Origin of the sequence: Stenotrophomonas sp. SAU14A_NAIMI4_5 (assembly GCF_003086795.1) — a bacterium.
In the GTDB taxonomy this organism is placed as follows: Bacteria; Pseudomonadota; Gammaproteobacteria; order Xanthomonadales; family Xanthomonadaceae; genus Stenotrophomonas.
In genome coordinates this window covers 3,716,874-4,174,130 of record NZ_CP026003.1, presented here as the reverse complement: position 1 = coordinate 4,174,130, position 457,257 = coordinate 3,716,874, and the positions used below count along the sequence as shown (strand labels likewise).

The 457,257-nt window shown below is 67.8% G+C and carries 393 protein-coding genes, 3 tRNA genes, 1 pseudogene and 2 riboswitches (2 of these 399 running past the window's edge); of the genes and pseudogenes, 233 read left to right on the top strand and 164 right to left on the bottom strand.

Features of this window, described 5'->3' with window-relative positions; translation table 11 throughout:
• Positions 1-154, top strand: partial view of a 4-hydroxyphenylpyruvate dioxygenase gene (hppD, locus tag C1925_RS19080; RefSeq protein WP_174213521.1) — the 3' end only. 959 nt of this gene lie to the left of the window's left edge; only the last 154 of its 1,113 coding nucleotides appear in the window; the start codon falls outside the window, past its left edge; it ends in the stop codon at positions 152-154.
• A gap of 101 nt (positions 155-255) precedes the next feature.
• Positions 256-1,554: a homogentisate 1,2-dioxygenase gene (gene hmgA / locus C1925_RS19075; RefSeq protein ID WP_108770262.1), complete on the top strand. Its 1,299-nt coding sequence runs from the start codon at positions 256-258 to the stop codon at positions 1,552-1,554.
• 164 nt (positions 1,555-1,718) lie between these two features.
• Here the strand turns inward: hmgA and C1925_RS19070 are convergent, their stop codons facing one another.
• Positions 1,719-2,285 (bottom strand): hypothetical protein, encoded by a 567-nt coding sequence (locus tag C1925_RS19070; protein ID WP_108770261.1) that lies wholly within the window; start codon positions 2,283-2,285, stop codon positions 1,719-1,721.
• A 123-nt stretch (positions 2,286-2,408) separates the two neighbouring features.
• Between C1925_RS19070 and C1925_RS19065 the strand changes: the two genes are divergently transcribed.
• Together C1925_RS19065 and C1925_RS19060 are read left to right on the top strand one after the other, a co-directional pair.
• Positions 2,409-3,047 carry a hypothetical protein gene (locus tag C1925_RS19065; protein ID WP_108770260.1) on the top strand — a complete coding sequence of 213 codons (639 nt, stop codon included), beginning with the start codon at positions 2,409-2,411 and terminating at the stop codon, positions 3,045-3,047.
• A 74-nt stretch (positions 3,048-3,121) separates the two neighbouring features.
• The gene (locus C1925_RS19060; protein ID WP_108770259.1) at positions 3,122-4,075 is read left to right on the top strand and encodes a sodium:calcium antiporter; all 954 of its coding nucleotides are present in this window, start codon (positions 3,122-3,124) and stop codon (positions 4,073-4,075) included.
• Positions 4,076-4,203: 128 nt separating this feature from the next.
• Here C1925_RS19060 and C1925_RS19055 read toward each other — a convergent pair whose 3' ends face one another.
• From C1925_RS19055 to C1925_RS19020, 8 genes are all read right to left on the bottom strand, one after another.
• A complete protein-coding gene (locus C1925_RS19055; RefSeq protein ID WP_108770258.1) occupies positions 4,204-4,590 on the bottom strand; it encodes a Na+/H+ antiporter subunit G in 387 nt (128 codons plus the stop codon).
• Complete coding sequence (locus tag C1925_RS19050) at positions 4,587-4,871, bottom strand: K+/H+ antiporter subunit F (RefSeq protein WP_079223917.1); 285 nt, start codon at positions 4,869-4,871, stop codon at positions 4,587-4,589. Before C1925_RS19050 ends, C1925_RS19055 begins: the two co-directional genes overlap by 4 nt.
• A complete protein-coding gene (locus C1925_RS19045; protein WP_108770257.1) occupies positions 4,868-5,374 on the bottom strand; it encodes a Na+/H+ antiporter subunit E in 507 nt (168 codons plus the stop codon). Before C1925_RS19045 ends, C1925_RS19050 begins: the two co-directional genes overlap by 4 nt.
• On the bottom strand, positions 5,371-6,906 hold the full coding sequence (locus tag C1925_RS19040; RefSeq protein ID WP_108770256.1) for a monovalent cation/H+ antiporter subunit D: 1,536 nt from the start codon (positions 6,904-6,906) through the stop codon (positions 5,371-5,373). The genes C1925_RS19045 and C1925_RS19040 overlap by 4 nt, the downstream gene beginning before the upstream one ends.
• Complete coding sequence (locus tag C1925_RS19035) at positions 6,903-7,280, bottom strand: Na+/H+ antiporter subunit C (RefSeq protein WP_108770255.1); 378 nt, start codon at positions 7,278-7,280, stop codon at positions 6,903-6,905. The genes C1925_RS19040 and C1925_RS19035 overlap by 4 nt, the downstream gene beginning before the upstream one ends.
• Positions 7,280-10,108, bottom strand: a complete 2,829-nt coding sequence (locus tag C1925_RS19030) for a monovalent cation/H+ antiporter subunit A (protein ID WP_108770254.1) — start codon at positions 10,106-10,108, stop codon at positions 7,280-7,282. The genes C1925_RS19035 and C1925_RS19030 overlap by 1 nt, the downstream gene beginning before the upstream one ends.
• A gap of 353 nt (positions 10,109-10,461) precedes the next feature.
• Positions 10,462-10,947: an Mpo1-like protein gene (locus C1925_RS19025; RefSeq protein WP_108770253.1), complete on the bottom strand. Its 486-nt coding sequence runs from the start codon at positions 10,945-10,947 to the stop codon at positions 10,462-10,464.
• A gap of 166 nt (positions 10,948-11,113) precedes the next feature.
• Positions 11,114-12,040, bottom strand: a complete 927-nt coding sequence (locus C1925_RS19020) for a phosphoribosylaminoimidazolesuccinocarboxamide synthase (protein WP_049448436.1) — start codon at positions 12,038-12,040, stop codon at positions 11,114-11,116.
• 141 nt (positions 12,041-12,181) lie between these two features.
• On the opposite strand from C1925_RS19020, the gene C1925_RS19015 reads away from it, so the two are divergent.
• The 12 genes from C1925_RS19015 (at position 12,182) to C1925_RS18960 (ending at position 22,134) form a co-directional block, all read left to right on the top strand.
• A complete protein-coding gene (locus tag C1925_RS19015; RefSeq protein ID WP_079223907.1) occupies positions 12,182-12,511 on the top strand; it encodes a DnaJ domain-containing protein in 330 nt (109 codons plus the stop codon).
• Between the two features lie 30 nt (positions 12,512-12,541).
• Positions 12,542-13,219 carry a ribulose-phosphate 3-epimerase gene (gene rpe, locus C1925_RS19010; protein WP_108770252.1) on the top strand — a complete coding sequence of 226 codons (678 nt, stop codon included), beginning with the start codon at positions 12,542-12,544 and terminating at the stop codon, positions 13,217-13,219.
• A gap of 12 nt (positions 13,220-13,231) precedes the next feature.
• Complete coding sequence (locus tag C1925_RS19005) at positions 13,232-13,711, top strand: GNAT family N-acetyltransferase (protein ID WP_108770768.1); 480 nt, start codon at positions 13,232-13,234, stop codon at positions 13,709-13,711.
• 115 nt (positions 13,712-13,826) lie between these two features.
• Positions 13,827-14,318 (top strand): hypothetical protein, encoded by a 492-nt coding sequence (locus tag C1925_RS19000; protein WP_216821981.1) that lies wholly within the window; start codon positions 13,827-13,829, stop codon positions 14,316-14,318.
• A 194-nt stretch (positions 14,319-14,512) separates the two neighbouring features.
• Positions 14,513-14,998, top strand: a complete 486-nt coding sequence (locus tag C1925_RS18995; protein ID WP_108770250.1) for a hypothetical protein — start codon at positions 14,513-14,515, stop codon at positions 14,996-14,998.
• Positions 14,999-15,072: 74 nt separating this feature from the next.
• On the top strand, positions 15,073-16,008 hold the full coding sequence (gene yegS / locus C1925_RS18990; RefSeq protein ID WP_108770249.1) for a lipid kinase YegS: 936 nt from the start codon (positions 15,073-15,075) through the stop codon (positions 16,006-16,008).
• A gap of 577 nt (positions 16,009-16,585) precedes the next feature.
• Positions 16,586-18,076: an anthranilate synthase component I gene (trpE, locus tag C1925_RS18985; protein ID WP_108770248.1), complete on the top strand. Its 1,491-nt coding sequence runs from the start codon at positions 16,586-16,588 to the stop codon at positions 18,074-18,076.
• A 67-nt stretch (positions 18,077-18,143) separates the two neighbouring features.
• Entirely contained in the window at positions 18,144-18,914 is a 771-nt protein-coding gene (locus tag C1925_RS18980) for an SIMPL domain-containing protein (RefSeq protein WP_108770247.1), read from the top strand.
• Between the two features lie 2 nt (positions 18,915-18,916).
• Positions 18,917-19,504, top strand: a complete 588-nt coding sequence (locus tag C1925_RS18975; protein WP_108754392.1) for an aminodeoxychorismate/anthranilate synthase component II — start codon at positions 18,917-18,919, stop codon at positions 19,502-19,504.
• Between the two features lie 16 nt (positions 19,505-19,520).
• A complete protein-coding gene (gene trpD / locus C1925_RS18970) occupies positions 19,521-20,552 on the top strand; it encodes an anthranilate phosphoribosyltransferase (RefSeq protein WP_108770246.1) in 1,032 nt (343 codons plus the stop codon).
• A gap of 74 nt (positions 20,553-20,626) precedes the next feature.
• Positions 20,627-21,421 (top strand): indole-3-glycerol phosphate synthase TrpC, encoded by a 795-nt coding sequence (trpC, locus tag C1925_RS18965; protein ID WP_108754390.1) that lies wholly within the window; start codon positions 20,627-20,629, stop codon positions 21,419-21,421.
• A complete protein-coding gene (locus C1925_RS18960) occupies positions 21,418-22,134 on the top strand; it encodes a haloacid dehalogenase-like hydrolase (protein ID WP_108770245.1) in 717 nt (238 codons plus the stop codon). The genes trpC and C1925_RS18960 overlap by 4 nt, the downstream gene beginning before the upstream one ends.
• Positions 22,135-22,253: 119 nt before the next feature.
• Here the strand turns inward: C1925_RS18960 and C1925_RS18955 are convergent, their stop codons facing one another.
• Together C1925_RS18955 and crp are read right to left on the bottom strand one after the other, a co-directional pair.
• A complete protein-coding gene (locus C1925_RS18955; RefSeq protein WP_108770244.1) occupies positions 22,254-23,015 on the bottom strand; it encodes a sulfite exporter TauE/SafE family protein in 762 nt (253 codons plus the stop codon).
• Positions 23,016-23,109: 94 nt separating this feature from the next.
• Positions 23,110-23,799, bottom strand: a complete 690-nt coding sequence (crp, locus tag C1925_RS18950; protein WP_079225401.1) for a cAMP-activated global transcriptional regulator CRP — start codon at positions 23,797-23,799, stop codon at positions 23,110-23,112.
• A 149-nt stretch (positions 23,800-23,948) separates the two neighbouring features.
• Here crp and speD point away from each other — a divergent pair, with 149 nt between their 5' ends.
• Positions 23,949-24,743, top strand: a complete 795-nt coding sequence (gene speD, locus C1925_RS18945; RefSeq protein WP_006473908.1) for an adenosylmethionine decarboxylase — start codon at positions 23,949-23,951, stop codon at positions 24,741-24,743.
• Between the two features lie 167 nt (positions 24,744-24,910).
• Complete coding sequence (gene sugE / locus C1925_RS18940; RefSeq protein WP_108770243.1) at positions 24,911-25,231, top strand: quaternary ammonium compound efflux SMR transporter SugE; 321 nt, start codon at positions 24,911-24,913, stop codon at positions 25,229-25,231.
• A gap of 119 nt (positions 25,232-25,350) precedes the next feature.
• On the opposite strand, the gene coq7 is transcribed toward sugE, so the two are convergent.
• Entirely contained in the window at positions 25,351-25,995 is a 645-nt protein-coding gene (gene coq7 / locus C1925_RS18935; RefSeq protein WP_108770242.1) for a 2-polyprenyl-3-methyl-6-methoxy-1,4-benzoquinone monooxygenase, read from the bottom strand.
• 196 nt (positions 25,996-26,191) lie between these two features.
• On the opposite strand from coq7, the gene rplM reads away from it, so the two are divergent.
• Both rplM and rpsI read left to right on the top strand, forming a co-directional pair.
• A complete protein-coding gene (gene rplM / locus C1925_RS18930; protein WP_005414692.1) occupies positions 26,192-26,620 on the top strand; it encodes a 50S ribosomal protein L13 in 429 nt (142 codons plus the stop codon).
• Positions 26,621-26,622: 2 nt separating this feature from the next.
• Entirely contained in the window at positions 26,623-27,015 is a 393-nt protein-coding gene (gene rpsI, locus C1925_RS18925; RefSeq protein ID WP_005411311.1) for a 30S ribosomal protein S9, read from the top strand.
• 483 nt (positions 27,016-27,498) lie between these two features.
• Here the strand turns inward: rpsI and C1925_RS18920 are convergent.
• Together C1925_RS18920 and C1925_RS18915 are read right to left on the bottom strand one after the other, a co-directional pair.
• Positions 27,499-27,572 (bottom strand) — tRNA-Gln (locus C1925_RS18920).
• Positions 27,573-27,630: 58 nt separating this feature from the next.
• Positions 27,631-27,707: transfer RNA gene (locus tag C1925_RS18915), tRNA-Met, on the bottom strand.
• A gap of 121 nt (positions 27,708-27,828) precedes the next feature.
• On the opposite strand from C1925_RS18915, the gene C1925_RS18910 reads away from it, so the two are divergent.
• The 3 genes from C1925_RS18910 to bfr all read left to right on the top strand — a co-directional run bounded on the left by C1925_RS18910 (position 27,829) and on the right by bfr (position 29,376).
• Positions 27,829-28,449 carry an RNA pyrophosphohydrolase gene (locus C1925_RS18910; protein WP_108770241.1) on the top strand — a complete coding sequence of 207 codons (621 nt, stop codon included), beginning with the start codon at positions 27,829-27,831 and terminating at the stop codon, positions 28,447-28,449.
• Positions 28,450-28,557: 108 nt separating this feature from the next.
• Positions 28,558-28,764 carry a bacterioferritin-associated ferredoxin gene (locus tag C1925_RS18905; protein ID WP_079223871.1) on the top strand — a complete coding sequence of 69 codons (207 nt, stop codon included), beginning with the start codon at positions 28,558-28,560 and terminating at the stop codon, positions 28,762-28,764.
• Positions 28,765-28,905: 141 nt separating this feature from the next.
• The gene (gene bfr / locus C1925_RS18900) at positions 28,906-29,376 is read left to right on the top strand and encodes a bacterioferritin (protein ID WP_108770240.1); all 471 of its coding nucleotides are present in this window, start codon (positions 28,906-28,908) and stop codon (positions 29,374-29,376) included.
• Between the two features lie 102 nt (positions 29,377-29,478).
• Here bfr and C1925_RS18895 read toward each other — a convergent pair whose 3' ends face one another.
• From C1925_RS18895 to C1925_RS18885, 3 genes are read right to left on the bottom strand one after another with little or no spacing between them, the layout of a single operon-like run.
• On the bottom strand, positions 29,479-31,722 hold the full coding sequence (locus tag C1925_RS18895) for a hybrid sensor histidine kinase/response regulator (protein WP_108770239.1): 2,244 nt from the start codon (positions 31,720-31,722) through the stop codon (positions 29,479-29,481).
• Positions 31,723-33,594 (bottom strand): EAL domain-containing protein, encoded by a 1,872-nt coding sequence (locus tag C1925_RS18890; RefSeq protein ID WP_108770238.1) that lies wholly within the window; start codon positions 33,592-33,594, stop codon positions 31,723-31,725.
• A 44-nt stretch (positions 33,595-33,638) separates the two neighbouring features.
• Positions 33,639-34,256 carry a DUF4126 domain-containing protein gene (locus C1925_RS18885; protein WP_108770237.1) on the bottom strand — a complete coding sequence of 206 codons (618 nt, stop codon included), beginning with the start codon at positions 34,254-34,256 and terminating at the stop codon, positions 33,639-33,641.
• Positions 34,257-34,437: 181 nt separating this feature from the next.
• Here C1925_RS18885 and C1925_RS18880 point away from each other — a divergent pair, with 181 nt between their 5' ends.
• The 5 genes from C1925_RS18880 (at position 34,438) to ampE (ending at position 38,121) form a co-directional block, all read left to right on the top strand.
• Positions 34,438-35,181, top strand: coding sequence for a DUF6776 family protein (locus C1925_RS18880; RefSeq protein WP_108770236.1), 744 nt, complete (start codon positions 34,438-34,440; stop codon positions 35,179-35,181).
• A 4-nt stretch (positions 35,182-35,185) separates the two neighbouring features.
• Positions 35,186-35,653: a polymer-forming cytoskeletal protein gene (locus C1925_RS18875; RefSeq protein WP_108770235.1), complete on the top strand. Its 468-nt coding sequence runs from the start codon at positions 35,186-35,188 to the stop codon at positions 35,651-35,653.
• Positions 35,654-35,684: 31 nt separating this feature from the next.
• Entirely contained in the window at positions 35,685-36,077 is a 393-nt protein-coding gene (gene erpA / locus C1925_RS18870) for an iron-sulfur cluster insertion protein ErpA (protein ID WP_079223859.1), read from the top strand.
• A gap of 106 nt (positions 36,078-36,183) precedes the next feature.
• Positions 36,184-37,089, top strand: coding sequence for an NAD(+) diphosphatase (gene nudC, locus C1925_RS18865; RefSeq protein ID WP_108770234.1), 906 nt, complete (start codon positions 36,184-36,186; stop codon positions 37,087-37,089).
• Between the two features lie 144 nt (positions 37,090-37,233).
• On the top strand, positions 37,234-38,121 hold the full coding sequence (gene ampE / locus C1925_RS18860) for a regulatory signaling modulator protein AmpE (RefSeq protein WP_108770233.1): 888 nt from the start codon (positions 37,234-37,236) through the stop codon (positions 38,119-38,121).
• 88 nt (positions 38,122-38,209) lie between these two features.
• Here the strand turns inward: ampE and C1925_RS18855 are convergent, their stop codons facing one another.
• The 9 genes from C1925_RS18855 to C1925_RS18815 all read right to left on the bottom strand — a co-directional run bounded on the left by C1925_RS18855 (position 38,210) and on the right by C1925_RS18815 (position 54,618).
• Positions 38,210-38,635 (bottom strand): DUF2752 domain-containing protein, encoded by a 426-nt coding sequence (locus C1925_RS18855; protein WP_108770232.1) that lies wholly within the window; start codon positions 38,633-38,635, stop codon positions 38,210-38,212.
• On the bottom strand, positions 38,635-39,003 hold the full coding sequence (locus tag C1925_RS18850) for a CD225/dispanin family protein (protein WP_108770231.1): 369 nt from the start codon (positions 39,001-39,003) through the stop codon (positions 38,635-38,637). The genes C1925_RS18855 and C1925_RS18850 overlap by 1 nt, the downstream gene beginning before the upstream one ends.
• A gap of 118 nt (positions 39,004-39,121) precedes the next feature.
• A complete protein-coding gene (locus C1925_RS18845; protein ID WP_108770230.1) occupies positions 39,122-41,011 on the bottom strand; it encodes an MFS transporter in 1,890 nt (629 codons plus the stop codon).
• Between the two features lie 101 nt (positions 41,012-41,112).
• Positions 41,113-41,907, bottom strand: coding sequence for an SDR family oxidoreductase (locus C1925_RS18840; protein ID WP_108770229.1), 795 nt, complete (start codon positions 41,905-41,907; stop codon positions 41,113-41,115).
• 195 nt (positions 41,908-42,102) lie between these two features.
• Positions 42,103-44,283: a YccS family putative transporter gene (gene yccS, locus C1925_RS18835; protein WP_108770228.1), complete on the bottom strand. Its 2,181-nt coding sequence runs from the start codon at positions 44,281-44,283 to the stop codon at positions 42,103-42,105.
• 254 nt (positions 44,284-44,537) lie between these two features.
• Positions 44,538-46,595, bottom strand: a complete 2,058-nt coding sequence (locus C1925_RS18830; protein ID WP_108770227.1) for a TonB-dependent receptor — start codon at positions 46,593-46,595, stop codon at positions 44,538-44,540.
• A gap of 319 nt (positions 46,596-46,914) precedes the next feature.
• Positions 46,915-50,037 carry an efflux RND transporter permease subunit gene (locus tag C1925_RS18825; protein WP_108770226.1) on the bottom strand — a complete coding sequence of 1,041 codons (3,123 nt, stop codon included), beginning with the start codon at positions 50,035-50,037 and terminating at the stop codon, positions 46,915-46,917.
• Between the two features lie 31 nt (positions 50,038-50,068).
• Positions 50,069-53,302: an efflux RND transporter permease subunit gene (locus tag C1925_RS18820; protein WP_108770225.1), complete on the bottom strand. Its 3,234-nt coding sequence runs from the start codon at positions 53,300-53,302 to the stop codon at positions 50,069-50,071.
• Between the two features lie 74 nt (positions 53,303-53,376).
• A complete protein-coding gene (locus C1925_RS18815; protein ID WP_108770224.1) occupies positions 53,377-54,618 on the bottom strand; it encodes an efflux RND transporter periplasmic adaptor subunit in 1,242 nt (413 codons plus the stop codon).
• 187 nt (positions 54,619-54,805) lie between these two features.
• On the opposite strand from C1925_RS18815, the gene C1925_RS18810 reads away from it, so the two are divergent.
• From C1925_RS18810 to C1925_RS18795, 4 genes are all read left to right on the top strand, one after another.
• On the top strand, positions 54,806-56,125 hold the full coding sequence (locus C1925_RS18810) for a M20 family metallopeptidase (protein ID WP_108770223.1): 1,320 nt from the start codon (positions 54,806-54,808) through the stop codon (positions 56,123-56,125).
• 616 nt (positions 56,126-56,741) lie between these two features.
• A complete protein-coding gene (gene queF, locus C1925_RS18805) occupies positions 56,742-57,560 on the top strand; it encodes an NADPH-dependent 7-cyano-7-deazaguanine reductase QueF (RefSeq protein WP_108770222.1) in 819 nt (272 codons plus the stop codon).
• 344 nt (positions 57,561-57,904) lie between these two features.
• A complete protein-coding gene (locus C1925_RS18800) occupies positions 57,905-58,195 on the top strand; it encodes a LysM peptidoglycan-binding domain-containing protein (RefSeq protein ID WP_108770221.1) in 291 nt (96 codons plus the stop codon).
• A 60-nt stretch (positions 58,196-58,255) separates the two neighbouring features.
• The gene (locus C1925_RS18795; protein ID WP_108770220.1) at positions 58,256-58,768 is read left to right on the top strand and encodes a hypothetical protein; all 513 of its coding nucleotides are present in this window, start codon (positions 58,256-58,258) and stop codon (positions 58,766-58,768) included.
• Positions 58,769-58,834: 66 nt separating this feature from the next.
• Here C1925_RS18795 and C1925_RS18790 read toward each other — a convergent pair whose 3' ends face one another.
• Together C1925_RS18790 and C1925_RS21060 are read right to left on the bottom strand one after the other, a co-directional pair.
• The gene (locus C1925_RS18790; RefSeq protein ID WP_200753009.1) at positions 58,835-59,608 is read right to left on the bottom strand and encodes a hypothetical protein; all 774 of its coding nucleotides are present in this window, start codon (positions 59,606-59,608) and stop codon (positions 58,835-58,837) included.
• A 66-nt stretch (positions 59,609-59,674) separates the two neighbouring features.
• Entirely contained in the window at positions 59,675-60,031 is a 357-nt protein-coding gene (locus tag C1925_RS21060) for a hypothetical protein (RefSeq protein ID WP_159097571.1), read from the bottom strand.
• A 22-nt stretch (positions 60,032-60,053) separates the two neighbouring features.
• On the opposite strand from C1925_RS21060, the gene C1925_RS21490 reads away from it, so the two are divergent.
• The 8 genes from C1925_RS21490 (at position 60,054) to C1925_RS18750 (ending at position 68,127) form a co-directional block, all read left to right on the top strand.
• Complete coding sequence (locus tag C1925_RS21490) at positions 60,054-60,179, top strand: hypothetical protein (protein ID WP_267912602.1); 126 nt, start codon at positions 60,054-60,056, stop codon at positions 60,177-60,179.
• Between the two features lie 196 nt (positions 60,180-60,375).
• Positions 60,376-62,598: an NADP-dependent isocitrate dehydrogenase gene (locus C1925_RS18780; RefSeq protein ID WP_108770219.1), complete on the top strand. Its 2,223-nt coding sequence runs from the start codon at positions 60,376-60,378 to the stop codon at positions 62,596-62,598.
• Between the two features lie 333 nt (positions 62,599-62,931).
• Complete coding sequence (locus C1925_RS18775; protein ID WP_108770218.1) at positions 62,932-63,876, top strand: hypothetical protein; 945 nt, start codon at positions 62,932-62,934, stop codon at positions 63,874-63,876.
• Entirely contained in the window at positions 63,869-64,417 is a 549-nt protein-coding gene (locus tag C1925_RS18770) for an ATP/GTP-binding protein (protein ID WP_108770217.1), read from the top strand. The genes C1925_RS18775 and C1925_RS18770 overlap by 8 nt, the downstream gene beginning before the upstream one ends.
• Positions 64,410-64,826, top strand: coding sequence for a roadblock/LC7 domain-containing protein (locus tag C1925_RS18765; RefSeq protein WP_108770216.1), 417 nt, complete (start codon positions 64,410-64,412; stop codon positions 64,824-64,826). Before C1925_RS18770 ends, C1925_RS18765 begins: the two co-directional genes overlap by 8 nt.
• A gap of 54 nt (positions 64,827-64,880) precedes the next feature.
• The gene (locus C1925_RS18760; protein ID WP_108770215.1) at positions 64,881-65,240 is read left to right on the top strand and encodes a hypothetical protein; all 360 of its coding nucleotides are present in this window, start codon (positions 64,881-64,883) and stop codon (positions 65,238-65,240) included.
• Positions 65,241-65,446: 206 nt separating this feature from the next.
• Positions 65,447-67,177, top strand: a complete 1,731-nt coding sequence (gene aceK, locus C1925_RS18755; protein WP_108770214.1) for a bifunctional isocitrate dehydrogenase kinase/phosphatase — start codon at positions 65,447-65,449, stop codon at positions 67,175-67,177.
• A 71-nt stretch (positions 67,178-67,248) separates the two neighbouring features.
• On the top strand, positions 67,249-68,127 hold the full coding sequence (locus tag C1925_RS18750; RefSeq protein WP_108770213.1) for an energy transducer TonB: 879 nt from the start codon (positions 67,249-67,251) through the stop codon (positions 68,125-68,127).
• A gap of 48 nt (positions 68,128-68,175) precedes the next feature.
• On the opposite strand, the gene C1925_RS18745 is transcribed toward C1925_RS18750, so the two are convergent.
• From C1925_RS18745 to C1925_RS18730, 5 genes are all read right to left on the bottom strand, one after another.
• Positions 68,176-69,750 (bottom strand): sensor domain-containing diguanylate cyclase, encoded by a 1,575-nt coding sequence (locus C1925_RS18745; protein ID WP_108770212.1) that lies wholly within the window; start codon positions 69,748-69,750, stop codon positions 68,176-68,178.
• Positions 69,751-69,857: 107 nt separating this feature from the next.
• Complete coding sequence (locus tag C1925_RS18740) at positions 69,858-70,874, bottom strand: cupin-like domain-containing protein (protein WP_108770211.1); 1,017 nt, start codon at positions 70,872-70,874, stop codon at positions 69,858-69,860.
• Positions 70,875-70,936: 62 nt separating this feature from the next.
• Complete coding sequence (locus tag C1925_RS18735; RefSeq protein WP_108770210.1) at positions 70,937-73,924, bottom strand: TonB-dependent receptor; 2,988 nt, start codon at positions 73,922-73,924, stop codon at positions 70,937-70,939.
• A 100-nt stretch (positions 73,925-74,024) separates the two neighbouring features.
• Positions 74,025-74,294 (bottom strand): hypothetical protein, encoded by a 270-nt coding sequence (locus tag C1925_RS21055; protein WP_159097570.1) that lies wholly within the window; start codon positions 74,292-74,294, stop codon positions 74,025-74,027.
• Positions 74,295-74,488: 194 nt separating this feature from the next.
• On the bottom strand, positions 74,489-75,496 hold the full coding sequence (locus C1925_RS18730; protein ID WP_108770209.1) for a LacI family DNA-binding transcriptional regulator: 1,008 nt from the start codon (positions 75,494-75,496) through the stop codon (positions 74,489-74,491).
• A 341-nt stretch (positions 75,497-75,837) separates the two neighbouring features.
• On the opposite strand from C1925_RS18730, the gene C1925_RS18725 reads away from it, so the two are divergent.
• Together C1925_RS18725 and C1925_RS18720 are read left to right on the top strand one after the other, a co-directional pair.
• Complete coding sequence (locus C1925_RS18725; protein ID WP_108770208.1) at positions 75,838-78,369, top strand: glycoside hydrolase family 3 protein; 2,532 nt, start codon at positions 75,838-75,840, stop codon at positions 78,367-78,369.
• 139 nt (positions 78,370-78,508) lie between these two features.
• Positions 78,509-79,576: a hypothetical protein gene (locus C1925_RS18720; RefSeq protein ID WP_159097569.1), complete on the top strand. Its 1,068-nt coding sequence runs from the start codon at positions 78,509-78,511 to the stop codon at positions 79,574-79,576.
• 131 nt (positions 79,577-79,707) lie between these two features.
• On the opposite strand, the gene rho is transcribed toward C1925_RS18720, so the two are convergent.
• Together rho and trxA are read right to left on the bottom strand one after the other, a co-directional pair.
• Positions 79,708-81,462, bottom strand: a complete 1,755-nt coding sequence (gene rho, locus C1925_RS18715) for a transcription termination factor Rho (RefSeq protein ID WP_108770206.1) — start codon at positions 81,460-81,462, stop codon at positions 79,708-79,710.
• 227 nt (positions 81,463-81,689) lie between these two features.
• On the bottom strand, positions 81,690-82,019 hold the full coding sequence (gene trxA / locus C1925_RS18710; protein ID WP_025878607.1) for a thioredoxin: 330 nt from the start codon (positions 82,017-82,019) through the stop codon (positions 81,690-81,692).
• A gap of 523 nt (positions 82,020-82,542) precedes the next feature.
• Between trxA and rhlB the strand changes: the two genes are divergently transcribed.
• From rhlB to ung, 5 genes are all read left to right on the top strand, one after another.
• Entirely contained in the window at positions 82,543-84,270 is a 1,728-nt protein-coding gene (gene rhlB / locus C1925_RS18705) for an ATP-dependent RNA helicase RhlB (RefSeq protein ID WP_108770205.1), read from the top strand.
• A 237-nt stretch (positions 84,271-84,507) separates the two neighbouring features.
• Complete coding sequence (gene ftsE / locus C1925_RS18700; RefSeq protein WP_079223801.1) at positions 84,508-85,194, top strand: cell division ATP-binding protein FtsE; 687 nt, start codon at positions 84,508-84,510, stop codon at positions 85,192-85,194.
• A gap of 3 nt (positions 85,195-85,197) precedes the next feature.
• Positions 85,198-86,145, top strand: a complete 948-nt coding sequence (gene ftsX, locus C1925_RS18695; protein WP_108770204.1) for a permease-like cell division protein FtsX — start codon at positions 85,198-85,200, stop codon at positions 86,143-86,145.
• A 7-nt stretch (positions 86,146-86,152) separates the two neighbouring features.
• A complete protein-coding gene (locus C1925_RS18690; RefSeq protein WP_108770203.1) occupies positions 86,153-86,995 on the top strand; it encodes a response regulator in 843 nt (280 codons plus the stop codon).
• A gap of 10 nt (positions 86,996-87,005) precedes the next feature.
• Positions 87,006-87,719 carry a uracil-DNA glycosylase gene (ung, locus tag C1925_RS18685; protein ID WP_108770202.1) on the top strand — a complete coding sequence of 238 codons (714 nt, stop codon included), beginning with the start codon at positions 87,006-87,008 and terminating at the stop codon, positions 87,717-87,719.
• Positions 87,720-87,737: 18 nt separating this feature from the next.
• On the opposite strand, the gene C1925_RS21485 is transcribed toward ung, so the two are convergent.
• Positions 87,738-88,094: a helix-turn-helix transcriptional regulator gene (locus C1925_RS21485; RefSeq protein ID WP_301553967.1), complete on the bottom strand. Its 357-nt coding sequence runs from the start codon at positions 88,092-88,094 to the stop codon at positions 87,738-87,740.
• 323 nt (positions 88,095-88,417) lie between these two features.
• On the opposite strand from C1925_RS21485, the gene C1925_RS18675 reads away from it, so the two are divergent.
• From C1925_RS18675 to rpoH, 4 genes are all read left to right on the top strand, one after another.
• Complete coding sequence (locus tag C1925_RS18675) at positions 88,418-90,574, top strand: DUF11 domain-containing protein (protein WP_159097568.1); 2,157 nt, start codon at positions 88,418-88,420, stop codon at positions 90,572-90,574.
• A 109-nt stretch (positions 90,575-90,683) separates the two neighbouring features.
• Positions 90,684-105,740, top strand: coding sequence for an Ig-like domain-containing protein (locus C1925_RS18670; RefSeq protein WP_159097567.1), 15,057 nt, complete (start codon positions 90,684-90,686; stop codon positions 105,738-105,740).
• A 1-nt stretch (position 105,741) separates the two neighbouring features.
• Positions 105,742-109,440 carry a TonB-dependent receptor gene (locus tag C1925_RS18665; RefSeq protein WP_234455868.1) on the top strand — a complete coding sequence of 1,233 codons (3,699 nt, stop codon included), beginning with the start codon at positions 105,742-105,744 and terminating at the stop codon, positions 109,438-109,440.
• Positions 109,441-109,725: 285 nt separating this feature from the next.
• Positions 109,726-110,601 carry an RNA polymerase sigma factor RpoH gene (gene rpoH / locus C1925_RS18660; RefSeq protein ID WP_079223786.1) on the top strand — a complete coding sequence of 292 codons (876 nt, stop codon included), beginning with the start codon at positions 109,726-109,728 and terminating at the stop codon, positions 110,599-110,601.
• Between the two features lie 629 nt (positions 110,602-111,230).
• On the opposite strand, the gene purD is transcribed toward rpoH, so the two are convergent.
• From purD to purH, 3 genes are read right to left on the bottom strand one after another with little or no spacing between them, the layout of a single operon-like run.
• On the bottom strand, positions 111,231-112,514 hold the full coding sequence (gene purD / locus C1925_RS18655; RefSeq protein WP_108770198.1) for a phosphoribosylamine--glycine ligase: 1,284 nt from the start codon (positions 112,512-112,514) through the stop codon (positions 111,231-111,233).
• A 58-nt stretch (positions 112,515-112,572) separates the two neighbouring features.
• A complete protein-coding gene (locus tag C1925_RS18650) occupies positions 112,573-113,439 on the bottom strand; it encodes a hypothetical protein (protein ID WP_108770197.1) in 867 nt (288 codons plus the stop codon).
• 16 nt (positions 113,440-113,455) lie between these two features.
• Positions 113,456-115,039, bottom strand: coding sequence for a bifunctional phosphoribosylaminoimidazolecarboxamide formyltransferase/IMP cyclohydrolase (gene purH / locus C1925_RS18645; RefSeq protein ID WP_108770196.1), 1,584 nt, complete (start codon positions 115,037-115,039; stop codon positions 113,456-113,458).
• A gap of 189 nt (positions 115,040-115,228) precedes the next feature.
• Between purH and C1925_RS18640 the strand changes: the two genes are divergently transcribed.
• The 8 genes from C1925_RS18640 to C1925_RS18605 all read left to right on the top strand — a co-directional run bounded on the left by C1925_RS18640 (position 115,229) and on the right by C1925_RS18605 (position 121,704).
• The gene (locus C1925_RS18640; RefSeq protein ID WP_108770195.1) at positions 115,229-115,441 is read left to right on the top strand and encodes a hypothetical protein; all 213 of its coding nucleotides are present in this window, start codon (positions 115,229-115,231) and stop codon (positions 115,439-115,441) included.
• Positions 115,442-115,546: 105 nt separating this feature from the next.
• Positions 115,547-115,852, top strand: coding sequence for a hypothetical protein (locus C1925_RS18635; RefSeq protein WP_159097566.1), 306 nt, complete (start codon positions 115,547-115,549; stop codon positions 115,850-115,852).
• A gap of 46 nt (positions 115,853-115,898) precedes the next feature.
• Positions 115,899-116,516 carry a CDP-alcohol phosphatidyltransferase family protein gene (locus tag C1925_RS18630; protein WP_108770193.1) on the top strand — a complete coding sequence of 206 codons (618 nt, stop codon included), beginning with the start codon at positions 115,899-115,901 and terminating at the stop codon, positions 116,514-116,516.
• Between the two features lie 34 nt (positions 116,517-116,550).
• The gene (locus tag C1925_RS18625; protein WP_108770192.1) at positions 116,551-118,302 is read left to right on the top strand and encodes a bifunctional alpha/beta hydrolase/class I SAM-dependent methyltransferase; all 1,752 of its coding nucleotides are present in this window, start codon (positions 116,551-116,553) and stop codon (positions 118,300-118,302) included.
• A complete protein-coding gene (locus C1925_RS18620; RefSeq protein WP_108770191.1) occupies positions 118,302-119,636 on the top strand; it encodes a phosphatase PAP2/dual specificity phosphatase family protein in 1,335 nt (444 codons plus the stop codon). Before C1925_RS18625 ends, C1925_RS18620 begins: the two co-directional genes overlap by 1 nt.
• A complete protein-coding gene (locus C1925_RS18615; RefSeq protein ID WP_108770190.1) occupies positions 119,633-120,070 on the top strand; it encodes a hypothetical protein in 438 nt (145 codons plus the stop codon). The genes C1925_RS18620 and C1925_RS18615 overlap by 4 nt, the downstream gene beginning before the upstream one ends.
• Positions 120,071-120,082: 12 nt before the next feature.
• On the top strand, positions 120,083-120,712 hold the full coding sequence (locus C1925_RS18610; RefSeq protein ID WP_079223777.1) for a lysophospholipid acyltransferase family protein: 630 nt from the start codon (positions 120,083-120,085) through the stop codon (positions 120,710-120,712).
• A complete protein-coding gene (locus C1925_RS18605; protein WP_108770189.1) occupies positions 120,709-121,704 on the top strand; it encodes a phosphatidate cytidylyltransferase in 996 nt (331 codons plus the stop codon). The genes C1925_RS18610 and C1925_RS18605 overlap by 4 nt, the downstream gene beginning before the upstream one ends.
• Before the next feature lie 405 nt (positions 121,705-122,109).
• On the opposite strand, the gene fis is transcribed toward C1925_RS18605, so the two are convergent.
• The 3 genes from fis to prmA all read right to left on the bottom strand — a co-directional run bounded on the left by fis (position 122,110) and on the right by prmA (position 124,230).
• Complete coding sequence (gene fis, locus C1925_RS18600) at positions 122,110-122,385, bottom strand: DNA-binding transcriptional regulator Fis (RefSeq protein ID WP_006397198.1); 276 nt, start codon at positions 122,383-122,385, stop codon at positions 122,110-122,112.
• 114 nt (positions 122,386-122,499) lie between these two features.
• The gene (locus C1925_RS18595; RefSeq protein ID WP_108770188.1) at positions 122,500-123,267 is read right to left on the bottom strand and encodes a DUF3426 domain-containing protein; all 768 of its coding nucleotides are present in this window, start codon (positions 123,265-123,267) and stop codon (positions 122,500-122,502) included.
• A 42-nt stretch (positions 123,268-123,309) separates the two neighbouring features.
• Positions 123,310-124,230: a 50S ribosomal protein L11 methyltransferase gene (gene prmA, locus C1925_RS18590; RefSeq protein ID WP_108770187.1), complete on the bottom strand. Its 921-nt coding sequence runs from the start codon at positions 124,228-124,230 to the stop codon at positions 123,310-123,312.
• Between the two features lie 163 nt (positions 124,231-124,393).
• Here prmA and C1925_RS18585 point away from each other — a divergent pair, with 163 nt between their 5' ends.
• Both C1925_RS18585 and C1925_RS18580 read left to right on the top strand, forming a co-directional pair.
• On the top strand, positions 124,394-125,359 hold the full coding sequence (locus C1925_RS18585) for a hypothetical protein (RefSeq protein ID WP_108770186.1): 966 nt from the start codon (positions 124,394-124,396) through the stop codon (positions 125,357-125,359).
• Positions 125,356-125,730 carry a hypothetical protein gene (locus C1925_RS18580; RefSeq protein ID WP_108770185.1) on the top strand — a complete coding sequence of 125 codons (375 nt, stop codon included), beginning with the start codon at positions 125,356-125,358 and terminating at the stop codon, positions 125,728-125,730. The genes C1925_RS18585 and C1925_RS18580 overlap by 4 nt, the downstream gene beginning before the upstream one ends.
• 150 nt (positions 125,731-125,880) lie before the next feature.
• Here the strand turns inward: C1925_RS18580 and accC are convergent, their stop codons facing one another.
• The 4 genes from accC to C1925_RS18560 all read right to left on the bottom strand — a co-directional run bounded on the left by accC (position 125,881) and on the right by C1925_RS18560 (position 129,247).
• On the bottom strand, positions 125,881-127,248 hold the full coding sequence (accC, locus tag C1925_RS18575; protein WP_108770184.1) for an acetyl-CoA carboxylase biotin carboxylase subunit: 1,368 nt from the start codon (positions 127,246-127,248) through the stop codon (positions 125,881-125,883).
• 10 nt (positions 127,249-127,258) lie between these two features.
• Positions 127,259-127,738 (bottom strand): acetyl-CoA carboxylase biotin carboxyl carrier protein, encoded by a 480-nt coding sequence (accB, locus tag C1925_RS18570; RefSeq protein WP_108770183.1) that lies wholly within the window; start codon positions 127,736-127,738, stop codon positions 127,259-127,261.
• Between the two features lie 61 nt (positions 127,739-127,799).
• Positions 127,800-128,243, bottom strand: a complete 444-nt coding sequence (aroQ, locus tag C1925_RS18565; RefSeq protein WP_108770182.1) for a type II 3-dehydroquinate dehydratase — start codon at positions 128,241-128,243, stop codon at positions 127,800-127,802.
• Positions 128,244-128,536: 293 nt separating this feature from the next.
• The gene (locus C1925_RS18560) at positions 128,537-129,247 is read right to left on the bottom strand and encodes a DOPA 4,5-dioxygenase family protein (RefSeq protein WP_108770766.1); all 711 of its coding nucleotides are present in this window, start codon (positions 129,245-129,247) and stop codon (positions 128,537-128,539) included.
• Between C1925_RS18560 and C1925_RS18555 the strand changes: the two genes are divergently transcribed.
• The 3 genes from C1925_RS18555 to C1925_RS18545 are packed head-to-tail and all read left to right on the top strand — an operon-like array spanning position 129,246 to position 131,023.
• Positions 129,246-129,872: a hypothetical protein gene (locus C1925_RS18555; protein WP_159097565.1), complete on the top strand. Its 627-nt coding sequence runs from the start codon at positions 129,246-129,248 to the stop codon at positions 129,870-129,872. The two genes, C1925_RS18560 and C1925_RS18555, sit on opposite strands and share 2 nt — an antisense overlap.
• 52 nt (positions 129,873-129,924) lie before the next feature.
• Positions 129,925-130,752: an isocitrate lyase/phosphoenolpyruvate mutase family protein gene (locus tag C1925_RS18550; RefSeq protein ID WP_108770765.1), complete on the top strand. Its 828-nt coding sequence runs from the start codon at positions 129,925-129,927 to the stop codon at positions 130,750-130,752.
• 4 nt (positions 130,753-130,756) lie between these two features.
• Entirely contained in the window at positions 130,757-131,023 is a 267-nt protein-coding gene (locus C1925_RS18545) for a hypothetical protein (protein WP_108770180.1), read from the top strand.
• 67 nt (positions 131,024-131,090) lie between these two features.
• Here the strand turns inward: C1925_RS18545 and C1925_RS18540 are convergent, their stop codons facing one another.
• On the bottom strand, positions 131,091-133,142 hold the full coding sequence (locus C1925_RS18540) for a TonB-dependent receptor (protein WP_108770179.1): 2,052 nt from the start codon (positions 133,140-133,142) through the stop codon (positions 131,091-131,093).
• Between the two features lie 243 nt (positions 133,143-133,385).
• On the opposite strand from C1925_RS18540, the gene C1925_RS18535 reads away from it, so the two are divergent.
• Together C1925_RS18535 and C1925_RS18530 are read left to right on the top strand one after the other, a co-directional pair.
• Positions 133,386-133,979, top strand: coding sequence for an NAD(P)H-dependent oxidoreductase (locus C1925_RS18535; protein ID WP_108770178.1), 594 nt, complete (start codon positions 133,386-133,388; stop codon positions 133,977-133,979).
• Between the two features lie 50 nt (positions 133,980-134,029).
• Entirely contained in the window at positions 134,030-134,593 is a 564-nt protein-coding gene (locus tag C1925_RS18530) for a TetR/AcrR family transcriptional regulator (protein ID WP_108770764.1), read from the top strand.
• Here the strand turns inward: C1925_RS18530 and C1925_RS18525 are convergent.
• Positions 134,577-135,374, bottom strand: coding sequence for a D-alanyl-D-alanine carboxypeptidase family protein (locus C1925_RS18525; RefSeq protein WP_108770763.1), 798 nt, complete (start codon positions 135,372-135,374; stop codon positions 134,577-134,579). The two genes, C1925_RS18530 and C1925_RS18525, sit on opposite strands and share 17 nt — an antisense overlap.
• Before the next feature lie 117 nt (positions 135,375-135,491).
• Here C1925_RS18525 and C1925_RS18520 point away from each other — a divergent pair, with 117 nt between their 5' ends.
• Positions 135,492-137,051 (top strand): alkaline phosphatase, encoded by a 1,560-nt coding sequence (locus C1925_RS18520; RefSeq protein WP_108770177.1) that lies wholly within the window; start codon positions 135,492-135,494, stop codon positions 137,049-137,051.
• Positions 137,052-137,208: 157 nt separating this feature from the next.
• Here C1925_RS18520 and C1925_RS18515 read toward each other — a convergent pair whose 3' ends face one another.
• A complete protein-coding gene (locus tag C1925_RS18515) occupies positions 137,209-138,084 on the bottom strand; it encodes a LysR substrate-binding domain-containing protein (RefSeq protein WP_108770176.1) in 876 nt (291 codons plus the stop codon).
• Positions 138,085-138,177: 93 nt separating this feature from the next.
• On the opposite strand from C1925_RS18515, the gene C1925_RS18510 reads away from it, so the two are divergent.
• Complete coding sequence (locus tag C1925_RS18510; RefSeq protein ID WP_108770175.1) at positions 138,178-139,116, top strand: AEC family transporter; 939 nt, start codon at positions 138,178-138,180, stop codon at positions 139,114-139,116.
• Positions 139,117-139,251: 135 nt separating this feature from the next.
• Here C1925_RS18510 and C1925_RS18505 read toward each other — a convergent pair whose 3' ends face one another.
• From C1925_RS18505 to C1925_RS18495, 3 genes are all read right to left on the bottom strand, one after another.
• The gene (locus C1925_RS18505) at positions 139,252-139,968 is read right to left on the bottom strand and encodes a transporter substrate-binding domain-containing protein (RefSeq protein WP_108770174.1); all 717 of its coding nucleotides are present in this window, start codon (positions 139,966-139,968) and stop codon (positions 139,252-139,254) included.
• A 70-nt stretch (positions 139,969-140,038) separates the two neighbouring features.
• A complete protein-coding gene (locus C1925_RS18500; protein WP_108770173.1) occupies positions 140,039-141,562 on the bottom strand; it encodes a carotenoid oxygenase family protein in 1,524 nt (507 codons plus the stop codon).
• A 26-nt stretch (positions 141,563-141,588) separates the two neighbouring features.
• Positions 141,589-142,011, bottom strand: a complete 423-nt coding sequence (locus tag C1925_RS18495) for a DUF2141 domain-containing protein (RefSeq protein WP_108770172.1) — start codon at positions 142,009-142,011, stop codon at positions 141,589-141,591.
• Positions 142,012-142,160: 149 nt separating this feature from the next.
• Here C1925_RS18495 and C1925_RS18490 point away from each other — a divergent pair, with 149 nt between their 5' ends.
• From C1925_RS18490 to C1925_RS18480, 3 genes are read left to right on the top strand one after another with little or no spacing between them, the layout of a single operon-like run.
• Entirely contained in the window at positions 142,161-143,261 is a 1,101-nt protein-coding gene (locus C1925_RS18490; RefSeq protein WP_108770171.1) for a histidine kinase, read from the top strand.
• A complete protein-coding gene (locus C1925_RS18485; protein ID WP_108770170.1) occupies positions 143,258-143,896 on the top strand; it encodes a response regulator transcription factor in 639 nt (212 codons plus the stop codon). The genes C1925_RS18490 and C1925_RS18485 overlap by 4 nt, the downstream gene beginning before the upstream one ends.
• 17 nt (positions 143,897-143,913) lie before the next feature.
• Positions 143,914-144,285, top strand: a complete 372-nt coding sequence (locus C1925_RS18480) for a VOC family protein (protein WP_108770169.1) — start codon at positions 143,914-143,916, stop codon at positions 144,283-144,285.
• Between the two features lie 97 nt (positions 144,286-144,382).
• On the opposite strand, the gene C1925_RS18475 is transcribed toward C1925_RS18480, so the two are convergent.
• The gene (locus C1925_RS18475) at positions 144,383-145,219 is read right to left on the bottom strand and encodes an arylamine N-acetyltransferase (RefSeq protein WP_108770168.1); all 837 of its coding nucleotides are present in this window, start codon (positions 145,217-145,219) and stop codon (positions 144,383-144,385) included.
• 203 nt (positions 145,220-145,422) lie between these two features.
• Here C1925_RS18475 and C1925_RS18470 point away from each other — a divergent pair, with 203 nt between their 5' ends.
• Positions 145,423-147,960 carry a methyl-accepting chemotaxis protein gene (locus C1925_RS18470; protein ID WP_108770167.1) on the top strand — a complete coding sequence of 846 codons (2,538 nt, stop codon included), beginning with the start codon at positions 145,423-145,425 and terminating at the stop codon, positions 147,958-147,960.
• Between the two features lie 47 nt (positions 147,961-148,007).
• On the opposite strand, the gene C1925_RS18465 is transcribed toward C1925_RS18470, so the two are convergent.
• The 5 genes from C1925_RS18465 to C1925_RS18445 form a co-directional block, all read right to left on the bottom strand.
• Positions 148,008-150,536 (bottom strand): sulfite reductase flavoprotein subunit alpha, encoded by a 2,529-nt coding sequence (locus tag C1925_RS18465; RefSeq protein WP_108770166.1) that lies wholly within the window; start codon positions 150,534-150,536, stop codon positions 148,008-148,010.
• A 675-nt stretch (positions 150,537-151,211) separates the two neighbouring features.
• A complete protein-coding gene (locus C1925_RS18460; RefSeq protein ID WP_108770165.1) occupies positions 151,212-151,772 on the bottom strand; it encodes a TlpA disulfide reductase family protein in 561 nt (186 codons plus the stop codon).
• Complete coding sequence (locus C1925_RS18455; RefSeq protein ID WP_108770164.1) at positions 151,769-154,123, bottom strand: protein-disulfide reductase DsbD; 2,355 nt, start codon at positions 154,121-154,123, stop codon at positions 151,769-151,771. The genes C1925_RS18460 and C1925_RS18455 overlap by 4 nt, the downstream gene beginning before the upstream one ends.
• A complete protein-coding gene (gene cutA, locus C1925_RS18450) occupies positions 154,120-154,458 on the bottom strand; it encodes a divalent-cation tolerance protein CutA (RefSeq protein ID WP_108770163.1) in 339 nt (112 codons plus the stop codon). The genes C1925_RS18455 and cutA overlap by 4 nt, the downstream gene beginning before the upstream one ends.
• Before the next feature lie 67 nt (positions 154,459-154,525).
• Complete coding sequence (locus tag C1925_RS18445) at positions 154,526-156,346, bottom strand: endonuclease (RefSeq protein ID WP_108770162.1); 1,821 nt, start codon at positions 156,344-156,346, stop codon at positions 154,526-154,528.
• A 321-nt stretch (positions 156,347-156,667) separates the two neighbouring features.
• On the opposite strand from C1925_RS18445, the gene C1925_RS18440 reads away from it, so the two are divergent.
• Complete coding sequence (locus C1925_RS18440) at positions 156,668-156,955, top strand: co-chaperone GroES (protein ID WP_108770161.1); 288 nt, start codon at positions 156,668-156,670, stop codon at positions 156,953-156,955.
• An 81-nt stretch (positions 156,956-157,036) separates the two neighbouring features.
• The gene (groL, locus tag C1925_RS18435) at positions 157,037-158,686 is read left to right on the top strand and encodes a chaperonin GroEL (RefSeq protein WP_006473018.1); all 1,650 of its coding nucleotides are present in this window, start codon (positions 157,037-157,039) and stop codon (positions 158,684-158,686) included.
• Between the two features lie 115 nt (positions 158,687-158,801).
• Here groL and C1925_RS18430 read toward each other — a convergent pair whose 3' ends face one another.
• The gene (locus tag C1925_RS18430) at positions 158,802-159,068 is read right to left on the bottom strand and encodes a hypothetical protein (protein ID WP_108770160.1); all 267 of its coding nucleotides are present in this window, start codon (positions 159,066-159,068) and stop codon (positions 158,802-158,804) included.
• A gap of 127 nt (positions 159,069-159,195) precedes the next feature.
• Between C1925_RS18430 and C1925_RS21410 the strand changes: the two genes are divergently transcribed.
• On the top strand, positions 159,196-159,570 hold the full coding sequence (locus C1925_RS21410; protein ID WP_254051343.1) for a hypothetical protein: 375 nt from the start codon (positions 159,196-159,198) through the stop codon (positions 159,568-159,570).
• On the top strand, positions 159,474-159,806 hold the full coding sequence (locus tag C1925_RS21405) for a DUF6445 family protein (RefSeq protein ID WP_343125664.1): 333 nt from the start codon (positions 159,474-159,476) through the stop codon (positions 159,804-159,806). Before C1925_RS21410 ends, C1925_RS21405 begins: the two co-directional genes overlap by 97 nt.
• A gap of 19 nt (positions 159,807-159,825) precedes the next feature.
• On the opposite strand, the gene C1925_RS18420 is transcribed toward C1925_RS21405, so the two are convergent.
• Entirely contained in the window at positions 159,826-160,743 is a 918-nt protein-coding gene (locus tag C1925_RS18420) for a pepsin/retropepsin-like aspartic protease family protein (RefSeq protein WP_108770159.1), read from the bottom strand.
• A 103-nt stretch (positions 160,744-160,846) separates the two neighbouring features.
• Here C1925_RS18420 and C1925_RS18415 point away from each other — a divergent pair, with 103 nt between their 5' ends.
• From C1925_RS18415 to C1925_RS18395, 5 genes are all read left to right on the top strand, one after another.
• Entirely contained in the window at positions 160,847-161,554 is a 708-nt protein-coding gene (locus tag C1925_RS18415) for a response regulator transcription factor (RefSeq protein WP_108770158.1), read from the top strand.
• Positions 161,555-161,601: 47 nt separating this feature from the next.
• Positions 161,602-162,900, top strand: coding sequence for a HAMP domain-containing sensor histidine kinase (locus C1925_RS18410; protein ID WP_108770157.1), 1,299 nt, complete (start codon positions 161,602-161,604; stop codon positions 162,898-162,900).
• Between the two features lie 93 nt (positions 162,901-162,993).
• A complete protein-coding gene (locus C1925_RS18405; protein ID WP_108770156.1) occupies positions 162,994-163,494 on the top strand; it encodes a MarR family transcriptional regulator in 501 nt (166 codons plus the stop codon).
• Entirely contained in the window at positions 163,491-164,228 is a 738-nt protein-coding gene (locus tag C1925_RS18400; RefSeq protein WP_108770155.1) for a DNA alkylation repair protein, read from the top strand. The genes C1925_RS18405 and C1925_RS18400 overlap by 4 nt, the downstream gene beginning before the upstream one ends.
• A gap of 91 nt (positions 164,229-164,319) precedes the next feature.
• Positions 164,320-164,661, top strand: coding sequence for a DUF6616 family protein (locus tag C1925_RS18395; RefSeq protein WP_108770154.1), 342 nt, complete (start codon positions 164,320-164,322; stop codon positions 164,659-164,661).
• A gap of 86 nt (positions 164,662-164,747) precedes the next feature.
• Here the strand turns inward: C1925_RS18395 and C1925_RS18390 are convergent, their stop codons facing one another.
• Positions 164,748-165,107 (bottom strand): hypothetical protein, encoded by a 360-nt coding sequence (locus tag C1925_RS18390; RefSeq protein ID WP_108770153.1) that lies wholly within the window; start codon positions 165,105-165,107, stop codon positions 164,748-164,750.
• Between the two features lie 860 nt (positions 165,108-165,967).
• On the opposite strand from C1925_RS18390, the gene C1925_RS18385 reads away from it, so the two are divergent.
• The 3 genes from C1925_RS18385 to C1925_RS18375 all read left to right on the top strand — a co-directional run bounded on the left by C1925_RS18385 (position 165,968) and on the right by C1925_RS18375 (position 168,097).
• Entirely contained in the window at positions 165,968-166,228 is a 261-nt protein-coding gene (locus tag C1925_RS18385) for a hypothetical protein (RefSeq protein WP_108770152.1), read from the top strand.
• A 258-nt stretch (positions 166,229-166,486) separates the two neighbouring features.
• Positions 166,487-167,560, top strand: coding sequence for a 3-deoxy-7-phosphoheptulonate synthase (locus C1925_RS18380; RefSeq protein ID WP_108770151.1), 1,074 nt, complete (start codon positions 166,487-166,489; stop codon positions 167,558-167,560).
• A 225-nt stretch (positions 167,561-167,785) separates the two neighbouring features.
• Complete coding sequence (locus C1925_RS18375; protein WP_108770150.1) at positions 167,786-168,097, top strand: DUF5076 domain-containing protein; 312 nt, start codon at positions 167,786-167,788, stop codon at positions 168,095-168,097.
• Positions 168,098-168,135: 38 nt separating this feature from the next.
• Here the strand turns inward: C1925_RS18375 and C1925_RS18370 are convergent, their stop codons facing one another.
• The 4 genes from C1925_RS18370 to C1925_RS18355 form a co-directional block, all read right to left on the bottom strand.
• Entirely contained in the window at positions 168,136-171,195 is a 3,060-nt protein-coding gene (locus C1925_RS18370; protein WP_108770149.1) for an efflux RND transporter permease subunit, read from the bottom strand.
• On the bottom strand, positions 171,192-174,290 hold the full coding sequence (locus tag C1925_RS18365) for a multidrug efflux RND transporter permease subunit (RefSeq protein WP_108770148.1): 3,099 nt from the start codon (positions 174,288-174,290) through the stop codon (positions 171,192-171,194). Before C1925_RS18365 ends, C1925_RS18370 begins: the two co-directional genes overlap by 4 nt.
• On the bottom strand, positions 174,287-175,474 hold the full coding sequence (locus C1925_RS18360) for an MdtA/MuxA family multidrug efflux RND transporter periplasmic adaptor subunit (protein WP_108770147.1): 1,188 nt from the start codon (positions 175,472-175,474) through the stop codon (positions 174,287-174,289). The genes C1925_RS18365 and C1925_RS18360 overlap by 4 nt, the downstream gene beginning before the upstream one ends.
• 270 nt (positions 175,475-175,744) lie before the next feature.
• Complete coding sequence (locus C1925_RS18355) at positions 175,745-176,362, bottom strand: trimeric intracellular cation channel family protein (RefSeq protein ID WP_079223669.1); 618 nt, start codon at positions 176,360-176,362, stop codon at positions 175,745-175,747.
• Positions 176,363-176,444: 82 nt separating this feature from the next.
• A riboswitch (glycine riboswitch) is annotated at positions 176,445-176,550 on the bottom strand.
• Positions 176,551-176,563: 13 nt separating this feature from the next.
• A riboswitch (glycine riboswitch) is annotated at positions 176,564-176,653 on the bottom strand.
• 40 nt (positions 176,654-176,693) lie between these two features.
• Between C1925_RS18355 and C1925_RS18350 the strand changes: the two genes are divergently transcribed.
• From C1925_RS18350 to C1925_RS18340, 3 genes are all read left to right on the top strand, one after another.
• Positions 176,694-176,969, top strand: coding sequence for a GIY-YIG nuclease family protein (locus C1925_RS18350; RefSeq protein ID WP_108770146.1), 276 nt, complete (start codon positions 176,694-176,696; stop codon positions 176,967-176,969).
• A gap of 72 nt (positions 176,970-177,041) precedes the next feature.
• Entirely contained in the window at positions 177,042-177,473 is a 432-nt protein-coding gene (locus C1925_RS18345; protein WP_108770145.1) for a nuclear transport factor 2 family protein, read from the top strand.
• Between the two features lie 4 nt (positions 177,474-177,477).
• Positions 177,478-177,933 carry a hypothetical protein gene (locus C1925_RS18340; RefSeq protein ID WP_108770144.1) on the top strand — a complete coding sequence of 152 codons (456 nt, stop codon included), beginning with the start codon at positions 177,478-177,480 and terminating at the stop codon, positions 177,931-177,933.
• 135 nt (positions 177,934-178,068) lie between these two features.
• Here C1925_RS18340 and C1925_RS18335 read toward each other — a convergent pair whose 3' ends face one another.
• Entirely contained in the window at positions 178,069-179,346 is a 1,278-nt protein-coding gene (locus C1925_RS18335) for an NAD(P)/FAD-dependent oxidoreductase (protein ID WP_108770143.1), read from the bottom strand.
• Between the two features lie 108 nt (positions 179,347-179,454).
• On the opposite strand from C1925_RS18335, the gene C1925_RS18330 reads away from it, so the two are divergent.
• Positions 179,455-180,231: an NYN domain-containing protein gene (locus tag C1925_RS18330; RefSeq protein ID WP_108770762.1), complete on the top strand. Its 777-nt coding sequence runs from the start codon at positions 179,455-179,457 to the stop codon at positions 180,229-180,231.
• Between the two features lie 34 nt (positions 180,232-180,265).
• Here the strand turns inward: C1925_RS18330 and C1925_RS21050 are convergent, their stop codons facing one another.
• The gene (locus C1925_RS21050) at positions 180,266-180,457 is read right to left on the bottom strand and encodes a hypothetical protein (protein WP_159097564.1); all 192 of its coding nucleotides are present in this window, start codon (positions 180,455-180,457) and stop codon (positions 180,266-180,268) included.
• A gap of 79 nt (positions 180,458-180,536) precedes the next feature.
• Between C1925_RS21050 and C1925_RS18325 the strand changes: the two genes are divergently transcribed.
• Positions 180,537-181,157 (top strand): glutathione S-transferase, encoded by a 621-nt coding sequence (locus C1925_RS18325; RefSeq protein ID WP_108770142.1) that lies wholly within the window; start codon positions 180,537-180,539, stop codon positions 181,155-181,157.
• A gap of 105 nt (positions 181,158-181,262) precedes the next feature.
• Here C1925_RS18325 and C1925_RS18320 read toward each other — a convergent pair whose 3' ends face one another.
• Entirely contained in the window at positions 181,263-183,440 is a 2,178-nt protein-coding gene (locus C1925_RS18320; protein WP_108770761.1) for a primosomal protein N', read from the bottom strand.
• Between the two features lie 414 nt (positions 183,441-183,854).
• On the opposite strand from C1925_RS18320, the gene C1925_RS18315 reads away from it, so the two are divergent.
• The 4 genes from C1925_RS18315 (at position 183,855) to sppA (ending at position 189,003) form a co-directional block, all read left to right on the top strand.
• Positions 183,855-184,853 carry a hypothetical protein gene (locus C1925_RS18315; RefSeq protein WP_108770141.1) on the top strand — a complete coding sequence of 333 codons (999 nt, stop codon included), beginning with the start codon at positions 183,855-183,857 and terminating at the stop codon, positions 184,851-184,853.
• Positions 184,846-185,421 (top strand): DUF3106 domain-containing protein, encoded by a 576-nt coding sequence (locus tag C1925_RS18310; protein ID WP_108770760.1) that lies wholly within the window; start codon positions 184,846-184,848, stop codon positions 185,419-185,421. Before C1925_RS18315 ends, C1925_RS18310 begins: the two co-directional genes overlap by 8 nt.
• Before the next feature lie 179 nt (positions 185,422-185,600).
• On the top strand, positions 185,601-186,965 hold the full coding sequence (locus C1925_RS18305; RefSeq protein WP_108770140.1) for an MATE family efflux transporter: 1,365 nt from the start codon (positions 185,601-185,603) through the stop codon (positions 186,963-186,965).
• A gap of 115 nt (positions 186,966-187,080) precedes the next feature.
• The gene (gene sppA / locus C1925_RS18300) at positions 187,081-189,003 is read left to right on the top strand and encodes a signal peptide peptidase SppA (RefSeq protein ID WP_108770139.1); all 1,923 of its coding nucleotides are present in this window, start codon (positions 187,081-187,083) and stop codon (positions 189,001-189,003) included.
• A 136-nt stretch (positions 189,004-189,139) separates the two neighbouring features.
• On the opposite strand, the gene C1925_RS18295 is transcribed toward sppA, so the two are convergent.
• The gene (locus C1925_RS18295; protein ID WP_108770138.1) at positions 189,140-189,346 is read right to left on the bottom strand and encodes a hypothetical protein; all 207 of its coding nucleotides are present in this window, start codon (positions 189,344-189,346) and stop codon (positions 189,140-189,142) included.
• A gap of 110 nt (positions 189,347-189,456) precedes the next feature.
• On the opposite strand from C1925_RS18295, the gene C1925_RS18290 reads away from it, so the two are divergent.
• Complete coding sequence (locus C1925_RS18290) at positions 189,457-190,233, top strand: SDR family oxidoreductase (protein ID WP_108770137.1); 777 nt, start codon at positions 189,457-189,459, stop codon at positions 190,231-190,233.
• A gap of 69 nt (positions 190,234-190,302) precedes the next feature.
• Here the strand turns inward: C1925_RS18290 and C1925_RS18285 are convergent, their stop codons facing one another.
• The 9 genes from C1925_RS18285 to C1925_RS18245 form a co-directional block, all read right to left on the bottom strand.
• Positions 190,303-191,019 carry a hypothetical protein gene (locus tag C1925_RS18285; RefSeq protein ID WP_108770136.1) on the bottom strand — a complete coding sequence of 239 codons (717 nt, stop codon included), beginning with the start codon at positions 191,017-191,019 and terminating at the stop codon, positions 190,303-190,305.
• Between the two features lie 143 nt (positions 191,020-191,162).
• Positions 191,163-191,870 (bottom strand): DUF4124 domain-containing protein, encoded by a 708-nt coding sequence (locus C1925_RS18280; protein WP_108770135.1) that lies wholly within the window; start codon positions 191,868-191,870, stop codon positions 191,163-191,165.
• Positions 191,871-191,913: 43 nt separating this feature from the next.
• Entirely contained in the window at positions 191,914-192,504 is a 591-nt protein-coding gene (locus C1925_RS18275; protein ID WP_108770134.1) for a Sua5/YciO/YrdC/YwlC family protein, read from the bottom strand.
• A gap of 147 nt (positions 192,505-192,651) precedes the next feature.
• Positions 192,652-195,117 carry a DNA topoisomerase I gene (locus C1925_RS18270; protein ID WP_108770133.1) on the bottom strand — a complete coding sequence of 822 codons (2,466 nt, stop codon included), beginning with the start codon at positions 195,115-195,117 and terminating at the stop codon, positions 192,652-192,654.
• Between the two features lie 212 nt (positions 195,118-195,329).
• Positions 195,330-196,259, bottom strand: coding sequence for an RDD family protein (locus tag C1925_RS18265; RefSeq protein ID WP_108770132.1), 930 nt, complete (start codon positions 196,257-196,259; stop codon positions 195,330-195,332).
• Between the two features lie 55 nt (positions 196,260-196,314).
• Complete coding sequence (locus C1925_RS18260) at positions 196,315-197,046, bottom strand: GYF domain-containing protein (protein ID WP_108770131.1); 732 nt, start codon at positions 197,044-197,046, stop codon at positions 196,315-196,317.
• Between the two features lie 39 nt (positions 197,047-197,085).
• On the bottom strand, positions 197,086-197,559 hold the full coding sequence (locus tag C1925_RS18255) for a DUF494 family protein (protein WP_108770130.1): 474 nt from the start codon (positions 197,557-197,559) through the stop codon (positions 197,086-197,088).
• A gap of 43 nt (positions 197,560-197,602) precedes the next feature.
• Positions 197,603-198,736 carry a DNA-processing protein DprA gene (dprA, locus tag C1925_RS18250; RefSeq protein WP_108770129.1) on the bottom strand — a complete coding sequence of 378 codons (1,134 nt, stop codon included), beginning with the start codon at positions 198,734-198,736 and terminating at the stop codon, positions 197,603-197,605.
• Between the two features lie 183 nt (positions 198,737-198,919).
• Positions 198,920-200,047, bottom strand: a complete 1,128-nt coding sequence (locus C1925_RS18245) for a LysM peptidoglycan-binding domain-containing protein (RefSeq protein WP_108770128.1) — start codon at positions 200,045-200,047, stop codon at positions 198,920-198,922.
• A gap of 128 nt (positions 200,048-200,175) precedes the next feature.
• Here C1925_RS18245 and def point away from each other — a divergent pair, with 128 nt between their 5' ends.
• The 5 genes from def (at position 200,176) to C1925_RS18220 (ending at position 206,206) form a co-directional block, all read left to right on the top strand.
• Positions 200,176-200,688: a peptide deformylase gene (gene def / locus C1925_RS18240; RefSeq protein ID WP_108770127.1), complete on the top strand. Its 513-nt coding sequence runs from the start codon at positions 200,176-200,178 to the stop codon at positions 200,686-200,688.
• Between the two features lie 121 nt (positions 200,689-200,809).
• The gene (fmt, locus tag C1925_RS18235; protein ID WP_108770126.1) at positions 200,810-201,733 is read left to right on the top strand and encodes a methionyl-tRNA formyltransferase; all 924 of its coding nucleotides are present in this window, start codon (positions 200,810-200,812) and stop codon (positions 201,731-201,733) included.
• A gap of 4 nt (positions 201,734-201,737) precedes the next feature.
• A complete protein-coding gene (rsmB, locus tag C1925_RS18230; RefSeq protein WP_108770125.1) occupies positions 201,738-203,069 on the top strand; it encodes a 16S rRNA (cytosine(967)-C(5))-methyltransferase RsmB in 1,332 nt (443 codons plus the stop codon).
• Positions 203,070-203,091: 22 nt separating this feature from the next.
• The gene (locus C1925_RS18225; protein ID WP_108770124.1) at positions 203,092-204,807 is read left to right on the top strand and encodes a glycosyltransferase family 39 protein; all 1,716 of its coding nucleotides are present in this window, start codon (positions 203,092-203,094) and stop codon (positions 204,805-204,807) included.
• Positions 204,808-205,036: 229 nt separating this feature from the next.
• The gene (locus C1925_RS18220) at positions 205,037-206,206 is read left to right on the top strand and encodes an O-antigen ligase (RefSeq protein ID WP_254051444.1); all 1,170 of its coding nucleotides are present in this window, start codon (positions 205,037-205,039) and stop codon (positions 206,204-206,206) included.
• A 93-nt stretch (positions 206,207-206,299) separates the two neighbouring features.
• Here C1925_RS18220 and C1925_RS18215 read toward each other — a convergent pair whose 3' ends face one another.
• Positions 206,300-207,106, bottom strand: a complete 807-nt coding sequence (locus C1925_RS18215; RefSeq protein WP_108770123.1) for a glycosyltransferase family 2 protein — start codon at positions 207,104-207,106, stop codon at positions 206,300-206,302.
• Here C1925_RS18215 and C1925_RS18210 point away from each other — a divergent pair.
• Positions 207,105-208,163, top strand: a complete 1,059-nt coding sequence (locus tag C1925_RS18210) for a CDP-glycerol glycerophosphotransferase family protein (protein WP_108770122.1) — start codon at positions 207,105-207,107, stop codon at positions 208,161-208,163. The genes C1925_RS18215 and C1925_RS18210 overlap by 2 nt on opposite strands.
• Before the next feature lie 115 nt (positions 208,164-208,278).
• Here C1925_RS18210 and C1925_RS18205 read toward each other — a convergent pair whose 3' ends face one another.
• From C1925_RS18205 to C1925_RS18190, 4 genes are all read right to left on the bottom strand, one after another.
• Positions 208,279-209,817, bottom strand: coding sequence for a PH domain-containing protein (locus C1925_RS18205; RefSeq protein WP_108770121.1), 1,539 nt, complete (start codon positions 209,815-209,817; stop codon positions 208,279-208,281).
• Complete coding sequence (locus C1925_RS18200; protein ID WP_108770758.1) at positions 209,814-210,245, bottom strand: PH domain-containing protein; 432 nt, start codon at positions 210,243-210,245, stop codon at positions 209,814-209,816. The genes C1925_RS18205 and C1925_RS18200 overlap by 4 nt, the downstream gene beginning before the upstream one ends.
• Positions 210,246-210,403: 158 nt before the next feature.
• The gene (ribA, locus tag C1925_RS18195; RefSeq protein ID WP_108770120.1) at positions 210,404-211,537 is read right to left on the bottom strand and encodes a GTP cyclohydrolase II RibA; all 1,134 of its coding nucleotides are present in this window, start codon (positions 211,535-211,537) and stop codon (positions 210,404-210,406) included.
• Between the two features lie 75 nt (positions 211,538-211,612).
• On the bottom strand, positions 211,613-212,533 hold the full coding sequence (locus tag C1925_RS18190) for a lauroyl acyltransferase (RefSeq protein WP_108770119.1): 921 nt from the start codon (positions 212,531-212,533) through the stop codon (positions 211,613-211,615).
• Between the two features lie 60 nt (positions 212,534-212,593).
• On the opposite strand from C1925_RS18190, the gene dtd reads away from it, so the two are divergent.
• From dtd to C1925_RS18165, 5 genes are all read left to right on the top strand, one after another.
• Positions 212,594-213,034 carry a D-aminoacyl-tRNA deacylase gene (gene dtd, locus C1925_RS18185; protein WP_108770118.1) on the top strand — a complete coding sequence of 147 codons (441 nt, stop codon included), beginning with the start codon at positions 212,594-212,596 and terminating at the stop codon, positions 213,032-213,034.
• A gap of 90 nt (positions 213,035-213,124) precedes the next feature.
• A complete protein-coding gene (rpoD, locus tag C1925_RS18180) occupies positions 213,125-214,978 on the top strand; it encodes an RNA polymerase sigma factor RpoD (protein WP_108770117.1) in 1,854 nt (617 codons plus the stop codon).
• A gap of 246 nt (positions 214,979-215,224) precedes the next feature.
• Positions 215,225-216,625, top strand: coding sequence for a type II toxin-antitoxin system HipA family toxin YjjJ (gene yjjJ / locus C1925_RS18175; RefSeq protein ID WP_108770116.1), 1,401 nt, complete (start codon positions 215,225-215,227; stop codon positions 216,623-216,625).
• A 485-nt stretch (positions 216,626-217,110) separates the two neighbouring features.
• Positions 217,111-217,440 carry a hypothetical protein gene (locus tag C1925_RS18170; RefSeq protein ID WP_108770115.1) on the top strand — a complete coding sequence of 110 codons (330 nt, stop codon included), beginning with the start codon at positions 217,111-217,113 and terminating at the stop codon, positions 217,438-217,440.
• A gap of 44 nt (positions 217,441-217,484) precedes the next feature.
• Positions 217,485-217,560: transfer RNA gene (locus C1925_RS18165), tRNA-Ile, on the top strand.
• Between the two features lie 69 nt (positions 217,561-217,629).
• Here C1925_RS18165 and C1925_RS18160 read toward each other — a convergent pair.
• The 4 genes from C1925_RS18160 to C1925_RS18150 form a co-directional block, all read right to left on the bottom strand.
• Positions 217,630-218,448: an integrase gene (locus C1925_RS18160; protein WP_159097563.1), complete on the bottom strand. Its 819-nt coding sequence runs from the start codon at positions 218,446-218,448 to the stop codon at positions 217,630-217,632.
• A 322-nt stretch (positions 218,449-218,770) separates the two neighbouring features.
• A complete protein-coding gene (locus tag C1925_RS21520; protein WP_159097562.1) occupies positions 218,771-219,220 on the bottom strand; it encodes a hypothetical protein in 450 nt (149 codons plus the stop codon).
• A 634-nt stretch (positions 219,221-219,854) separates the two neighbouring features.
• Complete coding sequence (locus C1925_RS21040; RefSeq protein ID WP_159097561.1) at positions 219,855-220,322, bottom strand: hypothetical protein; 468 nt, start codon at positions 220,320-220,322, stop codon at positions 219,855-219,857.
• A gap of 946 nt (positions 220,323-221,268) precedes the next feature.
• Positions 221,269-221,580 carry a hypothetical protein gene (locus tag C1925_RS18150; RefSeq protein ID WP_108770112.1) on the bottom strand — a complete coding sequence of 104 codons (312 nt, stop codon included), beginning with the start codon at positions 221,578-221,580 and terminating at the stop codon, positions 221,269-221,271.
• Positions 221,581-222,310: 730 nt separating this feature from the next.
• Here C1925_RS18150 and C1925_RS18145 point away from each other — a divergent pair.
• Both C1925_RS18145 and C1925_RS18140 read left to right on the top strand, forming a co-directional pair.
• A complete protein-coding gene (locus tag C1925_RS18145; protein WP_108770111.1) occupies positions 222,311-222,730 on the top strand; it encodes an H-NS histone family protein in 420 nt (139 codons plus the stop codon).
• Between the two features lie 101 nt (positions 222,731-222,831).
• A complete protein-coding gene (locus C1925_RS18140; RefSeq protein ID WP_108770110.1) occupies positions 222,832-223,818 on the top strand; it encodes a glycoside hydrolase family 43 protein in 987 nt (328 codons plus the stop codon).
• Between the two features lie 21 nt (positions 223,819-223,839).
• Here C1925_RS18140 and C1925_RS18135 read toward each other — a convergent pair whose 3' ends face one another.
• Complete coding sequence (locus C1925_RS18135) at positions 223,840-224,481, bottom strand: glutathione S-transferase family protein (RefSeq protein ID WP_108770109.1); 642 nt, start codon at positions 224,479-224,481, stop codon at positions 223,840-223,842.
• Between the two features lie 151 nt (positions 224,482-224,632).
• Here C1925_RS18135 and C1925_RS18130 point away from each other — a divergent pair, with 151 nt between their 5' ends.
• Both C1925_RS18130 and C1925_RS18125 read left to right on the top strand, forming a co-directional pair.
• On the top strand, positions 224,633-224,959 hold the full coding sequence (locus C1925_RS18130) for a hypothetical protein (RefSeq protein WP_108770108.1): 327 nt from the start codon (positions 224,633-224,635) through the stop codon (positions 224,957-224,959).
• Between the two features lie 191 nt (positions 224,960-225,150).
• Positions 225,151-225,603, top strand: coding sequence for a PA2169 family four-helix-bundle protein (locus tag C1925_RS18125; RefSeq protein ID WP_108770107.1), 453 nt, complete (start codon positions 225,151-225,153; stop codon positions 225,601-225,603).
• Positions 225,604-225,693: 90 nt separating this feature from the next.
• On the opposite strand, the gene C1925_RS18120 is transcribed toward C1925_RS18125, so the two are convergent.
• Positions 225,694-226,008: a KGG domain-containing protein gene (locus C1925_RS18120; RefSeq protein ID WP_108770106.1), complete on the bottom strand. Its 315-nt coding sequence runs from the start codon at positions 226,006-226,008 to the stop codon at positions 225,694-225,696.
• 233 nt (positions 226,009-226,241) lie between these two features.
• Between C1925_RS18120 and C1925_RS18115 the strand changes: the two genes are divergently transcribed.
• The gene (locus tag C1925_RS18115) at positions 226,242-227,120 is read left to right on the top strand and encodes an NAD(P)-dependent oxidoreductase (protein WP_108770105.1); all 879 of its coding nucleotides are present in this window, start codon (positions 226,242-226,244) and stop codon (positions 227,118-227,120) included.
• Positions 227,121-227,420: 300 nt separating this feature from the next.
• Positions 227,421-229,955: a methyl-accepting chemotaxis protein gene (locus C1925_RS21480; RefSeq protein WP_108770104.1), complete on the top strand. Its 2,535-nt coding sequence runs from the start codon at positions 227,421-227,423 to the stop codon at positions 229,953-229,955.
• A gap of 80 nt (positions 229,956-230,035) precedes the next feature.
• On the opposite strand, the gene C1925_RS18105 is transcribed toward C1925_RS21480, so the two are convergent.
• Entirely contained in the window at positions 230,036-230,422 is a 387-nt protein-coding gene (locus tag C1925_RS18105; RefSeq protein WP_108770103.1) for a DUF2628 domain-containing protein, read from the bottom strand.
• 218 nt (positions 230,423-230,640) lie between these two features.
• Between C1925_RS18105 and C1925_RS21160 the strand changes: the two genes are divergently transcribed.
• From C1925_RS21160 to hemC, 6 genes are all read left to right on the top strand, one after another.
• Positions 230,641-230,805, top strand: a complete 165-nt coding sequence (locus tag C1925_RS21160; protein WP_174213520.1) for a hypothetical protein — start codon at positions 230,641-230,643, stop codon at positions 230,803-230,805.
• Between the two features lie 439 nt (positions 230,806-231,244).
• Positions 231,245-233,173 carry a glucans biosynthesis glucosyltransferase MdoH gene (mdoH, locus tag C1925_RS18095; protein ID WP_108770102.1) on the top strand — a complete coding sequence of 643 codons (1,929 nt, stop codon included), beginning with the start codon at positions 231,245-231,247 and terminating at the stop codon, positions 233,171-233,173.
• 50 nt (positions 233,174-233,223) lie between these two features.
• Positions 233,224-233,883, top strand: a complete 660-nt coding sequence (locus tag C1925_RS18090) for an alpha/beta hydrolase (protein WP_108770101.1) — start codon at positions 233,224-233,226, stop codon at positions 233,881-233,883.
• A 3-nt stretch (positions 233,884-233,886) separates the two neighbouring features.
• Positions 233,887-234,930, top strand: coding sequence for a sensor histidine kinase (locus C1925_RS18085; protein ID WP_174213519.1), 1,044 nt, complete (start codon positions 233,887-233,889; stop codon positions 234,928-234,930).
• A 4-nt stretch (positions 234,931-234,934) separates the two neighbouring features.
• On the top strand, positions 234,935-235,669 hold the full coding sequence (locus C1925_RS18080; RefSeq protein WP_174213518.1) for a LytTR family DNA-binding domain-containing protein: 735 nt from the start codon (positions 234,935-234,937) through the stop codon (positions 235,667-235,669).
• Between the two features lie 658 nt (positions 235,670-236,327).
• Positions 236,328-237,239: a hydroxymethylbilane synthase gene (hemC, locus tag C1925_RS18075; protein WP_108770100.1), complete on the top strand. Its 912-nt coding sequence runs from the start codon at positions 236,328-236,330 to the stop codon at positions 237,237-237,239.
• A gap of 97 nt (positions 237,240-237,336) precedes the next feature.
• On the opposite strand, the gene C1925_RS18070 is transcribed toward hemC, so the two are convergent.
• Both C1925_RS18070 and C1925_RS18065 read right to left on the bottom strand, forming a co-directional pair.
• Positions 237,337-238,113, bottom strand: coding sequence for a DUF481 domain-containing protein (locus C1925_RS18070; RefSeq protein WP_108770099.1), 777 nt, complete (start codon positions 238,111-238,113; stop codon positions 237,337-237,339).
• A gap of 107 nt (positions 238,114-238,220) precedes the next feature.
• Positions 238,221-238,820: a hypothetical protein gene (locus C1925_RS18065; protein ID WP_108770098.1), complete on the bottom strand. Its 600-nt coding sequence runs from the start codon at positions 238,818-238,820 to the stop codon at positions 238,221-238,223.
• An 82-nt stretch (positions 238,821-238,902) separates the two neighbouring features.
• On the opposite strand from C1925_RS18065, the gene C1925_RS18060 reads away from it, so the two are divergent.
• Positions 238,903-239,874, top strand: coding sequence for a YafY family protein (locus C1925_RS18060; protein WP_108770097.1), 972 nt, complete (start codon positions 238,903-238,905; stop codon positions 239,872-239,874).
• 28 nt (positions 239,875-239,902) lie between these two features.
• Complete coding sequence (locus C1925_RS18055) at positions 239,903-240,697, top strand: MetQ/NlpA family ABC transporter substrate-binding protein (RefSeq protein WP_079223577.1); 795 nt, start codon at positions 239,903-239,905, stop codon at positions 240,695-240,697.
• Positions 240,698-240,766: 69 nt separating this feature from the next.
• On the opposite strand, the gene glpK is transcribed toward C1925_RS18055, so the two are convergent.
• The 3 genes from glpK to C1925_RS18040 all read right to left on the bottom strand — a co-directional run bounded on the left by glpK (position 240,767) and on the right by C1925_RS18040 (position 244,825).
• A complete protein-coding gene (gene glpK / locus C1925_RS18050) occupies positions 240,767-242,266 on the bottom strand; it encodes a glycerol kinase GlpK (protein WP_108770096.1) in 1,500 nt (499 codons plus the stop codon).
• A gap of 251 nt (positions 242,267-242,517) precedes the next feature.
• Complete coding sequence (glpD, locus tag C1925_RS18045) at positions 242,518-244,023, bottom strand: glycerol-3-phosphate dehydrogenase (RefSeq protein WP_108770095.1); 1,506 nt, start codon at positions 244,021-244,023, stop codon at positions 242,518-242,520.
• A 172-nt stretch (positions 244,024-244,195) separates the two neighbouring features.
• Positions 244,196-244,825 (bottom strand): OmpW family outer membrane protein, encoded by a 630-nt coding sequence (locus C1925_RS18040; RefSeq protein WP_108770094.1) that lies wholly within the window; start codon positions 244,823-244,825, stop codon positions 244,196-244,198.
• Between the two features lie 186 nt (positions 244,826-245,011).
• On the opposite strand from C1925_RS18040, the gene C1925_RS18035 reads away from it, so the two are divergent.
• The 3 genes from C1925_RS18035 to lpdA all read left to right on the top strand — a co-directional run bounded on the left by C1925_RS18035 (position 245,012) and on the right by lpdA (position 249,338).
• A complete protein-coding gene (locus tag C1925_RS18035; RefSeq protein ID WP_108770093.1) occupies positions 245,012-245,527 on the top strand; it encodes a DNA-deoxyinosine glycosylase in 516 nt (171 codons plus the stop codon).
• A gap of 167 nt (positions 245,528-245,694) precedes the next feature.
• Complete coding sequence (gene aceF / locus C1925_RS18030) at positions 245,695-247,422, top strand: dihydrolipoyllysine-residue acetyltransferase (protein WP_108770092.1); 1,728 nt, start codon at positions 245,695-245,697, stop codon at positions 247,420-247,422.
• A 107-nt stretch (positions 247,423-247,529) separates the two neighbouring features.
• A complete protein-coding gene (gene lpdA, locus C1925_RS18025; RefSeq protein ID WP_108770091.1) occupies positions 247,530-249,338 on the top strand; it encodes a dihydrolipoyl dehydrogenase in 1,809 nt (602 codons plus the stop codon).
• Between the two features lie 361 nt (positions 249,339-249,699).
• Here the strand turns inward: lpdA and C1925_RS18020 are convergent, their stop codons facing one another.
• Positions 249,700-250,518, bottom strand: coding sequence for a hypothetical protein (locus tag C1925_RS18020; RefSeq protein ID WP_108770090.1), 819 nt, complete (start codon positions 250,516-250,518; stop codon positions 249,700-249,702).
• 492 nt (positions 250,519-251,010) lie between these two features.
• On the opposite strand from C1925_RS18020, the gene C1925_RS18015 reads away from it, so the two are divergent.
• From C1925_RS18015 to C1925_RS17975, 9 genes are all read left to right on the top strand, one after another.
• On the top strand, positions 251,011-251,346 hold the full coding sequence (locus tag C1925_RS18015; protein ID WP_079223564.1) for a hypothetical protein: 336 nt from the start codon (positions 251,011-251,013) through the stop codon (positions 251,344-251,346).
• A 30-nt stretch (positions 251,347-251,376) separates the two neighbouring features.
• Positions 251,377-252,177, top strand: a complete 801-nt coding sequence (gene atpB / locus C1925_RS18010; protein WP_079223562.1) for a F0F1 ATP synthase subunit A — start codon at positions 251,377-251,379, stop codon at positions 252,175-252,177.
• Positions 252,178-252,249: 72 nt separating this feature from the next.
• The gene (gene atpE, locus C1925_RS18005; protein ID WP_005411133.1) at positions 252,250-252,555 is read left to right on the top strand and encodes a F0F1 ATP synthase subunit C; all 306 of its coding nucleotides are present in this window, start codon (positions 252,250-252,252) and stop codon (positions 252,553-252,555) included.
• A gap of 106 nt (positions 252,556-252,661) precedes the next feature.
• Positions 252,662-253,132, top strand: coding sequence for a F0F1 ATP synthase subunit B (locus C1925_RS18000; RefSeq protein ID WP_005419512.1), 471 nt, complete (start codon positions 252,662-252,664; stop codon positions 253,130-253,132).
• A 2-nt stretch (positions 253,133-253,134) separates the two neighbouring features.
• Complete coding sequence (locus tag C1925_RS17995) at positions 253,135-253,662, top strand: F0F1 ATP synthase subunit delta (protein ID WP_079223560.1); 528 nt, start codon at positions 253,135-253,137, stop codon at positions 253,660-253,662.
• A 44-nt stretch (positions 253,663-253,706) separates the two neighbouring features.
• Positions 253,707-255,254, top strand: coding sequence for a F0F1 ATP synthase subunit alpha (gene atpA / locus C1925_RS17990; RefSeq protein ID WP_108747433.1), 1,548 nt, complete (start codon positions 253,707-253,709; stop codon positions 255,252-255,254).
• Between the two features lie 83 nt (positions 255,255-255,337).
• Entirely contained in the window at positions 255,338-256,201 is an 864-nt protein-coding gene (gene atpG, locus C1925_RS17985) for a F0F1 ATP synthase subunit gamma (protein WP_108770089.1), read from the top strand.
• 38 nt (positions 256,202-256,239) lie between these two features.
• Positions 256,240-257,646: a F0F1 ATP synthase subunit beta gene (gene atpD / locus C1925_RS17980; protein ID WP_079223556.1), complete on the top strand. Its 1,407-nt coding sequence runs from the start codon at positions 256,240-256,242 to the stop codon at positions 257,644-257,646.
• Positions 257,647-257,648: 2 nt separating this feature from the next.
• A complete protein-coding gene (locus tag C1925_RS17975) occupies positions 257,649-258,071 on the top strand; it encodes a F0F1 ATP synthase subunit epsilon (protein WP_005411127.1) in 423 nt (140 codons plus the stop codon).
• 194 nt (positions 258,072-258,265) lie between these two features.
• Here C1925_RS17975 and C1925_RS17970 read toward each other — a convergent pair whose 3' ends face one another.
• The gene (locus C1925_RS17970) at positions 258,266-258,652 is read right to left on the bottom strand and encodes a GtrA family protein (RefSeq protein WP_108770088.1); all 387 of its coding nucleotides are present in this window, start codon (positions 258,650-258,652) and stop codon (positions 258,266-258,268) included.
• Between the two features lie 82 nt (positions 258,653-258,734).
• Here C1925_RS17970 and glmU point away from each other — a divergent pair, with 82 nt between their 5' ends.
• Complete coding sequence (gene glmU, locus C1925_RS17965; protein ID WP_108770087.1) at positions 258,735-260,102, top strand: bifunctional UDP-N-acetylglucosamine diphosphorylase/glucosamine-1-phosphate N-acetyltransferase GlmU; 1,368 nt, start codon at positions 258,735-258,737, stop codon at positions 260,100-260,102.
• Positions 260,103-260,394: 292 nt separating this feature from the next.
• On the opposite strand, the gene C1925_RS17960 is transcribed toward glmU, so the two are convergent.
• From C1925_RS17960 to C1925_RS17930, 7 genes are all read right to left on the bottom strand, one after another.
• The gene (locus C1925_RS17960; RefSeq protein ID WP_108770086.1) at positions 260,395-261,756 is read right to left on the bottom strand and encodes an ATP-binding protein; all 1,362 of its coding nucleotides are present in this window, start codon (positions 261,754-261,756) and stop codon (positions 260,395-260,397) included.
• A complete protein-coding gene (locus tag C1925_RS17955) occupies positions 261,753-263,099 on the bottom strand; it encodes a sigma-54 dependent transcriptional regulator (RefSeq protein WP_108770085.1) in 1,347 nt (448 codons plus the stop codon). The genes C1925_RS17960 and C1925_RS17955 overlap by 4 nt, the downstream gene beginning before the upstream one ends.
• 139 nt (positions 263,100-263,238) lie before the next feature.
• Positions 263,239-263,634 carry a PDZ domain-containing protein gene (locus C1925_RS17950; RefSeq protein WP_108770084.1) on the bottom strand — a complete coding sequence of 132 codons (396 nt, stop codon included), beginning with the start codon at positions 263,632-263,634 and terminating at the stop codon, positions 263,239-263,241.
• A 1-nt stretch (position 263,635) separates the two neighbouring features.
• Positions 263,636-264,853: an FtsX-like permease family protein gene (locus C1925_RS17945; RefSeq protein ID WP_108770083.1), complete on the bottom strand. Its 1,218-nt coding sequence runs from the start codon at positions 264,851-264,853 to the stop codon at positions 263,636-263,638.
• Between the two features lie 20 nt (positions 264,854-264,873).
• A complete protein-coding gene (locus tag C1925_RS17940; protein ID WP_108770082.1) occupies positions 264,874-266,175 on the bottom strand; it encodes an ABC transporter permease in 1,302 nt (433 codons plus the stop codon).
• Positions 266,176-266,185: 10 nt separating this feature from the next.
• Positions 266,186-266,908, bottom strand: a complete 723-nt coding sequence (locus tag C1925_RS17935; protein WP_108770081.1) for an ABC transporter ATP-binding protein — start codon at positions 266,906-266,908, stop codon at positions 266,186-266,188.
• A gap of 24 nt (positions 266,909-266,932) precedes the next feature.
• A complete protein-coding gene (locus C1925_RS17930; RefSeq protein WP_079223537.1) occupies positions 266,933-268,210 on the bottom strand; it encodes an efflux RND transporter periplasmic adaptor subunit in 1,278 nt (425 codons plus the stop codon).
• 203 nt (positions 268,211-268,413) lie between these two features.
• Here C1925_RS17930 and glmS point away from each other — a divergent pair, with 203 nt between their 5' ends.
• Entirely contained in the window at positions 268,414-270,252 is a 1,839-nt protein-coding gene (gene glmS, locus C1925_RS17925; RefSeq protein WP_108770080.1) for a glutamine--fructose-6-phosphate transaminase (isomerizing), read from the top strand.
• Between the two features lie 118 nt (positions 270,253-270,370).
• On the opposite strand, the gene C1925_RS17920 is transcribed toward glmS, so the two are convergent.
• On the bottom strand, positions 270,371-270,772 hold the full coding sequence (locus C1925_RS17920; protein WP_108770079.1) for a hypothetical protein: 402 nt from the start codon (positions 270,770-270,772) through the stop codon (positions 270,371-270,373).
• Between the two features lie 572 nt (positions 270,773-271,344).
• Between C1925_RS17920 and C1925_RS17915 the strand changes: the two genes are divergently transcribed.
• Positions 271,345-271,806 (top strand): DUF2846 domain-containing protein, encoded by a 462-nt coding sequence (locus C1925_RS17915; RefSeq protein ID WP_204324091.1) that lies wholly within the window; start codon positions 271,345-271,347, stop codon positions 271,804-271,806.
• A gap of 97 nt (positions 271,807-271,903) precedes the next feature.
• Positions 271,904-273,853, top strand: coding sequence for a PEP/pyruvate-binding domain-containing protein (locus C1925_RS17910; RefSeq protein ID WP_108770078.1), 1,950 nt, complete (start codon positions 271,904-271,906; stop codon positions 273,851-273,853).
• 39 nt (positions 273,854-273,892) lie between these two features.
• On the opposite strand, the gene C1925_RS17905 is transcribed toward C1925_RS17910, so the two are convergent.
• The gene (locus C1925_RS17905) at positions 273,893-274,366 is read right to left on the bottom strand and encodes a hypothetical protein (protein WP_159097560.1); all 474 of its coding nucleotides are present in this window, start codon (positions 274,364-274,366) and stop codon (positions 273,893-273,895) included.
• A gap of 298 nt (positions 274,367-274,664) precedes the next feature.
• Here C1925_RS17905 and yddG point away from each other — a divergent pair, with 298 nt between their 5' ends.
• From yddG to C1925_RS17885, 4 genes are all read left to right on the top strand, one after another.
• On the top strand, positions 274,665-275,615 hold the full coding sequence (yddG, locus tag C1925_RS17900; RefSeq protein ID WP_108770076.1) for an aromatic amino acid DMT transporter YddG: 951 nt from the start codon (positions 274,665-274,667) through the stop codon (positions 275,613-275,615).
• A 191-nt stretch (positions 275,616-275,806) separates the two neighbouring features.
• Positions 275,807-278,551: a TonB-dependent receptor gene (locus tag C1925_RS17895; RefSeq protein WP_108770075.1), complete on the top strand. Its 2,745-nt coding sequence runs from the start codon at positions 275,807-275,809 to the stop codon at positions 278,549-278,551.
• 71 nt (positions 278,552-278,622) lie between these two features.
• The gene (locus C1925_RS17890; RefSeq protein WP_159097559.1) at positions 278,623-279,582 is read left to right on the top strand and encodes a pectinesterase family protein; all 960 of its coding nucleotides are present in this window, start codon (positions 278,623-278,625) and stop codon (positions 279,580-279,582) included.
• 364 nt (positions 279,583-279,946) lie between these two features.
• Complete coding sequence (locus C1925_RS17885) at positions 279,947-280,378, top strand: CBS domain-containing protein (RefSeq protein ID WP_053461435.1); 432 nt, start codon at positions 279,947-279,949, stop codon at positions 280,376-280,378.
• 90 nt (positions 280,379-280,468) lie between these two features.
• Here C1925_RS17885 and C1925_RS17880 read toward each other — a convergent pair whose 3' ends face one another.
• Both C1925_RS17880 and gloA read right to left on the bottom strand, forming a co-directional pair.
• Complete coding sequence (locus tag C1925_RS17880) at positions 280,469-280,897, bottom strand: VOC family protein (RefSeq protein ID WP_108770073.1); 429 nt, start codon at positions 280,895-280,897, stop codon at positions 280,469-280,471.
• A gap of 70 nt (positions 280,898-280,967) precedes the next feature.
• Positions 280,968-281,486 carry a lactoylglutathione lyase gene (gene gloA / locus C1925_RS17875; protein ID WP_108770072.1) on the bottom strand — a complete coding sequence of 173 codons (519 nt, stop codon included), beginning with the start codon at positions 281,484-281,486 and terminating at the stop codon, positions 280,968-280,970.
• 125 nt (positions 281,487-281,611) lie between these two features.
• Here gloA and C1925_RS17870 point away from each other — a divergent pair, with 125 nt between their 5' ends.
• The gene (locus tag C1925_RS17870; RefSeq protein ID WP_108770071.1) at positions 281,612-282,724 is read left to right on the top strand and encodes a PLP-dependent cysteine synthase family protein; all 1,113 of its coding nucleotides are present in this window, start codon (positions 281,612-281,614) and stop codon (positions 282,722-282,724) included.
• A 109-nt stretch (positions 282,725-282,833) separates the two neighbouring features.
• Here the strand turns inward: C1925_RS17870 and C1925_RS17865 are convergent, their stop codons facing one another.
• On the bottom strand, positions 282,834-283,238 hold the full coding sequence (locus C1925_RS17865) for a hypothetical protein (protein ID WP_108770070.1): 405 nt from the start codon (positions 283,236-283,238) through the stop codon (positions 282,834-282,836).
• A 211-nt stretch (positions 283,239-283,449) separates the two neighbouring features.
• On the opposite strand from C1925_RS17865, the gene C1925_RS17860 reads away from it, so the two are divergent.
• Positions 283,450-285,480 carry a M3 family metallopeptidase gene (locus C1925_RS17860; RefSeq protein ID WP_108770069.1) on the top strand — a complete coding sequence of 677 codons (2,031 nt, stop codon included), beginning with the start codon at positions 283,450-283,452 and terminating at the stop codon, positions 285,478-285,480.
• Between the two features lie 108 nt (positions 285,481-285,588).
• Here the strand turns inward: C1925_RS17860 and C1925_RS17855 are convergent, their stop codons facing one another.
• Together C1925_RS17855 and C1925_RS17850 are read right to left on the bottom strand one after the other, a co-directional pair.
• Complete coding sequence (locus C1925_RS17855) at positions 285,589-286,392, bottom strand: SDR family oxidoreductase (RefSeq protein ID WP_108770068.1); 804 nt, start codon at positions 286,390-286,392, stop codon at positions 285,589-285,591.
• Positions 286,389-286,955, bottom strand: coding sequence for a DUF1415 domain-containing protein (locus C1925_RS17850; RefSeq protein WP_108770067.1), 567 nt, complete (start codon positions 286,953-286,955; stop codon positions 286,389-286,391). The genes C1925_RS17855 and C1925_RS17850 overlap by 4 nt, the downstream gene beginning before the upstream one ends.
• Positions 286,956-287,209: 254 nt before the next feature.
• Between C1925_RS17850 and C1925_RS21035 the strand changes: the two genes are divergently transcribed.
• Together C1925_RS21035 and C1925_RS21030 are read left to right on the top strand one after the other, a co-directional pair.
• A complete protein-coding gene (locus tag C1925_RS21035) occupies positions 287,210-287,746 on the top strand; it encodes a hypothetical protein (protein WP_159097558.1) in 537 nt (178 codons plus the stop codon).
• Position 287,747: 1 nt separating this feature from the next.
• The gene (locus C1925_RS21030) at positions 287,748-288,617 is read left to right on the top strand and encodes a hypothetical protein (protein WP_159097557.1); all 870 of its coding nucleotides are present in this window, start codon (positions 287,748-287,750) and stop codon (positions 288,615-288,617) included.
• A 489-nt stretch (positions 288,618-289,106) separates the two neighbouring features.
• Here the strand turns inward: C1925_RS21030 and C1925_RS21025 are convergent, their stop codons facing one another.
• Positions 289,107-289,256 carry a hypothetical protein gene (locus C1925_RS21025; RefSeq protein ID WP_159097556.1) on the bottom strand — a complete coding sequence of 50 codons (150 nt, stop codon included), beginning with the start codon at positions 289,254-289,256 and terminating at the stop codon, positions 289,107-289,109.
• Between the two features lie 275 nt (positions 289,257-289,531).
• Between C1925_RS21025 and C1925_RS17845 the strand changes: the two genes are divergently transcribed.
• The 3 genes from C1925_RS17845 (at position 289,532) to C1925_RS17835 (ending at position 293,758) form a co-directional block, all read left to right on the top strand.
• Entirely contained in the window at positions 289,532-290,998 is a 1,467-nt protein-coding gene (locus C1925_RS17845; protein WP_108770066.1) for a benzaldehyde dehydrogenase, read from the top strand.
• A 17-nt stretch (positions 290,999-291,015) separates the two neighbouring features.
• Complete coding sequence (locus C1925_RS17840; protein WP_108770065.1) at positions 291,016-292,143, top strand: NAD(P)-dependent alcohol dehydrogenase; 1,128 nt, start codon at positions 291,016-291,018, stop codon at positions 292,141-292,143.
• Between the two features lie 523 nt (positions 292,144-292,666).
• Complete coding sequence (locus tag C1925_RS17835) at positions 292,667-293,758, top strand: helix-turn-helix domain-containing protein (RefSeq protein WP_108770064.1); 1,092 nt, start codon at positions 292,667-292,669, stop codon at positions 293,756-293,758.
• A gap of 88 nt (positions 293,759-293,846) precedes the next feature.
• Here the strand turns inward: C1925_RS17835 and C1925_RS17830 are convergent, their stop codons facing one another.
• On the bottom strand, positions 293,847-294,329 hold the full coding sequence (locus tag C1925_RS17830) for a YajQ family cyclic di-GMP-binding protein (RefSeq protein ID WP_079223459.1): 483 nt from the start codon (positions 294,327-294,329) through the stop codon (positions 293,847-293,849).
• A gap of 91 nt (positions 294,330-294,420) precedes the next feature.
• On the opposite strand from C1925_RS17830, the gene C1925_RS17825 reads away from it, so the two are divergent.
• The 3 genes from C1925_RS17825 to C1925_RS17815 all read left to right on the top strand — a co-directional run bounded on the left by C1925_RS17825 (position 294,421) and on the right by C1925_RS17815 (position 297,230).
• Entirely contained in the window at positions 294,421-295,317 is an 897-nt protein-coding gene (locus tag C1925_RS17825; protein ID WP_108770063.1) for a DMT family transporter, read from the top strand.
• A 219-nt stretch (positions 295,318-295,536) separates the two neighbouring features.
• On the top strand, positions 295,537-296,544 hold the full coding sequence (locus tag C1925_RS17820) for a methionine ABC transporter ATP-binding protein (protein ID WP_108770062.1): 1,008 nt from the start codon (positions 295,537-295,539) through the stop codon (positions 296,542-296,544).
• Complete coding sequence (locus C1925_RS17815) at positions 296,541-297,230, top strand: methionine ABC transporter permease (protein ID WP_108770061.1); 690 nt, start codon at positions 296,541-296,543, stop codon at positions 297,228-297,230. Before C1925_RS17820 ends, C1925_RS17815 begins: the two co-directional genes overlap by 4 nt.
• A 106-nt stretch (positions 297,231-297,336) precedes the next feature.
• Here the strand turns inward: C1925_RS17815 and C1925_RS17810 are convergent, their stop codons facing one another.
• Complete coding sequence (locus C1925_RS17810) at positions 297,337-297,939, bottom strand: lipocalin family protein (protein WP_108770060.1); 603 nt, start codon at positions 297,937-297,939, stop codon at positions 297,337-297,339.
• A gap of 125 nt (positions 297,940-298,064) precedes the next feature.
• Here C1925_RS17810 and C1925_RS17805 point away from each other — a divergent pair, with 125 nt between their 5' ends.
• Together C1925_RS17805 and C1925_RS17800 are read left to right on the top strand one after the other, a co-directional pair.
• Complete coding sequence (locus C1925_RS17805) at positions 298,065-298,379, top strand: hypothetical protein (protein WP_108770059.1); 315 nt, start codon at positions 298,065-298,067, stop codon at positions 298,377-298,379.
• A 69-nt stretch (positions 298,380-298,448) separates the two neighbouring features.
• Positions 298,449-300,545, top strand: coding sequence for a prolyl oligopeptidase family serine peptidase (locus C1925_RS17800; RefSeq protein ID WP_108770058.1), 2,097 nt, complete (start codon positions 298,449-298,451; stop codon positions 300,543-300,545).
• Between the two features lie 113 nt (positions 300,546-300,658).
• On the opposite strand, the gene C1925_RS17795 is transcribed toward C1925_RS17800, so the two are convergent.
• Positions 300,659-301,846 (bottom strand): pyridoxal phosphate-dependent aminotransferase, encoded by a 1,188-nt coding sequence (locus tag C1925_RS17795; RefSeq protein WP_108770057.1) that lies wholly within the window; start codon positions 301,844-301,846, stop codon positions 300,659-300,661.
• A 145-nt stretch (positions 301,847-301,991) separates the two neighbouring features.
• On the opposite strand from C1925_RS17795, the gene C1925_RS17790 reads away from it, so the two are divergent.
• From C1925_RS17790 to hslU, 9 genes are all read left to right on the top strand, one after another.
• A complete protein-coding gene (locus tag C1925_RS17790; protein ID WP_108770056.1) occupies positions 301,992-304,103 on the top strand; it encodes a S9 family peptidase in 2,112 nt (703 codons plus the stop codon).
• Between the two features lie 54 nt (positions 304,104-304,157).
• Positions 304,158-304,580 (top strand): YbaN family protein, encoded by a 423-nt coding sequence (locus C1925_RS17785; RefSeq protein WP_108770055.1) that lies wholly within the window; start codon positions 304,158-304,160, stop codon positions 304,578-304,580.
• A 118-nt stretch (positions 304,581-304,698) separates the two neighbouring features.
• On the top strand, positions 304,699-304,950 hold the full coding sequence (locus tag C1925_RS17780; protein WP_108770054.1) for a lipoprotein: 252 nt from the start codon (positions 304,699-304,701) through the stop codon (positions 304,948-304,950).
• Positions 304,943-305,794 carry a diaminopimelate epimerase gene (dapF, locus tag C1925_RS17775; protein WP_108770053.1) on the top strand — a complete coding sequence of 284 codons (852 nt, stop codon included), beginning with the start codon at positions 304,943-304,945 and terminating at the stop codon, positions 305,792-305,794. The genes C1925_RS17780 and dapF overlap by 8 nt, the downstream gene beginning before the upstream one ends.
• A complete protein-coding gene (locus C1925_RS17770; protein WP_108770052.1) occupies positions 305,791-306,465 on the top strand; it encodes a DUF484 family protein in 675 nt (224 codons plus the stop codon). The genes dapF and C1925_RS17770 overlap by 4 nt, the downstream gene beginning before the upstream one ends.
• 16 nt (positions 306,466-306,481) lie before the next feature.
• Positions 306,482-307,375, top strand: coding sequence for a tyrosine recombinase XerC (gene xerC, locus C1925_RS17765; RefSeq protein WP_108770051.1), 894 nt, complete (start codon positions 306,482-306,484; stop codon positions 307,373-307,375).
• A gap of 77 nt (positions 307,376-307,452) precedes the next feature.
• Positions 307,453-307,653, top strand: coding sequence for a DUF3079 domain-containing protein (locus C1925_RS17760; RefSeq protein ID WP_108770050.1), 201 nt, complete (start codon positions 307,453-307,455; stop codon positions 307,651-307,653).
• Positions 307,654-307,727: 74 nt separating this feature from the next.
• Complete coding sequence (gene hslV, locus C1925_RS17755) at positions 307,728-308,279, top strand: ATP-dependent protease subunit HslV (RefSeq protein WP_079223431.1); 552 nt, start codon at positions 307,728-307,730, stop codon at positions 308,277-308,279.
• A 106-nt stretch (positions 308,280-308,385) separates the two neighbouring features.
• The gene (hslU, locus tag C1925_RS17750; RefSeq protein ID WP_100473959.1) at positions 308,386-309,759 is read left to right on the top strand and encodes an ATP-dependent protease ATPase subunit HslU; all 1,374 of its coding nucleotides are present in this window, start codon (positions 308,386-308,388) and stop codon (positions 309,757-309,759) included.
• Positions 309,760-309,945: 186 nt separating this feature from the next.
• Here the strand turns inward: hslU and C1925_RS17745 are convergent, their stop codons facing one another.
• Positions 309,946-310,599, bottom strand: coding sequence for a TetR family transcriptional regulator (locus C1925_RS17745; RefSeq protein ID WP_108770049.1), 654 nt, complete (start codon positions 310,597-310,599; stop codon positions 309,946-309,948).
• Positions 310,600-310,836: 237 nt separating this feature from the next.
• Between C1925_RS17745 and smeD the strand changes: the two genes are divergently transcribed.
• From smeD to smeF, 3 genes are read left to right on the top strand one after another with little or no spacing between them, the layout of a single operon-like run.
• The gene (smeD, locus tag C1925_RS17740) at positions 310,837-312,024 is read left to right on the top strand and encodes a multidrug efflux RND transporter periplasmic adaptor subunit SmeD (RefSeq protein WP_108770048.1); all 1,188 of its coding nucleotides are present in this window, start codon (positions 310,837-310,839) and stop codon (positions 312,022-312,024) included.
• Between the two features lie 12 nt (positions 312,025-312,036).
• On the top strand, positions 312,037-315,216 hold the full coding sequence (gene smeE, locus C1925_RS17735) for a multidrug efflux RND transporter permease subunit SmeE (protein ID WP_254051342.1): 3,180 nt from the start codon (positions 312,037-312,039) through the stop codon (positions 315,214-315,216).
• Positions 315,197-316,594, top strand: a complete 1,398-nt coding sequence (smeF, locus tag C1925_RS17730; RefSeq protein ID WP_159097555.1) for a multidrug efflux RND transporter outer membrane subunit SmeF — start codon at positions 315,197-315,199, stop codon at positions 316,592-316,594. Before smeE ends, smeF begins: the two co-directional genes overlap by 20 nt.
• A 135-nt stretch (positions 316,595-316,729) precedes the next feature.
• On the opposite strand, the gene C1925_RS17725 is transcribed toward smeF, so the two are convergent.
• The 5 genes from C1925_RS17725 to C1925_RS17705 all read right to left on the bottom strand — a co-directional run bounded on the left by C1925_RS17725 (position 316,730) and on the right by C1925_RS17705 (position 319,337).
• Positions 316,730-317,182, bottom strand: coding sequence for a transposase (locus tag C1925_RS17725; RefSeq protein ID WP_108770046.1), 453 nt, complete (start codon positions 317,180-317,182; stop codon positions 316,730-316,732).
• A gap of 330 nt (positions 317,183-317,512) precedes the next feature.
• Complete coding sequence (locus C1925_RS17720) at positions 317,513-317,935, bottom strand: low affinity iron permease family protein (RefSeq protein WP_108770045.1); 423 nt, start codon at positions 317,933-317,935, stop codon at positions 317,513-317,515.
• Positions 317,936-318,026: 91 nt separating this feature from the next.
• Positions 318,027-318,353 (bottom strand): hypothetical protein, encoded by a 327-nt coding sequence (locus C1925_RS17715; RefSeq protein ID WP_108770044.1) that lies wholly within the window; start codon positions 318,351-318,353, stop codon positions 318,027-318,029.
• Between the two features lie 74 nt (positions 318,354-318,427).
• Entirely contained in the window at positions 318,428-318,685 is a 258-nt protein-coding gene (locus C1925_RS17710) for a hypothetical protein (protein WP_108770043.1), read from the bottom strand.
• A 199-nt stretch (positions 318,686-318,884) separates the two neighbouring features.
• A complete protein-coding gene (locus C1925_RS17705) occupies positions 318,885-319,337 on the bottom strand; it encodes a nucleoside deaminase (protein ID WP_108770042.1) in 453 nt (150 codons plus the stop codon).
• 81 nt (positions 319,338-319,418) lie between these two features.
• On the opposite strand from C1925_RS17705, the gene ubiE reads away from it, so the two are divergent.
• From ubiE to C1925_RS17685, 4 genes are all read left to right on the top strand, one after another.
• Positions 319,419-320,180: a bifunctional demethylmenaquinone methyltransferase/2-methoxy-6-polyprenyl-1,4-benzoquinol methylase UbiE gene (gene ubiE, locus C1925_RS17700; RefSeq protein WP_079223406.1), complete on the top strand. Its 762-nt coding sequence runs from the start codon at positions 319,419-319,421 to the stop codon at positions 320,178-320,180.
• A 177-nt stretch (positions 320,181-320,357) separates the two neighbouring features.
• Positions 320,358-322,286 (top strand): M1 family metallopeptidase, encoded by a 1,929-nt coding sequence (locus C1925_RS17695; RefSeq protein WP_108770041.1) that lies wholly within the window; start codon positions 320,358-320,360, stop codon positions 322,284-322,286.
• 126 nt (positions 322,287-322,412) lie between these two features.
• Positions 322,413-323,144 (top strand): hypothetical protein, encoded by a 732-nt coding sequence (locus C1925_RS17690; protein ID WP_108770040.1) that lies wholly within the window; start codon positions 322,413-322,415, stop codon positions 323,142-323,144.
• On the top strand, positions 323,141-323,764 hold the full coding sequence (locus C1925_RS17685; protein WP_301553962.1) for an HAD family hydrolase: 624 nt from the start codon (positions 323,141-323,143) through the stop codon (positions 323,762-323,764). Before C1925_RS17690 ends, C1925_RS17685 begins: the two co-directional genes overlap by 4 nt.
• 167 nt (positions 323,765-323,931) lie before the next feature.
• Here C1925_RS17685 and C1925_RS17680 read toward each other — a convergent pair whose 3' ends face one another.
• Positions 323,932-324,870, bottom strand: coding sequence for a carbohydrate kinase family protein (locus tag C1925_RS17680; RefSeq protein ID WP_079223403.1), 939 nt, complete (start codon positions 324,868-324,870; stop codon positions 323,932-323,934).
• Positions 324,871-325,153: 283 nt separating this feature from the next.
• Here C1925_RS17680 and C1925_RS17675 point away from each other — a divergent pair, with 283 nt between their 5' ends.
• The 9 genes from C1925_RS17675 (at position 325,154) to C1925_RS17635 (ending at position 336,563) form a co-directional block, all read left to right on the top strand.
• The gene (locus C1925_RS17675; RefSeq protein WP_079223402.1) at positions 325,154-326,200 is read left to right on the top strand and encodes a rod shape-determining protein; all 1,047 of its coding nucleotides are present in this window, start codon (positions 325,154-325,156) and stop codon (positions 326,198-326,200) included.
• Positions 326,201-326,318: 118 nt separating this feature from the next.
• Positions 326,319-327,368 carry a rod shape-determining protein MreC gene (mreC, locus tag C1925_RS17670; RefSeq protein ID WP_108770039.1) on the top strand — a complete coding sequence of 350 codons (1,050 nt, stop codon included), beginning with the start codon at positions 326,319-326,321 and terminating at the stop codon, positions 327,366-327,368.
• Positions 327,365-327,850, top strand: a complete 486-nt coding sequence (gene mreD, locus C1925_RS17665; RefSeq protein ID WP_108770038.1) for a rod shape-determining protein MreD — start codon at positions 327,365-327,367, stop codon at positions 327,848-327,850. The genes mreC and mreD overlap by 4 nt, the downstream gene beginning before the upstream one ends.
• 3 nt (positions 327,851-327,853) lie before the next feature.
• Positions 327,854-329,935, top strand: coding sequence for a penicillin-binding protein 2 (gene mrdA, locus C1925_RS17660; protein WP_108770037.1), 2,082 nt, complete (start codon positions 327,854-327,856; stop codon positions 329,933-329,935).
• On the top strand, positions 329,932-331,044 hold the full coding sequence (rodA, locus tag C1925_RS17655; protein ID WP_108770036.1) for a rod shape-determining protein RodA: 1,113 nt from the start codon (positions 329,932-329,934) through the stop codon (positions 331,042-331,044). Before mrdA ends, rodA (C1925_RS17655) begins: the two co-directional genes overlap by 4 nt.
• A gap of 148 nt (positions 331,045-331,192) precedes the next feature.
• The gene (gene rodA / locus C1925_RS17650; protein WP_108770035.1) at positions 331,193-332,293 is read left to right on the top strand and encodes a rod shape-determining protein RodA; all 1,101 of its coding nucleotides are present in this window, start codon (positions 331,193-331,195) and stop codon (positions 332,291-332,293) included.
• Positions 332,294-332,827: 534 nt separating this feature from the next.
• The gene (gene mltB, locus C1925_RS17645) at positions 332,828-333,976 is read left to right on the top strand and encodes a lytic murein transglycosylase B (protein ID WP_108770034.1); all 1,149 of its coding nucleotides are present in this window, start codon (positions 332,828-332,830) and stop codon (positions 333,974-333,976) included.
• Complete coding sequence (locus tag C1925_RS17640) at positions 333,973-335,247, top strand: septal ring lytic transglycosylase RlpA family protein (RefSeq protein WP_108770033.1); 1,275 nt, start codon at positions 333,973-333,975, stop codon at positions 335,245-335,247. Before mltB ends, C1925_RS17640 begins: the two co-directional genes overlap by 4 nt.
• Before the next feature lie 98 nt (positions 335,248-335,345).
• Positions 335,346-336,563 carry a D-alanyl-D-alanine carboxypeptidase family protein gene (locus C1925_RS17635; protein ID WP_108770032.1) on the top strand — a complete coding sequence of 406 codons (1,218 nt, stop codon included), beginning with the start codon at positions 335,346-335,348 and terminating at the stop codon, positions 336,561-336,563.
• A 125-nt stretch (positions 336,564-336,688) separates the two neighbouring features.
• Here the strand turns inward: C1925_RS17635 and C1925_RS17630 are convergent, their stop codons facing one another.
• A complete protein-coding gene (locus C1925_RS17630; RefSeq protein WP_108770031.1) occupies positions 336,689-337,750 on the bottom strand; it encodes a lipid A deacylase LpxR family protein in 1,062 nt (353 codons plus the stop codon).
• Positions 337,751-338,009: 259 nt separating this feature from the next.
• Between C1925_RS17630 and C1925_RS17625 the strand changes: the two genes are divergently transcribed.
• The 7 genes from C1925_RS17625 (at position 338,010) to gnd (ending at position 345,513) form a co-directional block, all read left to right on the top strand.
• The gene (locus C1925_RS17625; protein ID WP_108770030.1) at positions 338,010-338,288 is read left to right on the top strand and encodes a YbeD family protein; all 279 of its coding nucleotides are present in this window, start codon (positions 338,010-338,012) and stop codon (positions 338,286-338,288) included.
• Positions 338,276-338,986 (top strand): lipoyl(octanoyl) transferase LipB, encoded by a 711-nt coding sequence (lipB, locus tag C1925_RS17620; RefSeq protein WP_079223387.1) that lies wholly within the window; start codon positions 338,276-338,278, stop codon positions 338,984-338,986. The genes C1925_RS17625 and lipB overlap by 13 nt, the downstream gene beginning before the upstream one ends.
• 18 nt (positions 338,987-339,004) lie before the next feature.
• Positions 339,005-340,015: a lipoyl synthase gene (gene lipA / locus C1925_RS17615; protein ID WP_108770029.1), complete on the top strand. Its 1,011-nt coding sequence runs from the start codon at positions 339,005-339,007 to the stop codon at positions 340,013-340,015.
• Positions 340,016-340,314: 299 nt separating this feature from the next.
• Positions 340,315-342,492, top strand: coding sequence for a carboxy terminal-processing peptidase (locus tag C1925_RS17610; protein WP_108770028.1), 2,178 nt, complete (start codon positions 340,315-340,317; stop codon positions 342,490-342,492).
• A gap of 180 nt (positions 342,493-342,672) precedes the next feature.
• Positions 342,673-343,341, top strand: a complete 669-nt coding sequence (locus C1925_RS17605) for a DUF2242 domain-containing protein (RefSeq protein WP_108770027.1) — start codon at positions 342,673-342,675, stop codon at positions 343,339-343,341.
• 2 nt (positions 343,342-343,343) lie between these two features.
• Entirely contained in the window at positions 343,344-344,597 is a 1,254-nt protein-coding gene (locus C1925_RS17600) for a hypothetical protein (RefSeq protein ID WP_108770026.1), read from the top strand.
• Positions 344,598-344,607: 10 nt separating this feature from the next.
• Positions 344,608-345,513: a phosphogluconate dehydrogenase (NAD(+)-dependent, decarboxylating) gene (gene gnd / locus C1925_RS17595; protein WP_108770025.1), complete on the top strand. Its 906-nt coding sequence runs from the start codon at positions 344,608-344,610 to the stop codon at positions 345,511-345,513.
• Between the two features lie 570 nt (positions 345,514-346,083).
• On the opposite strand, the gene C1925_RS17585 is transcribed toward gnd, so the two are convergent.
• Positions 346,084-347,127, bottom strand: a complete 1,044-nt coding sequence (locus C1925_RS17585) for an oxidoreductase (RefSeq protein ID WP_108770023.1) — start codon at positions 347,125-347,127, stop codon at positions 346,084-346,086.
• A 171-nt stretch (positions 347,128-347,298) separates the two neighbouring features.
• Here C1925_RS17585 and C1925_RS17580 point away from each other — a divergent pair, with 171 nt between their 5' ends.
• From C1925_RS17580 to C1925_RS17565, 4 genes are all read left to right on the top strand, one after another.
• Positions 347,299-347,670: a BON domain-containing protein gene (locus C1925_RS17580; protein ID WP_108770022.1), complete on the top strand. Its 372-nt coding sequence runs from the start codon at positions 347,299-347,301 to the stop codon at positions 347,668-347,670.
• Positions 347,671-347,798: 128 nt separating this feature from the next.
• Positions 347,799-349,613, top strand: coding sequence for an ATP-binding protein (locus tag C1925_RS17575; protein ID WP_108770021.1), 1,815 nt, complete (start codon positions 347,799-347,801; stop codon positions 349,611-349,613).
• On the top strand, positions 349,610-350,050 hold the full coding sequence (locus C1925_RS17570; RefSeq protein WP_108770020.1) for a response regulator: 441 nt from the start codon (positions 349,610-349,612) through the stop codon (positions 350,048-350,050). Before C1925_RS17575 ends, C1925_RS17570 begins: the two co-directional genes overlap by 4 nt.
• A gap of 4 nt (positions 350,051-350,054) precedes the next feature.
• Positions 350,055-351,566, top strand: a complete 1,512-nt coding sequence (locus tag C1925_RS17565) for an ATP-binding protein (protein WP_108770019.1) — start codon at positions 350,055-350,057, stop codon at positions 351,564-351,566.
• A gap of 71 nt (positions 351,567-351,637) precedes the next feature.
• Here C1925_RS17565 and C1925_RS17560 read toward each other — a convergent pair whose 3' ends face one another.
• Positions 351,638-352,387 (bottom strand): 20S proteasome subunit A/B, encoded by a 750-nt coding sequence (locus C1925_RS17560; protein ID WP_108770018.1) that lies wholly within the window; start codon positions 352,385-352,387, stop codon positions 351,638-351,640.
• A 94-nt stretch (positions 352,388-352,481) separates the two neighbouring features.
• On the opposite strand from C1925_RS17560, the gene folK reads away from it, so the two are divergent.
• Entirely contained in the window at positions 352,482-352,967 is a 486-nt protein-coding gene (gene folK, locus C1925_RS17555) for a 2-amino-4-hydroxy-6-hydroxymethyldihydropteridine diphosphokinase (RefSeq protein ID WP_108770017.1), read from the top strand.
• A 58-nt stretch (positions 352,968-353,025) separates the two neighbouring features.
• Here folK and C1925_RS17550 read toward each other — a convergent pair whose 3' ends face one another.
• Positions 353,026-353,763 carry a pteridine reductase gene (locus C1925_RS17550; RefSeq protein WP_108770016.1) on the bottom strand — a complete coding sequence of 246 codons (738 nt, stop codon included), beginning with the start codon at positions 353,761-353,763 and terminating at the stop codon, positions 353,026-353,028.
• Between the two features lie 58 nt (positions 353,764-353,821).
• On the opposite strand from C1925_RS17550, the gene C1925_RS17545 reads away from it, so the two are divergent.
• Both C1925_RS17545 and C1925_RS17540 read left to right on the top strand, forming a co-directional pair.
• The gene (locus C1925_RS17545; RefSeq protein WP_108770015.1) at positions 353,822-355,006 is read left to right on the top strand and encodes an SAM-dependent methyltransferase; all 1,185 of its coding nucleotides are present in this window, start codon (positions 353,822-353,824) and stop codon (positions 355,004-355,006) included.
• A complete protein-coding gene (locus C1925_RS17540) occupies positions 355,003-355,395 on the top strand; it encodes a hypothetical protein (protein WP_108770014.1) in 393 nt (130 codons plus the stop codon). The genes C1925_RS17545 and C1925_RS17540 overlap by 4 nt, the downstream gene beginning before the upstream one ends.
• Positions 355,396-355,462: 67 nt before the next feature.
• Here the strand turns inward: C1925_RS17540 and C1925_RS17535 are convergent, their stop codons facing one another.
• From C1925_RS17535 to C1925_RS17525, 3 genes are all read right to left on the bottom strand, one after another.
• Complete coding sequence (locus C1925_RS17535) at positions 355,463-357,802, bottom strand: family 20 glycosylhydrolase (RefSeq protein WP_108770013.1); 2,340 nt, start codon at positions 357,800-357,802, stop codon at positions 355,463-355,465.
• 125 nt (positions 357,803-357,927) lie between these two features.
• Positions 357,928-360,552, bottom strand: coding sequence for a TonB-dependent receptor (locus tag C1925_RS17530; RefSeq protein ID WP_108770012.1), 2,625 nt, complete (start codon positions 360,550-360,552; stop codon positions 357,928-357,930).
• A gap of 150 nt (positions 360,553-360,702) precedes the next feature.
• A complete protein-coding gene (locus C1925_RS17525; RefSeq protein ID WP_108770011.1) occupies positions 360,703-361,719 on the bottom strand; it encodes a glucokinase family protein in 1,017 nt (338 codons plus the stop codon).
• Between the two features lie 375 nt (positions 361,720-362,094).
• Between C1925_RS17525 and C1925_RS17520 the strand changes: the two genes are divergently transcribed.
• The 10 genes from C1925_RS17520 (at position 362,095) to C1925_RS17475 (ending at position 374,150) form a co-directional block, all read left to right on the top strand.
• Positions 362,095-363,384, top strand: a complete 1,290-nt coding sequence (locus tag C1925_RS17520; RefSeq protein WP_108770010.1) for a sugar MFS transporter — start codon at positions 362,095-362,097, stop codon at positions 363,382-363,384.
• Positions 363,385-363,423: 39 nt separating this feature from the next.
• The gene (locus C1925_RS17515) at positions 363,424-364,491 is read left to right on the top strand and encodes a LacI family DNA-binding transcriptional regulator (protein ID WP_108770754.1); all 1,068 of its coding nucleotides are present in this window, start codon (positions 363,424-363,426) and stop codon (positions 364,489-364,491) included.
• Positions 364,492-364,498: 7 nt separating this feature from the next.
• Complete coding sequence (locus C1925_RS17510) at positions 364,499-365,527, top strand: SIS domain-containing protein (RefSeq protein ID WP_108770009.1); 1,029 nt, start codon at positions 364,499-364,501, stop codon at positions 365,525-365,527.
• A complete protein-coding gene (gene nagA, locus C1925_RS17505; protein ID WP_108770008.1) occupies positions 365,527-366,675 on the top strand; it encodes an N-acetylglucosamine-6-phosphate deacetylase in 1,149 nt (382 codons plus the stop codon). The genes C1925_RS17510 and nagA overlap by 1 nt, the downstream gene beginning before the upstream one ends.
• The gene (locus tag C1925_RS17500; protein ID WP_108770007.1) at positions 366,675-367,742 is read left to right on the top strand and encodes a DUF5009 domain-containing protein; all 1,068 of its coding nucleotides are present in this window, start codon (positions 366,675-366,677) and stop codon (positions 367,740-367,742) included. Before nagA ends, C1925_RS17500 begins: the two co-directional genes overlap by 1 nt.
• Before the next feature lie 300 nt (positions 367,743-368,042).
• Positions 368,043-371,072, top strand: a complete 3,030-nt coding sequence (locus C1925_RS17495) for an autotransporter outer membrane beta-barrel domain-containing protein (protein ID WP_108770006.1) — start codon at positions 368,043-368,045, stop codon at positions 371,070-371,072.
• A gap of 123 nt (positions 371,073-371,195) precedes the next feature.
• A complete protein-coding gene (locus C1925_RS17490) occupies positions 371,196-372,227 on the top strand; it encodes a S41 family peptidase (RefSeq protein WP_108770005.1) in 1,032 nt (343 codons plus the stop codon).
• A 22-nt stretch (positions 372,228-372,249) separates the two neighbouring features.
• Entirely contained in the window at positions 372,250-373,320 is a 1,071-nt protein-coding gene (locus C1925_RS17485) for a S41 family peptidase (protein WP_159097554.1), read from the top strand.
• A gap of 9 nt (positions 373,321-373,329) precedes the next feature.
• Positions 373,330-373,665 carry a hypothetical protein gene (locus tag C1925_RS17480; protein ID WP_108770753.1) on the top strand — a complete coding sequence of 112 codons (336 nt, stop codon included), beginning with the start codon at positions 373,330-373,332 and terminating at the stop codon, positions 373,663-373,665.
• 50 nt (positions 373,666-373,715) lie between these two features.
• The gene (locus C1925_RS17475) at positions 373,716-374,150 is read left to right on the top strand and encodes an SseB family protein (protein WP_108770003.1); all 435 of its coding nucleotides are present in this window, start codon (positions 373,716-373,718) and stop codon (positions 374,148-374,150) included.
• 80 nt (positions 374,151-374,230) lie between these two features.
• On the opposite strand, the gene C1925_RS17470 is transcribed toward C1925_RS17475, so the two are convergent.
• Both C1925_RS17470 and C1925_RS17465 read right to left on the bottom strand, forming a co-directional pair.
• Positions 374,231-375,451: a multifunctional CCA addition/repair protein gene (locus C1925_RS17470; RefSeq protein WP_108770002.1), complete on the bottom strand. Its 1,221-nt coding sequence runs from the start codon at positions 375,449-375,451 to the stop codon at positions 374,231-374,233.
• 126 nt (positions 375,452-375,577) lie between these two features.
• The gene (locus tag C1925_RS17465) at positions 375,578-377,551 is read right to left on the bottom strand and encodes a transglycosylase SLT domain-containing protein (RefSeq protein WP_108770001.1); all 1,974 of its coding nucleotides are present in this window, start codon (positions 377,549-377,551) and stop codon (positions 375,578-375,580) included.
• Between the two features lie 162 nt (positions 377,552-377,713).
• Between C1925_RS17465 and C1925_RS17460 the strand changes: the two genes are divergently transcribed.
• A complete protein-coding gene (locus C1925_RS17460) occupies positions 377,714-378,121 on the top strand; it encodes a biopolymer transporter ExbD (protein WP_108770000.1) in 408 nt (135 codons plus the stop codon).
• Between the two features lie 44 nt (positions 378,122-378,165).
• On the opposite strand, the gene C1925_RS21020 is transcribed toward C1925_RS17460, so the two are convergent.
• Complete coding sequence (locus C1925_RS21020; protein ID WP_159097553.1) at positions 378,166-378,660, bottom strand: hypothetical protein; 495 nt, start codon at positions 378,658-378,660, stop codon at positions 378,166-378,168.
• A 208-nt stretch (positions 378,661-378,868) separates the two neighbouring features.
• Here C1925_RS21020 and C1925_RS17450 point away from each other — a divergent pair, with 208 nt between their 5' ends.
• Positions 378,869-381,655 (top strand): TonB-dependent receptor, encoded by a 2,787-nt coding sequence (locus C1925_RS17450; protein WP_254051443.1) that lies wholly within the window; start codon positions 378,869-378,871, stop codon positions 381,653-381,655.
• A 219-nt stretch (positions 381,656-381,874) separates the two neighbouring features.
• Here the strand turns inward: C1925_RS17450 and fhuE are convergent, their stop codons facing one another.
• The 4 genes from fhuE to C1925_RS17430 form a co-directional block, all read right to left on the bottom strand.
• Positions 381,875-384,037, bottom strand: a complete 2,163-nt coding sequence (gene fhuE, locus C1925_RS17445) for a ferric-rhodotorulic acid/ferric-coprogen receptor FhuE (RefSeq protein ID WP_108769997.1) — start codon at positions 384,035-384,037, stop codon at positions 381,875-381,877.
• Between the two features lie 226 nt (positions 384,038-384,263).
• The gene (locus C1925_RS17440) at positions 384,264-384,740 is read right to left on the bottom strand and encodes a hypothetical protein (RefSeq protein ID WP_108769996.1); all 477 of its coding nucleotides are present in this window, start codon (positions 384,738-384,740) and stop codon (positions 384,264-384,266) included.
• 75 nt (positions 384,741-384,815) lie between these two features.
• Complete coding sequence (locus C1925_RS17435; RefSeq protein WP_108769995.1) at positions 384,816-385,367, bottom strand: M23 family metallopeptidase; 552 nt, start codon at positions 385,365-385,367, stop codon at positions 384,816-384,818.
• A complete protein-coding gene (locus C1925_RS17430) occupies positions 385,364-385,837 on the bottom strand; it encodes an Lrp/AsnC family transcriptional regulator (protein ID WP_108769994.1) in 474 nt (157 codons plus the stop codon). The genes C1925_RS17435 and C1925_RS17430 overlap by 4 nt, the downstream gene beginning before the upstream one ends.
• Positions 385,838-385,909: 72 nt before the next feature.
• Here C1925_RS17430 and C1925_RS17425 point away from each other — a divergent pair, with 72 nt between their 5' ends.
• Entirely contained in the window at positions 385,910-386,785 is an 876-nt protein-coding gene (locus C1925_RS17425; protein WP_108770752.1) for an EamA family transporter, read from the top strand.
• Between the two features lie 247 nt (positions 386,786-387,032).
• On the opposite strand, the gene C1925_RS17420 is transcribed toward C1925_RS17425, so the two are convergent.
• From C1925_RS17420 to C1925_RS17405, 4 genes are all read right to left on the bottom strand, one after another.
• A complete protein-coding gene (locus C1925_RS17420) occupies positions 387,033-387,770 on the bottom strand; it encodes an endonuclease/exonuclease/phosphatase family protein (protein ID WP_174213557.1) in 738 nt (245 codons plus the stop codon).
• Between the two features lie 53 nt (positions 387,771-387,823).
• On the bottom strand, positions 387,824-388,648 hold the full coding sequence (locus tag C1925_RS17415; protein WP_108769992.1) for a thiol:disulfide interchange protein DsbA/DsbL: 825 nt from the start codon (positions 388,646-388,648) through the stop codon (positions 387,824-387,826).
• 106 nt (positions 388,649-388,754) lie between these two features.
• Positions 388,755-389,402 carry a thiol:disulfide interchange protein DsbA/DsbL gene (locus C1925_RS17410; protein WP_108769991.1) on the bottom strand — a complete coding sequence of 216 codons (648 nt, stop codon included), beginning with the start codon at positions 389,400-389,402 and terminating at the stop codon, positions 388,755-388,757.
• 106 nt (positions 389,403-389,508) lie between these two features.
• A complete protein-coding gene (locus tag C1925_RS17405; RefSeq protein ID WP_108769990.1) occupies positions 389,509-390,309 on the bottom strand; it encodes a c-type cytochrome in 801 nt (266 codons plus the stop codon).
• 157 nt (positions 390,310-390,466) lie between these two features.
• Between C1925_RS17405 and yihA the strand changes: the two genes are divergently transcribed.
• Positions 390,467-391,069: a ribosome biogenesis GTP-binding protein YihA/YsxC gene (gene yihA / locus C1925_RS17400; protein WP_079223317.1), complete on the top strand. Its 603-nt coding sequence runs from the start codon at positions 390,467-390,469 to the stop codon at positions 391,067-391,069.
• Between the two features lie 93 nt (positions 391,070-391,162).
• Here yihA and C1925_RS17395 read toward each other — a convergent pair whose 3' ends face one another.
• The 3 genes from C1925_RS17395 to C1925_RS17385 all read right to left on the bottom strand — a co-directional run bounded on the left by C1925_RS17395 (position 391,163) and on the right by C1925_RS17385 (position 394,562).
• Complete coding sequence (locus C1925_RS17395; RefSeq protein WP_108769989.1) at positions 391,163-392,137, bottom strand: MBL fold metallo-hydrolase; 975 nt, start codon at positions 392,135-392,137, stop codon at positions 391,163-391,165.
• Positions 392,138-393,036: 899 nt separating this feature from the next.
• Complete coding sequence (locus C1925_RS17390; protein WP_108769988.1) at positions 393,037-393,861, bottom strand: AraC family transcriptional regulator; 825 nt, start codon at positions 393,859-393,861, stop codon at positions 393,037-393,039.
• On the bottom strand, positions 393,858-394,562 hold the full coding sequence (locus tag C1925_RS17385) for a VIT family protein (protein WP_108769987.1): 705 nt from the start codon (positions 394,560-394,562) through the stop codon (positions 393,858-393,860). Before C1925_RS17385 ends, C1925_RS17390 begins: the two co-directional genes overlap by 4 nt.
• Positions 394,563-394,713: 151 nt before the next feature.
• On the opposite strand from C1925_RS17385, the gene C1925_RS17380 reads away from it, so the two are divergent.
• Positions 394,714-396,078 (top strand): glutamate--cysteine ligase, encoded by a 1,365-nt coding sequence (locus C1925_RS17380; protein ID WP_108769986.1) that lies wholly within the window; start codon positions 394,714-394,716, stop codon positions 396,076-396,078.
• A 122-nt stretch (positions 396,079-396,200) separates the two neighbouring features.
• Here the strand turns inward: C1925_RS17380 and C1925_RS17375 are convergent, their stop codons facing one another.
• Positions 396,201-397,253 carry an NAD(P)-dependent alcohol dehydrogenase gene (locus tag C1925_RS17375; RefSeq protein ID WP_108769985.1) on the bottom strand — a complete coding sequence of 351 codons (1,053 nt, stop codon included), beginning with the start codon at positions 397,251-397,253 and terminating at the stop codon, positions 396,201-396,203.
• Positions 397,254-397,357: 104 nt separating this feature from the next.
• Here C1925_RS17375 and C1925_RS17370 point away from each other — a divergent pair, with 104 nt between their 5' ends.
• Positions 397,358-398,242 (top strand): LysR family transcriptional regulator, encoded by an 885-nt coding sequence (locus C1925_RS17370; RefSeq protein ID WP_108769984.1) that lies wholly within the window; start codon positions 397,358-397,360, stop codon positions 398,240-398,242.
• Between the two features lie 108 nt (positions 398,243-398,350).
• On the opposite strand, the gene C1925_RS17365 is transcribed toward C1925_RS17370, so the two are convergent.
• Positions 398,351-398,767, bottom strand: coding sequence for a VOC family protein (locus C1925_RS17365; RefSeq protein WP_108769983.1), 417 nt, complete (start codon positions 398,765-398,767; stop codon positions 398,351-398,353).
• Between the two features lie 115 nt (positions 398,768-398,882).
• On the opposite strand from C1925_RS17365, the gene C1925_RS17360 reads away from it, so the two are divergent.
• The gene (locus tag C1925_RS17360; RefSeq protein WP_108769982.1) at positions 398,883-399,560 is read left to right on the top strand and encodes an SMI1/KNR4 family protein; all 678 of its coding nucleotides are present in this window, start codon (positions 398,883-398,885) and stop codon (positions 399,558-399,560) included.
• 49 nt (positions 399,561-399,609) lie between these two features.
• On the opposite strand, the gene C1925_RS17355 is transcribed toward C1925_RS17360, so the two are convergent.
• Positions 399,610-400,713: an alkene reductase gene (locus tag C1925_RS17355; protein WP_108770751.1), complete on the bottom strand. Its 1,104-nt coding sequence runs from the start codon at positions 400,711-400,713 to the stop codon at positions 399,610-399,612.
• Positions 400,714-400,841: 128 nt separating this feature from the next.
• Here C1925_RS17355 and C1925_RS17350 point away from each other — a divergent pair, with 128 nt between their 5' ends.
• From C1925_RS17350 to fghA, 4 genes are all read left to right on the top strand, one after another.
• Positions 400,842-401,750: a LysR family transcriptional regulator gene (locus C1925_RS17350; RefSeq protein WP_108769981.1), complete on the top strand. Its 909-nt coding sequence runs from the start codon at positions 400,842-400,844 to the stop codon at positions 401,748-401,750.
• Positions 401,751-401,832: 82 nt separating this feature from the next.
• Entirely contained in the window at positions 401,833-402,108 is a 276-nt protein-coding gene (locus C1925_RS17345) for a metal/formaldehyde-sensitive transcriptional repressor (protein ID WP_079223297.1), read from the top strand.
• A gap of 59 nt (positions 402,109-402,167) precedes the next feature.
• Entirely contained in the window at positions 402,168-403,277 is a 1,110-nt protein-coding gene (locus C1925_RS17340) for an S-(hydroxymethyl)glutathione dehydrogenase/class III alcohol dehydrogenase (RefSeq protein WP_108769980.1), read from the top strand.
• A gap of 48 nt (positions 403,278-403,325) precedes the next feature.
• Positions 403,326-404,156 (top strand): S-formylglutathione hydrolase, encoded by an 831-nt coding sequence (fghA, locus tag C1925_RS17335; RefSeq protein ID WP_108769979.1) that lies wholly within the window; start codon positions 403,326-403,328, stop codon positions 404,154-404,156.
• Between the two features lie 62 nt (positions 404,157-404,218).
• Here fghA and C1925_RS17330 read toward each other — a convergent pair whose 3' ends face one another.
• Entirely contained in the window at positions 404,219-405,082 is an 864-nt protein-coding gene (locus C1925_RS17330; protein ID WP_108769978.1) for a PA4780 family RIO1-like protein kinase, read from the bottom strand.
• Positions 405,083-405,280: 198 nt separating this feature from the next.
• Here C1925_RS17330 and C1925_RS17325 point away from each other — a divergent pair, with 198 nt between their 5' ends.
• A complete protein-coding gene (locus tag C1925_RS17325; RefSeq protein ID WP_108769977.1) occupies positions 405,281-406,726 on the top strand; it encodes a GGDEF domain-containing protein in 1,446 nt (481 codons plus the stop codon).
• Positions 406,727-406,779: 53 nt separating this feature from the next.
• Here C1925_RS17325 and C1925_RS17320 read toward each other — a convergent pair whose 3' ends face one another.
• Positions 406,780-407,220: a universal stress protein gene (locus tag C1925_RS17320; protein ID WP_108769976.1), complete on the bottom strand. Its 441-nt coding sequence runs from the start codon at positions 407,218-407,220 to the stop codon at positions 406,780-406,782.
• Between the two features lie 140 nt (positions 407,221-407,360).
• Between C1925_RS17320 and C1925_RS17315 the strand changes: the two genes are divergently transcribed.
• From C1925_RS17315 to C1925_RS17300, 4 genes are all read left to right on the top strand, one after another.
• Positions 407,361-408,269 (top strand): LysR family transcriptional regulator, encoded by a 909-nt coding sequence (locus C1925_RS17315; RefSeq protein WP_108769975.1) that lies wholly within the window; start codon positions 407,361-407,363, stop codon positions 408,267-408,269.
• A gap of 265 nt (positions 408,270-408,534) precedes the next feature.
• Complete coding sequence (locus tag C1925_RS17310) at positions 408,535-410,049, top strand: MFS transporter (RefSeq protein ID WP_108769974.1); 1,515 nt, start codon at positions 408,535-408,537, stop codon at positions 410,047-410,049.
• 22 nt (positions 410,050-410,071) lie between these two features.
• Positions 410,072-411,109 (top strand): HlyD family secretion protein, encoded by a 1,038-nt coding sequence (locus C1925_RS17305; RefSeq protein ID WP_108769973.1) that lies wholly within the window; start codon positions 410,072-410,074, stop codon positions 411,107-411,109.
• A complete protein-coding gene (locus C1925_RS17300) occupies positions 411,106-412,518 on the top strand; it encodes an efflux transporter outer membrane subunit (RefSeq protein WP_108769972.1) in 1,413 nt (470 codons plus the stop codon). The genes C1925_RS17305 and C1925_RS17300 overlap by 4 nt, the downstream gene beginning before the upstream one ends.
• A gap of 80 nt (positions 412,519-412,598) precedes the next feature.
• Here the strand turns inward: C1925_RS17300 and C1925_RS17295 are convergent, their stop codons facing one another.
• From C1925_RS17295 to C1925_RS17275, 5 genes are all read right to left on the bottom strand, one after another.
• Positions 412,599-412,937 (bottom strand): hypothetical protein, encoded by a 339-nt coding sequence (locus tag C1925_RS17295; RefSeq protein ID WP_108769971.1) that lies wholly within the window; start codon positions 412,935-412,937, stop codon positions 412,599-412,601.
• Between the two features lie 69 nt (positions 412,938-413,006).
• Positions 413,007-413,948: a DegV family protein gene (locus C1925_RS17290; RefSeq protein WP_108769970.1), complete on the bottom strand. Its 942-nt coding sequence runs from the start codon at positions 413,946-413,948 to the stop codon at positions 413,007-413,009.
• A gap of 92 nt (positions 413,949-414,040) precedes the next feature.
• Positions 414,041-414,673: a DsbA family protein gene (locus C1925_RS17285; RefSeq protein WP_108769969.1), complete on the bottom strand. Its 633-nt coding sequence runs from the start codon at positions 414,671-414,673 to the stop codon at positions 414,041-414,043.
• Positions 414,674-414,691: 18 nt separating this feature from the next.
• Entirely contained in the window at positions 414,692-415,957 is a 1,266-nt protein-coding gene (locus tag C1925_RS17280; protein ID WP_108770750.1) for an amidohydrolase family protein, read from the bottom strand.
• 17 nt (positions 415,958-415,974) lie between these two features.
• Positions 415,975-417,381, bottom strand: coding sequence for an amidohydrolase (locus C1925_RS17275; protein ID WP_108769968.1), 1,407 nt, complete (start codon positions 417,379-417,381; stop codon positions 415,975-415,977).
• A gap of 248 nt (positions 417,382-417,629) precedes the next feature.
• On the opposite strand from C1925_RS17275, the gene C1925_RS17270 reads away from it, so the two are divergent.
• The 3 genes from C1925_RS17270 to C1925_RS17260 all read left to right on the top strand — a co-directional run bounded on the left by C1925_RS17270 (position 417,630) and on the right by C1925_RS17260 (position 422,528).
• On the top strand, positions 417,630-421,019 hold the full coding sequence (locus C1925_RS17270) for an autotransporter serine protease (RefSeq protein ID WP_108769967.1): 3,390 nt from the start codon (positions 417,630-417,632) through the stop codon (positions 421,017-421,019).
• Between the two features lie 149 nt (positions 421,020-421,168).
• Entirely contained in the window at positions 421,169-421,945 is a 777-nt protein-coding gene (locus C1925_RS17265; RefSeq protein ID WP_079223275.1) for an AMP nucleosidase, read from the top strand.
• Between the two features lie 43 nt (positions 421,946-421,988).
• Entirely contained in the window at positions 421,989-422,528 is a 540-nt protein-coding gene (locus C1925_RS17260) for a DUF924 family protein (RefSeq protein WP_108769966.1), read from the top strand.
• A gap of 106 nt (positions 422,529-422,634) precedes the next feature.
• Here the strand turns inward: C1925_RS17260 and grxD are convergent, their stop codons facing one another.
• On the bottom strand, positions 422,635-423,561 hold the full coding sequence (gene grxD / locus C1925_RS17255; protein WP_108769965.1) for a Grx4 family monothiol glutaredoxin: 927 nt from the start codon (positions 423,559-423,561) through the stop codon (positions 422,635-422,637).
• 60 nt (positions 423,562-423,621) lie between these two features.
• Here grxD and C1925_RS17250 point away from each other — a divergent pair, with 60 nt between their 5' ends.
• Complete coding sequence (locus tag C1925_RS17250; protein ID WP_108769964.1) at positions 423,622-424,401, top strand: polysaccharide deacetylase family protein; 780 nt, start codon at positions 423,622-423,624, stop codon at positions 424,399-424,401.
• A gap of 62 nt (positions 424,402-424,463) precedes the next feature.
• Here C1925_RS17250 and C1925_RS17245 read toward each other — a convergent pair whose 3' ends face one another.
• Genes C1925_RS17245 through C1925_RS17235 form a run of 3 tightly spaced genes read right to left on the bottom strand, consistent with a single transcriptional unit; the run spans position 424,464 to position 427,078 of the window.
• Entirely contained in the window at positions 424,464-425,180 is a 717-nt protein-coding gene (locus C1925_RS17245; RefSeq protein ID WP_108769963.1) for a class I SAM-dependent methyltransferase, read from the bottom strand.
• A gap of 3 nt (positions 425,181-425,183) precedes the next feature.
• Entirely contained in the window at positions 425,184-425,801 is a 618-nt protein-coding gene (locus tag C1925_RS17240; RefSeq protein WP_108769962.1) for an SGNH/GDSL hydrolase family protein, read from the bottom strand.
• Between the two features lie 2 nt (positions 425,802-425,803).
• Complete coding sequence (locus C1925_RS17235) at positions 425,804-427,078, bottom strand: pyridoxal phosphate-dependent aminotransferase (protein WP_108769961.1); 1,275 nt, start codon at positions 427,076-427,078, stop codon at positions 425,804-425,806.
• A gap of 122 nt (positions 427,079-427,200) precedes the next feature.
• On the opposite strand from C1925_RS17235, the gene rsgA reads away from it, so the two are divergent.
• From rsgA to C1925_RS17220, 3 genes are all read left to right on the top strand, one after another.
• The gene (rsgA, locus tag C1925_RS17230; RefSeq protein ID WP_234455844.1) at positions 427,201-428,301 is read left to right on the top strand and encodes a ribosome small subunit-dependent GTPase A; all 1,101 of its coding nucleotides are present in this window, start codon (positions 427,201-427,203) and stop codon (positions 428,299-428,301) included.
• 206 nt (positions 428,302-428,507) lie between these two features.
• A complete protein-coding gene (locus C1925_RS17225) occupies positions 428,508-429,761 on the top strand; it encodes a flavohemoglobin expression-modulating QEGLA motif protein (RefSeq protein ID WP_108769959.1) in 1,254 nt (417 codons plus the stop codon).
• Between the two features lie 571 nt (positions 429,762-430,332).
• Positions 430,333-432,621 (top strand): TonB-dependent receptor, encoded by a 2,289-nt coding sequence (locus tag C1925_RS17220; RefSeq protein ID WP_108769958.1) that lies wholly within the window; start codon positions 430,333-430,335, stop codon positions 432,619-432,621.
• Between the two features lie 75 nt (positions 432,622-432,696).
• On the opposite strand, the gene phbB is transcribed toward C1925_RS17220, so the two are convergent.
• The 3 genes from phbB to C1925_RS17205 form a co-directional block, all read right to left on the bottom strand.
• Positions 432,697-433,437, bottom strand: coding sequence for an acetoacetyl-CoA reductase (phbB, locus tag C1925_RS17215; protein WP_108769957.1), 741 nt, complete (start codon positions 433,435-433,437; stop codon positions 432,697-432,699).
• 25 nt (positions 433,438-433,462) lie between these two features.
• Entirely contained in the window at positions 433,463-434,791 is a 1,329-nt protein-coding gene (locus C1925_RS17210) for a CitMHS family transporter (RefSeq protein WP_108770749.1), read from the bottom strand.
• Between the two features lie 61 nt (positions 434,792-434,852).
• Positions 434,853-435,989, bottom strand: a complete 1,137-nt coding sequence (locus C1925_RS17205; protein ID WP_108770748.1) for a porin — start codon at positions 435,987-435,989, stop codon at positions 434,853-434,855.
• Positions 435,990-436,369: 380 nt separating this feature from the next.
• On the opposite strand from C1925_RS17205, the gene C1925_RS17200 reads away from it, so the two are divergent.
• The 5 genes from C1925_RS17200 to C1925_RS17180 are packed head-to-tail and all read left to right on the top strand — an operon-like array spanning position 436,370 to position 440,630.
• Positions 436,370-437,062, top strand: coding sequence for a response regulator transcription factor (locus C1925_RS17200; RefSeq protein ID WP_108769956.1), 693 nt, complete (start codon positions 436,370-436,372; stop codon positions 437,060-437,062).
• The gene (locus C1925_RS17195) at positions 437,055-438,446 is read left to right on the top strand and encodes a sensor histidine kinase (RefSeq protein WP_108770747.1); all 1,392 of its coding nucleotides are present in this window, start codon (positions 437,055-437,057) and stop codon (positions 438,444-438,446) included. Before C1925_RS17200 ends, C1925_RS17195 begins: the two co-directional genes overlap by 8 nt.
• Positions 438,443-439,498 (top strand): ABC transporter substrate-binding protein, encoded by a 1,056-nt coding sequence (locus C1925_RS17190; RefSeq protein ID WP_108769955.1) that lies wholly within the window; start codon positions 438,443-438,445, stop codon positions 439,496-439,498. The genes C1925_RS17195 and C1925_RS17190 overlap by 4 nt, the downstream gene beginning before the upstream one ends.
• A gap of 28 nt (positions 439,499-439,526) precedes the next feature.
• The gene (locus tag C1925_RS17185) at positions 439,527-440,174 is read left to right on the top strand and encodes a response regulator transcription factor (RefSeq protein WP_079223223.1); all 648 of its coding nucleotides are present in this window, start codon (positions 439,527-439,529) and stop codon (positions 440,172-440,174) included.
• Between the two features lie 3 nt (positions 440,175-440,177).
• Positions 440,178-440,630 (top strand): DUF695 domain-containing protein, encoded by a 453-nt coding sequence (locus tag C1925_RS17180; RefSeq protein ID WP_108769954.1) that lies wholly within the window; start codon positions 440,178-440,180, stop codon positions 440,628-440,630.
• A gap of 133 nt (positions 440,631-440,763) precedes the next feature.
• Here the strand turns inward: C1925_RS17180 and C1925_RS17175 are convergent.
• Together C1925_RS17175 and C1925_RS17170 are read right to left on the bottom strand one after the other, a co-directional pair.
• Positions 440,764-443,411, bottom strand: a pseudogene (locus C1925_RS17175) (PAS-domain containing protein).
• A 68-nt stretch (positions 443,412-443,479) separates the two neighbouring features.
• Positions 443,480-444,646: a porin gene (locus tag C1925_RS17170; protein WP_108769953.1), complete on the bottom strand. Its 1,167-nt coding sequence runs from the start codon at positions 444,644-444,646 to the stop codon at positions 443,480-443,482.
• 335 nt (positions 444,647-444,981) lie between these two features.
• On the opposite strand from C1925_RS17170, the gene C1925_RS17165 reads away from it, so the two are divergent.
• Complete coding sequence (locus C1925_RS17165; RefSeq protein ID WP_108769952.1) at positions 444,982-446,325, top strand: dicarboxylate/amino acid:cation symporter; 1,344 nt, start codon at positions 444,982-444,984, stop codon at positions 446,323-446,325.
• A 228-nt stretch (positions 446,326-446,553) separates the two neighbouring features.
• Positions 446,554-448,845 carry an NADP-dependent malic enzyme gene (locus tag C1925_RS17160; protein ID WP_108769951.1) on the top strand — a complete coding sequence of 764 codons (2,292 nt, stop codon included), beginning with the start codon at positions 446,554-446,556 and terminating at the stop codon, positions 448,843-448,845.
• A gap of 376 nt (positions 448,846-449,221) precedes the next feature.
• Here the strand turns inward: C1925_RS17160 and C1925_RS17155 are convergent, their stop codons facing one another.
• Positions 449,222-449,968 (bottom strand): basic secretory protein-like protein, encoded by a 747-nt coding sequence (locus tag C1925_RS17155; protein ID WP_108769950.1) that lies wholly within the window; start codon positions 449,966-449,968, stop codon positions 449,222-449,224.
• 4 nt (positions 449,969-449,972) lie between these two features.
• Positions 449,973-453,317, bottom strand: coding sequence for a GH92 family glycosyl hydrolase (locus C1925_RS17150; RefSeq protein ID WP_108769949.1), 3,345 nt, complete (start codon positions 453,315-453,317; stop codon positions 449,973-449,975).
• Between the two features lie 414 nt (positions 453,318-453,731).
• On the opposite strand from C1925_RS17150, the gene C1925_RS17145 reads away from it, so the two are divergent.
• The 3 genes from C1925_RS17145 to C1925_RS17135 form a co-directional block, all read left to right on the top strand.
• Entirely contained in the window at positions 453,732-456,473 is a 2,742-nt protein-coding gene (locus C1925_RS17145; RefSeq protein WP_108769948.1) for a TonB-dependent receptor, read from the top strand.
• 110 nt (positions 456,474-456,583) lie between these two features.
• The gene (locus C1925_RS17140; protein WP_108769947.1) at positions 456,584-456,781 is read left to right on the top strand and encodes a zinc-finger domain-containing protein; all 198 of its coding nucleotides are present in this window, start codon (positions 456,584-456,586) and stop codon (positions 456,779-456,781) included.
• Between the two features lie 12 nt (positions 456,782-456,793).
• Positions 456,794-457,257: the beginning of a glycosyltransferase gene (locus tag C1925_RS17135; RefSeq protein WP_108769946.1), read on the top strand. The gene runs 652 nt beyond the window's last position; 464 of the gene's 1,116 nt are visible here — the first part of the coding sequence; it begins with the start codon at positions 456,794-456,796; its stop codon lies off the right edge, out of view.

Genomic DNA, 457,257 nt, shown 5'->3' with positions numbered 1-457,257 from the left:
GCGCAAGCTGCTGCAGATCTTCACCCAGAACTGCATCGGCCCGATCTTCTTCGAGATCATCCAGCGCAAGGGCAACGAAGGCTTCGGCGAAGGCAACTTCACCGCGCTGTTCGAAAGCATCGAGCGCGACCAGATCCGCCGCGGCGTGCTGTAACGTTCATCGGCAGCGCCGGGCCACGCCCGGCGGCTGCTCACCAGTAGAGCCGAGCCATGCTCGGCTGCTTTCCGTTCCGGCATCGCGTTCCAGGAGCCACCATGTCCACCACCCTCACCGCCCGCGGCTACCAGTCCGGTTTCGGCAACGAATTCGCCACCGAGGCCGTCGCCGGCGCGCTGCCGGTCGGGCAGAACTCACCGCAGAAGGTGGCCCACGGCCTGTACGCCGAGCAGCTGTCCGGCACCGCGTTCACCGCGCCGCGCGGCAGCAACCGCCGCAGCTGGCTGTACCGCATCCGCCCGGCGGTGACCCACGGCGAATTCACCCCGTTCGCGCAGTCGCAGCTGCAGTGTGATTTCGGCGCGCAGCCGGCCTCGCCGAACCAGCTGCGCTGGAGCCCGCTGCCGCTGCCGGAACTGCCGACCGATTTCGTCGAAGGCCTGTACACCATGGGCGGCAACGGCGCGCCCGATGCGCATGCCGGCGTCGGCATCCATCTGTACGCCGCCAACCGGGACATGGTCGGCCGCTACTTCTACAACGCCGACGGCGAACTGCTGATCGTGCCGCAGCTGGGCGCGCTGCGCCTGCTGACCGAACTGGGCGTGATCGAGATCGAACCGCAGCAGATCGCGGTCATTCCGCGCGGCGTGCGCTTCCGCGTCGAGCTGCCCGACGGCCCCAGCCGCGGCTACATCTGCGAAAACTACGGCGCGCTGCTGAAGCTGCCGGACCTGGGCCCGATCGGTGCCAACGGCCTGGCCAACCCGCGCGACTTCGAAACCCCGCACGCCGCATTCGAGGATGTGGACGGTGATTTCGAACTGATCGCCAAGTTCGAGGGCCGCCTGTGGCGCGCGCCCATCGACCATTCGCCGCTGGACGTGGTGGCCTGGCACGGCAACTACGCGCCGTACCGCTACGACCTGCGCCGCTTCAACACGATCGGCTCGATCAGCTACGACCATCCGGACCCGTCGATCTTCCTGGTGCTGCATTCGCCCAGCGACACGCCGGGCACCAGCAACATGGATTTCGCCATCTTCCCGCCGCGCTGGCTGGTGGCGCAGAACACGTTCCGCCCGCCGTGGTTCCACCGCAACATCGCCAGCGAGTTCATGGGCCTGGTGCACGGTGCCTACGACGCCAAGGCCGAGGGCTTCGTGCCCGGTGGCGCGTCGCTGCACAACTGCATGAGCGGCCATGGCCCGGATGCGCCGACCTTCGACAAGGCGTCCAATGCCGACCTGTCCAAGGCCGATGTCATCAAGGACACGATGGCCTTCATGTTCGAGACCCGCGCAGTGATCCGCCCGAGCGCGCAGGCCGTGGCCGCCAGCCATCGCCAGGGCGATTACCAGCAGTGCTGGAACGGCCTGCGCAACAATTTCCGTTGATTCATCGCATCCACGCATGGCGTGGATCTACTGGGGGCTGCGGGATCCATGCATGGCGTGGATCTACTGGCGGGCTGCGGGATCCATGCATGGCGTGGATCTTCGCGGTCAATGCGACCGGGTGATGTTGTAGATCCACGCCATGCGTGGGTGTTTTCGCAACCCTACGCCGTTGCCGCAAACGCGTCGCAGTGCTCCATCGGCAGCGCCTCCAGCAGGCGCTGCCGAACGCGCTCGCAGTAGCCTTCTGAGGTCATGCCGGGCAGTACCTGCAGCGCCGCCTGCAGCACCTTCACCACGTCGTTCTCGGCGCGGGCCTGCTGCAGGTCGCGGAACAGGGCGGCCGCCATCGGGTTGCGCTGCATCTCGAGGATGCCCAGCAGGTAGATGCGTGCGGCCACCAGCGAGCGGCGGCGCTCGACCGGTGCGGCCGGGGCGGGGGCTGGCACGGGGGCGGGCACGGGTGCGGCTGCCGCCGCCGCCGCAGGGCGGGGCGCGGCAGGCGCTGGCGCTGCAGATGGACTCGCCGCTGCGGGCGCGCCGGTTTCCAGATAGCCGCCCTGGATCAGCTGGATCACCATGGCAGGCGCTTCCTGGCCCATCAAGCCGGTCAGGTCGGCGATGCTGCGCTGGCCATCGCACAGGATCAGCAGGCGGCGCTGGCGCATGTCCAGCGGCGCGCGGTGGGCCTGCAGCGCGGTTCGGGCGAGGTCGGTCTTGCGCGGTTGCATGGGAGGGACAGCCAAGTCGGTGCACGCCGAGCCTGAACGCGGGGCATGAAACGGCGATGACAATGCAGCGCCTGCACGCGCGCTGCGCTAGCGTGCAGCCATCTCGTGCCAAGGATCCGCGCCATGAAACACCTCCCGATTGCCGGTCTGTTGCTGCTGTCGCTGGCCGCCTGTTCGCGCAGCCCCGACAGCCCCGAGGCTGCCCCCGCCCCGGCCAAGGACACGGCGACCGCCACCGCCCCGGCCGATGCCGACCTGGCCACCACCTCGCCGGCCGACCCGCGCAGCGACAGCCCGGCGCGGCTGGATGGCTTCGGCGGCGCCCGCCTGGGCGCGTCCATCGCCGACGTGCGCAGTGGCTTCGGCGCGCCCCTCCAGGTCATGAACCTGGATGCGACCGGCAAGCCGTTGCCGGACAATGACAACGACGACGAATGCTATTACCTGCACCCGCAGGGGGCCGATGATCCGCGCCTGATGATCGAAGGCCGCAAGCTGGTGCGCTACGAGGTGTTCAGCACCGGCATCGTCGCACCGGGCGGCGGCAAGGTCGGCATGACCCTGGGCGAGCTGCAGCTGCTGTACCCCGAACGCGCCGACGTCGGCCCGGACAAGTACGACGAGAAGGCCCAGCACCTGCGCGTGCGCCCGGCCCAGGAGGGCGCGGGCATCATCGATTTCGAGGTGGCACCCGACGGTAAGGTCAGCGGCTGGCGGGTCGGCCAGACCCCGCAGGTGGATTACGTGGAAGGCTGCCTCTGACCACCACGACCGTGGCCCACCCGCAGCGGGTGGGCCACGCGTAGAATCGCGCCACGACCGCTGGGGAGTGCTCGATGATCGCCATCTCGATTGCCTGGTTCCTGCTTGGCCTGCTGCTGCTGGCGCTGGGCGGGGATTCCATCGTCAAGGCCGTGTCCGGCCTCGCCCAGCGCTTCGGCGCCAGCGCTTTCACTGCGGGCCTGCTGCTGCTCGGCGTCGCCACCTCGCTGCCGGAACTGGCGGTCAATGCGCGCGCGCTGCTCGTCGGCCAGCCCGAGCTGGCCCTGGGCAACGCCATCGGCAGCAGCATCGCCAATCTCGGCCTGACCCTGGCCGTGGCTGCCATCGCCGCGCCGCTGGTGCTGCGCGCTCGCCTGCAGGGCGTGCTGTGGTGGTCGCTGCTGGCCGCCGGCCTGCTGCTGATCGTGTTCGGCCTGGATGGTCGCCTGCAGCGCTGGGAAGCCGGCGTGCTGGTGGCGGGCTTCGTGCTGGTGCAGATCGTGCTGCTGCGTCGCGGGCGCCTGGAAGCGCCGGACGTGCAGGCGGTCATCGCCGAATCCGCGTTGAGCCGCACCAGCCTGCCGCTGAACGTGCTGCGCGTGCTGATCGCCGCGCTGACGCTCTACTGGGGGGCGCGCCTGGTGGTGGGCGCTGCGGCGGATTTCGGTGCGGCGCTGGGCTGGACGCCGCTGCTGGTCGGCCTGCTGCCGGTGGCCATCGGCACCACGCTGCCGGAAGTAGCCGCGGCCATCGCAGCCGCGCGCCGTGGCCACGGTGACATGGTGCTGGGCCACGTGCTGGGCTCCAGCGTGGTCAACCTGCTGCTGGTGATCGGCGCGATGGGGCTGCTGCAGCCGCTGGCGCTGCCGGCCTCGTTCGTGCGCCTGGAACTGCCGGCGCTGCTGGCCTTCGCCCTGGTGCTGTACCCGATGCTGCGCGGTGACCTGAAGATCAGCCGTGGCGAAGGCGGGATCCTGCTCGGCGCATTCGTCGCGTGGCTGGGCCTGGAGATCGCCCTGGTCCTGTAGATCCACGCCATGCGTGGATGACGGGCCGTGCCGACCAACGGTCGGCACCCACCAAGAGCGGGCCGTGCCGACCAACGGTCGGCACCCACCAAGAGCGGGCAATGCCGACCAACGGTCGGCACCTACCGTCAGCTTGCGGGGGTTTCCTCTTCCCGCGCCGGTTCCGGCGGCGGCAGCTGCTCTTCCTTCGCGCGCTCGTTGCCCGGCAGGCTGGGGCGGGTTTCCATCAGCAGCGACAGCGCGGCCTTGGCCATCATGTGCGCGCTGATCGGCGCGGTGATGAACAGGAACACGGTGATCAGCAGCTCGCGCGGCTGCGGGTCCTGGCCCAGGAAGATGTGGTAGCAGACCGAGCACGCCAGCACGCAGCCCACGCCCAGCGTGCTGGCCTTGGTCGGCGCGTGCAGACGCTTGAAGAACGTCGACAGCTTCACCAGCCCCAGTGCACCGACCAGGATGAAGAAGCACCCAAACAGCAGCAGCACCGACAGGGCGATCTGGATGAAGGTGATCATTCGACGATGTCCCGGCGCAGCACGAACTTGCTCAGCACCACCGTGCTGCCGAAGCCGAGCATGGCAATGACCAGCGCCGCTTCGAAGTAGATCGCCGAGTTGAGGTACATGCCGAACAGCATCAGCTCGGCGATGGCGGTCACCGACAGCGTGTCCAGCGCGAGGATGCGGTCTGGCACGGTGGGGCCGCGCAGCAGGCGCCAGGTGCCCAGCAGCATGGCCAGGCCGACCACGTGCATGCACACCACCAGGGTGGTCTGGATGATCTGGAATCCAGTCATGGGAAGATCTCCATCAGCGGGGCTTCGTAACGTCGCTTGATCGTGTCGATCAGTTCCTGCGGGTCTTCCAGGTGCAGCACGTGCACCAGCAGGTACTTGCGGTCATCGCTCAGCGCGGCCGACACGGTGCCCGGGGTCAGGGTGATCATGCTGGTCAGCGCGGCGATGCCATGGATGTTGGCGATATCCAGCGGCAGCCAGATGAAACCGGGGTGGATGTTGCGCTCCGGGCCGAGCACCTGGATGGCCACGCGGATGTTGGACATCAGGATGTCCCACAGGGTGACGACCAGCAGCTTGGGCACCGGCCGCAGCGTGCCGATGCTGGCGAACTCGCGGTCCAGGCGCGCGGCGAACAGCGGCACCACCACGCCCAGCACCAGGCCCAGCACGATCTGGCCGAGGGTGAAGCTGTCGGACATCAGCAGCCAGAACGCCACCACCATCATGCTCAGGGCGGGCGAGGGGAACACGCGGCGGCGGAAGGAACGCTTGGCGGTCATGGCTGGCGGATCTCCGGCGTGGTCGCGCGCAACTGCTGCACGTAGTCACCCGGCTGCAGCAGCTGGGCGGCGATGGCGTCGGTGTGGCGCATCAGCGGCGCGGCGGCCACGGCCATGCCGACGCCGTAGGCCAGCAGCAGGCACGCGGCATACAGCTCGATGCGGCGCAGCGGTGCCTTGCGCGGCGGCGGCGCGTCCGGGTCGGGCGTCGGCACGCGCCAGAACAGGCGGATGCCGCCGCGGGTCAGGCCCATGATGACCAGCAGGCTGCTGACCAGCACCGCCGTCCACACCGCGGCGGTGTACTGCGCCGGCATGCCGGCCAGCAGCGCGGCCTTGGCCAGGAAGCCGGACAGCGGCGGCAGGCCGGCCACCGACACCGCGCCGATCAGGAACAGCACGGCCGGCGTTTCCTTGCCCGGCATCGGTGCCACCACTTCCTTGCGGTCGCTGGCACCGCCACGGCGGCGGCGGATCAGGTCGGCGATGAGGAACAGGGCCGCCGCCACGAAGCTGCTGTGCGGCAGGTAGTAGAGGCCGGCCGACAGCACCTTCGGCGTGCCCACCGCGAAGGCGATGAACAGCGTCGCCGCCGAAACGACGACCAGATAGGAGATCAGCACACGCAGGCGGGCCGCGGCCAGCGCGCCGAGGCCGCCCAGCACCAGGGTGGCCACGCCGGCCCACAGCAGCCAGTCGCGGCCGTAGCCGGCCAGCGCGCCTGCGTCCTCGCCGAACCACAGCATCTGCACGCGCAGCACCGCGTACAGGCCGACCTTGGTCATGATCGCGAACAGCGCCGCCACCGCCGCCGGCGCACGCGCATAGGATTCGGGCAGCCACAGGTACAGCGGCATCAGCGCGGCCTTGGCGCAGAACACCAGCAGCAACAGGCCGATGGTCGCTTTCACCAGGGTCAGCTGCGAGGCCGGTACCTCGGCGATGCGCTGCGACAGCTCGGCCATGTTCAGCGACCCCAGCGAGGCATACAGCAGGCCCAGCGCGATCAGGAACAGGGTCGAGGCGGTGACGTTGAACACCACGTAGTGCAGGCCGATGCGCATGCGCAGGCCACGGCCGCCGCTCAGCAGCAGGCCGTAGGAGGCGATCAGCATCACCTCGAAGAACACGAACAGGTTGAAGATGTCGCCGGTCAGGAACGCACCGTTCAGGCCCACCAGCTGGAACTGGAACAGCGCGTGGAAGTGCGGCGCGCGCCGGTCCCAGCCCGAGCACGCATGCATCAGGCAGGGGATGGCCAGCAGCAACGTGGTCAGCAGCATCCACGCCGACAGGCGGTCGGCCACCAGCGCGATGCCCAGCCGCGAGGGCCAGTCACCCAGCAGGTAGACGTTGATGTCACCGCCGGCGGTCTGCGCGAACAGCAGGCCCACCACCACGGCCAGCGCCGCCATCGCGGTCCAGGCCACGCTGCGCTGCACCTTCGGGCCATAGCGGCGGTGTTCGACGAACAGGGACAGCGCGGCGCCGAGCAGCGGAACCAGGATCGGCAGGATCACCAGATGATTCATGCCTGGTCCTCGCCCCGACGCGGCGGTGCGTCCTCATCCGGTTCGTGCGCATCCACGTGGTCGCTGTGGTTGTCGCTGCGGCTGCGCATCGCCAGCACGATGGTCACCGCGGTCATCGCAAAGGCGATGACGATGGCGGTCAGCACCAGCGCCTGCGGCAGCGGATCGGTGTAGTTGCCCAGGTTGCTGTCCACGCCTTCCTTCAGTACCGGCGCCTTGCCCAGCACCACGCGGCCACCGGCGAAGATCAGCAGGTTGGTGGCGTAGGACAGGAAGGTCATGCCGAGGATCACATCGAAGCTGCGCGCGCGCAGCAGCAGGTAGACGCCGATGGCGGTCAGCACGCCGATCGCGGTGGCCAGGGCCAGTTCCATCAGTGCATCTCCCCGGTGCGGGCCGAACGGCGTTGCAGGTCGATCTCGCCCCGGCGCGCGGTGCGCGTGCGCGACGGCTTGACCGTGCCCATCATCGACAGCATCAGCATGGCGCCGCCGAACACCACCAGGTACACGCCGATGTCGAACCCGATCGCGCTGGCCAGCGGTACTTCACCGATCAGCGGCAGGTGCAGGTCGAGGTGGCCGCTGGTCAGGAACGGCACGCCGAACAGCATCGAGGCGCTGCCGCTGAGCAGGGCGATCAGCAGGCCCATGCCGATGCAGCGGATGTAGTCGAAGCCGAAGCGCGATTCGACCGAGGCGGTGCCCTGGATCACGTACTGGATCAGCAGCGGCACCGCCAGCACCAGGCCGGCGATGAAGCCGCCGCCGGGCGCGTTGTGGCCGCGCAGGAACAGGAAGATCGACACCGTCAGGGTGAGCGGGAACATGATCTGGGCCAGATCGGCCGGCACCGGCAGCTTGATCGGCGGGCCCGGCATGATCTGTTCCGGCGCCATGCGCGTGCGCCGCAGCAGGGCATGCACCACCAGCGCGGCGATGCCGAACACGGTGATCTCGCCGAAGGTATCGAAGCCGCGGAAGTCGACCAGGATCACGTTGACCACGTTCTGCCCATAGGCCTCGGGCAGGGCGCGGGCGAGCATCTCGCCGGCCATGGTGTTCGGCGGCAGGGTCATCGCGCTGTAGGCCAGCGCGCCGAGGCCGGCGCCGGCGATGATCGCGATGACCGCATCGCGCTGCTTGCGCCAGCGCGGCCGCTCCGGCCCGGACTGGGCGGGCAGGTAGTTCATGCCCAGCAGCATCAGCACCAGGGTCACCATCTCCACCAGCAGCTGGGTCAGGGCCAGGTCGGGGGCGGACAGGAACACGAAGGTGAGCGACACCATCAGGCCGACGCCACCGACCAGCAGCACCGCCAGCAGGCGCTGCTTGTAGACGCGGAGGGTAGCCACGGCGCAGGCCATCATCACCAGCCACAGCGCCCAGCCCAGCAGCGGCATCGACTGCGGCCTGGTCCAGTTGGGCGAGGCCGGGTTGGCGATGTAGGGCGCGGCGGCCACGGTGATGGCCACCAGCACCAGGCCCAGCAGCATGCGCTGCAGGCTGCCGTTGGCGATGCCGTTGGTCAGGCGCATGGCCAGCGCGGACACCGTGTCCAGCTGGGCGTGGAAGACGTTGCGGCCGGTGGCGGTGTTCTGCACGCCGTGCAGGTTGATCAGCTTGCGCAGGCCGAAGTACAGGGCCACGCCGCCGACCACGCCGATCGCGCTCATCGCCAGCGGCAGGTTGAAGCCGTGCCAGACCGACAGGCTGTACTCGGGCATGGCGTTGCCGAGGATGGAGCCGGCCGCGGCATGCAGCACCGGGGCCACGGTCAGCGCCGGGGCGATGCCCACCGCCACGCAGATCACCACCAGGATCTCCACCGGCACCTTCATCCAGCGCGGCGGCTCGTGCGGCACGCGGTCCAGGTCGTGCGGGCCGGGGCCGAAGAAGGTGTCGTGCACGAAGCGCAGGCTGTAGGCCACGCCGAACACGCCGGCCAGCAGCGCGGCGATCGACACCGCGGTGCGCATGGTGCCCGGGCCGCCGGCGGTCAGCGCCTCGGCAAACAGCATTTCCTTGGACAGGAAGCCGTTGAGCAGCGGGATGCCGGCCATCGCCAGCGAGGCGATGATCGCCAGCGCGCTGGTGAAGGGCATCAGCCTGCGCAGGCCACCCAGCTTGCGCATATCACGGGTGCCGGTTTCGTGGTCGATGATGCCGGCGGCCATGAACAGCGAGGCCTTGAACGTGGCGTGGTTGAGGATGTGGAACACGCCGGCCACCACCGCCATCGGCGTGGACAGGCCGAACAGCAGGGTGATCAGGCCGAGGTGGGAAATGGTCGAGTAGGCCAGCAGGCCCTTCAGGTCGTGCTGGAAGATCGCGTTCCAGGCGCCGATCAGCAGGGTCAGCGCGCCGATGCCGCTGACCGTATAGAAGAACAGGTCGGTGCCGGCCAGGGCCGGGTGCAGGCGGGCCAGCAGGAACACGCCGGCCTTCACCATGGTGGCCGAATGCAGGTAGGCCGACACCGGGGTGGGCGCGGCCATCGCGTGCGGCAGCCAGAAGTGGAACGGGAACTGCGCGCTCTTGGTGAAGATGCCGGCCAGCACCAGGAACAGGGCATAGGGGTAGAGCGCGCTGGCGCGGATCTGGTCGCCGGCGGCCAGCACCACGTCCAGGTCGAAGCTGCCGACGATGCGGCCGATCAGCAGCACGCCACCGAGCAGGGCCAGGCCGCCGCCGCCGGTGATCACCAGCGCCATCCGCGCGCCCTCGCGGGCGTCCTTGCGGTGCGACCAGAAGCCGATCAGCAGGAACGAGCTGATGCTGGTCATTTCCCAGAACACCATCAGCAGCAGCAGGTTGCCGGAGATCACCATGCCCAGCATGGCGCCCATGAACAGCAGCAGGTAGCAGTAGAAGCGGTGCGCGTTGTCCTGGCTGCTGAGGTAGTAGCGCGCGTAAAGCACCACCAGCGCGCCGATGCCCAGCACCATGCCGGCGAACATCCAGGCCAGGCCGTCCAGGCGCAGGGCGAAGTCCAGCCCTATCTGCGGCAGCCAAGGCATCACGCTGCGGACCACCTGCCCCTCCATGATGGCCGGGGTCAGCCAGCCGAGGATGGCCAATCCGCCCAACGGCGCCAGCGCCGCCAGCCAGGCGGCTGTCGAGCGGGAACTACGGGGGAAGGCCGCAACAGCCACTGCCATCAGGAACGGCAGGGCCAGCAGCAGGGGCAGGCTGGGGAGCATGCAGGGAATCCATGATTCACGAGCAGGTCATTGAGTCTAACAGTCAGCCAAATGCCGCCGAAACCCATGTAACGGCCACAAACGGCATGTAACGTGCGCTATTCATCTTTTTTGCGGTGCGGCATGCCCATTCCAGGGCCTTGCGGCGTGTGGTCGCCGGCTTTGCAGGATCGGCTCCCTACGCCCGCGCATGGCGGCCTGCGCCCCCGCGTGGCAACGGCTGTGGCTTTCACGGCGGATGCGCAGGCAGCCGTGTGCCGCCCGTGCATCGCAGGCTGGCAGGTCGTTCGTGCAGCAGGGGTGACGGGACGCGCCCGTTCAGGAAACGACGGACAGTGACGCGGCAGGAGAGGTCAGTAGCGCCAGTCGAGCTTGCGGTAGGCCTTGGCCATCACCCAGGCCGGGCCGATCAGCAGGTAGGTCAGGTCGGTCAGGAAGCTGGGCTTGCGGCCCTCGAACTTGTGGCCGATGAACTGCGCCACCCAGGCCACCACGAACACGCCCACCGCCAGCCAGCGCAGGCTGTTCAGGCCGATCTCGGCTTCCAGCAGGCGGCACAGGCAGCCGAACACGAAGAACTGGATGAGCATGCCGATGCCCAGCGGGCGCGACAGCTTGTTGTAGAAGCACCAGGCGCTGAACATCGCGAAGGCCGACCAGATGCCGTACTGGAACCAGGTGATCAGCGGCGGCACGCACCACAGCAGGGCCACCACCGACCACAGGATCGCCGGCACCGCCACCACGTGGATGCGTTGGTTGATGACGTTGCGGTGGTCGTCTGAATAGCTGGCGAAGTAGCGGTCGATCGGCCGCGCAAGCTGGGTGGTGGTCTGCATGCCGCCAGCATACTCCGGCCGGGCCGGACGGTGCGGGGGCGTCCGCAGGGTAGGGTCGACCGTTGGTCGACCATCGCGCGCAGCGCGGGGTTCAGCGGATCATCCGGGCGAATGGGTCGTCCCAAGCAGAACGCCCCCGACCTTCCGGCCGGGGGCGCTGGGGCAATCAGTCGACGCTGATCCCGGCCAGGCGCTGCAGCGCCTCGGCGTACTTGGCGCGGGTGCGCTCGATGATTTCCGCCGGGATGTTCGGGCCCGGGGCGGTCTTGCCCCAGTCCAGCGTCTCCAGGTAGTCACGCACGAACTGCTTGTCGTAGCTCGGGGGGCTGGTGCCCACTTCGTACTCGTCGGCCGGCCAGTAACGCGAGGAGTCCGGCGTCAGCATCTCGTCCATGATGTACAGGCGGCCATCGGCATCGGTACCGAACTCGAACTTGGTATCGGCCAGGATGATGCCGCGCTCACGGGCGTAGTCCGCCGCGAACTTGTAGATGCGCAGGGTGGCATCGCGCACGCGCTCGGCCAGGTCCGCGCCCACCTGCTTGACCATCGCATCGAAATCGATGTTCTCGTCGTGGTCGCCGACGGCGGCCTTGGTGGACGGGGTGAAGATCGGCTCGGGCAGCTGCTCGGCCTGGCGCAGGCCGTCGGGCAGGTCGATGCCGCTGACCTTGCCGGTGCGCTGGTAGTCCTTCCAGCCGCTGCCGATCAGGTAACCGCGGGCGATCGCCTCCACCGGCACCGGCTTCAGCTTGCGGGTGACCACCGCGCGCTTGGCGTACAGGGCCGGGTCCACGCCCTCGGGCAGCACGCTGGCCACGTCGATGCCGGTCAGGTGGTTGGGCATCAGGTGGGCGGTCTTGGCGAACCAGAAGTTGGACACCTGGCAGAGCATCTCGCCCTTGCCCGGGATCGGGTCGGGCAGGACCACGTCGAACGCCGACAGGCGATCGGTGGCCACCATGAGCAGGTAGTCGCCCGGCGGGGTCCCTGCAGGCAGCCGCTCGCGCGGGATATCGAACACATCACGCACCTTGCCGCGATGGCGCAAGGGCAGGCCGGGGAGATCGGATTGCAACAGCGTGGTTGGCACGGGCACTCCTGGGGCGTTGTCGATACGGCTGCCCAACGGACCCGGCGGGCCCGCTGACCAGCGGGCGGCCTAGTGTAAAGCGGTCCGGGCCCGCTGTGACGTAAAATGAGCATCCATTTCGCCGGTCGACCCTGGGGCGCCATGCGCTGGTACGGAAAACTGCTCGGTTTCATCGCCGGGGCCCTGCTGTTCCGGCCCAATCCGCTGTTCGGGGCGGTCATCGGCCTGCTGCTCGGCCATGCCTTCGACTCGGACTGGTTCCGCCTGAACAAGGAAAACCCGTACCGGGAGCTGGGGCTGACCTCCGAGGCCACCGACGCCGAGGTCGAGCGGGCCTACCGCAAGCTCATTTCCCAGTACCACCCCGACAAGCTCGGCGGCGCGGCCCCCGAGCTGCAGCAGCAGGCCGAGCAGAAGTCGCGGCGGATCAACGCCGCCTACGACCGCATCAAGACGCTGCGCAAGCGCTGACCCCTTTCCCTCGTCTCCAAGGCCCCGGCCATGTCCAACTGCCTCATCGCCCCGTCCATCCTGTCCGCCGATTTCGCCCGCCTGGGCGAGGAAGTGGACAACGTCCTGGCCGCCGGTGCGGACTGGGTCCACTTCGACGTGATGGACAACCATTACGTGCCCAACCTGACCATCGGCCCGATGGTCTGCCAGGCCCTGCGCAAGCACGGCGTCACCGCGCCGATCGACGTGCACCTGATGGTCGAGCCGGTGGACCGCATCATCCCGGACTTCGCCGAGGCCGGTGCCACCTACATCAGCTTCCACCCGGAGGCCAGCCGCCACCCGCACCGCACCATCCAGCTGATCCGCTCGCTGGGCTGCAAGCCGGGCCTGGTGCTGAACCCGGCCACCCCGGTGGACATCCTGGACTGGGTGCTGGATGACCTGGACCTGGTGCTGCTGATGTCGGTCAACCCGGGCTTCGGCGGCCAGGCCTTCATTCCCTCGGCGCTGGACAAGCTGCGCGTGGTCCGCCAGAAGATCGATGCCAGCGGCAAGGACATCCGCCTGGAGATCGACGGTGGCGTGAAGGCCGACAACATCGGCGCGATCGCCGCCGCCGGCGCCGACACCTTCGTGGCCGGCTCGGCCATCTTCAACGCCAAGACCAGCTACCAGGACGTGATCGCGCAGATGCGCGCGAACGTCGCTGCAGCCAGGGGCTGAGCCATGGCGACGGTGGCCGTGTTGGACATCCGCCCGGCCACCGTGGCCGACGCTGGGCTGATCCTGCATTTCATCCGCGAACTGGCCATCTACGAGAAGGCCGAACATTCGGTGCAGACCGATGAGATCGGCATCGCCGAGAGCCTGTTCGGCGCCGATGCCACCGCCCGCGCGCTGATCTGCGAAGCCGACGGCGAGGCCATCGGCTATGCGGTGTATTTCTACAACTATTCCACCTGGCTGGGCCGCAAGGGCATCTACCTGGAAGACCTGTACGTCAGCCAGGAAAAGCGCGGTGTCGGCGCCGGCAAGGCGCTGCTGAAGTACATCGCCCGCCAGGCGGTGGCTGAAGGCTGCGGCCGCTTCGAATGGTCGGTGCTGGACTGGAATACCCCGGCCATCGAGTTCTACACCGCCGCCGGTGCCAAGCCGCAGGACGAGTGGACCGTGTACCGGCTGGAAGGCGCGGCGCTGAAGGCATTTGCCGGGTAGCCGCCACGTGGATGCGCTGACCCTGCCGCAACGCATCACCCTGCTTCGCCAGCAGCTGCCCGCGTCCATCAGTACCTGCCGGCAGGCACTGATGGAATCGGGTGGGGATCTTGCCATGGCGCATGCCTGGATCGTGCGCCGGCTGGTTGCCGAGTACAGGCAACGCACGGGCGCCCCGGTGGATGAGGCTGCCGCCGACCTGCAGCGGTGCGGCCATGATGTCGAGCGCGCGCTGGTGCTGTGGCAGCGCCGCCATCCAGAACCGCCGCTGCCTCCCCTGGAGCGGATCGTGCAGGGACACCCCCTGGCAGCAGAGCTTGCAACACAGGACGACCTGCGCCGGTTCGTGCATGTCCTGCCGGGTGCGCACGGTGCCTTCGAGGTGCGTCTTGTCACCCACGCCGCACGCTTCACCGAAACGGCCTATGGCTTCGACTACGACCTCGCCATGCATGATCCACTGACGCGGGTCGAGCGCCGGTTTGCCGATGGCATGGGTGCACTCGCCATCCTCCTGCAGCAGCACGGCATCGATCACGCAGGGCTGCGCGACGTGGATGATTTCGACAGCTGCCTGCTGCACAGCCCGATCGACGCCTATCTCTGAGCCGTCGCGGCATGGCAAAAAAAAGGCCGCGCCAAACGCTGGCGCGGCCCTGCTGCATTCGTGGGAGGCTGATCCTGCCTCCATCCGTCTTCCCTGCTATGGCCTTCCATTATCCGGCTGCTCGGTGACAGCTGGATGACATGATGTCGCAAACGGCTGTTTGGGTGCCGTCGCACGGGCACTAGACTGTGGGGATGGAGAATGATGCCGTTACGCTGCTTGAGTCGTGGTTTCAGTTTGCAGCAGAAGATACGCTGGTCATTGATCTGGACTGCATAAACGCCGAGGCGAACGGCAATCTCTGCGCATTCTCACCGCCGCCGGAAGTGACCCTGGATGTCGGTCAGGTAGTAGCATTCATCCGCAGGCTTGCCAGCCACCGTGCCGCGCAGATCCCGGGCCACGCAATGACGCTCTACTGCTGGCACGACATGTTGGTGCGCCAACTGCGCCTGAGTCTGGTGTCATCCGAGCACGGCCATCTGCCATTTGGCTGCCACCACGTTGAAACGACCGATATCCGCAGTGTTGTGCAGGCCATTGTGGCCGCGGATTGGAACAACCCTCGATACATGTGCTTTGAAGAGGGCCAGGCCGATGACGAAATCGATGCCGACACAGACGAGCCGATGTACACGGAAGAACGTCCCTTGAAAGTTGGGGTTATTGCGCTCGGCTGAACGATTTCGCCGGCTTCACCGGGCCCGCCGTCGGGCGCTGCTAGTGTTGGTGGCCCCATCCTTGGAAGCTCTGCATGACTACCCCGCGCTGGCGCCTGATACTCAACGGTAAATCCGCTGGCAATGACGACCTGCGCAGTGCGGTTGGCCGCTGGCGCGGGCAGGGCGTGCAGCTGGAAGTGCGGGTGACCTGGGAAGAGGGCGACGCCGAGCGCTACGTGGCCGAAGCCATCGACCATGGCGTGGACGTGATCGTGGCGGCGGGCGGTGATGGCACGCTCAGTGCGGTGGCCGAAACTCTGGCCCATCGCGAAGAGCCGGCCGACACGCTGCCGTCGCTGGCACTGGTGCCGATGGGCACGGCCAACGATTTCGCCACGTCGGTCGGCATTCCCACTGATCCTGAAGACGCGTTCGCGCTGATCGCGCAGGCGCCGGCGCGGCCCATCGATCTGCTGCGCGTGGACGCCGATGGCAAACGCTGGTGGTGCGCCAACCTGGCCAGCGGTGGCTTCGGCACCCAGGTGACCGTGGAAACCGATGCGGGCCTGAAGAAGATGCTGGGCGGGCTGGCCTATGTCATCACCGGCATCGCCAAGCTGGGCCGCATCGAGCCGATCACCGCGCGCCTCACCGGCCCGGATTTCGAGTGGGAAGGCGGCTTCATCGCCCTGGGCATCGGCAACGGCCGCCAGGCTGGTGGTGGCCAGCAGTTGTGCCCGCAGGCACTGATCGATGACGGCCTGCTGGACGTCACCGTGGTGCCCGAACTGGACGGCGAGGTCGCCGCAACCCTGGGCCAGATGCTGACCGGCGGCAAGGACGCGGCACTCGAGCGCGTGGCGACCCGTGCGCAGCTGCCGTGGCTGCAGATCGAGGCGCCGCAGGCACTGACGTTGAACCTGGATGGCGAGCCGGTGCAGGCGCAGCGCTTCCGCATCGACTGCGTGGCAGGCCGAGTGCGCATGCACCTGCCGGTCGGCTGCCCGCTGCTGGCCGGGCAGGGGTAGCGCTAACGGGGTAGCGTCGAGTGGGTAGAGTCGACTGTCAGTCGACTTGCGCGCGCAGCGCGGGGTTTTCAGCGGTCCCGCCAAGAGCAGTCGACTGACCGTCGACTCTACCGATGAGCCCCAGGCCCCCGAGCTGGCAGCCGAAGCCAAGGGGTAGAGTCGACTGTCACTCGACTTGCGCGCGCAGCGCGGGGTTTTCAGTGGTCCCGCCAAGAGCAGTCGACTGACAGTCGACTCTACTGATGAGCCCCAGGCCCCCGAGCTGGCAGCCCGAAGCCAAGGGGTAGAGTCGTTTGTCAGTCGACTTGCGCGCGCAGCGCGGGGTTTTCAGCGGTCCCGCCATGAGCAGTCGACTGACAGTCGACTCTACCGGCGCCCCCCGCCCGAACTCCCCAGCCATCCCCCCGACGGCCGGTTCAGTTTCACAGGGTTTCCCTCCCGCCCCGGCTGCGTTACAGTCAAGGGGTGTCCAGCCTGACGACCCCGCATACCCTTTCTTCCGCACGCCGTTGGTGGCGATGGTGGCCCGTTGCCGTCGTCCGCCCCCATAACGCTGTGTCCCGGAAGGAAAGTCGTCTTGAATTCGCTCGCTCAGTTTCAGCAGCAGGCCGCTGAAGGCCACACCCATATCCCCGTCGTCCGTGAAGTGCTGTCCGACCTGGACACGCCGCTTTCGGTCTATCTGAAGCTCGCCGACGGCCCCAATACCTACCTGTTTGAATCCGTCGAAGGCGGCGAGCGCTTTGGTCGTTACTCGATCATCGGCCTGCCGGCACGTCGCGTGTATGCCTTCCACGGCCACACCCTGACCGTGCGTGAAGACGGCCAGGTGGTGGAAACCCGCGAAGTGGCCGATCCTTTCGCCGAGGTCGAGGCGCTGCGCAGCGCCCACTCGGTGCCGAAGCTGGACGGCCTGCCAGGCTTCACCGGTGGCCTGGTCGGCTGGTTCGGCTTCGAGTGCATCGGCTACATCGAACCGCGCCTGGCCCCGCCGGCCGGCCGCGACGAGCTGGGCACGCCGGACATCCTGCTGCTGGATTCCAACGAGCTGGCGGTGTTCGACAACCTCAAGGGCCGCCTGTACCTGATCGTGCATGCCGACCCGCGGGTCGAGGGTGCGTTCGACCAGGCCCAGGCCCGCCTGGATGCCCTGACCGCCAAGCTGCGTGCGCCGGGTGCGGGCTATCCCGCGCCGCTGACCAGCGACGTGCTGGACGAATCCGATTTCATCTCCGGCTTCACCCGCGAAGGCTTCGTCGATGCGGTCCAGCGCAGCAAGGAATACATCCGCGCCGGCGACATCTTCCAGGTGGTGCTGAGCCAGCGCCTGAGCGTGCCGTTCAAGGCGCGCCCGGTGGATGTGTACCGCGCGCTGCGTGCGCTGAACCCGTCGCCGTACATGTATTTCCTCGATGTCGGCGACCTGCAGGTGGTCGGCTCGTCGCCGGAAATCCTGGTGCGCCTGCAACATACTGATGACGGCGTGGGCGAAGTCACCGTGCGCCCGATCGCCGGTACCCGTCCGCGTGGCGCCACGCCCGAGCTGGACCAGGCGCTGGAAGCCGAGCTGCTGGCCGATCCGAAGGAACGCGCCGAGCACCTGATGCTGATCGACCTCGGCCGCAACGATGCCGGCCGCGTGTCCAAGGCCGGCACCGTGGAAGTGGGCGAGCAGTTCGTGATCGAGCGCTACAGCCACGTCATGCACATCGTCAGCGAAGTGACCGGGCAGCTGCAGCCGGGCCTGAGCTACGCCGACGTCCTGCGCGCCACGTTCCCGGCCGGTACGGTCAGCGGCGCGCCGAAGATCCGCGCGCTGGAAGTGATCCGCGAGCTGGAGCCGATCAAGCGGAATGTCTACGCCGGCAGCATCGGCTACATCGGCTGGCACGGCGATGCCGATACCGCCATCGCCATCCGCACCGCCGTCATCAAGGATGGCCGCTTGTACGTGCAGGCCGGCGCCGGCATCGTCTACGACTCGGACCCGGACAAGGAATGGGACGAGACGATGAACAAGGGCCGCGCACTGTTCCGCGCCGTCGCCCAGGCTGCCAAGGGCCTGTAAGCCTTCCCGTGCCGTGGCCCGCGCCGCGGCACCTTACGCTGTTCCCGTTCAAGACAAGGAGTACCGCATGAAGCTGCTGAGCGCATTGCTGTGGTCGTCGCTGCTGGCCACGATGGCCCCGTCTGCATGGGCGCAGGCCAACACCCTTCCCTCGCAGCCGCATCTGCTGGTGAAGGGGCAGGGCACCCGCACGGTGATGCCGGACCGGTTCGGCCTGCAGTTGAACATTGAAGAGACCGACATGGATGCCGATGCGGCGCGCCGCCGCGTGCAGGACAACGTTGCCCGCGTGCTGGCGCTGTTCAAGCAGAACAAGGCGGTGGAGGGCAGCGTGCGTGCGGACAACCTGCGGATCGGCCCAGCGACGCGTTATGAGCAGAGCCGGCAGGTCTTCATCGGCACCCGCGTGTCGCGCCAGCTGCGTGCCAGCTTCGCCAGCGTGAAGGCGATGCAGGACGTGCTGGGCGCGCTGAAGGCCAACGAGAACGTACAGGTCAGCAGCATGGCCCCGACCTACTCGGGTGAAGTGGCGCTGCGCCGCGAACTCAAGGGTGAGGCGGCGGCCAGTACCCGCGAGTCCGCGCAGGGCCTGGCCAAGGCCTATGGAACGAGCGTGCGCGGCCTGTACAGCATTTCCGATGTGGCGCCGAGCTTTGCCTACGGCGTGCAGGCTGGCAATTGGCCTCGCGCCGACGACATGATCACTCCGCCCGCGCCGCCCGCGCCGCAGGACAGCATCGAGGCCACGGGCTCCCGCCTGCGCGAGTCGGTCGAAGCCGGCCCCATCACCTACACCGAAAACGTGTACGCCATTTTCCTGATAAGCGACGGAACCTGACCATGTTGTGGATGATCGACAACTACGACAGCTTCACCTACAACCTCGTGCAGTACCTGCAGACGCTGGGCGCCGAGGTCAAGGTGGTGCGCAACGATGCGATGAGCGTGGACGAGATCGCCGCGCAGAAACCCGAGCGCATCGTCATTTCGCCCGGCCCATGCACGCCCAATGAAGCAGGCGTGTCGCTGGAGCTGATCCAGCGGCTGGGCCCGACCACGCCGATCCTCGGCGTGTGCCTGGGCCACCAGAGCATCGGCCAGGTCTACGGCGGCACGGTCATCCGCGCCGGCAACATCATGCACGGCAAGACCTCGCCCATCCGCCATGAAGGCAAGGGCGTGTTCGCCGGCCTGCCGGACCGCTACCAGGCCACCCGCTACCACTCGCTGGTGGTGGACAAGACCAGCTTGCCCGACGCGCTGGAAGTAACCGCCTGGACCGAGAACGAGGACGGCTCGATCGAAGAGATCATGGGCCTGCGCCATCGCCAGTTCCCGGTGGAAGGCGTGCAGTTCCACCCCGAATCCATCCTCACCGAACACGGCCACGCCCTGCTGCGCAATTTCCTGCAGCGCCCGGCGGCCTGATCCAAGGAGCATTCCGATGAGCTTCTCCCCCCAGGAAGCCCTGCAACGCACCATCGAACACCGCGAAATCTTCTTCGACGAAATGGTCGACCTGATGCGGCAGATCATGCGCGGCGATGTTTCGCCGATGATGACCGCCGCCATCCTCACCGGCCTGCGGGTGAAGAAGGAAACCATCGACGAGATCGCTGCGGCCGCCACGGTCATGCGCGAATTCGCGCTGGCGGTGCCGGTGGCCGATACCACCCACCTGGTCGACATCGTCGGCACCGGTGGCGACGGCTCGCACACCTTCAACATTTCCACCTGCGCGATGTTCGTCGCCGCCGCCGCCGGTGCGCGCGTGGCCAAGCACGGCAACCGCAGCGTGTCGTCCAAGTCCGGCAGCGCCGATGCGGTGGAAGCGCTGGGCGCGGCCATCGAGCTGCAGCCGGCACAGGTCGCTGCGGCCATCGAACAGACCGGCATCGGCTTCATGTTCGCGCCGATCCACCATCCGTCGATGAAGGTCGTCGCACCGGTCCGCCGCGAGATGGGCGTGCGCACCATCTTCAACATCCTCGGCCCGCTGACCAACCCGGCCAGCGCACCGTCGGTGCTGATGGGCGTGTTCCATCCCGATCTGGTGGGCATCCAGGCGCGCGTGCTGCGCGAGCTGGGCACCGAGCGCGCGATGGTGGTCTGGGGCCGCGACAACATGGACGAGATCTCGCTGGGCGCCGGCACCCTGGTGGGCGAGCTGCGCGACGGCAAGGTGCGCGAATACGAGATCCACCCCGAAGACTTCGGCATTGCCATGTCGGCCAGCCGCAACCTGCGCGTGGACAGCCCGGAGCAGTCGATCCAGATGCTGCGCGCGGTGCTGGACAACCAGGCCGGCCCGGCGCTGGACATCGTCGCGCTCAATGCCGGCGCGGCGCTGTACGTGGCCGGCGTGGCCAGCGACATCGGCGACGGCCTGGCCCGTGCCCGTGCCGCCATTGCCAACGGCAGCGCCCGCCAGCGCCTGCAGCAGTACGTTGATACCACCCGCGCGCTGGTTGCCTGAGCGCGCGGTTCAGCCTGACCCACCCGATGGCCGATAATGGCCGTCCTCACCGCCCCAGTACCGAAGCGACGACGATGAGCGACATCCTGCAGACGATCCTGGCCCGCAAGGCCGAAGAAGTGGCCCAGCGCCGCGCCCAGCGCCCGCTGGAGGCGCTGCAGGCGGCCGTGGCCAGTGCCCCCCCGGTGCGCGGCTTCGTGCGCGCGCTGCAGGCGGCGGTGGCCAACGGCGACCCGGCGGTGATTGCCGAGGTGAAGAAGGCCAGCCCGTCCAAGGGCGTGATCCGCCCCGACTTCCGCCCGGCCGACATCGCCGTCAGCTACGAGTTCGGCGGCGCCAGCTGCCTGTCGGTGCTGACCGACGTGGACTTCTTCCAGGGCGCCGATGCCTACCTGCAGCAGGCCCGCGAGGCCTGCACGCTGCCGGTGCTGCGCAAGGACTTCGTGATCGACGCCTATCAGGTGTACGAGGCCCGCGTGCTGGGCGCCGACTGCATCCTGCTGATCGTGGCCGCACTGGACGACACCCAGCTGGCCACCCTGTCCGAACTGGCGCTGTCGCTGGGCATGGACGTGCTGGTGGAAGTGCATGACATCGACGAACTGGAGCGCGCCCTGCAGGTGCCGGCGCCGATGATCGGCATCAACAACCGCAACCTGCGCACCTTCGAGGTCTCGCTGCAGACCACCCTGGACATGCAGAAGGCGGTGCCGCGCGACCGCCTGCTGGTGACCGAGAGCGGCATCCTGGGCCCGCAGGACGTGGCGCTGATGCGCGACGCCGGCATCCATGCGTTCCTGGTGGGTGAGGCCTTCATGCGCGTGGAAGAACCGGGCGAGGGCCTGCGTCAGCTATTCTTCGGGGCATGACAACGCACTATCCAATGCCGCGCGAGGATGCGCCGCTGGTCGTTTTCGACTTCGACCACACTCTCTACGACGGTGATTCGGGCACCCACCTGTTCGCCTCGCTGATCAAGCGCAATCCGCTGCGCATGCTGGCCGCGCTGCTGGTCACGCCGATCGCCGGGCCGCTGGTGGCGATGCTGCCGACCCGCCGTACCGGCATTTCGGTCTACGTGTGGATCGGCAGCTTCGGCCTGCACCGGGCGCGTGACTTCAACAAGGTCATCGATGCCTACGTGCTGCGCAACGAGGCGCAGATGCGCGCCAAGCTGCTGCCGCAGGCGCTGGAGGTGTTCGCCGCGCACCGGGCCCAGGGCGACCGCGTGGTGGTCGCCACCGGCGCACCGCCGGAGCTGGCCCGCGCCATCCTCGGCTTCGTGGCCCACCAGGACGTGCCGGTGATCGGCACCGAGGTCGGCCCGCGCCTGGGCGGTGTGGGCCCGACCCGCCACTGCCACAACGAAGAAAAGATGCGCATGCTGCGCGAGCGCGGCTATGGGCAGATCGACATCGCCTATTCGGACAGCACCGCCGACCTGCCGCTGCTGCTGGCGGCCAAGGCCCCGGTGGTGGTGAACCCGAAGCCGGGCAAGGTGGAGTTCTTCCGCCGAGTGCTGCCGGCCGGCACCCGCATCCTCAACTGGGGCTGCGTGGACCGCGGCGGCGAGAAGGCCTAGTCCGGGCGGGGTCAGAGCCCCTTCGGGGATCTGACCCCACCGCACGATGACGGATCTGCCGGCCAGCGGCCGGCACTACCCGGTAGTGCCGGCCGCTGGCCGGCAAACAGGGCGCACGCTCAGCGCCCCAGGTACCCGGTCAACGCATGGCCGATCTGGAACAGGCTGATGGCCAGCACCAGCACGCCCACCGCCACCAGCACCCAGCGCTCCTTCAGCCGCTTCACCAGCAGCGCCGCCACCGGTGCGGCCATCATGCCGCCGATCAGCAGGCCGGCCACGATCTGCAGGTGATGCAGGCCCATCGACATCAGGAAGGTGGCCGACACCGTCAGGGTCACCACGAACTCGGACGCGTTCACCGTGCCGATGGTGGTGCGTGCCTGGCCGCCCCGGGCGAGCAGGGTGGAGGTCGCCACCGGGCCCCAGCCACCGCCGCCGCTGGCATCGAGGAAGCCGGCCACGAAGCCCAGCACGGGCACCCGCTTGACCTCGCCCTTGGGCATCAGCCGCCCGGCCGCACGCGCAAGGATGATGATGGCCAGTACCAGCAGGTAGAGGTAGATGAGCGGGCGTATGACTTCGCCCGGCAGTTGGGTCAGCCCGTAGGCGCCCACCGCACCGCCCACCGCGCCGGGAATGGCGAGGCGGAAGAACAGGCGTTTATCGACATTGCCGGCGACCAGATGCGACACGCCCGAGGCGCCGGTGGTGAACACTTCGGCGGTGTGGATGGCCGCACTGGCCTGCGCCGGCGGGATGCCCATCGCCAGCATCACCGACGATGACACCAGGCCGAAGGCCATGCCCAGCGCGCCGTCGACCAGCTGTGCGCCGAGGCCGATGAGGATGAACCACCAGAACTCGCTGCTCAGTTCCATGCACCGAGCCTAGCGGATGCGCGTGTGCGGGGCGTGCGATGGCAGGTCGCACGTCCGCGGAGCCGCCGGGCGATGCCCGGCAGACACGCATCGATCAACGGGTGCCGTACAGCACCACGGTCTTGCCGCGGGCATGCAGCAGGCCGTCGGTCTGCAGCTTCTTCAGCACGCGGCCGGCCATTTCACGCGAGCAGCCGACCAGGCGCGCCAGTTCCTGGCGCGAGACGCGCAGCTGGCTGCCCTGCGGGTGGCTCATCGATTCCGGCTCCTGGGCCAGATCGTGCAGGGTGCGCACGATGCGGTCGGTCACGTCCAGGAACGCCAGGCGGCTGGCCTTGCGGCTGGTATCGAGCAGGCGCTTGGAGATCTGCTGGCCCAGCGCGTACAGCAGGCGCGGGGCATCGGCCGAGAGCGGGCCCAGGAACAGCTGGTGCAGGCGCTCGTAGCTGATCTCAGCCAGTTCACAGGCGGTGCGCGTGCGCAGGATCACCTCGCGGCGGTCCGACTCCACGAACAGGCCCATCTCACCGACGAACTCGCCTGCGCCGAAATAGCCCAGCACCAGCTCGCGGTCGTCATCTTCCTCGGCCATGATCGAAACCGAGCCGCTGATGACGTAATACAGGGTCCCCGCCGGGTCTCCAGGGCGGAAGACGTCAGTCCGGGTGGGGTACCGCCGCCTGTGGCTGTGAGCCAGAAAGCGGTCGATTGTGGCGATGTCCAAGGCCAATGGGCTGCTAGCTAGGCGCACGGTTGACACGATAGGGGCGCTCCCTCTGCGCATGAACGGATTCACAGGATCGATGGCGGAGCTTAACCAGCGCTCCTGTTAAGGGCAAATAGTGTGCCAGAGTCGTGAGCTCTTCACGTTCCCCCCGGGGACACTTTGCCCCATAATTCACTCTTTCCCTTCTTACACAGGAATCGACCGCCGTGGTCAAGCCGTTGCCTCGCCTGAGGCTGCAGGGTTTCAACAACCTCACCAAGGCGCTGAGCTTCAACATCTATGACGTGTGTTACGCGCGCACCGAAGAGGAGCGTCAGCGTTACATTGAATACATCGATGAAGAGTACAACGCCGACAGGCTGACTCAAATCTTGACCGATGTCGCCGAGATCATCGGCGCGAACATCCTGAACGTGGCCCGCCAGGACTACGATCCGCAGGGTGCCTCGGTGACGATCCTGATCTCCGAAGAGCCGGTGATCGACAAGAAGCAGGCCGGCAAGGAGCTGATCTCCGATGCCGTGGTCGCGCACATGGACAAGAGCCACATCACTGTCCACACCTACCCGGAGACCCATCCGCAGGAAGGTATCGCGACGTTCCGCGCTGACATCGACGTGGCCACCTGTGGCGTCATTTCGCCGCTGAAGGCCCTGAACTACCTGATCGAGAGCCTGGAATCGGACATCGTGATCATGGACTACCGCGTCCGTGGCTTCACCCGCGATGTGAAGGGCAAGAAGCACTACATCGATCACAAGATCAACTCGATCCAGAACTTCCTGGCCAAGAACATCAAGTCGCGTTACGAGATGTTCGACGTCAATGTCTACCAGGAAAACATCTTCCACACGAAGATGCACCTGAAGGACTTCGACCTGGACCAGTACCTGTTCGAGGAAAAGGCCAAGAACCTGTCGTTCAAGGAACGCATGAAGATCGAAGCGCTGCTCAAGCGCGAGATCGAAGAGCTGTTCCACGGCCGCAACCTGTCCGAGTAAGACCCGTGCGCGATGCCCCTGGCATCGCCACCCAGGCGGGACGACCCGCCCCGTGGAACGCGGTTTTTGCGCAGTTTCCAGTTCCACGGTGATGTACCGACCCACGGCCCGGTGTGAAAACACCGGGCCGTTTTGTTTTTCTTCAACAAGGTGAGGAGCCCCCACTCATGCCCTGGATCTACCTGCTGCTGGCCGGCCTGTTCGAAATCGGCTTCGCGCTCGGAATGAAGTACTCCGAAGGCTTCAGCAAGCCGCTGCCCACCGTCGCCACCGTGGTGGCGGCGCTGATCAGCCTGTTCCTGATGAGCCAGGCGATGAAGTCCATTCCGGTCGGCACGGCCTACGCCATCTGGACCGGTATCGGCGCCATGGGCGTGGCGGTGCTGGGCATCTTCCTGTTCAACGACAGCGCCTCGCCGGCGCGCCTGGCCTGCGTGGGCCTGATCGTGGCCGGCGTGATCGGCCTGAAGCTGGTCTCGCCGAACTAAGGCGGCCCGACCAACGGTCGGGCCCTACCGTCGGGCACCGCCGCACCTTGGGCGGGCCCCGCCGTCGGGGTCTCGGCGCACCTCTTTGGTAGGCCCCCACCGTTGGTGGGGGCGGCCGTTCAAATGCGGTAAGCGATGTGCTTCATCACCTTCGATGCCAGCGCCATCGCGCCCGGGATCGGGAACGGCAGGCGGCGGGCGCCGGCCTGTTCGGCGTGCTCAGCGTGGCGGGCTTCGTCTTCCTTCATCACCCGGATGACCGCGCGGCTGCGCAGGTCGCCCGCGGGCAGGTCGACAAGGTGCTCGTCCAGGTGCGCTTCCACCTGGCGTTCGGTTTCGACCACGAAGCCCAGGTTCCAGCCGTCGCCGCGCAGCCCGGCCAGGGTGCCGATGGTGTAGCTGCCGGCATACCAGAGCGGGTTGAACAGGCTGGGGCGGCTGTCCAGCTCGCCCAGCCGGGTGGCGCACCAGGCCAGGTGGTCGGTCTCTTCCTGGGCCGCTTCCAGCAGGTGCTCGCGGGTGGACGGGTCGCGGGCGACCGCGGCCTGGCCGAAGTACAGGCCCTGCGCGCAGACCTCGCCGACGTGGTTGATCCGCATCAGGCCCGCCGCGTGGCGGCGCTGTGCCGTGTCCATGCCCGGCTCATCGGTATCGGCGGCCGGGTAGGGGCGCGATGCCGGCGGGTTGCCGAACACCGTGTCCAGGGCGCGCTGCGCCTCGGTCAGCAGGTGGTCCAGCGGGGTGGTCTGGCGGAGCACGGTCATGGCGGCATGGGTGGGGCGGGGGACCCCCGATTCTCGCCCGGCCCCGGCCCCCTGCCAACCCGGCACAGGGTCTGGCTTGCACCGGGCCGCCAGGGTGAGTACAATCCCGCCTCTTACGCTTCACCTTTTCACAACGCGTGGCAGAGTTCCGGCGAGCCTTTCGCCGCAATGAGCCCGACCTAACCTAGAGTTCTTCATGAGCACTTTCACTGCCAAGAACGAGACCGTCCAGCGCGACTGGTACCTCGTCGACGCCGAGGGCAAGACCCTGGGCCGTCTCGCCACCGAGCTGGCCCGCCGTCTGCGCGGCAAGCACAAGCCGGTCTACACCCCCCACGTTGATACCGGCGACTACCTGGTCGTCATCAATGCAGAAAAGATTGCCGTCACCGGCAAGAAGCTGCAGGACAAGATGTATCACCGTTTCACCGGTTACATCGGCAACCTGAAGACCGAATCCCTGGCACAGGCGCTGGAGCGCCACCCGGAGCGCGTGATCGAGATCGCCGTGAAGGGCATGCTGCCGAAGGGCCCGCTGGGTCGCCAGATGTACCGCAAGCTCAAGGTCTACGCCGGCACTGAGCATCCGCACGCCGCACAGCAGCCGCAGGTTCTGGATATCTAATCATGGCTATCACTCAAAACTACGGCACTGGCCGCCGCAAGTCCTCCACCGCTCGCGTTTTCCTGCGCAAGGGTTCGGGCAACATCACCGTCAATGGCCGTCCGCTGGACGAGTTCTTCGGTCGTGAGACCGCGCGCATGATCGTGCGCCAGCCGCTCGAGCTGACCAAGAACACCGAAAGCTTCGACATCCTGGTCACCGCCGCTGGCGGCGGCACCACCGGCCAGGCCGGTGCGATCCGTCTGGGCATCGCCCGTGCTCTGGTCGAGTACGACGAGACCCTGAAGTCCGAGCTGCGCAAGGCTGGCTTCATGACCCGTGACGCCCGTGAAGTCGAGCGTAAGAAGGTCGGTCTGCACAAGGCCCGCCGCGCCACCCAGTTCTCCAAGCGCTGATCCATCGCGCCTGGTTGGGCTCCCTCGGGGGCCCGCTGGCTGGAAAAGCAAAAGCCCGGCTTCGGCCGGGCTTTTGTCGTTTTGGGATCGGGTATTTCGTGGTTGCCGGCCAGCGGCCGGCACTACCCGTGGATCCGGATGTCGGGCGGGTGGGGTCAGAACCTTTTCCTGCGGAAAAGGATCCGACCCCGGACGCTGATCCATCGCGCCGGGTTGGGCTTCTTCGGGAGCCCGCTGGTTGGAAAAGCAAAAGCCCGGCTTCGGCCGGGCTTTTGTCGTTTTGCGAACATGCACTTCCACATTGCCGGCCAGCGGCCGGCACTACCCGTCTTTTTGCATGTCCGACCCCGGGGTTCTCTCTGGAGGGGAGCCACCTTGATGTTCAAGGGGGCGCGCCGACAGGCGCGGGGATAAGGTGGAATGCGCGACCAAATAAAAAAGCAAAAAGCCAGATCTTTCGATCTGGCTTTTTGCTTTTTTATTTGGCTGCCCCTGATGGATTCGAACCACCGATGCCTGAGTCAGAGTCAGGTGCCTTACCGCTTGGCTAAGGGGCAATGTAACGTGAAACTATTTTCTCACTTTTCACACTGAAAAACAACTTGATTTTCAGTGTGGTGGCTATGGGTGGACTCGAACCACCGACCCCAGCATTATGAGTGCTGTGCTCTAACCGGCTGAGCTACATAGCCTTGGTGAGCCCGCTATTCTGCTCATGTGTATCGGGCCTGTCAACACTTTTGTGCCGAGCTTGTGGGCCGACAGACGGCATGGGATAGTCCCGACCAGTAGATTTTCTTAGGAGTCCGCATCGTGATCGATCCGGACGGCTATCGACCGAACGTCGGCATCGTGCTGATGCGGCAGGACGGGCAGGTGTTCTGGGCACGACGTGTGCGCCGGGATGGCTGGCAGTTCCCGCAGGGTGGCATGAACACCGACGAGACCCCGGTCGAGGCCATGTATCGTGAATTGCAGGAAGAGACCGGCCTGCTGCCCGAGCACGTAGAAGTGCTGGGGGCGACACCGGGTTGGCTGCGCTACAAGCTGCCGGCCCGGGCCATCCGCCGTAACGAGCGGCAGGTCTGCATCGGCCAGAAGCAGGTCTGGTTCCTGCTGCGCCTCACCGGCGATGAATCGCATGTGCGGCTGGACCATACCGACTCGCCCGAGTTCGACAACTGGCGCTGGGTCGATTTCTGGTACCCGGTCGAGCACGTGGTGATGTTCAAGCGTGGGGTCTATGCGCGTGCCTTGCGCCACCTGGCGCCTCTGGCGCGCGGCGTGGCCGGGCAGGGCGTGACCGCCATGCCCAAGACCGCCGCCGAGGCCTGGATGCCGGGCAATACCGCAGGCCACGACCGCCCGCGCAAGCGCCCGCGCAGCAAGGGCTACTGGCCCCGCAAGGTGCAGGGCGACGGGCCTTCCGGCTGAGTGGATGAACGGTAGCGAGAATGGTTCAGGTCTCTGATTGACAACCATTCTCGTTTCCATTGGAATGGGCACCAGGCCGCTTCTGGCCTGTCAGCCCGGTTCCCGCCTGTGTACGTCTGCATCTGCAACGGAGTCACCGACCACCAGATCCGCGAGGCCGCCAGCCATGGCGTCACCACGGTGGGCGAGCTGACCATGCGTACCGGTTGCGGCGCGACCTGCGGTTCCTGCCTGGACATGGCCGGCGATCTGCTGGCCAAGGCACTGGCCACCCACGACCTGCCGCTGCCCGTTCTCGGCCTGCAGGCTGCCTGAGCCGTACCCCGCGGCGCTATGACGCCGCGTCTCTGACGTTCCGCCGCTGGCCGCACAGGCCAATGCGCACGATTCGCGTTCCTTCACGCGCGCCCTCAAAGCGATACAGTGCCTGCGTTTTCAGCGTGCAGGAGCATTCCCATGAAGGGCGACACCAAGGTCATCGAATTCCTCAACAAGGTCCTCTTCAACGAGCTGACCGCGATCAACCAGTACTTCCTGCACGCCAAGATGTTCAAGAACTGGGGCATCAAGGAACTGGCCGAGTACGAATACAAGGAATCGATCCATGCGATGAAGCGCGCCGACGCGCTGTCCGATCGCATCCTGTTCCTCGAAGGCCTGCCGAACTTCCAGGCGCTGGGCAAGCTGCGCATCGGCGAGAACCCGCCGGAGATGCTGCAGTGTGATCTCTCGCTGGAGCAGGACGCCGTGGCGGTGCTGCGCAACGCCGTGGCGCATGCCGACTCGGTGGGCGACTACGTGAGCCGTTCGTTGTTCACCAGCATCCTCGATGCAGAGGAAGAGCACATCGATTGGCTGGAAACCCAGCTGGACCTGGTCGAGCGCATCGGCGAGCCGAAGTACCTGCTGAGCAAGCTGGAAGACTGATCCAGCGGCGCTGCGGGTAGCGTCGAGCTTGCTCGACTGCGTCTTCCAACAGCAGTCGAGCATGGCTCGACTCTACAAAGCGGTAGTCGCGCAAGTTCGACGCTACCGCTCCTGGGCCAAGTAGCCGGTCAACGCCACGCGTGCGCGGGCGAACTCGGCCACCAGCAGCGCCACCGCCACCGCGGGGCGCTGCAGGCTGCCCGCGCGGGCTTCGTGCTCGATGCGCCGGGCCACCGCCGACAGTGACAGTGCGCCGACATTGGCGCTGGATGATTTGAGGGTGTGCGACAGCGCCTGCAGGCGCTCGATGTCGTTGGCCTGTGCTGCCTGCTGCAGGGCCTGCACGAGTGCCGGAGCATCCTCGAGGAACACGGCGACGATCTGCAGTGCGGCCGGGCCGATCACATCCTGCAGTTCCTCAAGCACGCTGCGGTCCAGCACCGGCTGCGGCGGAGTGTCCGCGTCGGGCGCGGGAGGTGTCCCGCCTGGCCGACCTTCGTTGTCCAGTAGAGTCGAGCTTGCTCGACTGTTTTCGGCATGACGACAGTCGAGCAAGCTCGACTCTACGGCTTCGGAAGCATCGTGGCAGTCGACAACAACAGGCGCTTCGCCCCAGCGCTGCAGCAGCGCATGCAGGGTTTCGCGGTTGATCGGTTTGGACAGGTAATCATCCATGCCGGCCTGCAGGCAGCGCTCGCGGTCGCCGGCCATGGCATTGGCGGTCATGGCGATGATCGGCAGACGCGCGCGGCCATGTGCCGCTTCCTCGCTGCGCCACTGGCGGGTGGCGGCATAGCCATCCAGTACCGGCATCTGGCAATCCATCAGCACCACATCGATGCCGCCCTCGCCCAGCGCCAGCAGGGCCTGCTCGCCGTCGGCGGCGTTGCGCACGTCGCACTGGAAGACCCGCAGCAGCTGTTCGGCCACCATGCGGTTGACCGCGTTGTCCTCCACCAGCAGCACGCGCAGATCCAGCGGCGGCAGCGTGGCCGGTGCCTGGCCGCGTTCGGCGGTGGCCAGCAGGGCTGCCGGTCGCACGCTGGCGGTGGGCGCGGCCAGCACGGCATGCAGGTGGGCGTCGTTGAAACTGGCCGGCAGCTGTTGCTGGCGGGCCTGTGCGGGGGCGGGCTCGTCCTGCAGCCACAGCACCTGCAGCGTGTCGTCCGCGCCGCGCTCGGCCAGCGTACGCAGCAGCGTCGCTTCGCCGCCACGGCGCGAGCGGGCATCCACCAGCAGCCACGCCGGGCTCGGCTGGCCCGGGCGTGGGGCAGCGCGCAGGCGCTCCAGCAGCACATCGCGCTCGGCCAGCACCTGCACCGGCAGCCCGTGGTGGGCAGCGATGCGCTCCACGCGCGCCTGCAGCGCCACATCGGCACTGTGCAGCAGCAGCGGCGACGGCGCGCGCGCCAGTGCCGGCAGGTCGCCGGGGATCTTCAGCAGTGGAATCTCGAACCAGAACGTGGCGCCCTGGCCGGGCCTGGACTGCACGCCGATCTGGCCGTGCATCAGGTCGATGATGCGCTTGCAGATGGCCAGGCCCAAGCCGGTGCCGCCGTACAGGCGGGTGGTCGATGCATCGGCCTGGCTGAAGGACTGGAACAGCCGTGACTGCAGGGTGGCGTCGATGCCGATGCCGGTGTCGACCACTTCAAACCGCAGCTGGTGCTGGGCCGGGCCTTCGCCCAGGCGCTGCACGCGCAGCTGCACCTGGCCGCGCGCGGTGAACTTGATCGCATTGGCCAGCAGGTTGGTCAGTACCTGGCGCAGGCGCACCGGGTCGCCACGCACCGGCAGGCGCACGGCCGGGTCCAGCTGCAGGGCGAGCACCAGGCCCTTCGATTCGGCAGCGCGCTGCAGCAGCTGCACCACGCCGTCCAACAGCTCGCGCAGGTTGAAGCTGGTGATCTCCAGTTCCAGGGCCTGCGCTTCCAGGCGCGAGTAATCGAGGATGTCATCGACGATGCGCAGCAGCTGCTGCGAGCTGACCGATGCGGTGGCCAGCATCTGCCGCTGATCCTCGCCCAGGGGCCCGCGTGCGATCAGCTCGAGCATTGGCAGGATGCCGTTGAGCGGCGTGCGGATCTCGTGGCTCATGGTGGCCAGGAACTCGCCCTTGGCCAGCGCGGCCGCCTCGGCGGCCTGCTTGGCCTGCAGCAGCTGCTGTTCCAGCTGGCCCTGGCGCTCGGTGGTACGGCGCAGCTGGTCGCGCTCGCTGGTCAGCACGGTGCGTTCGCGCTGCAGGGCCGCCAGCGCCTGGCCGCGTTGGCGCAGGCGCAGGCCAAGTGCCAGCGCCACGCTGGCGGCCAGCACCAGAGCTGCCAGCAGCGCGACCGTCAGCGGCACTCAGAGCACCGCGTTGTGGAAGTCGAAGTTCAGGTCGCTGCCCGCCGACTGCACCATGTTGCCCTGGATGTAGTCCACGCCGCCGACCCACATCGCCGCCGCTGCCTGCGGATCCTCGATCTGCTGGCCGATGATCTGCAGGCCTGCGGCATGCGCGCGATCGATCGCCCGACGCAGTTCCTCGCGGGTGCCCGGGTTGGAGTGGCTGCTGGAGAAGCGCGCGGCCATGCGCACGAACGACAGCGGCAGCTGGGTGAGCAGGGCATCGGCTTCGCTGCCCGGCTCGAACTGGCTCAGGCAGAAACGCACGCCGGCACTGGCCATGCGCTGGCAGAACTGCTGCAGCGGCACGGTGTGGATGAGCGCGTCGGGCAGGCGCACGTCGATCACCAGTGCGGTGCCGGGCAGGTCGCGCTGCTGCAGCGATTCCAGCAGCCAGTCGGCGAACGCATCGCGCTGCAGCGTGCGCAGCGACTGCGAGACGAACAGGTTCAGCGGCTGGGTCGCGTGGCGGTACAGGTCGAGCAGGCCCATCGCATGTTCCAGCACCTGCTGGTCCAGATCGGCGATGCGGCCCGCGGCTTCGGCAGCCGGAATGACCTGGCCGGCGGTGAGTACGGTGCCATCGGCCTGGCGCAGGCGCAGCAGCAGCTGGTACTGCGCGGTATCGCCGCCTGCCACGGCTACGATCGGCTGGTAGGCCAGTTCCAACTGGCCTTCCAGCAGGGCCAGGTGTTCCTGCTCGGTCACCGCCTGGCGATGCACGTGGCCGGCCACGCCGGCGGTCAGCAGGCGGGCCTGCAGGGTGGTGCGCTCGATGGCTTCCAGCGCGCTGTTGGCATCGTCGAAGCCCGGCGACAGCGGCGCATAGCCGACCACGCCACGCAGGTGCACCGATTCATCGTCGCGGATGACGAAGGCGCGCGCGGACAGCTGCTCGCGCAGTGCGGCGGCGATGCCTTCCAGGCTTTCCTCGTCGGCGCCGCGGGCCAGCAGCAGGAAGCTGTTGTCGTTCAGGCGTGCCAGCAGGTGCGGGTGGCCGGCTTCGGCCAGGCGCTGGCCGGCCTGCACCATCAGCCGCTCGAAGGCGGCATAGCCATAGCGCTCGCGCAGGCCCAGCGCGCTGGAGATCTCCACGAAGAACACGCCACCTCGGTCGCGCTGCTCCAGCGCCGTGCTGAGCTGCTGCAGCACGTGGTGGCGGGTCGGCAGGCCGGTTTCCGGGTTGCTGGTGGCCGGTGCACCGCTGGCGCCGGGCAGGGTGGCGGCCTGCGCGCGGGCGCGGCGGATGCGGTTGGCCACGGCCGCGATCAGGTGGCGCGGGCGGATCGGTTTGCTCAGGTAATCATCGGCGCCGCTGTCGAGCACTTCGAACTGGCGCTCCGGGTCCGGGTCGCCGCTGAGGAAGACGATCGGCAGCAGCTGCATGCCCGGCTGCTGGCGGATCATCGCGGTCAGGCGCATGCCATCCAGGCCCGGCAGGTGCAGGTCCATCAGGATCAGGTCGGGGCGCAGTTCGCGGATCGCCTGCTGCACGCCATCGGCATCGGACAGCACCTCGGCCTGCATGCCGGCACCGTGCAGCACGCTCTGCGCGAACAGGGCCTGGGCACGGTCGTCTTCGACGATCAGCACGCGGTACGGCGAGTCCGAGGCGGCGGGTGCATCGTTGCCGTTGCCTGCGTCCATCGGTGCGGATGGCAGCGGCGGCGGCGTGCCCAGGCTGCCGCCCGCATCGGCCGGTGCGGAGGAGACCGCGACAAGCGTGGGCGCAGCGGCGGGCGAGGTGTTTGCCCAGCGCTGCCAATGATCGGCCGGTGGGGTTTCAGCGCGTCCGGGGCGTGCGCCCGCGGGGGATTCATTTGCGGACATCACAGCTCCTGGTGTTCGCCGCCATTATGCGCCAAGCCCGACGTTCAACCGGTGCGCGGCTGGCCTGATGCGGCCGTACCGCCAGCGCGTGCAAGCCATCGCACGCCCTTCCACAACGTGCGCCAGACCAGCCACACCAGCAGGGCGCCGGCCAGGCTGCAGGCCAGCACCACGACCAGGGCGATCCAGGGATGGGCCAGTGCCAGCGCCAGGCCGCCGACCACCACGGTGTCCTCGGCGACAGAGGCGACCCAGTTGCTGGCCGGTTCCGGCGAGGTGTTGAGCAGGGCACGGGTGCCGGCCTTCAGGCCGTGGCTGGCCAAGGCGACGCCGGCGCCGGCCAGCAGGGTGCCGGTGCCGAGCTGACCATCGGGCGAGAGCGTGGCGGCAGCCAGGAAGGCGCCCGCCGGTACCCGCGCCAGGGTGTGGATGAGATCCCAGATGGAATCGACCCCGGGGATCTTGTCGGCGAAGAATTCGGCAATGGCCAGCGCCGCCGAGGTGCCCAGCACCCACCACGATTCGGTGGCCTGCAGGGCCGGGGGCAGGTCGACCCAGCCGAGCAGGCCGGCCAGGCCGACGCCGAACACGGTGAGGTAGACGCGGATGCCGGCCAGCCAGGCCAGCAGGATGCCGATCACGAACAGGTGGGCTTCGGTCATGGCGGGGGGCTCCGGCGACGGAACTGTGCGGGGTGCCACACTATCGACGATGACGTGGCTGAACACCACCGGCCCCTGGCGGCCGGCACCGGGGAAAGCCCCCGTTCCTGTCATACACTAGCCCGTCGTTTGCTACAGGGGCCGTGCTGGTGTCGCCATTGCGAGTCCACGGAGACTACCCATGAACAACCGCCCATCCATGCGCGTACAGGTCCGACTGCCCGGTTCCAAGCCGCAGCCGCTCGACCGTCGCCGCCTGCTGGTCATCGGTGGCATCTGGCTGCTCAGCCTGGTGCTGGCGGTGCTGGGCGGCTGCTGGCTGGGCGCGCCGCGCGATGCCCAGGGGCAGCGCCTGCAGGCCGCCGAGAAGCGCGCCGACACGGTGCAGTCGCAGCTGACCGAGCTGCGCCAGAAGCAGGCCACGCTGGAAGCCTCCGACCGCATCAGCCGCGCCGCCAACACCGAGGTGCAGTCCTCGCTGGCCGAGCGCGATGAAGAGATCGCCGGCCTGCGCGCCGACGTGGCCTTCTATGAGCGCCTGGTCGGCTCGACCAGCCAGCGCAAGGGCCTGAACACCCATTCGATCGAGTTCAGCGCCGAATCGGCTGGCACCTGGCAGTACGCCGTGGTGCTGACCCAGAACCTCAACCGCGGGGCCATCAGCCAGGGGCAGATGCGCTTCACCGTGGAAGGCGTGAAGAACGGCAAGCTGGCCACGATCAGCTGGGATGAGCTGCACCAGCGCAGCAAGGTGCCGGGACAGGATTACTCCTTCCGGTACTTCCAGCAGCTTACCGGCAGTGTGATGCTGCCGACGGACTTCACCCCGCAACGGGTGAGGGTGACACTGGGGAGTGGTGCAGGGGGCACCACGCAGGTATTCGACTGGAAACAGGCCGGCGCACCGGCCAGCAAAGGGGAGTAGGCAGATGTTCGGAAACAGCAAATCCAGCCGTGATGGCCAGTTGGTGGTGGATGCCCTGATCGGCAACCAGGTGGTGATCCGCGGTGATGTGGAATTCAGTGGTGGCCTGTATGTGGAAGGCCGCATCCATGGCAAGGTGATCGCCCAGGAAGGCGCCAGCGGCGCGACGTTGACCCTGGCCGAGCATGGCGTCATCGAGGGCGAGATCCGCGCCCAGGTGGTGGTCATCAGCGGCCGCCTGGACGGTGACGTGCACGCCACCGAAAAGGTGGAACTGACCCCGAGCGCGCGGGTGAACGGCAACGTCCACTACCAGGTGGTGGAAATGAACGCGGGCGCCCAGCTGAATGGCCGCCTGATCCACGCCAGCAGCCCGGTTGCGGCCCTGCCGGCGCCGGAAGGCGAGGGCGAAGCGGCCGAAGGCAAGGGCGGCACCGCCGCGCGCCGCAAGCTGGCCGAGGCGATGGCTTGAAAGCCATCCCCGGCACCCCCATGCTGAGGCCATGAGCACGCTAGTTTCCCTGCCCGGCGCCACGCCGGCCGCCGCTCCCGACTACCAGTCGCTGGAGCGGCCGCTGAACTTCACCGAATCGGCCGCGGCCAAGGTGAAGGAACTGATCCAGGACGAGGGCAACCCCGACCTGTCTTTGCGCGTGTACATCGAGGGCGGTGGCTGTTCCGGGTTCCAGTACGGGTTCGAGTTCGACGAGAACCGCGCCGAGGACGACCTGGCGGTGCAGACCAGCGGGGTCACCCTGCTGGTCGACCCACTCAGCCTGCAGTACCTGATGGGCGCCGAGGTGGATTACACCGAGAGCCTGACCGGTGCGCAGTTCGTGATCCGCAACCCGAACGCGAAGACCACCTGCGGCTGCGGCAGCAGCTTCAGCATGTAATGCCGGGCGCGGGGCCGATGCCCTGCGCCACCGTTGTGCGCAACGCCGACTGATTGCGCACATCCCCGACCTTGCCACCTGCGGCAATTGGCGGCAGGCTTGTCGGATGCCCAATACTCCTTCGCCGCTTTCCGGTTTCGCCTTCGTGGCGGAGCCGCTCGAGCGCGCCGATGCCCTGCGCGATGATGCCGATGCCCTGGCACGCCTGTGGCCGGATGCGCGCATTCTTGTCCTGGACCAGGACGGCACCGCCTTCACCGGTGATGACGACCAGCCGGTCGCGCTGACCGGCGCCGACATCGGCGGTGGCCCCGGTTCGGCCATCTTCCTCGGCCTGCGCGCGGGCCAGGCCTGGTTCTCCGTCGAAGCTGCCAACGTCACCCAGAGCGCACCGCGCCGACTCGACCTGCGCCAGGCCGCGCTGCTGTGGAGCGTGGCCGAAGCCACCGCCTTCAGCTATGCCCGCGGCATGTCCTACTGGCATTCGCGCACGCGCTTCTGCGGCGTGTGCGGTGGTGCGGTGGCCTTCGCCCGCGGCGGCTTCGTCGGCCGCTGCGCGCAGTGCGCCACCGAGCATTACCCGCGCGTCGACCCGGCGGTGATCGTGGCCGTGGAAAACCAGGGCCGCCTGCTGCTGGGCCGCCAGTCCAACTGGGCGCCGCGCCGCTATTCGGTGTTGGCCGGCTTCGTCGAACCTGGCGAGACCTTCGAGCAGACCGTCGCGCGCGAGGTGCATGAGGAGAGCAAGGTGCGGGTGACGTCCTGCCAGTACCTGGGCTCGCAGCCGTGGCCGTTCCCCGGCGCGTTGATGGTGGGTTTCCGCGCGCAGGCGCAGGACGACGTGCCGACCGTCGATGGCGAGCTGGAAGACGCACGCTGGTTCACCGCCGAAGAGGTGGGGGCGGCGCTGGCGCGTGATGTCGAGGACGATGGTGAAGGCATCCGCCTGTCGCCGCCGATCTCGATCTCGCGCGGCCTGATCGAACACTGGTACCGGCAGCAGCAGGGCTGATCCCTGCGGCTGTGCCGGCGTGCGCGGGCGGCAGCATTGCCGCCACCTGAACACGCGTCGGGTTACAGTCCGGTTCACCGCTGAACGCGCCGCTGCGACAGGTAAGGTAGCGGCGCAGAACGCTTGTTCGTAGGGAGACCTGCCATGTTCACCACCCTGGTCGCCGTGTTGGTGGCGCTGGCCCTGGGCCACGTTGCCCCGGCCGCTGCCGCCTCGCTGCGCCGTTTCGACGGCTTCCGGCGCTGGCTGGGCTGGTTGGACGGGCATGGCGGACGGGCATGGCAGGGAGCGGCCGGCGTGGCGCTGGCGATCGTGCCGCCGCTGTTGCTGATGGCCCTGCTGGCCTGGCTGCTGCGCGGGGTGCTGTTCGGCCTGCCCGGCCTGCTGCTGGGCGTGGCGGTGCTGGCCTGGTGCTGGGGCCCGCGCGATCTGGACCGCGATATCGAAGCGATCATCGACGCCGACGACGCGGCGAGCCGGCAGGCGGCGGTGCGGCACCTGCAGGCCGCCGGTGGCAGCCTGCGCGAGGACGTGCCCTCGCTGGTCGAGGCGACCGTTCTCAACGCACTGCGGCGCTGGTTCGCGGTGCTGTTCTGGTTCCTGCTGCTGGGCCCGGTCGGTGCCCTGGGCTATCGCCTGCTGGCGCTGACGGCCGAGAGCCCGATGCGCGCGCGGGTACCGGTGGAGCCGCTGGCGCTGGCGCAGCGCCTGCTGGCCTGGATCGAATGGCCGGTGGCCCAGCTGATGGCATTCTCGATGGCGCTGGTCGGCAACTTCGACACGGCGTGGAAGGCATGGCGTCAGGCCCATGGCGAGCGACTGGCCGGTGACATCGGCTTCCTCGGTGCGGTGGCGCGGGCCAGCGTGAATGCCGAGCTGCGCGAAGAAGCGCATGACTACACCGATGCGGGCCTGTTGCCGGTGTGGCAGCGGCTGCCGGACCTGCGCGATGCGATGAGCCTGGTGTGGCGGATGCTGCTGCTGTGGCTGGCAGTGCTGGCGCTGCTGGTGATTGCTGGCTGGGTGACGTAGATCCACGCCATGCGTGGATGCCTTCTGCGTGGATGGGGTCAGAGCCCTTTGCTGCGCAAAGGGATCCGACCCCTTCATCCGACCCCTGCTATCCCGCCAGCGGCGCCAGTGACGTGAAAGGTGGCCAGGGAAGATTGCGCGCGATCCAGAACGCGGGCAGCAGGATCAACCAGAACGTGGGTCTGCCCAGCAGCTGCATCAGCGGCTGCAGCCAGCGCGGGCGATAGCCCATCCACCAGGCCATGGCCAGCGGCAGCAGGGCCACCAGCATCACCAGCAGCGGGTTCATCGACCACGCCGTGGCCAGGTCGCCATGCAGCAGTGCATGCGCGCAGCGGGTGCCGCCGCAGCCGACGCAGTAGAAGCCGGTGACGGCACGGAAGGCGCAGGCGGGGAACGGGCTGTCGACGCCGCTGGGGTCAATCCGGTACAGCAACCACGCGCCTCCGCCGGCGAGTGCGACCGCCGGCGGAAGTGCGAGCCAGCTCCAGCGCGGGAGCTGGAGGCGATGCATCAGCGGCTGCTTTCCAGCTGGCGCTGGAACTGCTGCATCTGTTCCATGTAGCCGCCGACACCCATCGTCGCCAGCGAGATGATCCAGACCAGGAAGCCCAGGGCGAGCAGGCCGGCGGTCACCCACATCCAGATCTTGGCGTTGCGCGAAGCGGCCTGTGCAGCGGTGATGTCACCTGCCGCCAGCGCCTTGCTGGTCTTGCTGCCGAAGACGATGGCCACGATGCCGGTGCCGATGCCCACGATGCTGACGCACGACAGGCAGCAGACGATGAACGATGCGACCGTCAGGATGATCGACGGCGTCATGTAGGTGGGGATCGGGGCTGCCGGCGTCTGCGGCGCGATGGGCGGCTGCGGAGTGCTCATGGATCTTTCCTTGAAGAGGGTGGGCGCGCAATCTTGGCACTACCTGACACCGGTCGTCCATCGCGGGCCGGTGCCGAAACCGTCGTCCGGGCCCGGCAATACGGGCCCGGATGGCGGCTCACGCGTGGTCGCCGCGCAGGGCGCGGACCTGCGTTTCCAGCGTCGGCGCATCGGTGCTGTGGCCATCCACGGGCGCGGCGGCCACCACCTGCACCGTCGCGCGGAAACGCCGCGGCACGCGCATGCGGCCCAGGCGCGTGTCGCGCCGGCTCCACATGCTTGACCACATGCCACGCAGCGCCATCGGCACCACCGGCACCGGACGGCGCTCCAGGATCTTCTCCACGCCGGATTTGAACGGCGCCATCGTGCCGTCCTTGGTCAGCGCACCTTCGGGGAAGATGCAGACCAGTTCGCCTTCGGCCAACGCTGCATCGATCTCGTCGAACGCGCGCTGCATCAGCGCCGGATCTTCGCGTGCACCGGCAATGGGAATGGCCTTGGCGGTGCGGAAGATCCAGCTCAGTACCGGGATGTTGAAGATCCTGTAGTACATGACGAAGCGCACCGGGCGCGGGATCGTCGCCGACAGGATCAGCGCGTCCATGTAGCTGACATGGTTGCAGACCAGCAGCGCGGCGCCTTCGTCGGGCACGTTGGCTTCGATGCCGTGCGGGCGCAGCCGGTACAGCGTGCGCACCATCACCCAGCTGAGGAAGCGCATCAGGAATTCGGGGACGATGGTGAAGATGTAGATCGCCACGATGGCATTGGCGATGGCCAGGGCCAGGAACTGCTGCGGAATGGACCAGTGCAGCAGCTGGTGCGCGGCCAGCGACAGCAGTGCAGCAGCGACGATGAAGCCGGAGTTCTGGATGTTCAGCGCAGCGAACACGCGCGACATCTGTGCCTTCGGCGTGCGGCTCTGGATCAGCGCGAACAGCGGCACCACGAACACGCCGGTGAACAGGCCGATGCCGATCAGGTCGATGACGATGCGCACGCTGCCCGGCTGCTGCAGGAAGGCCAGTACGCCCAGGTTCTGCACGGTCGCCTCGCCGGTGCGGGCGAAGTACAGGTCCAGCAGGAAGGCGGTCATGCCGAACGCGCCCAGCGGCACCAGGCCGATTTCCACCGTGCGCGCCGACAGCTTCTCGCACAGCAGCGAGCCGATGCCGGTGCCGACCGAGAACAGCGCCAGCGCGAACAGGTACAGCTTGGGCTCGCCGCCGAGGTTGACCAATGCGTAGTTGGGCAGCTGCGAGGTCAGCACGGTGCCGACGAACCAGAACCAGGACACGCCGAGGATGGCGTTGCGCACCGCCTTCTGCTGCCGCGCCATGCGCAGCACCACCAGCGACTCGGGCAGCGGGTTCCAGTTGATCTTCAGGTCCGGATCGCCGGCATCGACGCGCGGAATCATCCGTGCGGCGAGGTTGCCGCAGATCGCCAGCGCGATGACCGCCGTTGCCGCCACGACCGGGCCGTGGCTGCCGGCCAGCAGGAACACCGAGCCGCCGATGATCATGCCGGACAGGATCGAGATCGAGGTGCCCATTTCGACCAGGCCGTTGCCGCCGGTCAGTTCCTCCGGCTTCAGCACCGAGGGCAGCACCGAATATTTGACCGGCCCGAACAGGGTCGACTGCATGCCGGTGCAGAACAGCGCCACCAGCAGGAAGGGCAGGTTCTCGGTGATGAAGCCGATGGCCGCCAGCGACATGATCACGATCTCCATGGTGGTGGTGATCACGATCAGCCGCGATTTTTCCAGTTTGTCGGCGATCTGCCCGGCCAGGGCGGAGAACAGGAAGTAGGGCAGGATGAAGATGGCCGGTGCCAGCGTGGTGTACAGCGAGCGCTGCTCGTCCGATACGCCCAGGTAGAACAACAGGCCGATGATGGCTTGCCGGTACACGTTGTCGTTGAAGGCGCCCAGCGCCTGCACGATGAAGAACGGCAGGAAGCGGCGCTGGCGCAGCAGGGCAAACTGGTTGTGACCGGACATGTAACCTCCTTGACCGGCGCAGCCTAGCATCCCTGCCTGTCAGGCAGGGATGCGGTAGGTGCGGACCGTTGGTCCGCACACCTCAGCCACCCCACCAACGCTCACACGATATCGTCGACCACGCCACCATCCACGCGCAGGGCGGCGCCGGACGTGGCCGAGGCCTGCGCCGACGCCAGGTAGACCACCATGTTGGCCACTTCCTCGACGGTGGCCGCGCGCTGGATCACCGAGGCGGGGCGGTGGGCCATGACGAATTCACGGCCGATCTGCTCCAGCGGCTTGCCGCTGCGTGCGCGTTCTTCCTCGAACATTGCCGCGAAGCCGTCGGACAGGGTTGGGCCGGGCAGCACCGCATTGACGGTGACGCCGCTGCCGGCCACGCGCTTGGCCAAGCCGCGCGACAGCGACAGCTGGGCGGTCTTGCTGACCCCGTAATGGATCATGTCGGCCGGAATGTTGCGCGCCGATTCGGAGGAAATGAACAGTACCCGGCCCCAACCGGCATCGACCATGGCCGGCAGCAGGGCGCGGGCCAGGCGCACGCCGGACATCACGTTGGTCTGCCAGTAGCGCTCCCAGGTGGCGTCGTCGGTGTCGAAGAAGTCCTGCGGGCCGAAGATGCCGGCGTTGTTGACCAGGATGTCGATCTTCGGCAGGCCGGCCAGCAGGGTCTCCACGCCGGCCGCGTCGGAGAGGTCGGCGGCCACGCCGATCACCTCGGCGCCGGGCACGGCGGCCAGCAGGCGCTGGCGTGCGCGCTCGGTGCTGTCGACGCTGCGGCCGTTGATGACCACCGTGGCACCGGCGGTGGCCAGGCCCTCGGCGATGGCCAGGCCGATGCCGGCGGTGGAAGCGGTGACCAGCGCAGTGCGGCCGCCCAGTTCGATCTTCATGGGGAACATCCAGCAACGGAGGGATGAACCAGTATCAACCCGGCGCTGTGATCGGGATGCAGCGCCAGCTGCAACACAATGGTGCGGCATTGGTAGGTGCGGACCGTTGGTCCGCACGAACAGCCCCGGTAGGTGCGGACCGTTGGTCCGCACGAACAGCCCCGGTAGGTGCGGACCGTTGGTCCGCACGGCTCCTCAGGTCAACGTCGCCACCGCCTGGTTCGCCGCCGCGCGCACCTTCGGCAGCAGCCGCAGCACCAGCGCCATCTGCGTGCGGATCAGCTGCAGCTTCGGCGGCATCGCTTCTTCAATCTGTTCCAGCTCGGCGGCCACCGCGCGGTCGGCATCGTTGTCCTCCTCGCTCACCGGCTGCCGCGCAGTCAGGGCGGTGGCCAGCTGCTGCAGGGCCTTGCGCACGCGTTCACCGGCGGCCAGGGCCAGCGGGTCGCCCGCGTAGCTGTCCACCTGGTCGCGGTGCGCGCCCAGCGCCGACAGATGGCCGAGCAACGTGTTGGACAGGGCCAGGAAGTGGAAGCCGGCATCGAGGTTGCGGCGCACGTGGCCGGGCTCGCGCAGCATGTTCGACAGCGCCGTGGACAGCGCTGCGTCGGCGTTGTGCATGTCGCGGCGGGCGATGCGGTAGGCGAGGTCGTCGCGCATGCCGCTGCGGTACTGGCCCAGCACCGAATCGAGGTAGCGCGAGGCCGTGTCCAGCACGCGGGCCAGCACCAGGTGCAGCTGCCGGCCCTGCCAGTCGGGCAGGATCAGGAACGCAGCCGCCGCGGCGATGGCACAGCCCAGTACCGTGTCGACCATGCGCGGCACGATCAGCACGAAGCCATCGCCGATCAGGTTGAAGCAGGTCAGCGCCATCACCGTGATCGCCGCCGAGGCCACCAGGTAGCGGTCGGTGCGGTTGTAGAAGAACAACAGCGCCGACAGCAGGGCGATCAGCAGCTGCACGTGCAGCTGCGGGAACAGCTGCAGCAGCGCCCAGGTCAGCACCAGGCCGGCGAGGGTGCCGACCACGCGCTGGGCCAGGCGCTGGCGGGTGGCGCCGAAGTTGGGCCGGCACACGAAGACGATGGTCAGCAGCACCCACGAGCCGTGCTGCGCGTCGAACAGGCGGATGGCGAGGAAGCCGGCGACCAGCGCCACCGCCATGCGCAGGCCGTGGCGGAACAGCACCGAGCCCGGCGTGAGCTGCTGGCGGATGCGCACGCCCATTTCGCGCAGGGTATGCGGGTTGCTGTCGCGCAGGCGCGTATCGACGTTGTCCAGGCTGGCCTCGGAACGCTCGGCATCGAGCAGGCGACGCTCGATGCTGCGCAGGTTGTGCACCAGCAGGTCGAGCGAGCCGAGCAGGCGCTGCCACTGCGGGCGCTGCTGGTCACGCAGGTAGGCCAGCGCATCGGCCAGGTCACGGCCGGCCTGCTGGTTGCTTTCGCCGTACACGAACGGGCGGCGCAGGCGGATCGCCTCGCCCAGGCGCGCGCAGGCCTGGCCCTGCAGGTCGAGCAGGCGCTGGCAGCGGTACAGCACATCGCTGTGGAAGAACGCATCGACCAGCGCGCTGTAGGGATAGTGCGAGGAGCTGGCGCGTTCGTGGAAATCCTGCGCCATGTAGTACAGGCGCAGGTACAGGCCGGAATTGACGCCCGGCCGGCCGGAGCGGCCGAAGCGGGCGAGGATCGCGGCCTTGGCTTCGTTCAGTGCCCCGACCACGCGGCGGTTCTGTTCGGCCAGGTCCAGCTGGCGGCGCTGCAGGTCGGCTTCGCGCACCGGCTCGAACAGGGTGGCCTTCAGCTGCAGGTAGCGGCCCAGTTCCACGTACAGGCGGGCTACGCGCTCGCGCACCGGGCGGTTGGCGAACAGCGCGGTCCACAGGATCGACAGCAGGCCGTACCAGACCGCGCCGATCAGCAGGTGGCTGGCCGCTTCCACGGCGCGGGTCAGGTCGCCGGCGCCGCCGTGCTGCTCCAGGCCGATCATGGTGTAGATGGCCAGGGTCACCGTGGCCTGGGCGATGGATGCGTAGCGTTCGCCCAGCGCACCCAGCAGGGTCAGGCAGAACGTGGACAGCGCCAATGCGCCGATGAACACCCACGGCAGCGGGAACAGCCAGATGACCGAGGCGGCCGCGATGCAGAAGCACAGCAGCGACAGCAGCACGGCCTTGGTCCGGCCCCACCAGTTGTCATCGGTCTCGGCGATGGCGCTGGCGATGATGCCGAGGAACACGCCGGGCAGCGCCGGCAGCGCGTCCAGGTGCCAGCACACGCCCAGCGCGGTGGTCAGGGCGATGAAGACGCGCAGGCCATAGCTGGCCTTTTCGTGGGCCCACAGGCGGCTGAAGCGGGATTCGCGGGTGGACATGCAGGCTCGGGGGGCGGGATGCCCCCCATTATTGCGGTGTGGGCGTGAAATGGGGGGGCGATGTGCGGACCAACGGTCCGCACCCACCCATCTTCAGCAGCCGATGTGCGGACCAACGGTCCGCACCCACCCATCTTCAGCAGCCGATGTGCGGACCAACGGTCCGCACCCACCCATCTTCAGCAGCCTATGTGCGGACCAACGGTCCGCACCCACCGAGGTGGTCCGCACCCACCGGGTTGGGTAGCGCCGGGTTACATCTCCCAGCGCACGCTCACCGCGAAGGTGCGCGGCAGGCCGACGCCCGCGTTCGACCAGTACTTGCGGTTGCCCAGGTTCTCCACGCTGGCGCGCAGGATGACCGGATGGCCCGAGGCGACCAGGTGGTAGCCCACGCCGGCGTTGACCAGGGTGTAGTCGGGCAGCTTCAGGGTGTTGTCGGCGTCGTACCAGACATCGCCGTAGTAGCGCACGGCGGCATAGGCTTCCAGCCCGTCCACCCACGGCAGCTGGTAGTTGGCATGCAGCACGCCGCTCCAGCGGGCCGCGCCGGCGGTGCGGTTGCCTTCCTGCGAGGCGCTGGCCGGGGACAGCTTGTCGTAGGTCGGGTCCAGCCAGGTCACGCCGCCGCCGACGGTCAGCGCATCGCTCAGGTGCACATCGGCGCTGGCTTCCACGCCTTCATACAGGGTGATGCCATCCTGCACGAGGAACTTGCCGGCATCGGTCAGCAGGTCGATGTTGGCGCCGCGTTCCAGCCGGAACGCCGCCACGTTTGCATTCCAGCGCGCTGCTTCGACCTTGGCGCCGATCTCGTACTGCTTGCTGATGGTCGGGTCGAGCACATCGCCGGCATTGATGTAGGTGTTGCCGACGCGGCTGCCGGCTTCCAGCGATTCGATGTAGCTGGCGTACAGGGTCACGGCGTCGCTGGGCTTGTACATCACCGCGTAGGTCGGGGTGACCGGGTAGGTGTGGTAGCTGCCCTTGGTCTCGAAGTCGTTGTAGCGCCAGCCGGCCAGCACCGACCAGCCGCCGCCGAAATCGATGGTGTCGCTGGCGAAGACCGCCTGCTGTACGGTCTCATCGCCACGGCTGAGTACGCGCGAGCCCACCGCGTCGTGGCGGATGTCCGAACGCTGGTAGAGGTTGGCGCGGCCGATGGTGTTCCACTCGTAGGGGCGGTCCCAGCCCAGCCCGGTCTGGTGGCTGACGCCGGCCACCAGCTGGTGCTGCAGCGGGCCGGTGCGGAAGCTGCCCTGCACCAGTGCCTGGGCCAGCTTCCACTCGCTCTTGCCACCCAGCTCGTACACGTTCACGTCGTAGTCGCCGTTCACATCGTCGATGTAGGCGAAGATCTTGTTGACGTCGTTCCACGAGGTGGTGACGCCGTAGCTCAGGCTGGCCTTCCAGTCACTGTTGATCTGCCAGTTCAGCGCGGTCGACAGCAGGCTGGAGCGGGTGTCGTAGTAGGTGCCCGGCACGCTGTTGTCGACGTCACCGGCGATCGGGCGCGGCAGCGAGGTCAGGCCGATGAAGTAGTACTGCGGCGATTCCTCGCTGAGGTCACGCGACTGGAACACGCCATCGAAGGTCCAGGTGAGTGCATCGCTCAGGCGTGCGTCCAGCGACAGCGCACCGACCTTGCGGTCGACGTGGCCGCCGTTGAAGGTCTCGCCCTTTTCCTGGTACGCGTTGAAGCGGTAGCCGAACATCTGCTCGTTGCCGAAGCGGCCGCCGACATCCACGCCGCCGTTGACGATGCCTTGCTCGCGCCAGCCCAGCTGGGCGCTGAAGGTGGGCACGTCGGTCGGCTTCTTGGTGATGTAGTTGACGATGCCGCCCGGTGCGCCGAAGCCGTACAGGAAGCCGCCGGGGCCCTTCAGCAGGTCGACCTGCTCCATCACTTCCAGCGGCCATTCGGTACCCCACGAGGAGACCTGCAGGCCGTTGACGCGGTAGCTGTCGTAGTTCAGGTCGATGCCGCGGTTGCGGATCGGCGAGCTCCAGCCGCTGGCGTAGGCGCTGACCTGGGTGGTGACCGACGGGTCGAACAGGAAGACTTCGCCCAGCGAAACGACCTGGCGCTGCTCGATCTGCTCGCGGCCGACGGCGGTGATGGCGAACGGGGTATCGCGCAGGGCGCGGTCGCCGAGGGCGCCGGCTTCGGTATGGGTGCGTTCGGCGGTGACCTTGATCGCATCCAGGTCGGTGGCACTGCGGGTGTCGGCCGGGGCTTCGGCGTGGGCGCCACAGGCGGCGGACAGGGCCATGGCCAGCACGGCCAGGCGGGGGGAACGGGTGGGCAGCATCAGTGGGGGATCCTTCGCGGACAGCACACGACCGTCCGCGGTGGCGGAAGGGAAGGGGTCGATGGCTGGGATCACGCAGGCGTGCCGGCAAGCGGCAGCGGGGCGTCGCTGGGGGAGGCGGCGCAGGACCGTAGCTGGATGAGAATTGTTCTCTTTTCGTTACGGCCCGTCAAATGGCGTGCGGACCAACGGTCCGCACCCACCAGGGGCATGAGGCGTGCGGACCAACGGTCCGCACCCACCAGGGGCATGAGGCGTGCGGACCAACGGTCCGCACCCACCAGAACCGGTAGTGCCGGCCGCTGGCCGGCACCTCCCGTCACGCGCGCTGCGCGCGCTTCAGCAGCTTTGCTTCGCGCCTGCGCGCGCGGCGTGCCCGCCAGCGTTCTGCCAGGCACGAGAAGATCACGTACAGCGCCGGGGTGCTCAGCAGGGTCAGGCTCTGCGAGAACAGCAGGCCGCCGATCATCGCGATACCCAGCGGACGGCGCAGCTCCGAGCCCTCGCCGAGGCCGATCGCCAGCGGCACCGCCGCCAGGATCGCCACCATGGTGGTCATCATGATCGGGCGGAAGCGCACGATGCTGGCCTCGCGTGCCGCCTCGCGCGGCGCCAGGCCGTGCTCGCGCTGCGCCACCAGGGCGAAGTCGATCATCATGATCGCGTTCTTCTTGACGATGCCGATCAGCAGCACCAGCGCGATCATCGAGATGACCGACAGTTCGGTGTTGGTGCCGAACAGCGCCAGCAGTGCGCCCACGCCGGCCGCCGGCAGGGTCGACAGGATCGTCACCGGGTGGATCAGGCTTTCGTACAGCATGCCCAGCACCAGGTACACGGTCAGGATCGCCGCCATCACCAGGATCAGCATGTCGCTGGGGTCGGAACTGAAGCCGAAGCCCGCATCGTCGGCCAGGCGGATGTCGCCCGGCATGCGCATGCCCGCCACCGTTGAATCGATGATGGCCTTGGCCTCGCCGGCGCTGACGCCGGGTGCGAGGTTGTAGCTCAGGTCCATCGTCGTGTACTGGTTTTCATGGGTGATCTGCGACGGCGCCAGCCCCGGGGCCTGGCGGGCCACCGCGGTGATCGGCACCATTTCGCCGCTGCGTGCCTTCACGTACACCTCGTCCAGCGCCGCCGGCGTGGCGGTCTGCGACGGCAGCGCGTTGACCACCACGCTGTACTGGTTGATGTCCGAGTAGATCGTGGAGATCTGGCGCTGGCCGAAGGCACCGTACAGCGCACCATCGATGGCACCCACGCTGATGCCCAGGCGCGCGGCCTTGGCGCGGTCGATCTCGATGTTCTGGCGCAGCCCGGCGTTGTCGACGTCGGTGCCGACGTCACGCAGCTTCGGGTTCTTCTTCAGCGCCGCCTGCAGCTTGGGCAGCCACTCCTGCAGCGCGGCCAGGTCGTTGCCCTGCAGCGAGATGCGGTACTGCGCGCCCTGGCTGTTGCCGCCGCCGTCGTTGCTGGGCAGGTCCTGGATCGCGCGCAGGCGCAGCTGCAGGTCGGGGTAGCGGTCGGCCTTGGCACTCAGGCGGGCCAGCGCATGCGCGGTGGTCTCGCGGCGGCCGTCCTTGCGCGATTTCAGCTCGACGTTGAACTGCGCGCTGGAGCCCTGGCGGCCGCTGCCCAGGCGCACGCCCACGGTCTTCACCGCCGGGTCGGCCATCAGCATGTCGGTGATGCGGCGCTGGCGGGCCACCATGTCCTCGAAGGACACCGTGGCGCTGGAGTTGGCGCGGCCCCAGATCAGGCCGGTATCCTGCGGCGGGAACGCGCCCTTCTTCACCGCACCGAACAGGAAGATGGTGACGCCGATCAGGATCAGCGGGGTGAGCGAGAGCAGCAGCGCATGGCGCAGCGAGAAGTCCAGGAACACCGTGTAGATGCGCAGCATGCGGTCATGCCCGGCATCGAGCCAGCGGCCGAAGCGCGACGGTGCGGCGGTGTGGTCGTGCGCGCTGAGGAAGCGGCTGCACAGCGCCGGGGTCAGCGTCAGCGAGACGATCATCGAGACCACGATGGCCGCCACCAGGGTGACGGTGAACTCGCGGAAGAACGCGCCCATCATGCCGCTGGCGAACAGCAGCGGGATGAATACCGCCACCAGCGAGGCGGTGATCGAGACGATGGTGAAGCCGATCTCGCGCGCACCGGTGAAGGCCGCCTGCATGCGCGGCATGCCTTCGTCGAGGTGGCGCATGATGTTCTCGATCACCACGATCGCATCGTCCACCACGAAGCCGATCGCGATCACCAGCGCCAGCAGGCTCAGGTTGTTGAGGGTGAAGCCCAGCGCGTACATCACCAGCGCGGCGCCGGCCAGCGACAGTGGCACGGTCACGGCGGCGATCAGGGTAGGTGCCAGCCGGCGCAGGAACAGCGCCATGGTCAGCACCACCATCGCCAGGCTGATCAGCAGGGTGATCTGCACTTCATGCAGCGACGAGCGGATGGTCGGCGTACGGTCGAAGTACGGCGTCATCGTGGTGCCGGGCTGCAGGTAGTCGCGCAGGCCGGGAATCTGCGCCTTCACCCGGTCCACGGTTTCGACGATGTTGGCGCCGGCGCGGGTGAACACGTACATCACCACGGCCGGTTTGTGGTTGAACCACGCGGCCTGGTAGGCATCCTGCTGGCCGTCGTAGACGTTGGCGATGTCCTTCAGGCGGATCACCCGGCCATCGCCCTGGGTCTTGACCACCAGTTCGGCGAAATCGGCGGCACGGGCCACCGAATCGTTGGCGATGATCGCCGTGGTGGAATTGCCGTCGCTGAGGAAGCCGGTGGGCGAGGTCACGTTGGCCGCACGCACGGCGTTGCGCAGGTCATCGGCGGTCAGGCCGAGGGCGTTCATCAGGCGCAGGTTGACGTCCACGCGCACGGCCGGCGTCGACGCACCGGCGATGTCCACCGAGGCCACGCCGCTGATCTGGCGGATGCGCTGGGCCAGCAGCGAATCGGCGACGTTGTACAGCTCGTCGGCCGACTGCGTCTGCGAGGTCAGGGCGATGGCGATGACCGGGTCGTCGTTCGGGTTCGCCTTCTGGTACATCGGCGAACCCAGCCCCGAGGGCAGGTCGGCCTGTGCCGAATTGATCGCGGTCTGCACGTCCAGCGCGGCCGAATCGATGTTGCGGTCGGACTGGAAGATCATGAACACCAGCGAGCTGCCTTCCGAGCTCGACGAGCGCATGCGGTCGATGCCCGGCAGCTGGCCGAGATGGCGCTCCAGCGGCGCGGTCACCGTGGACGCCATGGTCGCCGCATCCGCGCCGGCCTGGTTGGCATGCACGAAGATCACCGGGATCTCGATGTTCGGCAGTGCCGACACGCCCAGCCGCAGATAGCAGATCACGCCGATCATGAACAGGCCGACGGCCAGCAGCGCGGTGCCGATCGGGCGGCGGATGAAGGGGCCGGACAGGTTCATCGTGCGGCCCCCCGCAGCAGCGGGGCGTGGATCATGCCTGCGGCTCCTGCAGCGTGCCGTCGCGCAGGGCGCGCTGCTCGCGGCGGCGTGCCATCCACTCCGAGAAGCGCTCCATGTACAGGTAGATCACCGGCGTGGTGTACAGCGTGACCAGCTGCGAGAGCAGCAGGCCGCCGACGATGGCGATGCCCAGCGGACGTCGCAGCTCCGAACCGATGCCGGTGCCCAGTGCCAGCGGCAGCGCGCCGAGCATGGCCGCGGCGGTGGTCATCATGATCGGGCGGAAGCGCAGCAGGCAGGCGCGGCGGATCGCTTCATGCGCGTTGGCACCGGCACGGCGCGCCTCGATGGCGAAGTCCACCATCATGATGCCGTTCTTCTTGACGATGCCGATGAGCAGCACGATGCCGACGATGCCGTCCACCGACAGGCTCAGGCCGCACACCATCAGCGCCAGCAGCGCGCCGACGCCGGCCGGCGGCAGGGTCGAGATGATCGTGATCGGGTGGATGTAGCTCTCGTACAGCACGCCCAGCACGATGTAGATGACCACCAGCGAAGCGAGCAGCAGCCACACCACGTCGGTCTGGCTGCCGGTGAACTCGGCCGCCTTGCCGATGAACTCGGCATGCAGGTGGGCCGGCATGTCCAGGCTGTCCTTGGTCTCTTCGATGGCCTTGACCGCATCGGACAGCGAGTAGCCCGGGGCGATGTTGAAGGACACCGTCACCGCCGGCAGCTGCTGCTGGTGGCTGACCACCAGCGGCGCGCTGGTGACCTTGCTGTCGGCCAGCGCCGACAGCGGGATGATGTTGCCCGCACCGACGGTGATGCCGGTGTTCTGCGCGCCGATGCCGGTGGCGGTGGACGAGTTGGACGAGGTGACCTGGCCGAAGCTGGTGGCGTTGGTGCCGGTCAGTGCGCCGGCACCGTTGGAGGCCACGGCCAGCTGTTCCATCAGCGCGGTGCTGGTGCGGAACTCCGGTGCGACTTCCAGCACGACGCGGTACTGGTTGAGCTCGGTGAAGATGGTCGAGATCTGGCGCTGGCCGAACGCATCGTAGAGCGTGTCATCGATGGTCTGCATCGGCACGCCCAGCACGCTGGCCTTGTCGCGGTCGATGTTCAGTTCCAGGGCGCGGCCCTGGTTGGACAGGTTGTTGTCGACGTCGGCCAGTTCCGGGCGCTTGCGCAGCGCCTCGGTCAGGCGCGTGGCCTGGGTGGCCACGGTGGCCGAATCCACGTCGGACAGCGAGTACTGGTACTCGGTGGCGGCCACGCGGGTATCCAGGGTCACGTCCTGCACCGGCTTCAGGTACAGGGCCACGCCGGGAATGCCGGCCACGGCCTTCTGCAGGCGCGGCAGGATCTCATCCAGGCCGTCACGCTCGCCACGTTCCTTCAGCACGATCGACAGCTGGCCCTGGTTGAGCGTGGGGTTCATGCTGCCGGCGCCGATGAAGGCCGACACACCGGTCACGTCCGGGTCCTGGCGCAGGGCTTCGGCCACCTGCTTGGTGCGCTGCTCCATCTGCGGGAAGGCGATGTTCTGGTCGGCCTGGACCACGCCGGTGATCAGGCCGGTGTCCTGTTCGGGCAGCAGGCCCTTGGGAATCAGCACGTACAGCAGCACGGTCAGCACCAGAGCGCCGCCGGCCACGGCCAGGGTCAGGCGCTGGTGGCCCAGCACCCAGTCCAGGCTGTGCTCGTACAGGCCCACGGTGCGCGTCCACAGGTTCTGCTTGCCTGCCGCCGCTGCCCGCTCATGCGCGTCCTCGCCCTCGGGCAGGGCGTCGGGCTTGAGCAGGTAGGCGCACATCATCGGGGTCAGCGTCAGCGAGATCAGCATCGACAGCACGACCGCGATGCTCAGCACCCAGGCGAACTCATGGAACAGGCGGCCGGTGACGCCGGGCATCAGCAGCAGCGGCAGGAACACCGCCACCAGCGACACGGTCAGCGACAGCACGGTGAAGCCGATCTGGCGCGCACCGATCTCGGCCGCTTCCTTGCCACTCTTGCCCTGCTCGATGTAGCGGACGATGTTCTCGATCATCACGATCGCATCGTCGACCACGAAGCCGGTGGCCACCACCAGCGCCATCAGCGAAAGGTTGTCCAGCGACATGCCGGCGAAGGCCATCACCGCGAAGGTGCCGGCCAGTGACAGCGGCACCGCCACCGACGGAATGATGGTGGCCCAGAAACGCCGCAGGAACACGAAGATGACCGCCACCACCAGGCCGATGGTGAGGATCAGGGTGAACTGCACTTCATGCACCGAGGCGCGGATGGTCTCGGTACGGTCGTTGAAGACTTCCAGATGCACGTCGGCCGGCAGCACGCCCTGCAGCTGCGGCAGGATCGCGCGGATGCGCTCGACGGTCTGCACGATGTTGGCGCCCGGCTGGCGGCGCACTTCCAGCAGCACGGCCGGCTTGCCGTTGGCCCAGGCGGCCAGCTGGTCGTTCTCCACGCCATCGACCACGTCGGCCACGTCGGACAACCGCACCGGGCGGCCGTTCTTGTAGCTGATGATGGTGTCGCGGTATTCGGCGGCGCTGGCCAGCTGGTCGTTGGTGCCGATGCTGTAGGACTGGGTCTTGCCGTTCAACGAACCCTTGGGCGCATTGACGTTGGCCTGGGTGAGCGCGCTGCGCAGCTCCTCCATGGTCAGGCCCATGTTCGACAGCTGCGCCGGGTTGACCTGGATGCGCACGGCCGGGCGCACGTTGCCGGCGATCGAAACCAGGCCCACGCCCTGCACCTGCGACAGGCGCTGGGCGAGGATCGAGTCGGCGTAGTTGTTGACGTCACGCAGCGGGCGCGTGTCCGAGGTCAGCTTCAGGGTGACGATGGCCGCGTCGGCCGGGTTCACCCGGTTGTAGACCGGCTGGTACGGCAGCGAGGAGGGCAGGGTGGCCTGGCGGATCGCCGCCTGCACGTCCTGCGCGGCGATGTCGATGTCGCGGTCCATCGAGAACTGCAGGATGATCGTCGACAACCCCGCCGAGGAATCGGAGGTCATCAGTTCCAGCCCGGAGATCTGCCCGAACTGGCGCTCCAGCGGCGTGGTCACCAGCGAAGCCATGGTGGTCGCGTTGGCACCCGGGTACTGGGTGGTGACCACCAGGCTGGGCGCATCGATTTCCGGCAGCGCCGACACCGGCAGCTTGCGGTAACCGAGGATGCCCAGCAGCAACAGACCCGCCATCAACAGCGAGGTAGCGATGGGACGGCGGATGAAGATCGTCGAAAAGCCCACGGACTGATCCTTGCTGGCGCTTCAATGGCAGCGCCGGCTGCGAGGCCGGCGCGAAAGGAAAGGGTGGCCTGCGCTCAGCGCGGGCCGCCACCACGACGGCCACCGCCGCCACTCTTCTGTTCGGCGGCCTTCAGTTCGGCCTCGGTCGGCGCGGCCGGGGTCTCGCCCGGCTTCAGCGCGGTCACCTTGCTGCCCGGCTTCAGGCGGAACTGGCCTTCGCTGACCACGCGCTCGCCGCCCTTCAGGCCTTCGGCGATCTGCACCTGGCTGTCGCCCACTTCCACGCCGCTGCGCACGGTCTGCATCTTCACCGTGTTGTCGCCCTGCACGACATAGACGTACTCGCCGTCCGGGCCGCGCAGCACCGCCTGGGTGGGGATGACCACGCCGCCGCCGATCGTGCGCAGCTGCATGCGCACGTTGACGAACTGGCCCGGCCACAGGCCGTTGTCGGTGTTGTCGAAGATCGCGCGGGCCTTGAAGGTGCCGCTATCGGCGCTGATCAGGTTGTCGACCACGTCCAGCTTGCCGTCACCGGACAGCACGTGCGAATCGGCGCGGTCCAGCGCGGCCACCGGCACGGCGCCGGCGTTCTGCGCCTGGCGCACGTCGCCGAGCTGGCGCTCGGGCAGGTTGAACAGCACGTGGATCGGGTGGATCTGGGTGAGGGTGACCAGCGCGGTACCGGCGCTGACCACGTTGCCGGCGTCGACCGCGCGGATGCCGGCGATGCCCGAGATCGGCGCGGTGATGCGGGTGTACTGCAGCTGCACCTGCGCGGCACGCGCGCTGGCTTCGTTGGCGGCCACTGCGCTTTCGTACTGTGCCACTTGATTTCGCTGTGTATCCAGATCGGTCTTGGCGACGAACTGGCGGTACTCCGGCGCGTTGGAGCGCTGGTAGTTGGAACGCGCGGTGGCCAGCAGCGCTTCGTTCTGGCGCTTGGCGGCCACGGCCTGGTCGTAGCTGGCCTGGGCGCTGCGCGGGTCGATCTGTGCCAGCAGGTCACCCTGCTTCACTTCCTGGCCCTCGCGGAAATTGATGCTCATCAGCTGGCCGCCGACCTGCGGGCTGACCGTGACGGTGTTCATCGCGGTGACCGTGCCCAGCGCGCTGGCATACACCGGCACGTCCTGGCGCGTCGCATCGACCACGGTCACCGGCACCGGGCCGGCATCGGGATCCTCGCCGCCCTGGCGCGCGCCTGCGGCCTGGCCACCGGCCTTGTCCTTGCCGCCACCGAGGACGCGTACGCCCACCACCGCCAGCACCAGCACTGCCACGACCAGCAGCACGATCTTCCAAACACGTGACATTCAAGGACTCCAAGAGGGCTGGACGGGGCGGACCCCGGGTGGCAATGCGCAAAGCATACCTGCGGCCCGCTACGTTTCCTGCATGACGTATGGGACGGGCGCTAAGACCGGGCGCGGCGAAGGAGGTTCCCGTGGGGGGCGGTGTTGGCCTACATTCAGGTGCAGACCCCTTCCGTGGAGACCCCCGATGCGCCGTTCCCTGCTGCTGTCCGCCCTGCTGCTGGCCCTGCCGGCCCTTGCCCACGCCCAGCAGGCCGAGCGCCCGGAGGTGACAGCCGCCGCGCAGCGCCTGCAGGCTCAGGTGGTGGAGTGGCGGCGTGACTTCCACGCGCATCCGGAGCTGTCCAACCGCGAGGAGCGCACCTCGGCCGAAGTCGCCAAGCGCCTGCGCGCGATGGGCCTGAAGCCGAAGACCGGCATCGCCCACCACGGCGTGGTGGCGATCATCGAAGGCGGCAAGCCCGGCCCGAAGATCGCCCTGCGCGCGGACATGGATGCGTTGCCGGTGACCGAACAGACCGGCCTGCCGTTCGCCTCCAAGGCCACCGCGCAGTACCGCGGGCAGACCGTGGGCGTGATGCATGCCTGCGGCCACGATGCGCACACCGCCACCTTGCTGGGCGTGGCGCAGGCGCTGGTGGCGATGAAGAAGGACCTGCCGGGCCAGGTGATGCTGATCTTCCAGCCCTCCGAAGAAGGCGCGCCGCCGCCGGAAGAGGGCGGTGCCGCGCTGATGCTGAAGGAAGGGCTGTTTGCCGACTTCAAGCCGGAAGCGGTGTTCGGCCTGCATGTGTTCTCCAGCGTGCAGGCGGGCCAGATCGCGGTGCGCGGCGGCCCGCTGATGGCGGCGTCGGATCGCTTCGGCATCAAGGTGATCGGCCGCCAGACCCATGGCTCGGCGCCGTGGAACGGGGTGGACCCGATCGTGGCCACCGCCGACCTGATCGGCACCGCGCAGACCATCGTCAGCCGCCGTACCAACCTGTCCAAGCAGCCGGCGGTGGTGACCTTCGGCGCGATCAACGGTGGCATCCGCTACAACATCATTCCCGATGAAGTGGAGATGGTCGGCACCATCCGCACTTTCGACGAGGGCATGCGCCAGCAGATCTTCGCCGACCTGCGCAACGTGGCCGAGCACACCGCGGCCGCGCACGGTGCGAAGGCGGTGACCGACATCTACGAGTCGGAAGGCAACCCGGCGACGGTGAACGACCCGGCGCTGACCGCGAAGATGCTGCCGAGCCTGCAGGCGGTGGTGGGCAAGGACAATGTGTACGAGCCGCCGCTGCAGATGGGTGCGGAGGATTTTTCGCTGTACGCGAAGGAAGTGCCGGGCATGTTCTTCTTCGTCGGTTCGACCAGCGTGGGCATCGATCCGGCGACGGCGCCGGCGAATCATTCGCCGAAGTTCCTGCTGGATGAGAAGGCGCTGGATGTCGGGTTCCGGGCGTTGATGCAGGTGAGCCTGGATTACTTGAACGGTGCTGGCACTCCTGCGGGGTGAGGGTTTACCGGCAGGGCTTGCAGCCCTGCACCCGCTTCAAGCCACGGCAACGTCAAAGGCAGAAGCGGGCTTTCCGTGGGATGGCGGGGTGGGTCCGGTTGAGGGGGACGCCGTAAACCCCCCTCCGGGGTCCGGCCCAGCCGCTGGCGGCTGTGCGTTCGGGCGCTTGCGAAGCAGTGCTTCGCAAGCAAAGCGCCCTCACCCATGGGGGCTTGGTCGCCGCATCCATGCGGCTCACACCCCCTCAACCGGACCCACCCCGCCTTCGACAGACTTCCGCGATCTGTCGGAACGGCCTTCTGCTTTGGTGGGTGCCGACCGTTGGTCGGCACGGCAGGCGTCATGAACGTCTGATGGATCGGCTTTTGTTTTTGATTTTCCTGATCTTTCCCGTGGTGGCGCGGGGAACTGTCCGTGGCCGGGAGGGTGGGTTGGCTGGGGGCGTGAGCCGCATGGATGCGGCGACCGAGCTTACATGGACGTACTTGCAGCGTCCCCCAGCCAACCCACCCTCCCGGCCAACCCCGAGATCCAGCACGCCCACACCCACCACGGAGGGGCTCCGCCGTTGGCCGACCCGGCCGAAGGCCCACCCCCGCGCGATACAATGCGCCCCATGAACACCCCCCAGGACTCCAGCCTCGGTCGCGAGGTCAGTTATCCGTCGCAGTACGATCCCGGCCTGCTGTTTCCCATCCCCCGCATCGGCGCCCGCGCCGAGATCGGCCTCGATGACGCCGCGCTGCCGTTCGTCGGCCACGACCGCTGGCACGCCTTCGAACTGAGCTGGCTCGACCCGCGCGGCAAGCCGCAGGTGGCCGTGGCCACCGTGCAGGTGCCGTGCACCTCGCCGCGGTTGATCGAATCGAAGTCGTTCAAGCTGTACCTCAATTCCCTCAACAGCACCCGCGTCGACAACGCCGAGGCACTGCGCGAGCGCCTGGTGGCTGACCTGTCGGCCTGCGCGGGTGCGCCGGTACAGGTGCAGTTCGGCCTGCCGCCGCTGGTCGAGGCGCCGCTGGGCGAATCGATCGACAGCCTGGACGTGGAGATCGACTGCTACGGCCCGCCGCAGGCGGACTACCTCGCCGCCGATGCCGGCCAGGTGGTGGAGGAGACCCTGGTCTCGTCCCTGCTGAAATCCAATTGCCCGGTCACCGGCCAGCCGGACTGGGCCACGGTCAGCGTTCGCTACCGCGGCCCGAAGATCGACCACGCCGGCCTGCTGCGTTATCTGGTCAGCTACCGCGAGCACGCCGAGTTCCACGAGCAGTGCGTGGAGCGCATCTTCAGCGAGGTGTCCGCACGCTGCCAGCCGCAGTGGCTGGAAGTGGAAGCGCGCTACACCCGCCGCGGCGGCCTGGACATCAACCCCTGGCGTGCCAGCCATGGCATTGCCGGCCCGGCCGCGACCTTCCGCGAGCTGCGCCAGTAACCGCCGCAGGCGGTTACGGGTAGCGCCGGGCCACGCCCGGCGAGCGAAGCGGCCAGCGCCAAAAGCCGCCGGGCACGGCCCGGCGCTACCGGAGTTCGCCGGCGGTTACGGGTAGCGCCGGGCCACGCCCGGCGAGCGAAGCGGCCAGAGCCAAAGCCGCCGGGCACGGCCCGGCGCTACCACGGTTCTCCGGCGGTCACAGGTAGTGCCGGCCGCTGGCCGGCAACCGCAGCGGCCCGATTGTTCAGCTGCCCACCCGCCCGGCTTCACATCCGCACCATCCCCATTTAACAACCTCCATGTCACCGTGCCATCCACGTAGTCATGCAGACGGGAGTGTGTGGATGAGCACCGAGAAGAAAGCCGATTTCTCCGGCGTCACCGCCAGCGTCGACAGTACCGCCGAGAAGGTTCCCAAGGCGGACTTCTCCGGCGTTACGGCCTCGGTGGACAGCACGGCCGAGCGCGTCGGCGGTACCTACACCGTGCAGAAGGGCGATTCGCTGTCGAAGATCGCCAAGCAGCACCTGGGCGATGCCAATGCCTGGAAAAAGATCTTCGAGGCCAACCGCGATGTCCTCGACGACCCGGACAAGATCTTTCCGGGCCAGACCCTGAAGCTGCCGCCGAAGTAAGCCGGCCCGCGCCGTCTGGCGCACCCAGGCCGACCGACAATCCCTGCGAGGAACACCCGAATGATCAAGACCAGCCCGCTCCAGACCGCCCTGATCGCCGCCCTGCTGGGCAGCGTTGCCTTGGTCGGTTGCAAGAAGAAAGAAGAGTCCACTGACAACAATGCGGCCCCGGCGGCGACCACCCCGGCCGAGCCTGCACCGGCGCCGATGACCGGCGCGCCGCCGCCGATGGCCGAGGCCGCCGCTGCGGTCAACGTTTCTTCGGTGACCGTGGGCAAGACTGCAGCTGCCGACAAGTCGGTGGCACCGGCAGCGCTGTTCGCGCCGAAGGACGATGTGATCGTCTCGGTCCGCAGTGACGGCGCGGCCAGCAACGTGAGCATCGGTGCCAAGCTGACCTTCCAGGATGGCCAGGTGGCGGGCGAGCAGAGCGACACGCTGAACGCCAGCGGTGCCGAAACGACCAACATCACGTTCAAGAACGCCAATGGCTGGCCGGCGGGCAAGTACCGCGCAGAGGTCATGGTTGATGGCAAGGCGGCAGGAACGCCGCAGGAGTTCGAGGTCAAGTAAGTCCCGCCGACTCTCTCCCGGTTGGACTCACGATCGACGCAGCCGCGAGGCTGCGTCTTTTTTACATCAGGCGCGGGCCGGCGCGTCCTGCGCCGTCGCTTGGCGGGCGTTGTCGGCAACCTGTTGCTGCTGGGCCGACTCCTGCGCGCGCGCCGCGAACGCCTGGCCCTCTGGCGATGCCTGCACATCACGCATCGCGGTGGCCAGGCTTTCACCGCCTTCACGTGCACCGGCCAGCAGAGCGTCGGCGTTGCCCCGGGCCGGCGGCTGATCGCCCTGGGTCGAGGTCAACGGCGGGTACTTCGGATCCTGCAGCTTCTCGATCTCGGCCGGGGTGGCCATTCGGTTGTCCAGGCCCGGCTCGATCACACCGCCGAAATCGTGCACCTTCACCCCCATGATCTCGCCCAGGGTGCGGTAGGCGGAGTTGCTGTTGACCGTATCCCCGAACACCTTGAAGCCGTAGTTCGGGTAGTTCAGGTCCTTTTCGTTCAAGGTGTCCTTGGCCGCCACGGCCGCGTTCCAGCGGCCCATCACTTCTTCCTTGCTGCCGGTCAGCGCGGTGTGATGCTGCTGGCCTTCCTTGATGTAGCTTTCCGACGTGGGCTTGGCACCGTGTTCGGCGGCGATATCCTTGTCGTGGGCGAAGTGCCACACGCGCAGGGAATGCTTCTTCTCGTCCGTGCCGATCGGAATCGCGCGCTGGGTTTCGCGGTCGGTGGCCAGGCCATGCAGTTCGGCCAGGGCTTTGCCCTGCGGGTCGCGCAGGACCCAGAAATCGTGGCTGGCGATACCGGCGACCCGTAGCGATCGGGCTTCAATGGAATATCCGTCTGGCATTGCATCATCTCCTTGATGGGGTCCATGCAGGCATCCCACGTGCCTGCTTCGTGTTCAGCGCTGCCCTCAGGGGGCAGCCAGGCAATGGGTGAAACCTTCCTCGAAGGTCTTCAGGCCCGCCTGGACACCCTGGTCGACGTAGTAGGCCCCGGCGCCACGCAGGCGCAGCGCCACCTTGCCGGCCGCCGCGTCGTGCTGCAGGTGCAGGCGGAACCCGGAAATGTTGTCTTCGGGGAAGTTGCCGGTTTCAAGCACCCCGTCCGGCACGTCTTCGCGGGTGACCTTGTGGTCCCACAGGGCATCGTCCTCGCCCAGTTGCGCCAAACGCTGCCGGGCGCATTCGAAAACCTTCGGGGTGGGCGTCTGCGGGGCAATGTGCAGCGTTGCAGACGCTTCGGGAACCGCATGAGCGGGTTCAGACATCGCGCATCCTCCTGATGCAAGCATGATCAACAACAACGTGGTGGCCGTTGGCAGCCGTGGTTTGAACATGACGACAATCCTGTTTCGTCCAATCATTGCGACTATAAGGCCCTGGCAGGTTAAGGAAACATCAGCAACGGCCCGCTGACCGGCCGCTGCACCCTGCGGCCGCAGTACCCGGGCGTATGGCATGGCTTTGCCCCGCGCGGCTGAAAACGCGACAATGCAGGGGTTTCCCCATCGCGCGCCCACCCTGACGGCGGCGGGGAAAGTGACACGGTTGCACGTGGCACGGCGCCTGCGCCGGCCTTCCCCTGAGAACTGCTACAGAGTCCAAGTCCCCCATGTCCAAGATCCTCTACACGCTGACCGACGAAGCACCGTTCCTGGCTACCCAGTCGCTGCTGCCGATCGTCGACGCCTACACCGCCACCGCCGGTATTGTGGTGGAAACCCGTGACATCTCGCTGTCCGGCCGCATCCTGTCGCAGTTCCCGGAACTGCTCAGCGACGCGCAGAAGGTCAGCGACGACCTGGCCGAGCTGGGCCAGCTGGCGACCACCCCGGACGCCAACATCATCAAGCTGCCGAACATCTCCGCTTCGGTGCCGCAGCTGAAGGCGGCCATCAAGGAACTGCAGGACCAGGGCTACCCGCTGCCGGCTTACCCGGAAACCCCGGCCGACGACCAGCAGCGCGACTACAAGGCGCGCTATGACAAGGTCAAGGGCAGCGCGGTGAACCCGGTGCTGCGCGAAGGCAACTCCGACCGCCGTGCACCGCTGTCGGTGAAGAACTACGCACGCAAGCACCCGCATCGCATGGGCGCCTGGGCGTCGGATTCGAAGTCGCACGTCGCGCACATGGCCGCCGGTGATTTCTACGGCAGCGAGAAGTCGGCCACCCTGGCCAACGCCGGTTCGCTGAAGATCACCTTCCACGGCAAGGACGGCAGCGCCGTCGTGCTGAAGGAAAAGACCGCGGTCAAGGCCGGCGAGATCGTCGATGCCGCGGTGATGAGCCGCAAGGCGCTGGCCGCCTTCATCGGTGAGCAGATCGCCGATGCCAAGGCCCAGGGCGTGCTGTTCTCGCTGCACCTGAAGGCGACCATGATGAAGGTCTCCGACCCGATCATGTTCGGCGTGGCCGTCAACGAGTTCTACAAGGACGTGCTGGCCAAGCACGCCGACGTGCTGAAGCAGGCCGGTTTCGATGCCAACAACGGCATCGGTGATCTGGCCGCGCGCCTGCCGTCGCTGCCGGAAGCCACCCGCGCCGCGATCGAAGCCGACCTGGCCGCCGAGTACGCACAGCGTCCGGGCGTGGCCATGGTCAACTCGGACAAGGGCATCACCAACCTGCACGTGCCGAGCGACGTCATCGTCGACGCCTCGATGCCGGCGATGATCCGCGACTCCGGCAAGATGTGGAATGCCGAAGGCAAGCTGCAGGACACCAAGGCCGTCATCCCCGACCGTTGCTACGCCGGCGTGTACCAAGCCGTCATCGACGACTGCAAGGCCAACGGTGCCTTCAACCCGGCCACCATGGGCTCGGTGCCGAACGTCGGCCTGATGGCGCAGAAGGCCGAAGAGTACGGCTCGCACGACAAGACCTTCCAGATCACCGCCGACGGCGTGGTCAAGGTCACCGACGAGGCCGGCACCGTGGTGTTCGAGCACGCCGTGGAAGCCGGTGACATCTGGCGCATGTGCCAGACCAAGGACGCGCCGATCCAGGACTGGGTGAAGCTGGCCGTCGAACGTGCCCGCCTGAGCAGCACCCCGGCCGTGTTCTGGCTGGATGCCGGCCGCGCCCACGACGCTCAGGTCATCGCCAAGGTCGAGCAGTATCTGAAGGACCACGACACCAACGGCCTGGACATCCGCATCCTGCCGCCGGTGGAAGCGACCGCCTTCTCGCTGGACCGCATCCGTAAGGGTGAGGACACCATCTCGGTGACCGGCAACGTGCTGCGCGACTACCTGACCGACCTGTTCCCGATCATGGAGCTGGGCACCAGCGCCAAGATGCTGTCGATCGTGCCGCTGATGGCCGGTGGTGGCCTGTTCGAGACCGGTGCCGGTGGTTCGGCCCCGAAGCACGTGCAGCAGTTCGTCGAAGAGGACTACCTGCGCTGGGATTCGCTGGGTGAATTCCTGGCCCTGGCCGCGTCGCTGGAGCACCTGGGCAACCGCTACGACAACGCTGCCGCCCGCGTGCTGGCCAAGGCGCTGGACGAAGCCAACGGCCAGTTCCTGGACAACGACAAGTCGCCGTCGCGCAAGTTGGGTGGCATCGACAACCGCGGCAGCCACTTCTACATCGCGCTGTACTGGGCCCAGGCCCTGGCCGCGCAGGATGAAGACGCCGCACTGAAGGCCCGCTTCGCCCCGCTGGCCAAGGCACTGACCGACAATGAGCAGACCATCGTCGATGAGCTGGCCGCGGTGCAGGGCAAGGCCGTGGACATCGGTGGCTACTACCGTCCGGATGTGGCCAAGGCCAGCAAGGCCATGCGCCCGAGCGCGACCTTCAACACCGCGCTGGAGCAGCTGCGCGGCTGATCCATCGCCCGCAGGACGTGAAATCGAAACCCGCGCTTCGGCGCGGGTTTCTTTTTGTCCGGAGCGAGGGGTCAGAGCCCTTCTGCACGCAGAAGGGATCTGACCCCTTGCTGCCCCGGGGTCGGATCCCTCTGCCCTGCAGAGGGCTCTGACCCCAATCCCCGGAACCGTCAAAACGGCATGAAACTTGCCCGCGATGGCCGTCGCAGAACCCATAAACACGTGCCTGCAGCCGCCATCGATCTGAGCAGTCGATCACGACGGACGCGCGCGGCGATGCCCTAGCCTTGGCGACGCGAGACCGCCGGGGAGGCGGTCGCCCGGGGAACACGGATGGCACGCGTGCTGGTGGTGGGAACCGATCTCCAGGGCGAACAGGCCCTGCTGCAGCGGCTGCGCGTGGCCTCGGCCCTGCCCGATGGACAGGTGTGCCGCAGCCAGGACCTCGACGACTGCGACCTGCTGGTGGTCCGCGATACGCCCGCGCTGCGCAACGCCGCGCTGCGCATGCGCGAGCAGCGGCCGCGGCTGCAGTGCTGGATCGAGGGCAGCGGTGGCCAGCTGCGCGAAGGCCATGGCCGCCAGGACGTCCTCGACGATGGGGCCATCGGCCGCGCGCTGCGGGGCATGCAGGGCAGCGCCGAACCCGCACCCATCCGCCTGGCCGACGGCGCCCACGCCATCACCCGCCTGCTGCGCGAGCGCCTGCCGCTGCGCCAGGGCCACGCGCTGCTGGGCGAACGCGGTCAGCCGCTGCTGCTGCTGGATCTGGAGCAGGACCAGGCGGTGCTGCTGCAGGAGCCGGCCGCCGTGCTGGTGGAGCGCCTGGCCCAGGGCTTCGAACATCTGTACCTGGACGCACTGACGGCGCCGCAGTTCCAGCTGCTGGCCGGCAACCGCGCGCGCCAGCCGCTGCGCCCGCTGCTGTGGCAATGGGCGCAGCGCAGCCGCCACTGGCAGGCGCTGGACGAGCGCCTGCGCAGTGCGGCGGTGAAGCTGCTGCGCTGGCCCGACTTCCGCGTGCTCGGCCACGACCATGATGGGTTCCGCCTGTGCTCGCTGCTGCTCAAGCGCGCGTGCACGGTGGACGAGTGCGCGATGCTGCTGGAACTGCCGCCGGCCGCCGTGCGCGACTTCATCCATGCCGCCTACCTGTGCGGCTACGCGCAGCTGCAGAATGCCGCGCCGGTGCCCGTGGCCGCGCGCGGCAGCGGCGCCGACCATGGCCTGCTCGCCCGCCTCTGGCGCAGCCTGCGCGGGAGCGAGCGCGATGCGTGAGCACAAGGTGGTGGTGCTGGGCGGCATGGGCAGCGGCAAGTCGACCCTGGTGCGCAGCATCGCGGCCGGTGCGGTCATCGATACCGACGTCGCCAACAGCGACCGCGCGGGAGCGGACAAGGCCTCGACCACGGTCGCCCTGGATTACGCCGACATCGACCTGCCCAACGGCGAGCGCCTGCGCCTTTACGGCACGCCGGGCCAGCAGCGCTTCGACTTCCTGTGGCCGATCCTGCTGCAGGGCGCGCGTGGCGCGGTGCTGCTGCTGGACGCGCGCCGCGCCGGCCTCGCCGCCGAACTCGATGCCTACCTGCAGGCGCTGCGGCCGTTCGCCGGCACGCTGGCGCTGGTGGTGGCGGTGACCCACCTGGACCAGATTCCCGACGCACAGCTGGACGACTGGGCCAACCGCGCCTGCCTGGACGACCAGCCGTTGCCGCTGCTGCCGATCGATGCGCGTGACCGCGCGCAGGGCCTGCTGCTGATGGATGTGCTGATGAGTGAAATGGAAGCGCACGCACTGGTGGCCCTGCATGGCTGACGGACAGGTGGCGACGCTGCCCGACGCCGGCCAGCGCGAGCGCCTGCAGCCGCTGCTGCAGGACCTGCAGCGGCGCGTGGAGGGGGTCCGCACGGTGGTGCTGGCCAGTGTCGATGGTTTCGCCCTGGTCAGCGCCGGTGCTGATGGCCGCAGCGAGCGGCTGGCGGCGATGACCAGCGCGATGCTGGCCTTGGCCGCAGCGGTGGGCCGCGAACTGGCGCTGGGCGACCTGCAGACGCTGATGCTGGAAGCACTGGGCGGCAAGGTGCTGATGCTGGCGATCCAGAGCGAAGGCCGCGCACCGCTGCTGCTGATGGCCGCCTGCGACCAGCGCAGCGTGATCGGCCAGGTGCTGTGGCAGAGCAGGGAATGTGGCCAGGCGATCCTGGCCGAACTCAGCGGATCGTGAGCCCGGCCGCAGGGGAACGAGGGGCTCGAACCAACACCGACAAGGGGATACGACGTGGCTGGACTGACTGAATCGCTGAATGCACTGATGGGCATCGATGGCGCGCAGGCCGTGGCGCTGGTCGACTACGAGAGCGGCATGCTGCTGGGCGAGGCGGGCGCCGGCATGGACATGGAAGTAGCGGCCGCGGGCAACACCGAAGTGATCCGCGCGAAGATGAAGACGGCCGCGTCGCTCAATCTCAACGACAGCATCGAGGACATCCTCATCTCGCTGGGCAAGGCGTACCACATCATGCGGCCGGTGGCGAAGAAGAAGGGGCTGTTCTTCTACATCGTGCTGGACCGCGCGAAGAGCAACCTCGCCCTGGCCCGGCGCAAGGTGCAGGACGTGGAGTCCGAGCTGGCGATCTGAGCCACCGGCTGTTGTAGAGCCGAGCCCATGCTCGGCTGCTTGTGCTCCCGCCCTTTCGTAGAGTCGAGCTTGCTCGACTTCTGCCAGAAGCAGTCGAGCAAGCTCGACTCTACCGACGCGCCAAGGCAGCCGAGCATGGGCTCGGCTCTACACAAGCTACCCCACGCCGGCGTATGGTGGATGCCCGTCTCCCTGCCGAGCCGTGCATGTCCCAGCCTGACATCGCCGTCGACCTGGCACCGCGCATCGCCGTGGCCATCCGCGATGGCTTCGAGGACTACCACGGCCGCTTCGCGGCGATCACCGCGCGGGCGCGGCTGCGCTTCGAGCAGCGCGACTGGGCGGCTGCACGGCAGGATGCGGTCGAGCGCATCGCCCTGTACGACCTGTGCATCGCCGAACGGATGGACGCGCTGCGGCGCATGGCCGGCGACGCGATTGGCGTGCGCGCGCTGTGGCTGCAGGTGCACGCGCACTACAGCGCGCTGCTGCAGGGGCTGATCGACGCCGAACTGTACAAGACTTTCTACAACACCCTGGCGCGGCGCCTGTTCGCCACCCGCGGGGTCGATCCGGCGCTGGAATTCATCGCCTTCGACATCGAACCGTCCGATGCGATCACCCACCCGGTGGCCCGCCACACCTATGCGGTGTCGCCCACGCGCCCGGTGGAGGCCCTGCAGCGGGTGCTGGCCGATTACCGCTTCGACGTGCCTTACGCACACCAGCTGCGCTGCGCGGCCGCCATCGCCATCCGCCTGCAGGATGACCTCGCCCACTGGGGCGATACGCCGGTGCGCAGCATCGAGCTGCTCGACACCGTGTTCTATCGCGAGCGTCGCGCCTACCTGGTCGGCCGCGTGTTCGGCGAACACCGTTTCTCGCCCTGCATCATCGCCCTGGTCAACGACGAGCACGGCCTGCGCGCCGATGCGGTACTGACCCGGCGCCGCGATGTCGCCCACCTGTTCGGTGTCTCGCGCAGCTATTTCCAGGCCAACCTGGCCACCGTCGGCGATGCCGTGGTGTTCCTGCGCAGCCTGCTGCCGGGCAAGCCGATCGACGAGATCTACACCGTGCTCGGCCGCGCCAAGCAGGGCAAGACGGAGCGCTACCGCACCTTCTTCCGCCATTTCAACGAACACCCGCACGAACAACTGGTGCATGCTGAGGGCACGCCGGGCATGGTCATGGCGGTGTTCACCCTGCCCAGCTACCCGCTGGTGTTCAAGCTGATCCGCGACCGCTTCGCGTGGCCCAAGGCGATGTCGCGCCAGCAGGTGGAAGAGAAGTACGCGCTGGTGTTCAACCTGGACCGCGTCGGCCGCCTGCTCGATGCCCAGCCCTACCGCCACCTGCGCTTCCCGCGCGCGCGCTTCGCCCCGGCGCTGCTGGACGAGCTGCTGCAGCAGTGCGCGCAGAGCGTGCGCGTGCAGGGCGACGAGATCGAGATCGCCCTGTGCTACGTGCAGCGCCGCTTCCGCCCGTTGAACCTGTACCTGCGCGAGCAGGGTGCGCCGGCCGTGCGCGCGGCCGTGCTGGACTACGCGCAGGCGATCACCGACATGGCCCGCAACAACATCTTCCCCGGCGACATGCTGCCGAAGAATTTCGGCGTGTCGCGCCATGGTCGCGCCGTGTTCTACGACTACGACGAGCTGTGCCTGGTCAGCGACTGCGTGTTCCGCGCCTGGCCTCAGCCGCGTACGCCGGAAGAGGCACTCGCCGACGAGCCATGGTTCCATGTGGGGCCGCGTGACGTTTTTCCCGAGCGCTTCGGTCCATTCATGGGCCTGCCGGCGCAGGAGCTGGCGGCGGTGCGTGAACACTACCGCCACCTGTTCGATCCCGCATGGTGGCAGGGCCTGCAGGCCCGTTTCGCCAGTGCTGACTACCCCGACACACCGCCGTACGCCGCCGACCATCGGCTGGCGTGATCGCCGGGCCGTAACGCACCGCCGGGCGACCTGGGGTAGGCTTCGTACCTCATGCACAAGGAGTGAGTGTTATGCGATCTTCCCTTTTCCTGGCCCTGACCCTGACCCTGGCCCTCGGTGGCGGCGCGGCCTGCATCGGCACCGCCGATGCGCAGACCGCACGTGAAGTACGCAAGCAGACCGAGGCCAGCATGACGCTCAGTGGCGTCATCGACATCGGCCGCGATGGCCAGATCGAAGGCTTCCAGCTCGACCACCGCGAGAAGGTTGCCGAAGACGTGGCGACGATGGTCGACGGCACGGTCAAGGCGTGGCGTTTCGAGCCGGTGCTGGTCGATGGCCAGCCGGTGCGTGCGCGTACCACCGTCCAGCTGCGCCTGCTGGCGGACAACCTGGCCGGCAACACCATGCAGGTCCGCGTGACCGACGCGAACTTCGACAAGGTCCGCGACGAGAACAACCTCGGCAGCGACGACATCCGCGCGGTGAGCATGCGCCCGCCGGTGTATCCGGAAAAGGCAGCCTCGATCCGCGGCCAGGGCGTGGTGCTGCTGCTGGTCAAGATCGGCCGTGATGGCAAGGTTGCCGACGTGATTGCCGAACGGACCAACCTGACCTCGGTCGGTCCTGGTCGCACCATGGACATGCTGCGGGACGTGCTGGCCAAGGCCAGCGTCAAGACCGCGCGCACCTGGACCTTCAATCCGCCGACGACCGGCAAGGACAAGGACGCCGAGTTCTGGACCGTGCGGGTTCCCGTCCATTACGCCTTCGACTCGAAGAAGGAGCGCTACGGCCGCTGGTCGGCCTACATCCCGGGCCCGCGCCAGCAGGCACCGTGGAAGACCGGCGAAGACGCGAATGCCAGCGGCTCCGACCTGCTGCCCGAAGGCGGCGTCTACATGGTCGGCCGCAAGGACGGCCCGCGCCTGCTGACGCCGCTGGGCTGACCGACGCGGCCACAGCGCCAGGCATGGCCTGGCGCGCCCGCGCACGGATCAATCCGCGTGCGGGTAGACCACCACGCGGTTGCGGCCCTGTTCCTTGGCCAGGTACAGGGCCTTGTCGGCCAGTCGCAACGCCTGCTCCACGTCGGCATGGAACGTGGGGAAATGGGCCACGCCCAGCGACACGGTGATGTGGCCGACCGGTGCGAACGGCTGCCCGGCAATCGCCTGGCGCAGGCGCTCGGCGGTCTGCTGCGCCGCCGCCACGCTGACGCCCGGCAGCAGCACCAGGAATTCCTCGCCACCGGCGCGGCACAGCACGTCGGTCTCGCGCGAATGGCGGCGCATCTGCTCGGCGATGTGGACGATGGCGGCATCGCCGACATCATGGCCGTGGCCGTCGTTGATCGCCTTGAAACGGTCGATGTCCAGCGCCACGATCGCGAACGGCACGCCCTGCGCCTGCAGCATCTCCAGCGCGTTCTGCAGGCCGCGGCGGTTCAGCAGCCCGGTCATCGGGTCGGTCCGGCTGGCGCGGTTGAGCGTGCCGATGCGGTCCTGCAGCGCATTGAAGCTGTACAGCACCGCCTGCTTCAGCTGCGCCACTTCGAAGTACCACGCACGGATGCCGGTGACATGGTTGATCGCGTTGCCGGTGTCTTCGCCTTCCTGCACGTTGCGCGCCAGCTGCCACAGCGGCATCGAGATGCGCCTGGCGAACCACCAGGTGATCAGCAGCGAGAGCACGCCCAGCGGGATCGCGTTCCAGATGACCGAGGTCATCAACCGCGACAGCGGCTGCAGGGTCGCTTCGGTCGGGCGCTGGGCGATGATGCCCCAGCCGGTGGCCGGCACCGGGGCATAGCCGGACAGCTGTGCCACGCCATGGTTGTTGACCAGCTGCTGGCTGCCGGAATGGCCGCGCATCACCGCCTTTACCGCCGGGTTGTCCAGCGCGTAGGTGCCCACTTCCTTCGGATTGTTGTGGTAGATGATGCGGCCGTTGTGGTCGACCACGTACAGGTAGGAACCATCGCGGTAATAGTGCTTGCCCAGCAGCGTATGCAGCGCGCTGCGCTGGCGCAGGTACAGGGTGCCGCTGACGTAGCCCAGGTAGGCGCCCTGGCGGTCGAAGATGGGGTGCGACAGCGAGATCAGCAGCTTGCCCGTCGCCGACTGGTAGGGATCGCTGATCATCGGCTGGCGACGCGCCAGCGCCTGGTTGTTGCCGAAGCTCTTCAGCACTTCGCCCTGCAGCTGCAGGGTCTGCGGCGAGGTGGCGATGACCAGGCCGCTGGCATTGACCACCAGCGACGAGTTGAAGCTGCTGGACTGCAGCTGCAGGCGGCTGGCTTCATCCTGGGCGTGGCCGGCATCCAGGCCGCTTTCGCCGAGGCGGGTGGCGGCGTAGGCCAGCTGCTGCTGCGCGGAGAGCAGGAAGGTCTGCGTCGTGTCGGCCAGCTTGCTGGTGTACACGCGGTTGGCTTCCAGGGTGTTGCCCACCAGCTGGTCGCGCTGCACGCGGTAGCTGGCCAGCAGCGTGTTGCCGAGGGCGATGAGCGTACTCAGCAGGGCCAGACCAAGAATCAGCTTGCCCAGGTTGAGGCGGTTGGAGATCGGTGGCATGCGGCGACTGCGCCCACTGCTGCGGCGGCGCAGCCGGGCACGAACGGTGGGGGAGCCGCCATTATGGACACATTCGCCTGCCCCGGGGAAAGTACGGTGACCCGGTGTCAGCGTTGCAGGCGTCGCCGCAGCGTATCGCGCACGCGTTCGGCGCCGGCCGCATCCAGCGGCGCCAGCACGCCCTGCGCATCGGGCGGCACGTGCGCGGCCGTGTGCACGCCGGCGTCGAAGACATAGTGGTCAAGCATCGTGCGCCAGTGCGCGCGCTGTTCCGGCGGCAGGTCGCGCAGGGCGAGGATGGCCAGCATCAGCGCGTTCATCGGTGAATCCATCCAGGCCGGCACCGGTCGCCACCAGCTGTTGACCAGCACGTTGAACGCTTCCAGGCCTTCCATGTGGTGCCACCACAGCGAGGGAATGAACACCGCGTCGCCGGGCTCCAGCTCGGCCACCTGTGCCTGCGCCCACGCCTGCGCGAAGCGCGGGAAGCGCTGCAGGTCCGGCGCATGGAAATCGACGAGGCTGATCGCCTGACCGGCCGGGGTGAAGTCCAGCGGCCCGACGTACAGGTTGTCGATCTGCTCCGGTGCGAACAGGGTGACGCGGCGGCGGCCGGCCGCCACGCAGGCCAGGTTGTCCGGCACGTCCTGGTGGGCGGCGATGCGCGAACGGTTGCCGATCCAGATGCTGGCCAGCGGATCGGCCACGCCGAGGTGCAGCGGATTGGCCCGGCTGAAACCCGGCAGGAAGCTGTCCAGCGTGGTCGACGCCACATAGATGGAGGGCGGCGCGGGATCGCTGGCGTACTTCAGCAGCGTGGCCAGCACCACCTTCAGCGGAATCTGCTCGCGGCGGAAATTGAAGCCGCTCATGTCGTCGTTGTAGAACAACCGGCCCCGCGTGTCGGGTGCGGCGGTGGTCGCGGTCACCGGCATCTGCCCATGGTCGAAGCTGGCCAGGTGGGCCACCGCCTCGGCGGCGGATCGGCGCGCGGCCATCACCAGCGGCCAGTGCGCCACCAGCCCACGGATCACCTTCGGCGTGGTCCAGGTGGGCAGCTGCACGTGCAGCTGCGCCGGGTCCAGGCCGTGGATCTCTTCGATGGGGCGGGGCAGAGGCAACATGCGCGGGTATCCGGGGCAGTGTGGAGCCGAGCCTGGGCTCGGCTCCACACTACTGCAGCCGGTCAGAACTTGTAACGCACGCCGAACATGTAGCGCGGGCCGGTCTGGGTCGCGTAGCGCAGCATGTTGGTGTGGCGCGAGTAGGTGCGCATGGTCTCGTCGGTCAGGTTGATCGCTTCCAGGCTCAGGCTCAGCTGCTCGCTCACCGCGTAGCTAATGTTCAGATCGAGCTGGCCGTAGGCGGCGGTGTAGTTCGGGTTCGGGCCCTGGCCACCGATGCCGTTGAGGAACTTGTCGCGCCAGTTGTAGGCCGCACGGATCTGCCACGAGTTCTTGTCGTAGAACGCAACCAGGTTGGCCGAGTCGCTCAGGCCGATCATCGGGTACTGGTCACCCAGGCTGAGGTTGTTGAACGTCAGCCCCGACTTCACCTTGGTGTAGTTGGCAGCCAGGCCGAAACCGGACTGGCCGAACAGGTGCTGCACCGCCACTTCCCAGCCATCGAGGTGGTCCGAGTGCTGGTTGGCCGGCACGGTGATGTCGAAGCCGGCGATCGGATCGGTCGGCAGGCCTTCGATGGTGCCGGTCAGCTGGCCGGCCGAATTGACGCCGGTGAAGTTCACGCCCGGATCGCCGGCATGGTTGGTGAAGATGTAATCGCGGATGCAGGGCATGTCGGTGCCACCACACGAGGCCAGTGCCTCGTTCCAGTAGGCGCCGCCGACCGGCGTGTGCAGGTTGCCGCTGTTCTCGCGCACCACGGTGTCGCTGATGAAGTTCTTGATGTTCTTGCGGAAGAAGCCGGCCGACGCGTAGCTGGCCTCACCGTAGTACCACTCCAGCGAGAGGTCGAAGTTGTCCGAGATCAGCGGCTCCAGGCTGGGGTTGCCGCGGCTGCCGCTGCCACCCTGGGTGCGCACGATGTCGGCCAGCGACTGGCCGCTCTGGATCTGCGTCCAGCTCGGGCGGCCCAGCGTGCGGCTGTAGCTGCCGCGCAGTGCCAGCGATTCGCTCAGGTCCAGCTTCAGGTCGACGTTGGGCAGCACGTAGTCGTACTTGCCGCGGCCGCCGATGAAGCTGCTCTCCGGCGCGTAGACGATGTTCAGTTCGTTGGCCGAGCCCCAGCTGATGCCCGTCGGCACACGCACCATCGCGCTGGATTCCACTTCGGTCTGCTCGTAGCGCACGCCGGCCGCCACGTGCAGCGGAATCGACCAGTCGAAGGTGGTGCGGTACTGCAGGTAGGCGCTGCGGGTCTTCTCGGTGGTGCGGATGTCTTCGGAGTACTCGGTCGGCGCGTAGTAGCAGGTCGGGCAGGCCGGGTCGGAGGCGGTACCGACCTGTGCGGCACGGTCGATCAGGCGGTCGAAGTCGAACACCAGGAACTGGCCGGTCAGGCGCGGATCGCTGTGCCCTGAGAAGGCCTTGAAGTACTTGGCCATGTTGTCCGCGTACCAGATGTCATCGGCATAGTCGGACGGCGAACCCAGGCCGCCCCAGGTATTGCGCTGCATGATGGCCGAGGCCGAGCGGTTCTCCACCTGGGTGTGGCCGACGCCGAAGTCAAGCGCCGAGTAGTCGGCGAAGCGGAACGTACCGCGGCCCTGGTACTGCTGCACCTTGGATTTGTTGTAGCTGTTCTGGAATACCGAACCGGTGACCAGCGCATCGGACGCCTGCACGCCGCCCGGCGGCAGGGCGATGTTGATGATCGGCAGGTCACCGCTGTAGTCGACGGTGGTGGTGCCGCGCACGAAGGCGGCCACGCCGAGCACGCCGGCCGAACCGTACGGGCTGTCCGGCTGCGATTCGGCCTGCGAGTTGTGCGCGTCGAACGACAGGTCCAGCGCGTCGTTCACTTCCCAGTCCACATTGAAGCCGAGCGAGTGCATGTCGGTCTTGGTGGCCAGCCGCGCGCCGCCCATCGACACGTCCGAGTTGGTCATGTCCTCGCTGTAGATGATCGGCGCCGACACCGGGCCATTGGTCCAGATGCTGTCGCCCGGGCCGTAGTTGAACCACACCGACAGTTCGCTGCGCTGCTGCTGCACCTTGTTCTCGACATAGGTGTAGTCCAGCGTGGTGGTGATGTTGTCGGCCGGCTTCCACTGGAAGGTGGCCTGCGCGTTGGTACGCTGGCGCTGCACGCCGTTGACGTTGTACGCGGTGTTCTGCGGCCGCGCATACACATCGTTCGGGCCCGGCCGGTTGGTGATGCGGTCCGAATAGCCCTGGCCCGGCTGCGGCAGGGCGCGCCAGTCGGTGGCTTCGTTGCCGTAGAACGTGGCCCAACCCTCGGCCACGGTGGCCTGGTTGAAGCCGGAGTCGCGCTCCTGGTGGCTGGCACTGAGCGACACGCCGAAGCGGTCGTCGGCATAGCGCTGGCTGAAGATGCCCGACAGCTCGCCGGTGACGTTGGAACCCTGCAGCGTGCGCGGCAGGTTGTCGTTGGACGAATCGTTGACCGCCTTCAGGCCGAGGCTGATCACCGGCTCCGACTCCAGCGGGCGCAGCGTCTTGATGTTGATGGTGGCGCCGATGCCGCCGGCCGGATTGTCGGCGCGGCTGGTCTTGTAGACCTCCACCGCCGAAATCGATTCGGAAGCGAGGTTGGCGAAGTCGAACGAGCGCGAGCCGTTGAGGCCACCACCGCCGTTGCCGAGATTGGACGCCGGCATCTGCCGGCCGTTCAAAAGCACCAGGTTGTAGTCGGGGCCGATGCCGCGCACGGTCACCTTCGAGCCTTCGCCGCTGGAGGTGCGGTCGATCGACACGCCGCTGATGCGCTGCAGAGACTCGGCCAGGTTGGTATCGGGGAACTTGCCGATGTCCTCGGCGACGATGCCATCGACCACGCCCTGGCTGTCGCGCTTGAGGTTCATCGACGACTGCAGGCTGCCGCGGATGCCGGTGACCTGCACCGTATCGAGCGTGGCCGGGTCGGGTGTCTCGCCGGCAGGTGCGTCCTGCGCCCAGGCCGGTGCAGCAAGCGCTGCGAGCAGCGCGGAAGTGAGCATCGTCTTGCGAGGTACTGCCTTGTACGTCTTCATGGAAGCTCCCTCCCCAGGGAATTCGGTGGTGTCGTTGCGGCGTTGTCTCGATCGCGGGTTACTGCATGTGGCCGGATTGGAGCGACGGTTGACAGCGTTGTCAACAAACTGCCATCAAGTGCACCTGATCGGCGCCGGAGTGGGTTGTCATGTAAACGTTGCCATGAACGCGCTCATGCTGATGAATTCCCTTTGTCTGCGGGATTTTCAGCGGTTTTCCAGCAATGACAGCGCTGCCAATGGATCGGTGGAGTTGAGTTGTGCGGTGCAGAACAAAACTGCGCGGATGTCGTTGTGCAGTGGTGGAACGCAGCCGTTGTAGTGCACTGACAGCGCTGGACAAATGGAGCAGACAGCGGATGTCGTGCATGTCCGCTTGATGGCTTGAATCAATGACCGGGAGGACAGGTTCTGGACATGGGAACGACCGCCCGCGGACAACGCGTGTACGGTGCTGGGCACGCACAGTCACTTCATCGCGCACGGCGAAGCGGCGGCCGCCCGCGTGCGCATGGATGCGAGGAAAACCGCAACGGACGCGTCGGTCCGCTGCAGCAGGGAGCGTCAGCGCCGGCGTGGTGCCGCGGTCGATTCGCGATCCAGCACCGCGTGCTCGACGGTGATCATGCGTCCGGCCGTCTCGGCGCGGATGTGCTCGATCAGCTGCTCGGTCGCCAGTCGGCCCATGTGCGCGGTCGGCTGGCGCACCGTGGTCAGCGCGGGATAGATGTGGCCGGCGATCGGCGTGTCGTCGAAGCCGCATACCGAGAGGTCGCGCGGCACGCGCAGGCCACGCTCGCCCGCCACGCGGTACACCGCGGCCGCCATGTCGTCGTTGGCGGCGAAGATCGCCGTCGGCGGGTCTTCCAGGTCAAGCAGGGTGTTGGCGGCGTCCACGCCGGATTCGAACGAGAACTGGCCGCTGACCACCAGTTCCGGGTCGTAGGCGATGCCCGCCTCGCGCAGCGCCTGGCGGTAACCGGCGTGGCGCCACTGGCAGGCACCGTGCGCGCGCGGGCCCTTGATGTGGCCGATGCGGCGATGGCCCTGCGCGACCAGGTGGCCGATCAGTTCGACCACGGCGGTGGTTTCATCCATGCGCACGCCGATGCGGCCTTCCGGGTGGCGTGGCGCGATGCAGGCGAAGGGGATGTCCTGTTCTTCCAGGTACGACAGCACCACCTCGTCGTCGGTCAGCGGCGGGATCAGCACCACGCCGTCCGGGCGCGAATTCTCGAACAGCGCGGCCAGGTCGGGCAGGGTGCGGCGGCCGGTGCCGACCGGGCCCAGGATCAGGTTGTAGTGCTGCGCATGGCAGGCTTCCAGCATCCCGCTCTGGATTTCCATCAGGTAGTTGCGCGAGGGATTGTTGTAGACCAGCGCCAGTGCATACGAGCGCTGCCCGGCCAGGCTGCGCGCCGACAGGTTGGGCTTGTAGCCCAGCCGCGCTACCGCCGCCAGCACGCGTTCGCGGGTCTGCTCGCGCACGTTCGGCTCATGGTTGAGCACGCGCGACACGGTCTTGATCGAAACCCCTGCAACGGCGGCGACATCCTCGATTCGACTGCGCATGATGCGATGGTTCCTCCTGGAAGACGGCGGGCACGCGGCGATGGTAGTGCGTGCTGGCCCGGTCGGTGTTGCCGAAGCAGGCGGATGTTGCCACGACATGAGGGGCGCTGGCACGTCCCGATTTCGTGTCGCGATGCAGCACCCACGCACTGCGCTGGCATGTCGATGATGCGCCAGGCCCCGTGGTTGCGGGACGGCGGGCACGTTGCCCGCGAACAACGATTGACAGCAGCGGGGTCGCCTTATATGACAGCGCTGTCAGGAGCGGTGCGCAAGCGCCCATGCCGGCGTGCGGTCGCAGACACGCGTGCCAGGAACTTCATCCACGGAGGTAGAGCCCAGTGAATCGCCCCACCCAGACCCTTCTTGCCAGCTGCCTGCTGGCCGCCCTTGCCGCGCCCGTCGGTGCCGCACCGGCCAGCGGTGAACGCCTGCAGGACTGGCCGCGCGTGCACAGCGCGATCACCACCGATGCGCAGATCGAAAGCCGCGTGCAGCAGATCCTTTCGCAGATGACGTTGGCGCAGAAGATCGGGCAGATGACCCAGGCCGAGATCAAGACGATCACGCCCGAGCAGGTGCGCCGCTACTACATCGGTTCGGTGCTCAACGGCGGCGGCTCGTGGCCGGGCATGGACAAGCACGCCAGCGTGCAGGACTGGCTGAAGCTGGCGGACGCCTACCACGCCGCCTCGCTGGCCACCGATGCGAAGACGCCGGTGCCGGTGATCTGGGGCACCGATGCGGTACATGGCCACAACAACGTGCTGGGCGCCACCCTGTTCCCGCACAACATCGGCCTGGGCGCGGCCGGTGATCCGGAACTGATCGAACGCATCGGCGAAGCGACCGCACGCTCGGTGCGCGCCACCGGCATCGGCTGGGTGTTCGCGCCCACCCTGGCCGTCGCCCACGACCCGCGCTGGGGCCGCACCTACGAAAGCTATTCGTCCGACCCGGCGGTGATCCGCAGCTTCGCCCATGCCTACGTCAAGGGCGCGCAGGGCGCGTTCAAGGATGACGGCAACGTGATCACCACCGCCAAGCACTACCTCGGCGATGGCGCCACCGACAGCGGCCGTGACCAGGGCGAAGCGCTGGTCGACAAGGCGACGATGGTCAACGTGCATGCGCAGGGCTACTACGGTGCACTGGCCGAAGGCGCGCAGACGGTGATGGCCTCGTTCAGCAGCTGGAACGATCGTGCCGCCGGCGTCGACTACGGCAAGATGCACGGCAGCAAGGCGCTGCTGACCGACGCGCTGAAGGACAAGATGGGCTTCGACGGCTTCGTCGTCTCCGACTGGAACGGCATCGCCCAGGTGCCCGGCTGCCGCAACGACAGCTGCGCGCAGGCGATCAACGCCGGCATCGACATGGTGATGGTGCCCGACGACTGGAAGGCCTTCATCGACAACACCACCGCGCAGGTGCAGAAGGGCGAGATCCCGATGGCGCGCATCGACGATGCGGTGACGCGCATCCTGCGGGTGAAGCTGCGCGCTGGTCTGTTCGAGCACAAGCCGTCCGACAGCCGCTACGCCGGCGATGCCACGGCCGTGCAGCACCGCGAGCTGGCGCGCCGCGCGGTGCGCGAATCGCTGGTGCTGCTGAAGAACGACAACAAGGTGCTGCCGCTGCGCCGCGATGCGCGCGTGCTGGTGGTCGGCAAGGGCGCCGACAACATCGGCGACCAGTCCGGTGGCTGGTCGCTGACCTGGCAGGGTACCGAGAACAAGAACGCCGATTTCCCCAACGCCGATTCGGTGCTGGGTGCGCTGCGCGCCGAACTGGGTACGGACAAGGTCAGCTTCAGCGCCGATGGCCAGGGCATCGACCCGAAGGCGTTCGACGTGGTGCTGGCGGTGATCGGCGAGACCCCGTATGCGGAAACCAACGGCGACATCCTCGCCTCGGATACCGTGAGCCACAGCCGTGCCTACCCGCAGGACCTAGCCGCACTGAAGGCCGCCGCTGCGACCGGCAAGCCGGTGGTCACGGTCTACATGTCCGGCCGCCCGATGTACACCAACGACCTGCTCAACCTGTCCAGCGCCTTCGTCGCGGCCTGGCTGCCGGGCACCGAAGGCAAGGGCGTGACCGACGTGCTGGTGGCCGGCAAGGGTGGCAAGCCCGTGCACGACTTCCGCGGCCGCCTCAGCTTCCCGTGGCCGGGCGTGCCGTGTCCAGCACCGATCGACCAGCCCGATGCGAAGAAGCCATCGCTGTTCGCGCTCGGCTATGGCCTGAGCTACGCCAAGGGTGGCAAGGTCGCGAGGCTTGACGAAGCCGACCCGGACAGCTGCGGCGAAGTGACCGTGCTGCCGATCTTCAACCGTGCCGACACGCCGCCGTTCGCGCTGCACGTGGCGGCAGCGGGTGCGACCCAGCCGCTGGGCAGCGACCTCAACGCCACCCTGCGCTGGCCCACCGCCAAGCCGGTGGTGCAGGTGCGCACCGTGCAGGTGAACACCCAGCAGGACGCCAAGGAAGTGACCTGGCTGGCCCCGGCCCAGCTGATCGCACGCAGCACCTCGCGACGCAACCTCGGCGCCCTGGCGCGCAGCAACGGCGCGCTGCAGTTCGACGTGCAGCTGGTGAAGCGCCCGGCCTCGCCGGTGAGGGTGACCATGCAATGCGGCAGTGGCTGCGAGGGCGGGGTGGACATCGCCCCGCTGCTGGCCAAGCTGTCGCCCGGGCAGAAGCAGACGGTGACCGTGCCGCTGGCGTGCTTCGCCAGGCAGGGTGTTGCCCTGGGCGCGGTGGAAGCGCCGTTCGTGGTGACTGCCGACACGCCGTTCGCGGCTGCGTTCACCCAGGTCAAGCTGACCGCCAACACGGCCCATGCCGAAGGTGCTGTGGCCTGCCCGTAAGCCACGCGGTTGCGCCGGGTGGTGCCCGGCGAGCGGAGCAAAGCTTGATGTCGTTCCGTCCACGTGTCCTGGTGCGCCGTTACACTGGCGCACCAGGAAGCGATCCGCGTGTCGTGCGGATCCACAGACAAGGACGACCATGCGCCGTTTACTCCAGAGCGTGAGGCTGCAGCCTCATGGTTCCACCATCGATGTCACGTGCGTCGACGACGCACGCGCGCTGCTTGAGCTGGTGCGGCAGGGCGCCTACGCGCAGGCCTCGGCGGTGATGGCCGATCTCCACGAAGGCAGCCAGGTGGATTTCTACGCCTACCTCGGCAAGCAGGTGCAGGCGCCTGCACTCGCCGCGCAATGGCACGCACACGAGCCCGATTCCATCGATGCCGCATTGCTGCTGGCCTTTGCCGAGCTGGGCGAAGGCTGGCGCCTGCGCGGCGAAACCTACTTTCATGAAATCCCTGAAGCGCGCCGGCGCGCCTTCCCGCTGAAGTTCCAGGCCGCGCAGCGGCTTTTCAAGGCGCTGGCCGAGCGTGCGGACGCACCGCCCCTGGCGTTCTATGGCCTGCTGCACTGTGACGTGGTGTGCGACATCGAACGTGAGGCGCGCAGCGAGCGCTTCGCGCAGGTGATGGCGCTGGCGCCGTACCACGCGCCCTCGGTCTACGTGCTGGCCAAGGCCAGCATGGAAAAGTGGGACGGCAGTGACGAGGAGATGTGGGCGTACCTGCGCTGGATCAGCGACCACGCCCCGCGCGGCCGCGATGCCCATGCGGCGATCGCGGCGCACGTGGTGGAATGGACCTACCCGTGGATGGACGAGTGCGATGCGCCGCTGGAGATCGTCGGGGTGGTGCGTACCGCCAACGTGCCCGGCCTGGCCGACCTGGTGCGCAAGGCGCTGCTGGACTGGCTGGACGTGCAGCCCGCCGGCCTGGAGCGCGCGCTGGCGGCCTGCACCTCATCGCGTGAGCGCCGCCATCGCGCCGAGTTCGCCCTGGCCCTCTACCTCGCCGGTGCCTGGGACGAGGCGCGCGTGGTGATGAAGGCGCAGGGCGGCAAGGTACCGGTCGAGCCGTGGTGCTACCTGGCCTATCGCGGCAGCAGCATGCTCAGCGAAATGCTGGGCGGCACGCTGCGCTGTGCCGGCCTGGCCCACGACCGTATCTGCCGTGACCTCGGCCTGGACCCGCGCGAGGTCTGCGCGTAGAGGCCTGCCGCCGGGCATGGCCCGGCGCTACCGGTAGATGCATGCCGCCGGGCGCCACGAGTAGATCCACGCCATGCGTGGATGAGCCATCCCGAAGGCAAAAAAAAGCCCCGCAGTGCGGGGCTTTTTTCTTATCGCTTCATGGAACCGAAGAACTCGTCGTTGGACTTGGTGTTCTTCATCTTGTCCAGCAGGAATTCCATCGCGGCCATTTCATCCATCGGATGCAGCAGCTTGCGCAGGATCCAGATCTTCTGCAGCAGTTCCGGTTCGATCAGCAGGTCTTCGCGGCGGGTGCCCGAACGGTTGATGTCGATGGCCGGGAACACGCGCTTTTCAGCGATGCGACGGCTCAGGTGCACTTCGCTGTTGCCGGTGCCCTTGAACTCTTCGTAGATCACCTCGTCCATCTTCGAGCCGGTGTCGACCAGCGCGGTGGCGATGATGGTCAGGCTGCCGCCTTCTTCCACGTTGCGCGCGGCACCGAAGAAGCGCTTCGGGCGATGCAGGGCGTTGGCGTCGACACCACCGGTCAGCACCTTGCCCGAGCTCGGCACCACGTTGTTGTAGGCGCGGGCCAGGCGGGTGATGGAGTCCAGCAGGATCACCACGTCCTTCTTGTGCTCGACCAGGCGCTTGGCACGCTCGATGACCATTTCGGCCACCTGCACGTGGCGCGCGGCCGGCTCGTCGAAGGTCGAGCTGATGACCTCGCCGCGCACGGTGCGCTGCATTTCGGTCACTTCTTCCGGGCGCTCGTCGATCAGCAGCACGATCAGGTGCACGTCCGGGTGGTTGGTGGTGATGGCCGTGGCCACCTGCTGCATCATCATCGTCTTGCCGGCCTTCGGCTGGGAAACGATGAGCGAGCGCTGGCCCTTGCCCTGCGGCGCCATCAGGTCGAGGATGCGGCCGGTGATGTCTTCCGACGAACCGTTGCCGCGCTCCAGGGTGAAGCGGCGACGCGGGAACAGCGGGGTCAGGTTCTCGAACAGCACCTTGTTCTTCGACGCTTCGATCGGCTCACCGTTGATGGTGTCGACGATGTTCAGCGCGAAGTAGCGCTCGCCGTCCTTCGGGAAGCGGATGCGGCCGGAGATGTGGTCGCCGGTGCGCAGGTTGAAGCGGCGGATCTGGCTGGGCGAGATGTAGGTGTCGTCCGGGCCGGCCAGGTAGCTGGCCTCGGCCGCGCGCAGGAAGCCGAAGCCGTCGGGCAGGATTTCCAGCACGCCGTCGGCGGCGACGCCGTCACCGTGGCGGGTCAGCACCTTCAGCAGGGCGAAGATGACGTCCTGCTTGCGGGCGCGGGCGACGCCTTCGGAGATCTGCAGCTGCTCGGCGATTTCCAGCAGCTTCTGCGCCGGCATGCGCTTGAGGTCGCTCAGCGAGTAGACCGGGAAGCCTTCCGGCACGTTGGCGTGCGGGCGCGGCACGAAGGGCTGCTGCTCGCCGCCGTCCTGCGGCATGCCGTCATCGCGGCCACGGCCACCACGGTCGCGGTCGCGACGGTTGCGGAAGCGGTCGCGGCGGTTGCCCTGGCCCTGCTGGCCGTTCTGGCCACCCTGGTTGTAGGGGTTGTTGTTCTGGCCCTGGCCTTGGTTCTGGCCACCGCCCTGGTGGTTCTGCTGGCGCTGGCCGGATTCGCGGCCTTCGCCACCTTCACCGCCGCCGGCGGCGGGGGCTTCAGCGGCAGGCGCGCTCGGCGCGGGGGCGGCTGCGGCCGGTGCCGGCGCTTCGGGCGCGGCTGCCAGCGGCAGGGTCGGCTGCGCGGGGGCAGCGCTGGTTTCGGCGGCGGCCGGAGCGGCTGCCTTGCTCACGCGGGGCTTGCGCACGCGCTTTTCGGCGGGCGCATCGGCGCTGCCGGTTTCGGGAGTGTTATCGGACAAGAGCGTTATTCCTCGCTTGAAGGTGCGAGCGCCCGGCTGGGGCGGCGAACGTTGGGAATGGGTCTGGAAGAAACTGCGTCCAGAGGGTGCGGCACGCGAACGCGGCCGGATATGCCGACACTATCATCGGCCAGCGGCGCCGTGCAAGGGTCACCGGGAACTGCATTCATGTGGGCGCGGGGCGCCCAGCGGCAGCCGCGGTCAGCGGCTGCCGTGGAACAGCAGGATCAGGCCAGGGCCTTGTCCAGCAGGCCGGCCAGCTGGGCCTTGCCCACCGCACCGATCTGCTCGCCGACCTTTTCGCCGTCCTTGAACACGACCAGGTACGGGATCGAACGCACGTGGTACTTGGCGGCCAGCGCACGGTTGTTGTCGACGTTGACCTTGGCGATCTTGGCGCGGCCCTGGTAGGCGTCGGCCAGTTCGTCCAGCGCGGGGGCGATCATCTTGCAGGGGCCACACCACTCGGCCCAGAAATCGACCAGCACCGGTTCCTTGGAATTCAGCACGGCGCTATCAAAGTCGGCATCGCCGACGTGTACAACCTTGTCGCTCATCTTGGTTTCTCGTCTTGGATTGCACCCGGCCAGGCCGGAGGTGGGTGAACTGGGCCATGCCCGGTGGCGCGACCCTCGTCGTTGCCTCGCGGCGGTCTGCCGCGGTGCGTTCGGCGGGATGCCTGGACGCTCACGGCCGGCAGTGTACCCCTATCGCGCGGCGGGGACAGTTGCTGGCTGGAACCCAGCGTATCGTGATCGTGTCCCAGCCCGGTATGTGTCGGATTTCACTGTCTTCGAGAACATGGGGGTGGCACCGCGGCGGGGCCAGTGGCCCTGGCGGGGCCGTTCAAGTGGCGTGCGGCTGGGTGAAGGGCGGGTAGGGGCCTTGCGTCTCCGGGTTCGGTGAGACGGGTGGTTCCGGTTTGCCGGCCCGAGTGCGTTAAACTGGGGCATTGTGCGGCGTGCGGACCGGGTGGTCCCAGCCTGCCAACCCGCCGCAGGGGACGCAGTTTGCGACGGTTCCCCTAGACGCTGAAGTGCCAGCCGCCCCGTGGGCCGGCGGCCATACCAAGACGGACACATGAGCGACAAACCGCTGACCGATTTGACCTTCTCCTCCTTCGAGCTGCATCCGGCCCTGCAGGCTGGTCTTGAAGGAGCCGGATTCACCCGCTGCACCCCGATCCAGGCGCTGACCCTGCCGGTCGCGCTGCCCGGCGGTGATGTGGCCGGCCAGGCGCAGACCGGCACCGGCAAGACGCTGGCCTTCCTGGTCGCTGTCGTGAACCGCCTGCTGACGCGTCCGGCCCTGGCCGACCGCAAGCCGGAAGATCCGCGCGCGCTCATCCTGGCCCCGACCCGTGAACTGGCCATCCAGATCCACAAGGATGCGGTGAAGTTCGGTTCCGACCTGGGCCTGCGTTTCGCCCTGGTCTACGGCGGCGTTGATTACGACAAGCAGCGCGAGCTGCTGCAGCAGGGCGTGGACGTCATCATCGCCACCCCGGGCCGCCTGATCGACTACGTGAAGCAGCACAAGGTGGTCTCGCTGCACGCCTGCGAGATCTGCGTGCTGGACGAAGCCGACCGCATGTTCGACCTGGGCTTCATCAAGGACATCCGCTTCCTGCTGCGCCGCATGCCGGAGCGCACCACCCGCCAGACCCTGCTGTTCAGCGCCACCCTCAGCCACCGCGTGCTGGAGCTGGCCTACGAGCACATGAACGAGCCGCAGAAGCTGGTGGTCGAAGCCGAGACCATCACCGCCGCGCGCGTGCGCCAGCGCATCTACTTCCCGGCCGATGACGAGAAGATCCCGCTGCTGCTGGGCCTGCTGTCGCGCAGCGAAGGCGCGCGCACCATGGTCTTCGTCAACACCAAGGTGTTCGTCGAGCGCGTGGCCCGTTCGCTGGAAAAGGCTGGCTACCGCGTCGGCGTGCTGTCCGGCGACGTGCCGCAGAAGAAGCGCGAGAGCCTGCTCAACCGCTTCCAGAAGGGCCAGCTGGAAATCCTGGTGGCCACCGACGTGGCCGCCCGCGGCCTGCACATCGACGGCATCAAGTACGTCTACAACTACGACCTGCCGTTCGACGCCGAAGACTACGTGCACCGCATCGGCCGTACCGCGCGCCTGGGCGAAGAGGGTGATGCGATCAGCTTCGCCTGCGAGCGCTACGCGATGGGCCTGCCGGACATCGAGGCGTACATCGAGCAGAAGATTCCGTCCGAGCCGGTCACCAAGGAACTGATGACCCCGTTGCCGCGCCCGGAACGCCCGGCCCCGGCCGAAGGCGAGGAAGGCGACGACAACGAAAGCGTCGGCCAGATCTTCCGCGAAGCGCGCGAAGCCCGTGCCGCCGAGGAAGAGCGTCGTGGCGGTGGCCGTAGCGGCGGCCGTTCCGGCAGCGGCGGTGGTGGCCGTGGTGGTCGCGACGGTGAGCGCAGCGGCGAACGCCGTTCGCGTGGCCCGCGCAAGCCGCGCGTGGAAGGCGAGCAGGCTGCTGCCGCGCCGGCCGCCGGTGCCGAAGGCGCCGCTGCCCAGGCCCCGCGTCCGCCGCGCCCGCCGCGTGCCGAAGGCGCGCCGGAAGGTGCCGCCGATGGCGAGCACAAGACGCGCAAGCGTCGTCGTCGCCGCCACGGCCGTCCGGTCGAAGGTGCCGAGGGTGCGCAGAACACCGCCGGCAATGGCGCCAGCCCGGTCACCCCGGTGCAGGTGGTGGCCAAGCCGGTGCGTACGGCCGCCGACACGGGTGATTCGTTCCTGACCCGCATCGGCCGCAAGATCCGCCGGATGCTGTCGGGCAACTGATCGGCGCTGCCGATCAGCGGGTAGCACCCGACCGTTGGTCGGGTGGCTTTAACGGCGTGCCGACCAACGGTCGGCACCCACCACCAACGGTCGGCACCCACCACCAACGGTCGGCACCCACCGCACCGGACCGGTAGCGCCCGACCGTTGGTCGGGCGGCTTTGAGGGTGTGCGAAAAATCCGCCGGGCATGGCCCGGCGCTACCGATCCGTCGCGCGGCTCCTGCATAATCGGGGCATGAGTGTCCTGCGCTTCGACAATGTCAGCAAACAGTACGCCGGTGGCCACGAAGCCCTGACCGATGTCAGCTTCGAAGTAGCCCCCGGCGAAATGCTGTTCGTCACCGGCCATTCCGGGGCGGGCAAAAGCACCCTGCTCAAGTTGATCCACTTGGACGAGCGGCCCAGCCGAGGCGCCGTGGTGTTCGACGAGCGCAACCTGCTGAAGGTGCGCGGCGGTGACATCCCGCGCCACCGGCGCGCGGTCGGTGCGGTCTACCAGGACCACCGCCTGCTGATGGACCGCTCCATCGCCGAGAACGTGGCCCTGCCGCTGATCCTGCGCGGCACCCGCCGCGGCGACATCGCCAAGCGCGTGCGCTCGGTGCTGGAACGCATGGGTTTGGGCCACCGCGAGAAGGCGCTGCCCTCGCAGCTGTCGGCCGGTGAGCAGCAGCGCGTGGGCATCGCCCGCGCGATCGTGGGCGAACCCAAGCTGCTGGTGGCCGATGAGCCGACCGGCAACCTCGACCCGACCCTGGCGGCGGAGATCATGGCCCTGTTCGCCGAGCTGCCCTCGCGCGGCACCAGCGTGCTGGTGGTCAGCCATGACCTGCCGCTGCTGCGCCGCATGCGCAAGCGCGTGCTGATCCTCGACCATGGCCGGCTGGCGGACGACATCTCGCCGCAGGACCTGGCGGAGTAACGCATGGGCAAGAACGAAAACAGCGAAGCCGCCGCACCGTCGCGCCTGGGCGTGTGGTTCCACCATCACGCGCACAGCGTGGTGTTCAGCCTGGGCCGCGCCTGCCGCAAGCCCTGGGCGACCCTGCTGACGGTGATGGTCATGGCGCTGGCGCTGGCCCTGCCGCTGGGCCTGTCCATCGCCCTGGACAACCTCAAGCAGTTCGCCGGCAGCGTGCAGCAGTCGCGCGACATCAATGTGTTCCTGAAGGCCGACGTCGATGGCCCGGGCGCGCTGCGCCTGGCCGGCGAGCTGCGCGACCGCCAGGACGTGGCCAACGTGACCGTGCGCACGCCCGAACAGGGCCTGCAGGAACTACGCGATGCCGGCCTCGGCGAGGCCATCGACGCACTCAACGACAACCCGCTGCCGTCGCTGCTGGTGGTCACCCCCGGCCAGGGCCAGGATGACGCGCGCCTGGCGCGCGCGCTGGAAAGCCTGCCCGGTGCCGACCTGGTGCAGCACGACGCCCTGTGGCGGCAGCGCCTGGATGCCTGGCTGGCCTTCGGTGCGCGCTTGGTACAGGTGCTGTCCGCGCTGCTCGGTGCCGGTGCCGCGCTGGTGGTGGGCAACACCGTGCGCCTGGACATCCAGGCCCGCCGCGAGGAAATCGGCGTGCTGCAGCTGCTGGGCGCCAGCGATGGCTTCATCCGCCGCCCGTTCCTGTACCTGGGCGCCTGGTATGGCCTGGGCGCCGGTGCGGTCGCGCTGGCCCTGATCGGCGTGGCCGGCACCGCCCTGCGTGCGCCGCTGGCCGATCTGTCGCGCAGCTATGGCAGCCCGTTCGTGCTGCATGGCCTGGACCTGCTGCACGGCAGCCTGGTGCTGCTGGGCACGCTGCTGCTGGGCTGGCTGGGTGCCTGGCTGGTGACCGGCCACTTCCTCCGCCAGACCCGCCCCACCGACACCTGAGACCGGCATGCGACCGCAAGCATTGAAGCACCTTGAAGGGCCCGCGACGCGGGTGATGGTGGTCGATGGTTCCAAGCTGGTGCGCAAGCTGATCGCCGACGTGCTGCAGCGTGACCTGCCGGGCGTTGAAGTCATCGGCTGCGACAGCATCGAGGAAGCGCAGCAGGTGCTGGCACAGGGTCCGGTGGATCTGGTGACCACCTCGCTGACCCTGCGCGATGGCGACGGCCTGGCGCTGGCCAAGAGCGTGCGCGAAGCCGCCGGCCAGGCCTACGTGCCGGTCATCGTGGTCTCCGGCGATGCGCAGCAGCACCTGGAACAGCGCCGCTTCACCGAGTACGTCACCGATTATTTCGACAAGGCGCTGGGCCACGAGGCGCTGGCGACCTTCATCCGCGGCTACGTCCAGCCGCAGACCATTCCCGGCGCCACCATCCTGTATGTCGAGGACAGCCGGGTGGTGGCCGAAGCGACCAAGCGGATGCTCGAGCGGCAGCAGCTGAACGTGCTGCACGTGGTCAGCGCCGAGGAAGCCTTCACCCTGCTCACCGCCGAATCGCTGGGCCGCAGCCGCCACCGTATCGACCTGGTGCTGACCGACGTCACCCTGAAGGGTGAGCTGAGCGGCCGCGACGTGGTGCAGCGCGTGCGCGTGGATTTCGGCTACGGCAAGCGCCGCCTGCCGGTGCTGGTGATGACCGGCGACGGCAACCCGCACAACCAGACCGGGCTGCTGCAGGCCGGTGCCAACGATCTGGTGCTGAAGCCGATCGAGGAGCGCCTGCTGGTGACCAAGGTGCTGTTCCAGCTGCGGCTGGCACGTTTGAACGATGGACCCCTGTTGCGATAGAAGTGGCGCGATGATTGATGACGTAGTGGACACCCCGACGATCCAGCTGGAACCGAGCTGGAAGCAGCACGTCGGTGATTACCTGTTGCAGCCGCAGATGCGCGAGCTGTCCGCCTTCCTGCGCCAGCGCAAGGCTGCTGGTGCGGCGGTATTTCCGCCGGGCCCGCAGATCTTCGCTGCGTTCGACGCCACGCCGTTCGAGCAGGTGAAGGTGGTGATCCTTGGCCAGGACCCGTACCACGGCCGCGGCCAGGCCCATGGCCTGAGCTTCTCGGTGGCCCCGGGCGTGCCGGTGCCACCGTCGCTGCTGAACATCTACAAGGAAATCGAAGGCGACCTCGGTATCGCCCGGCCCGACCACGGTTGCCTGGTGCCCTGGGCACAGCGCGGCGTGCTGCTGCTCAACGCTGTGCTGACCGTCGAGGAAGGCCAGGCCGGTGCCCACCAGGGGCGCGGCTGGGAAGGATTCACCGACCACGTGGTGGACGTGCTCAACCGCGAGCGCGACGGCCTGGTGTTCATGCTCTGGGGCGCGTACGCGCAGAAGAAGGGCAAGGTGATCGACACCCGTCGCCACCGCGTGCTGAAGTCGCCGCACCCCTCTCCGTTGTCGGCGCACCGGGGCTTCCTCGGCTGCCACCACTTTTCGATGGCCAACGAGTACCTGCAGCGCCAGGGCAAGGCACCGATCGACTGGTCACTGCCGCCGCGCGCCGCACTCTGACGGCACGCGGGCGAGGCGTTACTCGGTCAGCATTTCGATGATGGCGTGGGCGACCTGGCGCTTGCGTGGCGGCAACCGCCGCAGCAGGGTCAGGATCGCGTTTTCCTGCGGGTTGCGTGCCGCCGCCTCCACCACTGCGGTTTCGGGTGGCGCCAGGTCGCCATCGTCGGGACGTCCGGGGCCACGACCGGTGGCCAGCCACTCAAAGTGGACCTGCGTCACAATCGCGAGTTTCGAGAGATGTTGCACGCTGGGAACGGTGCCGCCCTCACGTTCCCACTGGGCCACGGCGCTGCGGCGGACCCCGCAATGCAACGCCAACTGTGTTTGAGAAAGGCCAGCCGTTAGTCGGGCTCGCCGGATTCTGTCGCACATCGACTGCATTTTTCACCCCCTCTCCATGTTCGGTAAGCGCTGCTTCCCTGACAGCAATACTTTTTCTGCGTGTACAGAATTGCTGTCCCTGTCTGCATTCCAAGAGGTCTGCGCGTCGTTCCTGCGCGCAAGCAAGCGCCTCTTCCCCCCGATTTCACGCCGTCTTGTTTGACGGCCTTTCGTTGCCTCGCATTAATCGCACCGAACCGGAAATGAACGCAGTCCCACGCAGGGAGCGACACCGGCGGAGCGATTACTCCAGGACGACGCGCTGATCACGTCGCCACGGCGTGCCTCTGCCAAAAATCGGCGGAGAACGATGCATGGTTAATGTGAAGGGCGTGAAAGCATCGTCATTGCGCTGGCAGGCGCTGGTGATGCTGGTGGTCCTGGCAGTGCTTTCCTGCTTGGGGCGCGCACAGGCCCAGTCCGCCTGCACCGCCGGGGCCTGCGTCAGCGCCGGGCCGCGCCTGGTCTCGGTCGATTCCACCCAGAGCCCGATCCTCAACCTGCTGTTCAGCGCGCTGCTGCCGGGCACCAGCCTCAATCTCAGCGTCGCCGACTGGAACAGCCTGGCGGGCGCCAACGTCAATCTGAATGCACTGCTGGCCCAGCTCAATGGCGGCGTCACCGTCAGCGACCCCAGCCAGGTGCTCAATACCAACATCAGCCTGGGCCAGCTGCGTGCGGCGATGGTGCAGGTGCTGCAGGCCGACGGCCAGACCGCCGCGGCCAACGTGCTGAACGTGCTGCCGCTGGGCGTGGCAGGAACCTCCGGCAGCATCCGCCTGGCCGACATCCTGCAGGTCGCGCTGCCGACCGGTTCGCTGGCCACGGTGCGCCTGAACGTACTCGACCTGCTGACCGGCGGCGTGCAGCTCTACAACTTCCGCAACGTGCTGACCACGCCGACGCCGATCACGGTGAACACCGCGGCACTCGGTCTGAATGGCGTGGCCAACGTGCGCCTGTGGGCGCAGGTGATCGAACCGCCGAGCTACAACTGCGGCACGGTGGGCGCGGCATTCCACAGCGCGGCCATCCGCATCAAGCTCGACCTGGACCTGGTGCAGGGCCTGAACACCGGCACCCTCACCGCCGCGTTGAACGGGCTCAACCTGCTGGGTGTGTCGCTGTCCAACACCAGCGTCAGCGCCGACGTGCTGCACCTGCAGGTCTACGCCGACGTGGCCCGCGCCGAAGGCTCGATCTCGGCGGTGAACCTGGTCGGCAACGCGGTGACTCTGCAGGCGCGTCCGGGCCTGGTGAACCTCTACGTAGGGCAGATCAGCGACGCCACCTTCTTCAACCGCAGCACGGTACTGACCGACACCGCCCTCACCGCCGCTACGCTGACCAACCTGAGCGTCAAGGTCCGGGTGAGCGCTAGCGTGCTGGGTGCGCTCGTCCCGGTGGCCGATATCACCATTCCGATCGCGGTAAGCATCCGCGGTTACGCCACCGCGACACCGGGACTGCAGAGCGCCAGTTTCACCGGGCCCTATCCACAGACACGCACGCTCAACGCCGGCACGGTCAGCGCGGCCACGCTCGTCTCCACGCTGGTCAATTCGCTCAACATCCAGCTCACCAGCGGCAATCCGCAGGTGACCCTGCTGGGCTCGTTGCCGCTGCCGTTGCCGGTGGCCGACCTGGTCAACGGCATCGTCAACGCGCTGCTGACGCCGGTACGCACGCAGGTCAATGCAGTGGTGACACCCGTGCTGACCGCAGTGCTGGGCGGCGTGGTCGACAATCTTCTGGGCCTGCTCGGCATCCGTATCGGCCAGGCGGTATTCACTGTGGAAGGTGTAACCCAGGCCTGCGCCGCCACCCTGCAGCTGGTGAAGGACCTGCAGCCGACCAGCGATACCGGCCGCTTCAACCTGTCCATCACCTACAACGGCAGCACGGTGGGCTCGGCCAGCAACGTCGGCAACAACGGTGCCACGGCGGCGATCATCACCGTGCCCGGCGGCAGCTATGCGCTGGCCGAAGCGGCGGCGGCGGGTACCACGCTGATGCGCTATGCCAGCACCTGGCAGTGCACCGACCAGAACAACACGGTGGTCTCGTCCGGCAGTGGCGGCAGTTTCACCCTGCAGGCGCCGGCGATGACCGCCACCGCCACCACCCTGGTGTGCCGCATCACCAACCGCACGCGGCAGGCCGATCTGTCGATCACCAAGAGCGATGGCAGCGGGACCTACACGCCGGGTGGCACGGCGACCTACACGCTGCAGGTGGTCAACAACGGGCCCGATGCGGTGACCAATGCGACGGTCACCGACACCCTGCCCAACGGCACCACCCTGCGTGGTGCCTGGACCTGCAGCGCGACCAGCGGCAGCACCTGCGCGGCGGCCAGTGGCGGCGCGGTGGGCGGCAATGCAGTGAACGTGGGCGTGAACCTGGTCAACGGTGGCCAGGCAACGATCAGCGTGCCAGTGAGCTTCAGCAACAACCCGGGCGCCTACTAGCGCGCGGTGCGGTGCAGTGCGCGCGGGGAATGCCCTGCGCGGGGGAAGGACAGGACCACCGATGCCGTATGCCTGCAGCAGGCGACGGCGTGCATTCGAGGACGGACGCATGGCAGCAGTGGGCAGGCAGGGCAGGGCAGGCAGGGCTTCGGCCGGCATCGCGCATGCCATGGCCGTGCTGGCGTTGCTGCTGCCGCCGCCGCTGCTGGCGCAGAGCTACCCGAACCCGCTGAACAACACCGCCACGGTGACCGCGCCGACCGACGTGGCCGACCCGACGCCGGGCAACAACAGCGCTACCGATACCAACGCACTGGCGCTGCAGGCGCAGCTGAGCGTGAGCAAGAGCCTGGTCAGCGCCAGCCCCGTGGCCGCAGGCGGCCCGGTGCAGTACCGCATCCAGGTGAACAACGCAGGGCCGTCGGCGGCCAGTGGCGTGGGCGTGGTCGATACGGTGTCCTCGCTGCTGACCAACGTGACCTGGACCTGCCAGGCGACCACGGCTGCGTCGTCCTGTGCGCAGCCCAGTGGCAGCGGCAATGCGGTGAACGTGCTGGTCACCGTGGGCGTGGGTGACAGCGTGGTGCTGCTGGTGAACGGCACGGCGCCGGCCGCGACCCCAGCCACGGTGCCGGCCAACAGCGTGTCGCTGGTGCTGCCGTCGGGCACCACCGACCCGACCCCGGGCGACAACACCGCCACCACCCCGGCCGTGCCGGTGCAGGCCAATGCGCTGGTCGCGGCCAACGACAGCTTCACTGCGCCCATTTCCTCCACCACCGGCGGCAGCACGCCGACGGTGCTGGGCAACGACACCCTGAACGGCCAGCCGGTGGTCGGCGGCAACCTGATCATCTCGCTGCAGAACGCGCCGGCGGGCTTCACCATCAACAGCGCCGGCGTCATCGCGGTGCCGGCCGGTGCTGCAGCGGGCGCGACGTCGATCGGCTACCAGATCTGCGAGAACGCCTCGCCGACCAACTGCGCCACCGCCACGGCGAGCCTGGTCATCGCACCCACGGCCGTGGCCGACAGCTTCAACGTGCAGGCGGGCACCCCATCGCTGACCGGCAACCTGGCCGCCAACGACAACGCACCGGCCGCCGCCACCTACACCCAGACCGGTACGCCGGTCGCCGGTGCAACCATCAGCAGCACCGGTACGCTGACCTACGCACCGGCCGGCAACATCACCCAGCCCGTGCAGATCAACTACCAGGTGTGTCTGCCCGCGCCGAATGCCAGCGTCTGCTCGACGTCGACCGCATCGGTGGTGGTGGGTGCCAACGTGCTGGTCGCCAACGACGACACCTTCGCCACGCCGCTGCCGCCGGGTGCGGGCGGCACCACGCCCAGCGTGCTGGTCAACGACACCTTCGCCGGCAACCCGGTGCCGCAGGCCGGCGTGACCCTCAGCCTGGTCGGCGCGCCCAGCGGCTTCTCGATCAATCCCAACGGCACCATCGTCGTGCCGGCGACTGCGGCGGCCGGTCCGCTGTCGGTGATGTACCGCTTCTGCGACAACGCCGCGCCGACCAACTGCGCCACGGCCACCGCCAACCTGGTGGTCAGCCCGAACGCAGAGAACGATGCCGTGAGCACCCCGGGCGGTGGTCGACCGGTGACCGGCACCCTGGCCGGCAACGACAACTTCGCCAGCGGCTCGGTCTTCTCTCTGGGCACCCAGGCCACCCGCGGCACGGCCGTGGTCAACGCCGATGGCACCTTCACCTACACCCCGGCCAACGCCAATACCGGGCCGGATACCTTCACCTACCAGCTGTGCCTGCCGGCACCGAACGGCACCGTCTGCGATACCGCAACGGTGACCGTGAGCGTGGCCGCCAACTCGCTGGCGGCGGCCGACGATCTGTTCGCCACGCCGCTGCAGCCGGGGACCACCACGGCCATCAGCCTGCTCGGCAATGACACCCTCAACGGCACGGCGGTGACGCCGGCGGGCGTCAGCCTGGCACTGAACGGAGCACCGGCCAGCATCACCGCCAACGCCGCTGGCCAGCTGCAGGTGGCGGCCGGCGCGGCGTCGGGTGCCTTCAACTTCACGTACCAGATCTGCGAACTGCCGGGCGCAACCAACTGCGCCACCGCCAACGTGCAGCTGGTCATCGCCCCCGATGCGGTGGACGACAGTTTTGCCGCGACCGCGGGTGTCGCGCTGGGCGGCAGCGTGGCCGGCAATGACAACGTGCCGACGGGCTCGCAGTTCAGCCTGCTGGCCGGCGCCGCCCACGGTACGGTCAGCGTCAACGCCGACGGCAGCTTCAGCTACACCGCGCAGGGCACGTACGCGGGTGCGGACAGCTTCCGCTACCAGGTCTGCCTGCCGGCACCCAATGGCGGCATCTGCGATGCGGCCACGGTGACGGTGAACGTGGCCGTCGCCGCCGTCGTGGCCGGCAATGACGACTTCACCGCTGCGCCGGTGCCCGGCACCGGTGGCAGCACGGCCAGCGTGCTGGCCAACGACACCCTCAACGGTGTGGCGATCGACCCGGCGCAGGCCACCCTGTCGCTGATCAATGCCCCGCCGGCCGGCTTCACGCTGGCGCCCACCGGCGAACTGCAGGTGCCGGCCGGTGCTCCCGCCGGCCCGCTGAGCCTGACCTACCAGCTGTGCCAGGCCGCCACCAGCAACTGCGCCACCGCCACCATCGCCGTAGTGATCGCGCCGCAGGCCGTGGCCGACAGCTTCACCACCCAGGTCGGGCGTGCGGTCAGCGGCAACGTGGCGGTGAACGACCGCGTCGCCGCCGGCAGCACCTATGCGACCACCGGCGCCACGCCGCCGGGCCTGGTGTTCAACGCCGATGGCAGCTTCACCTACACCCCGCCGGCGCAGTTCACCGGCACCACGACCTTCACCTACCAGGCCTGCCTGGCGGCGCCATATACCACCGTCTGCAGCACCGCCACGGCAACCCTCAACGTCAATGCCGGCACCCTGGTCGCCAACGACGACGACTTCCGCGGCAGCCTGCTGAATCCCGCCACCGGTGGCACCACCATCAGCGTGCTGGCCAACGACACCATCAACGGTGCGATTCCGCCGGCCCCGGCCGAAGTGATCCTGAGCCTGCTGGGCGCGCCCAGCGGCTACGTGCTCAATCCCAACGGCACCATCTCGGTGCCCGGTGGCGCGGCCGCGGGTGCGGTCAACTTCGATTACCGCATGTGCGAGGCCGCGCTGCCGACCAACTGCGATGACGGTGCGGTGCAGCTGCTGCTGGCGCCGGTGGCGGTGAACGACAACGTCAGCACCGCGGTGGGCGTGCCGGTCAGCGGCAATGTCGCCAGCAATGACAACGTACCGGCCGGTGCCACCTTCAGCGTCACCGGCACCGCACCGGCGGGCCTGGTGCTGGCTGCCAACGGCGCGTTCACCTATACGCCGCCGGCCGGCACCCAGGGCATCGTCACCTTCGCCTACCAGGCCTGCCTGCCGGCGCCGAACGGCACGGTGTGCGCGGGCGCGACGGTCACCCTCAACGTCAACGCCGGCACCCTGGTCGCCGGTGATGATGACTTCCGTGCCACGCCGATCGGTGCCGGTGGTGGCAGCACGTTGTCGGTGCTGCTCAACGACAGCCTCAACGGTACCCAGCCGCCGGCGTCGGCCGATGTGCTGCTGAGCCTGGTCGGCGCGCCGTCGGGCTTCACCCTGGATGCCAATGGTGTATTGAACGTCGATGCGGGCGTGCCGTCCGGTGCGCTGACGCTGACCTACCAGCTGTGCGAGACCGCGCTGCCGAGCAACTGCGATTCGGCGCAGATCCGCCTGGTGGTCGCGCCCACGGCCGTGGCCGATGTGTTCTCCACGCCGGCCGGGCAGCTGCTCTCGGGCAGCGTGGCCAGCAATGACAATGCGCCGGTGGGCGCGGTGTTCACTGTGTCCGGCACCGCACCGGATGGCCTGCAGCTGGGCCGCGACGGCACCTTCCAGTACACCCCGCCGGCCGGTTTCACCGGGCCGGTCAGCTTCAGCTACCAGGCCTGCCTGCCGGCGCCGGACAGCGCGCTGTGCAGCACGGCCGGCGCGACCATCAACGTCAACGCCGGCACCCTGATGGCGATGGACGACGACTTCAGCGCGACGCCGCTGGCGCCGGGGGCGAGCAGCAGCACCAGCGTGCTGGTCAACGACAGCCTCAACGGCAGCGTGCCGCCGCCGGCCGGCAGCGTCACCCTGACCCTGGTGGGTGCCCCGTCGGGCTATGCGCTCACCACCGCAGGCCTGCTGCAGGTGCCCGCCAGCGCCGCCGCCGGTGCCACGGTGCTGAATTACCAGATCTGCGAAACCGCCGCGCCCAGCAACTGCGCCAGTGCCAGCATCCGCCTGGTGGTGACGCCGTCGGCACAGAACGACAGCTATTCCACCGCCGCCGGCCAGCCGTTGAACGGCAGCGTCGGTGACAACGACAACGTGCCGGCCGGTGCCGTATTCACCGTCGTCGGCGCCACGCCGGCCGGCCTCAGCTTCGGCGGCGGCGGCAGCTTCACCTACCTGCCGCCGGTCAACGTGGTCAGCCCGGTCACCTTCACCTACCAGGCCTGCCTGCCGGCGCCGAACAACACGCTGTGCGCCAGCGCGACGGCCAGCATCAACATCACCGTCGGCAGCCTGGCTGCCAATGACGACAACTTCAGCGCCGCGCCGATCAATCCGGTCACCGGTGGCAGCACGCCGTCGGTACTGCTCAACGATGCGTTGAACGGCAGCACGCCGCCGGCCGCCGCCGATGTACTGCTGAGCCTGGCCGGTGCACCGGCCGGCATCAGCCTCAATCCGGATGGCACGGTGACGGTTGCTGCGGGCGTGCCGGCGGGCGGCCGAACGCTGACCTACCAGCTGTGCGAAGCGGCGGCGCCGGGCAACTGCGCCAACGCCACGCTGCGCCTGGTGGTGGCACCGTCGGCCATCGACGATGCCCTGTCCACGCCGGCCGGCGTGGCGCTGACCAGTTCGGTGGCAGGCAACGACAACGTCGGCAGCGGTGCGCAGTTCACCGTGGTCGGTACCGCACCGGCCGGGTTGTCGTTCAATGCCGATGGCAGCTTCGTCTACACCCCGGCGGCCGGCTTCAGTGGCGCGGTGACCTTCAATTACCAGGTGTGCCTGGCGGCGCCCGACAACGGCATCTGCGCCCAGGCCACGGCCACCCTCAACGTCAACAGCGGCACCCTGGTCGCGGTGGATGACACCATCAGCGCACCGGTCGCCGCCGGCAGTGCCACGTCCAGCGTGCTGGGCAACGACACGCTGAACGGTACGACGCCGGCCGCGACCGACGTGGTGCTGAGCCTGGTCGGTGCGCCGTCCGGTTTCTCGATCGCCGCCGATGGCACGATCGCCGTGGCCGCCGGCACGGCCGCGGGTGCGGTCTCGCTGACCTACCAGGTCTGCGAAGCCGCTGCCACGACCAACTGCGCCACCGCCAACGTGGCCCTGGTGGTCGCACCGGCACCGGCCGACGATGCGTTTGCCGTGCAGGCGGGCCTGTCGGTCACCGCCAACGTGGCGACCAACGACGGCATGCCGGTAGGCTCGATCTTCACCCTGCAGGGCACGCCGCCAGCCGGCGTCACCTTCAACGCCGATGGCAGCTTCACCTATGCGCCGCCGGCCGGTACCACCAGTCCGACCAGCTTCGTCTACCAGGCCTGCCTGCCGGCACCGAACACCACCGTGTGCGGGACCGCCACGGTGACATTGAACATCAACAACGGTGCACTGCTGGCCAACAACGACAGCTTCGGTGCGATCGCGCCGGGCGGCACCACGGCCAGCGTGCTGGCCAACGACACCCTCAATGGTGTCAGTCCGCCGGCTCCGGCCAACGTGGCACTGTCGCTGGTGGGCGCACCGGCGGGCTTCAGCATCAACCCCACCGGCACCGTGTCGGTTCCCACCGATGCGGCCAGTGGCGCCACCACGCTCACCTACCAGGTGTGCGAGACGGCGGCGGCCAACAACTGCGCCACCGCCAGCATCGACCTGGTGGTGCGGCCGACGCCGGTGAACGACACCATCAGCGTGCAGGCCGGCCAGGCCAACACCGGCAATGTCGCCGGCAATGACGCGATGCCCGCCGGTTCCACCTGGAACGTGCCGTCGCCGCCGCAGGGCCTGGTGTTCAACGCCAATGGCAGCTTCACCTACACGCCGCCGGCCGGCACCCTCGGCCCGGTCACCTTCAGCTACCAGGCCTGCCTGCCCGCGCCGGATGCCGCGGTGTGCGGCACCGCCACCGCCACGCTCACCATCGCGGTCAGTGCCATCGTCGCCAACGATGATGCCTTCGCCGCGCCGCTGACCGCCGGCTCGGTCACGCCCAGCGTGCTGGCCAACGACGTCCTCAACGGCGTCACCCCGCCGCCGTCGGCCGCCGTGCAGCTGCTGCTGGTGGCGCCGCCGGCCGGCTTCATCATCAATAACGATGGCAGCGTGCAGATTCCGGCCACTGCCGTGGCCGGTGCCACCACGCTGACCTACCAGCTATGCGAGACCGCGTCGCCGACCAACTGCGCTACTGCGGCCATCACCTTCGTGGTGACCCCGGCGCCGCAGGCCGATGCCTTCGCCGTGCAGGCCGGTGCCAGCCTGACCGGTGCCAGCGTGGCAACCAACGACAACCTGCCGGCCGGCTCCAGCTGGGCAGTGCAGGGCACCCCGCCGACCGGGCTGGCGTTCAACGCCGATGGCAGCTTCAGCTACACGCCGCCGGTGGGCACGACCGGCGCGGTCACCTTCACCTACCAGGCCTGCCTGCCGGCACCCAACACCGCGGTGTGCGGTACCGCCACGGCCACCATCAACGTCAACACCGGCACCCTGGTTGCAGCGGATGACAGCTTCAGCGGCATCGCGGCCGGTGGCACCACCGCCAGCGTGCTGGCCAATGACAGCCTCAACGGCACCACGCCGCCGGCACCGGCCAGCGTGCAGCTCAGCCTGGTCGGCGCCCCGGCCGGCTTTGCCATCAACCCCGACGGCACCATCGTGGTGCCGGGCGGCGTGCTCTCCGGCGCGACCACGCTGACCTACCAGATCTGCGAAACCGCCGTGCCCAGCAACTGCGATACCGCCACCGTGGCCCTGGTCATCGCGCCGTCGCCGCAGGCCGATGCGTATTCGCTGCAGGCCGCAGGCACGATCAGCAACGGCAACGTGGCCGCCAACGACAACCTGCCGACCGGTTCGCAGTTCTCGGTGCAGGGCACCGTGCCCAACGGCCTGGACTTCAACACCGATGGCAGCTTCACCTACACCGCGCCGGCCAATACGCCCAGCCCGGTGACCTTCACCTACCAGGCCTGCCTGCCCGCGCCGGATGCAGCGCTGTGCGGTACCGCCACGGTGACGCTCAACATCAACAACGGCAACCTGATTGCGGTCGATGACAGCTTCACCATCGCGCCGGGTGGCAGCGCCGCGACCAGCGTGCTGGGCAACGATTCGCTCAACGGCGTCTCGCCGCCTGCCGCCGGCACGGTGCTGGTCAGCCTGGTCGGTGCTCCGGCCGGCTTCGTGCTCGCTGCCGATGGCGTGCTGACCGTGCCTGCCGGCATCGTGTCCGGCCCGCTGACCCTGACCTACCAGGCCTGCGAAGCAGCGGTGACCGACAACTGCGACACCGCCAGCATCGCGCTGGTGGTCCTGCCGGCACCGCAGGACGATGGGTTCAGCGTGCAGGCCGGGCAGGTGCTGTCGGCCAGCGTGGCCGGCAACGACAACATGCCGGCTGGTTCGAGCTGGACCGTGCAGGGCGCGACCCCGCCGGGCCTGGTGTTCAACACCGATGGCAGCTTCAGCTACACGCCGCCGACCGGCGTCACCGGCGCGGTCACCTTCCTCTACCAGGCCTGCCTGGCTGCACCGAATGCCACGGCCTGCGCCACCGCGCAGGCCACGCTGAACGTCAGCAACGGCACCCTGCTGGCCGGTGACGACACGCTGGCCGGCATCGCCCCGGGCGGTACCTCCGCTGCCAGCGTGCTGGCCAACGATTCGCTCAACGGCGTCAGCCCGCCGGCGCCGGGCGACGTGGTGCTGAGCCTGGTCGGTGCACCGGCCGCGTTCACCCTCAACCCGAACGGCACCATCACCGCCGGCAGCGGCGCGATGTCCGGCCCGACCACGCTGACCTACCAGATCTGCGAAGCGGTGGCGCCGGGCAACTGCGCCAATGCCAGCGTGACCGTGGTGGTCAACCCGGCGCCGCAGGACGATGCCGCCGCCGTGCAGGTGGGGCAGAGCCTCAGCGCCACCGTGGCCGGCAACGACAACATGCCGGCCGGTTCCAGCTGGAGCCTGCCGGGCACGCCGCCGGCCGGTTTCAGCTTCAACACCGATGGCAGCTACACCTATGCGCCGCCGGCCGGAACCAGCGGTCCGGTGGTGGTGGCCTACCAGGTCTGCCTGCCGGCGCCCAATGCCAACCTGTGTGGCACCGCCACGCTCACTCTCAACATCAACAACGGCGCGCTGGTCGCTGCCGATGACATCCTGACCGGTGTCGCCGCCGGCACCACCTCCAGCGCCAGCGTGCTGGCCAACGACTCGCTCAATGGCAACTCGCCGCCGGCCGGTTCCTCGGTGGTGCTGAGCCTGGTCGGCGCACCGGCCGGTTACGCGATCACCGCGCAGGGCACGATCAGCGTGCCGTCCACCGCGGTCTCCGGTCCGGTCACCCTGACCTACCAGATCTGCGAAGCCGCAGCGGCCAACAACTGCGATACCGCCAGCGTCACCGTGGTGGTCAGCCCGTCGCCGCAGCCGGATGCCTTCGCCGTGCAGGTCGGGCAGACGCTGTCGGCCAGCGTGGCCGGCAACGACAACGTGCCGCCGGGCGCGCTGTACAGCGTGCAGGGCACCGCGCCGGATGGCCTGGTGATGACCGCTACCGGTGCCTTCACCTACACGCCGCCGCCGGGCCGCCTGGGCGTGGTCACCTTTGACTACCAGGTCTGCCTGCCTGCGCCGAATGCCGCGGTCTGTGGCGTCACCACCGCCACGATCACCATCAACAACGGCACCCTGGTCGCCGGCGACGACAGCTTCAGCAACATCGCGCCGGGCAGTACCGTGGGCACCAGCGTGCTGGCCAACGATTCGCTCAACGGCGTGTCGCCGCCGGCAGCCGGTACGGTGACGCTGGCCCTGGTCGGTGCACCGGCCGGCTTCTCGATCAGCGCCGATGGCCTGATCACCGTGGGTACCGGCGTACAGTCCGGTGCGACCACGCTGACCTACCGCATCTGCGAGGTGGCCTCGCCGGCCAACTGCGACACCGCCAGCGTGCTGGTGGTGGTCAGCCCGGCACCGCAGCCGGATGCCTTCGCCGTACAGGCCGGGCAGACGCTGGCCAGCAGCGTGGCCGGCAACGACAACATGCCGGTGGGTTCGAGCTGGAGCGTGCAGGGCACGGCACCGGCCGGCCTGACCTTCAACACCGATGGCAGCTTCACCTATGCACCGCCGGTCGGCACCGCCGGTCCGATCACGGTGACCTACCAGGCCTGCCTGCCGGCCCCGAATGCGGCGCTGTGCGGCACCACCACCTTCACCCTCAACATCAACAACGGCGACCTGGTGGCTGGCGATGACGTCATCACCGGCGTGGTTGCCGGTGGCACGTCGGCGGCCAGCGTGCTGGCCAATGACCGCCTCAACGGCGCCAGCCCGGTCCCGGCGGCCGGGGTGCGGCTGTCGCTGGTGGGCGCGCCGGCCGGCTTCACCCTGAACCCGGATGGCACGATCACCGTCGGCAGCGGCGTGCTGGCCGGTTCCACCACGCTGACCTACCAGCTGTGCGAAGCGGCGGCGGCCAACAACTGCGACACCGCCAGCGTGACCATCGTGGTGACCCCGACGCCGCAGGCCGATGCCTTCTCGGTACAGGCCGGGCAGCAGCTGGCCAACAGCGTGGCCGGCAACGACAGCATGCCGGCCGGTTCGAGCTGGAGCGTGCAGGGCACCGCGCCCACCGGCCTGGTGTTCAACGCCGACGGCAGCTTCACCTACACGCCGCCGGTCGGCACCCTCGGTGCGGTCAGCTTCACCTACCAGGCCTGCCTGCCGGCGCCGAACGGCAGCGTCTGCGGCACCGCCACGGTCACCCTCAACGTCAACACCGGCACCCTGGTGGCCGGCGATGACAGCTTCAGCAACATCGCGCCGGGCACGGCCACGCCCAGCGTGCTGGCCAACGATTCGCTCAACGGTGTGACGCCGCCGCCGGCCGCCTCGGTGTCGCTGAGCCTGGTGGGTGCGCCCACCGGCTTCGGCATCAACCCGGATGGCACGATCAGCGTTGGCAGCGGCGTGGTATCGGGCAGCACCACGCTGACCTACCAGATCTGCGAAGTGGCGGCCTCCAGCAACTGCGCCACCGCCAGCGTCAACGTGGTGGTGAGCCCGGCGCCGCAGGCCGATGCCTTCAGCGTGCAGGCGGGGCAGTCGGTGAACAACAACGTGGCCGGCAACGACAACATGCCGGCTGGTTCGACCTGGAGCGTGCAGGGCGCGACGCCGGCGGGCCTGGTGTTCAACAGCGATGGCAGCTTCAGCTACACGCCGCCGACGGGCACCACCGGTCCGGTGAGCTTCACCTACCAGACCTGCCTGCCGGCACCGAACGCGGCGCTGTGTGGCACCGCCACGGTCACCCTCAACGTCAACAGCGGCACCCTGGTGGCTGGCAACGACAGCTTCACCGGCATCGCGCCGGGCGGTACCACGCCCAGCGTGCTGGCCAACGATTCGCTCAATGGCGTGTCGCCGCCGGCTGCTGGCAGCGTCACCGTCAGCCTGGTGGGCGCGCCGGCCGGCTTCACCATCGCTGCCGACGGCACGATCAGCGTCGGCACCGGCGTCACCTCCGGCACCACCACGCTGACCTACCTGGTCTGCGAAGCGGCGGCCTCGAGCAACTGCGCCACCGCCACGGTCAACCTGGTGGTCAGCCCGGCACCGCAGGCCGATGCCTTCAGCGTGCAGGCCGGCCAGGTGCTGTCCAACACGGTGGCGGGCAACGACAACCTGCCGGCCGGCGCCAGCTTCAGCGTGCAGGGCGCGACCCCGCCGGGCCTGGTGTTCAACACCGATGGCAGCTTCACCTATACGCCGCCGGCCGGTACCACCGGCGTGGTCGACTTCACCTACCAGGCCTGCCTGCCCGCACCGAATGCGGCGCTGTGCAACACCGCCACGGTCAGCTTCAACATCGGCACCGGCAGTCTGCTGGCGGGCAACGACAGCTTCAGCGGCATCGCCCCGGGTGGTACCACGCCCAGCGTGCTGGCCAATGATTCGCTTAATGGCGTGTCGCCGCCGGCTGCCGGCACGGTCACCCTGGGCCTGGTCGGCGCACCGGCTGGTTTCGCGATCAATCCCGATGGCACGATCAGCATCGGCGGCGGTGTCACCTCGGGTGCCACCACGCTGACCTACCGCGTCTGCGAAGCGGCCGCGCCCAGCAACTGCGCCACCGCCACGGTGGCCGTGGTGGTCAGCCCGGTGCCGCAGGCCGATGCCTTCAGCGTGGCGGCCGGGCAGACGCTGTCGAACTCGGTGGCCGGCAACGACAACCTGCCGGCCGGCTCCAGCTGGAGCGTGCAGGGCACCACGCCGGCGGGCCTGGTGTTCAACACCGATGGCAGCTTCACCTACACGCCGCCGCTGGGCACCACCGGAGCGGTCACCTTCACCTATCAGGCCTGCCTGCCGGCACCGGATGCGGCGCTGTGCGGCACCGCCACGGTCACCCTCAACGTCAACACGGGCACCCTGGTGGCGGGCGATGACAGCTTCACCGGCATCGCTCCGGGCGGCACCACGCCGAGCGTGCTCGGCAACGACTCGCTCAATGGCGTCACCCCGCCGCCGGCGAACACGGTGACCCTGGGCCTGGTCGGCGCACCGGCCGGCATCAGCATCAACCCCGATGGCACGATCAGCATCGGCAGCGGCGTGCCGTCCGGCCCGACCAGCATCACCTACCAGGTGTGCGAAGTGGCCGCGCCCAGCAACTGCGCCAACGCGACGGTGAGCGTGGTGGTCAGCCCGGCACCGCAGCCGGATGCCTTCAGCGTGCGTGCGGGCCAGGTGCTGTCGAACACGGTGGCGGGCAACGACAACATGCCGGCCGGTTCGACCTGGAGCGTGCAGGGCGCAACGCCGCCGGGCCTGGTGTTCAACGCCGATGGCAGCTTCACCTACACCCCGCCGGCCGGCACCCTCGGCGCGGTCACCTTCACCTACCGGGTGTGCCTGCCGGCGCCCAACGCCGCGCAGTGCGGTACCGCGTCGGTCACCCTCAACGTCAACACCGGCACCCTGGTGGCGGGCGATGACAGCTTCAGCGGCATCGCCCCGGGCGGTACCACGCCCAGCGTGCTGGCCAATGATTCGCTCAACGGCGTCTCGCCGCCGGCGGCCGGCACCGTCACCCTGACCCTGGTCGGCGCACCGGTCGGTTTCGGCATCAACCCGGATGGCACGATCAGCATCGGTACCGGCGTCACCTCCGGGCCGACCACGGTCACCTACCAGGTGTGCGAAGTGGCCGCGCCTGGCAACTGCGCCACCGCCAGCGTGAGCGTGGTGGTCAGCCCCGCGCCGCAGCCGGATGCCTTCAGCGTGCAGGCCGGGCAGACCCTGGCGAATACCGTTGCCGGCAACGACAACATGCCGGCCGGTTCGGTGTGGAGCGTGCAGGGCGCGACCCCGGCCGGCCTGCTGTTCAACGCCGATGGCAGCTTCACCTACACCCCGCCGGTGGGCACCAGCGGGCCGGTCAGCTTCACCTACCAGGTCTGCCTGCCGGTGCCGAACGCGGCCCTGTGCAGCACGGCCACCGTCACCTTCAACGTGGGCGGCGCGGCCAACGTGGTGCTGGCGGTCAACGATGATTTCAGCAGCACGCCGGTCGATCCGTCGGTGGGCGGCACCATCGCCCGCTCGGTGCTGGACAACGACAGCTTCAACAACGTCTCGCCGCCGCCGGTGGGCAGCGTGGTGGCCAGCCTGACCGGCAGCACGCCGGGCTATACCATGAACAACCAGGGCCAGATCATGGTGGCCCCGGGCGTGCAGGCCGGGCAGGTGCAGCTGGCCTACCAGCTGTGCGAGAACGGGGTGCCGACCAACTGCACCACCGCCATCGCCACCGTGCTGGTGCAGGGCCCGGTGGGCGCGCTGCTGGCGGTGGACGACACGGGTGGCCCGGTCGGTCCGGAAGGCCGCACCCGCCTGCTCAACGTGTTCACCAACGACACCTTCAACAGTGCCACGCTGGATCCGGCCCAGGTCACCTTCACGCCGGTGGCCACCCCCGCGCTGAACTTCAGTACCGATGGCTGGGTGGACGTGGCCGCGGGCCTGGCCCAGGGCAGCTACAGCACCACCTACACGCTGTGCCTGGTCAGCCAGCCCACTGTCTGCGATGTCGGCACCGTCACCGTGACCGTCATCGCTGCCGAGCCGGGCGTGGTGGCCGAGGATGACCGGATCGACATGCCGCAGAACGGCGTGGTGGACATCGACGTGCTTGGCAACGACCGTGTGGATGGCACGCCGGTGGATCCGGCCACGGTCACTGTCACCATCACCGCGCCGCCGCCGTATGGCGATGCCACGGTGCTGCCGAACAAGCGCATCCGCTTCGCGGTGCTGGCCAACTTCGCGGGCATCCAGAGCCTGGATTACCAGGTCTGCGATGTCGCCGATCCATCGATGTGTGCCAGCGCATCGGTGACCATCGCCGTCGAGCCGAACGTGCTGACCCTGGTCGACGATGCGGTGACCGCCGAGACCAGCGGCCCGCTGCTGATCAACGTGCTGGCCAACGACAGCACCCGCACCGCGCCGCTGGACCCGGCCTCGCTGCAGGTGGCTGCCGCGCCGGCCCACGGCACCGTGCAGTGCGCCAACGGGGTGTGTACCTACACGCCGGCCGCGGACTTCAGCGGCACCGACAGCTTCCGCTACCGAGTCTGCGACCTGAGCGTGCCGACCCCGCTGTGCGCCGAAGCCAACGTGGCGGTGACGGTGGCCGGCCAGCAGGCCGTGCTGCGCCTGACCAAGGTGGCTGCCAAGCGCACGGCGCAGATCGGCGACCTGGTGCGCTACACGGTCACCATCGACAACGTGGGCGAGGTCGATGCCAACGGCGCGACGCTGCTGGATACGCTGCCGCCGGGCTTCACCTTCGTCAGCGGTGGCTTCGCGGTGCAGGATGCCGACAACGATGCGCGCACCAGCGGCGTGCAGCCGCTGCGCATCGACGGCATCGACGTGCCGGTGGGCGAGCGCGCCACGGTGGTCTACTACCTGCGCGTCGGCGCGGGTACCGGCACCGGCGTGCACACCAACCGCATCACCGCCATCGACGGGCAGAACCGCAGCATCGCCAACGTGGCCACGGCCGACGTCGATGTCAGCGTGGATCCGCTGCTGGATGAAAGCCTGATCGTCGGCAGCGTGTTCGACGACCGCAACGGCAACGGCATCCAGGACGATGGCGAGCGCGGCATCCCCGGCGTGCGCGTGGCGGCGGTGGAAGGCCTGGTGATGGAAACCGATGCCTTCGGTCGCTACCACCTGGTCGGCATTCCGGGCGGCGAAGCACGCGGCCGCAACTTCATCCTCAAGGTCGATCCGTCGACGCTGCCGGCCGGTGCGCGCTTCACCACGCCCAACCCGCTGGTCCGGCGCATCACCCCCGGCCTGCCGGTCCGCTTCGACTTCGGCGTGCGCATGCCGGACGGTGCCCTGAGCAGCGAAAGCGCACCCGCCGCCGTCGTGCCGCGTCCGGCGCGGGTAGAACTCGGCCAGGCACTGTTCGCCAGCGGCAGCGCCACGCTGGCAGCCGACCGCGCGGGCGTGCTGGACAAGGCCGCCCAGGCACTGGTGGCGCGCGGCGGGGGCCGCGTGCTGCTGGTCGCTGCGGCGGGCGAGGAAGCCCTGGCCGGGCAGCGTGCGCAGACGGTGCGCGATGCACTGGCCAGCCGCCTGCCGGCCGAGGTCGCCGCCGCCACACGCATCGAAGTGCACGGCAGCGATGGCCGCGTGCTGCAGCAGCTGGCGATCGAGCCGCCCGGCGGACTGTCACCGCCGGCCGGTTCCCGCAGCGGGGAGGGGCGCTGAGATGAAGACCAACCACCGGAGTCCTGCCCTGATCGTGCGCGCCCTGCTTCCCCATGCGATGTCCTGCAGCGTGATCGCCCTGCTGCTGGCCACTCCCCCGGTGCTGGCCCAGCAGAGCGTGCCGGTACCGGCCAACGATGTGCGCTGCGAGGGCGACACCTGCCGCAGCAATGACGGTGAGCTGCTGCGGATCGGTGATGACGCCGACGCGCCGCTGCTGCCCCTGCCAGGCCACAGTGATCCATCGGCCACCGGCAGCGTGCCGCTGGCACCGGCGGTCACCCCCGACGTGTCCGCGCGTGGCGGCCAGTTCATGGCCGAGCTGCCCAACGGCGGCGTGGTCTGGGCCACCGAAGATCCCAGCATGGTGCCGCCCAGCCTGAGCGTGCAGGCCGCGGCCACCGTGCCGTTCGAGAACGGCCGGGTGATCCGCCCGCTGCGCTTCCACAGCTACAACAACTACGCCTCCTTCATCGACAAGCTGGAAGTCACCCTGTACCGCGGCACCGACACCGACCTGGTGACGCCGCTGGCGCGCATCGAGCTGCCGTCCGACTACGTGGGCGATGCCGAATGGGATGGCAGCGTGCCGGAGCAGTTCAAGCTGCGCACCGGCGATGAACTGATCTACGTGGCGCGTGCGTACGGCGCCGGCGGTGCGTTCGATGAAACGCAGATCCAGCGCATCCAGCTGGTGACCCCGGCCGACTTCGACCGTGGCCTGCAGGTGACCCGCGACAACGTGCAGAAGACCCTGGGCCAGGCGCTGGACGGGGCCAACGCGCAGGACCTGCAGGTCAGCAACAGCATCTACGGGCAGAGCATGCTGCGCCTGCAGAACATTCCCATCCACGGCTCGCGCGTGCGCCTGTACGGCCGCAACCTGGAACCGAACAGCCGCGTGCGCATCAACGGCCAGGATTTCCCGGTCGACCTGGAGCAGAAGTTCGCCGCCGAGTTCCTCGAGCCGGTCGGCCAGCACCGCTATGACGTGCGGGTGGAATCGCGCGATGCACCGTCCGCGCAGCGCCAGCTGGACGTGGACGTGACCGGCCGCTACCTGTTCCTGGTCGCCATCGCCGATGTCACCCTGTCCAGGAACAGTGCCAGTGGCAACGTGCAGCCGCTGGCTGCCGATGACCGCGACACCGACGGTTTCCTCAGCGAAGGCCGGCTGGCGTTCTACCTGAAGGGCAAGATGCGCGGCAAGTACCTGGTGACCGCGCAGGCCGACACCCAGGACCGCGAGCTGAAGTACCTGTTCCGCGATTTCAGCCGTGCCGATGCGCAGGACGTGTTCCGCCGCCTCGACCCGGACCTGTACTACCCGGTGTACGGCGACGATTCCACCACCTACCGCGACGTCGATACGCAGGGCCGCCTGTACCTGCGCGTGGACTGGGACCAGAGCCAGGCCCTGTGGGGCAACTTCGCCACCGGCATCACCGGCACCGAATACGGCCAGTACGTGCGTTCGCTGTACGGCGGCGCGTTGAACTGGCGCTCGCTGTCGGCCACGCCGCTGGGTGAAGCGCGTTCACAGCTGAAGGTGTTCGGTTCGGAGGCGCAGTCGGCGCCGGGCCACAGCGAATTCCTCGGCACCGGCGGCAGCCTGTACTACCTGCGCCATACCGACCTGCTGCCGGGCTCGGAACAGGTGGTGCTGGAAGTGCGCGACCGCACGACCGGGCGCACCGAAACCCGCGCCACCCTGCAGGAAGGCGTGGACTACGAGATCGACGACCTGCAGGGCCGGCTGATCCTGACCCGGCCGCTGGCGCAGCTGACCCGCGAGAACGTGCGCAGCATCACCCGCGACATGCCGCTGGACGGCTACGACCAGCTGCTGCTGGTGGACTACGAATACGTGCCGCTGGGCTTCAGCAGCAACGACGTGACCTACGGTGCGCGCGGCCGCCAGTGGATCGGCGACCATGTGGCGGTGGGCGGCACCTGGGTGGAAGAAAACCGCAGCGGCGAGAACTACAGCCTGAAGGGCGCCGACCTGACCCTGCAGGCCGGCCGCGGCACCTACCTGAAGATGGAACAGACCCGCACCGATGCCACCGCAGCGCCGGTGTTCTATTCGGACAACGGCGGCCTCAGCTTCATCCGTCGCAATCCGTATGAAGGCCGCCGTTCGGGCAAGGCCTCGGCGGTGGAAGCGCGCGCCAACCTGCGCGAGCTCGGCTGGACCACCCAGGACTGGAGCCTGGGCGCGTGGTGGCGCGACGTCGATGCCGGCTTCTCGGTGGCACGCCAGGACACCGGCCTGCCGATCCAGGAATACGGCGCGGAGTTCCTCGGCTACCTCACCGATGATTTCAGCCTGTACGGCCGCCACACCCGCACCGAGCAGGGCGAACTGGCGCTGGAGCAGAGCCAGCTGACCGCCGAATGGCGGCTGGGCAACGACGGCCAGCTGACCGGCGAACTGCGCCGGGTGCGCGAGGAGCAGGAGCTGCAGGATGTCTCCGCGCTGCTGGCGGCGATCGGTTACCGCCAGCGCTTCGGTTCCTCGTGGGAGCTGTACGGCACTGGCCAGGTGACCCTGGACGATGACGGCGGTGCCTACGAGAAGAACGACCTGCTGACCCTGGGCGCGCGCTACCTGTTCGGCGACCGCAGCAGCGTCGGTGCCGAACTGAGTGGCGGCAGCCGCGGCCACGGCGGCAAGGTCGATGCCGAGTACCGCATGGCGCCCGACCACAGCCTGTACGGCAGCTACAGCTACAGCACCGACCGCACCGGCACCGATCCGCTGTTCGACAGCGGCCTGCAGAGCGGCTGGACGGTCGGCCAGCGCTGGCGCCTGAGCAACCAGGTGAACGTCTACAACGAGAGCCAGTATCTGAAGGACCGCCGCCAGGACAGCGCGGGCCTGGTGCACACCTTCGGCATGGACTTCTACCCGGCCCAGGGCTGGAACCTGGGCTTCACCCTGATGGATGGCGAGCTGGAATCCACCGTGGGCCGCATCAACCGCCGTGCGTACAGCGTCAGCGGCGGCCGCACCGATGCGGTGGCGCAGTGGAGCAGCAAGCTGGAGTACCGCCGCGACAGCGGTGCCGAGCAGCGCGAGCAGTGGGTGACCACCAACCGCCTGCTGTACAAGCTCAACGAAGACTGGCGCTTCGCCCTGCGCGCGAACTACGCCGACACCCAGGACCGGATCAACCCGGTGGCCGATGCCAAGCTGGTGGAAACCAATGTCGGCTTCGCCTGGCGCCCGCACGACAACACGCGCTGGGCCGGCTTCGGCAAGTTCACCTATCTCTATGACGTGGCCTCGCTGGGCCAGGAAGGCGGCAACCTGTACGACCAGCGCTCGCAGGTGCTGTCGCTGGAGGGCATCCGCCAGATCGGCGAGCGCTGGGAAATGGCCGCCAAGCTGGCTTCGCGCTGGGGCGACTACCGCACCGGCCGCGGCGAGGGCGCCTGGCTGGACAGCCGCGCTGACTTCGCCGCCCTGCAGCTGCGCTACCGCCTGTTCGCGGAGTGGGAAGGGCTGGCCGAGCACCGTTGGCTGAAGGTGCGCGATGGCGGCGTCCGCAAAGGCTGGCTGCTGGGCGTGGACCGGCGGGTGGGCGAGAACTTCAAGGTCGGCGTGGGCTACAACTTCACCGAGTTCAGCGACGATATGACCGAGCTGAAGTACGACCAGAAGGGCTTCTTCCTGAACATGGCCGGGTACTATTGAGGCCGCCCGAGGGCGGTCCTGCGGCCCTGGGCTGAACGACCGGCAACATCGCCGGGCTGAATGGGGTGGCGCCGTGGGATTTTGCGGCCCAAAACGACCATTCATGCACCTGTTTCGCTACAAGTTATTGATTTTAAAAGTATTCGACCATGGTCGAGCCTGCTCGCCATTGTCATCAATTCGCGATAGGGTAGGGATGTTGAATCGCCCAGTGTTCTGTTCACGGAACACTGGAACTTCCTCCCGCTTTAGCAGTCCAAAAGCCGGACTGCTAAGATGAGCCCTATGAGCCAGAACACCTCTACTGCCCTTGTGGCAAACAATCTCCCGATTCCCAGTGCGCTCGGTTCGCTGGACGCCTACATCGGTGCCGTGCACCAGATTCCGGTGCTGTCGGTCGATGACGAACAGGACCTGGCCCGTCGTTTCCGCGACGGTGACGATCTGGACGCCGCACGCGAGCTGGTGCATTCGCACCTGCGCTTCGTGGTGCACGTGGCCCGCGGTTACAACGGCTACGGCCTTGCGCTGGGCGACCTGATCCAGGAAGGCAACATCGGCCTGATGAAGGCGGTCAAGCGCTTCGACCCCGACATGGGCGTGCGCCTGGTGTCCTTCGCCGTGCATTGGATCCGTGCCGAAATGCACGAGTTCATCCTCAAGAACTGGCGCATCGTCAAGGTCGCCACGACCAAGGCGCAGCGCAAGCTGTTCTTCAACCTGCGCAAGTCGAAGACGCGCCTGGGCTGGATGAACGCGGCCGAAGTCAGCGCCGTCGCCAAGGACCTGAACGTGTCCGAGCGCGAGGTCATGGAAATGGAATCGCGCCTTTCCGGCCGCGATATCGGTTTCGATGCGCCGACCGACGAAGACAACGATCATGCGCCGCCGTCGCCAGCTGCGTTCCTGGTGTCCAACGACGAAGATCCGTCGATGGCCTACGAGCGCGAGGACAGCGAAGACAACCAGATGCAGCTGCTGCGCGAAGGCCTGGCCGAGCTGGATGCCCGCTCGCGCGACATCATCCGCCGCCGCTGGCTGGATGCCGACAGCAAGGTGACGCTGCAGGAACTGGCCGATGAGTACGGCGTGTCCGCCGAGCGCATCCGCCAGGTCGAGGCGAACGCGCTGAAGAAGATGAAGGCGCTGTTCACCGCGTAAGCGGGAAGGCGTTGGAATGAAGAAGGGCCCGGCAATGCCGGGCCTTTTTTGTTTGTGGGGCGCGCGCATCCACGCATGGCATGGATCTACCCCGGCGGTACGGCATCCGTGGACTCACACCAGACGTGGCTGCCCGGCGATGCCGGGCCTTTCTCGTTTGTGGTGCTTATCCACGCATGGCGTGGATCTACCACGGCGGTGGGGCACCAGTAGATCCACGCCACGCGTGGATGCTCTGCGGCGGCTCATGACGCGATCAGCTATCGAACTGACAATCTGGTTCTGATGGAATATGCGAAACAGCGCAGGACGCATGTAGTGACCAAAGCCCAAGAGAAGGGGCGTGCGAAAAGCCGACTGCTGCAGACGATGCACGGCGCGGCGGTCAGTCTGCACGCTCACGACCTCATCGATACGCCTCGTTTGAGGATCTATGAGGCGCTGTGTCTTAAGCCTGTCTCCGCGTGTGGCAATATCCAGCCAAGCAGGTCGACGCCCGCGAAAGCGCGTTGATTGATCGCACCGAACTGGCCAGTTCTTTGAATGTCAAAAGGCCCGGCAATGCCGGGCCTTTCTTGTTTGTGGGGCTCATCCACGCATGGCGTGGATCTACTGACGCCGCGCGGGCCTCAGCCCTCGCGTGCGATCGCGCGCCAGCCGATGTCGGTGCGGTGGAACTCGTTGGCCCAGCTCACCTTGGCCACGCCGGCATAGGCATTGGCCTGCGCGTCGCGCACGCTGTCGCCCAGCGCGGCCACGCACAGCACGCGGCCGCCGGCGCTGAGCACCTGGCCCTGTGCATCCAGCGTGGTGCCGGCATGGAACACCTTGGCATTGGCGGGCACGTCGTCCAGGCCGGAGATCACGTCACCGGTGATCGGCGCTTCCGGGTAAGGCTTTGCGGCCAGCACCACGCCCAGCGACGGACGTGGATCCCACTGCGTTTCCACCTGGTCCAGGCGGCCATCGATGGCCGCTTCCACCAGGTCCACCAGGTCCGACTGCAGGCGCAGCATCACCGGCTGGGTTTCCGGATCGCCGAAGCGCACGTTGAACTCGATCACCTTCGGCGCACCGCTGGCATCGATCATCAGGCCGGCATAGAGGAAGCCGGTGAACGGGATGCCGTCGGCGATCATGCCCTGCACGGTCGGGTTCACCACCTCGCGCATCACCCGGGCATGGACCTCGGGCGTCACCACCGGCGCGGGCGAGTAGGCGCCCATGCCACCGGTGTTCGGGCCGGTGTCGCCATCGCCGACGCGCTTGTGGTCCTGCGAAGTGGCCATCGGCAGCGCGTGCACGCCGTCGACCATCGAAATGAAGCTGGCTTCCTCGCCATCGAGGAATTCTTCGATGACCACGCGCGCGCCGGCATCGCCGAAGGCGTTGCCCGAGAGCATGTCACGCACCGCGTCCTCGGCCTCGGCCTGGGTCATCGCCACGATCACGCCCTTGCCGGCGGCCAGGCCATCGGCCTTGACCACGATCGGAGCGCCCTTCTCGCGGATGTAGGCCAGCGCCGCATCCACCTCGGTGTGCACGGCGTAGAACGCGGTGGGGATGTTGTGGCGGGCCAGGAAATCCTTGGCGTAGGCCTTGCTGCCTTCCAGCTGCGCGGCCGCAGCGGTCGGCCCGAAGATGCGCAGGCCGGCGGCGCGGAAGCGGTCGACCACGCCGGCCACCAGCGGCACTTCCGGGCCGACCACGGTCAGCGCCACGCCTTCGGCCTGGGCCAGCGCCAGCAGGCCGTCGATGTCGGTCACCTTCACCGCCACGTTGCGGCACTTGTCTTCGTTGGCGGTGCCGGCATTGCCGGGCGCCACGATCACTTCGGTGACACGGGAGGACTGGGCCAGCTTCCATGCCAGGGCGTGTTCGCGGCCGCCAGAGCCGATGACAAGTACGTTCATCACGAGATTCCAGATTGCGTGGGAAGGGAGGGGCGATGTCCCCGGCGGCGCGCGTGGTTCACTCGCAGCCCTCGCGTTGCAGCGCGTCGGGGAAGGAATAGGTCCAGGACTTCGGGTCCAGCGTGAAGCGGTGCGTGCGGCGCACGTTGTTGCCGCCACAGCTGCTGCCGGTTTCCTCGATCAGCAGCGGCCAGATGCGCGCGCTGCGGTTGCTGTCGTCCATGCGCAGTGCGAAGTCGAAGTCGAACATGCGGGTGCGGCAGTCTTCGGCCTGTTCGGCGTCGTCGCAGTCGTAGGCGGCGGTGTTGTCGATGTGGCTGCGCACGCTGCCGGCATCCACCAGACCGTTCGGGCCTGGCAGGATGAAACTCTGCGTCTGCAGCGAATAGCCCTGGCCGTACCAGCCGCTGACGTTGCGGAAGCCGTAGAAATCGCTGCCGAAGCGCAGGATCTCGACGCTCCCCGGGCGGCCGCTGCTGCCATAGGTGCCGCCGGTCAGCTCGGCCGCCACTTCGAAGCCATCGCCGGCCGGGCGCAGCACGTAGAAGTCGATCGTGCCCGGATCGGCATGGCCGGCATCGGCCAGTTCGCCGCATACGGCCAGCAACTGCTGCCAGCTGTCACCGCTGACCACCGGCTGCTCCGCGCAGACCGCCCAGTCGACCGGGCGGGTGTCGCCGTCCTGCGCCCAGTTGCCGCGCCAGCCGTCGGACAGCTGCGCGTCCTTGCCGTATCGCGCGGTCAGGAAGGCCTGCAGGCGCGCGGTGCGGCTGACATGCCCGGCCGCTGCGGTGCTGGCCGCGGCCGGTGCCTCTGCCTGCGGGGCAGAGGCGGGTGCCGGCTCGGCGGCCGGCTTGCAGCCGGCCAGCAGGGTCGCGCCCAGCAGGGCGGGCAGGACCAGGGGTTTGATCGAGACTGCGGACATCCGTGTCGCTCCAGGATCAGTGGCGGAAGTGGCGAACGCCGGTGAACACCATGGCCAGGCCATGTTCGTCGGCGGCGGCGATCACTTCGGCATCGCGCATCGAACCGCCCGGCTGGATGACGGCCTTGATGCCGGCGGCCGCTGCGGCGTCGATGCCATCGCGGAACGGGAAGAACGCATCGGAGGCCATCACCGAACCTTCCACCACCAGGTTTGCGTCGGCCGCCTTGATGCCGGCGATGCGCGCGGAATAGACGCGGCTCATCTGGCCGGCGCCGACGCCGATCGTGCGGTTGTCCTTGGCGTAGACGATCGCGTTGGACTTCACGAACTTGGCCACGTTCCAGGCGAACAGCAGGTCGGTGAACTGCTTGTCGGTCGGCGCGACCTTGCTGACCACCTTCAGTTCGTCACGGGTCATGCCGCGGTTGTCCGAGGACTGCAGCAGCAGGCCCGAGCCCACGCGCTTGCTGTCGAAGTTGTTCAGGCCATCACCGTGCGGGATGCGCAGCACGCGCACGTTGGCCTTTTTCTGCGCGTATTCCAGCGCGGCCGGCTCGTAGTCCGGGGCGATCAGCACTTCAACGAACTGGCGGTCGAGGATGACCTTCGCAGTGGCCGCATCGAGCGGCTTGTTGAAGGCGATGATGCCGCCGAAGGCGCTGGTCGGGTCGGTGGCGTAGGCCAGCTCGTAGGCATCGCCGTTGCCGGCACCGACGGCCACGCCGCACGGGTTGGCGTGCTTGACGATGACGCAGGCCGGCGCATCGAACTGACGCACGCATTCCCACGCCGCATCGGCATCGGCCAGGTTGTTGTAGCTCAGTTCCTTGCCCTGCAGCTGCTGGAACGTGGCCAGGGTGCCCGGCACCGGGTACAGGTCGCGGTAGAACGCGCCGCTCTGGTGCGGGTTCTCGCCGTAGCGCAGGTCCATCACCTTCACGAAGGTGGAATTCATCTGCGCCGGGTACTCGGCACGCGCCGGCACGGCGGCATCGGTGGCGGTGACCGCCGACAGGTAGTTGCTGATGGCCGCGTCGTACTGGGCGACGCGGTTGAACGCGGCCACCGAGAAGGCGAAGCGGGTGCCCGCGCTCAGCTGGCCATCATTGGCGTCCAGCGAGGCCAGCAGTTCGGCGTACTGCGACGGGTCGGTGGCCACCGCCACACGGGCGAAGTTCTTGGCCGCCGAGCGCAGCATGGCCGGGCCGCCGATGTCGATGTTCTCCACCGCGTCGGCCAGGCTGCAGTCGGCCTTGGCGGTGACCGCTTCGAACGGATACAGGTTCAGCACCAGCAGGTCGATGGCGCCGATGCCGTGCTCGGCCATCACCGCGTCATCCAGGCCCGAACGGCCCAGCAGGCCGCCATGCACCATCGGGTGCAGGGTCTTGACCCGGCCGTCCATCATTTCCGGGAAACCGGTGACGTCGGCCACGTCCTTCACGGCCAGGCCCATGTCGCGAATGGCCTTGGCGGTACCGCCGGTGGACAGCAGCTCGACGCCGCGGGCGGCCAGTGCGGTGGCCAGCTCGGCCAGGCCGGTCTTGTCGGAAACGGAGAGGAGGGCCCGACGGACGGGCAACAGATCAGCAGTCATGGGGACAGGGCAATCGGCAGCGGAGCGGGGCCGATATTGTAGTTCGTGGGGGCCGGTGGCGGGCGCTGCAGGGCCAGATTCGCTGCGCTCAAGGCCGGTTTGACCGTATTGGGCACGGCCCCCGGTCTTGCCAGCCACCACTGGGCACGGCACGGTGCCGCCTGTTCCCCGAGTGCAGGATGCCGTCCCATGACCATTGCTAGCCGCCTGCAGACCGCCCTCGATGACGAAGGGGCGCTGCTGTTCCTGGCCCGCTATGTGCGCCATGCGCGCTGTGGCCAAGCCGCGGCTTGGTGCGTCCAGACCGATGTGCCGACGCTGCAGGCCGAAGCCGCGGAGCGCTGGGGCGAGCAGGCCGAGATCCTGTCCTGGGACGTGCAGCGCCGCGAACGCCGGCGCTAGCGGCGGCTGGAGTTCAAGGTCTACCTGGACGACCACAAGCGCTGGTATGGCGACGCCATCGCGCTGCATCGGCGCTCGCCTGGGTTGGCCGAGCTGCTGCGGGTGATGCACACACAGCACTGGCTGGAGCCTTTCGAGCTGTATCTGTACGCCGACGGCCTGGATGAGGGGGCGATCGTGCTGCCCACCGGCGGCATCATCCACTTCCAGCGCTCGCGCGGCGGTACATACCGGCTGCTGTCGTTGCAGGCGGGATTCGCCGATGCAGGGGCACGCGCGCGGGCCGTGCACGCGGTGCGCAATGCCCTGCTGCGCAGCCATGACGTGGCCTGGCTGCGCCGGCATATCGATCCTGGGCTGCCATGGCAGGACTGGCTGGGCCAGCCGGAACCAGCCGGCATCCGTATTTGATGGGGTAGGCTATGCCGGAACTGCCAAGGATCAGCGGGTTCAGATCGTGTCGATCTATGCTTTGAAAGGACGTTTCCAGGACCTCTTGCGTCCGGCCGTGCGCGGGCTCTACCGCCTCGGCATCACCGCCAACACGGTGACCGTGGCCGCCGCCGTGGTCTCGCTGCTGGTGGCCGCCGCCGTAGGGTGCTGCGCGCCCGCGCAGCCGCTGCTGTACCTGCTGCTGCCGATGTGGATGCTGCTGCGCATGGCCCTCAACGCCGTCGACGGCATGCTGGCCCGCGAGTTCGGCCAGCAGTCCAAGCTGGGCGCCTACCTGAACGAGTTGTGCGATGTGATCGCCGACGCCGCGCTGTACCTGGCCCTGCTCAGCGTGCCGGGCGTGCGGCCCGAGGCGCTGTGGCTGCTGGCCTGGACCGCGGCGCTGAGCGAATACGCCGGCGTACTGGGGCTGATGGTCGGTGCCAGCCGCCGCTACGACGGCCCGATGGGCAAGAGCGACCGCGCCTTCGTGATCGGGGCGCTGGGCCTGCTGCTGGCGTTCGGGTGGGTTGGCGCGATGACGGTCACTGGCGTGGCTGCGGCCATGGCCGCACTGTGCGTGCTGACGATGATCAACCGCGTCCGCCGCGGGCTGCAGGAAGCGGCGCTTCCGCCGCAGTAATCAAGTACATACCAAAAGACAATCTGGAGATTGCATGCGTCAGGCGCAGGAACGGGAATTCCACAGCTTCGACCAGGTACCGCTGTTCTACCGGTACTGGGCGAGCACCACGACGACCACGCCGGCCAAGGCCATCGTGCTGCTGCATCGCGGCCACGAACATTCCGGCCGGGTCACCCACCTGGTCGACGAGCTGGACCTGCCCGATACCGCGTTCTTCGCCTGGGATGCGCGCGGCAACGGCCGTTCGCCGGGCGCGCGCGGCGATGCCCCGGGCTTCCCGGCGCTGGTGCGCGACCTGGACAGCTTCATCGCCCACATCGGTGCCGAGCACGGCATCGCGGTGGAGGACATCGTGGTGATCGCGCAGAGCGTGGGCGCCGTGGTTGCCGCCACCTGGGTGCACGACTACGCGCCGCGCCTGCGCGCGCTGGTGATGGCTTCGCCGGCGTTCAAGGTGAAGCTGTACGTGCCGTTCGCGCGCGCTGGCCTGACCCTGATGCAGAAGCTGCGCGGCAACTTCTTCGTCAACAGCTACGTCAAGCCGCAGTGGCTGACCCATGATCCGGCGCGGGTGGAAAGCTACCGCACCGATCCGCTGATCACCCGGCCGATCTCGGTGCGCGTGCTGCTGGGCCTGTACGAGGCCGCCGACCGCATCGTGGCCGATGCGCAGGCGATCAGCGTGCCGGTGCAGCTGCTGGTGTCCGGTTCGGATTTCGTCGTGCACCGTGGCCCGCAGGACCGCTTCTACGAGCGCCTGTCCAGCCCGATCAAGGAACGCGTGCACCTGCCGGGCTTCTTCCACGACACCCTCGGCGAACGTGACCGCGCACCGGCGCTGGCGCGCATCCGCAGCTTCATCCAGGCGCGCTTCGACGAGCCGCTGCGCGAACTGTCGCGGCGCGGTGCGCACCGCCACGGCCCCACCTTCGAAGAATCGGAAATCCTGGCCTGGCCGCCGGAGCGCAACAGCCTGGCCGACCTGCGCTGGCGCGTGGTGCGTGGCGGCTTGCGCGTTGGCGGCACGCTCTCTGAAGGCATCGCGCTGGGCCTGCAGACCGGTTTCGATTCGGGCAGCACGCTGGACTACATCTACCGCGACGAAGCGCGCGGCAAGGGCCCGCTGGGCCGCATGGTCGACCGCAACTATCTCGATGCGATCGGCTGGCGCGGCATCCGCATCCGTGGCCAGCACCTGCAGGAACTGCTGCGCGACGCCGCCCAGCGCCTGCGCGGGCAGGGCACGCCGGTGCGCGTGCTGGACGTGGCCGCCGGCCACGGCCGCTACGTGCTGGAAGCACTGGGCCAGGGCGAACAGCGTGCCGAGCGCATCGTGCTGCGTGATTTCAGCGATCTGAACGTGACCCAGGGCCAGGCGTTGATCGAGCGCCTCGGCGCGGCCGACATCGCCCGCTTCGAGCAGGGCGATGCCTTCGATCCGGTGCAGCTGGCGCAGGTCGACCCGGCGCCGACGCTGGCGGTGGTGTCGGGCCTGTACGAACTGTTCCCCGACAACGATGCGGTGCTGCGTTCGCTGCAGGGCATCGCCGCGACCGTGCCGGTGGGCGGCTATCTGGCCTATACCGGCCAGCCCTGGCACCCGCAGCTGGAATTCATCGCCCGCGCGCTGACCAGCCACCGCGGTGGTGCGGCGTGGGTGATGCGCCGTCGTACCCAGCAGGAAATGGATGAGCTGGTGCGCCTGGCCGGTTTCGAGAAGGTGGCCCAGCGCATCGACGAGTTCGGCATCTTCACCGTGTCGCTGGCGCGCCGGACCGCGTGATGGCGACGCTGGCTGCCACCCCGCTGGCCGCGGCAGGGCGCCCCTGGCGGCGCGCCCTGCTGTGGCTGGTGCTGCTGGGTCCGTTCTTCTTCGCCAGCTATGGCTTCGCCAACTGGATGGCCGGGCGCCACGCCGTGCTGCCGGTGATGGCATTCGCCTGGGAATCGCGCATTCCGTTCGTGCCGTGGACGATCGTGCCGTACTGGTCGATCGATCTGTTCTACGCGATCTCATTCTTCCTGTGCCGGCAGCGCCTCGAGCTGGACCGGCACGCGCTGCGGCTGTTCAGTGCGCAGCTGATCGCGGTGGCCTGCTTCCTGCTGTGGCCGCTGCGCTTCAGCTTTGAACGTCCGGAGATCGGCGGCGTGTTCGGCTGGCTGTTCGATGTGCTGCTGGGTTTCGACAAGCCGTTCAACCAAGCGCCGTCGCTGCACATCGTGCTGCTGATCGTGCTGTGGGTGAAGTACGCGCAGTACCTGCAGGGCGCGTGGCGCTGGCTGCTGCATGGCTGGGCGCTGCTGATCGGCGTTTCGGTGCTGACCACCTTCCAGCACCACTTCATCGATGTGCCCACCGGGCTGCTGGCCGGCTGGCTGTGCGTGTGGCTGTGGCCGGAGCAGGGCACGCCGCCGCTGCGGGCGTGGCGCACGGCGCGTGATCCAAAGCGCTGGCGCCTGGCCTCGTTCTATCTGCTGAGCGCCGCGGTGCTGCTGGTGCCGGTGGTGCTGATTGGGGGCGCGGCGCTGTGGCTGCTGTGGCCGGTGGTGTCGCTGCTGCTGGTGGCGCTGGCCTATGCCGGGCTGGGCACGGCGGTGTTCCAGAAGCGCGCCGATGGGCGACTGACCATGGCCGCGCGCTGGCTGCTGGCGCCTTACCTGGCCGCGGCCTGGATCAATTCGCGGTTGTGGACGCGTAGTGCGCCGCAGCCGGTGGAAGTGGCCGGTGGCGTGTGGCTGGGCCGCATTCCCTGCGCTGCGTTGCCAGCGCCATTGCGTGGCGTGGTCGATGCCTGCGCCGAGCTGTCCTGCCACGCGCCGGGCGCGGCCTATGCCAGCGTGCCGATGCTGGACCTGGTGGTACCTGCGCCGGCGCAGCTGGCCGAGGCCGCCGATGCCATCGAAGCCCTGCGTGCGCAGGGGCCGCTGCTGGTGTGCTGCGCGCTGGGCTATTCGCGCAGTGCGGCCAGCATTGCCACCTGGCTGCTGCGTACCGGCCGGGTGTGCAGCGCCGCCGAGGCGGTGGCGCGGGTGCGTGCCGCGCGGCCGTCCATCGTCCTGCATGACGTTCATCTACAGGCCATCGCGGCCGCCGCCGCACGGGAGCGCACTGCATGAGCACCACTGCCGATCTACCGATGATGCACCTGCTGCTGCGCCAGGGACGGCTGCCCGCCGCGCTGTCACTGGGCCTGCTGCTGGTGGCGTTGTTGCTGCTGGGCATCGAGCCCGGCCTGGCGATGTTCGCCGCCGGCCTGCTGCTGCTGAGCGTGGCGGTGGGCGTGGTGCAGGCGTACTACGCCGTGCGCGTGCAGCTGGATGCCAGCCTGCTGCAGCTGCTGCTGCGCGAACACCTGCAGGGTGAGGCGGCGGCTGAGCGGGTGGATGCGGCCCTGCACACCGCCGGCCTGCGCCGCCGCGATGCGCAGGCGCCGGTGCGCGGCTGGGACGTACGCTGGATCGGCATGCGCCGCCTGCTGGTGCGCCAGTACGTGGCCACGCTGCTGCAGTTTTCGGTGCTGCTTCTGGCCGTGCTGTGGCCGCAGACCTGAGCGGAGATAACGATGTTTGCTGAGCTGATCGCCCGCGCCTGCAGTGGCGCGATCCATGTGGTGACCGGTGCGCGCGCGCTGTGGATCGGCTGTGCGCCGTCCAGCGAACACCGCGTGTACTACGGCAACCACGCCAGCCATGGCGATTTTGTGCTGATCTGGTCGTCGATGCCGCCGGCACTGCGTCGCCAGGTGCGGCCCGTCGCCGCCGCCGAATACTGGCAGGGCGATGCGCTGCGCCGTTACCTGATCGATGCGGTGTTCAACGGCGTGCTGGTCGAGCGCGACGCCGCGCGGCGCCAGCAGGATCCGCTGCAGGGGCTGCGCGATGCGGTGGACGAAGGATGTTCGCTGATCCTGTTCCCGGAAGGCACGCGCAACATCGGCGATGAACCGCTGCTGCCGTTCAAGAGTGGCATCTATCATCTGGCGCGGCAGCGCCCGGAACTGGAGTTCGTACCGGTGTGGATCGACAACCTGAAGCGGGTGATGCCCAAGGGGCGTTTCCTGCCACTGCCGCTGCTGTGCACGGCGACCTTCGGCACGCCGCTGCGGCTGCAGGCCGATGAGGACAAGGCCGCGTTCCTCGCGCGCAGCCGCCAGGCGCTGCTGGACCTGGCACCGAACGGAGGCCGCGCATGAGCTTCCTGCTGGATGTATCCGGCGACCTGGCCACGCAGAGCGTTGGCCAGCAGACCGGCCTGCTGTTTGCCGGTGTCGGCGCGGTGCTGGTGCTGGCCACGCTGGTATCGGAGACGCTGCGCTGGCGCCAGCGCGAGAACCCCAGCGCGGTCATCGCCAACCTGGTCTCGCGCATCCGCGCGTGGTGGGTGATGGCGATTGTCGTCGGCGGTGCGCTGCTGTTCGGCCGCGCCGGGGTGATCGTGCTGTTCGCGATCATCTCGCTGTTCGCGCTGCGCGAATTCATCACCCTGGCGCCCACGCGCTCGGGTGATTACTACGCGCTGCTGGCCGCGTTCTACATCGTGCTGCCATGGCAGTACTACCTGGTGTGGATCGACTGGTACGGCATGTACACGCTGCTGATTCCGGTCTATGCGTTCCTGTTCCTGCCGATCCTGTCGACCATCGGTGGCGACACCACGCACTACCTGGAACGCACGGCCAAGGTGCAGTGGGGGCTGATGATCTGCGTGTTCTGTATCTCGCACGTGCCGCTGCTGCTGAACCTGCATGTGCCCGGCCACGACCCGTCGCGCAACGTGCTGCTGTTCGCCTTCCTGGTGATCGTGGTGCAGTCCTCGGACGTCCTGCAGTACATCTGGGGCAAGCTGCTGGGCAAGCATCTGATTGCCCCGAAGCTGTCGCCGTCGAAGACGGTGGAAGGCTTCGTCGGCGGCGTGCTCAGTGCCAGCGCGCTGGGTGCGGCGCTGTGGTGGATCACCCCGTTCACGCCGCTGCAGGCATTCGGCCTGTCGCTGCTGATCAACCTCATGGGATTCTGGGGTGGCCTGGTGATGTCGGCGATCAAGCGCGACCGCGGCATCAAGGACTGGGGCCACATGATCGAGGGCCATGGCGGCATGCTCGACCGGCTGGATTCAGTGTGCTTCGCCGCGCCGGTGTTCTTCCATGTGGTGCGGTATTACTGGAAGGCTGGCGGCGTGGGCTGATCAACCCGGGGTCGGATCCCTTCGCACAGCGAAGGGCTCTGACCCTGATCGCGATTTTGCAGGGCTTTCATCCACGCACGACGTGGATCTACTGGCGGGCGGGGTGGGGTGATCATCCCGGGGTCGGATCCCTTCGCACAGCGAAGGGCTCTGACCCTGATTGCGATTCCGTCGGGCTTTCATACACGCATGGCGTGGATCTACTGGCGGGTGGAGTAGGGTGATCAACCCGGGATTGGATCCCTTCGCACAGCGAAGGGCTCTGACCCTGATTGCGATTTTGCAGGGTTTTCATCCACGCATGGCGTGGATCTACTGGCGGATGACCGGGCTATGCAATGGTAGTGCCGGCCGCTGGCCGGCATCGGTAGCGCCGGACCTTTATCCACGCATGGCGTGGATCTACTACGCGCTGATGCCGTATTCCTTCAGCTTCTTGCGCAGCGTGGCGCGGTGGATGCCCAGCATCGCCGCGGCGCGGCTCTGGTTGCCTTCGCAGTGGTTGAGCACTTCCACGAACAGCGGAATCTCCATCTCGCGCAGCACGATCTCGTAGACATCGTCCGCGTCGCAGCCATCGAGGTCACGCAGGTAGCGGCGCACGGACTGGGCGACGTGTTCACGCAGCGGTGGCCGGGCAGCGCCACGACTGTTGTCAGGACGAGAAAGGACAGCGTTCAAGGGGGTTCCCGATTCGGTGGCCCGTGCGCGCGGAGCGCGCGGCCGGACGAGGTGGTGGCGGCCAGTCTAGCGCGAGCGTGCCCGACCTGCCACGGCTGGACGCCTTCGTCCCGCTCAGAGGAACTCGAAGGTGAATGCGACCGTGGAGGCCGCAGGTTCCTGTACGCGGAAGGCGATGCGTGCGCTCTGCCCCGGTTCCAGCAGGGCCGCACCGGGGTTCTCGCCCAGGTACTGCGCGGGCGGGAACACACCGGTGCCGATCACCCGGCCATCGGCATCGGCCAGTGACAGGCGCAGGTCGGGCCATGCCTGAGCCCAGCGCGCATCGTTGCGGATGCTGGCCTGGACCTGCAGCACACCGGCCTGCCCGGGCAGCGGACGGATCTCGCGGCTGGTCATGGTCAATGCGGTCGGTTCGCGCCATGCCGGCAGGCTGCACCGCAGGACACCGCACAACGCACTGACCCACGGGCGGTGCGCGGCATCAGCAGCCAGTCGCGCACGATCGGCCAGCACGCTCTGCAGCACCACCAGCAATGCCAACACGGCTACCAGGGCCCAGTGCCAGCGCGGCGTCGGCAGGACACGCGGGCGGGCGCCGAGGAAACTGGGCGCATCGCTGGCGGGTGCGACCGATGCCGGCGTGTCGATGCGCGAGGACGTTTCGATGACAGTGTCATCGGACTGTCGCGTCTGCGGCGGTCGCGCTGTGTCCACCACCGGTTCGGCCGGCAGTTCCAACGGCGCCGTCTGATCGACGGTGGCATCCGTCGTGTCGTCAGCGGGTTCCTGCGCCTGCCCGGTGTCGGGCGGCGCGTCGGTTCCCGGCGCGGAACGCAGGAAGGTGGCAAGCGGACGACGCGGCGGGTTCGGCTCGGACATGCTCAGGGCGCGGGCTCGGATCCAGCGGTCATTCAACCACGATCAGGCGCGGCGTACGCCGGTGATGCGCATCCAGTCGCCGTCCTGGGTGGCCTGCAGGTCGTCGAACCACGCCGCGTAACGCTGCAGCAGTTCGCCTTCCTGGCCATGCAGGATGCCCGACAGGGCGATGCGGCCACCGGCAGCGACGCGCGCGGCCAGCAGTTCGGCCAGTGCATCGAGTGCCGAGGCGAGGATGTTGGCGACCACGATCGGGTAGGTGGCCACCGGCTCGTCCTGCGGCAGGTACACGTGCATGCGGGCCTGCTCGCCATTGCGCTCGGCGTTGTCGGCGGTGGCGATCAGCGCCTGCGGATCGTTGTCCACGCCGATCGCTTCGCCGGCACCGAGCTTCAGCGCGGCCAGGGCGAGGATGCCCGAGCCGCAGCCGAAGTCGAGCACGCGCTGGCCCTGCAGCAGGCCATCCACGGCCAGCTGGTCCAGCCAGCGCAGGCACAGCGCGGTGGTCGGGTGGGTGCCCGAGCCGAAGGCCAGGCCCGGGTCCAGGCGGACCACGGCGGCGTCGGCGGCCTGCGCCGCCTCCGGCAGTTCATGGTTCCACGGCACGATCCAGGTGCGGCTGCCGAAATCCATCGGCTGGAACTGGTCCAGCCAGGCGCGTTCCCAGTCTTCGTCCTCGACCGCGCGGAAGCTGCCGCCGGTCCAGTCCAGCTCCGGGTCGAACGCTTCCAGCGCCGCCAGCAGCAACAGCGCGTTGCTGTCGGCCGGGAACAGCGCGCTCAGCACCAGGGTGTCCCACAGCGGGGTTTCGCCCACGCCCGGCTCGAGGATGGCCTGCTCGTTGCTGGTGTCGGCCTCGGCATCGAGCAGGGTGACCGCCAGCGCGCCCACGTCCTCCAGCGCGTTCTCATAGCGGGGCTGGGTGGCTTCGGTGCAGCGCAGGGTCAGTTCCAGGAACGGCATGGCGGTGGGGGCAATCGCGGGAAAGGGGGCCATGCTAGACCATCCGGCCGTCTCCGTATCCCCTGAGATGCCGGCCGGGGCTGAACGAGGCTGATTCAGACAGGCCTCACGGGCCTTGCTAAACTTGGCGCTTTCCTGCCCGACGTGCCGTATCCGACCGCCGATGGCTCTCGCCCCGACCCTGAAAACCTGGTTGCTCGTGCTGCCGGCCGTGGCCGTGCTGGGCGTGGCCGGTTATCGGGCCAGTGGCCATGGCCACGCGGCGCAGGTGGACGTGGGCGCGCCGATGGCGGTGTCCGCCGCCAGCGTGCAGGATGCGCTGGAACCGGTGATGCCTGAAGCGCTTGCCCGCCGCCTGGCTGGCTTCGAGCGCAGCAGCGCGCTGCCTTCGGGCCTGCCGCTGGATATCCGCGCCGACATCGAAGGCGAGACCGATCTGTTTGCCTACGCGCAGCGCCTGAAGGCGCAGGCCGAGCAGGGCAATCATGAAGCGCGCTGGATGCTCAGCCGGGTCTACGACTACTGCGCGCAGTACGCGGTCGATCCCGGTGGCTACCGCCTGGACAACAACGTGCTGGCCGGCCTCGGCCTGAGCGCGGCGCCGGCGATGGTGCAGGCGCGCGAGCGCGTGGCGCAGCGCTGCGGTGGCTTCGTGCCGGGCGACAAGCTGGGCCCGTCGCTGGTGTTCAACGAACGCCGGCGTGCGGCCCTGCAGGGCAACCTGGCCGCCGAAGCCGCGCTGTTCGCCGAGGGCGAGCCGCTGCACAGCAATGACCAGTACCGCCGCGACCTGGTGGAGCGCGTGCGTACCTCGCGCGACCCGGAGGCCTACATGGCCCTGGCGCCGGGCATGGGCGTGCGCGCTGCTGGCGACAAAGCGCTGGCCAACATGGTGGCCGGCGAACAGCTCAGTGAGATGGCGTGGCGGGTGGCTGCCTGCCAGCTCGGTCTACCGTGTGGGGCCGACAGTGTGCTGATGAACAGTTACTGCGCGAACGGAGGGATCTGTTCGCAGGATGGTACGCAGGATTTCCAGGATTTCGTGTATGACGCTGCTGTATCGCGGCAAGGTGCGGGGAAGATGAACGAATGGATCAAGCAATTGATTGGAAAGAGGAACGGGCAATGAATTACCGTCGATTCCTGCACGGGGCCAAGTTCTGGTTCTGGGTGGCGTTGTTTGTCGCGTACTCGGCCGGCGCGGTTGGCCTGCTGATGATCGACACCTACGAGGATCGCTACCGGCACCTTTCCAAGGTTGAACTGACCTCGGTGAAGGCGCAGGAAGACGTGCGCCGCGCCGGTGCCAGCCAGGTGGCCGCGGTGTACCGCGCGCAGAGCGGCGCGCCGTTTGCATCGCTGCCGGCCGGCAGCACCTTCCAGGTGGTCTGGCCCGATGGCTCCACCGAAACCATGGTGATCGTCGACCCGACCTCGCCCAACGGCGTGCGCCCGCTGGCCGAGACGCAGATTCCGGCCGAAGTCGCCGACAAGCGCTGACGCGTGCCCGGTAGCGCCGGGCCATGCCCGGCGGTGTTGCGTGCCGATGCCACATTGCAGGTCCGCCGGGTATGACCCGGCGCTACCGAAAAGGCAACAGAAAAGGGCGGGGAAATCCCCGCCCTTTTCGTGTCCAGCATCTGCCGCCGATCAGGTCAGGGCAATCGGCTTGTTCTTGCGTTCGGCCAGGCGCTTTTCCAGGTAGTGGATGTTCTGCCCACCGGCCTGGAAGCCCTTGTCGCGCATGATGCGCTGCTGCAGGGCCACGTTGGTCTTGATGCCGTCCACCACCATCTCGCTCAGCGCCACGCGCATGCGGGCGATGGCGGTCTCGCGGTCCGGGCCGTGCACGATCAGCTTGCCGATCATCGAGTCGTAGTTCGACGGCACGCGGTAGCCACTGTAGATGTGGGTGTCCACGCGCACGCCGGGGCCGCCCGGCGGATGGAAGCCGGTGATGGTGCCCGGGCTCGGCACGAAGGTTTCAGCATCTTCGGCGTTGATGCGGCACTCGATGGCATGGCCGCTGAGCACCACGTCGCTCTGCTTGATCGACAGCTTCTGGCCGGCGGCGATCTTCAGCTGCTCGGCCACCAGGTCGATGCCGGTGACCATTTCGGTGACCGGATGCTCCACCTGGATGCGGGTGTTCATTTCGATGAAGTAGAAGCGGCCGTCTTCGTACAGGAACTCGAAGGTGCCGGCGCCCCGGTAACCGATGCGCACGCAGGCTTCGGTGCAGACCTTGCCGATCTCATCGCGCTGTTCGGCGCTGATGCCCGGTGCCGGTGCTTCTTCCACCACCTTCTGGTGGCGGCGCTGCATCGAGCAGTCGCGCTCACCCAGGTGAATGGCGTTGCCCTGGCCGTCGGCCAGCACCTGGATCTCCACGTGGCGCGGGTTCTCCAGGAACTTCTCCATGTAGACCTCGCCATTGCCGAACGCGGCCTTGGCCTCGCTCTTGGTGGTTTCGATCGAGGTCTTCAGCGAGGCTTCGGCGTGCACCACGCGCATGCCGCGGCCACCGCCGCCACCGGCCGCCTTGATGATGACCGGGTAGCCGATCTCACGGGCGATCTTGGTGTTGGCGACGATATCCTCGCCCAGCGGGCCGCCCGAGCCGGGCACGCACGGCACGCCGGCGGACTTCATCGCGCGGATGGCTTCGACCTTGTCACCCATCATGCGGATGGTGTCGGCCTTGGGGCCGATGAAGATGAAGCCGGACTCCTCCACGCGCTCGGCGAAGTCGGCGTTCTCCGACAGGAAGCCGTAGCCCGGGTGGATGGCCTGGGCGTCGGTGACTTCCGCCGCGGCGATCAGCGCCGGGATGTTGAGGTAGCTCTGCGGCGACGGTGCCGGGCCGATGCAGACCGACTCGTCGGCCATGGCCACGTGCTTGAGGTTGCGGTCGACCGTGGAGTGCACGGCCACCGTGCGGATGCCCAGAGTGTGGCACGCGCGCAGGATGCGCAGCGCGATCTCCCCTCGGTTGGCAATGACGACTTTGTCGAGCATGGCGTGCCCCTCAGCCGATCACGAACAGCGGCTGGTCGAACTCCACCGGCTGGCCGTTCTCGCCCAGGATGGCGACGATGGTGCCGGACCTGTCGGCTTCGATCGGGTTGAACATCTTCATCGCTTCGATGATGGCCAGGGTCTCGCCTTCCTTGACCTGCTGGCCAACGGTGACGAAGGCCGGCTTGTCCGGAGCGGCCGACGCGTAGAAGGTGCCGACCATCGGCGAGCGCAGCACGTGGCCTTCCGGCAGGGCCGGGCCCGGCTTGGCGGTGCCGCCGGTGGAGGCTTCGGTCGGCGACTGCATCGGCATGGCCTGCGCAGCCGGGGCAGCCGGAGCGGCGTACACCGGGGCCGGCATCGGTGCGGCATAGCCGGCCACCGGGGCGCGCGACAGGCGCACGGACTCTTCGCCTTCCTTGATTTCGATTTCAGCCAGGTTCGACTCTTCCAGCAGGTCGATCAGCTTCTTGATTTTGCGCAGATCCATGAGGGCCTCTTTGGTTTCTATCTAGGTGAGGTAGAGCGCCGGCTGGCGCCCGGGTCGACAATCAGGTGGCGGACACCCGCAGCAGCGCCGCGTCCATCGCGTAGCGGTAGCTGTCGGCGCCGAAGCCACACACCACGCCCACCGCCTTGTCGCTGAAATAGCTGTGCTGGCGGAACGGTTCGCGGGTGTGCGGGTTGGACAGGTGGATCTCGATGAACGGCACGGCCACCGCCGCCAGCGCATCGCGCAGGGCGACCGAGGTGTGGGTGAAGGCGGCCGGGTTGATCAGGATGAACGTGGTACCGTCGGAGCGCGCGGCCTGCACGCGGTCCACCAGCACGTGTTCGGCGTTGGACTGCAGGCTTTCCAGCGCATGCCCGGCCGCAGCGGCCTGGGCGGCCAGCGCCTGGTCGATGTCGGCCAGCGTGGTGTGCCCATAGACCTCCGGCTCGCGGGTGCCGAGCAGGTTGAGGTTGGGGCCATGCAGGACCAGCAGCTTCGCCATGGAATCCGATCAACAGGAAAGGGCGGCAGTCTGGCGGAACCTGTGGATGCTGTCCAGTTCGGCGAAATTGCAGGTGTTTAAAGCAATCGTTTGAAAATCGTGGAAGCGCTTGCGGCCGTATGGGTGGCGCCGGATCAAGGCCCGCTGAACGCCGTGGCGGCGGGGATGCCCGCACGAAGGCCGACGATGGCGTAGATCCACGCTCGCCCGTGCCCGGTAGATCCACGCCATGCGTGGATGACCACGTCCGCGCCTGGTAGATCCACGCCATGCGTGGATGACAACCGCCGGACTCAGGTCTCCAGCGGCACCGTCGGCACCACGTTCGGGAACACTTCTTCCAGCGCCTCGGTCTCGCCGGGTTTCGGCGCCGGCCAGTTGTAGGCGTTCACCGGCTGCGCGCGGTTCACCCACAGCGCGTAATACAGATGGTCGGCACGGCCATCGCCGGTATTGGGGTGGATGAGGATGGTCAGGCCCAGGCTGTTGAGCTGCAGCCACGGCACCAGCACCGGCAGCAGGTCGTTGCTGAAGCCGAAATAGAACGACGGCGTGACATGCGGGCCGCGCGGTTCCAGGTTCCAGTTGCCCAGTTCCACCGGGAAGCGTTCGGCCGCCCAGCGTCGCAGCAGGGCCGCCTTCTGGTAGCTGTCTTCGTCGAAATAGATGTGTGCGTGGTAGCTCTTGATATCGGTATAGGCACGCGGCCGGCTGGGCAGCGGCGATTCGCCCGGACGCACGCTGGCCGGGCGCGGTGTCGCTTCGGCGGCCGTGTCCTGGCCCCAGGGGCTGTGGCCCTGCGCCGGCGGCGGCACGATCGGGCGGAAGCCGGGCCGGCCGGGTTCGGTGGTGTTGGGCGCGGCGCTGGCCGTGCTCGCAGCGGCCAGCCCGCCCATCGCCACGCCCGCCGAGGCGATCAGGCGCCGGCGTACGGGTGAAAGCAGGTCGGCCCATCCGGCGTCTTCGGCCGCGTCAAAGGGTGGGGCAGGGGTATGCGGCGGCATGGCCAGCGTCCTGGTGGCGGAGCCGCCACGCTCGGCGATGGTGGCCGCGCCGTCCAATAAGCAGCAGGCATCAGGTGATGCCGCGCATCTTCCGGGCGTCGCCGCGATGCGCTACAACGTGCGACTGCACAACGGACGTGGCCCATCAATGAAGTGGCGTGAACCCTGGCTGCTGGGACTGCAGCACCAGCCGCGATTCAACCCTTTCCAGTGGCAGGTACTGAAAAGCGCGCTGGTGTGCAGCGGAATTTTCGCTGTCCTCGGGGTGGTGACGGTGCTCACCCGGGAACGCAGTGCGAGTGATATCGCCCTGTCGCTGGCGATCTGCGTCGGCATGGGGCCCGCAATCGCGTTGCTGACCTACATCTTTTACTGGCTCAGCCCGCGCAAGATCGATCACGGACCGAATGGCATCGTCATCATCAAGGGCGAGAGCATTCTGCTCCTGCCATGGCAGGCCATTGCCAGCTACGGTTTCGTCACGGTGGAGGGCGAAGGCGCACTGAGCCTGCGCGATCATGCCGGCGTCGATCATCGGGTGTTCCTGTCCGACCGGATAAACCGCACGGTGATCGAGCGGACGCTGCGCGAGCACACCGGCCTGGCCCCGGGTCTCCCACGTTGAGTCGTGCCCGCGGCCGAGCTAGGGTGGCCGGGCCATGCACCGGACCTTCGCCATGACCGCTGTTGATGCCGATACTGCCCGCAAGCGCGCTGCCTTCCGCCAACTGCACGCCCAGGGCTGCTTCGTGCTGCCCAACCCGTGGGACGTGGGCAGTGCGCGCTATCTGCAGCGGCAGGGGTTCCAGGCGCTGGCCACCACCAGTGCCGGCTGCGCGTGGAGCGAGGGCCGGCCCGATGGTGCCGTTTCGCTGGAAGCCACGCTGGAACATCTGCGCCTGATGGCCGGCGCGACGTCGCTGCCGTTGAACGCGGATTTAGGCGATGGTTTCGGCGCGGCGCCGGACGAGGTCGGCGCAGCGGTCACCGCCGCCTTGGAAACCGGCATCGCCGCGCTGTCCATCGAAGATGCCAGCGGCGTGGCGGGGGCGCCGCTGCGGCCGCTGGAGGAGGCCGTGCAGCGCCTGGCGGCTGCGCGTGCGGCCATCGACCGTGCCGGTGCCGACGTCCTGCTGGTGGGGCGTGCGGAGAACTTCTTCGTCGGCGTGCCCGATCTGGAAGACACCCTGCAGCGGCTGCACGCCTATGCCGCCGCCGGCGCCGACGTGCTGTACGCACCGGGCATCACCACGCGCGAGCAGATCGCGGCGGTGGTTGCGGCCGCAGGACCGAAGCCGGTGAACCTGCTGGTCGGTGGGCCCACGCCGCTCACCTTGCAGGAGATCGCCGCGCTGGGCGTGCGCCGGGTCAGCCTGGGCGGGGCCCTTGCGCGCGCGGCGTGGGGCGGGCTGATGCAGGCCACCGATCCGATCCTGCGCGAGGGCCGTTTCGATGGCCTGCAGCAGGCCGCTGCGGGCGCGGCACTGAACGACCTGTTCCGCTGAGGCCATGGACAACGTAACCGCCTACGCGGCGCTGGTGAGGGAGATGGAGGCGCTGCGCCAGGCGCCGGGGCTGCTGGCCCGCGTCGACGGTCCGGCGCTTGTACGCGTGCTGGAGCGCGACGAGGGACCGCTGGAGCTGGAGATCGTCGTGCGCTGGCAGGATGCCGGACACACGGCGCTGCGGCTGGAGGGCCACGCGCGCGGCGCCAGCACCTGGAACCACGAGTACCTGCGGGAAACCCTGGTCGTGCCACTGCAGGATCTGGTGTAGATCCACGCCATGCGTGGATGGGGTCGGAGCCCTTCGTTGCACGAAGGGATCCGACCCCGTTACTTCCTCAGAACCGCGCGGTCAGGCCGACGAAGAACGTACGCGCGCCGCCGTCGTAGTTGTTGCCTTCCTCGATCGTGGACACATCACCTAGGTTCTGCACGCCCGCGCGCAGGGTCAGGTTTTCGTTCACGTCATAGCCGGTCACCAGATCCACCGTCGTGTAGGCCTTGGCGAACGTCGCGCTGGTGGAGGACACCAGCTGCTTGCCGATGTGCTGTGCGCTCAGGTTCAACGACCACGCATCAGTCACGTCCCAGTTCAACGAGGTGTTGCCGGTGATCTTCGGCACCACCAGCAGGCTGGCGCCGGTGGTGCGGTTCTTCGATTCCAGCATGCGCGTGGCGTTGGTGGTCCAGCTGACACGCTCGTGCAGCGGCACGGTCACGCTGGCTTCGATGCCACGCGTGCGGGCCTTCTGCACGTTCTGCGCCACGGTCCACCAGAAGCCGTTGACGAAGCTGGTGGTCTGGCCGGAGATCTCGCGCAGCGGAACCTGCTGGATCTTGTCGTCGAAGTCGGTCAGGAAGTAGGTCGCCGATGCGGACCAGCCGTTCTTGTCGTAGCCCAGTCCCAGCTCGTAGTTGGTGCTGGTTTCCGGTTTCAGGTTCGGGTTGCCGGCCATGTAGCAGCCGGTGGTGCCATCGGCGCTCACCGAGCGGCTGGTCCAGCCTTCGGCGGTCAGTGCCGTGCAGCCGTTGCCGCCGGACTGGGTCGCCGCACCGGCCGTACCCTGCTTCAGGTTCGGCGCCTTGAAGCCCTGCGACACGCCACCGCGCACGGTCCATGCATCGCCCGGATGCCACACGCCGTAGATGCGCGGGCTGATGTTGTCATCGTAGTTGTCGGTGTTGTCCCAGCGCAGGCCCACGGTCAGCACGAAGCGCTCGTGCAGGGTGATGTGGTCCTCGGCGAACAGCGCCCACGAATCGGCTTCGCTCACCGGACTGATGCGGCCGCTGCCGGTCCAGGTCACCGGCACGGTGCCGATCGTGTCCGGGTTCTCCAGCTCCTCGCGCTTCCATTGCGCACCCACGTTGAGGCTCTGCTCGAAGCCCCAGTGGAAGCCGTGGGTAAAGGCGGTGTCGAACACCGTCTCCTTGGAGTGGGTGCCCAGCACGCTGCCCTTGTCCTTGTAGTCGTTCTGCACCAGCGTGCTCTTGGACGTGGTGCTGTCGCCGTAGCGGCCGTCGTGGCTGACGACATATCCGGTCTGCACCAGCTTGGACAGGCCCCAGGCATACACATCACCGGCACCGGTGTTGCGCTGTTCGCCGCGCGAACCTTCCAGGGTCAGCGCGTGATCGTCGTTGAGGCGCCAGTGGAACTGCAGGTTGGCGTTCTGCGCCTTGTTGCCGGGCGTCTGCCGCGCACCGGTATCGGACTTGTGGTCGGTGACGTTGGCACCGATGCGCACGCCCAGGTTCTCGGTCAGCGGGCCACTGAACAGCGCGCCCATCTGCGTGGTGTCACCGCGCGTGTCCGAGTCGGGCATGCTGTGGTTGAGGGTGACCGAGCCGCCCCAGTGGTCGCTGATCTTGCGGGTGATGATGTTGATCACGCCACCCATCGCATCCGAGCCGTACAGCGAGGACATCGGGCCGCGCACCACTTCGATGCGCTCGATCATGTCCGGCGACAGCCAGTTCAGATCCTGCGGACCGAGGTCGTCGCGGTAGTTCACGCCGGAGGAATTGCCCTGGCGGCGGCCGTCGATGAGGATCAGCGTGTACTGCTCGGGCAGGCCGCGCAGGCGGATCTTCGACTGCGCGCCGGACAGTGCATAGCCGCCGGTCACGCCCGGCACGGTGCTCAGCAGCTGGCCGATGCTGGTGACCGGCTTGCGCTCGATCTCCTCGCGGGTGATGACGCTGATGCTGGCCGGCGCATCCTTGATCCACTGCTGGGCGCCGGTGGCGGTGACCACCACGGTGTCCATCTGCTTGGCCGACGAAGCGTCGGCAGCGGCATCAGCGTGGGCGGTGCTGGCCAGCGCAAAACCAATCGCGGCGGTCAGGGCGGCAACGGAACGACGGGATTTCAGAACGGCATGCGACATCGCGCAGTACTCCTGTTGAGGGTCCACTGGCGATGGCTGGGACGTCCGTGTGTGGGGGTTTCAGAATTCCTTAACAATCGTATCACGAATCATTCGCATTTGACGCTTGGTGACATATCGATGTCCGCTTGGGCGCACGCCCAGGGAGGGCCTGCGCGCCGAAATCAGCGTCCTGCGGGGCGTACTGGTGGAATTCCTGCCGCTAGTTACCATTGGTAACTAATCAATCCGCAGGTCTTTCCCATGCACAGCCTCATCGTCGTCGCCCATCCCGATTCCGCTTCGCTTACCCATGCCGTTGCCGCGCGCATCGGACAGTCCATCACCGATGCCGATGCGCGCAACAGCGTGACCCTGGCCGATCTCGCCGCCGAGGGTTTTGATCCCCGCTTCAACGCCGCCGATATCGGCCTGTTCAAGCAGGGCGCGGCGGTGCCGGCCGACGTGGCCGCCGAGCATGCGCGGCTGGATGCTGCCGATACGCTGGTGCTGGTCTATCCGCTGTACTGGTGGTCGTTCCCCGCGCTGCTGAAGGGCTGGATCGACCGGGTGTTCACCCAGGGCTGGGCCTACGCCGACGGTGCCGACGGCAAGGTGGAAAAGAAACTGCAGCGGCTGCAGGTGCACCTGGTCGGCATCGGCGGCGCGGGCGCGGAGATGATCGAACGCCGCGGTTACGGTGCGGCAATGAAGACACAGATCGACATGGGCATCTTCGATTACTGCGGTGCCACCGTGCACTCGTCCACGCTGCTGCTGGATGCCGACAGCGGCCAGGCCGCGGCGCATCTACAGACCGCCACCGACATCGGCCGTACCATAGGCACATCTGCCTGATGATGTAGAGCCGCTGCATGTCCACCGCCGCCACGCCCACCCGTCGCCGGATGTCACGCGAACAGCGTGGCCGCCAGCTGCTGGACGTGGCCTGGACACTGGTGGGCGGCGAGGGCACCGATGCCCTCAGCCTGGGACGCCTGGCCGAGGCGGCCGGCGTGACCAAGCCGGTGGCCTACGATCACTTCATCACCCGCAATGGCCTGCTGGCCGCGTTGTATGCGGACTACGACCAGCGCCAGACCGCCGTGTTCGATGCGCGCATCGGCGCGGCACCGGCGCGCCTGCACGAACGTGCGCAGGCCATCGCGTCGGGCTACATCGACTGCGTGCTCTCGCAGGGCAGCGACATCCAGGCGATCCTTGCTGCGTTGACCGGTTCGCCCGAGCTGCGCGACGTACGCCACCGCTATCAGCAGGACTTCGTCGAACAGTGTGCACAATGGCTCGGCCCGTTTGCAGCCGACGGCGCCGTGCCTGTGGCCGGGCGCTGGGCGATCCTTGGCGCCGCCGAAGCACTGTCCGAGGCGGTGGCTGCCGGCGCACTGCTGCAGCCGGATGCGGAAGCGGAACTGCAACGGCTGATCGTCGAAACCGTCAGCCGCGCGCGCTGATCGCCGCGTCGCGCTGCAGCTGCGCGAAACCGTCCTGCAGGCATTGCTGCACCCACGCGTTGCGCGCTTCCCGCGTGGGCGCGCCAAGGGTGATGTTGATCAGCCGGTGCGTGGCTTTTTCGCTGTCGCGGCACGCGGTCGCCGCCAGGCAGAAGCCCGCCGCGCGGGTATAGCCGGTCTTCAGCCCATCGATGCCATCCGAGCCCAGCAGCGTGTTCTGGTTGTCCTTGCAGAACGTGCCGTGGCTGAAGTGGCGCCGCGCGGTGATGGCCAGCACCTGCGGATGATCGGCCAGCAGTCGCGCGGCAAGCATCGCCATGTCATGCGCGGTCGACACATGGCCCGGCGTGGTGATGCCCGAGACCGAGACGAAGTGCGTATCGCGCAGGCCCATGCGCGCGGCGGTGTCATTCATGCGCTGCACGTAGGCAGCCTCCGAACCTTCCAGGTGGCGGGCCAGCGCCAACGCGGCATCGTTGCCGGAGACGACCATCAGGCCTTCCAGCAGGTGGCCCAGGGTAACGGTCTCGCCCGGCACCAGGCCCATCCGCGTTTCATCGGCGGCCACCGTGTGCACGTCATGCGCATCGATCACGGTGCTGTCCGTCCACGCATGACCCTCGCGCGCGATGGCCTCATAGGCCACATGCGCGGTCATCAGCTTGGTCAGCGAGGCGGGCGCGCGCGGCAGCCTGGCCTCGTGCTGCTGCAGGGTGTGCAGCGTGGCCGCATCCACGGTGATCGAAGAAAGTGCCGGTATCGGCGAAGCAGGCAGTGACATCATCAACACGATAACGCGCAGCACGCAGGGCGAAAAGCCGCACGAATCTGCAACATTGCAATGATATAACGTGCTGCTGTTGGCGGTGTCGCCGCCTTTCGTACTGCAGGAATCTCCATGACCCGACCCCTCGCGCGACGCTGGCTGTGCCCGTCGATCCTGGCGTCGCTTGCCGCGCTCACTGCCTGTCAGCCGACGACGCGCCCCGATGCGCAGGCGGCCACCGCAACGACCGCCGAAGCGCGCCCGCACAACGTCATCGTGATGATCAACGACGGCGCGGGTTGGGGGACCTGGGATGCGGCGGCCTACTGGCAGTACGGCAGCCGCGAAGGCGCACCGTATGCGGATTTCCCGCAGCGCCTGGCCGTCACCACGTTCCCGCTCAACGCCAGTGGCCAGCCCACCCGCGATGATTCGCAGCGCATCGGCTACGACCCCATGCAGGCCTGGGACACCACCGAGGTGCCGGCGCCCGATCTGCCGTTCGTCGCATACCAGTACCTGGCTGCCGTCGCCACCGACAGCGCCGCCGCGGGCACTGCGTTGGCGTCCGGCGTAAAGACCTACAACAACGCCATCAACTACAACAACGATGGCCAGCCGGTGGAGTTCAACACCCTGCGCGCCAAGGCGCTGGGCATGGCCACCGGCGTGGTCACCTCGGTGCCGTTCCCGCACGCCACGCCGGCGGCGTTCGCGGCGCAGAGCGAATCGCGCAACAGCTACCACCAGATCGCCCACCAGATGCTGGCCCAGGGCCACATGGATCTGGTGATGGGCACCGGCGGCCCCGGCTACAGCGTCGACGGCACGCCCTGCGTGGACGGCATGGACAAGGTCGCCGCCGAAGGCTGCCAGAACCCGTGGGAATGGGTGTCGCAGCAGGATTGGCAGCAGCTGGAAGCGGGCACGCCGATTGCCGGCAACCCGTCCGGTGCGTGGCGCCTGATCCGCAGCAAGGATGACTTCGCCGCACTGGCCGATGGCCGCCTTCCGTCCGACCGCCCGCTGATCGGCGTGCCGCGCGTGGCCAACACCCTGCAGCAGGCGCGCCAGCTGCCGGTGGTCGGGCGCGATGCCGCGACGCCGTCGGGGGTGAAGAAGATCGACAGCGTGCCGGACCTGGCGACGATGACCCGCGGCGCGCTGCGCTTCCTGCAGCAGCGCTCGCCCAAGGGCCTGTTCCTGATGGTTGAAGGTGGCGCCACCGACTGGGCCGCGCACACCAGCGCCTGCGGTACCGAGTGGCACTACGGTGCCTGCACCGACCAGCCGCAGTACGGCCGCCTGATCGAAGAGACCGCCGAGTTCAACGATGCGGTGTCGGCAGTGGTGGCATGGATCGAGCAGAACGGCGGCTGGGAGCGCAACCTGCTGATCGTCACCACCGACCACGACAACAGCATGCCGATGGGCCCGGACGCGCAGAAGGTGGCCTTCGAGCCGGTGCGCAACAACGGCCGCGGGCAGATGCCGGGCATGAGCTTCCGCCCCACCGGCAACCACTCCAACGGCCTGGTGCCGCTGTGGGCCAAGGGTAACGGTGCCGAACTGCTGGGCCAGCGCGTGCGCGGCGTCGATGCCGGCTACCGCCAGCATGTGCGCTGGAACGACGGCAGCTACATCGACAACACCGACGTGGCCAAGGCCGTGCAGGACGCCCTGCAGCGCTGACCGCCCCCTGTAGCTGCGCCGGGTCCATTGTAGAGTCGAGCCATGCTCGACTTCTGTGGCTCTCTGTAGAGCCGAGCCCATGCTCGGCTGCTCTTCGCTCTTTGTAGAGTCGAGCTTGCTCGACTGAAGCGCCAGGAGCAGTCGAGCAAGCTCGACTCTACCGATCCACCACGCAGGCCAGGAACCGCGGCAGCACTGGATTGCGGTTGTCCGCCTTCCAGAACACCACCTGCTGCACGCGCGGCGCGTCCTTCAGGCGAACGAAGGACACGCCGGGCATGCCCATGCGCTGCAGCGAGGCTGGCACCAGCGCGATGCCCAGCCCTTCGCCCACCAGGCTGACGATGCTCTGTTGAAGCTGCACTTCCAGCCGCACATCGGCCTGCAGGCCCGCGGCATGGAAGCTGGCTTCGATGGCCTCGCGCAGGGTCGGCACCACGTCGGCCGGCGCGGTGATCAGCGCCTCGCCGGCCAGAGCGGTGATATCGACGCTGCGGCGGCGCGCCAGGCGATGGTCGGCCGGCACCACCACGCACAGCGGTTCTTCCTGCAGCGGCAGCAGTTCCAGCCCGCGCAGCGACGCCGGCGCAAAGCCGATACCTGCATCCAGCGCACCCGAACGCACCCCGTCCAGCAGGGCCATCGGCAGCGCCTCCCGCAGGCGCAGCTGCACCTGTGGATGCGCGGCAATGAAGCGACGGGCCAGCGGCGGTACCGAGCTGTGCGCGGCATGCATCATGAAGCCCACCTGCAGCTCACCCAGCTCGCCCGCACCGACCTGGCGGGCAGCGTGGCAGGTCTGTTGCAGGGCGTTCATCACCCCGCGCGCGTCCTCCTGGAAGCGCTGGCCGGCCGCGGTCAGGCGCACGTGCCGCGAGTCGCGCTCCAGCAGCGCCACGCCCAGAGAGTCCTCCAGCGCGGCGATCTGCCGGCTCAGCGGCGGCTGGGTGACATTGAGGCGTTCGGCGGCCCGACCGAAGTGCAGGGTGTCAGCGACGGCCAGGAAGTAACGCAGCGGGCGGATGTCGATCATGCGCGAATGGTATCGCTGGTGCCCGTTAAAAGCATTGGAAGGTATTGATGATGGCACGTAGCCTGCGCGGCATTCCCTCCCTTCGCGCCGCCCATGCTGTCCGTCCTGGCCATCGTCCTTCCCGTGTTCGCGCTGATCCTTGCCGGTTGGCTGGCCCGCCGCAGTGGTGCGCTGGGCCCGCATTCGACCAGTGAGCTGAACCGCTTCGTGGTGCAGCTGGCGCTGCCGGCGCTGCTGTTCGACGTGGTGGCCAATGCGCGCTGGCAGCAGCTCTGGCATCCGGGTTTCATCGCCAGCTTCGGCGGTGGCACCGCGCTGCTGTTTGCCGCCACGGTGTGGTGGCGTCGACGCCGCGGCCACGCGCTGGCCGATGCCAGTATCGACGGGCTCAACGCCGCCTATGCAAACACCGGCTTCGTCGGCTTTCCGCTGGCAGTGGCCGCGCTCGGGCCGTCGGCGTTGGCCCCGACGCTGGTCGCGACCCTGCTGACGGTGTGCGTGCTGTTCGCCGCAGCCATCGTGCTGATCGAGGTCGGCCTGCAGCGCGAGCAGCGCCTGCACCATCTGCTGGGCAAGGTGGCGCGCTCGCTGCTGCGCAATCCGCTGCTGCTGGCGCCGCTGGCCGGCGTGCTGCCGATGGCGCTGGGCCTGTCGATGCCGGCGCCGGCGGAAACCTTCCTGAAGCTGCTCGGCGGCGCGGCGGCCCCGTGTGCGCTGATCGCGCTGGGCCTTTTCCTCGGGGAGCGGCGCACGCCGGTGCCGGGTGCTGGGCGCAGCGCGGTGGTGCTGGGCGGCCTGAAGCTGCTGGTGCATCCCCTGCTGGTGTGGCTGCTCGCCACGCAGGTGTTTGCGCTGCCGGCCGCGCTTGCCCACGCCGCGGTGCTCATGGCCGTACTGCCCACCGGCACCGGCCCCTTCATGCTGGCCGAGTTCCACCGCCGCGAAGCATCGACCACGGCCGCCACGGTGCTGGGAACAACCTTGTTGTCCCTGCTGACGGTGACCGGCTACCTGGCGCTGCTGCAGCTGTAGAGCCGAGCCCATGCTCGGCTGCTTTTCGCAGGAACCCATCACCCAGTAGAGCCGAGCCATGCACGGCTGCTCTTCGCAGGAACCCCGCACACGGCAGCCGAGCATGGGCTCGGCTCTACAGAAAAAACGAACCCCTCACCGCACCAGCGTCACCGCCTGCCCGGCCCGCGCGAACGCCTCCCCCAGCAACGGCCCCTGCTTGATCGCTTCCACCTCGGCAAACAACGCCTGCAGTGCATCCGCCGGGCGCGCGACCGGGGCGGCCACCGCCTGCTGGATCGCGGTGAAGCGATCGGCCAGCACCCGATGCCCGGGATGCGCCTGCGACCAGGCCTGCAGCGGCTGGCGTACACCGGCCGCTGCATCCAGCTGCTGCTGGTCGAACAGCGCGATCGCTGCCGCCGATGTCTCGGCGCGCTCAGTCCGCGCATGCTTCAGCTCGCGGCTCAGGTACAGGTCGTAGGCCGCGCCGCGACCCACCGCGATGCGCACGCCTTCGCGGTCGAGGTCGGCCACCGTTCGCGCCGGGCTGGCTTCGCGCACCAGGTAGGTGCCTTCGATCTCCACATAGGGCGCACTGAACGCGATCCGGTCGGCACGCGCCGGATCCACCGCCAGGAACGCCAGGTCCCAGCCATCCTCGGCGGCAGCGGCCACGACCGAGGCCGCCGCATCGTGGCAGGTGAAACGCGCCTGCACGCCCAGCCGCTGCGCCAGCGTCGTGGCCAGCTCCACGGACGGTCCGCGCGGCGAGCGCGCATCGCCCTGGGCGAGCACCGGGTTGCCCAGGTTGATCGCCACGCGCAGGTGACCGTGTGGAGCAAGTACAGCGCGGTGGTCGGACAGCGGCATGGGGGCACTCCGGGGAACACGGGGAACGCCAGCATGCCAGGGGCCGCGTGCGCGCGGCGTGCGCCTGCGGTTACGCCCGCGCGGCAAACGTGCCGTGGAAACCCAGCGGCACCGCGTACGGCAGCCAAGCCTGCGCCAGCGGGCCGTCCTGCACATGGCGCGCATCCAGCACGGCAATACCGCTGCGCTTGTTCACCGGATCCAGCAGGGTCCCGACCAGCCAGCCATCATCCGGATTGCGGCTGCCGGGGCGGGGCACGAACACATGCTCCTCGGCCATGATGTCGCTGCCATAGCGCCACACCTGGCGGCGGCCACGTTCCACGTCGAAGGCGGCCACCGCATTGAAGTACGGCGTGTTGCTGGCGCCATCGACGGTCGGTGCGTACAGGCGGGCCGCGCGGCTGTCGGGCGTGCGCGGGTCGAACAGCGGGAATTCCACCGTACTGATGCCGGTATCCTGCCAGCGCGCCTGGCCACGGCGCAGGTCCAGGTGCAGTTCCACCAGGCTGCTGTGGCCGTTGGTGGCGTGGGCGCCGTCACCGGCCATCGCTTCCTTCATCGGCGAGCGGGCTTCGTCCATGTTGTCGCGGCGCACGGCACGCACCACGATGCCGTCCTTGCTGCGGTGTGCATCGCCGAAGTGGTAGATCGCCGCGAACGGTGCTTCAAACCACTGCGCCTTGTCCGGCGCATCCTTGGATACCACCGCGATGTTGGCCGCGCGCTGCGGGGCGAACTGCATGCGTTCGAAGAAGCTGCCGCCGCTCTCATTGAAGTCGAACGGCGCCAGCACGAAGACCAGTTGCTGGTCGGTCATGGTGAAGGCATGCAGGTAGCCACGGCCGGGCGTGGCGATCACATCGGCGCTGATCAGCTGGCCATCCTTGCCGATGTGCCAGACCAGCAGACCGGCGCCGCCCATCAGGCTGATCGAGCCGAAGTTCCAGACGCTGCCATCGCGGTCCACCAGCGGGTGCGCCGAGAACGGCAGGGCCGCCAGGTCAGGGCGCCAGGTCACCGGGCCGATCGTCTCCAGCGAATCGGGATGCACCTCGAACGCCGAGCCGGATTCGCACAGGGCGAACACGCGGCCATTGAGCGCCATCACCGACGTGTTGGCCACGTTGGCATCGTCGTTGTTGCGCACGGCCTGTGCGTTGGGGACGCTGGTGCCGGCGGCGGGGTAGAGGAAGCGACCGGCCTTCTGCTCGCGGGTGAACTTCGGCGTGGCCACCATGCGTGCGCGGTGGGTCAGGCTGCCGTCGCCGTTGAAGTGCCAACCGTGGACCATGCCGTCGCCGTCGAACCAGTGGTCGTAGCGCAGGGTGCCGCGCTCGCTCCAGGCCGGGCCGTTGCGGTACAGGGTGCCGGCCAGGCCGGCCGGCAGCCGGCCCTGCAGCTGCACCGTGGCCGGGCCCAGCGTCTCGCTGCTCACCCCGCGCCAGCCCAGCAGCCACGGATGCGCCTGCAGGCCCTGGGCGAACTGCGCCGGGTCGTTGGCGAAGGCCGGGGCGCTGCGCAGGGCGGTGGCGCCCAGGGCCAGGCCAGCGGTGCTGCTGATCAGGGTGCGGAGGAAGCGGCGACGATCCATGGCGGGCCTCGGTGCGGGAAGGAGAATCAGCGCAGGGTGATGTCGATGGCGGTGCCGGCGGCGGGCACCGCGAAGCGGGCTTCCTCGAAGGTCGGCTTGCGCATCACCTGCGGATTGTTGCTGAAGCCGTAGCCTTCGATCGGCATGCCGACCAGGTTGGTGTCGAGCTTGCCGTTGTCATTCTCGTCGTGGGTCAGCAGCACGGCGTAGCTGCCGGCCGGCAGATCCTTGAAGGTGAAGTGCACGCTGTCGCCCTGCGGGTGTGCCTGCTGCGCCTGCACCGGCGCGGCCTTGCCGTTCCAGGCCTCGTCGGAGGACACCAGGGCGGCGCGCAGGGTGCCGGTCTGGGCGCGGACATCGTGCACGTTCACGGTCAGCTCGGCGGCATGGGTGCCGCCGGCAAGCAGCAGGCCAGCGAGCAGGGAGCAGGTCAGGGCGGTGCGGATCATGGCGGCAGTTCCGTCTGGAGGTGTGGGGCCAGTCTGCGCCGGGGGCTGGCCCGGGTTCAGGGCCAGTGGTCATCGATCCGACGTGCCAGAAGTCACTTTCTGCGCTGGACCCATTGCCGGCGGGGGCCCGGGCCGGTCAGCATGCCGCCATGCCCAGCCTGCTCCGCCATCTCCTGCGTCCCCTCAGCCTTGCCGGCGTGATCACCGTGCTGGTGGTCGGCCTGTCATTCGGCGTGCAGCGCAGCGGGGCCGGATCAAGCCTGCTGCTGCTCGGCGCCTTCCTGCTGCTGTTCGCGGTGCACGGCTGGGTCGGGCTGCTGACCCGCCTCCGCGCGGTTGTTGCCGTGCTGCAGGCGCTGCTGGCGGTCGCCCTCATCGCCCTGCAGCCACGCACCGGCACGGCACCGGTGCTGCTGGTGGTGCTGGTTGCGCAGCTGGCCGAGCATTGGCCGCCGCGCTTCGTACTGGTGGTTGCGCTGCTGGCCAACCTGGCCGAGTACGCCGTGCTGCGCCACAGTGGTTTCACCCAGCCGCTGCTGGTGGTGCTGCTGTACGGCGGCTTCCAGGCCTTCGCCGCGCTGACCGCGCACTATGCGCGCAGCACGGCGCTGGCCCGCGACGAGCTGGCGCGGGTCAATGCCGATCTGCTGGCCACCCGCGCCCTGTTGGCCGACAGCGCCCGCGATGCCGAGCGCCTGCGCCTGGCGCGCGAGCTGCACGACGTGGCCGGGCACAAGCTCACCGCCATGCGCCTCAACCTGCGTGCGCTGGCGGCCGATCCGGTGCTGGCCGGACGCGAGGGCCTGCAGACCGCCGAACAGCTGTCCGGCGAACTGCTGGCCGACATCCGCCAGGTCGTGCAGTCCATGCGCGATGATCGCGGCCTGGATCTGGACACCGCCCTGCATGCGCTGGCCGCGCCGTTCCCGCGCCCGCGCCTGCAGCTGCGGATTGCCGAGGGCGTGCGGGTCACCGATCCACGCACGGCAGAGACGGTGCTGCGCCTGGTGCAGGAAGCCCTGACCAACGCCGCACGGCATGGCGAAGCCGATAACGTATGGCTGACGATGAGCGAAGAGGATTCCCGGTTGCGTATCGATATCCGCGATGACGGCCAGCGCGCCGAGCGCATCCGCGAGGGCAGTGGCATTTCCGGCATGCGCGAGCGGCTGGCCGATGTGCAGGGGCAGCTGGAGCTGGCCCGTACCGAGCAGGGCGGCATGCACCTGATCGCGCGGTTGCCGGCATGAGCGGCGCACCGATCCGGGTCGCCCTGGCCGATGACCAGGCCCTGGTCCGCGCCGGCCTGCGCGCGCTGCTGCAGGGCTTGGGCGTGCAGGTGGTGCTGGAAGCCGAGGATGGCCAGGCGCTGTTGGATGCGCTGGCCACGCAGCCGGTGGACGTGGTGCTCAGTGATATCCGCATGCCCGGCCTGGATGGCATCGAGGCGCTGCGCCAGCTGCGATCGCGCGGCGACGCCACGCCCTGCCTGCTGCTGACCACCTTCGATGAAAGCGACCTGCTGCTGCGCGCCAGCGAAGCGGGTGCGCAGGGTTTCCTGCTGAAGGATGCAGCGCCGGCCGACCTGCGCGAAGCCATCGAGCGCGTCGCCGCTGGCGAAACCCTGCTGCTGCCGGTCAGTACCGAACCGGTGCGCTCGCGCTACCGCTTCCATGATGAAGCGCCACCCAGCGACACCTTCGGCGAACGCGAAGTGGCCATCCTGCGCCTGCTGGCCGGTGGCTACAGCAACAAGGAAATCGCGCGCAGCCTGTTCCTGGCCGAAGGCACGGTGAAGAACTACGTGTCCAGCATCCTCGACAAGCTGGGCACCCGCGACCGCACCCGCGCAGTGCTGAAGGCGATTACCCTGCGCATCATCTGAAGCGGTATGGTGCGGCGATGAACCCTGTCATGCACGTCGAGATTCCGGTGGCCGACCTGGCCCGCGCCATCGCGTTCTACCAGCAGTGGCTGCAGGTGGAAATCGGTGCCCCGGTGGAGGTGCACGACTGCACGATGGCGTACCTGCCGTTCGACGACGATGCAGGCGGTGCCAGCATGGCGCTGGTCCATGGCGCGGATTACCTGCCGTCCGAGCGGGGCGCGCGCATCTATGTCGGCGTGCACGATCTCGATGCCAGCCTTGCCCGTGCGCTGCAGGCGGGTGCCGCGCTGCGATTCGGCCCCGCCGAGGCAGGCGCCTGGCGCGTGGCGGAGATCGCCGATTGCGAAGGCAACCGCATCGCCGTGCAGGCCCCGACAACAGCCTGACGCCCATCTGTAGAGCCGAGCCCACGCTCGGCTGCCGTTGGCCCGTAGAGTCGAGCTTGCTCGACTGCTCCGCGCACCCAGTCGAGCAAGCTCGACTCTACCCGGCCGTCGCCTGCCACCGCTGCAGCCACCCGGCAATGGCCGGGTCCAGCCGCGCATCGTCCGGCAGCCGCACGCCAAAGCCCTCCTGCAGCACCTGCCGCACATCCGCCACATCGCGCAACGCACGCTTTTCCGGCGCCTGGCTCGGGCGGTATTCGGTGTAGTTGCCGCTGCCCATCGTGCGCCGCCCCTCCGGCCACGTCAGCGAAGCACGCAGTTCCCCGGGGAAACTCGAGTGCGGGTGCGTGCACACATACCAGTTGCCCACCTCGTTGTCGGCCGCCGCCGGCGACGTCAGGTCGAACCGGTACAGCGACCGCCAGTCGTCACCGCTGCTGGCCGCCAGCAGGTAATCGCCGTCATCCAGGCGCTGCAGCCGGTAGCGTTCATGCGGCGTGTCCTGTGCGGCTGTTTCCTGCAGCCGCAGCGGCACGGTCGGGGTCAGGCTGCCGAAGCCGGCATCCACCAGCCAGTCCTCGCCGTCCAGCCGCACCCGGATCAACAGGTGGGTACGCGGCGTCAGCTCGCCTTCGGCGGCCGACAGCAGCACGCGCGCGCTCAGTGCATGGGCATCGAAGCCCAGTGCCTGCAGCAGCACGAGGAAGGCGCCATTGAGCTCGAAGCAGTAGCCCCCGCGCTGCGCGTCCAGCAGCTTGCGCTGCACGCTGTCCAGGTCGATCGGCACCGCATCGCGCAGCAGGCAGGTGAGGGTCTCGAACGGCACATGGGCGTTGTGGCGTTGCTGCAGCAGGGTCAGCCCGGCCAGGGTGGCCGGCGGCGCGGTCGGCAGCTGCAGGCGCTGCAGGTAACGGGGGATATCGAGCGTGGTCATGACGGCACCAGGCAGGGCAGGGACACCTACTGTGCAACCGCAACCGGGGTTGAGGTCAAGGGCAGGGCGCCGATGTCATCGCCCCGTCGCCTGCGGCCGGTACAAAGACCGCAAGTGCGCCCCCGGTGGCAGTTCTTGAAAATAGTTCTAAAGTCCCGCTGATCCAGGCCGATACAGGTGCGTCCTTTTGCCTGGAGTCTGTCATGTCGACCGCGGTTGTTCGCCTCCGGTCCCTGCGCACCCACTTCGATGGGCTGCGCTCGGCGTTTCCCGGCCTGTTGCGCTGGCTGCAGCCGCACCGGCTCAGCGTGGCCGACAAGCTGAAGGCCACCTTGTGGGTCTGCGGCCTGGGCCTGGTCGCCATCGCCGGCGTCTACGCCTGGACCGGCCACACCAGCGCACAGGCGGCCCGCTCCCAGGCCAGCTACCAGCACGGCAGCGATCTGGCCGCGGCGCTGGCCACCCGCGTGGCCGAAGCACGGCGCCTGCAGACACAGTATGCGCGCAGTTTCGATGATGCCGACCGCAGCCAGCTGCTGGCCACCCAGCAGGAGCTGAAGCAGGATCTGCAGGCGCTGCGCGCGATGCCGATGGATGCCGGCCGGCGCAAGGCGCTGCAGTCCCTGGCCGAGGCGGTCGACGGCTTCTCGCAGGGCATCGCCGCGCTGTTCGAGCGCGTGGATGAGATGGGCCGCGGCGACGCGGGCCTGGCCGTGCAGCTGCAGCAGGCCGCCGACACGCTGCAGGCGAACGTGACCGCGCTGCAGCGCCCGGCGCTGGAACTGCATGTGCAGAAGATGCGTCGGCAGGAGGCGTTGCTGCTGCTCGATGGCGATTCCACCCATGCCGACCGCGCCAGCGAAGAAAAACTGCCCTTCGACCTGGCCCTGGCCGGCTTGCCGGCCGAGGCGCAGGAAAGCCTGCGCACCGACATGGATGCCTACCAGGCCGCGCTGCTGGGCTACACCGCCGCCCGCGTCGGCCTGGATGTGGAAGCCCAGTCGCTGCTGGATACCGCCGCCAGCGTGGCGCCTGCACTGGCCGCCTTCCAGAAGGCCCAGGTGCAGGCGCTGGCCCAGGCGCAGGCACGCCAGCAGGCCGGTGCACGCACCATGAGCGTGCTGTTCGCCGCCACGCTCGTGCTGGTGGCCGGTGTGCTGATCACCAGCCTGGTGCTGGTGCTGCGCGCGGTACGCCGTCCGATCCAGGACACCCTGCGTTTCGCCAGCGACATTGCCGATGATCGCCTCGACACCACCCTGCGCGTGCACAACGCCAACGATGAGATCGGCCAGCTGGCGCAGCGCCTGATCGACATGCAGCAGCGACTGCGCGCGCGCATCGAGGAGGAACGCGCGGTGGCCCGTGGCAACACCCGCGTGCGCCAGGCGCTGGACAGCGCACAGACCGGGCTGATGGTGATCGATGCGGAAGGGCAGGTGGCCTACGCCAATCCCGCCCTGCTGCAGCTGCTGGGCATGCCGGCCGACGCACTGGTTGGCAGCGATGCAGTGCGCCTGCACCCGGCGATGACCAGCCTGTCCGGCGTGCGCCGCCGCGAGGAACGCGAGATCAATCACCTCGGCGTGCGCTACCAGCTGATCGCCAACGCGATCGTCGATGAAGGCCATTTCCTCGGCGTGGCGGTGGAATGGCGCAGCCGCGCACTGGAAACCCTGCTGGAAACCGAAGTGGCCGCGCTGGTCGACGCGGCCGCACACGGCGAACTGCAGGGTCGCATCGCGCTGGAAGGCAAGCAGGGCTTCGTGCGTACGCTGTCCACCAGCATCAACCACCTGCTGGCGACCTTCGAAACCAATCTGGGCGACCTGCAGGCGCTGCTGGCGGCACTGGCCCGCGGCGACCTGAGCGTGCGCATGGAGGGTGACCTGCAGGGCGTGTTCGCGCGCATGCGCGACGATGCCAACGCCACCGTCGGCCAGCTCGGCCGTATCGTCACCCGCATCCAGCAGGCCACGTCGCGGCTGGATGTGGGCGTGGGCGAGATCGTCGCCGGCCACCATGACCTCTCGCAGCGTACCGAACAGCAGGCGGCCAACCTGGAAGAGACCGCCGCATCGATGCACGAACTGACCGACACCGTCGGCCGCAACGCCGATGCCGCCGGCCGTGCCGATGCGCTGGTGCAGGGCGCGGCGGCGGTGGCCGCGCGTGGTGGCCAAGCCGTGGGCCAGGTAGTGGCCACCATGCACGGCATCAGCGAAGCCTCGCGCCGCATCGGCGACATCACCCAGCTGATCGACGGCATCGCCTTCCAGACCAACATCCTGGCGCTGAACGCCGCCGTGGAAGCCGCGCGTGCCGGCGAGCAGGGCCGCAGCTTCGCCGTGGTGGCCTCCGAAGTGCGCTTGCTGGCCCAGCGTAGTGCCGAGGCGGCCAAGCAGATCAAGGGGCTGATCGAGGATTCGGTCACCCGCGTCGGCCAGGGCAATGTGCAGGCCGAGCAGGCCGGTACCACCATGGGCGAGATCGTCGGCAGCGTGCAGCAGTTGGCGGAACTGCTCACCGCCATCCGCAGTGCATCGCAGGACCAGCACGCCGGCATCGCCCAGGTGAACCAGACCATCGTGCAGATGGAGTCGAGCACCCAGCGCAATGCAAGCCTGGTGGAGGAAGCCGGCGCATCGACCGCGCACATGCAGGCCCAGGTGCAGGCCTTGGCCGAAGCGGTGTCGGCGTTCCGCCTGCAGCCGGAGCGGCGCCCGCGCGTTGCCGCGTGATGGCGCGCCGGTAATGCCGGCCGCTGGCCGGCATTACCAGACGCGGATCAATACACGTCGCGGCGGTAGCGACCGTTCTCCAGCAGCGTCTCCACTTCGTCATCGCCCAGTGCGGCACGCAGGACCTGGTCAACACCCTCGGCCATGCCCTGCAGCGAACCGCACACGTGGATGACCGCGCCGCGCGCCAGCCACGCCTGCAGTTCCGCCGCAGCGGCCTGCAGGCGGTGCTGCACGTAGCCACCACCGTCGGCATCACGCGAGAACGCGAGGTCCACGCGGGCCAGATGGCCCTCGGCCTGCCACTGCGCGATCTCCTCGGCGAACAACTGGTCGTGCGCGCGCTGGCGTTCGCCGAACAGCAGCCAATGGCCATGCTGGTCGTGCTGCGTGGCTTCGCGCAGCAGGCTGCGCAGGCCGGCGATGCCGGTGCCGTTGCCGACCAGCACCATCGGCGCACCGTCCTGGCGATGGAAGCCCGGGTTGCGGTGAACGCGCGCGGCGATGCGGCTGCCCAGCGGCGCATGCAGCGACAGCCAGCCCGAGCCCAGGCCGGCGCGGCCCGCAGCGTCGTGCACCAGGCGCACCACCAGGTCCACTGCACCATCGGCGGCGCACGAGGCAATCGAATACTCGCGCCCCGGCAGCTCCGGCAGCCCGGCCAGCCACAGCGCGGCGTCCTGTACCGGCAGCGCGGCCCCTTCGTCGGGCAGCACGCGTTCGCCTGCCAGTTCCAGCAGCGTGCGGGTGGTGCCGTCGAGCAGCAGCGGCTGCAGCGGGTCCAGCCCGTACGCCTGCAGCACCGCTGCGGCGTGCTGCGCGCTGTTGCGCGGTGCGATGTGCAGAATGTCGCCGGCCTGCCAGGTCGTGCCGGCCGGCGGCGCCAGACGGATATTCCAGATCGCGCCACCCAGGCTGCCCGGGTTCAGTTCTTCGCGTGCGAGCAGCTGCCAGTCGTGCATCTGCGTGGCCGGCGGCAGCACGCTGTCATCGGTGACGATGCCGGTCAGCGCGCCCAGCTCGCGTTGCCACTGACGCAGTGCCACCAACGACGCGGCGTCCACGTCGATGCGCGGGAACAGGGGCTGCGCACCGTTGCCGGCCAGCCACGTGTCGACCGCGGCGCCGAACGCGCAGTAATGCGGGTACTGCCGATCGCCCAGCGCCAGTACGCCGTGGCGCAGGCCCGAAAGATCCACGCGCTGGGACAGCAGCTGGCGTGCGGCACGACGGGCGTTGTCCGGCGGCTCGCCATCGCCAAAGGTGCTGAGCACGAACAGGACCTGCGGGCTGTCCTGCAGCAACGCAGCCGTTACCCGCGCCAGTGGCAGCACCTGTACCGGGTGGCCGGCGGCCTGCAGCTGCGCTGCCGCACGCCAGGCCAGCTGTTCGGCCAAGCCGCTCTGGCTGGCATGGATCACCCGCCACGGCGTGCCTTCGCCGCCGCTTTCCTGCGCCGCAGGCAGGGTCTGCCGCAGCGCACGTGCCGCGCGCCGGCTGCGCCGGCGGTCCAGGTACAGCATCCAGCCGGTGATGAAGAACAGGCACATGGCCAGGCTACTGAGCATCACCACCACGCGGCCGGGCAGGCCGAAGTAGCTTCCCGAATGCAGCGCGAACACGCTGGTGGCCAGCTTGCCGCCGGTGCCCTGGCGCTCGTAGGGGCGTGCATCGAGCAGCGCGCCGCTGGCCGGGTCCAGCTGCAGCAGGTCATGCGCGCGGTCGTGGTGGCCGCCGCGCAGGGCCGGGTCGCCGGACATCACCCGCACGTTCAGCACCTGGCCCGGTTTTTCCGGCAGGCGCAGGTCGATGTAACCGCTGCGCACGCCGGGCTGCGCATACAGCGTGTCCTCGACATGCTGCAGGTCGAGCACGGCATCGGGCGCGACCTTGTGCTTGGCCGGCGGGGTCACGCCCAGCACCGAATTGGCTGCACTGCGGTACCAGTCGAACGACCACCACAGGCCGGTCAGCGCACTCATCAGGTAGATCAGCAGCACCCAGGTACCGATCACCGAGTGCAGGCTCCACAGGAAGCCGCGGCCGCTGCGCTTCCATTCCACTGCCAGCCAGCTGCGCCAGTGCCACCAGCGGCGCGGCCAGCGCAGGTACAGGCCGGACAGGGCGAAGAACAGCAGGGCGATGGCACAGCTGCCGACCACGACCTTGCCGCGTTCACCGGCCGCGAGGTGCCGGTGCAGGTCTTCGACGAAATCGAAGAACGCCTGGCCACGCAGGTGGCTGAAGCGTTCGCCGTTGTAGGGGTTGAAGTAGACCCAGTGATCCTTGCCGCCGGCGAAGCGCGCCACCGAGGGGCGCTGGCCGGTGGCGTCCACGCGCAGGCGTTGCAGCGGGCGCTCGCTGCCGGCCTGCAGCAGCGGCACCAGTTCGCTCAGCGCGAGCGGCTGCTGGCCGTCGTCGTGGTGTTCGGCGATGGCGGCGAAGCCAGGGTTGGCGGCACGCAGCAGCTCGTCCTCGAAGGACAGCGTGGCGCCGCTGAGGCCCATGATGGCCAGGATCGTGCCGGCCGTGATGCCCAGCAGCCAGTGCAGTTGGAACAGGACGTTCTTGAACATCGGGGAGAGAGGCCGTCGAGGCTGCCGCCCGCATCCTGCGCAACAGCAAATGAGAATTAATCCCGTAATTCTCCGGGGCCGGACTGGCTGCGGTCAAGGAGGGTTTTGTTGCAGGGCTTGCAGCCCTCCACCCGCAGACGCAACGGCCAGAGCCGGAGCGACAGCAGAAGCGGGTTTCCTGTGGGATGGCGGGGTGGGTCCGGTTGAGGGGGACGCTGCAAGTACGTCCATGTAAGCTCGGTCGCCGCATCCATGCCGCTCACACCCCCTCAACCGGACCCACCCCGCCTTCGACAGTTTTCTGCGATTTGTCGGAACGGCGTTCTGCTCTGGTGGGTGCCGACCGTTGGTCGGCACTGGGTCGGATCCCGTTGCTGCGCAACGGGCTCTGACCCCAATTCGGAAATTCGATTTCTGAGAGATTTCATCCACGCATGGCGTGGATCTACTGGCCGGGCTCTGACCCCAGATGAAATTCGATATCCGATAGATGTGCCGACCAACGGTCGGCACCCACCATCAGCAGCAGGTTCCAACAGCCGCGTGAACCTGTCGAAGGCGGGGCACTGTGGGTTTACGGCGTCCCCGCAAACCCACAGTGCCCCGCCATCCCACGGAATGCCGCTCTTGCTTCGGCTTCTGCAGGTGCAGGGCTGCAAGCCCTGCAAAACACCCTCACTCCACCCAGCCTGCAATCTCACCGTGCTCGAACGGTCCCAGCTTCGCCTTCACCATCCGCCCCTGCGCATCGAACAGCACGCTGTACGGCAGCAGCCCCTGCGCATTGCCCAGCTGCACGCTGGCATCGCGCGGGCCCGGGGTGTCGAGCACGATCGGGTAATCCACCGGCACCCGCTGCAGGAAATCCGCCACGCCCTCCGGCGTATCCAGTGCCAGGCCCAGCACCTGCACGCCACGCTCGCCCTGCGCTTCGGCAAAGCGGGCCAGCTCGGGCATCTCCTCGATGCAGGGCCCACACCAGCTGGCCCACACGTTCACCAGCAGCGGCCGGCCGCTGAATCGCTGGCGGATATCCAGCGGTTGCCCGTCCACACCAGGCAGCACCAGCGCCGGCAGGGCATCACCGGCGCGCAGGGCAGGAATCGGGGGTTCCACATCAGCAGGAGGCGTTGAAACCACCGGCGCAGGCGCCGGGGTCAACCGATGCCCGGCCCACAGGCCGAGGCCGGCGGCCAGCACCGCTGTCCACAGCAGTGCGGGCCGCTGCCAACTCATCGGGCGGTGCGCAGCAGCGCTTCTTCCACCAGGGCCTGGGTCAGCAGGGTCGGCAGCACGGTAGGCGGTGCGCCCGGGCCGTACACCACGTACAGCGGCACGCCCACGGCCTTGTGCTCATCCAGGAACGCGGTGATCTGCGGGTCGACGTTGGTGTAGTCGCCGCGCATGTACACCGCGTTGGTGCGCTTGAGCAGTTCCTTGAACTCCGGGCGCGACAGCACCGCGCGTTCGTTGGCCTTGCAGCTCACGCACCAGTCGGCGGTCATGTTCACGAACACCACGCGGTTGTCCGCGCGCAGCCGGTCCAGCATCTGCGGCGAATAGTCCACCACGTTGTCGCTGGCCGCCTGCGCGGCACGTGCCGGCGGTTGCAGCTGGGTCACGCCCCACACCGGGCCCAGCGCGGCCAAGGCCAGCAGCACGCCCAGCAGGCTGGCGCCGCGCTTGCTGCGCCAGCGGCTGGTTTCGAACAGCCACAGGCCGGCGGTCAGCAGCAGCAGGCCGCCCAGGGCCAGCGCCATGCCATCCACGCCACGCTGCTTGCCCAGCACCCACAGCAGCCACAGCGCGGCCGCATACATCGGGAAGGCCAGCACGTGCTTCAGCGTTTCCATCCACGGGCCCGGCTTGGGCAGGCGGCGGGCCAGCGCCGGCACGAAGCCGATCAGCAGGAACGGCAGGGCCAGGCCCAGGCCGAGGAACAGGAACACCAGCATCGCCGCGATCGGCGGGGCCACGAAGGCATAGGCCACGGCCGGGCCGAAGAACGGGCCGACGCAGGCGCTGCCGACCACGCAGGCCAGCACGCCGGTGAAGAAATCACCGGCCGGGCCGCTGCGGCGGGCCAGCGACTGGCCGAAGTTGCCGATGCCACCGCCCATGGTGAACACACCGGACAGACTCAGGCCGACGGCGAACATGATGTAGGCCAGTGCGGCCACCACGCCCGGGTGCTGCAGCTGGAAGCCGATGCCCACCGCATTGCCGAGCATGCGCAGGCCAACCATCAACGCACCGATCACCGCGAACGCCACCAGCACGCCCAGCGTGTACCACAGGGCATGGCTGCGGGCGCGCTCGGCGCTCTCGCCGCTCTGCGCCAGGCTCAGCACCTTCAGCGACAGGATCGGCAGCACGCAGGGCATCAGGTTCAGGACCAGGCCACCGCCCAGCGCCAGCAGCAGCACCCACAGCAGCGAGCTGTCGGTCTTCGGCACGCTGCCCGGCGGCTTGGTGCGCTTGGCGTTGTCCTGCTGCGCATCGGCAGCGAAGGCATCGCCTCCTGCGGCGCTGTCACCGGCGGCGCCCGCGGCATCGTTGGGCACGGTCGGCAGCAGGCGGCGCGGCGTGCCGCCGGCGTCTTCGCGCGGGGTGTCGCTGGCGGCGGCCGGTGCAGCAGCGGTGTCAGCGGCGGCAGTCAGCTTGCCGGCGGGAATGGACAGCTTCACCCGGCGGGTCATCGGCGGGTAGCAGATGCCATCGGTCTGGCAGCCCTGGAAGGTCACCACCAGGGTGCTGTCCACGGCCTCGGTGCGGGTGCGGCGCAGCGGCAGCGGCACTTCCACCTGGTTGAAGTACACCGAGACATCACCGAAGTGCTCGTCGCGGTGCGCCTGTGCGGCAGGCCAGCGCGGCTTGTCGGCCAGCACGCCGGTGCTGCCTTCCAGCTTCAGCGAGGTGCGGTCGCGGTACAGGTAGTAGCCCGGCGCCGGGGTAAAGCGCAGCAGCAGGGTATTGCCGTCGCTGGCGATGGCATCGAAGCCGAACGCCTGTTCCGACGGCAGCGGCAGCGCCTGGGTGTTGCTGGCGCCCGGCAGGCGCAGGCCGCCGTTGCTGCCGGCACCGGCCAGCGGGTTGTTGAAGGGGGTGACGCCGGTGACGCGCGCGGTGGGCACCGCGGCCTTGCCGCCCGCGCCGGGCAGGGTCACCTGCACCACGCGCTTCTGCGGCGGGTAGCACACGCCGGCATCGGCGCAGCCCTGGTAGCGCACTTCCAGGCTGATGGTGCTGGCCGCATCGGTCGGCGCGCCGGGCAGGGTGGCCTGCAGGCGCTCGCGGTAGGTTTCCACCTCGCCGAAGAAATCGTCGTGGTGCTTGTTGCCCGCCGGCATCTGCAGCGCACCGGCATTGAAGGCCGGGTCGGCCTTGACGCTGGTGCGGTGGCGATACAGGTAATAGCCGGGGGCGATCTTGAACTGCAGCTGGATCTGGCCACGTTCGGGCGCACTGGCGGTCAGCGCGAACGCCTGGTCGACCGGCAGCAGGTCCTTCTCATCCAGCGCGAAGGCCGGCAGGGCCAGCCACAGCAGGGCGCACAGCGCGGCGCCACGAGCAAACAACTTCATCAATCGGTGTCCTCCCGGGTCTGCGCCCGGATCCAGTCCAGATACGCCGGCAGGCCGGCCCGGGTTTCGACCGCGATGCACTCCGGGAGTTCATACGGATGCAGTTCGACGATGCGGGCGATCGCGTCATCGACGCGGCTCGCCGTGGTCTTCACCAGCAACTGCAGTTCGGTGTCGGTAATGACATCGCCCTGCCAGCGGTAGGTCGACTGTGCCCCCTCCAGCCGGGTGACGCACGCAGCCAGGCGCTCGCTGACCAGCGCGTGCGCGATGCGCTCGGCACTGGCCCGGTCCGGGCAGGTGGTCAACAGCAGCAGGACGGGATCGACGGTCGACATGACCGCCGAGTATAGGGCCGCCGCCGGGTCAGGACCCGGCGGCGGCGTGGACCGCTGCGTTGCGCGGTCAGTTGGCCAGCTGGCAGGTGGCCGGCTTGGCGGAGGTGAACAGGGCCGGGGTGGCCCATTCCGGGTGGTCGATGAACGGGTTGCGGTTGCCCTGGAAGGAGTAGATCACGTCATTTCGCGCACGCTCGGCATCGTCCGGCGGATCGGACAGGTGCCAGTCGATCAGGGTCGACAGCAGGCCCATGTAGGCCGGCGAGCTGCTGGTCTTGACGATCTTGCTGCGGTCGTCGGTCAGTTCCAGGTCCGGTTCGGACTGGCCGGTGGCCGCATCCTTGCCGCCCTCATAACGGATGGCCATGTACATCACCGCACGCGCCATGTCGCCCTTGCGCTTGCCCCACACCTCGAAGGTGCCGGTGTTGCCGTCGGGGGTACGCACCCAGTTCGAATTGCCCGGGTAGCCGCCGCTGCCGCCGCCCTGGCCGTTGTTGGCCTCGGTGGCGCGCTCGCCGCAATTGGCATCGCACTTGCCGAACGGCTTGTTGCCGCGGTCGGCATTCCACTGTGCATCGGTCAGGTACAGCATGTGGGTGTCGGTGTACGGGGCGTACGGCAGGCCCTTGTCGCCGGTGGTGCTGGCAAAGCCCAGCGAATTCGGCCAGGTGTGCTCGCGGTTGTAGGTCAGGCCGCTGCCCGTGCCCGCACGGCTGCTCACCTTGGTGTAGCTGTGGTTGCGGTAGGCGTCGAGGATCTTGCCGCTGTTGTTCGGATCTTCGTCGGCGATTTCCAGGATGGTCCAGGTGCTGGTGCCCGAGCCGCTGTACGGGTAAGCGGTGTGGCCCTTGATGGTCTCGTGCAGCGAGCAGCGCAGCTGGCTCGGGCTGGAGGTGTTCACCTTGGAGTAGTAGCCCGCCGGAGTGCCCGGGTTGCCGGGATTGCCGGGGTCCGGATTGCCCGGGTCCGGGTTGCCGGTGGTGCTGGCCACAGTGAAGGCGATGCGGCTGTCAGCGGCCGGGCGTGCGCCCTGGCTGTCGGTGATGCGCGAGGCGCGGATGTCGAAGCGGCAGGCCTCACCGGCCACCAGGGCGGTGTTGGTCGACAGCTTCACGGTCTTGCCGCTGGTCGGCCAGGTCAGCGGCACGCTGCCGGACTTGCCGCAGCTCAGGGCGAAGGCGCCGCTGGCCAGGCTGACCGTTTCGCTGAACACCACTTCCAGATCGGCCGCGGCCGGGAAGGTGCTGCTGCCCTGTGCCGGGGTGGTGGTGGTCACCGACGGCGGGGTGTTCGGGCCGCCCGGGGTGCCGCCACCGCCGTTGAAGGTCTGGTTGTTGTTGCAGCGGCCGAAGGTCTCACCGGCCGACTCGGCCCAGGTGAAGTGGGCGTACTGGCTGCCGCTGCCGGTCAGCTGCAGCGAGGTGCCCGGGGCGGTGCTGTTGGTTTCGGCAACCGGAATGTTCTGGCTGGTCATGCCGGCGGCGGGGCCACCGGAGGCGGTGATGGCGCCCTCGTAGCTGAGGAACTGGACCACCTTGCCGCTGGCGTCGACCAGGGCGATGCCGTCGTTGGGGCCGTTCTGCAGGCCGTTGGTCGGGTAGGTGACCACGGCGATCGTCGCGCTGCCGCAGCCGGCGGCGCTGCCAGCCGGGACCGGCTTGTTGTCGTAGACCACGGCGGCCGAGGCGTTGGCGCCGTTGTACAGGTACAGGCGGTAGCCGGACAGGTCCTCGCCGGCGGTGGCGACCACTTCGATGGCTTCGCCGACGTCACCGGCCGGGGTGCTGTCGTCGTAGTGCAGTTCGTTGATGAAGACCTCGGCCTGGGCCGGCGCGGCGACCAGCGCCAGCAGGCAGGCGGCGGCGAGCGGGGACAGCAATCGCATCGACTACTCCTTGTGATTGGGAATGCCGGGCGAGCCTAAGGCCGAACGCGTGACACTTTGTCGTAACTGAACGTCAGATATCTGACACTGCGACGTGGGTCACCAAAAATACGGGAGCCTGTCGGCCCGGCCGTCTGTCCCCCGCCGCAGCGCACCGTGGAAAAATTTTCCGTGGCGGGGCTTGAAAGGCCCGGGGGCAGCTCCATCTCTGTCCTGCTCCCGACCTGTCGGGCTTTTTCACGCGCAATGCTGGCAGTCACCTGGGGTGAGTGCTAACATCGCCGGACTTTTTTAGACCAATCAACAACTTAAGAGGTCCCTATGAACATCAAGCCGCTGCACGACCGCGTTGTGGTCAAGCCGATCGAAGCTGACGAAATCTCCGCCGGTGGCATCGTCATTCCGGATTCGGCCAAGGAAAAGTCGACCAAGGGTGAAGTCGTCGCCGTCGGCCCGGGCAAGGCCCTGGACAACGGCACCGTGCGCGCTCCGTCGCTGAAGGTTGGCGACAAGGTCATCTACGGCCAGTACGCCGGCAGCTCGTACAAGAGCGAAGGCGTCGAGTACAAGGTCCTGCGCGAAGACGACGTGCTCGCCATCATCGGCTGAGCCTCGGCGCGACCTGCTTTCCTGTAACACATTCCTTTTCGTCGCCGGGCCCGGCCCGGCGCAAACATCGAGGTAATCGCAATGGCTGCCAAGGATATTCGTTTCGGTGAAGACGCCCGTTCGCGCATGGTGCGCGGCGTCAACGTTCTCGCCAATGCCGTCAAGGCCACCCTGGGCCCGAAGGGCCGCAACGTGGTGCTGGAAAAGAGCTTCGGCGCTCCGACCATCACCAAGGACGGCGTCTCCGTCGCCAAGGAAATCGAACTGGCTGACAAGTTCGAGAACATGGGCGCGCAGATGGTGAAGGAAGTTGCTTCCCGCACCAACGACGACGCTGGCGACGGCACCACCACCGCCACCGTGCTGGCCCAGGCCCTGATCCGCGAAGGCGCCAAGGCTGTGGCCGCCGGCATGAATCCGATGGACCTGAAGCGTGGTATCGACAAGGCCGTCGTGGCCGCCGTTGCCGAGCTGAAGAACATCTCCAAGCCGACCGCCGACGACAAGGCGATCGCCCAGGTCGGTACCATCTCGGCCAACTCGGACGAGTCGATCGGCCAGATCATCGCTGACGCGATGAAGGAAGTCGGCAAGGAAGGCGTGATCACCGTTGAAGAAGGCTCTGGCCTGGACAACGAGCTGGACGTGGTCAAGGGCATGCAGTTCGACCGCGGCTACCTGTCCCCGTACTTCATCAACAACCAGCAGTCGCAGACCGCTGACCTGGATGACCCGTTCATCCTGTTGCACGACAAGAAGATCTCCAATGTCCGTGACCTGCTGCCGGTGCTGGAAGGCGTCGCCAAGGCCGGCAAGCCGCTGCTGATCGTTGCCGAAGAAGTCGAAGGCGAAGCGCTGGCTACCCTGGTGGTCAACACCATCCGTGGCATCGTCAAGGTCGTGGCCGTCAAGGCTCCGGGCTTCGGCGACCGTCGCAAGGCGATGCTGGAAGACATGGCCGTGCTGACCGGCGGCACCGTGATCTCCGAAGAAGTTGGCCTGTCGCTGGAAAAGGCCACCATCAAGGACCTCGGCCGCGCCAAGAAGGTGCAGGTTTCCAAGGAAAACACCACCATCATCGATGGCGTGGGTGACAAGGCTGCCGTTGACGCACGCGTCGGCCAGATCAAGACCCAGATCCAGGACACCTCCTCCGATTACGATCGCGAGAAGCTGCAGGAACGCGTGGCCAAGCTGGCCGGCGGCGTTGCCGTGATCAAGGTCGGCGCTTCGACCGAAATCGAAATGAAGGAAAAGAAGGATCGCGTCGACGACGCCCTGCACGCTACCCGTGCAGCCGTTGAAGAAGGCGTGGTCCCGGGCGGCGGTGTTGCCCTGGTCCGTGCGGTCACCTCGCTGGCTGGCCTGAAGGGCGCCAACGAAGACCAGAACCACGGCATCCAGATCGCCCTGCGTGCGATGGAAGCCCCGCTGCGCGAAATCGTGGCCAACGCCGGTGAAGAGCCGTCGGTCATCATCAACAAGGTCAAGGAAGGCACCGGCAGCTTCGGCTACAACGCCGCTACCGGCGAGTTCGGCGACATGCTGCAGTTCGGCATCCTGGACCCGACCAAGGTGACCCGTTCGGCGCTGCAGAACGCTGCCTCGATCGCTGGCCTGATGATCACCACCGAAGCCATGGTTGCCGAAGCTCCGAAGAAGGACGAGCCGGCCATGGGTGGCGCCGGTGGCATGGGCGGCATGGGCGGCATGGGCGGCATGGACTTCTAAGTCCACGCGTTCCCGACGTAATGAAAAACCCCGCCGGAAGGCGGGGTTTTTTTGTTGGTCTGGATCGCGATGCCCTCGGGTAGATCCACGCCATGCGTGGATGAACCGCGCGGCATCAACCGCGCAACGCGCGCCGATCCAGCCAGACCTTGGCGATGAAGAAGGTGGGCACACCGCCATACAGCACGCCCTTCACCCAGGGCAGCCCCAACTGGTAGGCAATCAACCCACCTGCGGCCATGCCGACCAGGCCGATGGCCACCGCCCTGCGCTGGCGCTGCAGCTGCTGCATCTCCTCCTGCTGGCGCGCGGCGATCTCGTCACGCCAGTCGTCCGGCTGCATCACGGCGCTGGCAATGGCGTCTGCTTGCGAAGGGGTCATGCGAGGGTCCAGTAAGACGGGTGACTGGCTCTTATACTGCGCCGGCCGCCAAGGCGGCGTAAACCCCGGCCCGGCGCATGCTGCAGGCTGCCTTGCCGCCGCAATGTGCCGGCACTAGCCTGCCGCCATGCCTACCTCGTTCCTCGTCGTTGACGACTTTCTTTCCGCCGCCGATGCCCATGGCCTGCGCCGCGCCGGCCTGGGCCTGGACTACCCCGAGGAGGACGGCGCATTCCCTGGCCGCAATTCGCTGCAGCGCCTGGAAATGCAGGGTCTTGCCGGCGCAGCGTCCAGCCTGTTGAACGAGCCTCTGCGGCCGGTACAGCCGCTGCAGTCGCAAGGCAAGTTCCGCCTCACCCTGGCCAATGACGTGGGCCGTGCCCGCGTGCATACCGATCATTCGCACTGGTCGGGCATCCTCTACCTCAGCGCCCCGGAGCACTGCCAGGGGGGACCGAATTCTTCCGCCACCGCCGCACCAACACCGACCGCCTGGCGCTGAACCCGGCCGAGCTGGCGGCACTGGGTTATGCCGATGGTACGGCAATGCACCGCGACATCATCGAGCGCGACAGCAACGACGACAGTGCGTGGGAACGGACCATGACCATTCCCATGCGCTTCAACCGCCTGGTGCTGCTGCGTCCGTGGTTCTGGCACACCGCCGGCCCGGCGTCCGGTGACCGCCCGGAGAACGGGCGGCTGGTCTACCTGATGTTCTTCGAAAGCGTCGCCTGATCGGACAGCACCCCCGCGCCTATCGCTGCAGGCAGATGCGCTCGGCGCCCGCGCTGATATCCACCTGGCCACCCTGCATCACATCCGCCCCCAGGATCAAAGCCGGGCGCTGCTCCAGCCCGATTGCCCGGAACACCGGCAGCTCGCTGATGCGGACCTCCACCGCCGGGTGCTGCCAACCGACGCTGGCCAGTACGGGCAGGGTGTACAGCCACGTCGGTGTCGGCTTGCCACCCAGCCCCTCGCTGCCCTTGCTGCGCGCGCGCACGCGCGTATCGCTGCCATCGGTGCGCAGGCCCAACGCACGCGCCGCTGCATCGTTGAGAATGGTCTGCGCCGCACCGGTATCGACCACACCGATGGCCTCCACGCCTTCGCTACCCAAGCGCAGGTTGACGAAGCCGAAGCCCTTCAGCACGCCGGCGCGATCGGGCAGGGCGTTGCCCTGGCAATAGGGTGCCGTGGTCGGCAGCGTCTGCGCAGGCCACAGCATCAGGCGCCCATGGGCGAAATCCCAGCGGGTATCGAAACGCGCCGTGATGTCCTGGCCGATGATGCCGTGCAACGGTTCGCTCCCTGCCGACGACAGGCTGGCCAGGTCGGCCTGCAGTGCGGTCACCTGCAGCTGCAGGCTGCCCAGCGCCATCGCCACGCTGCGCGTGCTGCGCAACGCCAACCCGCCGGCGCTGGCACCCTGCGCGTCGTGGTGGCGTGCGTTCGGGTCCTGCAGCTGGAAGCGCCGCACCACGTCCGTATCCAGCAGCGTCGCGCTGGCCGCACTGTCCACCACCAGCTGCAAGGGCTTATCCCCTCCCTCCAGCGTGCCCAACACAGTGGGATGACTGGCCTGCATCGTCATCGGCAGGCTGTGCAGGGCAGCGGGTTCGGCGGCCGCAGGCAGCGACGCGAGCAGCAGGGGCAGCAGGGACAGGCGCATCGGTGTACTCCTCGGGAAAGAAAGGCCATTTCACCGCAGCTGCGTATCGCCGGTTTGTGCCGGTTGATACCGGGCCGATACACAGCGCCGTCATACTGGCGGCATGAATGCTACTGCCACCCTCATCGTTGTGGATGACGATGCCAGCATCCGCGATGCCATCGCCGACCACCTGTTGCTGCACGGCTACCGCGTGCGCGTGGCCGCCGATGCTGCTGGCCTGGACGTGCTGCTGCAGGCGGAACGTCCCGACGCCATCATCCTGGACTGGATGATGCCCGGTGAAGACGGCCTGTCGGTGTGCCGCCGCCTGCAGTCGCGCGCCATCCCCATCCTGATGCTGTCGGCCATGGGCAGCGCACCGGACCGTGTGATCGGTCTGGAAATGGGCGCGGATGACTATCTGGCCAAACCCTTCGACCCGCGCGAGCTGCTGGCCCGCGTGCGCGCGCTGCTGCGCCGGCAGGACAAGCTGCGCGCACAGACACCGATGGAGTTGCGCTTCGACGGCTGGCGCCTGTTGCCGGAACAGCGTCGCCTGTATGCACCCGAGGGCACCGAGGTAGCGCTCAGTCGGGGTGAGTTCGCATTGCTGCAGGCCCTGGCCGAACGCGCGGGCCGCGTGCTGGACCGCGAGCAGTTGATGCAGCTCACTCGTGGCGATGACAGCGAGAGCGTGGACCGCGCCGTGGATCTGGCCATCAGCCGCCTGCGCCGCAGGCTGGCCCAGGCCGCTCCCGGCGGCGATGGCCTGGTACAGACCCTGCGCGGCGAGGGCTATCGCTTTGGCCCAGCGGTGCAGCGCCTGTGAGCGCGCGTTGCAGCACACTGCGCTGGAGCACCGCGCGTTGGATTGCGATGCTGGCGGTCAGCAGCCTGGTGCTGGCCACGGCCGTCAGCATGGCGGTGGTGGGCTGGCTGCCGCGCCCGGCGGCACCGCAGATGCGACTCGACCAGGCCATGCAGGTACTGCGCGGCGAGCGCCCGGCTGACAGCATGGGGCTGCGCCTGGACGTGCGCGCGCAGCCGCCGGAAGGCACAAGCCATGCGCGCTTGCAGCAGCTGGTGGCCGATGCCCTGCATCATCCCGCCCAGCAGGTGCGGTTGGTCTGGGCAGGCAACAGCAAGCCACCGGATATCCACGTCATCGCCTCGGGTGAGGAGCAGGCCAGTGCCAGCGATACGGCCGCTTTGAAAGCTGCGCAGCGGGTGCTCGCCAGCCTGCCGTGGCCACCGTTCGAACTGGCCGTGCAGCAGCCTGATGGGCGCTGGCGGGTGGTCAGCAGTGCCTACAGCGATCTGGCTGCCTGGCGAAGGCAGGTGCTGCTGGCCTTGCTGGGCGGCATGGTGCTGCTGGCGCCGCTGGCTGCATGGGCGGCGGTGCGTCTGGGCCGACCGCTGCGCCGCCTGGCCGATGCCAGCGCCCATCTCGATCTGCATGCCCAGACGCCGCTGCCCGACGACGGCCCACGCGAAGTGCAGATGCTTGCTGTAGCCCTGGATGCGGGCCGTACCCGCCTGCGCGAACAGGCGCGGCAGATGACGAGAATGTTGGCCGCAGTGGCGCACGATCTGCGCACGCCGCTCACCGGCCTGCGCCTGCGCGCCGACTTCGCGCCGCCCGCACAGGCCGCACGCATGGTGGCCGACATCGAGCGCATGAACGCGATGATCGAGCAGGTACTCGATTACGCACGCGGCGAACTGCAGCCGCCGCAGCTGCGGCCGATGGACCTGGCGCCGATGCTGGAAGACTGCGTGCAGGCGGCGCGACTTCGTGGCACCGAGGTGGACGCTGAACTGCCTGTCGCTCTGCATTGGCAGGCCGATGCTCTGCTGCTGCGCCGCGCGCTGGAGAACCTGATCGACAATGCCAGGCGCTACGCGGGTGCAGTGGAGCTGCGTGCGGCGCAAAGAAACGGACTGCTGCAGCTGGACATTCTGGATCGCGGCCCTGGCATTCCCGCAGAAGACCGCGAGCGCCTGTTGCAGCCTTTCCAGCGCAGTGAAAGCTCGCGCAGCCGCGCCACCGGCGGCACCGGCCTCGGCCTCGCCGTGGCCGCCAATGCCGCACGCAGCCATGGTGGCCAGCTGCAGCTTCTGGAGCGCGAAGGCGGCGGCCTGATCGCCCGCCTGCAGCTGCCCCGGGCCCGATAGATCCACGCCACGCGTGGATGGGGCATACAGCACAAGCTTGCAGTTCCATTCTATGAGGATATGATTAGCCGCCTAACCATATCGGTGGCTGCAATGCTGGAAGCAAAACACACCGCCCTCGTCGACGAGGCCACCCGCCGCGGCCATGCCAACCTGGCGCAGCTGCGCCTGTGCTTCCAGCTGCTTTCCCTGTCCGCCGCCATCGACCGCGACTGTGCCACCCGGCTTGCACCGCACGGCCTCAGCGAAGGCCGTTTCATCGTGCTGTTCCTGCTGCAGGGCGCCGGCGGCACGCTGCCGCCGCACGAGCTGGCCGAACGCGCAGGTGTGACCCGCGCCACCATCAGTGGCCTGCTGGACGGCCTGCAGCGCGAGGGCCTGCTGCAGCGCAGGCACGATGCCGAAGACGGCCGCCGCCTGCAGATCGTGCTGACCGCACGCGGCAAGCGCCTGGCCGAGGAACTGTTCAACCAGCATACGCAGTGGATCGGTGGGCTGTTCAATGGCCTGGATGCGGGCGAGCAAGCCCAGCTCTCGAAGCTGCTGACCAAGGTCTGGCAGCACACCGACAGCGGCCGGGACGCGACGCCGTGAGCCAGCCCATCAGCGCGGCGCGGCAGCACGAACTCGGCACCGGCCTGGCCGCCAGCACGCATCTGGCCGAGTGCCTTGCCGTGGACTTCGCAACGTTGCTGCAGACGGCTGCGGCGCTGCCAGATGCCGCCGTGCAGCGCATGCGCGATGCCGCCAGCAAGGGCATCACCCAGCGCATGGCCCTGGCGGCAACGCTGCTGCGCGAAGCGGGGCAGGGCGATGTCACTCACTGGCAGTCGCATCCCTCCGACACCGTGCGCGGTTGGGCCTGTTACCTCATCGGCAGTGATGCCACGTTGGGGCTCAGCGAAAAGCTGCAGGCGATACAGCCACTGGCTGACGACCAACACTTCGGCGTGCGTGAGTGGGCCTGGCTGGCGGTACGCGCCGACCTCGTAGCCGCACCGCTGCAGGCGCTGACGCTGCTGCTGCCGTGGGTGGATGAAGCCTCACCGTACCTGCGCCGTTTCGCCTGCGAAGCCCTGCGCCCACGGGGTGTGTGGGCCACGCACATCACCGTGTTCAAGCAACAGCCGCAACACGCACTGCCGCTGCTGGATGCCCTGGCCAACGATCGCGAGCGATACGTGCAGGATTCGGTGGGCAACTGGCTCAACGATGCCAGCAAGACCCAACCGGCGTGGGTGCGTGCTGTCTGCGCACGCTGGCAACGCGAACACAGCAGCGCAGCCAACGCCTATATCTGCAAACGCGCTCAACGCTCGCTCCGGTAGTGCCGGCCGCTGGCCGGCAACCCCACCACACGGGTAGCGCCGGGCCATGCCCGGCGGACGCATGAACCCCAACACCCCAAGGAAGGCCCCAATGCTCCACATCCTCATCGAGCACTACACCGCCACTCCCGCCTGGGCCGCACTCCCGCCCGAGCAACGCAACGCCTTCTTCGCGCGCATCGGCGCCGGCATGCAGCAGTTCGACCCGGCCCGCATCACGCCGTTGGCGATGGGCCGCGTCGCGCGCGATGTGCCGCATTCCAGCACCGAACAGTTCTACGCGGTCTGGCAGTGCGCCAGCCGCACCGATGCCGATGCACTGCTGGCCGCCATCAGCGCGACGGGCTGGCATGACTACTTCACCACCACCAACACCGTGGGCGCCGTGGACGCCATGCCGCAGCACCTGCACGATCTGGCAAACCACGAGTAGATCCACGCCATGCGTGGATGAACCCCCACGCCACCCGGTAGCGCCGGGCCATGCCCGGCGGCTCCCAGTATTCGGCCAATGTCTGGCTACCGCGGTCGCACCCGCTCCGCGGCATGCGTACCCAGTTCCAGACAGGCCATCATCAGACCTTCCATCACGCGCGGGCCGACATCATGTTCCGGCCCGCCGTTCTGGCGGCTGCGCTCGGCGGCCAGCATCACCTCATGCACGATGCGCAGGCCGGCCAGGGCGCAGTCACCATCGGCCAGCTGGATGCGTCGGCCGATCGGCAGGTTCGGTTCGGGCCAGGGATGGCCATCGCTGCCGCAGCCCGCGCCGATGCGCTGCAGGTTGGCGATGAAAGCGTGGGGGTCAGAGGCGGCGTCATCGGCGTTGGCCGGGTCGTTAAGGCCGCTACCAGGGAAGGGGACGTGCTTTGCGTTCATGGCATGTGCTCCGTACAGCGAAGACGGCAGCGCCACCGGAATAGGTGGCGGACGGTACGTGGCTGGAAACCGGAAGGTTTGGGCAAACCGGCGGGTCCAAGGACCCCCACGCACCGCCCGCCATGGAAAGCGAACGGTTTGTCAGCCGGCGCCGCACAGAGCGGCGCCGGCTGACAAGCGACTACCCAAACCTCACGGGTTTCCAGGCCCGGCCACCCTTTTTCGGTGGCAATCCATCTAGTGCACATGCCTGCGCGTAACACCAAGGGCATCCGCGACAGCCATGAAAGCGCGGCGCAGTATTGCATACGCCAGAGGCCATGAAATCAGCCGTTTCACCCACATTTTTCTGGCGTTGTACTTCGCGGGAAAGAAGTCCCAGGTGCATCACGCCGCACGCTGTCGATCGGCTCAATCGCGACAGCTTAATCGTAGATCGGGTAGCGGGCGGTCCCTGGCTGGAAACCCGGCGGGGTAAAGAAGCCGGAAGAAGCTCGTGCCAGCGACATCAAGGTGGCACGGGCCCAGGGAGCAACAGGATCGACTGCACAGGAAGGACGGCCACACTGACGGATTTCCGTATTCAAACGAACAATTCAATTGTCAGCATTTTCCCTTCATGTACTCCTCGCGAGTTTCGCAGCGGCGCCGAATAATTTTCTGCTGTCTGCGCAGTCGTCCTCGACCATAGCGATCGACCCGTGTGCGCGCAACGTCTGCCGGGACTGAACTCGTAGGCAGGCGCGTTCTGCAGCTCAGGCCGTCCAGCAGCAGCGGCAATCACGCCACGGCACATGCGCCTGTCACCAATACGCGGTAAACATGACGGCTGCCCATGTCCACCCGCAGGGAAGTCGATCATGCAGAGCAAGCTCCAGGTCACGCTGTACGGAACCCTTGGCGACAGCCCGGCACTGCAGTTGCCCGGGCTGGAAGGGCCGTCGGTCGCCATCCTGGAATCGACGCTGCGGCAGCTCGTCTCCGATCTCTACACCGCCCGCTCCCTGCTCAACCCCGAGCAGCTGGACGAGGCACAGAAGGAACTGGACCGCGTGGTGGAGCGCTGGGTGGACATCCATGAAGGCCTGCTGCTGGATGTGGAAGTACACGGCAAGCGCTGAGGCGAGCCCCGCCTGAACCGCATCCCCAGTTGCGGATGAAACATTTTGCACTGCGCAAAAGCTGTGCTATCAATACACCCCATGAACGCAGCCCACGCCAACTTTTATTGGTATTACTTTCCGAAGCCCACGGCGGAGGAAGGACTGCGCTCACCCTGAAGAAACCTTCAGACGCATTCCCGAAAGCCGCCAGCGAACCTGGCGGCTTTTTTCATGTCGCCACGCTGCGGACTCCCACATTCCGTAGAGACCAGCCCCATGCCCCCGCACACCGACGACCTTCGTATCCGCACCATCGAACCGCTGACACCGCCTGCCCAGCTGCTGGCGATGCTGCCCTGTGACGATGAAGCCTCCGACACCGTCAGCGCCTCGCGCGCGGCCCTGCACGAGATCCTGCATGGCCGTGACGACCGCCTGGCCGTGGTGGTGGGCCCGTGCTCGATCCACGATCCGCACGCCGCCATCGAATACGCCCAGCGCCTGAAGCCCCTGCGCGATGCGCTGGCCGGCGAACTGGAAATCGTCATGCGCGTGTACTTCGAAAAGCCGCGCACCACGGTGGGCTGGAAGGGGCTGATCAACGACCCGGACCTGGATGGCAGCTTCAAGATCGACAAGGGCCTGCGCATTGCCCGCGGCCTGCTGCGCGACATCAACAAGCTGGGCCTGCCGGCCGGCGTCGAGTTCCTCGATGTGATCTCGCCGCAGTACATTGCCGATCTGGTCGCCTGGGGCGCCATTGGCGCGCGCACCACCGAAAGCCAGGTGCACCGCGAACTGGCCTCGGGCCTTTCCTGCCCGGTCGGCTTCAAGAACGGCACCGACGGCAACGTCAAGATCGCGGCCGATGCAGTGGGCGCAGCGTCCAATCCGCACCACTTCCTGTCGGTCACCAAGCAGGGCGGCACCGCCATCGTGTCGACCACCGGCAACCCGGATTGCCATGTGATCCTGCGTGGCGGCAAGCAGCCGAACTACGATGCGGCCAGCGTCGGCGAGGCCTGCCAGGCACTGGCCAAGGCCAAGCTGCCGACGCGCCTGATGATCGATGCCAGCCACGCCAACAGCCTCAAGAACCCCGAAAACCAGCCGAAAGTGATCGAGGACATCGCCACCCAGCTGGAAGACGGCGAACAGCGCATCGTCGGCGTGATGGTGGAAAGCCATCTGGTCGGCGGCCGCCAGGAACTGGTGGAAGGCCAGCCGCTGGTCTACGGCCAGAGCATCACCGATGGCTGCATTGATTGGGACACCACCGTGGACGTGCTGGAGCGCCTGGCCGCTGCCGTGCGCGCCCGTCGTGAAGTAAAGGTGTCTGAAGCCGCTTGATCGCGGCACGTGTGTGGATGGCGGCCAGCGCCTGCGGGGGTGCGGCCGCGATCAGGGTCGGTCGGAGTTGGAGGCCGACCCGTCCGCACCGGCGATGCGCCTGGCGCTGCGTAAGTGCGACAGCGCCAGGTACATCGCCGGGGTGGTGACACCGGTTCTCTGGTAGATCCACGCCACGCGTGGATATGAGCCACAATCCGGCATCCTGTCCCTTCGGCTGCCGCCATGAATGAACTGCTCATCCCTGACGCTGCACAACGCGACGAATCGTCCGTCGAGATGATCCGTGTGTGGATCGCCGAACGCGGGCTGCATGCTTCGTTGAAGGTGGGGCTGTATGAGGATCGTCCCGACATCCAGGAAGAACGTGCCTGGGGCCGGATCCTCGCCGATGTTGCCCAGCACGTGGCCGATGCGCTGGTGACCAGCCAGGGCATGGACCGGGACGCTGCCATCGCGGCCATCAAAGCGGCATTCAACGAGGAGCTGCAGGCGCCATCCAGCGGCCGGTCCGGCGGGTTCGTCGTGCGCCACTGACCGTAGATCCACGCCATGCGTGGATGAACCGCCCGCAATCACCGCTTCGCCCGAATCCTCGCCAACGCCAGATACATCGCCGGCGTCGTGTACAGCGTCAGCCACTGGCTGACCAGCAACCCGCCCACAATCGCGATGCCCAGCGGCTGCCGCAGCTCCCAGCCCTCGCCATTGGCCAGCATCAGCGGCAGCGTGCCCAGCAGCGCCGCCAGCGAGGTCATCAGGATCGGCCGCAGGCGAAGCCGTGCTGCGTCCATCACCGCGTCGTGCGCGCTCAGTCCACGCCGCTCGCCGGCCAGGGCGAAGTCCACCAGCAGGATGGTGTTCTTCATCACCACGCCCACCAGCAGGAACAAGCCAAGCAGCGCGATCAGGTTCAGTTCGTTGCCGAACACCCACAGCGCCAGCAGCGCGCCGATGCCGGCCGAGGGCAGGGTGGACAGGATCACCAGCGGCTGCAGGAAGCTCTCGTACAGGATGCCCAGCACCAGGTAGACCGCCAGCGTGGCGCCCAGCACCAGCCACAGCTGTCGCGCGCGCAGGCTGTCCAGGCCGCCGGCTTCGCCGGACAACTTGGCCTGCACGGTGCGTGGCAGCATCAGCTTCGCCATCGCGGCGTTGATCGCCTGCGTGGCCTGTTCCAGGCCCACGCCCGGCGCCAGCGAGAACTGGATCCAGATCGAGGCGAACTGTTCGCTGTGGTAGATGCGGTCCGGCGCCATGCCGTAGCGCCAGCTGGCGCTGGTCGACAGCGGAATGCGCTGGCCGCTGCCGTCCACGACCTGCAGCCGCGCCAGCGTGCCCGGGTCCTGGGTGTGCTTCGGGTCCAGCTCCATCACCACGCGGTACTGGTTGAGGCTGTCGTACAGGGTGGCGACCTGGCGCTGGCTGAAGGAGTTGTTGAGCATGTTGGCCACGGTCTTCAGGTCCACGCCATGGCGCGCGGCGGCCTCGCGGTCGATGTCCAGCACCACCTGGCGCATGCCGGCTTCGCCCTGTGCTTCCACGTCCACCAGCTCGGGCAGGGCGCGCAGCGCAGCGCCGACCTTCGGGGCCCACTCGCGCAGTGGCGCCATGTCCGCCGACAGCAGCTGGAATTCGTACTGGCCGCTGCTGCCGCCGCCTTCCAGGCGGATGTCCTGGTCCACCCACAGGTACAGGTTGCCGCCGGGCAGTTTGGGCAAGCGCGCGCGCAGGCGATCGATCACCTCCTGGCTGGACACTTTGCGCTCGGCCAGCGGCTTCATCTTGATCATGATGAAGGCGTTGTTGACCCCGTTGCTGCCGCCGATATAGCCGATGATGTCCTCGATGGCCGGGTCGGACAGCAGCAGCTTGCGGTAGGCATCGATCTTCGGCTGCATGGCCTGGAACGAGAGGCCATCGTCGCCGCGGGCGAAGCCGCGCAGCTGTGCGGTGTCCTGCTTGGGCACCACGCCCTTGGGCACCTGCTGGAACAGCCAGGCGTTGAGCGCGATGACCGCCACGAACGCCAGCAGCGGCCAGCGCAGCCGGCGCAGGCAGGCCTGCAGCGTGCGCAGGTAGGCAGTGCGCACGCGCTCGAACAGCGCGTTGCTGCCATGCTGCCAGCGCGAGGCGTGCTGCGCGTCATCGACGAACAGGCGCGCGCACAACATCGGCACCAGGCTGAGCGCAACGACCACCGACACGCTCATCGCCGCCACCAGGGTCAGCGAGAATTCGCGGAACAGGCGCTCGACGAAATCATCCAGGAACAGGATGGAGACGAACACCACGGCCAGCGCCACGTTCATCGACAGCAGGGTCGCGCCCACTTCGGCTGCGCCGCGCACGGCGGCCTGCCAGCGGTCGGCGCCCAGTTCGCGATGGCGGGCGATGTTTTCCAGCACCACGATGGCATCGTCCACCACCAGCACGGCGGCCACGATCAGCGCCATCAGCGAAAGCGTGTTGAGCGAGAAGCCCATCAACGCCACCAGCGCCAGCGTGCCGAACAGCACCACCGGGATGGCCACGCTGGGCACCAGCGCCGCGCGCCAGTGGCCAAGGAAGCCAAGCACCACCAGCACCACCAGGGCGATGGCCAGCACCAGGGTCAGTTCGGCTTCGTGCAGGGTGGCGCGGATGACCGGCGAGCGGTCCATCACCAGGCGCATGTCCACGCTGGGTGGCAGCAGCGCATGCAGCTGCGGCAGCTGCGCCTGGATGGCATCGACGGTGGCGATGATGTTCGCGCCGGGCTGGCGGCTGACGATCAGCAGCACCGCCGGGCGTTCGTTGTGGAAGCCGCTGGCGTAGCGGTCTTCCACGCCATCGGCCACCACCGCCACATCGCCCAGGCGCAGCGTGCGGTCGTCGCTCACCTTCAGCGCCAGCTCGCGGTATTGCGCGGCCTGGCGCAGCTGCAGCGGCGCTTCCAGCTGCCATTGCTGGCGCTCATCGCCCACCGCACCCAGCGGGCGCACGGCGTTGGCGCGGCTGATGACCTGGGCCACGTCTTCCAGTGCCAGGCCGGCGTGGTTCAGCGCATTCGGGTCCAGCGACACGCGCACGGCAGGCAGCGCACTGCCGCCCACCTGCACTTCGCCCACGCCCGGCACCTGCGACAGCTTCTGCGCCAGCACGGTGGAGGCCAGGTCGTACAGCTGGCCCGGTGGCAGCGTGTCCGAGGTCAGCGCCAGCGCCAGGATCGGCGCCTGCGAGGGGTTCACCTTGCGGTACTGCGGCATGCCCGGCATGCCGCTGGGCAGCTGCCCGCGTGCGAGATTGATCGCCGCCTGCACTTCGCGCGCGGCCTCGTCGATATCGCGGCCGAGCACGAACTTCAGCTCCACCGAGGTCTGGCCCTGGGTGCTGGCCGAATCGATGCGCGAGATGCCGGGCAGGCTGCCGAGGGCGCGTTCCAGTGGCGTGGCCACGGTGGCGGCCATCGATTCGGGCGAGGCACCGGGCAGGCTGGCGCTCACTTCGATGGCCGGGTAATCGACCTGCGGCAACGGCGCCACCGGCAGCAGGCGCAGCGCCAGCAGGCCGGCCAGCACCAGCGCCACCGCCAGCAGGATCGTCGCCACCGGTCGCTGCACGCAGGCCTGGGCCAGGCGTGCGATGGGGCTCATGCGCGCGCCTCTTCAGGCGTGGCGAGGGCGGCCGAGCGCCGGCGCTGCAGGCGGTCGAAGGCCAGGTAGATCACCGGCGTGGTGAACAGGGTCAGCACCTGGCTGACCAGCAGGCCACCGACCATCACCCAGCCCAGCGGCTGCCGCAGTTCCGCGCCCGAACCACTGGCCAGCATCAGCGGCACCGCGCCGAACAACGCGGCCAGCGTGGTCATCAGGATCGGACGGAAGCGCAGCAGCGCCGCCTGGTGGATCGCCTCACGCGGGGTCATGCCACGCGTGCGCTGCGCGTCCAGCGCGAAGTCGATCATCATGATCGCGTTCTTCTTCACCAGGCCGATCAGCAGCACGATGCCGATCACCGCGATCAGGTCGAGGCTGCGCCCGCTCACCCACAGCGCGGCCAGCGCACCCACGGTGGCCGAGGGCAGGGTGGAGAGGATGGTGATCGGGTGCACGAAGCTCTCGTAGAGCACGCCCAGCACGATGTACATCACCACCACTGCGGCCAGGATCAGCCACAGCGTGGACGACAGCGAACTGCTGAACGCCGCCGCCGCACCTTGCAGCCGCAGTTCGATGCTTTCGGGCAGGGCGATCTGCGTGCGCGCCGCTTCCACGGCGGCGGTGGCTTCGCCCAGCGAGGCCCCCGGTGCCAGGTTGAACGACAGCGTGGCCGCCGGGAACTGGCCGACATGGTTGCGCAGCAGGGCCGCCGGCCCGAGTTCCACCCGCGCCACCGCGCCCAGCGGCACGGTCTGGCCATCGCTGTTGCGCACGCGCAGGCCGCTGATGGCATCGGGCCCGGGCTGGCGCGACGGATCGGCTTCCAGCACCACGCGGTACTGGCTGGCCTGGGTGAAGATGGTGGAGATCTGACGCTGCCCGTAGGCGTCGTACAGCGCATCGGCCACGGCTTCCACGCTCACGTTCAGGCGCGCCGCCGCATCGCGGTCGATGTTCACCCGTGCCTGCCGGCCCTGCATCTGCAGGTCGCTGGCCACATCGCGCAGTGCCGGCTGCTGGCGCAGCGCCTGCAGCAGCTTCGGTGTCCAGGTTTCCAGCGTCTGCTGTTCCGGCGTGGTCAGGGTGAACTGGTACTGGTTGCGGCTGATGCGGTCTTCGATGCCCAGCTCCTGCACTGGCTGCAGGTACAGGGTGATGCCGGGAATCTTCGACACACGCTGCTGCAGCCGTTCCATCACCACGGCGGCGCCGTCGCGGTCGCCATGCGGCTTCAGTTCGATCAGCAGGCGGCCGGTGTTGAGCGTGGCGTTGTTGCCGTCCACGCCGATATAGGACGACACGCTGGCCACCGCCTCGTCGGCTTCGATGGCCGCCGCCAGCGCCTGCTGGCGCTCGTGCATGGCCTGGAACGAGATCGCCTGCGGGGCCTCGCTGATGCCCTGCACCAGGCCGGCATCCTGCACCGGGAAGAAGCCCTTGGGCACGGCGAAGTACAGCGCCACGGTCAGCGCCAGCGTGGCGACGGTGGCCAGCAGCATCAGCGGCTGGCGCTGCAGCACCCACTGCAGCTGGCGGTCGTAGACGGCGATGATGCGGTCGAAGACATCTTGTTTCGGGGTCAGATCCCCTTGGGGCTCTGACCCCTTCGCATGCGGCTTGAGGAAGCGCGCACACAGCATCGGCGTAAGAGTGAGCGACACCAGCAGCGAGATACCGATCGCCACCGCCAGCGTCACCGCGAACTCATGGAACAGCGCGCCCACCAGGTCGGCCATGAACAGCAGCGGGATCAGCACCGCGATCAGCGAAACAGTCAGCGAGACCAGGGTGAAGCCGATCTCGGCCGCGCCCTTCAGCGCCGCCTCGCGCGGGCTCTCGCCTTCTTCCAGGTGGCGGGCGATGTTCTCCAGCATCACGATGGCATCGTCCACCACGAAGCCGGTGGCGATGGTCAGCGCCATCAGCGTGAGGTTGTTGAGCGAGTAGCCGGCCAGCAGCATCACCGCGAACGTGCCGATCAGCGACAGCGGCACCGCCACGCTGGGAATGAGCGTGGCCGGCAGGTTGCGCAGGAACACCCAGGTGACCAGCACCACCAGACCGATGGCCAGCACCAGTTCCTTCTGCACGCCGCGCACGGAGGCGCGGATCGATTCGGTGCGGTCGCTCAGCACGTTCATCTGCACGCCGGCCGGCAGCGTGGCCTGCAGCTGCGGCAGCAGCGTGCGCACCTGCTCGACCACGGCGATCACGTTCGCGCCGGGCTGGCGCTGGATGTTCACCAGCACCGCCGGCGTGGTGCCGCTCCAGGCGGCCAGCTGGCGGTTCTCGGCGCCATCGGTGATGGTGGCCACGTCGCCCAGGCGCAGCGGCGCGCCTTCGCGCCAGGCCAGCACCAGGGCGCGGTACTCATCGACGCTGCGCATCTGGTCGTTGGCATCGAGCATCACCGCGCGGATCGGGCCATCGAAACTGCCCTTGGGCAGGTTGACGTTGGCTGCAGCGATCGCGGTGCGGATGTGGTCCATGCCCAAGCCGTTGGCCGCCAGCGCAGCCGGGTTCACCTGGATGCGCACCGCAGGCCGCTGGCCACCGGCCAGGCTGACCAGGCCGACGCCGGGCAGCTGCGCCAGGCGCTGGGCGATGCGCGTATCCACCAGGTCGTGCACCCGCGGCAGCGCCAGCGCCTGCGAGGTCACCGCCAGGGTGAGGATGGGCGTGTCGGCCGGGTTGACCTTGCGGTACACCGGCGGCACCGGCAGATCGCCGGGCAGGAAGCTGCCGGCGGCGTTGATGGCCGCCTGCACGTCCTGCTCGGCCACGCCCAGAGTCACATCCAGGCCGAACTGCAGGGTGATGACCGAGGCGCCGCCGGAACTGGTGGACGACAGCTGCTTCAGGCCGGGAATCTGCCCGAGCTGGCGTTCCAGCGGCGCGGTGATGGTGCGCGTGGTCAGTTCCGGGCTGGCGCCCGGGTACAGCGTAGTGATCTGGATGATCGGGTAATCGACCTGTGGCAGCGCCGCCACCGGCAGCAGGCGGTAGGCCAGCACGCCCGACAGCAGCAGCGCCACCATCAGCAGGGTGGTGGCGACCGGGCGCAGGATGAACGGGCGCGACAGGTTCATGCGCCGGCCTTGGCCGCCTTCGCTGCAGCAGCGGGCTGTTCGGCCACGATCTCCACGGCGGTACCGTCTTCCAGGCCATCGATGCCTTCGATCACCACCTGGTCGCCGGCCTGCAGGCCGGAGCGCACGGCCACGCGGCCCTCATCGGCCGGGCCCAGCACCACGGTGCGGCGCTGCGCCTTGTTGTCCTTGTCGACGATGTGCACGTAGTTGCCCTGGCTGCCGAACTGCACGGCGGCATCGGGAATCAGCAGCGCCGGCTGTTCGCCCAGCTGCAGGCGCACGTTGACGAACTGGTTGGGGAACAGCGCCAGGCCCGCGTTGTCGAACTGCGCGCGCAGTTTCAGCGTGCCGGTGGCGGTGTCGATGCGGTTGTCGACGCTGGACAGCGTGCCCTGCGCCAGCGCCTTGCTTTCACTGCGGTCCCAGGCTTCCACCGGCAGGCCGGCCTGGGCCTGCACGGCATCCAGCAGGGCCGGCAGTTCAGGTTCGGGCACGGTGAACAGCACGCTGATTGGCGCGGTCTGCGCCAGCGTCACCAGACCCTCGGTATCGCTGGCATGCACCAGGTTGCCGACATCGAGGCGGCGCAGGCCGACGCGGCCGCTGACCGGCGCGGTGATGCGGGTGTACTGCAGCTGCAGGCGCGCTTCGTCCACCGAGGCCTGGTCGCTGATGCGGCGGCCCTGCAGCTGCCGCACCTTGCTCTGCTGGTCGCTCAGCTCCTGCCCGGACACGTAGTTCTGCTTCTGCAGTTCGCGGTAGCGCTGCAGCTGGCGCTCGGCATTCTCGAGTTCCGCCAGGTTCTGCTGCTGGGTGCCCTGCGCCTGCGCCAGCTTCACTTCATACGGGCGCGGGTCGATCTGCGCGAGCAGGTCGCCGGCCTTCACCTGCTGGCCTTCCTGGAAGTGCAGGCGCAGCAGCTCGCCATCGACGCGGCTGCGCACCACCACGCTGTGCAGCGGGGTGACGGTGCCGACGGCCTTCAGGCGCAGCTGCAGCGGTTCGGCACTGGCACGGGCCACGCGCACCGGCACGGTCTTGCCCGGGCCTGCGGCCGCGGTTGCCTCGGCGCGCGGCCATGCCCACCAGGCCACCAGGCCGGCCACGATGATGACGACGGGAATCGCCCACCAGCGGCGGGAACGGGGCGGGGTGCTACGGGACGGCTCAACAGCGGACATGGGGCATCCTGCGCCCTGCGCACGCGCAGGGACATGTACGCCCGTTCGCGCATCACGCGCAGCGGGCAACGGGGGAGGGGAGTGTCTGGCGGGACCGCGACGCGGTGTGGCTGGATGCCGTCGCGCGGGCGACGGGGCGTCAATGGTAGCCAATCAGCCCGGCGATTGCCGCATGACCAAGGTCATGCCTGACCGCTCTTGTAGGGTCGAGCCATGCTCGACTGCTTCTGCCAGGAACAGTCGAGCATGGCTCGACTCTACAAAGAGCGATCAATGCACTTCGTCGTGGTACACGAACTTGGGCATTTCCCAGCGGTAATGGATCGCCAGCAGGCGCAGCGCGAAGCCACCGCCCAGGCAGCACAGGATCGCCGTGGCATCGGCCACACCCCAGCGCAGCAGCAACAGATATACCGCGCCGGTCAGCAGCGAGATGATCGCGTACAGCTCCTTCTGGAAGATCAGCGGCACCTCGTTGCAGAGGATGTCGCGCAGCACGCCGCCGAAGGCACCGGTGAGCATGCCGGCGATCAGCACGATGGGCATGGCATGGCCGGCCTCGCGTGCGATCGAGCAGCCGATCAGGGTGAAGGCGATCAGGCCCAGGCCATCGAGCACCAGGAAGGTGCGGCGGAAATGGTGCATCCAGCGCGCCACCCAGGTGGCGATCAGCGCCGCGCACACGGTGAAGCCCAGGTACTCGGGGTGCTTCACCCAGCCCAGCGGGTAATGGCCGAGCAGGATGTCGCGCAGCGAACCGCCGCCGAGGGCGGTGACGCAGGCGATCATGACCACGCCGAACAGGTCCATGCGGCGGCGGCCGGCGGACAGCGCACCGGTCATGGCTTCGGCGGAAATGGCAACGAGATAGATGATGGACAGCAGCATGGGACAGGCTCCGGGCGCGGTGGGGCCGGCCATGCGCGTATACCGCCACTGCCTGCGCAATGACGGGATGACGATGACCGGTGCCGCTCCCGCTGTCCTTTTGCCTGAGAGTTCAGCGGGATGAACCGCGTGCCCCTTCGGCGGATCGTGCCGGGCGAGCCCGGTGACCTCTCTCCAGCTCGGCGAGTCGAATGCATGGTTGGTGGGATTCCAGCCCACCGGCCTGAGCGATCATGGGAGCCTGCGCCTTCGGCGGGCGCCAGCGCGGCGCCTCTCTCCTGCATTCGGAGGGCAGTATATCCGCTGCAGTGCAGCACGCCATAATCGGTGCATGGCCCGCCCCTCCGTCCCCTGGTTCCTGTACCTGCTCGAATGCCGTGACGGCAGCTACTACGCCGGCATCAGCACCGACGTGGCGGCCCGTTTCGCTGCCCACCAGGCCGGCAAGGGCGCCCGCTACACCCGGGCCCGGCCGCCGCTGCGCATCCTCGCCGTGCGCGAGTACCCGGACCGCTCGGCTGCGTCCCGCGCCGAATGGCAGCTCAAGCAGCAGCCGCGCGAACGCAAGCTGGCCTGGCTGCAGGCCCCGGCCGAGGCCGTCCTGTAGATCCACGCCACGCGTGGATGGGGGACGCCGCCCATGCCATGATCGCCCCGCCCCCCGTGCTGGAGCACCCGGATGTCCACGCTTGCCCTGTTGTTTGCGCTCTCCGCATCAACCAGCCCGCCCGCCGACCCGGCCACCGTCGCGGCCATCGAGGCCACCTGTCATGACTATGTCGATGGCCAGCTGGAAGCCGACCCGCAGCGCGTCGTGCGGTCCCTGCATCCGGACCTGGCCAAACGCGCGGTGCTGGGCGATACGCCTGACGAGCGTCTGGGCCTGCGCCGGATGTCGAAGGACGAACTGGTGGCACTGACGAAGCAGGGAGCGTTGAAGACGCGGAAGGCGCAATGGGACCGCCGCTGCACGGTGCTGGACGTGACCGGCAATGCCGCCTCGGTGCGGCTGGAAACGCCGTGGTTCGTCGACTACTTCCACATGGGCCGTTTCGACCAGCGCTGGGTCATCGTCAACGCGCTGTGGTACCCGAAACCGAAGGCGCCGTAGAGCGATGCGTGCTGCCGGCAAAGCATGGATCTCCGTCGCCGTATTGGTCGCCGCCATCGCGCTGCTGCCCGGCCTGCTCTACCTGCTCGGGCTGGCCTGGGTGGATGGTTGGCCGCAGCCGGCAGACCGTGCGCCCAGCGGCGTGGCGGCATGCAGCGGTGAACCGCGCGCGGGCTACCAGCGCATGAACCCCTGGGGCGTCGTCGTGCAGCTCTTCGACCAGGATGCGGGGAAAGCGAACGTGCCCGTGGGCGAGCAGGAGGCCTACTGGGTTGCCCGCCGCCACCTGATGCGGCAGCCGCGCCACGGCATGCTGCGCTGGCAGTTGAGCAGCACGGCGCTCACGATCTGGATCACCCGGCATTGGAGTGCTGGGCAGATTGCCGACACCGCGAGGAAAGAAGACTTCTGCCACGTGTGGCCGCGCCCGCCGGGCCCCGGCGGCCCGGTGAACCGGTAGATCCACGCCATGCGAGGAGGATGTTGGGAGGCGGGGTCAGAGCCCTTTCCTGTGGAAAGGGATCCGACCCCTTCATGCCCGGGGCCAGATCCCTTTCCGCAGGAAAGGGCTCTGACCCCAGCGTAGTGCAGGCCATTACCTCGGCCGGCGATCTTCCTGGTCATCACCGAAAATGATGCGCGCGCTGCGCTGGTAGCTCCAGTACGCCACCGCCCAGTTCAGCAGCACCACCACGCGGTTGCGGAAACCGATCAGGAAGAACACGTGCGCGGCCAGCCAGAACCACCAGGCCAGCACGCCGGACAGCTGCAGCCTGCCCAGGTGCACGATGGCGGCCATGCGGCCGATGGTGGCCAGGTTGCCGTAGTCGGCGTACTTGAACGGCCCCGGTGTCGGCTTGCCATGCAGGCGCGCGCGGATGACATCGGCCACGTACTTGCCCATCTGCTTGGCGGCGGGTGCCACGCCGGGCACCGGCTTGCCGTTGGCCTGGTTCACTGCAGCCAGGTCACCAGCGACGAACAGTTCGGGGTGCCCGGGCAGGGTCAGGTCGGGCTGCACCTGCACGCGGCCGGCGCGGTCCAGTGGTACGTCCAGCGTGCGCGCCAGCGGCGAGGCGGCCACGCCGGCGGCCCAGACCACGGTGCGTGCGGGCACGAACTGTTCGCCCAGCTTGAAGCCGAGGCTGTCGATGTCGCTCACCGGGGTGCCGGTCAGCACTTCCACGCCCAGCTTCTCCAGCTGCCGGCGTGCCTTCAGCGACAGCACCTCGGGGAACGAAGACAGCACGCGCGGGCCGGCCTCGACCAGGCGCACCTTGGCGCTGGCCGGATCGATGTGGCGGAACTCGTTACGCAGGGTGTGGCGGGCGATCTCGGCCAGGGTGCCAGCCAGTTCGACGCCGGTGGGGCCGCCGCCGACCACCGCGAAGCTGAGCCATGCGGCCTTCTTCGCCGGGTCCGGTTCGGCCTCGGCGCGCTCGAATGCCAGCAGCAGTTTGCGGCGCAGGGCGATGGCATCGTCCAGCGTTTTCAGGCCCGGCGCATCGGCGGCCCACTGGTCGTTGCCGAAGTAGGCGTGGGTGGCGCCGGTGGCCAGCAGCAGGCTGTCGTAGCCCAGGGTGCTGCCGTCGGCCAGCTGCACCTGGCGGGTGGCCTTGTCGATGGCGACGACCTCGCCCAGGCGTACTTCCACGTTGCGCTGGTGGCCAAGGATGTGGCGCAGCGGCGCGGCGATGTCGGGGGCGGACAGGCCGGCGGTGGCGACCTGGTACAGCAGGGGTTGGAACAGGTGGTGGTTGCGGCGGTCGAGCAGGGTGATCCTGATCTTTTCGCGGGCCAGGGCCCGGGTGGCCCAGAGGCCCGCAAAACCGCCGCCGATGATGACCAGGTGGGGGACTGGTTCGCGGCTCATCGACGTACTCCAGAGGGGGATGGATGTCGCCCTGCATCATCGCACGTCACATGGCTGCCAGTGGCCATGGGTGATACTCCGCTCAGCCTGCAGCCCACCGAGGAAACCATGTCCGAACCGGAAAAGCGCATCGCCCTGCTGATCGACGCCGACAATGCGCCGGCCTCGAAGATCGACGAAGTCCTGGCCGAGGTCGCCCGCTACGGCGTGGCCAACGTGCGCCGTGCCTACGGCAACTGGAAAAGCCCGCGCCTGAAGGGCTGGGAATCGGTGCTGCACGAGTACGCCATCCGCCCGATCCAGCAGTTCGCCTACAGCAAGGGCAAGAACGCCTCGGACATGGCCATGGTCATCGATGCGATGGACCTGCTGTACGCGCGCAACCTCGATGGGTTCGCCATCGTCTCCAGCGATGCCGACTTCACCCCGATGGTGATGCGCCTGCTGACCGATGGGGTGAAGGTGTATGGCTTCGGCGAGAAGAAGACGCCCGAGCCCTTCGTCAACGCCTGCTCCAAGTTCACCTACCTGGAAGCCCTGGGCCAGACCCACGCCAGCGTGCCCGACGTCGAGGCCGAGGCCGGGCAGGCGCCCAGCGGGCAGGTGGCCAGTGATGAAGTGCGCCCGCGCAAGAACAGCGCGGAACTGCGCAATGACACGCGCCTGGTGAAGATGCTGCGGCGTGCGGTGTCTGCCGCCGAGGGCGAGGATGGCTGGTCACACCTGGGCCCGGTCGGCAGCCAGATCGGCAACCAGGCCTCGTTCGACCCGCGCAACTATGGCTACGGCAAGCTCAGCGACCTGCTGGCGGCCATCGGCCTGTTCGAGCTGAAGAAGGACGGCAAATCGTCCTACGTGCGCGCGCTGCCGAAGAAGAACCGGTAGCGCCGGCCGCTGGCCGGCACATCGACGCCGCGGTTCAGATCACCCGCGCATCCGAACCCGCATAACCGTCGGCAAACCCGGCGGCGAAATCCTCGACGCCGTTGAAGGCCAGCAGCAACAGCCCGGCGCACAGCAGCTGGTTGCGGCTGGAACGGCGGTAGCCCAGCACCAGCATCACCAGCCCTGCTGCCAGCAGAACGTAGTTCAACGCATCCCATGCAGTCACGTCGTCTCTCCCTGTGGATGGGCGTATCGTAGCGTTTCCGCGCCACCGTGGCGCACCGCTGCAGGCAGGGAAATCCGCAATGTTGAAGATCTGGGGCCGCCGCAATTCCAGCAATGTCCGCAAGGTGCTGTGGTGCGCCGAAGAAATCGGGCTGCCGTACGAATCCATCGAAGTGGGTGGCAGCCATGGCGGCACGCAGTCGGCCGAATACGTGGCGATGAATCCCAACAGCCTGGTGCCGGTGATCGAAGACCACGGCCTGCCGCTGTGGGAATCGAACACCATCGTGCGCTACCTGAGCGCGCGCTATTCGCTGGGCACGCTGTACGCCGAAGATGCGATGGAACGTGCGCAGGCCGAGAAGTGGATGGACTGGAGCACCTCGCGGATGGCTGCGCTGTACTCCGAACTGATCTGGGGCATCATGCGCACCGCGCCGGCCGACCGCGATGAAGCGCGCATCAACGCCGCCATCGTGCGCGCCGGTGATTACCTGAAGATGGCCGATGAGACCCTGGGCAGGCAGCCGTGGCTGTCGGGCGAGAAGTTCGCGATGGGCGACATCCCGCTGGGTTCGTTGATCTATGCCTGGTTCGAACTGCCGATCCAGCGCCCCGACCTGCCGAACCTGGCCGACTGGTATGCCCGCCTGCGCGAGCGCCCGGCGTACCAGCGCGGCGTGATGTCACCGCTGACGTAAGCGGTGGCGACCGGGGTCGGAGCCCACCCTTGGGGTGGGATCCGACCCCGATAGCCAAGGGGTCGGATCCCTCTCGCAGAGAGGGCTCTGACCCCATGGCAGGCCTCAATACAGATCCGTCGGATCCACATCCAGCGACCAGCGCACCTTGCGCGCCTCCGGCAGCGCGTACAGCTGCGGCACCAGCTGGGCCAGCACGCCATGCAGCGGCGGCCGCTGCAGCGCGGACAGCAGCAGCTGCGTGCGCTGGTAACCGGCGCGACGCGGCATCGGCGCCGGCATCGGCCCATAGGCCTCCACCACGTTCTGCTCGCCCAGCAGCTGCCGCGCCGCCAGCAGGAAGGCGTTCGCATGTTCAAGCTGCTGCGCTTCGGCACGCATCAGCGCCAGGTGTGCGAACGGCGGGAAGCCGGCGGCCTGGCGCTGGTTCAATTCGGCCTGTGCGAACGGGTGGTAGCCACCGCTCACCAGGGTTTCCAGCAACGGGTGCCCCGGGTGGTGGGTCTGCAGCCAGACCTCGCCAGGATCGCGCGCGCGACCAGCGCGGCCGGCCACCTGGATCAGCTGCTGGGCCAGCTTCTCGCTGGCGCGGAAGTCGGCCGAGAACAGGCCTTCGTCGATGCCCACCACCACCACCAGGGTCAACTTGGGCAGGTCGTGGCCCTTGGCCAGGATCTGCGTGCCGACCAGGATGCCGGGCTGGTCGCCCAGCTTCGCCAGCTGCTGTTCCAGCGCATCGCGGCGCGAGGTGGTGCCGCGGTCGATGCGCACCACCGGATAATCGGCAAAGGCGCTGACCAGGTGCTCTTCCAGGCGCTCGGTGCCGATGCCCTGCGGCTGCAGCGCGAGGCTGCCGCAGGCCGGGCAGGCCAGGGGCGCCGGCTGCCGCGCACCGCAGTGGTGGCACTGCAGGCGACGGCCGCCGCCATGTACGGTCATCGGCGCATCGCAGCGCTGGCATGGCGCGGTCCAGCCGCAGTCGTGGCACAGCAGTACCGGCGCGTAGCCACGGCGGTTCTTGAACACCAGCACCTGCTGGCCACGCTGCAGGTGTTCGCCGATACCGGCCAGCACATCGGCGGACAGGCCATCGTGCAGCGGCCGCTTGCGCACATCGAGGATGCGCACGCGTGGCGGCCGCGCATCACCGGCGCGCTGCTTCAGGCGCAGGTGGGTGTAGCGGCCGGCATAGGCGTTGTGCAGGGTTTCCAGCGACGGTGTGGCGCTGCCCAGCAGCACCGGGATGCCCAGCGCCTTGGCCCGCACCAGGGCGAAATCGCGGGCGTGGTAGCGGATGCCGTCCTGCTGCTTGTAGCTGCCGTCATGTTCCTCGTCGACGATCAGCAGGCCGGCCTGCGGCAGTGGGGTGAACACCGCCGACCGGGTGCCGACGATCACCCTCGCTTCGCCGCGCGAGGCCCCGGCCCAGACGCGCGCGCGTTCGTTGTCGTTCAAGCCCGAATGCAGCGCATGCACCGCGATGCCGAGGCGGCCACGGAAGCGCGCCAGGGTCTGCGGGGTCAGGCCGATTTCCGGCACCAGCACCAGCGCCTGTTTCCCCTGCGCCAGGCAGTGGATGATGGCCTGCAGGTAGACCTCGGTCTTGCCGCTGCCGGTCACCCCGTCCAGCAGGAAGGCATGGAAGCCGTCGGCAGCGGTGATCGCGGCCACGGCCTCGGCCTGTTCCGGGTTGAGGGTGGGGCCGGGCAGGGGCTGCGCATGCTGCGGCGCCACGCTCAGGGCCACGCGCTCGGCCAGCTCGCGCTTGGCCAGGCTGCGTGCGGCGGTGCGCCAGTCCTCCATGCGCGCGCCCAGCACGTCTTCGTCGACCACGGCCTCGCCCAGCAGTTCGGCCAGTTGCCGCGGGCGGGTGCCGGCGCGCAGCTTTTCGCGCTGGGCCTGGCCGGCGGCGGTCAGCTGCCAGCCCCAGTGGTGGGTGTCGGGCAGGGCCTCGCCGTGCCGCAGCGGGCCGGGCAGGGCGGTGTTCACCACTTCGCCCAACGGTGAATGGGTGTAGCGGGCCAGCCACTGCAGGCTCTGCCACAGCTCGCCCTGCAGCAGCGGCTGCGGATCGCACCAGGTCAGCGCCTGGCGCAGGCCCTGGCCGTCGTCCACCTGGCCGTGGCCGGCCACCATCCCCACCAGCTCGCGGTTGCCGAACGGGACCTTCAGGCGGCAACCGACCGGCACGGCCGGGCCCGGACCTTCCGGGGGCAGGTAGTCGAACAGGCGCGGCAGCGGGACGGGCAGGGCGACCTGCAGGGTCGGGATGGGGGCGAGCATCGGGGCAGTGTAACGGGCGGGGCGGGGGCCGATGGCAGAGGCGATCACGTCGCCCGCGCCTGCCGCGCAATCATAAATGTCACCTAAATATCGGTGGCTATTAGAGATTCAGTCTTATCCACATCTTCTGTGGATAACGTTGTGCGTTACCGGTCGACGGGGGCGTCTGAGGCCGATGGCGACGGCTTTACACTCGGGTTGGTCAAAAAATAGCCATACTTAAAACATCAATAAAATCAATGATTTGATTGTGAAACATTGCTGAAACAAGGTGAATCCGCGGCTTCACGACGATTCGGCCGGGGACCGCATTGATGCTGTGCACAACCTGCAGCACGAAGTGCCCGTGGGCGCAAGTCCTGCCGGCCGCCGATGGGCTGCCGCTATCATGCCCGCAGACCTTTGGAGTAACCGATGACGGCTGTGCCCGCCCCTGTTTCCTCGACCGCGGCCGGCGCGCTGTCGGCGTTCCTGCGTGGCGTCGAACGCCGCGCGCTGGTGGTTGCCGAGCTGCAGTGCGGTGACCCCGCCCGCGCCGAGCAGACCCTGGTCGCGGTGATGCGCGCTTTCTCCGCCGTGGCCAGCGACCTGCCGATGGCGCAGTGGCCGACCCGTTTCTGGACCCTGCTGGGCCAGCGCCAGGCGCTGCGCGAGCCGGCTGCCGGGCAGTGGCCGCCGTCGCTGGCCGCCTTGGGCGACATGCCGCCGCTGCCGCGCCTGGCCCTGCTGCTGCGGGTCGGTGGCAGCCTGGATGAAGGCATTGCCACCCGTGTGCTGGATATCGATGAAGACGGCTACCAGCAGCTGCTGGCCGCCGCCTGCCCGCGCGACGCCCACGGCCAGCCCGACGCCGCGGCGTGGCGCGGCCTGGCCGAGCAGGTGCAGCTGCGCATCCGCGATCTGCCGGCCAAGCGCCTGCAGCAGCTGCAGCAGCCTTCGGCACCGGCCGCGAACAACCAGCCCCCTACGGCCAGCTGGCGCACGCCGGAGCGCGACGAGCGCAGCGCGCCCAAGCGCCGCCGCCCCAACACCGGTGCGCCGCGCTGGCGCGGCCCGGTCATCCTGCTGGTGACGGTGGCAGTACTGCTGGCGGCCGCCCTGGGCTGGCGCTACTGGCAGCACCACGCGACGGCCAGCGATGCGCCGCTGCCGGAAGGCGTGGTCGCCGAGTCCGGCCCGGTCACGGTTGAATCCCTGCCGGCCAGCGAGGTGCAGCCGACCGCTGCCGCCGATGGCCACGCGGCCGAGGACGCCGCCATGCTGGCCGACCGCGACTATCCGCTGGCCGCTGACGCCGACCTGTATGCGTGGAGCGCCGCGGGCGGCCCGCTGCCGGTGGATGAATCCGAACCCAAGCCGACCCGCCCCGAGCCGGTCGGTGCCGCGCTGGAAACCGCTGCTGCCGATGAATAAATTCCTGCTTGCCAGCGTGCTGCTGGCCCTGCCGTTGTCGCTGGCCGCCGCGCCGCCCTCGCTGGAAGTACCGCTGCCGCCGGCAGCGCCCGGTGCAACGCCGGCGCCGGTGGCCGATACGGGTTCGCCCGCTGCCTTTGCCCAGCTCAGCCCGGAGCAGCAGCGCCAGCGTCGCGCCGACTATGCGTCGTTGAAGGCGTTGCCGGAGGGCGAGCGCGAGCGCATCCGCCAGGCGGCCGCCCGCTTTGCCGCGCTGCCGGCCGAACAGCAGCAGCGCCTGCGCGAGCAGTTCCAGGCCCAGGACCAGTCCTTCCGCGATGGCTGGCGGCTGGGGCCGCAGCTGGGCATGCAGTTCCCCAAGCTGCACGGCCTGTTCGGCCTGGTGCCGCCGGAGCAGCGCGAGGCCGCACTGGCCGCGCTGCGCCAACTCAGCCCCGCGCAGTTGACGCAATTGACGCTGGTGGCCCAGCGCACCCCGCCGCAGGAACGCGATGCCGTGCGCAGCGCCTTCCTCGCCGTGCCAGCCGCCGAACGCGACGCCTGGCTCAAGCGCCAGGCCGGCCAGTAGAGTCGACCGTTGGTCGACTTCCGCGCACAGCGCGGTGAATTTCCGAGGGTGTACGTGAAGAGCAGTCGACCAACGGTCGACGCTACCCAGCGGGCGGTACCGTTTGGCCGTAAAATAGCCGGCCGCAACCCGGTGCCTGTGCCCTTCGCGCGCAACCGTAGTTGGCGTCCTGTACTTCCATGTCTACCGCAACCTCCACGCCGCGCTTCCGCAAGGAAGTGGGCGCGACCGGTCTGCTCGCCCTGCCGTTGGTGCTGGGCCATGTATCCACCGGTCTGATCTCCTTCGTCGACAACGTCATTGCCGGCCACCACGCCACCGCCACCCTGGCCGCGGTGACCATCGGTACGGCCCTGCTGTGGCTGCCGATGCTGATCCCGATCGGCACGCTCATCTCGCTCACCGCCTCGGTGTCGCAGCTGCACGGCGCCGGCCGCGAGCGCGAGATCGGCCCGCTGTTCCGCCAGGCGCTGTGGCTGGCGTTGGGCCTGGGCCTGATCATGTTCACCTTCCTCACCGTGGTGCCGCCGCTGCTGCCGGCCTTCGGCATCGCCCCGGACATCGTGCCGGGGGCCACCGCTTTCCTGCATGCGGTGCGCTGGGGTGGTCCGGCGCTGACCCTGTACTTCTGCATGCGCTACCTCAGCGAGGGCATGCACTGGACGCTGCCGACCATGCTGCTCGGCTTCGGTGGCCTGCTGGTGCTGGCGCCGATGGGCTACGTGCTGGCCAACGGCAAGCTCGGCTTCCCGGAAATGGGCGCCGAAGGCCTGGGCATCGCCTCGGCGGTGATGATGTGGCTGCAGGCCATCGCCTTCGCCACCTACCTGTGGTTCACCAAGCGCTTCGCCCACCTGCAGCTGTTCTCGCACTTCGAGGGCCCGCGCCCGGCGGCGATCTGGGACCTGCTGCGCACCGGCCTGCCGATCGGCATCACCGTGCTGATGGAGGGCGGCCTGTTCATTGTCACCGCGCTGCTGATCGGCCGCCTCGGTGCCAACGAAGCAGCTGCGCACCAGATCGCGATCAACGTGGCGCAGCTGTGCTTCATGATCCCGATGGGCGTGGCCGAGGCCACCACCGTGCGCGTGGGCCATGCGGTCGGCCGCGGCGATGGCTTCGGCGTGCGCCGCGCGGCGTGGGCCGGCTACGCGATCATCATGGGCACGCAGACGTTGTCCGCGGCGGTGCTGCTGTTCGGCCACGACGCCATCGTCGGCGTCTATACCAATGACCTCGCGGTGGCCGGCCTCGCCTCGACCCTGCTGCTGTACGCGGCCACGTTCCAGTTCCCCGATGGCATCCAGGTGCTGTCGGCCGGCGCGCTGCGCGGGCTGAAGGACACGCGCGTGCCGATGTTCATCGCCATGTTCGCGTACTGGGGCCTGGGCATGCCGCTCGGTGCCGGGCTCGGCCTGGGCCTGGGCATGGGCCCGCAGGGCATGTGGATCGGCCTGATCGTCGGCCTGACCGCCGCCGCCATCCTGATGGGCTGGCGCCTGCGTCGCAGCAGCCTGCGCATCGGTCAATCGGCCCTGGAATGACCGTCGTGCCCGTCACGCCAGACCGTGACGGGCGAACCCCTGACTTGTGTCCGATGCCGCCTTACACGGCACCGGCTATGCTGTTACCACGGCAAGAAGCCATCCGGAGCGCTCCATGAACCAACCCGTGCCCCCGCTGCCCCCGGCGCATCGCAATCCCATCGCCGGTTTCTTCATCGGGCTGTGGGACGTGATGAATTTCACCCGCAGGCTGATCCTCAACCTGGTGTTCTTCGGCCTGCTGCTGTTCGTGGTGGTGATGTTCATCGTCGCTGCGGGCATGAGTGCCGGCGCCAGCAAATCCCTGCAGGACCGCACCACGCTGGTCATCGCGCCGGAAGGCCGTCTGGTCGAGCAGTACAGCGCTGATCCGGTCAGCCGCGCGCTGGCCAAGGCGGTCGGCGACAACGGTGCCGAGGAAGTGCAGCTGCGCGACCTGCTGCGCGTGATCGAATCGGCCAAGGCCGACAAGAAGATCGAACGCGTGGTGCTGGAACTGGACAAGCTGCAGCCGTCCGGCTTCGCCTCGCTGCGTGAAGTGGCCGGTGCGCTGCAGGACCTGCGCGCCTCGGGCAAGCAGATCGTGGCCTTCAGCCAGAGCATGGGCCAGTCGCAGTATCTGCTGGCCGCGCAGGCCGACGAGGTCTACCTGGACCCGATGGGGTCGGTGGTGCTCGAGGGCCTGGGCCGTTACCGCCAGTACTTCCGCACCGGCCTGCAGGACAAGCTGGGCGTGGACGTGCACCTGTTCAAGGTGGGCGAGTACAAGTCCGCCGCCGAACCGTACGTGCTGGATGCGGCCTCGCCGGCGTCCAAGGAAGCCGACCTGTTCTGGATGAACGACGTGTGGCAGCGCTACCTGGGTGACATCGCCAAGGCGCGCCGCCTCGATCCGGCACAGCTGGCTGCGGGCATCGATACGCTGCCCGAAGGCGTGGCCGCGGCCGGTGGTGACCTGGCCAAGTTCGCCCTGCAGCAGAAGCTGGTGACCGCGCTGAAGACCCGCGAGGAATTCGAGGATCTGATGATCGAGCGCGGCGTGGCCGACGAAGACGCTGATGGCGGCTTCCGCAACATCGATTTCGCCTCGTACATGGGCCAGCTCGACGCGCGCCGCAACCCGGTGGACAACCGTCCGCAGGTGGCCGTGGTGGTGGCCTCCGGTGAGATCAGCGGCGGCGACCTGCCGGCCGGTCGCATCGGTGGCGAGTCGACTTCGGCCCTGCTGCGCGCCGCGCGCGACGACGACCAGGTCAAGGCCGTGGTCCTGCGCGTGGATTCGCCGGGCGGTGAAGTGTTCGCCTCCGAGCAGATCCGCCGCGAAGTGGTGGCCCTGCAGGCCGCCGGCAAGCCGGTGGTGGTGTCGATGGGCGACCTGGCCGCCTCCGGTGGTTACTGGATCAGCATGAACGCCGATCGCATCTATGCCGATCCGTCGACCATCACCGGTTCGATCGGCATCTTCGGCATGATCCCCAACTTCAGCCGCGCGCTGGACAAGTTCGGCGTGCACACCGATGGCGTGGGCACGACCCGCTTCGCCGGTGCCTTCGATGTCACCCGCCCGATGGACCCGGCCGTGGGCCAGGTCATCCAGTCGGTGATCAACAAGGGCTATGCCGACTTCACCGGTCGCGTGGCCGAGGCCCGCAAGAAGCCGGTCGAAGCCATCGACGAAGTGGCCCGTGGCCGCGTCTGGAGCGGTGCGCAGGCCAAGGAGCGCGGTCTGGTCGACGCCTTCGGCGGCATGAAGGACGCCGTGGCCGACGCCGCCAGCCGTGCCAAGCTGGGCAATGACGAGAAGTACCGCGTGCGCTACATCGAGAAGCCCGCCACCCCGTTCGCGCAGTTCATCAGTGGGTTCGCCGGCAGCCATGCCGGTGCCTGGATGCTGGCCGATTCGGGCGTGGCGCGGATGATGCTGGCGCGCACGATGCCTGAAGTGGACACCCAGCTGCGCTTCGTCGAGAACGCCGCGCGCGAGAAGGGCAACGGTGCACCGGTGAAGGCACTGGCGTACTGCTTCTGCGGGTTCTGACCGGCATTTGCTGGTAATGAAAACGCCCGGCTCCGGCCGGGCGTTTTTTTTATTGGTAGCGCCGGGCCATGCCCGGCGGATTCTGGAGGCCGCGCTCCGCGCTCGCCGGGCATGGCCCGGCGCTACCTCTCATCCGCTACTGCGTTGCTTCAGCCTCGGCCTTGCGCTCGCGCTCGGCACCGGCGTCCACGGTCTTCTTCACGTCCTTGGCGCGGTCCAGCGGCTGGTTGATGGCCTTGGCCAGCGCCTGCGGCTGCGGCGGCTTCTCGGGGTTGGGCGGGGCGGGCTTCTGGCAACCGGCCAGCAGTGCGACCGACAGGCAGACGGGAATCAGCAGACGCATCGTGGTGCTCCGGGGCGGGTGATGCGGCAGTGTCGCACTGTCGGCAACGCCCTGCTGTGACGCGTATCCTTGCGGCATCGAAATACAGCGGGCGCGGCCCCGGAGAACTCATGACCCAGCAACGGTGGCGCCTGGACGGGCAGACGGCCCTGATCACCGGTGCCAGCGCCGGCATCGGCCTGGCGATCGCACACGAACTGGCCGGTTTCGGCGCCGACCTGATGATCGTCGGCCGCGATATCGACATGCTGGAAACCGCGCGCGACGAACTGCTGGACGTGCATCCGCAGATGCAGGTGCATGCGCTGGCCGCCGATGTCTCCGATGACGAAGACCGCCGGCAGATCCTGGACTGGGTGGAGGACCACAGCGACGGCCCGCACATCCTGGTCAACAACGCCGGCGGCAACGTCACCAAGGCGGCGACCGAGTATTCCGAGGACGAGTGGCGCCAGATCTTCGAGACCAACCTGTTCTCGGCCTTCGAGCTGTCGCGCTACGCGCATCCGCTGCTGGCCAGGCACGCCTCCTCGTCCATCGTCAACGTCGGCAGCGTTTCGGGCCTGACCCATGTGCGCAGCGGCGTGGTGTACGGCATGACCAAGGCGGCGATGCACCAGATGACCCGCAACCTGGCAGTGGAATGGGCCGAGGACGGCATCCGGGTGAACGCGGTGGCGCCGTGGTACATCCGCACCCGGCGCACGTCCGGCCCGTTGTCCGATGCCGACTACTACGAAGAAGTGATCGCACGTACGCCGATGCGCCGCATCGGCGAGCCGGAAGAAGTGGCCGCAGCGGTGGGCTTCCTGTGCCTGCCGGCGTCGAGCTACGTTACCGGTGAGTGCATCGCGGTCGACGGCGGCTTCCTGCGGTACGGGTTCTGACCCTGACCCGGGGTCGGATCCCTTTCCGCAGGAAAGGGCTCTGATCCCATCAACGCCGGGCGGCAGCGCCTACTCCGGCACCCGGCAATCACTCGCAGCCAGCACCGCCTGCAGGCGCTCGCGTTCGGCACGGGCGGCATCGCGGTTTTCCTCCGAGGCAAAGCGCTCGCGACCGCGGGCATTGCGGAAGCGCTGTTGCCAGCTGCCACAGCGCTGCGCCTCGGCCACTTCGCTGCAACGGTCGCTGACCACTTCGCAGCTGGCCGCATTGACCGGCGTGGCACCGCCCAGGCCGCTGACGTTCATCAGCTCGCAGCGGCCCGGTGCGGCTTCGTACTCGTGCAGGTACTGGCCGCCCTGTGAGTCCTGGCACTGGAAGATCGGCGGCAGCGGCGGCTTGGGCGGCGCGTTCTCATCGACCGCGGCATCACCGGGGCGGGGCAGCAGGGCGCTGTCGAGGATGGCATCGCCGCCCTCGCGCTCGACCATATAGGCCTCGCTGATGATGCGTTCCTGGCCCGCGCGCGGCGGTGTGGGAGCGACGGGCGCTGCAGGCGCGGGGTCGGCGGCGACCGGCGCTGGCGTGGGAGCGGCCGCGGGGGCTGCAGCCGGCGTCGACGGCGCGGAGCCGGGCAGCTTCACGATCTCCTGCTTCATGCCGGCCGAACAGGGCATGCGCTGCACGGTGGGAACATCGCTGCTGCCGGTGCAGCGGTAGATCACCATCTCCTCGGCCGCGGCAGCGCCGGGCAGCAGGCACAGCGCCAGCCAGATCAGTTTCTTCATGCCAGCAGCCTACAGCAGCGGCCGCCGCCTGGTAGATGCCAACCTTGGTTGACGCTGGCCAACAACGGCGCCCACCAAGGTGGGCATCTACCAAAGCAGGAGCAGAGCGCCCACCAAGGTGGGCATCCACCAAAGCGCAGCGCTCAGCCGCCGCTGCAGTCCTGCGACAGGCGTGCGTCGATGCCGCGCTGCTCGTTGCTGATCGCGGTGCGTTCGCTCTGCAGCGCGCTGTTGTAGCGGCGGTCCAGCTCCCAGCGGCGGTCGCGCAGGCGCGAGCAGACTTCGCGCGGCGGCAGCAGGCTGCAGGCGTCGCGCACCAGCACGTTGCCGCCGGGCACGTTGACCCCGTAGCCGAGCGGCGGCCGGTGCACCGGGATGCCGCCGGCCCCCGGCGGAGGCCCGATGCCGATGGCGCCGCCTCCCGGGCCCGGTCCCGGCGGACGCGGGCGCGGTCCGCCATGGGGGCCCGGTCCGTACCAGACCGTGGTCCATACCGGCACCCAGCGCGGATTACCCTCGTTGTTGTCGCTGGTATAGCGGCTGCCGTCGTCGCGCACGCACTCGTACATCGGCTGCGGCGGCTGGATGTAGACGTGGCGGACCTCGCGCACGCCCATGTCCGGCGTCGCTGCGGGCGTCGGCGGCGGGGTATCGGTGCTGACCGTACGCGGCGGCGGGTCGCGCGGGCGCTGCAGGTCGCGTACTTCCTGACGGCCGCTGCTGCAGGGCTTGTCCTGCAGCGCAACGGCGCCGTTGCTGCCAACGCAGCGGTAGACCCGCACGTCATCGGCAGCGAAAGCCACCACGGGCATCGACAGAGCCAGGCAGAGGGCAGGGCGCAGCAGGTTCATGGCTGCAGCCTGCGCGAATTGCCGCGGCACTGCAATCGGCGCATCAGGAGCGCAGGATGCTGCCGCTGAGCGCGTCGCGGATGGGCGTCGGCTGGGCCAGGCCGCCGGTCTGGCCATCGAGGATGCCGTCGAGCAGTCGCAGCAGACGCGGGTCCAGTTCTTCGCGACTGCGCGCCGGCGGTTCACCGGCCAGGTTGGCGCTGGTGGACACCAGCGGACCGCCCCAAGCGCGGCACAGCGCCGCCACCAGCGGGTGGGCGCTGATGCGCACGGCGATGCCGCTGTGTTCACCGGTCACCCACGGGCGCGCACGGGGGCCGGCCGGCAGGATCCAGGTGTTGGCGCCGGGCCAGCTGGCCAGCACCGCGCGCTGGCGGGCGTCGGGCAGCGCGTCCAGCCGTACCCAGCCTTCCAGCTGCGGCAGGTCGGCGGCGACCAGGATCATGCCCTTCTCGACCGGGCGCTGCTTCAGGCGCAGGACCATGTGCACCGCCGCCTCATGGGCAGGGTCGCAGCCCAGGCCCCAGACAGCTTCGGTCGGGTAGGCGATCACGCCCCCCGCGCGCAGCGTGGCCACAGCAGTATCGAGGGTGAGTTCTTTCATGGGGAAGGCCGGCCCGACGTGGGGCTTCATTATCCCCCCGTGGCGTGCAGAACGGGTGGTGGGTGCCGACGGTGCGGTGGGTGCGGACCGTTGGTCCGCACATCCCGGCCTGTTGAAGCGGTGGGTGCGGACCGTTGGTCCGCACATCCCGGCAGATCATCCGCGCATGGCGTGGATCTACTTCTTGGCTGCGGCCTTCTTTACGGCCTTTTTCACTGCCTTCTTCGCCGCCTTCTTGGCCGGCGCCTTCTTCGCAGCGGCCTTCTTCGGCGCGGCTTCCTTCTTCACCGCCGCCTTCTTGGCCGGGGCCTTCTTCGCGGCGGCCTTCTTGGCGCCAAAGCCCTTGCGCACCGGCTTGCCGGTTTCTTCCATCAGCTGCTGCACTTCGGCCAGGGTCAGCGATGCCGGCTCGCGATCCTTGGGGATCTTGCCGTTCATCTTGCCGTCGCTGATGTACGGGCCGAATCGGCCGTTCAGCACCTGGATGTCGCTGCCCTCGAACTCCTTGATGATCCGGTTGCGCGCGATCTCTTCCTTCTCTTCGATCAGGAACACGGCGCGGGCCAGGTCGATGGTGTACGGGTCGTCTTCCTTCTTCAGCGAGGCATAGGTGCTGCCGCGCTTGGCGAACGGGCCGAAACGACCGATGCCGACGCTGACGTCCTCATCCTTGTCCTGGCCCAGTGCGCGCGGCATCAGGAACAGTTCCAACGCGTCTTCCAGGGAGATGGTGTGCATCGACTGGCCGGGGCGCAGCGAAGCGAACTTCGGCTTCTCCTCGGCGTCCTCGGCGGTGCTGCCGATGGCCGCGTACGGCCCGAAACGGCCCAGGCGCACGCTGACCGGCTTGCCGGTCTTGGGGTCGGTACCCAGTTCGCGGGCACCGCTGGCCTCGGCGCGGTCGACCGATTCCTTCTTGTCTTCCACCAGCTCCTTGAACGGTTCCCAGAAGCGGGCCATCAGCGGGATCCACTCTTCCTCGCCGCGCGAGACGGCATCGAGCTCGTCTTCCAGCTTGGCGGTGAAGTCGTAGTCCACGTACTGGGTGAAGTGGCTGGACAGGAACTTGGACACCGCACGGCCGACGTCGGACGGACGGAAGCTGCGGCCTTCCATTTCCACGTACTTGCGGAACAGCAGGGTCTGGATGATCGAGGCGTAGGTCGAGGGACGGCCGATGCCGTACTCTTCCAGCGCCTTCACCAGCGCCGCTTCGGTGAAGCGCGGCGGCGGCTGGGTGAAATGCTGTTCGGCCAGGATGCGTTCCAGCGGAATGCGGTCGCCAGGCTTCATCGCCGGCAGCTTGCGGCCTTCGTCCTCGTCCTCGGCGCTCTTGTTGTCCTTGCCTTCCTCGTACACGGCCAGGAAGCCGGGCACGACGACGGTGGTGCCGCTGGCGCGGAACACGTGTTCGCTGCCGGCCGACAGGTCGACGCTGACGGTGTTGAGCGTGGCCGGAATCATCTGGCAGGCGACGGCGCGCTTCCAGATCAGCTCGTACAGGCGGCGCTCGTCGTCGGTGAGGAAGCGCGACACCTGGGCCGGGGTCCGCAGGGCCGAGGTCGGGCGCACGGCTTCGTGGGCTTCCTGGGCGTTCTTGGACTTGGTCTGGTAGGTGTTGGGCTGGTCCGGCAGCGAGGCGATGCCGTAGTCACGGGCGATCACGTCGCGGATCTCGGCCAGCGCGTCCTGCGACAGGTTCACCGAGTCGGTACGCATGTACGAGATCAGGCCGACGGTGCCTTCGTCGCCGATGTTCACGCCTTCATACAGCTTCTGCGCCACCTGCATGGTCTTGCGGGTGGTGAAGCCGAGCTTGCGCGAGGCTTCCTGCTGCAGGGTGGAGGTGGTGAACGGCGGCGCCGGGCGGCGCTTGCGCTCCTTGCTGGCCACGTCGGTGACGTGCAGCGAGCCCTGCGCGGCCTGCTGGATGCGCAGGCGGGCGGCCTCGGCGGTGTCGCCGTCGGTGACGGTGAACTGCTCGAACTTCTGCCCGTCCAGCTTGATCAGCTTGGCGTTGAAATGCTGGCTGGGGTGCGCGCACTCGGCAGCGATGGACCAGTATTCGCGGGCGATGAAGGCTTCGATCTCTTCCTCGCGCTCGACGATCATGCGCAGCGCCGGGCTCTGCACGCGGCCGGCGGACAGGCCGCGCTGCACCTTGCGCCACAGCACCGGCGACAGGTTGAAACCGACCAGGTAGTCCAGCGCGCGTCGCGCCTGCTGGGCGTCCACCAGGTCGCTGGCGATGGCGCGCGGCTGGTTGATGGCTTCCTTGATGGCGCGCGGGGTGATCTCGGTGAAGACCACGCGCTGCATCGGCTTGTCCTTGACCAGCCCACGCTCCTTCAGGATCTCGGCGATATGCCAGCTGATCGCTTCACCCTCGCGATCCGGGTCGGTCGCCAGCAGGATGTCGTCGGCGCCCTTGGCGGCCTTGGCGATGGCATCGACGTGCTTCTCGTTCTTGTCGATGACGTCGTAATGCATGGCGAACCCGTTGTCCGGGTCGACCGCGCCTTCCTTCGGGATCAGGTCGCGCACATGCCCATACGAGGCCAGGACGGTGTAATCCTTGCCGAGGTATTTGTTGATCGTCTTGGCCTTGGCCGGCGATTCGACGATGAGCAGGTGCTTGGGCATGTCGGGAAAGGTCTGTGGGCGGACCGGGGGAAGGGGCCGCTAGGGTGGAGCAAACGGCCGCATTAGTGAAGCGGCCACGGGCAAATCCATAAACTGAACGCCCGGTAGTGTGCCGGGCGTTCAGGTTTCCTTATTAGAGGAATCACGCCCGGAGGGCCCCTGTCAAGGGGCGGGGCGTGATGACGGCCGCCTGCCGGCGCCGTCGGCCAGGCTCAGCTGGCCATGTTGGCGATCACGCCCACTGCGATGATCGAGATGATCACGCCGCCCAGGACCATCAGGCCGCCGATGACCAGCATCACGACGGTGACCGTGCCCAGCTCGCGCCGCTGCAGGTGCGGCTGGTCGGTGAAGGCCCAGCGGTCGACCACGACGGTGTCGCAGACCATGTCGTGCAGGGCCTGCTTGCGGTCGGTGAACGCCGCCATCAGGTAGCCGATGCACAGGATGATGCTGCTCAGGATCGTGGCGAAGTAACGACCGATGCTGCGGCCCAGGGTCAGGCGCTCACCGTTGCCGCGCACGACCTTGATGCCGACGGCCATCTTGCCCGGCGTGGCGCCGCCGGCCGAGGCGTGGAACCAGGCGTAGTACACCATCGAGATGGCCAGGCCGGCCAGGCCGCTGACCAGCTGCGCGGCCACGCCCGTGGCCGTATCGCCACCGCCTGCCGCGCCCATGCCGAGGCCGATGCCCACGCCGAGGACCATGCCGATGATCCAGCTGGGGATCAGCAGGATGAAATAGTCGATCAGGTAGGCCGCGAAGCGCTTCCAGAAGCCGGCATAGACCACCTCGCCGCCCTGCACGGCCTGGCTGTAGTCGCCGCTGGCCGCGCCCGGGGCGCTGTAGGGCGAGCTGCTGAGTGCGCCGGTGCCCGGCAGGGGGGCGGTGCCGTTGTCGATGGCGGCATAGTCGCCGCGCAGGTCGAAGCCGCCCGCGGCGCTGCTGTCGCTGGCCTCGGCCAGGGTCTGCAGGCCCAGTTCGTCCACGACCTGGCGCAGGGCGGCCCACTGGCCCATGCCCTCGCGCCACACCAGCGTGTCCAGGGTCAGCTGCCCGCGCTGGAAGCGCTGGCGGATCTCGGTGACCGGGAACGGTCCCTGGCGTTGCTGTCCTTCGGCGAAATACCACTCAGTCATTGCGTTCCCCTGTTGGGTCATCCTTGGATTTCAGGCTGCCTGCGCGGCCGGCGGCTCAGCCGCGGCACTGCACGGGCAGGTATTTGTTGTCGCTTTCGCCGGTGCATTCCCAGCGGCCGCTGTCGCGGTCGTATTCCTGCCACAGCAGGTCGCCGTCGATCGCCTTGCCGGGGACGGCCAGGGTGGCTTCGATACCGCAATGGCCGTTGTTGAAGCGGCCGATGTGCACGGCAGACAGCCCCTGGCTGGCGAAACTGCCTGCTTCGGGGAAGCCGGCGTCGTTGGCGCCCGGGCAGCGGCCCTGGTCGTCGGCGAAGCGCTGGACCTGTTCCTTCAGCGGCTGCAGGGCGGTAATCGCGCCGGCGACCTTGGACTTGATCACGTAGTCGTTGTAGGCGGGCAGGGCGATCGCGGCCAGGATGGCCAGGATCGGCACCAGGACCAGCAGGGCGACGCCGCCGATGATGGCGGTCAGCGCGCAGCCGGACAGGCCCTTCTTCGGCGGCGGCAACGCGGTGCTGGCGCTGGCGTGGTAAGGCGCTTCCGGCGGCAGGATGGGCGGTTGCGGGGCCGCCGGCGGTGGCGGCGCGCTGGCCGGTGCATCGACGGCCGGCACGATCAGCCCCAGTTCGTCGACCACGCTGCGCAGGGGCTGCCATTGCGGCAGCCCGTCGCGCCAGACCAGGGTGTCCAGGGTGATTTCGTTGCTGCGGAAAAGCTCGATCAACTGCTCCGCCGGCAACGGGCCTTGCTGGCGGTTGCCTTGGGCGTGAAACCACTCACTCACGGGGACGCTCCTGAATGCGCTTGGTCCCCAAGTGTACGATCAGTGAAGGGGTTCTGGCTCGTCCATGAACATCTGCGTTTCCATCCAGGCATACGCTGCCTCGGCGCCGGGCTGGTTGAACAGCACCATCAGCACGACCCACTTCAGGTCGTCCAGGTCCAGTTCGTCCTGGTCCAGGGCCATGGCACGGTCCAGCACCAGCTCGCGCTGGTCGGCATCGAGGATGCCGTGCTGTTCCAGATAGAGCAGGAAACCGCGGCATTCCACGTCCAGCTTGTCCAGCTCGGGGCCGTGGAAAATGCGCACGGGACCGTCGACCCGGGCCTGCGCCACGCTCGGCCGCTGGGCAGCCAGCGCATCGAGCCAGTCGAAGGCCTTGTTGATCTCGGTAGGGCTGAAACCGGCCTGGATCAGGCCATTCTGCAGCGAGTCGCGGTCACGGATCAGGTCCGCATCTTCGCTGAAATAGTGTTCAAACAGGTACAACAGTACGTCAAGAATGCTCTCTTTCATTGCCCCTCGGCCTGCGTCGCGCGACGCTGTGGAGGTGAAGAAACTAGGGAGTTCGACAGTAGCGGCCGTGTACGCACACCACGATTCCCGCCAGTTCCATGGCCAGCAGCATGGAGGACACCTCAGGCGCCGTCAATCCACAACGCGTGATCAATGAATCCATACCGCTTGGGTTGTGGTCCAGTGCCCGCCACAAGCTCTGGTAGTCAGGGTCGTTCGCCCAACGGTCCGGCAGGTCTGCCGGCGATGCCTGTTCAGTGGGGGTGGCAAGGCGGCTTTGCAAGCCGGGCAGTTGCTGGCGCAGGGCAGGTGCCAGCAGCTCCAGTACATCTTCGGGCCGTTCGACCAGGGCCACGCCCTCGCGGATCAGCCGATGGCAGCCGGCCGCACGCGGGTTCAGCACCGAACCGGGCACCGCGCCGACCTCGCGCCCGGCCTCGGCGGCCAGGCGGGCGGTGATCAGGGCGCCGGAGCGCTGGGCCGCCTCGATGACCACCGTGGCCAGGGCCATCCCGGCCACCAGCCGGTTGCGCGCCGGGAACTGCCCCGCCCGCGCCGGGGTGCCCGGCGGGTACTCGCTCAGCACGACGCCTTCGGCGGCGATGCGGGCCTGCAGGCGGGCATTGCCGGGCGGGTACGCCTGGTCCGGGCCGGTGCCGATGACCGCCACCGTGCGCCCGCCCGCATCCAGCGCGGCGGCATGGGCGGCGGCATCGATGCCGGCAGCCAGCCCGCTGGTCACCGCCAGGCCGGCCTCGACGAAGCAGGCGGCGAAGCGCGCCGCCAGCGCGCGCCCGGTGGGGGTCGGCGAGCGGCTGCCGACGACCGCCACCGCCGGATGCCAGGCCAGGCTGGCGTCGCCGGACACGAACAGTGCCAGCGGCGGCTGCGGGATGTCCTGCAGCAACGGCGGAAAGGCCGGATCGGAGCAGCCCAGCAGCTGCCGGCCGGGGTGCTGCAGCCAGCGCAGGGTGGCGGCCAGTGCCGCAGGATCGGGCTGCTGCAGGGCGGCGCATTGTTCAGCAGAACAGCCGTGCGCGCGCCAGCCGGCCACGCCCAGGGCGAGCGCGGCGGGGGCATCGCCGCTGGCCAGCAGCAGGGCGCGGCGGGGCGCCAGCGGTCCGCCGGCCAGGACCAGGCGGGCGAGTGCATCGAGGGCGGTGTCGGGGCGGGGCATCGCCCGACTATCGGCCACGGACGACGAAGGCGCCCTAGGGCGCCTTCGCGTTCTGCTGTCAGGGGAGTCCGCCTCCGGCAACCGCCTGCGGTGCGGTGCCGCCCGGCTGGAACCGGCGGGGTAGAGTCGACCGTTGGTCGACTACCGCGGACGGATCGAAGCGCAGTCGACCAACGGTCGACTCTACTTCGCGTCCGGGTGCTGGGCGCTGTAACCCACGTTCACCGGCTTCACGCCCTGCATCACCAGCGCGTAGCTGACGTTGTCGAAGGTGCGGAACACCATCGCGTGGGCGGCGTATTCGTCCGGCAGGCTGACCCGGCCCGCACCGGTGGACGGCGAATCGTCCATGCGCGAGGAGTTCGGGTACTTCATGCGGTGGGCGACATGGCTGCCCTGGCGCCACAGCGAGAACACCGTGCCGTTGTCCACGCCCTGGCTGCGGCCGGCAGAGATGGCGATGACGTCGCGCGGGCCGCCGGCATTGAACATGTCGGCAACGGCCAGCACGCGCACATCCAGGCCTTCCAGGCTGGCGGCGGGCACATGCGGGAAGAACTGCAGGTCGTAAGGCTGGGCCTCCACCGGCACCAGGCGGTCACCGGCACGCACTTCACGGCCGTCGCCGTTGGCGTCCAGCATCAGAGTGGAGGCTTCGGTCTTGCCGCCGGCCACCTGGGTGATGGTGCCGAGGCCGACCTGGGCCAGCTCATAGCCCAGCACGCCGCGGCGATGGTTGGGCGTGTTGTAGGCCTTCCACAGGTTGCCGCTGCCCGGGGTGACGTCGCCGTTGGCGGTCAGGTCCTCGGTCGGCTTGGGCTGGCCGTAGCGCACGGTCGGGCGGACCACGGCCCAGCGCTGGCCGACCTGGGCATCGGCCAGGCGGACATAGGCGGCCTGGCCACTGGTGGCGCGCAGGCGGTTCCCTTCCAGGCCGACCACATAGGGAAGCTGGTCGATGCTGTCGACCACGCTCAGCTGCTTCAGGAAGGGTTCGACCTCCGAGAGCGGCACGCCGGTCACCGGGGCTTCCGTGCGCGGGCCGGGCTGGGCCGTCACGCGGTCCAGATAGGCCAGGCTGAGCACGTCACCCGGGTAGATGAGATGCGGGTTGGCGATCTGCGGGTTGGCCTGCCAGATCTCCGGCCACAGCCAGGGCTTCTGCAGGAACCGGCCTGCAATGTCCCACAGCGTGTCCCCTTTGCGGACCACGTAGGTGTCCGGGTGCCCGCCATTCACTTCAACGGCGGTAGCATAGGCAGCCACGGTCAGCATCGCCGCAGCGACGACCGTACGAAAACGAAGCAACATAGGTGCGAAGCCCTGATTCCCCAACAGGTTCGCGCACTATAGTCCAGAAACCGGGGCGCAAGGCAAGCGTTGCAGATAGAATCTGCGACGTATGCCGGCGTATCCCCGGCCCCAACCCGGAAACAGCCATGGCCCTGCTCCCCATTCTTGAGTTCCCCGATCCGCGCCTGCGTACCAAGGCTGCGTTGATCGACGCCGCCGAGGTGACCACCCCGGCCTTCCAGACCCTGCTCGACGACATGTTCCAGACCATGTACGACGCCCCCGGCATCGGCCTGGCCGCCAGCCAGGTGGACGTGCACAAGCGCTTCATGGTCATCGACGTGAGCGAAGAGAAGAACGAGCCGCGGGTGTTCATCAACCCGGAGATCGTCGCCAAGGACGGGGGCCAGGTGTACCAGGAAGGCTGCCTGTCGGTGCCCGGCATCTTCGCTGACGTGACCCGCGCCGATTCCATCACGGTGAAGTTCCTGGACCGCCAGGGGCAGCCGCAGGAGCTCACCACCGACGGCCTGCTGGCGGTGTGCGTGCAGCACGAGATGGACCACCTGGACGGCAAGCTGTTCATCGACTATCTGTCGCCGCTGAAGCGCGAAATGGTCCGCAAGAAGCTGGCCAAGCAGCGCAAGCACGTGGCCTGACCGCCATCGCGGGCCGCCCGTCGCGGTGGCCCCTGCCTGCGCGTCCCGCGCGGGCTGCACGGCGCCGGCCGACGGCGCCGTTGTTCTTTCTGCACGTATCCATCCTGCAAGTGGGGTAGCCATGAGGATTGTCTTTGCCGGTACGCCGGAATTCGCGGTGTCGTCGCTGCGCGCGGCCGCGCGCCATCACGAGGTCGTGGCCGTCTACACCCAGCCGGACCGCCCGGCCGGCCGTGGCCGTGGCCTGGCACCGTCGCCGGTCAAACTCGAAGCGGTTGCCCGTGGCATCCCGGTCTACCAGCCGGAAACCCTGAAGGACCCGGCCGCCCAGCAGCAGCTGCGCGACCTGCAGCCGGACCTGATGGTGGTGGTGGCCTATGGCCTGATCCTGCCCAGGGCGGTGCTGACCATCCCGACCCACGGCTGCTGGAACGTGCACGCCTCGCTGCTGCCGCGCTGGCGCGGCGCCGCGCCGATCCAGCGCGCGATCCAGGCCGGCGATGCCACCACCGGCGTGTGCCTGATGCAGATGGAAGCAGGCCTGGATACCGGCCCGGTGCTGCTGCACCAGGAGCTGGCCATTGCCGACACCGCCACCGGTGGCGACCTGCATGACGCGCTGGCCGCGCTGGGCGCGCAGGTGCTGTCCGACGGCCTGGGCCTGCTGCGCGCGGGCATCAAGCCGATCGCACGGCCGCAGCCGGAACAGGGCGTGACCTACGCGCACAAGCTGGACAAGGCCGAAGCGAAGCTGGACTGGGCGCAGGACGCGCAGGCGCTGGCGCGCACCGTGCGTGCGTTCAACCCGTGGCCGATCGCCGAGGCGCAGCTGGCCGGCGAGCGCGTGCGCATCCATGGCGCGGTGGCGCTGGACCTGGCCCACGGCCAGGCACCGGGCACGGTGCTGGCCGCCGGCCGCGAAGGCATCGACATTGCCTGCGGGCAGGGCGCGCTGCGCCTGCGCGTCCTGCAGCGCGAGGGCGGCAAGGCGATCACCGCCGCCGACTACCTCAATGCACGTCGCGACCTGCGCGTGGGAGCGTAAACCGGTGTCGAAGCAGAACGATTTTTCCATTGCCAAGGCCGCTCCGGGCGCCGCCACCCGCATGCTGGCCGCACGCGTGCTGGCCCAGGTGTTCACCCGTGGCCGTTCGCTGAAGGCCGAACTGGCCTGGGCCCTGCCCAAGCTGGCCGATACCCGCGACCGCGCGCTGCTGGAAGCCCTGTGCTTCGCCGTGCTGCGCCGTCGCAGCACCTATGACGCTGCGCTCCAGGCGTGGATGCAGAAGCCGCTGTCGGCGCGCGATGCCGACCTGCGCACCCTGCTGATGGTCGGTTTCGCCCAGCTGGACGTGCTGGAGCTGCCCGCCCATGCGGCGCTGTCGGCCACCGTCGATGCGGCGCGCGCGCTCGGCCGCGAGCGCCAGGCCGGCCTGGTCAACGCCATCCTGCGCCGTGCGCAGCGCGAGGGCTTCCCGGAACAGCCCGCGCGCGACGCGTTCCCGGCCTGGCTGGCCGAGGCGGTCGAGCGCGACTGGCCGCAGCAGGCCGAGGCGATCTTCAGCGCCAGCCTGCAGCCGGCACCGCTGTGGCTGCGCGCCAACCGCCAGCTCGGTGGCCGCGACAAGGCGCTGGCCGCGCTGGCCGAAGCCGGCATCGCCGCCGAGCCCAGCCCGCTCAGCGCCGATGCGCTGCGCCTGGCCGAGCCCAGCCCGGTCAACCAGCTGCCGGGCTTTGCCGACGGCGCGTTGTCGGTGCAGGACCTGTCGGCGCAGTGTGCGGCCGATGCACTGGCACCGCCGGCCGGCGCCCGGGTGCTCGATGCCTGCGCCGCCCCCGGTGGCAAGTCGGCGCACCTGCTGGAACGCGACCCGAGCCTGCGCCTGCTGGCGCTGGACATCGATGCGCGGCGCCTGGCCCGGGCCAAGGACACCTATGCCCGTACCGGCGTGGGCGAACACGTGCAGACCCAGGTGGCCGATGCCAGCGATACCGCGGCCTGGTGGGACGGCACCCCGTTCGACGCCATCCTGCTGGATGCCCCGTGCTCGGCCACCGGCGTCATCCGCCGCCAGCCCGACGTGATGTTCCACCGCCGTGCCGAGGACATCGAGGCGCTGGTGGGGGTGCAGGCGCGCCTGCTGGAAGCCTGCTGGGCGATGCTGCGCCCCGGTGGCGTGCTGCTGTACGCCACCTGCTCGATCCTGCGCGCCGAGAACGTCGACCAGGTGCGGGCCTTCCTGAAGTGGCATCCGGACGCCCAGGCGGCGCCGCTGGGTGACGCTTTCGGCGTGGACTGCGAGGGCATCGCCCGCCAGCGCCTGCCCGGTGAAGACGATGCTGACGGTTTCTTCTACGCGCGTCTGCTAAAAACAGCCTGACCCCGTCGCTGTCCGAGTTCCCATGCTGAAAACCCGCGCGTCACGCGAGACGTGGTTGTTCGTAGTGATGGCCTTGCTGGTGCTGGGTGCGGGGCTCGGACTGCGCGACCCCTGGCCCTCGGACGAGCCGCGTTTCGCCCTGGTCGCCAGGCAGATGGTGGACAGTGGCCAGTGGCTGTTCCCGCATCGGGGGCTGGAGCTGTATTCGGACAAGCCGCCCATGCTGATGTGGTGGCAGGCCACCCTGTACAGCGTGATCGGCAACTGGCGGGTGGCCTTCCTGCTGCCCTCGCTGATCGCCGCGCTGGGCACGCTGTGGTGCGTGGTCGACCTGGGCCGACGGCTGTGGACGCGCCGGGTCGGCCTGTATGCTGGCTGGGCGCTGCTGTTCGCGCTGCAGTTCACCTTCCAGGCCAAGAAGGCGCAGATCGACCCGCTGGTGGTGCTGTTCGTCACCCTGGCCAACTACGGGCTGCTGCGCCACCTGCTGCTGGGGCCGGCGTGGCGCTGGTGGTGGGCCGGCTGGTTCTTCGCCGGCATCGGGGTCATCACCAAGGGCGTGGGCGTGCTCGCGCTGCTGATGATCCTGCCGGCGGCGATCGCCTCTGCACTGCACTGGCCGCGGGTGCGCCTGCATGCGCGCGACCTGCGTTTCTGGCTGGCGCCGCTGGCCTTCGTGCTGGCCGTCGCGCTGTGGCTGGTGCCGATGGTGATGACCGCGCTGGCGACGAAATCGGGCGAGTACCAGGCCTACCTCGACGACATCCTGTTCCGGCAGACCGCCAAGCGCTACGTGCAGTCGTGGGACCACCACCAGCCGTGGTGGTACTTCCTGGGCACGATGCCATCGATGTGGATCCCGGCATTCCTGGCCCTGCCGTGGGCGATCCCGGCGTGGCGTCGGCGGCTGCGGCGGCGTGATCCGCGCTACCTGCTGCCGCTGGCCTGGTGGCTGCTGATCGTGCTGTTCTTTTCCCTTCCGCACGGCAAGCGCGATGTCTACATCCTGCCGTCGCTGCCGATGTTCTGCCTGGCCCTGGCGCCGCTGATGCCGGGCCTGCTGCGCCGGCGCGACGTGCAGTGGGTGCTGGGTGGCTTCACCCTGCTGCTGTCGCTGGGGACGCTTGCCGCCGGTGCGTCGGCGCTGCTCGGCAACCCCGGTTTCGAAGTACGGCTGGTGCTGGAGCGCGGGCTGGAGCCGGGGGCGGTGGTGGCGATGGCCTGGGCGGTCCTGGCCATGGGCGCCGCGGGCGTGGCCGGCCTGCTGCTGTTCGGCCCGGCGCGGCGCCATCTGGCGCTGGTCTCGATGCTGACCGTGGTGTGGGTGCTGTACAGCCTGGTCGGCTACCCGGTGTTGAACGATTCCAGTTCGGCCCGCGGCCTGATGCGCTCGGTCGATGCGCGCCTGGGGGCCGATGCCGAGCTGGGCCTGGTGGCCTGGAAGGAGCAGAATCTGCTGATGGCCGGGCGACCGGCGGCGACCTTCGGCTTCAACGTGCCCTGGCATCAGCAGCTGCAGGCCGGGGTGCGATGGCAGCAGCTGTCGCCGCAGCGGCGCTGGCTGCTGGTTCAGCAGGACGTGCTGCTAAGCTGCGTGGACCGCGACGGAGCGGTGTTGGCCGGTGTCGCCAACCGTCGCCGTTGGTGGTTGGTGCCGGCATCGGCGGTACACGGACCCTGCGTGCCCAGCGAAGCCGAACTGAAACGTGAACGGCGGTTGCAGAGAAACGAGCAATAACGTGGCCGCCGACTTGTCCAGACTGCCCAAGCGTGCACAAAGCCAGTAAAACATCAGCCGGGCGGCCTGCGACAGGGCCGCCGTTTTCTTCCGCACCACCGCAGCCATCATTCCCGACGTGCCAGCCTCACCGGACAACCTGAGCCTTCCCCGCGCCGAACCGTTGCCCGTGCCTGCCGGCGGTCGCCTTGGCGCTGCGCACCGGATCGCACAGATCGGCCTGTTCTGCATGCCGGCGCTGGTACTGACCGTACCGGTGAACCTGTTGCCGTATGCGCTGACCCTGCTGGTCAGCACCCTGCTGGCGCCGGAGCTGCTGTGGCGCGCGCGGGGCATGGGCGGCACGCCGGTGCGCGCGCTGACCTGGCTGATGCTGGCGGCGGTAGCGCTGGGCCTGGTCTCTGTTGTGCTGTTCGAGCAGGGCCTGCGGGACGTCGACAACCGTTCGCGGTTCCTGGTCATCCCGTGGATCGCACTGTGGGTCTGCGCGCTGCGGCCGGACATGCGCTGGCTCTGGCGGGGCGCACTGGCGGGGCTGGTGGGCAGCTTCCTGCTGTCACTGCTGCAGGTCCTGCAGGGCGCGCCGCGCGCCGAGCTGACCACCAATGCCATCGTGCTGGCCGACATCGTGGTCATGCTGATGGTGCTGCTGGTGTTCTGCCGCCCGTCGCGACGCTGGTCGCTGGTCATCGTGGGCATGGCCGCCGGCTGCGGCACCATCGTGCTGACCGGCAGCCGCGGCGTGTTCGCCGCCCTGCTGGCGCTGCTGGTGGTGCTGGCGCTGAGCCTGCGCTGGCGCACCGGCGTGGCCCGGCTGTCGGTGCTGGCCGGCATGCTGGCCATTGGTGCCACCCTGCTGCTGTCGGTGCCCGAACTGCGCCACCAGGTGCGCCTGACCGAACTGCACAGCGACGTGCAGAAGCTGGAACAGGGCGACGTCGATTCCTCCGCCGGTGCGCGCGTCGAGCGCCTGCAGGTGGCCTGGCAGACCTTCCTCGATCATCCGCTGACCGGTGTTGGTATCGGCCACTTCGACAGCGCCATGCAGCGCGTGCCGGTGTGCCGCGACGATCCTGCCGAAGTGCGTTGCCACCTGGGCCATGCGCACAACGACGTGGCCGAATGGGCCGCCACCCAGGGCCTGCCGGGCGTGTTGATGCTGATCGCCGTGTATGGCGTGCCGCTGTGGGTGTTCGTTTACCTGCACCGGCGCAGCGGTCGGGTCACCTTCCGCGGGCCGGCGGCAGCGGGGGTGATGATCGTCATCGCCTACGTGCTGTGCGGCTTGACCCAGTCGATGTTCGCCCACCAGATGACGGCCAGCTTCTACGTGACCATCGTCGGCCTGCTGACCGGCCTGTCACTGCTGGAAGGCGCCCGCCATCGGGCGAAGGCCTGACGCCTGGCCGCCGGGCATGGCCCGGCGCTACCGGTGGGTGCCGGGCGTGGATCTACTGGTGGGTGCCGACCGTTGGTCGGCACGGACGCCGGATCATTCGCTGCGCGGGTCGGCCACGGCCTGGCCGTTGCCCAGCATCCACAACATGATGGTCTTCTGCCGCACGTAGTTGGCGCGCACGTAGGCATACACCAGGCCGTGCCAGCCATCGCGGAACCCGCCGCGGAACACGAAGCCGCGCCAGAACCGCCAGGCCGGCGCCAGGACCAGCTTGCCCAAGGTGGCCCGCTTGCCACGTGCGAATTCGTGCTCGGCCATCATCCGCGCGTACTTCTCGGTCTTGGCCAGCTGCTGCTGCAGTGAGCGGTAGGGGTAGTGGATGAGATCACCGCGCAGGGTGCCGACGCTGCCATCGACGCTGGCCGCTTCGTGGATCTCGCGCTTGCCGCGCCAGCCGCCCTGGCGGCGGTCGAACAGCCGCATCACCCGGTCCGGGTAGGCGTTGCCGTGGCGCAGGAACTTGCCGAAATACTCCGAGAGGCGGGCGAAACGGTAACCGGCGTGGCCGCTGAAGCCGCCATCGCGGGCCTGCTCGATGGCCGTGCGCAGCTCGGGGCTGATGCGTTCGTCGGCGTCCAGGCACAGCACCCAGTCGTGGCTGGCCTGTTCGACGCAGAACGCCTTCTGGCTGCGGAAACCATCGAACGGGCGCTGCAGCACGCGGGCACCGGCGGCCTCGGCGATGGCCACCGTGGCATCGGTGGACTGCGAGTCCACCACCACGATCTCATCGCAGAAGGCCAGCGAGGCCAGGCAGTCGCCGATGCGCCCGGCCTCGTTGAACGCGATAATGCACGCCGAGATGCGAGGCCGTTCGATGGGAGCGGTCGTGGAGGACATGATGGCCGGGTACCTGTTGTTTGCGACGGAGCGCTATGCGCTGCCTATTCTCGCCCCGTTGGCGCAGGCCTTGCACGCGTCCGGACAGGAGGTGGCCGCCTGGTTCGAGGGCGGTGCGGCCGGCAGCAGCCTGCCGGGAGTGCCCAACATCGGCCTGAAGCAGGCCCTGGCGATGCGCCCGCGCGCGGTGTTCAGCGCCGCCAACTGGGTGCCGACCTTCCTCTCCGGGGCCAAGGTGCAGCTGTTCCATGGCTTCAACGTGGAGAAGCGCGACAGCGCCCGCGGCCACTTCCGCGTGCGCGGCATGTTCGACCTGTACTGCACGCAGGGGCCCGCCACCACCGCACCGTTCCGGCAGATTGCCGAGCAGCAGGGTCACTTTGCCGTGGCCGAGACCGGCTGGCCGAAGCTGGACCCGCTGTTCCGCGACGATGGCGGCGAGAGTGCCGCGCTGCGTGCACCGGCCGGCGGACGTCCGGTCATCCTGTTCGGCTCGACCTTCACCGAGCGCCTGAGCGCGGCCCCGCACCTGCTGGAGCCGATCGCCGCTGACATCGCCGCCGGTGAGCGGTACTGGCTGCTGACCCTGCATCCGAAGTGCCCGCCGGAACTGTTCGAGCACTACCGCGCGCTGGCCGGTGCCAATGCGCGCTTCATCGAGCCGGAGCAGGTGATGGCCGCGCAGCGTGCGGCCGACGTGCTGGTGTCGGACACCTCGTCAATCGTTTCGGAGTTCATCGTCCAGCACAAGCCGGTGGTGACCTTCCGCAACCGCGTGCCCAAGGCGCACATGATCGACTTCGACGAGGCCACGCAGCTGCCAGCGATGCTGCAGCGCGCGCTGCACCCGGAGCCCGCGCTGCAGGCGGAAATCGTGCGCTATGCCGATGCCATCCACCCGTTCCGCGATGGCCGCTCCAGCGAGCGGGTGATCGCGGCGACCGAGGATTTCCTGTCCGGTGAGATGGGTGCGCTGCGCCGCAAGCCGTTCGGCAGCTGGGTGCGCGACCTGCAGATCCGCAAGGACCTGGGGTATTGGGGTCCGTCGCAGCGGTGATGGGTAGAGTCGACCGTTGGTCGACTGCTCTCCATCAATTGTCTGGAAACCTCGCGCTGCGCGCGATAGTCGACCAACGGTCGACTCTACCGGCGGGTGTCCATGTACCCCGCCATCACCAGCGCAGCTTGCGCCGCGCCAGCGCCACCGCCAGCTGCTCCATCACCTGTTGCGCCTGCGCCTGCGGCAGATAGTTCAGTGCCAGCGCCACGTCACCGTGCGCGCCGGCGGTATCCAGCTGCAGGCTGGCGGTGCCCAGCAGCTTGTCCAACGGTGAACGCTGCAGGCGCAAACCCTGCACCTTGTCCAATTCGGCCCAGCGCCACCAGCGCTGCCACCAGCCACCGCGCACGGCCACGATCTGGCCATCCAGGTGCCAGCCCATGCGCGCCATCTGCCGGTGCGCCACCAGCAGGGCCACCGGCAGCCAGCCCAGCACCAGCAGGCCCCACGGGCCCCAGCGCCAGTAGGCGCCGGCTGCCAGCAGCGGCACCAGCACCAGGCTGCCCAGGCTCAGCCGCCACCAGCCGCGTTGCGGCAGCGCATGCCACTGCGCCGGCGGCCACTGCAACTGCGGCAGCAGGTGCTTGACCAGCCCTTCGCAGGTGGCGGCCGGGGCCAGCGGCGCCAGCTCGCGCAGGGCACGATCATCATCACGCGAGGGCCCGCCCGCCGCGCTGTCGATGCGCAGCTGGCGCAGCCCGAACCAGCGCTGCAGCGTGCCTTCGCGCAGCGTCCAGGCCTGGATGCGGCGGCGTGCCACGCTGCTGCGGGTGCGGCTGAGCAGGCCGGTGGAGACCGTCAGCCGGCGCTCGCGCTCGCTCAGGGTGAAGCCGTGGTAGCGCAGCACCGTCAGCACCACCGACAGCACGCGCAGGCCCAGCCAGCCCAGCAGCAGGGTCGCCACCACCAGCAGCAGGGTGCCGGTCAGGCCCGGGTGCAGGTGGCTGACGTAACCGAAGGCCTGGCGTCCGCCGCGCTGGATGGCATCGTCCATCACCGGCCGCGGCACCGTCTGGAGCAGCACGCCGACGGCGGCCACGACCAGCGCCCAGCCGCGGTTGGACAGCAGGCCCATGCGCACCACGTCCCACGCCGACAGGCGCAGCAGCACCTGCTCGTCGTCGTCGTTGGCGATGTCGTGCGGCGCATCGCCGGTGACCGTCTGCGATGCCTGCCCGCGCTGGCGCACCAGCCGTTCCAGCGCCAGCGCCTGGTCCAGCTTGAGCACGCGCATCTCCGCTTCCGGGCGCACGCCACCGGCCGATTCCAGACGCAGCTCGGCCACCCCGAACAGGCGGTGCAGCGGGTTCTGCCGCACTTCCACGTTGTGGATGCGGGCGAAGGGAATCTCGCGGCGGTTGCGCGACAGCAGGCCGCTGCGCACGGTGATCGCATCGCTGCCGATGCGGTAGCGGTAGCTCAGGTACTGCAGCACCGACACCAGCACCAGCGCGGCGATGGCTGACAGTGGGATCAGCTGCGCCCACATCGGGTCGCGGTCGCCGCGCTGGCCGAATACCAGCAGCGCCACCAGCGGCAGCAGGTAGTGGCGCAGCTGCATCAGCAGCACGAACAGCCACGACCACGGGTGCAGGCGATGCTCATGGTCGTCGCCGGGCAGCGACGGCGGCAGGGGCGGCGGCAGGCTCACAGGGCGTCCGCGTCCTGGTCGAGCTGGTGCGCGAGGGTGTCGCGCAGGCGTTCGGCGTCGTCCTCGTCCAGGCCGGTGACGGTCACCGCGCTCAGGCGCGTGCCAGCGGTGTGCACGATCAGCGTGGCCAGGCCCATGCGACGTTCCAACGGGCCACGGCGCAGGTCCAGGTGCTGCACACGGGAAATGGGAATGCGGGTTTCCACCTGCCACATCAGGTCGCGGCGCAGACCCAGGCCTTGTGCATCCAGCCGCCAGCGCGTGCGGGTCAGGCGCCGGTGGCCGAGCCAGGCGCCGACCAGCAAACCGACCAGCAGGCCGACCGCTGCGCCCCACAGGCCGCCGGGCAGATCGAGGAACCACCAGGCCACGGCCAGTGGCGCGCCGGGGACGAACAGGCCGCCGAACGCGCCTTCCAGCGCGGCCATGCGCGCAGCACGGCGGGGCAGCGGTTGCCAGTGGTCCAGGTGGTCCAGGTGCGGCGATGCAGGCGAAGGCAGTTCGGTCACGCGGGCGTCCGTCGGGCAGCAGGGCAGGGCGGTGGCGGCCGCAGCCGCCCCGCGCAGACGGTAGCAGGTCGGCCGCGTTACTGGGCGGCCTGGATCAGTGCGTCGACATCGAGCATGTGACCGGCGCGGTCGGCCTTGGTGCGCAGGTAGTGCTCGTTCTCGGCGGTGATCTCGCCGGTGACCGGAATGCAGTCCAGCACTTCGATGCCGGCGTTGCGCAGGCGCTGTGCCTTGGTCGGGTTGTTGCTGAGCAGGGCCACGCGCGAAACACCCAGGCCGCGCAGCATCGCCACGGCGCTGCCATAGCGGCGCTCGTCGGCACCGAAGCCAAGCTGTGCATCGGCGTCGATGGTGTCCAGGCCGTCGTGCTGGTAGCCATAGGCGCGCATCTTGGCGGCGATGCCGGTGCCGCGCCCTTCCTGGTCCAGGTACAGCAGCACGCCGCCGCCCAGTTCCTTCAGCTTGCGCAGGCCGCGCCGCAGCTGGTCGCCGCAGTCGCACTTGAGCGAACCGAACAGGTCACCGGTCAGGCAGGAGGAATGCACGCGCACCGGCACCACGGCCGACAGGTCCGGCTCACCGACGATGATCGCCACCTGGTCGCGCTGGGCCACGCCGCCGCGGAACACCGCGAAGGTGGTCATGCCGACATCGCGCAGCGGCACCGGCGAACGCGCCACCAGTTCGTAATCGTGGGCCGCATGGGCCGCGCCTTCTGCCAGGTCGCACAGGGCCACCTCGGCCGCACCGTCAAAGGTGTGGTCATCGGCGTCCAGGCGCACGGCCACCATCGCCGGCAGCAGCAGGCCCAGGCGGGCCAGTTCCACCGCGCCGGCATCGAAGGCGTCGCCTGCACTCCAGCCGTCCGGCATCGGGCCTGGCTCGCGCAGGTAGCCCAGCGAGGGCAGGGCATCGAAGGCCACGCCGGCCAGCGGCAGGCGCGCGCCGTCGGCCGCCTCCACGCCGAGCACGCGGGCGCGGGTGGCGGTCAGGAACAGGTAGTGGCGCTCGCGCGCGGCGCTGGCGAAGGCAGCGAAGCTGCTGGCCGTGGCGCTGTCCAGTGCGATCACCGCCAGGCGCTGGCCCTGGCCGTCGTGCAGCAGGACCGGGCGACCGGCACGCAGCTCGGCCACCGCGCGTTCGCAGCGGATCGCGGCGGGATCGCCGAACAGGGAAGAAGCAGGCATGGCAGGACGGGGGGAGGCGGACATCGCAGTCTCTATGGGGGCGCCAGCGTCGTATTCAACGTACTGCGGCAGCCGGTCGCAGGCCAGCTGCCGCCGTCCTCAGTGCGGGTGTTCTTCGGTGGCGTACGGGTCATCTTCGCCGCTGCCCGGCGGGCGCAGCGTGTAGCGCTTGTAGGTCCACTGGTACTGGGTGGGGTCGCGGCGGGCGATGCGCTCGATGCCGGCGTTGAGCGCGGTGGCGGCCACCTGCGGGTCCGGGTCGGCCACGGCCGGGTCGGTCGGCTCGATGTGCAGGGCGAATTCCATGTCCGGCCCGATCCGCTCGCACCAGCCGTACAGCACGGTGGCACCGGTGCGCTCGGCCAGGCGGTTGACCAGGGTCATGGTCAGCGCCTGCACGCCGAAGAACGGCACGAACACGCCGTCGCCGGCCTTGGGCTGCTGGTCGGGCAGGATGCCGGTGGCCCCGCCGTCCTTGAGCACCTTGAACAGCTGGCGCACGGCCGGGCCTTCGGCGCGCACCTGCTGCACGTTCTGGCCGCCCCGCACCAGCTGCAGGAAGGCGTCGCCGGCCTCGTCCTCCGGCGGCTTGTAGACGATGGCGATCTGCCCGCGCGAGGCCAGCCACTGGTTCAACAACTCCCAGTTGCCGAAGTGCGGGGCGGCCACGATCACGCCCTTGCCGCTGGCCAGGGCCGCGTCGTACAGGGCCGCGCCGTGCTGCTCCTTCAGGTGCAGGCGCAGGTTGTCGGCCGGCGTCCGGCTCCACAGGCGCAGGGTTTCGATGGCCTGCAGCGCGGTCGAGCGCAGCAGCTCGCGGTGCAGGCGGTCGCGCGCGGCGCCGTTGATGTCCGGGTAGGCCAGTTCCAGGTTGCGCCGGGTCACCCGGCTCTCGCGGGCGTTCAGGCGGATCCAGGCCCAGGCCAGGGCGTGCGCGAACCCCCGCAGCAGCGGCCAGGGCAGGCGGGCGAACAAGGTGGTGGCGCGATGGACCAGCCGGGCTTTGCGTTGCGGATTCATTGGCCCCAGTTTAGCCAAGGGCGCTGCTATCGTGGCCGGCCCGTTATCTGGAGCCCTTCAATGCTCGTCCTGATCCAGCGTGTCACCGAGGCCGCCGTGCATGTGGAGGGCGAGGCGGTCGGGCAGATCGGCCCCGGCCTGCTGGCCCTGGTGGGCATGGAGCCGGGCGATACCGAGGCGCAGCTGAAGCGGATGGCCGAACGGCTGCTTGGCTACCGTGTATTCGCAGATGAGGCGGGGAAAATGAACCGTTCGCTGCGTGATACCGGGGGCGGGCTGCTGCTGGTCAGCCAGTTCACCCTGGCCGCCGATACCCGGTCGGGCATGCGCCCCAGCTTCACCAGCGCCGCCCCGCCGGACGAGGCTGAACGCGGGTTCAACCGATTTGTCGAGATCTGCCGTGAAAATCACGCTCCGGGGGTGGAAACGGGCCGGTTTGGTGCCCATATGGTCGTCAGCCTGGTCAACGACGGTCCCGTGACCTTCCTCCTCAGGCCCTAGGCCACCGGGACCACCGCCCGGCAGGCCGGGCCCCGGGCTGGTATAATGCTACGTTCCCTATTTCTCCCTAGCCGGTGGCGCGAGCACTACATGGCCAACGAACGTCCTGCCCAATCCGAAATCAAGCAACTGATCAGCAAGGGCCTGGAACAGGGCTACCTGACCTACGCCGAAGTCAATGACCATCTGCCGGACGACATGGTCGACCCGGAACAGATCGAAGACATCATCGGCATGATCAACGGCATGGGCATTGATGTCCATGAAGTTGCGCCGGATGTGGAAACCCTGCTTCTCAACGACGGCAACACGGGCAACCGTGAGGTCGACGACACCGCGGCCGAAGAAGCCGCCGCAGCGCTGAGCGCGCTGGACACCGAAGGTGGCCGCACCACCGACCCGGTGCGCATGTACATGCGCGAAATGGGCACCGTCGAGCTGCTGACCCGCGAGGGCGAAATCGCCATCGCCAAGCGCATCGAGGAAGGCCTTTCGCAGGTGCAGGCCGCTCTGGGCCAGTTCCCGGTCTCGGTCGAATCGCTGCTGTCCGACTATGACGCCCACAAGGAAGGCAAGAAGCGCCTGGCCGAAGTGATCGTCGGCTTCAACGACCTCTCCGACGAAGTGCCGGCTCCGGCCGCTGCTGCGTCCGATGACAGCGACGACAGCGATGACGACGCCGACGAGGACGAGGACGATGATGTCGACGGCGGCGATGAAGAAGCCGCACCGACCGGTCCGGACCCGGAGGAAGTCGCCGCGCGCATGCAGGCGCTGACCGACGCGTTCAACGCCTTCAAGAAGGCGGCCGCCAAGGGCGACAAGAAGAACCTGCCGAAGCTCCGCGAGGAGATGTCGGCGGTGTTCGTCACCCTGAAGCTGCCGCTGCCGCTGACCGACGTGCTGACCAAGCAGCTGCGCGACACCATGGCCGACATCAAGTCGCATGAGCGCCGCGTGCTGAACCTGGCCACCGTCACCGCCCGCATGCCGCGCAAGGACTTCATCCGTTCCTGGGAAGGCAACCAGACCAACCTGGAATGGGTGGAAGACGCACTGAAGCGCAAGCAGAAGTGGTCGTCGGCGCTGCGTGAGGTGAAGGACCAGATCGTGTCCGAGCAGCAGGCCACCATCGACATCGAAAAGCTGACCCTGCTGGACCTGGACGAGCTGAAGGAAATCAGCCGCGCCATGGCCTACGGCGAAGCCAAGGCCCGCAAGGCCAAGAAGGAAATGGTCGAGGCCAACCTGCGCCTGGTCATCTCCATCGCCAAGAAGTACACCAACCGCGGCCTGCAGTTCCTCGATCTGATCCAGGAAGGCAACATCGGCCTGATGAAGGCCGTGGACAAGTTCGAATACCGCCGCGGTTACAAGTTCTCGACCTACGCCACCTGGTGGATCCGCCAGGCGATCACCCGCTCGATCGCCGACCAGGCACGCACCATCCGTATCCCGGTGCACATGATCGAGACGATCAACAAGTTGAACCGCATTTCCCGCCAGATGCTCCAGCAGTACGGCCGCGAGGCTACGCCGGAGGAGCTGGCCAAGGAAATGGACATGCCGGAAGACAAGATCCGCAAGGTGATGAAGATCGCCAAGGAGCCGATCTCGATGGAAACCCCGATCGGCGACGACGAGGATTCCCATCTGGGCGACTTCATCGAGGACACCAACGTGGAGTCCCCGATCGAGAACACCACCAACATCAACTTGTCTGAAACCGTGCGCGACGTGCTGGCCGGCCTCACCCCGAGGGAAGCCAAGGTGCTGCGCATGCGCTTCGGCATCGACATGAACACCGACCACACGCTGGAAGAGGTCGGCAAGCAGTTCGACGTGACCCGCGAGCGCATCCGCCAGATCGAAGCGAAGGCCCTGCGTAAGCTGCGTCACCCGAGCCGCTCTGAGCAGCTGCGCAGCTTCCTGGATATCGACTGATATCCAGCGACGGCTGATGTGTTGAGAGAAACCCCGCTTCGGCGGGGTTTTTCTTTGGGGGCGCCGGACCATGCCCGGCGAATTGCTTGATGTATTCGTAATTTTTACGTAACACTATTTTTGATGTGAGTAGCTGCTGTCGTCTTTAAAATCTTTGAAAAACAGCGACTTTGATGTTGTCGCCAGCTTGCAGATAGCGTGTATTTGCGATAAATACGTAACACTATTCGTCTCCAAGGCCCTGCCATGGCCCGCCGCGCGCTCCTGCACCCCCAGGATCTGATCGCCCAGCTTCCCCCGGGCCAACCGCAGCCGGCCGCCGCGCTGGCCGAGCGGCTGGGCGTGAACCGCATGACCCTCAGCCGCCTGGTCGCGGCCAGCGGCGATCAGGTCGTGCGGCTGGGACAGACCCGCGCCACCGCCTATGCACTGCGTCAGCCCTCGCGCGTGGGCAGCGAATGGCCGCTGTACCGCCTGCGCGAAGACGCCACGCTGGAAGAGCTGGGCCGGCTGATCGCGCTCAGCGGCGACACCTTCCACGTGGATGCCAGCCGTGCGCGGCCCAACCTGCTGCGCGCACCGGACGGCGACATTGCCGCCTTCTTCCCGGGCCTGCCGTGGTACCTCGATGACCTGCGCCCGCAGGGCTTCCTCGGCCGCAGCTTCGCGCATGGCCGCGCGCGCGGACTTGGACTGCCTTCGGATCTGGCCCGCTGGCAGCGCGACGACGTGCTGGTGGCGCTGGTGCACGGCGGCGGAACCGAGACCGGCGACCTGCTGCTGGGCGGTGAGGCCGTACACGCGGCTCTCGCCGCGCTGGATGCGCCACCTGACCGCGTGGCTGCACGTGACCGGCCTCAGCAGTACCCGCACCGTGCGCGTGCCGCACTGGCGGGCGAAGACGTGGGCTCGTCACCCGGCGGCGAGCAGCCCAAGTTCACCGCCACGGTGGAAAGCGAAGACGGGCGTCGCGCGGTAATCGTGAAGTTTGCCCAGCCCGATGGTGGCGAGGCCGCGCAGCGCTGGGCCGATCTGCTGGTGTGCGAACACCTGGCGCTGGAAACCCTGCGCGCCGCCGGCGTGGACGCCGCCAGCAGTGAGTTGCTGCAGACGCCCACGCATACCTTCCTGGAAGTGACGCGCTTCGACCGCAGCGCCGACGTGCTGGGGCGCCGGGGCTTCGTTTCGCTGTTGTCGCTGTCGGCTGCGTTTACCGGTGAAGCGACGCTGGATTGGCCGCGCGCGGGTGCGCAGCTGCAGGCGCTGGGCTGGTTGTCTGCGGAGACCGCGCAGGCCATGTCGCGGCTGCATGCGTTTGGCCGGTTGATCGGCAACAGCGACATGCACCAGGGCAACATCGGTTTCCGCCTTGTTGATCGCGGCGCGCTGCCGCTGGCACCGGCCTACGACATGTTGCCGATGTCGTTGGCTCCGTCGCGGCTGGGTGTGCTGCGGCAGGATGTGGTGCTGGAGGCTGTGGCGCCGCGTGAGAGCGGCGAGCTGGAGCATCTGCGCTGGGCGGCGCCGCTGGCGAGCGAGTTCTGGGAGCACGTTGCAGGGGATGCGAGGGTGGGGTCGGATGGACTGCGCGCGCTGGCGCGAGGGAATGCCGGGCGGGTGAGGGCGATGGGGATGCGGTTTGGATGATTTCGGGTGACGCATCTCCCCGCGTTTCCAATGTTTGAATCGCTCTTGGTGCCTCGGGGCTGCGCCCTGTGACGTACTTGGCTTTGAGGATTGTTGGAATCTGATCGCAGGATTCTCATGCGCAACGCGCCGGCTCAGCCAAATTCCCAATCCCTTCAATGCGTTGGATCTTCGGAACGCGGCAAGCATTCCAGGGCGTGTCGCAATCAGCAATTGAGCCCTCTACCTTCTCTTCTACACAGTCCTTCGCAGGTGCTCAACACACCTTCGTAGGCGGACTGTCTGAAGCGACAGCAGGCAGTCCTAGGTCAAGCCGTATTACTCGCCATCCCGGTGAGCTCCAAGGTTTCTGGCCGGGTGGCGCGCAGCCATACAAGACTCCGCAAGGAGGAAAGCTGCGGGCGGCCCTACGACCGTGTTGAAGCGCCCGGTCGCCTCTCTCAACAGGAGGCGGAAGAGGTTCGACGAATCGTAGGAGAGCGAAGATGGCGCTGAAAGTGAGAGCTGGTGAAGCTTCCGATGAAAGGGAGCGGGCGGACGACTGTGACTTCGTGCCGTTGATGGACTGGGATGAGGTGCTGCAGGATGAGCGCGAGGATCGACTGGGGTTTGCTCGGCGCACGACGTATGCGTTGCTGACGCTTCCGGGCTCGGGACTGATTGAGGGCTTTGGTGGTAGCAATCAGCCGGGGCTTGAAGAGGCCCGGAGGACGGTGGCCCTATTCCTAGCGCACCTGCGGCAGATGCAGCACTTCGCGGAAATTGCCGAGGTGCGGCTGGAGCAGGTCGCCAAGGCACTGGCTGTTCGTGCCTGAGTAGCCGGCCAGGGGCAGGCTCAACTACACTGTGGCGCTGCGCAGGGCCTATAGCTCAACGGTTAGAGCAGGGGACTCATAATCCCTTGGTTTCAGGTTCGAATCCTGATGGGCCCACCAGTTAAAACAGGCACTTAGGCTTACGCCCAAGTGCCTTTTTTGCGCCGCCGGGAAAATTGCCGGGAAAATTCAGCGCTTGCGCGGTGGTTTCACGATGGGCATATCGTGATCATAGCGGCCCGTCGTCGTCGGCGATTTGTGCCCGACCGCGTCCTGCTTGTCGCCACGATTGCCCTCGGTGTAGGTAATGCCCCAGTGCTTGAGACCGTGCATCGAGAACCGCTCGTCTTCCTCGATCACTCCTTCGTTCATTGCCATGCGAATGAAGCGTTGCCAGGCACTGGACAATGAGGACCGGGCGATGGGGTTGCCTGTCTGTTGCACCAATAGGAAGCGCTGCTCCGGCCTGATCGGCACAGGGAAGTTGCGACCCTTGCGGTTCCAGATCCCGTTACGTCGAGTAACCAGCGCCTCCCATGCCTCGACCATCTCCTCGTTCCATTCCGTGACTGATGCGCGCGATCCCTTCCGTCGCTCGCCATGTACGCCATGATCGAGCCGGTGGGCATCAGTAAGGGTGCAGACCTCAATACCGCGCAGGCGCGCACTGAATGCGAGTACCATCGCTGGGGCGATGTATGCGGGGCAGCTGCCCTTTGTATGTGGACGCCGGGCGCCACGCTCGCGCGAAGGCAAGTACCCTCGCGAAAGCATCGGGGTAGGCATCCTGTGCTCGCGTGCTTCCTTCGCCTGTCTGACGCCTTGTGCCGGGTTGCTCTTGCAGTAGCCGTGCCAGACGCCCCACGCCAACGTGCGGCGCAGGTAGCGGAACTGGTGGTTGGCTTTGCTAGGGAATGCCGGCAGTGCGGGCTGAGTCTTAGTAGCCGGTCGTCCCCTGGCGAATACCTCCACCAACCGCTGCACCACCGGTGTGGTGATCCTGTCCACCTGCATGCGCCGGGTGGGTCAATGTGTTGACATAGCGCGTTGACGATGGGTATGGGGCCCCGGTGGACCGCGATGGGCCCGAGCAAAGTGGATCAGGCGGTGCCGAGATGTGAATGGTCAGGTATGAGGGTCGCCTGAGAGTGCGGCCAGGATCGCGGTGTGCCAGGGGCGTGAACGCAACCAAGTTGGCCACGTTGCACATCCCGCTATCGGTCGACCGGGAATAGCAAGTGGCCAACACTGGTCTCAGCGCTGTTGCCAAGGAGCGCAATCAGTTTGCCTCAAAGTTCATGACACGTTCCAACGCAACTCTCGGGCTGCGTCAGCTTGCCGCGTTACAGGTATAGATATGCTCCACTGGCTCAGTCTTGACGCCATCGGCATCAACTAGCCACCGCTTGAACCTAAAGGTTCCGGACATCCCTGGCTGAGTACTGGTGCAATTAATCGACTGAGAGATGGGAGAGCTTTCGGGCGAAGTGACCAATCTATTGAAGCTAGAGCAAGTCCAGCCAGCTTGGCATGCCACGGGCTCGGAATAGACCCGGATCGGGTAGGTTGGGTTTCCAGAATAGAAAATTTTATAAATAAACGGCGTGTTGACTTGGCCTGTTACAGCGGGGATGGAGTCAATTTTGAACTTCGCGCACTCCTTGCCCTCATGATAGAGCTTTATGCCCTTGGCCATGCCGGCCACCGCAAGTGCCCTGAAATTGTCGTTCTGCATCGCAGCTGCGTCCTGCGGATTGCTATGGAAGCCAACTTCAATCAAGGCGGCTCGTTTCGAAACATCAGTCAATCGCAGTTCGCCCTAGTTGCCATCACGAGCTGCATCGTCGATGATCCAGTCTTGGTAGGTCGAATTCGATCGGATGGTTTCCTTCATGGCGCACAGGATTCGAGAAACAAAGACAGCGTCTTCGGCCCGACCAGTTTGGTAATAGCCCCGAGTTCCACGTACGGTGGTGTCTGTAAAGCCATTGGTATGAATGTGCAGCGAATAGGCTGCGTTCACGTGGTTGGCGAAGAGAGGGCGGGCACGGATATCGTCGTCTTCTTGGCCGTCGGGATCATTGTCGTTGCTTAGAGAGTTCCATATTTCTGGGTTGCTGGGGTACTGGCTCTATAGCCAGGTCCTGGCCGACATTTTCCACCACGGGTAGCCGCTGGGCACGTGTGTGGTGGTCTGATTGGTTCGAGCTTTGGCTACGCTAAGATGAGACTTGTTTATCAATTCAGTTGATACGTCACGCGCGAAGTACGGAGTTATGAAGTCCTCCTGCATGCCGTTCATGAAAGGGCGGCGGGTTTCCCAGTTATGACTTATGGGATTATAGAAATAGCCATGGCCGGCTGAGACCATGACTATTGCAGGTGGGGTGTCTTGCCGAGATTCAAAGTCGCGGCTAACTTTTTTTTTTAGGGGCAGGGGCAGGGGTTTGGGGCTCTGGATGATAGTAAAAAATATCCTTTCCGCCGTACGTGCAGGTGAATCCGTTAACACTGACGATGTTATTCAGAAGCGTGGTGGCGTTTGTGACAAACTCGTGACACTGCCTTTCTGATGCTGCGCCCGCCTTGTCAGGCACCGCATCCCGGCTTAGGTCGATAAGCAGGCGTCGCTCATTAACCGCAAGGGTCGTAGATATTGATATTTTCTTCTGGCCCGGCAACAGCGCCATCTGATCTGCACTTCTCTGAAGTTCGACGGCGAGCATCTTCTCTATTTCGGCTCGATCGATGCCATCCATCTGGGCTGCTGCCTTGCCGGTGGCGTTTGGTGGTGGGGTAGTTGCAGATTGCGCAGCAAAAGCTACCGATACAACCAATGTGGCCAGTGTGATCTTCAATTTCACATATTTCGGAAAGTCCATTATCCATTACCTTCTGATGGTCATCTGTTGAATGATGATAAACTGGCGAATCATGCAAAGCCAAGCTACGTGGGCGTCGTGGGAAGCCGTCCTTCCTGGTTGAAGCGGTCCGCAGGGGGAGTATAGGTGCAGGATTGGCGCGCCGGAGTAGGGGAATTCCTACGGAATGTCCTGCTTGCTCCGATTTGCGACCGCCATCTAAAAATAGCGTTAGCAGCGGCCTGTTGGCTCCTTAGTCTCGGAGACTGCAATGCCCAGAATGGCGAGCTCGGAATGGCACCGGCGAGGATCTCGTATGGTATGCCGTCCCTGCAGCAGATTCGATCAGGGCCACACCGCAGCCGGGAGGTGTGCAGTCAGGTACGAAGCCGGCCCGCATGTAGCCAAGATCACTGCCTATCAGGAAGTGTTGCGCGGGAACAGGCTGACCAAGTGGCATCTGCCACCGCCGTTCGGATGGGATCGCTGGCCGCCGGCGTCTGCAGCAGCTTCCTGTCGATCGACGGGAGTGTTGGCGGCGAAGGGCGGTAGATTCCGGAAAAATAGCGTCCGCAGCCACGGTACAACCCGAGTTCCACGGGGTTGTATTGGAAAAAATGCGACGCGTATGTCATTGATTTTCAGGCCTGAATGTGGGGCCTCATAATCCCTTGGTTCCAGGTTCGAATCCTGGTGGGCCCACCATCGAATCAGGCACTTGGGATCATCCGGAGTGCCTCCATCGTCAAGCCGGATCTGTCTGGTGACCGCTTGGTGACCGTTCTTCTCACGGAAATCAGTTGTACGCTCTAGTCGACCTCGGATGCGTTGAGGGGCTTAAGAAGTCTGCCAAAACGCTGCGAGCAGCCGGTGCGTTGCCGACTTGCTCATCTCGGGACTCCATTGAGGCCCGGGCCTCAATAAACGTTGGCTTCGTCGCGCGATGCAGGGTGGGCCTCGTTCTGCGCTACATGCGGCGCTGAATGCCTTCGACGAGATAGGCCACAAGCAGACAGAGGCCGCATCGCCGGACTCCAAATTTTCGTCGCGCATCAACCGCATTCAGCAGGTCCTGCCATTCCACCAGCAACTGCGCCTTTGTCGCCGCATCGAAGATGCTCAGATCCAGATCCTCCTTCAGTTCATTCTGAAGGTATGAGAAGACGCTTCCCGCCTCAATGTGCCGTCCGACGATTTCAACGGTGCTGTGGTCATAATCTCCGGTGTCAATTGCGCTGTTGATGGAGAAGGCAAGAAATGTAAGGTTCGTAATCTGCATGGTAGTCCTCTTTTGAAATTTCCCACATTGAACCACGAGCCCCTCAGTCGCAGCGGCGATCTCGAGTGTGGATTTGCTCACTACACATATCGCTGAGGCATCGTGGACTAAGATGAAGTGTGCTCGCTCTTTAACGGTCGAGGCAGCACTTGGCCTTCTTCTGAGCGTAATAGATCTCACCGTCACTCCGCCATGGTGACGTTATCGCCACGATTTTTTGACTATCTGCATGGCCTAGGGGCCGCAGTCGCCTATAGGGTTTTCGAAGGGATATGCAGGTCTTGAGAGCGCGACAGCGCGATTCAAGCGGATCTGATTGCTTTACGGGCAGGTCGAGAAGTAAGCGAACCGCGGTACGCCCTTAGGCGTGGACGTTGGGAGTCAGCCAAAGCTGATAGGTTGATAGCATGGACTTTCTGATCATTTTGGCTGTTCTTGTTCTAGGCTTCGTCGTGTTCTGTGGCGGGATCTGCTTTACCTATGGCGTCACCTCTTTCATCCTCGAGTTACTTACGCGAGCGTTCTCTGGGTGTTCCTGCTCCTGCCGGGGTGACTGTCCATGCCGCCGGTCCCGCGGGCAGGGCCGATCAGATTGAACTGTGCTGAGGCCAGCGGAGCCCGGTGTAGCTCGAGGATTCACGTTCTGATGGCTCTGCAGAGTGGGTGGTTTGCTCTTGCTACCTGTAAAGCAAGCTTGACACCCAGCCCGCCGCAGTAGACCTTTCTCCGCATGACTATCGATATCGAATCGCTCAGCCTTCGGGAGCTGGGCGCACTGGTGGCTGCGGCCGAACAGCGCAAAGCCCTCATCACCACCCGCCGCCCGGCCGCCGCCGTGCGCCGCCTGCTGAAGGCCGCCGCCGCCGAAGCCGGTTACACCATCGAAGAACTCTTCGGTGATGAAGCCGCAGAAACCGCCGCACCCGCGCGCAAACCCGCACGCCGTAAAACCGGCAAGGTCGCGGCCAAATATCGCGATCCGGAATACAAGCGCCTGACCTGGACCGGCCGTGGCCGTATGCCGCGTTGGCTGGCACACAAGGTGTCGATGGGCCACAAGGCCACCGATTTCCTGATTCCGGGCCTGGCCAAGCCCACCGCCGGCAAGACCAGCAGCATCGGCAAGCGCACCGTCATCAAGAAAGCCTGAGGCCTGCGTCCCACTCCCGCGCATGGGGTGGGGCGGCACGCGCATTCCGCACCTGAATCGATCTAATATGCTCCCATCTATCCAGCACGGGAGCGCACGGCATGGCGTTGGGCAAGTGGATGATGGCCGCCTGCATGGCAGCGGCACTGGCAGCGGGCGCGCAGGCCGCGCCGCCGGCCACCTCGGGTAATCCGATCCTGAAGGGTTGGTATGCCGACCCGGAAGCGGCGGTATTCGCCAACCGCTACTGGATATTCCCGACGACATCAGCGGATTACGATGCGCAGATCACTTTCGACGCGTTCTCGTCGTCCGATCTGGTGCACTGGACCAAGCATGCCGACGTTCTGAACGCCAGGGACGTGCCCTGGGCCAAGCGCGCGATGTGGGCGCCGTCCGTGGTGGAAAACAAGGGCAAGTACTACTTCTTCTTCGCCGCCAACGACATCAAGACCGATAGCGAGCTGGGTGGCATCGGCGTGGCCGTGGCCGACCGTCCGGAAGGGCCGTACAAGGATCTGCTCGGCAAGCCGCTGGTGGGCGCTTTCCATAATGGCGCGCAGCCCATCGACCAGTTCGTGTTCAAGGACGACGATGGCGCCTGGTACATGATCTACGGCGGCTGGAAACACGCGAACATCGTGCGGCTGAAGGATGATTTCACCGGCGTGCTTCCGCTGGCCGATGGTTCGCTGTTCAAGGAAATCACGCCGGCGCCGGAATACGTGGAGGGCCCGCTGATGTTCAAGCGCGGTGGGCGCTATTACTTCATGTGGTCCGAAGGCGGCTGGGGTGGCCCGGATTACAAGGTGGCCTATGCCATCGCCGATGCGCCCACCGGCCCGTTCAAGCGCGTCGGCACGGTACTGCAGCAGGATGAGGCCATCGCCACCAGCGCCGGCCACAACTCGGTCATCCAGGTGCCGGGCACCGACCGCTGGTACATCGCCTACCACCGTCGTCCGCACGGTGACACCGCCCGCGACCACCGCGAAACCGCCATCGAGCGCATGGAGTTCGATGCGCAGGGCCTCATCCTGCCGGTGAAGATCACCCATGAGGGCGTGGCGGCCGATCCGCTGCGCTGAGGCGGGCGGATCGGCAGGGAATCAGGCGTTCTCGAACACCGCCAGCTGCGCAGCAAACGCGCGCTGGTACGCCGGCTGCGCCGTCGCGCGCGCCACGTAGGCAGCCAGCAACGGGAACTCATCGACGATGCCGCTGCTCTTCAAGCGCAGCAGCACCGACACCATCAGCAGATCGCCGGCACTGAACGCGCCGTCCAGCCACGGGCCGTCGCCCAGCCGCGTCGACAGTTCCTGCAGCCGCCGCCGCACGCGCTCGTCCAGCATCACCAGCCGCTGCGCGTACCAGGGCTGTTCGCGCTCCAGCACCCAGGCCATAGAACGCTCGACAATCGGCGGCTCCACCGTGTTCAGCGCGGCGAACATCCACACGATCGCGCGCATGCGGCCCTCTGCATCGGCAGGCAGCAGGCCTGGACGCTGTTCGGCCAGGTGCAGGATGATCGCGCCGGATTCAAACAGCTGCAGGTCGCCGTCCTGCCAGGTGGGAATCTGCCCGAACGGATGGCGCGCGCGGTGGGCGGGTTCCTTCATCTCGTCAAAGGTCAGCAGCTGCACGTCGTAGGGGATGCCCAGTTCCTCCAGCGCCCAGCGCACGCGCATGTCGCGGGCCAGGCCCTGGCCGCGGTCGGGGGAGGTGGCGAAGGCGGTGAGGATCGGATGCATGGCGGTGCTCCTGCAGGCGACATGCCTGCCTTTCCTGCTCCGACGAATGACGGGGGAGGGAATCGACATCTTCCTGCGATTGTCTGACCCTTGACCGAAACCGGTGCTGCTGGCGGATACTTCAGAAACGCTCCACTGAGGTCATGGAACCATGAAACATCGTCGGCCCGCCCTCGTGCCGCTTCCTCCTCCCCGCGAGGATAGCGCGTCGTATCTTGCGTTCGCGTGGTTTCGGGAGGAGGAGTACGCCAGCTTCAAGGCGCTCCTGCCTGAACGAGACTGGCACGATACGTTTGCCGAGTGGGAAAAGGATATCGAGCGCCATCTGTGGCTCACCAGAGCGAGCGGGATCGGAGCGGTCCGGGTGACGGTGCCGCTGGTCGATTTCGTGGAATGGTGCCTGGCAAACGATCTTCCGGTCGAGTCGTCTTCGCTGTCGAAATTCGCGTCAGCGCATGGCGCCCTGCCTGAGAGATGAGAATGTGCGGGATCGTTCTCGCCGCGTGAATCACACGCAAGAGAGTGTGAGCAGTCAGTTGCCGTTCGAGCCCGTGATTTCTGGATAAAACCCCGCTCACCCGCACCGCACATGCATTGCTCCACTCTGGTCCTGCAGGCAACGGACACACCGCTGCCCTCATCCCGCAGACCCGATCAAGGAGAAACACCATGAGCACCCAGTCCACCATCGAACATCGCCTCAACGACCTGATCGAGATCGCCCGCGACGGCAAGTCGTTCTACGAAGAAGCCGCCACCAAGGTGAAGGACACCGAGCTGTCCGCGCTGTTCGTGCGCATCGCCGGCGTCAAGGCGCGCATCGTTTCTTCGCTGAGCAGCGCCGTCGTCGCCACCGGCGGCAAGCCGGCCGAGCACGGCACCATGGTCGGCTCGATGCAGCAGTTCTACGGCAAGGTGCGCGCCGCGTTCGGTGACACCAACTATGGCTACGTGGCCGAGCTGGAAGAGTCCGAAGACCGCCTGCTGGCCGCGTTCAAGGACGTGCTGAACGACAACGAGCTGCCGCCGGCCGTGCGCCAGGAAGTGACCGCGTGGCTGCCGGAAGTGCAGGACTGCCACCGCGTGATGCGCGACCGCAAGCATGCGATGAAGGCAGCCTGATCCTCGGCTTCGGCTGAGCAATTACTGCAAAGCAGGGCCCCGTCATCGACGGGGCCCTTTGCATTTCGTCTCACGGAGCACTGCTGGGTATCAGCCCTGCTGTGGATACGGCGACGCCGGTGCAGCCGGTGCCTTCGGTTCTTCCTGCATCTGTTGCTGCTGGCGCTGCGCATTGGCATGCCGCGCATGCCCGCCCTCGCGGCCGATCGCCGCCATGTGCTGGCGGTTACGGCTGATCGCTTCGCCGCCCTTGCGGCCGGCGACGCGTGCTTCGGCGGAATTGAATTCATGCGCGTTGCCCGATGCATGGGCCGCGCGGCCGCCCTTGGCGGCGATGGCGCGCTGCTTGTCTTCATCCATCGAGGCGAAGCCGCGATTCTGTGTGCCGTGGGGTGCGTTGGCCATGCTGTGTCTCCTGTGCGGAAGGGACGCCGCCAGCTTCGACGACCGGTCCCATGCTGCACAGCCCACGGTAATGGCAGGTGCATGTTCGCGGCGCCGCTTTCACGCCGGCCATGCACGCGCTTGACGCTTCGCTATCGCCTAACGCAGGTGCACAGGCTGTTGCCGCGCCCGTGCACGCGCCTAGAATCGAGGGATCCCGGTAGCTCCCGGGCGCTGTCGAGCGAATGGATTCAATGAAGATCCTGTTGACCGGAAGTTCCGGGCGGATCGGGCGCGCGATCTTCGGTGCGCTGGCCGCCGAGCACGACGTGGTGGGGTTGGACCGCATGCCCTTCAACACCACCCGCATCATTGCCGATGTCACCGACCGCCAGGCGCTGGAGCGCGCCGTGCGGGGTGTGGACGCGGTGATCCACACCGCAGCCCTGCACGCGCCACACGTCGGCCTGGTGCCTGATCCGGTGTTCGAGCAGATCAACGTCGACGCCACCGGCCAGCTGCTGCAGCTGGCCCGGCAGGCCGGCGCGCGCCGCTTCGTGCTGACCAGCACCACGGCACTGTACGGCCATGCGGTAGTGGCCGGTGGCTGCCGCTGGATCGACGAAACGACCGAACCGCTGCCACGCACCATCTACCACCGCACCAAACTGCAGGCCGAAGCACTGGCCGAGCAGGCGGCGGGGCAGGGCTTCGAGGTGCGCGTGCTGCGCATGGCGCGCTGCTTCCCCGAGCCACCCGAGCGCATGGCCATGTTCCGCCTGCACCGTGGCATCGACGCGCGCGACGTGGCCACTGCCCACGCGGCGCTGCTGGTGGATGAGGGTGGGCCGTTCCAGCGCTACATCGCCTGCGCCGCCAGTCCATTCCAGCGCAGTGACTGCCTGGAGCTGGCCGCCAACCCGCGCCAGGTGCTGGCCCGGCGGGTACCGCAGCTGCTGGCCGAGTTCGACCGCCGCGGCTGGCCGCTGCCGCTCAGCATCGACCGTGTCTACGACAGCAGCCGGCTGCGCCAGGCGCTGGGCTGGCAACCGCGTTTCGGCCCGGAGGGCGTGCTGCAGCAGTACGCCGCAGGCAGCATTGAAGTACTGCCGCGCATGCTGCCGCTTTTGTAGAGTCGAGCTTGCTCGACTGCACTGTGGATCAGTCGAGCAAGCTCGACTCTACGCGCCGGAACATCGAGCAAGCTCGACTCTACGCGCCGGAACATCGAGCAAGCTCGACTCTACGGCTGAGCGCGTTCAGGTTCGAGCAGGCGGTTTTTCTCAATCCGGCCCGCCTGCGGCCGCTAACCCGGTGCGTGCCTTGCCAGCGTGGGTTTCGATCCGCAGCTGGCAGGCGGCGGCGCGAGGGATCGCGCACCTGCGCGGTGCCGTCGTGGTGCCGGTTGTCCTGAATTGCCTGCGGACCTGTCCATGCCTTCTTCCCGCTCTGCCGCTGCCCGTCGCCCGGGCAGCATCGCCCACAAGCTGATGCTGGGCACTGCTTCGATCGCGCTGCTCTGCTTCGGCATCACCGCTTTCCTCATCTACCGCCAGGCCAGTGCCAGCCTGGTCAATGCCTCGCGCCAGACCATGGCCAGTGAAGCCGTCGCTGAAGCGCGCAAGGTGTCTGCCGATCTGGGCACGGCCTTCGCCAGCAACGATGCGATGGTGGAAACCGTGCTGGCCCAGCGTGCCCGCGGCGATGCCCCGGACCGCGCCGCACTGGCCGCAGTCGTTGGCCAGCAGCTGCAGGCGCACCCGGAATGGGTGGGCAAGAGCACCATGTGGGAAGCGAACGCTTTCGACGGCAAGGATGCAGACTTCGTGAATACCGAAGCGCACGATGCCACCGGTCGCTTCATGAGCTACTGGGCCTGGGAGGGCGGCAAGCCCCAGCAGTCGCCGATGACCGCCTACACCGACCTGCCGGATGGCTCCGGTGACTGGTACATGGGCCCGAGCCGCGACAAGCTGCCCAAGGTCAGCGAGCCGTATGCCTACGCCATCGGCGGCCAGCAGGTGCTGATGAGCACGCTGAGCACGCCGATCGTGGAGAACGGCACCTTCCTCGGCGTATTCACCGTCGACTTCTCGCTCGCAGCACTGCAGAAGCACCTGGCCACGCTGACCCCGATGGGGGCCGGCCGGGTGGAGCTGCTTTCGCCCAAGGGCGTGGTGCTGGCGGCGGCCAATGCCGCCGAGATCGGCAAGCCGCGTACCGATGCGGCCACCCAGCAGATGCTGGCGCAGATTGCCGAGGGCAAGACTTTCGAGGCGTTCGAGCCGGATGCCGAAGGCAACGTGCGCCTGTACGTGCCGATGCAGGTCGGCGATGCCCCGCAGCACTTCGCGCTGGGCGTGGTGGTGCCGCACGCGGTGATCGTCGCCGAAGCCCGGCAGCTGCTGTGGCTGACCCTGCTGGTCGGCGTGATTGCCGCGCTCACCCTCAGCGCCGGCGTCTATGTGCTGCTGCGTGGCCTGGCCATCCGTCCGCTGGCGCAGGCCGTGCGCATCGCCAGCGACGTGGCGGCCGGCAAGCTGGATACCGCACTGCCGCCGCGCGGCAACGATGAAGTGGGTCGCCTGCTGGAGGCGATGCAGGGCATGCGCGGCACGCTGCAGGCGGTGATGGCGGCGCAGGCCGAAATGGCGCAGCGCCATGACGAAGGCCAGATCAGCTACCGCATGGATGCCAGCGCCTTCCCGGGCGAGTACGGCCGCATGGTGGCCGACAGCAACCAGCTGGTGGCGTCGAGCAACGCGGTCACCCAGCGCCTGGTGGAGGTAATGCAGCACTACGCGGTGGGCGACCTCAGCGTGGACATGGAAGCCCTGCCGGGCGAGAAGGCGGTGTTCACCGCGGCCATGGCCACCACCAAGGCCAACCTGGGGGCGATCAACGAGGAGATCCAGCAGCTGGCCGCCGCGGCGGCCGCGGGTGACTTCGCGGTGCGCGGCGATGCGGAGCGCTTCGAGCACGACTTCCGCCGCATGGTCGAAACGCTCAACACCATGATGCAGGTGAGCGACCACAACCTCGCCGCGCTCTCCACGCTGCTGCGCGCGATTGCTGCAGGTGACCTCAGCACGCGCATGCACGGAGATTTCCACGGCGTGTTCGCGGTGATGCGCGACGATGCCAACAGCACGGTGCAGCAGCTGACCCAGATCGTCGGCCAGATCCAGCAGTCGGCGGCAAGCATCCGCCTGGCGGCCGGCGAGATCGCCTCGGGCAACAGCGACCTGTCGCGCCGCACCGAACAGCAGGCGGCCAACCTGGAAGAGACGGCGGCATCGATGGAGGAACTGACCTCCACCGTGCGCCAGAACGCCGAGCATGCGCAGCAGGCCAACAGCCTGGCGGCATCGGCGGCCGGTGTGGCCAGCGAAGGCGGGCAGGTGGTCGGCCAGGTGGTGCAGACCATGGAGCAGATCGAGAATTCCTCGCAGCGCATTGCCGAGATCATCTCGGTGATCGATGGCATCGCGTTCCAGACCAACATCCTGGCGCTGAACGCTGCGGTGGAAGCCGCGCGTGCCGGCGAGCAGGGCCGTGGCTTCGCCGTGGTGGCCAGCGAAGTGCGCGCGCTGGCGCAGCGCTCGGCGGGGGCGGCCAAGGAGATCAAGGGCCTGATCGATGCCTCGGTGGCCCAGGTCGGCGCCGGTGCGCAGCTGGTGCACGGTGCAGGCCGCACGATGCAGGAGATTGTCGGCCAGGTCGGCCGGGTGAACGACATCATGGCCGAGATCTCGGCGGCCTCGCGCGAACAGTCGGCGGGCATCGAGCAGGTCAACCAGACCGTGGTGCAGATGGACGAGACCACCCAGCAGAACGCGGCACTGGTGGAAGAAGCCACGGCGGCCGCACGGGCGATGGAAGACCAGGCCGAGCAGCTGGCGGTGGCGGTATCACGCTTCCGCCTGCAGGCTGATGCGCCGGCGGCGGCGAAGCTGCGCGCGGCCTGATGTCGCAGACGACGACGCCCGGCCGGAGCCGGGCGCCGTCAGTGCGGCCTGCCGGGCGGGGGCCCGGCGTTGGCAGCGGCTTAGAACATGCCTTCGAAGGGGTTCCAGCTGGTGCTGCCCTTCACTTTGTTCTGGAAGTAGCCGTAGTTGGCGCTGGAGGCGACCAGGAAATTGGTGGCAATCCACAGGGCGCGGACCACGATTTCCGGCAGTACGAAGGCCAGCGCGATGAGCACGATGTAGATGCCCACCACGACCAGCGCCTTGCGCCACATGCCCAGGATCAGCAGATAGATCCAGTTGAAGAAGAATGCGAAGAAATTGATGTTGATCTTCAGCCGGTCGCCGAATGAAAGCGCTTTCCAGGCCTGCTTGAAGCCCGGTTCCTTGGGCGCGCCGTGCTGCTGGAAGAAGTTGAAGCGGAACTGCCACTTCGGGCTGTACTGCGAGAGGTCGACTGCGTTCATGAATGGGAGACGTCCCTGTGGGAAAACGTTTTCATGATAAATGTGTCGCATTCAGCCAACCAGCGTGGTCCGTCAAAAATGTGACGGTTGACCAGTTGGGGGCTTGCATCCCGGCGCCGCACCGTCACCCACCCGCCTTGTTTTTAGGATAGGGTGCGCAGTTCCGCTGCCGCTCGGGCCTGGCCCTGGCGCGTTGGCGGGATGTCCTTGGAGGTTGCATGACCACACCTGTTACACCGGAAAACGCACCCGGACCGGTGCTTCTGCCGACACCCGAAGTGGTGCAGGCGCAACAACTACTCGCCCGCCAGCAACTGGCGGTGGCGATCGACCGCGCGCGCGCGGCCGCGAACCGCGATCCCGCGACACCTGAGACGACCTGAGACGACCTGAGCGCTGGCAGCTGCCAACCTGGGTTGGCACGCTTCTGCGCCGGATGTAGAGCGCCAACCAAGGTTGGCGGCTACCGGGACGGCTGATTCCGTGGTTGGGAATCATTATCATTTTGCTCGATCCAGTTCCCGCCACGCCTGCGTGTGCGCGGCATGCTCGAGCCCGGCATCGCCCGCTATTTGCTGAATGGGGGAAATCCCCGGCGTAAACCTTCGCGCTCACCTTACATTTCCCCTCTTATGCTGGGCCGCATTTTCGATTCCGCCCCGTTGGAGATCGTGTGGGTTCCGGTAGTGACAGACATCTACTGCGCGGCGTGACGCCGTCGCAGGCAGGACAAGTGCAAGCGCCGGGAATGCGCGCGGGGAACCCTGGTGCACGCCGCCTGGCCAGGATGGCCAGCCACGCTGCCTGGGCGGAGTAGACGCGATGGAAGCTCAAACCACCTCCCACGCCGGCCCGGGCAACCCCGAGCTGGATGCCGGCTGGGCGCTGTTGCCGCCCGAAGCGCCCCTGCAGATGCCCGAGCAGACCCTGCGCGAAGGCAAGCTCAAGGTCCCTCGTCACCGCACCTCGCCGCGCATGATCAAGCTGCGCCGCCTGTACCTCTTCGGTGGTACCGCGGCGATGACCGCCGTGGCCACGCGGATGATGTGGCGGGTGCTGTCCACCAACGGCATCAGCGTGCTCGAGGCCTGCCTGCTGGTGCTGTTCGTCGGCCTGTTCGCCTGGATCGCGCTGTCCTTCGCCAGTGCCGTGGCCGGTTTCCTCACCGCCGTGTTCGACCGCGGTTACCGCCTGGGCATCGACCCGGACAAGCCGCTGCCGATCGTGCACAGCCGCACCGCGCTGCTGATGCCCACCTACAACGAAGACCCGCGACGGCTGCTGGCCGGCCTGCGCGCGATCTATGAATCGGTGGCCGCCACCGGGCAGCTGGAACGCTTCGATTTCTTCGTGCTCAGCGACACCCGCCGCGAGGACATCGCCCGCGCCGAGGAGCTGGTCTTCAACGAGCTGCGCGAACTGGTGCCCGATGGCCGGGTGCGCCTGTTCTACCGCCGCCGCAGCGACAACGGTGCGCGCAAGGCCGGCAACATCGCCGACTGGGTGCGCCGTTTCGGCGGCGCCTACCCGCAGATGCTGATCCTCGACGCCGACAGCCTGATGACCGGCGACAGCATCGTGCGCCTGGTGGCGGGCATGGAACACAACGCCGACGTCGGCCTGATCCAGACCCTGCCGTCGGTGATCGGTGGGCGCACCCTGTTTGCCCGCATGCAGCAGTTCGGTGGCCGCGTGTACGGGCCGGTCATCGCCCGCGGCGTGGCCTGGTGGCATGGCGCCGAGAGCAACTACTGGGGCCACAACGCGATCATCCGCACCCGTGCCTTCGCCGACCAGGCCGGCCTGCCGGCACTGCCCGGCCGCAAGCCGTTCGGCGGCCACGTGCTCAGCCACGATTTCGTCGAAGCCGCGCTGATGCGCCGGGGCGGCTGGGCCGCGCACATGGTGCCTTACCTGGGCGGCAGCTACGAGGAAGGCCCGCCGACCCTGACCGACATGCTGGTGCGCGACCGCCGCTGGTGCCAGGGCAACCTGCAGCACGGCAAGGTGGTCGGCAGCCGCGGCCTGCACTGGATCAGCCGCGTGCACATGCTGATCGGCATCGGCCACTACTTCACCGCGCCGATGTGGGGCATGTTGATGCTGATCGGCATCGCCATCCCGCTGTTCCAGGAAGGCATCGATTTCAACGCACTGCTGCACCTGTCGCCCAGCGTCTACTGGCGTGCGCAGGACGAGGAGCAGGTGGTGCGCCTGTTCGGCGCGACCATGGCCGTGCTGCTGCTGCCCAAGGTGCTGGGTTACCTGGCCATGCTGCTGGACCCGGTGGACCGCCGTGGCTGCGGTGGCGCCTTCCGCGCGTTCGTGTCGATGCTGGTGGAAACCGTGCTGGCGGCGCTGATGGCGCCCGTGGTGATGTACGTGCAGTCGCGCGGCGTGGCCGAAGTGCTGTCCGGCCGCGATTCGGGCTGGGACGCGCAGCAGCGCGACGACGGTGGCATTTCCTGGATGGCGCTGATCCGCGGCTACGGTGGGCTGGGCGTGTTCGGTGCCTTCATGGGCATGCTGGCCTGGGCGGTATCGCCCTCGTTGGCGGTGTGGATGGCGCCGGTGGTGATCGGCATGGTGCTGGCCATTCCGGTGGTGGCGCTGACCTCTTCGCGCGGGCCCGGTGGCTTCCTGCACCGCTGGGGGCTGCTGGACATCCCCGAGGAAAACACGCCGCCGCCCGTCCTGGTGCGTGCCGCCGAACTGCGCCGCGAAGCCGCCGAGCAGCCGCCGCTGTACTGATCGGCCCATGGCGGCGGCATAATGCGGCTCGAACTTGAAGGAGCCGCATCATGCTGCAAACGGTGGAACAGGAAACCGGCGCCTCGCCGCAGTGGTCGGTGATCTGGCTGCATGGCCTGGGGGCCGATGGCCATGATTTCGCACCGATCGTGCCCGAGCTGGTGCGTCCGCACTGGCCGGCGCTGCGCTTCGTCTTCCCGCATGCACCGGTGCGGCCGATCACGATCAACAACGGCGTGCCGATGCGCGGCTGGTACGACATCGTCGGCATGGATTTCCGCTCGCGTGCCGACATGGCCGGGGTGCGTGAATCGGTGGCCCAGCTGGATGCGCTGATCGCCCGCGAGATCGAGCGTGGCGTTGCCGCCGACCACATCTTCCTGGCCGGCTTCTCGCAGGGCGGCGCGGTCATCCTCAGTGCCGCACTGGAACGCACCGCGCCGCTGGCCGGCCTGATCGCACTGTCGACCTACCTGCCCGATGCCGAAGCGGCCCGCCGCGTTGACGGTGCCGTCGACGTGCCGGTGTTCATGGCCCACGGCAGTGGCGATCCGGTGATTCCGCTGGCGGTGGCCGAGCACAGCGCGCAGGTGCTGCGCACGCTGGGCCTGTCGCTGCAGTGGCAGCGTCACCCGATGGCGCACCAGGTCTGTGCCGAAGAGATCCAGGCACTGGGCGACTGGCTGCAGGAACGGCTGGGCGTGGCCTGAGCCATGGCGGCCAGCGCCAGCCCGCCGTGGATGCCGGAACTGTGCCGCCTGCCGCGCGTGCTGGCGATGCTGGGCCTGGCCGAACTGGTGGTGGTGGTGCTGGCCCTGGCGCCCGATGGCAGCCGCCACTGGACACTGGGCGAGCTGGCCTCGGCCAGTGGTTTCGCGTTGTGGCTTTCGCTGGCGGTCAGCGCCTGCCTGTGCCTGCTGCGGCGGGCACTGTCGACCCTGCCCGAGGTGCTGGGCGCGCTGCTGGCCATCGCCTTGTCGGCGCTGATCGCCGTGGCGTGCGCCGGCGTCGTCCACGCCCTGTACGCGGTGCTGGGTGACAACTTCACCCGCGGCATCAGCTTCTGGCGCTTCACCCTCGGCAGTGCCGCGACCACGGCGCTGATCACCGCGCTGGCGCTGCGCTACTTCTATGTGAGTGACCGCTGGACCGCGCAGGTGCAGGCCAACGCGCGCGCCCAGGCCGACGCACTGCAGGCGCGCATCCGGCCGCATTTCCTGTTCAACAGCATGAACCTGATCGCCAGCCTGCTGCACCGCGACCCGGCCGTGGCCGAACGCGCGGTGCTGGACCTGTCCGATCTGTTCCGCGCCGCGCTGGGTGCCGGCGAAGGCGATTCCACCCTGCAGGCCGAGTGCGAGCTGGCCGAGCGCTACCTGTCGATTGAATCGCTGCGCCTGGGCGAACGCCTGCAGGTGCACTGGCAGCGCGAGGAACCGTTGCCCTGGGATCTGGCGCTGCCGCGCCTGGTGTTGCAGCCGCTGGTGGAAAACGCGGTGCTGCATGGCATTTCGCGCCTGCCCGAGGGCGGCACCATCGAGTTGCTGCTGGCCTGCAGGAACAATGAGCTGCAGATCACAGTTCGCAATCCGGCGCCGGATCCGCAGGCCCCGGGTCTGGCACTGGCACGGGGCGCGGGCCACGCGCAGCACAGCATCGGGCATCGGCTGGCGTGGCGCTTCGGTCGTGCCGCGCGGATGACGGCCGGCTGGAGCGAAGGCTACTATTCCTGCCAGGTGACAGTGCCGATCCAGTGAGGGAATGAGCGTGAGGGTAGTCATCGCCGATGACGAACCGCTGGCCCGCGAGCGCCTGCGCAGCCTGTTGGCGGCGCAGGAGGGCATCGACGTGGTGGCTGAGGCCGGCAACGGCGAGCAGGCCCTGCACGCGTGCGCGGAACTGCAGCCGGACCTGGTGCTGCTGGACATTGCCATGCCCGGGCTGGATGGCCTGGAAGCCGCGCGCCACCTGGCCAGTTTCGAACCGCGGCCGGCGGTGGTGTTCTGCACCGCCTACGATGCGCACGCGCTGTCGGCGTTCGAGGCGGCAGCGATCGATTACCTGATGAAGCCGGTACGTGCCGAGCGTCTGGCCGCGGCCATCGCGCGCGCGCGCACGTTCCTGGCCGGTCGGGATGGTCAGCCCGAGCACAGCGGCGGCCAGGCCCGCAGCATGCTGTGCGCGCGCCTGCGCGGCAGCCTGCGCTTGATTCCGCTGGACGACATTCATTACCTGCAGGCCGAAGAGAAGTACGTGGTGGTGCACCACGCACGTGGCGAAGACCTGATCGAGGAATCGCTGAAGTCGCTGGAAGAGGAATTCGCCAGCCGCTTCGTGCGCATCCACCGCAACTGCCTGGTGGCCCGCCATGAACTGGTGGAGCTGCGGCGCGGCGTCGGCGGGCAGGTGCAGGCGGTGCTGCGGCATGGCAAGCAACCGCTGGAAGTGAGCCGGCGGTGCGTGGCGACGCTGAAGCAGGAACTGCGGCATCTGTGAGATTCCGCGCGGCCTGCGGCCGCGACTGCTTGCGAACAACGTCTGAAGCAACATCAACAGCTACAGCAACGGCGGTTGGTCGGCTCGTTGTTGTTACGTGCTGGGTCGGGCCGGGGTGGGGTGGCGGGACACGCCGTAAACCCATCCATGGGGGCTCGATGGCGCCATCCATGGCGCCAACGGTCCCGCCACCCCACCCCGGCCCAACCCTCTCGTTCTCCCTGCGTCGGACGGCAAGAGCAGAGCATTGTTGTTATCGGGTGGGGAAAGAGGGGTCAGATCCCTTTTCCTGCGGAAAAGGGATCTGACCCCGGAAGCAATCGGCTTTTGATTTTTTCTTTTGATCTTCCGTGGCTGGCGCGCACGGAAACTGTCAGAGGCCGGGTGGGTGGGTTGCGCAGGGGCGTGAGCCGCATGGGCCCGAGGCATGCCTCGGGCGGGTTGGGCAGGACGCCCAACCCCGGTCTTGCCGTGTGCGCAGGACAGCGCGCACGAGCAAGCGGCGACCGAGCTTACAGGGACGTACTTGCAGCGTCCCCTGCGCGGCCCACCCACCCGGCCAGCTCACGAGGCTGGTCGACTAACAGTCGACTCTACCGCCAGCCACGAGGGGCTCCGCCGTTGGCCGTATCCCGCCGATAGGCGCGATAATGCCGGGATGGAAACCGTCCGCATCGCCACCCGCAAGAGCCCGCTCGCCCTCTGGCAGAGCGAACACGTCGCCGACCGCCTGCGCCAGGCCTACCCCGGCCTGCATGTGGAACTGGTGCCGATGAGCACCCGCGGTGACGAGGTGCTCGACCGCTCGCTGGCCGCCATCGGTGGCAAGGGCCTGTTCCTGAAGGAGCTGGAGCTGGCCATGCTGCGCGGTGATGCCGACTGCGCGGTGCATTCGCTGAAGGATGTGCCGATGGAACTCGATGCGCCCTTCGCGCTGCCGGCCATGCTGACCCGCCACGATCCGGCCGATGGCTTCATCTCCAACCTGTACGCCTCGCTGGATGCGCTGCCCATCGGCGCCCGCGTGGGTACGTCCTCGCTGCGCCGCCAGGCACAGCTGCGCGCGCTGCGCCCGGACCTGCAGCTGCTGGACCTGCGCGGCAACGTCAACACGCGCCTGGCCAAGCTCGACAACGGTGGCTACGACGCCATCGTACTGGCCGTCGCCGGGCTGGAACGGCTGGGCCTGGGCAACCGCATCGTGGCCCGCCTGCAGCCGCCGCAGTGGCTGCCGGCACCGGCGCAGGGCGCGGTGGCAGTGGAATGCGATGGTGGCAACGCGCGGCTGATGGAAGTGTTCGCCCGCCTGGATGACGCCGATACCCGTGCCTGCGTGGAAGCGGAGCGGGCGATGAACCGCGCGCTGCACGGCAGCTGCCATGTGCCGGTGGCGGCCATCGCGCAGTGGCAGGGCCAGGACCTGCACCTGCAGGGCATGGTCGGCAGTGCCAGTGATGGCCGCGCGGTGCGTGCCGAAGCGGTGGGCCCGGCCAGCGATCCGGAAACGCTGGGCCAGCAGGTGGCGAAGATGCTGCTGGATGGCGGCGCAGGCGAGCTGCTGAACGTCTGAACCCCTGCGGTAGTGCCGGCCACTGGCCGGCAACCGGATGATGCCGGCCAGCGGCCGGCACTACCAAAAGAAGACGGGCGCCTTGGGCGCCCGTTTCTCATTTGAACTTGTAGACCACGTTCATCGTGGTCAACGTATCGGTCCTGCGCTTGTCGTCGGCCACGTCGCTGTTGTAACGGGCCTGCCAGCCGGCCTTCAGGGCCAGGTGCTCGTTCATGCTCACCGACACGCCGAAATCGTTCTGGCCGAAGGTATTGTACGAACCCGATTCGACCAGCAGGTTGTTGATCAGGTCGGTGTTGGACGTGATGGCGTACTTCAGTTCGAACTGGCCCTGGCCGATCAGGCCGGTGCGCGTGCGGTCGTCTTCGGTGCTGTGGGTGCGGCTGACACCCGGGCCGACCAGGGCGTCGAAGGAGAACTTCTCGGTGTTGAACAGGCGGGTACCGTAGCCCAGGCCGAACGAGCTGCGACGATCGTAGGTGGCGAAGTCATCGCGCTCGGTACGCACCTTGGCGAACAGCTGGCGGTGTTCGCCCAGCTGCAGCGCGCTGCCGGCGGCGCCGGTGTAGCGGTTGGCCGTGGTGTTGTCGCGGCGGGTGGTGGTGCCGTCGTCGGCGGTCTCGGTCACCTTGGAGCTGGAGCGCAGGCCGAACAGGTCCATGGTGTGCACCCAGTCGCCATCGGTATAGCGCAGGCGCAGGGCGCCGTTGAAGCTCTCGGTGCTGCTGTTGCCGCTGGCGGCGGCAAAGCCCAGTTCGCCACCGCTGCCGCTCCACGGCGACGTCATCGCCGCCAGTTCAGAGGCATCCTGGGCATAGGCCAAGGGTGCGCACAGCAGCAGGGGCACAAGCAGGGACACGCGCAGGGACATCGAGGGCTCTCCGAAGCGGTTAACAACCCGTGATGATACTGGAAGCATCATGACCATCAGAACGGGTCGGCAACGGCGCTTCAGCAGGCGTTACCGCCACCGCCCATTCAGGGGAGGTCGATGCGCAGCGCGGGGTCGTTGAAACGCGAGTAGCGCAGGCGCAGCTGGTACGGACGCCCTTGGTTGCTGCCGTTGCGCACGATCTGCCGCGGCAGTCCCTGGTCGTCCACCCAGTACTCCAGGCGCTCGCCGGCGGCACTGACCAGCCGGTAATGGCGGGTATCCACGCCGTCCAGCGACTGCCGGCCCAGATCCTCAGCCTTCATCGGGGCGGACGGTACGTCGCCGGTCAGCGGCTGTTTCCATTGATCCAGTAATCCAGCAGGCGTCGGCACCTGGCGGGTCGCGCCGGCGGCCTGAAGAAACATGGTGTCGCCAATGATCGTCTGCGGCCCGGCCGCGGTCTGCAGGCGGAAGCGGTCGGGAGCCACGAAGTCCATGCTGCTGCGTACCGCCAGGGCGGCGCCCTCCACATCCAGTTCGGCATGGAAGCTGCGCACCTCGGCCAGACGCTGGCTGGCCGCGCGTATGTCTTCAGCCGGATCGGCTGCGGGTATCGGGTCCTGCGTGATGGCTGGATCCGGGGCGCGATCACAGGCGGCCAGCAGCAGGCAGGCCAGCAGGGGCAGGGCAGGCAGGCGGCGCATCGGGCGTTCCATGGGGGGCAGGGGCGCCCACGATAGCCCAAAGCCCCCGCACAACGCCCGCGACTCGGACATAATCGGGGGCATGGACCGATACGAACGCATCACCGCCCTGCATCGTCTGCTCAAGTCCGCACGCTATCCGGTGACGGTGGCGACCCTGCAGGACAAGCTCGGTTGTTCCCGTGCCACCGTCTACCGTGATCTGGCCTTCCTGCGCGACGCGCTGATGGCTCCGATCGAGGGCGACGGCGAGGCCGGCTTCCGTTACCAGGCTGACGAAAGCGACCGCTTCGAACTGCCCGGCCTGTGGCTCAGCTCGGAGGAGCTGCATGCCCTGCTGGCCTCGCAGCACCTCCTCGCGCGGACCGGCGGCGGCGTGCTGTCGTCGGTGCTGGCACCGCTGCAGCAGCGCATCGAAAGCCTGCTGGCGGCGCAGGCCGGCGTCTCCAACTGGCCGGTCGACCGGGTCCGGGTGATCCCGCACCGCGGCCGCAAGTTCGACGAAGGCAGCTTCCGCACCGTCGCTTCGGCCGTGCTGGAGCGCAAGCAGCTGGCGTTCGAGTACCGTGCCCGCTCCACTGACGAATCGACCCGGCGCACCGTGTCGCCGCAGCGCCTGACCCACTACCGCGACAACTGGTACCTGGACGCCTGGGACCATGACCGCGAAGCGCTGCGCAGCTTTGCGGTGGATCGCGTGCACAAGGCGCGGGTGGTCGACAACGGTGCCCGCGACGTGGCCGAATCCGAGCTGGATGAGCAGTTGGGCGCCAGCTACGGCATCTTCTCCGGCCCGCCCAAGGGCTGGGCGACCATCCTGTTCAGCGCCAAGGCCGCGCGCTGGGTGGCCGACGAACACTGGCATTCCAAGCAGCAGGGCCGTTTCCTGCCCGATGGGCGCTACGAACTGAAGGTGCCCTACAGCGTCTCGCGCGAGCTGCTGATGGACGTGCTGCACTACGGTTCCGATGCCGAGATCGTCGAGCCGGTGATGCTGCGCGAGCAGGCCAAGGCGCTGCTCAGCCTGGCCCTGACCAACTACGAACATTCCTGATCCCTCCCCCGAGAGACCCGTTGCCCCCATGAAGAAGACCCTGTTGCTGCCCCTGTTCGCCGCTGCGCTGGCCCTGACCGCCTGCGGCAAGTCCGGCGAGCCCTCGCAGAAGCTGGTGGTGGCCGCCACCGCCGTGCCGCATGCGGAGATCCTGGAAGTGGTCAAGCCGATCCTCAAGGAGGAAGGCGTGGACCTGGACGTGCGCGTGTTCAACGACTACGTGCAGCCCAACGACCAGCTGGTGCAGAAGCAGGTGGACGCCAACTACTTCCAGACCGAGCCGTACCTGGATGCCTACAACCGCGACCGCAAGACCGACCTGACCAAGGTGATCGGCGTCCACATCGAGCCCTTCGGTGCGTACTCGCGCAAGGTCAAGTCGCTGGCCGACCTGCGCGAAGGCGCCGACGTGGTCATCCCCAATGACCCGAGCAACAACAGCCGCGCGCTGATCCTGCTGCACAAGGCTGGTGTGATCGAGCTGAAGGATCCGAGCAACGCCCTGTCGACCCAGCGCGACATCATCGCCAACCCGAAGAAGCTGAAGTTCCGCGAGCTGGATTCGGCGATGCTGCCGCGCGTGCTGGACCAGGTCGACCTCGCCCTGATCAACACCAACTACGCGCTGGATGCCGGCCTGAACCCGACCCAGGATGCGCTGGCGATCGAGAGCAAGGATTCGCCGTACGTGAACTTCCTGGTCGCGCGCCCGGACAACAAGGATGACGCCCGCGTGCAGAAGCTGGCCAAGGCGCTGACCAGCCCGCAGGTGAAGGCCTTCATCGAGACCAAGTACAAGGGCGCGGTGCTGCCGGCGTTCTGATGGTGGGGTAGCGCCGGGCCATGCCCGGCGGAATGGGTGTTCGCCGGGCATGGCCCGGCGCTACCGCCCTCAATCAACGTGGAAGGCGAGGGTGGCGGCCACGGCCTGCTGCCATCCGGCGTACAGCTTCTCCCGCCGCGCCGCGTCCATCTGCGGCTCGAAGCGGCGGTCCAGGCCCCACTGCGCGGCAATCTGTTCGCGGCTTTCCCAGAACCCCACCGCCAGCCCGGCCAGATAGGCCGCACCCAGCGCGGTGGTTTCGGTCAGCCGTGGCCGCAGCAGCGGCACACCCAGGATGTCGGCCTGGAACCCGGCCAGGAAGTCGTTGCCGATCGCACCGCCGTCGGCGCGCAGTTCGCTCAGGGCGATGCCCGCATCCGACTGCATCGCATCGAGCACGTCACGGGTCTGGTAGGCCATCGCCTCCAGCGCCGCACGCACTAAGTGCGCCTTGCTGGTGCCACGGGTCAGGCCGAACATCGCCCCGCGCACGTCGCTGCGCCAGTAGGGGGCGCCCAGGCCGACGAAGGCCGGCACCAGATAGGCGCCGCCGCTGTCGTCGACCTTCGCCGCCAGCGCCTGGCTGTCGCTGGCGCGGTCGATCAGGTGCAGCTCGTCGCGCAGCCACTGCACCACCGAGCCGGCGATGAAGATCGAGCCTTCCAGCGCATATTCCACCTTGCCGCCGATGCCCCAGGCGATGGTGGTCAGCAGGCCGTTGCGCGAACGCACCGCCTGGGCGCCGGTGTGCATCAGCATGAAGCAGCCGGTGCCATAGGTGTTCTTGACCATGCCCGGCTGGAAACAGGCCTGGCCGAACAATGCCGCCTGCTGGTCACCGGCGATGCCGGCGATCGGGATCGGGTGGTCGAAGAAGAACTGCGGCCGCGTATGCGCGTACACCGCGCTGGAATCGCGCACGCTGGGCAGCATCGCGCGCGGGATGTCCAGCAGCGCCAGCAGGTCTTCGTCCCATTGCAGGGTGTGGATGTTGAACAGCAGGGTGCGCGCGGCGTTGCTGTAGTCGGTCACGTGCGCCTGGCCACCACTGAGGTTCCAGACCAGCCAGCTGTCGATGGTGCCGAACAGCAGTTCGCCGCGCTCGGCGCGCTGCTGCGCGCCCTCCACGTGGTCGAGGATCCAGCGCACCTTGGTGGCCGAGAAATACGCATCGATCAGCAGGCCGGTGCGCTCGCGGATCAATGCTTCGTGGCCGTCGGAGCGCAGGCGCTCGCAGATCGCGTGGCTCTGCCGCGACTGCCAGACGATGGCGTTGTGGATCGGCTGGCCGGTGGCACGATCCCAGACCACGGTGGTCTCGCGCTGGTTGGTGATGCCCAGCGCGGCGATGTGCCGTGGGTCGATCTGCTCGCGGCTGAGCAGCTCGGTCATCGTCGCGTAGACGCTGGTGAGGATCTCGCGCGGATCGTGTTCCACCCAGCCCGGCTGCGGGAACAGCTGGCTGAACTCGCGCTGCGCGCTGCCGACGATGTTGCCGGCGCGGTCGAACAGGATCGCGCGTGAACTGGTGGTGCCCTGGTCGATGGCCAGCACGTAGCGGGGCGTCATGGGGCGTCTCCGGTGGCGATGGGGAAATCCTAATGCATTGGCCATGTGGGGCGCGGCGCCCTGCGCTGTGGTAGCTGCCAACCTTGGTTGGCGCACGTGGGAAGACCGGGGTCAGAGCCCTTTCCCGCAGGAAAGGGATCCGACCCCGCGGTTGCTGGCGCACGTGGGAAGACCGGGGTCAGAGCCCTTTCCCACGGGAAAGGGATCCGACCCCGCGGCGCGGCTGGCCCGCTGTGGCCTGAAACACGGGGTCAGATCCCTTTCCCACGGAAAGGGCTCTGACCCTGCATCCATGCCTGCAGGCGCGCCACCTGCGCTGCGTCCAGGCGCAGGCCGAGCTTGCTGCGCCGCCACAGCACGTCCTCGGCGGTGTGTGCCCATTCGTGCTGCTGCAGCCATGCGACTTCGCGCGCATGCAGGCCACCGCCGAAGTCTTCGCCCAGATCGGCGAGCACGGCCGCTCCTTCCAGCAGCATCGCACTGCGGCTGCCGTAGGCGCCGGCCCAGCGTCGCGTGAGGTCGGCCGGCAGCCAGGGCGCATGCGCCTGCAGCCGTGCCCGCGCCGCCTCGGCATCGCCCCAGTCACTGCCGGGCAGGGCATCGCCGTGTGCCGTCCACGCCGGGCCCATGCCGGCCAGGTGCGGGCGCAGCAGCTCCAGTGCTTCCTCGGCCAGCACGCGGTAGGTGGTCAGCTTGCCGCCCAGCACGTGCACGGCCGGCGCACCGCCGCCCTGCAGCTGCAGCCGGTAATCACGGCTCAGCTTCGCTGCCTGCGGGTCGGGGTCGGCCAGCAGCGGGCGCACGCCGGCGAACTGCCAGACCACGTCGGTCGCATGGATCGGCTCGCGCAGATAGTGGTTGGCCGCCGCGCACAGGTAGTCCACTTCCGAGGGCAGCACGCTGCAGCGCGCCGGGTCGCCGCGGTAGTCGGTATCGGTGGTGCCCACCAGCAGGTGGTCGTGGGCGAACGGCAGCAGGAACACCACGCGCCCATCCGGCTGCTGCAGCAGGCAGGCGCTGTGGTCGGGCCAGGGCCGGCGCAGGACGATGTGGCTGCCCTGCACCAGGCGCAGCGCGGGCGAACCATCGCCGGGCTGCATACGCTGCAGCAGGCCACCGGCCCAGGGGCCGGCCGCATTGGCAACGGCGCGGGCCTGCACGCTGTGGGTCTGTCCGTCGCTGTCTTCCAGTGTTGCCAGCCAGTGCGTGGGCGTCTGCTGCAGGCCCGTGCAGCGGGTGCCGGTGAGGATGCGCGCGCCGCGCTGGGCGGCATCCAGCGCGTTGAGCACCACCAGCCGCGCGTCATCCACCTGCGCGTCGGCATAGCTGAAGGCCTGTTGCAGGTGCGGCGACAACCACGACCCCAGTGCATCGGCGTGCAGCTGCAGCGAACGCGAGGCGGGGAAGGCGGGGCTGCGCTGGCCGAGGTGGTCGTACAGCCACAGGCCCACGCGCAGCATCCAGCGGGGCCGCAGGTGTGGTTCCCACGGCAGCACGAAGCGCAGCGGGTGGACCAGGTGGGGCGCCTGCCGGCGTACGGTTTCGCGCTCGCCCAGCGCCTTGCGCACCATGCCGAACTCGCGCTGTTCCAGGTAGCGCAGGCCGCCATGGATCAGTTTGCTGCTGGCGCTGGAGGTGTGCGCGGCGAGGTCATGCTGCTCGCACAGCAGTACGCGCAGGCCGCGGCCGCTGGCATCGCGGGCAATGCCGGCGCCAGTGATGCCGCCGCCGATCACCAGCAGGTCGATTTCGTGCATGGCGTCCCCGGGTCAGGTTTCTGTAGAGCCGAGCCATGCTCGGCTGCATTTCCAGAAGGGCAGTCGAGCATGGCTCGACTCTACATAAGGAAGTCGACCAACGGTCGACTCTACAAAACAACAACGGGCCCCGCAGGGCCCGTTGTTTCAACACAGTGGAGCAGGGAGCCGCTTAGAAGCGCGCACCGATGCCGAAGCCCACGGTCCACGGGTCAAGCTTGGCTTCGCCCACCTTCTGGCCGGCGACCTTCAGGTCCGGGCGCGAGTGCATGTAGCGGGCATCGGCGCGGGCAAACCAGGTGGAGTTGATGTTCATGTCCACACCCACGGTGCCGATGGCACCCTTGGCGTCCTTCAGGCGGATGTCATCGCCACCGGCGAAGTTCTCGTTGCTGAAGGCCGACTGGAAGTAGCCGACGCCCACGAACGGACGGAACACGTTGTCAGCCTGGCCGAAGTGGTACTGGCCGCTCAGCGCGACCGGCTGCTGCTCGACGCTGCCCAGGCGGGCATTGCCCGGACCCTTGACGCGGTGGTCGAACTTGTCGGCAGCGCCCCACAGCTCAACGGCCCAGTTGTCGTTGACGTAGTAGCTGAAGCTGACGGTCGGCGCCGGGCCGCCATCGACCTTCTTGATGCCGTCGATCGGATCGTTCTTCGGCTGCAGCAGCGAGACGCCACCAACCACGGCAAAATGCTTGCCCGAGGCAGTGTCTGCGGAGCTGCTGTCCTGCGCGAAGGCAGCAGGAGCGAAGGCAGCGGAGGTCAGCAGGGCGAGGCTCAGAATACGGATGGAGCGCATGGGGGAAATCTCCTGTTGTTTCTTGTTTTGGGCCCCCGGTTGCGGGGCGATGTCACCGTAGTCGCCTCAACATGAATCGAATCCGACGCGCGTTAAAATTTGGTTTCCATTGTTCAGCGGGCAGAGCGAAACCGCTGTTTTATAGGGGTTCATGCATATGCGATTGTTCATGCAGTTGGAGAAAACGTGAGCAGCGATGCGTTGTGCATCGGCCTGCCTGCGCGCGTGGAACGCGATTGCCGTGTGCTCGTGCTGGGCTCGATGCCCGGTGTCGCCTCGCTGCAGGAACAGCGGTACTACGCCCATCCGCGCAACCGTTTCTGGCCGTTGCTCGGTGATCTGTGCGGGTTCGATCCGGCGCTCGCCTACGAGGCGCGGCTGCGCGCGCTGGCCGATGCCGGTGTCGGCCTGTGGGATGTGATCGGCCAGTGCGAGCGGCGGGGCAGCCTGGATGCGGACATCGTGCGCGGTTCGGAAGTCCCCAATGCGCTGCCCGCACTGATCGCCGGCCTGCCGCGGTTGCGCCTGGTCGCCTGCAATGGCGGGGCGGCCTGGCAGGCACTGCAGCGCTGGGTTGTGCCGGATCTGGCGGCAACACCGGCGCTGCTCGCGCTGCCGTCCACCAGCCCGGCCAATGCCGCGTGGTCCCTGCAGCGCCTGCGCCAGGCTTGGCAGCCGCTGGCTGACGCGCTGGCGACATGAAGCGGACATCGTCGGGACAATACGCTACCCACTGGAAGTGCCCGCAGGCCTTTGGCAACAGCGTGTCCCGGCGGCGTGCGTACTGAAAACACCTGTAACGGTTGGCGCTGGCCCCCTCTGGCCGCACAATAGACGTTTCCCTACACCAGATTGCCGGAGTTATCCCCATGGCCGAAATCAAGGAAGCACTTGTCCCCGATATCGGTGACTACAGCGATATCCCGGTAATCGAGGTGCTTGTCGCCGTCGGCGACACGGTCAAGAAGGACCAGGGCCTGGTGACGCTGGAAAGCGACAAGGCCACGATGGAAGTGCCGTCCTCGGTCGCCGGTGTGGTCAAGGAAATCAAGGTCAAGGTCGGCGACAACCTCTCCGAGGGCAAGGTCGTGGCCCTGATCGAAGTGGCTGAAGGCGAGGCTGCCAAGCCGGCCGCTGCTGCCCCGGCCCCGGCCAAGGCCGCTGCCCCGGCCGCCGCCACCCAGAGCGCCCCGGCCCCGGCGGCGGCTGCCCCGGCCGCGCCGGCCGCCAGCGGCGGTGCCGTTGAAGCCCTGGTGCCGGACATCGGTGATTACACCGACATCCCGGTCATCGAAGTGCTGGTCGCCGTCGGCGACACGGTCAAGAAGGACCAGGGCCTGGTCACGCTGGAAAGCGACAAGGCCACCATGGAAGTGCCGTCCTCGGTCGCTGGCGTGGTCAAGGAACTGAAGGTCAAGGTCGGCGACAACCTGTCGCAGGGTGCCGTGGTTGCCATCATCGAGGCCGAAGGCGCTGCCGCGCCGGCCCCGACCAAGGCCGCCGCTGCCGCTGCCCCGGCCGCTGCCGAGACCGCCACCAAGGTCGAGCCGGTCGCCGTTCCGGCCCAGCCGGACAAGCTGGCCGCGCGCGAGATCGCCTCGGCCGGTACCCCGACCAGCCCGCCGGTGCAGTTCAACGCCGATGGCGTGCTGCCGGCCAAGGTGCCCTACGCCACCCCGGCCGTGCGCGTGTTCGCCCGCGAACTGGGCGTGGACCTGCTGCAGATCAGCGGCACCGAGAAGGGCGGCCGCATCACCAAGGGTGACGTGCAGAAGTTCGTCAAGGCCGCGCTCAGCGGTGGCGTGCCGGCCGCGGCCGGTGCAGCCGTCGCCGCCGGTGGTGGCCTCAACCTGCTGCCGTGGCCGAAGGTCGACTTCAGCAAGTTCGGCGAGACCGAAGTGCAGCCGCTGTCGCGCATCAAGAAGATTTCCGGTGCGAACCTGGCCCGCAACTGGGCGATGATCCCGCACGTCACCCAGTTCGAACAGGCCGACATCACCGACCTGGAAGGCCTGCGCGTGGCGCTGAACAAGGAAAACGCGGCACCTAATGGGAGCGGGGCCGGCATCAAGCTGACCATGCTCGCCTTCCTGATCAAGGCCAGCGCCGCGGCGCTGAAGAAGTTCCCGGAATTCAACGCTTCGCTCGATGCCAGCGGTGAAAACCTGACCCTGAAGAAGTACTTCCACATCGGCTTCGCCGCCGATACGCCGAACGGCCTGGTCGTGCCGGTCATCCGCGACGTGGACAAGAAGGGCGTGGTGCAGATCGCGCAGGAAACCACCGAACTGGCCAAGAAGGCCCGTGACGGCAAGCTCGGCCCGGCCGACATGAGCGGCGGCTGCTTCTCGATCAGCTCGCTGGGCGGCATCGGTGGCACCGCGTTCACCCCGATCGTCAATGCACCGGAAGTGGCCATCCTCGGCGTCTCCAAGTCGGCCATCCAGCCGGTCTGGAACGGCAAGGAATTCGCGCCGAAGCTGATGCTGCCGCTGTCGCTGAGCTACGACCACCGCGTCATCGATGGCGCCCTGGCCGCACGCTTCACCACGTACCTGTCGCAGGTACTGGCCGACATGCGCCGCGTGCTGCTGTAAGGCACCGCTTCGCCCCCACCGTGCGGCCGCTGCCCCCTGGCGCGGCCGCGTGAACAGATGCAGTGACAGCCCGCCGGCCACGCCGGCCGGGCACGAGGAAAACCACCATGGCCACGATTGAAGTCAAGGTTCCCGACATCGGCGATTACAGCGATGTGCCGGTGATCGAAGTGTTGGTCGCCGTCGGCGATACGGTGAAGAAGGATCAGGGTCTGGTGACCCTGGAATCGGACAAGGCCACCCTGGAAGTGCCGTCCTCGGCCGCCGGCGTGGTCAAGGAAATCAAGGTCAAGCTGGGTGACACCCTCTCCGAAGGCGCCGTGGTCGTGGTGCTGGACGCTGAAGGTGCCGCCGAAGCCCCGGCCAAGGCCGCTGCGCCGGCCCCGGCGGCCGCCGCCCCGGCCAGCAAGCCGCCGGTGACCCCGTCGCACCGCGCCCCGGCCGAGCCGGCGGCACCGAAGCCGGCGCTGTCCAGCGGCAAGCCGGCCGACATCGAATGCGAAATGGTCGTGCTGGGCTCGGGCCCGGGCGGCTACACCGCCGCCTTCCGCGCCGCCGACGTCGGCCTGGACACCGTGCTGGTCGAGCGTTACGCCAGCCTCGGCGGCGTCTGCCTCAACGTGGGCTGCATTCCGTCCAAGGCCCTGCTGCACGCCGCAGCGGTCATCGACGAAGTGGCCCATGCCGGTGATTTCGGCGTCGAGTTCGGCAAGCCGACCATCACCCTGGACAAGCTGCGCCAGTACAAGGAAAAGGTCGTCAACCAGCTGACCAAGGGCCTGGCCGGCATGGCCAAGCAGCGCAAGGTCCGCAGCGTGCAGGGCGTCGGCAGGTTTGTTTCGGCCAACGAACTGGAAATCACCGCGGCTGACGGCAGCACCCAGCTGCTGCGCTTCCAGAAGTGCATCATCGCCGCCGGTTCGCAGGCGGTGAAGCTGCCGAACTTCCCGTGGGACGACAAGCGCGTGATGGATTCCACCGACGCGCTGGAGCTGGCCGAAGTGCCGGGCTCGCTGCTGGTCGTCGGCGGCGGCATCATCGGCCTGGAAATGGCCACCGTGTATGGCGCGCTGGGCAGCAAGGTCACCGTGGTCGAGTTCATGGACCAGCTGATGCCGGGCGCCGACAAGGACCTGGTCAAGCCGCTGGCCGACCGCCTGAAGAAGCAGGGCATCGAAGTCCACCTGAAGACCAAGGCCTCGGGCGTCACCGCCGATGCCAAGGGCATCACCGTGACCTTCGAAGCCGCCGAGGAAGGCCAGACGCCGGCCCTGGCGCAGGGCACCTTCGACCGCGTGCTGGTGGCCGTGGGCCGCTCGCCGAACGGCAAGAAGATCGATGCCGAGAAGGCCGGTGTGCAGGTCACCGACCGCGGCTTCATCCCGGTCGACCGCCAGATGCGCACCAACGTGCCGCACATCTTCGCCATCGGTGACATCGTCGGTAACCCGATGCTGGCCCACAAGGCCACGCACGAAGGCAAGCTGGCCGCCGAAGTGGCTGCCGGCCACAAGAAGGAATGGGTCGCCCGCGTGATTCCGTCGGTGGCCTACACCAACCCGGAAATCGCCTGGGTTGGCGTCACCGAGACCGAAGCCAAGGCCAAGGGCCTGAAGGTCGGCGTGGCCAAGTTCCCGTGGGCCGCCAGCGGCCGCGCGATCGGCATCGGCCGTACCGAGGGCTTCACCAAGCTGATCTTCGACGAAGAGACCCACCGCATCATCGGTGGTGCCATCGTCGGCGTGCACGCCGGTGACCTGCTGGCCGAGATCGGCCTGGCCATCGAGATGGGTGCTGAAGCCGAAGACATCGGCCACACCATCCACGCCCACCCGACGCTGAGCGAATCGGTGGCGATGGCGTCAGAAATCTACGACGGCACGATCACCGATCTGTACATGCCGAAGAAGAAATAACGCGCCTGCGCGTTGCACACGAAAAACCCGGCGAAAGCCGGGTTTTTTGTTTGCGGGAACGTCCGGGGTAGAGTCGACTGTCAGTCGACTATCGCGCGCAGCGCGGGCCTGCATGGGTTCCGGCGAAGGGCAGTCGACTGACAGTCGACTCTACCGGCCGAGCGTGCGCAGCTCGGGTATCCCGGCGGTCCGGCAGAGGGGTAGAGTCGACTGTCAGTCGACTATCGCGCGCAGCGCCGGCTTTCAGCTGTCCCCGCGAAGTGCAGTCGACTGACAGTCGACTCTACCGCTCCCACGCGGCACAAAAAAACGCGGCGCCGGTTGCCCGGGCGCCGCGTTGGAGAGATCGGGTAACGTTCGATCAGAAGGTCATGCTGATGCCGGCCACCGGGCCCTTGAATTCCTGCTTCAGGCCGAGGACGCCGTCGCTGCCCTTCTGGTCCACGTCCAGCTTGAACCAGTCATAGCCGGCGAACACGCCGAAGGTCTCGGTGAAGCGGTATTCGACGATGGCGTTGGCGCGGCTCAGGTCGCCGTCGTAGTCGTCGAAGCTGCCCCACTTGGTGTTCAGGTACTGGCCCTGGATGTTGATCAGCCAGCGGTCGGCCGGGGTGAAGCTCAGGCGCGCGCCAACCACCGGGGCCACGCCGCTCTCGCTCTCATCCAGGAAGCGACCGTTGTAGACGTTGCCCAGGTCGGCAAAGCCCTTGGCGCTCACCTTGGCCCACTCGGCACCCAGCTGCAGGCCCAGGTCGAACTTCTCGGTGTCCACGACGGAGTAGTCGTACACCAGGCTGGCCACCTGGTACTTCAGTTCGGCCTTGACGAAGCTGCCTTCCGGCACGTTGATCTGGCCGAAGGCGATGCCGTCATCCAGGGTCTCGCGGCGGTCCTTGTCCCACTTGAAGTAGTCGAAGATCAGGCGCTGGCGGTCGCTGAAGCGGAACACGCCGTCAATGCGCGGCTCCCACTCCTTGCCGCCCATCTTGAAATCTTCGCTGACATTGACGTCCTGGCCGGCAACGGTGGTGTTGCCGCGGATGGTGTTGTCGTTCTCGATGTTCATGGCACCCACGCGCAGCGTGAAGCGCGGATCGCCCTCGGCAGCATGGGCGGCATTGGCGAACGAGGCGCCGGCGGCGAGCAGCGAGAGGGCGAGCAGGGTGGGTACGGAGCGCATCGCAGAGTCCTTGCAGTGGTTAATTCGGAATGAAGGCCACTGTGCCTAACGTGCGCGTCCACCCTACGTGAACGTATGGTCCACGTCGCGTGGACGGTTCAGCGCCGTCATGGCGCTGCAAAGAAGATGGCCCCGGAGCGGACTACGGGGCCATCCTGGGACCTGCGGGGCGAAGCGTCGACGAGGTTGCTGCAGGCAGGTCGAAAGGTAGGACCGGCGGCGCGCGGGAAAGTTCCGTGGCCTGCGACCAAAGTTGAATACGCTGCATCGCAACATGGCGCGGACGCTATTGTCCCCCTGAGGGCCGTAAAAATCCTGCCGATTCGGCAACTTGCGGCTCCGTGGATGAACAGGCAGCGGTTGTCTCACAAATTGTCCCATTGCTATAATTTGGCGGCTCGATGAGGCACGCACGCTGTAACGGCCTCCGCCCTTCACAAGAACCATGTGGGACATCCTGTGCTGAACTCCGTTGAAGCGGGTCGGCGACTGATGCTGCGCGCCGCGGTCTATCCGCTGGTCGCAGTGGCTGTCCTGGCCCTGGCATTCCTGCTGCTGGCGGGGCAGAAGGCCGCACTGGGTGCGCTGCTGTCCGGCGTGGCGGTCTCGGCCGGGGGCTGGGTGGCGGCACGGATGGCACTGAGCGGGGGGGCAGTCGCAGCAGGTTCGGCGATGGCGCGCCTGATCATTGCGGTCGTTGCGAAGTGGGCAGTCGTTTTCGGCGTCCTGCTGGCGGGTTTCCTGGTCTTCAAGCTGCCTGCATTGGCGCTGTTGGCCGGTATCGCCGTCGGTTTGATGTTCCAGGTCCTGGCTCTGGCCAGGCGTTGACAGAATTCAATTAACTAAGGTTCCGGACACATGGCGGGCGAGGCTCTAACCCCTACCAGCTACATCCAGCATCACCTGCAGAACCTGACCGCACCGGTCGGCAACGGCGAAGGGATGTTCTGGCACATCCACGTCGATACCTTCCTCACCGCCGTCCTGATGGGCCTGGTGATCGTGGTCGCGTTCTGGATGGGTACCCGCAAGGCCACCGCCGGCGTGCCGGGCAAGTGGCAGGCCTTCGTGGAAATCTGCCTGGAGTTCGTTGACCGCCAGGCCAAGGACACCTACCACGGCAAGAGCAAGCTGGTCACGCCGATCGCCATCACCATCTTCTTCTGGATTCTGCTGATGAATCTGCTGAAGATGATCCCGGCCGATTTCATCGCCAAGCCGCTGGAAATGGCTGGTGTCCACTACTGGAAGCCGGTGCCGACCGCTGACGTCAACGCCACCCTGGGCATGGCCTTCAGCGTGTTCTTCCTGATGCTGTTCTTCGCGCTGAAGTCGAAAGGCCTGCTGGGCTTCATCAAGGAATTCCTGACGGCGCCGTTCGGCAAGTGGATGATGCCGTTCAACCTGATCCTCAACATCGTCGAGTGGCTGAGCAAGCCGATCTCGCTGGCGATGCGACTGTTCGGCAACATGTTCGGCGGCGAAATCGTGTTCCTGCTGATCTGGGTGCTGGGTGGTGCCGGTTTCTTCGGTGCCATTGCCGGTGGTGCATTCGGTCTGGGCTGGATGCTGTTCCACCTGCTGGTGATCCCGCTGCAGGCCTTCATCTTCATGATGCTGTCGATCGTGTACCTGAGCCTGTCGGAAGACGCTCACTAAAGTTCCAAGCTTCAACCAGTTTCACCTTCATCCGTTTCATCACCCTTAGCAACTTAGTTCCTGGAGATAACCATGTACTTCGCCGTCCTGACCAACTTCGCGCAGATTCAGAGCTCCACCGCCCTTGCCGTCGGCATCATGATCGGCCTGGCCGCGCTGGGCGCTGGCCTGGGTCTGGCCATCATGGCTGGTAAGTTCCTGGAGTCGGCCGCCCGCCAGCCGGAACTGATCCCGGTCCTGCAGGTCCGCATGTTCATCACCGCCGGCCTGATCGACGCCGCGTTCATCATCTCGGTCGCCGTCGGCCTGCTGCTGGCCTTCGCCAACCCGCTGTCGGCTGCCTTCGCTGGCGCCGTCACCAAGGCTCTGGCCGGCTGATACAGCGGTTTGAGACGACCGGGTGCTGATGCACCCGGTTTCGGATGAAGGCCGGATGCGCCGCTTCGGCGGCGCGTCCACCCCGAAACCAGCGATCGAGCTAACCATGAATATCAATTTCACCCTTCTTGCGCAGGCGCTCGCCTTCGCTGGTCTGATCTGGATCATCGCGACCAAGATCTGGCCGCCGCTGATGAACGCGATCGAAGAGCGCCAGCAGAAGATCGCTGAAGGCCTCGCTGCTGCCGACCGCAGCCAGAAAGATCTGGCCCAGGCGCAGGAGAAGGTCAACGAAGCGCTGAAAGAAGCACGCACCAAGGCCAACGAGATCATCGACCAGGCCCACGCGCGCGCCAACCAGATCGTTGATGCTGCCCGTAACGAAGCGATCACCGAAGCCACCCGTCAGAAGGAACTGGCCCAGGCTGAGATCGACGCCGCCGCCAACCGTGCCCGTGAAGATCTGCGCAAGCAGGTGTCCGCGCTGGCCGTGACCGGTGCCGAAAAGCTGCTCAAGCGCGAAATCGACGCCAACGCCCACAAGGCGCTGCTCGACGAGCTGGCCTCGGAGATCTAAGGATGAGCCAGGCCCTCACGCTTGCCCGCCCGTACGCCCGCGCCGCCTTCGCGACCGCGCGTGACGAAGGCACGTTCGCGCCGTGGTCGGACGCCCTGGCGTTCTCCGCCCACGTCGCCGCCGACCCGCGCGTGGCGGCCCTGCTCGCCAACCCGGAGCTGGGTCGCGACGAAGCCGTCGCACTGCTGGCACCGGAAACCCACGGTGAGACCTACTCGCGTTTCCTCGCCGTGCTGGCCGAATCGCATCGTCTGCCGCTGCTGCCGGAAATCGCTGGCATGTTCGACGCCCTGCGCGCCGAAGCCGAGCACGTGGTCAAGGCCACGGTGACCTCGGCGGCCGAACTGTCGGCCGGTGAGCTGGACGCGATCAAGGTCGCGCTGCGCAAGCGCTTCAACCGCGAGGTCGACGTGACCACCGCGGTCGATGCCTCGCTGATCGGCGGTGCCGTCATCGACGCCGGCGACGTGGTCATCGATGGTTCGCTGAAGGGCAAGCTGGCCCGTCTGCAGACCGCGCTCGCTAACTGAATTCATTTAACGTCCGGCCCCGCTGCCGGCACTAGGACTTGACGATGGCAACCACGCTCAACCCCTCCGAAATCAGCGAACTGATCAAGAACCGCATCGAGAAGGTCAAGCTGGCCGCGGAATCGCGCAACGAAGGCACCGTGACCAGCGTGTCCGACGGCATCGTGCGCATCTTCGGTCTGGCCGACGTGATGCAGGGCGAAATGATCGAACTGCCGAACAACACCTTCGCCCTGGCCCTGAACCTGGAGCGCGACTCGGTCGGCGCCGTGGTCCTGGGTGACTACGAGCACCTGCGCGAAGGCGACGTCGCCAAGACCACCGGCCGCATCCTGGAAGTGCCGGTCGGTCCGGAACTGCTGGGCCGCGTCGTGAACGCGCTGGGCGAGCCGATCGACGGCAAGGGCCCGCTGGGCACCGACCTGACCGCTCCGGTGGAGCGCGTTGCTCCGGGCGTGATCTGGCGCAAGTCGGTCGACCAGCCGGTGCAGACCGGTTACAAGTCGGTCGACTCGATGATCCCGATCGGCCGTGGCCAGCGCGAGCTGATCATCGGCGACCGCCAGACCGGCAAGACCGCGATGGCCATCGATGCGGTGATCAACCAGAAGGGCACCGGCATCAAGTGCGTGTACGTTGCGATCGGCCAGAAGGCTTCGACCATCGCCAACATCGTGCGCAAGCTGGAAGAGAACGGCGCCCTGGCGCACACCGTCGTGGTTGCCGCCACCGCTTCCGAATCGGCTGCCATGCAGTACATCAGCGCCTACTCGGGCTGCACCATGGGTGAGTACTTCATGGACCGCGGCGAAGACGCGCTGATCGTGTACGACGATCTGTCCAAGCAGGCCGTGGCCTACCGCCAGATCTCGCTGCTGCTGAAGCGCCCGCCGGGCCGTGAAGCCTATCCGGGTGACGTGTTCTACCTGCACTCCCGTCTGCTCGAGCGCGCTGCCCGCGTGTCCGAGGAATACGTCGAGAAGTTCACCGAAGGCAAGGTCACCGGCAAGACCGGTTCGCTGACCGCGCTGCCGATCATCGAAACCCAGGCTGGCGACGTGTCCGCCTTCGTTCCGACCAACGTGATCTCGATCACCGACGGCCAGATCTTCCTGGAAACCGACCTGTTCAACGCCGGCATCCGCCCGGCCGTGAACGCCGGTATCTCGGTGTCGCGCGTCGGTGGCTCGGCCCAGACCAAGATCATCAAGAAGCTGTCGGGCGGCATCCGCATCTCGCTGGCCCAGTACCGTGAGCTGGCTGCGTTCGCGCAGTTCGCCTCGGACCTGGACGAAGCGACCCGCAAGCAGCTGGAGCGTGGCCAGCGCGTCACCGAGCTGATGAAGCAGAAGCAGTACGCGCCGATGTCGATCGCCAACCAGGCGCTGTCGATCTACGCCGTCAACGAGGGTTACCTCGACGACGTGCCGGTCAACAAGCTGCTGGCCTTCGAAGAAGGCCTGCACGCCCACTTCGCCAACACCCAGGGCGAGCTGGTCGGCAAGGTCAACGCCACCGGCGGTTGGGACAACGACATCGAAGGTGCCTTCAAGAAGGGCATCGCCGAGTTCAAGACCACCGGCAGCTGGTAATCCAGCGCTCGTAGAGCGGGGCTCGCCCCGCTCAAACGGTTGAACAACGCGGGGCAACAGCCCCGCGCCACGGGAAACAAGAGATGGCAAGCGGACGCGAAATCAAAACCAAGATCAAGAGCGTGCAGAACACCCGCAAGGTGACGCGCGCCCTGGAAATGGTCTCGGCCTCCAAGATCCGCAAGGCGCAGGATCGGATGAAGACCTCGCGTCCGTACGCGCAGGCGATGAAGCAGGTGATCGGCCACCTGGCCCAGGCCAGCACCGATTACCAGCATCCGTTCCTGGTCGAGCGCGAGCAGGTCAAGCGGGTCGGGTTCATCGTGATCTCCTCCGATCGCGGTCTGGCCGGCGGCCTCAACAACAACCTGTTCCGCAAGATGCTGGGCGAAGCCAAGGCATGGCAGGACAAGGGTGCTGAAGTGGACCTGGTGACCATCGGCCAGAAGGCATCGACCTTCTTCCGCCGCGTGAAGGTCAACATGGTCGGCAGCGTGACCCACATCGGCGACGTGCCGAAGCTGGAATCGCTGATCGGTGTGATCAAGGTCATGCTCGACGCCTTCACCGAAGGCAAGATCGACCGCGTGTACCTGGTCTACAACCGCTTCGTGAACACCATGACGCAGAAGGCCAGCTTCGATCAGCTGCTGCCGCTGCCGCCGGCTGAGAAGCAGGTCGCTCACCACGACTGGGACTACCTGTACGAACCCGATGCCGCGACCGTGCTCGAGCACGTGATGACGCGTTACATCGAGTCGCTGGTGTACCAGGCACTGCTGGAAAACGTCGCCTCCGAACATGCCGCACGCATGGTCGCGATGAAGGCGGCGAGCGACAACGCCAACAAGCTGATCGGTACCCTCCAGCTCGTCTACAACAAGGCGCGCCAGGCAGCGATCACCCAGGAAATCTCCGAAATCGTCGGCGGCGCGGCAGCAGTCTGACCGCGTTCGTTCAAAGCACACATTTAGAGGATGCAGCAATGAGTCAGGGCAAGATCGTTCAGATCATCGGCGCGGTCGTCGACGTCGAATTCCCGCGTGAGTCGGTGCCGAAGGTGTATGACGCACTGAAGGTGGAAAACACCGAAATCACCCTCGAAGTCCAGCAGCAGCTGGGCGACGGCGTGGTGCGTACCATCGCCCTCGGTTCCACCGACGGCCTGAAGCGCAACCTGGTGGCCGTCAACACCGACCGCGGCATCTCCGTGCCGGTCGGCGCTGGCACCCTGGGCCGCATCATGGACGTGCTGGGCCGTCCGATCGACGAAGCCGGCCCGGTGGCCGCCAGCGACAGCTGGGAAATCCACCGTGCGGCCCCGTCGTACGAAGACCAGTCCCCGGCCACCGAACTGCTGGAAACCGGCATCAAGGTCATCGACCTGATGTGCCCGTTCGCCAAGGGCGGCAAGGTCGGCCTGTTCGGCGGCGCCGGCGTCGGCAAGACCGTCAACATGATGGAACTGATCAACAACATCGCCAAGGCGCACAGCGGTCTGTCCGTGTTCGCCGGCGTGGGTGAGCGTACCCGTGAGGGCAACGACTTCTACCACGAAATGAAGGACTCCAACGTCCTCGACAAGGTGGCGATGGTGTACGGCCAGATGAACGAGCCGCCGGGCAACCGTCTGCGCGTCGCACTGACCGGCCTGACCATGGCCGAGTACTTCCGCGATGAGAAGGACGAAAACGGCAAGGGCAAGGACGTCCTGCTGTTCGTCGACAACATCTACCGCTACACCCTGGCCGGTACCGAAGTCTCGGCACTGCTGGGTCGTATGCCGTCCGCCGTGGGTTACCAGCCGACCCTGGCCGAGGAAATGGGCGTCCTGCAGGAGCGCATCACCTCGACCAAGAACGGTTCGATCACCTCGATCCAGGCCGTCTACGTTCCCGCGGATGACTTGACCGATCCGTCGCCGGCGACCACCTTCGCCCACCTGGACTCGACCGTCACCCTGTCGCGTTCGATCGCCTCGCTGGGTATCTACCCGGCCGTCGATCCGCTGGACTCCACCAGCCGCCAGATGGACCCGCTGGTCATTGGCCACGAGCACTACGACACCGCCCAGCGCGTCCAGCAGACCCTGCAGAAGTACAAGGAACTGAAGGACATCATCGCCATCCTGGGCATGGACGAACTGTCCGAAGAAGACAAGCAGGCCGTGTCGCGCGCCCGCAAGATCGAGCGCTTCTTCAGCCAGCCGTTCCACGTGGCCGAAGTGTTCACCGGCTCGCCGGGCAAGTACGTGTCGCTGAAGGACACCATCCGTGGCTTCAAGGCCATCGTCGATGGCGAGTACGACCACCTGCCGGAGCAGGCGTTCTACATGGTCGGCAGCATCGAAGAAGCGGTCGAGAAGGCCAAGAAGATGGCTGAGAAGGCCTGATCATGAGCACCATCCGTTGCGACATCGTCAGCGCCGAGCAGGAAATCTTCCGTGGTGAAGCGACTCTGGTCGTGGCTACGGGTGAGCTCGGCGAACTGGGCATCGCGCCCAAGCACGCACCGCTGATCACCCGTCTGAAGCCGGGCAAGGTCGTGGTGACCACGCCGAACGGCGAGCAGCTGGATTTCGCCATTTCCGGCGGCATCCTGGAAGTGCAGCCGCAGGTGGTGACCGTGCTGGCCGACACCGCGATCCGCGCGCAGGACATCGACGAAGCCTCGGTCCGCAAGGCCAAGGAAGAAGCCGAGCGCATCCTGGCCAACCGCGGTGAAGCCATGGAAGTGGCCGAAGCCCAGCAGAAGCTGGCTGAGGCCGTGGTGCAGCTGCAGGCGCTGGAGCGCCTGCGCAAGACCCTCAAGCACTGAGGTTCGCGCCACACCCGCAGAAACGCCGGCCTCGTGCCGGCGTTTTTGTTTGTGCCGTCAGCGTTGGTAGAGTCGACCGTTGGTCGACTATCGCGCGCAGCGCGGGTTTCAAGCGGCCCCGCGAAAGAGCAGTCGACCAACGGTCGACTCTACCGGGTAGGTTTTCCCCCAGCCCCGACGGATAGAGTCAGCCGTCAGCGGTAGACCACGTAGCGCATCAGCAGGAACGACACCGCGGCCAGCGCTGCTTCCACCAGTGGCTTCGCCAGCCAGGCGTATTGCAGGCCCAGCGCATGGTGGGCGGCGGACACCAGCAGCGTGCTGGCCACGGTCAGCAGCAGCCACAGCGGCAGGAAGCGGGCGAAGCGCCGCCAGCCCAGGCGCTGCCGGCCCTGCGCATCGGCGAAGGTGATCCGCCCGTTCAACCAGAAGCCCAGCAGCATGCCGGCCACGCGCCCGGCGATGTTGCCCGGGGCCACCGGCACGCCCGCCGCCGTGAGGGCGACAAACACCAGCCAGTCCAGCACCAGCTGCAGCAGGCCGATGACGATGTAGGCGCTTCCCTGGCGGAGCAGGCTCATGGCGGCAATCGAGGCAGGCAGGCCGCCATGTTAACGGCCGACGCTCTAGAATCACCGGCAACGAACCACGGACCGCTGCCCCATGACTCAAGCCCTGCACGTCATCATCCTCGCCGCCGGCGCTGGCAAGCGCATGAAATCCGTGTTGCCGAAGGTGCTGCAGCCGATTGCCGGCCAGCCGATGCTGGCCCATGTGATCGCCGCGGCACGCGAACTGCAGCCCGCCGCCATCCATGTGGTGTACGGCCATGGCGGTGAAGCCGTGCGGCAGCGCTTTGCCGACCAGGCCGACCTGTTGTGGGCCGAACAGGCGCAGCAGCTGGGTACCGGCCATGCGGTGGCGCAGGCGATGCCGGAAGTGCCGGATGCGGCGCAGGTGCTGGTGCTGTACGGCGACGTGCCGCTGATCCGCGCGGACACCCTGCGCCACCTGCTGGCGCAGCCGGGTCGCCTTGCGGTGCTGGTGGCCGAGGTCGACGACCCGACCGGCTACGGCCGCGTGCTGCGCGATGCCGAAGGCCGGGTCGGCTCGATCGTCGAGCAGAAGGACGCCAACGAAGATCAGCTGCGGGTGCGCACCATCAATACCGGCATCATTGCCGCCGAATCGACCGCGCTGCGCCGCTGGCTGTCGCAGCTCTCCAACAGCAACGCGCAGGGCGAGTACTACTTGACCGATGTGTTTGCCTTCGCCGCGCACGAGTACACCCCGGCGGAGATGGCGCTGGTGTCCGACGCGCAGGAAGCCGAAGGCGCGAATGATCCCTGGCAGCTGTCGCAGCTGGAGCGTGCATGGCAGCGCCGCGCGGTGCGTGCCCTGTGTACGCAGGGCGCGCGCGTGCTCGATCCGGCGCGACTGGATATCCGCGGCGAGGTCACGGTCGGCAGCGACGTGCTGATCGATGTCGATGTGATCCTGGAAGGCAGGGTGGAGCTGGCCGACGGCGTGACCGTGGGGCCGTTCACCCGCTTGAAGGATGTGCGCCTGGGGCCGGGTACCGAAGTGCGCGCGCACTGTGACCTGGAAGGCGTGGTGTCCGAAGGTGCCGCGCAGATCGGCCCGTTCGCGCGCCTGCGCCCGGGCACCGTGCTGGCCGACGGCGTGCACGTGGGCAACTTCGTGGAAACCAAGAAGGTCACCCTGGGCGTGGGCAGCAAGGCCAACCACCTGACCTACCTGGGCGATGCAGTGATCGGCAGCAAGGTCAACATCGGCGCCGGCACCATCACCTGCAACTACGACGGGGTGAACAAGTCGACCACGACCATCGGCGACAAGGCCTTCATCGGTTCCAACAGTGCGCTGGTGGCACCGGTGACGATCGGCGAAGGCGCGACCATCGCGGCGGGCTCGGTCATCACCCGTGATGCGCCGGACGGCAAGCTGACCCTGGCCCGTGCGCGGCAGGAAACGATCGACGGTTGGAAGCGGCCGGTGAAGAAGGGCTGAGGCACCGCTGTTGGTAGCGGCCGACCTTGGTCGGCCTATCCACGCATGGCGTGGATCTACTGCCGCCGGGCATGGCCCGGCGCTATCCGGAACCGCATCCACGCATGGCGTGGATCTACTGCCGCCGGGCATGGCCCGGCGCTATCCGGAACCGCATCCACGCATGGCGTGGATCTACTGCCGCCGGGCATGGCCCGGCGCTACCCGGAACCGCATCCACGCATGGCGTGGATCTACCGGGTGTTGGCGGCGTTGTAGTAGATCCACGCCATGCGTGGATGCCGCCAACCGGTCAACTCACCGGCAGCAGGATCGACACGCACAAGCCGCCATCACCGCGGTTCTGCAGGGAAACCCTGCCGCCGTGTGCCTCGACGATCTCGCGGGTCAGTGCCAGGCCCAGGCCGGTGCCGTTGCGCTTGGTTGAGTAGAACGGCATCAGCGCGTTCTGCAGCACCTGCTCGTTCATGCCCTTGCCGCGGTCCAGCACGTCCAGGCGCAGCCACTGCGGCAACCGCGTCAACTGCACCTGCACGTCGTCGTTGGGCGGCTCCGCTTCGGCGCAGGCCTCGTGCGAGTTCTTCAGCAGGTTCAACAGCGCCTGGCCGAACTGGGCGATGTCGATGCGGCTGCTCAGCGTCTCGTCCGGCTCGCGGTCCATGCCGAAGGGAATCTGCTGGCGCAGGCTGGACAGGAACGGCGCCCAGTGCACGGTCTGCAGCTGCGGCTGCGGCAGTTTGGCGAAGCGCGCATAGCCGCGGATGAAGCCCTCCAGATGGCGTGCGCGGTCTTCGATCGTGCTGAAGATTTCCGGCAGGCGATCGAAGCGCTCGCGCTTGACCAGTTCGCCGCCGGAATGTGCCAGCGAGGCGATCGGTGCCAGCGAATTGTTCAGTTCGTGGCTGATCACCCGGATCACCTTCTTCCAGGTCTGCACTTCCTGGCGGCGCAGTTCGGCGGTCAGCTGGCGCACCAGCAGCAGATCGTGCGGGCGGCCGTTCAGATGGAACGCGCGCCGCGAAAGATGGTAGACCTGCTCGTCGTCCTCATCGGGCTCGACGCCCTCCTCGACTTCCGCGCGCACCGCGAACAGGCTGTCACCACCGCGTGCGATGGCATCGCGCAGTTCCACCGGCAGCTGTTCAAGCACCTCTTCCATGCGCTGGCCTTCCAGCTTCCAGCCACCGTGCAGCAGCTTGCGTGCAGCCAGGTTGGAAAACACCACGCGGGAAATGCCATCGCCACCGGCCGCGATCAGCAGCATCGCCACCGGCGTGTTCTGCACCATGGTGTCCAGCAGCAGTTCGCGCTGCACCAGGCCCTGGCGCTGCTCGCGCAGCACGTCGCCCAGTTCGCGGTGTGCGTCCACCAGGTCGCCCAGTTCGTCGTTGCCCGGCCAGTACACGCCGAAGTTGAACTCACCATCGCGATAGCTGCTGGTGGTGCCGGCCAGTGCGCGCATCAGCGAGCGCACCGGTGCGGTGGCGCGGCGCAGCGACCACCACATCAGCGACAGCAGCACGACCGAGGAGATCCCCGTCACCCACCAGCCGTGGTTCATCCAGTAGGCCAGCAGCCACGGCAGCGCGGCGGCCAGCGCCAGCACCGGCAGCAGGCGCAGGAACAGGAGGAAAGTGAAGGAGCGCCGTTTCATTCGCGCGGAATGCCGTGGCGGTCCATGCGCCGGTACAGCGCCTGGCGGCTCAGGCCGAGCTCGGCCGCGGCCTGGGCGATGACGCCGTGGTTGCGGGCCAGCACGTCCTCGATGCGTGCACGGTCGGGATCATTGCCGGCGCTCGGCGTCGGGCGCGGCGCGGCCGCTGCACGCGGCAGGTTGAGGTCGGCCACCTCGATGCGGTTGCCGCTGGCCAGCAGTTCGGCACGCTGGATCACGTTGCGCAGCTCGCGCACGTTGCCCGGCCACGGGTGTCGCTGCAGTGCGGCGGCAGCAGCGGTGGACAGCGGCTTGCCGGCGCTGAGGAAACGTTCGGCCAACGGCACGATGTCGCCCGGTCGCTCCGCCAGCGGCGGCAGCACCAGTTCCACCGTGTTGAGTCGGTAATAGAGGTCTTCGCGGAAGCTGCCGTCGCGGATCATCGCCGGCAGGTCGGCGTTGGTCGCGCTGACCACGCGGACCTTCACCTGGCGCTCGCGGTTGGAGCCCAGGCGCTCGAAGCGGCCGGTTTCCAGCACGCGCAGCAGCTTCATCTGCCCACCCAGCGACAGGTTGCCGATCTCGTCCAGGAACAGCGTGCCGCCGTCGGCGGCTTCGAACTTGCCCTCGCGCGCCTTGTTGGCGCCTGTGTAGGCACCGGCTTCAGCGCCGAACAGTTCGGCCTCGATCAGCTCGGAGGGCAGGGCACCGCAGTTGACCGCCACGAACGGGCCCTTGGCCACCAGTGAATTGGCCTGGATGATCTGCGCGATCTTTTCCTTGCCGGCGCCATTGGGGCCGGTGATCAGCACCGGCAGTTCCGAACGCGCGACCTGGCAGGCCAGGGCGATGACACGTTCGCTGGCGGGATCGGCGAACACCGCGCCGCACAGCTCGTATTTCTCTTCCAGCGCATTGCGCTGGCGTTCCTCGCGGGCGCGGCGCTGGTCCAGCTCGCGACGCGCTTCGGACAGTTCCAGCAGGTTGTTGACCGTGGTCAGCAGCTTGCGGTCATCCCACGGCTTGGCCAGGTAATCGGCGGCACCGGCCTTGACCAGGTCCACCGCGCTGCTCAGGTGCGTCCAGGCGGTGAGCAGGATGACCGGCAGGTCGGGACGGCGCGCGCGGATCTGCGCGAACAGGGCCTCGCCTTCTTCGCCCGAGGTGGTGTCCTCGGTGAAGTTCATGTCCTGGATGACCAGGTCGACGGCGTGTGCTTCCAGCATCGCCAGGCCGTCGGCCGGGCTCTGCGCCTGCAGGGTGTCGATGTCATGCAGGGAAAACAGCACGTCCAGCGCGGTACCCACGCTGGCGTTGTCGTCGATGATCAGGATCGCGGGCATGGTTTGAATATAGGTAGCGCCGGGCCATGCCCGGCGGAATCAGGTGCAGCGTGGTTGGCAGAGCCGCCGGGCATGGCCCGGCGCTACCGTGACCTCGCCAATATAGCCAAACCCGTGGCCCCGCAGGGGCCGGGGCACGTCAGCGCGGCGGCGGCGGCGGGGGAGGTGGTGGCGCCGGCGGTGGCACCAGCACGGTCTTCCAGGTGGCTACGGCCACCGGCGCGCTCAAGGTCTTGCCGTTGCGCCGCAGCAGCAGGAAGACCTGCGCCTTGCCCGCTGCGTCGGCCTGGCGCAGCGCAGCGGCAAGCTGGTCGATCTGGCGTACCGGCGTGTCGTCCACGCGCACGATGCGGTCGCCCCGGCGCACGCCGAAGCGCGCCTCGGGGCTGGCCGCCTCGACCTGCACCTGGCCTTCGGTGGAGCGCAGTGCCAGCCGCGCGCCCTCCTGCTGCCAGTTCATCGTCTGCACCGTGCTGCTGCCGGCCAGTACCGGCAGCGGCAGGGCCAGGGCGATTGCCAGGGCCAGGGCGCGCATCTCACGCCCCCCGGGTGGCAACGGCCGGCGGCACGGCGGCGGCGCGGCGGGCCGGGCCGAACACCGCGACCTGGCCCAGCACCCACAGCAGCACCGCACCCAGCGGCAGGTACAGCAGCGGCATGCGCGGCAGCTCGTACATGTTCATCAGCGCCAGGTTGATCGCGTACGCGGCGAGCATGCCCAGCACGATGCCCAGCGTGGCCAGCAGGAAGTTCTCGGTCTGGAAGTAGCGCAGGATCTGCCCGCGGGTCGCTCCCAGCGCACGGCGGATGCCGATCTGCTTGCTGCGCTGCTGCACCCAGAAGCTGGCCAGGCCGATGATGCCCAGTGCGGTCACCACCAGCAGGGCGATGGACACCGTCACCAGCAGGCCGACCATGGCGCGGTCGTTCTTGAAGTAGTCGTTGCGCTGGTCCTCGTAGGTCTTCTTGTCGCGCATCAGGCGATTGGCATCGTTGCGCTCCAGCGCTGCGACGGCGGCCTTGAGCACTTCATCGCGGCGCTCGGGTGCGGTGCGCAGCATGTACGTGCCGCCTTCGTCGAAGCCGCGGCGCAGCGGCATCAGCATCGACTCGTTCCAGTTGTCGTCCCAGCCGGTGGGCGTGGTCAGGGTGTCGACGATGCCGACGACATGCAGCGGCTGCTTGCCCATGTAGTAGGTCTTGCCCAGCGCGCTGCCGTCGGGTTCCATCTTCGCGGCGGTGGCCTGGCTGAAGATCACCGGGACCGCCTTGTCCTTGGAACCGGCCTTGGAGACGACGGCGTAGTCCATGTACTCGTCGGGCAGGAAGTCACGCCCGGCGATCACGTTGATGCCCATCGTGCGGATGCCATCCTCGGACATCGTGTACATCGATGCCTCGGTGGTCGGCCGCTCCTGGTCCTGCTGGCGCTGGATGCTGCTGCTGGACGAGCCACTGCGGAACGGCACCTGGTTGATGATGGTGGCGCCGGTGACGCCGGGGATCGCGCGCAGTGACGCCAGGTCCTCGCGGGTGCGGGCCATGCCGTTGGTCTGCTTGCCGATGCCGCTGACGCGGACCATCACCAGTTCGTTCTCGGCGATGCCGCTGGGCATGCTGATCTTTTCCACGCGTTGGCTGACCAGGAACAGCGCGTTGCAGACGATGGCGCAGGTCAGGGCGACTTCCAGCACGATCAGTGCGGCAGCGGTCTTGTGCCGGCGCAGGGTGCTGAGGATGGGGCGGATGTCCATGGGAGTCCTCGTTCCGGTACTTACTGCGACTTGAGCTGGATGGCCGGGGTGACCTGCATCGCGCGCCAGGCGGGCAGGAAACCGGCAGCAAGGCTGGCAAACAGGGTCAGGCCGATGGCCAGCAGCAGCATGCTGCCGTCCAGATGGGCCAGCTTGGCGTAGTCCACCGGTTGCTGGCGCACGGCGAACAGGCCAAGCAGGGCCACGCCGATGCCGAGCACGCCGCCGACCACGCCCACTGCACCGGCTTCCACCAGGCACTGCAGGAAGATCTGGCCACGGCTGGCACCGAGCGCGCGCCGCACGCCGATCTCACCGCTGCGGCGCAGGAACTTGGCCAGCAGCAGGCCCACCGTGTTGACCAGGCACACGCCGAGGAAGCCCAGCGCCAGCCACAGCTGCAGGCGCACATCGCTGGGCACCGCACCGTTGAAGTCCAGCCACTCCATCACGTTGCGCAGGCGCACGTTCGGCGGGCGCTCGAAGCGGCCGGCCTCACGCTGCTGGCTGGAGTAGTTTTCCAGGTAGCGGCGGTAGTCATCGGCCTTGCCCGGGTCCATCTCGGCCCAGTACTGCAGCCAGGTGCAGGGGGCGTTCACCGAATAGCTGTCGCCGTCGGGGTTTTCGCCGAAGCAGTTCATGTTGCCGTTGCTGCCCAGCTTCAGGTCCATCGAAGTCGACATCGGCAGCAGCAGATCCTCGTCCTTGCCGAAGCTGCCGGTGGTGAGATCGAAGAACTGCGGTTCGGGATTCCATTCCTTCATCACGCCGACGATGCGGAAGCTCTGGCCATCCATGCGGATGTCCTTGCCGACGCTGTTGCCGCCCTGGTACAGCTTGTCGTTCAGGGCCTTGGAGATGACCACCACGCGGGCGCGGCCGTCGTCGTCCTGGCGCGTCCAGGCATGGCCGTACTGCATCGGCACGTCGAACATCGGGAAGAAATCAGCCGAGGTCCAGCGCGTATCGATCGAGAACGGCTGCAGGGTGCTGCCGTCCGGCTCGATGGTGCCGCCGCCGCCGCTCATCAGCGCCTGGCGCTCGGCCTTGGCTTCGCGCAGCAGGGCCTCGCCATCGAAGCGGGTCATCTGCGAATTCGGTTCCTCGCCGGGCACGTAGCCACCGCGGGGGCCCGGATCTAGCTGCACGTAGAACAGGCGATCGCTCTTGTCCGGGATCGGATCGCCGGAGAGCACGTGGAAGACGGTCAGGGTGGTCATCGAGGCGCCGATGCCCAGCGCGATGGCAACCACCATCAGCGCGGTCAGGACCTTGTTGCGGCGGAAGCTGCGCGCCGCCAGTCGGGCGTAGTAGGCGAACATGGTCGGGCCCTCACTCGTTGACGGCGACGATGCGGCGCGGGGTGGCCAGCACCGGCTCACGCACCAGGTCGGTCACCTGGCCATCGACGATGTGCACGTTGCGCTGCGCGCGTGCGGCCAGCTCCGGGTCATGGGTGACCATGACGATGGTGGTGCCGACGGCGTTGATCTCTTCCAGCAGTTCCATCACGCCACGCGCCATCTGCGTGTCCAGGTTGCCGGTCGGTTCGTCGGCCAGCAGCAGGCGCGGGCTGCCGGCCAGGGCGCGGGCGATGGCGGCGCGCTGCTGCTGGCCGCCGGAGAGTTCATTGGGGTAGTGCTTCATGCGCGAACCCAGGCCGACCTGGCTCAGCGCCTTCTCGATGCGCTCGCGGCGTTCGCCGGCGCCCATCTTGCGGTAGCGCAGCGGCACGTCGACGTTGTCGAACAGGTTCAGGTCGGGGATCAGGTTGAAGCCCTGGAAGATGAAGCCGATCTTCTGGTTGCGCATGCGGCTGCGGGCATCGTCGCCCAGCGTGCTGACGTCCTGGCCGTCGAGCATGTAGGTGCCGCTGGTGAAGGTTTCCAGCAGGCCGGCGATGTTGAGGAAGGTGGTCTTGCCGGAGCCGGACGGACCGGTGACGGCGACGAACTCGCCTTCCTTGACCTGCAGTTCCAGCGAGCGCAGTGCGTGGGTTTCCACCTGTTCGGTACGGAAAACCTTGGCGACCGAACGCATTTCAAGCATGTACATGGGGTGTCCTCTCTCCAGGATGTGTCAGTTGACGGAGACGCGTTCGGCGTCCTTGAACAGGTCGCTGCCGGAGACCACGATGCGGTCGCCCGGCTGCACACCCGACTTGATTTCCACTTCGCCCAGGCTGCTGACGCCCAGTTCCACCGGTCGGCGCACCGCGGTGCGGCCGTCCATCACGTAGGCCACGCCGTTGCCCTGTTCGACGAACGGGCCACGCTCGACCTTCATCACGTTGCGGCGCGTATCCAGCAGCACGCGCACCGACATGCGCTGGCTCTGGCGCAGGCCTTCCGGCTGTGCGGCGGCGAAGCGCACGCGGGCGTTGACCTCGCCGTTGACCACTTCCGGCGAGACCGCGCTGATCTCACCCGGGAACGGCTTGCCGTTGCCACCGGTCAGCTGAGCCGGCATGCCGATCGCCAGGTCACGGGCGAAGCTCTCCGGCACCTTGATCTCCACCTCGAACTTGGACAGGTCGACCACGCCCAGCACCGGCGCGTTGGCCGCCAGGTTGGTGGCCTGGGTGGCCTGCACCTGACCGACCTGGCCGTCGAACGGCGCGCGCAGGGTCAGCGCATCGACCTGGCGCTGCACTTCGGCCACCACCGCCTTCTGGCGATCGGCCAGCAGACGCTTGTTGCGCGCGTCCAGGTCGGCGCCCTGGCTCTGCAGGCGCGCATCGGTGGTGGCGTTGGCCAGGGTGATGTCGGCCTTCTTCAGGGAGTCCTGGGCCTTGGCCAGGTCGATCTGCGGCACCGCGCCGCCGTCGTAGCCGCGCTGGTAGCGCTGCAGGTCACGGTCGGCGGCCTGCCGTTCGATGCTGGCCTGGTCGGTTTCCTTGCGCGACTTGGCGCGGGCGAGGGTGGCGTCCAGCGCGGCGCGGCTGGCCTCCGCTTCCAGGCCGGCCAGGGTGGCCTGTTCCTGGGCCAGCTTGCTGCGCAGTTCCGGGCTGTCGATGATCGCCAGCTCCTGGCCCTTCTTGACCACGTCGCCGGCCACCACCTTCAGGTCCACCGTACCTGCGGAAATGGCGTACAGGGTCGGGCTGTTGGCGGCGATGACGCGGCCGTCGGCGGCGATGTCGCGCACCAGGTCGCCGCGCTGCACTTCGGCGATGCGCACCCGGCTGCTGTCGAAGGAGCGGCTGGCGTTGGACCAGGCATGCACCGCCCAGCCGATGGCGGCCAGCAGGGCGACCGCACCCAGGGCCGGCCAGCGGTAGCGCTGCCAGGCCGCACGGGGGGCGCTGGCGGAAGGGGCGGAAACGATCTGGTCCTGGGCAGAGGTGTCGCGGATCATCGGGTGCGTGCCTGTCGGTGGTGCAGAGAACCAAGCACGCTCCGTGCCAACTTTATTTCACGTGATTTCAATGACTTGCGATATGGTTCCCTGTGTCCGGGTGTCCGCGGACACTGTTGCGGACACTTTCATTAAGCGGACAGGAGGGACGGCGTGGACACCCACGCTAGAATGCGGCGACCGTCTTCAAGGAAAAGTGCGACATGTGTGGAATCGTAGGAGCGATCGCTGATCGCGATGTGGTGCCGTTGCTGATCGAAGGACTGAAGCGGCTGGAGTATCGCGGCTACGATTCGTCCGGCATCGCGGTGATCGACCATGCCGAGCGTGCTGACGTGCGCCGCGTGCGCCGTACCGGTCGTGTCTCGGAAATGGCCACCGCCGCCGAGGCGGAAGGCTTCAGTTCCCAGCTGGGCATCGGCCATACCCGCTGGGCCACCCATGGCGGGGTGACCGAGGCCAATGCGCACCCGCACATCAGTGCCGGCGTGGCGCTGGTGCACAACGGCATCATCGAGAACCACGAAGAGCAGCGCGAGAAGCTGCGCGCGCTGGGCTACACCTTCGAGTCGCAGACCGACACCGAAGTGATCGCCCACCTCATGCACCACCACCTGAAGGGCGGCGACAGCCTGCTGGGCGCGCTGCAGCGCACGGTGAAGGAACTGACCGGCGCCTATGCGCTGGCCGTGGTCAGCCGTGCCGAGCCGGACCATTTCGTCTGCGCACGCATGGGCTGCCCGCTGCTGGTCGGCCTGGGCGAAGGCGAGAACTTCGTCGCCTCCGACGTCTCGGCGGTGATCTCGGCCACCCGCAAGGTGATCTTCCTGGAAGAGGGCGACACCGCCGACATCCGCCGCGATGGCGTGCAGGTGTTCGACGAGCACGACCAGCCGGTCGAGCGCGACGTGCACCTGTCCGACGTGTCGCTGGCCTCGCTGGAGCTGGGCCCGTACCGCCACTTCATGCAGAAGGAAATCCACGAGCAGCCGCGTGCGCTGGGTGACACCCTCGAAGCGGCGATCGACGCCGGTGGCTTCCCGGCCGAGCTGTTCGGCAAGAATGCCGAGGCCGTGCTGGCCGGCATCGAAGGCGTGCAGATCCTGGCCTGTGGCACCAGCTACTACTCGGGCCTGACCGCGCGCTACTGGATCGAATCCATCGCCGGCCTGCCGTGCAGCGTGGAAATCGCCAGCGAATACCGCTACCGCGCCGCGTATGCCAACCCCAAGCACCTGATCGTGACCATCTCCCAGTCCGGCGAAACGCTGGATACGATGGAAGCGCTGAAGTACGCCAAGTCGCTGGGCCACAAGCACACGCTGTCGATCTGCAACGTGCCGGAGAGCGCGATTCCGCGTGCCAGCGAACTGGTCTGCTACACCCGCGCCGGCGCCGAGATCGGCGTGGCGTCGACCAAGGCCTTCACCACCCAGCTGGCCGCGCTGTTCCAGCTGACCGTGGTGCTGGGCAAGCTGCACGGCCGCGTCGATGCCGCACAGGAAGCGGACTACCTGGAGCAGCTGCGCTTCCTGCCGGGCAGCGTGCAGCATGCGCTGAACATGGAGCCGCAGATCGCGGCGTGGGCCGAGCGCTTCGCGCGCAAGAGCAGCGCCCTGTTCCTGGGCCGTGGCCTGCATTACCCGATCGCGCTGGAAGGCGCGCTCAAGCTCAAGGAAATCTCCTACATCCACGCCGAGGCCTACCCGGCCGGTGAGCTCAAGCACGGGCCGCTGGCGCTGGTGGACGAGGACATGCCGGTGGTGGTGATCGCGCCCAACGACAGTCTGCTGGAAAAGGTGAAGTCGAACATGCAGGAAGTGCGCGCCCGCGGTGGCGAGCTGTTCGTGTTCGCCGACCAGGACAGCAACTTCAACGAGTCCGAAGGCGTGCATGTCATCCGCACCCCGCGCCACGCCGGCGTGCTCAGCCCGATCGTGCACACCATTCCGGTGCAGCTGCTGGCGTACCACACCGCGCTGGCGCGCGGCACCGACGTGGACAAGCCGCGCAACCTGGCCAAGAGCGTTACGGTGGAGTAAGCCCGTTCGGGCCAATGGTCGCCGGGCATGGCCCGGCGCTACCCGGCGCCGCCCAACATCGGCATTACGGCATGCCCGGCGAACATCGGTAGCGCCGGGCCATGCCCGGCGGGCTGCCTCAGGCGGCGTGCACCTGCACATCCACATATTCGGACAACCCGCGGCAGGCCAGCAGCAGGCCTTCGCGCACGTCGTTGCCGACCTGCTGCGCTTCGTCGCCATCCGCGCGGACGCGCTCGCTGGCGTGCAGCAGTTCCAGCAGCACGGTCAGCCCGGCGTTTGCCCGGTTGATGCGCGCCAGCGCCATGCACTGCCCCGCGCTGCGCCCGTTGCGCTGCAAAGGCTGGCCATCGGCGGCGTCCACCTGGCGGATGCGCCGCAGGTTACCCAGCAGGGTGATGCCATCATCGGCCTGCTGGGCAGCAAGGGTGGTTTCCAGCGGCTGGGCGAGCTCATCGGGCAGCGCGTTGGCGGCCTCGCCCAGGGTGGCGAACAGATATGGGTATCGCGTGGTGCTCATGGCGGCTTCCTCATGCATGCGGCAAAGGAGCCACCCCGCTTAACGGCGAGGGTGGCGGACGGTGCGTGGTTGCAATACCGGTGAACAACCTAGCGAAAAGCCGGCGGGCACGAGGCCCCCACGCGCCGCCCGCCATAGGTGCGCGGGCAGAATGTCTGCCGACGCCATCCACAGAGGATGGCGCCGACAGACAAGCGTAACTGCTAGGTAGTTCAAACGGGATTGCAAGCCCGTGCCACCCGTTTTCGGTGGCGGTCCATGTTTCGCATGGATGGCCTTGGCCGCCAATGAGAAAAGTTGGAAAGTTCGAAAGTGTTGTAACCAGGCGATTTGTTGCAGGCAGAGGGTGTGGCGAGCCGATTGCGACGCTCCCTGCCGACATGGCACCATCTGCGCACACCGCCGCCCGCATCACGGAGGATGCCCGCGCCACTCTCGATTTCCCGATCCGTCCACCCACCTGCGCAAATGCCGCGGCGTCGAGGTGGGCGTCGATCCACCACGCCCGTTCAACACGGGTGCGATTGCAGAATTCAATCCGCGTGCATGGCACGCATAACAGGGGGCTGTAGATGAGCAAGTGGCACGTGGTTGCAATGGCAGCGGCGATCAGCCTGCTGTCCGGGTGTGCGAGTGTTCCGATGTCGGACAAGGGCCAGGTAGACGTGGCCAAGAGCTTCCCGGTACCGGAAGAAGGCAAGGCGGGCGTGTACGTGTACCGCAACTCCTTCGTCGGCCAGGCGCTGAAGAAGGATCTGCGCATCGATGGCGAGTGCCTGGGTGAGACGGCCAACAAGGTGTTCTTCTACACCCTGGTGCCGGGCAACCAGGAGCACGTGATCTCCACCGAATCGGAGTTCTCGCCCAACGACGTCAAGCTCTACACCGAGGCGGGCCGCAACTACTTCATCCAGCAGTCGATCAAGATGGGCGTGTTCGTCGGTGGCGCCAAGCTGACGGTGATGCCTGAAGCCGAGGGCCGCCGCGAGGTGGCGCAGCTGAGCCTGGCCCAGCGCGGGCGTTGCTCGAAGTGAGGTAGGCGGGCCGTTCGAAGTGGCGATGGCGGATGAGCCATCGCCACCGGACCACGTACCCTGTTGTCTCCGTAACGGCATCAAGGATCGATCCCGTATGAATACCCTATGGCACCGCGCGACCCTGCTGTTGCTGCTGGCCTGCGCCACACCCGCGCTGGCACAGACCGCACGCAAGCCCTCGGCGTATGAGCATCGCCCTGACGCGGCACAGCAGCCGGCCGAAGGGCCGGACTATCTTCCGCGCATCGACAGCCGCGCACAGTTCATGCAGATGGCCCGCGTCTACAACGCCGGCACGGCGCTGGAAATGCCGCATCTGATCTTCGTCATCGACCGGCGCGAGAACGGGCGCATCTACTACGTCAACACGCGCCGCCACGGCCTGCACGAGCAGTTCGTGCGCCAGCAGCGGCTGCTGCGCTCGATGGACAAGGCCACGGTGAACGCGCAATACCGTGACCCGCAGCGGCGCTTCCTGTTCGGGACCGTGGCCTGGCAGCGGGATCTGCCGGGATACACCTACGAATTCTGGGAAGGCGACCAGCTGACCGCGCCGCTTTTGCGCGAGGCCGATGCAGTGCTGCGCGCCTCGTTCTCCGATCCGATCCGCTTCAAGACCAATTCCACCGCGCATGAGCAGCTGGCGGGCGAGATGAAGCTGGCCTACGTCAGCCAGGAGGCCCTGCTGCGTGAGCAGCGCTTCCTGCCGCTGAACACCGGGCAGGCGGAGGGGCGCCTGCGCATCGTGCGCACGGAGGCGCAGCTGGCCGCGCTGTCGCCGCGCGATATCCCGGTGCTGGATGAGGTGCCGATCGCGCTGGCCCCGGTCGCCGGGTTGGTGACGCAGCGGCCGTCGACGCTGCTGTCGCACGTCAACCTGCTGGCCAAGGGCTGGGGCATTCCCAACGTCTACGTGCGTGATGCGCAGGACGCGCTGCGCCAGTACGACGGTCGCTGGGTGGCGCTGGAGGTGACCGGCAGCGATTACCGGGTGACCCCGTTGGCGCGGCCGGCACGCACGCCCTCCGCCACTGCCGCACGCCCTGTGCAGCGCAGCCTGCCGCGCCCGGACCTGGCCGTGGTGGCGCTGAAGCCGCTGCAGGCGCTGCGTGCGCGTGACAGCTCGCACTGCGGGGTGAAGGCCGCCAACCTCGGCACGCTGCGTGCGGTGCTGCCACCGGCGGCACGGGTGCCCGATGGCTTCTGCATTCCGTTCTCGCAGTACCAGGCCATGCAGCAGCGGCTGCAGGTGCCGCAACGCCTGCGCGAACTGCAGCAGCGGCCGGGGTTCAACAGCGATCCGGCGGTGCGACGTGATGCGCTGGCGTCGCTGCGTACGCAGATCGAGAACGCGCCCGCCGATGCCGCCTTCGCGCGTACGCTGGAACGCCAGTGGCGCGACCAGTTGCAGGGCGCGCCGGTGTTCGTGCGCAGCTCGTCCAATTCCGAGGATCTGCCGGGTTTCAGCGGAGCTGGGCTGTACACCACGGTGCCCAACGTGACCCGCATGGAGGCGGTCGCCAAAGCGGTGCAGATGGTCTGGGCGTCGGTCTACAACTTCGAGGCCTACGAAGCGCGCACGGCGGCGGGCCTGCCGCAGGATGCGGTGGCCATGGCGGTGCTGGTGCAGGTGGCCGCGCCGTCGGACAGCTCCGGGGTGATGATCACCCGCGATCCCTTCGATGCCGCGCGTCGCCATGTCACCTACATCTCGGCCAAGCGCGGGCTGGGCATCCGCGTGGTGGAAGGCAAACGCCAGGCCGAGCAGGTGATGTACTCATCGTGGTCGAAGGCGGTACAGGTGCTGAGCCGGTCGGCCGAAGACACCCAGCTGGTGGCGCGTGCGGGTGGCGGTGTGCGCGAGGTGCCGATCACCGGTTCGCGGCAGGTGCTGACCGATGCACTGATTGCACGGTTGGCGCGCATCGGTACCCGTACCAGGCAGGCGCTGGGTGGTGCCGACCAGGACATTGAATGGGCCGTGGTCGGCGATGAGGTGCTGATCCTGCAGTCGCGCCCGTATGTGGAAGGAAGCGCGCGCTAGCCCTGCCGGAACAGGGCTGCTGCGCACGCCACGGGTCGCTTACGGTTCCTGGTAGTCGCGCTCGTCGTAGGCGCCATAGACCAGGCAGGTCAGCTGTGCCGATCCATCCTGGGCGATCGACAGCACACCCATGCTGGTATCGCGCTCGGGCTTCCTGCCCAGCTTGGAGGCGTTGCGCACCGCTGCGGCATTGGCCGAGAGCTTGCTGGTGTAGCTGGCCCCCAGGTCGCCGTCGGGATCGATGTAGACCGAGAACGAGCGGACCTGCAGGCCGAACACGGTGAACGGCACCGGCGGCTTGATCGGTTCGTCGGTGCCATCCAGGTTGACCGACAGGCCGGCCAGGGCCTTGGCTGCGGCATCCGGGTCCGCGCGGCATTCCAGTGCAGCCTGCAGCGTGGGTGCCAGCTTCTGCCACTGCGCTGCGTCGATGGTCGTTGCAGCATGCGCCGTGGGTGCAGCCAGCAGGACGGCGAAGATCGGGGCGAACATCCGGGTGGGGGTCAATGTCATCACAGTCATTCCTTTGCGTGGGGGCGGGAATTCTACGCAAAGGTGAGTGGATGAACAGGGCCATATTGCGGCGCAGCATCGAAAGCGTACAATCCGCTTCGGCCAGTCGGCTGCTGTAACCCGCCTCCCGCCGTACCCCCCTGCAACGCACAGTGCCGGGGCGTTCCGGGGACGACGCTACGGACCAGCGTACTCCCCAGGACCCACGCGTCCGCATGACCTGCCTGTCCCGCTGTCGGGGCCGGGCGCATCGCTGCGCGTGCCTTTCAACCGATCGCCTTCTGTTGTCGTCGCCCCCATGTACGGCTTCCGCGCCCTGCGCGCCTCCGCGTCACCCCATCTTCCGACCCTCATCGGCGCCAGCGCCGTGCTGCTGTGGAGCCCGACCCTGGGCATGCTGCGCACGATCAGCGAGATCTTCGGTGCCGTTGGTGGCGCCGCCCTGATCTTCACTGCCGCCGCCGTGTTCTCGGCGCTCATCCTGGGCGTGCCGCGACCCTCGCAGCTGCCGCGACGCTACCTGCTGATCGGCGGTGCGTTGTTCATCGGCACCGAGATCTCGCTGTCGCTGTCCATCGGCCTGGCCCACCACCGTGGGCAGGCGCTGGAACTGGTGATGATCAACTACCTGTGGCCGTGCCTGACGGTGCTGCTGACCGTGCTGACCCGCATGCAGCGCGGCAACTGGCTGCTGCTGCCGGCCACCGTGCTGTGCCTGCTGGGCGTGGTGCTGGTCATCACCGGCGAAGGCGCGTGGTCGCCGGCGATGCTGCTGGCCAACCTGCGCAGCAACCCGCTGGCCTACGCACTGGCGCTGGCCGCCTCGTGCATGTGGGCCACCTATTCGCTGGTGACCAAGCGCATCGGCGGTTCGCGCAACGCGGTGCCTTTGTTCATGATCGCCACCGCCGCGGTGCTGTGGCTGAAGTACGCGCTGGGCGACGCGCCGCCGCTGCACCTGCACTGGGGCGGCCTGGCCCAGGTGGCAGTGTTCGGCCTGCTCACCGCCACCGCCTATTCGTGCTGGAACCATGGCCTGCAGCACGGCAACGTCACCTCGATGGCGATCTTCTCCTACTTCGCCCCGGTGCTGTCGGTGCTGTGGAGCAGCGTGTGGCTGTCGCTGCACCCGGGCATGGGCTTCGTGCAGGGCGTGGCCTGCGTGACCGCAGGCTCGCTGCTGTGCTGGTGGGCGACCCGCGCAAGGCCGCTGCCGCCCCCGGCGCCGCCGGCTGCACACACGGCCTGACCCTGCGCCTGGCGGCTTGCTGGGCGGGGCGCGAATTTCCCTTTGTGGTCAGGCGCTTGCGGGCGCCTTCCGCTGTCTTGCTGCAGCGCATGATGTGTCAGTTCCATGACGCTGTTACGTTTCGTGTCCCCCGGTGTCATGTCTTGATCGACACCCTCGACCGCCAGTAGCAGTGATTGCAAGGGATTTTCATGACGCACAGGCTGAATCGTAAAAAGACACCGGTTACCTTGGCCGCCAGCGCGCTGGCCAGTGCCGTGCTGCTTGCCCTGGCCGCCCCGGCCACCGCCCAGGACGCTGCGGCGGCCAACCCCACCGAACTGGATGCGGTGACGGTGACCGGCTACCGCGCCAGCGTGGAAAAGGCGCTGGACATCAAGCGTTCGGAAAAGGGCATGGTTGATGCGGTGGTGGCCGAGGACATCGCCAACTTCCCCGATCTCAACCTGGCCGAATCGCTGCAGCGCATCCCCGGCGTGACCATCACCCGCGACGCGGGCGAAGGCCGCAACATCTCCGTGCGCGGCCTCGGCCCGGATTTCACCCGCGTTCGCATCAACGGCCTGGAGGCGCTGACCACCGTCGGCGGCTCGGACCAGTCCGGCGGCACCAACCGCAGCCGTGGCTTCGACTTCAACGTGTTCGCCTCGGACCTGTTCTCGCAGCTGATCGTGCGCAAGACCGCCTCGGCCGACGTGGAAGAGGGCTCGCTGGGTGCAACCGTGGACCTGCGCACCGCGCGCCCGTTCGACTACGACGGCTTCACCTTCGCGGCGAGCGGGCAGGGCAGCTTCAACGATCTTTCCGAGAAGGCCAGCCCGCGTGCGGCCGCGCTGATCGCCGACACCTGGGCCGACGGGCGTTTCGGTGGGCTGCTGTCGGTGGCCTATTCCGAACGCCGCGTGCGCGAGGAAGGCAGCAACACCGGCCGCTGGTACAGCGCCAGCAGCAACGGTGGCTTCAGCCCCAGCTCGCCGTTCACCGCCGGCCTGGCCGATGGTGTGTGGCACCCGTATTTCCCGCGCTACACGCTGCTGGAACACGACCAGAAGCGCCTGGGCGTGACCGCCTCGCTGCAGTGGAAGCCGACCGACAACACCGAGTTCGCGCTGGACGCGCTGTATTCGAAGATCGATACCGTGCGCAGCGAGAAGTACATCGAGGCGATCTCGTTTGCCTACTCGGCGCAGAAGCAGAACATGGTGCTGCGCGACGGCTACATCGATCCCACGTCCGGCGCGCTGCTGTACGGCCTGTTCGATGGTGCCGGCGTGCGTTCCGAACAGCGCCGCGATGAGTGGAACACTGCCTTCAAGCAGGTCTCGCTGAGTGGCGAACATCGCTTCAGCGATGCGTTCAAGGTCAACCTGCTGGTCGGCCATTCCAGCTCGAAGCACGCCAACCCGGTGCAGACCACGCTGATCATGGACAAGGCCAACGTGTCCGGCTACAGCTACGACTTCCGCGACAGCGTCACCCACCCGACCTTCAATTACGGCATCGACCCCACCGACACCAGCGGCTGGACCCTGGCCGAAGTGCGCCTGCGCCCGCAGTACGCCAGCAACAGCTTCGACAACGGCGCGCTGGATTTCACCTGGAACTTCGGGCCGTCGTTCACCCTGCGGGGCGGCCTGCTCGCCAAGGACTACACGTTCGACACCAGCGAGTACCGCCGGCAGAGCGAAACCGTGGTGCCGGCGTTCGCCGATGGCAGCTACACGGTGCCGGCGGCACTGGTCGACATCGCCCGCCTGGGCGGCGTGGCCGGTTCGCCCGATGCCTGGGCCGTGCCCGACCTGGCCGCGTTGTCGCAGCTGCTGGGCATCTACAGCGGGCAGGGCATCTACCAGCTGTACGAACGCAACGCGACCCGCCGCAGCGTGGAAGAGCGTGACCGCGGCGCGTGGCTGATGGGCGAGTTCGGCTTCGATGTCGGCAGCGTGCCGGTGTCGGGCAACGTGGGCGTGCGCCGGGTCAAGACCACCCAGTCCTCCACCGGTTATTCCACGGTGGATGGCGCGATGGTGCTGACCCATGTGTCGCGCGACTACACCGATACGCTGCCGTCGCTGAACCTGGTGGCCGAGCTGTCACCGGACCTGATGCTGCGCTTCGGTGCGGCCAAGGTGATGGCACGCCCCGGTCTGTCCTCGCTGACCCCGGGCACGACGCTGAGCCTGTCCAGCGGCCACCGCTACGTCAACGGCGGCAACCCGAACCTGGACCCGATCCGCGCACGCACGCTGGACCTGGGCGTGGAGTGGTACTTCCAGGAAGGCGGCCTGCTCGGCCTGGCGCTGTTCCACAAGGACATCGAAAGCTTCGTGCAGGGCACCAGCACGGTCATGCCGTTCAGTGCCAGTGGCCTGCCGGCCAGCCTGCTCGACGGCACCGGCGTGTCGCCCAATGAAGACTTCACGTTCACCCGTCCGTTGAACACGCCCGGTGGTGACCTCAAGGGTGCCGAGTTCAACTACGTGCAGCCCTTCAGCTTCCTGCCGGGACGCTGGAGCAACCTGGGCCTGCAGCTGAACTACACCTGGGTCGATTCGCAGATCCAGTACCTCACCTCCACCGGTGCGGCCTCGCTGAAGACCGATCTGACCGGCCTGTCGAAGAATTCGTACAACAGCACGCTGTTCTACGAAGGCGAGAAGCTGGGCGCGCGCGTGTCCTACACCCATCGCGACGGCTACTACACCCAGGTGCCGGCCAGCGTGCAGGGCTTCAGCTTCCACGGCATGGATGCGGTGGACACGGTGGATGCCTCGATCAGCTGGAAGATCGACGACCATCTGGAAGTCAGCCTGGAAGGCATCAACCTGACCAATGAAACCAGCAACGAGTGGGTGGGTACCTCGGCATGGAAACTGCCGCTGACCTACACCCAGACCGGCCGCGAATTCCTGCTCGGCCTGCGCTACAAGTTCTGATCGTTGCCCCTGGATCGCGGCCGGCACGCAACGCCGGCCGCCCTTCGTCCCTCTTGCCCGCAGGACGCCGCATGCCGCAGCTAAGCCGTTTCTCCCTCCCCCTGGCCGGCCTGCTGGTGCTGGCCGCGCTGCCTGCCGCCGCGCGCGACTGGGTGGTGGCCGCCGATGGCAGCGGTGACTACCGCAGCGTGCAGGCGGCCATCGATGCGGTGCCCGACGGCAACCGCACGCGCCAGGTCATCGTGCTGCGCGAGGGGCTGTACCGCGGCGTGGTGAAGGTGCCGAAGGAAAAGAGCCGGGTGACGCTGCGCGGCGCCGGCGCCGGCGCGTCCATCCTCAGCTGGAACAACTACGCCGACCTGGTCGATCCGGCCACCGGCAAAGCGATGCGCACCAGTGGCTCGGCCACGGTGTACGTGTATGGCGATGAGTTCATCGCCGAAGACCTGACCATCGAGAACAACGCCGGCAACGTCGGCCAGGCACTGGCGCTGTATGCCGCACCGCCGCGCGGCGGCTTCCGCAACGTGCGCCTGCTCGGCAACCAGGACACGCTCTACACGCACGAAGGCAGCGTGCTGCACTTCAAGGACTGCTACATCGAAGGCACGGTGGATTTCATCTTCGGTGCGGCCACGGCGTTGTTCGATGACTGCACGATCGTGTCCAAGGGCAAGCTGGGCTGGGTCACCGCGGCATCCACGCCGGAAGGACAGCGCTTCGGCTACGTGTTCCGTCGCGCGCTGCTGCGTGGCGAAGGCATGGGCACCGCCTACCTGGGGCGGCCGTGGCGGCCGTTCGCACGCACGGTATTCCTGCAGTCCAACCTGGGCCCGCACATCGTGCAGGCTGGCTGGCACAACTGGGACAAGCCCGATGCCGAACGTACCACTTACTACGGCGAGTTCGGCAGCGTCGGTGCCGGTGCCTCACCGGAAGAACGCGTGGCGTGGTCGCATCACCTGTCCGGTGACGAGGCCGCGCAGTACACCACCGAGGCGGTGCTCGGCAGCTGGCGACCGTTCCCCTGACTTTGCACGGTCGGGCGGTTGCGCGTGCGTCGGCCGCGCGGGTGCGAACTTGAGCGGCTTGAAAGGGCTGTATTCAGCGCCGGTTTTGCCGCAGGTGCGATTCTCGGAATCGTCGACAGGTTCCACGACGAAGCGTCCCATCGGTGCCGGTAGTGGCCGCGCAGGGCAGTCGTAGAATCGAATCGTCCGAGGCCCCTGCGGGTTTTCCTTCACCGGCCTCGTTCGCGTTGCAGCACCGTGCTGGCCGATGCAGTTACCTGCCGGCACCGTGCGCCAGACGTGCGCTGAAAGGTCTGTTCCCGGGGAGGGGGCGATTCGGAAGAGCACACTTTTTGACTTCAGTGACCTGCACCAGGAAACAAGAATGAACGTCCGCGAACTCCTGCAATCCAAGAAAGAAGCTGTCATCACCATCGATTCGGAAGACACCATCGGTGCCGCCGCCCACAAGATGAGCGCGAATAAAATCGCTGCCCTGGTGGTGATCAAGGACGGGGTGCCGGTCGGCATCATCTCCGAGAAGGACATCGTGCGCAGCCTGGCCGACGACGGCCCGCAGGCCGGCCGCCGGGTGATCTCCACCGTGCCGACCACCGGCCTGGAAGGCATCGCGCCGGAGGCCACCCTGAAGCAGGCCATGTCGCTGATGACGTACTCGCGTCGCCGCCACCTGATGGTCACCGACGGCAACACGCTGGTCGGCATCCTCAGCCTGGGCGATATCGTGAAGAACCTGCTGGGCGAGCTGGAGCTGGAAAAGGCCGTATTGCAGGACATCTACATGGCCGCCCACTGAGGCGACCGTGCAGGACGAACGAAGCCGGGCATCGCCCGGCTTCTTCGTTGGTAGCGCCGGGCCATGCCCGGCGAGCGCGCAGCGCGGCAATCAGAAGCTGACCTTCACCGAGTCGGCGCTGTAGGTCGCCGGGCCGTGGTAGACCACTTCGATGTTGTTGCCATCGGGGTCGAGCACGAAGGCGCCGTAGTAACCCGGGTGGTAGGGCCGCTCGCCCGGCGCGCCGTTGTCGGTGCCACCTGCCGCCAGTGCGGCAGCGTGGAAGGCATCCACCGTGGCCGCATCACGCGCCTGGAATGCTAGGTGATGGCGTCCGGTCAGCTGGCCGGCGGCGGCCTCGCTGCTGGCGGTGGAAATGAACAGTTCGTCGGCCCAGAAATAGTCCGGGCCTTCGCCGGCGATGGGGATGCCGATGGCATCGAACACGGCCTGGTAGAAGCGGCGGCTGGCGGCCAGGTCACGCACCACCAGCTGCAGGTGGTCGATCAGGCGCCCGCGATGCAGTTCCATCGTTTCCATGCGTACCTCTTCAGAAGGGGACCGCTGTGGTAGCACCGGGCCATGCCCGGCGAGCGCCTGGCGCGGCCGGTCAGGCGTTGGCGATGATCTCGACCCAGTAACCGTCCGGGTCCTTGATGAAGGCGATGTTCTTCATGCGGCCATCGGTCAGGCGCTTCTGGAACGGCACGCCGAGGTCTTCGAAGCGCTGGCAGGCCGATTCCAGTTCCGGCACCGACACGCAGATGTGGCCGAAGCCGCGCGGGTCGCTGTTGCCGTCGTGGTAGACCGGGCCATCCTGGGTCTCGGTGCCGTGGTTGTGGGTCAGTTCCAGCACGCCCGGCAGGCCGGCCATCCACACGCGGCGGGTGGCATCGTCTTCCGGCACGGCCACGCCGGCCGGCACGTAGGCCAGGAAGTACAGGCTGAACTGGGCTTCGGCGAAATCACGCTTGTCGATCAGCTGGTAGCCGAGCACGCGGGTGTAGAAGTCCAGCGAGGCGGTGATGTCCTTGACCCGCAGCATGGTGTGGTTGAACACGAAGCCGTGGGTTTCGGCCGGGGCCTGGGCAGCCACGCCGGGAATATCGCGCAGGGCGGGAAGGGTCATGGGGGAAGGTCCTTCAGACAGGGCCGTGATGGCCGGATGGCGTCATTCTACCGGCCGCCACCTGACGGCACTGCGACGTACAATGGACGGATCGCACCGTTCCGTCCTGACAACGATTGCCCGCCATGTCGCAGCGTGAATGGGTGGCCGCCGCCATCCGCAAGATCGAAGCCGATTTCAACCGTTCCGCCGATACCCACCTGATCCCGCTGGCACTGCCCGGGTTCGAGGGCATCGACGTGTACCTCAAGGATGAATCGAGCCACCCCACCGGCAGCCTGAAGCACCGCCTGGCGCGCTCGCTGTTCCTGTACGCGCTGGCCAACGGCTGGCTGCGCGAGGGGCGGCCGGTGATCGAGGCGTCCAGCGGCTCGACCGCGGTGTCCGAAGCCTATTTCGCGCGCCTGCTCGGCCTGCCGTTCATCGCGGTGATGCCGGCAACGACCTCGCCGGAAAAGATCGCCGCGATTGAATTCCACGGCGGCCGCTGCCACCTGGTCGAGCGCGCCTGCGACCTCAACTGCGATTCGGAACGGCTGGCCCGCGAGACCGGCGGCCATTTCATGGACCAGTTCACCTACGCCGAACGGGCCACCGACTGGCGCGCCAACAACAACATCGCCGAATCCATCTTCAAGCAGATGGCCGAGGAGCCCAGCCCGATCCCGGAATGGATCGTGTGCAGCCCCGGCACCGGCGGCACCGCGGCCACCCTCGGCCGCTATGTCAGCTACCGCCGGCATGACACCCGCATCCTCTGCGCCGACCCGGAAATCTCGGTGTTCTTCGAGGGCTACCAGGCCGCCGTGGCAGGCGAGCCGGACTGGCGCGGGCTGACCTGCAGCGGCGGTTCGCGGGTGGAAGGCATCGGCCGGCCGCGGGTGGAATCGAGCTTCATCCCGACCAGCGTCGATGCGATGGTGAAGGTGCCCGATGCACTCAGCCTGGCGGCGATGCGCTACGTCAGCCGCCAGGTCGGGCGTCGCGTCGGCGGCTCCACCGGCACCAACTTCATCGGCGTGCTGCAGGCCGCGCAGTGGATGCGCGAAGCCGGCCACCAGGGCAGCATCGTCAGCATCCTGTGTGATGCCGGCGAGCGCTATGCGCACAGTTATTACGACCCGGCGTGGTACGGCCGCCAGGGCATCGACGTGGACGGCGCCGACGCGCAGCTGGCCGCGGCCGTGGCCGGGCAGGGCCTGCCCGAACTGCCGTGGTGCAGCCTGGAAGCGTTGTAACGCGGCAGGGTATTTCCGCCGGGCATGGCCCGGCGCTACCGGGTACGCCGGTCAGGTAGCGCCGGGCCATGCCCGGCGAGCGCAGCGGCAGCGGGGTTTTACGGGCCGCTCAATACCCCGCATCCATGAATGCATCGAGCAGGGTGTCACGCAGGGCATCGGGCAGCGCCTCGATGTCCATCGCGCGGTCATCCAGGTGAAGGTGCGGATCCAGCACGCTGGCGCGGCCTTGGGCCAGCGCCTTCAGCCACAGCAGCACGCAGATCACGAACTCGCGCTCGTGGCCTGGCTGCAGGCGGCTGGCACCGCGTTCGATCACTTCGAACGGGTACCATTCCTGCGTCTCACTGAGCCGGCCCCCCTGGCGTTGCAGGGCCTTCAGCTGGGCCAGGTGGCGCGGTGCATCGTCGCCGACATCGCACAGCGCGGCGATCCAGGACAGCTCGTCCGTGGTGGCGGTCAGCGCCAGTGAACGGGCGGATGACGCGGTGGTGCTTGGAGCCAGACCTTCCATGTGGGGCCTCCTCGTGACGTACCGCTGCGGTCTCCCCCGCTGTGCCAGCTTCGGCGCGGACCCGTAAGGCCGACGTGAATGCCGGGGTTCCGTGGAAAGCTCCATCCACGCATGGCGTGGATCTACTGGAAGCTCCCCTTGTCTGGCGGCCCGGCCAGCGCCATATGGACAGGGATGCCCGCCTGCCGGGCCCGTTTCCTGGAGATCTGCCGTGACCGTTGCCAACCCCCTGCTCGATGCTTCCGGCCTGCCGCCCTTCGAGGCCATCCGCCCCGAGCACGTGGCGCCGGCGCTGGACGTGCTGCTGGCCGACGCCGAAGCCGCCGTCAAAACGGCCGAGCAGGTGCAGCCGGTGCGCTGGGAAACCTTCGTGACCCCGCTGGACGATGCCACCGAACGCCTGTGGCGCGCCTGGGGCCTGGTCGGCCACCTGCAGGGCGTGGTCAACACCCCCGAGCTGCGCGAGGCCTACAACAGCAACCTGCCGCGGGTGACCCGCTTCGCCAGCGCGCTGGGCCAGAACCTGGCGCTGTACCGCCAGTACCAGGCGCTGGCCGCCAGCGCGGAAGCGGCCGGCTTCGACGAGGCCCGGCGCAAGGTGCTGGACAACACCCTGCGTGATTTCCGCCTGGGCGGTGCCGAACTGGACGCCGACGCGCAGCAGCGCTTCGCTGCGATCAAGGAAGAGCTGTCGGCGCTGTCGGCGAAGTTCTCGCAGAACGTGCTCGACGCCACCGATGCCTGGTCGCTGATCGTGGAAGACGAAGCGCGCCTGGCCGGCGTGCCGGACGACGTCAAGGCGGCTGCGCGTGCCGCCGCCGAAAAAGACGGCAAGACCGGCTGGAAGCTGACCCTGCAGATGCCATGCTACCTGCCCGTGCAGACCTGGGGCGAAGACCGCGACCTGCGCGAGATCCTGTACCGCGCCAGCGCGCAGCGTGCATCCGAATTCGGCGACGAGGCGCTGGACAACGGTGGCAACATCGACCGCATCCTCGCCCTGCGCGCCGAACTGGCCGCGCTGCTGGGTTTTGCCTCCTACGCCGATTATTCGGTGGCCACCAAGATGGCGCAGGACCCGGCCGAAGTGCTGGCCTTCCTGCGTGACCTGGCCACCCGTGCCAAGCCGTTCGCAGGCAAGGACCGCGCCGAGCTGGAACAGTTCGCCCGCGAGCAGCTGGGCATCGACAGCCTGCAGGCCTGGGACCTGGCGTTCGCCGCCGACCGCCTGAAGCAGGCGCGTTACAGCTATTCCGAACAGGAAGTGAAGCAGTACTTCACCGAGCCGAAGGTGCTGGGCGGCCTGTTCTCGGTGATCGAGCAGCTGTATGGCCTGCGCGTGCAGGACGACAGCGCGCCGGTGTGGCACGAGGACGTGCGCTTCTTCCGCCTGGTCGATGCGCAGGGCGCGCTGGTGGGCCAGTTCTATCTGGATCTGTACGCGCGCGAAGGCAAGCGCGGTGGCGCCTGGATGGATGATTGCCGCAACCGCCGTGATCGCGCCGATGGCAGCGTGCAGACGCCGCTGGTCTACCTGGTGTGCAACTTCGGCCGCGGTGCCAACGGCAAGCCGGCCACCTTCAGCCACAACGAAGTGACCACCCTGTTCCATGAAATGGGCCATGGCCTGCACCAGTTGCTGACCCGCATCGGCGAGCTGGGCGTGGCCGGCATCAACGGCGTGGAATGGGATGCGGTGGAGCTGCCCAGCCAGTTCATGGAGAACTTCTGCTGGGAATGGGACCACCTGCAGGGCATGACCGCGCACGTGGACACGGGCGAACCGCTGCCGCGCGCGCTGTACGAGCGCATGCTGGCCGCGCGCAACTTCCACAGTGGCATGGCGACCGTGCGCCAGCTGGAATTCGGCCTGTTCGACATGCTGGTGCACAGCCAGTTCGAACCGGCGCAGGACAGCGTGCTGGCGCTGCTGGACCGCGTGCGTGGCGAAGTGGCGGTGAACCATCCGCCGGCCTGGAATCGCTTCCCGCACCAGTTCAGCCACATCTTTGCGGGTGGTTATGCGGCCGGTTACTACAGCTACAAGTGGGCCGAGGTGCTCAGCGCCGATGCCTATGCGGCGTTTGAAGAAGCGCCGCAGGCGCTGGCTGAAACCGGTGCGCGCTTCCGCGACGAAATCCTCTCGCGCGGTGGCAGCCGTCCGGCGGCGGAGAACTTCAAGGCGTTCCGCGGCCGCGCGCCGCAGATCGACGCGTTGCTGCGCCATTCGGGCATGGCGTAAACGAAAAAACGCGGTGCATACCGGTAGCGCTGGGCCATGCCCGGCGAGCGCGCAGCGCGGCGCGGCAACAAGAGCCGCCGGGCACGGCCCGGCGCTACCGTACATCGGTCAATCGGCGTAGATCATCTTCCGCGTCATGCCGCCGTCGACGATGAAATCCTGCCCGGTGCTGAAACCGGACAGCGACGACAGCAGGTACACCGCCAGTGCGCCGATGTCTTCGGGCTCGCCCACGCGCCCGACCGGGTGCTGGCCGTGGTCGCTGGCCGAATACTCCGGCGCATGCCGCCGCGAAGGAGCCTGCCAGGCGGTGGTGCCGATCCAGCCGGGGCTGATGCTGTTCACGCGTACCGCCGGGCCGGCACTGATCGCCAGCGCGTGGGTGAAGGCCACCAGCCCACCCTTGGCGGCGGCATAGGCCTCGCTGTTGGCTTCCGACTGCCACGCGCGGGTGGAGGCGACGTTGATGATCGAACCGGCCGCGCTGGCCTTCAGTGCCGGCAGCGCATGCTTGCTGCACAGGAACGCGCCATGCAGCGAGGACAGCCGTCGCTGCCACTCGTCCCATTCCATGTCCTGCAGCACGGTGCCGTGCGGGCCGGCGATACCGGCGTTGTTGACCAGGCCATCGATGCGGCCGAAACGCTGCTGCGCCGCGCCGATGAAGTCGCGCACGCTGGCTTCGTCGGCGATGTCCAGGCGCTGGAACGCGGCATCATCGCCACGCTGCCATTCGTCCAGGCAGGCCTGGCCTGCTTCCACGTCCAGGTCGCCGATCAGCACGCGGCCACCGGCGCCCAGCACGGCCTGCGCCACGCCGCGGCCGATGCCGTTTGCACCGGCGGTGATGAGTACCACCTTGCCCTGCAGCGGTGCCGCCGGCCACGCGGCGATGGGTGGGGCCGCGCTCACGACAGGTCTTCCCCGCGCAGGCGACGGTGCCAGCCGGCCACGCCGATGCGGTCCAGGGTCTGGATGTTGCGCTCGACGATCACGTCCGGGTCCGGGAAGGCGTCCACGGCGCGTTCCACACTTTCCTCGCGCAGCAGGTGCAGGGTGGGGAAGGGCGCGCGGTTGGTGTAGTTGCTGGCATCGTCGGCGGCCACGCCATCGAACTGGTAGTCCGGGTGGAAGCTGGCCACCTGCAGGATGCCCTGCAGGTCCAGTGCCTCGATGGCAGCGTCGGCGTTGTCGAGAAAATCGTTGTAGTCGAGGAAATCGGTCAGCACCTGCGGATGCACGATCAGGGTGGTGTCGATCTGCTCGGCGGGGGTGTCGCGCAGCAGCACGAGCTCCTCGACTAGCTGTTCAACCAGCGCCTCGGGCGTGGTCGCATCGCTGAGTACGAAGCGGACCTGGTCCTTCACGTATACCGCCTTGGCAAACGGGCACAGGTTCAGGCCGATCACGATGCGCTCCAGCCACAGGCGGGTGGCGGCGATCGGGTCGTCGGTGGGCAGGGCGGGGTCGGTCATGGCGGACGCTTCGGCTGGCGGGGGCCGCCATTGTAGGCAGTCGCCTGCGGCTGCGTCGCTGGACAGTGGCGACGAGCTGAATGCCATCCCTCCCTCTATGGTGCATACCACTCTCTGCGCCAGGGCAGACTGGCGGCAAGGGCGTCCAAAAATACAATTATTCTGATGCAGTTTTTAATTGACGGCAATTTTTCTGAGTTATACGGTGGTGTCGAGCAATGAGAAATCTTTAGCTCGATCAATCAATCATCTACATGGGGTCTGAAGAGATGAGGAAATTTGTTTTCTTGATTCTGACGGTCATGAGTTGTTATTCAATTTCAGTATCTGCGATGCAATCAGGGCGCTCTGAAGGTGTGCACCCTGAAAATGTTGTGCTTGCGTACGCGCCCATCAATTCTTTTGAGCAGCTTGATGATCATATGAATGCTCTGAAGCTCGACTCGCCCATGGTGGCCTTGTCGCAAAGCGCGAGAGAAAGATTCATCGCAGGGCTGCAGTTTGGTAGCCAGGGGCTGGCAAGCTACGACTACGAGCCGATTACATCTGAACTGACCGCTGCTCAGGCATATCGACTCCTTTCACTGTTTGGTGCTCAGCGAACTCTTTCATTGCTGCCCGGCTTGAAAATAGAGTCTGCATCTGACCGGGAAGTCATGAATTCTTCGGATGCTGAATTTTCAAGGAAGGGTGGTCCTGTGCATGATATTATCGACTACCCTGGATTTGCCTGTGTTCGTCGAGCGACTTGCACTGTTTCTCCGCATAGTATCTGCATGGCGAGCTGCTGACTTGGTGGTTCGTGCATTAATTTTGGTATTTCTGGTTCTGTCGCCGGCGACCCTGCGGGCGGCAGGACCTATAGATTCTCGCATCATTGAGCTGGACCGCGCCTTGATCGCGGCAGGCGCTGCTGACCGTGCGGAGCAGTTGGCTGCGACATACAGAGAATGGAAAATACGCAATCTTTCAGGGGGCAGTTCCTCGCACTTGGGTGATGCCGTTCTTCACGAGTCATTCCGGGCAGGTGCACGAGTATCCCAATATCTCGGTGATACGCCATCACTTCTTGATCTTGAAGAAATTTATCTGCAGATGGTTGGAAGGAACATAGCTAGTCGTAGTGAACATCTGGCAATGTACGGAGCGCTTATCCAGAATCGTGAATTCCCCCGCGCCGTTGCTTTGGCAAAGCGGGAGAGTTTGTCGGTTCCCGATCTTCCTGTCATAAGCGGGGCGCGGAGTGATAAGCAAGGTGTGCTCCAGGCATCGAAGGATGGCAGATTGGAGTGGCGCCCTTGGATTTATCGGAAGGGCTACGAAGTGATTGCCTATGTTAGCCCGAGTTGCGGCTTCTCTCGCGTAGCAATGAAGTCTATTTCAGAAGAGGTTGAGTGGTCATGGATAAGGCCGAACATTAGATTGATTGTTCGTCGGGCGCCGTTCTGGCCTTACCCTGGTGTCAGTGAGTGGAATGAGGTGAATGAGCTTCTTCCAATGCAAAGTCAAGCCGCAGCAGTGGGGTGGGGTGCTCTGGATGTTCTCGAAACTCCGGTTTTTCATGTGGTTCAGGATGGGGCTGTAATAAAAACGATATATGGGTGGCAGGATTCTGGTGCGGAGCTTGCAGAGATGCGCGGGTACTTTACAGAAGGTCATTGATTTGGGAGGTCTGCTAGTTCGGGTATGCAGTAACTTGGCGCGGGGTTCCCGGGCCCGGGGATGCAGTGGCCTGTAAGCAGATCGGGAGGATAGCCGGGTCCTGGCGCGGCGCTATAGAGCGAGCGTTGGGTCTGGGCGAACAATCATTGCCGATGCTGGATTCTCGGCGCTGTAGCGAGTTGGTGCCGCCAGAGGCAGACGAATGCTGAATCTCGCTGCGTTCGAGGTTTCGCTCCAGTCCCTCAAGGGGAGGGGCTGTGTCGACAGCAGCTGGCCGCACAACGCCTATGGATCGGACGGCGCAAACAATGTCAACTCTTGTGCAGTGTTCTTGGCCAGGCTGCGGTCGCAGACACTGATGCAGCTGAACTGCTGTTTGATCAAAAGGAACGGGCATTCGACTTTGACCCGAGTGCTGGCATCTCAACGCTTGCGGTGCTCAACCTGCTTCCGCTCCCCTGCGTTGCCGATCACTTTCACCGTTGAGCGCTAGGTAGCATTGGGAGACGTCGCCTTGTAATCGGACAGGTCTGCACGCTTGTCTGCACCGCTCTCGTCGATAACGCCGGTGACTTTACTCGTCTCGGCAGTGCGATAGCACACCATCACCTTCAGGTCGCCCACTTCGCTGCAATTCATGCCACACGCCAGTCCCGAGCACGCTTCTGCGCGGATATGCGCCTTGATACCGACGTGGCTCTAGTCTCGGGGTCGGTCATGGCGGGCGCTTCGGCTGGCGGGGGCCGCCATTGTAGGCAGTCGCCCGCGGCCGCGTTGTTCACTGTCCACGCACTGGACAGTGGCGATGCTGGAAAGTCCCATCCATTCAAGCTCTTGCCGAGATCGCACCGATGGCCGATTGCCTGCGCGGCGGGCCAGGCGTGCAATGGACGCACGACACAGGAGGACACCTCATGACTGCATCTTCCCCGTGGCTGCCGGACGAACTCTGGTCCGGCGCCTTCTTCGACGGCCAGTGGCAGGCCGCCAGCCAGCGCCAGCCGGTGATCGAACCGGCCACCGGCCAGACCCTCGGCGAGGTCGGCCTGGCCGATGCCGCCCAGGTCGCCACTTCGGCCGCCGCCGCCGCGCAGGCCCAGCAGGCCTGGGCCGCCGCCCCCTACGAACAGCGTGCGCAGGTGCTGCGCCAGGCCGCGCGCCTGGCCGAAGACAACATCGACACCCTGGTGGACTGGCTGGTGCGCGAAAGCGGTTCGACCCGCCTCAAGGCCGGCTTCGAGGCCAAGGTGACCATCAAGGCACTGCACGAAGCCGCCGCGCTGCCCTCGCGCAGCACCGGTGAAATCCTGCCCTCCGAACCGGGCCGGTTGAATCTGGCCCGGCGCCGTCCGCTGGGCGTGGTCGGGGTCATCTCACCGTTCAATTTCCCGCTGTACCTGGCCATGCGCGCGGTGGCACCGGCCATCGCGCTCGGCAATGCCGTGGTGCTCAAGCCCGACCCGCGCACCGCGGTGTGCGGTGGTGCGGTCATCGCCCGCCTGTTCGAACAGGCCGGGCTGCCGGCCGGCGTGCTGCACATGCTGCCCGGTGACGGCGCCGCCGGTGCCGCGCTGACCAGCGATCCGCACGTGGCGATGATCCAGTTCACCGGTTCCACCGCCGCAGGCCGCAAGGTCGGCGAAGCGGCCGGCAAGCACCTGAAGAAGGTCTCGCTGGAACTGGGTGGCAAGAACTCGCTGATCATCCTCGACGATGCCGACCTCGATCTGGCCGTGGCCAACACTGCCTGGGGCGTGTACCTGCACCAGGGCCAGATCTGCATGGCCACCGGCCGCGTGCTGGTGCACAGGAAGATCCATGCCGCGTTCCTGGAAAAGCTGGTGGCCAAGGCCAAGTCGCTGAAGGTCGGCGACCCGGCACGCGAAGACGTGGCGATCGGTCCGCTGATCAACGCCACCCAGCGCGACCATGCCGCCCGCGTGGTGGCCGACGCGGTCAAGGCCGGCGCCACGCTGGAAGCCGGCGGTACCCACCAGGACCTGTTCTTCGCGCCCACCGTGCTCGGCAACGTGGCTGCCGACAACCCGGCATTCAATGAAGAAATCTTCGCGCCGGTGGCGGTCGTGGTGCCGTTCGACGATGACGACCAGGCCGTGCAGCTGGCCAACGACAGCGAATACGGCCTGTCGATGGCCATCGTGTCCAGCAACGTCGGCCGCGCGCTGAAGCTCGGCGAACGCCTGCGCACCGGCCTGCTGCACATCAACGACCAGACGGTGAACGACGAAGTGATCAATCCCTTCGGCGGCGTCGGTGCGTCCGGCAACGGCACCAGCATCGGCGGCCCGGCCAACTGGGAAGAGTTCACCCAGTGGCAGTGGTTGACCGTCAAGGGCGAAGCGCCCGCCTATCCGATCTGATCGAAGGAACCATCACGATGAACGACAACACCGCAACGCGTGAGATCACCGCCGCCGTGGTCCGCGGCAAGGAACAGCCTTTCGTCATCGAGCAGGCGCAGCTGCGCGGCCCGCAGGACGACGAGGTACTGGTGAAGGTGGTGGCCACCGGCCTCTGCCACACCGACCTGATCGTGCGCGACCAGTACTACCCGGTGCCGTTGCCGGCGGTGCTCGGCCATGAAGGCGCCGGCATCGTCGAAGCCGTGGGCCCGAACGTGCGCGACCTGAAGGTGGGTGACCACGTGGTGCTGACCTACGGCGCCTGCGGCCACTGCAATCCCTGCCGCGGCGGCCACGGTGCCTACTGCAAGGATTTCTTCGGGCTCAACTTCGGCGGCGACGATGGCCACGGCCATACCGCCATCACCGATGCGCAGGGCCAGCCGCTGCACGATCATTTCTTCGCGCAGTCCTCGTTCGCCACCTTCGCCATCGCGCGCGAGATCAACGCGATCAAGGTGCCCGACGATGCGCCGCTGGAACTGCTGGGCCCGCTGGGCTGCGGCATCCAGACCGGTGCCGGTGCGGTGCTCAATTCGCTGAAGGTGCGCTCGGGCAGCAGCTTCGCCAGCTACGGTGCCGGCGCGGTGGGCCTGAGTGCGGTGATGGCGGCCAAGGTGGCCGGTGCCACCACCATCATCGCCATCGATGTGGTGCCGTCGCGCCTGGAGCTGGCACTGGAGCTGGGCGCTACCCACGTGGTCAACAGCCGCGAGACCGACGTGGTTGAAGCGGTGCGTGCGATCACCGGTGGCGGCGCGGATTTCGCCCTGGAATCCACCGGTCGCCCGGAAGTGCTGTCGGCCGGCATCGAGGCGCTGGGCGGGCTGGGCATGATGGGCGTGGTGGGTGCGCCGAAGCTGGGCACCACGGCCAGTTTCGATGTGAACAACCTGCTGTTGGGTGGTCGCAGCATCCGCGGCATCGTCGAAGGTGACAGCGTGCCGCAGGTGTTCATTCCGCAGCTGGTGACGCTGTTCCTGCAGGGCCGGTTCCCGTTCGACAAGCTGGTGAAGTTCTATCCGCTGGAGCAGATCAACCAGGCGGCCGAGGACAGCACGCGCGGGATCACCCTGAAGCCGATCCTGCGGATCGCGGCGTAACGCCCGGTAGTGCCGGCCGCTGGCCGGCAACAGCAACTGCAACGTCAACAGCAACAGCGGGCTATCCGTGGGATGGCGGGGTGGGTCCGGTTGCGGGGGACGCCGTGAACCCCCCTCCGGGGTCCGGCCCAGCCGCTGGCGGCTGTGCGTTCGGGCGCTTGCGAAGCAGTGCTTCGCAAGCAAAGCGCCCTCACCCATGGGGGCTTGGTCGCGCTTGCTCGTGTGCGCTGTCCTGCGCACACGGCAAGACCGGGGTTGGGCGTCCTGCCCAACCCGCCCGAGGCATGCCTCGGGCCCATGCGGCTCACCCCCCCTCAACCGGACCCACCCCGCCTTCGACAGTTTCCCGCGAGCTGTCGCAACCTGCTGCTGATGGTGGGTGCCGACCGTTGGTCGGCACGGGGTCGGATCCGTTTTCCACCGGAAAACGGCTCTGACCCCTTGTTTGAACGCGTCTTGAAACAGAAACATTCCGTTGCCGGGACGTAACGCGGCCATGCGTGCGCGGGTGTACTCTGCTTCCATGATGGCCACGACAGTCGGGCAACAACAGCTGGTCGCCGCGCGCGCAGCGTTCGCGGAAGGCGATGTGCAGTCCTTGGCGGTGTTGCCGCTGCCGCTGCAGCACTCCTGGCAGCGTTCGCGCGCGGCTGGTGTGCAGCCGGGGCAGGAGCCTCACTACCCGCCGCTGCAGGGCAATGGCCTGCGCCTGCGCGATCCCGAAGACCGCCGGCTCGCGCGCTGCGTGCAGCCCGAACTGGAACAGCTGTGGGCCGCCTTCGGTGGGCGTGGCTGGACGATGTTCTGCGCCAACCGCGAGGGACTCGTCATCGCCCAGCAGGCGCATGGCCTGGAGGATGCGCCGCTGCTGCGGCCGATCCAGGTCGGGCGGCGGCTGGGCGAGGCCGAGATCGGAACCACGGCGCCAGCGGTCAGCCTGGCCGATGACGTGCCCGCGCTGGTGCGTGGCAACGAACATTACCTGCAGCGCTTCGCGCCGGTGTTCTGCCTGAGCGAACCGTTGCACGACCTCGATGGCCAGGTCTGCGGGGCGATCGACATCACCGGGCTGGGCGAGCGTGATCCGGCGCTGCTGCAGGGCTACTTCCGGCAGGCCGCGCTGGCCAGCGAGAACCGGTTGTTCCAGGGTCTGAGCGATGTGCACCTGCTGGCCGTGCAGCACGATCCGCGCTGGCTGGCCACGCCGCTGCAGGGGCTTCTGGCGGTGCAGGATGATTGGCAGCTGCGCGCTGCCAACCGCGTGGCACGCCGCCTGCTGGGCCTGCCGCGCCGCGGGCCCTTGCCGCTGCTGTCGATGGAGACGGTGTTTGCCGGTGCCAGTGCGGCGCAACGGCGTCGGCTGCTGCAACCGGGGCCTGCGCACCGGGTGCGGCTGGGCGAGGGCAGCGCGCTGTTCCTGCAGCACCTGCGCGCACCGCGTGCGCCCCGCACGCGGGTGGCGGCAGCAGCGGTGGCGGTCGCAGACGTGCCATTGCGGCAGCAGCAGCGCGAAGCCGCACGGCGTGCGGCGCAGGCGGCCGAAGGCAATCTCAGCCTGGCCGCCCGCCAGTTGGGGATCTCGCGCACCACGCTGTACAAGCTGCTGCGCGATTAGTTGAGCAGTCCGCCGGGCATGGCCCGGCGCTACCGCTGCAGCCCGGAGCGACACCCTGGTAGCGCCGGGCCATGCCCGGCGGCATCCATCAGTCGCGGAAGTTGTTGAACTGCAGCGGCAGCTCGAACTTGCCGGCCTTCAGTACCGCGATGGCGTCCTGCAGGTCGTCGCGCTTCTTGCCCTGCACGCGCAGCTTGTCGCCGTTGATCTGGCTTTCCACCTTCAGCTTCGCTTCCTTCAGGGCAGCGGCGATCTTCTTGGCGATCTTCTGCTCGATGCCCTGCTTGACGGTGATCTTCTGCCGGGCCTGGGCCAGGTTGGTCTCGATGTCGCCGAACTCCAGGCTCAGCACGTCGATGCCACGCGCGGCCAGGCGGGCGCGCAGGATGTCGTTCATCTGCTTGAGCTGGAACTCGGTCGGTGCGGACTGGTTGATGACATCGCCCTCGCGCTCGAACTTGGCTTCCACGCCCTTGAAGTCGAAGCGGGTGGCCAGTTCGCGGTTGGCCTGGTCGATGGCGTTGGTCAGTTCGTGGGTGTCGACTTCGGACACGACGTCGAAGGAAGGCATGGGCGTGGCTCCGCGGAATTCAGTGGCCACCATTCTATCGCGGCACCCGTGCCCGGCGCCCGGCGGGGCACGCGGTCGGCGATAATGGGCCATGAACGCGCAACGCTCCCCCTCGCGCGCGGTGGCCTGGATGGTCGCCGCCGTGGCCTGCTTCTCGCTGATGGACGCCGGCATGAAACAGCTGTCGGCCAGCTACCCCTCGCTGGAGGTCACCTTCCTGCGTGGCGCAGCCTCGCTGCCCTTCGTGCTGGTCTGGGTGCTGGCCAGTGCCGGCCCGCGCTCGCTCATCCCGCGCCGCTGGGGCCTGCACCTGCTGCGCGGCGGCCTGGGCATGGCGATGATCGGCTGCTTCGTCTACGCGTTGCGCGACCTGCCGCTGTCCACTGCCTACAGCATCTACTTCGTGGCCCCGCTGCTGATCGCGGCGCTGTCGGTGCCGCTGCTGGGCGAGCGGGTCGGGCCGCGGCGCTGGGTCGCCATCGGCGTCGGCCTGCTGGGCGTGATCGTGGTGCTGCGGCCGGGCGTGGATGGCTTCATTTCCATCCCCGGCCTGATGGTGCTGGCCGCCGCCACCGCCTACGCCATCGCCGCCATCACGGTCAGCCTGCTGACCCGCACCGATACCTCGCAGTCGATGGTGGTCTGGTTCCTGGTCATCATGGCCATCGGTGCCGGCCTGCTGGCCTTGCCGGGCTGGGTGCCGCTGCAGCTGGCGCATGCGCCGCTGATCGCCGGCATGGGCCTGGCCGGGGCGCTGGGCCAGATCGCCCTGACCCGCGCCTTCCAGCTGGGCGAGGCGTCGATGATCGCGCCGCTGGAGTACAGCGGCCTGGTCTGGGTGATCGGCTGGGACCTGGCCTTCTGGGGCCAGCTGCCGGACGGCTACACCTGGGCCGGCGCGGCGATCATCGTGGCCTCGGGCCTGTACCTGCTGCACCGCGAGCGCCTGAATCGGGTTGAGCCGCCGAAGCCGCTGGATCATCCCTGAATCTGCCCGGGATGGGGTAGTGCCGGCCGCTGGCCGGCAACCCCTTGCGCTGGCAGGATCGCTGCGGTTGCCGGCCAGCGGCCGGCACTACCGGTTGCGGGGCTTCACGGCATCCTTAGAACCAAAAGGAATAACATTCTGGCCCAAGGCGCAGGCGCGCAACCGCCGGCGCTGGTAGGCTGCACGCCCCTTCCATCGTCCTGCCGGTGAGCCACGCCCGTGATCGAGTTCCAGCGCCTGCACAAATCCTATGCCGTTGCCGGCCGCCAAGTGAGCGCGCTGCAACCGCTGGACCTGACCATCGAGGCCGGCGAAGTGTTCGGCATCATCGGCCATTCCGGCGCGGGCAAGTCGACCCTGATCCGCATGATCAACCGCCTGGAAGAACCCAGCGGCGGGCGCCTGCTGATCGGCGGCGAGGACATCACCGCGCTGGATGCCGACGGGCTGCGCGCGCTGCGCCGGCGCATCGGCATGATCTTCCAGCACTTCAACCTGCTGTCCTCGCGCACCGTGGCCGGCAACGTGGCATTCCCGCTGGAACTGGGCGGCATGGCCAGGGCCGAGATCGACGCGCGCGTGGCCGAACTGCTGCAGACCGTCGGCCTGCAGGACCACGCGGCGAAGTATCCGGCGCAGCTGTCCGGCGGCCAGAAGCAGCGCGTGGGCATCGCCCGTGCGCTGGCCACCCGCCCGCAGATCCTGCTGTGCGACGAAGCCACCAGTGCGCTTGACCCGCAGACCACGGCCTCGGTTCTGTCGCTGCTGTCGAAGATCAACCGCGAGCTGGGCCTGACCATCGTGCTGATCACCCATGAGATGGATGTGATCCGCCGCGTCTGCGACCGCGTGGCGGTGCTCGATGCGGGTGAGCTGGTGGAAACCGGCCCGGTCACCCAGGTCTTCCTGCACCCGCAGCACCCGACCACGCGCCGTTTCGTCAGCGAATCGGAGCATGTGGACGAGGGCACGCTGCACCGCGATTTCGACGTGGTTGGCGGCCGCATCGTGCGCCTGACCTTCCTCGGCGGCGATACCTACGAACCGCTGCTGGGCAGCGTGGCGCGGCAGACCGGCGTCGACTACAACATCCTGTCCGGCCGCATCGACCGGATCAAGGACACCCCGTATGGCCAGCTGGTGGTCGCCCTGGTGGGCGGTGACCAGTCCGCCGCGCAGGCCGCGTTCGTGGCTGCCGGCGTGCACGTTGAGGAACTGCGTCGATGATCGTCGCTACTGCTGAAGGCTTCTTCCGCCACCTGGATGCGGACAAGTGGGTGGATATCGGCAAGGCCACCATCGAGACGCTGCTGATGATGGCCGGCTCGCTGCCGCTGACCCTGGCCATCGGCCTGCCGATGGGCGTGCTGCTGTACGTGTTCGGCGCGCCGCAGATGAAGCGTCGTCCGTTTGCCTACGGCGTACTGGCGATCGTGGTGAACCTGCTGCGTTCGGTGCCCTTCATCATCCTGATGGTGGTGCTGATTCCGGTGTCGCTGTGGCTGATGGGCCAGTCGATCGGCGTGCTCGGCACGCTGCCGGCGCTGGTGATCGGTGCGGCGCCGTTCTATGCGCGCCTGGTCGAGACCGCGCTGCGCGAAGTGGACCGTGGCGTGGTCGAGGCCGCGCAGTCGATGGGTGCCACCACCTGGCAGCTGGTCACCCGGGTGCTGCTGCCTGAAGCGCGGCCGGGCCTGATTGCCGCCGCCACGGTCACCACCGTCGCCCTGGTCGGCTTCACCGCCATGGGCGGTGCGATCGGTTCGGGCGGCCTGGGCGACCTGGCGCTGCGCGAAGGCTACCAGCGCAACCGCACCGACGTGGCCCTGGTCACCGTGGTGGTGCTGCTGATCCTGGTGCAGCTGCTGCAGATGCTCGGCGACCGCCTGGTCGCGCATTACACCCGCAAGTAATACGCCGCAGGTAGTGCCGGCCGCTGGCCGGCAACGATGCGATGCTTCCAGGCGTTCCGGAATTGCCGGCCAGCGGCCGGCACTACCATCTGTACCCGGCGCTTTCTCAGCGCACGTTCGGGACTTCGTAGCCCAGCTTGCCGACCTGGTCGGCGTGCTGCGGCACGCGCTTGAGCTTGTCGGTGTTCACGCCGTACTCGTCGCGCAGGCGCTCGGCCAGCTCCTTGTACAGCGCCTTGTCCATGTCCGGCTGGCGCGAGAAGATCCAGGCCATTTCCCGGCCCGGGTAGCCGATCATCGCCCACGAATAGTCCGGGGCGACTTCCAGCACGCGCGAATGGGTCGGCACGATCCGGTAGAACCAGGTGCGCCAGGCGTGGTTGCCGCTGTCGGCGTCGACGCTGGCACGTGCACGCACTTCCTGCTGCGGCGCACCGAAGCCATCGCGGTAGCGGTAGACGATGCCCACCTTGTTGTCGTCGCGCAGCGTGTACTCGTTGACGCTGGCCACGTGGCCGCGTTCGATGAAGTTCGGCACGCGGCCGATCACGTACCAGGTACCCATGAAGCGCTGCAGATCGATCGGCGCACCATATTCGGAGGCCCCCGATGCGCTGGCGCGCGGCGACGGCGGGTCGCTGGCGGCCAGCGCGGGGCCTCCAAGGGACAGAGCCAGCAACACGGCGCAGAACGGGCGGATCGAGGACATGCGGGAGCGAGCTCCATTGGGTGCCCAAGCATGGTCGACTGTGTGTGCTCGATCCGTCAATGGTGTCGCAGCTCATGAGAAGGCGGCGCGCCAAGCTGGGCATCATCGAATCGTCGAGAACGCCCATGAACGCTCGCTCTTCCCGTCGCAACCCTGCTGAACGCGACAGCTTCGCCTCCGACCGTCGCCTGCTGCGCAGCGTGCAGCAGCTGGCCCTGGCCGGGCTTGCGCTGGTGCTGGTGTGGCCGGCCGCGCGCGGCAGCAGTGTCTGGCTGGGCTGGCTGCCGCTGTGGCTGGTGGGCATGCCGGTGGCGGCCTGGTGGGCGCTGCTGGGCTGCCCGTTGCCGCTGCGGGCCTGGCTGCGCCGCCTGCGCCAGCCGGGCGTGCAGGCCCGGCGCCTGCCGGCACGGGCGCGGCGCGCGCGTACCGCTGCGGCCTGACCTTCGACACGGGGGCGGCCCCGGGGATCCGTGCTAGCGTGCCAGCGCTTATGACTGCCTGGAACCGCAATGTCACGATTCGCTTCCGCCTGCCTGCTGGCCGGCATGATGACCGCTGCTTCGGTGGGGACCGCCGTGGCTGCTGAAGAAACCGACCGTTACGCCTGGCTGGAGGACGTCACCGGCGACAAGCCGCTGTCCTGGGTCAAGGAACAGAATGCCAAGTCCGAGGGTCGCCTGGCGCAGACCCCGGCCTTCAAGCAGATGGAAGCCAGCATCCGCGAGGTGCTCGATTCGGACGCCAAGATCCCCGGCGTGCAGAAGATCGGCGACTATTACTACAACTTCTGGAAGGACCAGCAGCACGAGCGCGGCCTGTGGCGCCGCACCACCCTGGCCGAGTACCGCAAGGCCTCGCCGCAGTGGGAAACCGTGCTCGACCTGGATGCACTGAACAAGGCCGAGGGCGAGAACTGGGTCTGGCACGGCGCCGACTGCCTGCGCCCGGACTACAGCCGCTGCCTGATCGCGCTGTCGCGCGGCGGCGCCGATGCCGATGTCACCCGCGAATTCGACCTGGCCAACAAGACCTGGATCAAGGACGGCTTCTTCCGCCCCGAATCCAAGGGCGGCCTGGGCTGGATCGACCGTGATTCGGTGTTCGTCTACACCGATTTCGGCGACGGTTCGATGACCACCTCCGGTTACCCGCGCGTGGCCAAGCTGTGGAAGCGCGGCACGCCGCTGGCCTCGGCCAGCGTGGTCTACGAAGGCAAGCCGGAAGACATGTACATCGCGGCGATGCACGATGACACCCCGGGCTTCGAGCGCAACCTGGTCAGCCGTACGCTGGCCTTCTACAACAACGAGCTGTACCTGCGCGCCGACAATGGCACGCTGACCAAGATCGACGCGCCGAACTCGGCCGAGAAGGGCCTGCACAAGCAGTGGCTGACCCTGGAACTGCGCGACCCGTGGACCGTGGGCGGCAAGACCTACGCCTCCGGCTCGCTGCTGGCGACCAAGCTCGACGATTTCCTGGCCGGCAAGCGTGATTTCGAAGTCCTGTTCACCCCGACCGCGACCACCTCGCTGGCTGGTGCGACCTGGACCAAGAGCCACCTTGTGCTGAACGTGCTCGACGACGTCAAGAACCGCCTGTCGGTGCTGACCCCGGGTGCCAACGGCTGGCAGAAGAGTGAGTTCGTCGGTGCGCCGGCCTTCGGCACCCTGGCCGTGGGCGCAGTGGACAGCAACGACAGCGATGCGGTGTGGCTGACCGCCACCGATTACCTGACCCCGACCACCCTGGCCCTGGCCGACGTCGGCAAGGCCCCGGAAACGCTGAAGACCATGCCGGCCTTCTTCGATGCCGAGGGCAAGGTGATCGAGCAGCACTTCGCCACCAGCAAGGACGGCACCCGCGTGCCGTACTTCGTGGTGCACGACAAGGCGATGAAGCTGGACGGTTCCAACCCGACCCTGCTGTACGGGTACGGTGGCTTCGAGATCTCGCTGACCCCGAGCTACTCCGGTGGCATGGGCCGCGCCTGGCTGGAGAAGGGCGGCGTGTACGTGGTCGCCAACATCCGTGGCGGTGGCGAGTACGGCCCGCGCTGGCACCAGGCGGCGCTGAAGCAGAACCGTCACAAGGCCTATGAAGACATGGCCGCGGTCGCGCAGGATCTGGTCACCCGCAAGATCACCACGGCCAAGCACCTGGGCGTGCAGGGCGGCAGCAACGGTGGCCTGCTCACCGGCAACATGCTCACCCAGTACCCGGAACTGTTCGGTGCGGTTGTGGTGCAGGTGCCGCTGCTGGACATGAAGCGCTACAGCCACCTGCTGGCCGGTGCTTCGTGGATCGCCGAGTACGGCAACCCGGACACCAGCGACTGGGAGTTCATCAAGACCTTCTCGCCGTACCACCTGTTCGACGCGAAGAAGACCTACCCGCCGGTGCTGTTCACCACCTCCACCCGCGATGACCGCGTGCACCCGGGCCACGCCCGCAAGATGGCGGCGAAGATGATCGACGCCGGCAAGGACGTGACCTACTACGAGAACATCGAAGGTGGCCACGGCGGCGCAGCCAACAACGCGCAGGCCGCACACATGTCGGCCCTGGCCTACAGCTTCCTGTGGGAGCGCTTGGGCGGCAAGTAAGCAGAACGGAAAACGCCGCCCTCGGGCGGCGTTTTTCGTTGGGTTCCGCGCATCCACGCATGGCGTGTATCTACCAGTAGAGCCACGCCACGCGTGGATGTCGTTCGCGCCGGTCAGGCGCCCCAGCTTTTCAACCCGCGCGCAATCCGCTCCACCGCCTCCTGCAGCCGCGGCACTTCCTGCGTATACGCCAGGCGCACGTGCTGGTTGGCCCGGTGGAAGCCGAAATCCAGGCCCGGGGTGAATGCCACGTGCTCGGTTTCCAGGAAGTGCGCGCAGAACGCCTGCGCATCGTCGGTGAACGCACTGACGTCGGCGTACAGATAGAACGCACCCTGCGGCTCCACCTCGATGCGGAAGCCCAGCTCGCGCAGGGCCGGCAGCAGGAAATCGCGGCGCTGGCGGAACGCTTCGCGGCGCTGTTCGAAGATCGCCATCGATTCCTCGCTGAAACAGGCGAGGGCGGCATGCTGGGCGACGCTCGACGCGCTGATGTACAGGTTCTGCGCCAGCTTCTCCAGATCGGGCACCGCCGCCGGCGGCGCCACCAGCCAGCCCAACCGCCAGCCGGTCATGCCGAAGTACTTGGAGAAACTGTTCAGCACGAAGGCGCTGTCATCCACCTGCAGCACGCTGGGTGCATCCAGGCCGTAGGTCAGGCCGTGGTAGATCTCGTCCACCACCAGGTGGCCGCCGCGCGCATGCAGCGAGGTCGACAGCGCGGCCAGTTCATCGGCCGACAGCACGGTGCCGGTGGGGTTGGCCGGTGAGGCGACCAGCGCACCGACGCTGTCGGCATTCCAGTGCAGTTCCACCAGCGACGGGGTCAGCTGGTAGGCGGTGTCGGGGCCGACCGGCACCAGCTGCGCGCCGCCTTCCACCAGGCGCAGGAAGTGGCGGTTGCAGGGATAGCCGGGGTCGGCCAGCAGCCAGTGCCGGCCCGGATCGACCAGCAGGCTGCTGGCCAGCAGCAGTGCGCCGGAACCACCGGGGGTGACCAGGATGCGCTCGGGATCGATGTCCAGGCCGTAGTGGCTGCGGTAGAAACCGCTGATCGCCTGGCGCAGGGCCGGCAGGCCGCGCGCGGCGGTATAGCGGGTATGGCCAGCGGCCAGTGCGGCCTGGCCGGCGCGCACGACCGGTTCGGCGGTGGTGAAGTCCGGTTCGCCGATCTCCAGATGGATCACGTCGTGGCCGGCCTGTTCCAGCGCCTGCGCGCGGGCCAGCAGGGACATCACGTGGAAGGGGGCGATTTCATGGCTGCGCCGGCTGTAGCCCGGCGTGTGGGGCAGGGTGCTCATGCGCCCATGGTACGCCGGGCGGCAAGGGTGCGCCGCAGCGGTGGTAGAGTCGAGCTTGCTCGACTGCGGTTGCGGTCAGTCGAGCAAGCTCGACTCTACCTATGCCACGGACGCCATTGCGTAACCGCACCAGGACCCCTATCTCATGAAATCCACCCTCTGCCTGTTGCTTGCCAGCCTGATGACCAGCACCGTTACCGCCGCCACCCCGCCCGTTCCGCCGGATGCCGCCAAGCACCCGCACGAGGTCAAGGCGCCGTTCGGCGCCACCCGCAACGACGACTATTACTGGCTGCGCGACGACAAGCGCGAGAACAAGGACATGCTGGCCTACCTGCAGGCCGAGAATGCCTACACCGACCAGCTGCTGGCGCCGCTGAAGCCGCTCGAAGACACCCTGTACAAGGAAATCGTCGGCCGCATCAAGCAGGACGATTCCAGCGTGCCGGCGCGCGAGCGCGGCTACTGGTACTACAGCCGCTACGAGACCGGCCAGGACTACCCCATCCACGCGCGCCGCAAGGGCAGCATGGAGGCGGCCGAGGAAATCCTGCTGGACGTCAACGCGATGGCCGCCGGCAAGGGCTATTTCAGCGTCGGCGCGATGGAAGTCAGCCAGGACAACCAGCTGCTGGCCTGGGCCGACGATGATGTCGGCCGCCGCCAGTACACCATCCGCTTCAAGGACCTGGCCACCGGCAAGGTGCTGCCTGACGTCATCACCGGCAGCTCCGGCAACCTGGTCTGGGCCGACGACAACCGCACCGTGCTGTACGTCGAGAACGATCCGGAAACCCTGCTGACCGTGCGGGTGAAGAAGCACGTGCTGGGCACCCCGGCCAGCGCCGACACCGTCGTCTACGAAGAGAAGGACGACAGCTTCTACATGGGCATCGGCCGCACCCGCGACGATCGCTTCATCACCATCGGCGTGCACAGCACCGTGTCCTCGGAAGAGCGCTACGCGCCGGCCAGCGACCCGACCACCTTCACCGTGCTGGCGCCGCGCCAGCGTGACGTCGAGTACGACGCCGACCACTACGACGGCCGCTGGGTGATCCGCACCAACGATGGGGCGAAGAACTTCAAGCTGGTCACCGCGCCCACCGATGCCACCTCGCGTGCGCAGTGGAAGGACTGGATCGCGCACGACGATGCGGTGTTCATCGAAGGCTTCGAGCTGTTCGACAGCTACACCGCCATCGCCGAACGTTCCGAAGGCCTGGAGCGCATCCGCCTGCTGTTCAAGGATGGCCGCAGCGACTACGTGAAGGCCGACGAGCCGGCGTATTCGATGGGCCTGGGCGACAACACCGAGGCCGACACGCCGTGGCTGCGCTACGTCTACACCTCGATGACCACCCCGACCACCGTGTTCGAACTGAACACCGCCACCGGCGAGCGCCGCCAGCTGAAGGTGCAGCCGGTCATCGGCTATGACGCCTCGAAATACGAAACCGACCGCGTCTGGATCACCGCGCGCGACGGGGTGAAGGTGCCGGTGTCGCTGGTCTACCGCAAGGGCTACCAGAAGGATGGCAAGGGCGCGCTGTTCCAGTACGCCTACGGCAGCTACGGCATGTCGATGGACCCGTACTTCAACCAGACCGCGGTGAGCCTGCTCGACCGTGGCGTGGTCTACGCCATCGCGCACATCCGTGGCGGCCAGGAAATGGGCCGCGACTGGTACGAGAACGGCAAGCTGCTGCACAAGCAGAACACCTTCAACGACTTCATCGACGTCACCCGTGGCCTGGTGGCGCAGGGCTGGGCGGCCAGGGACCGCGTCGCCGCCTCCGGTGGCAGCGCCGGTGGCCTGCTGATGGGCGCGGTGGCCAACCAGGCGCCGCAGGATTACCGGGTGATGGTGGCGCAGGTGCCGTTCGTCGACGTGGTCACCACCATGCTCGACCCGACCATTCCGCTGACCACCAACGAGTACGACGAGTGGGGCAACCCGGAGCAGAAGCAGTACTACGACTACATGCTGTCCTACTCGCCCTACGACAACGTCAAGCAGCAGGCCTATCCGTCGCTGTTCGTGGGCACCGGCCTGTGGGATTCGCAGGTGCAGTACTGGGAACCGGCCAAATGGGTGGCCAAGCTGCGTGACGACAACACCGGCCACTACCCGATCGTGTTCCGCACGAACATGGAAGCCGGCCACGGCGGCAAGTCCGGGCGCTTCCAGCGTTACCGCGAGCTGTCCGAGTCGTATGCGTTCGTGCTGCAGCAGCTGGGCATCGTCCAGCCGTGATCGCGACAGGGTGCCGGGCACTGCCTGGTACCCTGAACCGGTATCCTTGCGGCCATGACCGCACCCGCACCACCGCCTCCGGATGACACGCCGCCGCCGCGCGTGGTGCGTTTCCGCTGGGCGTGGTGGCTGCTGGCCTATGCCAGCCTCGGCACCGGCATCGTCGGCATCTTCGTGCCGGGCCTGCCGACCACCGTATTCATCCTGATTTCGGCCTGGGCCGCCTCGCGCGGCTCCGAGCGCCTGCACACCTGGCTGCTGCAGCACCCGCGTTTCGGCCCGGCCATCGCCAACTGGCAGGCGCACGGTGCGGTCAGCCGCTACGGCAAGTGGATGGCCACGATCACCATGGCCGCGTGCGCCGGCATCATGCTGTGGTGCGTGCCGATCGCCTGGGTGAAGTGGTTTTCCATCGGCAGCATGACCGTGGTGGCGATCTGGCTGTGGACACGGCCGTTGCCGCCGCCGGCGGGGTAGAGTCGACCGTTGGTCGACTGCTGTCCCGGCCGCCGGCGAAAACCCCGCGCTGCGCGCGATAGTCGACCAACGGTCGACTCTACCAACCGCTCAGCCGCCAATGGCTATACTCGGGCGCATGAAGATCCCCCATCGCAACGCCATCCTGATTCCGCTGGCAGCGGCCTCGCTGCTGTTCCTGTCCGCCTGTGGCAACAAGGGCCCGCTGGTACTGCCGCAGAAGCCGGTGCCGGTGGAAGAGACGGTCGAACCGGCCGTCGCGCCCGAAGCCAGCCCGGAAGCCACCCCCGCCGCGACCCAGCCGACCAGCGACGGCAGCCCCTCGGTTACCCCGGACCCGATCAAGCCGGTGGACGGTGGGAATGAGTAAGGCCGGCTCCACGGCCCTGCGCTTCAGCAAGATGCACGGCGCGGGCAACGATTTCGTAGTGATCGACCTGCGTGACGGCACGCCGCCGCCCACCCCGGAACTGGCCGCGCGCCTGGCCGACCGCCATACCGGCGTGGGCTGCGATCAGATCCTGACCATCGAGGCCCCGCGCGCGGAAGGCTCGGTGGCGTCCTACCGGATCTGGAATGCCGATGGCTCCAATTCCGAGCAGTGCGGCAACGGCGCGCGCTGCATCGCCGCCTGGCTGGTGCGCGAGGGCAGTGCCCAGGGCGAGCGCTTCGTGATCGACAGCCCGCTGGCCAGCCACGAGGTGCAGGTGCTGGGCGATGGCCGCTTCTCGGTGGCCATGGGCGTGCCGGCGTTCGAACCGGCACAGGTGCCGCTGGTGGGCTTCGCCCATGCGCGCGATGAATACCTGATGCCGCTGCAGGGCGAAACCGTGCGCTTCTCGGCGGTGTCGATGGGCAATCCGCATGCGGTCATCGAAGTGGGCCTGATCGATGCCGCGCCGGTTGAGCGCGTCGGCGCACTGCTGCAGCAGCATGCTTCGTTCCCGCAGTCGGTCAACGTGGGCTTCGCCCAGGTGGTGGGCCCGGACCATGCGCGCCTGCGCGTGTACGAACGTGGCGTGGGCGAGACCCTGGCCTGCGGCAGTGGTGCCTGCGCCGCCGCCGTCACCCTGATGCAGCGCGGCCGCCTGCAGGGCGATGCACGCATCAGCCTGCCCGGTGGCGAACTGCGCATCCAGTGGCCGGGCGAAGGCCAGCCGGTGGTGATGGCCGGCCCGACCGCATTCGTCTTCGAAGGGGAGTGGATCGCATGAGTGAGACCGTCGACAAGCTCGGGGGCCATGACGTCGCTGCGTGGTTGCGGCGCCATCCCGGCTTCCTCAAGCAGTTCCCGGACCTGGCCCTGACCCTGGTGGTGCCGCGCGATGACGGCCCGACCGCGTCGCTGGCCAGCTACCAGCTGGAAGTGCTGCGCGAGAAGAACCGCGAGCTGGCGCGACGGTTGGCCGACCTGGGCGCCACTGCCCAGGTCAACGAGCGGTTGGCGGTGCGCACGCACCAGCTGACCCTGGCCCTGATGAAGCAGGACAACGCCGCCGACACCCTGCGCGCGATGGCGGCCTCGCTGCAGGAAGATTTTGCCGGTGACCTGGTGCGGCTGGTGGTGCACACGCCGGTGGCGGGCCTGGAGCAGGCCGAATGGCTGCAGGTGATTGCCGCCGACGACGCGCAGCTGGGCCCGTTCCGCGATTGCCTGAAGGACGGCGAGCCGATCTGCGGGCGCCTGCAGCCGGAAAAGAATGCCGTGCTGTACGGCGCGCGCAGCGATGAAGTGCAGACCACCGCACTGCTGCCGCTGCCCGGCATCGGCCTGATCGCCGTCGGCAGCCACGATGCCAACCGCTTCTACCCGGGCATGGGCACGCTGTTCCTGCGCATGATGGGTGATGCCCTGGTCGCCGGCCTGAAGCGCTTCGAGCGCTGAGCCGGGACGCACGACGATGAGCGCGGTACAGCACTTCCTGCAGCACCTGCAGGTGGAACGGCGGATGTCGGCGCATACGCTCGACGCCTACCGTCGTGACCTGGACGCGCTGTCGGTGTGGGTGGAACCGCGCGGCGTGGCGGTGGAGGCACTGGATGCTGAAACGCTGCGCCAGTTCGTCGCCGACGAGCATCGTCGCGGGCTGTCGGCCAAGAGCCTGCAGCGCCGCCTGTCGGCCTGCCGCAGCTTCTATGCGTGGCTGCTCAAGCATGGACGCATCGAAGCAAGCCCGGCCGCGACCCTGAAGGCGCCCCGTGCGCCGCGGCGCCTGCCGCAGGTGCTCGATGCCGATGAAGCGGTGCAGCTGGTCGAACTGGAACCGGAAGGTGAACTCGGCCGCCGCGACCGTGCGCTGCTGGAACTGTTCTATTCCTCGGGCCTGCGCCTGAGCGAAGTGTGTGCGCTGACCTGGCGCGACCTGGATTTCGACAGCGGTCTGGTCAACGTGCTCGGCAAGGGCAACCGCCAGCGCCGGGTGCCGTTCGGGCGGCCCGCGCGCGAAGCACTGCTGGCCTGGCGCGCGGAAAGTGGCGGTGGCCCGGCGACGCCGGTGTTCCCCGGCCGCAACGGGCCGATCAGCCAGCGTGCGGTGCAGATCCGCATCCGCCAGCTGGCCCAGCGCCAGGGCCTGTTCAAGCACGTGCACCCGCACATGCTGCGGCACAGTTTCGCCAGCCACATCCTCGAGTCCTCCGGCGACCTGCGCGGCGTGCAGGAACTGCTCGGCCACGCCGACATCGCCACCACGCAGATCTACACCCACCTGGATTTCCAGCACCTGGCCAAGGTCTACGACGCCGCGCATCCGCGAGCCAAGCGCCGCAACAGTCCGCCCGACAAGGCTGAATAGCCCCCGCTTGATCTGCATCAGGGCAGGGTGGGCGCCATCGGCGCATCGTGGCCGCAGGCCACGAGGAAACCGCCAGCATGGCAAAGCCCATTCCCCTGCATCCCCGGCACCCCGAACGCATCTGCTGGGGCTGTGACCGCTACTGCGCGGCCGACGCGCTGGCCTGTGGCAACGGCTCGGGCCGCACCCAGCACCCCATCGAAACCCAGGGCGAGGACTGGTACATCGCCTGGGGCATCGAGCCGAATCCAGAGCGGCCTTCGCATGCCAAGCGCTGAACGGCAGCCATCCGCGCAGGCTTGATCGCTCCCGGCGCTGTCCCCATGTCCCGTGAACAGCTATCGGAGGCCGCATGGACCCCAGTCAGAATCCCAATGTTTTCCACGCCACCACCATCGTCTGCGTGCGCCGCGGCGACCACGTGGCCATTGCCGGTGATGGCCAGGTCACCCTCGGCCACACGGTGATGAAGGGCAACGCGCGCAAGGTGCGCCGCCTTGGCCGCGATGGCCAGGTGCTGGCCGGCTTCGCCGGTGCCGCCGCCGATGCCTTCACCCTGTTCGAGCTGTTCGAGGCCAAGCTGGAAAAGCATGGCCAGCTGCAGCGCGCCGCCGTCGAGCTGGCCAAGGATTGGCGTACCGAACGCCGCCTCGGCAAGCTGGAAGCCCTGCTGGCCGTGGCGGACAAGGAAACCTCGCTGATCATCAGCGGCACCGGCGATGTGATCGAGCCGGAGGACGGCATCATCGCCATCGGTTCCGGTGGTTCCTACGCACTGTCGGCCGCACGCGCGCTGATGGCGCACACCGAACTGGATGCACGCACGATTGCCAGCGAGGCGATCGGCATCGCCGGCGACATCTGCATCTACACCAACCGCAACGTGGTGGTCGAGGAGTTGTGACGGGGAACCCGTCACAGACATTCCAGATTCGCCGGGCATGGCCCGGCGCTACCGTCCGGAGCCGTTCGGTTCCGGCATCGTAGACAACGAATTCGTGAGCACATCCATGTCGAAGATCGAAGTTTCCTCCGCCACCATGACCCCGCGCGAAATCGTGCAGGAACTGGACCGGCACATCGTCGGCCAGCACGACGCCAAGCGCGCGGTGGCCATCGCCCTGCGCAACCGCTGGCGCCGCATGCAGCTGGTGCCTGAGCTGCGCAATGAAGTGATGCCGAAGAACATCCTGATGATCGGCCCGACCGGCGTCGGCAAGACCGAGATCGCCCGCCGCCTGGCCACCCTGGCCAATGCGCCGTTCGTGAAGGTCGAAGCGACCCGCTTCACCGAAGTCGGCTACGTCGGCAAGGACGTCGAGCAGATCATCCGCGACCTGGCCGATACCGCGGTCAAGCTCTATCGCGAACAGGCCAAGGTGCGCGTGCGTACCCAGGCCGAAGAACGCGCTGAAGACCGCATCCTCGATGCGCTGCTGCCGCGCCGCAGTGGTGGCATCGGCTTCGATCCGGAAGTGGCCCGCAACGAGCCGTCGGCGCAGGACAACGAGACCCGCATCAAGTTCCGCAAGATGCTGCGCAACGGCGAGCTGGACGAGCGCGAAATTGAACTCGACCTCGCCGCCAACGTCAGCATGGACATCATGACCCCGCCGGGCATGGAGGAGATGGGCCAGCAGCTGAAGTCGATGTTCGCCAACCTCGGCGGTGGCGCCAAGGCGCACAAGCGCACGCTGACCATCAAGGCCGCGCGCCCGCTGCTGATCGAGGAAGAAGCCGGCAAGCTGGTCAACGAGGACGACATCCGCACTGCGGCGATCGAAGCCTGCGAACAGCACGGCATCGTCTTCATCGACGAGATCGACAAGGTCGCCAAGCGCGGCGATAACGTGGGTGGTGGCGACGTTTCGCGCGAAGGCGTGCAGCGCGACCTGCTGCCGCTGGTGGAAGGCTCCAACGTGTCCACCAAGTACGGCACGATCAAGACCGACCACATCCTGTTCATTGCCTCGGGCGCGTTCCACCTGGCCAAGCCCAGCGACCTGATCCCGGAGCTGCAGGGTCGTTTCCCGATCCGCGTGGAACTGGGCGCGCTGAGCAAGAACGACTTCGTGCGCATCCTGACCGAGCCGAAGGCCGCGCTGACCAAGCAGTACGAAGCGCTGCTGGCCACCGAGGGCGTCAAGGTCAGCTTCACCGCCGATGCCATCGACCGCCTGGCCGAGATCGCCTTCCAGGTGAACGAGCGACAGGAAAACATCGGTGCCCGCCGCCTGCACACCGTGCTGGAGCGCCTGCTGGATTCGCTGAGCTACGAAGCACCCGACCGCGACGGTGAAACCCTGGCCATCGACAGCGCCTACGTCGATGCGCACCTGGGTGAGCTGGTGCAGGATCCGGACCTGAGCCGCTACATCCTGTAACACCAGGCGGGGTCGGATCCCTCGCGTCAGCGAGGGCTCTGACCCCAAGCCCAGCAACAGAAAAGGCCGCCGAAAGGCGGCCTTCTTCGTTTGCGCGTACGGCATCCACGCATGGCGTGGATCTACTGCAGCGCTGCCTGCTCACACCGCCCCGGTAGCGCCGGGCCATGCCCGGCGGCTCCGACCCTACGGCAGCGGCTCGGGAATCGAGCCCGGCACGAACACGCCTTCCTTCACGTAGGCGGTCAGGGTCATGTCCAGCGCGAGCATGCCGTCGCGCTTGAGGTCCATCAGTTCCGGTTCGACCATCGCCCCGTGCAGCACGCCCAGCACGGTGGCGTGCAGCATGCGCGCGGCGATCTTCGGGTCGGCGCCGTCGCGCAGCTGGCGCAGGTCCTGGGCGCGGCGCAGGGCGCGCTCCATCCGGTCCAGCGCATCGCGGAAGCCGGACTGCTGCAGCTCGGCCAGCGCACGGCTTTCCGACGAGGCATCGCTGCGCAGCATGATTTCCATGGTCTTGCGCAGGCGCTCATCCTCGGAGAGCTCGATGAACGAGTAGATCATCACCGCGCGCAGGTCGTGGATCGGCGTCTGCCGCTCGTCGCTGGAAGTGCGCTCCAGTTCCTGCATGAAGGGCAGGTGCACCCGCTGGATGATCGCGGCCAGCACCTCGGTCTTGTTCTTGAAGTGCCAATAGACCGCGCCGCGGGTATAGCCGGCGCGGGCACCGATCATCTCCAGCGTGGTCCGGGCCACCCCGTGTTCATGGAAGCAGGCCTCGGCGGCATCAAGGATGCCTTCGCGGGTTGCCTGGGTGTCTTCTTTGGTCTTGCGCGCCATGGGTCGGGGGAGTGGGTACCAGTGCCGGTGAAACCAGCCTAAATTGTACCGCTTTACAAACAAACAATCATGTATGTATATTTCGCCCCCATGCTCCCCGTCGTGTATGCGCGCCTGCTGATGCCTGCGCCGTGCGCGGGGATGCCTGCCCGCTGCGACAACCGCGCCCCAGGACCAGGATGCGGCTGCGTATCACGGCAAGCTGAGAATCTTTTTCCTTCCCCGAGCCCCAGCCCCATGCCCCTGACCCGAATCCGCCCCTTCCTGCTGTCGCTGGCCATCGCCGCGACCGTGGCCGCCTGCGGTGGCCAACCCGAACAGCCCCAGCAAGGCCCCGGCCAGGTGACCGTGGTCACGCTGAAGTCGGAAAGCGTGGGCCTGACCCGCGAACTGCCGGGCCGCACCAATGCCTTCCTGGTCGCCGAAGTGCGTCCGCAGGTCAGCGGCATCGTCGCCAAGCGCCTGTTCACCGAAGGCGGCCTGGTCAAGGAAGGGCAGCCGCTGTACCAGATCGAAGACGCCAGCTACCGCGCCCAGGCCAACAGCGCCCGCGCCCAGCTGGCCCGCGCCGAAGCCACCGCCAACGCCGCGCGCCTGAGCGCCAAGCGCATCACCGAGCTGGCCAAGGTCGATGCGGTCAGCCAGCAGGACCTGGAAAACGCCGTGGCCGCGCAGAAGCAGGCCGAGGCCGATGTCGGTGCCGCCAAGGCTGCGCTGGACGCGGCCAACGTCACCCTCGGCTACGCCCGCATCACCGCGCCGATCAGCGGCCGCATCGGCAAGTCCAGCGTCACCCAGGGCGCGCTGGTCAGCGTCGGCCAGGCCGATGCACTGGCCACCGTGCAGCAGCTCACCCCGATCTACGTCGACCTGACCCAGTCCTCGGCCGAGCTGCTGCAGCTGCGCCGCGAACTGGCCGCCGGCCGACTGCAGGACAACCAGACCCTGCCGGTCACCATCCTGCTGGAAGATGGCAGCGAGTTCCCGCACAAGGGCGCGCTGGAGTTCTCCGAAGTGAGCGTCGACCCGACCACCGGCAGCTACGCGCTGCGGGTGAAGGTGGACAACCCCGAGGGCCTGCTGATGCCGGGCATGTACGTGCGCGCGGTGATCGGCGGCGGCGTGCGCGCCGATGCCGTGCTGGTGCCGATGCAGGGCATCGCCCGCGACGCCAAGGGCGATACCAGCGCCATGGTGGTCGGCAAGGACAACAAGGTGGAAGTGCGCCCGGTGAAGGTCAGCCGCGCACTGGCCGACAAGTGGCTGGTCGAGGACGGCCTGCAGCCGGGTGACAAGGTCATCGTCGAAGGCCTGCAGAAGATCGGCCCCGGCATGCCCGTGCAGGCCACCGAGAAGGGCGCCGCCCCGGCACAGCCGGACGCCGCCCCGCAGCCTGCCGCCCAGCCGGCCGGCGACGCGAAGTAAGCGGAGAATTCCATGGCACGTTTTTTCATTGATCGACCCATCTTCGCGTGGGTGATCGCCATCATCATCATGCTGGCCGGTGCGCTGGCGGTGGTGAAGCTGCCGGTGTCGATGTATCCCGAGGTCGCCCCGCCGGCCGTCGAGATCAGCGCCACCTACCCGGGTGCATCGGCCAAGGTGGTCGAGGACTCGGTGACGCAGATCATCGAGCAGAACATGAAGGGCCTCGATGGCCTGATCTACTTCTCCTCCAACAGCTCGGCCAACGGCCAGGCCACCATCACCCTCACCTTCGAAGCGGGCACCAACCCGGACATCGCCCAGGTGCAGGTGCAGAACAAGCTGCAGCTGGCCATGCCGCTGCTGCCGCAGGAAGTGCAGCGGCAGGGCATCAACGTGGCCAAGTCCAGCAGCGGCTTCCTGCAGGTGCTCGGCTTCGTGTCCAACGACGGCAGCATGGATGCCAACGACATCGCCGACTACGTCGGCTCCAATGTCGTCGACACGCTGAGCCGCGTGCCGGGCGTGGGCAACATCCAGGTGTTTGGTGGCAAGTACGCCATGCGCATCTGGCTGGACCCGAACAAGCTGCACACCTACAAGCTGTCGGTCGATGAAGTGACCGCGGCGATCACCGCGCAGAACGCACAGGTGGCCATCGGCCAGCTGGGCGGTGCGCCGTCGGTGAAGGGCCAGCAGCTCAACGCCACCATCAACGCGCAGGACCGCCTGCAGACCCCGGAACAGTTCCGCAACATCCTGGTGCGTGGCGGTACCGATGGCAGCGAGCTGCGCCTGGGCGATGTCGCCCGCGTCGAGCTGGGTGCGGAGAGCTACGACTTCGTCACCCGCTACAACGGCAAGCCGTCCACCGGTATCGCCATCACCCTGGCCACCGGCGCCAACGCGCTGGCCACGGCCGAGGGCGTTCGCACCGCGCTGGACGAGATGAAGTCCAGCTTCCCGGCCGGCCTGGAAACCGTCGTGCCGTACGACACCACCCCGTTCGTGCAGGTCTCGATCAAGGGCGTCATCAAGACCCTGATCGAAGCGATCGTGCTGGTGTTCGTGGTGATGTACCTGTTCCTGCAGAACTTCCGCGCCACCCTGATCCCGACTATCGCTGTGCCGGTGGTGCTGCTGGGTACCTTCGGCGTGCTGGCCATGCTCGGCTTCTCGGTCAACATGCTGACCATGTTCGCCATGGTGCTGGCCATCGGCCTGCTGGTGGACGATGCCATCGTGGTGGTGGAGAACGTCGAGCGCATCATGTCCGAAGAGGGCCTGTCGCCGCTGGAAGCCACCCGCAAGTCGATGAGCCAGATCACCGGCGCGCTGGTGGGCATCGGCCTGGTGCTGTCGGCGGTGTTCGTGCCGATGGCCTTCATGAGCGGCTCGACCGGCATCATCTACCGCCAGTTCTCGGCCACGATCGTTTCGGCCATGGCGCTGTCGGTGCTGGTGGCCATCGTGCTGACCCCGGCGCTGTGCGCGACCATGCTCAAGCCGCTGAAGAAGGGCGAGCACCACGTCGCCCACAGCGGCCTGCTGGGCCGTTTCTTCAACGGCTTCAACCGTGGCTTCGACCGTTCCAGCGAAACCTACCAGCGCGGCGTGAAGGGCATCATCCATCGCCCGTGGCGCTTCATGGGCATCTTCGTCGCCCTGGCCGTGGTGATGGGCGTGCTGTTCGCGCGCCTGCCCAGCTCGTTCCTGCCCAATGAAGACCAGGGCATCATGATGGCGCTGGTGCAGACCCCGGTCGGCGCCACCCAGGAACGCACCCTGGAAGCGATGGCCAAGCTGGAAGACCACTTCCTGAAGAACGAGGCCGATGCGGTCGAGTCCATCTTCGCCGTGCAGGGCTTCAGCTTCGCCGGCATGGGCCAGAACGCGGGCATGGCCTTCGTCAAGCTGAAGGACTGGAAGGAGCGCGACGCCGACCACAGCGTGGGTGCGATCACCGGGCGTGCGATGGGCGCGCTGGGCCAGATCAAGGACGCCTTCATCTTCGCCTTCCCGCCGCCGGCCATGCCGGAGCTGGGTATCGGTTCGGGTTACACGTTCTTCCTGAAGGACACCAGCGGCAAGGGCCATGACGCCCTGCTGGCCGCGCGCAACCAGCTGCTGGGTGCGGCGGGGCAGAGCAAGCTGCTGGCCAACGTGCGCCCCAACGGCCAGGAAGACACCCCGCAGCTGCGCATCGACGTGGACGTGGAAAAGGCCAACGCCCTGGGCCTGTCGATCAGCTCGATCAACAACACCCTGGCCGCGGCATGGGGCAGCAGCTACATCGATGACTTCATCGACCGTGGCCGGGTCAAGCGCGTGTACGTGATGGCCGATGCACCGTTCCGCATGAACCCGGACGACTTCAACGTCTGGTCGGTGAAGAACGGGCAGGGTGAAATGGTGCCGTTCAGTGCCTTCGCCTCCAAGCGCTGGGACTACGGTTCGCCGCGCCTGGAACGCTACAACGGCGTGTCGGCGATGGAGATCCAGGGCGAGCCCGCCATGGGCGTGGCATCCGGTGATGCCATGGCCGAGATCGAACGCATCGCCAAGGATCTGCCGCCGGGCTTCGACATCGAATGGACCGCGCTGTCCTACCAGGAACGCCAGGCCGGTTCGCAGACGCCGCTGCTGTACACGCTGTCGCTGCTGATCGTGTTCCTGTGCCTTGCCGCGCTGTATGAAAGCTGGAGCGTGCCGACCTCGGTGCTGCTGGTGGCGCCGCTGGGTATTCTCGGCGCGGTGCTGGCCAACACCTTCCGCGGCATGGAACGCGACATCTACTTCCAGGTGGCGATGCTGACCACGGTGGGCCTGACCAGCAAGAACGCGATCCTGATCGTGGAATTCGCCAAGGAAAACCTGGAGAAGGGCGCGGGCCTGATCGAAGCGACGATGCATGCGGTCCGCGACCGCCTGCGTCCGATCATCATGACCTCGCTGGCGTTCGGCCTGGGCGTGCTGCCGCTGGCCATCGCCTCCGGTGCAGGTTCCGGTGCGCAGCGCGCCATCGGTACCGGCGTGCTGGGCGGCATGCTGGTGGGCACCGTGATGGGCGTGTTCTTCATCCCGCTGTTCTTCGTGGTGGTGCAGCGCGTGTTCAACCGCAACAAGGGCAACGGAGGTGGCACGCCGCCGGCTCCGCGCGATGACGCTGCCCATGGAGGTTCCCATGAATAAGACCCCTTTGCTGCTGGCGCTCGTCGCCAGCCTGGGCCTGGCCGGCTGCTCCACGCTGGTGCCGAAGAACACCGCCGTTGCCCCGGCCATTCCGTCGCAGTGGCCGGCCGAAGCCAGCCAGGGCGAAGTGACCGATGTCGCGGCACTGGGTTGGCGCGACTTCTTCACCGATGAGCGCCTGCAGCAGGTGATCGGCCAGGCGCTGGACAACAACCGCGACCTGCGCGTGGCGGTGTTGAACGTGGAAAAGGCACGCGGCCAGTACCGCGTGCAGCGCGCCGACCGCGTGCCCGGCCTGGCCGCCACCGGCCAGATGGAGCGGCAGGGCACCAATGCCGGTGTCACCGAGCAGTTCACCGCCGGCGTCGGCGTGGCCGACTTCGAGCTGGATCTGTTTGGCCGCGTGCGCAACCTCAGCGAGTCTGCCTTGCAGCAGTACTTCGCCGTGGCCGCCAACCGCCGCAACGCGCAGCTGAGCCTGGTGGCCGAGACCGCCACCGCGTGGCTGACCTACGGTGCCGACGCGCAGCAGCTGAAGATCTCCGAGGCCACGCTGAAGACCTACGAGGATTCGCTGCGCCTGGCCGAGGCCCGCCACGAACGCGGTGGCAGCTCCGGGCTGGAGCTGAGCCAGACCCGCACGCTGGTGGAAACCGCGCGTACCGATGCCGCCCGCCTGCGCGGGCAGCTGGCCCAGGACCGCAACGCGCTGGCCCTGCTGGCCGGTGGCCAGGTCGATGCGGACCTGCTGCCGGACAGCATCGAACCGCAGCTGCTGGCCCTGGCCCCGCCGCCGGCCGGCCTGCCCAGCGACGTGCTGCTGCAGCGCCCGGACATCATGGCCGCCGAACACCAGCTGCTGGCGGCCAACGCCAACATCGGTGCCGCGCGTGCCGCGTTCTTCCCCAGCATCACCCTGACCGGCAGCATCGGCAGTGGCTCGGGCGAACTGTCCAACCTGTTCGACAGCGGCACGCGCGTGTGGAGTTTCCTGCCGAAGATCACCTTGCCGATCTTCCAGGGCGGGAAGCTGCGCGCGAACCTGGCGGTGGCCAATGCGGATCGCGATATCGCCCTGGCGCAGTATGAAAAGGCGATCCAGAGCGGTTTCCGCGAAACCTCCGACGCGCTGGCGCTGAATGTCAGCCTGGACGAGCAGGTGAGCGCGCAGCAGCGCCTGGTGGATGCGGCCGAAACAGCCAACCGCTTGTCGCAGGCCCGCTATGACGCCGGCCTGGACAGCTTCGTGACCCTGCTGGACGCACGCCGCACCGCCTACAGCGCGCAGCAGACGCGCCTGCAGACCGAGCTGGCCCAGCAGACCAACCGCATCACCCTGTACAAGGTGCTGGGCGGCGGCTGGCACGAACGCGGGTAACCCCCGGTAGCGCCGGGCCATGCCCGGCGGCTTTTTTGGGGCGTGCGCGACATCAAACGCCGACCGCGCATGAAGGCGGAGGTAACATCGGTAGCGCCGGGCCATGCCCGGCGGCTTCTGCCGCAGGTCCAATCGCTATCGCATCGGCCATCGGCACCAAGCAAACGGGTATTCATCCAGTTCGGCAGCAAGCCCCGCACGGATCGGATTCCCCAGAATGTAGAGCGCATGACGTCTCAACGCATCTTCATTGCGAACAGCGTGGTCGAAGTAGCTCGGCTGCCACAGGGGCGTCTCCACACCGAACTGCTGCCCTATAAGGCGGCTGCTGCGTGATTTCAACGTTCCCATCAATCGGGCGAGCGTGCCGGCGCGCAACTGCATCAACCAATGAAGATGGTCGGGCATGACGACCCATGCGAATGAGCGACTCAGTCGCTCGCGCTCGACGAGGCGCAGTGTATCTACAAGGCATTCTGCGCAGCGAGGGTCTGCAAACACCGGGCGTCGCTTCAGCACCACGGTGGTCAATACGTAGTACCCGTCGATGCGGGATTCGCGGCCACGTTGGAGATGACGGCTGGACATTGGGCCAGTCTGGGAATGCGCTTTGAATCCACCTATCGGCGGATACCTTGGCCCCCTGTGAGGTTCTGCCGCGCGGCGCCGGGTCGGTAGCGCCGGGCCATGCCCGGCGGCTTCCTTCGGGCGTTCATGGGATCGGACACAGACCGCGCTGCCGCGCTCGCCGGGCAGGGCCCGGCGCTACCAGAGCGTGGGCGTTCATGAGACCGGACACAGGCCGCGCTTCGCGCTCGCCGGGCAGGGCCCGGCGCTACCAGAGCGTGGGCGTTCATGGGATCGGACACAGACCGCGCTTCGCGCTCGCCGGGCAGGGCCCGGCGCTACCGTCTGGTGTCAAACGGCCTCATCATCGCGCGGCGCCGCGCGGCAGGAGCGTACCCGGGCAAGGGCATCGCCGGCCTCGCGGGCCATGCGCTCGTACTCGGCGCGGATTTCCTCCAGCCGCTCTTCGTCCATTTCTTCCAGGTCCAGCAGCTCGTTGTTGGCCTCGGCCGTGGCGCGGATCAGCTCGTCCAGCTTGATCTGCATCGCTGCCGTATCCGAGTTCTGCGTGTGCTGGATCAGGAACACCATCAGGAAGGTGATGATGGTGGTGCCGGTATTGATCACCAGCTGCCAGGTATCGTTGAAGCCGAATACGGGGCCGCTGATGCCCCACACCACCACGATCGCCACTGCGGCCAGGAAGGTCCACGGCGAGCCGGTGGCGGCCGCGGCCTTCTTGGCGATCGTATTGAACAAAGTTCTGGCTTTCATCGTCGTCGTTCCACCCAGGTAACGACGATGATCGGCAGCCGCCCGTGCACGGGCCGTGCAGCCGCGGGGGAGCTCAGGTCAGGCGCGCAGGTCAGGCGCGCAGGCGCGGGGCGTCCTGCAGGCGCACGCGGCTGGTCTGGTAGACGTGCTGCCAGCAGCGGTCGACGAACTCGCGGGCCTGCGATTCGGTCAGGCGCGGCATGATCTGCAGGGCGTACTGGGTCTGGAACATTTCATCGCGCTCGGCGTTGCTGGCGCGCGGCTGGGTGATCAGCGAATCACAGGCGAATTTGATCCACGGCACGTAGGAGCCGAACGAGTTGTGCGGCAAGGCACCGTCGGCATGCTGCCGGCGCCAGTGATCGAGCTCCGCATCAACGTCGATGACCGGTGGGATGGCGGGGACTTCAGCGTGCATGGCATTCCAGTTCGGTTGGGGTGGCAGGGAGTGGGGGTTCATCGCAGTGTGCGTATGTGCCGGTGCATGCAGCGTCAGCGCGGTGTGCAGCCGGTGTTGCCATCGATCAGCTGTGCGTGTTCAACGGCGCCGAGGTCTTCGGCCATGTCGGCCATCGCGTTGCACAGGCGTACGCGGTCGCGCGGATGATCGCGGGTGATTTCCTGCTGCATGTCCTGGAAGGCTGCCCAGAACGGCGCGCCACGGCGATGCAGCGCGAACTGCTGCGTCAGGCGGTCGCGGATGCCGGCGAGGGCCGGGTCGGGCAGGGGATGTACGGCGTGCGCGCTCATGGGCTTGCTCCGCCGGGACAAGGGGCCCCGGTGATTCCACCCTAGGCGCGCCGTGCGAAGGGGGTGTTAGCAGCGCGTGTGCGGCTTATCCAGCTGACTGTGCGCCAGCGCACCTAAAGGTGCGCAGAGGCTCGCCGGCACAAGGCTGTGCCGGCTCTGAAGCGTTCATGTAGCTGTGCGCAGAACGGAAACGCGGCGCTTATTCGCCGATGTCTTCGTCCCAGATTTCCGGGTACTGCGCAATGAAGCCGCCCAGCAGGTCCACGCATTCCTGGCTGTCCAGGTCGATCACGTTGACGCCGTTTTCGCGCAGCCAGGCGATGCCGCCCTGGAAGGTGCGCGATTCGCCCACCACCACGGTGCCGATATTGAACTGGCGCACCAGGCCCGAGCAGTACCAGCACGGTGCCAGGGTGGTGACCATGATGGTGTCCTGGTAACGGCGCTGGCGGCCGGCCTTGCGGAAGGCATCGGTTTCGCCGTGCACGGACGGGTCGCCTTCCTGCACGCGGCGGTTGTGGCCGCAGCCGAGCAGGCGGCCATCGTTGTGGTACAACGCCGCGCCGATCGGCACGCCGCCCTCGGCCAGGCCCTGGCGGGCTTCGGCGATGGCGGTCTGCAGCAGGGCCTGGTAGTCGGGCGTGGTGATCATGCGGGGCTCCGGTGGGTCATGGGCCGCCATGATAAGGCGCGGTTACCCCGCAGCGGCCCCGGCGGTGCGATAATCAGCGGCATGAGCGAATCCCCCTACAAATCCGGTACCACCCATTTCGGGTTCCGCGACGTGGCCGCCAAGGACAAGCAGAAGCTTGTCGGCGAGGTGTTCACCTCGGTCGCGCGCAGCTACGACCTGATGAACGACCTGATGAGCCTCGGCGTGCACCGGGCCTGGAAGCGCTATTACGTGGCCACCGCGCAGGTGAAGCCGGGTGACCGCGTGCTCGACCTGGCCGGCGGCACCGGCGACATCGCCGCCCTGCTGAAGGAGCGCGTGGGCGCCGAAGGTTCGGTGGTGCTGGGCGACATCAACGCCGGCATGCTGTCGGTCGGCCGTGACCGCCTGACCAACCGCGGCCTGGTGCTCGGCCTGGACTACGTGCAGTGCAACGCCGAAGCCCTGCCGTTCCCGGACAACAGCTTCGACCTGGTGACCATTGCCTTCGGCCTGCGCAACGTGACCGACAAGGACGCCGGCCTGCGCGAGATGTACCGCGTGCTGAAGGTGGGCGGCCAGGCCCGCGTGCTGGAGTTCTCCGAAGTCACTGCCGACTGGTTCAAGCCGATCTACGACTTCCATTCGTTCAGGATCCTGCCGAAGCTGGGCAAGCTGTTCGCCAACGATTCGGACAGCTACCAGTACCTGGCCGAGAGCATCCGCAAGCACCCGCCGCAGGAAGAGCTGAAGGCGATGATGGGGCAGGCCGGTTTCGAGCGCTGCCACTACAAGAACCTGACCGGCGGCATCGTCTCGATCCACTCCGGCTACAAGCTGTAAAGCGTGTGGGGCCGCCGGGCATGGCCCGGCGCTACCAGGCAACGTCCCGGCACCCCCGGTAGCGCCGGGCCATGCCCGGCGGGCCGGCGCCCGGCCGGCCTTACCCCGCATCGCGCAACGCGTCCGGGGCGAGGGAGAGGTACCATTGGGGTTTGATCCCTGTAACGGTCCCGATTCATGCGTAATCCGCTGATGCTCCTTCCGCTGGCCGTGGCCCTGGCCGCCGGCTGCTCCCAGGAGGCGGCCGCGCCCGCCGCCGCCCCGACTGCCGAAAAGGCCCCCGCCGCCCCCGTGAACGCCGAGAACCGCAGCCACGACGAAAGCTCGTACGCCGAGCCGGACAAGGTCGTCATCAAGGACATCGCGCTGGATCTGAAGCTGGACTTCGACCAGAAGCAGATCGGCGGCACCGCGACCTACACCCTGGAATGGAAGCAGAAGGACGCCCAGCAGCTGGTGCTCGACACCCGTGAGCTGAGCGTGTCCAAGGTCGAGGCCATCGGCGCCGATGGCGCACGCAGCGAACTGAAGTTCGCCCTGGCCCCGGTCGACAAGGTGTTCGGCAGCAAGCTGACCATTGAAGCGCCGGAACAGCCGGCCAAGGTCGAAGTGACCTACCACACCGCACCGACCGCCTCGGGCCTGCAGTGGCTGGAGCCGTCGATGACCGAGGGCAAGAAGCTGCCCTTCATGTTCAGCCAGTCGCAGGCCATCCACGCCCGTTCCTGGGTGCCGCTGCAGGACACCCCCAGCGTGCGCTTCACCTACAGCGCGCACGTGACCTCGCGCCCGGACGTGATGGTGCTGATGAGCGCCGACAACGACCCGAAGGCCGCGCGTGACGGTGACTACACCTTCAAGATGCCGCAGCCGATCCCGTCCTACCTGCTGGCCATCGCTGCCGGTGACCTGGTGTTCGAGCCGATTTCCGGCCGCTCCGGCGTCTGGGCCGAGCCGACCATGGTCAACAAGGCTGCCAAGGAATTCGAAGACACCGAGAAGATGATCGGTGCCGCCGAAAAGCTGTACGGCGAATACCGCTGGGGCCGCTACGACATGCTGGTGCTGCCGCCGTCGTTCCCGTTCGGCGGCATGGAAAACCCGCGCCTGACCTTCGCCACCCCGACCGTGATCGTCGGCGACAAGTCGCTGGTCTCGCTGGTCGCCCACGAACTGGCGCACAGCTGGTCGGGCAACCTGGTGACCAACGCCAGCTGGAAGGACATCTGGCTCAATGAAGGCTTCACCACCTACGTCCAGGGCCGCATCACCGAAGCCCTGTACGGCAAGGAGATGGCCGAGATGGAGAAGCAGATCGACCAGACCGACCTGCTGGCCGAAGTGAAGGACATGAGCCCGGCCGACCAGGCCCTGGCCCTGCCGCCGCTGAACGAGCGTGACCCCGACGAAGCCCTGAGCCAGGTCGCCTACGTCAAGGGTTCGTGGTTCCTGGAGTTCCTGGAACAGCGCTTCGGCCGCGAGACCTTCGATCCGTTCCTGCGTGGCTGGTTCGATGACCATGCCTTCCAGAGCGCCAACACCGACCAGTTCGTCGACTACCTGAAGAAGAACCTGCTGCCGAAGAACCCCTCGGCGGTGAGCGAGGCCGAGCTGAAGGCATGGCTGGACGAGCCGGGCATCCCGTCGTTCGCCACCAAGGCACAGTCGCGCAACTTCAGCAGCGTCGATGCTGCGCGCATCGCGTTCTCCGGCGCGGGCAGCCTGCCGGCCAACCAGGTCACCGCCGAGTGGGGCACCCAGGAATGGGTCCGCTTCATCGACGGCCTGGGCACCACCCTGCCGCTGGACAAGCTGGCTGCGCTGGACAAGGCGTACCACTTCACCGGCACCGCCAACGGCGAAATCGCCATGCGCTGGTATCCGCTGGCCATCCGCAGCGGCTACGAGCAGGCCAATGACGCGGCGGCGGCGTTCATCGAGCGCGTCGGCCGTCGCAAGCTGATCATGCCGATCTACGCCGAACTGGTGAAGACCCCGAAGGGTCTGGAGCTGGCCAAGCAGGCCTTCGAGAAGGCCAAGCCGGGCTACCACCCGATCACCACCGCCTCGGTCCAGGATCTGCTGGCCAAGGCTGAAGCCAAGTAAGCGGTAGTGCCGGCCGCTGGCCGGCAACCAGGCACTGCGTCACCGGCAACGGCGGGGAAACCCGCCGTTGCTGTATCTGCCATCCGCCGCCGATAGAATCGGGGGGCACCCGCAAAGGACTTCCGCATGAAACGTCTGATCCTGATCACCGCCTGCGCCTTGGCCCTGGCCGCCTGCAGCAACCCCGAGGAAGAGCGCAAGGCGCAGGAAGCCGCTGCTGCCGCCGCCCAGGCGCAGAAGGAAGCCAAGGCCGAGGACGTCGCCAAGCAGTACGACGCAGCCGTGGCCTCGCAGGACTGGGAACGCGCGCGCATCCACGGTGGTTCGCTGCTGGACCAGTACAAGGACACCGCCGCGGCCGAGCGCATCGCCGCCGGCTTCGATGAAGTGAAGGCCAAGGGCGATGCCGCGCGCGACCTGCGCCGCATGCAGGCGCTGTGGCAGTACAACGAGATTCCGGTCGGCAGCAAGGGCAAGCAGGTCTCGGCCACCATCTACAGCAAGGAACGGGTGGACGTGGACGGCAGCGGCGCCAAGCCGGTGCAGCTGGTGTTCCGCGACCATCCCGAATGGAAGCGGCATGCCTATCTGGTGCTGCAGGCCGGTGATTTCCGCTGCCCGCAGTGCACGGTGAAGGTGACCGTGGACGATGGCAAACCGATCTCGATGGCGGCCTGGCGGCCGAAGACCGATGAGGCCATCGCCATGTTCATCACCGACCAGAAGGCGCTGTGGAAGCTGGCGCAGAAGGGCAAGTCGATCAGCATCGAATTCCCGGTGAAGGCCGGTGGCACCCGCACGGCCGTGTTCGAGACCGGTGGCGTGGACACCAGCCGCATGCCGCAGTGGTGGAAGTGACGGCCACCGCCGTGGACGCGCCGGCATTGTCGGCCGTGCGCCACTGGGTGTTCGACATGGATGGCACGCTGACCGTGGCCATGCATGATTTCGAGCGCATCAAGCGCGAGCTGGGCATCCCGCCCAGCGCGGACATCCTCGTGCACCTGGCGGGCCTGCCGGGTGCGGAGGCGGCGCGCAAGCACGCCTGGCTGCTGGCCCACGAGCATGACCTGGCCGAAGGCGCGCTGCCGGCGCCCGGCGCGGTCGAGCTGCTGCGCGCGCTGGCCGCAGCCGGTTGCCAGCTGGGCATCCTGACCCGCAACGACCATGCGCTGGCCAAGCTGACGCTGGATGCGATCGGGGTAGGGGATCTGTTTGACGATCGCTGCATCATCGGCCGCGATGAAGCGGTGCCGAAGCCGTCACCCGACGGCGTGCAGCAGCATCTGCGGCGTTGGGGCATCGGTGCCGACGCGGCGGTGATGGTGGGCGACCACGCCTACGACCTGGACTGCGGCCGCGCCGCCGGAGCGCGCACCGTGCTGGTCAACCTGCCCGACAACCCGTGGCCGGGCCGCGCGGATTGGCATTTCGCCGATTGCCGCGCGTTGTTGGCCGCCTGGCAACAGAACGGGTAGCGCCGGGCCATGCCCGGCGGGTAGTGCCGGCCGCTGGCCGGCAGTGTCGACCAAGGTCGACACCTACCAGGGCAGGTCGAGATAACGCGTCGGGTGGAGAGCCCCCTTGTTGTTCAAGGGGGCGCGCCGAAGGCGCGGGGATAAGGTGAAATGCGCGGGCAATTTGGTTACGCGCCGAGTGCGTAGCCAAATTGCTGCTTGAACTGGTCGTGGAACTCTTCAAACGTGAAGCGCTGGTTCTGCGTGCCCGGGTGCTCGACCTTCAGCGCGCCCATCAGGTTGGCCATGCGGCCGATGGTCAGCCAGTCGTAGCCCTTCTCGATGCCGTAGATCAGGCCGGCGCGGAAGGCGTCGCCACAACCGGTCGGGTCGACCACGCGGCGCTCGTGCGCCGGCGGGATGTCGTAGCTCTTTTCCGGGGTGTGGATGACCGCGCCCTTCGGGCCACGGGTGGTGATGTAGGCCTTCACCCGGCTCACGATCTGCTTCTCGTCCCAGCCGGTGCGTTCCTGCAGCAGGTTCGACTCGTAGTCGTTGACCACCACGTAGTCGGCCTGCTCGATGAAATCGCGCAGCTCCGGGCCGTTGAACAGCGGCAGCGCCTGGCCCGGGTCGAAGATGAAGGGGATGCCGCATTCCAGGAACTCGGCCGCGTTCTGGATCATGCCGTCACGGCCGTCCGGCGCAACGATGCCGAAAGTGACGCCCGGCACGTCCTTCACGTGGTTCTCGTGCGAACGCATCATCGCGCCCGGATGGAACGCGGTGATCTGGTTGTTGTCGTGGTCGGTGGTGATGAAGCACTGCGGGGTGAACATGTCTTCCAGCACGCGGACCTGGCTCAGGTCGATGTCCATGCGCTCGAAGTGCTCACGGTACGGAGCGAAATCCTGGCCGACGGTGCCCATTGGGATCGGGCTGCCGCCCAGCAGCTTCAGGTTGTAGGCGATGTTGCCGGCGCAGCCGCCCAGTTCGCGACGCATGCGCGGGACCAGGAAGGACACGTTCAGGATGTGCACCTTGTCCGGGAGGATGTGATTCTTGAACTGGTCCGGGAACACCATGATGGTGTCGAAGGCAAGAGAACCACAGATCAGAGCGGACATCGATGTAAGCCTATGCGGTGAATTTTGGGGGTGGCCAGCCGGCATCGGCCAGCAAGCAAATGGCGCCCTTGGGCGCCCGACGGCGCAAAGGTTACCTGCTGGTGCCGCTCAGGGCCAGAACCGGGTGATGGCCGATCCGGGCGAAAGCCTGTGAAGACGCGGGTTCAGCTAGTTTTTTCCTTGCTCGCCGGGGAGCGGGTTGCTAGGCTTGTCGGCCTCGAATTCTGCCCATTTTTTCGCCATCCCGCGGCGGGCACGACACCCCTCAGGACTCCTTCCTCAGATGTTCAAGAAACTCCGTGGCATGTTCTCCAACGACCTGTCCATCGACCTGGGCACGGCCAACACCCTTATTTACGTGCGTGGGCAGGGTATCGTTCTGAACGAGCCGTCGGTCGTGGCCGTGCGCCAGGACCGTGCCATCGGTGGCACCCGCTCGGTGGCAGCCGTAGGCGCCGAAGCCAAGCAGATGCTGGGCCGTACCCCGGGCCACATCACCACCATTCGCCCGATGAAGGACGGCGTCATCGCCGACTTCACCTACACCGAGGCGATGCTCAAGCACTTCATCAAGAAGGTGCACAAGTCGCGCGTGCTGCGCCCGAGCCCGCGCGTGCTGGTCTGCGTGCCGGCCGGTTCGACCCAGGTCGAGCGCCGCGCCATCCGTGAGTCGGCCGAGGAAGCCGGTGCCCGCGACGTGTTTCTGATCGAAGAGCCCATGGCCGCCGCGATCGGCGCCGGCATGCCGGTCACCGAGGCACGCGGTTCGATGGTCATCGACATCGGCGGCGGCACCACCGAAGTGGCGGTGATCTCGCTGAACGGCATCGTCTATTCGGCCTCGGTGCGCATCGGTGGCGACCGCTTCGACGAGTCGATCACCAACTACGTGCGCCGCAACCACGGCATGCTGATCGGCGAAGCCACCGCCGAGCGCATCAAGGTCGAGCTGGGCTGCGCCTACCCGCAGGCGGAAGTGATCGAGATGGAAATCTCCGGCCGCAACCTCGCCGAGGGCGTGCCGAAGATGATCAAGATCAGCTCCAACGAAGTGCTGGAGGCCCTGCACGAGCCGCTGTCGGGCATCGTCAGCGCGGTCAAGCTGGCCCTGGAGCAGACTCCGCCGGAACTGTGCGCCGACGTCGCCGAGCGCGGCATCGTGCTGACCGGTGGTGGCGCCCTGCTGCGCGACCTGGACCGCCTGATTTCCGAGGAAACCGGCCTGCACGTGCAGGTGGCCGACGACCCGCTGACCTGCGTGGCCCGCGGTGGCGGTCGTGCGCTGGAACTGGTCGACATGCACGGCAACGAGTTCTTTGCGCCGGACTGAGGCCTGCCGCCTGGTCGTTCCTGCAGCGCCCTTCCGGGGTGTGGCCCGCTGCTGCGGGCCAGCACCGGTGGGGCGCCGCCGTGTTTCCCCTTCGCCCTTTGCTGGTTGAACTGTTGCCGTGCCGCCTTACGCCGGTCCTCCCGTAGCCTCCCGATCCGGTGACGCCGCCAGTCCGCTGCGACTGCTCGCCTACCTGGCCATGGCCATCATCCTGATCGTGCTGGACGACCAGGCCGGTTGGCTGGCGCGCGTGCGCGCCCAGGCCGACACGCTGGTGCAGCCGGTGTGGGCGCTGGCCGGCCTGCCGGGCAAGCTCAGCAACCAGGTGCGCGACAACGCGGCCAGCCATGGCCAGCTGGTGGCCGAGACCCGCGAACTGCGCAACCAGCTGCTGCTGGCCAATGCGCGCCTGACCCGCCTGCAGACCGCCGCGCTGGACAACGCCCAGCTGCGCGAACTGCTGAACGTGGCCGAGCGCAGTGGCCTGGACGTGCAGCTGGCGCCGATCCTCGATATCGACCTGGACCCGGTCAAGCAGCGCCTGGTGCTCGATGCCGGCAGCCGCGACGGCGTGCACGTGGGCCAGGCGGTGATCGATGCCGGTGGCCTGATGGGGCAGGTGATCAGCACCACCGGTGGCACCTCCACCGTGCTGCTGCTGACCGACCCGGACCATGCGGTGCCGGTGACCGTGGCCCGCAACGGCGTGCGCCTGATCGTCTACGGCCGCGGCGACACCCTGCAGCTGCGCGACATTCCGTTGAGCGCGGGCGTGGAAGTGGGCGATGAGATCGTCACCTCCGGCCTGGGCGGGCGGTTCCCGCCGGGCTTCCCGGTCGGCACCATCACCGCGCTGCGCCCCGACGACACCCACGCCTTCCTGGTGGGCGAAATGAAGCCTGCCGCCCAGCTCGACCGCGGCCGCGACGTACTGCTGCTGCGCCCGGGTGCGGCAATTCGCTTGCCTGCGGCAGGCGAATTGCCTCAGCCAAGTTTGCCTTTGGCAAACCAGGCTGCCGGGGGGGCATCCCACCTTACCCCCGCGCCGTCGGCGCGCCCCCCTCAACAAGAGGGGGGCTCTGCCCCAGCCAGCTCCCCGGTAGTGCCGGCCGCTGGCCGGCAACCGCAACAACAACCGCAACCCACCCCGCAGGAGCCCGCACGATGAGCCGCGTGCGCGATAACCCCTGGGTGCTGCCGGCCAGCCTGGTCGTGGCCCTGCTGCTGGGCCTGCTGCCGCTGCCCGCGCTGCTGCAGCCGCTGCGCCCGTACTGGCTGGCGCTGGTGCTGGCGTACTGGGTCATCGAGGCCCCCGAGCGCGTGGGCCTGGGCATCGCCTTCACCAGCGGCGTCATCGCCGACCTGCTGTATGGCGGCGTGCTCGGCGAACAGGCCATGCGCCTGGTGATGCTGGCCTTCATCCTGCAGCGCTTCCGCGCCCGCATCCGTTTCTTCCCGATGTCGCAGCAGATGCTGGCCATCGGCGGCCTGCTGTTCAATGACCGCATCGTCAGCGCGCTGGTGCACATCCTGGTGGGTGAACCGACCCTGCCGTGGTCGTACTGGTGGGCACCGCTGCTGGGCATGGGCCTGTGGCCGCTGGTGTTCGTGCTGCTCGACGCCGTGCGTTTCGGCAAGCGCGGGCGCTGAGCCATGATCCCGCGTCGCCAGGTCAAGAACCCGCACGCCGAAGCCGAACAGTTCCGCCGCCGCGCGGCGCTGGGCTTCCTCGGCGTGCTGGTCTGCCTGCTGGGCCTGGGCGGCTGGTACTTCAAGCTGCAGGTGCTGGATCACGATATCTACGCCACGCGCTCGGAGGCCAACCGCATCAAGCCGCGGCCGGTCGTGCCCGGGCGCGGCATGATCTACGACCGCAACGGCCGCCTGCTGGCCGAGAACGTGCCGGCCTTCCGCCTGGACGTGACCCCGGACAAGGTCAAGGACATGGACGCCACCCTGGACGGGCTGGCGAAGATCATCAGCATCAGCCCTGAAGAGCTGGAAGCGTTCAACAAGTCGCGCAAGGCGCGCCGCAAGTTCCTGCCGGTCACCCTCAAGCTGCGCATGACCGATGAGGAAATGGCGCGCTTCGCCGTGGACCGTTGGCGTTTCCCGGGCGTGGAGCTGGAACCCTACCTGACCCGTCGCTATCCCTATGGCGACCTGTTCGCGCACATCATCGGCTACGTCGGCCGGGTCGATGACAAGGATCTGGAGATCCTCGGCGAGGGCAACGCGGCGCTCACCCACATCGGCAAATCGGGCCTGGAGCGCTATTACGAGCAGCAGCTGCGCGGCAAGGTCGGCTACGAGCAGGTCGAGACCAACGTGCAGGGCCGCGCCATCCGCACCATCGGCCGGGTGGCCGCGCAGTCCGGCGCCGACCTGCGCCTGTCCATCGATGCCGACCTGCAACGTGCGCTGGTAGCTGCCTTCGGCGACCAGGAAGGTTCGGCCGTGGCGATGGACCCGCGCACCGGTGAAGTGCTGGCGATGGTCAGCCTGCCGTCGTACGACCCCAACCTGTTCGTCAACGGCATCTCGCATGCCGATTTCAAGGCGCTGAACGACAACCCGTCGCGGCCGCAGTTCAACCGCCTGGTGCTGGGTGGCGTCGCCCCCGGTTCCACCCTGAAGCCGCTGATCGGCCTGGCTGGCCTCGATTCCGGTGTGCGCCGGCCGGAAGACAAGGTGCTGTCCACCGGCATGTTCTACCTGCCGGGCACGTCGCGCGGCTGGGGCGATTCGCACCGCGGCGGCCATGGCTGGACGGACCTGCGCAAATCCATCGCACAGTCGGTCAACACCTATTACTACAAGCTGGCGCTGGACCTGGGCATCGAGCGCTTCGACCATTACATGGAGTACTACGGCTTCGGCCAGCCGACCGGTATCGACCTGACCGGCGAGATCGGCGGCATCCTGCCGTCGCCGGCCTACAAGCGCAAAAGCCGCAAGGAAGCCTGGTACCCGGGCGACACCGTCAACATCAGCATCGGCCAGGGCGACTGGAAGGTCACCCCGCTGCAGCTGGCGCGCGGCGTCAGTGCGCTGGCCAATGGCCAGCTGCGCACCCCGCACCTGGTCATCCAGCAGCGCGCCGGTTTCGACCACGACTGGGTCGCCACCGAGCAGGGCCCGAGCAAGCCGGTCAGCCCCAACCCGAACAATGTGCAGGCCGTGCGCGAAGGCATGATGGCCACGATGCAGCCCGGCGGCAGCGCCGCGCGCATGGCCGTGGGCGCGCCGTACGTCATGGCCGGCAAGACCGGTACCGCGCAGGTGGTCAGCCGCAAGGGCACGGCCGCAGTGAACCCGAAGAGCCTGCCGATGCACCTGCGCCACCGCGCGCTGTTCGTCGGCTTCGCGCCGGTCGAGCAGCCGGTCATCGCCCTGGCCATCGCCGTCGAAGGCGGTGGCTACGGTGGTTCGGCCGCCGCGCCGATCGCGCGCAAGGTGTTCGACGCGTACCTGCTGGGCAAGATGCCCGAGGGCATGCAGCCGCTGGACGCCGAGCGCGGCACCACCGTCATCGGCGTGACCGCGTTCGACAATGAAGATGCCAACGCGCGTCCGGCCGGCGACACCGCCGCCGCGCAGCTGGGCGAACACCCGGTGCTGGTCGGCATGCCCGCGCCGGAACCGGCGCCCGCCCCGGGCCCGGGGGCACCTGCCGCACCCGCCGCCGCGTTGCCCGCCAGCCCCCGTTCGACCCCCGCGGAGCCTGCACGATGAGTGACTTCCTGCGCTGGGCCGGCGACATGCTGCGCCGCTTCTTCAGCACCCTGGACTGGGTGCTGTGCCTGGCCCTCGGCGCGCTGATGCTGATCGGCCTGGCCACGCTGAAGAGCGCCGGCGGCGACAGCCTGGTGATGGCGCAGGGCGCGCGTTTCGTGGTCGGCATGGCCGCCCTGTGGGGCATTTCGCGCGTGCCGATCCTGCGCATCCGCTCGGCGACCCCGCTCATCTACGCGATCTCGATGATCCCGCTGCTGGCGGTGTTCGTGCTGGGCACGGGCAAATACGGCCGGCAGTGGCTGGACCTGAAGTTCTTCTACCTGCAGCCGGCCGAGCTGCTGAAGGTCAGCCTGCCGATGATGGTGGCCTGGTACCTGCACCGCATGCCGCTGCCGCCGCGTTTCAATACCGTGCTGGTGGCGATGGTCATCATCGGCGTGCCGACCGGCCTGGTGATGCTGCAGCCGGACTTCGGTACCGGCGTGCTGATCGCCGCCAGTGGCGTGTTCGTGCTGCTGCTGGCCGGCCTGCCGTGGTGGTGGGTGGGCCTGGGCGTGGGCGGCGTGGCCGCGGTCGCGCCGCTGGCCTGGTTCTGGCTGCTACGGCCGTACCAGAAGGACCGCATCATGATGTTCCTCGACCCGGAGATGGACGCGCTGGGCGCGGGCTGGAACATCATCCAGTCGAAGATCGCGATCGGTTCGGGCGGCTTCGATGGCAAGGGCTGGGGCGAGGGCTCGCAGTCGCACCTGAACTTCATTCCCGAACAGACCACCGACTTCGCGTTCTCGGTGCTGAGCGAGGAATTCGGCTGGATGGGCGTGGCCCTGGTGCTGACCCTGTACCTGGTGGTGATCGGGCGCTGCCTGTGGATCGCCAGCCAGTCGCGCGATTCGTACTCGCGCCTGCTGGCCGGCGCCACCGGCCTGGCCTTCTTCGTCTACGTGCTGGTGAACGGCGGGATGATTTCCGGCCTGCTGCCGGTGGTGGGCGTGCCGATGCCGCTGATCAGCTACGGCGGCACCTCGGCGGTTTCGCTGCTGGCCGGCTTCGGCCTGGTGATGGCCGTCCGCAGCCACAACCCGGTGCACGGCGGCTACGGCTGACCACGGCTCCGCCGCCTTCGTAGAGTCGAGCTTGCTCGACTGCTCTGCGCGAAAAGCAGTCGAGCAAGCTCGACTCTACGGACAGCCAAAGCGTGCATCCGGCGGCATCGGAAAGCTTCGCGCAAGCGCCGCCCGCTACCCTGCCTGGGTGGAATGGAAACGTGTATTCGGCATCTGCCGCGAGGCGGTGCGTACGATCGATCTGCCGCTGCTGGTTGCGTTGCTGCTGTTGATGGCAGCCGGCTTGGCCGTGCTGCACAGCGTGTCGGGCCCGGTCACCGGGCAGGCCGCGCGCTTTGCCGGTGGGCTGGTGGCGATGTGGCTGCTGTCGCGGGTGTCACTGCTGCGCCTGCGCGCGTGGACCCCGGCCCTGTACGCGCTGTCGATGCTGCCATTGATGGCGGTGTACGTGATCGGGACCGGCAAGTACGGCCAACGCTGGCTCAACCTGGGCGTGTTCTACCTGCAACCGTCCGAGCTGCTCAAACTCAGCCTGCCGCTGATGATGGCCTGGTACCTGCATCGGCAGCCGCTGCCGCCGTCGCCACGCTCGGTGCTCACGGCCGCGGCGCTGATCGGCGTCCCCGCGGTGCTCATCCTGCTGCAGCCCAACCTGGGCACGGCCACCCTGGTGACAGCCAGCGGCGTGTTCGCGCTGCTGCTGGCCGGCCTGCACTGGGGCTGGGTGGCGACCGGCCTGGCCAGTGTGGCGATGGCCGCGCCGCTGGCCTGGTTCGGCCTGCTGCGGCAGTACCAGAAGGATCGCGTACTGACCTTCCTCGACCCCGCCGCCGATCCGCTCGGCACCGGCTGGAACATCCTGCAGTCACGCATCGCCATTGGTTCGGGCGGATGGGAAGGCCGCGGCTGGGGCAACGGCACGCAGGCCACCCTGGATTTCCTGCCCGAGTACACCACCGACTTCGCGTTCTCAGTGCTGAGCGAAGAGTTCGGCTGGATCGGCGTGGCGACGATGTTCGCGCTGTACCTGTTCGTGGTCGGGCGCTGCCTGTGGATTGCCGTGCACGCGCGCGACACGCATGCGCGCTTGCTGGCCGGCAGCCTGGGCCTGGCGTTCTTTGTCTATGTTCTGGTGAATGGCGGAATGATTTCCGGCCTGCTGCCGGTGGTGGGCATCCCGATGCCGCTGGTCAGCTACGGCGGCACTTCGGCGGTTTCGCTGCTGGCGGGGATCGGCCTGGTGATGGCAGTGCGCGTGCACAACCCGATACACGCTGGCTACGGCTGACCACGGAATCGGGGTCGGATCCCTCCTCGCAGAGGAGGGCTCTGACCCCATTGTGTGAAAAGCAGCCGAGCATGGGCTCGGCGCTACAGCAAAGCGCAGACGCGCACGCCACACACCACCAACCGAACCTCCCCGCCGACGAAGTTCCATAAAAAGTGCGTAACAATTCACACTTTGACGCAGCGTTGATCCGGATCAATGGACTTGTCGCAATCGGCCTGCACAATGGCGGCCCGTTCGGCACGGCGCGCCGTCTGAAGATGCAGCGCGAGGGGGCGTCGGGCGGGAAAGCTGTACTGATCCAACGGATACAGGGAGCGCGGGGCACTGTCACTGGGGAGCGACAGCCGCGCAGGTATCGACAGGATCCGGTCGCCGGTTGCGCCTGCGGGGATGGGGGCGCAACCGGCAACCTCTGCCTGAATGGGGCAGGGTGATCACGACGCCTTCACATTTCCCGCTGAACGCGGGCAAACCGTTGTGATTCATGGTGTTAGGGGTTTTAATTCATCCATGACCTGCTAACCTGCGACGATGATTCGACGCTCCCTGGCCTGCTTGCTCACCCTCGGTCTGGTCGCCTGCGCGACCCAGCCGACGTCCCCGCCGACTTCACCCCAGGCCAGCAGCACGCCGCGCCATCCGGCCGGCAAGCCCCAGCAGGGCCCGGCCGAAGCCGCCCCGGAAGCGACCGCGGCCACGGCGCCGCCGGTTGACCTGACCCCGGTGCCGTTCGAGACCGCCCGCGCCAACTTCATCGCCGATACCGCCAAGCGTTATGGCCTGGCGCCGGCCGAGATCGCCCGCGTGCTCGACCAGGCGCAGGTGCGCCAGCCGATCATCGCGGCCATGTCGCGGCCGGCCGAGCGGGTCAAGCCGTGGAACGAATACCGGCCGATGTTCATCAGCAAGGCGCGCATCGATGGTGGCCGCGCCTTCCTGGCCGAGCACCGCGCCGAACTGGACCGCGTGCAGCAGCGCACCGGTGTGCCGGCCGAAGTGATCGTGGCGATCATCGGCGTGGAAACCAGCTACGGAAAGAACGCCGGCAGCCACCGCGTGCTGGATGCGCTGTACACGCTGGCCTTCTATTACCCGCGCAGCGGCGATCCGGCCAAGCTGGAACGCGAAGTGCGCCGCGAGCTGTTCTTCCGCGATGAACTGGCCAAGCTGTTCGAGCTGGGCCGCGAAGAGAAACTGGACATCACCACCCTCAAGGGCAGCTATGCCGGCGCGATGGGCATGGGCCAGTTCATGCCCTCCAGCTATCTGGATTACGCCGTCGACGGCAACGGCGATGGCCGCCGCGATCTGTTCACCAGCTACGACGACGTGTTCTCGTCCATCGCCAACTACTTCGTGAAGAAGGGCGGCTGGGTGCGCGGCGGCCAGGTGGCAGTGCCGGCCACGCTGGCGCCGGGACGCGAGGAATTCAATCCGACCGAGTGGATGCCCACCTGGTCGCTGGCCGATCTGGCCCAGCGCGGCTACCAGCCCAGCGCGCCGGTGCAGCCGGGTGCCACCGCCACGCCGATCACGCTTGAAGGCAGTACCGGCAAGCAGTACTGGCTGGGCTTCCAGAACTACTACGCGATCACCCGCTACAACCTCTCGAAGATGTACGCGATGGCCGTGTTCCAGTTGTCGCAGGCCATTGCCGGACAGGAGCTGCCCCCGGCATGAACATCAGATGGCTGGTCCCCGGAATCGTCGTGCTGGCGCTGGCAGCCTGCAGCAGCGCACCGGACAAACCCAGTGCCGGCCATGGCGGCAAGGCGCCCAGCATGGTGGTGCAGGGCAAGGGCGGGCGCCCGGCGCACTGCCCGGACGGTTCGCCGTATGCGGCCGCGACCGAGGACCTCGCCACCCGCGGCAACTACACCGCCGGCGGCCTGTACAAGCCGGGGGTGAAGGACACCACGCCCAGCTACGTGCCGAACGTGGCCTGCATTCCCGAGCCGGAAGTGACTGCGGTCGAGCGCTCGGTCATCGGCAACAAATCGCCCTACGTGGTGCTGGGCAAGTCGTACAACGTGCTCGACGACACCCATGACTATGTCGAGCGCGGCACCGCCTCGTACTACGGCGCCAAGTTCCACGGCCGCCTGACCTCCAACCGCGAGGTCTACGACATGTACCAGTTCACCGCCGCGCACAAGACGCTGCCGCTGCCCAGCTTCGCCCGCGTGACCAACCTGGACAACGGCGAGTCGGTGATCGTGCGCGTCAACGATCGTGGCCCGTTCCACGATGGCCGCGTGGTAGACCTCAGCTACGCCGCCGCCGTGCGCCTGGGCATCACCCAGCGCGGCACCGGCAACGTTGAAGTGCGCGCGCTGCAGCCGGGCGAGGGCAACCTGCTGGCGCAGAAGCCGTCGCGCCGCGAGCGCCGTGCGGCCGAAGCCGCCGCAGCTGCCACGACCGTTGCGGCCGCACGCCCGGCCGCGGCTACGCGTGCCGCCGCGCCCAGCGATATCGACCGTCTGGTCCAGCGCCTGCCCGCCGATGGCACGCCGGCCCGCGGCCAGCCCGCCACCACCCAGGCCGCCAGCAGCGCCCTGCCCGAAGTGGCGGTCAGCAGCCTGCCGCCGAGTGCCGCGCCGGTGCGCAGCGCCGCCACCGCTCCGGTGGCCGTGGCCGCCGCCGCCCCGCGTGCCGGCACGCCGACGGTCCGCAGCACGCCGGCCGCCACCCCGTCGCCGACGCTGTCGCAGCAGGTGGTGGGCGCGGTCATGGTGCAGGTGGCCAGCTTCTCCAGCCGCGACAACGCCACCCGCGCGATGGGCCAGCTCAACGCCGCCGGCATCGTCGGCGCGACCATCAGCGACATCGCCGCCGGTGGCCGTACCCTGTTCCGCCTGCGCGTACCGGCCAGCGACCATGCCAGCGCCGCGGAACTTGTCGGCCGCATCGCAGGTCTCGGCCTGGGTTCGCCGCAGATCGTGAAGGATTGATCCGCCCGGGCCGGTGCTGCCGGCCCCTGTCACACCGGCCGTACAATGGTCGTTCGAACCACCCTCCATTCTGGCCGTCTCCTGGAGCCTGCAGTCCAATGAATTTCCGTTCCGCCGCCACCGCCCTGGCCGCCACCCTGGTGGTTGGCCTGGCTTCCGCCCAGACGCCGCTGCCGACCCCGGCCACCCCGGCGCCCGCTGCTGCCGCCGCCCCGGCGGTCGTCGCCACGCCGCCGGCCCCGGTGCCCAGCACGTCCAAGGCCTGGATCCTGATGGATTACGCCACCGGCCAGATGCTGGCGGGCGAGAACGTCCATGAACAGCTGGCCCCGGCCAGCATCACCAAGGTGATGACCTCCTATGTGGTCGCCGCCGAGGTCAAGAACGGCAAGGTCCGCGCCGACGACCAGGTGATGATGAGCGAGCGCGCCTGGCGCGAAGGCGGCGCCGGCACCGACGGCAGCTACAGCGGCTTCCCGGTCAACCAGACCGCGCGCCTGGAAGACATGGAAAAGGGCATGGCCATCCAGTCGGGCAACGACGCGGCCATTGCGCTGGCCGAGCACGTGGCCGGCAGCGAAGAGGCCTTCGCCTCGCTGATGAACAGCTACGCCGCCAAGCTGGGCATGAAGGATTCGCACTTCGTCAACGCCCACGGCCTGAGCGCCGAAGGCCACCACAGCACCGCCTACGACCTGGCGCTGCTGGGCCGCGCGATGGTGCGTGACTACCCGGAAACCTACGCCTACAACAAGGTGAAGGATTTCCAGGTCGGCAACATCAAGCAGCAGAACCGCAACCTGCTGCTGTGGCGCGATGGCAGCGTGGACGGCATCAAGACCGGCCACACCTCCGAAGCCGGCTACTGCCTGATGAGCTCGGCCCAGCGTGGCGACCAGCGCCTGATCGCCGTGGTGCTGGGTGGTTCGTCGGAAAAGCAGCGCGCCGATGACAGCCTGGCCCTGCTCAACTGGGGCTTCCGCTTCTTCGAAACCCACCGCCTGTACGAGCCGGGCAAGGCCGTGGCCGAGCACAAGGTGTGGAAGGGTGCCACCGACAAGGTGCAGCTGGGCGTGGCCCAGCCGATGCTGGTGAGTGTGCCGCGCGGTCGCTACAACGACCTGAAGCCGAGCATCGACGTGCCCAAGACCCTGGAAGCACCGTTCACCGCCGGCCAGCAGATCGGCACCGTCAAGGTGACCCTGGATGGCAAGGTCGTGGCCGAAGCCCCGCTGGTGGCCGTGGCCGCCGTCGAACAGGCCGGCTTCTTCAAGCGCCTGTGGGACAGCTTCTGGATGTGGTGGGAATCGGAATGATCCACGTCCCGGCGTGGTGAATGAAAAGGCCGGCGAAAGCCGGCCTTTTTGCTTTTTGTAGAGTCGAGCCATGCTCGACTGTCGTTGCGGTTCAACCGGTGTGCCGACCAACGGTCGGCACCTACCTACATCGAGCGGCTGATGGTGAAGCTGCCGAACACCGGTGCTTCGCGCTGGCCGTTGAACTCGCGGGTGCTGTGGTAGCGCGCCATCGCGAACTTCCAGCGGCCGCGCATCACCGCGATGCCGTAGCCGCCGTAGGCCACCACGTGGCGCTTGTCGACGCTGTGGCTGTCGCGGAAGGTGTTGCCGTCCAGGGTGATATCGCGGATCACCCACGCCGCATCGGTGGTGGCGAACAGGTGCCACGACCAGCCGCTGGGCTTGCCGCCGCGGGTCGGCGCGGTGTTTTCACCGGCCGGGCGCAGCGGGGTGCTGCCGAAGTCGTCGGGCAGCTTCCAGCCGAAGCGCACTTCACCACCGAAGTTGGCCTTGGTTTCCAGGTTGCCGATCGAGCCGCCGTAGTGGCTGATCGCATCCCAGCCCCAGCCACCGGCGTTGACGCTGGCATCGCCCGGCCAGCGGCGCATGCGCTCGTGGGTGTACATCACCACCGGCTCGTTGTGCAGCTGGTTGTCCCAGCCCTGGAATTTTTCGTCGCCCAGCAGGTCGTGCACCGCGTTCTGCACCTGCTTGCCCTGCGCCCATGGGCCGACCACGCCCAAGGTCAGCAGGGTGGTCTGCAGGCGGTCGCCACGGCGGGCGTTGTAGCCAAAGCTGGCCACCAGCACGCCGGCATACGGCCGGTCATCCTCGATCAGGTCCTTGCGGGTGAAGTCGGTGGGCGTATAGATGCCCTGGCCGAGGCTGAAGATCATGTTCTGCTGCTCGAACTCACCCGGGTGCAGGCGCTCGAGGTGGCGGTTCACCCAGCGGGCCAGCCGCGGCAGGCAGGGATCATCGGTGTAGTCCACCAGGTTGGGCGAGACCAGGGTCAGCTGGGCGCCGTTGGTATAGCCCTGGTCCTGGTCCTTGGCGCCGAACAGGTCGTTGTCGACACGGAAATTGACCTGCGGCGGGTGTTCGCGCATCGCATCCGGGCCGCACTGCTGGGCGGCATGGGCAGTGAGGGGCAGGGCGGCGGCCGCCAGCAGGCCGGTCAGGCCGAGGGTGACGGCTGTACGCATGGATGGAATGATCATCGGGTCGTTGGCGTGTGAAGGTCGGTTTATGCAACAACAGACTACTCCCGTCCCCGTGACGGAACGAGCCGTCCGCCTTCACTTGTCTGTTCCGTAAAACGCACTTGTCCTCCCAGCAAAACCGGTCGCCGCTCCGGCGCAGGCTGAACCGGTCCGCAGCCTGCAACGCAGCAGCCTGCCCGTGCGCCGTTTGACGTTGATGAATACTCTTGGGTTTGTTGCCCTGCGGCCCGATAATGGGTCCATGGAAATCAAGTCCGACAACCCCGAACACGGCTTCCAGTTCCCCGGTCAGTTCGAGCTCAGCGCGATGGGCCCGGCCAACCGCGGTCTGGAACAAGAACTCCCCCGCCTGCTGATCGCCGCTGGCGTCGACGTGGTGAACGAGCGCATCAGCTGGAAGCATTCGTCCAACGGCAAGTACGTCTCGGTGCGCCTGGTATTCCGGGCCGAGAACCGCGAGCAGTACGACGTGGCCCACCAGGCCCTGCGTGACCACCCGGAAGTGAAGTGGACGGTGTAGCCACCAGCTGCGCGGCCGAGCCTGCCCCCGGGCAGCGTCCGGCCCGCCCTGCGGTGGTGCGCGACCTCGGTCGCCAGGCCTATGAACCGGTCTGGCGCGCCATGCAGCGCTTCACCGATCAGCGTACCGACGACGACGCCGACGAACTGTGGGTGGTCGAACACGATCCGGTGTTCACCCTCGGCCAGGCCGGCAAGGACGAACACGTGCTGGCGCCGGGCGATATCCCGGTGCTGCACGTCGACCGCGGCGGCCAGGTGACCTATCACGGCCCGGGCCAGATCGTGGTCTACCCGCTGCTGCGCCTGCCGCGGCTGGGCATCGGTGTGCGCGACTATGTCTGCCGCATCGAACAGGCTCTGATCGACACCCTCGGCGAATGGAACATCGGTGCCGAGCGCCGTGACGGTGCGCCGGGCGTCTACGTGGGCGATGCGAAGATCGCCGCCCTCGGCATCCGCGTCCGCCGCGGCTGCACCTTCCACGGTCTGGCCTTCAATGTGTCGATGGACCTGGAACCCTTCCACCGCATCAACCCCTGTGGCTACCAGGGGCTGCAGGTGACCTCGGTGGTAGACTTGGGAGGCCCGTCCGGGATGGACGCCGTCAAGCCGGTGCTGCTGGACCATCTGGCCCGCCAGTTTGGCCTTCTGCTGCAGCCCACGCCCGAACTGCCCGATCTTTCTGCGGCCGCCTGACCGCCCCCCGGAACTGCCATGACTGAGACCACCGCCCGCACCATTCCCCTGCAGATCGTGCAGGCCGAGCTTCCGTCCGCCGCGCCGCTGCAGGTGGGCGTCAAGCAGATGGGCGGGGACAAGATCAACCGTTCGCCGGTGCAGTTCGCCGACGCACCGGTGCTGCGCAAGCCGTCCTGGATCCGCGTGCGCATTCCTTCGGGCAATGCCGTGCAGAACCTGAAGGCCAAGCTGCGCGAGAACCGCCTGGTGACCGTGTGCGAGGAAGCCAGCTGCCCGAACATCCACGAATGTTTCAGCCACGGCACCGCCACCTTCATGATCCTGGGCGAGGTCTGCACCCGTCGTTGCTCGTTCTGCGACGTGGCCCACGGCCGCCCGAAGCCGCCGGATGCCAACGAGCCGGCCACCCTCGGCCAGACCGTGGCCGACATGGGCCTGAAGTACGTGGTGGTGACCAGCGTCGACCGCGATGACCTGCGCGACGGCGGTGCCCAGCACTTCGTCGACTGCATCACCGCCATCCGCGAGAAGTCGCCGGGCACCCGCATCGAAGTGCTGACCCCGGACTTCCGTGGCAAGGGCCGCATGGAGCGCGCGCTGGAGATCCTGGCGCAGAACCCGCCGGACGTGTTCAACCACAACATCGAAACCGTACCGGACCTGTACCGCAACGTGCGCCCGGGTGCGGATTACCAGTGGTCGCTGACCCTGCTGAAGAACTTCAAGGCGCAGCACCCGTCGGTGCCGACCAAGAGCGGCATCATGCTGGGCCTGGGCGAGGAGTTCGAGCAGATCAAGGCCACCATGCGCGACCTGCGTGCGCACGACGTGGACATGATCACCATCGGCCAGTACCTGCAGCCGACCGCGCATCACCACCCGGTGCTGAAGTACTGGACCCCCGAGGACTACAAGGCGCTGGAAGACTACGGCTACGAGCTGGGCTTCAGCCACGTGGCCTCCGGCCCGATGGTGCGCTCGTCGTATCACGCCGACGTCCAGGCCAAGGGCGCCGGCGTCTCCTGACCGGTAGCGCCCTCTCCCATGGTGGGTGCGGACCGTTGGTCCGCACGCTTCCGCCGGGCATGGCCCGGCGCTACCAATGGATGCGGACCTCCTCACCGCTGGGTGCGGACCTCTTCCCCGGTGGGTGCGGACCGTTGGTCCGCACGCCTTGCCCTGCATTCACAATTTGCTACACCGGCCCCGCTAGGCTGGATTTCCACCGAACGCGGCCGGGTGACAAACACGGCAACTTTCGGCACTGTCGTGGTGTCTGAACACCCTGCAGTCTCCCCCTTGGCAAGGCGCCTTCGAGCACGTTCATGAAATTCAAAGCCCCCGCATTCCTGATGGCCCTGGCGCTGGTCGCGCCGTTGGCGCTGGCGGCCAAGGCCGACTCGCCGGCGCTGCCGGCGGCCGCGACCGCCGACCAGGTCACCACCTCCAAGCTGGTCTACGGCCTGCTGTCCGACAGCCGCTACGCCTACCGGCCGCGCGCGCTGGACGAGGCCACCTCCAAGGACGTGTTCAAGCGTTACCTGGAAACCCTCGACGGCGGCAAGCAGTACTTCACCCAGGCCGACGTGACCCGTTTCGCGCCGTTCCAGGCCGGCATCGCCAACGCCATCCGCGGCGGCGAGCTGGAGCCTGCCTTTGAAGTGTTCGCCGTCTACAAGCAGCGTGTCGGCGAGCGCGTCGGTTACGCGCGCAAGCTGCTGAAGCAGGAACCGGACTTCACCACCGACGAGCGCTTCGAGTACGACCGCAAGGACGTGCCATGGGCGGCCAGCAACGCCGAGCTCGATGAGCTGTGGCGCAAGTCGGTGAAGAACGACTGGCTGCGCCTGAAGCTGGCCGGCAAGAAGTCCGACGACATCCGCAAGACCCTGGACAAGCGTTACGCGACGCTGGAAAAGACCGTCAACGAGCTGAAGGGCGAGGACGTCTTCCAGTTCTTCATGAACGCCTACACCAGCGCCGTCGACCCGCACACCGACTACTTCACCCCGCGTACCGCCGAGAACTTCAACCAGGCGATGTCGCTGTCGCTGGAAGGCATCGGCGCGCAGCTGCAGCGCCAGGACGACATGGTGGTGATCCGCGAGATCATCGCCGGTGGTCCGGCCGCCGTGGACGGCACCCTGAAGCCGGGTGACCGCATCGTCGGCGTCGGCCAGGGCAAGTCCGGGCCGGTGGACGATGTGATCGGCTGGCGCATCGATGACGTGGTGGCCAAGATCCGTGGCGCCAAGGACACCCAGGTCCGCCTGGAGTTCATCTCCGCCGAGGACGGCGTGGACGGCAAGCACCACACCCTGCTGCTGACCCGTCAGAAGGTGCGCCTGGCCGAACAGGCCGCCAAGGGCGAGACCATGACCATCCCGGGCAAGGATGGCCAGCCCGAGCGCAAGGTGGGCGTGATCAAGCTGCCGACCTTCTACCAGGATTTCGAAGGCCGTCGCCGCAACGCCGCCGATTACGCCTCGGCCACCCGCGACGTCGCCAAGCTGCTGGCCGGCTTCAAGACCGACAAGCTGGACGGCGTGGTGCTGGACCTGCGCAACAACGGCGGTGGTTCGCTGGATGAAGCCATCGAACTGACCGGCCTGTTCATCGAGCAGGGCCCGGTGGTGCAGGTGCGCGAATCCGGTGGCCGCGTCACCGTCAACAGCGACCGCAACCAGGGTGTTGCCTGGGACGGCCCGCTGGCCGTGCTGATCAACCGTGGCTCGGCCTCGGCGTCGGAGATCTTCGCCGGTGCCATCCAGGATTACGGCCGTGGCCTGGTCATCGGTGAAACCAGCTTCGGCAAGGGCACCGTGCAGAACATCGTCGACCTGGACCGGTGGCCGAGTGGCGAGACCCAGCGCTTCGGCCAGGTGAAGCTGACCATCGCCCAGTTCTTCCGCATCAGCGGCAGCAGCACCCAGCACAAGGGCGTGGTGCCGGACCTGGCCTTCCCGGCCAGCGTCGACGCGACCGAATTCGGCGAAAGCACCTACGACAACGCGCTGCCGTGGACCCGCATCGCCGCCGTGCCGCACACCCAGTACGGCAACTTCGCGCCGCTGCTGCCGAAGCTGGAAACGCGCCACGAAGCCCGTATCGCCACCGACAAGGAATTCCAGTGGTGGAACGAGGACGTGCAGCAGTTCCGCACCGAGGCGGCCAAGAAGTACGTCTCGCTCAACGAAGCCACCCGTCTGGCCGAGCGTGAGCGCCAGGACAAGCAGCGCAAGGACCGCCAGGTCATCCGCAAGGAACTGGGCCTGGCCCTGGACCCGCTGGCCGATGACAGCAGCGATGACGGCCTGACCGGCAACGAGCGCGACATCGTCAAGGATGCCGCCCGCGAAAAGGCCGCCGAGAAGCGTCCGGACCCGCTGCTGCGTGAATCGGCCTCGATCCTGTCCGATGCGGTGAACCTGCTGGAGACCGACCGCCCGCTGTCGGCCCAGGTGCTGCCGCAGTCCACCGGCGCCGGCCGCTGGGCCGACTGACCCGCCGCTGACGTGAATTACCCCACGGGGCCGGCACTGCCGGCCCCGTTTGTTTTTCCGGTAGCGCCGGGCCATGCCCGGTGGGCGTCGATGAACCGGGAGCAACGGGGGCGGGGGCTTCGACCTGGCGCACACGGCCCCGGGTCTACCCTTGGGGCTTCCGTTCTCGCAGGAGTACCCATGCGGGCCTCCCGTCTTCCGCTGTCCCTGCTGGCCGTGGCCAGTACCTTGGTCCTGGCCGCTTGTGGTGGCCGTGCCGCCGACAACAGCCTGCTGCGCGAATCCTTCGATTCGGGCGACACCTTCTCGCGCACCGTCGATGGCCGCCCGGCCGAGGCCTGTGAAGCGGCACGCCGCACACTGCTCAGCCAGGGCTACGCGATCGCGCGTGCCGACGATGGGCAGGTGGAAGGCAACAAGAACTTCCAGGTACGCGAGGATGACCATGAGCAGCTGGTGCTGCGCATTTCCTGCGCACCCCGTGGCAGCGAGCAGGCGCTGGTGTTCGTCAGCGCCGTGCAGGACCGCTATGCGCTGAAGAAGAGCCCGACCTCGGCCAGCGTCGGCGTCGGTGCGCTGGGCTCGGTGTCGCTGCCGTTCGGCAGCAACGACGATTCACTGGTGAAGGTTGCCAGCAGCACGATCACCGATTCCGATTTCTACCGCCGCTTCTTCGACCGCCTGCACCAGTACCTGCCGGCGGCCGCAGCGGCGAAGCCCACGCCTTCGCCCGCCCCGCAACCGGCGGCGGTGCAGGAGCCGGCCCCAGCAGCTGTACCTGCGCCCGCGGCACCGGCCACCCCCAAGCCCGACGAGCCCGTCCCGCAACCTGCAGCCGAACAGGGCTGACGATGAGGGGCAGGGCGCTGGGGTTGGCCCTGCTGCTGGGCTGGCCCGTCGTTGGCAGCGCCGCCACCGGCGCTTGCGCGCAGGGCCTGCTGCAGCGGCTGGGCTGGCGCTTCGAAACTGCCACGATTGAAGCGCCGAGCATCCACGGCGGGCCGGTCTGCACGCGCGCGTCGCTGCAGGCTGCGCAGCGGGCCGGCGACCTGCAGGTGCGCTGGCCGGCATCGATGACCGACGACGCGCGGCAGGCCCTGTTGCAGCGTCTGCTCGACGACCCGGCCACGGTCTGCGCCTACACCTTCGAGCTGGGCGCAGCGGCGCAACGCGCGGCGCAGGCGCTGCAGGACAACCCCGGATTCCGCTTCAGCGGCCTGCAGCTGGGCTGGATAGGATTCGGCGCACGCGGCGCACCTGCGCAGGGCTGGCAGAACACCCGCAGCTTCGGACGTGGCTACACGCCGCTGGCCGGCAACAGCCGCGCGCTGGACGCGTTCTACACCGGCAACGTGCGCGCCGAATGTGGCGTGGGCCGCCAGGTCGCGCAGCTGGCCACCCAGCGTGAGCTGTACGGCGATGCCGCCTTCGATGCCGAATTCGCGCCCGCCGAGCTGTCGATCGGCACTTTGCTGGGGCTGCACGACACCGACAGCATCCTGCTCGGCGCGCAAGCCGGTGAGTTCTTCGCTGATGGCAAGGCGGTGCGCACCGCGGCGATGGGCCGCACGGCCTTCCTCGGCGTGCCGGGTTTCATCGAACACGTGGGCGACGTCGCCACGCTGGACGACCTGAGCAACCAGGCCGAGAATTTCATTGTCGTCGACGTGGGTGCAGATGCCGCACAGGCATTGGCCGCGCACGGCGGGCTGGCCTGGTACGACCAGCGCAACGCCGAGATCTGGAAGCTTGCGCAGGGCATTCCGCGGCTCGGCCGCCGTTACTTCGAACGCCTGTTGTACGAACGCGACCCCGGCCTGCGCGCGCAGCTGCAACCGCGTTTCCAGGCCACGCTGGCGCGCATGGACCAGCTGCTGGACGATCCGTTCTACCAGCAGTTCGTGATCTATGTGCACCCACGCGGTATACGTCCCATCGGTTACCACATCATCCGCCTGCTCGACCGCAACCCACGCACGTCGTTTTCCATCGACCTAGCGTTGCACAATCTGCATACCACGCTCTTTCGGCGTTGGCGCGAGGCGCAGCTGCGCCACTGCGCGGCGACCGGCCGGCCAGGCAGCCTGACCCTAGACCCCAACTGAAGGTGAAACAATGGACATTGCAATGATCGGCCTCGGCCGCATGGGCGCCAACATGGCCCAACGCCTGCATCGCGGCGGCCACCGCGTGGTCGGCTACGACCCGGGCGAAAGCGCCCGCCAGCGCGCCGCCGAAGCCGGCCTGGAGGTTGTCGATTCGCTGGCCGCGGCGGTTGCCGCGCTGCCGGTGCCGCGCGTAGTGTGGCTGATGGTGCCGGCCGGCGAGACTGTCGACCAGACCCTGGGCCAGCTGACCCCGCACCTGGCCGAGGGCGACATCGTCATCGACGGCGGCAACTCCAACTACCAGGACTCGATCCGCCGCGCCAAGGCGCTGGCCGAGGATGACCTGGGCTACGTCGACTGCGGCACCAGCGGTGGCGTCTGGGGCCTGCAGGAAGGCTACAGCCTGATGGTCGGTGGCGACGCGTCGGTGGTCGAACAGGTTGCGCCGCTGCTGCGCACCCTGGCCCCGGCCGAAGACCGCGGCTGGGGCCGTGTCGGCCCGTCCGGCGCCGGCCACTTCACGAAGATGGTCCACAACGGCATCGAGTACGGAATGATGCAGGCCTATGCCGAAGGCTTCGCGCTGATGGAGCGCAAGCAGGAAATGGAACTGGACCTGGCCCAGGTGGCCGAAGTCTGGCGCCACGGCAGCGTGGTGCGTTCTTGGCTGCTGGACCTGAGCACCGAAGCACTCAAGCGCAATCCGTCGCTGGATGGCATCGCCCCGTACGTCGAGGATTCCGGCGAAGGCCGCTGGACCGTCGCCGAAGCGATTGCCCTGGACGTGCCCGCGCCGGTGATCACCTTGTCGCTGCTGGAACGCCTGCGCTCGCGCGAATCCAATTCGTTCACCGACCGCCTGCTCTCGGCGATGCGCAACGAATTCGGCGGCCACGCCATCAAGAAGTCGTAAGCCTCAAAACGGGGTCGGATCCCTTTCCGCAGGAAAGGGCTCTGACCCCAGGAAGCCGCAGAAGCCCGTTCCGATCGTTTTCAGGACATCCACGCATGGCGTGGATCCAGCCGGTGCACGACGGGGTCAGAGCCCTTCGGCGTTGCCGAAGGGATCCGACCCCGTGCCGACCAACGGTCGGCACCCACCAACAGCACCCACCAACAGCACCCACCAACAGCACCCACCAACAGCACCCACCAACAGCACCCACCAACAGCACCCACCAACAGCACCCACCAACAGCACCCACCAACAGCACCTACCATCAGCACCCAACATCAGCACCCAACATCAGCACCCAACATCAGCAGCAGGTTCCAACAGCCCGCGGGAAACTGTCGAAGGCGGGGTGGGTCCGGTTGAGGGGGTGTGAGCGGCATGGATGCCGCGACCAAGCCCCCATGGACGGGTTTACGGCGTCCCCCTCAACCGGACCCACCCCGCCATCCCACGGATAGCCAGCTTTTGACGTTGAGGTTGCCGGCCAGCGGCCGGCACTACCGCAGGTGCAGGGCGCAGCCCTGCCGATCACCCCAACACCACCCGCCGTCCCTCGCGCGCACTCACCCTCCCCGCCTCCAGCAACCGCATCAGCTGCAGCGCCTGCTCCGCACTCACCGTCGGCTCGCCCTCGCCACGCATCGCCGCCGCGAACTGCGCATACAGCCGACGGTAGTCGCCCGGCTGGTTGTCCACCGTCGTGCGCTGCACGTTGTCCTCCGCATCACAGCTCAGCAGCTCGCCATGCCGCGGGTCGATGCCCCAGCCGGGCGCGCCCGGTGCCACGCCACGGCGCAGCTGCGCTTCCTGCACGTCCAGGCCGTGCTTGACCCAGCTGCCGTCGCGGCCATGCACCGCGAAATGCGGCGTCGGCGCCGCCACCATCGAACCGGCATGCACGATCGCGCGATGCCGTGGGTAATGCAGCACCGCATGGAAATAGTCGACGCCGCTGCCGCCTTCGCGCTGCACCGCCAGATCGGCGTCGATCGCCTGCGGCCATCCGAACAGCATCAGCATCTGGTCCAGCAGGTGCGGGCCGAGGTCGTACCACAGGCCGCTGCCGGGTCCTTCCTGTTCGCGCCAGCGATCGCGCACCTGCGGCCGGTAGCGGTCGAAATGCGCATGGCATTCGGCCACCTCGCCCAGCGTGCCCTCGGCCAGCAGCGCCTGCAGGGTGAGGAAATCCGCATCGAAGCGCCGGTTCTGGAACACCGTGGCGATGCGCCCGGCATCGCGCGCGGCGGCCAGCACCGTTTCCGCTTCGGCCACGTCCAGCGCGAACGGCTTGTCGACCAGCACGTGCTTGCCGGCGGCCAATGCGGCAATCGCCAGCGGCGCGTGCTGCTCGTTCGGCGTGGCGATCACCACCGCGTCCACGGCGGGGTCATCAAACACCTCCTGCGCGGTGGCGCGCACGTGCACATCGCTGAAGCTGCGCAGCAGCGTGTCGCGCTGCGAACTGACGATGCTGTGCAGGGCCAGCCCGGGCGTGTGCTGGATGAGCGGGGCGTGGAAGACACGGCCGGCCAGGCCGTAGCCGATCAGGGCCAGTTGCAGGTCGGGGCGCATGGACGGCTCCGCAGGGTGGGGGAGACAAAGCGTAGAACGTGGTTACGGGCGAGGCAAAACTGAACGGTTACCGTTGCCTTTCGCGGATTCACGGCAGCGTGACCCCGGCCCGACGCGTGCAACACAGGCACCTGTCCAGACTGGCAGCACATCCAGAAGGAGCACCGCACGATGAGCAACCTGACCCGTACCCTGATTGCTTCGTCCCTCACCCTGGGCCTGGCCCTGTCTTCTTCGGCCGTCATGGCCAAGGACCCGCCGAAGGCCGACCATGCTGCGATGACCCACGCCGATCGCCACGACTCCAACGAGCCGGTGACCGACAGCTGGATCACCACCAAGGTGAAGGCCGACCTGCTGGCCAGCAGCAATGTCCCGGGCACCGAAGTGAAGGTGGAAACGGTCAACGGTGTGGTCAGCCTCAGCGGCACCGTTGCCACCCAGGCCGAGAAGGACAAGGCCGTCACCACCGCCAAGGGCATCAAGGGCGTGACCCGCGTCGATTCGGCCGCGCTGAAGGTCAACGCCGCCGCCAAGCGCTGATCCCGGCGCTCGCTTGAAGTGGACAGGGGCGTCCCGCGAGGGGCGCCCTTGTCGTGCTGCCTCTGCCCGATTCTCCCGGAGTGAACGGCTGCGCTATATTGGCGGCATCGCTTCGTTGACGATGGATCATGGCGCTGGTGTTCAGTGATGACATCTGGGACCGTTGGCGGCTGCCTGCCCTGGCACTCGCTGCTGCTGCGATCATCATCGTCCCCTGGCTGACCCTGCGTCAGCTGCAGCAGGACAACGAACAGGCGATGGCCTGGGTCAGCCACACGCAGGCGGTCGGCGTGGCGCTGCAGCAGCTGCAGGCCGACGTGCGCGACGTCGAGTCGGCGGCGCTGACCCTGTCCAAGGGCGTGGATGCCCCCGGCCTGCGCGAGCGCATGGCCAAGGCCAATGACATCCCCGGGCGGCTGACCGAGCTGGCCCGGATGACCCGCGACAACCCCGACCAGCTGATCCGCATCGGCCGCATCGAGTCGATGCTGGAAGGGCGCATGGCGCTGGCCCGCCAGCTGGCGCGCTCGGAACCCAACACCGACCAGCGCGAGCTGGTGCAGGACCTGAGCACGCGCTACCCGATCCGTGGCCTGGTGGAAGAACTGCAGGCCAGCGAACAGAAGCTGCTGGCGGCGCGGGCCGAGACGGCGGCGCGCCAGCACAGGCAGACCGAACTGGTTTCGTGGAGCTCGCTGGTGGTGCAGCTGTGCCTGCTGGGCCTGGTGTTGTGGCTGCTGCAGCGGCAGATCGGCCGCCGCCTGCAGGCCGAGCGGCAGTCGCTGCGCGCGGCCGCGCGTGCCGCCTCGGTGCTGCAGACCGTGCGCGAGCCCATCGTGCTGCTCGACCGCGACCTGCGCGTGCAGCTGCACAACCCGGCGTTCGCCGAACTGTACGGGCTGCAGGACGAACGTGCCGACGGCACGCTGCTGGCCGATGTCGGCGAAGGCGCGTGGCAGGATCCGGTGGTGCGCCAGCGCCTGTCCGACGTGCTGCTGCGTGGGCGCGAACTGTGGGACTTCGAACACGAACAGCGCACCGACGGCACGGTGCGCTACATGCTCATCAACGCGCGGCGCATGCCGCTGCCCGACACCGATGATGAAGTGGTGTTGATGACGGTGAGCGACGTGACCGTGCAGCGCGCCGTGCAGTGGCGCGTGGAAGAACTGAACCGCCAGCTGGAAGGCAAGGTGGCCCAGGTCTCGGAGGTCAACCGCGAGCTGGAGGCCTTCAGCTATTCGGTATCGCACGACCTGCGCGCGCCGCTGCGCCACGTCGCCGGTTTCTCCGACAAGCTGTCGCGGCACCTGGGCGAGGGCGCCGACGAGAAGAGCCATCACTACCTGGACGTGATCTCCGGTTCGGCGCGGCGCATGGCGGCACTGATCGACGACCTGCTGGTCTACTCGCGGCTGGGGCGTGCGGCGATGCGCCAGCAGGCGGTGGACATGCAGACGCTGGTGGCCGACACGCGGGCCATGCTCGATGCCAACCTGAAGACCGATGCCGAAAGCAGCGGTGTGGCCCACCACGTGGAGTGGAACATCGCGCCGCTGCCGATCGTGGTGGCCGACGAGAACATGATGCGCCAGGTGTGGCTGAACCTGCTCGGCAACGCGGTGAAGTACTCGGGCAACCGTGACCCGGCGCAGATCCGCGTGGACTACCAGCAGCAGGCCGATGGCGGCCATCAGTTCACGGTCAGCGACAATGGTGCAGGCTTTGACATGGCCTACGCCGGCAAGCTGTTCGGCGTGTTCCAGCGCCTGCACAAGGCCAGTGACTACCCCGGCACCGGCATCGGTCTGGCCAGCGTCCGCCGCGTGCTGACCCGCCATGGCGGCCGCATCTGGGCCGAAGCCGCGCCCGACGCCGGCGCCACCTTCCATTTTTATCTGCCTCCGGCACTGGATGCAGTCAACCAAGGGTCTTCCGCATGACGACGCTGCGCACCATCCTCCTGGCCGAAGACAGCCCGGCCGACGCTGAAATGGCCATCGATGCGCTGCAGGAAGCCCGCCTGGCCAACCCCATCGTGCACGTCGAGGACGGCGTGGAAGTGATGGACTACCTGCTGCGCCGCGGCGCCTGGGCCGGCCGCGAAGAGGGCCTGCCGGCGGTGCTGCTGCTGGACATCAAGATGCCGCGCATGGATGGCCTGGAAGTGCTCCGGCAGATCCGCGAGCATGACGAACTGAAGCGGCTGCCGGTGGTCATCCTGTCGTCCTCGCGCGAGGAAAGCGACCTGGCGCGCAGCTGGGACATGGGCGTGAACGCCTACGTGGTGAAGCCGGTGGACGTGGACCAGTTCTTCGGCGCGGTGCAGACCCTGGGCAAGTTCTGGGCGCTGATCAACCAGGCACCGGACGTCGAGTAAGGCCATGCCCTTGACCGGTCCGGCCCTCGGGGCGCTGCGCATCCTGCTGGTGGAAGATTCAGCGGAAGATGCCGAGCTGATGTCCGAACAGATGCTCGACGCGGGCCTGGACGCCCGTTTCGAGCGCGTGGAGAGCGGCCCCGAGCTGCGCCAGGCGCTGGCCAGTTTCGCGCCGGACATCGTGCTCTCGGACCTGAGCATGCCGGGTTTCTCCGGTGACGAAGCGCTGCGCATCGTGCGCGAGGCCGCACCGGATGTTCCCTTCATCTTCGTCTCCGGCACGATGGGTGAGGAGAACGCGGTGGAGGCCCTGCAGAAGGGCGCCAACGACTACATCATCAAGCACCACCCGGCGCGCCTGCCGTCGGCGGTGGCGCGCGCGGTGCGTGATGCGCGCAGCGCGGTGGAGCGCACGCGCGTGGAAACCGAGCTGATGCGCGCGCAGCGGCTGGAGAGCCTCTCGCTGCTTGCCGCCGGCCTCAGCCACGACCTGCGCAACATCCTGCAGCCGCTGCTGATCATGCCGGACCTGCTGAAGGCGCGTACCGAAGACCCGCAGCTGCACCACCTGGCCGATGTCATCGCCGAGTGCGGCCGCCGTGGCCACGAGATGGCCGAATCGATGCTGTCCTTCGTGCGTGGCTCGCGCAATCCCAGCGAGCGCATTTTCATCGATGATCTGTTCCAGGCCGTGGCGCTGCTGTTGCGCAGCAACGTGCCCGAGGCGGTGAACCTCGAACTGGAGGTGCAGGACGAAGGGCTGGCGGTCGACGCCAATTACACCGAACTGCAGCAGGTGCTGCTGAACCTGGCGCTCAATGCGATCCAGGCGATGCCGCAGGGCGGGCGCCTGAGCCTGACCGCCGAACATGCCGGCGAACGCGAAGGCGTGGACTGGCTGCGCATCGTGGTCGACGACGAAGGCATCGGCATGGACGCCGACACGCTGTCGCACCTGTTCAATCCGTTCTTCACCACCAAGGCCGACGGCACCGGGCTGGGCCTGATTTCCTGCAAGCGCATCGTCGAAGGTGCCGGTGGCAGCATCCATGTCAGCAGCCAGCTGGGGCAGGGCACGCGGTTCGAACTGCGGCTGCCGATGCATGAGCTGGCCGAGGGCGGTGAACCGGTCGAACAGCTGGTGGCGCTGGGCAGTGGCCAGTCGATCCTGGTGGTCGATGGCGAAGCCACGCGCCTGTCGCTGCTGGGCAATGCGCTGTCGAGCCAGGGCTACCAGCTGCAGCTGGCTTCCGACGGCCCGGCCGCGCTGCGCTGGATGCAGCAGGAAGCCATGCCGGCGCTGGTCATTGCCGATGCCGGCTCGCGGCTGCTGCCGGCCAGCCAGCTGCTGGGCGAGATGGCCACGCTGGGCTACGCCGGCCCGGCGCTGGTACTGGAAGAGGCCGCGGTGCAGCTGGACACCAGCGCCTTCCCGGCGGGCATCGACGTGCATGTGCTGCGCAAGCCGCTGCAGATGCAGCAGGTATTCCGCGCGGTGGCTGAAGCACTGGGTTGAAGGGGCTGCCGGCCAGCGGCCGGCACTACCGTCACCGTGACCCGGTAGCGCCGGGCCATGCCCGGCGGCTTTTACTGGTCGGTGCCGGGCGCTTCCCACGGGAACCGCGGCAGGCTTGCCACTGCCTGCTCCAGCCGCCGTGACCAGTTGTTGTGGATGTCGGCATACAGCGGCGAATCGGCGGTGAAGCGCAGCTGCTGGCCCACCTGCAGTTCGCCCTTGCGCAGCATCACCATGTCGATCGGCAGGCCCACCGACAGGTTGGAACGGATGGTCGAGTCCAGCGACAGCAGCGCCGTGCGCGCGGCATCTTCCAGCCGCGTGGCCGGGCCGAGGATGCGGTCGAGGATAGGCTTGCCGTACTTGGATTCACCGATCTGCAGGTACGGCGTCTCCGGTGAGGCGGCAATGGCATTCCCCAGCGGGTAGACCATGTACAGGCCCGGCTGCTCGCCGGCGATCTGCCCGCCGAAGATCAGCGTGGCCTGCGTGTTGACGCCGTCGTGGCCGTGTTCGGTGTGCTGGCACTTCACCTGGCTGTCCACCAGCAGCCCACCCACGTAGGCGGCGGCTTCGAACAGGTGGGTCATCTGCTGCAGGTTGGGCGTGCGCGCTTCGGCGGCATCACGCTGCAGGCGCGAGACCAGCAGCTGGGTGGTGGCCAGGTTGCCGGCGGCCATCAATACGAAGGTCGCCTCGCCGGGGTACTCGAACACGTGCAGCTTGCGGTGCACGCGGACATCGTCCAGGGCGGCATTGGTCCGGGTGTCGGCGGCGAAGACCAGGCCTTCGTCCACCTCGATTCCAACGCAATAGGTCATGTGGGTGTCCTATCATGTGCGTCCCGGATTGTAGGCAGGCCGCCGTGACGATGGCATGCCCACCCCACCCCCTGAACGCCGTCACCGGAACCGCATGACCACCGTGCTCCTGAGCCTGGGCAGCAACGTCCAGCCGCGCCGCTACCTCCACGCCGCGGTGACGGCCCTGCGCGAGCGTTTCGGCGCGCTGCGGGTATCACCGGCCTACCGCACGGCCGCGGTCGGCTTCGATGGCCCGGCCTTCCTCAACAACGGCGTGGCGATCGAGACCGATCTGCCGCTGCAGGAACTGGACGACTGGCTGCACGCGCTGGAAGACGCGCACGGCCGCGACCGCAGCGGGCCGCGCTTCTCCGACCGTACGCTGGATATCGACGTGGTGTTCTACGGCGACCTGGTGGTGGAGGGCCCCGGCCACCTGCGCATCCCGCGACCGGAGCTGAAGCATGCCTTCGTACTGAAGCCGCTGGCGGACATCGCCCCGGACTTCATCGATCCGGTGAGCGGCCAGGATCTGGCCACGCTGTGGCGTGCGCACAAGCAGCATGGCGAAGCGTTCGAGGTCGTGGACCTGGAATGAAGGGTTGCCGGCCAGCGGCCGGCACTACCGGTAGTGCCGGCCGCTGGCCGGCAACATTTCAGCTGACCGTACGCCCGCCATCCACGCGCAGGGTGTGGCCGGTGACGAAGCTGGCCTCGGCCACCAGCCAGTACACCGCCTCGGCAATCTCCTCGACGGTGCCGATGCGGGCCAGCGGCGTGCGCGCCAGCAGCGCCTCGCGGGCGAAATCATCCTTGCCCTGTTCCGGCCACAGGATCGCGCCCGGCGCCACGGCATTCACCCGCACCTTCGGCGCCAGCTCCAGCGCCAGCGAACGGGTGGCCATCTCCAGTGCGGCCTTGGCCATGGCGTAGGCGACGTGGTCCCGCATCGGGTCGGTGCCATGCAGGTCGGTCAGGTTGACGATGCAGCCCTGCTGGCGGCGCAGGTAGGGCGCGGCCGCCTGTGACAGCAGCAGCGGAGCCCGGGCGTTGACCGCGTAGAGCTCGTCCATGGCCTCGGCGGTGACCTGGCCGAACGGGGTGGGGAAGAAATTGGAGGCGTTATTGACCAGCGCATCCAGACGGCCGAAGTGGGCCACGGCCTGTTCGACCAGGTCGGGCAGGGCATCGGCGTCGCGCAGGTCGGCCTGCAGAGCCAGCACGCTGCCCGGGCGGATGTTCTCCAGATCGAACGCGGCCTGCTGCAGCTCGGCGCTGGATGTATGGGCGTGCAGCACCACCGACCAGCCACAGGCGTGGAACTGGCGGGCGATGGCCGCACCGATCCGGCGGGCGCTGCCGGTGATCAGGGCCACGGGGGCGGTGTCGCTCATGAGGGTCCTCCAAGGCTCGGCTATCCTGTGCACCATTGTCACCGCATTCGAAGACACCATGCAGCCCACCTTCCTCCTGCCTGAAGCCGACGCCCTGGCCCACAGCGACCAGCTGGCGGCCGCCCTGCGTGCCGAAATCCTTGCGCAGGGCGGGGCGATCCCGTTCTCGCGTTTCATGGAGCTGTGCCTGTACGCCCCCGGCTGGGGCTATTACAGCGCTGGCGCCAGCAAGTTCGGCGGCAGTGGTGATTTCACCACCGCGCCCGAGCTCGGCAGCCTGTTCGCCGGCAGCGTGGCCAACGCGCTGGCCCCGGTGTTCGCCCAGCTGGACGCGCACGCGCGCATGCTGGAGCTGGGCGGCGGCACCGGCGCCTTTGCCGAGGCCGTGCTGCTGCGCCTGGCCGAACTGAACGCGCTGCCGGCACGCTACGCCATCCTCGAGCCCAGCGCGGACCTGCGCCAGCGCCAGCAGCAGCGCCTGCAGCAGAACCTGCCGGCCGAGCTGGCCAACCGCGTGGAATGGGTCGACCGCCCGTTCGATGATGACTGGGACGGCGTGGTGTTCGCCAACGAGGTGATCGACGCGCTGCCGACCCCGCGCTTCCTGATCAAGGACGGCGAGGTCTACGAGGAAACCGTCGAGCTGGATGGCGAGGGCAACTTCATGCGCGGCGCGCAGCCGGCCGACGTGCTGCTCAACGGCGCGGTGCGCCACCTCGAGCGCTACCTGGAAAAACCCTTCGCCGATGGCTACCGCTCCGAAGTGCTGCCGCAGCTGCCGTACTGGCTGCAGGCGGTGGCCGGTGGCCTGCAGCGTGGCGCGATGCTGTTCGTCGATTACGGCTACAACCGTGGCGAGTTCTACCAGCACGACCGCGACGACGGCACCGTGCGCGCGTTCTACCGCCACCACGTGCACAACGAGGTGTACCGCTGGCCGGGCCTGCAGGACATCACCGCGTCGGTGGATTTCACCGCCATGGCCGAGGCCGGCCTGCACGGTGGCTTCGAACTGGCCGGTTACTGCAGCCAGTCCAGTTTCCTGCTCGGCAATGGCCTGGACCAGGTGCTGGTGCTGGCCGAAGAGCGCACCGATGAAGTGGGCCGCATCCAGCTGCGCGACCAGGTGAAGAAGCTGACCCTGCCGACCGAGATGGGCGAACGCTTCCAGGTGATCGGCCTGCAGCGCGAGGTGGATTTCGAACCGGCCTTCGAGCTGGGTGACCTGAGCTGGCGCCTGTGAGCGCAGGGTTGCCGGTGATCAAGCCGCTGCGTCGGCCGCGGCTGTGGACCGCGCTGTGGCTGCTGGCGGTACTGGTGGTGATCGTGGTCTGCCTGATCCCGCCGCCGCCGATCGACCTGCCGGAGAACGGCGACAAGGTCGAGCACTTCCTGGCCTATTTCATCCTGTCCGGCAGCGCGGTGCAGTTGTTCCGGCGAGGCACGCCGCTGCTGTGGGCGGGCGTGGGCCTGGTGCTGATGGGCGTGGGCATCGAGTTCGCGCAGGGCGCGCTGACCAGCAACCGCAGTGCCGATCCGATGGATGCGCTGGCCAACACGGTGGGGGTGCTGTCGGGCCTGGCGACCGCGCTGACCCCGCTGCGCGACATCCTGCTGCGCTGGCGCGGTTGAGGTAACCGCGCTCGGGGTCAGAGCCCTTTCCTGCGGAAAGGGATCCGACCCCGGGCCATGCCCCGCATCACTTCTGCAGCGTCACCTCATCCAGCACCCACATCGCCGGGCGCGTATCGCCGGTGAAGTTGATGCACAGATCGTCCGTACCCGATACGCCCTTCGGCAGCGCCGCGCGCAGGGTGACGAAGCCATCGGCATCGGTGCTGGCCGGCAGCGGCACCTGGGCCACGACCTTGCCGGTGCAATCGCCACGGCGGATCAGCATTTCGCCGTTGCGGCTCTTGGCCTTCTCGAACTTGCGCGCCGGCTCGTCGTGGGCCAGCTGGAAGTAGTACGGAATGCGCCCGGCACGTACTTCCACACTGCCGATGCCATCGAGCTGCGCGGCCGGCCAGCGCCAGCACGGCTGGAAGATGTCCACGGTGAACACCTTGCGCGCACCTTCGCGCGGGCCATCGTCTTCCAGGCGCAGCACCAGGCCCTTCTCGCCCACGCAGCTGCGCAGTTCCTCGCTGTGGCGGCTGAGCAGCGACTGTGCGGTGTAGGACGCCACGGTCGGTGCGGCCGCCAGCGGCTGGCCCTGGAAGAACGCAGCGGCCTGCACGGTGGCCGGCAGCGGCTGGGTCAGCGGCTGCTGGTACAGCGGCGAGCTGGCGGTCACCGGCGTGCCATCGGTGCTGTAGCGCACTTCATAGCCCAGCGGATTGGCCAGCGACACCGTCACCGTGTTCGCGGCGCGGTCGTCGGTATGGCCCACGCCCACTTCGAACGGGGTCTGCGCATAGGCCAGGCCCCAGGCGCGGTAGCGCTGCAGCTGCGCCGGCAGGCGGGCGACGAAATCGCGGAAATCGCGATGCTCCGGCGCGCTCCAGCCGGTTTCGGCCACCGCGGCCAGGCGCGGGAACAGGTTGTGCTGCAGGCGTGCGTAGGTGCGGGTGTGCTCGGTGAACATGTTCGCCTGCAGGCCGAGGATGTGCCCGCGCTTGTCGGCGGCCAGCTCGGCCGGCACCGGCTCGAAGTTGTACAGCTTGGCCAGGTTGACCTGGGCCGGGCGGCCCGGCGGCTCGTTCGGCGAACCGGTCTGCAGGTAGTCCAGGTACAGGTGGCTGACCGGCGACATCACCACGTCATGGCCACTGCTGGCCGCGGCCAGGCCGCCTTCGGTGCCGCGCCAGGACATCACCGTGGCCTGCGGCGGCAGGCCGCCTTCGAGGATCTCGTCCCAGCCGATCAGGCGGCGGTCGTGCTCTTCCAGGAAGGTTTCCAGGCGCTTGATGATGTGGCTCTGCATGGCCATCTCATCCTTGATGCCCAGCTCGCGCATGCGCTTCTGCACCTGCTTCGAGGCGATCCACTGGTCCTTGACCGCTTCGTCGCCACCCACGTGCACGTACTTCGCCGGGAACAGCTGGATCACTTCCTCCAGCACGTTCTCCAGGAAGGTGACCGTGCCGTCCTCGACGTTGAACAGGTTGGGGAACACGCCCCATTCGCTGATCGGCTTCAGCGGCGTGCTGATCGAGCCCAGTTCCGGGTAGGCGGCGATCGCGGCCGTGGCGTGGCCGGGCACGTCGATTTCCGGAATCACCTGGATGTGCAGCTTGGCCGCATAGGCGATCACTTCGCGGATCTGGTCCTGCGTATAGAAACCGCAGTACGGGTATTCCTGCTTCGTCACCGGATCGAGGCCGCCATCGCCGGCCGGCAGGCGGCAGCTGCCGACCTCGGTCAGCTTCGGGTAGCGCTTGATCTCCATGCGCCAGCCCTGGTCATCGGTCAGGTGCCAATGGAAGGTGTTGAGCTTGTGCGCGGACATCGCATCGAGCACCCGCTTGATCTCGTCCAGGCTCTGGAAGTGGCGCGCCGAGTCGAGCATGAAGCCGCGCCAGCTGAAACGCGGCGCATCCTGGATCTGCACAGCCGGCAGCGTGCCCTGGCTGCCGCCGGTGGCCAGCTGGGCCAGCGTGGTGGCGCCGTAGAACAGGCCGGTCTCGTTGCCGGCCTGTACCAGCACGCCCTGCGCGGTGCTCTCCAGCGTGTAGCCCTCGCCGGTATCGCGGAAGGTGGGAATGATCTGGAAGCGGATGCCGCCGGCCTTGGCCGCGGCCTTGCCGGTAGCCAGCGCCAGGCGCGGGCCGCCACTGCGGGCGAGCAGATCGGCGAACTGGCCCGCCACGCGCTGCTCGGCTTCGCTGTCGGCGCGCAGGGCTGTGCCTGCGGCCACGGTGATGCCGCTGCCATTGCCGCGCTGCACCTTGGCCGGTGCGGGGATCAGCATCAGGCTGCCGGCGCGCAGCTGCGGGCCGGGGCCGGTATCCAGTGCCGGGGCATCGGCGGCGCGGGCGGCGGCGGGAAGCATCGCCAGGCCCAACAGCATGCTGGCAAGGGGGAAGGGTCGCATCATCTCACTCCTGTGGTGGGCGGCTCGCTGTGCCGCGCGTGGCCGCCGCGCAGGCGGCGATTCCGGTCTCCCATCGTACGACGGGCCCGGAAATCCGGGCCCGTCGCGATGTGCAGCTGGGTGCAGTCTTAGAACTTGAAATGCAGGGTGGCCATGTAGCGGCGGCCGCTCTTGTACTTGCCAGCCAGGTGTTCCTTGTCGCCCAGGTACTGGAAGTAGGTCTCGTCCAGCAGGTTCTGCGCGTCCACCGTCAGCGACCAGTTGTCGTTGAAGGTGTAGCCGAAGCTGGCACCCAGTTCCGCGTAGTCGTCCACGCTGGACGGGGCGGCACCGGCCACGTAGCCGCCGGCCAGGTAGCTGTCACGCCAGTTGTAGGTCAGGCGCGCATTGATCGGGCCCTTCTCGTAGTACGGGCTGAAGGCGATGGCATTGCGCGACTGGTACGGCAGCGGATCACCGGTGTTGTTCTCACCGTTGGCGTAGGTGTAGTTGGCGGTCAGGCCGAAGCCGCTTTCGCCGAAGGGCTGCTGGAAGCTGATGTTGAAGCCCTTGACGTGGCCGCTGCCGGCGTTGCGCGGCCGCTGGATGCTGTAATCGCAGTAGCCGTCGGCGGTGCAGCCGTTGGTACCGACGAGGTTCGCCCAGGTGGCCGGCGAGGTATCGCGGATCGAGTTGTACTGGCGCTCGATGGTGGCCGAGGTATCGATGTAGTTGTCGATCTTCTTGTAGAACACCGACCAGGCCACCACGGCCTGCGGCGCGTAGTAGTACTCGGCCGAGGCGTTGAAGTTCCACGACTCATACGGCGACAGATCGGCGTTGCCGCCCGAACCGGTCAGGGTGGTGTCGTTGAGGAAGGTGTTGTTGACCATCTGGTTGTACGGCGCCCAGGCGATCACCTTGGCTGCGGCGAAGCGGAACACCCAGTCGTTGTCGGTGTCCCACGCGACGTTCAACGACGGCAGCACGAAGTCTTCCTTCTTGGTGCGGGTCTGCCACTTGCTGTCCAGGTCGGTCAGGGTCGGCGTGCCGCCGTAGACGAAGCCGCTGCCTTCGGTCTTGGAACCGACGTAGCGCACGCCCAGGTTGCCGCGCAGCGGGCCGTTGGAGAAGTTCAACTGCGCGTAGGCCGCGTTGTTGGTCTGGGTCAGCGCCCAGCTGTTGTTGAGGTAGCTGGCCGGATCGGGGTTGCTGTAGTCGATCGGGCTGTTGCGCACCCAGTTCAGCACGTTGTTGCGGCCGGCCTGCACGTGGCGGCCCTGGTCGTTGGTGAAGCCCTGGATGTCGGTCAGGCCGATGGTGCCGACGTCGGCCAGGGTGCCCGGGGTGACGCCGCCGTACACGTTGAGGGTGAAGGCTTCATCGTGCTTGCCGTGGCGCACGCCGAACTGCAGCTGGTTGAAGATGCTGTCGAACTGGACGTTGAAGTCGAGCTGGGCGTAGGTGTCCTTGCTCTCGGTGGAGAACACGCCGTTGTTGCCGAACCAGCCGCCGGCCGAACCCCAGTTGGCCGGGTCGCGGGCGCCTGCCGGGTCATCGAAGGTGATGCCCTTGTCCATGTTCCAGCTGAAGCCGCCGTTGTAGAACGGCTCGATGAAGTACTGGGCCAGGTTCTTGTTGTCGGACTTGCTCTGGCCGGCCTGGCCGGTCACGCCCCAGCTTTCGCCCTTCCAGGCGCCGCGCAGGTCCACGCCCTTGGTGACCACTTCGGACAGACGCACGTTGTTGTCATAGATCAGCGTGCCGCTGTTGGCGATGGCGCTGGCATTGGAGTGGCCGCTGGTGGCCACGCCGTTGCGCACGTCGCCGAGCTGGTTGACGGCGTTGACGGTGCCCGGGTTCCAGGTCAGGAAGGAATAGAGCGACTGGTTGTAGTTGTCGAACTTTTCCTTGATGTACATGCCGCTCAGGTTGAACTCGAGCTCATCGGTCGGCTTGAACTGCAGGTTGACCACGGCGCTGTCGCGCTTGCGTTCCTGCTGGAACCAGGCGGCGTTGAACGAGTTCGGCACGTCCACGTCGGCAGCCACGCCGGTGGCATTGGGGAAGGTGCTGGCCTTGGTGTAGCCGAACACTTCCTTGCCCTGGCGGTCGACGGCTTCTTCGTAGTGCTGGGCCGAGACGGCCACGCCGAAGGTCTCGTCGTTGTTCTTCCAGCTGTACAGCACGGCCGCGTTCGGCTTGCCTTCGCTGGCCTGCTGGCTGTAGCTGTAGCCCACCGAGGCGGCCACTTCGTTCTGCTTCAGGTCCAGCGGCTGGCGGGTGTGCATCAGCACGGTGCCGCCGAGGCTGCCTTCGGTCAGTCGCGCTTCGGACGACTTGATGATCTCCGCGCGGCCCAGGATCTGCGGGGCCAGCAGCGTGTAGTCGAAGCCGCGGTTGGGCTGTTCGCCGTACAGCCAGATGGCCTGCGCCACCGGGTGGTTGTCCAGGAAGGACAGGTTGAGGCTGGGGTCGGTGCCGTCGATGCTGACGCGCTCGCCCTGGCCGAAGCGGCGGTCCAGGGTCACGCCCGGGATCTGCGACAGCGCTTCAGCAACGTTGGTGCTGGGGAACTTGCCGATGTCCTCGGCGGTGATCGCTTCGGACACACCGACGTTGTTGCGCTTGGTGTCCAGCGATTTTTCCAGGCTGGCGCGGATGCCCACCACCTGCACGGTGTCCAGGTCCTGCGGGGTAGCCTGCTGGGCGTGCGCCGAGAAGGCGAGGCAGCCGACGATGGCTGCCGAAAGCAGAGTCTTGCGGGTGTTCATGATGTCTCTCCTCATCACTGATGTGCGTTGTCGGCGGCGAACGAATGGCAGGTCATGCCTGGCGCCAGCAGGGGCTGCCGGGCGCGATGGTGCGATTCCAGTGCGTCGTGCGTACTGCGGTGCTGCGTACTGCTTGCTGCGTACTGCGGTTCAGGCGTTGGCGTGGAGCAGGAACCAGCTGGCGGCGCCGATGACGCCCAGCTGCCCGTGCTCGACCACCTTCACCGGGATGCGTGCCAGCGCTTCGCCCATCGGCCCCTTCTGCAGGTAGCGTTCGACGAAGGTGCTGGCATGCAGGTATTCGCGGATCTGCGGCAGGATGCCGCCGGCCAGGTAGACACCACCCTGCGCGCCGTAGAAAAGCGCCATGTCGCCGATGGTGCTGCCGAGCAGGCCGCAGAACACATCCAGCGCCTGGCGGGCGAGGGCATCGGTACCGGCCATGGCTGCGGCGGTCACCGCATCCGGGCTGGCCAGCACCGGGGTCTGCCCCTGCAGGGCGCAGATGGCGTGGTACAGGTTCATCAGGCCGGGGCCGGACAGCGCATGTTCGATCGACACGTGCGCGCGGTCGCGCTGCATGTGGCGGACGATGGCCATTTCCAGTTCGGTGCTTGCGGCCAGCGTCGGCTGGCCGGCTTCGGTGGGCAGGACCACCGGGCCGTGCGGAGTGGGGATCCACAGCGCGGCGCCCAGGCCGGTACCGGGGCCGACCACCAGGGTCGGGCCGCGCGGCGCGGTCTCGGGGCCGCACAGGTGCAGCACGCCGCTTGCGTCAACCTGCGCCGCGGCATAGGCCACCGCTTCGAAGTCGTTGACGATGTGCACGTGCTGCAGGCCGACCTCGGCTTCCACCTGGCGGGCCGACAGCGGCCACGGCAGGTTGGCGGTGATCACCGTGCCGTCCTCGCGGGCGAAGCCGGCGGTGGCGACCACGCACTGGCTGGGCCGCGCGCTGTCACCGAGGAAGTCGGTGAGGATCGCACTCAGGCCGGCATAGTCCGCATTGCGGTACTTGCGGTATTCCAGCAGCTGCACCGGATGGGCCTCGTCGCCGCTGGCCTGTGCCCTTGCCACGCGCACATGGGTACCGCCGACGTCGGCGGCCAGGAACGAGGGCGCGACGCGGGACAGGACATGGGCCGGGGCGGGATGGCTGGCGGTCACGCGGGCTCCTGCTGCAGGTGGGAAGCGGACCCACGAAAGGCCCGTCGATGGGGCGGAGTCTGTAACTGCGTTGACAACGATGTCAACGAGTTCGTGACACTTTCGTTGCTGCGCCGCAACGAATGAGAGACACCGTAAACGTTTACATCGTCTTGACCAGGCATTGACCCGCAAGCCTTTGCGCCATGGGCTTCTAGGGGCAGAGCGCATTCAGCGCGGAGCGCGGTGGTGCTGTTGCGCAGTGCAGCACGGCCGCTTCGGGCCTGTGCAATCAAGTTGACAAACGGCGGTGCTCCACCGAAAGAATGTGACAACGTTGTTCCCAGCCACTCTCCGACACCGCCTTCTGCGGTCGTCGCCGCAGGAGCCCACCTGATGTCCGCCGTCACTGCTGCAAGCGCGCGTCCAAACGTTGCCGCCTCCATCGCCATCGTCGGCGTGCTGTTCTTCCTGATCGGCTTCTTCACCTGGCTCAACGGGCCGTTGATCACCTTCGTCAAGCTGGCGTTCGAGCTCAGCGAAGTCGGCGCCTTCCTGGTGCTGATGGTGTTCTACCTGTCCTACTTCTTCCTCGCCCTGCCGTCGTCGTGGATCCTGCGCCGCACCGGCATGAAGAAGGGCCTCAGCCTGAGCCTGCTGGTGATGGCCGGGGGCGCGGCACTGTTCGGCGAGTTCGCTACGCAGCGCTGGTATCCGGGTGCGCTCGGCGGCCTGTTCGTGATCGGCAGCGGCCTGGCCCTGCTGCAGACCGCGATCAACCCCTACATCTCCATCCTCGGCCCGATCGAAACGGCCGCGCGCCGCATCGCGCTGATGGGCATCTGCAACAAGATCGCCGGCATGCTGGCACCGGTGCTGATCGGCACGCTGGTGCTGCACGGCATCGGCGACCTGTCGGCCAGCGTGGCTGCTGCCGATGAAGCAACCAAGGCGCAGCTGCTCAACGAATTCGCCGCCAAGATCCACGCGCCGTACCTGGCCATGGCCGGTGTGCTGGTGGTGCTGGCGGTGGCGGTGCTGTTCTCGCCGCTGCCGGAAATCAAACCGTCCGAAGCCAACGCCACGCCGACTGCAGCGGGTGCCGCCGAGCGCCGCAGCATCTTCCAGTTCCCGCACCTGTGGCTGGGCGTGCTGTGCCTGTTCGTCTACGTCGGCGTGGAAGTGATGGCCGGCGATGCCATCGGTACCTACGGCCACGGCTTCGACCTGCCGCTGGACCAGACCAAGATGTTCACCTCGCTGACCCTGTTCGCCATGCTCATCGGCTACGTGGTCGGCCTGGCGCTGATTCCGAAGGTGGTCTCGCAGTCGCGCTACCTCACCGTTTCGGCGGTGCTGGGCGTGCTGTTCTGCCTGGGCGCGTGGGCCACCCACGGCTATGTGTCGGTGGCCTTCGTGGCGCTGCTGGGCTTCGCCAACGCCATGATGTGGCCCGCCATCTTCCCGCTGGCCATCCGCGGCCTGGGTCGTTTCACCGAAACCGGCTCGGCCCTGCTGGTGATGGGCATCGCCGGCGGCGCGATCATTCCGCAGCTGTTCGCCGTGCTCAAGCAGCACATCGACTTCCAGCTGGTGTTCGTCCTGCTGATGGTGCCGTGCTACCTCTACATCCTGTTCTACTCGGTGATCGGCCATCGCGCCGGCCTGCCGCAGGACAAGGCCTGATCGGCGATGATGGACGGCAGCCAACCCCAGGAAAAGCCGATGCGCAGAGCGACCATCAAGGACGTTGCCGAAAAGGCCAAGGTCTCGCTGAAGACGGTGTCGCGGGTCATCAACAACGAGCCGTCGGTGATGCAGGCCACCCGTGCGCGGGTGCTGCGTGCCATCGCCGAGCTCGACTACGAACCCGATCCGTCGGCGCGCAACCTGCGCAGCGGCACCACGTTCGTGATCGGGCTGGTGTACGACAACCCCAACCCGTACCACATCATCGGCGTGCAGAACGGCGTGCTCGCCGCCTGCCGCGAAACCGGCTTCGGTCTGCAGATCCATCCCTGCGATTCGAGCTCGCCGATGCTGGCCGATGAGCTGGCCGACTGGGTGCAGCGTTCGCGTCTGGCCGGGCTGGTGCTGACCGCGCCGATGTCCGAACGCCGCGACCTGATCCAGACGCTGACCGCGCGCGGCATCAAGCTGGTGCGCATCATTGCTGCCACCGAGGATCCGGCCGACGGTGCCTGCGTGTTCGTCGATGACCGCGAGGCCGCCTACGAAGTCACCGAGCACCTGATCCAGCTCGGCCACCAGCGCATCGGTTTCCTCTGGGGTGGTTCCTCGCACCGTTCCTCGGGCGAACGCTACGCCGGTTACGAGGCCGCGCTGAAGGACTACGGCATGACCGTGGACAAGCATCTGGTGGTGCAGGGCGACTACACCTTCGACGATGGCTTCCGCGGCGCGCGTCGCCTGCTGGCACTGCGCGAACCGCCCACCGCCATCTTCGGCTCCAACGACGAAATCGCCGCCGGCGTGCTGGCGGCCGCGAAGTCGGCCGGCATGAACGTGCCATACGACCTCTCCATCGCCGGCTTCGAGGACAGCCCGTTCTCGCGCCAGTCGTGGCCGCCGCTGACCACCGCCAAGCAGGCCACCGAGGACATCGCCCGCCACGCCGCGCGCCTGCTGATCGCGCAGCTGCGCAGCGATGCCTACGACGATGCACCGGCCGCCCTGCAGAACCAGGGCTTCGTGCCGCAGCTGGTGGTGCGCGGCTCCACCGCACCGATGCGCCCGGCCGGCGTGCGCCCTCTTCCTTCCGAACCCGCCTGAGTCCGCCATGTCGCCGTCTGACCCCACCGCCACCCTGATGTTCGCCGAGGCTGCTGAAGCGGCCGACGTGGTTGCCCGCCAGTTCGCCCGCAACCACGCCACCATGGAAGCGCTGGCCGCCAGCCTGCGTGCGGCACCGCCGCCGTTCGTGGTGACCTGCGCACGCGGCAGCTCCGACCATGCCGCCACCTACGGCAAGTACCTGCTGGAAACCCAGCTGGGCCTGGTGGTCGCCTCGGCCTCGCCGTCGGTGGGTTCGGTGTATGCCGCCCCGCTGCAGCTGCGTGGTGCGTTGTTCATCGTCATCTCGCAGTCGGGCAAGAGCCCGGACCTGCTGCGCAATGCCGAGGCCGCCAAGGCCGCCGGTGCGCGCGTGGTCGCCCTGGTCAACGTCGAGGATTCGCCGCTGGCGCAGCTGGCCGACACGGTCATCCCGCTGCATGCCGGTGCTGAAAAGAGCGTGGCCGCGACCAAGAGCTACCTGGCCTCGCTGGCCGCGCTGCTGCAGCTGGCCGCCTACTGGAAGCAGGACAGCAGCCTGCGCAATGTGCTGGACCTGCTGCCCGATGCGCTGCGTGCGGCGTGGCAGTGCGACTGGAGTGCAGTCTCCGACGGCCTGGTCGATGCCAGCAACCTGTTCGTGCTCGGCCGTGGCCTCGGTCTCGGCGCCGCGCAGGAGGCCGCGCTGAAGTTCAAGGAAACCTGCAGCCTGCACGCCGAGGCCTACAGCTCGGCCGAGGTCAAGCACGGCCCGATGGCGCTGGTCGGCCGCGGCTTCCCGGTGCTGGCCTTTGCCCAGCCCGATGAAACCGGTGCCGGCACCCGTGCGGTGGTCGAGGAATTCAGTGCGCGCGGCGCCCAGGTGTGGATGGCCGGCGCCGGTGGCAACCTGCCGGTGGCGGTCGCGCCGCACCCGCTGTGCGCACCGCTGCTGACCGTGCAGAGCTTCTACCGCGCGATCAACGCACTGGCGATCCGCCGTGGCTTCAATCCCGACCTGCCGCCGCACCTGAACAAGGTCACGGAGACGGTCTGATGGCCACGGTCCTGCGCAACGCCCGCATCCTCACCGGCGATGATTTCCGCGACGACCTGGCGGTGGTGATCGAAGACGGCCGCATCATCGCGCTGCTGCCCGACGCCGCGCCGCAGCTGGGCCAGGCCGACGAACAGGTGGACCTGGGCGGTGGCTGGCTGCTGCCAGGCTTCATCGACGTGCAGGTCAACGGCGGTGGTGGTGCGCTGTTCAACAACACGCCGGATGTCGCCTCGCTGCGCACCATCGCGCAGGCCCACCGGCGCTTCGGCACCACTGCGATGTTGCCGACCCTGATCAGCGACGACGTGGACGTGATGCGCGAGGCGATCGGTGCGATGCGCGAGGCGATCGCGCAGCAGGTGCCGGGCATCATCGGCATCCACCTGGAAGGCCCGTACATCGCGCCGGCGCGCAAGGGCACCCACGATGCCAGCAAGTTCCGCGTGCCCGATGCCGAGGAAATCGCGCTGGCCGCGTCGCTGGACAACGGCGTGACCCTGCTGACCCTGGCGCCTGAGCGCGTGCCGCTGGAGACGATCCGCGCGCTGGTCGAGCGCGGCGTGATCGTGGCGGCCGGGCATACCGCCGGCACCTACGAAGAAATCCGCGACGGCCTGGATGCCGGCGTGCGCGGCTTCACCCATCTGTACAACGCGATGTCACCGCTGCAGGGGCGTGAGCCTGGTGCCGTGGGTGCAGCGCTGGAAGACCGCGACAGCTGGATCGGCATCATCGTCGATGGCGTGCACGTGCACCCGGCCAGCCTGCGCGTGGCGCTGGCCGCCAAGCCACGCGGCCGCCTGCTGCTGGTGACCGACGCGATGCCACCGGTCGGTGCCGATGATCCCAGCTACGTGCTGTACGGCGAGACCATCACCGCCGTCGATGGCGTGGTGCGCAATGCGGCCGGTGCGTTGGCCGGTTCGGCGCTGGACATGGCCACGGCCGTGCGCAACACCGTGCAGCTGCTCGGCCAGCCGCTGGCCGAGGCGGCGCGCATGGCGTCCACCTATCCAGCGGAATTCCTCAACGTGGATGACCGCCTGGGCCACATCGCCGAGGGCTACCAGGCCGACCTGGTGCTGCTGGATGATGCCCTGCAGGTGCGTGGCACCTGGATTGCCGGACAGTACGAGGCGGCATGATGGACGCAGCGCCGCCACGTCGGCTGGGCTCGATCGATGCCCTGCGCGGCCTCACCGTGGCGGCGATGCTGCTGGTCAACAACCCCGGTGACTGGAGCGCGGTGTTCGCACCGCTGCGCCATGCGGACTGGCATGGCTGCACGCCCACTGACCTGGTGTTCCCGTTCTTCCTGTTCCTGGTCGGCGTGTCGATGGCCTTCAGCGTGGCGCCGCGCGCGCACGACGCCGCCGCGCGCCCGGCACTGGCCCGTGGCGTGCTGCAACGCGCGCTGCGCATCGCCCTCGCCGGTGTGCTGCTGCACCTGCTGGTGTGGTGGGCGCTGCACACGCATCACTTCCGCATCTGGGGTGTCCTGCAGCGCATCGCGCTGTGTGCGGCCGTGGTTGGCGTGGTGGCGGTGTACGTGCGGCCGCGCACCCAGGTCGCGCTGCTGGTCGCGCTGCTGGTGGGCTACACGGTGCTGCTGCTGGGCATCGGCGATCTGGCGCCGTGGACCAATCCGGCCAGCCGCCTGGATACCCGCCTGTTCGCGCCCTTCATCTACCAGTGGCAGGCCGACACCGGCCTCGGCCACGATCCGGAAGGCCTGTTGAGCAGCCTCGGCGCGCTCGCCAGCACCGTGCTCGGCCTGCTGGCCGGTGGCCTGCTGCGCCACGGGCGCGCGTCCGCACTGGCCGGTCTGGGCGTGGCGACCGCCGTGCTGGGTCTGCTGCTGGCCACGGTGCTGCCGCTCAACAAACAGCTGTGGACGCCGAGCTACGTGCTGTGGACCGGCGGGCTGGCGGCGCTGGCGCTGTGGCTCGGACACCTGCTGATCGACCGCAGGGGCTGGCCCGCGCTGGGCCGCCGCTTCGGCGTCAATGCCATCACCGCCTACCTCGGCGCCTCGGTGATGTCGGTGGTGCTGCTGGCCACCGGCGTCTGGGGTTGGGTGTGGCAGCAGCTGGCCACGGCGATGCCGGGCGCACTGGAACTGGCCTCGATGCTGCAGGCGATCGCCTTTGTTGCGCTGTGGTGGGGCGTGGCGTGGTGGCTGGACCAGCGTCGCATCTACCTGAAGATCTGACTGCTACCCGGACGATCTGGTATCCACGCATGGCATGGATCTACTGGCGCGCGCTTCATGCGCGGATGTACGGGCCCACGCTTCAGTAGAGCCACGCCATGCGTGGATGCTCTTCGCCATGACGTGTGAAAAACATGAACGCTTTCATGCACATGCACGCCACGTGATGCATGCATTACTTCACACCCCAAGCGTGATGCATCCGGCATAACGTCAGACCCGAATGCCTCACGGCGCCCCCGCGGCGCCAGCACTGTCCATATCCGCAATTCCTGAATCCCCCGACCCCAGGAGTGCCATATGTCCGTTGCCGCCATGCGCGCACCGCGCCATCACCGCCTGACCCGCTGCCTGCTGCAGGCGCTCGCCATTCCCGCCGCACTGGCTGCCACCGTGCCCATCGCGTGGGCGGGCTGTGACAACGTCGCGCCGCTTGCCGGGCAGACCGTCACCTGCAGTGCGGCAGCCCCCAACCCGCAGACCGTACCCGTCAGCGCCAACGGTGAGGTCGGCATCACCCTCAACGTTGCCAGTGGCGCACAGCTGCAGCAGAGCGGTGGCGGCAGCGTCGTCAGCCTGGTCGGCGCAGGCGGTCACCAGCTCGGCAACCAGGGCGCAATCACCTCGGTGGGCGGCATCGCCGTGCAGCTGGGTGGCGGCAGCCGCGTCGACAACCTCGGCAGCATCAGCACCGGCAACAACACGGCGCTGCAGTTCGTTGGTGCCGGCGACAGCGTGCTGGTCAACCGCGGCACCATCAGCGGGCGCACCGGCGTGCAGTTCGATGCCGGCAACGATCGCCTGGAGATGCTGGACGGCAGCATCAGCGGCGGCGTGCTGCAGGGCGATGGCAACGACGTGCTGCTGATCACTGGCGGCACGCTCGACAGCGTCGACCAGGGCAACGGCGATGACCAGATGACGGTCAGCGGCGGCACCATCACCGGCCTGGTGACGCAGGGCAGCGGCCCCGATGATTTCGTCATGACCGGCGGCACCATCGGCGCGCTGCAGCAGGGCGACAACATCGACACCTTCCGCATGAGCGGCGGCCGCATCATCGGTGCCTTCGAGGATGGCGACCAGGCGTGGATGACCGGCGGCCGCATCGGCCGGGTCAACATGAAGCTGGACAAGAACCTGTGGGACCAGTCCGGCGGCACGGTCGACGGCAACGTGGTCACCGGCTTCGACACCGATACCATCATCATCTCCGGCACTGCCTACATCGGCGGCAACATCAGCGTCAGCGGCGGCAATGACAGCGTGACCATCACCGATGGCACCGTGCGCGGGCAGGTGCTGCTGAGCACCGGCAACGACACCTTCAACTGGAATGGCGGTGGCATCGTCTACGGCGCCATTGATGGCGGGCCGGACAATGACGTGGCCAACCTCAGCAACCTCAACCAGGCCAACCTGGGTGCAGTGCCGCTGTTTGACGGTGGCAGCGGCAATGACCGGCTCAACTTCAACAACGTCAAAACCACCGGCGTGGGCCGCTTCCAGAACTGGGAGGCGATCAGCCTGGCCAGCAGCACCGAGCTGACCTTCGACGGCGACGTCGTGCTCGGCGACAGCGGTACGGGCACCGGCACGCTCACCCTGGACGACACCAGCACGCTCTACGCCGGCAACGGCGCGCATGCGGTGCGACCGTTCGCTGCGGGCGCACGGGTGGATGTGTTCAACGCCGGCCGCATCGACCTGACCGGCACGGGAGCCGGTGATGTGTTCACGATCCGCGGCAATTACCGCGGTGACGGCGGTGGGCTGTACCTGCGCACAGTGCTGGCGGGTGATGGCTCCAGCAGCGATCGCCTGGTCATTGATGGCGGCACGGCCAGCGGCACGACCGGCATCGGCATCCTCAACGCCGGCGGTGGTGGCGCGGCGACGCTGGCCGACGGCATCCTGGTGGTGCAGGCGTTGAATGGCGGTACCACCGCGGCGAATGCGTTTTCGCTGTTCGCACCGGTATCGGCCGGTGCCTATGAGTACTTCCTGTTCAAGGGCGGCGTCAGCGCCGGCACCGGCGAGAACTGGTACCTGCGTTCGACCCTGGTCGCGGGCCCGACGCCGGCACCGAATGGCAGCGTCAACGCCACGCCGCCGCCGCCCACCCCGGACGTCGCACCGCCGCCGCCGATCACGCCGGCACCGCCACCGCCGCCGGAGGATCCGGTTGATCCCGACCTGACCGCCGGCGAGACCGCACCGCCGCCGCCACCGCCGGAGCCGGCACCCGTGGCCCCGCCCAGCGACCCGGCCGTACCCGATGTGCCGGTGGCCGGCAGCAGCCTGCCCGGTGCAGGCTCGACCCCGCCCAGCCCGGGTGCACGACCGGCGCAGGGTGACGTGGTGCCCCTGTATCGCCTGGAAACCGCCGCCTACGCGGTGGTGCCGCCCCTGCTGCGCGAGACCTCGCTGGCCAGCCTCGGTACCTTCCACGAGCGTCAGGGCGAACAGCGCCTGCTCTACAGCAACGGCGCCTTCCGCACCGCCTGGGGGCGACTGGTGGGGCAGAGCAGCGAGATCCACTGGAGGGGCGACGCACAGCCGGGCTTCGATGGCGATGTGATGGGCGTGCAGGCCGGTCTGGATGTGTGGGCCGCCGCCGCTGACGACCATCGCAACCAGGTGGGCGTGTTTGTCGGCCGCACGCGCGCGCAGGGCAGGACCACCGGTCTGGCGCTGGGCTGGGAGAACGTGCAGGTCGGCCAGAGCCGGCTGGATGACAAGCATGTGGGCCTGTACTGGACCCTGACTGGCAGCGAGGGCGGTTACCTCGATGCGGTGGCCCTGCAGAGCCGCTACGACGGCCGTGTGCGTTCCTCGCGCGGGCTCGGCATCGACGTGAAGGGCGATGGCACCACGTTGTCGCTGGAAGCGGGCAAGCCGCTGCTGCAGTTCGGGCAGTCCTCATGGTGGCTGGAACCGCAGGTGCAGGTGATCTGGCAGCGCAGTTCGCTGGATGACCGGCGCGACGTGGCGTCTGCGGTGCGCTTCGACAGTGACAACGCCTGGACCGGCCGCGTCGGCCTGCGCCTGGCCGGTGATTACCAGCTGGCCGACAACGGCTGGCAGCCGTATTTCAAGGTGAACTACTGGCACGGCCGCGCGGGCGAGGACCGCATCCAGTTCGACAGTGACACGATCCTCAATGCGCAGCGCTCGCGCGCGCTGGAAGCGGGCGTAGGCGTGGTCGCGCGCTTCAACCGCAGCATCAGCGCGTACGCCGTGGCCGACTACACGCGTGAGCTGGGCGGTGACCGCAACGAGAAGCGCCGCACCATCGAAGGCAACATCGGCCTGCGCGCGGACTGGTAGCGCCGGGCCGTGCCCGGCGAGGTGGCCCACCGACGTGACGATCCTCCGCATGCCGACGCCAATACACCGCGCCAGACGCAGGCGCGTATGCTGCATCTGTTACCCGCGACGAAGGAACGTCGAATGCACGTCGATCTACGCATCACAGCGGCGGCACTGTTCTGCGCCACGGCAGTTGCGGCCCCCGCTGCGGCCATCGAACTGCCCACCGCACAGGCACGCATCGAGCTGCTGGACACGCTGGAACGTGAGGCGCTGTACCGCGACCGGGTGGACTGGCCAGAGATGCGTGCGCGCTTGAGTGCCGCACAGGGCAACCCGGAAAAGATCCGCGACGTGCTGAAGGAGGCCATCGGCCGCAGCTCGGGAGGGCACGGTGCCTGGCTCAGCGTGGAGCGGATGCGCTCGGAGGGCAAGCGGCTGGGGCGCGCCAATGCTGGGGTTGCGGCTGGTGCATCCGAAGGTGCTGCAGCTGCCGATGCACCGGCGCTGGACCCGCGCATCGGCCAGGTGGACATCGGCGGCTTCTCCTCCGTTCCCGGCCCGGCTGCGAAACAGCAGATGCAGGAGCGCGCAGCACGCTGGCAGGCGATCATCCGCGACCAGGACACTGGCAAGCGCTGCGGTTGGATCGTGGACCTGCGCGGCAACACCGGTGGCAACATGTGGCCCATGCTGCTCGGCATGGCGCCGCTGCTGCGGATCACGAAGGACGGCGAGGAAACGGTCGGCTCCTTCGCTACCGCCGAGGGTCCATCGCCCTGGCAGTCGACCCCTTCCGGCGTGCGCCTGGACACGCGCGTGGTGGTCGATCTCGGCGCGCCCGGCTACCGCCTGAAGCACGTGGGCGCACCGGTGGCGGTGCTGACCGGACCGCGCACCGCCAGCGCTGGCGAGGCGACGGTATTGGCCCTGCGTGGTCGGCCGCAGACACGCAGTTTCGGTGAGCCGACGGCGGGCGTGTCCACCGCCAACGTGGTGCGTCCGCTGGTTGATGGCAGTTCACTCGTGCTGACCACCAGCGTGATGCAGGACCGCACCGGCAAGGGTGATGGGCTGAAGATCACGCCGGACCAGCGCACTCACAGCGACACGGCCACTGTAGCGGCCGCCCAGGCCTGGCTGCTGGCCCAGCCTGCGTGCACTGGGCGCTGATGCCGTTCGTCGCTATGCTGCTGTGCTGGACACTGACAAGGATGCGTCAATGAACTCTCGTCTTCCCGCGCGCGCGATCCTGGGCGCAGCATTGCTGGTGGCCTGTGGCAGCCCGGCATCGGCAGCTCCCGCTGCGGCCGTGGAGCTGCCGTCTGCCGAAGCGCTCGAACAGATGCTGCATCTGCTGGAAACCCAGTCGCTGTATCGCGATCGCGTCGACTGGAGCGATGCGCGCGCGCGGCTGGCCGCCGCAGGCGATGATCGTGCTCAGCAGCGCCGCGTGCTGGATGATGCGGCCACGCGCAGCAGCGGTGGACATGGTCGGTGGATATCGCCCAGCCAGCAGCGCGAACGCTCCGGTCGCGCCCAGCATCTGAATGCCGGGCAGCGCGCTGCGTTGGCGGAGTCCCCGAAAGTCGATGCCCGCATTGGCGTGCTGAAGGTCGGCCCCTTCGTGGAGGATCTGCAACGCAGCGAACAGCAGCGCTACAACGCGCGCAAGGCCTACGCGTTGGCGCTGCAGCAGCGCATCGTCGATCTGGACGACGGCACGCGCTGCGCCTGGGTGGTCGACGTGAGCAGCAATGGCGGCGGCAACATGTGGCCCATGCTGCTCGGGCTGTTGCCGTTGCTGCAGGGGACTCCAGACGCACAGGGGTCACTGATCGGCGCCTTTCGCAGTGCCGATGGCCTGCAGTGGTGGCGACAAGGGGAAGGTGAGGTGAGGCAGGACGGCACGCAGGGGCTGCGCTCACGACAGGCCGCCTATCACCTGCGTGCGGGTAGGGCACCGGTCGCGGTGCTGATGGGGGCGCGCACCGCGAGTTCGGGTGAAGCCGTCGCGTTGGCATTCCGCGGGCAGGCGGGCAGCCGCAGTTTCGGCCAACCCAGCGCAGGTTTCTCAACCGGTAATCGGCCCGTGACACTGGTGGATGGCACCACCCTGCTGTTGACCCACAACGTCATGGCTGACCGCAACGGGCGGGGCGACGGTGCCAGGTTGCAGCCGGACGAGGCCACCGCCAGTGGGCCGGGCACTCTGGCCACCGCCCAGGCCTGGCTGCTGGCCCAGCCTGCCTGCACGGGCGGCTGACCGGTGATGATGATGATGATCGGCCAGCAGGTGCGGGTGATCGTGGTTGGCCCGGCCGAGGCCCATCACTGCCTGCGCTGCGGGACCGAAACCGACTTCGCCCCGCAGCTGCGCTACCGCATGGCGCGCATCGACCTGCTGTTCGGCTTCGTCTACCAGCGCCGTTACGAGCTGGCCTGCACCGGCTGCGAGCATGGCTGGGTGTTGGACACCGACACCATGGACCAGCAGCTGGGCGGGGTGCCGATCCCGTTCCGGCACCGCTTTGGCCTGCCGCTGATGCTGGTGGTGGTGGCCGGGCTGGCGGTGGCGGGGTGGATGTGGCGGCAAGGGCATCTGGGCTGAGGCCGCAGCCTGCTAAAGTGACACCCTGCAATCACGTACCGGAACCGACCATGGATCACGACACGCCGTTCGAACCCCTCAACGACCTGGAGGTCCGCCTGCTGCAGGCACAGGACGGTACGCTGACTGCCTCGCAGTTCCTCGATGGCCTGCTGACCGCGCCGGTGTTCGTGCTGCTGGACAAGGCCATCGGCGAGGATGGCGCCTGGGACGAGAGCATTTCGCCGCTGGTGCTGACCAGCGAGGGCGGCGAGCCGATGTTTGCGGTGTTCACCGCGCCCGAGCGCGCCGGTCTCTGGCACGAGCAGCTGCCGCAGTTCGCCCATGCCATGCCGATTGCCGTGCACGCGTTGCTGGCGGGCATCGGCGAGGGCGTCGGCCTGGTGCTGAACCCGGGCCTGGACGTGGGCATGGAGATGATCCCCGACGCCGTGGCCCAGCTGAAGGATCGCGCCGCCGCGATCACCCGCGGCATGGCGCACTGATTCCAGGGGTTCTGGGATTGCCGGCCAGCGGCCGGCACTACCTTCGACAGTCCGCGTGTGGCCGGTACGACGCTTGAGGATCAGCGCGCGGCCGCGATCGCCTTCACCCGTGCCCTGGCCAGCGCCTCGCCAACGGCGGGGCCCTTCAGATGGGTCAGGTCCAGATCCCGCGCCTGTACCGACAGCGCCGCCTGGTGCAGGCGCTTGAGCGTTTCACCCTGCGGATAGTCGCCTTCTTCAAAGCCGAGCCGGCCGCGCTTGTCGGCCTCGCAGCACAGGGCAATGCGGGCCACGCGCTCGGGGCGGCGCAGGGCATCGCACCGGCCCAGCAGGTCCAGCACGGTGGCATCACGCAGCTCGTCGATGCGGTGCACGTTCAAGTGCTCGCGGCAGACCGCTTCGGCCAGCTGCTGGTGCTCGGTGGGAATCTTCAGGCGCGCACACAGCTCCTTGAGCGGCTTCAGGCCACGCTGCTCGTGCATGATGTGGCGCGGCCATTCGTCCGGCGGCGTCAGGCCCTTGCCAAGGTCGTGGGTGAGCGCGGCGAAGCCGACCAGGTCATCGCCCGGTGCCAGCCGGGCGGCCATGTCGCTGACCATCTCCTGATGAATGCCGGTATCCACTTCCGGGTGGAATTCGGCGCGCTGCGGCACGCCATACAACGCTTCCAGTTCCGGCAGGATCGGGCCGAGCGCATGCGCGTCATGCAGGGTGCGCAGGAAGGCCGATGGCCGTTCGCAGACCAGCGCCTTGCGCAGTTCCTGCCACACGCGTTCGGGCACCAGTGCGTCCAGCTCGCCACTGGCGGCGACCTCGCGCATCAGCGCCATGGTTTCCTCGGCGACGGTGAAGCCCAGCGGTGCGAAGCGGGCCATGAAGCGCGCAGCACGCAGCACGCGCAGCGGGTCTTCAACGAAGGCGGGACCGACATGGCGCAGCACGCGCTGCTGGATGTCGCGCGCACCGCCGTAAGGATCGACCAGGGTGCCATCGGCCTCATCGCAGGCGATGGCATTGATGGTGAAATCGCGGCGCTGCAGGTCTTCTTCCAGGGTGACCCCCGGATCGGCATCGACCACGAAGCCGCGGTAGCCGCGGCCGGATTTGCGCTCGGTGCGCGCCAGCGCGTATTCCTCGCCGGTCTTCGGGTGCAGGAACACCGGGAAATCTCGGCCCACGGCGGTGTAGCCCTGCGCTTCCATCTGCGCGGGGGTGGCACCGACCACCACCCAGTCACGGTCGCCGGCGGGGCGCTGCAGCAGGCGGTCGCGTACGGCGCCGCCGACAAGATAGATCTTCATGGCGGGGATGATCGCACGGGCGTGTGTCGCCGCGCTGCGTGCTCGCCGGGCATGGCCCGGCGCTACCGGATCGGACGGCATTGCGGGGTAGCGCCGGGCCAGGCCCGGCGGCACTTCCCGCGTCGATCAATCCCCGCCCTGGTCGGCGTCCGCCGCACAGGTGAACGCATTGCGCTTGTCCACCAGGCGGCCCATCAGGCGGTCGCTCAGCGGCAGCGCATTGCCGTTGAGGCGCCAGTCGTAGATCACGCTGAAGGCCAGCACGCGGGCGACATACTCGCGCGTTTCCTTGTAGCTGATCGTCTCGATCCACAGGTCCGGGTCGAAGCCCGGGCGCTGGCTCTGCCAGCGTGCGGTCGGGGTCGGGCCGGCGTTGTAGGCGGCGATGGTGACGTAGGGCAGGCCGTCGTACTTGTTCATCAGCTGGCGCAGGTAGGCGGTGCCGATGGCGATATTGGTGTCCGGGTCGTACAGGCTGTCGGCGCCGCCGTAGGCCGTCAGGCCGATGTTCTTCGCCACGCCCGCGCCGGTCGCCGGCAGCACCTGCATCAGGCCCATGGCGTTGGCAGGTGAGCGCGCGCGCGGGGTGAAGGTGCTCTCGGCGCGGATTTCCGCGGCCACCCAGGCCGGGTCGATGGCGTTGCGCGAGGATTCGCGGCGGATGGTGCTGTCGTGGTGCAGCGGGAAGCGCAGGTCGTACAGGCGCTGTTCCTGCGGCTGCTTGCCGAGTGCGAACACGGCGCGGTCGAACCAGCCGTTGTCCTGCGCTACGCGCACCGCCAGGCGGCGCTGGGTGTCATCGAAACGGGACAGCGCGCTGTTCCATTCGGCCACGGCCCAGCCGTTGCGATCGATCTGGTACAGCGCCATCGCGCGCTGGATGGCCGGGTCGCGGGCGACGGCGGCCTGCGCCTGCGCACTGTCGTTGGGCTTCCACGGGCACAGCGTGTAGTTCTGCTGCAGTTTGTCGGCGGCCAGGAAGCCGTGGAAGGTCGGCGCACGCGCGGCGCTGCGGAACAGCGGCTGGGCCTGCTGCGCCTGCCCGGTCTTTTCCAGCATGCGGCCTTCGAAATAGGCCCAGCGCGAATCGTTGCGCTGCTTGCTGCCCATCTTGCGGATGGCGGTCAGCGCGGCTGCCCAGTCACCGCGCGACATCGCCTCACGCACGCGCCATTCGTGCAGGCGCTCGTCGTAGGCCGATTCGGGTACGGCATTGAGCCGGCGCGCGGAGTCGGGCAGGTAGGAGGCCACCGTCCACAGCGCGATCTGGTAGCGCACCTGGGCCTGCTGGTCGGCGCTCAGGCCCAGCGCCTGCGCGTACTGCGGCAGCTGCTGTTCGGTGGCACCGGGGTCGGCCTTGGCCAGCTTTTCCAGGCCGTCGGTGGCGATGCGGCGGCTGCGCTCGTTGCGCGGCCAGTTCAGTGCGCTGGCATTGGGCTTGTCGACGAAGGCGGCATAGGTGTTGGCCAGCGCCAGGTCGGCCGCGGGCAGGCCGCGCGCGGCGCTGCGCATCACCGCCGGCTGCTGTGCATCGGCGGCGGCGTCGACGCGTTCCCAGCGCAGGGCATCACTCATCCCACCCTGCGCCTGCAGCACGGCGAACACCGCGTCACAGGCATCGGGCAGCGACTTGCCGTTCTTGCGCCACAGGTCCTGTGCCTCGCTGATCCACTGCGGGTCGACCTTGCCGGTGGCCTGGCGCGCCGTCAGCTGGGCGCAGCGCAGGCCGAGGTTGTCGGTGGGTGCCCAGTTGGCCAGCAGGGTGGTCCAATCCTGGCGGCGGGCCACCGAGGGCAGCCAGACGCTGCGGAAACTGTTGGCCACGGCCTGGCCGTCATAGCGCTTGAGGAAGGCCTGGGCCTGGCCGGTATCGACGGTATCGATGTTGCGGCGAAGCTGGGCGAACTCGACCCAGCCATAGGCCGGGTGGCGGCTGAGTGCGGCGGCCTGGCGCGGATCGAGCTGGCCGCGTTCGGCCGCATCGATGGCGGCCTTGAGCTGGCCGCTCTGGGCGTCGAGTGACTGGGCGCTGGCGCAGCCGATCAGCAGCGATGCGGACAGCGGGAGCAGGGACAGGGCGGTCGAAGAGCGTCGGGTCATGGGCCCAGCATAGCGGGCGCTGGCTGAATTCAGTTTCGCATCGCGTGCACGGATCGCGCCGGGCAACGACAGCTGAATGCTCCGCGCGCAGACACTGCCGCCAGCCTGCACCGGCGACGTACTGTCGGCGTGGGCGAACGGCCCGGGTGCAAGGAGTGGCACATGGCGTTCAGTAGCGCAGGAAGAAGCGGCCCCTTGGCGGAGATCAATGTCACGCCGCTGGTGGATGTGATGCTGGTGTTGTTGATCATCTTCATCGTGACCGCGCCGATGCTGTCGCGGCCCATCGCGGTGCAGCTGCCACAGGCAACGGACCGGGTGGTCGATCGTCCCGATCCACCGCCGCCGATCGAGCTGCGCCTGGATGCGTCCAGCCAGCTGAGCTGGAACGGCCAGCCGATGGCCATCAATGATCTGCAGGCGCGCCTGCGCACCCAGGCCAGCGAGCATGCTGGCAACCTGCCGGAGCTGCGCATCGCCACCGATCCGTCTGCCGAGTACGAAGGCATGGCGAAGATCCTGGCAGCTGCCGAGGCCACGGGGATGGAGCGGATCGCCTTCGTGCGATGACGCGATGTGGCGCCGTTGAGGGGGCTGTGCTCCCTCAACGGCGGTCAGGGACGGGGCACGTCGGGATGGGCGCCGGACATCTGCTGATGGAGCGGGCGCGTATCAGGCAGCGTTGATTCCACGACCCGCAGAAATGCCGCCTCGATCTGGGCTGGAACGGGTGTTGCGTCTGCCCGCCAACGTCCCTGCGCGTGATCGTATTGAACGTTGAATGCCGTCAGCTGCGCATTCTCGAAGTCCACAATGACCGTCAGGCCCGGCCCGGACTGAAGTGCCATGTCTCTGGGCGATGCGCAGTTGTTGCATTCAATCACGCCACCGGCATGGGCGTGCCCCGCAAGGATCAGTGCCAGTGGCGCGAGGATCATTGTGTGGAATGCGACATTATTTTCCCTCATCACGAGCACCTCATCGGCCGGTCGGGAATGACAGTTTTCCCCTGATTTCAGTCTCGATGTGTGGTTTTCCGGCAATTTCGGATTGTTCCTAGAGCATGGGATTCCGCTCTGCATTTTCAGTAATGGATGCAGATGTTTCATTCATCAGAACGGCGTGAAAGGGTGTCGCAGGTCACGCCAATGTTTTTACATCTTGTTTACAAAGGAGACGCTGCCGCCACGCAGGGGGGAGCGCGGCAGCCCATGTCCCGACATTCCTTTGGAGAGAGAGCGAATGAATCACCTGCATTACCGCCCCTTGGCGGTCGCTGTCGCGCTGTGCGTGACGGCCCTGGCACCGCTGGGGGCAATGGCCCAGACGGCTACCACCCTGGATGCCGTCGAAGTGACCGGCACGCGCATCAAGCGTGCTGAAGTGGAAGGCCAGGTGCCGATCCAGACGCTGAGCCGGGGCGACATCGAACGCACCGGCCTGAGCTCGATCGGCGAAGTGCTGCAGCAGCTCACCGGTTCCGGTTCGGCGCTGAATGCCAAGTTCAATTCGTCCGGCAATTTCGGCTTCCCGCCGGATGGCAGTGGTGTCGGTGCCGGTTCGGCACAGGTCGACCTGCGCCACCTGGGTGCCAAGCGCGTGCTGGTGCTGGTCGATGGCATCCGCTGGGTCAATGAATCCTCGGCGTCGGGCGTGGGCGCGGCCACCGACCTCAATACCATTCCGCTGGCGATTGTCGAACGCATCGAAGTGCTGGAAGACGGTGCCTCGTCGCTGTACGGCTCCGATGCGATCGCCGGCGTGGTCAACATCATCACCCGCCGCGATTTCGATGGCGGGCAGGTCACCCTGAACTACGGTGAATACAGCAAGGGCGACGGCACGCAGAAGGGCGTGGACCTGGCCTGGGGCACCAGCGGCGATCGCTACAGCCTGTTCCTTGGCGCGAGCTGGACCAGGCAGGACGCGGTGTATGCGCGCGACCGCGAACAGTCGCGCTTCCCGATTCCCGGCACCGGCCTGGCCTTCGGCAGCGGCGGCATCCCGCAGGGGCGCTTCGCCTTCGTCGATCCCAACACCGGCGCCGAGCAGGACATCGTGCCCAACACCGGCGTGAGCAACCCGCGCTATGACGGCAGTGCCGGCTGCAACCGCAGCGACGACTACCACTGCTTCACCAGCGCCGACCGATTCAACTTCGCCGAATACAACATGGTGCTGACCCCGTCCGAGCGCAAAGGCGTGTTCGGCCAGTTCCGCTTCGACATCACCGACGACGTGCAGTGGTACGTGAAGGCGCTGGGCAATCGCCGCGAATCGACCAACCAGGCCGGCCCGGAACCGCTGTTCTTCGGGCCTGACGGTGCCACCGGCAATCCGCTGGCCGACAACATCGTGGTGTCGGCGCTGAACCCGTACAACCCGTTCGGCTTCGACCTGGTGTCCGGCGACAACATGAGCCTGATCGGTCGCCGCCCGGTGGAAGGCGGCGCGCGCGTGTTCGAGCAGGAGGTCAACACCACGTACTTCGCCACCGGCCTGGTGGGCAGCTTCCAGGCGGCGAACCGCAGCTGGTACTGGGACGTCAACGGCATGTACAGCAAGAACAAGGCCGAACAGACCAACTACGGCAGCTACAACATCTACAACGTGAACCTGGCGCTGGGCGATCCGGCGTTGTGCGCGGCCACGCCGGGCTGCGTGCCGCTGAACATCTTCGGTGGCGTCGGCTCGATCACCCCGGACATGCTGCGCTGGATCCAGCCGGTGGTGCGCGACCGCAGCCAGAACGAGCTGAGCCTGGTCACCGCCAACCTGTCCAGCGATCTGTTCACCCTGCCGGCCGGCCCGGTCTCCTTCGCCACCGGCCTGGAACACCGCCGCTATGAAGGCTGGTACCAGCCCGATCCGCTGACGGTGATCGGCCACTACAACGGCGTGCCTTCGCAGCCGACGTCCGGTTCCTACGACGTCAACGAGGCCTACCTGGAGCTGAGCGTTCCGATCTTCGCCGACTCGTCGCTGGGCAAGAAGCTGGACCTGAGCCTGGCCGGGCGCTATTCGGATTACTCGACCTTCGGTGGCGAGTTCACCCCCAAGTACGGCCTGCGCTGGCAGGTGACCGATGACTTCGTGCTGCGCACCACCTATGCCGAGGGTTTCCGTGCACCGTCCATCGGCGAGCTGTACGGCTCGGCCGCACGTGCCGACCTGCAGCTGTTCGATCCGTGCTCGGTGGGCCTGGGCGGCACCGCGCCGCGCGGCAATCCTGCCAACTGCGCCGCGCTGGGCGTGCCGACCGGCTTCCAGCAGGCGAACTCGCAGATCTCGGTGACCACCGGCGGCAACCGCGAACTGGAGCCGGAGCGCTCGCGCAGCTTCAGCGCCGGCTTCGTGTGGAGCCCGTGGTTCGGCAACAACGCCACCTGGTCCGAACGCTTCGACGTGGAGGTGACCTTCTACCGCCATAACATCGACGGTGCGATCCAGGCGATCAATGCGCAGACCCAGCTGGACCTGTGCGTGGACACGCTGGACCCGATCTACTGCGATGGCATCACCCGCGCCAGCACCGGTGCGGTCAACAGCTTCAACAACCGCCTGACCAACCTGGGTTCGATCAAGACCGATGGCTGGGACGTGGACATGTTCTGGACGCTGCCGCAGAGCGACATCGGCCAGTTCAAGCTGGGCTGGAAGAACACCTTCGTCGGCCGCTACGAGGCCACCGGTGCGGCCGGCCAGCGGCAGCCGCAGAAGCCGGGCGTGGAGGTGGCCGACAGCTCGATTCCGGAGTGGACGAGCAACGCCAGCATCGGCTGGACGCTGGACAACTGGAGCGCCAACTGGACGGTGCGCCACATTTCCGAGCTGACCGAGGACTGCGGTGATGCAGTGGCCTTCCCGGTGTGCAGCAACCAGGCCGCCGGCACCAACAAGTTGGCCGCCACCACCTACCACGACCTGCAGGTGGGCTACAAAATCGACTGGATGAAGGGGCTGCAGCTGACCGCGGGCCTGAACAACGTGTTCGACAAGGATCCGCCGATCTGCCTGTCGTGCTCGTTGAACGGCTACGACGCCTCGACCTACGACATCCCGCGTGGCCGCTACTGGTACATGCGCGCGGACCTGCGGTTCTAGGTTGACCGGCAGGTGCCAGGGAACGGCACCTGCTTTTCACCGGTAGCGCCGGGCCATGCCCGGCGGCTTTTCGCGGTCATGTAGAGCCAAGCCATGCTCGGCTGCTTCATGCCTTTGTAGAGCCGAGCCCATGCTCGGCTGCTCTTTGCGAAAGCCAGTCGAGCATGGCTCGACTCTACAACGACCCACGGCGCCGGGGGCTGCCCGGCGCCGTCTGCATCAGAACGACCAGGTGAATGTCAGCGAGCCATTGCGGCCGTCGCCGAACGCACCGTAGCCGTTGATCTGCGAGTAGTACTTCTTGTCCAGCAGATTGTTGAGGTTGGCCTGCACGCTGAACTCCGGCGAGATGCGGTAACGCACGAAGGCGCTGACCAGCGCGTAGCCATCCTGTTCGATGCGGCCGTACGCCGGCACCGCGTAGTAGATGCGGTTCTGCCAGTTGGCACCACCGCCAACGGTCAGGTCCTGCAGCGACTGCGGGGTGTAGCTGGTGAACAGCTTCAGCGTGGTCTGCGGCAGGTTGGTGTTGATGTCCGCATCGTTGATGTCCTTGGCCACGTAGCGCGAGGCGCCGAAGGTGGCATTCCAGCCCGGTGCCAGTTCGCCGTTCAGCTCGAACTCGAAGCCGCGGCTGACCGTGCCGCGTGCGGCGATGTAGGCGGTTTCGCCGCCGGTTCCGCCGATCACCGGTTCACCGGTCGACTGGCCGACGTTGTCCTGCTCGATGCGGAACACGGCCACCGAGGCATTCAGGCGGTTGTCGAACCACGCGCCCTTGACGCCCACTTCGTAGCTCTTGCCGTCGACCGGATCGAGGTAGCTGCCGTTGCGGTCCTTCAGCATCTGCGGCTGGAAGATCTCGGTATACGAGGCGTAGGTCGAGTAGGTGTCATTGATGTCGAACACCAGGCCGGCATACGGCGTGGTCACCTTGTGCGAACGATCGGCGCCTTCGCCTTCACTCTTCCAGTCGGTGTAGCGCGCACCGATGATCAGCTTCAGCGGATCAGCCAGCGACAGGCGCGTGGCTGCATAGCCGGCCTTCTGGGTGATGGTGCCTTCGCTGGCCAGGCTTAGCGGGTTCCAGTTCGGTTCGCTGATGTTGCCGTTCCAGTTCAGGTAGCTGGAGAAGGGGTCCCACGCGAGGCCGGCACCACCGACCTGGTAGTCGCCGTAGTTGGCGTAGTCGCGCTTGTTGTAGCTCAGGCCTGCCATGAACTGGTGTTCGCGGCCGAACAGCTGGAACGGACCGTCGACGAAGCCATCGATCGCGTCGACCTTGCGCTCGGTGTTGTAGAAGCCGGCCGACGGCGAGATGCCGGCACCGGTGTTCTTGTCGAAGTACGAGGCGCCGGTGACCCAGTCGTTGTAGGCCGGGTAGAACAGCTTGTCGTCGGCCTTGGTCTCGTCATGCGTGGCGCCGATCTTGAACTTCCAGCCGTTGGCGAAGCCGTGCTCCAGGGTGGCGAAGGCGCGCTTGCTGGTGGTGTCCCAGTAGGTCCAGTTCGGGCTGGCGTTGAACGACTCGTCGTAGCCGGTGCTGGTGCCATCGGAGAACAGCATCGGGAAGCCGCCCCAGGTCGCGCCGTTGGCGCGCTTCTGCTGGTAGTCGTAGCCCACGCTCAGCTGCGTATCGGGGGTCAGGTCGGCATCGATGACCATGTAGCCCAGCGTCTTGTGCTGGTTGTAGCGGTCCATCTGCGCATCGGTGTCCAGATAGCTGCCGATGACGCGACCACGCACGGTGCCGCTGGCATTCAGCGCGCTGCCCACGTCCACGGTGGTGCGGGTGCGGCCCCAGCTGCCGACGTTGACCGAGACGCTGCCGGCCAGTTCGGCGCTGTCGGCGTGCTTGCGGATCAGGTTCACCGAAGCGGACGGGTTGCCGGCGCCGCTGAGCAGGCCTGTGGCACCGCGCACCACTTCCACGCGGTCGTACAGGGCCAGGTCCAGGCCGGAGTCACCGTAGCTCCAGTTCTGCACCATCTGCGTCGGCAGGCCATCGAACTGGTAGCTGTCGATGTAGAAACCGCGCGCGTAGAACTCGGTGCGCTCGGTGTCGGACTGGGTGCTGCTCACGCCGGTGGTGTTGCCCAGCACGTCGATGATGTCGTCGAGGTTCTGGTCCTCGATGCGCTGGTGGCTGATGATGCTGATCGACTGCGGGATCTCGCGCGGGGCCAGGTCGAAGCGGGTACCGGCGGAGGTCTTGCGCACCGAATAGCCTTCGGCGCGCTCACCCTTCACCACGACTTTGTCGAGGGTGGTCGGGTCGGCGGCGGTTTCGGCGAAGGCGGCCGGCGCGGCGGCCAGGCACAGGGCGGAGAGCACCGCCGCGGACAAGCGGTGCGGCAGCAGAGCAGGGGTCGAGCGGATCATGTGGGTTCCTGGACGGGCACGTGCGTGCGTCCGACCGGCTTCCCGGATGGTCTGGCGCCGCGGCTGGTGGGGGTCTCACGCCGCTGGCGGGGCCCTGCGCTGCAGGACGGTGGCTGGGCAATGCGAGGAGGGCGAACCGTCCTGGCTGCCCGGAAAACGCAAATATGGTAATGCGAATTGTTTCTATTTACAAATGGCGCCGGGGCGTGCCGGTCCCTTCGCCGCCTCAGTCGTCCAGCGGGGTGCGCTCGGCCTGGATCTTCATGTGCGGCAATTGGCCCTCGATGCCATCGGCGTACTCGACGGTGACCATCACGTCTTCATTGATCATGGGCGCGCCGTACACCTCCACCTTGCCGGTGATGTACACCGGGGTGCTGCGCAGACGCCCGGCATGGATGGCCGTTGGATCCAGGCAGGCCAGCGTGTGGCGAATATTGGCCGAGGCGAATTCGGTCGAGGTGTTGGGGATCAGCCAGTGGCAGAACTGCTTGCCCGCGTCGCTGCCATCGTCCTCGCAGCGCTTGCTCCAGCGGCTCCAGTCGGTCACCAGTTCAATCGATCGCGGGGCATCGACCTGTGCGGTGTTGGCGTAGGCCGCCAGTTGCCTGCACCACGGGTCGCGCTGTGCCTGCAGGGTGCTGCAGCCGGTGGCCAGGATCACGGTAGCGATCAACAGCGGGGTGGCGCGAAGCTGGGTCATCGGCGTGCTCTCCCTGTCACTGCGGTTGATGATGCGGCGGGCCCGTCGTGGTGTCGAGCCGCAGCGTCACTGCGATCAACGCAGCAGCGGCAACGGGTCGCGGGCGCCGTCCTTGCCGTAGATGCCCCAGTGCAGGTGCGGCGGCGTGCCCTTGGCGTTGCCGCTGTCGCCGACATGGCCCAGCAGCTGCCCGGCCTGCACCACCTGGCCTCGCGCCAGGCCCTCGGCCCAGTCTTCCAGGTGCGCGTAGTAGTAGCGCTCGCGGCCGGGCCCGATCACCCAGACCTGGCGCCCGCCGAGCCCGCGTTCGCCCACATCGGCGACGACGCCTGCGGTAGCGCTGCGCACGGGCGTGCCGCGCTTGCCGAAGATGTCGATGCCGGCATGCGTGCGGTTACTGCCGCGGGGTGCACCGAAGGTGTCGGCGATCTGCCGCGGGCGCACGCCGTCCACGGGCACGGGCAGCTCGGTGGCCGGTGGCATGCGTCCCAGCGCCCACAGCATCTTCGGTGCCGCCGCCCACGGGCTGTTCCACAGCGAGAGCACGGCGATGCCGGCGGCCAGCAGCAGGGCGCCGGACAGCAGCCAGCGGCGCAGGCGTCGGGCAGGGGAGGGCGGCGGGGTCATGCCAGCGGCACCGAGAAGCTGCGCTTCAACGTGCCCAGCGCCACCGAGGTGCGGAAGCGCTCGATGTTGTCATCGCCGCCGAACAGGCGCTCGGTGATCGCTTCGTACTCTTCCATCGAGGCCGCCGAAAGCAGCAGCAGGAAATCGCCGTCGCCGGTGATCGAGTAGCACTGCTGCACGGCCGGATCGTCCTGCACGCGGCGGCGGAACGGGGCGACCTTTTCGCGCTGCTCGCTGACCACCCGCACCTCGACGATGATGGTCAGCGGTCGCCCGACCTTGGCCGCGTCGAGCACGGCCACGTTGGCGGCGATCACGCCGCTGTCCTGCAGGCGCTTGATGCGCCGCTGCACGGCGGGGGTGGACAGGTGCACGGCCTCGGCGATCTGCCGCTGCGGCAGGGCGTTGTCCTGCTGCAGCAGGTCGAGGATGGCGTGGTCGAAGCTGTCCAGCACGGGGGCGGTGGCCATGGCGAGCAGAAATTGCGCGGACGGGCCGTCAATTGAGCCAAGTGCTCGCCGCCAGCGCAATAGACTGTGCGCATGCAGACTTCCCGATTCGCGCCGATGTTGCCGGCGCTGGCGGTGCTCGGCTCGGTTACCGCGCTGGCCATCGGCACCTCCTACGCAAAACACCTGTTTCCGCTGGTCGGCGCGCAGGGCACCAGCGCCCTGCGCGTGGGCTTCTCGGCGCTGTTGCTGCTGCTGTTCTGGCGGCCGTGGCGCTGGAAGACCAGCCGCGTGGATGCGATGACCATCCTCCGCTACGGGCTGACCCTGGGCCTGATGAACCTGCTGTTCTACATGGCCATCCGCACCATTCCCTTCGGCATCGCCGTGGCCATCGAGTTCACCGGCCCGCTTACGGTGGCGATGCTGTCCTCGCGGCGGCCGATCGACTTCCTCTGGGTGGGCTGCGCGCTGGTCGGCCTGTTGCTGCTGCTGCCGCTGGGCGGCGGCCCGGCGCTGGACCCGGCCGGCGTGCTCTATGCGATGGGGGCGGCCGCGTGCTGGGGCCTGTACATCGTGTTCGGCAAGCGCGCCGGCCACCTGCATGCCGGCCACACGGTTTCACTGGGGCTGCTGGCGGCCTCGCTGGTGGTGGTGCCGGTGGGCGTGGCCCATGCCGGCATGGCGCTGCTGGAGCCGAAGATCCTGCTGGCGGGCCTGCTGGTGGCGCTGGTGTCCAGTGCGATCCCGATGTCGCTGGAGATGATGGCGCTCAAGCGCCTGCCGAAAGAGACCTTTGGCATCCTGATCAGCATGGAACCGGCGGTGGCCGCGCTGTGGGCGATGCTGCTGCTGCACGAGCACCTGGAGGGCGTGCAGTGGCTGGCGATCGGCTGCACGGTGGTGGCCTCGGTGGGCAGCACGATGACCGCACGGCGGCTGAGGAACCCGGTGGTGCAGGCCGGGTAGCGCCGGGCCATGCCCGGCGGAGAGCCGTGCGGACCAACGGTCCGCACCCACCAGAGCAGCAGGTCCGCACCCACCAGAGCAGCAGGTCCGCACCTACCAGAGCAGCAGGTCCGCACCCACCAGAGCAGCAGGTCCGCACCCACCAGAGCAGCAGGTCCGCACCCACCAGAGCAGCAGGTCCGCACCTACCAGAGCAGCAGGTCCGCACCCACCAGAGCAGCAGGTCCGCACCTACCGGAACGGTGGGTCAGCGCAGGGCTTCGGCCGGTACGTCGATGGCCATGGCCAGGGCCAGGTGGTCGGAGAACGCGGCCGGTACGGCTTCCACGCTGCGGGTCTGCAGGCTGCTGCTGACCAGGATGTGGTCGATGGCCCGGTCCGGGCGCCAGCTGGGGAAGGTCGGCACCACGCAGCCTGGCGGCTGCAGCCGGGTTTTCTGGTACAGCACCTGCATTTCCGGGCGCTCGGCCAGGCAGTTGAAATCGCCCATCAGCACCGCGTTCGGGTGGTCGGACAGCAGCTCGGCGATGAAGCCGAGCTGCGACATCCGCGAACCCGCGCCCAGCGACAGGTGGGCCACGGCCACGGCCAGGCCGTCCTCGCCATCGCCGAACTTGGCCAGCAGCACGCCGCGCCCGCCGATGCGGCCGGGCAGGGCGTGGTCCTGTACTTCCACCGGTTCCAGCTTGCTCAGCAGCCCGTTGGCGCTGGACGCCACTCCGCCCATGCGCCGGTTCGGCTGGTGGCTCCAGTAATTGAAGCCGGCACGCTGGGCCAGGTAGTGGGTCTGGTTGGTGAAGCCCGACCGCAGGCTGCCCGGGTCGGCCTCCTGCAGGCCGACGATGTCATGGCCGCGCGCCAGGGTGGCGATCGCGTCCAGGCTGCTGCGCTTGCGTCCCGCCGGCAGCGCATGTGACCAGCTGCGGGTCACATAGTCGCTGTAGCGGCGGGTGCTTGAGCCGGCCTGGATGTTGGCCGTCAGCAAGCGCAGGGTCCGTGTGTGGGGGGAAGTCACGGCCGGTAATGCTTTCTCTTGGATCAGTGAGCCTGGGCCGCACCGCGTTCGCGGGCGATCAGGTGGTCGGCGATGCGCAGCATGTCCGGGAAGCTCTTGCCCTTCACCAGGTACTTGCCGTTGATGATGATCGACGGGGTGCCGCTGATCGCGCTGCGCTGGGCGAACTGCTTGGCCGAGTTGGTCTTGGCGTTCACCGCGAAGCTGCCCATGGTGGCGGCGAACTGCTTCGGATCCACGCCGTAGCCGGCGTAGAACTTGGCGATGTCGTCGACCGAGTCGGCGCCGCGCTCACCCTTCAGGGTCTGCTGCGAGTGGATGGCGGCGTACAGCGCTTCGTGGGTCTTCTCCTGCACGCCCAGGGTCTGCGCGGCGTAGAAGGCACGGGCGTAGTTGTCCCAGGTGCCGCCGAACATGGCCGGCACGTAGACGAAGTTCACGTCGCTCGGCAGGCCGGCCTTCCACGGGCCAACCAGCGGCTGGAAGGCGGCGCAGGCCGGGCAGACGTAGCCGAAGATCTCGACCACTTCGACCTTGCCGGCGGCCGGCTGGAACGGCTGGCCATTGCTGATCACCTGGTAGTCGCTGCCTTCCACCGGGGCCGGGCCGGTCAGCGCGGTGGTGGTCGGGGCCGGTGCGGCGGCCGGAGCGGCTTCGGTGGCGGCCGGGGCAGCGCCTTCGGTGGCGGCAGCCGGCTCGGCGGCGGGGGCCGCGGCAGGCTCGGTGGCAGCCGGGGTGGCGGCCGCTTCAGCCGGGGCGGTGGTGTTGGTGGTGCCGTCGTCGGCCTTGCAGGCCGCCAGGATCGGCAGCAGGGCTGCAAGTGCGAAAGCAGCGATACGGGTCTTCATTGAAACGTCTCCAGCATCTGGAAAGGTGGGGCCAGCGGCGGGCGCCGGCCAGGGGGAAATGATGACATGCGGCGGCGACAGCGCCGTGTCGATGGTCGGGATTGGTTCAGCGGCCGCGGGCGCGGGCTTCGGAGATCAGCTTGGACGCGATGCGCAGCTGGTCGTCGAAGCTGTTGCCACGCACCAGATACTGGCCGTTGATGATGATGGCCGGAGTGCCCGGCACCTGGGTGCGCTGGGCGAAGGCACGGGCTTCGGCGACCTTCTTCTGCACCGCATCGCCACGCAGGGCCTGCTTGTAGCGGTCGGCGCTCACGCCATAGGCGGTATAGAAGGTGGCGAGCTCATCGGCCGAGACGTTCTGCATCGGCAGCGAGCCGTCCTCATGCAGGGCCTTGAACACGGCGGCGTGGCTGCGCTTGGCAACGCCCACTTCATCGGCCGCGTAATAGGCCAGGGCCCAGGCATCCCAGGCACCGCCGAAGGCGGCCGGGACCGGGGTGAAGCGCACGTCGGCCGGCAGCTTGGCGGCCCAGGCTTCCAGCTGCGGCTCGAAGTGAGCGCAGTGCGGGCAGGTGTAGCCGAACACTTCAACGACTTCGATCTTGCCGGCCAGCGGCTGGAACGGGCCGGACTTGGCGATGCGCTCGTAGTCTTTGCCTTCAACCAGCGGGGCATTGGCGGGGGTGGCGGCGCAGGCGGCCAGCGGCAGCATCACCAGCAGGGACAGCAGAAGGCGGGGAATCAACCTCATCGACACGCATCTCCATTGAAAATAACAACGCCGGCGCAGCCGCCGGCGTGAAGGAAACATACCGCAGCCGCGGGCCGCAGTGGCGACCCGGGCCGACCAGTGGTGGTCAGGGGGCGGCGGCCGGTTGCGTGGCGGTGGCCTCGGCGGCGATGTCATCGGCCTTGTTGTGCAGGCCCTGCAGGTAGCTGGAGAGCGCCTGGACTTCCTGCTCGCTCAGCTTCTGGGCGACGGCGGCCATGATCTGGAAGTGCGCCTTGTCGGTCTCGTTGGTCTGCCCGGCCTGGTATTCCTGCAGGCGGCGGGCGACGTAGCTGGCGTGCTGGCCGCCGATGTGCGGGTAGGCCGGGCCGGGGTTGCCGGCGCCGCTGGGGCCGTGGCAGGCCATGCAGGCGGGCAGGCCGCGCGTGGCGTCGCCACCGCGGTACAGCTGCTGGCCGATCTCGTAGAACTTCATGCCCTTGTAGGGGCCGTCGGCCACGGCGGTATCGTCGGCGATGCCGGCGGTGGCCTTCTGGGTGGCGAAGAACGCGCCGATATCGCGCATGTCCTGCGGGGTGAGGTTCTGCACGAAGGGCACCATCGCCACCGACGCGCCGGAACTGCGCTGGCCGTTGGCGATCAGGGCCATCTGCTGGGCCACGTAGCGTTCGCTCTGGCCGGCGATGGACGGGTACATCTCCACCGTGGAATTGCCGTCGGCCCCATGGCAGGCCGCGCAGGCCGAGGCCTTGGTCTGGCCGGCCTTGGCGTCGCCCCAGGTGGTCTTGCTGAAATCCACTTCCAGCGAGGCGGTGCGGATCGGCCCGTTGTCGGGCAGCGGGGTCAGCGTGGTCTGCGCGAACGCAGCGGCGGCAACAACGACGGCGGTGGCAAGAGCGGATACGGCAAGAACGCGAGCGTGGCGCATGCTAAAGCTCCGTATGGACCGGGCCGGGGCGTGGCCGCCGGCATCGCCCGGATTATCAACGCCGTTTCCGCGCACGGTCAACGCAGCAGTGCAGCATTTTCCCGGCCCGCGGCCCCCGGCACGGGCGCGCGGCGCCGCAACATGCGATCCTAGTGGCATGTCATTGCTCATCGAACGCGCCCGTTACCACCTCTCGGCCCACAACGTGCGGCAGCTGCCGCCCGATGAAGGGGCCGAAGTGGCCTTCGCCGGCCGCTCCAACGCCGGCAAATCCAGCGCCCTCAACGCGCTGACCCGGCAGAACTCCCTGGCCCGCGTGTCCAAGACCCCCGGCCGCACCCAGCAGCTGGTGTTCTTCCAGATCACCCCGGAAGCGCACCTGGTCGACCTGCCCGGTTACGGCTACGCCAAGGTGCCGCTGGACCTGCAGGCGCACTGGCAGGCCTTCATCGACCGGTATTTCCGCACCCGCGAAGCGCTCAAGGGCCTGGTGGTGGTGATGGACATCCGCCACCCACTGAAGGACTACGACCGGCAGATGCTGTCCTATGCCGTGCAGCGTGGCATGCCCGCGCACGCGCTGCTGACCAAGGCCGACAAGCTCAGCCGCAGCCAGCAGATGCAGACCCTGCAGAAGGTCCGCAAGGAACTGCATTCGGCCTATGGCGACAGCGTCAGCGTGCAGGTGTTCTCCGGTGAGGACCGCACCGGCGTGGACGAAGCCCGCGGCGTGATCGGCGGCTGGCTGGGGCTGGCGTAAGGCGTCTCCGCTGCGCTCGCCGGGCATGGCCCGGCGCTACCCGATGTTGCCGCGACCGGGGACCGGTAGCGCGGGGCCATGCCCGGCGGCACCTCATTTCAACGGCGAATACTCCGCCGGCACCCACGCGTAAGCCTCGCCCTCGCGGCGCACATGGCCCAGGCCGGGGAACGGCAGGTGCGCACCGGCCACCCACCAGCCCTTGGCGGTGGCCTGCTCAAGCAGCCCGCGACGGCTGGCGATGGCCGCCTTGCGGTCGGCATCGGCCTCGAAGGCCGCTTCCGGGTGCGCGAACTGCACCGCGTGGAAGTGCAGCACATCGCCCCACACCAGCAACGACTGGCCCTGGCTGTCGAACCGGTAGGAGACATGGCCGGGGGTATGGCCGTGGGTGTCCATCGCCACCGCGCCGCCGGGCAGGGCATCACCGGGCTTGAACGTGCGCAGCCTGCCGTGGGCCTGGTACGGCGCCACCGCGTTGCGGGCCAGCGGGAAGGCGAAACGCACGCCCTCCGGCGCACCGGCTTCGCTGGCCGGGTCCAGCCAGTAGTCGGCATCGGCCTTGGACAGCCACACCGTGGCATTGGGGTAGGCCGGCTGGCCCTGCGCGTCGAGCACGCCGCACATGTGGTCCGGGTGGGCGTGGGTGAGCAGGATGTCGTCCACCTCGGCCGGATCGACGCCGGCGGCGCGCAGGTTGCCCAGCACCTGGCCCAGGCCGGGTCCGAAGCACTGCGCGGTGCCGGTATCGACCAGGGTCAGGTGGTTGCCCTGGCGGACCAGGAAGGCGTTGACCGCGGTCTGCAGGCCCTTCTTGTCCTCGGGCACGTAGCGGCCGTCGAGCAGGCGGGTGACCAGGGTGGGCGAGACATCGACCACTTGCTGGCGGCCGAGCGCGACGACGCCATCGAAGAGGGCGGTGACCTGCAGGGCGCCGACGCGCTGGTGGTAGACGCCCGGCACCTGCTGGGTGGGGGCGGGCGAGGTGGCTTCGGCCAGGGCGGCCAGCGGCAGGGAGGACAGGGCGAGCAGCAGGGCGCCGCGCAGGGGCAGGTGACGCAGGGTCATGAGGTGGGGCTCGGTAAGGCGGGATATTCCGTCGCTGTGCAGCGTGCCGGGTGGCGTGCGCGCGATGCGCTCAAACCACTGCGTGGAATGCTCAGGGGGTTTTGTTCGGCAGGGCTTGCAGCCCTGCACCTGCTCAATGCAACGGCAACGGCCGAAGCAACGTCAAAGGCAGGTTTCCTGAGGGTAGGCGGGGTGGGTCCGGTTGAGGGGGACGCTGCAAGTACGTCCCTGTAAGCTCGGTCGCCGCATCCATGCGGCTCACGCCCCCTCAACCGGACCCACCCCGCCTTCGACAGTTCTCCGCGATCTGTCAGAACGGCGCTCTGCTTTGGTGGGTGCCGACCGTTGGTCGGCACGGGGTCGGATATCGATGTCTGACAGATGTGCCGACCAACCGTCGGCACATACCAAAAGCCGCCGTTACCAGTAGATCCACGCCATGCGTGGATGATTTATCCGATATTTGACAGATGTGCCGACCAACGGTCGACACCTACCAAAAGTCGCCGTTATCAGTCGATCCACGCCATGCGTGGATGAATTCATTCGATATCCGACGGATGTGCCGACCAACGGTCGGCACCCACCATCAGCAGTTCCCAACAGCCGCGTGAACCTGTCGAAGGTGGGGCACTGTGGGTTTGCGGGGTGTGAGCCGCATGGATGCGGCGACCAAGCCCCCATGGGTGAGGGCGCTTTGCTTGCGAAGCACTGCTTCGCGAGCGCCCGAACGCACAGCCGCCAGCGGCTGGGCCGGACCCCGGAGGGGGGGTTACGGCGTCCCCGCAAACCCACAGTGCCCCGCCATCCCACGGAATGCCGCTCCGGCTTTGGACGTTGCCGTTGCCGCGGCTTGAAGCAGGTGCAGGGCTGCAAGCCCTGCCAGACAACCCCACCCCTTAGATGTCCGTCGGAGCCAGCCCGTACTGCTCGGCGAAGCGCTTGCTGAAACTCGCCGCCGAGCGATACCCCGCGCGGGCGGCCACCGTCTTCAGCGGTAGATCGGTCGTGTACAGCAGTGTCATGCCGTGTGCCAGCCGCGCCTCGGTCAGCAGCTGGCGAAGGCTGGTGCGTTCTGCGGCGAGGCGCCGGCGCAGGGTCGCGCCGCTCAGCGCGAACTGGTCTTCCACATCGCGCGACTGCCAATCACGCGCTGGCTCGGCGGCGATGCGGTCGCGGATCTGCTCGCCCAAGCTCGGGGCCTGCGGCAACAGCAGGTTGCCGTGGCCCTGCCGGCACCAGGCCAGCACCAGTTCGGCCAAGGCCAACCGTGCTTCGCTGTAATGCCCGTCCTGCAATGCCTGGCGCCAGCGCCGCAGCACCGTGCCGTGGTCGACCAGCCGCGGCTGCGCGATCGCATCGCCGGGCGCAGGCAGTGCTTCGCTCCACAGCGTGCGCGCCGCACTCAGTACTTCCGCGCACAGCGGCACGATGGCGCCGAGGTAGCGGCCGGTGCCTGCGTCGGGGGTGTTGACCACATCGATCCGGCAGCGCTGGGTGAACAGCAGCATGTCACCGGCGTGGGCGGTCAGCGACTGGTGCGCGGTGCGTACCTGCTTGCTGCCTTCCAGCAGGATGACGAACTGCGGCTGCGGTATCTCCACCGAACTGGCACCGTGCTCGCGGCGCGCGGTGATGCAGGCATAGCCTTCGGCACGGTCGCAGCCGGCCAGGCTGGCCATCTCGGCCAGCAGGGCAATGTCAGGCGGCAGCATCGTGGTCATGACAGGTGGGCCCCCAGCAGTTTGCCGATGCCCGCGGCGGCGGCCATCGCCAGTGCGCCCCAGAACATCACCCGCACCGCGCCGCGCAGCGGCGGCGCGCCACCTGCACGGGCGGCCATCGCGCCGGTCAGGCACAGGCCGATCAGGGTGCTGGCGGTGGTCGCCACGGTGACTTGCGCCGCGCTGGAGAACAGGGCGGTCAGCACCGGCAGTGCGGCGCCGCAGGTAAACGCACCGGCCGAGGCCAGGGCAGCCTGCAGGGGGCGTGCGCGCAGGGTGTCGGTGATGCCGAGCTCGTCGCGTGCGTGTGCGCCCAGCGCATCGTGTGCGGTCAGCTGCTCGGCCACGTGCCGGGCCAGTGCCGGCTGCAGGCCGCGATGGCGATAGATCGCGGTCAGCTCGTCCAGCTCGCTGTGCGGGTCTTCGTGCAGCTCGCGCATTTCCACGGCCAGGTCGGCCGCTTCGGTGTCGGCCTGGGTCTGCACCGAAACGTATTCTCCGGCGGCCATCGACATCGCGCCGGCCACGGTGCCGGCCACGCCGGTGGCCAGGATCGTGCTGGCCGAGGCACCGCTGGCGGCCACGCCGACCACCAGGCCGGCGACCGAGACGATGCCGTCGTTGGCCCCCAGCACGGCGGCGCGCAGCCAGCCGACGCGGTCGGCGCGGTGCAGTTCCGGGTGTCGTGAATGGCGGCTCATGGCCTGAGTGTACGGGGGTCAAGAGGTCGTCGGTAGGATGCTGAAACCCGTCACCGTCGCATGCTGCGAAGGGCCGCCACGCTATAGTGCGCCCTTGCGATGGAAGGCCCCCAGCCCCACATCCCCTGCCACTGTCCAGCGAGTCCTCCCCTTGTCGAGCCCCAGCCACGTCGCCGATACGCCCATTACCGACCGCTCGGAGCTGGTCGAGGTGCTTGCCTCCGGCGAAAAGCCCCGTGCGCAGTGGCGCATCGGTACCGAACACGAGAAGTTCGGGTTCCGCCTGGACGATCTTCGCCCGCCGACCTTCGAAGGCGAGCGCGGCATCGAAGCCCTGCTCAACGGCCTGACCCGCTTCGGCTGGGAGCCGGTGCAGGAGAACGGCAACACCATCGCCCTGCTGCGTGACAACGCCTCGGTGACGCTGGAGCCGGCCGGCCAGCTGGAGCTGTCCGGTGCGGCGCTGGAAACCATCCACCAGACCTGCGTGGAAACCGGCACCCACTTGAACGAAGTGGCGCAGGTGGCCGGCGAACTGCAGCTCGGCTTCCTCGGCATGGGCTTCCAGCCGAAGTGGACGCGCGATGAAATGCCGTGGATGCCCAAGGGCCGCTACAAGATCATGCGTTCCTACATGCCCAAGGTCGGTTCGCTCGGCCTGGACATGATGACCCGCACCTCCACCGTGCAGGTCAACCTGGATTACGCCACCGAAGCGGACATGGTGAAGAAGTTCCGCGTGTCGCTGGCGCTGCAGCCGATCGCCACCGCGCTGTTCGCCGATTCGCCGTTCACCGAAGGCAAGCCGAACGGCTACCTGAGCTACCGCTCGCACATCTGGACCGACACCGACGCCGACCGTACCGGGATGCTCGACTTCGTGTTCGAGGATGGCTTCGGTTACGAGCGCTATGTCGATTACCTGCTCGACGTGCCGATGTACTTCTCCTACCGCGATGGCATCTACCACGATGCCAGCGGGCAGAGCTTCCGCGATTTCATGCAGGGCAAGCTGCCGGTGCTGCCGGGTGCGCTGCCGACGCTGCGCGACTGGTCGGACCACATGACCACCGCCTTCCCGGAAGTGCGCCTGAAGAAGTACCTGGAAATGCGCGGTGCCGACGGTGGCCCGTGGAGCCGCCTGTGCGCGCTGCCGGCGTTCTGGGTCGGCCTGCTGTACGACGACACCGCGCTGGATGCGGCCTGGGACCTGGTGCGTGATTTCAGCCTGGCCGAGCGCCACGCGCTGCGCGACGGCGTGCCGAAGTACGCGATGGGCCTGCCGTTCCGCAACGGCACCGTGCGCGACCTGGCCCGCGAAGCGGTGAAGATTTCCGTGGAAGGCCTCAAGCGCCGCGGTGCACGCAATGCCGATGGCCAGGACGAAAGCAAGTTCCTGGACGTGCTGCAGGAGATCGTCGAATCGGGCCTGACCCCGGCCGAGCGCAAGCTGGCGCTGTTCCATGGCCGCTGGCATGGCGATGTCGATCCGGTGTTCAAAGAATTCGCGTACTGACCGTCTCGCGGTAGTGCCGGCCGCTGGCCGGCAGCTGTACGGAGTTGCCGGCCAGCGGCCGGCACTACCTAAAGAAAAAACCCCGGCAATGCCGGGGTTTTTTCGTTCCATCACTGCAGCGATCAGGCCTTGATGGTGGCCATGTCGATCACGAAGCGGTAGCGCACATCGTTCTTCGCCATGCGCTCCCAGGCCTGGTTCACGTCCTTGATGTTGATCACTTCAACATCGCTGACGATGCCGTGCTCGGCGCAGAAGTCCATCATCTCCTGGGTTTCGGCCATGCCGCCGATGGCCGAGCCGGTGACGTGCTTGCGGCCGAAGATGACCGTGCCACCCATCAGCGGCGGGTCGAGTTCGGTGATGACGCCGACCAGGCACATGGTGGCATCGCGCTTGAGCAGGCTCATGTACGGGTTGGTGTCATGGCTGACCGGCACCGTGTTGAGCAGGAAGTCGAAGCTGTTGGCGTGGGCCTTCATCTGCTCCGCGTCGCGCGAGACCAGCACTTCGTCGGCACCCAGGCGCTTGGCGTCGGCACCCTTTTCCGGGGTGGTGGTGATCATCACCACGGTGGCGCCCATCGCCTTGGCGAACTTCACGCCCATGTGGCCGAGGCCACCCAGACCGATCACGCCCACCTTCTGGCCCGGGCCGACCTTCCAGTGGCGCAGCGGCGAGTAGGTGGTGATGCCGGCGCACAGCAGCGGCGCGGCGGCCTTCAGGTCCAGCTTTTCAGAGACCTTCACCACGAACCGCTGCTCGACCACGATGTGGTCGGAGTAGCCACCCATGGTCAGCTCGCCGGTGTTCCGGTCGTGGCTGTTGTAGGTGTAGGTCGGGCCCTTTTCGCAGTACTGCTCCAGGTCGTGGTCGCAGGCATCGCAATGGCGGCAGGAATCGACCATGCAGCCGACGCCGGCGAAATCGCCGACCTTCAGGGTGGTGACGGACGGGCCGACTTCGACCACGCGGCCGATGATCTCGTGGCCCGGCACCATCGGGTACTCGGCGCCGCCCCAATCGTCGCGGGCCTGGTGCAGGTCGGAATGGCAGATGCCGCTGTACAGCACTTCGATGCGGATGTCGTTGGCGCCGACGGCGCGACGTTCGAAGGTGAAGGGCTCGAGCGGGGCGGTGTTGGTGCGTACCGCATAACCATGGGCGAGGGACATGGGGAATCCTTGGCGGGGTTTGTCGAAAGGCGCTTTACAATACGCCCCTAGTACCGGCCTACAAAGCCTGGATATCGGCATGATTCATCAAGGCAGACTGCATAATGGCCTCTGACAATCTCTCCCACCTGGCCGCCTTCGCCGCCGTGGCCCGCCACCGCAGCTTCCGCAAGGCCGGCGGCGAGCTGACCCTGTCGACCTCGGCGGTGAGCTATGCGATCCGCGCGCTGGAAGAACGGCTGGGCGTGGGCCTGTTCCACCGCACCACCCGCAGCGTGGCCCTGACCGAGGCCGGGCAGCGCCTGCTGGACCGGCTGCAGCCAGCGTTGGGCCAGGTGCACGACGCGCTGGAAGAAATGAACCAGTTCAGGGACAGCCCGACCGGCCTGCTGCGCATCAACGCGGCGCGTGCGGCGGTGCCGACCCAGCTCGGTCCGCGGCTGACCCGCTTCCTGCGCGCGCACCCGGATGTGCGGCTGGAGCTGACAGAGAACGATGGCCTGGTCGACATCGTCGCCGATGGCTTCGATGCCGGCGTGCGCCTGCATGAGTTCGTGCCCGAGGACATGGTGGCGGTGCCGCTGGGGCCGGCGCTGCACGGCATGATCGTGGCCTCGCCGGAGTACCTGCGGCAGCACCCGGCGCCGCAGCACCCGCGCGACCTGCTGCAGCACGAATGCATCCGTTTCCGTTTCGCCAGCGGGCACCTGTACAAGTGGCAGTTCGACCGCGATGGGCAGTCGCTGGAAATCGACGTGCGCGGGCGGCTGACGCTGAGCGAGCAGACCACCATCATGCGCGCGGTGCTGGATGGTTTCGGCCTGGCCTATGTGCTGGAAGATGCCGCGCGCCCGCATATCGAGGCCGGGACGATGGTGGCGGTGCTGCAGGACTGGAGTGAACCCTTTCCCGGCTTCGTGCTGTATTACCCGAAGCAGCGGCAGATGTCGTCGGCGCTGCGCGCGTTCGTGGACATGTTGCGGGAGTGAGGCGGGATGCCGTGCCGACCACCGGTCGGCACCCACCGCATCAGGCAGTAGATCCACGCCATGCGTGGATGCAGTAGATCCACGCCATGCGTGGATGGCAGGCCCCGATCACTCCACCAGCGCGTCATACCCCAACCCAACGAACTGGATCAGGCAGAACCCATGCCCGAACGGGTCGGCCAGCACCGCCAGCCGCCCCCAGCGGCGTTCGCTCACCGGCAGTTCGATCACCGCGCCGGCGGCCACCGCGCGTGACAGCGCGACATTGATGTCTTCTACCACCCAGTCCAGGTGCAGCGGCGTCCAATGCCGCTCGTAATCGCGCACGTCGCCCTCGTCGGTGGCCACGCTGCCCGCATCACTCTGCAGCAGGTACAGCGGGGTGGAACCACCGAGCAGTTCAAGCGCGCCGGTCCCCAGCCGGCGGCCGACGCGCAGGCCGAAGGCTGCAACGTAGAACGCTTCGGCAGCGGCCAGATCGGGCACATCGATGTTGACGATGAAGGTGCGGGCGGGGGAGTCCATGGCAGGGATCTGCGGGGGCCGGTTGCGTGCAGTCTAGACCTGCTGGAGCAGGCTGCGGGTTCATCTGCCGGGTGAATTCAGGCAAGGTAGGTGGCTCCCCATGACAAGGACATCCATGAGCAGATTGAGCGACATCGAACAGGCGACCGGCCAGGCATTCCCGCCGCTGTTCCAGCAGCTGCATGACGCAGGTCGGTTGAGCTGGGGCGGCAGCCATCCGCAGTGGTCCAAAACGGTGTTCCCCACGCTGCAGGACGACCCGCCGGTACTGCTGTATGCCCAGGACTACGAGCCGCTGGAGCACGACGAGCTGCTGGAGGCGTGGCAGGAGCTCACGGCTGAAGATCACTACAATCCCCTGCGCGCGGACCTGCAGCTGCTGCCGTTCGCACGCACCGGGGCAGGTGACAGCTACTGCTTCTGGACCAATGCCCCCGGCTTCGACGAGCCGCCGGTCGTGCTGGTGTGGCATGACGATGACCGTGCCGATGTGCTGGCCGCCAACTACCAGGACTTCGTGTTCCGCAAGATGGTTGAAGCGGTGGCCGAATATGAGCGGCCGTATACGCTGTTGTCGCATGGCGAGCTGGCCGTGAACCTGCAGCGCTGGTTGCAGAACCACCAGCCGGTTCTGCGCGCCGACCAGTACGCGGCAGTGGCGGCGCTGTTCGCGCGCGAGAGCGAAATTGCTGAAGGCGACATCACCGATGACGAGGCACAGGCGCTGGTACAGCAGGTGATCGGCTTCCCGCGGCTGGACGAGTCGTTCGCCTACGTGCGCGAGGACGCTTGAACGCATGGGGTCGGATCCGCGCCTGGCGCGGCTCTGACCCCATGCCCGGTCAGCCCGCGACCGGGTAATCCAGATAGCCCTCGCGGCCACCACCGTAGTAGGTGTCGCGATCCGGCGCGGCCAGCGCGATGTCCTGCTGCAGGCGCTCGACCAGATCCGGGTTGGCGATGAACGGCTGGCCGAAGGCGGCGATGTCGATCGTGCCTTCATCGACCAGGCGCAGCGCGTACTCACGGGTCATGCCGCCGGCCAGCAGCACGGTGCCGCCGTAGGCCTGCTTGAAGGCCTTCAGGAAGTCTTCGCCGATCGCGCGCTCGCCATGCAGGTAGTTGTCATTCAGATGCACGTAGGCCAGCCCGCGCTTGCCCAGTTCTTCGGCCAGGTACAGGTAGCTGGCTTCGTTCTCGGCATAGGCCGGCATGTCGAAGACCTGGCTGTTCGGTGCCAGGCGCACGCCGACGCGATGCGCGCCGATGCTTGCGGCCAGTGCATCGACGGTATCCAGGATCAGTCGTGCGCGGTTGCGCAGCGAGCCGCCGTAGAGGTCCTGCCGATCGTTGGTGAGCGGGTTGAGGAACTGCTCGAACAGGTAGCCGTTGGCGGCGTGCAGTTCGATGCCGTCGAAGCCGGCGGCGATGGCATTTTCCGCGCCATGCACGAAGTCGCTGACGATTCCCGGTACTTCATCGGTGCGCAGGGCGCGCGGCGGGGTCGGATCGACGCGGCCGCGGCTGCCGTCATCCAGGTACACGAAGGCGAAGTTGCGCGGGTCGCTGCCCACGGCACGCGTACCGGCGCTGACCGGCTGGCCGCCGTCGGGCTGCAGCGAGCTGTGCGACATGCGGCCGACGTGCCACAGCTGGGCGAAGATCGTGCCCTGCGCGGCGTGCACCGCGTCGGTCACCAGGTTCCAGCCCGCCACCTGTTCGGCCGACCAGATGCCCGGCACGTCGATGTAGCCCTGGCCCTGCGGCGAGACCGGCGTGCCTTCGCTGATGATCAGGCCGGCGCTGGCGCGCTGCCGGTAGTACTGCGCGGTCAGCTCGTTGGCCACGGCGCCCGGGTTGCGGGCACGGGTCATTGGCGCCATGGCAATGCGGTTGTGCAGCGGGGTTCCCGCCAGGTCGAAGGGGCGGAACAGCAGGTCGGTCATCTCGGTCATCTCGGTGTGGGGGAGGGCGCCCGTGGCGCCATGCACACAGGATGGAGTTGACACCAAGGCACATAAAGAGCTTCGATTTCCCTCTTGGCGGGACATCGTGTCCCCAATGGAGGCTGCCGATGCTGCCCGTGGAATCCTTGAATGGCCTGGTGACCTTCGTCACCACGGCGCGCGCCGGCACCTTCACCGAGGCGGCCGAAGCGCTGGGCATCTCGCGCTCGGCGGTGGGCAAGGCCATCGCCCGGCTGGAGGCGCGGCTCGGTGTGCGCCTGTTCCACCGCACCACCCGACGCATCTCGCTGACCACCGACGGCGAGGCCTACTACGCCTCGTGCGCGGCCGCGCTGGATGAGATCTCCGCCGCCGAGGCCTGCCTGGGCTCGGCCGCGCACCTGCCCAGCGGACGCCTGCGCATCGACATGCCCTCGTCTTTCGGCCGCCTGGTGGTGATGCCGGTGCTGCTGAAGCTGTGCCAGCAGTACCCCGACCTGCAGCTGACCGTGACCTTCAACGACCACTTCGTCGACCCGATCGAGGAAGGCATCGACCTGCTGATCCGCTTTGGTGGCCTGCAGCAGGCCGAGCACCTGGTGGCACGCCGGCTGGGCAGCCAGCGCCTGGTCACCTGCGCCGCGCCGTCGTACCTGCAGGCGCACGGCGTGCCGCGCAGCGTGGACGAGCTGCGCCAGCACCGCAGCATCGTCGGCTACCGCCACGGCCAGCCGATGGCGTGGCGGATTGGCCCGGACGGCGAGGGCGGCACCTTCATTCCGCAGGCCACCCACCAGCTCAACGATGGCGATGCGGTGATCGACGGTGCCATCGCCGGGCTCGGCATCTGCCAGATGCCGGTCTCGCTGGTCCGTCGGCACCTGCAGTCCGGCGCCCTGCAATCGGTGCTGGACGAGTGCATGCAGCGGCACATCGAGATCCACGCACTGTGGCCGCCGACCCGCCACCTGCGGCCGAAAGTGCGCTTCGTGGTGGATGAACTGACCCGGCTGGCCGCGGCGGGCGCGTTCGACTGAACGCCCTGGATCGCCCTGCGGATTGAGCCCCAGCGTCGCCTGTGTATACTATCCCCCAGTATAGTTCCGCAGGTGGCTCGCCATGCCGCATTCCCCCGAAGAAAAGAAGAAGGTCCTGGCCCGCGTGCGCCGCATCCGCGGCCAGTGCGATGCGCTGGACCGCGCGCTGGAGGCGGGCGCCGACTGCGGGCCGGTGCTGCAGCAGATCGCGGCCATCCGTGGCGCGGTCAACGGGCTGATGTCCGAGGTGATGGAAGCCCACCTGCGCGAGGAATTCGGCCAGCCGGCCACCTCCGATGAACAACGCGCCGAACGCGTGCGCGAGATGAGCGGGCTGATCCGCTCATACCTGAAATAAACAACGGCGCAACATAGCGCCGCCCATCCTGTTACTGCCTGTCTTTTGGAGAGTCCGCCATGAAATCCCGTGCCGCCGTCGCCTTTGGTCCCGGCCAGCCGCTGCAGATCGTCGAGATCGACGTCGCCCCGCCGAAGGCCGGCGAAGTGCTGGTCAAGATCACCCACACCGGTGTCTGCCACACCGATGCGTTCACCCTGTCCGGCGATGATCCGGAAGGCCTGTTCCCGGTGGTGCTGGGCCATGAAGGCGCCGGCATCGTGGTGGAAGTGGGCGAGGGCGTGACCAGCGTCAAGCCGGGCGACCACGTGATTCCGCTGTACACCGCCGAGTGCGGCGAGTGCCTGTTCTGCAAGAGCGGCAAGACCAACCTGTGCGTGTCGGTGCGTGCCACCCAGGGCAAGGGCGTGATGCCCGACGGCACCAGCCGCTTCAGCTACAACGGCGAGCCGATCTACCACTACATGGGCTGCTCGACCTTCAGCGAGTACACCGTGGTGGCCGACGTGTCGCTGGCCAAGATCAATCCGGAAGCGAACCCGGAACACGTCTGCCTGCTCGGCTGCGGCGTCACCACCGGCATCGGCGCGGTGCACAACACCGCCAAGGTGCAGGAAGGCGACAGCGTGGCCGTGTTCGGCCTGGGCGGCATCGGCCTGGCGGTCATCCAGGGTGCGCGCCAGGCCAAGGCCGGCCGCATCATCGCGGTGGACACCAACCCGTCCAAGTTCGAGCTGGCCCGCGAATTCGGTGCCACCGACTGCATCAATCCGAAGGACTTCGACAAGCCGATCCAGCAGGTCATCGTTGAAATGACCACCTGGGGCGTGGACCACAGCTTCGAGTGCATCGGCAACACCAGCGTGATGCGTGCGGCGCTGGAATGCGCACACCGTGGCTGGGGCCAGAGCGTGGTGATCGGCGTGGCCGGTGCGGGCCAGGAAATCTCCACCCGTCCGTTCCAGCTGGTCACCGGCCGCAAGTGGATGGGCACCGCCTTCGGCGGCGTGAAGGGCCGCAGCCAGCTGCCGGGCATGGTGGAAGACGCGATGAAGGGCGATATCGAACTGGCCCCGTTCGTCACCCACACCATGGACCTGGACAAGATCAACGAAGCCTTCGACCTGATGCATGAAGGCAAGTCGATCCGCTCGGTCGTCCACTTCTGAATCACGCCAGGCGGCAGGCCGCGTGCCTGCCGCCGCTGGGAGCACTCCATGGAACGCATCGAACACCGCGCCTGTTTCGGCGGCTGGCAGGACGTCTATCGCCATCATTCGACCACGCTGGGCTGCGACATGCAGTTCGCCGTGTACCTGCCGCCACAGGCCGCCACGCAGACGCTGCCGGTGCTGTACTGGCTGAGCGGCCTGACCTGCACCGAGCAGAACGTCATCACCAAGGCCGGCGCGCAGCGCTACGCCGCCGAGCATGGCGTCATCCTGGTGGCGCCGGACACCAGCCCGCGCGGCGATGACGTGGCCGATGCCGAAGGCTACGACCTGGGCAAGGGCGCGGGCTTCTACCTCAACGCCACCGAACAGCCGTGGGCGAAGCATTACCGCATGCACGACTACGTGGTGCACGAACTGCCGGCGCTGATTGAAGCGAACTTCCCGGCCAGCGATGCGCGCGCGATCAGTGGCCATTCGATGGGTGGGCACGGCGCGCTGGTGCTGGCGCTGCGCAACCCGGGCCGCTACCGCAGCGTGTCGGCGTTCTCGCCGATCGTGGCGCCGAGCCAGGTGCCGTGGGGCCAGAAGGCGTTCACTGCCTACCTGGGGGACAACCCGGCCGACTGGGCGCAGTGGGATGCCACCGCGCTGGTGGCCACCGCCAGCGAGCGCCTACCGCTGCTGGTCGACCAGGGTGATGGCGATGAGTTCCTGCAGAACCAGCTGCAGCCCGAACGCCTGCAGCAGGCCTGCGATGCCGTCGGCCATCCGCTGACCCTGCGCCTGCAGCCGGGCTACGACCACAGCTATTACTTCATCGCCAGCTTCATCGGTGAGCACATCGCCCATCACGCCCGCGCGCTGAAGGCCTGACCCTGACGGTAGTGCCGGCCGCTGGCCGGCATTGCCTTGAGAATCGTCGAGCAGGCTCGACGCTACCGGTCGTCGTCTTCTTCCGCCGCCTCACGCCCCTGCTGGCGGATCAGGGCTTCTTCGCGGGCATCGTTGATGGCGTAGCGCACGCTGTCCAGGTCGATGGTGGATTCATCGTGCACGAAGGTGCCGGTGAGTTCGCTGTCCGGCAGCAGGCTGCCAGCCTCGAACAGTGCCCACATCTCTTCGCCATACCAGGTGTCCAGCAGTTCGGGCGCGAAACGGCCCAGGTAGGCGGTGAGGTTGTTCACATCCCGCAGCAGCATGCTGCGCGCGGCGTTGTTACCGCCCGCACTGACCACCTGGGGGAAATCGATCACCACCGGGCCATCGGGACCGACCAGCACGTTGTACGGCGAGAGATCGCCATGGATCAGGCCGCAGCACAGCATGCGCACCACCTGCCGGACCAGGGTCTGGTGGAACTGGCGGGCCTGCTCCGGTTCCAGCTCCACCTCGCCGAGGCGGGCGGCGGAGAAACCGTCGGCATCGGTGACCAGCTCCATCACCAGCACGCCGTGGTAATACCCGTACGGCTCGGGCACGCGCACGCCGGCATCGCGCAGCAGGTACAGCGCGTCCACCTCGGTGTTCTTCCAGGCCGCCTCCTGCTGCTTGCGGCCGTACTTGCTGGCCTTGCCCACCGCACGCGCCTCGCGGCTGCCGCGCACCTTGCGGCCTTCCTGGTACTGCACGCGCTGCTGGAAGCTGCGCTGGGCCATGTCCTTGTAGACCTTCGCGCAGCGCACGTCGTCGCCGCTGCGTACCACGTACACGGCCGCTTCCTTGCCGCTCTTGAGCGGGCGTAGTACTTCATCGATCACGCCGTCGTCGATCAGCGCGCGCAGTGCTTCGGGGGTTTTCACGGGATCTCGGGGGCGGTCGGCGCACAGGCGCTCGCTGGGATGGGGGTGGATTTTCGCATTTACCGGTCGCGGCTGCCCAGCGGCCTCCCGGCGGGCCCGTGAGCGTCGCGGATCCGCTTTTTCCAAAGCGGATCACGCCGCAGTGGCCGCGGGCTGCGCTATGGTGCGCGCATACGGCCTTACGGATGGGGGGAGTGCATGCCGGTCGTGCTGGCGCTGCTGTACGTGCTGTGTCACGGGTTGGTCGTGGCGTTCTGGCCTGGGACGGCCGGTGGCGGATCCTTCGCCTTCCTGACCGCGGCACCGTTGCTGGCCGCGGCCGCCTGCCTCTGGCGGGCCCAGCGCGACTGTGCGGCGCTGGGCTGGCGCGCCACCGCGCTGGCCCTGCTGCTGTGGGCCGGTGGCATGGGCTTCAACATGGTCGATGCGCTCAGCGCCGGCCGCTCCAACATCACCCCCAGCGCCAGCTTGCTGCTGTACGTGCTGTACGGCGTGCCGCTGGTCTTCATCCTGGCCCGGGCACGCCGCGAGCGCTGGACCATCAGCCTCATCGACGGGCTGATGGCCGCCCTGCTGGGCGTGCTGTTCTTCGTGCACACCCAGTCCTTTGCCGACCGCATCGACATCGATGATCAGGCGATGGCCAACATGCAGCACATGTTCGACATCCAGAACCTGTGCATCGCTGCATTTGCCGTGGTGCGCTGGCTTGCCGGCGACGTGCCCGAGCGTCGTGCGTTCTTCCGTGCGCTGGCGCTGTATGCGCTGGGCTACCTGGTGGTGGCGTATTACATCAACCACTACACCGCCGAGCAGTCCTTCGGTGCCTACAACGACCTGCTGATCGACGTGCCGTTCCTGCTGCTGGCGGTGCTGGCCCTGCGCCAGTCCCCGGTGCCGGGGCGGGTGCTGCACCCGCGCCTGTCGCGGCTGGTGCAGGCCGGCGGGCCGATGATCCTGCCATTGCTGCTGCTGGTGGTCGGCACCCTGGTGGTGGACCACGCGCGGCCGCTGGCGGTAGCCGGGTTCGTGGTGGCCACGCTGGGCTTCGGCCTGCGCAGCACCCTGCTGCAGATCGACCTGCTGGAAGGCCAGGCCACCCTCGACCAGCTGGCGCGGCAGGACGGCCTGACCGGCGTGGCCAACCGGCGGCAGTTCGACACCGTGCTGCAGGCCGAATGGAACCGTGCCCGCCGCAGCGGCACCGAGCTGGCGCTGTTGCTGGTGGACATCGACCACTTCAAGGCATTCAACGACCAGCACGGCCACCCGGCCGGCGACCGCTGCCTGCGTGCGGTGGCGGCGGTGCTGCAGGCCACCGCCGGGCGCGCGGCCGACAGCGTGGCGCGCTATGGCGGCGAGGAGTTCGCGGTGATCGTGCCGGGCAGTCCGCTGTCGGGCGTGCTGGCACTGGCCGAGCGGCTGCGCATGGCGGTGGAAGCGCTGAGCCTGCCCGAAGGCCCGGTCAGCATCAGCATCGGCGTGGCCTACCTGCACCCGCCGGCCACGGCCAGCGCCGACCAGCTGCTGGCCGATGCCGATGCCGGGCTGTACGCCGCCAAGCGCGCCGGCCGCAACCAGGTGACCCTGCACGCACGGGTGCTGGACGACGAGAGCGGCGAGGAAGGCGTGATCGATTGTTGAGGCGGGCGCGGCACCGGTAGTTGCCAACCTTGGTTGGCAGCCTTCTGGTCGGGTCAGCCGCCGCGCGTCTCCACCAGCACCGGACACGGCGCGTGGTCCAGCGTCCACTGCGCCACCGAGCTGTCGAGCAGGCGCTGCAGCCGTGACAGGTGCCGGTGGCCGATAACGATCAGGTCGGCGCCCAGCTCGCGCGCCTGGGTGCTGATCACCTCGGCGGGATCGCCTGCCGGCAGCAGCGGGCGGGCATCTACCCCACGCTCGCGCAGCTGTGCGATGGCGTCCTGCAGCAGGCCTTCGGCCTTCGCCCGCTGGCGTTCGGCGGCGGGGTACTCGCGGCGGTCGGCATCGCTGGCATCGGCGGGCAGGGCGAACTCCGGATCGAGCACGCACAGCAGGTGGATGCGGCTGCGCGGTCCGGCAACGTGGGTGACCAGATCCAGCAGGGTGTCGTGCTGGGGGCCGCCGTCGAGGGCGACCAGCAGGGTTATGAACATGGGGGGCTCCTTGGCAGGGGGTGATGGTCGCCCATGCCGCGCCGTGCACCCATGCCGTGCGGCGCAGGCAATACCTGCACCGGATGCAATCGACATTGACCAAGGGTGTCGTAGAGTCACTCCACCTGTTGGAGACTGCCATGCCCCTGCCTGACCTGAACCTGCTGCTCGCCCTCGACGTCCTGCTGGACGAAGGCAGCGTCGCCGGGGCGGCGCGGCGCATGAACCTCAGTGCCCCGGCCATGAGCCGGACCCTGGGGCGGATCCGCGACGCGCTGGGTGACCCGGTGCTGGTGCGCGCCGGCCGCGGCCTGGCCCCGACCCCGCGCGCGCTGGAGCTGCGCGAACAGGTGCGCGACGTGATCGAGCAGGCGCACCGGGTGTTCCATGACGGCCGCGAAGTGGACATCCAGACCCTGGAGCACACCTTCAGCATCCGCGCCAACGATGTGTTCATCGGCAGCTACGGCGGCCGCCTGCGCGAGGTGTTCCGCCAGCAGGCGCCGCGCTGCACGCTGCGCTTCATGCCCGAAGGCGATACCGATGATGATGCGATGGTGCAGGGCCGGATCGACCTGTTCATCAGCACGGCCGGCAAGCATGCGCCGGAGACCAAGGTGCAGAACCTGTTCACCACGGCGCTGCTGGGTGCGGCGCGCGAGGATCATCCACTGTTCGACGGGGACATCACCGCCGAGCGCTTCGCTGCCTGCGACCACATCTCCGTTTCGCGGCGCGGCATCGCCCACGGTCCGATCGATGATGAGCTGGCGCAACTCGGCCTGAGCCGACGCGTGGCGATGGTGATCCCCACCTTCCATGGCGCGATCTTCGCGGCGGCATCGTCGGATCTGGTGCTGCCGCAGATGCCGAGCGTCATGCTTGATCGCATCACCTACATGGGGCTGCCGCTGCGCATGTTCCCGCTGCCGGTATCGGTGCGTACGGTGGCCCTGGTGCAGGCCTGGCACCCGCGCATGGACAACGATCCGGCACATCGCTGGCTGCGCCGCGCGATCAAGACGATGTGCGACGCGGACGCTGTGTAGAGCCGAGCCCGAAAGGCGTGCCGACCAACGGTCGGCACCCACCAGGCCCCTGTGCCGACCAACGGTCGGCACCTACCAGCATCCTGTGCCGACCAACGGTCGGCACCTACCAGTAATTCACAACCCGTGCGTCTGGCGCACGGCTGGCATCGCATCCACGCCATTTTTCGCAGCAGTGGGCCTGCCTAGACTGCGCTCCCCACATTCACGGAGCGCACGCCATGTCGCTTCACCTGCCGTGCGCTGCACGGATCGGCCGCCGCCGATGAGCGCGGTCGCCCTGCCACGGGCTCCGGCCGCCCCCATTGCCCCCGCCTTCGACCGCCGCATCGTGGTCGGCCTGTGCGGCGTGCTGCTGGTGGTGCTGGTGTCGGGCTTCAACGAGAACATCACCAAGGTCGCGCTGGCCGATATCCGCGGCGCGATGGGTTTCAGCGTCGACGACGGCAGCTGGATCATCAGCGTGTACAGCGCGATGTCGGTCAGCGCCATGGCCTTCGCGCCCTGGTGCGCCGTGACCTTTTCGCTGCGCCGCTTCGCCCTGGTGATGATCGCCGCCTTCATGCTGCTGGGCGTGCTGTGCCCGCTGGCGCCGAACCTGCCGACCTTCCTGCTGCTGCGCGGGCTGCAGGGCCTGGCCGGGGGCGCGCTGCCGCCGCTGCTGATGAGCGTGGCCCTGCGCTTCCTGCCGCCGGGCATCAAGCTGTACGGCCTGGCCGGCTATGCGCTGACGGCGACGTTCGGACCGAGCATGGGCACGCCGCTGGCGGCGCTGTGGGTCGAGCACGCCGGCTGGCAGTTCGCGTTCTGGCAGATCGTGCCGTTCTGCGTGGCCGGCATGGCGATGGTGGGCTGGGGGCTGCCGCAGGACCCGCTGCGGCTGGAACGCTTCGCCCAGTTCAATGGCGTGGGCCTGGCGCTGGGGCTGCCCGCGCTGGTGATGCTGGTGCTGGGCCTGACCCAGGGCGCGCGCCTGAACTGGTTCGACTCATCGTTGATCACGGTGCTGCTGGGCGGTGGCGGCGGCCTGCTGGTGCTGTTCTTCATCAACGAATGGTTCCACCCGCTGCCGTTCTTCAAGCTGCAGCTGCTGGCCCATCGCAACCTCAGCTACTCGCTGGTGACCTGCATCGGCGTGCTGTTCGTGCTGCTGGCAGTCATCTCCATTCCGTCCGGCTACCTGGCCAGCGTGCAGGGCTATCGGCCGCTGCAGACCGCACCGATGCTGCTGTGGGTCGCGCTGCCGCAGGTCATCGCGCTGCCGCTGGTGGCCACCCTGATGAACCAGCGTGCGGTGGATTGCCGCTGGGTGCAGGCGACGGGGCTGGTCCTGCTGGCCGCCGCCTGCTTCATCGGCGCGCACCTGGATGTGCAGTGGAACCGCGACAACTTCCTGTGGGTGCAGCTGCTGCAGGTGGTGGCGCAGCCGATGGCGGTGCTGCCGCTGCTGCTGCTGGCCACCACGGGCCTGGCACCGCAGGACGGCCCCTATGCCTCGGCCTGGTTCAACACCGTCAAGGGTTTTTCCGCAGTGTTTGCCGGCGGCGTGCTCGACGCGGTCGGGCAGTCGCGGCGCCACCTCCATTCCACGGCGCTGGTGGACCACCTGGGCAACCAGCCGTGGCTGCCGGCCAGCACCGATCTGCCCGCCCGCCTGCACGCCCAGGTACAGGCGCTGACCTCGGCCGACCTGTACTGGCTGGTCGCGCTGGTGGCCCTGGGCTGCCTGCCGCTGCTGGCGTGGGCCACCCGCGTCCATCCGCCACGTGCCGTGGCCTGACCCCCTTCGCAAGGAATCCCCCATGACCGTCAACAAGACAACCCTCAACACCGGCCTCGCCCTGGGCGTGCTGGCCCTGGCCATCGGCGGCTGGCTGCTGCTGCGCGACGGGCGCTACCAGCGCACCGACAACGCCTACGTCAATGCCGATTTCACCGTGGTTGCGCCGAAGGTGGCCGGCTTCGTCAGCAGCGTCGACGTGCAGGACAATCAGCGGGTGAAGGCCGGCGACGTGCTGGCCCGCATCGACGACCGCGATTACCAGGTGGCGTTGCAGGCCGCGCGCGCCGATCTGGCCAACGCGCGCGCGCAACTGGCCAATGCACAGGCCGCGCTTGCCCAGCAGGGCTCGCTGATCGAACAGGCCCGGGCCAGCGTCGATGTCAGCCGCTCCGAACTGACCCTGGCCAGCGCCGACCAGCAGCGCTACCGCGAACTGGCCCGCGATGGTGCCGGCACCGTGCAGAACGCGCAGCAGGCGCAGTCGAAGCAGGCCGTGGCCAACGCGCACCTGCAGCAGGGCCAGGCGGCGCTGAGCACCGCACGCCAGCGCACCGACATCCTGGCCGCCGGCGTGCAGTCCGCACAGGCCGCCGTGCAGCGCGCTGAGGCCGCGCAGGCACGCGCGGAGCTGGACCTTTCCCACACCGAGCTGCGCGCGCCGATTGACGGTGTGGTCGGCCGCCGTGCGGTGCGCGTGGGCGCCTACCTGACCCCCGGTACGGCGGTGGCCGCGGTGGTGCCGCTGCAGCGCGCCTTCGTGGTCGCCAACTTCCAGGAAACGCAGATGACCCGCATGCATGCCGGGCAGCCGGTGGAGCTGACGGTGGACGTGTTTCCCGGCACGCGCCTGCACGGCCACATCGACAGCATCGCCCCGGCCACCGGTGTGACCTTTGCCGCCGTCGCGCCGGAGAATGCCACCGGCAACTTCACCAAGGTGGTGCAGCGCATCCCGGTGAAGATCGTGCTGGAGCCGGGCCAGCCGCTGGCGGAGCAGCTGCGCGCCGGCATGTCGGTGGAAGCGCGCGTGGACCTGCAGGGCGGGGAGGGCGCATGAGCGCGCATCAGGTGGCGAAGACGCTGGCCAGCGCGGCGCTGTGCCTGGCCGTGGCGGCCTGCACGATGGGCCCGGACTTCGTACGGCCACAGGCCCAGCTGCCGGCACAGTGGCAGGGTGACGCCGTGGCCACTGTGACCCTCGACGACGATGCGGCGTGGTGGGCGGGCTTCGATGATCCGCTGCTGGGCCAGCTTGCGCAGCAGGTGCTGCAGTCCAACCTGGACCTGCAACTGGCGGCCAACCGCGTGCAGCAGAGCCGCGCGGCGCGTGGCATCAGCGCGGCCGACCGGCTGCCCTCGGTGGCGGCCAGCGCCAGTGGCGTGCGTGCGCGTAACAGCGAGGTGGGCCTGAGCGATCCGTCCGGCAACGCCGGCCGCGAAGACTACGGCCTGTTCCAGGCCGGCATCGGCCTGAGCTGGGAACTGGACCTGTGGGGCCGCGTGCGCCGCCAGGTGGAAGCCGCCAATGCGCGCGTGCAGATGGCGGAGGAGGATGCGCATGCCGTGCGCATCGCGCTGCTGGCCGAAACCGCGCGATCCTACCTGCAGCTGCGCGCAACCTCGCAGCTGCTGGCGATCACCGAGGACAACCTGGGCATCGCCGCCGACATCCAGCGGCTGACCGAGGCGCGGCAGCGCCAGGGCGTGGCCAGCACGCTGCAGGTATCAAGCGCGGCGGCGCAGGTGGCCGCGCTGCAGGCACGCGTCGCGCCGCTGCGGCACCGGCAGTCGCAGCTGCGCAACGCGCTGGCGTTCCTGCTGGCCAGGCCGCCGCAGGCGCTGGATGCGCAGCTGCAGGACGTGCGCAGCGACTGGCCGGCACTGCCCGACGTGGCCGTGGGCCTGCCCAGTGAACTGGCCGAACGCCGCCCGGACATCCGCCGCGCCGAAGCAGCGTTGCATGCGGCCACCGCGAACATCGGCGTGGCCAAGGCCAGCTTTCTGCCGCGCATCACCTTGAATGGCGATGCCGGTTTCCAGGCCAAGCAGCTGGATGACCTGGACGGCTGGGATGCGCACCGCTTCAGCATCGGTCCGTCGATCAGCCTGCCGATCTTCCAGGGTGGGCGGTTGAAAGCAAACCTGGCGCTGAGCCGGCTGCAACAGCAGCAGTCCGCGCTGCAGTTCCAGCGCACGGTGCTGCAGGCCTGGCATGAAGTGGACGATGCCATCGATGGCTACGCGGCCGAGCAGCAGCGCACGACGCAGCTGCAGGTGGCGGTGGCGCAGAGCGAGACGGCCCTGGGGGCGGCGCGGCGCCAGTACCAGGCTGGTGTGGTCGACATGCTGGATGTGCTGAGCACCCAGCGCATCGCGCTGGACAACCAGGCCGCGCTGGCCAACAGCCAGGCCACGGCCGCGATAGCAAGGGTGGAGCTGTACCGCGCGCTGGGCGGCGGCTGGTAACGACATGGAATCGCCGGGCGTGGCCCGGCGCTACCCATCGTGGCGGTAGCGCCGGGCCATGCCCGGCGGGTGCGGGCGCCTCAACGCACGTCGCGCAGTTCCCAGTGGTGGCCGGCCAGCAGGCGCAGGCGCTGCTTGAACACATCACTGTCGATGCGGGTGGTGGCCACCAGGTTGATGCGCAGGTCCTTCTGCTCGCCGGTCACGGTGGCGTCCGGGTCGGTCACGCCCCACTGCGGTTCCACGGCGTCCGGGTCGGGCTGCTTGGCCTTCCAGCGCTCGAACAGGGTGCCCCTGCGCAGGGCATCCTGCAGCTCCTCGGCGAAACCGCCGGCGCTCTGCGAATGGAAGGACAGGTCAGGGTCGTTGCCGCGGGCCTTGGACGGGTCGGGCAGGCTGATGTGGTACTGCGCAGGCATGGTTCGTCTCCTTGAGGTGTGGCAAGGCTGGCACAGCCGCAGTGCAATGCTTGTGTACGCCAGAACGGCTTATTCGAAGCGATGCGGCCCATCGGCAAAGCCGATCGTCACCGCGCCCTTGCCCACGTTGACCATGCCGGTCAGGCTCATCACCGACTCGTACACCGCCACGTCGTGGCTGGCGCACAGGTCCTTCATCGCGGCATAGCCGGGCAGGGCACGCAGTTCCTCCAGCTCGCCGCCATAGCTGACGCAGACGGTGGGGGTCATCAGGCCGTTGCGCACGCGCTGGCCGACCACGCCGAACAGCTTCTGCACGGCGTTGTCGAAGCCCTTGATCTTGGCCACCGGCCCGGTCTCGCCCTTGTAGCCGTGCAGCACCGGCTTGATGTCCAGCGCGCTGCCCAGCGCGGCGCTGAGCAGGCCGACGCTGCGGTCGCCCTTGTGGCGGGCGCGGGCGCGCATGTAGTACAGGTCGCGGGTGACCATGTAGCCGTGCACGTTGCCGAACAGTTCTTCCAGCCGCTCGCGGATCTGCTGCACGCTGGCACCGCTGTCGCGCAGCCGCACCGCCTCCACCGCGGTCACCGCCTGGGCGGCGAACAGGTTCTGGGTATCCAGCACGCGCAGCGCGAACGGCGAGTTGTAGCCCGCCGCCTGGCGCACGGGCTTGTAGTCGTTGAGGATGGCGAAGCTGGCCTGCAGCGCGTTGTCGTGGATCGGACTGCGCGTCTTGGTGATGGTCATGCAGAACACGTGGTCGTAATCGATCACCAGCTGCTGCAGGAACAGATCGCGGATCTGGTTGACGCTGAAGGGGATGGTCTCGGCTTCGGCACCATGCTCGGCCACGTGGGCGTGCAGGAAGCTGAGCGTCGCCTGCTCGTCGCGGTGGTCGGCCAGCACCGCTTCGCCGATCCGCACGGTGATCGGCAGCACCACGATGTTGTGCGCGGCAATGAAATCCTGCGGCAGGTCGCAGGCCGAATCGACAACGATTCCGATGCGCATCCGGCTCCCCCTCCAGGGCGGTTGTAGGTTCGGAATGTGAAAGCTATCGCAATTTTATCCGGGGCGCGCGAGGGAATTGCGCCACTGCCTGTTCAGCGATTGCGCTGCACCGCCACTGGAAGCGTTACCACGGCCTGCCAGTCCGGACGCTGCAGCAGGCCGGGGTCGGCCAGCACGGCGGCCATCATCGGGTGCGCATCGTTGCCCCAGAACAGTTCGCCGTCGATGGACAGGGTCGGCACGCCGAACAGGCCGGCGTCGATCGCGGCCTCGGTATTGCGGCGCAGCTGTTCCTTCACTGACGCTTCGGCGCAGGCCGCCTGAACGTCGTTGATGCCCAGCCGGGCCGCCGGTATGCGCAGCGTTTCGGCGCTGTCACCGGTATTGCCTTCGCGCCAGATCCAGTCGAACAGCACATCCACCGCCTGCGTGCTGGCCCCGGCGGCCAGGCACAGGCGCAGCGCGGCCAGAGGGTTGAACGGATGGGCGGGCGGGAAGCGCAGCGGCGTGCCTTCGGCCTGCGCCGTCCACAGCAGCTGCCGGTAGATGAAACGGCGCTTGGCCGGAATCTCGGCCGGGCCGAGGTTGCCCAGGTGGTGCAGCACCGCGCCGAAGGCGATCGGCACCGGCTGGATGGCTGCGAACTGCGGCAGCTGCTTGACCTTCTGCCAGTGCAGGTAGGAGTAGGGCGAGACGAAATCGAAGTACCAGCGCAGGGTCGGCATCGGCGGATTCCTCGTAGGTCAGGGCTGCGCGTTGTGCTGCAGGTAGCGGTCACGCAGTTCGGTCTGGCGCGAGCGCATCGGCATCGCGCGCCCACCCAGCCAGACCTGTTCTGCATAGTGCGCCACATCCAGCGGATCGCCCTCCCACAGCACCAGGTCGGCGCGCTTGCCCGGTTCGATGGTGCCGATCTGGTCGGCCACGCCCAGCACCTGTGCCGGCACCCGGGTCAGCCCGGCCAGGCCATCGGCCCAGGGCAGGCCATTGGCCACTGCATTGCCGGCCAGCTGGCGCATCTTGCGCGCATTGTGCGAGGCGTCGTCGCGCTGGGCGAAGCTGACCGGTACGCCCGCGCGCTGCAGGCGCGCGGCGTTTTCCAGGGTGGCGCCGATCTGGTCGAAGCTGGTGGGCAGGTTGCCCAGCGCATCGACGAACACCGGCACCTGTGCCGCCGCCAGTTCCGCGGCCATCTGCCAGGCCTCGGCGCCACCGGCGATGGCGATCTTCACCTTCTCGCGCGCAGCCCAGTGCAGCAGCTGGCGGATGTCGGCGGCACGGTCCACTTCCACCACGATGCGGCCCTGGCCGGAGAGATAGCGGGCCAGGGTGCGGCGGCCGGCGGGTGTCAGCAGCGCATGCGGTGAGTCGGCGGCGACCTGGCCGCGCGCTTCGTCCACCATCTGCTGCAGCAGCATCCACTGCGCCGCGCGCGATTGCCCGGTCAGCTCAGACGCAGCCGCGCCCAGGCGCAGGAACAGCGCACGCGGGCCGATCGGGTCGGCACTGCCATCCAGGCGCATCACGCCGCCCTGGCCGGCCACGAAGCCACCGCCGGTGGCTGCGCCCAGCGCGGTGAAACCGATGCCATCCAGGCGCGCCACGGGAATCAGCACCGAGGCCGGGTTGTAGGCGAGGGTGACGTCGAATTCCGGGCGCAGCGGCTGCTCGCCGATCTTCAGCGTGCTGTCCACCGTGCTCGATTCACCGGAGACCTCTTCGATGCCGATCTCGGTGATGCCGCCGAACAGGGCCGGAGTGAGCGGGCGGCCGTTGGCCTCCACCACGGCCACGCCGCCCGGTGCCGCCAGGCCGGGGCCGACCGCGCGGATCATGCCGCCCTGCACCAGCACGTCGGTGTTCTGCAAGCTGCCGCGCGCGCTGGCGGTATGCACCGTGGCATTGCGGACCAGCAGGTCCTGCGCCGAAGCCGCGGTTGCCAGCAACAACAGTGCGACCACGGTAGCGCCGGGCCATGCTCGGCGGCTCTTCCTGACAGGCTTCGTCATCTGCGTGGAACGGCCCATCAGCGCACCTCCTGGCCAAGCTGGAAATCCGAACGCGGCGTCGCCGCCGGCGCACCGCGGTCATACAGACGGCGGCCATCGACGAAGACCTGCTCGGCCAGCGCATACGAACTGAAGGGATTGCCGTTCCACACCACCACGTCGGCCATCTTGCCGGCCTCCAGGGTGCCGGTCTGGCCTTCGATGCCCAGCGCCTTGGCGGCGTTGGCGGTCATCCAGGTGATCGCGTGCTCCGGGGTGATGTCCGGCATGCGCGCGCGGCGTGCTGCGGCCATCACCTTGGCCGCTTCCTGGTTGAGGCGCTGGATGCCCTCGGGCGAATCGGAATGGACGATGGCGCAGCTGTTCTTCGGCCGGTCGACCAGCGCGATGTTCTCGGCGATGCCATCGAAGGCTTCCATCTTGAAGCCCCACCAGTCGGCCCAGAGCGCACCGCAGACGCCATCGGCGGCCAGCCGGTCGGCCAGCTTGTAGGCTTCCACGCCGTGGTGGAAGGCGGCCACCTTGAAGCCGAATTCCTTGGCCAGGTCGAGCATGGTGGCCATCTCGTCGGCGCGGTAGCAGTGGATGTGCACGCGGATGTCGCCCTGGATGGCGCCGGCCAGCGTGTCCAGCTTGAGGTCGCGCTTGCCGCCGGCATCACCGGCGCTGTCGCCCTTGTCGCTGCCGAACCAGCCCTTGCGCTTGGCCGGCTTCGGGCTGTTCTTGGCGATGTAGTCGGCCGCGTCGATGAAGGCGGCGCGGTAGCCGGCCACGTTGCCCATGCGCGTGGCCGGGGCGGTGCCCTTTCCGCCGTAGACGCGCTTCGGGTTTTCGCCGCAGGCCATTTTCAGGCCCCACGGCGCGCCGGGGAATTTCATCGCCTGGTAGGTGGTGGCCGGCACGTTCTTCAGCACCACGCCGCGGCCGCCGACCAGGTTGGCCGAGCCGGGCAGCACCTGCATGCTGGTCACGCCACCGGCCAGGGCCGCGGTGAAGCCGGGATCCTGCGGCCACACCGAGTGCTCGGCCCAGACATTGGCGGTGACCGGCGCGGTCATCTCGTTGCCGTCGCTGTGCGCGCTGACGCCCGGGCTGGGGTAGACGCCCAGGTGCGAATGCACGTCGATCAACCCGGGGGTGACCCACTTGCCCTGCGCATCGATGCGGGTGATGCCGGCATCGGCCTGCAGCTGCGCGCCGACGGCGACGATGCGGCCGTCGCGCAGCAGCACGTCGGCATGCTCCAGGCGCTGGCCGGTGCCGGTCAGCACGGTGGCGTTCTGGATCAGCACCGGGCCGTCGGGGTGGGCCTGGTAGGTGCTGGGGTAGGGGTCGGCGACGAAGCGCGACGCGCCCACCGCCGGTGCGGTGCTCAGTGAGGCCAACGCCAGGCCAAGCCCGGCGCGCAACAGCGTGGATGGCATGCAGATTCCCCTGGCAGGCGCGTGAATCCACCGACGCTATCCGGCGCCGGGGGCGCTTGCCAAGTGACGTTGGGCAGGGGCGGATGTAGGAATTTCCCTATACAGAAATTGTGAACGAAGCATTAATTTTTGGTGACACCTGCGGTGTTCGAACGCAGCAGCGTGTGGCTCTCCCCTTGCTGGCGGCCCTGTGCCAACGCGCATGGCTGGCATCGCACCTCCCATGGAATTCAAGGACGTACCTGTTGATGAGCGTTTCCACGTCGTACCGTACCGCCGCTGCGCGCCGCGCCTTCCTGCCCTCGCCGCTGGCTTCGGCCATTGTCGGCTCGCTGCTGGTGGCCGCCTCGCTGCCGGCCCTGGCCCAGGGCAGCAGTGACGAGCTGTCGCGTTATCAGTTCCAGCGCAGCCTGCAGGCCGCCTTCGCCGCACCGGCGCTGGTCACCACCGCCACCCCGTCGCGCGCGTTTGCCACGACCGCCGATGATGAAGCCGCTGAGCCGGTCATGGGCCAGGCCGGTGATGCCGCCAGCTGGCGCACCACCGAATTCAACAACGACTGGGGCCTGGGCGCGATCAATGCCGATGCCGCCTATGCGCGCGGCCTGACCGGCAAGGGCATCCGCCTGGGCGTGTTCGACAGCGGCACCGGCCTTGAGCACGACGAGTTCGCCGGCAAGGACCACCGCAGCATCCACCTGGCTGACGTGCTGGCCGACGGCAGCCTGTGCAGCCGCGAAGTGCTGGACGGCCCGGATGCCTGCTTCGTCAGCGATGGCGACCAGGTCGCGGTGTCCTACCAGCTGATCGACCCGGACTGGGAGCAGCTGCTCAACAACAACGGCTTCTACGAAGGCCTGAGCTACAACCTGCACGGCACCCACGTGTCGGGCACCATCGCCGCCAACCGCGATGGCAACGGCACCCATGGCGTGGCCTTCGGTGCCGACCTGAGCGTGGCCCGCCTGTTCTCCAACAGCGTCACCTACCTTTCGGTGGTGCGCATCGGCAACAGCCTGTACCTGGACGAACAGACCGTGGCCGCGATCTCGGCCGCCGATTCGATCTATCCGCAGCTGTACGCGCAGATGAACGAACAGCGCGTGCGTGCGATCAACCACAGCTGGGGCCTGGCCAACGAGCCGGAGACCGCTGAAGACCTGGATTTCTACCAGTCGCACCCGGTGTTTGCCGAAAGCCTGGCAGCGATGGCCGAAGGTTCGCGCAGCAGCGGCCTGATCCAGGTCTGGGCAGCCGGCAACACCAATGCCGTCAATCCTTCGCCCGAAGAAGCGCCGATCGCCGGCATGTTCGCTTCGCTGCCGCGCGCCATCGCCGATATCGAGCCGTACTGGCTGGCCGTGGTCAACGTCAATGAAGACCTGGAACTGAGCAACCGCTCGATGCGTTGCGGCCTGGCCGCCAACTGGTGCCTGGCGGCACCGGGTTCGAACATCACCTCCACCGTGTACGGCGACGATTCGGTGCTGGAAGGCGACCTGTACGACGACAACGGCAACCTGGTGCTGGAAGTCCTGAGCCAGGATCCGACCTCGGCCTACGCTGACATGAGCGGCACCTCGATGGCGGCCCCGCACGTGACAGGCGCACTGGGCCTGCTGTTCGAGCGCTTCCCGTACCTGGACAGCGCGCAGGTGCGCGACGTGCTGCTGACCACCGCCACCGATCTCGGTGCCGAGGGCGTGGACGATGTCTACGGCTGGGGCCTGATGGACCTGGCCAAGGCGGTCGAGGGCTATGGCTCGCTGCGCGTGGACACCGACGTGGTGATGAACCAGAAGGCCGGTGGCCTGAAGGTGTGGGAAGGCGATGCATGGGACGACTGGACCAATGACATCGGCGGCCCGGGCAAGCTGACCAAGAGCGGCATCGGCTGGCTGCGCCTGAGCGGCGACAACAGCTTCAACGGCGCCGTGGTGCGCGAAGGCGTGCTGGAACTGGACGGCGTCAATACGCTGACCAGCGCCGTCGAGGTGAACGGTGGCAGCCTGCTGCTCAACGGCACCCTGAAGAACACCGCGCTGAACACCAGCGCAGGTCTCGGCGTCGTCAGCAGCACCGGTGTGCTGGACGGCTCGGATCTGAGCGTGTCCGGCGGCGTGGTCTCGTTCAACGGCGTGCAGACTGGTGGCCAGACCTTCGTCGGCGCCAAGGGCACGCTGAAGGGCGTGGGCGAGCTGGGCGACACCACCGTGTCCGGCATCATCGCGCCGGGCAACTCGATCGGCACGCTGACCATCAACGGCGACTACGTGCAGACCGCCAGCGGCGTCTACCAGGCCGAACTGGCCCCGGGCGGCCGCAGCGACCTGCTGCACGTCACCGGCACCGCCACCCTCGGCGGCTCGCTGGTGGCACTGCCGGAAGCGGGCACCTACTACCTGGGCGAGCAGTTCAACTTCCTGCAGGCCGATGGCGGCACGATCGGCCAGTTCGCCACCACCGACTTCAGCGCGTTCTCTCCCTTCATGAAGTTCAGCCTGGTCTACGGCGCTGCCGGCGCCCGGATCGAGGTGGCCCGCGGCGCCGCACTCGCCAGCGCCGCCACCACCGCCAACCAGCGGGCCGTGGCCGGCGTGGCCGACACCCTGGCCGTCGGCCAGGGCCTGCCGCGTCCGCTGACCCTGCTGTTCCCGGAACAGGTGGGCGCGGCGCTGGACGGCCTGAGCGGCGAGCTGCACGCAGCTACCGCGGCAGCGCTGGTGGAAAGCAGCCGCAACGTGCGTGATGCCGCGCTGTCGCGCCGTGCCGGTGCCACCGCACCGGGCACCAGCGATGCCGGTGCAACCGGCGTCTGGGTGCAGGCCATCGGCGGCAGCACCACCCTGGACGGCAACGTCAACAGCGCTCGCACCCAGGCCAACAACAACGGCCTGCTGGTCGGCGTGGACCGCGAGTTCGGCGGCTGGCAGGTGGGCGTGCTGGCCGGTACCGGCCGTACCGACGTGAAGCAGCAGCAGGGCCGTCGTGCGCGCTCGAAGATCGACAACACCCACTTCGGCGCGTACGCCAGCCACAACTGGGGCGGGTTCGGCCTGCGTGGCGGCCTGGCGGTGAGCAACCACGACGTGGACAGCACCCGCGAGCTGGCGTTCTCCGGGTACAGCGACACGCTGAGCGCCCGCTACGACGCCCGCACCCGCCAGGCGTTCATCGAAGCGGCCTACCGCTTCGGTGGCCGTGAAGCCGGCCTGGAGCCGTACCTGCAGGTGGCCCGCGTGGAAGTGGACACCAAGCACATCGACGAGCGTGGCGGTGCCGCCGCCCTGCAGGGCCGGGTCGACGATGCCCGCACCACCGTGGCCACGGCCGGTGTGCGCTTCGACAAGGGCCTGAAGGCCTCGTTCCAGCAGGACAGCTGGCTGCACGTGACCGGTGGGGTGGGCTACCGCCGGGCCAGCGGCGACCGTGACCCGTCGGCAACGCTGGCCTTCGCCAGCGGCAGCGACGCGTTCGTGGTCAGCGGTGCGCCGATCGCCGACAGTGCAGTGGTGGCCGAGCTGGGCCTGTCGGCCTGGCTGACCGAACGCCAGCAGCTGGAACTGGGCTACAGCGGCCAGTACGGTGATGAGAGCCGTGACCACGGTGCCAACCTGCGCTGGTCGGTGCGCTTCTAAGCGCCCGGCGAGGCAGTAACGGTTCCCGGGCAGGACGTGCCGGGAACCCCGAAGGGCGGCCGCAGGGCCGCCCTTCTTTGTTGCCGGGCCAGGTGAAGGCTGGCGGGCACGCGCCTACAATAGCGGCCCCACGCCGTAGCGGATGCGCCATGAAGAGCAAGCAGGAAATCGTCGACAACTGGTTGCCACGCTATACCGGCGTGCCCCTGGACCAGTTCGGCCAGCACATCCTGCTGACCAACTTCGGCGGCTACCTGCATACCTTCGCCGAGCTGACCGGGGCGCCCATCGTCGGCCTGGACCGGCCGATGGCCAGTGCCACCTTCGACGACATCACCATGATCAACTTCGGCATGGGCAGCCCCAATGCCGCCATCATCATGGACCTGCTGTCGGCGGTGATGCCCAAGGCCGTGCTGTTCCTGGGCAAGTGCGGGGGGCTCAAGCGCAAGAACCAGCTGGGCGACCTGGTGCTGCCGATCGCCGCCATCCGCGGAGAGGGCACCTCGGGCGACTACCTGCCGCCGGAAGTGCCGGCGCTGCCGGCCTTCGCCCTGCAGCGGGCGGTGTCCACAATGATCCGCGACCTCGGCCACGACTACTGGACCGGCACGGTCTACACGACCAACCGCCGGGTCTGGGAGCATGATGAGGCCTTCAAGGAGCGGCTGCGGGCGATGCGCTGCATGGCCATCGACATGGAAACGGCCACGGTGTTCGCTGCCGGCTTCGCCAACCACATCCCCAGCGGGGCGCTGCTGCTGGTGTCCGACCAGCCGATGATCCCCGACGGGGTCAAGACCGAGGCCTCCGATGCCAAGGTCAGCTCCCAGTTCGTGGAAAACCATATCCAGATCGGTATCGAGGCGCTTAAGCTTATCCGGCGCAACGGCAAGTCGGTCCGCCACCTGCGCTTTGACGAATGATGATGATGGTCTGGCGCCGCGCGCTGGCCCTGGAGAGCAGGTGATGGACGTTGCCGCGCAAGTGGTGGAATTCTGGAGCGAGGCGGGCCCGACGAAGTGGTTCGCCCGCGATGACGCGTTCGACGCGCGGTTCCGCGAGCGGTTCCTGGAGGAGCACTACGCGGCGGCGTCGCGTGGGCGCGAACACTGGCTGGGCAGTTCCGAGGGCGCGCTGGCGCTGATGCTGCTGCTGGACCAGTTCCCGCGCAACTGCTTCCGCGGTACCGCCCATTCCTTCGCCACCGATGGCCTGGCCCGGCATTACGCCATGCGCGCCATCGAGGAAGGCCTGGACCTGCAGCTGGTGCCCAAGCTGCGTGCTTTCATCTACCTGCCGTTCGAGCATTCCGAAGATCCGTTCGACCAGGATCGTTCGGTGGCCATGTTCGACGTGCTGGGCGACAAGGAATACCTGCAGTACGCCGAAGTCCACCGCGACGTCATCCGCCGCTTCGGCCGCTTCCCGCACCGCAACGCCGTGCTGGGCCGCATGCCCAGTCCGGAAGAACTGGATTTCCTCGCCGAAGGCGGCTTCGCCGGGTAGATCCACGCCACGCGTGGATAAAAAAAACGCCGGCGTCTGCCGGCGTTTTTAGTGGTGGGGTCAGAGCCCTTTCCGCAGGAAAGGGCTCTGACCCCGTAGCGGCCGATCAGTACTTCGGCACGCCGTTGTCCACTTCGTCCGACCAGGCGTCGATGCCGCCGGTGACGTTGAACACCTTGGTGAAGCCCAGGGTGCGGAACTGCTCGGCAGCCTGCGCGCTGCGGCCACCGTGGTGGCACAGGAAGGCCAGCGGGGTGTCCTTGGGCAGGCCTTCCAGCTCGGCACGGCCGTTGCCGTCGAAGCTCTTGAACGGCACACCGACGGCGGCAATGGCGCGTTCGTCGGCCGGGCGCACGTCGACCAGGGTCACGTTGCCTGCACGCACGAGGTCGTCGGCGTCACGCACGCTGATTTCCTGCACCGGCTTGGGCGCGTTCGGGTTGTCGATGGCCAGGCCCTTGCCGCGGATGTCATCGACCCAGTCGATGGTGATGCCGTCGGCGCGGCGCGCGCTGGACAGGTCGAACTGCACGCGCAGGCCGTTGGATTCGGCGGCGATCGCGCTGTCATCGTGCGGGGCCAGCTGGAAGTTCGGCTGGAAGCGCGCATCGATGGTCAGCTGCAGCGAAGCGCCCGGGGCATCGGCCAGCGCGCCCTTCAGCATTTCCACCGCGGCCGGGGTGACGGTGATGCGCGGCGGGGTGCGGTCCGGTGCGGCCAGGCCGAGCACGGTGCTCAGTTCGCCGCTGGCGGCCATCTGCAGGATGATGTCGCTGCCACCGACCAGTTCGCCGTCGATGTACAGCTGCGGGATGGTCGGCCAGTCGCCATAGGCCTTGATGCCTTCACGGATTTCCTGGTCGGCCAGCACGTTGACGTGGGCGAAATCGACGCCCAGGTCCTGCAGGGCGCCCACGGCCTTGGCCGAGAAGCCGCACTGCGGCATCGACGGCTGGCCCTTCATGAACAGCACGACGCGGTTGTCGTTGAGGAGGGATTCGATGCGCGAACGCAGGGCGGGATCGAGGGACATGGGCAGTCTAGGGTCCGTAAATTCGAATCACCCATTCTACGCCCCATGGCATCATGGGGCATGACCAACGCAGGAACATTGCATCGCATCCCGACCCGGCCGTGGCGCTGGCTGCCCTGGCTGGTGGCGTCGCAGGTGGCGGTGATCCTGGTCTGGGTGCTGGCCGGCTGGCACTGGGGGCTGCCGTTGATGGTGGCCAGCCACGCACTGTTCATGGTGCCGGTGTTCCTGCCCAACAGCCGCTTCTACACGCCGGTGCTGGACCGCCTGCCCGATGCGGGCGACAGCGTCTGGCTGACCATCGACGATGGCCCCAGCGAGGAGACCCCGGCACTGCTGGATCTGCTCGACCGGCACCAGGCGAAGGCGACCTTCTTCCTGGTCGGCGAGCGCGCACTGGCGCATCCGGTCCTGGTGGAAGAGATCCTGCGTCGCGGCCACGACCTCGGCAACCACAGCCATACCCATCCGCAGACCCGCTTCTGGCGGCTGGGCCCGTCGGCGATGCGTGCCGAGATCGAAGGCTGCCACCAGGCCCTGCAGGCGGTCAGCGGCCGCCCGACACGCTGGTACCGCTCTGTGGTGGGCATGACCAACCCGTTCGTGGCGCCGGTGCTGGCCGCGCTGGGCCTGGTGCGGGTGGGCTGGACCGCGCGTGGCTATGACGGCGTGGGCTGCACGCCCGACGGCGTGATGGCGCGCCTGCTGCCGGACCTGCAGCCCGGTGCCATCGTGCTGCTGCATGAAGGTGCCGCACATGGCCACAACCTGGCCATCATCGAGCGCGTGCTGCAGGTGCTGGACCAGCGCGGGCTGAAGGCGCGGCTGCCGTCGCTGTAGCTTGGTAGCGCCGGGCCATGCCCGGCGAACCTCTGCGGAATTCCGCCGGGCATGGCCCGGCGCTACCGCTCCCGCTGCGCTACCAGCAGCCAGCTGTTGAACGGTGTGCGCCCATGCAGCGGCTGCACCTCGCCCACCTGCAATCCGGCTTCGGCCAGCGTCGCCCGCAGCAGTGCCGGGTCGGGGTAATGCCGCGGCCGGGTGCCCATCCAGCCCACCAGCCAGGCCAGCCGATCAGCCACGCGCGTGGTGCGGTCGCGGCGGTCGCCGGTGGCCAGCGGCGTGCGCAGCAGCAGGCGGGCGCCGGGCGCGACCCGGGCGCTGGCGGCTTTCAGCAGGTCCAGCTGCGGCTGCGCATCCAGGTACTGCAGCACGTCCAGCAGCAGCACGTGCCCGGCCTGCGCAGGCAGGGGCGCCTGCACGTCCAGGCAGTCGAATCGCACATTCAGCAGGTCGCCACCGGCCCGCTGCGCGCGGGCGATCTTGCCCGCATCCACGTCCACGCCCAGATAGGGCTGGCCGCGGCCGCGCTGGCGCAGCACGTGGGCGAACAGGCCCAGCCCGCAGCCCAGGTCGAGCAGCGGCAGGCCATCGTCGGGAAGGTGCTGCAGCACGCCGTCGTACAGCGGGTCGCTGCCCAGCTTGCCGCGCGTGTAGTAGTAGTCGCGGCGGTTGCCCCAGGCCTGCACCGGGCGGAACGCCTCGGCGATGGCCCGTGCCTGGCCGCGCTCCAGCGGCGAACAGTTCAGTGGTGTGCCGTTCCCTGGCAGGCCATCCATCACTCAGTCCGTTCGCTGCAGCAGGCGCGTGGCCACGGGCAGGGCGCGTGCGGCCCACAACGCATACATCCGCGCGGAGGGATGCAGGCCGTCCTCGGCGATCATCGCCGGGTCGGCGCCGTGCGTGCGGCTGATGTCGGTGATGTCGACGAAGGCCACGCCCTGCTGGGTGCTGATGACCTTGGCGGCGGCGTTGAATTCGTCGGTCTCGATCCCGATGCGGGCCAGGTCACGGCCGCTGCCGGCACCGAACGGGGTCGTGCCCCAGTCGGGGAAGGACAGCACCAGCACGCGCCCGGCATCGCCACCGGCATAGCCGATCGCACGCTGCAGCAGGGCCTCGAACTGCTGGCGGTACTCGTCCAGCGGGCGCCCGCGGTACTGGTTGTTGACCCCGATCAGCAGGCTGACGAAATCGAACGGGCCCTGCGGTGCGGCCGCATTGATGCCAGCGTCGAGCTCGTCGGTGGTCCAGCCGGTGGTGGCGATGGTCAGCGGGTCGGCCAGGTCCACGCCCTGCGCACGCAGCGCGGCAGCCAGCTGGTGCGGCCAGCGGCCTTCAACCGCGACCGCTTCGCCGATGGTGTACGAGTCGCCCAGCGCCAGGTAGGACAGCGCCACGCTCAGGCCACCGAGCGGCGCGGCTTCAGCGGCACGACCTTGGTGGCGTCTTCGGCGCGGCGGGCCAGCACGCGGTCGATGCGCGCGAACACATCGCGCATCACCGAGGCTTCCGGCAGCAGGGTCACGCGGAAGTGGTGGCGGTAGGGCACGTTGAAGCTCGAGCCCGGCACGACCAGCACGCCTTCGTCGTTCATCAGGTCCAGCGCGAAGTTATGGTCGTCGAAGCCCTTGGCGGCGGCACCGACCACGGCCGGGAACGCGTACAGCGCGCCGGCCGGGGCGACCAGCGACAGGTGCTCGCTGGCGTTGCAGGCCTCGATCACCGCGCGGCGGGTTTCATACAGGCGGCCGCCGGGGGCGCACAGTTCGGAAATGGTGTCCGGGCCGTTCACCGCGGCGTCGATGGCGTACTGGCCCGGCACGTTGGCGCACAGGCGCAGCGCGCTTAGCAGGTCGAGCGCGGCGCGGAACTCGCCCAGGCGCGCGTCGTCGCCGGTGAGGTGGGCCCAGCCCACGCGCCAGCCGCAGGCGCGGTGCACCTTGCTCAGGCCGCTGAAGGTCAGGCACGGATGGTCGCCGGCCAGCGGCGCGACCGGCTGGAACACCGCGTCGTCGTACAGGATCTGGTCGTAGATCTCGTCGACCAGCAGCAGCAGGTTGTGGCGGCGGGCAATCTCGACCACGCGCTCCAGCAGCTCGCGCGGGTAGCTGGCGCCGCTGGGGTTGTTCGGGTTGATCAGCACGATGGCGCGGGTACGCGAGGACACCAGCGTCTCGATCTCGGTCGGGTCGGGCTGGAAGCCGTTCTCCGGCGCGCAGCGGTAGTACACCGGGCGGCCGTCGTTGAGGATGGCCGCGGCCGACCACAGCGGGTAGTCCGGCGAGGGCACCAGCACTTCGTCGCCCGGGTTCAGCAGGGCGCGCAGCGACAGGTCGATCAGCTCGCTGACGCCGTTGCCGACGAACACGCGGTCCGGGTGGGCATCGGGCGCACCACGGCGCGCATAGGCGGCGGCGATGGCTTCGCGGGCCACCGGCAGGCCCTGCTGGTGGGTATAGGGATCGGTGCGGCCCATGTCATCGGCGATGGCGTGCTGCAGGTGTTCCGGCGCACGGAAGCCGAAGTTGCCCGGGTTGCCGATGTTCAGCTTGATCAGCTTGCGGCCCTGCGCTTCCAGCTCCCGCGCTCGCCGGGCCAGCTCTCCGCGGATCTCGTAGCGCACTTCGGAAAGGCGCTCGCGGGTGGCCAGGGGCTTGTGCGAGGGGGTGGACATGGGGCTGGGCCGTCAAAAGGCGTGGGGTTTCCATCCTACCGGAATTGCTGCAGTGCATGGCAAGGCCCCAGGGCCTGCCGTTGTTGGGCTGGCAGGGCATCGGGCCGGTTAGAATGGCGGCGATGACCCAGACCCCCGATTTCAACGCCCTGCAGACCATCGGCTGGCCCTGGCCGGGCCCGCCGCAGCAGGCCGACTGGCAGGCCGCGATGGCCGAGCACCCGCAGGCCCGTCCGGCGCGGGTGATCGAACAGCACCGCACCCACTACGTGGTGGCCGATGGCCCGGAGGCCTCGATCAAGGCCGAGTCGCTGCCGGAATGGCAGCGCCCGCGCTTCCCCAGCCATGAACGGCCGGCGGTGGGCGACTGGGTGCTGCTGGACGGCATCCGCATCGTCGCCCTGCTGCCGCGGCGTACCGCCATCAAGCGTGGCGCGGCCGGCGAGCATTACCACCAGCAGGTGATCGCGGCCAACATCGATACGGTGTTCATCGTCTGCGGCCTGGATGCCGACTTCAACCCGCGCCGCATCGAGCGCTACCTGCTGCTGGTCGGCGGTGGCGGTGCCGAGCCAGTGGTGGTGCTGACCAAGGCCGACCAGACCGAGTACAGCGAAGACGCGCTGGCGGTGCTGGAGGAGCTGGAGATGCAGGGCATCGCGCTGCACGCGATCAATGGCCTGGATGCCGACAGCGTGTCCGTGCTGGAACCGTGGCTGGGCCCGGGTCGCACGGTGGTGCTGGTCGGTTCGTCCGGGGCCGGCAAATCCACGCTGACCAATACCCTGCTGGGTGAGCAGCGGATGAAGACCAATGCGGTGCGCGCCAACGATTCGCGCGGCCGCCACACCACCACCCACCGCGCGCTGATGCCGCTGCCGATGGGCGCGTGCCTGATCGATACGCCGGGCATGCGCGAGCTCAAGCCGACCGGCGAAGAGACGCTGGCCGAAGGCGGTTTCGCCGATATCGAAGCGTTGGCGGCGCAGTGCCGCTTCAACGACTGCATGCACCAGCAGGAACCGGGTTGCGCGGTGCGCGCGGCCATCGATGCCGGTGAGATTGAAGAGAGCCGGCTGCAGAACTACTTCAAGCTGAAGGAAGAAGTGGCGGCTGCCGCTGCCAAGCTGGCCGTGCGCCAGGCCGAGACCGCGCAGGAGCGCGGCGGCAAGAAGGGCAAGGGCCAGCAGTTCCGCCCGGCGAGCAAGAACCGCCGGCGCTGATGGGTATCGCAGGGTCGGATCCCATTGCATCGCAATGGGCTCTGAACCCTGCAACGGACCCGCCTCTGCCTGCCCCTGGCAGGTGCCAACCCTGGTTGGCACGGGTGTGTCAGAAGCCCCGCCTGCGGCGGATGCCAACCAAGGTTGGCAACTACCGGGTTCCGCTTGAAACGACCAAACCCGGGGCAGGGCGCTATAGTCCGCCCATGGAAACGACCGCGACGCTGGACCATGACGTGGCCCACCATGCGGCGCTCGACGCGCGACTGGTCGAGGCCGTGGGCGGCATCCGCCTGCTGGGGCTCACCAGTTGGCCGGCAACGGTGCAGGCACCGTTCCTGGACAGCGTGGCGCGCGGCCAGCCGGTGCTGCCGAAGGTGGACTATCCGAAACTGGACTTCAGCGAGGAACGCCGCGCGCTGGCCGCCATCGCCGCCGAATGTGATCCCAGCCATCCGCTGGGCCACTACGTGCAGCAGTCCGCGCAGAGCTGGGACCTGGCTGCGCAGCTGCTGGAAGGCCTGGGCACCGCCGCTGTCGATCGCTGTTCCGTGCAGCTGTTCGGTGCGCCGGAGCAGCCATTGCCCGGCAATGGCCCGAGCACGCGCGAAGCGGCCCGCCACTTCATCCAGATCGCCAGCGAGCTCGACAGCGAACTGCTGGCCCCGGAAGAACAGGTGCCCGTCTCCGCCATCGCCCTGCAGTTGCAGCTGCAGAACGACCTCGATGGTTTCTTCGAATCGCGCATCATCCAGGTCCAGCTGGACCCGGAGCTGGTGTCCAAGGCTGCTGCCGGCCCGACCCGCATCCGCCTGCGCACCAGTGCACGCTTCAGCGCCTACGACCGCGCGCAGTTGTTCCACCACGAAGCGCTGGTGCATTCGCTGACCGCCTTGAACGGCCGCGAACAACCGGTGCTGCCCAGCCTGGCGCTGTCCTCACCACGGGTGACCGCCACCCAGGAAGGCCTGGCTACGTTCGCCGAGCAGATCACCGGCAGCATCGACATCGAGCGTCTGAAGCGCATCAGCCTGCGCACCGAAGCCATCGCGATGGCACGCGAAGGTGCGGATTTCATCGAGGTGTACCGCTACTTCTGCGATGCCGGGCAGAACCCGGAGGAAAGCTTCGCCTCGGCGCAGCGCGTGTTCCGCGGCGTACCACCGAGCGGCGGCCTGGCCTTCACCAAGGACACGGTGTACCTGCGCGGACTGGTGTCGGTGCACACGTTCTTCCGCCACATGCTGGCCGAGGACCGCCTGCAGGTCTGCCGCTGGTTGTTTGCCGGCAAGATGAGCCTGACCGACGCGATCGCGTTCGCACCGTTGTTCGAGAGCGGCGTACTGAAGCCACCGCGCTGGCTGCCGCATTGGGTGAGCCGGGCCAATGGCCTGGCGGGAATGCTGGCGTTCTCGCTGTTCGCCAACCGCATCCGGATGGACCAGCTGGCGCCGGAGTGAAAGGCGTTGGTGGAAGCCCCACCGAAAACAGTCGCAAAAATCAAAAACAGAACCGGGGTCAGAGCCCGTTGCCAAGCAACGGGATCCGACCCTGTGCCGACCAACGGTCGGCACCCACCAACAGCAGCAGGTTCCATCAGCGGCAGGTTCCAACAGCTCGCAGGAAACTGTCGAAGGCGGGGTGGGTCCGGTTGCGGGGGCGTGAGCCGCATGGGCCCGAGGCATGCCTCGGGCGGGTTGGGCAGGACGCCCAACCCCGGTCTTGCCGTGTGCGCAGGACAGCGCACACGAGCAAGCGGCGACCGAGCTTACATGGACGTACTTGCAGCGTCCCCCGCAACCGGACCCACCCCGCCATCCCACGGATAGCCGCTCTTGCCGTTGACGTTGACGTTGACGTTGCATCGAGCGGGTGCAGGGCGCAGCCCTGCCGACAAAACCCCACGAACGAGACGCGCGTCACTGCCCGCAACACCCGCGCCACTTCGTAAAAAACATTTCATCTTCCATTCGCATAGTGGCCTCGCGCCGTGCCGAGTCGCGGCGGACTCCCCCCATGCAATGGATCCACATGCAGACCCGACACCTCACGATCGCCGTCGCGATCGCGCTTTCCGCCGCCAGCGCCCATGCCGCTGAAACCACCGATGCCACCGCCGACGCCGCGCTGAGCGCACAGACGCTCGACACCGTGTCCGTCATCGGCCAGGGCGAAACCCGCCAGGTGCAGCGCATCACCGCCGTCGACAAGCAGGTGCTGCCGCCGGGCACCAGTGGCCAGAAGATCCTCGACCGCCTGCCCGGCGTGTCGGTGCAGTCCAACGATGCCTTCGGCGCCAACGAAGAATCGCAGACCATCAGCCTGCGCGGCTTCGACAAGAGCCGTCTCGGCTACACGCTCGATGGCATTCCGCTGGGCGACAACAGCTACGGCAATTACAACGGCCTGAGCATCGCCCGCGCGCTGATCGCCGAGAACCTCGCCGGCGCCGAATTGTCGCAGGGCATCGGTTCGCTGGGCGTGGCCTCCACCAGCAACCTCGGCGGCACCATCCAGTACTTCTCGATGGACCCGTCCACCGAATTCGGCGGCCGTGCCAGTGTCACCGTCGGTGACAACAACCAGCGCCGCGGCTACCTGCGCGTGGACACCGGCGACATCAACGGCTTCTCGGCCTACGTCTCCGGCGTGCACCAGGACCAGGACATGTGGGCCGCGCCGTACCAGAACCAGACCACGCGCCAGTTCAACGCCAAGGCCGTGTGGAACGTCGGCGACCATCGCTTCGGTGCGTTCGTCGCCACCTCGCGCGCCAGCCAGGCCAACTACGCCTACCTGTCCAAGGACATGCTGGACCGCGGCCTGGGCTGGGACTGGAACATCTACGCACCGGACTGGGACCGCGCCGTCGCCGCTGCCTACTGCGCGCCGGGTACGCGTGATCCGGCCAAGTGCCAGTTCAGTGGCGGCGTCAACAGCATCGACGATGCGTACTACCAGAGCCGTGCGCTGCGTGATGACAACCTGTACTCGGTCGACGCCGACCTGCGCCTGGGCGAGCAGGGTCGCCTGAAGCTGGTGGCCTACCACCACGACAACCGTGGCCAGGGCCACTGGTGGGCGCCGGGCCAGCCGTCCTACCCGGGCACCGACCAGATGCTGCCGATCTCGATCCGCAGCACCAACTACACCATCAACCGCGACGGCCTGACCGCCGCGCTGTCGTGGCAGGTGGGCATCCACGAGCTGGAAGCCGGCCTGTGGTACGAGCAGAACGACCACAACGTGTCGCGCAATTTCTATTACATCAGCGGCCCGTTCCTGGATGATCTGTACCTGAAGAACCCGGACCGCCTGCTGTTCAACCAGGACTTCGACATCCGCACGCAGCAGTTCTACGTGCAGGACCGCATGCGCTTCCTCGACCAGCGCCTTACCGTGGACGTGGGCCTGAAGAGCCCGAACACGCGCATGCGCGCCACCGCCAAGGGCGGTGTGGAAATCAGCATCGCTTCGGGCACGCTGACCGCCAAGGAATCGGTGCTGCCGCAGGTCGGCGTGGGCTTCAAGCTCAATGCCAACAACGAGCTGTTCGCTTCGTATGCCGAGAACATCGCGGCCTTCGTTGGCGGTGGCAGCGGTGGCCCGCTGCAGGTCTCGCCGGAATCGTTCGCGGCCAGTGCCGGGCTGGAGCCGGAGAAGTCCAAGAGCCTGGAAGCCGGCTTCCGCACCTTCGGCGAGAAGTACCAGGCATCGATCGCCGCCTACAACGTGACCTTCGACAACCGCCTGCTGTCGCTCAACCCGTGCTCGAGCATCGAAGTCGGCACGCGCCCGGAGTGCGTCACCCGCTTCATCAACGTGGGTTCGGTGAAGAGCCACGGTGCCGAGCTGACCTTCATCCTCAAGCCGATCGACGGCCTGCAGTGGTACAACGCGCTGTCCTGGAACAAGACCACCTACGAGGACAACTACACCTCGGGTGGCGAGATCGTGCCGGTGGCCGGCAAGATCACCGTGGACACGCCGCAGCGCATGGCGTCCAGCGAAATCAGCTGGAACCGCGATGGCTTCTTCGCCAGCCTGCGCGCCAAGTACACCGGCAAGCGCTACTACACCTACACCAACGACCAGTCGGTGCCGGGCGTGACCACCTTTGATGCGGGCGCCGGTTATGACTTCGGGCCGGGCATGGGCCTGCGCAACATCCGCGTGTCGTTGAACGCGACCAACCTGACCAACAAGCGGTATGCCGGCCAGCTGAGTTCGTTCGCACCGACCGACCCGAATGGTACGCGTTACGCCATCCATGCCAGCGCACCGCGCCAGGTGTTCATGACGGTGGCGGCGGACTTCTGATCGGCAGGGGCATGAAGCATCCACGCGTGGCGTGGCTCTACTGAAACAGTAGATCCACGCCGTGCGTGGATGGGCCTAACCCATGTACAACCCACCATTCACCGGGTAATCCGCACCGGTCACATACGAGGCTTCATCCGAAGCCAACCAGGCCACCAGGCCGGCCACTTCTTCCGGGCGGCCCAGGCGACGCACCGGCACCGAGGCGGCCAACCGGTCCAGCACGTCCGGCGGGAAGCTGCTGATCGCCTGGCTGGCGATGTAGCCCGGCGACAAGGTGTTCACGGTGACCCCGCGCGAAGCGACTTCAGCAGCCAGCGCACGGCTGAAACCGTGCATCGCCGCCTTCGCCGTCGCGTAGTTCACCTGGCCGATCTGGCCCTTGTGCGCGCTGACCGAGCCGATGTTGACGATGCGGCCCCAGCCACGCGTGGCCATGCCGTCGACCACCTGCTTGGTCAGGTTGAACAGCGCGTTGAGGTTGGAGGCGATCACTGCATTCCAATCTTCCACCGTCATCTGCCGGAACAGCAGGTCACGGCTGCCGCCGGAGTTGTTGACCAGCACGTCCACCTCGCCCACCTCGGCACGCACCTTGGCGAAGGCCGCCGTGGTCGAGGCCCAGTCGGTGGCGTTGCCTTCGGAGGCGATGAAGTCGAAGCCCTGTTCGCGCTGTTCGCGCAGCCAGTTGGCCTTGCGCGGCGAGTTCGGTGCGCAGCCGGCGACCACGGTGTGGCCGGAACGGGCCAGGCTCTGGCAGATGGCAGTGCCGACACTGCCCATGCCGCTGGTGACGTAAGCGATTCGAAGCGTCATTGCAGAAGGCTCCTTGGTGTCCGGATCAGGATGCGAAGGGATACAGGCCGAACAGCAGGCCGCCGACCATCAACAGCAGCGAGATGGCGATCGCCCACTTCAGGGTGAACTTCTGGTGGTCGGCGAATTCGACCTTGGCCAGGCCCACCAGCAGGTAGGTGGACGGCACCAGCGGACTGAGCAGGTGCACCGGCTGCCCGGCCAGCGAGGCGCGGGCCATTTCCACCGGGGTGATGCCGTAGTTGCCGGCGGCCTCGGACAGGATCGGCAGCACGCCGAAGTAGAAGGCGTCGTTGGACATGAAGAAGGTGAACGGCATCGACGCGATGGCGGTGATGACGGCCAGGTACGGGCCCCACGATTCGGGAATGATCGCCAGGAAGCTGTGCGACATCGCCTCGACCATGCCGGTGTTGTTGAGGATGCCGGTGAAGATGCCCGCGGCGAAGATCAATGCGACCACCGACAGCACGTTGCCGGCGTGGTTGACCACGCGGCGGCGCTGCTCGGCCAGGTTCGGGTAGTTGATGACCAGGGCGATGGCGAAGCCGACCATGAACAGCACCGGCATCGGCAGCACGCCGGCGATCAGTGCACCCATCAGGGCCAGGGTCAGCACCAGGTTCACCCACAGCAGCTTCGGCCGCTTGATGTCCTCGGCGTCTTCCACCGACGGCAGCGCGTTGTTGTCATCGGACATGCTGTTGTCCATCCAGCTGCCACCCTGCGGCAGGGTGACCACGCCCAGGCGGCGGCGTTCCTTCATGCCCAGGTACCAGGCCAGCAGCAACACGCCGGCACAGGCGATCACCATCGACGGGATCAGCGGCACGAACACATCGGCCGGGTCCACGTGCAGCGCGGTGGCTGCGCGTGCAGTCGGGCCGCCCCACGGGGTCAGGTTCATCACGCCGCCGGCGAGGATGGTCACGCAGGTCATGTTCAGCGCGTTCATGCCCAGGCGCTGGTACAGCGGCAGCATCGCCGAGACGGTGATCATGTAGGTGGTCGAGCCATCGCCGTCGAGCGAGATCAGCATCGCCAGCACGGCGGTGCCGAGCACGATCTTCATCGGATCGCCCTTGACGAAGCGCAGGATGATGCGCACCAGCGGGTCGAACAGGCCCGCATCGATCATCACGCCGAAGTAGAGGATGGCGAACATCAGCATCACGCCGGTCGGCGCGATCTTCTTGATGCCTTCCAGCATCATTTCATCGATGTTGGCGCCAAATCCGCCGAGCAGGGCGAAGATGATCGGGATGGTGATCAGGGCGACCAGCGGCGACAGTCGTTTGCTCATGATCAAGTACATGAACGTAATGACCATGCCAAAGCCGAGGATGCTCAGCATCATCTGCGGACTCCTTGCGTACTGCGGTTGAAGAGGGGGGAGGGGGGAGGGAGTGCGTGGCTCAGAAGTCGAACTGCAGGCGGCCGGTGACCGCGCGCGTGCGGTCCAGCGTCACCCCGGCCAGGCGGTCACGGTTGCGGCTTTCGATCACGTCGAGCATGAAGCGCAGGTTGTCGCGCAGGTACCAGTTGCCGCCCAGCGTCCATGCAGCGGTGCTGCCGCGGCGCAGGTCCGGCGCACCATCGAGGTGCTGCGCGCCCCACATCTGGTCGTAGCGCAGCGCCACTTCGAAGGCACCGGCCTTGTGGCGGATGTCCTTGACCCGCGCGAAGCGGCCGGTCTTGCGGTCGTAGGCCTTGCTTTCGCCGGTGACGAACCAGCTGAGCATGCCGTAGGCAGCCATCACGTCGCCGCGCTGGGCGCCGTCATCGAAGGTGGCGCCGCTGAACTCGCCCTGCCAGGACAGTGGGCCGCGCACCTGCGCGTATTCCAGCGACCACTTGTTGACGTCGGTATCGCGGCCGGCGGAGAAGTCGACCAGGGTCAGGCGGCTCTCGTCGGACAGGTGGCCGGCCGGGCGCGGGCGGATCTTCAGGCCCGGGGTGCCGTTGCTGCCGGGGTTGTCGTAGGCCTCATGGGCCAGCGACAGGCCCAGGTGCAGCACGTCGCCATCGCTGGGCGAGGGTGCCCAGGTGACGCGGCCACCGGCGGCGCGGCCCTTCACCTGCCAGGCATCGATGCTTTCCAGGCTGTAGAGGCTGGCCGCCCAGGTGAAATCACCCGGATTGGCCTGCCAGGACGCGCCCAGGCGGTACAGCGGCGCCAGCGTGGTGCCGGCGTTGCCGCGCTCCAGGAAGCTGCCGTAGTTGGAGCTGGTGCGGTCATCCAGCGAGAAATACTGCTTGAACTGGCCGACCGTCAGCTTGCCGGCCTTGCCGAAGCTGCGGCTGAGGTAGACGTCCTTGGCCTCGACGCGGTCGCCGGAAAAGTCCGCTTCGGCCTTGTAGTCGACCACGAAGAACTTGCCCGACACGTCCAGCCAGGCGCGGCGGATCTCGGTGTCGTCCTTGTTCGGGGTGCCACGGTCGTCGTTGTCGAACGTAGCGAAATCCAGGTGCAGGCGGCCGCCGACGGTGGCGGTGACCGGCCGGTCGTCTTCAGCAAAGGCCGGCGCGGCCAGCGCAGCCAGGGCCATCATGGCGGCGGGGCGCTGCCAGGCAAACTTCAGTTCCACAAACCCTCCCAGGTGCGCGCCGGGCGCGCGGCAATCGTGGGCACCGGATGGTGCGCGGCCGCAGTCTGGGTTGCGGTAGCTGTCATCGTCCTGTCAGCGGTTTGTGCGGTGCAGCGTAAAACGGGCCGCTGCGCTCGCCGGGCATGGCCCGGCGCTACCACCGCTACGGTGCCCCGGGATGCGTCCGCACCGCGATCCCGGTAGCGCCGGGCCGTGCCCGGCGGAAGGCATCGGCACCGTGATCCCCGGTAGCGCCGGGCCATGCCCGGCGGAAGGCCCGCCACACGCCGCCGCGCCGCACGCGGTAGCATTCGCTTCCCCCTGCGTCCCTCCGTTGCCCGCCGATGCGCCTGCTGCTGGTCGAAGACAATCCGGATCTGGCCGATGCCATCATCCGCCGCATGCGCCGCAGCGGCCACGCGGTGGACTGGCAGGCCGACGGCCTCGCCGCCGCCAGCGTGCTGCGGTACCAGAGCTTCGACCTGGTGGTGCTGGACATCGGCCTGCCCAAGCTGGATGGCCTGCGCGTGCTGGCCGGCATGCGCGAGCGCGGCGACAGCACGCCGGTGCTGATGCTGACCGCGCGCGATGGCATCGAAGACCGCGTGCAGGCACTGGACGTCGGCGCCGACGATTACCTCGGCAAGCCCTTCGATTTCCGCGAATTCGAAGCGCGCTGCCGCGTGCTGCTGCGCCGTGCACGCGGCCAGGCCAGCGAAGTGGTGCAGGTCGGTGGCTTCCAGTTCGACAACGCCGCGCACCGCGTCAGCGTGGACGGTGAGCCGATCGAACTGCCCAACCGCGAATACCGGCTGCTGGAAATCCTGGTCGGCCGCCTCGGCCAGGTGGTTGGCAAGGACGAGATCGGCAACGGCCTGTTCGGCTTCGACGACGAAGCCGGGCCGAACGCCATCGAGCTGTACATCGGTCGCCTGAGAAAGAAGCTGGCCGGTGCGCCGCTGCGCATCACCACCGTGCGGGGTGTCGGCTACCTGCTGGAAGAAGCCGGCGACGGCAGCAGCGATGGCGATGGCTGAGGTGCGTACTGCGGTCGCCGCGCCGGGCTCGCTGCGGCGCACCCTGCTGCTGTACCTGGGCACGCTGCTGGCGGTGTTCGCGGTGGCCCTGCTGTTTGCCGCGCGCGATTACGGCCAGCGCGCCGCCAACCGTTCCTACGACCACCTGCTGGTGTCATCTGCGTTGTCCATCGCCGATTCGGTGGCGCTGGTCGATGGCCAGTGGCAGGTGGACCTGCCGTACGCCGCGCTGGATCTGCTGGCGATGGCAGCGGAGGACCGCGTGTTCTATCGGGTGGCCGACAGCCGCGGCAACCTCATCACCGGCTATGGTGACCTGCCCGCGCCACCGCGTCGGCCGGGAACGCAGCCGCAGCTGTTCGATGCGTCCTACAGTGGCGAGACCGTGCGCTTCGTGGTGGTCAGCCGCAGCTTCGCCGCCGCGTCCGCGCAGGGCGAAGTGCAGGTGCAGGTGGGGCAGACCCGCCGCGCGCGCGAGGCGCTGGCGCAGGACATGGTCAACCGCGCGCTGCTGGCCATCGGCGTGCTGTCGCTGCTGCTGCTCGCACTGGTGGCCTTCGGCGTGCACCGCGCGTTCCGTCCGCTGGTGCGGGTGGAGCGCGAGCTGTCGCGGCGCGAGCCGTCCGATCTGAAGCCGCTGGACGCGCGCGTGCCGCGCGAGATGGACCAGATGGTCGCGGCGTTGAACCGTTTCATGGAGCGCCTGTCCAGCAGCAACGAGACGCTGCGTGCGTTCATGGCCGAGGCCGCGCACCAGATGCGCACGCCATTGGCCGCACTGCGCGCGCAGGCGCAGCTGGCACTGGACGACGACGACCCGGACGACATGCGGCGCAGCCTGCAGGCCATCGAGCGCAATGCCACCCACATGAGCCGCCTGCTCAACCAGCTGCTCAGCGATGCCAGCGTGATCCACCGTTCGAACCTGCAGCGTTTCGCTGCCGTGGACCTGGCCGAGACCGTGCACCAGGCCCTGCATGAAGCACTGCCGCAGGCCGGTCCTGCACCGCGCGTGCAGCTGGCGATGACCGCCGAGCCGGTGCAGGTGCACGGCGATGCGCTGCTGCTGCGCGAGGCGATCAAGAACCTGGTCGACAACGCCCTGAAGTACGGCGGTGACGGCCCGCTGCAGATCGCGCTGACCGTGGAAGGCGGGCAGGCGGTACTGACCATTGCCGATCACGGCGCCGGCATTGCCGCGGCCGATGCCGGGCGCGTGTTCGAGCGCTTCGCCCGTGGCGAGGGCGCACCGGCCGGTGGCGCCGGCCTGGGCCTGGCCATCGTCAAGCGCGTGGTCGACAGCCACGGCGGCCACATCGACCTGAGCAACCGCCCGCAGGGCGGCCTGGTCGCCACCATCCGCCTGCCCCGGAGCAGTCCATGATCCGCCTGTTCGCCACCGCCTTCGCCCTGCTGCTGGCGCTGCCGGTGCTGGCCGCGCCCGGCGACGTGCGCCGCTTCGCCGCGCAGGGCCCGGCCACCGCGCAGCTGCGCATCCACGGCAGCACCGACATCGAGGTGTTCGCGGTGGTCATCGCCGATTACCAGCGCCTGCACCCCGGCACCGAAGTGGTGTACGAGGACATCATCACCCAGGACCTGTACGCGCGTTACCTGCACGACCGTGCCGGGCCGGATTCGCCGGACCTGCTCATTTCCAGCGGCATGGACCTGCAGACCAAGCTGGTGAACGATGGCCATGCGCTGCCGCACCGCTCGGCACAGACCGCCGCGCTGCCGGCCTGGGCGCAGTGGCGCAGCGAGGCGTTCGGCATCAGCTACGAGCCGGTGGTGATGGTCTACAACACCCGCCGCCTGCCTGCCGCCAAGGCCCCGCATACGCGCCGCCAGCTGCTGGACCTGCTGCGCGCGGAGGGCACGCCGCTGCGCGGCAGGGTCGGCACCTACGATATCGAGCGCAGCAGCGTGGGCTACCTGCTGGCCACTCAGGACGCACAGCGTGGCAGCATCGCCGGTGCGCTGCTGGGCGCGCTGGGCGACAACGCGGTGCTGCGCGAGGAGCGCACCGGCGTGCTGCTGGACAAGGTCACCAGCGGCGAACTGTCGCTGGTCTACAACGTGCTGGGCTCGTATGCCCAGGCACGCATCGATGGCGGCGCGCCGCTGGCCATCATCGAGCCGGAGGACTACACCCTGGTGGTGCTGCGCACGGCAGTGATCCCGCGTACCGGGCCGCACCCGGAAGAGGCGCGCCGCTTCCTCGATTACCTGCTGTCGCCGCGTGGCCAGCAGGTGCTCTCACGCGAGGCACGGCTGATGCCGATCGTCACCGGCAACGCGCGCAGCGACGATGCCCCTGGTCGCAGCCGCCGCCCGATCCAGCTGGGCCCGGGCCTGCTGGTGTACCTGGACGCGCTGAAGCGCCGCCAGTTCCTCGATGCCTGGCGCAGCAGCGTGGAGCCGACCGGGCGCTGACCCGCCGGCCTGCACGTACAATGGCCCCATGAGCGAATACACCATCCTGATCGCCGATGACCATCCGCTGCTGCGTTCGGCGGTGGTGCAGTCGCTGCGGCAGAGCCTGCCGCTGGCGCAGGTGCGCGAGGTGGCCAGCGCCGATGCCCTGGCCGAAGCCCTCGATGCCCAGCCCGAGGTGGACCTGGTGCTGCTGGACCTGACCATGCCCGGCGCGCACGGTTTTTCCGCGCTGCTGCACGTGCGCGGCTCGCATCCGGATATCCCGGTGGTGATCCTTTCCTCCAATGACCACCCGCGGGTGATCCGCCGCGCGCAGCAGTTCGGCGCCGCCGGTTTCATCCCCAAGTCCGCCCCGGCCGAGACCATCGGCCAGGCGGTGCAGGCCGTGCTCGACGGCAGCCTGTGGTTCCCGGCGATGGCACCGGAGCGTAGTGAGTCCGACGCACTGCTGGCCGCGCGCCTGGCCCAGCTCACCCCGCAGCAGTTCCGCGTGCTGCTGTGCCTGGCCGATGGCCTGCTCAACAAGCAGATCGCCTACGAACTGGGCCTGGCCGAGAACACGGTGAAGGTCCACGTGACCGCCATCCTGAAGAAGCTGGAGTGCCACAGCCGCACCCAGGCGGCGGTGCTGGTGAAGGCGCTGGAACCGGAAGGCGACGCCGGCGGGATCTGACCGATGCGCGAAACCCCGGCGCCGTTCTACGCCCTCATCAACACGACCCTCGGCGAGGATCCTGCGGTGGTGGTGGTCAACACGGCGCTGCGGAGTTTCGCAGGGCGGGATACATTCCCCTGGCACCTGCGGATCGGCATCGGCTGCAGAGAGTTGGGTGACAACGGCATGCCCACCCCGGAAGAGCTGGAGGTGGTCACGCGCCTGGAAGGGCAGCTCGAATCAAGCATTGGAGCGGACGGTAATGCCGTTTTCCTTGCCCGCATCACCGCCCGTGGCGAGCGCGTCCTGCTGTATCGGGTACACGATCCCGAACAGGCGAATGACCGGCTGCAGGAGCTGCTCGCTGCAGCCGCACAGCTGCGGGAGTGGGAGTTCCAGATGGAATACGACCTCGACTGGGCTCTGGCCCAGCCCGAACTGGACCTGCCGCTGCAGGATTCCAAGGTAAATTGAGCTACGTAGAGTCGAGCTTGCTCGACTGGTGTTTGCGGCTCCAGTCGAGCAAGCTCGACTCTACAAGGCACTGCAGCCGAACGTGGGCTCGGCTCTACAGGAAGCGGAGCATTGCAGTCGAGCAAGCTCGACTCTACGCCCGATGCCGCAACAGCATCTGCGTCATCAACGCGCGCAGCGCGGGCGGCTTCACCGGCTTGGCCACCATGCCCCAGCCCTGTTCGGCCGCATGCGCCTTCAGCGCGTCATCGCGCTCGGCGGTCACCAGGATCACCGGCGGCCGCGCCTGCCACAGCGTGCACAGCGCCTCGTACAGATCCGGCCCGTGCCATTGCCCCATGCGCACGTCCAGCAGCAGCAACTGCGGCACGTTCAGCGCGCTGGCGATTTCCAGTGCGCCGTGCGGGCCATCGGCCAGTTCCACGTTGCAGCCCCAGCGTTCCAGCAGGGCGCGGGTGGCCGCGCACACACGTGGATCATCATCGATGCTCCAGACGCGGCATTGGCGCAGCGGACTGTCGTCGGACGGTTCGGCGGCCAGCACGGGTGGCGGTGCCGGCGCGGCCACATCGTCGGCGTGCCCCAGCGCCACGCTCACCGCGAACACGCTGCCCTTGCCCAGGGTGGAGCGCAGGCTGATGCGATGGCCGAGCAGGCGGCCGATGCGCTCGACGATGGCCAGGCCCAGGCCGGCGCCGCGTTCCTGTTCGACGCCATCGTTCAGGCGGCGGAATTCCTCGAAGATCTCGCCCTGCAGGCTTTCCGGAATGCCCGGGCCCTGGTCGTGCACTTCGATGCGCAGCTGGTCGCCCACGCGCCGGCAGCCGATCAGCACGCGCCCACGCGGGGTGTAGCGCAGCGCATTGGACAGGAAGTTCTGCAGGATGCGGCGCAGCAGGGCTTCATCGCTGACCACCACCGCGCGGGTGTCGACCCAATGCAGCTGCAGGCCACGGCTCTGCGCGGCGATGCCGAACTCGCGGGCCAGGGTTTCCAGCAGCGGGGACAGCGCGAAGGCGCGCACGCGGGTCTGCAGGGAGCCCGATTCCAGCCGCGAGATGTCCAGCAGGCTGTTGAGGATGGCGTCCTGCGCGGCCAGTGCGGCATCGACGTGCTCGCTCAGTTCGCGCGCTTCACCACTCAGCCGCGCGCGCAGCACCGAAACGAACATGCGCGCGGCATTCAGCGGCTGCAGCAGGTCGTGCACGGCCGAGGCGACGAAGCGGGTCTTGTAGCGATTGGCCTGCACGGCCTCGCGGCGCGCTTCGTCCAGGTCATGGGTGCGCTCGGCCACGCGGTGTTCCAGCGCATCGGCCAGCGAGCGCAGTTCGCGCGCGGCGTTCTTGTAGCTGGTGATGTCCGCATAGCTGGTGACGAAGCCGCCGTCGGGCAGGGGATTGCCGCGGATCTCCAGCACCGTGCCGTCGTCCTTCTCGCTTTCGCGCATGTGCGGGCGGCCGCTGCGCAGGTGGTTCAAGCGGCGCTCGATGGCATCGTCGATCGGCCCGGGACCGAGCAGGCCGCGACGGGCGTTGAAGCGGAACAGCTCCTCGATCGGCCGGCCCACCCGCACCAGCCCCTGCGGGAAGCGGAACAGTTCGATGTAGCGCGAGTTCCACGCCACCAGGCGCAGTTCGCGGTCGATGATGACCACGCCCTGCGGCAGGTGCTCGAGGCTGCGGCTGAGCCCGCTGTCGGCGTCGGTGGCGGCCTGCAGCAGGCCGTCCTGGGCGGTGCGCAGTTCCTGCGCGTGCTGCTTGAGCAGGGTTTCCAGCTCGCTGCGGCTGCGCTGGCGGTGCCGTGACAGGCGCCGGCGCTGCTGCACGAACAGCATCAGGAAGCCCAGCGCCAGCCACACCGCGGCACCGGCCATGGCCGCAGCGCGGCCCGCGCTCGAAGCACCGCCGGCATCGTGCAGCAGGTGCAGGCTCCAGTCCTCGTCGGGCAGGGGCAGGGTCTGCCACAGCATCGCCTGCGGCAGCGCCGGGTCGAGCAGGCGCACCATGCGCCCGCCATCGGCCAGTACGTCCTCGGTGCGCACGCGCAGCGGCTGCAGCGAACGGTCGGCGTACTGGCGGGCGTCGAGCATCTCGCGGCGCTCGTCGGCGCCCAGCGGGCGCAGCAGGCGGTAACGCCACTCATCGCGGTTGGCCAGGAACACCACGTCATGGTTGTCGCTGGCCAGCACCACGTCAGGGCTGCCCAGCCACTCCTGTTCCAGTGCGGACAGCTCGATCTTGATGACGATCACGCCGATGCGCTGGCCGTCACCATCGACGATCGCCTCGGACATGAAGTAGCCCGGCACGCCGGTGGTCATGCCGATGCCGTAGAAGCGGCCACGCCCGTGCGCCAGCGCCTGCTGGTAGTAGGGGCGGTAGGCGTAGTCCTCGCCGACATTGGTCGAGGGCTGGTCGAAGTTGCTGGCCGCCAGGCCACGCCATTGCGGCCGACCAGGGTCAGGGTCGAGGTGCGGGTGACCTGGTTGGCGCGCTGCAGCTTGAGGTTCAGGCGCTGCGTTGCGGCGGGTGTCAGCGGCGCGCGCAGTGCCTGCAGCAGGTCCGGGTCCAGCGCCATCACCTGCGGCAGGGTGCCGAAGCGGTCAATGCGCTGCTGCAGGCCCTGGCCGTACAGCTGCAGCTGGCGTTGCACCTGGTTGCTTTCGGCGGCCAGCGCGCGGCGCCAGGCGAAGTGGCCGGCGGCGATCGCGCACAGCACGGTGCCACCCACCATCACCGCGATGGTCAGCAACAGCATCCGATGGCGGCTGAGCCAGTACATGGGCGCAGTCTACGCAGGGCCGGCGGGCGTGGCATGCACGCCCGCCGGTTTCTGGTCTGTGGAAGGGATCAGAAGTGCATCTGCGCGCGCAGTTCGAAGATTTCCGGGGTGCTGTGCACGCCACGGCGGCTGGCATCGACCTTCACGTAGTTCGCCTGGAACTTGAAGTGGCTGGTCAGGTACCAGTTGGCGCCCACGGTCAGGTCGTGCTGGCGGCCGCCAAGGATGCTGCCATCGTCCAGGTCCAGGCGGCTGTAGCGTGCCAGCAGCTCGACCGCGCCGTAGCTGTGGGCCGGCTTGATGTTGGCCACTGCGCCAGCGCTGTACGGGCGCGATTCGCCGGTCAGCACCCAGCTGGCCATGGCGTACTGGCCGCTGCCGGTGTAGTCGGGCAGGCCCTTGCGGGTCACCGTGGCCTGCAGGGCTTCACCCTGCAGCGAGAACGGACCGCGGATCCAGATGCCTTCCAGGCCGGTGCGGCGGATCTGGTCGGCGGTGACCAGGGCGCCCGAATCGACCAGGCGGATGTCGGTCAGGCCGGCTTCCGGGCGCGCACGCAGGCGGGCGCTGGCTTCGTGGTGCACGTCGCGGCCGTCGCGGTAGCCGCGCGGGTTTTCCTGCGAATAGGCCAGGCCCAGGTGGACCACGTCGCCCGGTGCCTTCACCGGGGTCCAGACCGCACGCACGGCCTGCATGGTGCCCGGGTTGTCACCCTGCAGGTCCTTGCCACCGTAGGCGCCGGCCTGCAGCAGGTACTGCGGGCGTTCCAGCACCCACTCGGCACCGGTGCGGCGGGCGGCGTAGAAGGCCTGCACGGGCAGGGCGACTTCGGTGAAGCTGCCGGCACGCGAGGAGGTGTTGCCGTCCAGGCCGACCGGGGTCTTCATGTAGCCGAAGCGGAAGCGGCCGACATCACGGCCGAAGAAGGCCTTGCTCTCGAAGCGCACGAACACGTCCAGCCAGGTATCGGACTGGAAGTCGTAGTACACCATCGCGTCGTACACGCCCTTCTTCTTCAGGGTCGCGCCGAATTCCTTGCGGCGCACCGCGTCAGCATCCTCGATGCCGCTGGCCGAGGAAAAGTCGTTGTAGTCGTAGGCGATGTTGGCGGTGGCGGCCAGTTCGGTGCCGTCGCTGAAGGCGTACTTGGTCGGCCAGTTGTCGAAATCGGCGGCGGAGGCGAAGGCGGGCAGGGCGGCCAGCGACAGGGCCAGCAGGGTCGGAATGGGGCGCATGGTGGTGCGGCTCTCTCTCTCTCTCGGATGCGTGTGGACAGGACAACAACGGCCGCGCTGGCCGGAACTTTCGCAGGGGGGCGCCCGATCGTTCAGGTCGGGCCGGTGGCCGTCCCCGGGACAGGCGGTGCGGCGCCAGTGTAGGCACCCGAGCCACCTGAACCGGGGGGCTAGTACCAATAGGTTATCTGCGGCAGCGTGCCCTGCGCGTACAAAGGCGTCCATTGGTCGCACCACCACGCACGCCGTGCCTTGCCTGCGACCAGATCCACGGAGACGATCCCTGCGCAGGCAGGGGCCGTTCGCGTCAGAACTCTCCCCTTCCGGAGTCCGCCATGCACATCCCGACCACTGCACCGGTGCCCAGCAAGCCGTTGCCGCTCTACCGCCAGCTGTACTTCCAGGTGATCGTGGCGATCATCCTGGGCGCCGTCCTCGGCCATTACGAGCCGTTGATCGGCGAGAAGATGAAGCCGCTGGGCGATGCCTTCATCAACCTGGTGAAGATGATCATCGCGCCGGTGATCTTCCTGACCATCGTCACCGGCATCTCCGGCATGACCCACCTGCGCACGGTGGGCCGCGTCTTCGCCAAGGCGATGGCGTACTTCCTGTTCTTCTCCACCCTGGCCCTGATCGTCGGCATGATCGTGGCGCACGTCGTGCAGCCGGGCGCGGGCATGAACATCAACCCGGCCGAGCTGGACCAGACCGCGGTCCACAGCTACGTCGAGAAGTCGCATGACCTGACCCTGGTCGGCTTCCTGATGGACGTCATCCCGAAGACGCTGATCAGCGCCTTCGTCGATGGCAACATCCTGCAGGTGCTGTTCGTGGCCGTGCTGTTCGGCATCGCGCTGGCTTCGGTGGGTGAGAAGGGCAAGCCGATCGTGAACTTCCTGGAGGCGCTGGTCGCCCCGGTGTTCAAGCTGGTGCACATCCTGATGAAGGCCGCCCCGATCGGTGCCTTCGGTGCCATTGCCTTCACCATCGGCAAGTACGGCGTCGGTTCGCTGATCAACCTGGCCTGGCTGGTGGGTTCGTTCTACCTGACCGCCTTCCTGTTCGTGGCCGTCATCCTCGGCGTGGTCTGCCGCCTGTGCGGGTTCTCGGTGTTCAAGCTGGCCCGCTACCTGAAGGCCGAGCTGCTGCTGGTGCTGGGTACCTCGTCCTCGGAATCGGCACTGCCGTCGCTGATGGAGAAGATGGAACGCGCCGGCTGCAGCAAGTCGGTGGTCGGCCTGGTGGTCCCCACCGGCTACTCGTTCAACCTGGACGGCACCAACATCTACATGACCCTGGCCGCGCTGTTCATCGCCCAGGCCACCAACACCGAACTGACCCTGGGCCACCAGATCGCCCTGCTGCTGGTCGCCATGCTCAGCTCCAAGGGCGCGGCCGGCGTCACCGGTGCCGGCTTCATCACCCTGGCCGCCACCCTGGCCGTGGTGCCGGAAGTGCCGGTGGCCGGCATGGCACTGATCCTGGGCGTGGACCGCTTCATGAGCGAATGCCGCTCGCTGACCAACTTCATCGGCAATGCGGTGGCCACGGTGGTGGTGTCGCGCTGGGAAGGCGCGCTGGACCGTGACCGCCTGAAGCTGGCACTGGACGGCCGCGAGAGCGAGCTGCCGCCGCCGGTCGATGCCGTGCCGGAGGCACTGCCCGCCAAGGGCTGACACAGGTGTGTGGTACCGCGGGGCCGGTCACGTGAGTGACGCGGCCCCGCAACGTTTCAAGGCGACCCATGGCTGTCATGGGCAACGCCGAAGCTGGTCTCTGGACTGGTCGCATACGGCACGGAATTGTGCGGTCGCAGCATGATTGCGACAGGATAGCGACAGGTCCAGGCCCTCCAACGGGGGTATCATCCCCTGTCCCCTCTGCCCATTCATTAATCCACGTCGATGTCCAACGAAGATTTCAAACAGGCCGCCCTCGATTACCACCGGATGTCCCCGCCGGGCAAGATCAAGGTCTCTGCAACCAAGCCCATGCTGACCCAGCGCGACCTGTCGCTGGCGTATTCGCCGGGCGTTGCTTACGCCTGTGAAGCGATCAAGGCCGACCCGCAGCAGGCCAGCGAGCTGACCGCGCGCGGCAACCTGGTGGCGGTCATCTCCAACGGCACCGCGGTGCTGGGCCTGGGCAACATCGGCGCACTGGCCGGCAAGCCGGTGATGGAAGGCAAGGGCGTCCTGTTCCAGAAGTTCGCCGGCATCGATGTGTTCGACATCGAAGTGGACGAGACCGACCCGGACAAGCTGGTCGACATCATCGCCTCGCTGGAGCCGACCTTCGGCGGCATCAACCTGGAAGACATCAAGGCTCCGGAATGCTTCATCGTCGAGCGCAAGCTGCGCGAGCGCATGAAGATCCCGGTGTTCCATGACGACCAGCACGGCACGGCGATCATCGTCGGTGCCGCGGTGATCAACGCCATGGCCATCACCGGCAAGAAGATCGAAGAAGTGAAGCTGGCGACCACGGGCATGGGCGCGGCCGGCATTTCCTGCGTGAACATGCTGGTACAGCTGGGCCTGAAGCCGGAGAACATCCTGGCCTTCGACCGCGAGGGTGTCATCCACACCGGCCGTACCGACCTGGACCCGGAAAAGCAGCGCTATGCGCGCGACACCGACAAGCGCACCCTGGCCGAGATCGTCGACGGCGCGGACATCTTCCTGGGCCTGTCGGCCCCGGGCATCCTGACCGCCGAGATGGTCAAGACCATGGCGCCGGATCCGGTGATCTTCGCCTTGGCCAACCCGACCCCGGAAATCATGCCGGAACTGGCGCGCGCCGCCCGTCCGGACGCGATCATCGGCACCGGCCGTTCGGACTACCCGAACCAGGTCAACAACGTGCTGTGCTTCCCGTACCTGTTCCGCGGCGCGCTGGACGTCGGCGCCACCGCGATCAACGAGGAAATGAAGATCGCCTGCGTGCGCGCCATCGCCGCGCTGGCCCGCCGTGCGGCCACCGACATGGGCTCGGCCTATGGCGGTGACACCCCGAGCTTCGGCCGTGAATACCTGATCCCGCGTCCGTTCGACCGCCGCCTGCTGGTGGAGCTGTCGGCCGCCGTGGCCCAGGCCGCGATGGATTCGGGCGTGGCCGCCCGTCCGATCGCCGACATGGGCGCCTACCGCGACAAGCTGGCCCAGTTCGTCTACCGCACCAGCCTGATGATGAAGCCGGTCTACGACCGCGCGCGCAACGACAAGCAGCGCGTGGTCTACGCCGAGGGCGAAGAAGAAGTGGTGCTGCAGGCGGTGCAGAACGTGGTCGACGAAGGCCTGGCGCACCCGATCCTGATCGGCCGCCCGGACGTCATCGAATCGCGCATCGAGCGTCTCGGCCTGCGCCTGAAGGTCGGCGAGAACATTGAAGTCACCAACATCAATGACGACCCGCGCTTCAACGAATACTGGCAGTACTACCACGGCCTGACCGGCCGCCGCGGCGTGACCGTGGCCGCGGCGAAGAACCTGATGCGTTCGCGCCCGACCCTGATCGCCGCCGTGATGGTTGCCCGTGGCGAAGCCGATGCGATGCTGACCGGCATCGTCGGCCGCTTCCACAAGAAGCTGGGCTACGTGCGCAGCGTGCTGCCGCTGGAATCGAAGGTCACCTCGACCTCGGCCATGACCGGCGTGATCAACCAGCAGGGCGTGTTCTTCTTCGTGGACACCCACGTGCAGGAAGACCCGACCGCCGAGCAGCTGTGCGAAGCGACCCTGCAGGCTGCGTACCGCATGAAGCTGTTCGGCATCGAGCCGAAGGTGGCGCTGCTGTCGCACTCCAACTTCGGCAGCCACGATTCGAAGGATGCGCTGAAGATGCGCCAGGTGCGCGAGATGCTGCTCAAGCGCAACCCGCGTCTGAACGTGGACGGCGAAATGCAGGGCGACACCGCGTGGGACGAAGCTCTGCGCCAGAAGCTGCTGCCGGGCTCGACCCTGCAGGGCCGTGCCAACCTGTTCGTGCTGCCGAACCTGGAAGCGGCCAACATCGCCTACAACCTGGTGCGCGTGTTCACCGACGGCGTGGCGATTGGTCCGATCCTGATGGGCGTGAACAAGCCGGTGCACATCCTCACCACCAGCGCGACCTCGCGCCGCGTGCTGAACATGACCGCGATCGCCGCGGTGGATGCGCAGATCCGCAAGCAGCTGGAAGCGGAAAAGAAGGCGTAAGCCTTCGTTCCCGCGACAGCTGCAGAAACGCGCCCCACGGGGCGCGTTTCTGTTTCCGCACCGCGGAAACCGGATCGGGTAGCGCCGGGCCATGCCCGGCGAGCGCGCAGCGCGGCGAATCAGGCATTCCGCCGGGCATGGCCCGGCGCTCCCACTCAGCGCTTGCCGCGTCGTGCCGGTGCCGGCGGCGGGGCATCGGTGAAGGGAAAAGAAGGCGTAAGCCTTCGTTCCCGCGACAGCTGCAGAAACGCGCCCCACGGGGCGCGTTTCTGTTTCCGCACAGCGAAAACCGGATCGAGGTAGCGCCGGGCCATGCCCGGCGAGCGCGCAGCGCGGCGAATCAGGCATTCCGCCGGGCATGGCCCGGCGCTACCACTCAGCGCTTGCCGCGTCGTGCCGGTGCCGGCGGCGGGGCATCCGAACGCGGCTTGGCGTACTCGGCCCACAGCGCCGGCAGTGCCTTGCCGGCGTGCTTCTGCCACAGCGCCGGGGTGTACTGGCCTGCGCGCAGGGCCTTGTCCAGCGCCAGTACCAGGCCGGGGTGTTCGCCCTCGGCCCACTTCAGGAACGCACCGGTCACCCGGTAGCCGCTTTCCACGGTCTGGCCCTTGCCCACCTTCTGCGGCAGCGCCCAGCCCGCCGCGGCATTGCCCATGCCATAGCGGTCGCGTGCGTAATCGGCGATGCCTTCCACCAGCCAGCCCGGCACGCGCTTGTCGCCGTAGCTCGGGTAGCCCTGCACGATGTGCATCGCCTCGTGGGTCACCAGGTCGATGTCATCGGGGTGCTGCAGCAGCCAGCCCGGGTTGATGGTGATCGTGGTCGCCTTGTCCTTGTCGCCCACGTAGGCGACGCCGTTGTAGGCCGGGTCGATCACGATGCGCACCTCGGCCGGCGCCTTCGGGTGGAAATCGGCCCGTTCGCGCAGGTAGGCGAAGTAGAACGTGTCGATGATCCGCTTCCGCACCGGCGCGGACAGCGCGCCGGTGGGGTCCTGGTAGGAGAGGGTCACGCCTTCGCGCGTGACCTGGCCATCGAAGGGATCGGTCTGCGATGGCTGGCCCTGCGCGATGCCGGGCAGGGTGAATGCAGCGAGGGCAAGAGTCAGCAGGCGAAGGCGCATGGGATCAGTTTACGGTGGAGGGCGACAACAGTTCGATCTCGGCCAGCTGCAGGCGCCCCGGCGCAGCCACGCGCAGACGGTACTCTGCAAAGCGTGAGGGCGAGGCGATGCGGAACGGACGAGTCTGCCGCGGCGAGGTGAAATCTTCGCTACGGCGCTCATCCAGTGTCGTCCAGCGGCCGCCGGCCGTGCGTGCTTCCAGCGTCCATCCGGCCCCGCGGATCGCGCCTTCACCGCTGGTCAGCGTGTACATCGTCGGCGCGCCATCGCCCACCGCGGTCAGTGCGATGGTGGCGCCCGCGCCCAGCGGCACGGCCGTGGTCGCATCGTCGTCCAGCAGTGCGGGCAGGGCACGGCCATCGGCCAGCGCCGCACGGGCACCGTTGCCGAGCAGGTCATGCAGCATCTGCGGGCGCTTGCCCGGCGCGGTCAGCGAACGCGGCACATCGTCCGCGCCGGTGCCCCAGCGCGACGGCTGCGGGCCCATCACGAAGTCCAGCGTCGCGCCCTTGGCGATCACCTCGTGCGGCACCCAGGTCTTGGTCCACGGCTTGCCGTTGATCTTCAGCGACTGCACGTAGACGTTCTGCGCCGAGTTGTTGGCCGCGTTGACGGTCAGCACCGCACCGCCCTGCAGTTCCACCCGTGCATGCTCGAAGGCCGGCGAGCCGATCACATACTCCGGTGCTCCCATGCGCAGCGGGTACAGGCCCAGCGAGGCGAGCACATACCACGCCGAAGTCTCGCCGTTGTCCTCATCGCCCGGGTAGCCCTGGCCGATCTCGCTGCCGACATACAGCCGCGACAGGATCTCGCGGACGTGCTGCTGGGTCTTCCACGGCTGCCCGGCGTACAGGTACATCCACGGGATGTGGTGCGCCGGCTGGTTGCTGTGCGCGTACATGCCCATGCGCACATCGCGCGCCTCGGTCATTTCATGGATGGTGCCGCCGTAGGAACCGGCCAGCGCCGGATCGGCGGTTTCCGGGGTCGAGAAGAACGTATCGAGCTTGGCGGCCAGCTTGTCGCGGCCACCGTACAGCGCCGCCAGGCCTTCGCCGTCGTGCGCGGCGGTGAAGGCGAACGTCCAGCCGTTGGATTCGGTGTAGTCGTAGCCCCACACGCGCGGGTCGTAGTCCTTCGAATCCAGGCGCCAGCTGCCGTCTTCCTTGCGGCCCTGGAAGAAGCCGGCGGCCGGGTCGAACAGGGTCGAATAGCCGGCCGCGCGGTAGCGGAAGTAATCGGCCTCGGTGCTGTAGCGCTCGCGTTCGGCGGCGCTGGTCGCGCGCTTGGCAAGGGCCTCGGCCATGTTGGCGATGCCGAAGTCGTTCAACGCGCCTTCCATCGTCCACGACATGCCTTCATGCACATCGGCGCTGGCGTAGCCACGGAAGGTTGAACGGTCCATGCCCTTGCGGCCGACATGGCGGTCCGGCGGCACCACGGTGGCGTTCTTCAGCGCGGCGGCATAGGCCTCGGCCGGGTCGAAGCCACCGATGCCCTTCAGCCACGCATCGGCGAAGGCCACGTCCGAGCTGGTGCCGACCATCAGGTCCGCATAGCCCGGCGAGGACCAGCGTGCGATCCAGCCGCCCGCGCGGTACTGCTCGATGAAGCCCTGCACCAGCTTGCCGGCGTCGTCCGGGGTGAACAGCGCATACGCCGGCCACGTGGTGCGGAAGGTGTCCCAGAAGCCGTTGTTGACGTACACCTGGCCATCGCGCACTGGCGCGAAGCTGCGGCTGGCGCTGCCGTCGGTGTTGTTGTCCTCGGCGCTGGCCTGGCTGGCGTAGCGCCAGTCAGGCGCGGCCGCGGTGCCGGCGTTTTCATGGCCGGAGTTGGGGTACAGGTACAGACGGTACAGGCTGGAATACAGCGTGGTCTTGGCATCGTCGCTGGCGTTGCCGATGTCGAAGCGGGCCAGGCGTGCATCCCAGGCGTCCTGTGCGCGGCCGGCCACGCTGTCCAGCGTATCGGCCGCGGCGATTTCCAGGTCCAGGTTGTGCCGCGCCTGCTCGACCGAGATCAGCGAGGTGGCGATGCGCATCGTCACCTGCCGGTCGCTGCCCGCGTCGAACTTGATGTAGCCGGTGGGGCGGCCGGTGTCGATGCGGCCGCTGCTGCGCCACGGCTTGTCGAAGCGGGCGACCACGAACATGCGGGTGGCGCCGTTGGACAGGCCGCTGCGGGTATCCGTATAGCCGCTCAGGGTCTGCGTGGCCGCATCCAGGCTCAGGCCGCCACGCGCATCGACGTTGTCGAACAGCAGGTTGGCATCACCGCCCTCGGGGAAGGCGAAGTGGAACAGCGCGGCATGGTCGGTCGGCGCGATGGACGCGGCGATGCCGTTGTCGAAGCGCACGTCGTAGCGGTACGGGCGCGCGCTTTCGTGGCTGCGGTCGAAGGACAGCGCACGCTTGCCGCGGTCGGCCTCGGGCACGCCACGGCTGGCCGACGGCATTACCTGGAAGGTCTGGCGGTCGCCCATCCACGGGCTGGGCTGGTGGCTCAGTGCCAGCGCCTGCAGCTGCGGACGGTTCTTCGCATCGTTCTGCTCGTTCCAGCGGTACAGCCAGTTCAGCGCGCCGGCATCGGTCACCGGGGTCCAGAAGTTGAAGCCGTGCGGCACCGCGGTGGCCGGGAAGTTGTTGCCGCGCGAGAAGGTGCCGTTGGCCTGGGTGCCGCGGGTGGTCAGCACCCAGTTCGAAACCCGCTGCGGCACGTTGCGCGGCTGCGCATCCAGGCGCACGTCGTCGATCCAGCCGGAGACCGGCGCACCCTCGGCGCTGGCCACCTCCAGCTCGATGGCCACCACGCGGCGGCCACGCAGCGCCGGCACATCGCCCAGGCGCACGGCCTTGCGTGCCCACTGCTGCGGGTACAGCGTCTTCGAATCGCCCTGTGCCTGTGCGCCGAGGGCGATGCCGTGCTGGTCGCGCGCGCTGCTGGCCGACACGCGACTGCCGTCGTCCAGGCGCAGGTCCAGCGACACGTAGGTGGAGGCCACGGTGTCCTTGCCGACGATCTCCGGCAGCACCAGCCAGGACAGCGTGGTATCGGCGTCGATGGCCAGGTCGGTGTTGAACAGTTCGCGCCGCGCGCTGCCACCGCCGGCCTGGTAGTGCAGGGCGCGCAGGCCGCTGTAGCCGACGTTGCGCTTGGCCGCATAGGGCTCGGCCGGGCCGTTGCCGATCTGCACCTGCAGGGTGCCGCCGGCCTTGGCCGGTGCCGGTTCGCCTGCTTCGAACGAGGTCTGCAGGCCCTGCGCCAGTGCGGGCAGGGCGGGGGTGGCGCAGGCCAGGGCGAGGGCAAGCGGAAGCAGGGCGCGGCGCGGATCGGACAGGGTCATGCAGGGTCTCCCGGTAGGGCAGGCGGCAGGCAGAACCCGCATCGGCACGCACCACGGACAGCATCGCGCCCGCCGCCCAGGGGGCAGTGGAGGGGGCGATGCCGGTCCGGTGGGGGTCGGGCCGTGCGATCGGGTCGGGGTCGGAATCGTCCCGATCCTGCCTCAGCCCATTGCCGCCTGACAAGTGCAATTAGTTCGATCCAAATACGGCAAAACCGTTTCATTTCAAATTATTGACAGGTTGCCTTGGATCGATTTAAAAGTGGCCAGCTCACCCCCTGTACCGGAATGCCCCGCATGTCCTGATCCGGGCCGGCCCCCGCCGCCCGCTGTAACCCGCCACTGCCGTCCATCCACGACCTTCCCGTCCGCCCCCCACCGGCTGGACCGTCATCCGCCTCTGGAGAGAGCTTGATGAAACCCCGGTTGTTGTCGTTGTTGATGTCGTCGTTGCTGTTGTCGCCGCTTGCCGTACAGGCCCAGTCCACCCCGCAGGGGGAGGGCACCGATCCGCCGCGCACCCGCGACCTGGATGCGGTCAAGGTCACCGGCTCGCTCATCCCGCGCGCACAGGTGGAGGGTCCCTCGCCAGTCACCACCATCACCGCCGAGCAGATCCAGGCACAGGGCTTCACCACCGTGTTCGACGCGCTGCGCTCGCTGCCGGTGTCGAACGGCTCGGTGCAGGATTCGCAGGGCACCGGCTTCTACACCCCGGGCGCCAAGACCATCAGCCTGTTCGGCCTGGACCCCAGCTACACCCTCACCCTCATCAACGGGCGGCCGATCAACAGCTACCCGCTGGCCTACAACGGCAACACCAGCATCGCCGACATCGCCAACATCCCGCTGGGCATGGTCGAGCGCATCGACGTGCTCACCGGTGGCCAGTCCTCGGTGTATGGCTCCTCGGCCATTGCCGGCGTGGTCAACATCGTGCTGAAGGACCGCGTCGAAGGCACCCACCTGCGCTACCGCGTCGGCGGCTACAGCCAGGGCGGCGGCTCCAGCCAGCGCTTCAGCGCCAGCAGCGGCCAGACCTTCGGCAACCTCGATATCAGCTACGGGCTGGAATACACCAACCAGAAGGCGATCTACGCCTTCGACCGCAGCCGCATCGACAGCGTCAACGACAACCCGACCGGCCCGCAGGATCCTTCGCGCAGCTTCCTGCGCATGCGCATGGGCCCCAACGCCTACATCGACCCGGGCGCGGCCACCTGCGCGCCGCTGTCGGACCTGTTCGGCGGCAGCACCGTGTACGCGCACCGCGACATTTCCGGCGGCGGCTACTACTGCGGCACGCCTGACAACGTCGGCACCGCGTCGCTGTACAACTCCAGCCAGGACGTCAACGCCACCACCTTCCTGCGTTACCACCTCAGCCCGGACACCGAGCTGTACTCGGACATCCTGTTCGGCTTCGGCCGGCCGACCTACAGCGGTGGCAGCCCGTTCTGGAACAAGACCTTCTACAACCAGACCAGCGGCCAGTACGAACAGTGGCAGCGCATCTACGCGCCGGAGGAAGTCGGCCTGGATGCCAAGGACCAGCGCGTCTACACCCGCTCGCTGAACATCACCGCGGGCGTGCGCGGCGTGCTTGGAGGCTTCGACTACGACGTCTACGTCAACCGCTCCAGCACCGACGTCACCCGCAAATCCACCGATTTCCTCGCTAAGAATGGCGTTGACGACTACTACCTGGGGCCGATGCTGGGCATGCAGGATGGCTACGAGGTCTACGCGCCGGATCTGTCGCGGCTGTACCAGCCGATCAACCGTGAGCAGTACGACAGCTTCAGCGGCCTCAACCGCGCCGCATCCAGTGCGTCGCGCACCGCCGTGACGGCGCTGCTCACTGATCGCTCGCTGTTCACCCTGCCGGCCGGCGACGTCGGCTTCGCGCTGATCGCGCAGGGCCAGCGCGAGAAGTTCTTCAACCAGTCGGCCGATCCCAACGCGGGCGTGCTGTTTCGCGGGCAGACCGCCGGCACCTCGGCGCAGGGCCAGCGTGACCTGTATGCGCTGGGCGCAGAACTGCAGGTGCCGATCATCGATACGTTCAGCGCCAACCTGTCCGGTCGCTACGACAAGTACGCGCTGCAGGGCGGCGGTGGCAACGGCAAGGCCACCTGGAAGCTGGGCCTGGAATACCGGCCGATCGAATCGCTGCTGCTGCGTGGCAGCTACGCCACCGCCTTCCGTTCGCCGGACATGTTCTACCTGTTCTCGCGCGAAAGCAGTGGCTACACCACCAACACCGATCTCTACCAATGCCGGCAGGCCGGGTACACCTCCGACAACTTCGACGAGTGCGACCAGTCCGGCCTCTCGGTGCTGTCCTCCAGCACCGGCAACCGCGACCTGAAGGACATCACCGCGCGCACCTTCACCTATGGCGTGGTGTGGTCGACGCTGGACAACGCCTTGACCCTGTCGGTGGACTACAACTCGGTGGTCATCGAGAACGAAGTGCGCATCCTTGGCACCGACAGCATCCTCGACACCGAGGCCAACTGCCGCCTGGGGGTCTCGGAGAACGGGCAGACCCAGTTCGACATCAACTCGCCCACCTGCCAGCAGGTGCTGGGCCAGGTGCAGCGCAAGCCGGCCACCGATCCGCTCAACCCGAACGGCGTGGACAAGGTGTTCTCGTACCCGATCAACATCGCCAGCCAGCGCCAGAACGGCGTGCAGGCGGCGCTGGACTACCGCTGGGCCACGCAGTCGGTGGGTGATTTCGCGGTCAATGCCGGCTACTACCGGCCGCTCAAGCACACCACCCAGGACAAGGAAGGCGACCCGGTCTACGACCAGCTGTGCTGCGCCAACTCCAACGAGCTGCAGTACCGCGCCACCCTGGGCGTGAACTGGAAGCGCGGGCCGTTCACCGCCAGCGCGTTCGGCATACGCAACGCCCCCACCTGGGACAGCCGCGGCGAGCAGCGCAACATCGGCCCCTGGACCACCTGGAACGCCACGGTCGGCTACCGCATCAACGACCTGGCAAGCCTGCTGCTGACGGTCAACAACCTGACCGACGAGATGCCGCCGATCGACCGCAGCAACGGCAACTGGCCGTACTACGACCAGGGCGTCTACAACGCCTTCGGCCGTTCGGCCTTCCTGGAACTGTCGCTGGACTTCCAGTAGGGCCGCTGGCCCCCGGGCATGCCCGGGGGCCTTGAACGGGCAGGGGGGCGGCCGGACCGCCCCAAGGTGCTAGAATCGCAGGCCTCGCAATCCGTTCATCGACACCCGCCATGAGCCATACCGCCACCGCGCCCGCCAATGCCGAAAAGCGCTACACCGTGCACCGCAGCGACCTGCCGCTGAGCTGCCCGACCCCGGAAATGGCGCTGTGGAACTCGCATCCGCGCGTGTACCTGCCGATCGAAGATGAGCCCAACGGCGAGGCGAAGTGCCCGTACTGCGGTTCCACCTTCGTGCTGGCCGACTAAGCAGGCATCTCGATGCGCCGACTGACCGTGGTGCAGTTGCTGCCGGCGCTGCACTCCGGTGGCGTCGAGCGCTCGACCCTGGAAATCGCTGCGGCCCTGGTCGCCGCCGGCCATCGCGCGCTGGTGGTGTCCGCCGGTGGCCGCCTGGTGAAGCCGCTGCTGGACAGCGGTGCCGAGCACCTCACCCTTGATATCGGCCGCAAATCGCTGCTGACCCTGCGCCACCTGCCCACCCTGCGGCGGTTGTTCGCCGAGATTGGAGCGGACATCGTGCATGCGCGCTCGCGCCTGCCGGCGTGGCTGGGCCTGTACGCGATCCGCGCGATGCCGGCCGCGCAGCGTCCGCACTGGGTGACCACCGTGCACGGCCTGAATTCGCCCAGCCGCTACAGCGCGGTGATGACCAGCGGTGAGCGCGTCATCTGCGTATCCAACACGGTGCGCGACTACGTGCGCCAGCATTACCCGACGGTGCC

What these genes read in the sequence shown, in the direction of transcription:
- hmgA (WP_108770262.1), top strand. Translation starts at nt 256, where the DNA reads ATGTCCACCACCCTCACCGCCCGCGGCTACCAGTCCGGTTTCGGCAAC.
- C1925_RS19070 (WP_108770261.1), bottom strand. Translation starts at nt 2,285, where the DNA reads ATGCAACCGCGCAAGACCGACCTCGCCCGAACCGCGCTGCAGGCCCAC.
- C1925_RS19065 (WP_108770260.1), top strand. Translation starts at nt 2,409, where the DNA reads ATGAAACACCTCCCGATTGCCGGTCTGTTGCTGCTGTCGCTGGCCGCC.
- C1925_RS19060 (WP_108770259.1), top strand. Translation starts at nt 3,122, where the DNA reads ATGATCGCCATCTCGATTGCCTGGTTCCTGCTTGGCCTGCTGCTGCTG.
- C1925_RS19055 (WP_108770258.1), bottom strand. Translation starts at nt 4,590, where the DNA reads ATGATCACCTTCATCCAGATCGCCCTGTCGGTGCTGCTGCTGTTTGGG.
- C1925_RS19050 (WP_079223917.1), bottom strand. Translation starts at nt 4,871, where the DNA reads ATGACTGGATTCCAGATCATCCAGACCACCCTGGTGGTGTGCATGCAC.
- C1925_RS19045 (WP_108770257.1), bottom strand. Translation starts at nt 5,374, where the DNA reads ATGACCGCCAAGCGTTCCTTCCGCCGCCGCGTGTTCCCCTCGCCCGCC.
- C1925_RS19040 (WP_108770256.1), bottom strand. Translation starts at nt 6,906, where the DNA reads ATGAATCATCTGGTGATCCTGCCGATCCTGGTTCCGCTGCTCGGCGCC.
- C1925_RS19035 (WP_108770255.1), bottom strand. Translation starts at nt 7,280, where the DNA reads ATGGAACTGGCCCTGGCCACCGCGATCGGCGTGCTGACCGCCATCGGC.
- C1925_RS19030 (WP_108770254.1), bottom strand. Translation starts at nt 10,108, where the DNA reads ATGCTCCCCAGCCTGCCCCTGCTGCTGGCCCTGCCGTTCCTGATGGCA.
- C1925_RS19025 (WP_108770253.1), bottom strand. Translation starts at nt 10,947, where the DNA reads ATGCAGACCACCACCCAGCTTGCGCGGCCGATCGACCGCTACTTCGCC.
- C1925_RS19015 (WP_079223907.1), top strand. Translation starts at nt 12,182, where the DNA reads ATGCGCTGGTACGGAAAACTGCTCGGTTTCATCGCCGGGGCCCTGCTG.
- rpe (WP_108770252.1), top strand. Translation starts at nt 12,542, where the DNA reads ATGTCCAACTGCCTCATCGCCCCGTCCATCCTGTCCGCCGATTTCGCC.
- C1925_RS19000 (WP_216821981.1), top strand. Translation starts at nt 13,827, where the DNA reads ATGGCGCATGCCTGGATCGTGCGCCGGCTGGTTGCCGAGTACAGGCAA.
- C1925_RS18995 (WP_108770250.1), top strand. Translation starts at nt 14,513, where the DNA reads ATGGAGAATGATGCCGTTACGCTGCTTGAGTCGTGGTTTCAGTTTGCA.
- yegS (WP_108770249.1), top strand. Translation starts at nt 15,073, where the DNA reads ATGACTACCCCGCGCTGGCGCCTGATACTCAACGGTAAATCCGCTGGC.
- C1925_RS18980 (WP_108770247.1), top strand. Translation starts at nt 18,144, where the DNA reads ATGAAGCTGCTGAGCGCATTGCTGTGGTCGTCGCTGCTGGCCACGATG.
- C1925_RS18975 (WP_108754392.1), top strand. Translation starts at nt 18,917, where the DNA reads ATGTTGTGGATGATCGACAACTACGACAGCTTCACCTACAACCTCGTG.
- trpD (WP_108770246.1), top strand. Translation starts at nt 19,521, where the DNA reads ATGAGCTTCTCCCCCCAGGAAGCCCTGCAACGCACCATCGAACACCGC.
- trpC (WP_108754390.1), top strand. Translation starts at nt 20,627, where the DNA reads ATGAGCGACATCCTGCAGACGATCCTGGCCCGCAAGGCCGAAGAAGTG.
- C1925_RS18960 (WP_108770245.1), top strand. Translation starts at nt 21,418, where the DNA reads ATGACAACGCACTATCCAATGCCGCGCGAGGATGCGCCGCTGGTCGTT.
- C1925_RS18955 (WP_108770244.1), bottom strand. Translation starts at nt 23,015, where the DNA reads ATGGAACTGAGCAGCGAGTTCTGGTGGTTCATCCTCATCGGCCTCGGC.
- crp (WP_079225401.1), bottom strand. Translation starts at nt 23,799, where the DNA reads ATGCGCAGAGGGAGCGCCCCTATCGTGTCAACCGTGCGCCTAGCTAGC.
- sugE (WP_108770243.1), top strand. Translation starts at nt 24,911, where the DNA reads ATGCCCTGGATCTACCTGCTGCTGGCCGGCCTGTTCGAAATCGGCTTC.
- coq7 (WP_108770242.1), bottom strand. Translation starts at nt 25,995, where the DNA reads ATGACCGTGCTCCGCCAGACCACCCCGCTGGACCACCTGCTGACCGAG.
- rplM (WP_005414692.1), top strand. Translation starts at nt 26,192, where the DNA reads ATGAGCACTTTCACTGCCAAGAACGAGACCGTCCAGCGCGACTGGTAC.
- rpsI (WP_005411311.1), top strand. Translation starts at nt 26,623, where the DNA reads ATGGCTATCACTCAAAACTACGGCACTGGCCGCCGCAAGTCCTCCACC.
- bfr (WP_108770240.1), top strand. Translation starts at nt 28,906, where the DNA reads ATGAAGGGCGACACCAAGGTCATCGAATTCCTCAACAAGGTCCTCTTC.
- C1925_RS18890 (WP_108770238.1), bottom strand. Translation starts at nt 33,594, where the DNA reads ATGTCCGCAAATGAATCCCCCGCGGGCGCACGCCCCGGACGCGCTGAA.
- C1925_RS18885 (WP_108770237.1), bottom strand. Translation starts at nt 34,256, where the DNA reads ATGACCGAAGCCCACCTGTTCGTGATCGGCATCCTGCTGGCCTGGCTG.
- C1925_RS18880 (WP_108770236.1), top strand. Translation starts at nt 34,438, where the DNA reads ATGAACAACCGCCCATCCATGCGCGTACAGGTCCGACTGCCCGGTTCC.
- C1925_RS18875 (WP_108770235.1), top strand. Translation starts at nt 35,186, where the DNA reads ATGTTCGGAAACAGCAAATCCAGCCGTGATGGCCAGTTGGTGGTGGAT.
- erpA (WP_079223859.1), top strand. Translation starts at nt 35,685, where the DNA reads ATGAGCACGCTAGTTTCCCTGCCCGGCGCCACGCCGGCCGCCGCTCCC.
- nudC (WP_108770234.1), top strand. Translation starts at nt 36,184, where the DNA reads ATGCCCAATACTCCTTCGCCGCTTTCCGGTTTCGCCTTCGTGGCGGAG.
- ampE (WP_108770233.1), top strand. Translation starts at nt 37,234, where the DNA reads ATGTTCACCACCCTGGTCGCCGTGTTGGTGGCGCTGGCCCTGGGCCAC.
- C1925_RS18855 (WP_108770232.1), bottom strand. Translation starts at nt 38,635, where the DNA reads ATGCATCGCCTCCAGCTCCCGCGCTGGAGCTGGCTCGCACTTCCGCCG.
- C1925_RS18850 (WP_108770231.1), bottom strand. Translation starts at nt 39,003, where the DNA reads ATGAGCACTCCGCAGCCGCCCATCGCGCCGCAGACGCCGGCAGCCCCG.
- C1925_RS18845 (WP_108770230.1), bottom strand. Translation starts at nt 41,011, where the DNA reads ATGTCCGGTCACAACCAGTTTGCCCTGCTGCGCCAGCGCCGCTTCCTG.
- C1925_RS18840 (WP_108770229.1), bottom strand. Translation starts at nt 41,907, where the DNA reads ATGAAGATCGAACTGGGCGGCCGCACTGCGCTGGTCACCGCTTCCACC.
- yccS (WP_108770228.1), bottom strand. Translation starts at nt 44,283, where the DNA reads ATGTCCACCCGCGAATCCCGCTTCAGCCGCCTGTGGGCCCACGAAAAG.
- C1925_RS18830 (WP_108770227.1), bottom strand. Translation starts at nt 46,595, where the DNA reads ATGCTGCCCACCCGTTCCCCCCGCCTGGCCGTGCTGGCCATGGCCCTG.
- C1925_RS18825 (WP_108770226.1), bottom strand. Translation starts at nt 50,037, where the DNA reads ATGAACCTGTCCGGCCCCTTCATCCGCCGCCCGATCGGCACCGCGCTG.
- C1925_RS18815 (WP_108770224.1), bottom strand. Translation starts at nt 54,618, where the DNA reads ATGTCACGTGTTTGGAAGATCGTGCTGCTGGTCGTGGCAGTGCTGGTG.
- C1925_RS18810 (WP_108770223.1), top strand. Translation starts at nt 54,806, where the DNA reads ATGCGCCGTTCCCTGCTGCTGTCCGCCCTGCTGCTGGCCCTGCCGGCC.
- queF (WP_108770222.1), top strand. Translation starts at nt 56,742, where the DNA reads ATGAACACCCCCCAGGACTCCAGCCTCGGTCGCGAGGTCAGTTATCCG.
- C1925_RS18800 (WP_108770221.1), top strand. Translation starts at nt 57,905, where the DNA reads ATGAGCACCGAGAAGAAAGCCGATTTCTCCGGCGTCACCGCCAGCGTC.
- C1925_RS18795 (WP_108770220.1), top strand. Translation starts at nt 58,256, where the DNA reads ATGATCAAGACCAGCCCGCTCCAGACCGCCCTGATCGCCGCCCTGCTG.
- C1925_RS18790 (WP_200753009.1), bottom strand. Translation starts at nt 59,608, where the DNA reads ATGCCAGACGGATATTCCATTGAAGCCCGATCGCTACGGGTCGCCGGT.
- C1925_RS21060 (WP_159097571.1), bottom strand. Translation starts at nt 60,031, where the DNA reads ATGTCTGAACCCGCTCATGCGGTTCCCGAAGCGTCTGCAACGCTGCAC.
- C1925_RS21490 (WP_267912602.1), top strand. Translation starts at nt 60,054, where the DNA reads ATGATCAACAACAACGTGGTGGCCGTTGGCAGCCGTGGTTTGAACATG.
- C1925_RS18780 (WP_108770219.1), top strand. Translation starts at nt 60,376, where the DNA reads ATGTCCAAGATCCTCTACACGCTGACCGACGAAGCACCGTTCCTGGCT.
- C1925_RS18775 (WP_108770218.1), top strand. Translation starts at nt 62,932, where the DNA reads ATGGCACGCGTGCTGGTGGTGGGAACCGATCTCCAGGGCGAACAGGCC.
- C1925_RS18770 (WP_108770217.1), top strand. Translation starts at nt 63,869, where the DNA reads ATGCGTGAGCACAAGGTGGTGGTGCTGGGCGGCATGGGCAGCGGCAAG.
- C1925_RS18765 (WP_108770216.1), top strand. Translation starts at nt 64,410, where the DNA reads ATGGCTGACGGACAGGTGGCGACGCTGCCCGACGCCGGCCAGCGCGAG.
- aceK (WP_108770214.1), top strand. Translation starts at nt 65,447, where the DNA reads ATGTCCCAGCCTGACATCGCCGTCGACCTGGCACCGCGCATCGCCGTG.
- C1925_RS18750 (WP_108770213.1), top strand. Translation starts at nt 67,249, where the DNA reads ATGCGATCTTCCCTTTTCCTGGCCCTGACCCTGACCCTGGCCCTCGGT.
- C1925_RS18745 (WP_108770212.1), bottom strand. Translation starts at nt 69,750, where the DNA reads ATGCCACCGATCTCCAACCGCCTCAACCTGGGCAAGCTGATTCTTGGT.
- C1925_RS18740 (WP_108770211.1), bottom strand. Translation starts at nt 70,874, where the DNA reads ATGTTGCCTCTGCCCCGCCCCATCGAAGAGATCCACGGCCTGGACCCG.
- C1925_RS18735 (WP_108770210.1), bottom strand. Translation starts at nt 73,924, where the DNA reads ATGAAGACGTACAAGGCAGTACCTCGCAAGACGATGCTCACTTCCGCG.
- C1925_RS21055 (WP_159097570.1), bottom strand. Translation starts at nt 74,294, where the DNA reads ATGCACGACATCCGCTGTCTGCTCCATTTGTCCAGCGCTGTCAGTGCA.
- C1925_RS18730 (WP_108770209.1), bottom strand. Translation starts at nt 75,496, where the DNA reads ATGCGCAGTCGAATCGAGGATGTCGCCGCCGTTGCAGGGGTTTCGATC.
- C1925_RS18720 (WP_159097569.1), top strand. Translation starts at nt 78,509, where the DNA reads ATGCGCCGTTTACTCCAGAGCGTGAGGCTGCAGCCTCATGGTTCCACC.
- trxA (WP_025878607.1), bottom strand. Translation starts at nt 82,019, where the DNA reads ATGAGCGACAAGGTTGTACACGTCGGCGATGCCGACTTTGATAGCGCC.
- rhlB (WP_108770205.1), top strand. Translation starts at nt 82,543, where the DNA reads ATGAGCGACAAACCGCTGACCGATTTGACCTTCTCCTCCTTCGAGCTG.
- ftsE (WP_079223801.1), top strand. Translation starts at nt 84,508, where the DNA reads ATGAGTGTCCTGCGCTTCGACAATGTCAGCAAACAGTACGCCGGTGGC.
- ftsX (WP_108770204.1), top strand. Translation starts at nt 85,198, where the DNA reads ATGGGCAAGAACGAAAACAGCGAAGCCGCCGCACCGTCGCGCCTGGGC.
- C1925_RS18690 (WP_108770203.1), top strand. Translation starts at nt 86,153, where the DNA reads ATGCGACCGCAAGCATTGAAGCACCTTGAAGGGCCCGCGACGCGGGTG.
- ung (WP_108770202.1), top strand. Translation starts at nt 87,006, where the DNA reads ATGATTGATGACGTAGTGGACACCCCGACGATCCAGCTGGAACCGAGC.
- C1925_RS21485 (WP_301553967.1), bottom strand. Translation starts at nt 88,094, where the DNA reads ATGTGCGACAGAATCCGGCGAGCCCGACTAACGGCTGGCCTTTCTCAA.
- C1925_RS18675 (WP_159097568.1), top strand. Translation starts at nt 88,418, where the DNA reads ATGGTTAATGTGAAGGGCGTGAAAGCATCGTCATTGCGCTGGCAGGCG.
- C1925_RS18670 (WP_159097567.1), top strand. Translation starts at nt 90,684, where the DNA reads ATGGCAGCAGTGGGCAGGCAGGGCAGGGCAGGCAGGGCTTCGGCCGGC.
- C1925_RS18665 (WP_234455868.1), top strand. Translation starts at nt 105,742, where the DNA reads ATGAAGACCAACCACCGGAGTCCTGCCCTGATCGTGCGCGCCCTGCTT.
- rpoH (WP_079223786.1), top strand. Translation starts at nt 109,726, where the DNA reads ATGAGCCAGAACACCTCTACTGCCCTTGTGGCAAACAATCTCCCGATT.
- purD (WP_108770198.1), bottom strand. Translation starts at nt 112,514, where the DNA reads ATGAACGTACTTGTCATCGGCTCTGGCGGCCGCGAACACGCCCTGGCA.
- C1925_RS18650 (WP_108770197.1), bottom strand. Translation starts at nt 113,439, where the DNA reads ATGTCCGCAGTCTCGATCAAACCCCTGGTCCTGCCCGCCCTGCTGGGC.
- purH (WP_108770196.1), bottom strand. Translation starts at nt 115,039, where the DNA reads ATGACTGCTGATCTGTTGCCCGTCCGTCGGGCCCTCCTCTCCGTTTCC.
- C1925_RS18640 (WP_108770195.1), top strand. Translation starts at nt 115,229, where the DNA reads ATGACCATTGCTAGCCGCCTGCAGACCGCCCTCGATGACGAAGGGGCG.
- C1925_RS18635 (WP_159097566.1), top strand. Translation starts at nt 115,547, where the DNA reads ATGCACACACAGCACTGGCTGGAGCCTTTCGAGCTGTATCTGTACGCC.
- C1925_RS18625 (WP_108770192.1), top strand. Translation starts at nt 116,551, where the DNA reads ATGCGTCAGGCGCAGGAACGGGAATTCCACAGCTTCGACCAGGTACCG.
- C1925_RS18620 (WP_108770191.1), top strand. Translation starts at nt 118,302, where the DNA reads ATGGCGACGCTGGCTGCCACCCCGCTGGCCGCGGCAGGGCGCCCCTGG.
- C1925_RS18615 (WP_108770190.1), top strand. Translation starts at nt 119,633, where the DNA reads ATGAGCACCACTGCCGATCTACCGATGATGCACCTGCTGCTGCGCCAG.
- C1925_RS18610 (WP_079223777.1), top strand. Translation starts at nt 120,083, where the DNA reads ATGTTTGCTGAGCTGATCGCCCGCGCCTGCAGTGGCGCGATCCATGTG.
- C1925_RS18605 (WP_108770189.1), top strand. Translation starts at nt 120,709, where the DNA reads ATGAGCTTCCTGCTGGATGTATCCGGCGACCTGGCCACGCAGAGCGTT.
- C1925_RS18595 (WP_108770188.1), bottom strand. Translation starts at nt 123,267, where the DNA reads ATGTCCGAGCCGAACCCGCCGCGTCGTCCGCTTGCCACCTTCCTGCGT.
- prmA (WP_108770187.1), bottom strand. Translation starts at nt 124,230, where the DNA reads ATGCCGTTCCTGGAACTGACCCTGCGCTGCACCGAAGCCACCCAGCCC.
- C1925_RS18585 (WP_108770186.1), top strand. Translation starts at nt 124,394, where the DNA reads ATGGCTCTCGCCCCGACCCTGAAAACCTGGTTGCTCGTGCTGCCGGCC.
- C1925_RS18580 (WP_108770185.1), top strand. Translation starts at nt 125,356, where the DNA reads ATGAATTACCGTCGATTCCTGCACGGGGCCAAGTTCTGGTTCTGGGTG.
- accC (WP_108770184.1), bottom strand. Translation starts at nt 127,248, where the DNA reads ATGCTCGACAAAGTCGTCATTGCCAACCGAGGGGAGATCGCGCTGCGC.
- accB (WP_108770183.1), bottom strand. Translation starts at nt 127,738, where the DNA reads ATGGATCTGCGCAAAATCAAGAAGCTGATCGACCTGCTGGAAGAGTCG.
- aroQ (WP_108770182.1), bottom strand. Translation starts at nt 128,243, where the DNA reads ATGGCGAAGCTGCTGGTCCTGCATGGCCCCAACCTCAACCTGCTCGGC.
- C1925_RS18555 (WP_159097565.1), top strand. Translation starts at nt 129,246, where the DNA reads ATGGCCAGCGTCCTGGTGGCGGAGCCGCCACGCTCGGCGATGGTGGCC.
- C1925_RS18560 (WP_108770766.1), bottom strand. Translation starts at nt 129,247, where the DNA reads ATGCCGCCGCATACCCCTGCCCCACCCTTTGACGCGGCCGAAGACGCC.
- C1925_RS18550 (WP_108770765.1), top strand. Translation starts at nt 129,925, where the DNA reads ATGACCGCTGTTGATGCCGATACTGCCCGCAAGCGCGCTGCCTTCCGC.
- C1925_RS18545 (WP_108770180.1), top strand. Translation starts at nt 130,757, where the DNA reads ATGGACAACGTAACCGCCTACGCGGCGCTGGTGAGGGAGATGGAGGCG.
- C1925_RS18540 (WP_108770179.1), bottom strand. Translation starts at nt 133,142, where the DNA reads ATGTCGCATGCCGTTCTGAAATCCCGTCGTTCCGTTGCCGCCCTGACC.
- C1925_RS18535 (WP_108770178.1), top strand. Translation starts at nt 133,386, where the DNA reads ATGCACAGCCTCATCGTCGTCGCCCATCCCGATTCCGCTTCGCTTACC.
- C1925_RS18530 (WP_108770764.1), top strand. Translation starts at nt 134,030, where the DNA reads ATGTCACGCGAACAGCGTGGCCGCCAGCTGCTGGACGTGGCCTGGACA.
- C1925_RS18525 (WP_108770763.1), bottom strand. Translation starts at nt 135,374, where the DNA reads ATGTCACTGCCTGCTTCGCCGATACCGGCACTTTCTTCGATCACCGTG.
- C1925_RS18520 (WP_108770177.1), top strand. Translation starts at nt 135,492, where the DNA reads ATGACCCGACCCCTCGCGCGACGCTGGCTGTGCCCGTCGATCCTGGCG.
- C1925_RS18515 (WP_108770176.1), bottom strand. Translation starts at nt 138,084, where the DNA reads ATGATCGACATCCGCCCGCTGCGTTACTTCCTGGCCGTCGCTGACACC.
- C1925_RS18510 (WP_108770175.1), top strand. Translation starts at nt 138,178, where the DNA reads ATGCTGTCCGTCCTGGCCATCGTCCTTCCCGTGTTCGCGCTGATCCTT.
- C1925_RS18505 (WP_108770174.1), bottom strand. Translation starts at nt 139,968, where the DNA reads ATGCCGCTGTCCGACCACCGCGCTGTACTTGCTCCACACGGTCACCTG.
- C1925_RS18500 (WP_108770173.1), bottom strand. Translation starts at nt 141,562, where the DNA reads ATGGATCGTCGCCGCTTCCTCCGCACCCTGATCAGCAGCACCGCTGGC.
- C1925_RS18495 (WP_108770172.1), bottom strand. Translation starts at nt 142,011, where the DNA reads ATGATCCGCACCGCCCTGACCTGCTCCCTGCTCGCTGGCCTGCTGCTT.
- C1925_RS18490 (WP_108770171.1), top strand. Translation starts at nt 142,161, where the DNA reads ATGCCCAGCCTGCTCCGCCATCTCCTGCGTCCCCTCAGCCTTGCCGGC.
- C1925_RS18485 (WP_108770170.1), top strand. Translation starts at nt 143,258, where the DNA reads ATGAGCGGCGCACCGATCCGGGTCGCCCTGGCCGATGACCAGGCCCTG.
- C1925_RS18480 (WP_108770169.1), top strand. Translation starts at nt 143,914, where the DNA reads ATGAACCCTGTCATGCACGTCGAGATTCCGGTGGCCGACCTGGCCCGC.
- C1925_RS18475 (WP_108770168.1), bottom strand. Translation starts at nt 145,219, where the DNA reads ATGACCACGCTCGATATCCCCCGTTACCTGCAGCGCCTGCAGCTGCCG.
- C1925_RS18470 (WP_108770167.1), top strand. Translation starts at nt 145,423, where the DNA reads ATGTCGACCGCGGTTGTTCGCCTCCGGTCCCTGCGCACCCACTTCGAT.
- C1925_RS18465 (WP_108770166.1), bottom strand. Translation starts at nt 150,536, where the DNA reads ATGTTCAAGAACGTCCTGTTCCAACTGCACTGGCTGCTGGGCATCACG.
- C1925_RS18460 (WP_108770165.1), bottom strand. Translation starts at nt 151,772, where the DNA reads ATGAGTTGGCAGCGGCCCGCACTGCTGTGGACAGCGGTGCTGGCCGCC.
- cutA (WP_108770163.1), bottom strand. Translation starts at nt 154,458, where the DNA reads ATGTCGACCGTCGATCCCGTCCTGCTGCTGTTGACCACCTGCCCGGAC.
- C1925_RS18445 (WP_108770162.1), bottom strand. Translation starts at nt 156,346, where the DNA reads ATGCGATTGCTGTCCCCGCTCGCCGCCGCCTGCCTGCTGGCGCTGGTC.
- C1925_RS18440 (WP_108770161.1), top strand. Translation starts at nt 156,668, where the DNA reads ATGAACATCAAGCCGCTGCACGACCGCGTTGTGGTCAAGCCGATCGAA.
- groL (WP_006473018.1), top strand. Translation starts at nt 157,037, where the DNA reads ATGGCTGCCAAGGATATTCGTTTCGGTGAAGACGCCCGTTCGCGCATG.
- C1925_RS18430 (WP_108770160.1), bottom strand. Translation starts at nt 159,068, where the DNA reads ATGACCCCTTCGCAAGCAGACGCCATTGCCAGCGCCGTGATGCAGCCG.
- C1925_RS21410 (WP_254051343.1), top strand. Translation starts at nt 159,196, where the DNA reads ATGCCTACCTCGTTCCTCGTCGTTGACGACTTTCTTTCCGCCGCCGAT.
- C1925_RS18420 (WP_108770159.1), bottom strand. Translation starts at nt 160,743, where the DNA reads ATGCGCCTGTCCCTGCTGCCCCTGCTGCTCGCGTCGCTGCCTGCGGCC.
- C1925_RS18415 (WP_108770158.1), top strand. Translation starts at nt 160,847, where the DNA reads ATGAATGCTACTGCCACCCTCATCGTTGTGGATGACGATGCCAGCATC.
- C1925_RS18410 (WP_108770157.1), top strand. Translation starts at nt 161,602, where the DNA reads ATGCTGGCGGTCAGCAGCCTGGTGCTGGCCACGGCCGTCAGCATGGCG.
- C1925_RS18405 (WP_108770156.1), top strand. Translation starts at nt 162,994, where the DNA reads ATGCTGGAAGCAAAACACACCGCCCTCGTCGACGAGGCCACCCGCCGC.
- C1925_RS18395 (WP_108770154.1), top strand. Translation starts at nt 164,320, where the DNA reads ATGCTCCACATCCTCATCGAGCACTACACCGCCACTCCCGCCTGGGCC.
- C1925_RS18390 (WP_108770153.1), bottom strand. Translation starts at nt 165,107, where the DNA reads ATGAACGCAAAGCACGTCCCCTTCCCTGGTAGCGGCCTTAACGACCCG.
- C1925_RS18385 (WP_108770152.1), top strand. Translation starts at nt 165,968, where the DNA reads ATGCAGAGCAAGCTCCAGGTCACGCTGTACGGAACCCTTGGCGACAGC.
- C1925_RS18380 (WP_108770151.1), top strand. Translation starts at nt 166,487, where the DNA reads ATGCCCCCGCACACCGACGACCTTCGTATCCGCACCATCGAACCGCTG.
- C1925_RS18375 (WP_108770150.1), top strand. Translation starts at nt 167,786, where the DNA reads ATGAATGAACTGCTCATCCCTGACGCTGCACAACGCGACGAATCGTCC.
- C1925_RS18370 (WP_108770149.1), bottom strand. Translation starts at nt 171,195, where the DNA reads ATGAGCCCCATCGCACGCCTGGCCCAGGCCTGCGTGCAGCGACCGGTG.
- C1925_RS18365 (WP_108770148.1), bottom strand. Translation starts at nt 174,290, where the DNA reads ATGAACCTGTCGCGCCCGTTCATCCTGCGCCCGGTCGCCACCACCCTG.
- C1925_RS18360 (WP_108770147.1), bottom strand. Translation starts at nt 175,474, where the DNA reads ATGTCCGCTGTTGAGCCGTCCCGTAGCACCCCGCCCCGTTCCCGCCGC.
- C1925_RS18355 (WP_079223669.1), bottom strand. Translation starts at nt 176,362, where the DNA reads ATGCTGCTGTCCATCATCTATCTCGTTGCCATTTCCGCCGAAGCCATG.
- C1925_RS18350 (WP_108770146.1), top strand. Translation starts at nt 176,694, where the DNA reads ATGGCCCGCCCCTCCGTCCCCTGGTTCCTGTACCTGCTCGAATGCCGT.
- C1925_RS18345 (WP_108770145.1), top strand. Translation starts at nt 177,042, where the DNA reads ATGTCCACGCTTGCCCTGTTGTTTGCGCTCTCCGCATCAACCAGCCCG.
- C1925_RS18340 (WP_108770144.1), top strand. Translation starts at nt 177,478, where the DNA reads ATGCGTGCTGCCGGCAAAGCATGGATCTCCGTCGCCGTATTGGTCGCC.
- C1925_RS18335 (WP_108770143.1), bottom strand. Translation starts at nt 179,346, where the DNA reads ATGAGCCGCGAACCAGTCCCCCACCTGGTCATCATCGGCGGCGGTTTT.
- C1925_RS18330 (WP_108770762.1), top strand. Translation starts at nt 179,455, where the DNA reads ATGTCCGAACCGGAAAAGCGCATCGCCCTGCTGATCGACGCCGACAAT.
- C1925_RS18325 (WP_108770142.1), top strand. Translation starts at nt 180,537, where the DNA reads ATGTTGAAGATCTGGGGCCGCCGCAATTCCAGCAATGTCCGCAAGGTG.
- C1925_RS18320 (WP_108770761.1), bottom strand. Translation starts at nt 183,440, where the DNA reads ATGCTCGCCCCCATCCCGACCCTGCAGGTCGCCCTGCCCGTCCCGCTG.
- C1925_RS18315 (WP_108770141.1), top strand. Translation starts at nt 183,855, where the DNA reads ATGACGGCTGTGCCCGCCCCTGTTTCCTCGACCGCGGCCGGCGCGCTG.
- C1925_RS18310 (WP_108770760.1), top strand. Translation starts at nt 184,846, where the DNA reads ATGAATAAATTCCTGCTTGCCAGCGTGCTGCTGGCCCTGCCGTTGTCG.
- C1925_RS18305 (WP_108770140.1), top strand. Translation starts at nt 185,601, where the DNA reads ATGTCTACCGCAACCTCCACGCCGCGCTTCCGCAAGGAAGTGGGCGCG.
- sppA (WP_108770139.1), top strand. Translation starts at nt 187,081, where the DNA reads ATGAACCAACCCGTGCCCCCGCTGCCCCCGGCGCATCGCAATCCCATC.
- C1925_RS18295 (WP_108770138.1), bottom strand. Translation starts at nt 189,346, where the DNA reads ATGCGTCTGCTGATTCCCGTCTGCCTGTCGGTCGCACTGCTGGCCGGT.
- C1925_RS18290 (WP_108770137.1), top strand. Translation starts at nt 189,457, where the DNA reads ATGACCCAGCAACGGTGGCGCCTGGACGGGCAGACGGCCCTGATCACC.
- C1925_RS18285 (WP_108770136.1), bottom strand. Translation starts at nt 191,019, where the DNA reads ATGAAGAAACTGATCTGGCTGGCGCTGTGCCTGCTGCCCGGCGCTGCC.
- C1925_RS18280 (WP_108770135.1), bottom strand. Translation starts at nt 191,870, where the DNA reads ATGAACCTGCTGCGCCCTGCCCTCTGCCTGGCTCTGTCGATGCCCGTG.
- C1925_RS18275 (WP_108770134.1), bottom strand. Translation starts at nt 192,504, where the DNA reads ATGAAGCCCCACGTCGGGCCGGCCTTCCCCATGAAAGAACTCACCCTC.
- C1925_RS18270 (WP_108770133.1), bottom strand. Translation starts at nt 195,117, where the DNA reads ATGCCCAAGCACCTGCTCATCGTCGAATCGCCGGCCAAGGCCAAGACG.
- C1925_RS18265 (WP_108770132.1), bottom strand. Translation starts at nt 196,259, where the DNA reads ATGACTGAGTGGTATTTCGCCGAAGGACAGCAACGCCAGGGACCGTTC.
- C1925_RS18255 (WP_108770130.1), bottom strand. Translation starts at nt 197,559, where the DNA reads ATGAAAGAGAGCATTCTTGACGTACTGTTGTACCTGTTTGAACACTAT.
- dprA (WP_108770129.1), bottom strand. Translation starts at nt 198,736, where the DNA reads ATGCCCCGCCCCGACACCGCCCTCGATGCACTCGCCCGCCTGGTCCTG.
- C1925_RS18245 (WP_108770128.1), bottom strand. Translation starts at nt 200,047, where the DNA reads ATGTTGCTTCGTTTTCGTACGGTCGTCGCTGCGGCGATGCTGACCGTG.
- def (WP_108770127.1), top strand. Translation starts at nt 200,176, where the DNA reads ATGGCCCTGCTCCCCATTCTTGAGTTCCCCGATCCGCGCCTGCGTACC.
- fmt (WP_108770126.1), top strand. Translation starts at nt 200,810, where the DNA reads ATGAGGATTGTCTTTGCCGGTACGCCGGAATTCGCGGTGTCGTCGCTG.
- C1925_RS18225 (WP_108770124.1), top strand. Translation starts at nt 203,092, where the DNA reads ATGCTGAAAACCCGCGCGTCACGCGAGACGTGGTTGTTCGTAGTGATG.
- C1925_RS18220 (WP_254051444.1), top strand. Translation starts at nt 205,037, where the DNA reads ATGCCGGCGCTGGTACTGACCGTACCGGTGAACCTGTTGCCGTATGCG.
- C1925_RS18210 (WP_108770122.1), top strand. Translation starts at nt 207,105, where the DNA reads ATGATGGCCGGGTACCTGTTGTTTGCGACGGAGCGCTATGCGCTGCCT.
- C1925_RS18215 (WP_108770123.1), bottom strand. Translation starts at nt 207,106, where the DNA reads ATGTCCTCCACGACCGCTCCCATCGAACGGCCTCGCATCTCGGCGTGC.
- C1925_RS18200 (WP_108770758.1), bottom strand. Translation starts at nt 210,245, where the DNA reads ATGGCCGCGCTGGAAGGCGCGTTCGGCGGCCTGTTCGTCCCCGGCGCG.
- ribA (WP_108770120.1), bottom strand. Translation starts at nt 211,537, where the DNA reads ATGTCCGCCTCCCCCCGTCCTGCCATGCCTGCTTCTTCCCTGTTCGGC.
- C1925_RS18190 (WP_108770119.1), bottom strand. Translation starts at nt 212,533, where the DNA reads ATGAATCCGCAACGCAAAGCCCGGCTGGTCCATCGCGCCACCACCTTG.
- dtd (WP_108770118.1), top strand. Translation starts at nt 212,594, where the DNA reads ATGCTCGTCCTGATCCAGCGTGTCACCGAGGCCGCCGTGCATGTGGAG.
- rpoD (WP_108770117.1), top strand. Translation starts at nt 213,125, where the DNA reads ATGGCCAACGAACGTCCTGCCCAATCCGAAATCAAGCAACTGATCAGC.
- yjjJ (WP_108770116.1), top strand. Translation starts at nt 215,225, where the DNA reads ATGGCCCGCCGCGCGCTCCTGCACCCCCAGGATCTGATCGCCCAGCTT.
- C1925_RS18170 (WP_108770115.1), top strand. Translation starts at nt 217,111, where the DNA reads ATGGCGCTGAAAGTGAGAGCTGGTGAAGCTTCCGATGAAAGGGAGCGG.
- C1925_RS21040 (WP_159097561.1), bottom strand. Translation starts at nt 220,322, where the DNA reads ATGGACTTTCCGAAATATGTGAAATTGAAGATCACACTGGCCACATTG.
- C1925_RS18150 (WP_108770112.1), bottom strand. Translation starts at nt 221,580, where the DNA reads ATGCAGATTACGAACCTTACATTTCTTGCCTTCTCCATCAACAGCGCA.
- C1925_RS18145 (WP_108770111.1), top strand. Translation starts at nt 222,311, where the DNA reads ATGACTATCGATATCGAATCGCTCAGCCTTCGGGAGCTGGGCGCACTG.
- C1925_RS18140 (WP_108770110.1), top strand. Translation starts at nt 222,832, where the DNA reads ATGGCGTTGGGCAAGTGGATGATGGCCGCCTGCATGGCAGCGGCACTG.
- C1925_RS18135 (WP_108770109.1), bottom strand. Translation starts at nt 224,481, where the DNA reads ATGCATCCGATCCTCACCGCCTTCGCCACCTCCCCCGACCGCGGCCAG.
- C1925_RS18130 (WP_108770108.1), top strand. Translation starts at nt 224,633, where the DNA reads ATGAAACATCGTCGGCCCGCCCTCGTGCCGCTTCCTCCTCCCCGCGAG.
- C1925_RS18125 (WP_108770107.1), top strand. Translation starts at nt 225,151, where the DNA reads ATGAGCACCCAGTCCACCATCGAACATCGCCTCAACGACCTGATCGAG.
- C1925_RS18120 (WP_108770106.1), bottom strand. Translation starts at nt 226,008, where the DNA reads ATGGCCAACGCACCCCACGGCACACAGAATCGCGGCTTCGCCTCGATG.
- C1925_RS18115 (WP_108770105.1), top strand. Translation starts at nt 226,242, where the DNA reads ATGAAGATCCTGTTGACCGGAAGTTCCGGGCGGATCGGGCGCGCGATC.
- C1925_RS21480 (WP_108770104.1), top strand. Translation starts at nt 227,421, where the DNA reads ATGCCTTCTTCCCGCTCTGCCGCTGCCCGTCGCCCGGGCAGCATCGCC.
- C1925_RS18105 (WP_108770103.1), bottom strand. Translation starts at nt 230,422, where the DNA reads ATGAACGCAGTCGACCTCTCGCAGTACAGCCCGAAGTGGCAGTTCCGC.
- C1925_RS21160 (WP_174213520.1), top strand. Translation starts at nt 230,641, where the DNA reads ATGACCACACCTGTTACACCGGAAAACGCACCCGGACCGGTGCTTCTG.
- mdoH (WP_108770102.1), top strand. Translation starts at nt 231,245, where the DNA reads ATGGAAGCTCAAACCACCTCCCACGCCGGCCCGGGCAACCCCGAGCTG.
- C1925_RS18090 (WP_108770101.1), top strand. Translation starts at nt 233,224, where the DNA reads ATGCTGCAAACGGTGGAACAGGAAACCGGCGCCTCGCCGCAGTGGTCG.
- C1925_RS18085 (WP_174213519.1), top strand. Translation starts at nt 233,887, where the DNA reads ATGGCGGCCAGCGCCAGCCCGCCGTGGATGCCGGAACTGTGCCGCCTG.
- C1925_RS18080 (WP_174213518.1), top strand. Translation starts at nt 234,935, where the DNA reads ATGAGCGTGAGGGTAGTCATCGCCGATGACGAACCGCTGGCCCGCGAG.
- hemC (WP_108770100.1), top strand. Translation starts at nt 236,328, where the DNA reads ATGGAAACCGTCCGCATCGCCACCCGCAAGAGCCCGCTCGCCCTCTGG.
- C1925_RS18070 (WP_108770099.1), bottom strand. Translation starts at nt 238,113, where the DNA reads ATGTCCCTGCGCGTGTCCCTGCTTGTGCCCCTGCTGCTGTGCGCACCC.
- C1925_RS18065 (WP_108770098.1), bottom strand. Translation starts at nt 238,820, where the DNA reads ATGCGCCGCCTGCCTGCCCTGCCCCTGCTGGCCTGCCTGCTGCTGGCC.
- C1925_RS18060 (WP_108770097.1), top strand. Translation starts at nt 238,903, where the DNA reads ATGGACCGATACGAACGCATCACCGCCCTGCATCGTCTGCTCAAGTCC.
- C1925_RS18055 (WP_079223577.1), top strand. Translation starts at nt 239,903, where the DNA reads ATGAAGAAGACCCTGTTGCTGCCCCTGTTCGCCGCTGCGCTGGCCCTG.
- glpK (WP_108770096.1), bottom strand. Translation starts at nt 242,266, where the DNA reads ATGACGCCCCGCTACGTGCTGGCCATCGACCAGGGCACCACCAGTTCA.
- glpD (WP_108770095.1), bottom strand. Translation starts at nt 244,023, where the DNA reads ATGCACGAAATCGACCTGCTGGTGATCGGCGGCGGCATCACTGGCGCC.
- C1925_RS18040 (WP_108770094.1), bottom strand. Translation starts at nt 244,825, where the DNA reads ATGCGCTCCATCCGTATTCTGAGCCTCGCCCTGCTGACCTCCGCTGCC.
- aceF (WP_108770092.1), top strand. Translation starts at nt 245,695, where the DNA reads ATGGCCGAAATCAAGGAAGCACTTGTCCCCGATATCGGTGACTACAGC.
- lpdA (WP_108770091.1), top strand. Translation starts at nt 247,530, where the DNA reads ATGGCCACGATTGAAGTCAAGGTTCCCGACATCGGCGATTACAGCGAT.
- C1925_RS18020 (WP_108770090.1), bottom strand. Translation starts at nt 250,518, where the DNA reads ATGCGCTCCGTACCCACCCTGCTCGCCCTCTCGCTGCTCGCCGCCGGC.
- C1925_RS18015 (WP_079223564.1), top strand. Translation starts at nt 251,011, where the DNA reads ATGCTGCGCGCCGCGGTCTATCCGCTGGTCGCAGTGGCTGTCCTGGCC.
- atpB (WP_079223562.1), top strand. Translation starts at nt 251,377, where the DNA reads ATGGCGGGCGAGGCTCTAACCCCTACCAGCTACATCCAGCATCACCTG.
- atpE (WP_005411133.1), top strand. Translation starts at nt 252,250, where the DNA reads ATGTACTTCGCCGTCCTGACCAACTTCGCGCAGATTCAGAGCTCCACC.
- C1925_RS18000 (WP_005419512.1), top strand. Translation starts at nt 252,662, where the DNA reads ATGAATATCAATTTCACCCTTCTTGCGCAGGCGCTCGCCTTCGCTGGT.
- C1925_RS17995 (WP_079223560.1), top strand. Translation starts at nt 253,135, where the DNA reads ATGAGCCAGGCCCTCACGCTTGCCCGCCCGTACGCCCGCGCCGCCTTC.
- atpA (WP_108747433.1), top strand. Translation starts at nt 253,707, where the DNA reads ATGGCAACCACGCTCAACCCCTCCGAAATCAGCGAACTGATCAAGAAC.
- atpG (WP_108770089.1), top strand. Translation starts at nt 255,338, where the DNA reads ATGGCAAGCGGACGCGAAATCAAAACCAAGATCAAGAGCGTGCAGAAC.
- atpD (WP_079223556.1), top strand. Translation starts at nt 256,240, where the DNA reads ATGAGTCAGGGCAAGATCGTTCAGATCATCGGCGCGGTCGTCGACGTC.
- C1925_RS17975 (WP_005411127.1), top strand. Translation starts at nt 257,649, where the DNA reads ATGAGCACCATCCGTTGCGACATCGTCAGCGCCGAGCAGGAAATCTTC.
- C1925_RS17970 (WP_108770088.1), bottom strand. Translation starts at nt 258,652, where the DNA reads ATGAGCCTGCTCCGCCAGGGAAGCGCCTACATCGTCATCGGCCTGCTG.
- glmU (WP_108770087.1), top strand. Translation starts at nt 258,735, where the DNA reads ATGACTCAAGCCCTGCACGTCATCATCCTCGCCGCCGGCGCTGGCAAG.
- C1925_RS17960 (WP_108770086.1), bottom strand. Translation starts at nt 261,756, where the DNA reads ATGAAACGGCGCTCCTTCACTTTCCTCCTGTTCCTGCGCCTGCTGCCG.
- C1925_RS17955 (WP_108770085.1), bottom strand. Translation starts at nt 263,099, where the DNA reads ATGCCCGCGATCCTGATCATCGACGACAACGCCAGCGTGGGTACCGCG.
- C1925_RS17950 (WP_108770084.1), bottom strand. Translation starts at nt 263,634, where the DNA reads ATGCGCGCCCTGGCCCTGGCAATCGCCCTGGCCCTGCCGCTGCCGGTA.
- C1925_RS17945 (WP_108770083.1), bottom strand. Translation starts at nt 264,853, where the DNA reads ATGGACATCCGCCCCATCCTCAGCACCCTGCGCCGGCACAAGACCGCT.
- C1925_RS17940 (WP_108770082.1), bottom strand. Translation starts at nt 266,175, where the DNA reads ATGTTCGCCTACTACGCCCGACTGGCGGCGCGCAGCTTCCGCCGCAAC.
- C1925_RS17935 (WP_108770081.1), bottom strand. Translation starts at nt 266,908, where the DNA reads ATGTACATGCTTGAAATGCGTTCGGTCGCCAAGGTTTTCCGTACCGAA.
- C1925_RS17930 (WP_079223537.1), bottom strand. Translation starts at nt 268,210, where the DNA reads ATGATCCGCGACACCTCTGCCCAGGACCAGATCGTTTCCGCCCCTTCC.
- glmS (WP_108770080.1), top strand. Translation starts at nt 268,414, where the DNA reads ATGTGTGGAATCGTAGGAGCGATCGCTGATCGCGATGTGGTGCCGTTG.
- C1925_RS17920 (WP_108770079.1), bottom strand. Translation starts at nt 270,772, where the DNA reads ATGAGCACCACGCGATACCCATATCTGTTCGCCACCCTGGGCGAGGCC.
- C1925_RS17915 (WP_204324091.1), top strand. Translation starts at nt 271,345, where the DNA reads ATGAGCAAGTGGCACGTGGTTGCAATGGCAGCGGCGATCAGCCTGCTG.
- C1925_RS17910 (WP_108770078.1), top strand. Translation starts at nt 271,904, where the DNA reads ATGAATACCCTATGGCACCGCGCGACCCTGCTGTTGCTGCTGGCCTGC.
- C1925_RS17905 (WP_159097560.1), bottom strand. Translation starts at nt 274,366, where the DNA reads ATGACATTGACCCCCACCCGGATGTTCGCCCCGATCTTCGCCGTCCTG.
- yddG (WP_108770076.1), top strand. Translation starts at nt 274,665, where the DNA reads ATGTACGGCTTCCGCGCCCTGCGCGCCTCCGCGTCACCCCATCTTCCG.
- C1925_RS17895 (WP_108770075.1), top strand. Translation starts at nt 275,807, where the DNA reads ATGACGCACAGGCTGAATCGTAAAAAGACACCGGTTACCTTGGCCGCC.
- C1925_RS17890 (WP_159097559.1), top strand. Translation starts at nt 278,623, where the DNA reads ATGCCGCAGCTAAGCCGTTTCTCCCTCCCCCTGGCCGGCCTGCTGGTG.
- C1925_RS17885 (WP_053461435.1), top strand. Translation starts at nt 279,947, where the DNA reads ATGAACGTCCGCGAACTCCTGCAATCCAAGAAAGAAGCTGTCATCACC.
- C1925_RS17880 (WP_108770073.1), bottom strand. Translation starts at nt 280,897, where the DNA reads ATGGAAACGATGGAACTGCATCGCGGGCGCCTGATCGACCACCTGCAG.
- gloA (WP_108770072.1), bottom strand. Translation starts at nt 281,486, where the DNA reads ATGACCCTTCCCGCCCTGCGCGATATTCCCGGCGTGGCTGCCCAGGCC.
- C1925_RS17870 (WP_108770071.1), top strand. Translation starts at nt 281,612, where the DNA reads ATGTCGCAGCGTGAATGGGTGGCCGCCGCCATCCGCAAGATCGAAGCC.
- C1925_RS17865 (WP_108770070.1), bottom strand. Translation starts at nt 283,238, where the DNA reads ATGGAAGGTCTGGCTCCAAGCACCACCGCGTCATCCGCCCGTTCACTG.
- C1925_RS17850 (WP_108770067.1), bottom strand. Translation starts at nt 286,955, where the DNA reads ATGACCGACCCCGCCCTGCCCACCGACGACCCGATCGCCGCCACCCGC.
- C1925_RS21035 (WP_159097558.1), top strand. Translation starts at nt 287,210, where the DNA reads ATGGGGTCTGAAGAGATGAGGAAATTTGTTTTCTTGATTCTGACGGTC.
- C1925_RS21025 (WP_159097556.1), bottom strand. Translation starts at nt 289,256, where the DNA reads ATGAATTGCAGCGAAGTGGGCGACCTGAAGGTGATGGTGTGCTATCGC.
- C1925_RS17845 (WP_108770066.1), top strand. Translation starts at nt 289,532, where the DNA reads ATGACTGCATCTTCCCCGTGGCTGCCGGACGAACTCTGGTCCGGCGCC.
- C1925_RS17840 (WP_108770065.1), top strand. Translation starts at nt 291,016, where the DNA reads ATGAACGACAACACCGCAACGCGTGAGATCACCGCCGCCGTGGTCCGC.
- C1925_RS17835 (WP_108770064.1), top strand. Translation starts at nt 292,667, where the DNA reads ATGATGGCCACGACAGTCGGGCAACAACAGCTGGTCGCCGCGCGCGCA.
- C1925_RS17830 (WP_079223459.1), bottom strand. Translation starts at nt 294,329, where the DNA reads ATGCCTTCCTTCGACGTCGTGTCCGAAGTCGACACCCACGAACTGACC.
- C1925_RS17825 (WP_108770063.1), top strand. Translation starts at nt 294,421, where the DNA reads ATGAACGCGCAACGCTCCCCCTCGCGCGCGGTGGCCTGGATGGTCGCC.
- C1925_RS17815 (WP_108770061.1), top strand. Translation starts at nt 296,541, where the DNA reads ATGATCGTCGCTACTGCTGAAGGCTTCTTCCGCCACCTGGATGCGGAC.
- C1925_RS17810 (WP_108770060.1), bottom strand. Translation starts at nt 297,939, where the DNA reads ATGTCCTCGATCCGCCCGTTCTGCGCCGTGTTGCTGGCTCTGTCCCTT.
- C1925_RS17805 (WP_108770059.1), top strand. Translation starts at nt 298,065, where the DNA reads ATGAACGCTCGCTCTTCCCGTCGCAACCCTGCTGAACGCGACAGCTTC.
- C1925_RS17800 (WP_108770058.1), top strand. Translation starts at nt 298,449, where the DNA reads ATGTCACGATTCGCTTCCGCCTGCCTGCTGGCCGGCATGATGACCGCT.
- C1925_RS17795 (WP_108770057.1), bottom strand. Translation starts at nt 301,846, where the DNA reads ATGAGCACCCTGCCCCACACGCCGGGCTACAGCCGGCGCAGCCATGAA.
- C1925_RS17790 (WP_108770056.1), top strand. Translation starts at nt 301,992, where the DNA reads ATGAAATCCACCCTCTGCCTGTTGCTTGCCAGCCTGATGACCAGCACC.
- C1925_RS17785 (WP_108770055.1), top strand. Translation starts at nt 304,158, where the DNA reads ATGACCGCACCCGCACCACCGCCTCCGGATGACACGCCGCCGCCGCGC.
- C1925_RS17780 (WP_108770054.1), top strand. Translation starts at nt 304,699, where the DNA reads ATGAAGATCCCCCATCGCAACGCCATCCTGATTCCGCTGGCAGCGGCC.
- dapF (WP_108770053.1), top strand. Translation starts at nt 304,943, where the DNA reads ATGAGTAAGGCCGGCTCCACGGCCCTGCGCTTCAGCAAGATGCACGGC.
- C1925_RS17770 (WP_108770052.1), top strand. Translation starts at nt 305,791, where the DNA reads ATGAGTGAGACCGTCGACAAGCTCGGGGGCCATGACGTCGCTGCGTGG.
- xerC (WP_108770051.1), top strand. Translation starts at nt 306,482, where the DNA reads ATGAGCGCGGTACAGCACTTCCTGCAGCACCTGCAGGTGGAACGGCGG.
- C1925_RS17760 (WP_108770050.1), top strand. Translation starts at nt 307,453, where the DNA reads ATGGCAAAGCCCATTCCCCTGCATCCCCGGCACCCCGAACGCATCTGC.
- hslV (WP_079223431.1), top strand. Translation starts at nt 307,728, where the DNA reads ATGGACCCCAGTCAGAATCCCAATGTTTTCCACGCCACCACCATCGTC.
- hslU (WP_100473959.1), top strand. Translation starts at nt 308,386, where the DNA reads ATGTCGAAGATCGAAGTTTCCTCCGCCACCATGACCCCGCGCGAAATC.
- C1925_RS17745 (WP_108770049.1), bottom strand. Translation starts at nt 310,599, where the DNA reads ATGGCGCGCAAGACCAAAGAAGACACCCAGGCAACCCGCGAAGGCATC.
- smeD (WP_108770048.1), top strand. Translation starts at nt 310,837, where the DNA reads ATGCCCCTGACCCGAATCCGCCCCTTCCTGCTGTCGCTGGCCATCGCC.
- smeE (WP_254051342.1), top strand. Translation starts at nt 312,037, where the DNA reads ATGGCACGTTTTTTCATTGATCGACCCATCTTCGCGTGGGTGATCGCC.
- smeF (WP_159097555.1), top strand. Translation starts at nt 315,197, where the DNA reads ATGGAGGTTCCCATGAATAAGACCCCTTTGCTGCTGGCGCTCGTCGCC.
- C1925_RS17725 (WP_108770046.1), bottom strand. Translation starts at nt 317,182, where the DNA reads ATGTCCAGCCGTCATCTCCAACGTGGCCGCGAATCCCGCATCGACGGG.
- C1925_RS17720 (WP_108770045.1), bottom strand. Translation starts at nt 317,935, where the DNA reads ATGAAAGCCAGAACTTTGTTCAATACGATCGCCAAGAAGGCCGCGGCC.
- C1925_RS17715 (WP_108770044.1), bottom strand. Translation starts at nt 318,353, where the DNA reads ATGCACGCTGAAGTCCCCGCCATCCCACCGGTCATCGACGTTGATGCG.
- C1925_RS17710 (WP_108770043.1), bottom strand. Translation starts at nt 318,685, where the DNA reads ATGAGCGCGCACGCCGTACATCCCCTGCCCGACCCGGCCCTCGCCGGC.
- C1925_RS17705 (WP_108770042.1), bottom strand. Translation starts at nt 319,337, where the DNA reads ATGATCACCACGCCCGACTACCAGGCCCTGCTGCAGACCGCCATCGCC.
- ubiE (WP_079223406.1), top strand. Translation starts at nt 319,419, where the DNA reads ATGAGCGAATCCCCCTACAAATCCGGTACCACCCATTTCGGGTTCCGC.
- C1925_RS17695 (WP_108770041.1), top strand. Translation starts at nt 320,358, where the DNA reads ATGCGTAATCCGCTGATGCTCCTTCCGCTGGCCGTGGCCCTGGCCGCC.
- C1925_RS17690 (WP_108770040.1), top strand. Translation starts at nt 322,413, where the DNA reads ATGAAACGTCTGATCCTGATCACCGCCTGCGCCTTGGCCCTGGCCGCC.
- C1925_RS17680 (WP_079223403.1), bottom strand. Translation starts at nt 324,870, where the DNA reads ATGTCCGCTCTGATCTGTGGTTCTCTTGCCTTCGACACCATCATGGTG.
- C1925_RS17675 (WP_079223402.1), top strand. Translation starts at nt 325,154, where the DNA reads ATGTTCAAGAAACTCCGTGGCATGTTCTCCAACGACCTGTCCATCGAC.
- mreD (WP_108770038.1), top strand. Translation starts at nt 327,365, where the DNA reads ATGAGCCGCGTGCGCGATAACCCCTGGGTGCTGCCGGCCAGCCTGGTC.
- mrdA (WP_108770037.1), top strand. Translation starts at nt 327,854, where the DNA reads ATGATCCCGCGTCGCCAGGTCAAGAACCCGCACGCCGAAGCCGAACAG.
- rodA (WP_108770036.1), top strand. Translation starts at nt 329,932, where the DNA reads ATGAGTGACTTCCTGCGCTGGGCCGGCGACATGCTGCGCCGCTTCTTC.
- mltB (WP_108770034.1), top strand. Translation starts at nt 332,828, where the DNA reads ATGATTCGACGCTCCCTGGCCTGCTTGCTCACCCTCGGTCTGGTCGCC.
- C1925_RS17640 (WP_108770033.1), top strand. Translation starts at nt 333,973, where the DNA reads ATGAACATCAGATGGCTGGTCCCCGGAATCGTCGTGCTGGCGCTGGCA.
- C1925_RS17635 (WP_108770032.1), top strand. Translation starts at nt 335,346, where the DNA reads ATGAATTTCCGTTCCGCCGCCACCGCCCTGGCCGCCACCCTGGTGGTT.
- C1925_RS17630 (WP_108770031.1), bottom strand. Translation starts at nt 337,750, where the DNA reads ATGCGTACAGCCGTCACCCTCGGCCTGACCGGCCTGCTGGCGGCCGCC.
- C1925_RS17625 (WP_108770030.1), top strand. Translation starts at nt 338,010, where the DNA reads ATGGAAATCAAGTCCGACAACCCCGAACACGGCTTCCAGTTCCCCGGT.
- lipA (WP_108770029.1), top strand. Translation starts at nt 339,005, where the DNA reads ATGACTGAGACCACCGCCCGCACCATTCCCCTGCAGATCGTGCAGGCC.
- C1925_RS17610 (WP_108770028.1), top strand. Translation starts at nt 340,315, where the DNA reads ATGAAATTCAAAGCCCCCGCATTCCTGATGGCCCTGGCGCTGGTCGCG.
- C1925_RS17605 (WP_108770027.1), top strand. Translation starts at nt 342,673, where the DNA reads ATGCGGGCCTCCCGTCTTCCGCTGTCCCTGCTGGCCGTGGCCAGTACC.
- C1925_RS17600 (WP_108770026.1), top strand. Translation starts at nt 343,344, where the DNA reads ATGAGGGGCAGGGCGCTGGGGTTGGCCCTGCTGCTGGGCTGGCCCGTC.
- gnd (WP_108770025.1), top strand. Translation starts at nt 344,608, where the DNA reads ATGGACATTGCAATGATCGGCCTCGGCCGCATGGGCGCCAACATGGCC.
- C1925_RS17585 (WP_108770023.1), bottom strand. Translation starts at nt 347,127, where the DNA reads ATGCGCCCCGACCTGCAACTGGCCCTGATCGGCTACGGCCTGGCCGGC.
- C1925_RS17580 (WP_108770022.1), top strand. Translation starts at nt 347,299, where the DNA reads ATGAGCAACCTGACCCGTACCCTGATTGCTTCGTCCCTCACCCTGGGC.
- C1925_RS17575 (WP_108770021.1), top strand. Translation starts at nt 347,799, where the DNA reads ATGGCGCTGGTGTTCAGTGATGACATCTGGGACCGTTGGCGGCTGCCT.
- C1925_RS17570 (WP_108770020.1), top strand. Translation starts at nt 349,610, where the DNA reads ATGACGACGCTGCGCACCATCCTCCTGGCCGAAGACAGCCCGGCCGAC.
- C1925_RS17565 (WP_108770019.1), top strand. Translation starts at nt 350,055, where the DNA reads ATGCCCTTGACCGGTCCGGCCCTCGGGGCGCTGCGCATCCTGCTGGTG.
- C1925_RS17560 (WP_108770018.1), bottom strand. Translation starts at nt 352,387, where the DNA reads ATGACCTATTGCGTTGGAATCGAGGTGGACGAAGGCCTGGTCTTCGCC.
- folK (WP_108770017.1), top strand. Translation starts at nt 352,482, where the DNA reads ATGACCACCGTGCTCCTGAGCCTGGGCAGCAACGTCCAGCCGCGCCGC.
- C1925_RS17550 (WP_108770016.1), bottom strand. Translation starts at nt 353,763, where the DNA reads ATGAGCGACACCGCCCCCGTGGCCCTGATCACCGGCAGCGCCCGCCGG.
- C1925_RS17545 (WP_108770015.1), top strand. Translation starts at nt 353,822, where the DNA reads ATGCAGCCCACCTTCCTCCTGCCTGAAGCCGACGCCCTGGCCCACAGC.
- C1925_RS17535 (WP_108770013.1), bottom strand. Translation starts at nt 357,802, where the DNA reads ATGATGCGACCCTTCCCCCTTGCCAGCATGCTGTTGGGCCTGGCGATG.
- C1925_RS17530 (WP_108770012.1), bottom strand. Translation starts at nt 360,552, where the DNA reads ATGAACACCCGCAAGACTCTGCTTTCGGCAGCCATCGTCGGCTGCCTC.
- C1925_RS17520 (WP_108770010.1), top strand. Translation starts at nt 362,095, where the DNA reads ATGTCCGCCGTCACTGCTGCAAGCGCGCGTCCAAACGTTGCCGCCTCC.
- C1925_RS17515 (WP_108770754.1), top strand. Translation starts at nt 363,424, where the DNA reads ATGCGCAGAGCGACCATCAAGGACGTTGCCGAAAAGGCCAAGGTCTCG.
- C1925_RS17510 (WP_108770009.1), top strand. Translation starts at nt 364,499, where the DNA reads ATGTCGCCGTCTGACCCCACCGCCACCCTGATGTTCGCCGAGGCTGCT.
- nagA (WP_108770008.1), top strand. Translation starts at nt 365,527, where the DNA reads ATGGCCACGGTCCTGCGCAACGCCCGCATCCTCACCGGCGATGATTTC.
- C1925_RS17500 (WP_108770007.1), top strand. Translation starts at nt 366,675, where the DNA reads ATGGACGCAGCGCCGCCACGTCGGCTGGGCTCGATCGATGCCCTGCGC.
- C1925_RS17495 (WP_108770006.1), top strand. Translation starts at nt 368,043, where the DNA reads ATGTCCGTTGCCGCCATGCGCGCACCGCGCCATCACCGCCTGACCCGC.
- C1925_RS17490 (WP_108770005.1), top strand. Translation starts at nt 371,196, where the DNA reads ATGCACGTCGATCTACGCATCACAGCGGCGGCACTGTTCTGCGCCACG.
- C1925_RS17480 (WP_108770753.1), top strand. Translation starts at nt 373,330, where the DNA reads ATGATGATGATCGGCCAGCAGGTGCGGGTGATCGTGGTTGGCCCGGCC.
- C1925_RS17475 (WP_108770003.1), top strand. Translation starts at nt 373,716, where the DNA reads ATGGATCACGACACGCCGTTCGAACCCCTCAACGACCTGGAGGTCCGC.
- C1925_RS17470 (WP_108770002.1), bottom strand. Translation starts at nt 375,451, where the DNA reads ATGAAGATCTATCTTGTCGGCGGCGCCGTACGCGACCGCCTGCTGCAG.
- C1925_RS17465 (WP_108770001.1), bottom strand. Translation starts at nt 377,551, where the DNA reads ATGACCCGACGCTCTTCGACCGCCCTGTCCCTGCTCCCGCTGTCCGCA.
- C1925_RS17460 (WP_108770000.1), top strand. Translation starts at nt 377,714, where the DNA reads ATGGCGTTCAGTAGCGCAGGAAGAAGCGGCCCCTTGGCGGAGATCAAT.
- C1925_RS21020 (WP_159097553.1), bottom strand. Translation starts at nt 378,660, where the DNA reads ATGAAACATCTGCATCCATTACTGAAAATGCAGAGCGGAATCCCATGC.
- C1925_RS17450 (WP_254051443.1), top strand. Translation starts at nt 378,869, where the DNA reads ATGGCCCAGACGGCTACCACCCTGGATGCCGTCGAAGTGACCGGCACG.
- fhuE (WP_108769997.1), bottom strand. Translation starts at nt 384,037, where the DNA reads ATGATCCGCTCGACCCCTGCTCTGCTGCCGCACCGCTTGTCCGCGGCG.
- C1925_RS17440 (WP_108769996.1), bottom strand. Translation starts at nt 384,740, where the DNA reads ATGACCCAGCTTCGCGCCACCCCGCTGTTGATCGCTACCGTGATCCTG.
- C1925_RS17435 (WP_108769995.1), bottom strand. Translation starts at nt 385,367, where the DNA reads ATGACCCCGCCGCCCTCCCCTGCCCGACGCCTGCGCCGCTGGCTGCTG.
- C1925_RS17430 (WP_108769994.1), bottom strand. Translation starts at nt 385,837, where the DNA reads ATGGCCACCGCCCCCGTGCTGGACAGCTTCGACCACGCCATCCTCGAC.
- C1925_RS17425 (WP_108770752.1), top strand. Translation starts at nt 385,910, where the DNA reads ATGCAGACTTCCCGATTCGCGCCGATGTTGCCGGCGCTGGCGGTGCTC.
- C1925_RS17415 (WP_108769992.1), bottom strand. Translation starts at nt 388,648, where the DNA reads ATGAAGACCCGTATCGCTGCTTTCGCACTTGCAGCCCTGCTGCCGATC.
- C1925_RS17410 (WP_108769991.1), bottom strand. Translation starts at nt 389,402, where the DNA reads ATGAGGTTGATTCCCCGCCTTCTGCTGTCCCTGCTGGTGATGCTGCCG.
- C1925_RS17405 (WP_108769990.1), bottom strand. Translation starts at nt 390,309, where the DNA reads ATGCGCCACGCTCGCGTTCTTGCCGTATCCGCTCTTGCCACCGCCGTC.
- yihA (WP_079223317.1), top strand. Translation starts at nt 390,467, where the DNA reads ATGTCATTGCTCATCGAACGCGCCCGTTACCACCTCTCGGCCCACAAC.
- C1925_RS17395 (WP_108769989.1), bottom strand. Translation starts at nt 392,137, where the DNA reads ATGACCCTGCGTCACCTGCCCCTGCGCGGCGCCCTGCTGCTCGCCCTG.
- C1925_RS17390 (WP_108769988.1), bottom strand. Translation starts at nt 393,861, where the DNA reads ATGACCACGATGCTGCCGCCTGACATTGCCCTGCTGGCCGAGATGGCC.
- C1925_RS17385 (WP_108769987.1), bottom strand. Translation starts at nt 394,562, where the DNA reads ATGAGCCGCCATTCACGACACCCGGAACTGCACCGCGCCGACCGCGTC.
- C1925_RS17375 (WP_108769985.1), bottom strand. Translation starts at nt 397,253, where the DNA reads ATGTCCCTCGCCCATGGTTATGCGGTACGCACCAACACCGCCCCGCTC.
- C1925_RS17370 (WP_108769984.1), top strand. Translation starts at nt 397,358, where the DNA reads ATGGCCTCTGACAATCTCTCCCACCTGGCCGCCTTCGCCGCCGTGGCC.
- C1925_RS17365 (WP_108769983.1), bottom strand. Translation starts at nt 398,767, where the DNA reads ATGGACTCCCCCGCCCGCACCTTCATCGTCAACATCGATGTGCCCGAT.
- C1925_RS17360 (WP_108769982.1), top strand. Translation starts at nt 398,883, where the DNA reads ATGAGCAGATTGAGCGACATCGAACAGGCGACCGGCCAGGCATTCCCG.
- C1925_RS17355 (WP_108770751.1), bottom strand. Translation starts at nt 400,713, where the DNA reads ATGACCGACCTGCTGTTCCGCCCCTTCGACCTGGCGGGAACCCCGCTG.
- C1925_RS17350 (WP_108769981.1), top strand. Translation starts at nt 400,842, where the DNA reads ATGCTGCCCGTGGAATCCTTGAATGGCCTGGTGACCTTCGTCACCACG.
- C1925_RS17345 (WP_079223297.1), top strand. Translation starts at nt 401,833, where the DNA reads ATGCCGCATTCCCCCGAAGAAAAGAAGAAGGTCCTGGCCCGCGTGCGC.
- C1925_RS17340 (WP_108769980.1), top strand. Translation starts at nt 402,168, where the DNA reads ATGAAATCCCGTGCCGCCGTCGCCTTTGGTCCCGGCCAGCCGCTGCAG.
- fghA (WP_108769979.1), top strand. Translation starts at nt 403,326, where the DNA reads ATGGAACGCATCGAACACCGCGCCTGTTTCGGCGGCTGGCAGGACGTC.
- C1925_RS17325 (WP_108769977.1), top strand. Translation starts at nt 405,281, where the DNA reads ATGCCGGTCGTGCTGGCGCTGCTGTACGTGCTGTGTCACGGGTTGGTC.
- C1925_RS17320 (WP_108769976.1), bottom strand. Translation starts at nt 407,220, where the DNA reads ATGTTCATAACCCTGCTGGTCGCCCTCGACGGCGGCCCCCAGCACGAC.
- C1925_RS17315 (WP_108769975.1), top strand. Translation starts at nt 407,361, where the DNA reads ATGCCCCTGCCTGACCTGAACCTGCTGCTCGCCCTCGACGTCCTGCTG.
- C1925_RS17310 (WP_108769974.1), top strand. Translation starts at nt 408,535, where the DNA reads ATGAGCGCGGTCGCCCTGCCACGGGCTCCGGCCGCCCCCATTGCCCCC.
- C1925_RS17305 (WP_108769973.1), top strand. Translation starts at nt 410,072, where the DNA reads ATGACCGTCAACAAGACAACCCTCAACACCGGCCTCGCCCTGGGCGTG.
- C1925_RS17300 (WP_108769972.1), top strand. Translation starts at nt 411,106, where the DNA reads ATGAGCGCGCATCAGGTGGCGAAGACGCTGGCCAGCGCGGCGCTGTGC.
- C1925_RS17295 (WP_108769971.1), bottom strand. Translation starts at nt 412,937, where the DNA reads ATGCCTGCGCAGTACCACATCAGCCTGCCCGACCCGTCCAAGGCCCGC.
- C1925_RS17290 (WP_108769970.1), bottom strand. Translation starts at nt 413,948, where the DNA reads ATGCGCATCGGAATCGTTGTCGATTCGGCCTGCGACCTGCCGCAGGAT.
- C1925_RS17285 (WP_108769969.1), bottom strand. Translation starts at nt 414,673, where the DNA reads ATGCCGACCCTGCGCTGGTACTTCGATTTCGTCTCGCCCTACTCCTAC.
- C1925_RS17280 (WP_108770750.1), bottom strand. Translation starts at nt 415,957, where the DNA reads ATGACGAAGCCTGTCAGGAAGAGCCGCCGAGCATGGCCCGGCGCTACC.
- C1925_RS17275 (WP_108769968.1), bottom strand. Translation starts at nt 417,381, where the DNA reads ATGCCATCCACGCTGTTGCGCGCCGGGCTTGGCCTGGCGTTGGCCTCA.
- C1925_RS17270 (WP_108769967.1), top strand. Translation starts at nt 417,630, where the DNA reads ATGAGCGTTTCCACGTCGTACCGTACCGCCGCTGCGCGCCGCGCCTTC.
- C1925_RS17265 (WP_079223275.1), top strand. Translation starts at nt 421,169, where the DNA reads ATGAAGAGCAAGCAGGAAATCGTCGACAACTGGTTGCCACGCTATACC.
- C1925_RS17260 (WP_108769966.1), top strand. Translation starts at nt 421,989, where the DNA reads ATGGACGTTGCCGCGCAAGTGGTGGAATTCTGGAGCGAGGCGGGCCCG.
- grxD (WP_108769965.1), bottom strand. Translation starts at nt 423,561, where the DNA reads ATGTCCCTCGATCCCGCCCTGCGTTCGCGCATCGAATCCCTCCTCAAC.
- C1925_RS17250 (WP_108769964.1), top strand. Translation starts at nt 423,622, where the DNA reads ATGACCAACGCAGGAACATTGCATCGCATCCCGACCCGGCCGTGGCGC.
- C1925_RS17245 (WP_108769963.1), bottom strand. Translation starts at nt 425,180, where the DNA reads ATGGATGGCCTGCCAGGGAACGGCACACCACTGAACTGTTCGCCGCTG.
- C1925_RS17235 (WP_108769961.1), bottom strand. Translation starts at nt 427,078, where the DNA reads ATGTCCACCCCCTCGCACAAGCCCCTGGCCACCCGCGAGCGCCTTTCC.
- rsgA (WP_234455844.1), top strand. Translation starts at nt 427,201, where the DNA reads ATGACCCAGACCCCCGATTTCAACGCCCTGCAGACCATCGGCTGGCCC.
- C1925_RS17225 (WP_108769959.1), top strand. Translation starts at nt 428,508, where the DNA reads ATGGAAACGACCGCGACGCTGGACCATGACGTGGCCCACCATGCGGCG.
- C1925_RS17220 (WP_108769958.1), top strand. Translation starts at nt 430,333, where the DNA reads ATGCAGACCCGACACCTCACGATCGCCGTCGCGATCGCGCTTTCCGCC.
- phbB (WP_108769957.1), bottom strand. Translation starts at nt 433,437, where the DNA reads ATGACGCTTCGAATCGCTTACGTCACCAGCGGCATGGGCAGTGTCGGC.
- C1925_RS17210 (WP_108770749.1), bottom strand. Translation starts at nt 434,791, where the DNA reads ATGCTGAGCATCCTCGGCTTTGGCATGGTCATTACGTTCATGTACTTG.
- C1925_RS17205 (WP_108770748.1), bottom strand. Translation starts at nt 435,989, where the DNA reads ATGATGGCCCTGGCTGCGCTGGCCGCGCCGGCCTTTGCTGAAGACGAC.
- C1925_RS17200 (WP_108769956.1), top strand. Translation starts at nt 436,370, where the DNA reads ATGCGCCTGCTGCTGGTCGAAGACAATCCGGATCTGGCCGATGCCATC.
- C1925_RS17195 (WP_108770747.1), top strand. Translation starts at nt 437,055, where the DNA reads ATGGCTGAGGTGCGTACTGCGGTCGCCGCGCCGGGCTCGCTGCGGCGC.
- C1925_RS17190 (WP_108769955.1), top strand. Translation starts at nt 438,443, where the DNA reads ATGATCCGCCTGTTCGCCACCGCCTTCGCCCTGCTGCTGGCGCTGCCG.
- C1925_RS17185 (WP_079223223.1), top strand. Translation starts at nt 439,527, where the DNA reads ATGAGCGAATACACCATCCTGATCGCCGATGACCATCCGCTGCTGCGT.
- C1925_RS17180 (WP_108769954.1), top strand. Translation starts at nt 440,178, where the DNA reads ATGCGCGAAACCCCGGCGCCGTTCTACGCCCTCATCAACACGACCCTC.
- C1925_RS17170 (WP_108769953.1), bottom strand. Translation starts at nt 444,646, where the DNA reads ATGCGCCCCATTCCGACCCTGCTGGCCCTGTCGCTGGCCGCCCTGCCC.
- C1925_RS17165 (WP_108769952.1), top strand. Translation starts at nt 444,982, where the DNA reads ATGCACATCCCGACCACTGCACCGGTGCCCAGCAAGCCGTTGCCGCTC.
- C1925_RS17160 (WP_108769951.1), top strand. Translation starts at nt 446,554, where the DNA reads ATGTCCAACGAAGATTTCAAACAGGCCGCCCTCGATTACCACCGGATG.
- C1925_RS17155 (WP_108769950.1), bottom strand. Translation starts at nt 449,968, where the DNA reads ATGCGCCTTCGCCTGCTGACTCTTGCCCTCGCTGCATTCACCCTGCCC.
- C1925_RS17150 (WP_108769949.1), bottom strand. Translation starts at nt 453,317, where the DNA reads ATGACCCTGTCCGATCCGCGCCGCGCCCTGCTTCCGCTTGCCCTCGCC.
- C1925_RS17145 (WP_108769948.1), top strand. Translation starts at nt 453,732, where the DNA reads ATGAAACCCCGGTTGTTGTCGTTGTTGATGTCGTCGTTGCTGTTGTCG.
- C1925_RS17140 (WP_108769947.1), top strand. Translation starts at nt 456,584, where the DNA reads ATGAGCCATACCGCCACCGCGCCCGCCAATGCCGAAAAGCGCTACACC.